At 72.6% G+C, this 453323-nt stretch carries 431 protein-coding genes, 9 tRNA genes, 5 pseudogenes and 2 riboswitches (1 of these 447 running past the window's edge); of the genes and pseudogenes, 262 read left to right on the top strand and 183 right to left on the bottom strand.

The features are described 5' to 3' along the window. Together IEY98_RS21025 and IEY98_RS21020 are read left to right on the top strand one after the other, a co-directional pair. Positions 1-295: the end of a phospholipase A2 family protein gene (locus IEY98_RS21025; RefSeq protein WP_189212274.1), read on the top strand. 1856 nt of this gene lie to the left of the window's left edge; only the last 295 of its 2151 coding nucleotides appear in the window; its start codon lies off the left edge, out of view; it ends in the stop codon at positions 293-295. After that, positions 296-2233 (top strand): LCP family protein, encoded by a 1938-nt coding sequence (locus IEY98_RS21020; RefSeq protein WP_189212273.1) that lies wholly within the window; start codon positions 296-298, stop codon positions 2231-2233. A gap of 67 nt (positions 2234-2300) precedes the next feature. Here IEY98_RS21020 and IEY98_RS21015 read toward each other — a convergent pair whose 3' ends face one another. From IEY98_RS21015 to IEY98_RS21000, 4 genes are all read right to left on the bottom strand, one after another. Continuing rightward, entirely contained in the window at positions 2301-3605 is a 1305-nt protein-coding gene (locus IEY98_RS21015; protein ID WP_189212272.1) for a M28 family peptidase, read from the bottom strand. 126 nt (positions 3606-3731) lie between these two features. Further along, positions 3732-4385: a DUF998 domain-containing protein gene (locus tag IEY98_RS21010; protein WP_189212271.1), complete on the bottom strand. Its 654-nt coding sequence runs from the start codon at positions 4383-4385 to the stop codon at positions 3732-3734. Between the two features lie 154 nt (positions 4386-4539). Next, positions 4540-4890 (bottom strand): MmcQ/YjbR family DNA-binding protein, encoded by a 351-nt coding sequence (locus IEY98_RS21005; protein ID WP_189212270.1) that lies wholly within the window; start codon positions 4888-4890, stop codon positions 4540-4542. A 9-nt stretch (positions 4891-4899) separates the two neighbouring features. After that, positions 4900-5514 carry a hypothetical protein gene (locus IEY98_RS21000; protein ID WP_189212269.1) on the bottom strand — a complete coding sequence of 205 codons (615 nt, stop codon included), beginning with the start codon at positions 5512-5514 and terminating at the stop codon, positions 4900-4902. Positions 5515-5720: 206 nt separating this feature from the next. Here IEY98_RS21000 and IEY98_RS20995 point away from each other — a divergent pair, with 206 nt between their 5' ends. From IEY98_RS20995 to IEY98_RS20900, 20 genes are all read left to right on the top strand, one after another. Then, on the top strand, positions 5721-7049 hold the full coding sequence (locus IEY98_RS20995; protein ID WP_189212268.1) for an AAA family ATPase: 1329 nt from the start codon (positions 5721-5723) through the stop codon (positions 7047-7049). A 151-nt stretch (positions 7050-7200) separates the two neighbouring features. After that, on the top strand, positions 7201-8292 hold the full coding sequence (locus IEY98_RS20990; RefSeq protein WP_189212267.1) for an NAD(P)/FAD-dependent oxidoreductase: 1092 nt from the start codon (positions 7201-7203) through the stop codon (positions 8290-8292). Then, entirely contained in the window at positions 8289-9530 is a 1242-nt protein-coding gene (locus tag IEY98_RS20985) for an ATP-grasp domain-containing protein (protein ID WP_189212266.1), read from the top strand. The genes IEY98_RS20990 and IEY98_RS20985 overlap by 4 nt, the downstream gene beginning before the upstream one ends. 24 nt (positions 9531-9554) lie before the next feature. Continuing rightward, positions 9555-10364, top strand: a complete 810-nt coding sequence (gene ddaH, locus IEY98_RS20980; protein ID WP_189212265.1) for a dimethylargininase — start codon at positions 9555-9557, stop codon at positions 10362-10364. A gap of 593 nt (positions 10365-10957) precedes the next feature. Next, entirely contained in the window at positions 10958-12214 is a 1257-nt protein-coding gene (locus IEY98_RS20975) for a cation:proton antiporter domain-containing protein (RefSeq protein WP_229787127.1), read from the top strand. A gap of 9 nt (positions 12215-12223) precedes the next feature. Next, entirely contained in the window at positions 12224-13231 is a 1008-nt protein-coding gene (locus tag IEY98_RS20970) for a TauD/TfdA family dioxygenase (RefSeq protein WP_189212264.1), read from the top strand. Then, positions 13212-14078: an SMP-30/gluconolactonase/LRE family protein gene (locus tag IEY98_RS20965; protein ID WP_189212263.1), complete on the top strand. Its 867-nt coding sequence runs from the start codon at positions 13212-13214 to the stop codon at positions 14076-14078. The genes IEY98_RS20970 and IEY98_RS20965 overlap by 20 nt, the downstream gene beginning before the upstream one ends. Positions 14079-14151: 73 nt before the next feature. Further along, complete coding sequence (locus IEY98_RS20960; protein WP_189212262.1) at positions 14152-15366, top strand: ATP-grasp domain-containing protein; 1215 nt, start codon at positions 14152-14154, stop codon at positions 15364-15366. 11 nt (positions 15367-15377) lie between these two features. Beyond that, complete coding sequence (locus IEY98_RS20955; protein ID WP_229787125.1) at positions 15378-16658, top strand: SidA/IucD/PvdA family monooxygenase; 1281 nt, start codon at positions 15378-15380, stop codon at positions 16656-16658. 24 nt (positions 16659-16682) lie between these two features. Then, the gene (locus IEY98_RS20950; RefSeq protein WP_189212260.1) at positions 16683-17048 is read left to right on the top strand and encodes a cupin domain-containing protein; all 366 of its coding nucleotides are present in this window, start codon (positions 16683-16685) and stop codon (positions 17046-17048) included. Beyond that, complete coding sequence (locus IEY98_RS20945; RefSeq protein WP_229787123.1) at positions 17045-18646, top strand: class I tRNA ligase family protein; 1602 nt, start codon at positions 17045-17047, stop codon at positions 18644-18646. Before IEY98_RS20950 ends, IEY98_RS20945 begins: the two co-directional genes overlap by 4 nt. Beyond that, positions 18646-19914 (top strand): MFS transporter, encoded by a 1269-nt coding sequence (locus IEY98_RS20940; protein WP_189212259.1) that lies wholly within the window; start codon positions 18646-18648, stop codon positions 19912-19914. Before IEY98_RS20945 ends, IEY98_RS20940 begins: the two co-directional genes overlap by 1 nt. Before the next feature lie 14 nt (positions 19915-19928). Continuing rightward, a complete protein-coding gene (locus IEY98_RS20935; protein ID WP_189212258.1) occupies positions 19929-21701 on the top strand; it encodes an ABC transporter substrate-binding protein in 1773 nt (590 codons plus the stop codon). Next, positions 21698-22957, top strand: a complete 1260-nt coding sequence (locus IEY98_RS20930) for an ATP-grasp domain-containing protein (protein WP_189212257.1) — start codon at positions 21698-21700, stop codon at positions 22955-22957. Before IEY98_RS20935 ends, IEY98_RS20930 begins: the two co-directional genes overlap by 4 nt. An 11-nt stretch (positions 22958-22968) precedes the next feature. Further along, a complete protein-coding gene (locus IEY98_RS20925) occupies positions 22969-23409 on the top strand; it encodes a cobalamin B12-binding domain-containing protein (RefSeq protein ID WP_229787111.1) in 441 nt (146 codons plus the stop codon). Next, the gene (locus tag IEY98_RS20920) at positions 23406-24656 is read left to right on the top strand and encodes a methylaspartate mutase (RefSeq protein WP_308425911.1); all 1251 of its coding nucleotides are present in this window, start codon (positions 23406-23408) and stop codon (positions 24654-24656) included. Before IEY98_RS20925 ends, IEY98_RS20920 begins: the two co-directional genes overlap by 4 nt. Beyond that, the gene (locus tag IEY98_RS20915; RefSeq protein WP_189212255.1) at positions 24653-25645 is read left to right on the top strand and encodes an asparagine synthetase A; all 993 of its coding nucleotides are present in this window, start codon (positions 24653-24655) and stop codon (positions 25643-25645) included. Before IEY98_RS20920 ends, IEY98_RS20915 begins: the two co-directional genes overlap by 4 nt. Then, complete coding sequence (locus IEY98_RS20910; RefSeq protein WP_189212254.1) at positions 25642-26862, top strand: glutamate synthase-related protein; 1221 nt, start codon at positions 25642-25644, stop codon at positions 26860-26862. The genes IEY98_RS20915 and IEY98_RS20910 overlap by 4 nt, the downstream gene beginning before the upstream one ends. Further along, entirely contained in the window at positions 26849-27178 is a 330-nt protein-coding gene (locus IEY98_RS20905; protein WP_189212253.1) for an avidin-fold protein, read from the top strand. The genes IEY98_RS20910 and IEY98_RS20905 overlap by 14 nt, the downstream gene beginning before the upstream one ends. 103 nt (positions 27179-27281) lie before the next feature. Then, a complete protein-coding gene (locus IEY98_RS20900; protein ID WP_189212252.1) occupies positions 27282-27863 on the top strand; it encodes a DUF3558 family protein in 582 nt (193 codons plus the stop codon). 469 nt (positions 27864-28332) lie between these two features. Here the strand turns inward: IEY98_RS20900 and IEY98_RS20895 are convergent, their stop codons facing one another. After that, the gene (locus IEY98_RS20895; protein ID WP_189212251.1) at positions 28333-30192 is read right to left on the bottom strand and encodes a hypothetical protein; all 1860 of its coding nucleotides are present in this window, start codon (positions 30190-30192) and stop codon (positions 28333-28335) included. Between the two features lie 329 nt (positions 30193-30521). Here IEY98_RS20895 and IEY98_RS20890 point away from each other — a divergent pair, with 329 nt between their 5' ends. Beyond that, positions 30522-31112, top strand: coding sequence for a DUF3558 family protein (locus IEY98_RS20890; RefSeq protein WP_189212250.1), 591 nt, complete (start codon positions 30522-30524; stop codon positions 31110-31112). Positions 31113-31141: 29 nt separating this feature from the next. On the opposite strand, the gene IEY98_RS20885 is transcribed toward IEY98_RS20890, so the two are convergent. The 3 genes from IEY98_RS20885 to IEY98_RS20875 are packed head-to-tail and all read right to left on the bottom strand — an operon-like array spanning position 31142 to position 38847. Next, positions 31142-31555, bottom strand: a complete 414-nt coding sequence (locus tag IEY98_RS20885) for a hypothetical protein (protein WP_189212249.1) — start codon at positions 31553-31555, stop codon at positions 31142-31144. 17 nt (positions 31556-31572) lie between these two features. After that, positions 31573-37605 (bottom strand): hypothetical protein, encoded by a 6033-nt coding sequence (locus tag IEY98_RS20880; protein ID WP_189212248.1) that lies wholly within the window; start codon positions 37603-37605, stop codon positions 31573-31575. A gap of 42 nt (positions 37606-37647) precedes the next feature. Next, the gene (locus tag IEY98_RS20875; RefSeq protein ID WP_189212247.1) at positions 37648-38847 is read right to left on the bottom strand and encodes a hypothetical protein; all 1200 of its coding nucleotides are present in this window, start codon (positions 38845-38847) and stop codon (positions 37648-37650) included. 211 nt (positions 38848-39058) lie between these two features. On the opposite strand from IEY98_RS20875, the gene IEY98_RS32780 reads away from it, so the two are divergent. Beyond that, a complete protein-coding gene (locus tag IEY98_RS32780) occupies positions 39059-41410 on the top strand; it encodes a beta-N-acetylhexosaminidase (protein ID WP_229787110.1) in 2352 nt (783 codons plus the stop codon). Here the strand turns inward: IEY98_RS32780 and IEY98_RS20865 are convergent. The 4 genes from IEY98_RS20865 to IEY98_RS20850 form a co-directional block, all read right to left on the bottom strand. After that, positions 41407-42330, bottom strand: a complete 924-nt coding sequence (locus tag IEY98_RS20865; RefSeq protein ID WP_189212246.1) for a hypothetical protein — start codon at positions 42328-42330, stop codon at positions 41407-41409. The genes IEY98_RS32780 and IEY98_RS20865 overlap by 4 nt on opposite strands. A gap of 6 nt (positions 42331-42336) precedes the next feature. After that, positions 42337-43263 (bottom strand): hypothetical protein, encoded by a 927-nt coding sequence (locus IEY98_RS20860; RefSeq protein WP_189212245.1) that lies wholly within the window; start codon positions 43261-43263, stop codon positions 42337-42339. A gap of 11 nt (positions 43264-43274) precedes the next feature. Continuing rightward, positions 43275-44144, bottom strand: a complete 870-nt coding sequence (locus tag IEY98_RS20855) for a DUF4429 domain-containing protein (protein WP_189212244.1) — start codon at positions 44142-44144, stop codon at positions 43275-43277. Between the two features lie 66 nt (positions 44145-44210). Beyond that, a tRNA-Lys gene (locus tag IEY98_RS20850) sits at positions 44211-44283 on the bottom strand. Between the two features lie 150 nt (positions 44284-44433). Between IEY98_RS20850 and IEY98_RS20845 the strand changes: the two genes are divergently transcribed. Next, positions 44434-45612, top strand: a complete 1179-nt coding sequence (locus IEY98_RS20845; protein WP_189212243.1) for a L,D-transpeptidase — start codon at positions 44434-44436, stop codon at positions 45610-45612. A gap of 52 nt (positions 45613-45664) precedes the next feature. Here IEY98_RS20845 and IEY98_RS20840 read toward each other — a convergent pair whose 3' ends face one another. From IEY98_RS20840 to orn, 3 genes are all read right to left on the bottom strand, one after another. Continuing rightward, a complete protein-coding gene (locus IEY98_RS20840; RefSeq protein WP_189212242.1) occupies positions 45665-46444 on the bottom strand; it encodes a S1 family peptidase in 780 nt (259 codons plus the stop codon). A gap of 294 nt (positions 46445-46738) precedes the next feature. Then, positions 46739-46814: transfer RNA gene (locus IEY98_RS20835), tRNA-His, on the bottom strand. A gap of 53 nt (positions 46815-46867) precedes the next feature. Next, positions 46868-47476 carry an oligoribonuclease gene (gene orn / locus IEY98_RS20830; RefSeq protein WP_189212241.1) on the bottom strand — a complete coding sequence of 203 codons (609 nt, stop codon included), beginning with the start codon at positions 47474-47476 and terminating at the stop codon, positions 46868-46870. Between the two features lie 102 nt (positions 47477-47578). On the opposite strand from orn, the gene IEY98_RS20825 reads away from it, so the two are divergent. Both IEY98_RS20825 and IEY98_RS20820 read left to right on the top strand, forming a co-directional pair. Beyond that, positions 47579-49081 carry a helicase HerA-like domain-containing protein gene (locus tag IEY98_RS20825; RefSeq protein ID WP_189212240.1) on the top strand — a complete coding sequence of 501 codons (1503 nt, stop codon included), beginning with the start codon at positions 47579-47581 and terminating at the stop codon, positions 49079-49081. 56 nt (positions 49082-49137) lie between these two features. Then, positions 49138-50616: a glutamate-cysteine ligase family protein gene (locus IEY98_RS20820; protein ID WP_189212239.1), complete on the top strand. Its 1479-nt coding sequence runs from the start codon at positions 49138-49140 to the stop codon at positions 50614-50616. On the opposite strand, the gene IEY98_RS20815 is transcribed toward IEY98_RS20820, so the two are convergent. Continuing rightward, entirely contained in the window at positions 50606-52114 is a 1509-nt protein-coding gene (locus IEY98_RS20815) for a PH domain-containing protein (protein ID WP_229787109.1), read from the bottom strand. The two genes, IEY98_RS20820 and IEY98_RS20815, sit on opposite strands and share 11 nt — an antisense overlap. Then, positions 52111-52602, bottom strand: a complete 492-nt coding sequence (locus IEY98_RS20810; protein WP_189212238.1) for a PH domain-containing protein — start codon at positions 52600-52602, stop codon at positions 52111-52113. The genes IEY98_RS20815 and IEY98_RS20810 overlap by 4 nt, the downstream gene beginning before the upstream one ends. Before the next feature lie 131 nt (positions 52603-52733). Between IEY98_RS20810 and IEY98_RS20805 the strand changes: the two genes are divergently transcribed. After that, positions 52734-56267: an NB-ARC domain-containing protein gene (locus IEY98_RS20805; protein ID WP_189212237.1), complete on the top strand. Its 3534-nt coding sequence runs from the start codon at positions 52734-52736 to the stop codon at positions 56265-56267. On the opposite strand, the gene IEY98_RS20800 is transcribed toward IEY98_RS20805, so the two are convergent. The 3 genes from IEY98_RS20800 to IEY98_RS20790 all read right to left on the bottom strand — a co-directional run bounded on the left by IEY98_RS20800 (position 56233) and on the right by IEY98_RS20790 (position 59749). Beyond that, on the bottom strand, positions 56233-58122 hold the full coding sequence (locus tag IEY98_RS20800) for an SDR family oxidoreductase (protein ID WP_189212236.1): 1890 nt from the start codon (positions 58120-58122) through the stop codon (positions 56233-56235). The genes IEY98_RS20805 and IEY98_RS20800 overlap by 35 nt on opposite strands. A 56-nt stretch (positions 58123-58178) precedes the next feature. After that, entirely contained in the window at positions 58179-58382 is a 204-nt protein-coding gene (locus tag IEY98_RS20795) for a hypothetical protein (protein ID WP_189212235.1), read from the bottom strand. A 98-nt stretch (positions 58383-58480) separates the two neighbouring features. Continuing rightward, positions 58481-59749, bottom strand: a complete 1269-nt coding sequence (locus IEY98_RS20790) for a multidrug effflux MFS transporter (RefSeq protein WP_189212234.1) — start codon at positions 59747-59749, stop codon at positions 58481-58483. 176 nt (positions 59750-59925) lie between these two features. On the opposite strand from IEY98_RS20790, the gene IEY98_RS20785 reads away from it, so the two are divergent. The 3 genes from IEY98_RS20785 to IEY98_RS20775 are packed head-to-tail and all read left to right on the top strand — an operon-like array spanning position 59926 to position 64135. Then, on the top strand, positions 59926-62055 hold the full coding sequence (locus IEY98_RS20785) for a tetratricopeptide repeat protein (RefSeq protein ID WP_189212233.1): 2130 nt from the start codon (positions 59926-59928) through the stop codon (positions 62053-62055). Between the two features lie 41 nt (positions 62056-62096). After that, positions 62097-63251 (top strand): lactate 2-monooxygenase, encoded by a 1155-nt coding sequence (locus IEY98_RS20780; protein WP_189212232.1) that lies wholly within the window; start codon positions 62097-62099, stop codon positions 63249-63251. Further along, positions 63251-64135 carry an AraC family transcriptional regulator gene (locus tag IEY98_RS20775; RefSeq protein ID WP_189212231.1) on the top strand — a complete coding sequence of 295 codons (885 nt, stop codon included), beginning with the start codon at positions 63251-63253 and terminating at the stop codon, positions 64133-64135. Before IEY98_RS20780 ends, IEY98_RS20775 begins: the two co-directional genes overlap by 1 nt. Here the strand turns inward: IEY98_RS20775 and IEY98_RS20770 are convergent. The 3 genes from IEY98_RS20770 to IEY98_RS20765 are packed head-to-tail and all read right to left on the bottom strand — an operon-like array spanning position 64025 to position 67289. Continuing rightward, a complete protein-coding gene (locus IEY98_RS20770; protein ID WP_229787108.1) occupies positions 64025-64891 on the bottom strand; it encodes an NAD(P)-dependent oxidoreductase in 867 nt (288 codons plus the stop codon). The genes IEY98_RS20775 and IEY98_RS20770 overlap by 111 nt on opposite strands. 49 nt (positions 64892-64940) lie before the next feature. Then, positions 64941-65642, bottom strand: a complete 702-nt coding sequence (locus tag IEY98_RS32775) for a hypothetical protein (protein ID WP_229787107.1) — start codon at positions 65640-65642, stop codon at positions 64941-64943. Positions 65643-65657: 15 nt separating this feature from the next. Continuing rightward, entirely contained in the window at positions 65658-67289 is a 1632-nt protein-coding gene (locus IEY98_RS20765) for a bifunctional 3'-5' exonuclease/DNA polymerase (RefSeq protein WP_189212229.1), read from the bottom strand. 263 nt (positions 67290-67552) lie between these two features. On the opposite strand from IEY98_RS20765, the gene IEY98_RS20760 reads away from it, so the two are divergent. Then, positions 67553-69097 carry an acyl-CoA synthetase gene (locus IEY98_RS20760; RefSeq protein WP_229787204.1) on the top strand — a complete coding sequence of 515 codons (1545 nt, stop codon included), beginning with the start codon at positions 67553-67555 and terminating at the stop codon, positions 69095-69097. A gap of 31 nt (positions 69098-69128) precedes the next feature. On the opposite strand, the gene IEY98_RS20755 is transcribed toward IEY98_RS20760, so the two are convergent. After that, entirely contained in the window at positions 69129-69710 is a 582-nt protein-coding gene (locus tag IEY98_RS20755) for a TetR/AcrR family transcriptional regulator (RefSeq protein WP_189212227.1), read from the bottom strand. A gap of 86 nt (positions 69711-69796) precedes the next feature. On the opposite strand from IEY98_RS20755, the gene IEY98_RS20750 reads away from it, so the two are divergent. The 10 genes from IEY98_RS20750 to IEY98_RS20705 all read left to right on the top strand — a co-directional run bounded on the left by IEY98_RS20750 (position 69797) and on the right by IEY98_RS20705 (position 77777). Beyond that, entirely contained in the window at positions 69797-70996 is a 1200-nt protein-coding gene (locus IEY98_RS20750) for an acyl-CoA dehydrogenase family protein (protein WP_189212226.1), read from the top strand. Continuing rightward, positions 70993-71781 (top strand): SDR family NAD(P)-dependent oxidoreductase, encoded by a 789-nt coding sequence (locus tag IEY98_RS20745; protein ID WP_189212225.1) that lies wholly within the window; start codon positions 70993-70995, stop codon positions 71779-71781. Before IEY98_RS20750 ends, IEY98_RS20745 begins: the two co-directional genes overlap by 4 nt. Next, positions 71778-72530 carry an SDR family oxidoreductase gene (locus tag IEY98_RS20740; protein ID WP_229787106.1) on the top strand — a complete coding sequence of 251 codons (753 nt, stop codon included), beginning with the start codon at positions 71778-71780 and terminating at the stop codon, positions 72528-72530. The genes IEY98_RS20745 and IEY98_RS20740 overlap by 4 nt, the downstream gene beginning before the upstream one ends. Beyond that, positions 72527-73567 (top strand): phosphotransferase family protein, encoded by a 1041-nt coding sequence (locus IEY98_RS20735; protein WP_189212223.1) that lies wholly within the window; start codon positions 72527-72529, stop codon positions 73565-73567. Before IEY98_RS20740 ends, IEY98_RS20735 begins: the two co-directional genes overlap by 4 nt. Further along, positions 73564-74205, top strand: a complete 642-nt coding sequence (locus IEY98_RS20730; RefSeq protein WP_189212222.1) for a histidine phosphatase family protein — start codon at positions 73564-73566, stop codon at positions 74203-74205. The genes IEY98_RS20735 and IEY98_RS20730 overlap by 4 nt, the downstream gene beginning before the upstream one ends. Before the next feature lie 101 nt (positions 74206-74306). Further along, the gene (locus tag IEY98_RS20725; RefSeq protein WP_189212221.1) at positions 74307-75137 is read left to right on the top strand and encodes a helix-turn-helix domain-containing protein; all 831 of its coding nucleotides are present in this window, start codon (positions 74307-74309) and stop codon (positions 75135-75137) included. Continuing rightward, positions 75134-75286, top strand: a complete 153-nt coding sequence (locus tag IEY98_RS20720) for a DUF397 domain-containing protein (protein ID WP_189212220.1) — start codon at positions 75134-75136, stop codon at positions 75284-75286. Before IEY98_RS20725 ends, IEY98_RS20720 begins: the two co-directional genes overlap by 4 nt. A gap of 115 nt (positions 75287-75401) precedes the next feature. Continuing rightward, the gene (locus IEY98_RS20715; protein WP_189212219.1) at positions 75402-75902 is read left to right on the top strand and encodes a glycine-rich domain-containing protein; all 501 of its coding nucleotides are present in this window, start codon (positions 75402-75404) and stop codon (positions 75900-75902) included. A 42-nt stretch (positions 75903-75944) separates the two neighbouring features. Then, positions 75945-76820, top strand: coding sequence for a phosphotransferase family protein (locus IEY98_RS20710; protein ID WP_229787105.1), 876 nt, complete (start codon positions 75945-75947; stop codon positions 76818-76820). A 60-nt stretch (positions 76821-76880) separates the two neighbouring features. After that, positions 76881-77777 (top strand): NADP-dependent oxidoreductase, encoded by an 897-nt coding sequence (locus IEY98_RS20705; RefSeq protein ID WP_189212218.1) that lies wholly within the window; start codon positions 76881-76883, stop codon positions 77775-77777. Here IEY98_RS20705 and IEY98_RS20700 read toward each other — a convergent pair whose 3' ends face one another. After that, positions 77778-78149, bottom strand: a complete 372-nt coding sequence (locus tag IEY98_RS20700; RefSeq protein ID WP_189212217.1) for a hypothetical protein — start codon at positions 78147-78149, stop codon at positions 77778-77780. It abuts the gene before it with no gap. Positions 78150-78280: 131 nt separating this feature from the next. On the opposite strand from IEY98_RS20700, the gene IEY98_RS20695 reads away from it, so the two are divergent. Beyond that, a complete protein-coding gene (locus tag IEY98_RS20695) occupies positions 78281-79264 on the top strand; it encodes an SMP-30/gluconolactonase/LRE family protein (protein WP_189212216.1) in 984 nt (327 codons plus the stop codon). 11 nt (positions 79265-79275) lie between these two features. After that, complete coding sequence (locus IEY98_RS20690; RefSeq protein ID WP_189212215.1) at positions 79276-79743, top strand: PPOX class F420-dependent oxidoreductase; 468 nt, start codon at positions 79276-79278, stop codon at positions 79741-79743. Here the strand turns inward: IEY98_RS20690 and IEY98_RS20685 are convergent. After that, positions 79706-80353: a Pr6Pr family membrane protein gene (locus IEY98_RS20685; protein ID WP_189212214.1), complete on the bottom strand. Its 648-nt coding sequence runs from the start codon at positions 80351-80353 to the stop codon at positions 79706-79708. The two genes, IEY98_RS20690 and IEY98_RS20685, sit on opposite strands and share 38 nt — an antisense overlap. 188 nt (positions 80354-80541) lie before the next feature. Here IEY98_RS20685 and IEY98_RS20680 point away from each other — a divergent pair, with 188 nt between their 5' ends. The 5 genes from IEY98_RS20680 (at position 80542) to IEY98_RS20660 (ending at position 84031) form a co-directional block, all read left to right on the top strand. After that, positions 80542-80904, top strand: a complete 363-nt coding sequence (locus IEY98_RS20680; RefSeq protein WP_189212213.1) for an STAS domain-containing protein — start codon at positions 80542-80544, stop codon at positions 80902-80904. A 251-nt stretch (positions 80905-81155) separates the two neighbouring features. Continuing rightward, positions 81156-81821, top strand: a complete 666-nt coding sequence (locus IEY98_RS20675) for a hypothetical protein (protein ID WP_189212212.1) — start codon at positions 81156-81158, stop codon at positions 81819-81821. Positions 81822-81899: 78 nt separating this feature from the next. Continuing rightward, positions 81900-82229 (top strand): YciI family protein, encoded by a 330-nt coding sequence (locus IEY98_RS20670; protein ID WP_189212211.1) that lies wholly within the window; start codon positions 81900-81902, stop codon positions 82227-82229. A gap of 1 nt (position 82230) precedes the next feature. Next, entirely contained in the window at positions 82231-83457 is a 1227-nt protein-coding gene (locus IEY98_RS20665; protein ID WP_189212210.1) for an RNA polymerase sigma factor, read from the top strand. Continuing rightward, positions 83447-84031 carry a maleylpyruvate isomerase family mycothiol-dependent enzyme gene (locus tag IEY98_RS20660; protein WP_189212209.1) on the top strand — a complete coding sequence of 195 codons (585 nt, stop codon included), beginning with the start codon at positions 83447-83449 and terminating at the stop codon, positions 84029-84031. Before IEY98_RS20665 ends, IEY98_RS20660 begins: the two co-directional genes overlap by 11 nt. 596 nt (positions 84032-84627) lie before the next feature. Here the strand turns inward: IEY98_RS20660 and IEY98_RS20655 are convergent. Together IEY98_RS20655 and IEY98_RS20650 are read right to left on the bottom strand one after the other, a co-directional pair. Next, positions 84628-85845 (bottom strand): RNA polymerase sigma factor, encoded by a 1218-nt coding sequence (locus IEY98_RS20655; protein WP_189212208.1) that lies wholly within the window; start codon positions 85843-85845, stop codon positions 84628-84630. Further along, positions 85842-86210 carry a YciI family protein gene (locus IEY98_RS20650; RefSeq protein ID WP_189212207.1) on the bottom strand — a complete coding sequence of 123 codons (369 nt, stop codon included), beginning with the start codon at positions 86208-86210 and terminating at the stop codon, positions 85842-85844. Before IEY98_RS20650 ends, IEY98_RS20655 begins: the two co-directional genes overlap by 4 nt. 226 nt (positions 86211-86436) lie before the next feature. On the opposite strand from IEY98_RS20650, the gene IEY98_RS20645 reads away from it, so the two are divergent. Together IEY98_RS20645 and aroF are read left to right on the top strand one after the other, a co-directional pair. After that, positions 86437-87978, top strand: a complete 1542-nt coding sequence (locus tag IEY98_RS20645) for an acyl-CoA carboxylase subunit beta (protein ID WP_189212494.1) — start codon at positions 86437-86439, stop codon at positions 87976-87978. Positions 87979-88267: 289 nt separating this feature from the next. Further along, the gene (gene aroF, locus IEY98_RS20640; RefSeq protein ID WP_189212206.1) at positions 88268-89302 is read left to right on the top strand and encodes a 3-deoxy-7-phosphoheptulonate synthase; all 1035 of its coding nucleotides are present in this window, start codon (positions 88268-88270) and stop codon (positions 89300-89302) included. Positions 89303-89530: 228 nt separating this feature from the next. On the opposite strand, the gene IEY98_RS20635 is transcribed toward aroF, so the two are convergent. Together IEY98_RS20635 and IEY98_RS20630 are read right to left on the bottom strand one after the other, a co-directional pair. Beyond that, positions 89531-89968, bottom strand: a complete 438-nt coding sequence (locus tag IEY98_RS20635; protein WP_189212205.1) for an SgcJ/EcaC family oxidoreductase — start codon at positions 89966-89968, stop codon at positions 89531-89533. A gap of 9 nt (positions 89969-89977) precedes the next feature. Beyond that, positions 89978-91156: an acyl-CoA dehydrogenase family protein gene (locus IEY98_RS20630; protein WP_189212204.1), complete on the bottom strand. Its 1179-nt coding sequence runs from the start codon at positions 91154-91156 to the stop codon at positions 89978-89980. A gap of 177 nt (positions 91157-91333) precedes the next feature. Here IEY98_RS20630 and IEY98_RS20625 point away from each other — a divergent pair, with 177 nt between their 5' ends. The 8 genes from IEY98_RS20625 (at position 91334) to IEY98_RS20590 (ending at position 108570) form a co-directional block, all read left to right on the top strand. Further along, complete coding sequence (locus tag IEY98_RS20625) at positions 91334-92791, top strand: multicopper oxidase family protein (protein ID WP_189212203.1); 1458 nt, start codon at positions 91334-91336, stop codon at positions 92789-92791. A gap of 109 nt (positions 92792-92900) precedes the next feature. After that, positions 92901-98090, top strand: a complete 5190-nt coding sequence (locus IEY98_RS20620; RefSeq protein ID WP_189212202.1) for a type I polyketide synthase — start codon at positions 92901-92903, stop codon at positions 98088-98090. A gap of 10 nt (positions 98091-98100) precedes the next feature. After that, entirely contained in the window at positions 98101-98259 is a 159-nt protein-coding gene (locus IEY98_RS20615) for a hypothetical protein (protein WP_189212201.1), read from the top strand. Between the two features lie 70 nt (positions 98260-98329). Next, positions 98330-99352: a hypothetical protein gene (locus IEY98_RS20610; RefSeq protein WP_189212200.1), complete on the top strand. Its 1023-nt coding sequence runs from the start codon at positions 98330-98332 to the stop codon at positions 99350-99352. 38 nt (positions 99353-99390) lie between these two features. Then, a riboswitch (S-adenosyl-L-homocysteine riboswitch) is annotated at positions 99391-99469 on the top strand. A gap of 17 nt (positions 99470-99486) precedes the next feature. After that, entirely contained in the window at positions 99487-103080 is a 3594-nt protein-coding gene (metH, locus tag IEY98_RS20605) for a methionine synthase (protein ID WP_189212199.1), read from the top strand. Between the two features lie 396 nt (positions 103081-103476). Further along, positions 103477-104709: a DUF6801 domain-containing protein gene (locus tag IEY98_RS20600; protein WP_229787104.1), complete on the top strand. Its 1233-nt coding sequence runs from the start codon at positions 103477-103479 to the stop codon at positions 104707-104709. Positions 104710-104896: 187 nt separating this feature from the next. Then, the gene (locus IEY98_RS20595) at positions 104897-106102 is read left to right on the top strand and encodes a PucR family transcriptional regulator (protein ID WP_189212198.1); all 1206 of its coding nucleotides are present in this window, start codon (positions 104897-104899) and stop codon (positions 106100-106102) included. Positions 106103-106260: 158 nt separating this feature from the next. Further along, a complete protein-coding gene (locus IEY98_RS20590; protein WP_229787103.1) occupies positions 106261-108570 on the top strand; it encodes an ATP-binding protein in 2310 nt (769 codons plus the stop codon). 93 nt (positions 108571-108663) lie between these two features. Here the strand turns inward: IEY98_RS20590 and IEY98_RS20585 are convergent, their stop codons facing one another. Continuing rightward, on the bottom strand, positions 108664-109335 hold the full coding sequence (locus IEY98_RS20585) for a DUF998 domain-containing protein (protein ID WP_189212197.1): 672 nt from the start codon (positions 109333-109335) through the stop codon (positions 108664-108666). A gap of 139 nt (positions 109336-109474) precedes the next feature. Continuing rightward, complete coding sequence (locus tag IEY98_RS20580; RefSeq protein WP_189212196.1) at positions 109475-110536, bottom strand: lytic polysaccharide monooxygenase; 1062 nt, start codon at positions 110534-110536, stop codon at positions 109475-109477. 188 nt (positions 110537-110724) lie between these two features. Between IEY98_RS20580 and IEY98_RS20575 the strand changes: the two genes are divergently transcribed. Beyond that, positions 110725-110807: transfer RNA gene (locus IEY98_RS20575), tRNA-OTHER, on the top strand. Between the two features lie 12 nt (positions 110808-110819). On the opposite strand, the gene IEY98_RS20570 is transcribed toward IEY98_RS20575, so the two are convergent. Together IEY98_RS20570 and IEY98_RS20565 are read right to left on the bottom strand one after the other, a co-directional pair. Then, positions 110820-112028: an extracellular solute-binding protein gene (locus IEY98_RS20570; RefSeq protein ID WP_189212195.1), complete on the bottom strand. Its 1209-nt coding sequence runs from the start codon at positions 112026-112028 to the stop codon at positions 110820-110822. Positions 112029-112033: 5 nt separating this feature from the next. Further along, positions 112034-114016, bottom strand: a complete 1983-nt coding sequence (locus tag IEY98_RS20565; protein WP_189212194.1) for a vWA domain-containing protein — start codon at positions 114014-114016, stop codon at positions 112034-112036. A 128-nt stretch (positions 114017-114144) separates the two neighbouring features. Here IEY98_RS20565 and IEY98_RS20560 point away from each other — a divergent pair, with 128 nt between their 5' ends. The 5 genes from IEY98_RS20560 (at position 114145) to IEY98_RS20540 (ending at position 119535) form a co-directional block, all read left to right on the top strand. Then, entirely contained in the window at positions 114145-115110 is a 966-nt protein-coding gene (locus tag IEY98_RS20560; protein WP_189212193.1) for a cation diffusion facilitator family transporter, read from the top strand. 148 nt (positions 115111-115258) lie between these two features. Beyond that, positions 115259-118027: an AfsR/SARP family transcriptional regulator gene (locus tag IEY98_RS20555; RefSeq protein ID WP_189212192.1), complete on the top strand. Its 2769-nt coding sequence runs from the start codon at positions 115259-115261 to the stop codon at positions 118025-118027. A gap of 9 nt (positions 118028-118036) precedes the next feature. Beyond that, on the top strand, positions 118037-118909 hold the full coding sequence (locus tag IEY98_RS20550; protein WP_189212191.1) for a class I SAM-dependent methyltransferase: 873 nt from the start codon (positions 118037-118039) through the stop codon (positions 118907-118909). A gap of 210 nt (positions 118910-119119) precedes the next feature. Further along, the gene (locus IEY98_RS20545; protein ID WP_229787102.1) at positions 119120-119335 is read left to right on the top strand and encodes a hypothetical protein; all 216 of its coding nucleotides are present in this window, start codon (positions 119120-119122) and stop codon (positions 119333-119335) included. Then, the gene (locus tag IEY98_RS20540; protein ID WP_189212190.1) at positions 119332-119535 is read left to right on the top strand and encodes a cold-shock protein; all 204 of its coding nucleotides are present in this window, start codon (positions 119332-119334) and stop codon (positions 119533-119535) included. The genes IEY98_RS20545 and IEY98_RS20540 overlap by 4 nt, the downstream gene beginning before the upstream one ends. A 7-nt stretch (positions 119536-119542) precedes the next feature. Here the strand turns inward: IEY98_RS20540 and IEY98_RS20535 are convergent, their stop codons facing one another. The 9 genes from IEY98_RS20535 to IEY98_RS20500 form a co-directional block, all read right to left on the bottom strand. Next, positions 119543-120076, bottom strand: a complete 534-nt coding sequence (locus tag IEY98_RS20535; RefSeq protein ID WP_229787101.1) for a GNAT family N-acetyltransferase — start codon at positions 120074-120076, stop codon at positions 119543-119545. Next, complete coding sequence (locus IEY98_RS33155) at positions 120073-120201, bottom strand: hypothetical protein (RefSeq protein ID WP_258906368.1); 129 nt, start codon at positions 120199-120201, stop codon at positions 120073-120075. Before IEY98_RS33155 ends, IEY98_RS20535 begins: the two co-directional genes overlap by 4 nt. 34 nt (positions 120202-120235) lie before the next feature. Beyond that, the gene (locus IEY98_RS20530) at positions 120236-120664 is read right to left on the bottom strand and encodes a DUF6292 family protein (RefSeq protein ID WP_189212189.1); all 429 of its coding nucleotides are present in this window, start codon (positions 120662-120664) and stop codon (positions 120236-120238) included. A 246-nt stretch (positions 120665-120910) separates the two neighbouring features. Next, positions 120911-121354: a hypothetical protein gene (locus IEY98_RS20525; protein ID WP_189212188.1), complete on the bottom strand. Its 444-nt coding sequence runs from the start codon at positions 121352-121354 to the stop codon at positions 120911-120913. Then, entirely contained in the window at positions 121348-121536 is a 189-nt protein-coding gene (locus tag IEY98_RS20520) for a hypothetical protein (protein ID WP_189212187.1), read from the bottom strand. Before IEY98_RS20520 ends, IEY98_RS20525 begins: the two co-directional genes overlap by 7 nt. A gap of 191 nt (positions 121537-121727) precedes the next feature. Next, positions 121728-122033, bottom strand: coding sequence for a peptidoglycan-binding domain-containing protein (locus IEY98_RS20515; protein ID WP_189212186.1), 306 nt, complete (start codon positions 122031-122033; stop codon positions 121728-121730). Between the two features lie 9 nt (positions 122034-122042). Beyond that, positions 122043-122621 carry a hypothetical protein gene (locus IEY98_RS20510; protein WP_189212185.1) on the bottom strand — a complete coding sequence of 193 codons (579 nt, stop codon included), beginning with the start codon at positions 122619-122621 and terminating at the stop codon, positions 122043-122045. 223 nt (positions 122622-122844) lie between these two features. Next, positions 122845-122920, bottom strand: a tRNA-Arg gene (locus tag IEY98_RS20505). Positions 122921-123023: 103 nt separating this feature from the next. Next, on the bottom strand, positions 123024-124043 hold the full coding sequence (locus tag IEY98_RS20500) for a LacI family DNA-binding transcriptional regulator (protein ID WP_189212489.1): 1020 nt from the start codon (positions 124041-124043) through the stop codon (positions 123024-123026). Positions 124044-124132: 89 nt separating this feature from the next. On the opposite strand from IEY98_RS20500, the gene IEY98_RS20495 reads away from it, so the two are divergent. From IEY98_RS20495 to IEY98_RS20455, 9 genes are all read left to right on the top strand, one after another. Continuing rightward, the gene (locus IEY98_RS20495) at positions 124133-125290 is read left to right on the top strand and encodes an MFS transporter (RefSeq protein ID WP_189212184.1); all 1158 of its coding nucleotides are present in this window, start codon (positions 124133-124135) and stop codon (positions 125288-125290) included. Between the two features lie 47 nt (positions 125291-125337). After that, complete coding sequence (locus tag IEY98_RS20490; RefSeq protein ID WP_229787100.1) at positions 125338-127323, top strand: bifunctional copper resistance protein CopD/cytochrome c oxidase assembly protein; 1986 nt, start codon at positions 125338-125340, stop codon at positions 127321-127323. Positions 127324-127424: 101 nt separating this feature from the next. After that, entirely contained in the window at positions 127425-127814 is a 390-nt protein-coding gene (locus tag IEY98_RS20485; RefSeq protein ID WP_189212183.1) for a single-stranded DNA-binding protein, read from the top strand. A gap of 105 nt (positions 127815-127919) precedes the next feature. Further along, the gene (gene ettA, locus IEY98_RS20480) at positions 127920-129596 is read left to right on the top strand and encodes an energy-dependent translational throttle protein EttA (RefSeq protein WP_189212182.1); all 1677 of its coding nucleotides are present in this window, start codon (positions 127920-127922) and stop codon (positions 129594-129596) included. A gap of 823 nt (positions 129597-130419) precedes the next feature. Further along, positions 130420-134478, top strand: a complete 4059-nt coding sequence (locus IEY98_RS20475) for a hypothetical protein (protein ID WP_189212181.1) — start codon at positions 130420-130422, stop codon at positions 134476-134478. A 153-nt stretch (positions 134479-134631) separates the two neighbouring features. Next, a complete protein-coding gene (locus IEY98_RS20470; RefSeq protein WP_189212180.1) occupies positions 134632-139557 on the top strand; it encodes an NAD-glutamate dehydrogenase in 4926 nt (1641 codons plus the stop codon). 89 nt (positions 139558-139646) lie between these two features. Next, complete coding sequence (locus IEY98_RS20465) at positions 139647-140078, top strand: acyl-CoA thioesterase (RefSeq protein ID WP_189212179.1); 432 nt, start codon at positions 139647-139649, stop codon at positions 140076-140078. After that, on the top strand, positions 140071-140700 hold the full coding sequence (locus tag IEY98_RS20460) for a DUF8010 domain-containing protein (protein WP_189212178.1): 630 nt from the start codon (positions 140071-140073) through the stop codon (positions 140698-140700). The genes IEY98_RS20465 and IEY98_RS20460 overlap by 8 nt, the downstream gene beginning before the upstream one ends. A 354-nt stretch (positions 140701-141054) precedes the next feature. Further along, positions 141055-141582: a DUF732 domain-containing protein gene (locus IEY98_RS20455; protein ID WP_189212177.1), complete on the top strand. Its 528-nt coding sequence runs from the start codon at positions 141055-141057 to the stop codon at positions 141580-141582. A 226-nt stretch (positions 141583-141808) separates the two neighbouring features. On the opposite strand, the gene IEY98_RS20450 is transcribed toward IEY98_RS20455, so the two are convergent. The 3 genes from IEY98_RS20450 to IEY98_RS20440 are packed head-to-tail and all read right to left on the bottom strand — an operon-like array spanning position 141809 to position 144828. Then, a complete protein-coding gene (locus tag IEY98_RS20450; protein ID WP_189212176.1) occupies positions 141809-143380 on the bottom strand; it encodes a glycoside hydrolase family 13 protein in 1572 nt (523 codons plus the stop codon). 49 nt (positions 143381-143429) lie between these two features. Further along, a complete protein-coding gene (locus IEY98_RS20445) occupies positions 143430-143840 on the bottom strand; it encodes a globin (RefSeq protein WP_189212175.1) in 411 nt (136 codons plus the stop codon). Positions 143841-143853: 13 nt separating this feature from the next. After that, positions 143854-144828 (bottom strand): mechanosensitive ion channel family protein, encoded by a 975-nt coding sequence (locus IEY98_RS20440; protein WP_189212174.1) that lies wholly within the window; start codon positions 144826-144828, stop codon positions 143854-143856. Positions 144829-144994: 166 nt separating this feature from the next. On the opposite strand from IEY98_RS20440, the gene IEY98_RS20435 reads away from it, so the two are divergent. Continuing rightward, positions 144995-145630, top strand: coding sequence for an HNH endonuclease (locus IEY98_RS20435; protein WP_373292418.1), 636 nt, complete (start codon positions 144995-144997; stop codon positions 145628-145630). A 51-nt stretch (positions 145631-145681) separates the two neighbouring features. Here the strand turns inward: IEY98_RS20435 and IEY98_RS20430 are convergent, their stop codons facing one another. Further along, entirely contained in the window at positions 145682-146260 is a 579-nt protein-coding gene (locus IEY98_RS20430) for a hypothetical protein (protein ID WP_229787099.1), read from the bottom strand. 500 nt (positions 146261-146760) lie between these two features. On the opposite strand from IEY98_RS20430, the gene ctaJ reads away from it, so the two are divergent. Both ctaJ and IEY98_RS20420 read left to right on the top strand, forming a co-directional pair. Further along, complete coding sequence (gene ctaJ / locus IEY98_RS20425) at positions 146761-147009, top strand: aa3-type cytochrome oxidase subunit CtaJ (RefSeq protein WP_189212172.1); 249 nt, start codon at positions 146761-146763, stop codon at positions 147007-147009. Further along, entirely contained in the window at positions 146996-147490 is a 495-nt protein-coding gene (locus IEY98_RS20420) for a DUF5130 family protein (protein WP_189212171.1), read from the top strand. The genes ctaJ and IEY98_RS20420 overlap by 14 nt, the downstream gene beginning before the upstream one ends. Positions 147491-147850: 360 nt before the next feature. Here the strand turns inward: IEY98_RS20420 and pepN are convergent, their stop codons facing one another. Continuing rightward, entirely contained in the window at positions 147851-150415 is a 2565-nt protein-coding gene (pepN, locus tag IEY98_RS20415) for an aminopeptidase N (protein WP_189212170.1), read from the bottom strand. A 173-nt stretch (positions 150416-150588) separates the two neighbouring features. On the opposite strand from pepN, the gene IEY98_RS20410 reads away from it, so the two are divergent. Together IEY98_RS20410 and IEY98_RS20405 are read left to right on the top strand one after the other, a co-directional pair. Then, positions 150589-151200: a mycothiol-dependent nitroreductase Rv2466c family protein gene (locus IEY98_RS20410; RefSeq protein ID WP_189212169.1), complete on the top strand. Its 612-nt coding sequence runs from the start codon at positions 150589-150591 to the stop codon at positions 151198-151200. Between the two features lie 91 nt (positions 151201-151291). Continuing rightward, on the top strand, positions 151292-152713 hold the full coding sequence (locus tag IEY98_RS20405; protein WP_189212168.1) for an aldehyde dehydrogenase family protein: 1422 nt from the start codon (positions 151292-151294) through the stop codon (positions 152711-152713). On the opposite strand, the gene IEY98_RS20400 is transcribed toward IEY98_RS20405, so the two are convergent. After that, positions 152694-153383 (bottom strand): MBL fold metallo-hydrolase, encoded by a 690-nt coding sequence (locus IEY98_RS20400; protein WP_189212167.1) that lies wholly within the window; start codon positions 153381-153383, stop codon positions 152694-152696. The genes IEY98_RS20405 and IEY98_RS20400 overlap by 20 nt on opposite strands. After that, a complete protein-coding gene (locus tag IEY98_RS20395; RefSeq protein ID WP_229787098.1) occupies positions 153380-154081 on the bottom strand; it encodes a 2-phosphosulfolactate phosphatase in 702 nt (233 codons plus the stop codon). The genes IEY98_RS20400 and IEY98_RS20395 overlap by 4 nt, the downstream gene beginning before the upstream one ends. A 63-nt stretch (positions 154082-154144) precedes the next feature. Here IEY98_RS20395 and IEY98_RS20390 point away from each other — a divergent pair, with 63 nt between their 5' ends. Further along, positions 154145-154612, top strand: a complete 468-nt coding sequence (locus tag IEY98_RS20390) for a ribose-5-phosphate isomerase (RefSeq protein ID WP_189212166.1) — start codon at positions 154145-154147, stop codon at positions 154610-154612. Between the two features lies 1 nt (position 154613). After that, positions 154614-155423, top strand: a complete 810-nt coding sequence (locus IEY98_RS20385; protein ID WP_189212165.1) for an Fpg/Nei family DNA glycosylase — start codon at positions 154614-154616, stop codon at positions 155421-155423. Here the strand turns inward: IEY98_RS20385 and IEY98_RS20380 are convergent. From IEY98_RS20380 to IEY98_RS20370, 3 genes are all read right to left on the bottom strand, one after another. After that, complete coding sequence (locus tag IEY98_RS20380) at positions 155420-156226, bottom strand: hypothetical protein (RefSeq protein ID WP_189212164.1); 807 nt, start codon at positions 156224-156226, stop codon at positions 155420-155422. The genes IEY98_RS20385 and IEY98_RS20380 overlap by 4 nt on opposite strands. Positions 156227-156286: 60 nt before the next feature. Further along, entirely contained in the window at positions 156287-157489 is a 1203-nt protein-coding gene (locus IEY98_RS20375; protein WP_189212163.1) for a GNAT family N-acetyltransferase, read from the bottom strand. A 91-nt stretch (positions 157490-157580) separates the two neighbouring features. Further along, positions 157581-157654: transfer RNA gene (locus tag IEY98_RS20370), tRNA-Pro, on the bottom strand. A 68-nt stretch (positions 157655-157722) separates the two neighbouring features. Between IEY98_RS20370 and IEY98_RS20365 the strand changes: the two genes are divergently transcribed. Next, positions 157723-157796 (top strand) — tRNA-Gly (locus IEY98_RS20365). 9 nt (positions 157797-157805) lie between these two features. Here the strand turns inward: IEY98_RS20365 and IEY98_RS20360 are convergent. Continuing rightward, positions 157806-158648 carry an SDR family oxidoreductase gene (locus IEY98_RS20360; RefSeq protein ID WP_189212162.1) on the bottom strand — a complete coding sequence of 281 codons (843 nt, stop codon included), beginning with the start codon at positions 158646-158648 and terminating at the stop codon, positions 157806-157808. 210 nt (positions 158649-158858) lie between these two features. Between IEY98_RS20360 and IEY98_RS20355 the strand changes: the two genes are divergently transcribed. Next, complete coding sequence (locus tag IEY98_RS20355; RefSeq protein ID WP_189212161.1) at positions 158859-159227, top strand: NUDIX hydrolase; 369 nt, start codon at positions 158859-158861, stop codon at positions 159225-159227. Between the two features lie 30 nt (positions 159228-159257). Here IEY98_RS20355 and IEY98_RS20350 read toward each other — a convergent pair whose 3' ends face one another. Next, positions 159258-159650: an SCO5389 family protein gene (locus tag IEY98_RS20350; RefSeq protein WP_189212160.1), complete on the bottom strand. Its 393-nt coding sequence runs from the start codon at positions 159648-159650 to the stop codon at positions 159258-159260. 133 nt (positions 159651-159783) lie between these two features. Here IEY98_RS20350 and IEY98_RS20345 point away from each other — a divergent pair, with 133 nt between their 5' ends. From IEY98_RS20345 to clpX, 5 genes are all read left to right on the top strand, one after another. Next, entirely contained in the window at positions 159784-160794 is a 1011-nt protein-coding gene (locus IEY98_RS20345; protein WP_189212159.1) for an LLM class flavin-dependent oxidoreductase, read from the top strand. A 72-nt stretch (positions 160795-160866) separates the two neighbouring features. Next, positions 160867-162210, top strand: coding sequence for a trigger factor (gene tig, locus IEY98_RS20340; protein ID WP_189212158.1), 1344 nt, complete (start codon positions 160867-160869; stop codon positions 162208-162210). 142 nt (positions 162211-162352) lie between these two features. Next, the gene (locus IEY98_RS20335) at positions 162353-162955 is read left to right on the top strand and encodes an ATP-dependent Clp protease proteolytic subunit (RefSeq protein WP_189212157.1); all 603 of its coding nucleotides are present in this window, start codon (positions 162353-162355) and stop codon (positions 162953-162955) included. 22 nt (positions 162956-162977) lie between these two features. Then, positions 162978-163595, top strand: a complete 618-nt coding sequence (locus IEY98_RS20330) for an ATP-dependent Clp protease proteolytic subunit (protein ID WP_189212156.1) — start codon at positions 162978-162980, stop codon at positions 163593-163595. Positions 163596-163836: 241 nt separating this feature from the next. Further along, a complete protein-coding gene (gene clpX / locus IEY98_RS20325; protein WP_189212155.1) occupies positions 163837-165132 on the top strand; it encodes an ATP-dependent Clp protease ATP-binding subunit ClpX in 1296 nt (431 codons plus the stop codon). A 345-nt stretch (positions 165133-165477) separates the two neighbouring features. Here clpX and IEY98_RS20320 read toward each other — a convergent pair whose 3' ends face one another. From IEY98_RS20320 to IEY98_RS20300, 5 genes are all read right to left on the bottom strand, one after another. Beyond that, on the bottom strand, positions 165478-166125 hold the full coding sequence (locus IEY98_RS20320; RefSeq protein ID WP_229787196.1) for an alpha/beta hydrolase: 648 nt from the start codon (positions 166123-166125) through the stop codon (positions 165478-165480). 1092 nt (positions 166126-167217) lie between these two features. Beyond that, positions 167218-168378, bottom strand: a complete 1161-nt coding sequence (locus IEY98_RS20315; RefSeq protein WP_189212154.1) for a CaiB/BaiF CoA transferase family protein — start codon at positions 168376-168378, stop codon at positions 167218-167220. Next, complete coding sequence (gene fdhD / locus IEY98_RS20310; protein ID WP_189212153.1) at positions 168375-169196, bottom strand: formate dehydrogenase accessory sulfurtransferase FdhD; 822 nt, start codon at positions 169194-169196, stop codon at positions 168375-168377. The genes IEY98_RS20315 and fdhD overlap by 4 nt, the downstream gene beginning before the upstream one ends. Positions 169197-169252: 56 nt before the next feature. Continuing rightward, positions 169253-170578, bottom strand: coding sequence for an alpha-lytic protease prodomain-containing protein (locus IEY98_RS20305; RefSeq protein WP_189212152.1), 1326 nt, complete (start codon positions 170576-170578; stop codon positions 169253-169255). A gap of 168 nt (positions 170579-170746) precedes the next feature. Further along, positions 170747-172069 (bottom strand): alpha-lytic protease prodomain-containing protein, encoded by a 1323-nt coding sequence (locus IEY98_RS20300; RefSeq protein WP_189212151.1) that lies wholly within the window; start codon positions 172067-172069, stop codon positions 170747-170749. A 118-nt stretch (positions 172070-172187) separates the two neighbouring features. On the opposite strand from IEY98_RS20300, the gene IEY98_RS20295 reads away from it, so the two are divergent. The 3 genes from IEY98_RS20295 to IEY98_RS20285 are packed head-to-tail and all read left to right on the top strand — an operon-like array spanning position 172188 to position 174761. After that, positions 172188-172964, top strand: coding sequence for an SDR family NAD(P)-dependent oxidoreductase (locus IEY98_RS20295; RefSeq protein ID WP_189212150.1), 777 nt, complete (start codon positions 172188-172190; stop codon positions 172962-172964). Positions 172965-172980: 16 nt separating this feature from the next. Continuing rightward, positions 172981-174498, top strand: a complete 1518-nt coding sequence (locus tag IEY98_RS20290) for a phytoene desaturase family protein (protein ID WP_189212149.1) — start codon at positions 172981-172983, stop codon at positions 174496-174498. After that, positions 174495-174761 carry an SCO4225 family membrane protein gene (locus tag IEY98_RS20285; RefSeq protein ID WP_189212148.1) on the top strand — a complete coding sequence of 89 codons (267 nt, stop codon included), beginning with the start codon at positions 174495-174497 and terminating at the stop codon, positions 174759-174761. Before IEY98_RS20290 ends, IEY98_RS20285 begins: the two co-directional genes overlap by 4 nt. A 35-nt stretch (positions 174762-174796) precedes the next feature. Here the strand turns inward: IEY98_RS20285 and IEY98_RS20280 are convergent, their stop codons facing one another. Together IEY98_RS20280 and IEY98_RS20275 are read right to left on the bottom strand one after the other, a co-directional pair. Beyond that, positions 174797-175045, bottom strand: coding sequence for a mycoredoxin (locus IEY98_RS20280; RefSeq protein ID WP_189212147.1), 249 nt, complete (start codon positions 175043-175045; stop codon positions 174797-174799). Between the two features lie 112 nt (positions 175046-175157). After that, complete coding sequence (locus IEY98_RS20275; protein WP_189212146.1) at positions 175158-177449, bottom strand: FdhF/YdeP family oxidoreductase; 2292 nt, start codon at positions 177447-177449, stop codon at positions 175158-175160. A 46-nt stretch (positions 177450-177495) separates the two neighbouring features. Here IEY98_RS20275 and IEY98_RS20270 point away from each other — a divergent pair, with 46 nt between their 5' ends. Both IEY98_RS20270 and IEY98_RS20265 read left to right on the top strand, forming a co-directional pair. Then, complete coding sequence (locus IEY98_RS20270) at positions 177496-177633, top strand: hypothetical protein (RefSeq protein ID WP_189212145.1); 138 nt, start codon at positions 177496-177498, stop codon at positions 177631-177633. After that, positions 177630-178886 (top strand): cysteine peptidase family C39 domain-containing protein, encoded by a 1257-nt coding sequence (locus tag IEY98_RS20265; protein ID WP_189212144.1) that lies wholly within the window; start codon positions 177630-177632, stop codon positions 178884-178886. Before IEY98_RS20270 ends, IEY98_RS20265 begins: the two co-directional genes overlap by 4 nt. Here IEY98_RS20265 and IEY98_RS20260 read toward each other — a convergent pair. Together IEY98_RS20260 and valS are read right to left on the bottom strand one after the other, a co-directional pair. After that, the gene (locus tag IEY98_RS20260) at positions 178835-179800 is read right to left on the bottom strand and encodes a hypothetical protein (RefSeq protein WP_189212143.1); all 966 of its coding nucleotides are present in this window, start codon (positions 179798-179800) and stop codon (positions 178835-178837) included. The genes IEY98_RS20265 and IEY98_RS20260 overlap by 52 nt on opposite strands. 222 nt (positions 179801-180022) lie before the next feature. Continuing rightward, positions 180023-182485, bottom strand: coding sequence for a valine--tRNA ligase (gene valS / locus IEY98_RS20255; RefSeq protein ID WP_189212142.1), 2463 nt, complete (start codon positions 182483-182485; stop codon positions 180023-180025). A 70-nt stretch (positions 182486-182555) separates the two neighbouring features. On the opposite strand from valS, the gene IEY98_RS20250 reads away from it, so the two are divergent. Then, on the top strand, positions 182556-185180 hold the full coding sequence (locus tag IEY98_RS20250; RefSeq protein WP_189212141.1) for a valine--tRNA ligase: 2625 nt from the start codon (positions 182556-182558) through the stop codon (positions 185178-185180). Positions 185181-185411: 231 nt separating this feature from the next. Beyond that, a complete protein-coding gene (locus tag IEY98_RS20245; protein WP_229787097.1) occupies positions 185412-186443 on the top strand; it encodes a questin oxidase family protein in 1032 nt (343 codons plus the stop codon). Here IEY98_RS20245 and IEY98_RS20240 read toward each other — a convergent pair. Genes IEY98_RS20240 through IEY98_RS20210 form a run of 7 tightly spaced genes read right to left on the bottom strand, consistent with a single transcriptional unit; the run spans position 186430 to position 194947 of the window. After that, positions 186430-187620, bottom strand: coding sequence for an MDR family MFS transporter (locus tag IEY98_RS20240; protein WP_229787096.1), 1191 nt, complete (start codon positions 187618-187620; stop codon positions 186430-186432). The two genes, IEY98_RS20245 and IEY98_RS20240, sit on opposite strands and share 14 nt — an antisense overlap. After that, positions 187617-188912, bottom strand: coding sequence for an ATP-grasp domain-containing protein (locus IEY98_RS20235; RefSeq protein WP_189212139.1), 1296 nt, complete (start codon positions 188910-188912; stop codon positions 187617-187619). Before IEY98_RS20235 ends, IEY98_RS20240 begins: the two co-directional genes overlap by 4 nt. Further along, positions 188909-190768, bottom strand: coding sequence for an FAD/NAD(P)-binding protein (locus IEY98_RS20230; RefSeq protein WP_189212138.1), 1860 nt, complete (start codon positions 190766-190768; stop codon positions 188909-188911). Before IEY98_RS20230 ends, IEY98_RS20235 begins: the two co-directional genes overlap by 4 nt. Positions 190769-190771: 3 nt before the next feature. Further along, positions 190772-191737, bottom strand: a complete 966-nt coding sequence (locus IEY98_RS20225; RefSeq protein ID WP_189212137.1) for a TauD/TfdA family dioxygenase — start codon at positions 191735-191737, stop codon at positions 190772-190774. After that, the gene (locus IEY98_RS20220; RefSeq protein ID WP_189212136.1) at positions 191734-193281 is read right to left on the bottom strand and encodes a class I tRNA ligase family protein; all 1548 of its coding nucleotides are present in this window, start codon (positions 193279-193281) and stop codon (positions 191734-191736) included. Before IEY98_RS20220 ends, IEY98_RS20225 begins: the two co-directional genes overlap by 4 nt. 5 nt (positions 193282-193286) lie before the next feature. Then, entirely contained in the window at positions 193287-193646 is a 360-nt protein-coding gene (locus tag IEY98_RS20215; RefSeq protein WP_189212135.1) for a cupin domain-containing protein, read from the bottom strand. Beyond that, a complete protein-coding gene (locus IEY98_RS20210; RefSeq protein ID WP_189212134.1) occupies positions 193583-194947 on the bottom strand; it encodes a SidA/IucD/PvdA family monooxygenase in 1365 nt (454 codons plus the stop codon). The genes IEY98_RS20215 and IEY98_RS20210 overlap by 64 nt, the downstream gene beginning before the upstream one ends. 171 nt (positions 194948-195118) lie before the next feature. Here IEY98_RS20210 and IEY98_RS20205 point away from each other — a divergent pair, with 171 nt between their 5' ends. The 12 genes from IEY98_RS20205 (at position 195119) to IEY98_RS20150 (ending at position 203800) form a co-directional block, all read left to right on the top strand. Next, positions 195119-195715: a mycothiol-dependent nitroreductase Rv2466c family protein gene (locus tag IEY98_RS20205; protein WP_189212133.1), complete on the top strand. Its 597-nt coding sequence runs from the start codon at positions 195119-195121 to the stop codon at positions 195713-195715. Continuing rightward, positions 195712-196110: an acyl-CoA thioesterase gene (locus tag IEY98_RS20200; protein ID WP_189212132.1), complete on the top strand. Its 399-nt coding sequence runs from the start codon at positions 195712-195714 to the stop codon at positions 196108-196110. Before IEY98_RS20205 ends, IEY98_RS20200 begins: the two co-directional genes overlap by 4 nt. A gap of 18 nt (positions 196111-196128) precedes the next feature. Continuing rightward, positions 196129-197475 (top strand): bifunctional tetrahydrofolate synthase/dihydrofolate synthase, encoded by a 1347-nt coding sequence (gene folC / locus IEY98_RS20195; RefSeq protein WP_189212131.1) that lies wholly within the window; start codon positions 196129-196131, stop codon positions 197473-197475. After that, positions 197472-197828, top strand: a complete 357-nt coding sequence (locus tag IEY98_RS20190) for a DUF4233 domain-containing protein (RefSeq protein ID WP_229787095.1) — start codon at positions 197472-197474, stop codon at positions 197826-197828. The genes folC and IEY98_RS20190 overlap by 4 nt, the downstream gene beginning before the upstream one ends. Before the next feature lie 54 nt (positions 197829-197882). Next, positions 197883-198257, top strand: a complete 375-nt coding sequence (locus tag IEY98_RS20185) for a helix-turn-helix transcriptional regulator (RefSeq protein WP_189212482.1) — start codon at positions 197883-197885, stop codon at positions 198255-198257. Between the two features lie 10 nt (positions 198258-198267). Continuing rightward, positions 198268-198684: a VOC family protein gene (locus IEY98_RS20180; protein ID WP_189212130.1), complete on the top strand. Its 417-nt coding sequence runs from the start codon at positions 198268-198270 to the stop codon at positions 198682-198684. Positions 198685-198694: 10 nt separating this feature from the next. Beyond that, positions 198695-199084, top strand: coding sequence for a PaaI family thioesterase (locus tag IEY98_RS20175; RefSeq protein WP_189212129.1), 390 nt, complete (start codon positions 198695-198697; stop codon positions 199082-199084). A gap of 37 nt (positions 199085-199121) precedes the next feature. Continuing rightward, entirely contained in the window at positions 199122-200639 is a 1518-nt protein-coding gene (locus IEY98_RS20170; protein ID WP_189212128.1) for an alkaline phosphatase D family protein, read from the top strand. Positions 200640-200719: 80 nt separating this feature from the next. Then, entirely contained in the window at positions 200720-201130 is a 411-nt protein-coding gene (ndk, locus tag IEY98_RS20165) for a nucleoside-diphosphate kinase (protein WP_189212127.1), read from the top strand. Between the two features lie 79 nt (positions 201131-201209). Then, positions 201210-202145 carry an ABC transporter ATP-binding protein gene (locus IEY98_RS20160; protein ID WP_189212126.1) on the top strand — a complete coding sequence of 312 codons (936 nt, stop codon included), beginning with the start codon at positions 201210-201212 and terminating at the stop codon, positions 202143-202145. Continuing rightward, entirely contained in the window at positions 202145-202945 is an 801-nt protein-coding gene (locus IEY98_RS20155) for an ABC transporter permease (RefSeq protein WP_189212125.1), read from the top strand. Before IEY98_RS20160 ends, IEY98_RS20155 begins: the two co-directional genes overlap by 1 nt. Beyond that, entirely contained in the window at positions 202946-203800 is an 855-nt protein-coding gene (locus IEY98_RS20150; protein ID WP_189212124.1) for an ABC transporter permease, read from the top strand. Here the strand turns inward: IEY98_RS20150 and IEY98_RS20145 are convergent. Next, entirely contained in the window at positions 203797-204201 is a 405-nt protein-coding gene (locus tag IEY98_RS20145; RefSeq protein ID WP_189212123.1) for a type II toxin-antitoxin system VapC family toxin, read from the bottom strand. The two genes, IEY98_RS20150 and IEY98_RS20145, sit on opposite strands and share 4 nt — an antisense overlap. Then, positions 204191-204475: a type II toxin-antitoxin system Phd/YefM family antitoxin gene (locus IEY98_RS20140; RefSeq protein WP_189212122.1), complete on the bottom strand. Its 285-nt coding sequence runs from the start codon at positions 204473-204475 to the stop codon at positions 204191-204193. The genes IEY98_RS20145 and IEY98_RS20140 overlap by 11 nt, the downstream gene beginning before the upstream one ends. Before the next feature lie 78 nt (positions 204476-204553). Here IEY98_RS20140 and IEY98_RS20135 point away from each other — a divergent pair, with 78 nt between their 5' ends. Further along, entirely contained in the window at positions 204554-206515 is a 1962-nt protein-coding gene (locus tag IEY98_RS20135; protein WP_189212121.1) for a TIGR03960 family B12-binding radical SAM protein, read from the top strand. On the opposite strand, the gene IEY98_RS20130 is transcribed toward IEY98_RS20135, so the two are convergent. Beyond that, the gene (locus IEY98_RS20130) at positions 206516-207880 is read right to left on the bottom strand and encodes a S8 family peptidase (RefSeq protein ID WP_308425907.1); all 1365 of its coding nucleotides are present in this window, start codon (positions 207878-207880) and stop codon (positions 206516-206518) included. It abuts the gene before it with no gap. Between the two features lie 222 nt (positions 207881-208102). On the opposite strand from IEY98_RS20130, the gene IEY98_RS20125 reads away from it, so the two are divergent. From IEY98_RS20125 to proB, 6 genes are all read left to right on the top strand, one after another. After that, positions 208103-208846 carry a TIGR03936 family radical SAM-associated protein gene (locus IEY98_RS20125; protein WP_189212119.1) on the top strand — a complete coding sequence of 248 codons (744 nt, stop codon included), beginning with the start codon at positions 208103-208105 and terminating at the stop codon, positions 208844-208846. Between the two features lie 183 nt (positions 208847-209029). Then, positions 209030-211636 carry an Rne/Rng family ribonuclease gene (locus tag IEY98_RS20120; RefSeq protein ID WP_189212118.1) on the top strand — a complete coding sequence of 869 codons (2607 nt, stop codon included), beginning with the start codon at positions 209030-209032 and terminating at the stop codon, positions 211634-211636. Between the two features lie 155 nt (positions 211637-211791). Then, positions 211792-212103 carry a 50S ribosomal protein L21 gene (gene rplU, locus IEY98_RS20115; protein WP_189212117.1) on the top strand — a complete coding sequence of 104 codons (312 nt, stop codon included), beginning with the start codon at positions 211792-211794 and terminating at the stop codon, positions 212101-212103. 14 nt (positions 212104-212117) lie between these two features. After that, positions 212118-212375 (top strand): 50S ribosomal protein L27, encoded by a 258-nt coding sequence (gene rpmA, locus IEY98_RS20110; RefSeq protein WP_189212116.1) that lies wholly within the window; start codon positions 212118-212120, stop codon positions 212373-212375. A 74-nt stretch (positions 212376-212449) separates the two neighbouring features. Next, entirely contained in the window at positions 212450-213892 is a 1443-nt protein-coding gene (obgE, locus tag IEY98_RS20105; protein ID WP_189212115.1) for a GTPase ObgE, read from the top strand. Then, the gene (gene proB, locus IEY98_RS20100; protein WP_189212114.1) at positions 213889-215010 is read left to right on the top strand and encodes a glutamate 5-kinase; all 1122 of its coding nucleotides are present in this window, start codon (positions 213889-213891) and stop codon (positions 215008-215010) included. Before obgE ends, proB begins: the two co-directional genes overlap by 4 nt. Here proB and IEY98_RS20095 read toward each other — a convergent pair. From IEY98_RS20095 to IEY98_RS20080, 4 genes are read right to left on the bottom strand one after another with little or no spacing between them, the layout of a single operon-like run. After that, a complete protein-coding gene (locus IEY98_RS20095) occupies positions 214996-215706 on the bottom strand; it encodes a methyltransferase domain-containing protein (RefSeq protein ID WP_189212113.1) in 711 nt (236 codons plus the stop codon). The genes proB and IEY98_RS20095 overlap by 15 nt on opposite strands. Further along, a complete protein-coding gene (locus IEY98_RS20090; protein ID WP_189212112.1) occupies positions 215703-216668 on the bottom strand; it encodes a DUF2891 domain-containing protein in 966 nt (321 codons plus the stop codon). Before IEY98_RS20090 ends, IEY98_RS20095 begins: the two co-directional genes overlap by 4 nt. 11 nt (positions 216669-216679) lie before the next feature. Further along, positions 216680-218719 carry a RecQ family ATP-dependent DNA helicase gene (locus IEY98_RS20085; protein WP_189212111.1) on the bottom strand — a complete coding sequence of 680 codons (2040 nt, stop codon included), beginning with the start codon at positions 218717-218719 and terminating at the stop codon, positions 216680-216682. Positions 218720-218734: 15 nt separating this feature from the next. After that, positions 218735-219418: a nitroreductase family protein gene (locus IEY98_RS20080; protein ID WP_189212110.1), complete on the bottom strand. Its 684-nt coding sequence runs from the start codon at positions 219416-219418 to the stop codon at positions 218735-218737. Between the two features lie 97 nt (positions 219419-219515). On the opposite strand from IEY98_RS20080, the gene nadD reads away from it, so the two are divergent. From nadD to IEY98_RS20045, 7 genes are all read left to right on the top strand, one after another. After that, complete coding sequence (gene nadD, locus IEY98_RS20075) at positions 219516-220109, top strand: nicotinate-nucleotide adenylyltransferase (protein ID WP_189212109.1); 594 nt, start codon at positions 219516-219518, stop codon at positions 220107-220109. Between the two features lie 51 nt (positions 220110-220160). Beyond that, complete coding sequence (gene rsfS, locus IEY98_RS20070) at positions 220161-220547, top strand: ribosome silencing factor (protein WP_189212108.1); 387 nt, start codon at positions 220161-220163, stop codon at positions 220545-220547. Then, positions 220544-221158, top strand: a complete 615-nt coding sequence (locus tag IEY98_RS20065; RefSeq protein WP_189212107.1) for a histidine phosphatase family protein — start codon at positions 220544-220546, stop codon at positions 221156-221158. The genes rsfS and IEY98_RS20065 overlap by 4 nt, the downstream gene beginning before the upstream one ends. Then, on the top strand, positions 221155-221859 hold the full coding sequence (gene octT, locus IEY98_RS20060; RefSeq protein WP_189212106.1) for a diglucosylglycerate octanoyltransferase: 705 nt from the start codon (positions 221155-221157) through the stop codon (positions 221857-221859). The genes IEY98_RS20065 and octT overlap by 4 nt, the downstream gene beginning before the upstream one ends. A 25-nt stretch (positions 221860-221884) precedes the next feature. Beyond that, positions 221885-222733, top strand: a complete 849-nt coding sequence (locus IEY98_RS20055; RefSeq protein WP_189212105.1) for a DegV family protein — start codon at positions 221885-221887, stop codon at positions 222731-222733. 63 nt (positions 222734-222796) lie between these two features. Then, complete coding sequence (locus IEY98_RS32770; RefSeq protein ID WP_229787094.1) at positions 222797-224161, top strand: ComEA family DNA-binding protein; 1365 nt, start codon at positions 222797-222799, stop codon at positions 224159-224161. 1019 nt (positions 224162-225180) lie between these two features. After that, positions 225181-227493 (top strand): ComEC/Rec2 family competence protein, encoded by a 2313-nt coding sequence (locus tag IEY98_RS20045; RefSeq protein ID WP_189212104.1) that lies wholly within the window; start codon positions 225181-225183, stop codon positions 227491-227493. Positions 227494-227831: 338 nt separating this feature from the next. On the opposite strand, the gene thrC is transcribed toward IEY98_RS20045, so the two are convergent. After that, entirely contained in the window at positions 227832-229085 is a 1254-nt protein-coding gene (gene thrC, locus IEY98_RS20040; RefSeq protein WP_189212103.1) for a threonine synthase, read from the bottom strand. Between the two features lie 11 nt (positions 229086-229096). Continuing rightward, positions 229097-229226: riboswitch (SAM riboswitch) on the bottom strand. A 139-nt stretch (positions 229227-229365) separates the two neighbouring features. Here thrC and holA point away from each other — a divergent pair. Next, complete coding sequence (gene holA / locus IEY98_RS20035; RefSeq protein ID WP_189212102.1) at positions 229366-230340, top strand: DNA polymerase III subunit delta; 975 nt, start codon at positions 229366-229368, stop codon at positions 230338-230340. Positions 230341-230515: 175 nt separating this feature from the next. After that, entirely contained in the window at positions 230516-232273 is a 1758-nt protein-coding gene (locus tag IEY98_RS20030; protein WP_229787193.1) for a fibronectin type III domain-containing protein, read from the top strand. Here IEY98_RS20030 and IEY98_RS20025 read toward each other — a convergent pair. From IEY98_RS20025 to IEY98_RS19995, 7 genes are all read right to left on the bottom strand, one after another. After that, positions 232248-232679, bottom strand: coding sequence for a hypothetical protein (locus IEY98_RS20025; protein ID WP_189212100.1), 432 nt, complete (start codon positions 232677-232679; stop codon positions 232248-232250). The two genes, IEY98_RS20030 and IEY98_RS20025, sit on opposite strands and share 26 nt — an antisense overlap. A gap of 36 nt (positions 232680-232715) precedes the next feature. Further along, positions 232716-233216 (bottom strand): acyl-CoA thioesterase, encoded by a 501-nt coding sequence (locus IEY98_RS20020; RefSeq protein WP_189212099.1) that lies wholly within the window; start codon positions 233214-233216, stop codon positions 232716-232718. A gap of 18 nt (positions 233217-233234) precedes the next feature. After that, positions 233235-233717, bottom strand: a complete 483-nt coding sequence (locus IEY98_RS20015) for a GNAT family N-acetyltransferase (RefSeq protein ID WP_189212098.1) — start codon at positions 233715-233717, stop codon at positions 233235-233237. 67 nt (positions 233718-233784) lie between these two features. Next, positions 233785-234048, bottom strand: a complete 264-nt coding sequence (gene rpsT, locus IEY98_RS20010) for a 30S ribosomal protein S20 (protein ID WP_189212097.1) — start codon at positions 234046-234048, stop codon at positions 233785-233787. A 117-nt stretch (positions 234049-234165) separates the two neighbouring features. Continuing rightward, positions 234166-234372 (bottom strand): type II toxin-antitoxin system antitoxin, encoded by a 207-nt coding sequence (locus tag IEY98_RS20005; protein ID WP_189212096.1) that lies wholly within the window; start codon positions 234370-234372, stop codon positions 234166-234168. After that, positions 234372-235313, bottom strand: coding sequence for an SPFH domain-containing protein (locus IEY98_RS20000; protein ID WP_189212095.1), 942 nt, complete (start codon positions 235311-235313; stop codon positions 234372-234374). The genes IEY98_RS20005 and IEY98_RS20000 overlap by 1 nt, the downstream gene beginning before the upstream one ends. A 55-nt stretch (positions 235314-235368) precedes the next feature. Beyond that, positions 235369-235803: a type II toxin-antitoxin system PemK/MazF family toxin gene (locus IEY98_RS19995; protein WP_189212094.1), complete on the bottom strand. Its 435-nt coding sequence runs from the start codon at positions 235801-235803 to the stop codon at positions 235369-235371. Positions 235804-235848: 45 nt separating this feature from the next. On the opposite strand from IEY98_RS19995, the gene IEY98_RS19990 reads away from it, so the two are divergent. From IEY98_RS19990 to IEY98_RS19955, 8 genes are all read left to right on the top strand, one after another. Next, on the top strand, positions 235849-236229 hold the full coding sequence (locus IEY98_RS19990) for a VOC family protein (protein WP_189212093.1): 381 nt from the start codon (positions 235849-235851) through the stop codon (positions 236227-236229). Between the two features lie 55 nt (positions 236230-236284). Beyond that, a complete protein-coding gene (locus tag IEY98_RS19985) occupies positions 236285-236845 on the top strand; it encodes a redoxin domain-containing protein (RefSeq protein WP_189212092.1) in 561 nt (186 codons plus the stop codon). Further along, entirely contained in the window at positions 236842-237672 is an 831-nt protein-coding gene (locus IEY98_RS19980) for a cytochrome c biogenesis CcdA family protein (protein ID WP_189212091.1), read from the top strand. The genes IEY98_RS19985 and IEY98_RS19980 overlap by 4 nt, the downstream gene beginning before the upstream one ends. Positions 237673-237726: 54 nt before the next feature. After that, positions 237727-239571: a translation elongation factor 4 gene (gene lepA, locus IEY98_RS19975; RefSeq protein ID WP_189212090.1), complete on the top strand. Its 1845-nt coding sequence runs from the start codon at positions 237727-237729 to the stop codon at positions 239569-239571. A 43-nt stretch (positions 239572-239614) separates the two neighbouring features. Beyond that, positions 239615-239995: an MmcQ/YjbR family DNA-binding protein gene (locus IEY98_RS19970; protein WP_189212089.1), complete on the top strand. Its 381-nt coding sequence runs from the start codon at positions 239615-239617 to the stop codon at positions 239993-239995. A gap of 157 nt (positions 239996-240152) precedes the next feature. Then, the gene (locus IEY98_RS19965) at positions 240153-240950 is read left to right on the top strand and encodes a TIGR04222 domain-containing membrane protein (RefSeq protein ID WP_189212088.1); all 798 of its coding nucleotides are present in this window, start codon (positions 240153-240155) and stop codon (positions 240948-240950) included. Positions 240951-240970: 20 nt separating this feature from the next. Continuing rightward, positions 240971-242005 (top strand): NAD(P)H-dependent flavin oxidoreductase, encoded by a 1035-nt coding sequence (locus tag IEY98_RS19960; RefSeq protein WP_189212087.1) that lies wholly within the window; start codon positions 240971-240973, stop codon positions 242003-242005. Between the two features lie 87 nt (positions 242006-242092). Continuing rightward, positions 242093-243118 (top strand): polyhydroxyalkanoate synthase family protein, encoded by a 1026-nt coding sequence (locus IEY98_RS19955; protein WP_189212086.1) that lies wholly within the window; start codon positions 242093-242095, stop codon positions 243116-243118. Here IEY98_RS19955 and IEY98_RS19950 read toward each other — a convergent pair. Continuing rightward, positions 243108-244073: a zinc-binding dehydrogenase gene (locus IEY98_RS19950; protein WP_189212085.1), complete on the bottom strand. Its 966-nt coding sequence runs from the start codon at positions 244071-244073 to the stop codon at positions 243108-243110. The genes IEY98_RS19955 and IEY98_RS19950 overlap by 11 nt on opposite strands. 68 nt (positions 244074-244141) lie before the next feature. On the opposite strand from IEY98_RS19950, the gene IEY98_RS19945 reads away from it, so the two are divergent. From IEY98_RS19945 to IEY98_RS19930, 4 genes are read left to right on the top strand one after another with little or no spacing between them, the layout of a single operon-like run. Beyond that, entirely contained in the window at positions 244142-244336 is a 195-nt protein-coding gene (locus tag IEY98_RS19945) for a hypothetical protein (RefSeq protein ID WP_189212084.1), read from the top strand. A 3-nt stretch (positions 244337-244339) separates the two neighbouring features. Then, positions 244340-244741 carry a guanyl-specific ribonuclease gene (locus tag IEY98_RS19940; protein WP_189212083.1) on the top strand — a complete coding sequence of 134 codons (402 nt, stop codon included), beginning with the start codon at positions 244340-244342 and terminating at the stop codon, positions 244739-244741. Further along, positions 244738-245037 carry a barstar family protein gene (locus tag IEY98_RS19935; RefSeq protein WP_189212082.1) on the top strand — a complete coding sequence of 100 codons (300 nt, stop codon included), beginning with the start codon at positions 244738-244740 and terminating at the stop codon, positions 245035-245037. Before IEY98_RS19940 ends, IEY98_RS19935 begins: the two co-directional genes overlap by 4 nt. Before the next feature lie 45 nt (positions 245038-245082). Next, positions 245083-245856, top strand: a complete 774-nt coding sequence (locus IEY98_RS19930; protein WP_189212081.1) for an enoyl-CoA hydratase family protein — start codon at positions 245083-245085, stop codon at positions 245854-245856. On the opposite strand, the gene IEY98_RS19925 is transcribed toward IEY98_RS19930, so the two are convergent. Next, positions 245807-246319 carry a MarR family winged helix-turn-helix transcriptional regulator gene (locus IEY98_RS19925; protein WP_229787093.1) on the bottom strand — a complete coding sequence of 171 codons (513 nt, stop codon included), beginning with the start codon at positions 246317-246319 and terminating at the stop codon, positions 245807-245809. The two genes, IEY98_RS19930 and IEY98_RS19925, sit on opposite strands and share 50 nt — an antisense overlap. A gap of 39 nt (positions 246320-246358) precedes the next feature. Between IEY98_RS19925 and pip (IEY98_RS19920) the strand changes: the two genes are divergently transcribed. Then, entirely contained in the window at positions 246359-247324 is a 966-nt protein-coding gene (pip, locus tag IEY98_RS19920; RefSeq protein WP_189212080.1) for a prolyl aminopeptidase, read from the top strand. Then, the gene (gene pip / locus IEY98_RS19915; RefSeq protein WP_189212479.1) at positions 247324-248253 is read left to right on the top strand and encodes a prolyl aminopeptidase; all 930 of its coding nucleotides are present in this window, start codon (positions 247324-247326) and stop codon (positions 248251-248253) included. The genes pip (IEY98_RS19920) and pip (IEY98_RS19915) overlap by 1 nt, the downstream gene beginning before the upstream one ends. Before the next feature lie 193 nt (positions 248254-248446). Here pip (IEY98_RS19915) and IEY98_RS19910 read toward each other — a convergent pair whose 3' ends face one another. From IEY98_RS19910 to IEY98_RS33430, 11 genes are all read right to left on the bottom strand, one after another. Continuing rightward, complete coding sequence (locus IEY98_RS19910; RefSeq protein ID WP_189212079.1) at positions 248447-249070, bottom strand: cyclase; 624 nt, start codon at positions 249068-249070, stop codon at positions 248447-248449. Between the two features lie 289 nt (positions 249071-249359). Next, positions 249360-250100, bottom strand: coding sequence for a sirohydrochlorin chelatase (locus tag IEY98_RS19905; protein ID WP_229787092.1), 741 nt, complete (start codon positions 250098-250100; stop codon positions 249360-249362). Continuing rightward, entirely contained in the window at positions 250097-250966 is an 870-nt protein-coding gene (locus tag IEY98_RS19900; RefSeq protein WP_189212078.1) for an ABC transporter permease, read from the bottom strand. Before IEY98_RS19900 ends, IEY98_RS19905 begins: the two co-directional genes overlap by 4 nt. After that, the gene (locus IEY98_RS19895) at positions 250953-251741 is read right to left on the bottom strand and encodes an ABC transporter ATP-binding protein (RefSeq protein ID WP_189212077.1); all 789 of its coding nucleotides are present in this window, start codon (positions 251739-251741) and stop codon (positions 250953-250955) included. Before IEY98_RS19895 ends, IEY98_RS19900 begins: the two co-directional genes overlap by 14 nt. Positions 251742-251770: 29 nt before the next feature. Continuing rightward, positions 251771-252811 carry an ABC transporter substrate-binding protein gene (locus IEY98_RS19890; RefSeq protein ID WP_189212076.1) on the bottom strand — a complete coding sequence of 347 codons (1041 nt, stop codon included), beginning with the start codon at positions 252809-252811 and terminating at the stop codon, positions 251771-251773. Then, a complete protein-coding gene (locus IEY98_RS19885; protein ID WP_189212075.1) occupies positions 252811-254115 on the bottom strand; it encodes a sulfate adenylyltransferase subunit 1 in 1305 nt (434 codons plus the stop codon). The genes IEY98_RS19890 and IEY98_RS19885 overlap by 1 nt, the downstream gene beginning before the upstream one ends. A 1-nt stretch (position 254116) precedes the next feature. After that, on the bottom strand, positions 254117-255025 hold the full coding sequence (gene cysD / locus IEY98_RS19880) for a sulfate adenylyltransferase subunit CysD (protein ID WP_189212074.1): 909 nt from the start codon (positions 255023-255025) through the stop codon (positions 254117-254119). Positions 255026-255031: 6 nt separating this feature from the next. Beyond that, the gene (locus tag IEY98_RS19875; protein WP_189212073.1) at positions 255032-255715 is read right to left on the bottom strand and encodes a phosphoadenylyl-sulfate reductase; all 684 of its coding nucleotides are present in this window, start codon (positions 255713-255715) and stop codon (positions 255032-255034) included. After that, positions 255712-255879 (bottom strand): Insertion element protein, encoded by a 168-nt coding sequence (locus IEY98_RS19870; RefSeq protein WP_189212072.1) that lies wholly within the window; start codon positions 255877-255879, stop codon positions 255712-255714. Before IEY98_RS19870 ends, IEY98_RS19875 begins: the two co-directional genes overlap by 4 nt. Then, positions 255876-257558, bottom strand: a complete 1683-nt coding sequence (locus IEY98_RS19865) for a nitrite/sulfite reductase (protein WP_189212071.1) — start codon at positions 257556-257558, stop codon at positions 255876-255878. Before IEY98_RS19865 ends, IEY98_RS19870 begins: the two co-directional genes overlap by 4 nt. A gap of 116 nt (positions 257559-257674) precedes the next feature. Beyond that, the gene (locus IEY98_RS33430) at positions 257675-257758 is read right to left on the bottom strand and encodes a putative leader peptide (protein ID WP_373292426.1); all 84 of its coding nucleotides are present in this window, start codon (positions 257756-257758) and stop codon (positions 257675-257677) included. Between the two features lie 187 nt (positions 257759-257945). Here IEY98_RS33430 and hemW point away from each other — a divergent pair, with 187 nt between their 5' ends. Further along, positions 257946-259160 (top strand): radical SAM family heme chaperone HemW, encoded by a 1215-nt coding sequence (hemW, locus tag IEY98_RS19860; RefSeq protein WP_189212070.1) that lies wholly within the window; start codon positions 257946-257948, stop codon positions 259158-259160. A 74-nt stretch (positions 259161-259234) separates the two neighbouring features. On the opposite strand, the gene IEY98_RS19855 is transcribed toward hemW, so the two are convergent. After that, complete coding sequence (locus IEY98_RS19855; RefSeq protein WP_189212069.1) at positions 259235-259843, bottom strand: TetR family C-terminal domain-containing protein; 609 nt, start codon at positions 259841-259843, stop codon at positions 259235-259237. A gap of 55 nt (positions 259844-259898) precedes the next feature. Between IEY98_RS19855 and IEY98_RS19850 the strand changes: the two genes are divergently transcribed. The 3 genes from IEY98_RS19850 (at position 259899) to IEY98_RS19840 (ending at position 263355) form a co-directional block, all read left to right on the top strand. Beyond that, entirely contained in the window at positions 259899-261098 is a 1200-nt protein-coding gene (locus IEY98_RS19850) for a cytochrome P450 (protein ID WP_189212068.1), read from the top strand. Positions 261099-261203: 105 nt separating this feature from the next. Then, positions 261204-262895, top strand: a complete 1692-nt coding sequence (locus tag IEY98_RS19845; RefSeq protein ID WP_189212067.1) for an FG-GAP repeat domain-containing protein — start codon at positions 261204-261206, stop codon at positions 262893-262895. Between the two features lie 10 nt (positions 262896-262905). Further along, on the top strand, positions 262906-263355 hold the full coding sequence (locus IEY98_RS19840) for a HEAT repeat domain-containing protein (RefSeq protein ID WP_189212066.1): 450 nt from the start codon (positions 262906-262908) through the stop codon (positions 263353-263355). On the opposite strand, the gene IEY98_RS19835 is transcribed toward IEY98_RS19840, so the two are convergent. Continuing rightward, positions 263310-264194, bottom strand: coding sequence for a bile acid:sodium symporter family protein (locus IEY98_RS19835; RefSeq protein ID WP_189212065.1), 885 nt, complete (start codon positions 264192-264194; stop codon positions 263310-263312). The genes IEY98_RS19840 and IEY98_RS19835 overlap by 46 nt on opposite strands. Positions 264195-264363: 169 nt before the next feature. Here IEY98_RS19835 and hrcA point away from each other — a divergent pair, with 169 nt between their 5' ends. The 19 genes and pseudogenes from hrcA to IEY98_RS19750 all read left to right on the top strand — a co-directional run bounded on the left by hrcA (position 264364) and on the right by IEY98_RS19750 (position 278469). Further along, complete coding sequence (hrcA, locus tag IEY98_RS19830) at positions 264364-265389, top strand: heat-inducible transcriptional repressor HrcA (RefSeq protein ID WP_189212064.1); 1026 nt, start codon at positions 264364-264366, stop codon at positions 265387-265389. Between the two features lie 52 nt (positions 265390-265441). After that, complete coding sequence (gene dnaJ / locus IEY98_RS19825) at positions 265442-266596, top strand: molecular chaperone DnaJ (RefSeq protein WP_189212063.1); 1155 nt, start codon at positions 265442-265444, stop codon at positions 266594-266596. Further along, positions 266593-267324: a 16S rRNA (uracil(1498)-N(3))-methyltransferase gene (locus tag IEY98_RS19820; RefSeq protein WP_189212062.1), complete on the top strand. Its 732-nt coding sequence runs from the start codon at positions 266593-266595 to the stop codon at positions 267322-267324. The genes dnaJ and IEY98_RS19820 overlap by 4 nt, the downstream gene beginning before the upstream one ends. Positions 267325-267554: 230 nt before the next feature. Next, complete coding sequence (locus IEY98_RS19815; protein WP_189212061.1) at positions 267555-267899, top strand: histidine triad nucleotide-binding protein; 345 nt, start codon at positions 267555-267557, stop codon at positions 267897-267899. Positions 267900-267997: 98 nt separating this feature from the next. Next, positions 267998-268708, top strand: a pseudogene (locus IEY98_RS32765) (PhoH family protein); the annotation flags it as partial. After that, a pseudogene (locus IEY98_RS33305) lies at positions 268697-269524 on the top strand (LAGLIDADG family homing endonuclease); the annotation flags it as partial. The pseudogenes IEY98_RS32765 and IEY98_RS33305, both read left to right, overlap by 12 nt. 261 nt (positions 269525-269785) lie before the next feature. Beyond that, positions 269786-270127, top strand: a pseudogene (locus IEY98_RS32755) (PhoH family protein); the annotation flags it as partial. Positions 270128-270145: 18 nt separating this feature from the next. Then, positions 270146-270697 (top strand): rRNA maturation RNase YbeY, encoded by a 552-nt coding sequence (ybeY, locus tag IEY98_RS19805; protein WP_189212060.1) that lies wholly within the window; start codon positions 270146-270148, stop codon positions 270695-270697. A 2-nt stretch (positions 270698-270699) separates the two neighbouring features. Further along, entirely contained in the window at positions 270700-272019 is a 1320-nt protein-coding gene (locus IEY98_RS19800) for a hemolysin family protein (RefSeq protein WP_189212476.1), read from the top strand. Next, positions 272012-272347 (top strand): cytidine deaminase-like protein, encoded by a 336-nt coding sequence (locus IEY98_RS19795; RefSeq protein ID WP_189212059.1) that lies wholly within the window; start codon positions 272012-272014, stop codon positions 272345-272347. Before IEY98_RS19800 ends, IEY98_RS19795 begins: the two co-directional genes overlap by 8 nt. After that, complete coding sequence (locus IEY98_RS19790; RefSeq protein ID WP_189212058.1) at positions 272344-272661, top strand: (2Fe-2S) ferredoxin domain-containing protein; 318 nt, start codon at positions 272344-272346, stop codon at positions 272659-272661. Before IEY98_RS19795 ends, IEY98_RS19790 begins: the two co-directional genes overlap by 4 nt. Then, on the top strand, positions 272654-273553 hold the full coding sequence (gene era / locus IEY98_RS19785) for a GTPase Era (protein ID WP_189212057.1): 900 nt from the start codon (positions 272654-272656) through the stop codon (positions 273551-273553). The genes IEY98_RS19790 and era overlap by 8 nt, the downstream gene beginning before the upstream one ends. 11 nt (positions 273554-273564) lie before the next feature. Further along, positions 273565-273984, top strand: coding sequence for a DUF2752 domain-containing protein (locus tag IEY98_RS19780; protein WP_189212056.1), 420 nt, complete (start codon positions 273565-273567; stop codon positions 273982-273984). Positions 273985-274064: 80 nt separating this feature from the next. After that, positions 274065-274487, top strand: a complete 423-nt coding sequence (locus tag IEY98_RS19775; protein ID WP_189212055.1) for a CD225/dispanin family protein — start codon at positions 274065-274067, stop codon at positions 274485-274487. Between the two features lie 9 nt (positions 274488-274496). Further along, complete coding sequence (gene recO / locus IEY98_RS19770; protein WP_189212054.1) at positions 274497-275234, top strand: DNA repair protein RecO; 738 nt, start codon at positions 274497-274499, stop codon at positions 275232-275234. A gap of 54 nt (positions 275235-275288) precedes the next feature. Further along, on the top strand, positions 275289-276134 hold the full coding sequence (locus IEY98_RS19765) for an isoprenyl transferase (protein WP_373292417.1): 846 nt from the start codon (positions 275289-275291) through the stop codon (positions 276132-276134). Beyond that, the gene (locus IEY98_RS19760; protein WP_189212053.1) at positions 276131-276568 is read left to right on the top strand and encodes a hypothetical protein; all 438 of its coding nucleotides are present in this window, start codon (positions 276131-276133) and stop codon (positions 276566-276568) included. Before IEY98_RS19765 ends, IEY98_RS19760 begins: the two co-directional genes overlap by 4 nt. Before the next feature lie 57 nt (positions 276569-276625). Next, complete coding sequence (locus IEY98_RS19755) at positions 276626-277645, top strand: permease (RefSeq protein ID WP_189212052.1); 1020 nt, start codon at positions 276626-276628, stop codon at positions 277643-277645. Further along, positions 277642-278469 (top strand): TIGR03943 family putative permease subunit, encoded by an 828-nt coding sequence (locus IEY98_RS19750; RefSeq protein ID WP_189212051.1) that lies wholly within the window; start codon positions 277642-277644, stop codon positions 278467-278469. The genes IEY98_RS19755 and IEY98_RS19750 overlap by 4 nt, the downstream gene beginning before the upstream one ends. Positions 278470-278602: 133 nt before the next feature. Here IEY98_RS19750 and IEY98_RS19745 read toward each other — a convergent pair whose 3' ends face one another. The 3 genes from IEY98_RS19745 to IEY98_RS19735 all read right to left on the bottom strand — a co-directional run bounded on the left by IEY98_RS19745 (position 278603) and on the right by IEY98_RS19735 (position 279764). Next, positions 278603-279016 carry a Fur family transcriptional regulator gene (locus IEY98_RS19745; protein ID WP_189212050.1) on the bottom strand — a complete coding sequence of 138 codons (414 nt, stop codon included), beginning with the start codon at positions 279014-279016 and terminating at the stop codon, positions 278603-278605. After that, positions 279013-279387: an ArsR/SmtB family transcription factor gene (locus IEY98_RS19740; RefSeq protein ID WP_189212049.1), complete on the bottom strand. Its 375-nt coding sequence runs from the start codon at positions 279385-279387 to the stop codon at positions 279013-279015. Before IEY98_RS19740 ends, IEY98_RS19745 begins: the two co-directional genes overlap by 4 nt. Positions 279388-279491: 104 nt before the next feature. After that, entirely contained in the window at positions 279492-279764 is a 273-nt protein-coding gene (locus tag IEY98_RS19735) for a DUF6703 family protein (protein WP_229787091.1), read from the bottom strand. A 72-nt stretch (positions 279765-279836) separates the two neighbouring features. Between IEY98_RS19735 and IEY98_RS19730 the strand changes: the two genes are divergently transcribed. Together IEY98_RS19730 and IEY98_RS19725 are read left to right on the top strand one after the other, a co-directional pair. After that, positions 279837-280202, top strand: coding sequence for an antibiotic biosynthesis monooxygenase family protein (locus IEY98_RS19730; protein ID WP_189212048.1), 366 nt, complete (start codon positions 279837-279839; stop codon positions 280200-280202). A 147-nt stretch (positions 280203-280349) separates the two neighbouring features. Further along, a complete protein-coding gene (locus tag IEY98_RS19725) occupies positions 280350-281735 on the top strand; it encodes a glycine--tRNA ligase (RefSeq protein WP_189212047.1) in 1386 nt (461 codons plus the stop codon). A gap of 482 nt (positions 281736-282217) precedes the next feature. Here the strand turns inward: IEY98_RS19725 and IEY98_RS19720 are convergent, their stop codons facing one another. After that, on the bottom strand, positions 282218-283165 hold the full coding sequence (locus IEY98_RS19720) for a hypothetical protein (RefSeq protein ID WP_189212046.1): 948 nt from the start codon (positions 283163-283165) through the stop codon (positions 282218-282220). A gap of 232 nt (positions 283166-283397) precedes the next feature. Between IEY98_RS19720 and IEY98_RS19715 the strand changes: the two genes are divergently transcribed. The 4 genes from IEY98_RS19715 to IEY98_RS19700 all read left to right on the top strand — a co-directional run bounded on the left by IEY98_RS19715 (position 283398) and on the right by IEY98_RS19700 (position 287054). Continuing rightward, positions 283398-283982, top strand: a complete 585-nt coding sequence (locus IEY98_RS19715; RefSeq protein WP_229787090.1) for a YdcF family protein — start codon at positions 283398-283400, stop codon at positions 283980-283982. A gap of 13 nt (positions 283983-283995) precedes the next feature. Continuing rightward, complete coding sequence (locus tag IEY98_RS19710; RefSeq protein WP_189212044.1) at positions 283996-285285, top strand: deoxyguanosinetriphosphate triphosphohydrolase; 1290 nt, start codon at positions 283996-283998, stop codon at positions 285283-285285. Positions 285286-285338: 53 nt separating this feature from the next. Next, on the top strand, positions 285339-286415 hold the full coding sequence (locus tag IEY98_RS19705) for a serpin family protein (RefSeq protein WP_229787089.1): 1077 nt from the start codon (positions 285339-285341) through the stop codon (positions 286413-286415). A 72-nt stretch (positions 286416-286487) separates the two neighbouring features. Beyond that, positions 286488-287054 carry a carboxymuconolactone decarboxylase family protein gene (locus IEY98_RS19700; RefSeq protein WP_189212043.1) on the top strand — a complete coding sequence of 189 codons (567 nt, stop codon included), beginning with the start codon at positions 286488-286490 and terminating at the stop codon, positions 287052-287054. 443 nt (positions 287055-287497) lie between these two features. Here the strand turns inward: IEY98_RS19700 and IEY98_RS19695 are convergent, their stop codons facing one another. Beyond that, a complete protein-coding gene (locus tag IEY98_RS19695) occupies positions 287498-288418 on the bottom strand; it encodes a sigma-70 family RNA polymerase sigma factor (protein WP_189212042.1) in 921 nt (306 codons plus the stop codon). 38 nt (positions 288419-288456) lie between these two features. On the opposite strand from IEY98_RS19695, the gene dnaG reads away from it, so the two are divergent. Genes dnaG through IEY98_RS19680 form a run of 3 tightly spaced genes read left to right on the top strand, consistent with a single transcriptional unit; the run spans position 288457 to position 291684 of the window. Continuing rightward, positions 288457-290364: a DNA primase gene (gene dnaG / locus IEY98_RS19690; protein WP_189212041.1), complete on the top strand. Its 1908-nt coding sequence runs from the start codon at positions 288457-288459 to the stop codon at positions 290362-290364. Then, positions 290361-290888 carry a hypothetical protein gene (locus IEY98_RS19685; RefSeq protein WP_189212040.1) on the top strand — a complete coding sequence of 176 codons (528 nt, stop codon included), beginning with the start codon at positions 290361-290363 and terminating at the stop codon, positions 290886-290888. Before dnaG ends, IEY98_RS19685 begins: the two co-directional genes overlap by 4 nt. 43 nt (positions 290889-290931) lie before the next feature. Beyond that, complete coding sequence (locus IEY98_RS19680) at positions 290932-291684, top strand: trans-aconitate 2-methyltransferase (protein WP_189212039.1); 753 nt, start codon at positions 290932-290934, stop codon at positions 291682-291684. Here IEY98_RS19680 and IEY98_RS19675 read toward each other — a convergent pair. Continuing rightward, positions 291681-291893, bottom strand: coding sequence for a hypothetical protein (locus IEY98_RS19675; RefSeq protein ID WP_373292416.1), 213 nt, complete (start codon positions 291891-291893; stop codon positions 291681-291683). The two genes, IEY98_RS19680 and IEY98_RS19675, sit on opposite strands and share 4 nt — an antisense overlap. A 101-nt stretch (positions 291894-291994) precedes the next feature. Between IEY98_RS19675 and IEY98_RS19670 the strand changes: the two genes are divergently transcribed. Both IEY98_RS19670 and IEY98_RS19665 read left to right on the top strand, forming a co-directional pair. Beyond that, positions 291995-292067 (top strand) — tRNA-Asn (locus IEY98_RS19670). A gap of 90 nt (positions 292068-292157) precedes the next feature. Then, positions 292158-292231, top strand: a tRNA-Ile gene (locus tag IEY98_RS19665). A gap of 10 nt (positions 292232-292241) precedes the next feature. On the opposite strand, the gene IEY98_RS19660 is transcribed toward IEY98_RS19665, so the two are convergent. Then, the gene (locus IEY98_RS19660) at positions 292242-292688 is read right to left on the bottom strand and encodes a hypothetical protein (RefSeq protein WP_189212038.1); all 447 of its coding nucleotides are present in this window, start codon (positions 292686-292688) and stop codon (positions 292242-292244) included. A 67-nt stretch (positions 292689-292755) separates the two neighbouring features. Between IEY98_RS19660 and IEY98_RS19655 the strand changes: the two genes are divergently transcribed. After that, a complete protein-coding gene (locus IEY98_RS19655) occupies positions 292756-293223 on the top strand; it encodes a hypothetical protein (RefSeq protein ID WP_189212037.1) in 468 nt (155 codons plus the stop codon). 18 nt (positions 293224-293241) lie between these two features. Further along, positions 293242-293883: a DUF2625 family protein gene (locus tag IEY98_RS19650; protein ID WP_189212036.1), complete on the top strand. Its 642-nt coding sequence runs from the start codon at positions 293242-293244 to the stop codon at positions 293881-293883. A gap of 160 nt (positions 293884-294043) precedes the next feature. On the opposite strand, the gene IEY98_RS19645 is transcribed toward IEY98_RS19650, so the two are convergent. Continuing rightward, the gene (locus IEY98_RS19645; RefSeq protein ID WP_189212035.1) at positions 294044-294904 is read right to left on the bottom strand and encodes an NAD(P)-dependent oxidoreductase; all 861 of its coding nucleotides are present in this window, start codon (positions 294902-294904) and stop codon (positions 294044-294046) included. Between the two features lie 91 nt (positions 294905-294995). Here IEY98_RS19645 and IEY98_RS19640 point away from each other — a divergent pair, with 91 nt between their 5' ends. The 3 genes and pseudogenes from IEY98_RS19640 (at position 294996) to IEY98_RS32745 (ending at position 295918) form a co-directional block, all read left to right on the top strand. Beyond that, on the top strand, positions 294996-295325 hold the full coding sequence (locus tag IEY98_RS19640; RefSeq protein ID WP_189212034.1) for a winged helix-turn-helix transcriptional regulator: 330 nt from the start codon (positions 294996-294998) through the stop codon (positions 295323-295325). A gap of 34 nt (positions 295326-295359) precedes the next feature. After that, positions 295360-295557 (top strand): annotated as a pseudogene (locus IEY98_RS32750) (SDR family NAD(P)-dependent oxidoreductase); the annotation flags it as partial. A gap of 7 nt (positions 295558-295564) precedes the next feature. Next, a complete protein-coding gene (locus IEY98_RS32745; protein WP_308425915.1) occupies positions 295565-295918 on the top strand; it encodes an SDR family NAD(P)-dependent oxidoreductase in 354 nt (117 codons plus the stop codon). Here IEY98_RS32745 and IEY98_RS19630 read toward each other — a convergent pair. Further along, the gene (locus tag IEY98_RS19630; protein WP_189212033.1) at positions 295872-296273 is read right to left on the bottom strand and encodes a hypothetical protein; all 402 of its coding nucleotides are present in this window, start codon (positions 296271-296273) and stop codon (positions 295872-295874) included. The two genes, IEY98_RS32745 and IEY98_RS19630, sit on opposite strands and share 47 nt — an antisense overlap. Positions 296274-296389: 116 nt before the next feature. On the opposite strand from IEY98_RS19630, the gene IEY98_RS19625 reads away from it, so the two are divergent. Beyond that, positions 296390-296815 carry a pyridoxamine 5'-phosphate oxidase family protein gene (locus IEY98_RS19625; RefSeq protein ID WP_189212032.1) on the top strand — a complete coding sequence of 142 codons (426 nt, stop codon included), beginning with the start codon at positions 296390-296392 and terminating at the stop codon, positions 296813-296815. Positions 296816-296825: 10 nt separating this feature from the next. Continuing rightward, positions 296826-297098 (top strand): putative quinol monooxygenase, encoded by a 273-nt coding sequence (locus IEY98_RS19620; protein ID WP_189212031.1) that lies wholly within the window; start codon positions 296826-296828, stop codon positions 297096-297098. Here the strand turns inward: IEY98_RS19620 and IEY98_RS19615 are convergent. The 7 genes from IEY98_RS19615 to IEY98_RS19585 form a co-directional block, all read right to left on the bottom strand. Next, positions 297095-297763: a VOC family protein gene (locus tag IEY98_RS19615; RefSeq protein WP_189212030.1), complete on the bottom strand. Its 669-nt coding sequence runs from the start codon at positions 297761-297763 to the stop codon at positions 297095-297097. The genes IEY98_RS19620 and IEY98_RS19615 overlap by 4 nt on opposite strands. 3 nt (positions 297764-297766) lie before the next feature. Next, positions 297767-299038: an MFS transporter gene (locus IEY98_RS19610; protein ID WP_189212029.1), complete on the bottom strand. Its 1272-nt coding sequence runs from the start codon at positions 299036-299038 to the stop codon at positions 297767-297769. A 26-nt stretch (positions 299039-299064) separates the two neighbouring features. Beyond that, positions 299065-299760, bottom strand: coding sequence for a peptidoglycan-binding domain-containing protein (locus IEY98_RS19605; protein ID WP_189212028.1), 696 nt, complete (start codon positions 299758-299760; stop codon positions 299065-299067). A gap of 10 nt (positions 299761-299770) precedes the next feature. Further along, entirely contained in the window at positions 299771-299938 is a 168-nt protein-coding gene (locus IEY98_RS19600; protein ID WP_189212027.1) for a hypothetical protein, read from the bottom strand. Positions 299939-300002: 64 nt separating this feature from the next. After that, the gene (locus IEY98_RS19595) at positions 300003-300947 is read right to left on the bottom strand and encodes a CobW family GTP-binding protein (RefSeq protein ID WP_189212026.1); all 945 of its coding nucleotides are present in this window, start codon (positions 300945-300947) and stop codon (positions 300003-300005) included. A 54-nt stretch (positions 300948-301001) separates the two neighbouring features. Next, positions 301002-301295, bottom strand: coding sequence for a hypothetical protein (locus IEY98_RS19590; RefSeq protein WP_189212025.1), 294 nt, complete (start codon positions 301293-301295; stop codon positions 301002-301004). An 84-nt stretch (positions 301296-301379) separates the two neighbouring features. Continuing rightward, positions 301380-301856 carry an NUDIX domain-containing protein gene (locus IEY98_RS19585; RefSeq protein ID WP_189212024.1) on the bottom strand — a complete coding sequence of 159 codons (477 nt, stop codon included), beginning with the start codon at positions 301854-301856 and terminating at the stop codon, positions 301380-301382. A gap of 88 nt (positions 301857-301944) precedes the next feature. Between IEY98_RS19585 and IEY98_RS19580 the strand changes: the two genes are divergently transcribed. The 4 genes from IEY98_RS19580 to IEY98_RS19565 are packed head-to-tail and all read left to right on the top strand — an operon-like array spanning position 301945 to position 308145. After that, positions 301945-304110, top strand: coding sequence for an NHL repeat-containing protein (locus tag IEY98_RS19580; RefSeq protein WP_189212023.1), 2166 nt, complete (start codon positions 301945-301947; stop codon positions 304108-304110). Next, on the top strand, positions 304107-305087 hold the full coding sequence (locus IEY98_RS19575; RefSeq protein WP_189212022.1) for an AAA family ATPase: 981 nt from the start codon (positions 304107-304109) through the stop codon (positions 305085-305087). The genes IEY98_RS19580 and IEY98_RS19575 overlap by 4 nt, the downstream gene beginning before the upstream one ends. Next, a complete protein-coding gene (locus tag IEY98_RS19570) occupies positions 305084-306160 on the top strand; it encodes a DUF58 domain-containing protein (protein WP_189212021.1) in 1077 nt (358 codons plus the stop codon). The genes IEY98_RS19575 and IEY98_RS19570 overlap by 4 nt, the downstream gene beginning before the upstream one ends. Next, positions 306157-308145 carry a transglutaminase TgpA family protein gene (locus IEY98_RS19565; RefSeq protein WP_189212020.1) on the top strand — a complete coding sequence of 663 codons (1989 nt, stop codon included), beginning with the start codon at positions 306157-306159 and terminating at the stop codon, positions 308143-308145. The genes IEY98_RS19570 and IEY98_RS19565 overlap by 4 nt, the downstream gene beginning before the upstream one ends. Here the strand turns inward: IEY98_RS19565 and IEY98_RS19560 are convergent. The 4 genes from IEY98_RS19560 to IEY98_RS19545 are packed head-to-tail and all read right to left on the bottom strand — an operon-like array spanning position 308142 to position 312412. Then, positions 308142-310136, bottom strand: coding sequence for a serine/threonine-protein kinase (locus IEY98_RS19560; RefSeq protein WP_189212019.1), 1995 nt, complete (start codon positions 310134-310136; stop codon positions 308142-308144). The genes IEY98_RS19565 and IEY98_RS19560 overlap by 4 nt on opposite strands. 37 nt (positions 310137-310173) lie before the next feature. Next, positions 310174-310854: a copper homeostasis protein CutC gene (locus IEY98_RS19555; RefSeq protein ID WP_229787088.1), complete on the bottom strand. Its 681-nt coding sequence runs from the start codon at positions 310852-310854 to the stop codon at positions 310174-310176. Positions 310855-310886: 32 nt separating this feature from the next. Beyond that, positions 310887-311306, bottom strand: coding sequence for a VOC family protein (locus IEY98_RS19550; RefSeq protein WP_189212018.1), 420 nt, complete (start codon positions 311304-311306; stop codon positions 310887-310889). Between the two features lie 44 nt (positions 311307-311350). After that, positions 311351-312412, bottom strand: a complete 1062-nt coding sequence (locus IEY98_RS19545) for a WD40/YVTN/BNR-like repeat-containing protein (RefSeq protein WP_229787087.1) — start codon at positions 312410-312412, stop codon at positions 311351-311353. Between the two features lie 101 nt (positions 312413-312513). On the opposite strand from IEY98_RS19545, the gene IEY98_RS19540 reads away from it, so the two are divergent. The 3 genes from IEY98_RS19540 to IEY98_RS19530 are packed head-to-tail and all read left to right on the top strand — an operon-like array spanning position 312514 to position 315301. Continuing rightward, positions 312514-313017 carry a PH domain-containing protein gene (locus tag IEY98_RS19540; RefSeq protein ID WP_189212017.1) on the top strand — a complete coding sequence of 168 codons (504 nt, stop codon included), beginning with the start codon at positions 312514-312516 and terminating at the stop codon, positions 313015-313017. Beyond that, complete coding sequence (locus IEY98_RS19535; protein ID WP_308425906.1) at positions 313014-314519, top strand: PH domain-containing protein; 1506 nt, start codon at positions 313014-313016, stop codon at positions 314517-314519. The genes IEY98_RS19540 and IEY98_RS19535 overlap by 4 nt, the downstream gene beginning before the upstream one ends. A 14-nt stretch (positions 314520-314533) precedes the next feature. After that, on the top strand, positions 314534-315301 hold the full coding sequence (locus tag IEY98_RS19530) for an SGNH/GDSL hydrolase family protein (RefSeq protein ID WP_189212016.1): 768 nt from the start codon (positions 314534-314536) through the stop codon (positions 315299-315301). Here the strand turns inward: IEY98_RS19530 and IEY98_RS19525 are convergent. Genes IEY98_RS19525 through IEY98_RS19515 form a run of 3 tightly spaced genes read right to left on the bottom strand, consistent with a single transcriptional unit; the run spans position 315291 to position 317546 of the window. Next, positions 315291-316346 carry an FAD-dependent oxidoreductase gene (locus IEY98_RS19525; protein WP_229787086.1) on the bottom strand — a complete coding sequence of 352 codons (1056 nt, stop codon included), beginning with the start codon at positions 316344-316346 and terminating at the stop codon, positions 315291-315293. The genes IEY98_RS19530 and IEY98_RS19525 overlap by 11 nt on opposite strands. A 14-nt stretch (positions 316347-316360) precedes the next feature. After that, positions 316361-316777 carry a GNAT family N-acetyltransferase gene (locus IEY98_RS19520; RefSeq protein ID WP_189212015.1) on the bottom strand — a complete coding sequence of 139 codons (417 nt, stop codon included), beginning with the start codon at positions 316775-316777 and terminating at the stop codon, positions 316361-316363. A 10-nt stretch (positions 316778-316787) separates the two neighbouring features. Then, complete coding sequence (locus IEY98_RS19515) at positions 316788-317546, bottom strand: helix-turn-helix domain-containing protein (RefSeq protein ID WP_229787085.1); 759 nt, start codon at positions 317544-317546, stop codon at positions 316788-316790. 70 nt (positions 317547-317616) lie between these two features. On the opposite strand from IEY98_RS19515, the gene IEY98_RS19510 reads away from it, so the two are divergent. The 4 genes from IEY98_RS19510 to IEY98_RS19495 are packed head-to-tail and all read left to right on the top strand — an operon-like array spanning position 317617 to position 322208. Then, the gene (locus IEY98_RS19510) at positions 317617-318198 is read left to right on the top strand and encodes a TIGR03086 family metal-binding protein (protein ID WP_189212014.1); all 582 of its coding nucleotides are present in this window, start codon (positions 317617-317619) and stop codon (positions 318196-318198) included. A gap of 10 nt (positions 318199-318208) precedes the next feature. Continuing rightward, positions 318209-319243 (top strand): NAD(P)/FAD-dependent oxidoreductase, encoded by a 1035-nt coding sequence (locus IEY98_RS19505; RefSeq protein WP_189212013.1) that lies wholly within the window; start codon positions 318209-318211, stop codon positions 319241-319243. A gap of 36 nt (positions 319244-319279) precedes the next feature. Beyond that, a complete protein-coding gene (locus IEY98_RS19500) occupies positions 319280-320653 on the top strand; it encodes an FAD-binding oxidoreductase (RefSeq protein ID WP_189212012.1) in 1374 nt (457 codons plus the stop codon). A gap of 13 nt (positions 320654-320666) precedes the next feature. Then, the gene (locus IEY98_RS19495) at positions 320667-322208 is read left to right on the top strand and encodes an acetolactate synthase large subunit (protein ID WP_189212011.1); all 1542 of its coding nucleotides are present in this window, start codon (positions 320667-320669) and stop codon (positions 322206-322208) included. A gap of 66 nt (positions 322209-322274) precedes the next feature. Here IEY98_RS19495 and IEY98_RS19490 read toward each other — a convergent pair whose 3' ends face one another. The 4 genes from IEY98_RS19490 to IEY98_RS19475 form a co-directional block, all read right to left on the bottom strand. Next, entirely contained in the window at positions 322275-322574 is a 300-nt protein-coding gene (locus IEY98_RS19490; protein WP_189212010.1) for a hypothetical protein, read from the bottom strand. Positions 322575-322769: 195 nt separating this feature from the next. Beyond that, a complete protein-coding gene (locus IEY98_RS19485) occupies positions 322770-323018 on the bottom strand; it encodes a hypothetical protein (protein ID WP_189212009.1) in 249 nt (82 codons plus the stop codon). A gap of 17 nt (positions 323019-323035) precedes the next feature. Then, positions 323036-324142 carry a fatty acid desaturase family protein gene (locus tag IEY98_RS19480; protein WP_189212008.1) on the bottom strand — a complete coding sequence of 369 codons (1107 nt, stop codon included), beginning with the start codon at positions 324140-324142 and terminating at the stop codon, positions 323036-323038. Positions 324143-324150: 8 nt separating this feature from the next. Beyond that, positions 324151-325224, bottom strand: coding sequence for a ferredoxin reductase (locus tag IEY98_RS19475; protein WP_194510806.1), 1074 nt, complete (start codon positions 325222-325224; stop codon positions 324151-324153). Between the two features lie 138 nt (positions 325225-325362). Here IEY98_RS19475 and IEY98_RS19470 point away from each other — a divergent pair, with 138 nt between their 5' ends. The 5 genes from IEY98_RS19470 to IEY98_RS19450 all read left to right on the top strand — a co-directional run bounded on the left by IEY98_RS19470 (position 325363) and on the right by IEY98_RS19450 (position 329783). After that, positions 325363-325989 (top strand): TetR family transcriptional regulator, encoded by a 627-nt coding sequence (locus tag IEY98_RS19470; protein WP_229787084.1) that lies wholly within the window; start codon positions 325363-325365, stop codon positions 325987-325989. A 126-nt stretch (positions 325990-326115) separates the two neighbouring features. Then, a complete protein-coding gene (locus IEY98_RS19465; protein ID WP_189212005.1) occupies positions 326116-327204 on the top strand; it encodes a Re/Si-specific NAD(P)(+) transhydrogenase subunit alpha in 1089 nt (362 codons plus the stop codon). Continuing rightward, positions 327205-327501, top strand: coding sequence for an NAD(P) transhydrogenase subunit alpha part 2 (locus IEY98_RS19460; protein WP_189212004.1), 297 nt, complete (start codon positions 327205-327207; stop codon positions 327499-327501). It abuts the gene before it with no gap. Then, entirely contained in the window at positions 327498-328877 is a 1380-nt protein-coding gene (locus IEY98_RS19455) for an NAD(P)(+) transhydrogenase (Re/Si-specific) subunit beta (RefSeq protein ID WP_189212003.1), read from the top strand. The genes IEY98_RS19460 and IEY98_RS19455 overlap by 4 nt, the downstream gene beginning before the upstream one ends. A gap of 33 nt (positions 328878-328910) precedes the next feature. Continuing rightward, the gene (locus tag IEY98_RS19450) at positions 328911-329783 is read left to right on the top strand and encodes an oxygenase MpaB family protein (RefSeq protein WP_229787083.1); all 873 of its coding nucleotides are present in this window, start codon (positions 328911-328913) and stop codon (positions 329781-329783) included. Between the two features lie 46 nt (positions 329784-329829). Here the strand turns inward: IEY98_RS19450 and IEY98_RS19445 are convergent, their stop codons facing one another. Both IEY98_RS19445 and IEY98_RS19440 read right to left on the bottom strand, forming a co-directional pair. Then, positions 329830-330162, bottom strand: coding sequence for a histone-like nucleoid-structuring protein Lsr2 (locus IEY98_RS19445; RefSeq protein ID WP_189212002.1), 333 nt, complete (start codon positions 330160-330162; stop codon positions 329830-329832). 171 nt (positions 330163-330333) lie between these two features. Beyond that, positions 330334-331599: a hypothetical protein gene (locus tag IEY98_RS19440; protein WP_189212001.1), complete on the bottom strand. Its 1266-nt coding sequence runs from the start codon at positions 331597-331599 to the stop codon at positions 330334-330336. A 235-nt stretch (positions 331600-331834) separates the two neighbouring features. On the opposite strand from IEY98_RS19440, the gene IEY98_RS19435 reads away from it, so the two are divergent. Beyond that, the gene (locus tag IEY98_RS19435; protein WP_189212000.1) at positions 331835-332338 is read left to right on the top strand and encodes a DUF3145 domain-containing protein; all 504 of its coding nucleotides are present in this window, start codon (positions 331835-331837) and stop codon (positions 332336-332338) included. Positions 332339-332347: 9 nt separating this feature from the next. Then, positions 332348-332923, top strand: a complete 576-nt coding sequence (locus tag IEY98_RS19430) for a hypothetical protein (protein ID WP_229787082.1) — start codon at positions 332348-332350, stop codon at positions 332921-332923. Between the two features lie 57 nt (positions 332924-332980). Here the strand turns inward: IEY98_RS19430 and IEY98_RS19425 are convergent, their stop codons facing one another. The 5 genes from IEY98_RS19425 to IEY98_RS19405 all read right to left on the bottom strand — a co-directional run bounded on the left by IEY98_RS19425 (position 332981) and on the right by IEY98_RS19405 (position 337830). Next, positions 332981-334225: a beta-ketoacyl-[acyl-carrier-protein] synthase family protein gene (locus IEY98_RS19425; protein WP_189211999.1), complete on the bottom strand. Its 1245-nt coding sequence runs from the start codon at positions 334223-334225 to the stop codon at positions 332981-332983. Between the two features lie 50 nt (positions 334226-334275). Further along, the gene (locus tag IEY98_RS19420; RefSeq protein WP_189211998.1) at positions 334276-334527 is read right to left on the bottom strand and encodes an acyl carrier protein; all 252 of its coding nucleotides are present in this window, start codon (positions 334525-334527) and stop codon (positions 334276-334278) included. A gap of 60 nt (positions 334528-334587) precedes the next feature. Beyond that, positions 334588-335562: a beta-ketoacyl-ACP synthase III gene (locus IEY98_RS19415; RefSeq protein ID WP_189211997.1), complete on the bottom strand. Its 975-nt coding sequence runs from the start codon at positions 335560-335562 to the stop codon at positions 334588-334590. Beyond that, entirely contained in the window at positions 335559-336485 is a 927-nt protein-coding gene (locus tag IEY98_RS19410) for an ACP S-malonyltransferase (protein ID WP_189211996.1), read from the bottom strand. Before IEY98_RS19410 ends, IEY98_RS19415 begins: the two co-directional genes overlap by 4 nt. Before the next feature lie 145 nt (positions 336486-336630). After that, positions 336631-337830, bottom strand: coding sequence for a PucR family transcriptional regulator (locus IEY98_RS19405; protein ID WP_189211995.1), 1200 nt, complete (start codon positions 337828-337830; stop codon positions 336631-336633). 898 nt (positions 337831-338728) lie between these two features. Here IEY98_RS19405 and IEY98_RS19400 point away from each other — a divergent pair. Both IEY98_RS19400 and IEY98_RS19395 read left to right on the top strand, forming a co-directional pair. After that, positions 338729-339550 carry a mechanosensitive ion channel family protein gene (locus IEY98_RS19400; RefSeq protein ID WP_189211994.1) on the top strand — a complete coding sequence of 274 codons (822 nt, stop codon included), beginning with the start codon at positions 338729-338731 and terminating at the stop codon, positions 339548-339550. Positions 339551-339644: 94 nt separating this feature from the next. Continuing rightward, positions 339645-340262: a nicotinamide mononucleotide transporter family protein gene (locus tag IEY98_RS19395; protein WP_189211993.1), complete on the top strand. Its 618-nt coding sequence runs from the start codon at positions 339645-339647 to the stop codon at positions 340260-340262. Between the two features lie 20 nt (positions 340263-340282). Here the strand turns inward: IEY98_RS19395 and aceE are convergent, their stop codons facing one another. Then, on the bottom strand, positions 340283-343045 hold the full coding sequence (gene aceE, locus IEY98_RS19390; RefSeq protein ID WP_189211992.1) for a pyruvate dehydrogenase (acetyl-transferring), homodimeric type: 2763 nt from the start codon (positions 343043-343045) through the stop codon (positions 340283-340285). Positions 343046-343335: 290 nt separating this feature from the next. Here aceE and IEY98_RS19385 point away from each other — a divergent pair, with 290 nt between their 5' ends. The 3 genes from IEY98_RS19385 (at position 343336) to IEY98_RS19375 (ending at position 344439) form a co-directional block, all read left to right on the top strand. Next, on the top strand, positions 343336-343767 hold the full coding sequence (locus IEY98_RS19385; RefSeq protein WP_189211991.1) for a DUF3052 domain-containing protein: 432 nt from the start codon (positions 343336-343338) through the stop codon (positions 343765-343767). 94 nt (positions 343768-343861) lie between these two features. Next, positions 343862-344323, top strand: coding sequence for a peroxiredoxin (locus IEY98_RS19380; protein ID WP_189211990.1), 462 nt, complete (start codon positions 343862-343864; stop codon positions 344321-344323). 41 nt (positions 344324-344364) lie between these two features. Then, a tRNA-Val gene (locus tag IEY98_RS19375) sits at positions 344365-344439 on the top strand. Positions 344440-344571: 132 nt separating this feature from the next. Here IEY98_RS19375 and IEY98_RS19370 read toward each other — a convergent pair. Continuing rightward, positions 344572-345225: a hypothetical protein gene (locus IEY98_RS19370; RefSeq protein ID WP_189211989.1), complete on the bottom strand. Its 654-nt coding sequence runs from the start codon at positions 345223-345225 to the stop codon at positions 344572-344574. 27 nt (positions 345226-345252) lie between these two features. On the opposite strand from IEY98_RS19370, the gene IEY98_RS19365 reads away from it, so the two are divergent. Then, positions 345253-345909 carry a DUF6218 family protein gene (locus IEY98_RS19365; protein WP_189211988.1) on the top strand — a complete coding sequence of 219 codons (657 nt, stop codon included), beginning with the start codon at positions 345253-345255 and terminating at the stop codon, positions 345907-345909. 13 nt (positions 345910-345922) lie between these two features. Here IEY98_RS19365 and IEY98_RS19360 read toward each other — a convergent pair whose 3' ends face one another. The 4 genes from IEY98_RS19360 to IEY98_RS19345 form a co-directional block, all read right to left on the bottom strand. Then, entirely contained in the window at positions 345923-346603 is a 681-nt protein-coding gene (locus tag IEY98_RS19360) for a DedA family protein (RefSeq protein ID WP_189211987.1), read from the bottom strand. 118 nt (positions 346604-346721) lie between these two features. Further along, positions 346722-347723, bottom strand: coding sequence for a lipoyl synthase (gene lipA, locus IEY98_RS19355; protein WP_189211986.1), 1002 nt, complete (start codon positions 347721-347723; stop codon positions 346722-346724). Between the two features lie 46 nt (positions 347724-347769). Further along, entirely contained in the window at positions 347770-348687 is a 918-nt protein-coding gene (locus IEY98_RS19350) for an oxidoreductase (protein WP_189211985.1), read from the bottom strand. Between the two features lie 61 nt (positions 348688-348748). After that, entirely contained in the window at positions 348749-349264 is a 516-nt protein-coding gene (locus tag IEY98_RS19345) for a hypothetical protein (RefSeq protein ID WP_189211984.1), read from the bottom strand. A gap of 115 nt (positions 349265-349379) precedes the next feature. Here IEY98_RS19345 and IEY98_RS19340 point away from each other — a divergent pair, with 115 nt between their 5' ends. Further along, positions 349380-349985 (top strand): TetR/AcrR family transcriptional regulator, encoded by a 606-nt coding sequence (locus IEY98_RS19340; protein ID WP_229787187.1) that lies wholly within the window; start codon positions 349380-349382, stop codon positions 349983-349985. Positions 349986-350016: 31 nt separating this feature from the next. Further along, positions 350017-351036 (top strand): hypothetical protein, encoded by a 1020-nt coding sequence (locus tag IEY98_RS19335; protein ID WP_189211982.1) that lies wholly within the window; start codon positions 350017-350019, stop codon positions 351034-351036. Positions 351037-351196: 160 nt separating this feature from the next. Here IEY98_RS19335 and lipB read toward each other — a convergent pair whose 3' ends face one another. From lipB to lpdA, 5 genes are all read right to left on the bottom strand, one after another. Continuing rightward, complete coding sequence (lipB, locus tag IEY98_RS19330; protein ID WP_229787081.1) at positions 351197-351928, bottom strand: lipoyl(octanoyl) transferase LipB; 732 nt, start codon at positions 351926-351928, stop codon at positions 351197-351199. Next, a complete protein-coding gene (locus IEY98_RS19325; RefSeq protein ID WP_189211981.1) occupies positions 351925-352542 on the bottom strand; it encodes a phosphatase PAP2 family protein in 618 nt (205 codons plus the stop codon). Before IEY98_RS19325 ends, lipB begins: the two co-directional genes overlap by 4 nt. After that, positions 352539-353414: a TIGR01777 family oxidoreductase gene (locus IEY98_RS19320; protein WP_189211980.1), complete on the bottom strand. Its 876-nt coding sequence runs from the start codon at positions 353412-353414 to the stop codon at positions 352539-352541. Before IEY98_RS19320 ends, IEY98_RS19325 begins: the two co-directional genes overlap by 4 nt. A 100-nt stretch (positions 353415-353514) precedes the next feature. Beyond that, positions 353515-355257: a 2-oxoglutarate dehydrogenase, E2 component, dihydrolipoamide succinyltransferase gene (gene sucB, locus IEY98_RS19315; protein WP_189211979.1), complete on the bottom strand. Its 1743-nt coding sequence runs from the start codon at positions 355255-355257 to the stop codon at positions 353515-353517. A gap of 60 nt (positions 355258-355317) precedes the next feature. Further along, on the bottom strand, positions 355318-356694 hold the full coding sequence (lpdA, locus tag IEY98_RS19310) for a dihydrolipoyl dehydrogenase (RefSeq protein ID WP_189211978.1): 1377 nt from the start codon (positions 356692-356694) through the stop codon (positions 355318-355320). A 193-nt stretch (positions 356695-356887) separates the two neighbouring features. Between lpdA and IEY98_RS19305 the strand changes: the two genes are divergently transcribed. Beyond that, positions 356888-357223 (top strand): oxidoreductase, encoded by a 336-nt coding sequence (locus IEY98_RS19305; protein WP_189211977.1) that lies wholly within the window; start codon positions 356888-356890, stop codon positions 357221-357223. A gap of 25 nt (positions 357224-357248) precedes the next feature. On the opposite strand, the gene IEY98_RS19300 is transcribed toward IEY98_RS19305, so the two are convergent. Beyond that, positions 357249-358742: a leucyl aminopeptidase gene (locus IEY98_RS19300; protein ID WP_189211976.1), complete on the bottom strand. Its 1494-nt coding sequence runs from the start codon at positions 358740-358742 to the stop codon at positions 357249-357251. A gap of 140 nt (positions 358743-358882) precedes the next feature. Here IEY98_RS19300 and IEY98_RS19295 point away from each other — a divergent pair, with 140 nt between their 5' ends. Beyond that, a complete protein-coding gene (locus IEY98_RS19295) occupies positions 358883-360034 on the top strand; it encodes a hypothetical protein (RefSeq protein ID WP_189211975.1) in 1152 nt (383 codons plus the stop codon). 73 nt (positions 360035-360107) lie between these two features. Then, positions 360108-361199, top strand: a complete 1092-nt coding sequence (locus IEY98_RS19290; RefSeq protein ID WP_189211974.1) for a branched-chain amino acid aminotransferase — start codon at positions 360108-360110, stop codon at positions 361197-361199. A 19-nt stretch (positions 361200-361218) separates the two neighbouring features. Here the strand turns inward: IEY98_RS19290 and IEY98_RS19285 are convergent, their stop codons facing one another. From IEY98_RS19285 to IEY98_RS19275, 3 genes are read right to left on the bottom strand one after another with little or no spacing between them, the layout of a single operon-like run. After that, on the bottom strand, positions 361219-361935 hold the full coding sequence (locus IEY98_RS19285) for an adenosylcobinamide-GDP ribazoletransferase (RefSeq protein ID WP_189211973.1): 717 nt from the start codon (positions 361933-361935) through the stop codon (positions 361219-361221). Then, positions 361935-362978, bottom strand: a complete 1044-nt coding sequence (gene cobT / locus IEY98_RS19280) for a nicotinate-nucleotide--dimethylbenzimidazole phosphoribosyltransferase (RefSeq protein WP_189211972.1) — start codon at positions 362976-362978, stop codon at positions 361935-361937. The genes IEY98_RS19285 and cobT overlap by 1 nt, the downstream gene beginning before the upstream one ends. A gap of 16 nt (positions 362979-362994) precedes the next feature. After that, positions 362995-363528, bottom strand: a complete 534-nt coding sequence (locus IEY98_RS19275) for a bifunctional adenosylcobinamide kinase/adenosylcobinamide-phosphate guanylyltransferase (protein ID WP_229787080.1) — start codon at positions 363526-363528, stop codon at positions 362995-362997. 17 nt (positions 363529-363545) lie between these two features. On the opposite strand from IEY98_RS19275, the gene IEY98_RS19270 reads away from it, so the two are divergent. Continuing rightward, positions 363546-363737 (top strand): hypothetical protein, encoded by a 192-nt coding sequence (locus tag IEY98_RS19270; protein ID WP_189211971.1) that lies wholly within the window; start codon positions 363546-363548, stop codon positions 363735-363737. 31 nt (positions 363738-363768) lie between these two features. On the opposite strand, the gene IEY98_RS19265 is transcribed toward IEY98_RS19270, so the two are convergent. The 4 genes from IEY98_RS19265 to IEY98_RS19250 form a co-directional block, all read right to left on the bottom strand. Next, a complete protein-coding gene (locus tag IEY98_RS19265) occupies positions 363769-365202 on the bottom strand; it encodes an MFS transporter (RefSeq protein ID WP_189211970.1) in 1434 nt (477 codons plus the stop codon). A 73-nt stretch (positions 365203-365275) separates the two neighbouring features. Continuing rightward, positions 365276-365764, bottom strand: coding sequence for a MarR family winged helix-turn-helix transcriptional regulator (locus IEY98_RS19260; protein WP_189211969.1), 489 nt, complete (start codon positions 365762-365764; stop codon positions 365276-365278). 96 nt (positions 365765-365860) lie between these two features. Then, positions 365861-366850: an aldo/keto reductase family protein gene (locus tag IEY98_RS19255; RefSeq protein ID WP_189211968.1), complete on the bottom strand. Its 990-nt coding sequence runs from the start codon at positions 366848-366850 to the stop codon at positions 365861-365863. Between the two features lie 51 nt (positions 366851-366901). Beyond that, positions 366902-367552, bottom strand: a complete 651-nt coding sequence (locus tag IEY98_RS19250) for a DUF3043 domain-containing protein (RefSeq protein WP_189211967.1) — start codon at positions 367550-367552, stop codon at positions 366902-366904. Positions 367553-367597: 45 nt separating this feature from the next. Here IEY98_RS19250 and IEY98_RS19245 point away from each other — a divergent pair, with 45 nt between their 5' ends. Together IEY98_RS19245 and IEY98_RS19240 are read left to right on the top strand one after the other, a co-directional pair. Then, positions 367598-368698 carry a glycerate kinase family protein gene (locus IEY98_RS19245; protein ID WP_189211966.1) on the top strand — a complete coding sequence of 367 codons (1101 nt, stop codon included), beginning with the start codon at positions 367598-367600 and terminating at the stop codon, positions 368696-368698. Between the two features lie 108 nt (positions 368699-368806). Then, on the top strand, positions 368807-369169 hold the full coding sequence (locus tag IEY98_RS19240) for a HesB/IscA family protein (protein ID WP_189211965.1): 363 nt from the start codon (positions 368807-368809) through the stop codon (positions 369167-369169). Positions 369170-369218: 49 nt separating this feature from the next. Here IEY98_RS19240 and IEY98_RS19235 read toward each other — a convergent pair whose 3' ends face one another. Further along, positions 369219-369386: a hypothetical protein gene (locus IEY98_RS19235; RefSeq protein WP_189211964.1), complete on the bottom strand. Its 168-nt coding sequence runs from the start codon at positions 369384-369386 to the stop codon at positions 369219-369221. Positions 369387-369557: 171 nt separating this feature from the next. Between IEY98_RS19235 and IEY98_RS19230 the strand changes: the two genes are divergently transcribed. Then, positions 369558-370493: a carbohydrate kinase family protein gene (locus IEY98_RS19230; protein ID WP_189212463.1), complete on the top strand. Its 936-nt coding sequence runs from the start codon at positions 369558-369560 to the stop codon at positions 370491-370493. Next, positions 370494-371360 carry an NsdA family TPR-like regulatory protein gene (locus IEY98_RS19225; RefSeq protein WP_189211963.1) on the top strand — a complete coding sequence of 289 codons (867 nt, stop codon included), beginning with the start codon at positions 370494-370496 and terminating at the stop codon, positions 371358-371360. It abuts the gene before it with no gap. Here the strand turns inward: IEY98_RS19225 and map are convergent. Then, positions 371249-372013: a type I methionyl aminopeptidase gene (gene map / locus IEY98_RS19220; protein WP_189211962.1), complete on the bottom strand. Its 765-nt coding sequence runs from the start codon at positions 372011-372013 to the stop codon at positions 371249-371251. The genes IEY98_RS19225 and map overlap by 112 nt on opposite strands. A 56-nt stretch (positions 372014-372069) precedes the next feature. Between map and IEY98_RS19215 the strand changes: the two genes are divergently transcribed. Next, positions 372070-372318: a helix-turn-helix domain-containing protein gene (locus IEY98_RS19215; RefSeq protein ID WP_189211961.1), complete on the top strand. Its 249-nt coding sequence runs from the start codon at positions 372070-372072 to the stop codon at positions 372316-372318. A gap of 94 nt (positions 372319-372412) precedes the next feature. Here the strand turns inward: IEY98_RS19215 and asnB are convergent, their stop codons facing one another. Next, positions 372413-374341: an asparagine synthase (glutamine-hydrolyzing) gene (gene asnB / locus IEY98_RS19210; RefSeq protein ID WP_189211960.1), complete on the bottom strand. Its 1929-nt coding sequence runs from the start codon at positions 374339-374341 to the stop codon at positions 372413-372415. A gap of 245 nt (positions 374342-374586) precedes the next feature. On the opposite strand from asnB, the gene ctaC reads away from it, so the two are divergent. The 4 genes from ctaC to IEY98_RS19190 all read left to right on the top strand — a co-directional run bounded on the left by ctaC (position 374587) and on the right by IEY98_RS19190 (position 378373). Beyond that, on the top strand, positions 374587-375558 hold the full coding sequence (gene ctaC / locus IEY98_RS19205) for an aa3-type cytochrome oxidase subunit II (RefSeq protein ID WP_229787079.1): 972 nt from the start codon (positions 374587-374589) through the stop codon (positions 375556-375558). A 24-nt stretch (positions 375559-375582) separates the two neighbouring features. Further along, a complete protein-coding gene (locus IEY98_RS19200) occupies positions 375583-375981 on the top strand; it encodes a cytochrome c oxidase subunit 4 (protein WP_189211958.1) in 399 nt (132 codons plus the stop codon). A gap of 246 nt (positions 375982-376227) precedes the next feature. Beyond that, positions 376228-377400, top strand: coding sequence for a pyridoxal phosphate-dependent aminotransferase (locus IEY98_RS19195; protein WP_229787078.1), 1173 nt, complete (start codon positions 376228-376230; stop codon positions 377398-377400). Continuing rightward, on the top strand, positions 377393-378373 hold the full coding sequence (locus tag IEY98_RS19190) for a 2-hydroxyacid dehydrogenase (protein WP_189211957.1): 981 nt from the start codon (positions 377393-377395) through the stop codon (positions 378371-378373). The genes IEY98_RS19195 and IEY98_RS19190 overlap by 8 nt, the downstream gene beginning before the upstream one ends. A gap of 418 nt (positions 378374-378791) precedes the next feature. Here the strand turns inward: IEY98_RS19190 and trpD are convergent, their stop codons facing one another. Beyond that, the gene (trpD, locus tag IEY98_RS19185; RefSeq protein WP_189211956.1) at positions 378792-379838 is read right to left on the bottom strand and encodes an anthranilate phosphoribosyltransferase; all 1047 of its coding nucleotides are present in this window, start codon (positions 379836-379838) and stop codon (positions 378792-378794) included. Further along, the gene (locus IEY98_RS19180) at positions 379835-380245 is read right to left on the bottom strand and encodes a hypothetical protein (protein WP_189211955.1); all 411 of its coding nucleotides are present in this window, start codon (positions 380243-380245) and stop codon (positions 379835-379837) included. Before IEY98_RS19180 ends, trpD begins: the two co-directional genes overlap by 4 nt. 208 nt (positions 380246-380453) lie before the next feature. On the opposite strand from IEY98_RS19180, the gene ctaE reads away from it, so the two are divergent. The 5 genes from ctaE (at position 380454) to IEY98_RS19155 (ending at position 385660) form a co-directional block, all read left to right on the top strand. After that, positions 380454-381083 carry an aa3-type cytochrome oxidase subunit III gene (gene ctaE / locus IEY98_RS19175; protein ID WP_189211954.1) on the top strand — a complete coding sequence of 210 codons (630 nt, stop codon included), beginning with the start codon at positions 380454-380456 and terminating at the stop codon, positions 381081-381083. A 55-nt stretch (positions 381084-381138) separates the two neighbouring features. Next, positions 381139-381936, top strand: coding sequence for a cytochrome bc1 complex diheme cytochrome c subunit (gene qcrC / locus IEY98_RS19170; RefSeq protein WP_189211953.1), 798 nt, complete (start codon positions 381139-381141; stop codon positions 381934-381936). After that, a complete protein-coding gene (qcrA, locus tag IEY98_RS19165) occupies positions 381933-383066 on the top strand; it encodes a cytochrome bc1 complex Rieske iron-sulfur subunit (protein WP_189211952.1) in 1134 nt (377 codons plus the stop codon). Before qcrC ends, qcrA begins: the two co-directional genes overlap by 4 nt. After that, positions 383063-384745, top strand: coding sequence for a cytochrome bc1 complex cytochrome b subunit (gene qcrB, locus IEY98_RS19160; RefSeq protein WP_189211951.1), 1683 nt, complete (start codon positions 383063-383065; stop codon positions 384743-384745). The genes qcrA and qcrB overlap by 4 nt, the downstream gene beginning before the upstream one ends. A gap of 63 nt (positions 384746-384808) precedes the next feature. Next, positions 384809-385660, top strand: coding sequence for a serine hydrolase (locus tag IEY98_RS19155; protein WP_189212461.1), 852 nt, complete (start codon positions 384809-384811; stop codon positions 385658-385660). Between the two features lie 18 nt (positions 385661-385678). Here the strand turns inward: IEY98_RS19155 and IEY98_RS19150 are convergent, their stop codons facing one another. Then, positions 385679-386095, bottom strand: coding sequence for a YbaB/EbfC family nucleoid-associated protein (locus tag IEY98_RS19150; RefSeq protein WP_189211950.1), 417 nt, complete (start codon positions 386093-386095; stop codon positions 385679-385681). Between the two features lie 57 nt (positions 386096-386152). Here IEY98_RS19150 and IEY98_RS19145 point away from each other — a divergent pair, with 57 nt between their 5' ends. Beyond that, positions 386153-386431 (top strand): Lrp/AsnC family transcriptional regulator, encoded by a 279-nt coding sequence (locus tag IEY98_RS19145; RefSeq protein ID WP_189211949.1) that lies wholly within the window; start codon positions 386153-386155, stop codon positions 386429-386431. Between the two features lie 7 nt (positions 386432-386438). On the opposite strand, the gene IEY98_RS19140 is transcribed toward IEY98_RS19145, so the two are convergent. Continuing rightward, entirely contained in the window at positions 386439-388142 is a 1704-nt protein-coding gene (locus IEY98_RS19140; RefSeq protein WP_189211948.1) for a DEDD exonuclease domain-containing protein, read from the bottom strand. Between the two features lie 83 nt (positions 388143-388225). Between IEY98_RS19140 and IEY98_RS19135 the strand changes: the two genes are divergently transcribed. The 6 genes from IEY98_RS19135 (at position 388226) to IEY98_RS19110 (ending at position 395521) form a co-directional block, all read left to right on the top strand. Beyond that, complete coding sequence (locus tag IEY98_RS19135) at positions 388226-389569, top strand: NYN domain-containing protein (RefSeq protein WP_189211947.1); 1344 nt, start codon at positions 388226-388228, stop codon at positions 389567-389569. 16 nt (positions 389570-389585) lie between these two features. Then, positions 389586-391337, top strand: a complete 1752-nt coding sequence (locus tag IEY98_RS19130; protein ID WP_229787077.1) for a D-alanyl-D-alanine carboxypeptidase family protein — start codon at positions 389586-389588, stop codon at positions 391335-391337. Positions 391338-391392: 55 nt separating this feature from the next. Next, the gene (locus tag IEY98_RS19125) at positions 391393-391581 is read left to right on the top strand and encodes a hypothetical protein (RefSeq protein WP_189211946.1); all 189 of its coding nucleotides are present in this window, start codon (positions 391393-391395) and stop codon (positions 391579-391581) included. 341 nt (positions 391582-391922) lie between these two features. After that, the gene (locus tag IEY98_RS33150) at positions 391923-392969 is read left to right on the top strand and encodes a C40 family peptidase (RefSeq protein ID WP_189211945.1); all 1047 of its coding nucleotides are present in this window, start codon (positions 391923-391925) and stop codon (positions 392967-392969) included. A 68-nt stretch (positions 392970-393037) separates the two neighbouring features. Next, positions 393038-394384, top strand: a complete 1347-nt coding sequence (locus tag IEY98_RS19115; RefSeq protein ID WP_189211944.1) for a gluzincin family metallopeptidase — start codon at positions 393038-393040, stop codon at positions 394382-394384. 9 nt (positions 394385-394393) lie between these two features. Continuing rightward, positions 394394-395521 (top strand): glycosyltransferase family 4 protein, encoded by a 1128-nt coding sequence (locus IEY98_RS19110; RefSeq protein WP_189211943.1) that lies wholly within the window; start codon positions 394394-394396, stop codon positions 395519-395521. Here IEY98_RS19110 and IEY98_RS19105 read toward each other — a convergent pair. Further along, positions 395506-397278, bottom strand: a complete 1773-nt coding sequence (locus tag IEY98_RS19105) for an AMP-dependent synthetase/ligase (RefSeq protein WP_189211942.1) — start codon at positions 397276-397278, stop codon at positions 395506-395508. The two genes, IEY98_RS19110 and IEY98_RS19105, sit on opposite strands and share 16 nt — an antisense overlap. A 79-nt stretch (positions 397279-397357) precedes the next feature. On the opposite strand from IEY98_RS19105, the gene IEY98_RS19100 reads away from it, so the two are divergent. The 6 genes from IEY98_RS19100 to IEY98_RS19075 all read left to right on the top strand — a co-directional run bounded on the left by IEY98_RS19100 (position 397358) and on the right by IEY98_RS19075 (position 401904). Continuing rightward, positions 397358-397738, top strand: a complete 381-nt coding sequence (locus IEY98_RS19100; protein WP_189212459.1) for a polyketide cyclase / dehydrase and lipid transport — start codon at positions 397358-397360, stop codon at positions 397736-397738. Positions 397739-397747: 9 nt separating this feature from the next. Next, a complete protein-coding gene (locus IEY98_RS19095) occupies positions 397748-398539 on the top strand; it encodes a metallophosphoesterase family protein (protein WP_189211941.1) in 792 nt (263 codons plus the stop codon). Positions 398540-398558: 19 nt separating this feature from the next. Then, complete coding sequence (locus IEY98_RS19090; RefSeq protein WP_189211940.1) at positions 398559-398996, top strand: SRPBCC family protein; 438 nt, start codon at positions 398559-398561, stop codon at positions 398994-398996. Then, positions 398996-400090 carry an ArsA family ATPase gene (locus tag IEY98_RS19085; RefSeq protein WP_189211939.1) on the top strand — a complete coding sequence of 365 codons (1095 nt, stop codon included), beginning with the start codon at positions 398996-398998 and terminating at the stop codon, positions 400088-400090. Before IEY98_RS19090 ends, IEY98_RS19085 begins: the two co-directional genes overlap by 1 nt. A 519-nt stretch (positions 400091-400609) precedes the next feature. Beyond that, the gene (locus tag IEY98_RS19080; RefSeq protein WP_229787076.1) at positions 400610-400957 is read left to right on the top strand and encodes a hypothetical protein; all 348 of its coding nucleotides are present in this window, start codon (positions 400610-400612) and stop codon (positions 400955-400957) included. Continuing rightward, on the top strand, positions 400954-401904 hold the full coding sequence (locus IEY98_RS19075; protein WP_189211937.1) for an ROK family protein: 951 nt from the start codon (positions 400954-400956) through the stop codon (positions 401902-401904). The genes IEY98_RS19080 and IEY98_RS19075 overlap by 4 nt, the downstream gene beginning before the upstream one ends. Positions 401905-402257: 353 nt before the next feature. Here the strand turns inward: IEY98_RS19075 and IEY98_RS19070 are convergent, their stop codons facing one another. Both IEY98_RS19070 and IEY98_RS19065 read right to left on the bottom strand, forming a co-directional pair. Further along, on the bottom strand, positions 402258-402725 hold the full coding sequence (locus IEY98_RS19070) for a DUF308 domain-containing protein (protein ID WP_229787075.1): 468 nt from the start codon (positions 402723-402725) through the stop codon (positions 402258-402260). A 49-nt stretch (positions 402726-402774) separates the two neighbouring features. Beyond that, complete coding sequence (locus tag IEY98_RS19065) at positions 402775-403536, bottom strand: alpha/beta hydrolase (protein ID WP_189211936.1); 762 nt, start codon at positions 403534-403536, stop codon at positions 402775-402777. Between the two features lie 149 nt (positions 403537-403685). Between IEY98_RS19065 and IEY98_RS19060 the strand changes: the two genes are divergently transcribed. Then, on the top strand, positions 403686-404375 hold the full coding sequence (locus IEY98_RS19060) for a lysophospholipid acyltransferase family protein (RefSeq protein WP_189212457.1): 690 nt from the start codon (positions 403686-403688) through the stop codon (positions 404373-404375). A 1-nt stretch (position 404376) separates the two neighbouring features. Here the strand turns inward: IEY98_RS19060 and IEY98_RS33425 are convergent, their stop codons facing one another. Beyond that, a complete protein-coding gene (locus IEY98_RS33425) occupies positions 404377-404586 on the bottom strand; it encodes an HNH endonuclease (RefSeq protein ID WP_373292415.1) in 210 nt (69 codons plus the stop codon). Positions 404587-404946: 360 nt separating this feature from the next. On the opposite strand from IEY98_RS33425, the gene IEY98_RS19050 reads away from it, so the two are divergent. From IEY98_RS19050 to IEY98_RS19035, 4 genes are all read left to right on the top strand, one after another. Continuing rightward, positions 404947-405444 (top strand): polyadenylate-specific 3'-exoribonuclease AS, encoded by a 498-nt coding sequence (locus IEY98_RS19050; protein WP_189211934.1) that lies wholly within the window; start codon positions 404947-404949, stop codon positions 405442-405444. 102 nt (positions 405445-405546) lie between these two features. Beyond that, a complete protein-coding gene (locus IEY98_RS19045) occupies positions 405547-406572 on the top strand; it encodes a 6-phosphofructokinase (RefSeq protein WP_189211933.1) in 1026 nt (341 codons plus the stop codon). A 64-nt stretch (positions 406573-406636) separates the two neighbouring features. Continuing rightward, the gene (locus IEY98_RS19040) at positions 406637-407995 is read left to right on the top strand and encodes an amidase family protein (RefSeq protein ID WP_189211932.1); all 1359 of its coding nucleotides are present in this window, start codon (positions 406637-406639) and stop codon (positions 407993-407995) included. Next, positions 407968-408813, top strand: a complete 846-nt coding sequence (locus tag IEY98_RS19035; protein WP_189211931.1) for a phosphotransferase — start codon at positions 407968-407970, stop codon at positions 408811-408813. Before IEY98_RS19040 ends, IEY98_RS19035 begins: the two co-directional genes overlap by 28 nt. On the opposite strand, the gene IEY98_RS19030 is transcribed toward IEY98_RS19035, so the two are convergent. Beyond that, positions 408783-409811 (bottom strand): DUF2891 domain-containing protein, encoded by a 1029-nt coding sequence (locus tag IEY98_RS19030; protein ID WP_189211930.1) that lies wholly within the window; start codon positions 409809-409811, stop codon positions 408783-408785. The genes IEY98_RS19035 and IEY98_RS19030 overlap by 31 nt on opposite strands. Before the next feature lie 120 nt (positions 409812-409931). Between IEY98_RS19030 and IEY98_RS19025 the strand changes: the two genes are divergently transcribed. Together IEY98_RS19025 and IEY98_RS19020 are read left to right on the top strand one after the other, a co-directional pair. Beyond that, positions 409932-411320 carry a class II 3-deoxy-7-phosphoheptulonate synthase gene (locus tag IEY98_RS19025; RefSeq protein ID WP_189211929.1) on the top strand — a complete coding sequence of 463 codons (1389 nt, stop codon included), beginning with the start codon at positions 409932-409934 and terminating at the stop codon, positions 411318-411320. A gap of 185 nt (positions 411321-411505) precedes the next feature. Beyond that, positions 411506-411862, top strand: coding sequence for a hypothetical protein (locus IEY98_RS19020; RefSeq protein WP_189211928.1), 357 nt, complete (start codon positions 411506-411508; stop codon positions 411860-411862). A gap of 19 nt (positions 411863-411881) precedes the next feature. Here the strand turns inward: IEY98_RS19020 and IEY98_RS19015 are convergent, their stop codons facing one another. Next, positions 411882-414020: a Stk1 family PASTA domain-containing Ser/Thr kinase gene (locus IEY98_RS19015; RefSeq protein WP_229787074.1), complete on the bottom strand. Its 2139-nt coding sequence runs from the start codon at positions 414018-414020 to the stop codon at positions 411882-411884. A gap of 95 nt (positions 414021-414115) precedes the next feature. Here IEY98_RS19015 and IEY98_RS19010 point away from each other — a divergent pair, with 95 nt between their 5' ends. Continuing rightward, on the top strand, positions 414116-414481 hold the full coding sequence (locus IEY98_RS19010; protein WP_189211927.1) for an Rv2175c family DNA-binding protein: 366 nt from the start codon (positions 414116-414118) through the stop codon (positions 414479-414481). Here the strand turns inward: IEY98_RS19010 and IEY98_RS19005 are convergent. The 4 genes from IEY98_RS19005 to IEY98_RS18990 form a co-directional block, all read right to left on the bottom strand. Then, on the bottom strand, positions 414450-415355 hold the full coding sequence (locus IEY98_RS19005) for a phytoene/squalene synthase family protein (protein ID WP_189211926.1): 906 nt from the start codon (positions 415353-415355) through the stop codon (positions 414450-414452). The two genes, IEY98_RS19010 and IEY98_RS19005, sit on opposite strands and share 32 nt — an antisense overlap. A gap of 48 nt (positions 415356-415403) precedes the next feature. Continuing rightward, positions 415404-416783 (bottom strand): hypothetical protein, encoded by a 1380-nt coding sequence (locus IEY98_RS19000; protein WP_189211925.1) that lies wholly within the window; start codon positions 416781-416783, stop codon positions 415404-415406. A gap of 76 nt (positions 416784-416859) precedes the next feature. Beyond that, positions 416860-418383: a phytoene desaturase family protein gene (gene crtI / locus IEY98_RS18995; RefSeq protein ID WP_189211924.1), complete on the bottom strand. Its 1524-nt coding sequence runs from the start codon at positions 418381-418383 to the stop codon at positions 416860-416862. Between the two features lie 2 nt (positions 418384-418385). Continuing rightward, positions 418386-419483, bottom strand: a complete 1098-nt coding sequence (locus tag IEY98_RS18990) for a polyprenyl synthetase family protein (protein WP_229787073.1) — start codon at positions 419481-419483, stop codon at positions 418386-418388. Positions 419484-419613: 130 nt separating this feature from the next. Here IEY98_RS18990 and IEY98_RS18985 point away from each other — a divergent pair, with 130 nt between their 5' ends. Then, the gene (locus IEY98_RS18985) at positions 419614-420498 is read left to right on the top strand and encodes a methylenetetrahydrofolate reductase (RefSeq protein ID WP_189211923.1); all 885 of its coding nucleotides are present in this window, start codon (positions 419614-419616) and stop codon (positions 420496-420498) included. On the opposite strand, the gene IEY98_RS18980 is transcribed toward IEY98_RS18985, so the two are convergent. After that, a complete protein-coding gene (locus IEY98_RS18980; RefSeq protein ID WP_189211922.1) occupies positions 420495-421184 on the bottom strand; it encodes an LppM family (lipo)protein in 690 nt (229 codons plus the stop codon). The genes IEY98_RS18985 and IEY98_RS18980 overlap by 4 nt on opposite strands. 90 nt (positions 421185-421274) lie before the next feature. On the opposite strand from IEY98_RS18980, the gene IEY98_RS18975 reads away from it, so the two are divergent. Next, positions 421275-422942, top strand: a complete 1668-nt coding sequence (locus tag IEY98_RS18975) for a DUF885 domain-containing protein (RefSeq protein ID WP_189211921.1) — start codon at positions 421275-421277, stop codon at positions 422940-422942. Here the strand turns inward: IEY98_RS18975 and IEY98_RS18970 are convergent. Together IEY98_RS18970 and IEY98_RS18965 are read right to left on the bottom strand one after the other, a co-directional pair. Further along, positions 422928-423503, bottom strand: a complete 576-nt coding sequence (locus tag IEY98_RS18970; RefSeq protein ID WP_189211920.1) for a GNAT family N-acetyltransferase — start codon at positions 423501-423503, stop codon at positions 422928-422930. The two genes, IEY98_RS18975 and IEY98_RS18970, sit on opposite strands and share 15 nt — an antisense overlap. Further along, entirely contained in the window at positions 423500-424021 is a 522-nt protein-coding gene (locus tag IEY98_RS18965; protein ID WP_189211919.1) for a YbaK/EbsC family protein, read from the bottom strand. The genes IEY98_RS18970 and IEY98_RS18965 overlap by 4 nt, the downstream gene beginning before the upstream one ends. Before the next feature lie 183 nt (positions 424022-424204). On the opposite strand from IEY98_RS18965, the gene IEY98_RS18960 reads away from it, so the two are divergent. The 4 genes from IEY98_RS18960 (at position 424205) to IEY98_RS32735 (ending at position 427803) form a co-directional block, all read left to right on the top strand. Then, positions 424205-424615, top strand: coding sequence for an SAV_6107 family HEPN domain-containing protein (locus IEY98_RS18960; protein WP_189211918.1), 411 nt, complete (start codon positions 424205-424207; stop codon positions 424613-424615). After that, on the top strand, positions 424612-425370 hold the full coding sequence (locus IEY98_RS18955; protein WP_229787072.1) for a maleylpyruvate isomerase family mycothiol-dependent enzyme: 759 nt from the start codon (positions 424612-424614) through the stop codon (positions 425368-425370). The genes IEY98_RS18960 and IEY98_RS18955 overlap by 4 nt, the downstream gene beginning before the upstream one ends. A gap of 228 nt (positions 425371-425598) precedes the next feature. Continuing rightward, positions 425599-426324, top strand: a complete 726-nt coding sequence (locus IEY98_RS18950; RefSeq protein ID WP_189211917.1) for a VOC family protein — start codon at positions 425599-425601, stop codon at positions 426322-426324. 6 nt (positions 426325-426330) lie between these two features. After that, on the top strand, positions 426331-427803 hold the full coding sequence (locus IEY98_RS32735; protein ID WP_308425905.1) for a phosphotransferase: 1473 nt from the start codon (positions 426331-426333) through the stop codon (positions 427801-427803). Here the strand turns inward: IEY98_RS32735 and IEY98_RS18935 are convergent. Beyond that, on the bottom strand, positions 427800-432359 hold the full coding sequence (locus IEY98_RS18935) for an ATP-dependent helicase (protein ID WP_229787070.1): 4560 nt from the start codon (positions 432357-432359) through the stop codon (positions 427800-427802). The two genes, IEY98_RS32735 and IEY98_RS18935, sit on opposite strands and share 4 nt — an antisense overlap. Positions 432360-432565: 206 nt before the next feature. Here IEY98_RS18935 and IEY98_RS18930 point away from each other — a divergent pair, with 206 nt between their 5' ends. From IEY98_RS18930 to IEY98_RS18895, 8 genes are all read left to right on the top strand, one after another. Further along, positions 432566-434479 (top strand): Hsp70 family protein, encoded by a 1914-nt coding sequence (locus IEY98_RS18930; RefSeq protein WP_189211913.1) that lies wholly within the window; start codon positions 432566-432568, stop codon positions 434477-434479. 153 nt (positions 434480-434632) lie between these two features. Beyond that, positions 434633-434827, top strand: coding sequence for a DUF3046 domain-containing protein (locus IEY98_RS18925; protein WP_189211912.1), 195 nt, complete (start codon positions 434633-434635; stop codon positions 434825-434827). A gap of 218 nt (positions 434828-435045) precedes the next feature. Beyond that, positions 435046-436062: a recombinase RecA gene (gene recA, locus IEY98_RS18920; protein WP_189211911.1), complete on the top strand. Its 1017-nt coding sequence runs from the start codon at positions 435046-435048 to the stop codon at positions 436060-436062. Positions 436063-437189: 1127 nt separating this feature from the next. Further along, positions 437190-437648, top strand: coding sequence for a regulatory protein RecX (locus IEY98_RS32730; protein WP_373292425.1), 459 nt, complete (start codon positions 437190-437192; stop codon positions 437646-437648). A gap of 220 nt (positions 437649-437868) precedes the next feature. Next, entirely contained in the window at positions 437869-438144 is a 276-nt protein-coding gene (locus IEY98_RS18910; RefSeq protein WP_189211909.1) for an Rv0250c family protein, read from the top strand. 37 nt (positions 438145-438181) lie between these two features. Beyond that, positions 438182-438967: a succinate dehydrogenase subunit SdhC gene (gene sdhC / locus IEY98_RS18905; RefSeq protein WP_189211908.1), complete on the top strand. Its 786-nt coding sequence runs from the start codon at positions 438182-438184 to the stop codon at positions 438965-438967. A 36-nt stretch (positions 438968-439003) separates the two neighbouring features. After that, entirely contained in the window at positions 439004-440908 is a 1905-nt protein-coding gene (locus IEY98_RS18900) for a fumarate reductase/succinate dehydrogenase flavoprotein subunit (protein ID WP_189211907.1), read from the top strand. 1 nt (position 440909) lies between these two features. Continuing rightward, a complete protein-coding gene (locus IEY98_RS18895) occupies positions 440910-441656 on the top strand; it encodes a succinate dehydrogenase/fumarate reductase iron-sulfur subunit (protein WP_189211906.1) in 747 nt (248 codons plus the stop codon). A 54-nt stretch (positions 441657-441710) separates the two neighbouring features. On the opposite strand, the gene IEY98_RS18890 is transcribed toward IEY98_RS18895, so the two are convergent. From IEY98_RS18890 to IEY98_RS18875, 4 genes are all read right to left on the bottom strand, one after another. Continuing rightward, the gene (locus tag IEY98_RS18890) at positions 441711-442559 is read right to left on the bottom strand and encodes an amino acid ABC transporter permease (protein ID WP_229787068.1); all 849 of its coding nucleotides are present in this window, start codon (positions 442557-442559) and stop codon (positions 441711-441713) included. Continuing rightward, positions 442556-443212 (bottom strand): amino acid ABC transporter permease, encoded by a 657-nt coding sequence (locus tag IEY98_RS18885; protein ID WP_189211905.1) that lies wholly within the window; start codon positions 443210-443212, stop codon positions 442556-442558. The genes IEY98_RS18890 and IEY98_RS18885 overlap by 4 nt, the downstream gene beginning before the upstream one ends. Positions 443213-443277: 65 nt before the next feature. Beyond that, entirely contained in the window at positions 443278-444165 is an 888-nt protein-coding gene (locus IEY98_RS18880) for a glutamate ABC transporter substrate-binding protein (protein ID WP_189211904.1), read from the bottom strand. 53 nt (positions 444166-444218) lie between these two features. After that, positions 444219-444947 carry an amino acid ABC transporter ATP-binding protein gene (locus IEY98_RS18875; protein ID WP_189212452.1) on the bottom strand — a complete coding sequence of 243 codons (729 nt, stop codon included), beginning with the start codon at positions 444945-444947 and terminating at the stop codon, positions 444219-444221. Positions 444948-445115: 168 nt separating this feature from the next. On the opposite strand from IEY98_RS18875, the gene IEY98_RS18870 reads away from it, so the two are divergent. Then, on the top strand, positions 445116-445793 hold the full coding sequence (locus IEY98_RS18870) for a response regulator transcription factor (protein WP_189211903.1): 678 nt from the start codon (positions 445116-445118) through the stop codon (positions 445791-445793). Between the two features lie 33 nt (positions 445794-445826). Then, complete coding sequence (locus tag IEY98_RS18865) at positions 445827-447227, top strand: sensor histidine kinase (protein WP_189211902.1); 1401 nt, start codon at positions 445827-445829, stop codon at positions 447225-447227. Here the strand turns inward: IEY98_RS18865 and IEY98_RS18860 are convergent. Beyond that, entirely contained in the window at positions 447224-448141 is a 918-nt protein-coding gene (locus IEY98_RS18860; protein ID WP_189211901.1) for a TAXI family TRAP transporter solute-binding subunit, read from the bottom strand. The two genes, IEY98_RS18865 and IEY98_RS18860, sit on opposite strands and share 4 nt — an antisense overlap. 69 nt (positions 448142-448210) lie before the next feature. On the opposite strand from IEY98_RS18860, the gene miaB reads away from it, so the two are divergent. Together miaB and IEY98_RS18850 are read left to right on the top strand one after the other, a co-directional pair. Then, positions 448211-449671: a tRNA (N6-isopentenyl adenosine(37)-C2)-methylthiotransferase MiaB gene (miaB, locus tag IEY98_RS18855; RefSeq protein WP_189211900.1), complete on the top strand. Its 1461-nt coding sequence runs from the start codon at positions 448211-448213 to the stop codon at positions 449669-449671. Next, complete coding sequence (locus IEY98_RS18850) at positions 449668-450165, top strand: Rv2732c family membrane protein (protein WP_229787067.1); 498 nt, start codon at positions 449668-449670, stop codon at positions 450163-450165. Before miaB ends, IEY98_RS18850 begins: the two co-directional genes overlap by 4 nt. Here IEY98_RS18850 and dapF read toward each other — a convergent pair. Genes dapF through IEY98_RS18835 form a run of 3 tightly spaced genes read right to left on the bottom strand, consistent with a single transcriptional unit; the run spans position 450154 to position 452559 of the window. After that, on the bottom strand, positions 450154-450981 hold the full coding sequence (gene dapF / locus IEY98_RS18845) for a diaminopimelate epimerase (protein ID WP_189211899.1): 828 nt from the start codon (positions 450979-450981) through the stop codon (positions 450154-450156). The genes IEY98_RS18850 and dapF overlap by 12 nt on opposite strands. Before the next feature lie 4 nt (positions 450982-450985). Then, complete coding sequence (gene miaA / locus IEY98_RS18840; RefSeq protein WP_229787066.1) at positions 450986-451873, bottom strand: tRNA (adenosine(37)-N6)-dimethylallyltransferase MiaA; 888 nt, start codon at positions 451871-451873, stop codon at positions 450986-450988. Further along, positions 451870-452559 carry a class III extradiol ring-cleavage dioxygenase family protein gene (locus tag IEY98_RS18835; RefSeq protein ID WP_189211897.1) on the bottom strand — a complete coding sequence of 230 codons (690 nt, stop codon included), beginning with the start codon at positions 452557-452559 and terminating at the stop codon, positions 451870-451872. Before IEY98_RS18835 ends, miaA begins: the two co-directional genes overlap by 4 nt. Positions 452560-452787: 228 nt before the next feature. Between IEY98_RS18835 and IEY98_RS32725 the strand changes: the two are divergent. Next, positions 452788-453323, top strand: a pseudogene (locus tag IEY98_RS32725) (DUF349 domain-containing protein); the annotation flags it as partial.

The following is a 453323-nucleotide window of genomic DNA, read 5'->3' as shown; positions in this document are numbered from 1 at the left end:
CCTGCTGCTCGGCTGGTACCTGCTGCACGCGGTCCGGGTGGGAACCAGCGCGCTGCCCGGGCCGTGGCTGCTGGCGGCGCTGGCCTGCGGGCCCGCGCTGCTGGCCAAACCGAGCGTCGCGGGCCTCGTCCTGCACGGCGCGACGGTCGCGCTGGCGGGCGTCGCGGCCGTCGCGTGTGGCGCTCGTCGCAGCGGGCAGGCGGCTGACCGGGGAGAACCCGTGGTGTGTCAGGCTAGCGGGCAACCCGAGGGCGTCCGAGGACGTCTCTATCTGCACGGGTCAGGGAGGGATTGAGTGGAGCACCAGCGGCCGAGGTCTGGCAGTCGCGACGGCGCGCGCCGCTCGGTCCCGCCGCCGGACCGCCACCGCGAGGCGCACCGCCGGGATTTGCCGCCGGAGCGCCGCCGCGACCTCCCTCCCGACCGCGGGGGCGACGCGGCCGACCGGCGCAGGGCCGGGCGCGCCGCCGGGGCTGAGCGGGGGACCGCGTCGGGCCGGGCCCGCAGGCCCGCGGACGAGCGCGGGACGGCCGCCGAGCGCGGCGCCGTCGACCGGCGCCGTGGGGCCGGTGTGGACCGTCGGCGTGACGCTGGCGGGGTCGATCGTCGTAGTGAGCTGGCCGCGGAGCGCGGGGCCGCTGTGGACCGCCGTGCCCCGGACGGGTCGGCGGAGCGGCGCCGGGCCGCGGCCGAGCGCCGTCGGGCCGTGCCCGCCGCCGAGGGCGGCGCGCCGCCCTCGCGTCGGCCGCGGCTGGCCGACCTGCGCACCGAGCGCATCGCGCCCAAGCGGCCGGCGCCCCGTCCGGTCGCCGCGCCCCCGCGCAGGCCCGGGCTGATGGCGGGCAAGGCGGCCGCGGGCGCGCTGTCGGCCGTCGTGCTGGCCGCCACCGGCTACTACTGGCAGGTCGCCGACGACTTCTCCGACGGGCTGGCCACCACGGACGTCATCGCCATGGGCCCCACCGAGCGGCCCGCCGACGGCGCCATCGACATCCTCATGGTCGGCATGGACAGCCGCACCGACGCGCAGGGCAACCCGCTGTCGGAGGAGCAGCTGCGCATGCTCAGCGCGGGCGTCGCCGACGGCGAGCAGAACACCGACACGATCATCATGATCCGCATCCCCAACGACGGGAAGCAGGCCTACGGCGTCTCCATCCCCCGCGATTCCTATGTGGACATCCCGGGGTACGGCAAGCACAAGGTGAACTCCGCCTATGCCAGGGCGAAGATCCAGTCCAGGAAGGACCAGCAGGCCGAGGGCGTCACCGACGAGCGCGAGCTGGAGCGGGTCGGGCGGCGCGAGGGCGCCAAGAGCCTGATCGCCACCGTCCAGGAGCTGACCGGGGCGACGATCGACCACTACGCCGAGGTCAACCTGCTCGGCTTCTACGACATCACCAACGCCGTCGGCGGCATCGAGGTCTGCCTGAAGGAGCCGGTCAGGGACCGGTACTCCGGGGCGAACTTCCCGGCGGGCGTGCAGACGCTCAAGGGCGTGCAGGCGCTGGCGTTCGTGCGGCAGCGGCACGGCCTGCCCAACGGCGACCTCGACCGCATCGTGCGCCAGCAGACGTTCATGACGGCGATGGCGCGCAAGGTGTTCTCCCAGGACATGATCCTGCCCGGCTCGGAGAAGCTGACCGCGCTGCAGGAGGCCATCAAGAAGTCGGTCGTGCTGGACGAGGGCTGGAACATCATCCAGTTCGCCCAGCAGATGGTGAACTTCACCGGCGGGAACCTGGAGTTCCTGACCATCCCGCACGGCCGCATCGACCTGCCGACCCCGTACGACGGCTCGGCGGTGGAGATCGACCCGCTGCAGGTCCAGGAGTTCGTGGACAGCCTGCTGCGCGGCGGCCCGTCCGCCCCGGGCGAGGAGACCCGCGAGACCAAGCCGACGGTCACGGTGCTGAACGCGACCGGCCGCCGGGGCCTGGCGGGCGAGGTGACCGAGAAGCTGCAGGGCGCCGGCTACCAGACCGGGGAGCCGGGCAACTCGGCCGCGCGCTCGAACACGGTCATCCGCCACGCCACCGGCGAGGAGGCGGGCGCGCGCGGGGTGGCATCGGCCCTGGGCGGGGACTACACCGTGGAGCCGGACGCGAACCTCGGGCCCGGCCAGGTCAAGGTGTTCCTGGGCGCGGACTACGAGTCCGGCGGGCAGTCGCTGGCCGCGGACCCGCTGCTGGCCCTCAACGGGGCCCGGCAGGGCCCGCCCTGCGTGAACTAGGGCGTGAGCTGAAACCGGGAACGCGGGCCGCCCCCCGTCCGGGGCGGCCCGCGTCACGGGGTGCGGATCAGAACTGGAGCGCCCAGCTGTCGATCCGGCCCGTGTCGTAGCGCGCCACGTCGCCGACGCGCAGCTTCCAGGTGCCGTTGGCCGTCTCGCTCGACGCGTCGACGGTGTAGGTGGCGATGACGTTGTCCGCGGAGTCCGAGCTGGAGGAGTTCTTCAGCCGGTACGCCGTGCCGTCCGGGGCCACCAGGTCGACCACGACGTCGCCGCGGTAGGTGTGCAGGATGCTCACCTGGACCGCCAGGTCGGACGGGGCGTTGCCGCTGACGCCGGACACCGTGATCGGGCTCTCGACCGTGGTCAGGTCGGGGATGGCCACGTCGGTGCCGTTCTCGAAGCGCGGGTCGGGGTCGGGGCCGCCGCCGCCCTCGCCCGCCAGCGTCCAGACGGCGTGCGCGATCGCGTCGGTGTTGCGGTCCAGCGCCGCGGTGTTGACGTTGCCGGTCCGGTCGCAGGAGCGGTGGTAGCAGGCGTCGTAGGCCTGGCCGGCCGTGCCGCCCCACTTCTGGGCCTGGGCGCTGGTCTTGGTGCCCTCGGCGCCGGTGAAGGTGCCGCCGACGGGGATGCCCGCGCGGGCGAAGGCGGCGTGGTCGGAGCGGCCGCCGACGCTGGTCAGCTCGGTCGGCACGTTGATCGAGCGGAAGTAGCCCTCAAGCACCTGCTGCAGCTCCAGCGAGCCCGCGGGCTGGCCCGAGGCGCTGTAGACGAAGTAGCCGGGGTTCGGCGAGCCGATCATGTCGAAGTTGAGGTAGGCGTCGATCTTCGCCTTCTCGGTGGAGGGCAGGCTGTTGACGTAGTTCGTCGAGCCGATCAGGCCGAGCTCCTCCGCGCCCCACCAGCCGAACCGGATGTGCTTCTCCGGGGCGAGGTCGGCTGCGGAGATCGCCAGCGCGACCTCCAGCAGGCCCGCGGACCCGGTGCCGTTGTCGTTGATGCCGGGCCCGGCGGTCACCGAGTCGAGGTGCGCCCCGGCCATGATGATCGCGTCCGGGTTCCCGCCCGGCCAGTCGGCGATGAGGTTGTAGCCGGTGGCGCCGTTGTAGGTGAACGACTTGACCGATGTCGTCCAGCCCGCGGCGTCGAGCTTGCCTTTGACGTAGTTGACCGAGGCCTGGTACCCGGGCCTGCCGTGCGCCCGGTTGCCGCCGTTGTTGGTCGCGATCGTCTGGAACTGGTCGAGGTGGGCCTGGACGTTGGCGACCGGGATGTTGGGCGCCGTCTGCGCGGCGGTGGCCAGCGGCGCCACGAGAAGCGCGCCGGTCAGCGCCACCCCGACCGCGATGGGCACGAGGGGATAACGGGACATGGTTGCTGCCTCCAGCAGGGTAAAGGGGGACAACCCGCTGGATGGTCGCGTACGGCTTGTTCACTCAGTAGGGGCCGACTGTGGGGTGAAATTGCCATATATGCATACCGTGAACGGACATTCCCGTCATGCGGCGAGCACGAGCGCGGGCCGAAGCACGGGCGCGGGCTGCCGGGCCCGGAGGAGTTGGGCGAGGATCGCCAGCTGGAGGACGAACATCATGCGCTGGAACAGGCCGCGCATTTCCTGGATCTCCGTGGGGACCAGACCGAAGTGGCTGACCAGGAACACCAGCAGCAGGACCGCGGTGGCCGTCGCGCTGTGGAGGAGCCAGCGGCGGGTCGTCGAGCGGCGCAGGCGGGCCGCGACCAGCACGGCGGCGATGGGGACGCAGAAGAACGCCACCCCGGCGGCATAGCGGTGGATCTCCGCGGAGACCGTCAGCGGGCCGCTCCTGTTCGTCGGGAACACCGCGACCAGAAGGCAGGACAGGGCCGCCAGGCCGAGGGCGGCCCGCAGCAGCCGGTCGGTCCTCGGGACGGTGAGCAGCAGGCCCACGGCGGCCATGGCCATCGCCAGCACGCTCACCCCGAACATCCAGCCGTACCCGTCGACGAAGACGAGCGTGGACAGCGTCGAGTCGACGGGATTGATCTGTCCACTCCCGACGACGTGCACCCCCACCATGAACACCGCCGACAGCGCCAGGCCGACGAATCCCAGTGCCAAGCCCCGTGCGCGCACGCTCTCCGGCGCCGCGATCTCCCCATGAATGCTCACACGACAACGGTCGCCGAAACCGGCGCGCGGTCACATCCGGAACACTCCCGATTCGGGGCGGGGGTTGTCCCTACCCTTCCCCTCGGGTCCGCTGGACCCCGGACGGCCGACGGGCTCCGGAAGCGGACCGCGCCCCGCTTGCCGTGATCATCCTTTAGGACTCGCGGGAGGCCAGGTATTCGGTCCAGACCTTCTTCGGGACCGTCATCCGCCACGAATCGATGACGAGCTCCTCCAGCTCCGCGTGGTCGATCGCGGCCAGGCGCACGCGCATCCAGTTGTAGCGCATGTCCGACGGGATGGGCAGGAAGAACTTGTCCGGCTCGGCCTCGATCAGCGCGGCGCGCTCCTCCTTCGGGTAGCCGAAGCCCAGGACCGTCTCGTCCGGGGACAGGGAGAGGAACACGATCCGGCCGACGCGGAACTTGACGCGGTCGCGGACCAGGGCCTCGTAGGCGCGGGGCAGGGACAGGGCGATCGCCCGGACGTCGTCGGCGGTGACCACGGGGCCTCCTCAGTTCGCGGCCGTGATGGTGACGTAGAGGTACTCGTCCAGAATCTTGGCCAGCGAGACGGGACGGGCGAGCATCGCGCACAGAGCCTGCTCCTCCTGGGCCGACTCCGCCAGCACGGCGTTGGCCCACGTGCGCCCGAGCCGCAGGTGGGCGGCGAACGCGGCGCCGTCGCGCGTGCCGTGCACGCGGGTCGCGATCGCGGCGTCCCACGGCATCACCGCGCGCGGCCGCAGCGCGTACAGGGCCTTCGACGCCGCCGTGGCGCCCAGCGTCCTGCGGGACGACACCGCGACCGCGGCCAGCTCCGCGTACGCCCGCCCCAGCGCGTCGATCTCGACGTCGGACAGCTCCGCCAGCGCGCCGGCGGGCAGCGCGGCCCCCCACGACTCCCACCAGGCCGCGAGGTCGGCGTCGAAGGGGTCGCCGTCGCCCGGGTAGCGGATGCGGCAGCCCCAGGAGTTCAGGAACCGCAGCAGCAGGGCGCGGTGCTCGGCGTCGGCGAGGTCGAGCGCGGTCCCGGCCAGCCGCAGCCAGGACTTGTCGACGCCGCTGTAGTCGTTGAAAATCGCCGAAGTCCGGCGCAGCGCGGCCAGGGTGGGCGGGTCAGGTAGCACAGGCGAAACAGTAGTGGGCGCGGTCTGTTACGGGACCGGACGTTGATAGGCACTTTTTTAGGCCGACCGAGTGACGGTGCCTACCGTTCGGACCATTCGTCTTATTGCGTTTGGTCACTTTCGGCGAACTAATCACGTTCCTAGGGTTGGGCGTGGTTGGCCGTTGGGGGATATGGAGCGAGCTGTGCCATCAGGGGAGACAACGCATGGGCAGACCCGAGAGACCGCTGGACGGGACCAGCGGTCCGATCGTCGCTTTCGCGCAAGACCTGCGCGCGCTGCGCCATCAGGCGGGCAACCCGAGCTACCGCGAGCTGGCGCGCACCGCGCTGTTCGCGCCGTCGGTGCTGTCCAGCGCGGCGAGCGGGCACAAGCTGCCCACGCTGGCCGTCACGCTGGCGTTCGCCGCGGCCTGCGGCGGTGACCGCGCCGAGTGGGAGCGGCGGTGGCGGCAGGTCGCCGAGGACGTCGGCGCGCCGATGGACATCCGCGACGACGGCGAGCCAGCCGGGCCCGCCCGCCCGGCGCAGCTGCCCATGGGCCCCGCTGTCTTCCTGGGCCGGGGGCAGGCGCTGACCGCGGCGGGCAAGCTGCTCGGCGCGGGCCGCACGCCGCTGGTGGTCACCGGGCCGGTCGGCGTCGGCAAGACCGCGTTCGCCCTGCGCATGGCCGACGACCTCGCCGCCGCCTTCCCCGACGGCCAGCTCTACGCCGACCTCGGCGTCTCCGACGGCCCGGACTCGATCGTGCGCGACTTCCTGCGGGTGCTCGGCGTCCCGGCGCAGCAGGTGCCCGACGACTCCACCCAGCGGCTCGGCCTCTACCGGTCGCTGCTCGCCCAACGCAAGCTGTTCGTGCTGCTCGACAACGCGCGCGACGAGCGCCAGGTCCGCCCGCTGCTGGGCCGGTCGGCGCGCAGCCAGGTCGTGGTGACCAGCCGGGCCCGGCTGCTCGGCCTCGACGGCGCCCGCCGCGTCGAGCTGGCCACCTTCGCCCGCGCCGAGTCCATGGCGCTCATCGGCAGGCTCGCCGGGGCCGAGCGGGTGCAGGCGGAGTACGAGGCCACCGAGGCGCTCGCCGAGCTGTGCGACGGCCTGCCGCTCGCGGTCAACATCGTCGGCCGGATGATCGCCGCGCGTCCGGAGTGGTCGATCGCGCACACCGCCGAGCTGCTGGCCGACCACGAGCGGCTGATGGACACCCTGGAGGTCGGCGACGTCAGCGTGCGCGACCGGTTGGCATCGGCCTTCCGGCAGCTCTCGCCCGCCGCCCGCCAGGCGCTCTACCTGATCGGCCGCGACGGGGCCGGGTGGACGACCGCGATCGGCCTGGCCTCGGCGATGACGGTGTCCGTGCGCGACGCGGACGACCTGCTGGAATCGCTGGTCGACGCGGGACTGCTGACCCGGTCCGGGGTCGCCAGCCGCTATCGCGTCTCCCCGCTGGTCGGCGTGTTCGCCTCCGACGCCGAACGCGACGCCGGACAGCGCACCCCGTTGCTCGTCGAGCGACGCGCGCGACGCGGCCTGGATTAGCGTTGATTGTTCGCTGACGCCGGTCCTTCCGGTCAATCCGGCGGGCGGCTTGACTGTCCTCGTGCGAGTGGGGCCCCGCCTCACCGCCGGTGACAGGGAGGCCGATCGTGTTGTGCCGCAACGGTGATGGCGCGCGTCCGGGAGGCGTGCGATGCGGATCGTGATGGTCGGCGGAGGCGTCATCGCGCTGCTGACCGCCATGGACTGCGTCTCCGCCGGACACGACGTCATCCTGCTCGACCAGGGTGACATCCCGTTCACCGGGGCGACTTCCTTCGATCGCAACCGGGTCATCCGGGCGCAGCACACCGACGACCCGGACGCCAGGGTCGCGGCGGTGCGCGCCCATTACCGGTGGATCGAGCTGGAAAGCCTGCTGTCCACGCGTATCTACGAGCGGATCGGCTCGCTCACGATGAACGCGACAGACCGGATACCGGGTGCGCGGGTCGTCGGTCCGGACGAACTGGCCGCGTATCCGACCGTCGCCTTCCCCGACGGCGCGACGGCGCTTCACGAGTCCCACGCGGGAATCCTGCTCGCCGACCGCGTGCTCGCGGCCTGCGCGGGATGGCTGCGCTGGCACCCGCGCGCCGAGCTGCGCCCGCACCGGCGGGTCGTCGCCGTCGACGCCGACCGCGCCACCGTGCGCTTCGCCGACGGCGGCGAGCTGGCGGGGGACGCCGTGCTGGTGGCGATCGGACCGTGGTCGCGCGACCTGCTCGACCCGGCCATCGCCGGGGAACTGGTGCTGCGCAGGCAAAGCATGATCTACTGCGATGTTCCCGACCCGGCGGCGTGGGCGGGAGTGCCGACCATCCGCTCCCTCGGCCCGACCGAGGGCGCGTGGCTGGTGCCGCCGATCGCGGGCGCCGCGCTCAAGCTCAGCGCGGACAGCGCCTGCCGCGTGGTCGACGAGGTCGGCGACAACACCACACCGCCGCATTGGCGCGACCACCTCATCGAGGTGTTCGCCGACATCGTGCCCGGCGTGCGCCGCGACCACGTCATCGACGCGCGCGACTGCTACTACCTGTCCCGCGAGTCCACAAAGGGCGCGATGGTCGCCGCGCTGGGCGACCGGGTCCTGTCGCACGCGGCCTGCGGCGGCACGTCGTTCAAGTTCGCCCCGCTCATCGCCCGCTCCCTCGCCCAGCGGCTGACCGGCGCCGACCCGGAGCCGACCGGGATCGCGTCGCTCGACCGCGTGGTCCGCCCCTCACTGACCCGAGGTGTCTCATGAAGCTGCTCGCCCTGGAAGCCCGCCAGAACGGCTACTACTACCAGAGCCGCTACCAGCAGATCGCCGACTTCGGCGCGGAGCTGTACGTGCTCAACGGCGTCGGCACCGACGACCTGTGGCCCGCCGACCGCTACCGCCGCGCGGACAGCACCCACATCGCCGACCTCATCGCCCACGCCAAGGCGTGGCACGCCGAGGAGGACTTCGACGGCGTGCTCACCTTCTCCGAGTCCGGCGTGGTCGCCGTCGCCGCGGTGGCCGCCGCGCTCGGCCTGCCCGGCATCGGCGTCGACGCGGCCCTGACCAGCCGCAACAAGCTCATCATGCGCCAGGCCCACGAGCGCGGCGGGGCGGCGCACCCGCGCTTCGCGTTCGTCGAGACGGTCGAGTCGGCGCTGTCGGCCGCCGAGGAGTTCGGCTACCCGGTGATCCTCAAGCCGACGCTCGGGGCGGCGAGCAACTTCGTCTTCCGCGTCGACGACGCCGACCAGCTGCGCGAGCGGTACGCCCAGGCGAGTGCGGGCATCGACGAGATGTCCTGGTACGCCATGGAGGCGGGCGGCGTCGACCTCGGTCCGCACGGCCTGCTGCTGGAGTCGTTCCTCGACGGCCACGAGCACCTGATCGAGGCCCTGGTGTGGGAGGGCGAGGTGTTCCTCGGCTCCATTGTGGACCGCGTGACCATCGAGGGCGACACCTTCGACGACGACGTCCACCACGCGCCCACGTCGCTGCGCCCCGAGCAGGTCGCCGAGGTGCACGCGCTGGTCGCGGCGGGCGTGCGGGCGCAGGGCCTGACCAACAGCGCGCTGCACGCCGAGGTCCGCTTCCACGGGGGCGAACCGCATCTGCTGGAGATCGCCGTGCGGCCCGGCGGGGGCGGGTTGGACCACATGGCGCGCATCTCGGCCGGGTACGACCCGATCCGCGCGGTGATGGACGTCGCCCGCGGCGTGCGCCCGGACGTCCGGCACTTCACCCCGACCGCCGTGCACACGTTCGCCATGTGCCTGATCTGCGACAGCGGCACGGTCGAGTCGATCGGTGTGCCCGCGGAGGTGACCGACGCCGAGGAGCTGTTCTACCTCAAGGTCTCCGCCCGCCCCGGCGACGTGATCCGCAGGCCCCCGCACGGCAACAGCATCCTGGGCGGCATCGGGGCCACCGGGACGTCGTTCGACGACGCCATGCGCGCCGCCACCGACCTGGCGGACCGGATCGAAGTCAAGCTGTCCTGATCGGACTTCTGAACGGAGGCACGCGTGGCGCGCACAGCGACCCCCCGGCACTACCTGATGGTCAGACCGACCCACTTCGACGTCGAGTACTCCATCAACCCGTGGATGGACCCCGGCAAGCCGACCTTCGCCCAGCTGGCCGTCACCCAGTGGGAGTGGCTGCGCGACCTGTTCGGCGAACTCGGGCACCGCGTCGAGCAGCTCGACCCCCGGCCCGGCCTGCCCGACATGGTGTTCGCGGCCAACGGCGCCACCGTGCTCGACGGGCGCGTGCTGGTCGCCCGGTTCCGCCACACCCAGCGCTCGGCGGAGGCGGGGGCGTACCTGTCGTGGTTCCGGTCGCGCGGCTACGAGTCGGTGCGCCAGGCGCAGTGGGTGAACGAGGGCGAGGGCGACTACCTCGTCGCCGGGTCCCGGCTGCTCGCGGGAACGGGGTTTCGCACCAGCCCGCGCGCCCACGCGGAGGCGGCGGACTACTTCGGCGTGCCGGTGGTCAGCCTGACCCTGGTCGACCCGCGCTTCTACCACCTCGACACCGCGCTGGCCGTGCTGGACGAGGAGATGATCATGTACTACCCACCCGCGTTCTCCGACGAGAGCCGCCGGGTGCTGGAGGACCTGTACCCGGACGCCATCCTGGCCTCCGCGGAGGACGCCGCCGCCTTCGGCCTCAACGCCGTCTCCGACGGCCGCCACGTGATCCTGCCCCAGGCCGCGACGACCCTGATCGCTCAACTCCGCGACCACGACTACGACCCCATCCCCGCCGACCTGTCCGAACTACTCAAGGCAGGCGGCAGCGTCAAGTGCTGCACGCTGGAACTGCGGACCTGACCCGCCATGCGTCCCTTTCCGCAGGCCGATCGGCCGGTCCCGTGGGCAACGCCCCAGGGGACCGGCCCCACAGCCCACCGCCCTGAAGCCGCCGGTTCGTCGGGGGCTGGGACCGCTGTTCGTGCGATGCGGCTTGGGTCCGGTCCCAGTGCTGCGGTGGCCGGTGTCGGTGGGTTGGGGGCGGGGGTCGCTGTAGGTGAGCTGGCGGCCGGAGTGCCTGCCGGTGGGCCGGGGGCTCGGGCCGCTGTCGGCGTGCCCGGGGTGAAGGCTGGCGACAGTGTGCGTCGGGCTGGAACCGCTGTCGGTGGGTCGGAGGCCGGGACTGGCCTCGGTGGGTCGGGGATTGCCGTCGCTGTAGCTGAGCCGGCGGCCGGAGTCGCTGCCGGCGTGTCAGGGGTTGGCGCCGCTGTCGGTGCGTCCAGGGGTGGCTTCGGTGCGTCGGGGGCTGGGGCCGTTGTCGGTGCGCCGGGGGCTCGCATCGCTTCCGGTGCATCGGGGGGTGGAGTCGCTGCCGGTGGCTGTGGGGCTGGGGTCGGCGTTGGTGTGGCCAGTGCTGGTGCCGTTGTGGCTGAGTTGGGGAAGGCGGCCCGGTCGTGAGTGCTGTGGTGGCCGTGGCGGGTCTTTCGCCCTCGTCTGCGCAGGCGGCGCTGGATCCGTATCCCCGGTTGTTGCTCGCCCTCCCGGTCATCCTGGCCGCCTGTTACCTCGTGGGTGCGTTGTTCCGCCGCATCGGGCAGCCTGCGGTGATCGGGGAGATCGTGGCTGGGGTGTTGCTCGGTCCGTCGTTGCTGGGGGCGGTGTGGCCTACCGGGTTCGGGTGGTTGTTCCCCGAGCACGTGGTCGGGACCATCAACACGATCGCCCAGCTCGGGCTGGTGTTCTTCATGTTCCTGGTCGGCGCCGAGATCAATCCGACGGCGTTGCGGGGGCGGGGGCTCACGGCGACGATGGTGGTGCAGGTCAACCTCGTCGTGCCGATCCTGACCGGGGTCCTGCTCGCGTTCTGGCTGTACCCGCGCTTCGGCGGCGACGTGAGCTTTGCCGGGTTCGCGCTGTTCCTCGGGGTCGCCATGAGCGCGACCGCGTTCCCCGTGCTGGCCAGGGTCCTCACCGACCGCGGTATCTCCGACACGCCGCTCGGGGCGCTCGCGTTGACCTGTGCGGCCGTCGGCGACGTCGTCGTGTGGTGTCTGCTCGCGCTGGCCGTCGCGGTCGGGGTCGGTGGGTCCATCGGCGGGGTGCTGGTGACCGTCGGGCTCACCGCGGCGTTCGTCGGGGCGCTGTTCGCGCTGCGGCCGGTGCTCGCCCGGGTGATCGCCGCGGTGTCCGACGCCGCCGTGCTGCCGATCCTGCTCGGCGGGCTGATGCTCTGCGCGCTGGCCACCGACCGCATCGGCGTGCACCCCATCTTCGGCGCGTTCCTGTTCGGCGTGGTCGTCCCGCGCACGCCGGTCATCGAGCGGGCGGGCGCGCGGATGGAGAGCATCACCGTGACGCTGCTGCTCCCGCTGTTCTTCGTCCACACCGGACTGCAGACGACCTTCGGCCTGCTCGACTCGGCCGCCCTCTGGGCGGTGTGCGCCGCCGTCACCGCGATCTCCGTGCTGGCCAAGTGGGGCGGGACGACCGCCACCGCCCGGCTCACCGGCCTCGGCTGGCGGGAGTCGCTCTCCCTGGGCGCGCTGATGAACTGCCGCGGCCTGACCGAGCTCGTCGTGCTCACCATCGGGCTGCGCATGGGCGTGATCAGCCCGACCGTGTTCGCGATCCTGGTGGTCATGACGCTGGTCTCCACGATCGCCACCGCGCCCGCCCTCACCGCGATCGACCGTATCCCCGCACGACTGTAGAGGAAAGACATGACGACGACCCTCGCCCCGGCGACCTTCGCCGAGATCACCCTGCCCGACTCCGCCCGCGACGCCATCGGCGCGGAACTGCTGCCGCTGGCCGATCCCGTCCTGGACATCGACCGCGCCTTGGCCCGCCTGCACGCCGTCTTCGCCCGCCTGCCGCTGGGCGCGTTGCAGGCCGTGCTCGACTTCGGCAGGCACGTCGACACGCCCGGTGTCGCGCTGGTGCGCAACCTGCCGGTCGACCCGGAGCTTCCCGCCACCCCCGTCGACGGCAACCCGAGCCCGGACAAGCGCACGTTCGTCGCCGAGGGCGTCCTGCTCGGCCTGAGCCAGCTGCTCGGCGAGCCGGTCGGCTTCACCACGGAGAAGGCGGGCAGGCTGGTCCACGACGTCGTCCCGGTCTCCGCGGGCGCGGCCACCCAGACCAACCAGAGCTCCGGGGTGTTCCTCAACTTCCACAACGACATCGTCCACGACGAGGTCGGCCGCTACGACGTGTCCAACCCGGACTTCCTGGTGCTGCACTGCCTGCGCCAGGACCCCGGCAAGGAGGCCGTCACCTACTACGCCGACGCCCGCGACATCTCCCGCGCGCTCGACCCGGACGTCCTCGACACGCTGCGCGCGCCGCTGTTCCGGCTCAACGCGCCCGGCAGCTACGTGCGCGAGTTCGCGGGCGGCGCCGAGGTGCTGTCCGACCCGGTCGCGGTGATCTCCGGGCCAGCCGAGTCGCCGGAGATCTCCGTCTCCGCCAACGGCGTGCGCGGGCTGACCGACGAGGCCGAGGCGGCGCTGCACGTGTTGCAGCGGGTCTGCCGGGAGGTCGCCCACCAGGTCTACCTGGAGCCCGGCACCGCGCTGCTGATCAACAACCGCAAGGGCCTGCACGCGCGGTCGCAGTTCCTGGCCCGCCACGACGGCCGGGACCGCTGGCTGCAGCGCACCTACCTGCGCCGCAGCCTCTGGGCGATCCGCTACCGGGGCGTGTCGGGTGAACGCAGAGTGCACTGAACCCGTCTCCACCGGCCGCTACGAACTGGGCGAGGGCGCCCGCTGGGTGGACGGCGAGCTGCACTGGGTGGACATCCTCACCGGGCGGCTGCTCGTCCGCCGCGGCGGCGCGGACGTCACCCTGGTCGAGCTGGGCGTCCCCCTGGGCGCCGTCGCCCCGCTGGCTGGCCGCCCCGGCCGCTGGGTGGCCGCCGCGGGCACCGGGATCGCCGTGCTGGACCCGGCCGCGCCGGACCCGCTGACCTGGCTGGCCCGGCCCGCAGAGGAAGGCGTGCGGCAGCGCATGAACGACGCCACCGTCGACCCGGCGGGCCGGTTCATCGCGGGCAGCATGGCCTACGCCGCCGACGAGCAGCCGGGCGCGGGACGACTGCACGCCGTCGACCCCGACGGCACGGTCCGCACGATCGTCGACGGCCTGGCCATCCCGAACGGTCCGGTGTTCTCACCGGACGGGACGGTCATGTACCTCGCCGACAGCTCGCGCAACCGCATCGACGCCTACCCCTACGACGTCGCGACCGGCACGGTCGGCGTACCGCGGCTGTTCGCCGAGATCGAGGAGCACTGGCCGGACGGGATGGCCGTGGAGGCCGACGGCACGGTCTGGAGCGCCGTCTGGGGCGGGGGAGCGGTCCACCGCTACCGCCCCGACGGCTCGCTCATCGAGGCGATCCCCGTGCCCGCCACCCGACCGACGAGCGTCTGCTTCACCGAGTCCACTGTGTACGTCACGAGCGCCAGCATGTGGCTGGACCGGCCGTCCGCCGCCGACGGCGCTGTGTTCCGACTGCCGCGCCGGGTCCGCGGCGCCGCCGTCCCGGCCGCGCGCCTGGACGCCTGTTGATTGTTCTGGCCGCGCGGGCCTTCCGGTCAACCGCGCCTGCCGTTGTCATTGGCCGCGACGAGATGGGGAGAAGATGAGCGAACCAGACGGCGTCGTCCTCGTGATCGGCTGCGGGATGCGCCCCTACCGCGAGTACCTGCTCGCGTCCGCGGCGAAAAGGCATCCACTGTGGATGTTCACCGCCGACGAGCCGACCTGGCAGTCCGGCTACCTCGCGGGCGCCACCGTCGTCGACCTGATGGACCGCGACGCCGTGCTGGCCGCCGCGCGGGAGCTGGCCGCCGCTGTCCCGGTCGTCGGGGTGCTGTCCTGGGACGAGGCGCTGATCGTGACCACCGCGCACGTCGCCGCCGACCTCGGCCTGCCCGGCGCGGGGACCGGCGCGATCGAGGGCTGCCGGGACAAGTTCCACAGCCGCGAGGTCCTCACCGCCGCGGGCGTCGACCAGCCGAGGTTCGCGTTCGTCCGGGACGAGGCGCACGCGGTCGCGGCAGCGGACGCGATCGGCTACCCGGTGATCGTCAAGCCGCGCGGCCTGGGCGCCAGCATCGGCGTCGTCCTCGCCGAGGACGCCGACGCCGTCGCCAGGGCGTTCCACGCCGCCGAGGAGTCCAGCCTGATCGGCGCCAAGGCCTACCAGGGCGGCGCGCTGGTCGAGGAGTACCTCACCGGGCCGGAGATCAGCGTGGACGGCGCGGTCGTCGCGGGCGCGTACACCCCGCTGTTCGTCGCCCGCAAGACGATCGGCATGCACCCCTACTTCGAGGAGCTGGGCCACGTCGTCAGCGCCGACGACGACCTGCTGGACGACCCCGGCCTGCGGGCCACGCTGGCCGCGGCGCACAAGGCGATCGAGTTCGACCACGGGGTCACCCACACCGAGCTGAAGCTGACCCCGCGCGGGCCGGTCATCGTCGAGATCAACGGACGGCTCGGCGGCGACCTGATCCCGCTGCTGGCCCGCCACGCCACCGGCGTCGAGCCCGGCGCGGTCGCGGTGGACGTGGCCATGGGCCGCGCCCCGGTGGTCCCCGAGACGCGCGAGCCCCGCAGCGTGGGCGTGCGCTTCGCCTACCCCGTTGCGGACTGCGTCGTCGCGGCCGTCCACGTGCCCGACGACGGGGTCGTCGCCGCGGCCGCGCTGGTCGAGCCCGGCACGGAGATGCGGCTGCCGCCCGCGGCGTTCATCTCCCGCCACGCCTACGTCGTCTGCGCGGCGGCCGACCCCGACGAGTGCGCGGCACTGCTGGACAAGGCGCTGTCCGAAGTCCACCTGAGCACGGCATGAACGGAGCGAACATGGACGTTGAGTTGCTGGCAGTCGGCGCGGGCCCGTCGAACCTCGCCCTCGCGGTGGCCCTGGAGGAGATGGCCCCCGACATCGCCCAGGACACCCTCATCATCGAGCGCGACGAGGAGGTCTCCTGGCAACGCGGGATGCTGCTGCCCGAGGCGCTGTCGCAGGTCTCGTTCCTCAAGGACCTGGTGACCCTGCGCAACCCGCGCAGCCGGTTCTCCTTCCTGAACTACCTGCACGCCACCGGCAGGCTCGACGAGTTCATCAACATGGGCAGCTTCGTGCCCTACCGCGTCGAGCTCGCGGGCTACCTGAAGTGGACGGCCGAGTCGCTGTCCATGGTGGACATCCGGACGAAGTCGGAGTGCGCGCGGATCGCCCCGGTCTGGACCCGCGAGGAGATCACCGGCTGGGAGGCCCACCTCACCGACGGCCGCACGGTCCGCAGCCGGTACCTGGTCATCGGCGCGGGCCGCGACGCGCGCATCCCCGACCAGTTCGCCGCCATCGCCCGCGAGCGCGTCATCCACAGCACCGAGTACCTGCCGAGGGTGGCCACGCTGCGCAAGGACCTGCCGTACCGCGTCCTCGTGGTCGGCGCGGGCCAGAGCGCGGCCGAGCTGTTCTCGGCGGTGCAGCAGGACCTGCCGGAGTGCCGCCCCACTATGGTGATGCGCAGCATCGGGCTCAACTGCTACGAGACCAGCAAGTTCAACAACGAGCTGTTCTTCGGCTCGTTCATCGACACCTTCTACGCCTCCCGCCCGGAGGCGCGCAGGCAGATGCTCGCCGAGATGCGCCACACCAACTACGCGGGCCTGGCGCCCGGGATGATGGAGTCGCTGTACCGGCAGCTCTACCTCGACCGGCTCTCCGGGCGCTCTCGGCTGCGGGTCGTGCCGATGCACGACATCACCGCCGCCCGCGAGGAGGGCGACGAGGTGGTCGTCGAGCTGACCGACTGGCGCACCGGGGCGGTCCAGGAGGTGCGCACCGACCTGGTGCTGCTGGGCACCGGCTTCTCCCCGGAGATGCCCAGGATGGTGCGCCACGTCGCCGACGCCATCGGGCTCGACGACATCCGCGTCACCCGCGACTACCGGCTGGTGATCGACCGGCCGAGCAGCGCGGCCTGCTACCTGCAGGGCGTCAACGAGGCCACCCACGGCATCGCCGACTCGCTGCTGAGCGTGCTCGCCCCGCGGGCCAACGACATCGTCCAGGACATCCTCACCCACCGCGGCGCGCTGCGCGCCCCGCTCCCGGTCGCGGCCGCGGGCTGACGGCACGAGAAGAAAGGCCAGATCATGGAAATCCGACCCCTGCTGCGCGAGCAGATGAACCGGGAGAACGGCGCGGACGCCCAGCGGCTGGTGCCGTGGCCCGCGCTCAACGCGCCGTTCGAGGGCGCGTGGTGCGTGGTGCACCCCGGCGACGCGACCGGCATGCACGCCCACCACGAGTACGAGATCTTCATCGCGCTCTCCGGCGAGGCCGAGCTGGACTCCGAGGGCGAGCGCCGCCCGTTCCGCGCGGGCGACATCGTGCACTTCCCGCCGAACACCGCCCACCGGGTGGTCAACGACGGCGCCGAGCCCTTCCAGATGTACTGCGTCTGGTGGGACGCGGAGATGTCCGAGCGCTTCGTCGAGCGCCACGGGACCGCGTCGTGAGCCGCCCGGTCCTGGTGATCGGCGGCCCGCCGACCACGAACGGGGACATGCACATCGGCCACGTGGCCGGGCCGTACGTCGCCGCCGACACCCACGTCCGCTATCTGCGCGCCGCGGGCCGCGAGGTGCTGTTCGCCTCCGGCGGCGACGACAGCCAGACCTACGTCTACACGACCGCCGCGCGGCTCGGGACCACCCCGCAAGCGCTTGCCGACAAGTCCTGGGCGCAGATCAAGACCACCTGGGACGCCATGGGCATCCACGTCGACGGCTTCGCGCCCACCGACGACGGGTACCGCCGCAACGTCTACGACTACGTCCAGCGCCTCTACGACCTCGGCAAGTTCCGCCTGCGCACGGTCCGCCTCCCCTACAGCGAGGCCAAGGGCATGTACCTGGTGGAAGGGCTCGTCGGCGGCGACTGCCCGACCTGCCTGGCCGACAGCCGGGGCGGCATCTGCGAGGCGTGCGGGCACCCGGTCGACTTCGACGCGCTCATCGAGCCGTACTCGATCATGGACCCCAGCGACCCGGTGACCTACCGCGAGGCGGAGATCCTGGTCTTCCCGCTGGAGGAGTACCGAGAGCAGCTGCTGGCCTACCACGAGGCGCGGGCCGACCGGTGGCGCCCGCACGCGGTGCAGTTCATCCGCGAGCTGCTGTCGCGGCCGCTGCCGGACTTCCCGATCACCTACCCGGTCTCCTGGGGCATGCCCGCGCCGTTCGCCGAGACCCCCGGCCAGACGCTCAACGCCTGGCTGGAGGGCATGCCCGCCTCGATGTACTGCCACAACTTCGCCCAGCGCGAGCAGGGGACGACCCCGCCGTCCGGCGACGACGCGTGGCGCGCGGAACACGACGCCGAGCTGGTCTTCTTCGTCGGCTTCGACAACCTCTACATCTGGGCGGCGGTGCACATCGCCGAGCTGATCGCGCACGAGGGCCGCTACATCCTGCCCGACACCATCCTGTGCAACGAGTTCTACGAGCTGGAGAACGAGAAGTTCTCCACCAGCAAGGGCCACGTGGTGTGGGCGCGCGACCTGGTGGCCGAGGTGCCCCGCGACCTCGTCCGCTTCTACCTCAACCTGACCGCCCCCGAGCACGCCCGCACGAACTTCAGCCGCGCGGCGCTGGACAAGATCGTCGGCGAGCGGCTGGTCGGCCCGTGGAACGAGCTGGCGGCCACGCTCGGCAAGCTGACCACGGCGGGCGAGACGCTCCCGGTCTCCCCGGAGGGCCCGGCCCGCGCCGCGGCCATCGCCGACCGCTTCGGCCTGTGCTTCGAGCTGTCGAGCTTCAGCCTCAACCGGGCGGCCGACCTGATCGTGCAGCACGTCGAGCGGCTGCGCGCGCACGCGGCCCGGGCGCTCGACGGCGAGCCGGTCGAACTGGGCGACCTGTTCCTCCAGCTGCGGGCGCTGATCAGCGGCGCGTCGCCGATCCTCATCGACATGACCGCCCGCGCCGCCGAGGCCGGGGGCTTCACCCCGTCGCTGTCGGCGGCGGCCTACGCCGTCGCGAGCACCACCGCGTTCCCCGTCCCCGGCCTGGACACCCGCGTCCAGCCGACCCCGACCCTGGCCGAGGTCTCCTGATGCCCACCGCACCGCTGACTACCGACCTGGCCGTCCGCCGCTCCAAGCGCGCCGAGCGGCTGCTCGTGCCCGCGGGCTTCATCACCACCGCGGGCAACGCCTTCCAGATCACCGCCGCCGCCATCCTGGTCTTCCGGGCCGAGGAGACCACCCTGTCGGTCGGGTGGCTGTTCATCGCGGTGTCCATCCCGCAGGTCGCGCTCGCGATGACCTTCGGCCGCCTCGCCGACCGGCTCGACCGCCGCACGCTGTGCGTGATCGCCGACCTGGTCGGCGCGCTCACCGCGTTCGCGCTGCCCGCCTGGCTGTGGTTCGGCGGGGAGGCCAGTCTCGGCTCCTACGCGGCGAACTTCCTGCTGGCCTGCACGGCGGCGATGTTCATGCCCGCCAGCAACGCGCTGGTGAAGGAACGCGTGCTCGATGAGCGGCTGGGCAAGTTCAACGCCCGCTTCGAGATGGCCACCAACACCGGCATGCTGCTGGCCTCGGCGCTCGCCGGCTTCCTGGTCACCTGGTTCGGCGCGACCCCGCTGTTCGTCATCAACTCGCTGACCTTCGTCGGGTCGGCCGTGCTGATCTACGCCATCGGCCACAAGCACGTCGTCGCCAAGTCCACTGAGGACATTGCGGACGACGAGCCCACCGCCGTGGCGACCACGGCCCCGGCGAACCCGCCGGTGCGGCGCCTGGCGCTGCTGTTCACCACCGGCAACATCAACCTGATGGTCAGCAACACCATCCTCACGACGCTGATCCTGCAGACCTTCCAGCAGGGCGCGTGGATGATCGGCGTGGTCGACGCGCTCGCGGGCGCCGGATTCATCCTCGGCGCGGCCTGCTACGGCTGGGTCAGCTCCCGGATCAAGGGACTGCACCTCGCGCTGCTCGGCACGCTCGGCTGCATGGCGATGGTCGCCCTCGAACCGCTGCACCACATCGTGCTGATGGTGGTCATCCCGTTCGCGGCGTTCTCCTTCGCCCAGGGCCGCATCGCCGCCCGCACGCTGCTGATGCAGTCCAGCCCGGAGGACCGGGTGGGCCGGATCTTCGGCTTCGCCCAGGCCATGGGCCTGGCGATGGGCGTCGCGGCCACGGTCGGCCTCTCCGCGCTCGCCGACGCCACGTCGGTGCCGTGGGCCTTCTGGGGCCTGGTGACCATCATCGGCGGCCTGGCGATCGGCACGTACCTGAGCCTGGTCAAGCCGATGCGCGCGCTGGAGCGGCCGGTCGCCGCCCCGGAACCCGTCCCCGCACCCGCCCCCGCGTGAGAAAGGGTCCATCCATGGGCGAGACCGCGATCCGCGGCGGCGTGGCGACCTGGGCGTGCCTGCCCGGGTTCCCGCCAGCGGTGATCTTCCCCTTCACCCCGGCCGAGCGCTTCGGCATCCGCAGCCTGTACGAGTTCCAGCTGCTCATGTACCGCCCGCTGTACTGGCTGGGGTGCGACGGCAAGCCGGGCATCGACTACGACCTCAGCATCGGCGAGCCGCCGGAGTGGACCGAGGACGGGCGCACCTGCACCGTCCGGATCAAGCCGTGGCGCTGGTCCAACGGCGAGACGGTCACCGCGGACAACGTGATGTTCTGGATGAACATGCTCGTTCGGAAGGGACCGAAGTACGGCGCCTACACCGAGGGCTACTTCCCCGACAACCTGGTCTCCTACGCCAAGGTCGCCGAGGACGCGGTCAGCTTCACCTTCGACCGCGTGTACTCGCGGAACTGGGTGCTGATGAACCAGCTCACGATGATCACGCCCATGCCGAAGGCGTGGGACCGCACCGAGGACGGGCCCGCCGACGCCACCCACGACCCCGACCAGGTCGACGCCGTCTACGACTTCCTGATGGCCGAGAACGGCGACCCGGTGACCGAGGACAACACCCACCGGACCCGCTGGGCGGACAGCCCGGTGTGGAGCGTGGTCAACGGGCCGTGGCGGCTCAAGGGCTTCACCGAGGACGGCGTGGTCACGTTCGTGCCGAACGAGCACTACAGCGGCCCGAACCCCGCCCGCCTCGACGAGTTCCGCCAGATCCAGACCGAGTCCGACGAGCACCAGTACCGGCTGCTGCGCGAGCACCCCGAGCAGGTGCAGGCCGGGTTCCTGCCGCTGAGCTACGGCGTGCAGCCCGGCGACGACCCGACCGTGGGCGGGCCGAACCCGCTGGCGGCCACCCACACCCTCGCCCCGCAGGTGATGTTCAACGTCAACTTCATCGCGCTGAACTTCGTCAACCCCACGGTCGCGGGCCACCTCATCCGCCAGCCGTACCTGCGCCAGGCGCTGCAGAGCTGCCTGGACCAGGACTACGGCGCCCGCGAGGTCTACCAGGGCTACGGCTGGACGCAGAGCGGCCCGATCCCCATGCACCCGCGCAGCGACCTGGTCTCGCCCAAGCTGGCCGACGGCCGGGGGACCTGGCCGTTCGACATCGAGCGGGCCAGGGAGCTGCTGGCCGACAACGGCTGGGACACCAGCGTCACCCCCGCGGTGTGCGTGCGGCCCGGGACCGGGCCGGGCGAGGCGGGCGCGGGCATCCCGGCGGGTACAAGGCTCAGCCTGTCGCTGCGCTACTGGGCGGGCAGGCCCGCGCTGACCCGCGTCATGGAGCAGTTCGAGGCCGACGCGGCCAAGGCCGGGATCGAGCTGCGGCTCTCGGAGGTCGTCGGCTCGGTGCTCGTCGCCGAGGACGGCCCCGGCCCGCACACCCCGGAGAACCCGAAGCTGTGGGAGCTGTCCTGCTGGGGCGGCGGCTGGGTCTACAACTACCCGACCGGCGAGAACCTGTTCCAGAGCAACGCCGCCTGCAACTTCAGCAACTACGCCGACGCCCGCGCCGACGAGCTGATCGCCAGGACGGTCACCACCGACGACCTGGAAGCGCTGTACGAGTACCAGGAGTACATCAGCGAGCAGGTGCCGGTCATCTTCACGCCGACGTTCCCGAGGCGGCTGTTCGAGATCGGCGCCGACCTGCGCGGGGTGACCCCGTTCAACCCGTACGGCCTGATCAACCCCGAGAACTGGTACTACGTCGAGGACACGCCATGACCAGACCCGTGCTGCTGGTCGGGTTCGTGGGCGTGGCGCTGACCGCGCTGCTGCCCGTGCTCGGCGAGGACTCCGTGGTCTTCGTCGAGGAGCCCGACGTCGTGCGCAAGCGCGACGTGCGCCCCAAGGTCGCCGAGTCGGCCCTGGTCCGCGAGCTGATCGAGTGGGAGTTCCACCTGCCGGGCAAGGCGGACGAGTTCTACAACGCCCACCGCGACCTCGACCCGGCCGCGATCGTCCCGCTGACCGAGTACGCCACGCCGTTCGCCGCTCGCCTGGCCGAGCGCTACGAGCTGCCCGGCGCCGGGTACGGGGCCGCGCTGATCCTGCGCGACAAGGCGCTGCTGCGCCAGGTCAGCGCGGCGGCGGGCATCGCCAACCCGCAGAGCGTGGCGGTGTCGAGCCCGGCCGACGTGGTCGCGTTCATGCGCGGCTGCCCCGGCCCGGTCGTGCTCAAGCCCGCCAACCGGCAGGCGTCCGTGGGCACCCAGGTGCTCGCCGACCCGGCCGACGCGGCCCGGGCGTGGGCGGAGTGCGTCGTGCAGGACGAGGGCGTGTTCGTCCCCGACCGGCCGATGGACCTGCGGATGCTGGTCGAGCGCTTCGTCTCCGGGCACGAGTACAGCGTCGAGATGCTGGTGCGCGACGGCGAGTCGCTGTTCGCCAACGTCACCGGCAAGCAGCTGTTCCCCGGCCCTCGGCCGGTCGAGCTCGTGCACGTCGTGCCCGCCGACATCGACGACGCGCTGACCGCGCTGCTGACCGCGCAGACGCTCAAGGTGATCGACGCCGTCGGCTTCCAGGACGGCATCGTGCACTGCGAGTGGATCGTCGCCGACGGCGTGCCGCACCTGGTCGAGTGCGCTGGCCGCTTCGCGGGGGACGGCATCATCGAGCTGATCCAGCGGGCCTACCCGGTGGAGCTGAACCGCTGCTATTTCGCCGTGATGCGCGGCGAACCGCTGCCGGAGGTCATGCCCCGGCGCGCGGCGGGCGCGGCGGCGGTGCGGTTCCTGTCGGTGGAGACCGGCGTGGTGCAGGACGTGCGCGGCGTCGAGGAGGCCACGCGCGCCGAGGGCGTGTTCCTGTGCGATGTCAGCGTCGAGAAGGGCGACACGTTCACCGGGCTGCGCAGCTCGTGGGACCGGGTCGGCGACGTGATGGTCACCGCGGACACCCCGGCCGAGGCGCTGCGCCGCGCCGAGGCGGCCGTCGCGCTGATCGAGATCGACGTGCGGCCGTTGGCCTCCCCATGAACGGACCCACCATGAGCATCGAGGTCGCCGGGCTGTCGGCCATCGTGACGAGCCTGTCGTCGGACGCGCACACGTGGAACCTGGTGTACCTGCAGCTGGTGCTGGAGGAGCTGGGCGTGCGGGTGGCCAACCTCGGCGCGTGCGTGCCCGACGAGGTGATCGTCGGGGAGTGCGCCGAGCGTCGGCCGGACCTGGTCGTGGTCAGCAGCCTCAACGGGCACGGCTGCCGCGACGGCGTGCGGCTGATCGGCGCGCTGCGCGCCGAACCCGCGCTGGTGGCCACCCCGGTGGTCATCGGCGGCAAGCTCGACGTGGCCGCGTCGGACAACTCGGCGCGGCTGCTGTCGGCGGGGTTCGACGCGGTCTTCGACGACACCGCGGGGCTGCTGCCGTTCCGCTCGTTCGTGCGGACCCTCGCCGGGCGCGCGGGCCTGCCGATCGGGACGCGGTGAGCCTGCTCGCGCCGCCGGTGGCGGCGCCGTTCGGCGCGCTCGTGGCCGCCTGCCAGGCCCGGGGCGAGCTGGTCGTGCAGCCCAGGATGGGCTTCGCCGACCCGGCCGCGATGCGCGCGGGCCTGCTGGCGACGGGCGCGGCGCGCGCGGCCACGATCGGCACCGTCACGCTGGACAGCTACACCCGCGTCGGCGACCACGGCGCCGTCCGGCAGGCCCTGGCTGCGGGCGCGGACCTCAACGGCTACCCGCTGGTCGACCACGACCACGACGTGACCGCGGCGATGCTGGCGGGCCTGGGGTTCCCGGTGCAGGTCCGGCACGGCTCGGCCGACCCGCGCCGGATCGTGCTGGCCCTGCTGGACCACGGCCTGCACGCCACCGAGGGCGGCCCGGTGTCGTACTGCCTGCCCTACAGCCGCACGCCGCTGGCCACCGCCGTCGAGCACTGGCGGCAGGCGTGCGCGCTGCTGGCCGCGCACCCCGACGCGCACCTGGAGACCTTCGGCGGCTGCATGATGGGCCAGCTGTGCCCGCCGTCGCTGCTGGTGGCGCTCAGCGTGCTGGAGGGGATGTTCTTCTGGGAGCACGGCATCCGCTGCATCTCGTTCTCCTACGCCCAGCAGACCCATCCCGGCCAGGACGAGGAGGCCCTGGCCGCGCTGCGGACGCTGATCGGCCGGTACGTGCCGCACGCCCGCGCGCACATGGTGGTCTACACGTACATGGGCGTGTACCCGCGCACGCCCGGCGGCGCGCTCGGGCTGCTCGCCGAGTCCGCCCGGCTGGCCGTGCGGGCCGGGGCCGGACGGCTGATCGTCAAGACCACCGCCGAGGCCCACCGGCTGCCCACGGTGGCCGAGAACGTGGCCGCCCTGGAGTACGCCGCCGCCGCGGCCAGGAGCGCGCACCGGCGCTCGTCCACAGCGGACACCGGCGTGCTCGCCGAGGCGACCGACCTGATCGACAACGTGCTGTCCCTCGACGACGACCTGGGCACGGCCCTGGTCAAGGCGTTCGCCACCGGACAGCTGGACGTGCCCTTCTGCCTGCACCCGGACAACGCCGGGCGCGCCCGCGGCTACCTCGACGCCGAGGGCAGGCTGCGCTGGCAGCGGGTCGGCGCCATGCCGATCGCCGCGGGCCCGCCCGGCCCCGACCGCATCACCGCAGCGGGCCTGCTCGACGCCCTGCGCTTCGTCGAGCGCCGCTTCGACTCGACCTCCCTGGAATGGAGTGGCCCATGACCGACACCCTGACCACGCTGCCCCCCGGCACCCGGGAGCACCTGCTCTCCCCGGTGACCCAGGCCGCGCTGCGCGTGCAGAACGCCATCACCACCGGCGCCCGCGACTACCTGGGCGCGCACGGCTTCCAGGAGCTGATGCCGCCGCTGATCGGCCCGGTGACCGACCCCGGCATCCGCGGCTCCAAGCAGGTCGACGTCGACTTCTACGGGCACCGGTACAAGCTGATGACCAGCGTGATCCTCTACAAGCAGGCGTCGCTGCTGGCCTTCGACAAGATCTTCTACGTCGCGCCGAACGTGCGGCTCGAACCGCTGGAGACCGCCGACACCGGCAGGCACCTGGCCGAGTTCACCCAGATCGACGTCGAGGTCCGCGACGCCTCCCGGGAGGACGTGCTGGAACTGCTGCAGGGCCTGGTGCGCCACATCGTCACGCACGTGCTCCGCGAGCGCCGCGCCGACCTCGACCTCCTCGGCCGAGACCCGGCCGCCTTCGAGGCCCTGCTGCGCGAGGACTTCGAGCGCATGACCCACCGCGCCGCCGTAGCGCAGCTGCGCGGCCTGGCGCACGGGCAGAGCGCCGACGCCGAGATCGACTGGGCGGGGGAGAAGCTGATCTCCGAGCAGACCGACCGCCCGTTCTACATCGTCGACTACCCGAAGGGCTCGCGCGGCTTCACCGACGGCGAGTCCGCCGCGGAGCCGGGGATCCTGCGCAACTTCGACCTCATCGCGCCCGCGGGCTTCGGCGAGCTGGCCAGCGGCGGCGAGCGCACGCACGAGTACCGCAGGCTGATCGAGCGCATGCGCGAGACGGGGGAGAACCCGGCCAAGTACGCCTGGTACCTCGACCTCGCCCGCGACGGGCTGCCCGCCAGCGCGGGCTTCGGCCTCGGCCTGGAGCGGCTGACCCGCTACCTGTGCGGGCTGGACTTCGTGTGGCAGGCCAACGCCTACCCCAAGCTGCCCGGGATCGCGTCGCCATGATCCGGGCCGCCGGTTTCCCCGAGGCCGCCGTCCGGGCCCGCGCCCGCGGCGGCCCCTCGGCCGTCTTCCCCGACGCGGACGGCTACGGCGGGGCGGTCTTCGGCGCGGCAGCGCCCGAGGGCGACGACCTCGACCGGGTGCGGCTCGTTCCCCCGGTGTTCGTCCCGCACCGGCTGGAGAAGATGTACGAGCTGGGCCGCGAGCCGCTCTACAGCGACGTCGAGCTGGGGCGGTCGGTGGGCGGGTTCACCGCGCCGCTGCCGGTGTTCCTGTGCGCGTTCGGGTCCACCCAGGTCGGGACCGGCCTCGGGGTCGCCGTCAGCGAGCAGGCGGGCAGGCTGGGCGTGCCGATGGTGATCGGCGAGAACGTCGTGCCCATGCACGGGTACGGCCGGGTGGACGCGGTGGAGGACGGCCTGCTGGCCCGCATCCGCGCGTACGCCCGCGCCGTGCCCGACGGCCTCGGCGGGGTGGTGGTCCAGCAGAGCACGGAGGACGCCGACGCCGAGGTCTGGAACCTCGTCTACAGCGACCCGGACGCCACCCGCCTGCTGGAGACCGGGCGGCTGGCGTTCGAGCTCAAGGTGGGCCAGGGCGCGAAACCGGGCCTGGGCGGCATGACCGTCCTGTCCCCGTCCGTCGCCGCGGCGGTGGCCGACCGCTACGCCCTGGACGACTCGCTGGGCGATGTCGTGCTGCGCTCCAGCAGCCCCGGCACGTTCACCGAGGAGATCCTGCGCCAGCAGCTCCGCCTGATGCGCAACAACTACCCGAGGGCCCGCGTCTGGGTGAAACTGCACCCCGGCCGCGACATCGCCCACGCCGTCCGGGTGGCGTGGTGCGCGGGCGCGGACGCGGTCACGGTGGACGGGGCCGAGGGCGGCACCGGCTGGGCGCCCACGGTGTTCCTGGACCACGTGGGCCTGCCCCTGGCGGAATGCCTGGCGCGCATCGGAAAGCACGACGGGGACCTGCTGGTGTCCGGGCGCATCTGGGAAGGCGCACGGGCGCTCAAGTGCCTGGCCCGCGGCGCCACCGCCGTAGGCCTGGGCCGAGCCGCCCTGATCGCGGCCGCCGAGGACCCGTCCGACGGCCTGATCCGCCTGATCGCCTGCCTTGACCTCGAACTCCGCCTACTCCTGAGCGCCCTGGGCAAATACACCCTCACCGACCTCACCGACGACGATCTGTGGAGCCCCACCGATGATCAACTATGACGGCCGCCGCTTCCGCAAGCCGGAAAGCCCCGACGCCCCCGTGTCCACCTACCGCCAGAAAGACGACCTGGTGTGGGCCGATTTCGGCGCAGGCGGATCAATCCGCCGCGGCTCCCTGACCGGCCTGTGCTCCGCCGAGGGAGTCGTGTCGTTCGCCTACACCATGGTGATGACGGACGGCCGCGTGATCTCCGGCCACAGCGTCAACACCCCGGAGTACCTCCCAGACGGCCGAATCCGCCTGAACGAGGTCTGGGAACGCTACGGCCCCAACGCCGAACGCGGAGTATCGGCGATAGTTGAGGTGGTGGACTAGCCAGCCCCGCCGATCGGGTGGGTTTAGCCGAACCCCGCATGCGGCGACGGACTGACGAATACCCTCGGCGTGACAGTAGGTCACGTCGCGGTGAAGGAGTTCCGTGCCCGGACAGCGCGTGCGGCAGACGATGGCGGCGGCTGCCGCGCTAATCATCCTCACCGGGTGTGACAGCCCGCCCGTCGAACCTCCGCCGACCGGCACGACCACCACGAATCCGACTTCGACCACGCTGAGATACGGCGCCCCGCCCGTCGCCTTGCCCCTGGATGCCGCGCGGTTCCGCGAGGACGCGTGTCTGAGCCTCGCTCCTGACCAGCGAGACGCGCTGAACCTCGAAGTGAACCCGGACAGCCAGGTGAAGTCGATGTGCCCGTTCACGGTGCGCGGCGGGAGCGCCAAGATCGAGGGATACATCGACTTCGCGGCGAGTGGGCTGGCGCGTCTCTACCGCGCCAATGCCAGCGGCAGTTACCGCGGCTGGGAGCCGTTCGAGATCGATGGTTACCCGGCCGTCCGGCTGCTGCCCAAGGAACGGGGATGCCACGTCGTGGTGGGCCTGTCAGACCAGACGACCGCGGACATCTTCCTGGAGGATGAGGGCACGCGTTCGGCCGAGGAGCAGTGCGTCTCCGCCGCCGGAATCGCCACTGAAGTCCTAGCGACTGTCCGGGCGGCGGGATAGCAGGCTTATCACTTGTAGTCGCGGATGTGCGGCACGGTCGACAGTTCCGATGGATTGACCTCCGTGGGTTCGTATCGCCGCTCCTCGCGGAGTCGCTCCACCTCGGTCCGGAGACTGTCGCGATTTGGCGGGTCGCCTCGGCGGTGTCCTGCTCGGTCCTGTTGACGCCGTCGAGGTACGGGCGATGACACGGAGGTGTTGGATCTCCCAGAGGCGGCGATTCTCCCGGGACCAGGACGGTCCTGGCCGTCCTTCGGAGGAGTTCCGACACGGCGATTCCGAAGAGGCGTCACCAAGATCTTGGCCCGCTCAGCGCTCCTGTAGGTCGCCATCGAAGGTCGCGGTCACCTCCACCGGCACATCGGTCGGCTCAGGCTTCACGAGAGCCGTTCCACCCGCCAGCACCCACACTCGCGGCAAGCACACCTGAACGGTTGAGCGAGCCGAATGTCGAGGTTGCGTCTCGTGGTTAATAGTCGGCGCTGCCGATCACGATGAGATCGTCGCACTGGCCGACAACGCTGGCCCGCACCCCGTTGAGGAGGTCGTCGAGGAGTTGCAGCCTGCGAGACGCCGCTGAAGGTGCCCCGGCTGCCATAGCCTCTCGGGCACGATCGTGCACGGATTGGAGCAGGTGCGGTTGAACGATCACGACGTACGTCTCGTCGCTGTCGACGCGAGCGCGAAGTCCCTCGATGAAGCGGCTGCGGTCGGGCACGCGGTTCCCGTCCGACCACGACGCGGGCGCACCGACACGCGGGCTCGACAGGCGGCTGATCAGTTCATCGTTGGCGAGTGCCCGGATGTTCTTCACGGCCTGGCTCGCCACCTGTTCGTACCGGGTCAGGCTGACCTGGCGGGCCGCGGAAGCACTGTCCGCGGCCTTGACGTGAATAGCGGTCAGCGTGCCGTCGTTGTCCAGATGCAGGAAGTCGGCGATCTCGCCTGCGCCGTCGTCGCAGATCAGCTCGCCGGTCGAATACCTCCGCGCGACCCAGGTGAACAGGAAGCTGTCGGTGCCGACGGCGATCGCCTCATGGATGTTTTGATCACCTGCGACGTTCGGCTTCTCCCTGGTGATGGTGAAGCCGGTGAAGTCGGCGAACTCGTACCCGCGGAACGGTGAACCCGTCGGGTTCTGCCGGTAGATCTGGTTGCCGATGAACGCGTGACCGGACTCGAAGTGCACGGTCAGCAGGTCGCCGTCGCCGATGGCGTGCCTGATCTCCCGGACCACTGCCTCCGCGGAGGGCGTGCCGTGCAGCCGGACGTCGAGCATGTAGCCGTGCCCTCGACGGATCGGCTTCATCAGCAGCTGGCCGCACACCGAGCCATCGCGCCCAACGTCTACGATGAACTCCGCCGACCGGTCCTTGCCCGTGACGTCCATGAGCGCGCCTTGGAGCAGGCCGATGCGGTCGAGGTGCTCCTCGGTGTAGTCCTCCAGCGGGTGGTCGAAGGTCGTGGCCACGCTGATATCGATGGCGCATCGCACAGTGGCCAGGTCAGCCTCCCGCACGGCGAGATCCGGCAGGATGGGATCCGGCGGCTTCTCGGCGACCAGCGCCTTGTCGACGGACTCGAAGGTCTCGACCAGTGCCCGCAGTGTCGTGATCAGATCGGTCCGATTTGCCCAGGAGACCCTCGACTTGTCCGGCGAGACGATCACCGAGCCGCGCAGGAGGGCCGTGGCGTCCTGCGGATCGAAATCGGTCTTGGCCGCCCGAAGCGCGTAGGACGCCGCCTCCAGCGGCTTGCTCTCCTCCTGTAGGCGTAGACCGCCCTTGGCGATCGTGTCGGCCTTCGTTGTGCGCGGCCGATGAGTGCCCTTCATCCATGCCATTCGCACGTCACCCGGGAACAACCCGGCCAGGACGGGGTGTGGGAGGCGGCGGAAGGGCACGCCAGGGCGGTCAACCCACTTGTCTAATGCCCGATCGCTGATGATCTCACCGCCGTGCAACGCGACGAAGCGTCCCCTCCGGGCGATGACCACCAGATCGTGGACGAGGTCGGTGAATGGTGAATCCCCCATCGCCCAACTCGGCGCCTTGGTTTGCTCCCGAACGATGCCGAACACTTCATCGATCCCGGTCGCCTCGCGGAGCCTGATCGACTCTGCGCGATCGGAATCGCCGTACAACTCACCAACGGCGCGCGCGGTTCGTCGGACCCGGGTCCGACCCGCCGACGTCCGCACGAAGTCGCGGAGTTTGGCGAAGGCGGTGCCAGGGTCATCGCTCGTGTATTCAAGCAGGGTGAAGGAAAAGAAGGGAGCGATGTCCTCCGCCCGCAGAGCGGCCGGTTCGGCGCGGACGTCGTCGATCATGGGCACCCCTTGCCGCCAGCCCCGGCCAGCTGACCGTAGCCGGATGTCCTAACTGGTTGCATCGAATGTCAGTCTGAGGAGGTACTCCGTCAAGAGGAAAGGGGTTTCCAACTGGCGTCGGGTTCCGCGGTCATTCACGAGGATTACTCACTTATTACTCGGCGATAATAATGATATCGCTGGTCAGCGCAGTCTCCAGCGGAGGCTGACGTTCCGTTGGTCCCTTCTTACGGTTAGAGATGGATCTCGTCCTTGCGCGCCTACGGGTGGCGCCGAGCCGTCCGCCCCGCCGCTCGTCACCAGATAGCGTTGACGGTAAGAGGGTTGTCGTGCTGGAGGGGACCGTGGTCGGGAAGCGCGCGGTGGTCGCTGCGGCGGTGGTCCTCGCCTCGCTTGTCGTGCTCAGTGGTTGTGGCGGTGACGTAACGCCGCTGCCGGTGACCCCGCCGACCTCGCGCCTGCTTCCTCATGGCGCCCCAGTGGTCGCGGCGCCGCTGGACTTCACTGCGTTCTACAACGAATCCTGCCTCGCCTTGACTCCGGAGCAGCGAAGCGAGCTCGGTCTGACGGAAGGGCATCCGGAGGCTCGTCGGCCCGGCGCGGAATGCACCTACGCCGTGGTGGGCGAAGACGGTGACCACCTGGTGGACATTTGGTTCGCCAAGACCGGGCTGGTCGACGAGTACGAAGCCAACGCCGCGGGCGTCTACCGGCGGTGGGGGCCGAGGGATTTCGACGGTTATCCGGGTGTCGTGCTCGACGGCGAACTGAAAGGCACTCGTGCCGTGATCGGCCTCTCCGATACGACCACCGTCCATGTCTGGTGCCGCGATCAGGCCGCGCGTCCGGATGCAGGCGCCTGCGGTCTGGTGGCTCGGATCGCCCCGGCCGTCTTGGCGACGGTCCGGGCGGCCCAGTAGGGCGGGAACAGAGCGAGGTCCCGTCAGGGTCAGGGGACGAACTCGAACGGGGCGGTGGCCTGTTCTGCGCAGATGGTGTCGGCGGCCTGTTCTGAGGACTGGATGACCGCGACGCGGGCGGCGTAGGTGGTCCAGGAAGTGGCTTTGTGGCCGCGGATGGAGTCGGGGCCCAAGGCGTTGTCGGCGGTTAGGCGGGCGGTGCCGTCGGGGCCGGTGGTGGCGGAGCCGAGGAGGATGCCGTCGGGGCCCAGGGCCAGGAACTCCACGTCGACGCCTGAGACCGGCTTGTCGTTGTTGGTGAGGGTGGCGGTGAGGGTGAGGTCGACCAGGGGTTGGCCGTGGCCCTCGACGTGGGCGGGGGGTAGGGACAGTTCGGCGGAGCAGCCGAGGCCGCAGGCGGACACGCCCGCGGGCGACGCCAGCACCAGGGCCAGCGCCGCCATCGCGGGTCGGGTCAGGTTCAGCAAGGGCCGCCGCCGCTGTCGCCTTCCGGGGGGAACGGGCTGAAGCTATTGGAGACGGCGATGTCGAGCAACTGGGCGGCCTCGCCGCTCAGGTACTGCATCTGACCGTTCACCACCTTGCCCGGGTCCATGAACGTGAAGACGAACTTGCGGTTGTCCGCGTCGCCGACGCCCGACTGGGGCGGCAGGACGGTGATGCCGGACAGGGACGGGTCCGCCGGGATCTGCTCTTCCAGGAAGCCGGGGCTGGACTCGACCGGGTAGACCGTGATCGGCACCGGGCCCAACTGGACCTGGAACTCGGCGTTGACCCGCTTCTTCATGTCGAACACGTGGAACCGCAGGCCGGTGTGGTTGTCCTGCGGGCTCAAATTCAGGTCGAACTCGTAGAGCGGGAACAGCGGCTGGTCGAACTTCTGGATCTGCAGGCTCAGGTCCAGGTCCAGCTTCGCCCGCACGTCCGGGGCGACCATGCTGAACCGGTCGTAGGTCCCCTGCACGCCGAAGGCGACGTAGCCCTTGCCGGGGGTGAGCGTCATGTCGCTGAAGCCGTCGACGACCAGGTGGATGTCGTCGATGACCACCTCCGGCGCCTGGATGTGGCCGCGGTCCACGTGCAGGGTCAGGATCGGGATGCCGACGCAGGCGACGATGTCCTGCTCGAACTCCTCGATGACCAGCGGCTCGTTCTGCCGCAGCTCGAACGACCCGCCCACCAGCAGCGACCCGGTCTTGCCCGGGCTGGACTGCAGCCGCGTGTCGAACGTGCCCAGGTCGTTCGGCGCGACGGTGACCGTCACCTTCTCGCCCAGGTCGACCAGCGCGGCGAACACGTCGTTGACCTGCAGGCCGATCGGGTCGCCGGCGAGGGCGAAGCGGCCCTGCACGTACGCCTCGGCGTCCAGGCCCGGTTCGGCCGACACGATGTCGATCACCGGGACCTTCAGCGGCGTGCCCTCCTTGTCGGTGCCGGTCACCGTGACGTCCACGCACGGCGCGTTCGGCCCGGCGTCGCAGGCCGGGATGTCGGTCAGCCGCGCCCGCGCCCCGGCCGGTGCGCCGTCGTAGGTGCCGCCGACGTGCGCGTTGACCATGCGGATCGGCGCGTTGGACGCCACCCGCACGCGGCTGTTCGCGCCGAAGTCGCCGGTGACCTTCAGCGACGATGGCACGCCCTGGACGTCCGCCGCGCCGCGCAGCGTGCCGTAGGGGGTGGTCGTGTCAGCCTCGGCGCGCAGTTGGAGTTCGTCGACGCCGCCGGAGGCGGTGTACTCCACGCTGAGGTCGTTGGCCCGCGCCGCGTCGGTCTTGTCGAAGCCGAACGGGCCGATGTGCAGGTCGAACGGCGACGGCAGCCCGCGCAGCCTGGCCATGGCCGCCGTGCGCGGCGCGACGTCGAACAGGCCGTCGAACCGCGCGTAGGCGATCAGGTCGACGCCCGCGGGCGGGCGGTACCCGACAATGCCGATCTTGGTGGCCGCCATGTCGACGTCGACCCTGGTGGGCAGGCCGGGCAGCGACACCGTGCCGACCGCGCCGAAGCACTTGCCCAGCAGGCCGCACAGCGGGCTCTCGTCCGGGGCGCAGCCCGCGCCCGAGCACGCGCGCGCCTCGACCGCGATCCCGTGCGCGTACAGCGGCACGCGGTCGATGGCGTCGATCGCGGCGGTCTTGCCGACCCGGGCCTCGGCGAGCAGGCCCACCGGCCGGTCGGTGAGGTAGCTCAGCTTGCCGTCGCCGTAGGTGACGTCCAGCGTGCTCGGCAGCGTCACCCGGCCCAGCGCGGCGTAGCGGACGTCGGCGGCGAGCACGAAGTCGCCGTCGAAGTTGACCGCGCCGTTGCCGGTGCGCAGGTCGAAGGCGACGCCGTTGTCCCTCGGCCGCGCCGAGACCTCCGACAGCCCGAACACCGCCGCGCTGGCGTCGAGGTCGCCGCTGGCCTGCCGGTAGTGCGCGGCGACGTGCTGGCCGGTGGGGGCCGTGGCGCCGGGGTGGTTGGTCACCGCGAACGCCGCGGCGTCAATCGCGCCTGAGACGCCGCGGAAGGCGAACGCCCCGCCTGCCCAGTCGGCCTCCATCCGCGCCGGGATGCCCCGGGCCTCGGCGAACACCTGGTACTGCCTGCCCTGGAACGGCACCCGCGCCGCGCGGAACGTGATCCGCCCCAGCTCGGCCGACGCCACCGACTCGAAGTGCGACGCCGGGGCGTCCACCAGGACGTCGAGGTCCGCCGGGATCCCCTGCGCGGACGCCGACAGCAGCCCGGCGTCCACAGTGGACAGCGACGCGCTCACCTCGTCGATCGGCGCGGAGTTGTGCACCCCGAGCCGGGTCACCGCGTCGAACGTCCCGGTGACCCGCGCCGTCGCGGGCAGCCGGTCGATCGACGCCCGCGCCCGCAGCGTGGTCGGCGTGTCGGCCTCCGCGGCGATCCGCAGCGTGCCCAGCGGCGCCGACGCCCGGTACCCGACGTCGACCCGCGACGGCGCGTCCTCGACGGTGATGGGCCCGACTGCCAGGTCCACGTTCGACGGCAGCCCGGCCAGCTCGACCTGCCCCTCCAGCCGGGGCAGGCCCGGCAGCAGCCCGATGACCTCCAGGTACGCCGTCAGCGGCGCGCCCGGCGGCTGGGTGTAGCCGGTGATCTCGATCTCCCGGCCGGCCAGGTCGACCGACAGCGCGGTCGGCAGGCCGGGCAGCCGGATCGTCCCGGCCACGCCGAGGCAGCGCTCGAACAGCGTGCAGATCGGCGTGTCGTCGGGCGCGCAGCCAGCGCCCGCGTCACAGCCTCGGGCCCGCACCGCGACGCCGTTGTCGAACAGCGGCGCGCCGAGCCCGGCGAGCGCGGCGACCTTGCCGATGTGCACGTCGGCGGTCAGCCCGATCGACCGGTCGCCGGTGTAGGTGATCTTGCCGTCGGCCAGGTCGACGGTGAGCGTCAGGTCGGTCGGCAGGTTGTCGATGCGCGCCGTCACGGCCAGCCGGGTGTCGTCCACGCCGTTCGCGGCCAGCAGCACGTCGGCGTCGACGAACACCGGCTGCCCGTCGGTGTCCAGTTGCAGGTTGGCGACCTGGCTTGCCGGACCGCGCGCGTACTCGGCCAGGGTCAGGTTGCGGATCGACACGCTGCCGTCGAAGTCGCCGGTGACCTGCCGGTAGTGCGCGGACACGTGCTGCCCGGCAGGCATCGTCGCGCCCGCGTGGTTGGTCACCGAGAACCGCGCCGCGCCCAGCGGGCCGGTGAGGCCGCGGAAGCGCATGAGGCCGTCGGCGAAGTCGGCGTCGAACCGCGCGGGCACGCCCGTCAGCTCGCCGATGGCCAGGTAGTCGCGGCCCGCGACCGGCGTGCGGGCCACCGCGGTGATCCCGCCCAGCGGGGCCGACATCGTGCCGTCGAGGTGGCGGGCAGGCAGGTCCACCAGCACGTCGACCTCGGTCGGCAACGCCGTCAGCGCCGCTGACAGGTAGTGGTTGCCGGTCGGGTCGAGCCGCTCGACGCCCTGCGGGCTGACGAACAGCTCCGCGCGCGGCACGGCGCTGCTGGCCCGGTAGGCCAGGCGGGGCCGCTCGCCGAGGTCGTAGGTCACCTCGACGCGCTCCGGCAGGCCCTCGATCGCGGCCAGCGCGCTCGGCCCGGCCGCGGTGTCCACATAGGCCGCCTGCACGCGGTTCACCACCGAACTGGCGGTGAACAGCACCCTGCGGGCGACGGTGTCGAGGTCGAACGCCAGCGACGCGGGCAGGTTCGACACGTCGAGGCGCGCCTTCTGCCTGCCGTCGATCACGCCCGCCGCGACGAACCGCTGGCCGCCCGGGGTGAACTCGGTCCCGCCGCGCGGGTGGTCGTCGAAGTAGACGTCGATGCCGCGCAGCCCGGTCACCCGGACGCTGACGCCGAGCCGGTCGCCGTCGATGATCGCGGTCCCGTGCTCGCCGTCCAGCGGGGCGTAGTCGCCCAGCCCCTTCGACAGCGCCACCTCGGCCGAGCCGAGCGGGTTGTCGGCGGTGAACTGGACGTGCCGGGCGGGCAGGTCGGCGTTGACCACCACCGCCGTCGGCAGCTCGCGGAGCCTGCCGCGCAGGACTATCGCGGGCTCGCGGTCGTAGAAGGCGATGTCGAGCGCGGCGAGCGCGGAGGACGCCGTGTAGTCCAGTCGCGCGCTCTCCGGCGCGGTCGCCAGCACGCCGCGCCAGGTGGCCGGGACGGCCTGCGCCGATGCCCGCGTGGCCCGGGTGAGCTGTTGTCCTGAGTAGACGTAGTCGGCGAACAGGATGGTGTCGATCGTGTCGCTCGCGGTGTAGTCCACGGTCGCGTCGCCGCCGCCTGCTGGCCGGATGAGCGCCGCCGACACCGAGGTCGGGAGCACGTCCACGACGAGCTGGTCGAAGCGGTCCGTCGGCGGGTCGGCGGTGCGGTTGTTGGACAGCACCTGGACGTCCAGCCGGGTCTCCGTCGTGCTGTTCGCGTCGACGGTCGCCTTCTGGTCGCGGTCGGGCGCGCCCGGGTCGATGAAGGCGTGCACGTCGAAGAAGGTCGGCACGGGCGAGAACTGCGCGCTCGCGACCGTCGGGTCGTACGGGTGCCCGGCGTCGTCGTCGGTGACGTTGGCCAGACCCGCGGTGATCGCGAGCGAGTCCGCCGCGCCGACGGTGATCAGCCGCGCCTTGATGTCGAAGATCCCGCGCAGGACCTGCAGCGGCGCGAACGTGTAGACGCCGACGGCGGCCGTGGGCAGGCCCGCGCCGCGGCGCAGGCCGTCGAAGCCGACGGAGATCCGCTTGTGCGTGGGGAAGTCGTAGACCGCCCACACGTGCGCGGGCAGGTCCTCGCCCGCGAACTCGCTGGTGGGCAGCCGCAGGTTGACCAGGCCGAGTCCGAGGTGGACGAGGTTGAGCAGGGCCTCGACCTTGGCGGTGAGCGCGGCGCCGAGGTCGGCGAGCAGGTTCTCCAGCTGCAGCTTTTCCACCAGGAGCTCGGGGTGGAGGATGACGTTGAGCGGGTCGCTGAGCAGTTCGAGGACCACGTTGAGCCGGTTGGTCACGGCCGCGATCTCGGCCTCGAGGTCGAGGATCTCCCGGGCGACGGCGATGATGTCGCCCGGAGCGGCCAGCGGCACCAGGTCGGAGAGCACGTCGGGGGTGCCGTCGCCGGTGACGTCGACGATCGCGGGCACGGCCAGCGGGAGGGTCAGCGTGCAGGAGACCTCTTTGGTGCGCGACTCCGAGCAGATGCGGTACGTCAGGCGCGGGATGCCGTCGGGCAGGGCCTCCAGCAGCGCCAGCGGGTCGACCGGCAGCGGCGGCGGGATGTTGCCCGAGGTCAGGGCCTCCAGCAGCTCGCGGAGGGTGGCCGGTCGGGTGGGATCGATGAACTGGGCGGAGCGCACCTGCGGCTGCAGGTCCTCGGCGTCGAGGTCGGGCTGCCCCTGCGGCGTGGTGCGGCCCGCCGCGGCCAGGGTGGCCAGCGCCTCGGCCGCGGTCGCGTCGACCAGCTCCTGCCCGGGGCGTCGGGGCAGGTCCAGCGGCGACGGCGTGACCGGCGGGTTGGGCGCGATCGGCACCCGCTCGACCGGCACGCGGCCGTCCGGGCCGGGGTCGAGCGCGGGCAGCGGCGCGATGGGCTGGGCGGCCGACGGGCCCCGGCCGATGTCCGGCGAGCCGTCGGGCCCGGGGTCGATCGGCCCGAGCTGACCGGGCGGCGCGGGCGGGTCCGCGCTGGCCGCGGCGGCGTCCTGCGCCTCAGTGACGGTCGCCTGGCGCGCGGAGGTGTCACCGGGAGCCGGTTGGTTCGCTGAGGTTTCGCCTTGCGGTCGGCCTGCGGTGGTTCCTTCTGGCGGAGATGTCGCCGTCGCACCGGACGCCGATGTGGGCGGCGTTGTCTGGTGGGACGCCGAGGTTTCGGAGCTGGGCGGCGTGGGCGCGACGGGCTGCGCGGCCGCGGGCGTGGTGACGCCTGCCGCCAGCGTGGCCGCCAGCAGCGGGACTATCGCCAGCCGGGCCCCGCGCGCGCGGAAACGGAACAGTGCCATGACATCCCCCAGGTGTTCTTGGTCACGACGCGTCCGAGGAAATCACACACCCCCGACAAAACCGGACGCCCCTTTACCACGAGTACCCAAATGGAGCAGTGCCACCGCGACCACGAACGCCACCGCCGCCGCGACCTGCCCGCCACGCCCGACGATCCCTTCGACGCTCCCCGTGCCGTGGATTGCCGTGAGCACATGCCCGAACCCCACCGCCGCCGTCACGCCTAGCGCGCCTACGGATTCAGTGCGCACCGCTGTCGCCGCGCACCCCGCCACCGCGGCCATGACCAGCGCGAGGAAGACCCACACCACGAGCGGGCTGTCCATCCACCCGAGCCCCAACAACAGAGCGGGTATCACACAGAGACCGACCACCCACGGCGCCGCCCTGCCCGCCAGACTCCCCGCGACCACCCCGGCCGCGGCGGCCGGCCACCCGTACCAGATCTCGCCCGCCACAACGGAATGCAGCAGCACCAAGCTCGTGAACGGCGCCGCGAGCACCAGCCCCAGCCCGCCGACGGCCCACCACTCCCGTCCCGCCGCGGCCAGCGCGGCGCCGACAAGCGCGACCCCGATCAGCGCGCCGACGAGACTCCCGAGGACCGGCTTCCCCAAGACCGCGACGACAAGCGTGGGAACCGCCGTCGACAGCACAACGCCTGCGGCGATCCAGTGCACCTGCCGCGACTCAGAGGACCGCTCCGCGCTCAACACGGCCGCGACGACCACCACCAGCGCCGCGGCACCCACGATCCCCACCCGCGCCGGATGGCTCTGCAACGCGCCGGTCAACGACACCCCGAAGTACCCCGCGCCCGCCGTCACCCCGACAACCCACGCCGCGCCCACCCGCCGCGCCCCGGACACGACCCCGATCAGCAGCGCCCCGGACGCCGCCGCCAGCACCACACCCCAGAACGGGTCGACCGGAAGCTCCACCGTGGACTCCCCGGCCGTCCGCACCCGCAGGGACAACCCGCCCCCGGGCGGCCCGCTCACCGCCAGCACCACCCCGACCCCCACGACTCCCGCCGCGACGACCCACCGCCACCACCGGGCCGCCACCAGCGCGCCCGCCATCCCCAGCGCGCCGCCGACCGCGACCGCCGCCTGGAACCCGATCACCTCCGGCCGGTCGACACCGGCCCACATCAGGGCGTCCACCGACATCGGCGCCCCCACGAACGCGAGCACGACCACGCCCGCCCCGACCACGATCCCCGCCCAGTTGGTCCGCATGCGCCCCAACGTAACGCCCAGACGGCACTCGTCCACGTCGTTCGGCGAAGCCCGCGCGGACCTGATCGACTCGCGGGCCATCCCCAGGCGCGTGACGATCCACCGACGCGTCCACAGGAGACAGATCTGCCAATTACTGCATTCGCGTGATCGAAGATGAGTGAAAAGTGGGATAATCTCGCACTACCCTGCAACCAGGCGAGGGAGTCCCATGCGCACCAGCTATGGTCTAGTCCAATCTAGCAGGTCGGCGAGGCCCAGTCCACGCAAGCTCGCCGCCGTCACCGCCGCGCTCGCCCTGGTGGTCGGCGTCGTCCCGGCCGCATCGGCCACCCCGCAGGCGGCCGCCACGGCGACCGCCGGGCTCGTCCCGCTTCCGGTGCTGGTCGAGGAGGACACGCGGGCGCGGCCCTACGTCATCCGGCCGGATGTCTCGATCGTCGCGCCAGGCGCCGCCGCCCCCGTCGCGGAGCTGCTGGCCGACGAGCTGCGCGCCGCGACCGGCTACCGCGTCCCCGTGCGTCCCCGCGGCCACGGCATCCGGATCACCGTCGACCCCACGGCCCGCTACACCGTCGACGGCGCCGCCCCCACCGCCGAGTCCTACACCCTCGACGTGAGCCACCGCGGCGTCGCCATCACCGCCCGCACCCCGCACGGCGCGTTCAACGGGGTGCAGACGTTCCGCCAGCTCCTTCCGGCGTGGGCGGCGTCGCCGACGCCCGTCAAGCACGACTGGACCGTCCGGGCCGTCCACATCGAGGACGCGCCGCGCTTCGCCTATCGAGGCATCATGCTCGACGTCGCCCGGTCGTTCCAGGACGTCGACGAGGTCAAGCGGCACATCGACGTCCTGTCCGCGCTGAAGATGAGCGTCCTGCACCTGCACCTGGCCGACGACCAGGGATGGCGCATCGAGATCACCAACGACGGCAAGGCCGAGGGCGATCCCATCGACTACACCGCCCTCACCCGCGTCTCCGGCGCCACCGCGATGAACGAGCGCGGACACCGCCAGGAGTTGGGCCGCACCGGCTACTATACCCAGGCCCAGTACCGCGACATCGTCGCGTACGCGCGCGAGCGGTTCGTCACCGTCGTCCCCGAGGTCGACGTGCCCGGCCACACCAACGCCGTCCTGCACGCGATCCCGCAGCTCAACACCGACCGCTCGCTGCCCGCGCGCGACGCGGGGACCGGCGTCGTCCCGTGGAACGGCACCGCGAACGTCGGCTACTCCGCCCTCGACGAGCGCCACGAGCTGACCTACACCTTCGTGGAGCACGTCTTCCGCCAGCTCGCCGAGCTGACCGGCGGCCCGTACGTCCACATCGGCGGCGACGAGTCGCACGCGATGGGCCACACCCGCTACGTCGACTTCATCACCCGCGCCGTGCCGAGGGTGCAGGCCGCGACCGGGGTCGGCACGATGGGCTGGACCGAGTACGCCGAGGCCGGGCTGGCGCAGGGCCCGGGCTACTGGGACGGCTCGGTCGTGCAGTACTGGATCGGCTCCGGCGACTGGGTGCGCGACTTCGTGGCCAAGGGTGGCAAGGCCGTCGTGTCGAAGGCGGACGGCGCCTACCTCGACCAGAAGTACGGCCCCACCACCCCGATCGGGCTCAGCTGGGCCTGCCGGACCGACTGCGACTTCCCGAAGTACTACAACTGGGACCCGACCACCACCGTCTCCGGCGGCATCCCGGAGGACGCCGTGCTCGGCGTCGAGGGTCCACTGTGGTCGGAGACGATCCGCGGCGGCGACCAGGCGCAGTTCCTCGCCCTCCCCAGGGCCGCGTCGATCCTGGAGACCGGGTGGACGCCCGCCGCCCGCAAGGACGTCACCGGCTTCACCGCCCGGCTGGCGCGGCTCGGCGCCCGCTTCGCGGTGTCCGGCGTCAACTTCTACGAGAGCCCGGCCGCGGCGTGGGCGGCCTCGCTCGCGGGCACGGACGTCACGGCCCGCCGGGGCGTCGCCGCCCGGCACGGCCTCGGGCTCGTCGCCGCGCCCGGCACCAAGACCGACGGCCGCGCGATCACCCCGGACACCGTCGACACCGACGGCGACCCGGCGTCGGGCAGCGCGCTGCGCGGCCCGCTGACCGCGACGGCGACCTGCGCGGGCGTCGTCCTCCCGGTGACGTTCACCCAGGCCCAGCCCAGGGACGCCCTGCACGGCGCGGGTGTCTACACCGCGGGCGTCGAGGCGGGCTTCACCCGCGACACCACGTGCGTGCTCACCCCGTCGGCAGGCGACCCGGTGAGCGTCCGCGTCCGCGTGGCCCGCGGTGGTGACGACCGCGCCGACCGGCAGGCCCCGACGCTGACGGTCGACGACACGGTGCGCGCGGGCACGTGGGTGCCGCTGACCCTCACCGGGTTCGAGCCCGGGTACGTCGACATCCGCATCGACGGCGTCACGGTCTACACCGTCCGCGCCGACGGCGAGGGCCGGTTCCAGCGCCACGGCGTCATCCCCGCGACGACCCCGACCGGGGCGCGGACGATCACCGCGGTGCAGGGCGAGCGCACGGCGAGCGCCGCGGTCGAGGTGACCGGCTAGGGCCGGGGCCGGTCCGCGGGCACGTTCCGGACGTGCCTGCGGACCGCCCGGTCGTAGGCCTTCGCGCCGCCGACGAACGACCACGCCCACCCCGACGGCCTGCCCGCCACCGCGGCCAGGTGCGGCTCGGCGAGGCTGTACTCGTACATCCGCGTGAACGCCGCGGCGAACAGGTTGTGCGCCTCCACGGTGCGGGGGTGCGGCCGGGCCGCGGCGAGGAACCGCTGGGACAGCGCGGCCACCTCGTCGCGGACCGCGCCGCCGAAGTAGTCCCACATCGCCCGCCGGTCCGCCGCCTTCCCGGATGCCCGGAAGGCCGCCTCCAGCCCCGCGTGCACCCGGAAGTGCGCGAGCACCACCAGGGCGATCCTCGGGTCGCCCGAGCCCGCCGAGCGCGCGGTCGCCCTGGCGAAGGCCAGCGCCTTGACCGGATCGAGGATCTCGACCCGCGCGCGGTGGGCCGAGAACAGCGTGGGGCCGCGCTTCACCGCGCGCTCCCACGCCTTGTCGCACTCCGCGCGGTTCGTCGCCGAGGTGACGGTCTGCAGCAGGTCGTGCGGGACCGGGTCGGTGTCGACGAGTTCGGCGGCCTGGTTCAGCGGGCCGAGCGCGCGGCGCAGGTAGGCGTGCGCGACCCGTGCCGCGTTGGAGTCGGTCGCGCCGTCGGCGATCACCTGCGCCTCGGCGATCGCCACCGCGCCGGCCAGCAGCGACAGCTCGGGGTCCACGCTGTCCATCGCCAGCGACAGCACCTGCCCGCCCAGCCCCACCAGCCTGCCCGCCAGCACCTCGACGCGCAGCGACCGCGTCTCAGGCTGGGTCCGCGCCTCGGCCAGGATCGTCCGCGCGGGGCTGATCCGGTGCTCCTCCAACTCGGCGATGGCCGCGTCCAGCGCGGTGTCGTCCCAGGCGTGGTCCATCTGCCCTCACAGGTACTTCGCCGCGGCGCGCTGGTAGGCGGCCTCGCCGCCGACGAAGGCCCACGCGGCGTCGTTGAGGTGGTCGTTCATGGCGCGCAGGTGCGGGACGGCGTGCGCGGCGTCGTCCAGGGCGGAGAACACGGCGGCGAACGCGTTGTGCGCCCAGCAGGTCTGCGGCAGCGACAGCGGGGTGGTGAGCAGCTTCGTCGACGCGGCCACGAGTTCGGCGCGGGCGGCCCTGGCGTAGCGGGCCACCGGGACGGACCGGTGCGCCGCGCCCTCGAACTGGGCCTCGGCGATGACGGCCGCGACCGGGTGCCCCGGCGGCGCGGCGGCCACCGACGCCCTGGCGAACTCGATCATGGCCGTCTCGTCGCCGCCCCACTTGGGCGCCAGGGACTGCAGCCTGCGCCGCACGGCGACGGTCATGGTGGGGCAGCGGCTGGCGATCTCGGCCCAGAGCGCGTCCTGCTCGCCGCGGTCGAACTCCAGCCCGCGCGCGACGGGGTCCATCTCGCTCCACGGCACCGGGTCGCCGGGCAGCAGCCCGGCCGCGGCGCGCAGCGGGGCGACCGCCTGCGCGAGGTGGTTGTGGAAGATGCGGAACCGCGGCGCGCCGACCGTCTCCGCCCGCCCCGCGCCGCGCACGGCCCACGCCTCGCGCACGAACACCGCGCCGCTGAGCAACAACAGGTCGGCGTCACCGGCCCCGGCGATGGTCGCGATCTCGTCGCCGAACCCGATCAGCGCCTCGGCGAGCTCGCCGACCCGGAACACCCGGATCTCCGGTTGGTCGCGGCACTCCCCGAGCACGGTGCGCGCGGCGCCGAGCCTGCCCTCCTCGGCCTCGGCGAGCGCGGCGTCCAGGATCGGGTCCCGCCAGCTCCGTCCTCTGGTGACCGTGCGAGCCGGACTCCTGCGCAACCACCCCATGGCGGGGCACGCTACCCGTCTTGTGGCGGTGGCCACTCCTCGGCCGACATGCTGCGTAACACGGCCCGCTTGGCAGCGGTGAACTCGTCTTCGGTCAGGACGCCGCTGTCGCGCAGGTCGCCGAGTTCGCGAAGCCTGCGCATGAGCACGTCCACATCGGGCGGGGCCGCGGCCGGGGCGTCGGGGCGCGAGCGGGGGATCCGCGCGACGACGGCGGCGGCGACCAACGCGGTCAGCAGCTCGTTCTCGGTGCCCCAGGTGAGCCGCACCGCGTGCAGGTCGCTCGTCGGGGCGACGTTCGGACTGGCGTCGCGGACGATGAACCGCAGCACGCCGTCGGTGAGCCCGCTGGACGGCCGCCACACGACGGCGGTCACCTTGTCGATCGGCAGCTCCTGCGTGCCCGACCTGCGCTTGACGTCCGGCGCCTGCCAGCTCCACTCCAGCAGCACCCGGCTGCCGTCGAACGACACGACCGCCTCGGACACCGTCGCGCTGACCGGCAGCGCGGGCCCGGGCAGCAGGAACCGCCCGACCGGCCCGTCCCCCTCCGCGCGCGGGGTGAACCGGAACGCCTCGACCAGGTAGTCGGCGTTGACGACCTGCGCGGGGTCGACCGCCAGCCGGTAGGGGTTGGCCTGCTCGGGCAGGTGGCCGCCGACCACCTGGCTCAGCGGGTCGGCCCCCTCACGCAGCCGCGCCCGCAGCGCCCCGCCCTTCTTGCCCGGCTCGTAGCTGATGCCCGCGATCGCCGCCGCGGGCACGACCAGCTCCCCGAGCGCCTTCCTGAGCTTGTGCACCTTGCGATCGGTACCCGGCGTGATCCGCAGGGCGGCCCCGTCGAACCCCCAGGTCCCCTCGGCCGTGGTCACCTCAGCCATGGCGGCGACCCTACCAAGATCGGAAATGCCAACAGGACCAGGTCGATGACCTGGTCCTGTTGGAAGTGCGCCGCCAGGGACTCGAACCCCGAACCCGCTGGTTAAGAGCCAGCTGCTCTGCCAGTTGAGCTAGCGGCGCTCGTTGCTGACGGGGAAAAAGTTAGCACAGCCCCCGCCCGGCGAAGAAATCGGGGGGTCGACGCCAGGCAACCGGACGTCCCGTTCAGGCGTCACCCATTCGTGGGGCACACTGGGTTCCCACAGGTCAGCGTGAGGAAAGTGGGGGACGATGCGGGGACGGGTTGGCGTGCTCGTCGCGGTTCTGGTGGGTCTGGGGGCGTGCACGGCCGCCCCCGAGCCGTCGGCGCCCGCGGGGGAGACGCCGGGTGTGACGACCACCACGGCGCCGCCCGCGGAGCCGTTGCGGCTGACGCTCACCCCGGCCGACAAGGCCAAGGACGTGGAGCCGGGGCAGCCGGTGACGGTGCAGGTCGCCGGGGGGATGCTCAGCGAGGTCGTGCTCAAGAACGACGCGGGCAAGGCGGTCGAGGGGAAGCTGTCCGACGACGGTCGCACGTGGACCTACGCGGGCGGGCTCGGCTACGGCAAGACCTACACCATGACCGCGACCGGCAAGGACGCCGAGGGCAAGCCGACGACCTCCACCGCGACCTTCACCACGGCCAAGCCCGCGCGGCAGACGGCGCTGTCGATGAACCCCCTCGACGGGCAGACGGTCGGGGTCGGGCAGCCGTTCTCCTTCTACTTCAGCACCAACATCCGCGACAAGGCCGCCGCCGAGAAGGCCATCAGGATCACCACGTCGCCGGAGACCGAGGGCGCGTTCTACTGGTACGACGACAGCACTGTGCACTGGCGGCCCAAGGAGTACTGGAAGCCCGGCACGAAGGTGACCGTCGACGCGCGGATCTACGGCAAGCACTTCGGCAACGGCACCTACGGCCGCGAGGACCGCAAGGCCTCGGTGACCATCGGCGACGCCGTGGTGATGAAGGCCGACGGCAAGACCCACCAGATGACGGTGACGATCAACGGCAAGGTCGCCAAGACCATGCCGATCTCGATGGGCAAGAAGGGGTACGAGACCCCGGTCGGCACCTACGTGGTCATGAGCGAGCACGTGAACTACACAATGGACTCCTCCACCTACGGCGTGCCCACGGACGCCGCCGAGGGCTACCGCACGACGGTCGAGGTGGCCACCCGGATGTCCAACAGCGGGATCTTCTACCACTCCGCGCCGTGGTCGGTGGGGGACCAGGGCAGGCGCAACGTCAGCCACGGGTGCATCAACGTCTCCACGGAGAACGCGCGCTGGCTGCAGCGGATCTCGCAGAAGGGCGACGTCATCACCGTGGTGAACTCCGGTGGGGCCAAGCTGCAGTCCTGGGACGGCCTCGGCGTCTGGCAGGTGCCGTGGGAGACCTGGAAGAAGGGCAACCGCTGAAAAACGGGCCCCCGGCGGGACTGCCGGGGGCCCGTTCCTTACCGGTACCGGCCTAGGACAGGGCGCCGGTGTACTGCTGGATCCAGTTGCGGAACGCCGGGACGTCGGTGTAGATCGACGGCGCGACGGCGCACTGCGAGCCGCCGCCGGAACGGCTGGTCGCCCCGATCAGCTCCCACTGGCCGTTGACGGCCTTGATCTGCGGGCCGCCGGAGTCGCCGTAGCAGGCGCCCGCGCGGTTGCCGGGGTTGTCGGTGCAGATCTCGATCGAGCCCGAGATGCCGGAGCACTCGTAGTCGTTGACGATCGAGGTGTCGAGCTCCTGCAGCGTGATGGGCGCGCCGCAGGCCCCGCGGACCGGGCAGGTCTGGCCCCAGCCGATGATGCGCGTCTGGGTGCCGACCGGACCGGACGACGCCGCGATGCGCACCGGCGCCTGGCTGACGCTGGTGCTCAGCTGCACGAGCGCGATGTCGTACGGGCCGCGGTAGGACGGGTGGATGATGATGCGCGAGGCCCGCGCCACCGTCCCGCCGCTGGTGCGGTTGGTGGTGCCGATGCGCGCGATGGTGCTGCTCGGGGAGCGGCCCTGGACGCAGTGCGCGGCGGTCACCACCCAGTTGGCCTTGATGAGCGAACCTCCGCAGAAGTGCCCGCCGGAGGTGGACTGCAGCGACACCATGAAGCTGTAGGTCTGGGTGGCGTTGTGCCCCCCGACGATCAACGTGCCCATCTCGCCGTCGCCGGTGGGCGGCGCGGCCGCGGCCGCGGTGGGCGCCACCACGGCGGCAGCGGCGGCGATCATGCCCACCAGCAGGGTGCGAACCTTCATTGTCGCGACTCTCCTTCCACCGCCGGGGCCCTCGACCCGGCGATGATTGGTCACGCTAGGAGAGCCGGGTCACACCCGGCACCCGTCGACCGGAGGGGGTCGTTGCCAGTCGGTGATTCACCGGGAGTGGGAACGGCCGGTGACCAGCTAGCGAGCGGATTCCCTGGGAACGGCCGGGGCCCATCAGGCGAGCGTCGCGGGGAAGAGGGGCGAACTCGGGCGGAGGTCCACAGACGCAAGAAGGGCCGTCCGAGAGGACGACCCTTCTTGAACAGGTCCCTGAACGGGCCCGGGTGGGGTGAGTGACGGGACTTGAACCCGCGACATCCTGGACCACAACCAGGTGCTCTACCAGCTGAGCTACACCCACCATCGCGCACGGGCGCGCCGTGCGGAGACATCGTAGCGCGTCCCGGGAAGCGGTTATGCCTGGGGGTTGACCAGCAGGGTCCCGGCCACTGCCTTGGCCTCGTCCGTGGTCGGTCCCGGCTGCGGGACGAAGACCGTGCCGCGGTAGTAGCGCAGCTCCCGGATCGACTCCTGGATGTCGGCCAGGGCGCGGTGGGCCAGGCCCTTGTCCGGCTGCGCGTAGTACACCCTCGGGTACCAGCGGCGGGCCAGCTCCTTGATCGACGACACGTCCACCATGCGGTAGTGCAGGTGCGCGTCCAGCGATGGCATGTCCCGGCTGATGAAGCCGCGGTCGGTGGCGATGGAGTTGCCGCACAGCGGCGCGGAGCGGACCTCGGGGACGTGCTGGCGCACGTAGTCCAGCACCGCGCGCTCGGCGTCGGCCAGGGTGAGCGTCGAGGCGCGGACCTCCTCGGTGAGCCCGGAGCGCGCGTGCATCTCGGCGACGACCTCCGGCATCCCCGCGAGCGCCTCGTCGGAGGCGTGGATGACCAGGTCGACGCCGTCGCCGAGGACGTTCAGCTCGGAGTCGGTGACCAGGGCGGCGATCTCGATCAGGGCGTCGCGGCCGAGGTCGAGGCCGGTCATCTCGCAGTCGATCCATACCAAGCGGTCCGTCACCCGACGTAGCTTAGCCGCACGGCCCGGCGCGGATCCCGGGCTGCGGCCGCGCCGCGCCGGTTCTACGCTCCCGCTGATCCGGCACCGGGCGGAGGAGGCACGATGAGCAGCGCCGAGGACATCGCCGAGGGTTACGCCACCGACGGGGCCGCGGTCGAGTTGGGCAGCGTCGTCATCGCGGGGACCGCGCACCCGGCGGCCGCTGTGCGCGTGCCGCTGTCGATGATGAACCGGCACGGGCTCGTCGCCGGGGCCACCGGGACCGGCAAGACCAAGACGCTGCAGGGGATCGCCGAGCAGCTGTCCGCGCACGGCGTCCCGGTCGTCATGGCCGACATCAAGGGCGACCTGTCCGGGCTGTCCCGGCCGGGCGAGGCCGACGACAGGATCGCCCAGCGCGCGGCGGACACCGGCGACGACTGGGCGCCCACGGCGTTCCCCGTGCAGTTCCTCTCCCTGGGCGCCTCCGGCGCGGGCGTCCCCGTCCGCGCGACGGTCACCGGCTTCGGCCCGCTGCTGCTGTCCAAGGTGCTCGGTCTCAACGACACGCAGGAGTCCACCCTCGGCCTGATCTTCCACTGGGCCGACCGGCGCGGCCTGCCGCTGCTGGACATCAAGGACCTGCGGGCGGTGATCACGCACCTCACCGGCGACGAGGGCAAGGCCGACCTCAAGGGCATCGGCGGGGTGTCGTCGGCCACCGCCGGGGTGATCCTGCGCGCGCTGGCGAACCTGGAGGCGCGCGGCGGGGACGAGTTCTTCGGCGAGCCCGAGCTCGACATCGCCGACCTGATGCGCGTCGACGGCGGGCGGGGCGTGATCAGCCTGCTGGAGCTGGCGAACCTGCAGGCCGACCCGGCCCTGTTCTCCACCTTCCTCATGTGGCTGCTGGCCGAGCTGTTCGAGGAGTTGCCCGAGGAGGGCGATCTCGACCGACCCAAGCTGGTGTTCTTCTTCGACGAGGCGCACCTCCTCTTCGCCGACGCGTCGAAGGCGTTCCTGGAGCGCATCGAGCAGACGGTGAAGCTGATCCGGTCCAAGGGCGTCGGGGTGTTCTTCTGCACACAGCTGCCCACGGACGTGCCCACCGCGGTGCTGTCCCAACTGGGCGCGCGCGTGCAGCACGCGTTGCGCGCGTTCACCCCGGACGACCAGAAGGCGCTCGCCAAGACGGTGAAGACGTACCCCACCACCGAGCACTACGAACTGGACAAAGCGCTCACCTCGCTCGGGATCGGTGAGGCGATCGTCACGGTGCTGTCGGAGAAGGGCGCGCCGACCCCGGTGGCGTGGACGCGGCTGCGCGCCCCTCGGTCGCTCATGGACACCATCGGCGACGACGGGATCCGGCAGGCCGCCGCGGCCTCGCCGCTGCACGCCAAGTACGCCGAGACGGTGGACCGCGAGTCGGCCTACGAGCGCATGGCCGCCAAGGTCGCGCCCCCGCAGGAGGCGCCCCCGCCGGAGGAGGCCGCGCGGCCGGAGCCGGGCTTCGTCGAGCAGGTGATGGGCAACAGCGCGGTGAAGTCGTTCCTGCGCTCCGCCGCGAGCGCGCTGGGCCGGGAGATCGCCCGCGGCGTGTTCGGCACGCGCCGGAGGCGGTAGGCCACGGCGGGTGACCGGTGTGGCGGGATGGTCACGGATGAATCACGCTTGGCGGCATGGGCAAGGACGTCGAGCAGACCGAGTTCACCCGGGCCGACCGCCAGCGGTTCCGGCAGAAGGTGCGCCAGTGCCTGGACGTGTTCGCGCGCATGCTGGCCGAGTCGCGGTTCGACGCCGACCGGCCGATGGCGGGCATGGAGGTCGAGCTGAACCTCGTCGACCCCGAGGGCAGGCCGTCCCTGCGCAACGCCGAGGTGCTGGACGAGATCGATGACCCCGCGTTCGTCCCCGAGCTCGGGCAGTTCAACATCGAGATCAACGTGCCGCCGCAGCGGCTCGACCCCGTCGGGCTGACCGCGTTCGAGAAGAAGGTCCGCGACGACCTCAACGCGGCCGAGGCCAGGGCCGCGCGCATCGGCGCGCACATCGCGATGGTCGGCATCCTGCCGACGCTGCGGCGCGAGCACACCGCCCCGGAGGCGCTGTCGGAGAACCCGCGCTACCGGATGCTGGACCAGCAGGTGTTCGCCGCGCGCGGGGAGGACATGGCCATCGCGATCACCGGCGCGGAGCGGCTGGCCACCCAGGCCGAGTCGATCGGGCCCGAGGCGGCGTGCACGAGCGTGCAGTTCCACCTGCAGGTGGCCCCGGACGACTTCGCCCGGTTCTGGAACGCCAGCCAGGTCATCGCCGGGCCGCAGGTGGCGCTGGGGGCGAACGCGCCGTACCTGTTCGGCAAGCAGCTGTGGGCCGAGACGCGGATCGCGCTGTTCGAGCAGGCCACCGACACCCGCCCGGACGAGCTGAAGGCGCAGGGCGTGCGGCCGAGGGTGTGGTTCGGGGACCGGTGGATCACCTCGATCTTCGACCTGTTCGAGGAGAACGTGCAGTACTTCCCCGCCCTGCTGCCGATGTGCTCCGACGAGGACCCGACGGAGGTGCTGGAGCGCGGCGACGTGCCCCGGCTGGAGGAGCTGCGCCTGCACAACGGCACCGTCTACCGCTGGAACCGCCCGATCTACGACGTGGTGCGCGGCCGCCCGCACGTGCGCGTGGAGAACCGCGTGCTGCCCGCCGGGCCGACGGTGATCGACGTGATGGCCAACGGCGCGTTCTACTTCGGCCTGGTGCGCGCGCTCGCCGACCAGGACCGCCCGGTGTGGTCGCGGATGAGCTTCTCGGCGGCGGAGGACAACTTCCACGCCGCCGCGCGCAACGGCATCGACTGCCGGGTGTACTGGCCGGGGGTCGGCGAGGTGCCGCTGACCGAGCTGGTGCTCCGGCGGCTGCTGCCGATGGCCCACGACGGGCTGGACGCCTGGGGCGTGGCCGCCGAGGACCGGGACCGCCTGCTCGGCGTGATCGAGCAGCGCTGCCTCACCGGCCGCAACGGCGCCACCTGGCAGGTGAGCACCGTCCGCGCGCTGGAGGAGGGGTCATCGCTGGACCGCGACGAGGCGCTGGCCGAGATGACCCGCCGCTACCTGGAGCTGATGCACGCCAACCGGCCCGTGCACGAGTGGCCTACTCCCTGATCAGGAACGGCGTCAGCAGGTCGGGGACGGCGGCGTCGGCGAGCCGGACGCCGTCGGACTCGCCGATGTCGGTCACCGCGTACTGGCCGTGCCCGGCCGCCGTCGTGGCGGTCAGGGTGACCAGCCGCGCGCGCCGCTGGAACGGCGACTGCTCGACGCGCCAGCCGATGATGCCGGTGCGCTGCAGGGCGACCGTGCGGCGGGTGAACGAGCCGGAACGGCTGACCAGGTAGCGCCCGGTGAGCGCGTGGCCGAGGGTGCGGTAGCGGTCGAGTCCGATGAGGACGGACAGCGGGATCAGCGCGGCCGCCCCGATCCACAGCCCGGCAGGCCAGTCGGCGAAGGCGCTGAGCAGGGCCAGCGCCGCGGTGAGCACGACCGGGACGGCGACCGCCCTGACCAGCCGCCTGCGGCGCGCGGCGACCGGGTGGCGGGTCAAGGGCGCGCTCGTGGGGTTCTCGCCGATGACCGCCGCGGCGACCCGGTGCGACTCCGCGCGCGGGGCGGGCGGGACCAGCAGGCTGCTGGCGGCCTGGCGCAGGCCGAGGCCGGTGGTCACCGCGTTGAGCCGGGCGCCGCGCGCCGCGCGCAGCAGCAGGGGCTCGTGCAGCGCGACGCCGCGCAGGCGCTGCTCCTCGATGGAGACCGAGCGCGTGGTCAGCAGCCCCCGGCGCACGCGGACGGTGGCGTCGGCGTGCCGGGTGAGGCGGAAATCGTGGTTCTGGAGCAGATACGTCAGCAGTGAGGCCACAGTGGACAGCAGGACGACCACCACGGCGGCGATCAGCACCACCAGCGCGGGCGACTGGCCGCTGAGCCAGCCGAACAGGCCGCGGATCACGTCGACCTCGGAGAACCGCAGGTTGAGCTCGCCCGCGAGGTTCATCCCGAACCCCACCGCGATCGCGATGCCGAGCAGACCCGACAGCGACAGCGGGGCGTAGCGGTACCAGCGCCGGTCCAGCCGGGTGATCTCGACGGCGGCCGGTTCCTCCGCGCCGTCCGTCGAGGCCGCGGCGGTGGTCGGGCGGTGCAGGAAGACCTGGCGCAGGCGTTCGGCCTCGGCGGTGGTGACGGCGTCGAGCACGACGCCCTCGCCCGCCTGCCGCTCCTGCTGCCCGGTGCCGACCCGGACAGCGGACAGCCCGAACAGCCGGTGGCCGAGCTTGGCGGTGAGGTCGACCGTGCGGATGCGGTCGCGCGGGATGGCCCTGCGCTGCCGGAACACGACCCCGGTGTGCAGCTCGACCTGCGCGTCGGTGATCCGGTACTTCGTCGTCAGCCAGGCGAAGAGGCCGTAGAGGATGATCAGCGCAACGGTCCCGACCCCGACCACGATCCGCCACGTCTCGACGTTGCCGAGGAACACCAGGGCGAACAGGAGGGGCAGCAGGCCGATCAGCTCGTTGAGCGGCTTGACCACGATCATCCTCGGGTCGAGCCTGCCCCATTCGGGCACGGGCTCGGCGACCGGCGGCGCGGCGGGGAACGCGGTCACGTCGCGTCCCCGGGCACGGCCTGCGTGGTGGTGGCCAACTCGTCGACGATGCGGGCGGCGACGCTCTCGTCCAGCCCCTCGATCTTGAGCGGCCCCGCCGCGGACGCGGTGGTGATGGTGACGGTCGCCAGCTTGAGCAGCTGCTGCAGCGGCCCGCGCCCGGTGTCGACGGTCTGGATGCGCGAGACGGGCGCCAGCCGCCACTCCTGGTTGATCCACCCGCTGCGGGTGAACACCGCCGCCGGGGTCGTCTCCCACCGGTGCACCCGGTACCGCCACGTCGGCATCACCGCCACGTGCACGACGGCGGCGACCGCGAGCCCGGCGAGCACGTGCCCCACCCAGTCCGGGCCGCCCAGCGCGTGCCAGACGCCGAGCCCGCCGAGCACCACGATCCAGCCGATCGCCGCCCGCACCGTCCACTGCACCACCGCGCGCTTGCTGACCAGGTTCACCGGCGCACGCAACCGCCACTCACCGTCGTCCACCCCGCCAGTCTGCCTCCCGCGTCCGTGCGCCGCCGTCAGCCCGGAGGGGGACGCGGCGACGACCGGGGCGTGGCCCTGCGCACGCACTACGCTGCCGGTGTTCCGACGATCTTGCCGAGGGGGCGCGCTCGATGACGGCACGGAGGCAGGCGGTCGCCGCGGCGGCGGCCACCACGGTGAGCGTCCTCGTCGCCGTCATGGTCAACCTGCTGACCTCGGGGTGGAGCTGGCTGATCTTCCTGGGGCTGGCCGCGCTGTCGCTGGCCTGGGTCGGCCTGGAGGTCTGGCGGTCGACGCCGGGGCGGGAGTCCCGCACGGCGCTGGGCGCGCCCGCCGAGGTGGCCGCCGTGGACGGGTTCGTGCCCCGGCCGGAGCTGACCGGCGGGATCGTCCGCGCGCTGCTCGCGGGCGGGCGGCGCAAGGTCGGGATCACCACCGCGCTCGCGGGCGCCGGAGGGTTCGGCAAGACCACGTTGGCGGCCCAGGTCTGCGAGCTGCCGGAGATCAAGGCGGCGTTCCCGTCGATCTACTGGGTGACGGTGGGCCAGGAGGTGCGGGGCGCGGCCCTGGCCGACACGGTCAACGACGTCATCGAGCGGGTCGCGCGGCGGCGGTCGGGCCTCACCAGCCCGGAGCAGGCCGGGCTCCAACTGGGCGAGCTGCTGGCCGAGCGGGGGCCGTCCCTGCTGGTCGTCGACGACGTCTGGACCGCGGAGCAGCTGCGGCCGTTCCTCAACGCCGGACGCGGCTGCACCCTCATGGTCACCACCAGGATCCCGGACCTGCTCCCGGACTCCGCCGACACCGCGACCATCCGGGTCGACCAGATGAGCCGGGTGCAGGCGACCGAACTGCTCGGCAGCGGCCTCGGCGGGCTCCCCGCGCACGTCGGCGAGCGGCTGCTGGACATCACCGGCCGATGGCCCCTTGCCCTGCGGCTGGCGAACGCCGCGCTGCGCCGCACCGCCCGCGACGGCGGCGACATCGCCGAGGCCGCCGAACGCCTGCTGCGCCGCCTGGGCGAGCTGGGCCCGGCGGCGCTGGACGTCACCGACACCGCCCGCCGCGAGCGGACGGTCGCCGCGACCCTGGAGTCCTCGCTGAGCGTGCTGGGGGCCAACCGGGACCGCGCGCTGGAGCTGGCGATCTTCCCCGAGGACGTCGAGGTCCCGCAGGACCTCGTCGCCCACCTCTGGAAGGCGACCGCCGACCTGGCGCGGGACGAGAGCGACCGGCTGTGCCGCGAGCTGGTCGAGCTGTCGCTGGTGACCCAGCACGGCCCCCGTCTGCGCCTGCACGACGTCATCCGCACGTACCTGCGGCACGAGTGCGGCGGTCTGCGGCTCGCGCGGCTGAACGAGAGCCTGTTGACCGAGGTGGCGTCCACCCTGCCCGACCCGGTGTCCGGCCAGGTGCCGTGGTGGTGCCTGCCGCGCTCGGCCGACTACCTGTGGCGCTCGCTCGCCTACCACCTGGACAGCGCGGGCCGCGCGGAGGAACTGGCGGCGCTGGCGACCGCGCCGCCGTGGGTCATCACCAAGCTGCGCCGCTTCGGCCCGGTCGCGGTGGCCGAGGACCTGGCGTTCGTGGACACCGAGAGCGCGGTGGAGCTGGGCCGGTTCCTCGACCAGCTCGGCCACCTGCTGGTGCCGACAGAGCCCGACCACGCCGTGGTGAACGCCCTCGCCCAGCGCCTTCCCGCCTCTCCCGCGCTCGACAAACTGCGGAGAGCCGCCCTGGCCGCGGTCGACGGCGTGCCGCGCCTTGTGCCGCAGCGCGCGCTGCCGGACCTGCCGGACCCCGCCCTGAACCGCGTGCTGGTCGGACACGAGGACATCGTCGAGGGCTGCGTCTACGCCCCGGACGGAAGCTGGCTGGCGACCGTCGCCGCCGACGGGGTGCGCGTCTGGGACCCGGAGACCGGCAGGCTCCTGCGCATCCTGGAGGGCAGCGCGCGGGACCTGCTGGAGGAGGGCTTCGCGCTGTCGCCCGACGGCCGCCTTCTCGCCTGCGCGGCTGATGCGCACACCGTCGACGTGTGGGACACGAGCACCTGGCGGCTGCGGTACACGCTCACCGGGCACCGGACGCCGCTGAACTGCTGCTGCTTCTCCGCCGACGGCACGACCCTGCTGACCGCGGACTACTACCGGCAGGCCCGGCTGTGGGACGTCGCCACCGGCGGGCTGATCCGGGTGATCAAGACCGACCCGGCGGTGGAGTCCTGCGCGGCACTGCCGGACGGGCGGCTGCTGGCCGTCGACGGCGACGGCGTGAAGGTGTGGGACCCGCGCGCCGCGGTCGGCGCCGCGATGCCGCTGCCGAGCGGCTTCACCTGTGAGGCCGTGGCGGTCAGCCCCGACGGCCGGTGGGCCGCGGCTCCCGGGGACGTCGGGGTGCTGATCTGGGACCTGACCGCGATGGGGGAGCCCCCACGGATGCTCCACCACCACCGCGACCTCACGGTCGCGGTGTTCTCCCCTGACGGCGGGACCCTCGCCGTCGGCGGGGAGAACGGGCTGATCGTGCTCTGGGACACCGTCGCGTGGCGTCAGGCGGGCGCCATCGCCGCGCACGGGGCGGAGGTGACGGACCTCGCCTTCGCCCCGGACGGCTCGGTGCTGGCCTCGACGGCGAAGGACCGCACGGTCCGGCTGTGGAACCCGGGCCGGGCGCGCGTGGATGTGGAGCACCGCGAGGTCCCCGACGCCCTGGGCGAGTGCGCGGCCGCGCCGGACGGGAGCTGGTTCGCCGTGGGCACGGGCGACGTCGTCGAGATCCACGACCCGGCCGGCGGCGGGGTCCGGGAGAGGATCCGCTATCCCGGTCGCCTCTTCGACCTCACCCCGGTCGGCGCCGACCTGCTGCTGATCCAGGACTTCGACCGCTTCCTGCTGTGCCGGACGGACGACTGGCGCAGCGCCCGGCCGCTGCTGCACCCCGCTGACCTGCTGCGGTACCCCCTGGGGGTCGGCGGCGCTCTGGTCTGCGGGGTCGACACCCAGGGCTGGGTCGTGGTGTGGGACACGACGACCTGGACGCCGCCGGTGTTCCTGGAGGCCACCGAGTCCGGGGTGCGCGTCCACCGGGAGTGGGCGGACAGGACCGACCAGCTGGCCAACCGGCTCCGCCGCGTCGCGGGGCGCACGCCGAAGCAGGACAACTCGGCCGAGGCCGCGATCTCGCCGCACGGCGAGTGGCTGGCGGTGCGCCGGGCCAGGACGGTTCACGTGCTCGCGCCGGGCGATTGGGCGCCCCTCGCCGCGATCCGCGTCGATCACGAGGTCGACGCCATGGACGTCACCCCCGACGGCGCCCACCTTCTGCTGACGGGACCCGACGGCGACCGTTGGTGGGACACCCGCACGTGGACCGAAAGCGAAGCGCCGCCGCGCTTTCCGTCGAAGGTGATGGACGACCGGTGGTCGCCGAACGGCAGGCTCGTCGCGAGCGTGTCCGAGCGGGTGCTGCGGATCCGCGACGCCGGGGACTGGTCCCCGCTGACCGAGATCCGGCTCGACGGCGAGGTCACCGGCTGCGCGTGGCTGACCGACGAGCGGCTGGCGGTCATCGGCGGCCACGGGATCTTCTGGTTCGCCTACGTGCCGGGCGAAAGCGACCCGGCGACCGTCAGCCCGACGGTCGACGCAGGCGTCGCCAGATAGGCCGGACGAGCGCGCTCGCCAGCACCGCCGCCGGGTGCTCGCCGCGGTCGCGGGCCTCCGGGGCGGACTCCGGGGTCATCCGGTGGGTCAGGTTGAGCGCCTGCCGGTGCACCGTCGGCGCGAGCACCCGCAGCAGTTCCAGCGCCAGGCCCTCCGGCCGCTGCACCACCTCCGCGGTCCCCTCCAGCGCGGAGACGATCATCCGCGCCGCCGTGTCCGGGGAGAACGCGGGCACGCCGCGGTAGGCGTCGGTCGCGGTGATCATCGGCGTCCGCACCAGGGGCATGCGGACCGAGCAGAACGTCACGCCGTCGGCCAGCAGCTCGCGGCCCGCCGCGCGGCCGAAGTGCTCCAGTGCGCCCTTCGACGCCAGGTAGGCGGCGAAGCGCGGGGTGTCCGACTGCAGGCCCATGGTGGTCACGTTGACGATCCGGCCGCGACCGGCGGCGCGCATGCCGGGCAGCAGGCCCAGGGTGAGGCGCAGCGGGGCGAAGTAGTTCAGCGCCATCGTGCGCTCGTAGTCGTGCAGGCGGTCCGTCGACAGCCGCACTGAGCGGCGGATGGAGCGGCCCGCGTTGTTGACCAGCATGTCGACCTGGCCGAGATCCTTGACCAGCGCGTCGACCGCGTCGGCGTCGGTGAGGTCGCAGGGGTGGGCCGACGCCGTCCCGCCCGCGTCGGCGACGAGGTCGGCCACCGCGGCCAGCTCCTCGGTGCGGCGGGCGACCAGCAGGACGTGCGCGCCGCGCCGTCCGAGCGCCAGCGCCGTCGCCTTGCCGATCCCCGAGGACGCCCCGGTCACCACGATCCGCTTGCCGCGCAGGCCGTGGTCGCCGCGGTCCGGGTCGAGGTGCTCGGCCCAGTACCGCACCAGCCGACCCGCGTACGAGGCGAACGGCGGCAGGGTGACCGCGCCGGCCAGCGCCTCCTCGGTGCGGGTCGAGTCGAACACCGTCGGCATGTCCAGGTGCGGGACGACCTCGGCGGGGATGCCCGCCTCGGCCAGCGCCGCGCAGGCGGCCGGGCCCGGGCGCAGGCGCGGCAGGCGGACCGGCAGCGTCGCGGCGATCCGCGGGGCGCCGAGCGCGTCGGCGAAGGCGTTGTAGATCTCGGTGTTGGGCTGCCTGCCGTTGTGCGTCAGGTGGTAGGTGCTGCCCGAGGGCGCGTCGATGTGCATCAGGTGGGCCATCGCGTCGACGACGTAGTCGACCGGGACGACGTTGGTCGCGCCGAGGTCGGGCAGCACCAGCGGGAGCGCCCTGGGCAGGCGGGCCAGCCGGGCGATGGTCGGCAGGAAGTAGTACGGGCCGTCGACCTTGTCCATCTCGCCCGTGCGCGAGTCGCCGACGACCGCCGCCGGGCGGTAGATCCGGTACGGGACTCGGTCCTGCTCGCGGACCAGCTTCTCGGCGGCGAACTTGGTCGCGTGGTACGGCGCGTGGTGGCGCTGGCCGAGGTCGAAGTCCGCCTCGGTGAACCGGCCCCGGTGATCGCCAGCGACGGCCACCGACGAGACGTGGTGGAACAGCCGCGCGCCCGCCGCGGCGGCGAAGTTGACCACGTTCGCGGTGCCGACGACGTTGACCGTCTCGTTGTCGGCGCCCGGGGCGGTGAAGTCGTAGACCGCGCCGAGGTGGACGACGTGGTCGACCGGCGGCAGCAGGTCGAGGCCGAGGCCGGGCTCGCACAGGTCGCCGACGACCGGCACGACGCGCTCGTCCCACGCGGGCAGCTTGCGCAGTGACCGCGCGCGCACCAGGACGTGGATCGTGCCGCAGTCGGGCCGCGCCAACAGCCGGTCCACCAGCCTGCGGCCGAGGAATCCTGTCGCGCCCGTGACGAAGTAGGTAGCCATCCCGTGCCTCCTCGGACAGGATTCTGCCACTACCTACTCACAAGTAGGAAGTGTGGTCAGCGATCGGCCTCCACCGAGGCGTCCACGACCGCGTCCCGCAGGGCGGCCCGCAGGCGGCCCACGTCCAGCGGGGAGAAGACGGCCGTCTCCCCCGGCGGGGCCACGAGCACCACCCTGCCCTGCCGGACGAAGATCGTGACGTCCCGCCGCCGACCCGCTATGTCGCGGCAGCTGACCGTCCACTCCCGGTGGCTGCTCACCGTGTCCCACCCTCTCTTGAAACCATGTGCTGGCGCTTATGCGACGCGGACGGTAACGAGCCGTGACGGGACAAGGTGACGCCAATCCGGGGATTTCTCTACACATGCCCCCGCGGCGACCCGACCGGCCGGAACGGGATGGTGTCGGCCTGGCGGAAGGCGGCGTAGCGGCCGGGGCGGCGCCGGGTGGGCCGCAGCAGCGCGAACGCGATCAGCCCGGCCGCCGACATGCCCGCGATCACCGTGGCCATCGGCGTCGCCGACCGCTCCGCGCCGAGCCCGACCAGCGGCGCTGCCAGGCCGCCGATGAGGAACTGGATCACGCCCAGCAGCGCGGACGCCGTGCCCGCCCGGTTGCCGTGGTCGGCCAGCGCGAGCGCGGTCGCGTTCGGGCTGACGATGCCCAGGCTCGCCACCACGAGGAACAGCGCCGCCAGCAGGTACACCAGCTCCAGCTCCATGGCCACCGCGGTGTAGACCCCGGCCCCGGCCAGCGCGGACAGCGCCAGGCCGACCGTCAGCAGGACGCGGGGGCTGAGCCAGCGCAGCAGGATGCCGTTGACCTGGGTGAACAGCATCAGGCCCAGCGCGTTGGCGCCGAAGACCAGGCTGTAGGTCTGGGGGCTGAGCCCGTGCAGCTCCTGCAGGACGAACGGCGACCCGGCGATGTAGGCGAACATCGCGGCGGTGACGAAGCCGATCGAGGTCGCGTAGGCGACGAACGTCCGGTCGGTGGCGACGCGCAGATAGGTGCGCATGATCTGGCGCGGGTTCGCCGGGCGGCGCTTGGGCGGCGGCAGCGTCTCCCGCAGGCAGACCGTCGCCGCGATGAGCAGCAGGACGCCGAAGTAGGCCAGCACGACGAACACGCCCTGCCAGTTCGTCCACCGCAGCACCTGCGCGCCGATCAGCGGGGCCAGGATCGGGGCGAGCCCGGACACCAGCATCAGCATGGAGAAGAACCGCGCCATCGCGGGCCCGGTGAAGATGTCGCGCACGGCGGCGCGGGCGATCACCACCCCGGCCGCGGCGGCGACGCCCTGCGCGAACCGCAGTCCGACGAGCGTGAACACCGACGGGGAGATCGCGCAGGCCAGCGACGCCATCGTGTAGGCGGTCAGGCCCGCGAGCAGCGGAAGGCGCCTGCCGAGGGTGTCCGAAAGCGGACCGACGACCGCCTGGCCCACCGCCATCCCGATCATGAACGCGGTCAGGGTGAGTTGGACCTGCGCCTGGCCGGTGTCCAGGCCGTCGGCGATCTCCGGGAACGCCGGGAGGTACATGTCGATGGACAGGGGACCGAAGGCGGAGATCCCGCCGAGGAGTAGCGCGAGCCGCGCTCTCGCCCACGGCGATGGTCTGCTCACCCGATCAGTCTATGTCCTATGACAAACGAGGCTTACCCGCCGTCGCCTGTCTGGTCCACACTGGCTTGGTACGTCTGTCCGTCATCGCTGATCACCCGGTGGACACCCGGGCGGGTCGACTGGGCACCGGATCGGTCCCTTGACAGACTGTGCGTCCAGAGCGCGGGAGGGGAGCCATGTCCCAGCCGATCGATGCGGTCCTCGCCGACGCGGCGCGCCTCACCGCCGCGGGCAGGCCGCGCGCCGCCATCGAGGTCCTGCGGCCCGTGCTCGCCGACCATCCCGACCACCCCGGCGCGTGGTGCGGTCTCGCGGCGGCGTTCCTGGACGTCGGCGAGCCGCTGCACTGCCTCGACGCCGCCAAGCGCGCGATCACCCTCGGCGAGCCCGCGTGGGCGCACCGCCTGGCCAGCCTCGCGCTGACCGAGCTGGGCAGGCACGAGGAGGCGGTGATCTCCGCCCGCGAGTCGGCCCGCCGCGACCCCGACGACTGGCGCGGCCAGGTGGCGCTCGCGGAGGCCCTGGCCCCCACCACCCCGGCCGACGCCCTCACCGCCGCCCGCCGCGCGGTGGCGATCGCCCCGGAGGAGCCCCGCACCCACGAGGTCCTGGGCAACACCGCCGAGCGCGCGGGCGACCTCGACGGGGCGCGGGCGGCGTACCAGGAGTCCCTGCGCCTGGACCCGACGAACCCCGACGCCCAGGCCGCCCTCTCCCGCCTCCGCCGCACCACGGGCCGCTTCGGCGACGTCCCCTGGGAACGCTCGACGGCGTGGCATGAGGCGGAGGATCCCGACTGGACCCTGGTCGACGCCGACCCGGCCCGCGCGCCGAAGTCCCCCCGCGGCCCCAAACGCCCCGCCGCCGCCCGAGCCGTCCGCCTGGCCCCGGACCTCGACGACGCGGCCGTCCACGCGCACGCGGCCCCGGTGGACCTGTCCGACCACCTCCACCACCCACCCGCCGATGATCTCGACGCCGACCCCACCCGCCCCGACGCCGAGTCCACCCACCCCGACGGCACTGCCTGGACCCCCCGCCCCAAACAAGCCCCGCAAGACGACGGCGACCGTCCAAACGGCGATCGCACAACCGCAGGCCCCAACCCCGACCCAACCGAGGACCGAGAGCCCGCCACCGCCCGCCCCGACCTGTTCCCGACCGAGGGCGAGCGCCGAAAGCCAGGCCTCTTCGCCCGAATCCGGTCCCGCCACCCCCGCCCCGCCCCCAAGCCCGACTTGTTCGCAGGCCTCACCGAGGAGCCCCGGCCCCGCCGCCCCAGGCCCACTCGCGGCTCAACGCCCGCCCCGTTCGCAACCAGCGCCGCGACCCATGCCGAGGACGATGGGTCCAAGCCCGCCCGCTTCCCCCACGCGGGCGCGGCAGGAACCACCCGCGATTGGACCAAGCCCACCCGCCCCGCCCGCGGCGACTCCACAGCCGATGACCGGCCCGAACCCGATCCGTTCGCGGAGGGTGGCTCTGTGGAGGTCGAGGGTGATCATGACGGCCCCGGTCAGTTCGCGCGTGGTGGTTCCGTGGGAGCCGAGCGGGATGGGGCCGAGGCAAATCGGTTCGCCCGCGAGGACTCCACAGGCGATGATCGGTTCGAGCCGGGTCGGTTCGCGCGCGGTGGCTCTGCGGGAGCCGAGCGCGAGGCGGATCGGTTTGGGGGTGGGGGTTCTGGTGGCGGTGTTGGGTCGGGCTGGGGCAAGGGGGATCGCAAGGCTGAGCTGTTCGCGCGGGGGACGGGGCGGCGTGCGGGGGAGCAGGAGCCTGATCTGTTCGTGCGGGGTGGGCGTGTGCGGGGCGGTGGGGGGCGGGCCGCGGTGGGGCAGCAAGGGCGGACCGTCGGTGCGGGTGGGGCTCGGGAGGCGCGGCCGCTGCGGGATCGGCGGTTCGGGCGGGCGCAGCGGATCGGGTTGTGGTTGGCGTTGCGGCGGGGGGCCGGGTGGTTGCTGGCCGGGGGGCTCGTGCTGATGATCGCGGGCATGCCCTCGCCGAGCCGGTTGCTGGTGTGGTTCGGGGTGGCGTTGCTCGTGCTGGTCGCGGGGGTCGTGGGGGTGGCGGTGTTCCGGCTCCCCGCCGACATCCGGGTGACGCCGGGCTACCTCTGGGGGCAGGACCGGCTCATGGCCGTCTGCGCCGCCGTCCTGGCGCTCGGGCTCGGCCTGCTCGCCGTCTGGACAGCGGCCCTCGGGCTGGGCGCCACCGGCATGGCCCTGCTGACCCCGGTGGTCATCCTCGGCCTGCTGGCCTTCGCCGTCGGCACGCTCGGACTGTGGCGGATGCGCATCCGCCGGTGACAGACTCTCGCGGACCCGACCCCCGACGGTGAGGACGCGCGATGGGCCAGCACTCCGGCTACCAGAACGAGATCTACCTGCAGGGGCTGGCCGAGAAGACCCCGCCGTTCACCACCGACGCGACCCGGCTCGAGGCCGTCGCCGCCGAGGCGTTCGCGCCCGGACCCTTCGGCTACGTCGCGGGCGGCGCGGGCTCGGGCGCGACCATGCGCGCCAACCGCGACGCCTTCGACCGGTGGCGGATCGTGCCCCGGATGCTGGCCGACGCCACCGAGCGGACCCTCGACACCACCGTCCTCGGCACCGCCATGCCCGCGCCCGTGCTGCTCGCCCCCATCGGCGTGCAGTCGATCGTGCACCCCGACGGCGAGCTCGCCACCGCCCGCGCGGCCAAGGCGCTGGGCGTGCCGATCGTGCTCTCCACCGCGTCCTCCTACGCCCTCGAGGAGGTCGCCGAGGCCGCGGGGCCGCGCTGGTTCCAGCTGTACTGGCCCAACGAGCCCGAGGTGTGCGCGAGCCTGCTGCAGCGCGCCAAGCGCGCCGGGTACGAGGTGCTGGTGGTCACCCTCGACACCTGGACCCTCGCCTGGCGCCCGCAGGACCTCGACCAGGCCTACCTGCCGTTCCTGCGCGCGACCGGCGTGGCGAACGCCTTCACTGACCCCGCGTTCCTCGCCGGGCTGGCCAAGTCCCCCGCCGACGACCAGGCGATGGCCGTGCTGCGCTGGGTGTCGCTGTTCACCGGGCAGGACAAGAGCTGGGACCGCCTGCCGTTCCTGCGCGAGCACTGGGACGGCCCGATCGTCCTCAAGGGAATCCAACACCCCGACGACGCCCGCCGCGCCGCCGACGCGGGCATGGACGGCATCGTGGTGTCCAACCACGGCGGCAGGCAGGTCGACGGCGCGGTCGGCGCGCTGGAGATGCTGCCGGAGATCGCCTCGGCCGTCGGCTCGCGCATGTCGGTGCTGTTCGACTCCGGCGTCCGCACGGGCGCGGACGTGCTCAAGGCGCTCGCCCTCGGCGCCGACGCGGTCCTGCTCGGCCGCCCCTACGTCTACGGCCTCGGCCTCGGCGGCGAGGACGGCGTCCGGCACGTGCTGCGCGGCCTGCTCGCCGACCTCGACCTGACGCTGGGCCTGTGCGGCAGGCGTAGCGTGTCCGAAGTGGACTCCAGCCTCGTGCGGAGCGCCTGATGGAGGCCGGGTTCAGGCTCCGCTTCGGCGGCGGGGCCGAGGGCATCGAGCGGTTCGAGGCGTCCCTGCTGGGCGCAGCCTTCTCCACCCACCGCCACGACACCTACGCCATCGGGATGACGCTCTCGGGCGTGCAGACCTTCCGCTTCCGCGGCGAGCGGCGGCAGTGCCTGCCGGGGGAGTGGCACATCCTGCACCCCGACGAGCCGCACGACGGCGCTGCCGGGACCGACGCGGGCTTCCGCTACCGGATCTTCTACCTCGACCCCGCCCTGGTGCAGTCCGCGCTCGGCGGCGCGCCGTTGCCGTTCGTGGCCGACCCGGTGGTCAGCCGCGCCGACCCGATCATGACCGCCCGCCTCGCCGACATCGACGACCCGCTCGACGACCTCGCCGCCGTCGAGCTGACCACGGCGATCGCCGACCTGCTCCGCGCGCACGCCGCGCCCCGCCGCGGCCGCGCCGCCATCGACATCGCCGCGATGACCCGCGTGCGGTCGCTGCTGATCGACGACCCGACCGTCCCGCACAGCGTCGCCGAGCTGGAGCGGGTCGCCGGGTGCGACCGGTGGTCGATGGCCCGCCAGTTCCGGGCCGCGTTCGGCACCAGCCCCACCCGGTTCCGGACGCTGCGCAGGCTCGACATCGCCCGCGGGCTGATCCGCGCGGGACGGCCGCTGAGCGAGGTGGCGGTGGCCGCCGGGTTCGCCGACCAGGCGCACCTGACGCGCATGTTCAAGGGCGCCTTCGGCCTCACCCCGGCGGCGTGGCGGTCATCCGGTTCGCTCGCGCAGGGCGTGGATCACCGCGATCATGTCGGACTTGCCGTGGCCGAGCGCCACGGTCTCGGTGAACAGCGCGTGGCAGGCGTCCAGCAGCGGTGACGCCGTGCCGTTGGCGCGGGCGGCGCCCGCGATGAGCTGGTTGTTCTTGAGGACGTCCGCGCACGCGGCCTGCACGGCGAGGTCCCCGGCGACCAGCTTGGCGGTCTTGGCCCGCGACAGCGCCGACGACATCGGCCCGTTGTCGAGGATCTCCGCCAGCCGCACGGTGTCCAGGCCGTGCTCCTCGGCGAAGTGGAACGCCTCGGCGAGCCCGGTGGCCAGCGTGATCAGGTGCAGGTTGACCGCGAACTTCATCAGCAGAGCGCCCGGGACGGCGCCGCAGTCGACCACCCGCGAGCACATCGCCGCCATCAGCGGCCGCACCCGCTCCGCCGCGCTGCCTGCGACCATGCCCACCAGCGTCGCGCTCTCGGCGGGCCCCTTGGACCCGGAGACCGGCGCCTCCACGTAGTCCCCGCCCGCCGCGGCGATGTCGGCTTCGAGCGCCTGCGAGTAGGTGGCCGCGAGCGTCCCCATCTGCACGACGACCCGCCCGCGCACCCTCGGCCCGAACGCCGGGCCGCCGCGGTCGAGCACGGCGTCGACGGCGGCCTCGTCGGCCAGCATCAGGAACACGATCTCGGCGCGGTCGAACACCGCGGCCACGCTCTCGCCCTGCTCGGCGCCCGCCGCCAGCGCGGGTGCGCACTTGGCGGGGGTGCGGTTCCACACGACCACCGGGGTGCCGGATCGCGCGAGGTTGACGGCCATGGGCGAGCCCATGACACCCAGTCCGATGAATCCCACAGTCTCCACACCCGGCGTTGTACTCAGCGGAGCGGGCGCGGTCTTGAAGGTTTGTGCGCTAGTTCCGGGCCCAGACGGTGAGCAGGGCGAACGCGTCCCTCTCGTGGAACTCGACGTCGCTGAGCACCACGATCCGGCCGCGCGGGCTCTCCGCGCAGTAGACGCCGCCCTCGGCCAGGGACAGCCGCGCGGTGCCGAACCGCCGGATCGCGTCCTGGCACTGCTCGCCGTCGGGCACACCCGCGCCGCGCCACTCCGCCAGCGTCCGCTGCCGCTGGTACATGTTCGAGCCCGCGTAGAGGTCCGCGCGGGTGGGGGCGCCGCCGACGCCGGGGAGGTAGTCGAGGGTGAAGACCGCCGACCCGCTGCCCGGACTCGGCGGGATGACATCGACGTTCACCTGCTGCACGGCCCAGACCTGCGAGTACACGCGCCGGAACCCGGTGGCCGGTTCGGCGGCGGTGGTCTCGGTGGTGGGCCGCGGGTCGGCTGCCGTCGTGGTGGGCTCGACGGCAGCCGCGGTGGTCGTCGGCGCGGCGGTGGCCGGGACGGGCGGCGGCTGGGACTGCCCCGCGGGCGCGGCGGGCTCGTCGCCGACCAGGGCGAGCACCAGCGCCGCGCCGAGGGCGATCACGGCGATCACCACCGCGTACGGCAGCCACGGGCTGCCGAAGGAGATGCGGACGTTGCCACCCGCCTGGGTGAAGATGCCCGAGGCGTTGCCGCCGACGCTGGTGGAGTTCCGGACCTTGCCCGTCATTGATCAATCGTGCCATCACTTGGCGTCGGCGTAGCAGTCCACGATGGTTGCCTGGAGCGGGAAGCGCACGGGTGTCTGCCCGAAGACCAGGCCGGTGGCCTCGGCGGCGGCCGCGTCGAACTCGGCGGCGACGGCGGGGGCGTCGGCGGCCGGGCAGTGCACGATGACCTCGTCGTGCTGGAAGAAGACGATCGCCGCCTCGCTCGCGGCCAGACGGCGGCGCAGCGCGGCGAGCATCGTCAGCGCCCAGTCCGCCGCGCTGGCCTGCACGACGAAGTTGCGGGTGAACCGCCCCCAGTCGCGGGCGGCCCTGCGGCCCGCGGTCTCGTCGGTGGACGTCAGCTCGCGCCACGCCTCGCTCGGCGGCGGGCTGGTGCGGCCCAGGCGCGAGCGCACGACCCGGCCCTGCTCCCCGGCGCGGGCAGCGTGCTCGACGTAGTCGACCGCGCGCGGGAAGCGTTTGCGCAGCACGGCGAGCAGCGGTCCGGCCTCGCCGCTGGTGCCGCCGTACATCGCCGAGAGCATGGCGATCTTCGCCCGGCCCCGGTCGCCGCCGAAGGCGTCCGCGGCGAGGCTGGTGTAGAGGTCGACCGACGCCGACACCTCGGCGAACCGCTGGTCCTCGGCCAGCGCGCCGAGCACGCGCGGCTCCAGCTGGGCGGCGTCGGCGACCACCAGCGACCAGCCGGGATCGGCGCGCACGGCCGTCCGCAGCAGCTTGGGCAGTTGCAATGCCGCTCCGCCGCGCGTCGCCCACCGCCCGGAGACCACGCCGCCGACGACGTACTCCGGGCGGAACCGCCCGCCGTCGACCCAGCTCTCCAGCCACGACCACCCGTGCGCGACGTACAGCCGCGCCAGCTCCTTGTACTCCAGCAGCGGCTCGACGGCCGGGTGGTCGACCTCCCGCAGCACCCACGCCCGCGCCGACGGGATCTCGATGCCCTCCCTGGCGAACGCGGCCACGATGCTCGCGGGCGCGTCCGGGTTGACCGCCCGGCCGTGGAACGCCGCGGTGATCCGGTCGGCCAGCGCCGCCAGCTTCGCGGGCCGCCCCCCGGGCGATGGCCGCGGGCCCAACGCGGTGACCAGCAGCTCGGCGTGGATGTCGGCCCGCCAGGGCAGCCCGTGGTGGGTCATCTCGGCAGCGGCCAGCGCCCCGGCGGACTCCGCTGCCGCCAGCAGCCGCAGCCGCTCGGGATGCGCGGTCGCGGCGATGCGCCGCTCCTGGTCGGTGTGGACGGCCTCGATGGCGTCCAGCACGTCGACCCCGGCGGGCGTGGTCCCTCGGTCGGGCTCGAACAGCGTCGGCTGCTCGCCCTTGGCGATCGGCCGGGGGTCGGCGGGCTCCGGCCCGCCCCGCAGCCGGGCCCACGCCGCCGCCAGGTTCCTCGGCCGCCTCGGCGTCTCGGCGAAGGCGAGCAGCAGCGCCTCGACCAGCCCGAGGTCGTGGCACCGGCCCAGCCGGACCCCGCGCTCGAGCAGCGCCGGGTACAGCTCCTCGGCCGAGGGCACGATCCACCGCGGCCCCTCGGCCTCCATGCCTGCCATCCACCCGGCGAGGTCGTCGGTCTCGACGGTCGTGGCGGAGCCCAGCACGCGGGCCCTGCCCCGACCGTCCCCCGTGGGTACCACCGCGACCAGCACGAGGTGATTCTGCCGCCGGGGACCGACAGCCTGCCTCACTTTCGGTCAGCGGGACCCGGCGCCGTCTCCCCGCACGGGCCGGATCTTGCTCTCCCCCAGTGTCCCGTGCGTCCCGTTTTGCGCCCCCCGCGACGAGTTCCCGGACGCGTGGTTGACGGGGCCGAGGGGCCTGGGGCACGGTGTTACCCATCAGTAACAGCCGGGGAGGCGTGGTGTCCGAGATCCTCACCAAGGCCAAGGTGGCGGTGCGCAGCGTCGACGTGATGCGCAGGGCCGGGCTCGTGCCGCTGTCGCGTCCTGACCACGTGCTCAAGTCCGCGCTCGCCGTGCGCAGGCTCGGGCCGATCGCCGGGGCCGCGCAGGTGGCCGCGACCAGGGACAAGACCGCCGTCGGGCTGGTCGACGAGCGCGGCCCGCTGACCTTCCACGAGCTCGACACCCGCTCCAACGCGCTCGCCCGCGCGCTCCAGCAGCGGGGTGTCACCGACAAGTCCGTGGTCGCCCTGCTCGCGCGCGATCACCGAGGGGCCGTCGAGACCATGCTGGCCGCGGGCAAGATCGGCGCCCGGCTGCTGCTCATGAACACCGGCTTCGCCCGCCCGCAGCTGATCGACGTGGCCGAGCGCGAGGGCGTGACCGTCTTCGTGCACGACGAGGAGTTCGCCGACCTCGCCGAGGCGGTGTCCGTTCCGCGGTTCCTGTCCTGGGGCGAGGGCGGCACGACGCTGGAGCAGCTGATCGCCGAGGCCGACGACAAGCCGCTGCCCGCGCCCGCCGAGCCCGGCGGCATGGTGCTGCTGACCAGCGGGACCACCGGCACCCCCAAGGGCGCGCCCCGCCAGGTCCGCTCCCCGCTGGCCGCCGCCCAGTTCCTCGACCGGGTGCCGCTGCGCGCGGGGGAGTGCACGGTCCTCGGCGCGCCGCTGTTCCACGCGACCGGGCTGTCGCAGTTCATCCTGTCGTTCGCCCTCGGGTCCTGCGTCGTGCTGCGGCGCAAGTTCGACCCGGAGACGATGCTGGCCGACATCGCCGCCAACAGGGCCACCGCCGTCGTGCTGGTCCCGACGATGCTGCAGCGCGTCCTCGACCTCGGCCCGGAGGTCCTGGCCAAGTACGACACGTCCTCGCTGCGCATCCTCTTCACCGCGGGCTCGGCGCTCTCCCCCGAGCTGGGCAACCGCGCCACGAAGGCGTTCGGCGACGTCATCCACAACCTGTACGGGTCCACCGAGGTCGCCGTCGCCACCGTGGCCACGCCGGAGGACTGGAAGGCCGCCCCGGGCACCGTGGGCAAGCCGCCCGTGGGCTGCCGGGTCGTGCTCTACGACAACGACGGCAAGCCGATCAGCGAGCCGCACGTCACCGGCCGGGTGTTCGTCGGCAGCGGCCTCAGCTTCGCCGGGTACACCGACGGCCGCACCAAGGACATGATCGACGGCCTGCTCTCCAGCGGCGACATCGGCCACTTCGACGCCGAGGGCAGGCTGTTCATCGACGGCCGCGACGACGACATGATCGTCTCCGGCGGCGAGAACGTCTTCCCGGCCGAGATCGAGAACCTGCTGGTCGAGTACCCCGGCGTGGTCGAGGCGGCCGTCCTCGGCGTCACCGACGAGCAGTTCGGCCAACGCCTCAAGGCCTACGTCGTCGTGGACAACCCCGCCACGGTCACCGCCGACGACCTGCGCGAGCACGTCAAGGCCAACCTGGCCCGCTTCAAGGTCCCCCGCGACGTCGTCTTCCTCGACGAACTCCCCCGCAACGCCACCGGAAAGCTCATGCGCAAGCAGCTCACCGAACTCGGCTGAGCCGCGAAGCCGCCGACGGACGGTTAAGCGGTCAGCGGCGGACGAGGCCATCCAGAGTGGACAACAGCAGCTCCACCAGCGCGTCGTGGTCGGTGCGGCCGCGGCCGGTCCACTCGATGGTCAGCTCCTCGGTGAACGCCCACCAGGCGCGCACCGCGAGTTCGGTGACCTCGTCCGGCTCGGCGAGGCCCAGCGCGTCCAGGGTGCGCTCGGTCAGGGCCGTCTGGGTCTCGTCGTGCACCGCGCGCACCCAGTCGCCCTGGCCGCCCGCGCGGAACAGGCCCACGTACTGCGAGCGCCGCCGGGTCAGGAAGGCGATGTAGCCCTCCACGATCGCGCGCAGCCGCTGCGGACCGGGCGCGTCCGGGTCGACCCGGGTCGCGCGCAGCATGCGGCGGCCCGCCGCGCGCACGACCTCGACGTAGAAGTCCTGCTTGGTGGGGAAGTAGTGGAACAGCAGGCTGCGCGCGATCCCGGCCTGCGCCGCCACGTCGTCGACGGTGATGTCGTGGATCGGCCGGGTGGTCAGCATGCGCAGGCCGATGCCGATCAGCTGGCGGCGGCGGTCCTCGGCGGTGCGCCGGGTCCGGGTGGGCCGCGTCACCTGGTCCATGGTCCTCCTGCTGTTGAGCGCTGCTCGATAAGGAGGGTACCTTGTCGAGCAGTGTTCAATAGCAGTCGTCCGGTCGGGAGGCCGCCGTGGACTTCGCCCACTCCGCCAAAGCCGCCGAGTACCTGGCGCGCGTCACCGAGTTCATCGCCACCGAGATCGAGCCGGTCGAGCCCGAGTACCACCGCGAGCTGGCGCGGCTGGACGACCCGTGGACGGTGCTGCCGGTCATCCCCGAGCTGAAGGCCAAGGCCCGCGAGCGCGGGCTGTGGAACCTGTTCCTCCCGTCGGTCTCCGGCCTGACGAACGTCGAGTACGCCCCGCTGGCCGAGGCCATGGGCCGCTCGGCCATCGCGCCCGAGGTCTTCAACTGCAACGCCCCCGACACCGGCAACATGGAGGTCCTGCACCTCTACGGCTCCCCGGAACAGCAGGAGCGCTGGCTCACCCCGCTGCTCGACGGCGAGATCCGCTCCGCGTTCTGCATGACCGAGCCGGACGTCGCCTCCTCCGACGCCACCAACATGGCCGCCACCGCGGTCGTCAAGGGCGATGAGGTGGTGCTCAACGGCCGCAAGTGGTTCTCCACCGGCATCGGCCACCCCAACTGCAAGGTCCTCATCTTCATGGGCCTGACCGACCCGGACGCGCACAAGTACCTCCAGCACTCGATGGTCCTGGTCCCGCTGGACACCCCGGGCGTCGCGATCGAGCGGATGCTGCCGGTCTTCGGCCGCCACGACGAGCCGTTCGGCCACGGCGAGGTGAGCTTCACCGACGTGCGGCTGCCCGCGAGCGCGATCATCGCCGGGCCCGGCCGCGGCTTCGAGATCGCCCAGGGCCGCCTCGGACCCGGCCGCATCCACCACTGCATGCGGCTCATCGGCCTGGCCGAGAAGTCGCTCGATTTGGCCTGCAAGCGCGCCAGCACGCGCACCGCGTTCGGCAAGCCGCTGGTCAACCTCGGCGGCAACCGCGAGCGCATCGCGCAGGCCCGCATCGCCATCGAGCAGGCCAGGCTGCTGGTGCTGCACGCCGCGTGGAAGATCGACACCGTGGGCGCGATGGCCGCCCGCTCGGAGATCTCCCAGATCAAGGTCGCGGTGCCGAACATGGCCCTCGGCGTGATCGACATGGCCATCCAGCTGCACGGCGGCGCGGGCATGACCGACGACTTCCCGCTGGCCGCCGCCTACTCCGGCGCGCGGTCGCTGCGCCTGGCCGACGGTCCCGACGAGGTCCACCTGGGTGTGATCGCCCGCCTTGAGCTGAAGAAGCACCTGTCGTGAGCCGGGTCCTGGTCACCGGCGCGGGCTCCGGCCTCGGCGCGGCGCTGGCCCGCGGGTTCGCCGCCCGGGGCGATCAGGTCCTGGTGACCGATGTGGACGGTGACGCGGCGAAGGCGGTCGCGGACGGGATCGTTGCCGAGCACCGCGCCCTCGACGTCACCACCGACGACTGGGCCGCCGCCCGCGAGTGGTGCGCCGAGCACTGGGGCGGGCTCGACGTGCTGGTCAACAACGCGGGCGTCGGGTCGGGCGGGCGCATGGAGCGCATCCCGCTCGCCGACTGGGACTGGATCTGGGACATCAACGTGCGCGGCGTCGTCCGCGGCTGCGCCGAGTTCATCCCGGTGTTCAAGGAGGCGGGCGCGGGCCACCTGGTCAACATCGCCTCGCTCGCGGCCATCATGAACCTGCCCGGCATGGCGTCCTACAACGTCACCAAGGCGGGCGTGCTCGCGCTCTCGGAGACCCTGCGCCACGAGCTGCGCCCGTACGGGATCACGACCACCGTCGTGTGCCCGGGTTTCTTCCAGACCAACCTCAACGACCGGCTGCGCACCCCGGACCCGGCCGCGCTCAGGCTCAGCCGGAAGCTGATGGCCTCGGCCACGGTCACCGCAGACGACGTGGCCGCGCGGGTGATCGCGGGCGTCGCCGCCCGCCGGTTCCTGGTGCACACCCACCGCGACGGCCGCCGCGCCCACCGGCTCAAGCGGCTGCTGCCCGGGGTCGTCGACCGCCAAGTCGCCAAGTACTGGGCCCGCATCCGGCCCGCCATGGAGAAGTGATGACGCGCAAGAACATCCTGATCACGGGAGCCAGCTCCGGCCTCGGCGCGGAGATGGCCCGCCAGTTCGCCGCGCGCGGCCGCAACCTCGCGCTCGCGGCGCGCCGGGTGGAGAACCTCGACGGGCTCAAGGCCGAGATCACCGCGGCGAACCCCGGCATCACGGTCAGCGTGCGCGCGCTGGACGTCAACGACCACGACGCGGTGTTCAAGGTGTTCGGCGAGTTCCGCGACGACCTCGGCTCGCTCGACCGGGTGATCGTGAACGCCGGACTGGGCAAGGGCCAGCCGATCGGCACGGGCTACTTCGCGGCCAACAAGCAGACCGCCGAGACCAACTTCGTCGCCGCGCTCGCCCAATGCGAGGCCGCCATGGAGATCCTGCGCGCGCAGAACGCGGGCCACCTGGTGATGATCTCGTCGATGAGCGCCATGCGGGGCATGCCGCGCAACCTGACGACCTACGCGGCAACCAAGGCGGGCGTCTCCGCGCTCGCCGAGGGCATCCGCGCCGACGTGGCCCGCACGCCGATCAAGGTCACCACCATCCACCCCGGCTACATCCGCTCGGAGATGAACGAGCGCGTGGCCAAGACCCCGCTCATGGTCGACACCAGGACCGGCGTGACCGCGATGGTGAAGGCGATCGAGAGCGAGACCGGCAGCGCGTGCGTGCCCCGGTGGCCGTGGAGCGTGCTGGGCTTCGCGATGCGGCACCTGCCGCTGGGCGTCGTGGCGAGGATGTCGTGAGGGACGAGCCCGGTTCGGTCCGCGGCGAGGACAGCTTCGACGTCGCCGCGGTCGACAGCTGGTTGAAGTCCATTGTGGAGCTGGACGGGACGCCGTCGGTGCGGCAGTTCCCCGGCGGGGCGTCGAACCTGACGTACCTGCTGACCTATCCCGGCCGGGAGCTGATCCTGCGCCGCCCGCCGGTGGGCCGCAAGGCCGCGTCGGCGCACGACATGCGCCGCGAGTACCGCGTGCAGCGTGGGCTCAAGCCGGTGTACCCGTACGTGCCGACGGTGATCGGGTTCTGCGACGACCACGCCGTCCTGGGCTCGGACTTCTACGTCATGGAGCGCATCCCGGGCACGATCCTGCGCGGCGAGCTGCCGCCGGGGATGGCGTTGGACGAGGCCGGGGCGCGGAAGCTGTCGACGGCCCTGTTCGACCGGCTGGTGGACCTGCACCGGGTCGACCCGGCCGCGGCGGGCCTTGCCGACCTGGGCAAAGGCGCGGGCTACGTCGGCAGGCAGGTGAGCGGCTGGTCCACGCGCTACCGCGCCGCCCGCACGGAGAACGTGCCCGACTTCGAGTCGGTCATGGCCTGGCTCGCCGAGCACCAGCCCGACGACGTGGCCACGGTCGTCATCCACAACGACTGGCGCTTCGACAACGTCGTGCTCGACGACGCCCTGGACATCGTCGGCGTCCTCGACTGGGAGATGTCCACCCTCGGCGACCCGCTGATGGACCTCGGCGGCGCGGTCGCGTACTGGATCGAGCCCGGCGACGACGCCGTCTTCCAGCAGGCCCGCCGCCAGCCCACCCACGTGCCCGGCATGCTGACCCGCGCGGAACTGGTCGACCACTACTGCGCCGCCTCCGGCCTGCGCCCGGCCAACTGGGCGTTCTACGAGGTGTTCGGCCTGTTCCGGCTCGCGGTGATCATGCAGCAGATCTACTACCGGTACCACCACGGGCAGACGCACAACGAGCGGTTCAAGGACTTCTGGATGTTCGTGGGCTACCTGGAGTGGCGCTGCCGGGAGGTGGCGGGCCGGTGAGCGTCGTCTACCTCGTCCGCCACGGCCAGGCGTCCTTCGGCCAGGCGGACTACGACGTGCTGTCCCCGACGGGCGAGCGCCAGGCGAAGATCGTCGGCGCGGAACTGGCGTCGCGGGGCGTGCGGCCGGTGTCGGTGCTGTCGGGGACGCTGTCGCGGCAGAAGGCCACCGCCGAGATCGCCTCGGCCGCCGCGGGCCTGTCGGTGCCGTGCGTGGCGGACGCGCGCTGGAACGAGTACGACCACCTGGGCCTGGTGGCGGCCTTCGTCGACCCGCTGCCGACCGATCCCCGCGATTACCAGTCGGCGCTGGATCGCGCGCTGCACACGTGGGTTACCGAAGGCAGGGTCGCGGGCGCAGCAGGTTCATTTGCGGACTTCGCCGCCGCGGGCACCGCCGCCCTCGCCGAGGTTTCACGTGCGGGAACCGCCCTGGTCTTCACCTCCGGCGGCGTGATCGCGGCCTTGTGCGCGGGCCTGCTGGGCTTGGGACCAGCGGGTCTGGTGGCGTTGAACAGGGTCGTGGTCAATGCCGCCATCACCAAGATCGTGGTCGGCCGCTCCGGTTCGTCCCTGGTGTCGTTCAATGACCACGGGCACTTCGAGGGCCCTAATCGCGAGTTGCTGACATACAGATAGATCACTCATCCGTGGTACCTGAAAGGCCAAGCCGGACGCCTCCCGATCAAGATAGTTTGCCGACCTGACACGCGATTGCGAGCTGAGAAAGGGTCGGCACAATGGGAGGCGCTCGAAAACCGTCGCAGGCAAGGGATCGCGCCATCGGCGCCCTGCTCCGCACCATCCGCACCGAGCGGACCGACCTGTCCCTCGAACAGGCCGCCGCTGCCGTGGGGATCTCCACCCCCACACTCAGCAGGACCGAGAACGGCAAACGCCACATCACCGTCGAGGACGTGGCCAGCCTGCTGACGGTGTACAAGGTCCCGTATGCGGAGCGGGAGAGCATCTGCGCGACCGTCAGGGCACCCAACCTGTCGGGCTGGTGGTCGCGGGCGCACGTCGGGCTACGAGACGGCGTGACGACCTTGGTTGGCTATGAGTCCACGGCGAACGTGCTGACGGACTGGTCGAACACCCTGGTGCCGGGCTTGTTGCAGACCTCCGCGTACGCGGTGGGTTTCATGACCACCGACGGTGCTTCGAGCGCGGAGGCGGAGGTTCGGTGGCAGGCTCGAATGCGCAGGCAGCAAATTCTTCCTACCGTCGACTACACGGCGTTCATCTTCGAGCCTGTGCTCCACATCCCGTACGGCGGAAGGGAGGCGCTGGTCGAGCAACTTCGCCACCTGCACGACGTGGGCACCAGGGGAGTCGGAGTCCGCATTGTTCGATGCGAGCCGCACGCGGCAATGCACTCCTGGTTGCTGATCGAGTCCCCGATCTGCCCACCGGTCGTCCACGTCGAGCTACAGCGCAGCACTGTGGATCTGCATGACGAAGAGGTCGAAGTCTATCTGGAGTTGCGTTCACACCTGAGCAAGATCGCCCTTTCGGCCTCGGAAAGCCGCAGTATGATCGAGCGGCTGATAGAGAGGGTGAGCCCATGACCTGGCGAAAGTCGTCGCGTTCCGGCAACGAGAGCAACTGCGTCGAGCTGCGACAAGACCTGAGCGCCGCCCGCGACAGCAAGAACCCGAACGCCACCCTCCCCCTCACCCCCACCGCGATCCGGAACCTCATCGCCCACGTGCGGTGAACTAGGCACCACACCTTCAGGTGTCTCCGCTCCCTCGGCTGGCGGCTGACTGCAGGGCGACTGATCTGCCATTACTGGTACGCCATGAATGCGGATAGCCGAGGAGGGACGCCCCATGTCTTCCGCGAATCTTCCCACCGTTCGCTACGGCAGGTCCCTGGTCTCCGAATCGCTGGTGCGCCGGTTGTCCGCGAGGATCGCCTGCGATCACGGAGTGGATCGGGAGCTGGCGGAGCGGATCGTGGACCAGGCTGTGGCGTTCGTGGCCACCTGCGGCAGCACAGGGCGGGATGTCGCTCCGTTGTCGCCCAGCAGGCAGGTTGACATCGGGTGGCACACCTTCATCTGGCTCGACACCCGTGCCTACCACGAATTCTGCGAGCGTGTCTGCGGCCGGTACATCCACCACATCGACCACGATGGTGGCGCACCGGGGCAGGCGCGGGCGGACACAGTCGATGCGATCCGGCAGGCGGGTTTCTTCGTGGACGCCGAGTTGTGGCCGAGCTCTGCGTCCTGCGGCCCCTGCCACGAGGACGGCAACTGCAACGCCTCAGGTGGCGACGGGAACGAGAACTCCGACACGCGCAGGAAGTTCGCTGCGGCGCTAGGGTGACTCCCGGCTGCACAAGGGCGACGCGGCCCGGTAGGAGGCCTGATGCCCGCGAAGCTGTCCTGGGACGACCTGCCGGGCGCTGTTCGTCTGTCGGTGGAGCGGCACGCGGACCCGATCTCCGTCGTCGAACGGGTCGTGGTCGGGCAGAGCAGCGACATCACCTGCGTGCTGCACCTCGGTGACTCGCGTCGGGTCTTCCTCAAGGGCGTCCGAGGTCGCCGTCCCGCGATGCGGTGGTTGCGCAACGAGACAGCCGCCGCTCGGCATGTTGTCGGCATCGCCCCCGAAGTCCTGTTCTCCGAGGATGTCGCGGTCGATGGTGACGACTGGCTGGTGGTGGGCTTCGAGCACGTGTCGGGTCGACCCGCGGACCTCTCGCCAGGGTCGCCCGATCTCGACCCGGTCGCCCAGGTCGTCGAGCGGATCGCCGAGGTCAGGGCGCCGGACCTGCGTCCGTTGACCATGCGCTGGCCGGAGACGCACTGGTGGCGTGACCTCGCCGTCGCGCAACCGGAAGCCGTGCACGGCCTCGACCCCGCCCGACTGGACGCGCTCTCCACCGAGCTGCCCGCATTGGTCGACGGGGATCGGCTTGTTCACACCGACCTGCACGGGGACCAGTTCCTGCTGTGCGGTCCTTCCGCCCGCGTGATCGACTGGGGGATGCCGGGCAGGGGCGCGGCCTGGGTGGACACCGCCTACCTGATCGTGCGGCTCATCGAGCGCGGACACTTCCCTGCCGAGGCCGAATCATGGGCGCGGAGCCGGGGAACCTGGTCGGCCGCCGCGGAAGCCGCGCTGACCCCGTGGGCCGTCTACCTCGCTGGGATGTGGACAAGCTGGGTGCGGCAGGGCCGCTGTACCGCCACGCGTGCTGCGCTCGCCCAGCGCTACATGCGATGGCGTCTGGGCACTTGACCTCTTCCATAGTGGAGGTTGCACGATCGCCGTCATGAACCAACTGAACGGCGTGCAGTCGTGAAGGCCGTTGTCGCCACCGCTGCCGGTGGTCCCGATGTCCTCGAACTGGTCGACCTACCCGACCCCCTGCCCGGTCCCGGCCAGATCCGCGTGCGGGTCAAAGCGGCTGGTGTGCAGCCGTTTGACATCGGTGTTCGGCAGGGGTGGGCGCCCAGGGGGATCGAGATCCGGCATCCCCAGCTGTTGGGCAACGAGTTCGCGGGCGTGGTCGACCTGCTCGGCCCGGACGTCACCGCCTTCGCCCCGGGGGACGCCGTCGTCGGGTTCGCGGTTCTCGCCTGCTACGCCGAATACGTCGTCGTCAACGTCGATCAGGTCGTGGTCAAGCCTGCGGCCATGTCCTTCGAGCAGGCGGGTGGGTTGTCCGGCAGTGGCCAGGCCGCCCACACCGCGCTCGAAGACCTGGGCGTGGGCGCGGGTGACACGCTGCTCGTGCACGCCGCAGCGGGCGGGGTCGGGACGGTGGCTGTGCAGCTTGCCAAACAACGGGGCGCGACCGTGATCGGCACGGCCAGCGAGGCGAACCACGAGTACCTGCGCGAGCTGGGTGCCATCCCCGTCACCTACGGCCCAGGGCTCGTCGAACGCGTCCGGGCGGTCGCGTCGAACGGTGTAGACGCGGCGCTCGACGGGGCGGGGGCGGAGGCGTTGCGGGCGTCGGTCGAGTTGGTGGCCGACCGGTCGCGGATCGGGACGCTCGTGGCGTTCGACCTGGTCGACGAACTCGGGGTGCGGGCGTTGTTCAGCAGGCGGTCGGGCGACCGGCTCGCCGCGCTGATCGCGGCGCACCCGCGTGTCCACGTCCGCGCGACGTACCCGCTCGCCGACGCGGCCGCCGCGCACCGCGACGTCGAGGCCGGGCATGGTAGGGGCAAAGTCGTCATCGTGCCTTGACTATTGGCGGCTCGTGCGCGTGGACCACAGCTTGCACGTCTGGATCTGGTGCAGCCAGAAAGTGGTCGCGTCGCGCTTGTCGGCGATGGTGGCGGTGACGATCAGCGGGTCGGGCTGGTTGTTGAGCCGGAAGTAGGCGGCGTCGGGGAAGTCGCGTCTGGGGCCTGCGGCGTGCACCACCAGGGCGTCCAGCGGCGGCAGGCCGCGCTCGGCGCAGCGTTGGTGGAACTGGGTCATGAACTCGTCGATCACTTGCGGGTCGGCCGAGGGCAGACCGGCCGCGCTGAACAGCTGCGAGTAGTTCGTCAGCGCGCCATTGGTCTGGATCACATGGTCGATGGCCTGGTCGACGTGCTCCCTGGTGAAGTGCACGGCCTGCTCCCTGAACCTTGAAAGGGCGTGGGTGAACTGCATCGTCGGGAGCAGCGCGGATGCTACCTGCGGTGGTGGCATCCGGTCCCGCTCGTCAGGATGGGGGAGACGCCGACCAGAAGGAGCCGATGATGCGCAGGCCCGCGATCGAGCCCGTCGTCTGGAAGGCGCCCCGCGCCGGCCGCAGGCCCCCGCCGTCGCTGCCGCCGCTGACCGTCTGGCACGTCAACGGCAGCGGGGCCGAGGACGTCCTGGTCGACGACAAGGGCAACGTCTACACCGGCGTCGACGACGGCCGCGTCCTGCGGCTCACCTCCGACGGGCGGCGGCTGGACACGATCGCCGACACCGGGGGCCGCCCGTTGGGGCTGGAACACCTGCCCGATGGTCGACTCCTGGTGTGCGACGCCAAGCGCGGCCTGCTGGCCGTCGACCGGGTGACGGGCGCGGTGGAGACGCTGGTGCCCAGGAGCCCGCAGCTGCACCTGTGCAACAACGCCGCCGTCACCGCGGACGGCACGATCTACTTCACCGACTCCACCCAGCGGTTCGAGCTGACCCACTGGAAGGCTGACCTGCTCGAGCACACCGGGACCGGCCGGTTCCTGCGCCGCACCCCGGACGGCACGGTCGACGTCCTGCGCAGCGGCCTGCAGTTCCCCAACGGCGTCGCGCTCGCCCCGGACGAGTCCTTCGTGGTCTTCGCCGAGATGTGGGAGTACCGGCTGATCCGGCTGTGGCTCTCCGGCGCGCGGGCGGGCGAGTTCGACGTCATCGCCGACAACCTGCCCGGCTTCCCCGACAACATCTCCACCGGCAGCGACGGGCACATCTGGATCGCCTTCGCCAACCCGCGCGACCCGCGCCTCGACCTGCTGCTGCGGACCCCGCCCGCGCTGCGCAAGGCGCTGTGGCGGCTTCCGGAGCGGTTGCAGCCCGCGGAGAAGAAGACCGTGTGGGTACGGGCGATCGACGGCGGCACCGGCCAGGTGCTGCACGACTTCTACGGCGCCGGTGTCGGCTACCACATGGTCACCGGGGTCCGGGAGCACGACGGCCGGGTGTACCTGGGCAGCCTGGAGGAACGCGCGGTGGCGTTCTTCGACCTGCCGTAGTGTCGAGTGGCATGTCGCCCAGAATCGCCACCGCTGAGCATCCCGAGCGCGATGAGTTGATCTCTTTCCTGCGGGGCCGCTCGCGGTGCGTGCTGGTCACGACCAGGGCGGACGGGACGCCGCAGCTGTCGCCGGTCTCGGCGGGCGTCGACGCGGCGGGCAGGCTGGTCGTGTCCACCTATCCCGAGCGGGCGAAGGCGCGCAACATCCGGCGCACCCCCTCGGTCTCGGCGTGCGTGCTCTCCGACGACTGGAACGGGCCGTACGTGCAGGTCGACGGCCGGGCCGAGGTGCTCGACCTGCCGGACGCGCTGGAGCCGCTGGTCGAGTACTACCGGTCGATCTCCGGCGAGCACCCCGACTGGGACGACTACCGCGCCGCGATGGTGCGCCAGGGCAAATGCCTGATCCGGGTGGAGATCCAGCGGTGGGGGCCGATCGCTACCGGGGGCTTCCCGCCTCGGCTGGCGCCCGCGTGAGCACGCGGTCCAGCGCGAGCGCGCCGAAGGCCAGGAGCAGGAACAGCACGGCGACGGCCAGGCTGTTCAGCAGGACGCTGCCGTAGCCGTTCAGCGCCACGTCCAGGAACGGGTACGGGTAGAACTCCGCGATCGGGCCGCGGATCAGCGTGAACACCAGGTACAGCGCGGGGAACAGCAGCGCGTGCAGCGCCGTCCGGAGCCCGATCCGGGCGCGCGGGCCGAACAGCAGCCAGCCGACGACCGTCAGGATCGGGGTCGCGGTGTGCAGCAGCAGGTCCGCGATGTGCGCGAGGCCGGTCAGGTCATAGAGCGAGCGCAGGACCGTGTGGTAGACGACGCCGGTCACGGTGATGCCGATGAGGCCCGCCAGGCGGAACGCCGCGAACACCGGTCCCGTGCGGTTCGGATCGCGTGCGAGCAGGGCGTGCGTGGCGCAGACGATCAGGTTCGACTGGATCGTGAAGTAGCAGAGCATGTTGAAGACGCGGCCTGCGGCGGTCTCGAACTGACCGCTGGTCGCCGTGATCGAGACCGTGGTCTGCACGGCGAGCCCGGCCAGCGCGACCAGGGCCGTGAGGCCGAACCAGAGCCGGGACGTGGGGCGCATGTGGGTGAACATAACCCCGGGCCGTGACCGAACGCGTGTGATGCTCGCGTAATTCAGCGATTGGAGTGTGATTTGAGTGGCATTCGGGTCGGCGAACGGGTGGTCGGGTCCGCGGCGGTGATCGCTCCGTTATAGTCCGTGGGCCTGGTGTGACCGGGCAATCCCCCTTGTGTGGCTGGAGGAGTTTCGTGACGCCCTTGGTCGTGACCACCCGGCGGACGCGCTCCGCCGTCGTGGTCGCCGCGCGGGGGCGCATCGACCTTGCGGGCGAGGAGCCGTGGCGCCAGCAGGTCGAGGAGGCCTGCGGGGAGAACTCCGCGAAGATGCTCGTCGTGGTGGACCTGACCGAGGTGGGATACCTCAGCGTCGGCACCGCGCCCCTGCTGATCAGGGCGCATTACCACTGCCTGCACCGGGGACGGCGGCTGCGCGTCGCGGCCCGGCCGGGGCCGGTGCTGCGCACGCTGCACCTGACCGGCGTCCACGAGATCGTCTCGATCTGCCCGGACCTCGACGCCGCGCTGCGGCCGCTGGTCGCCTCGCGGTGGTAAACGGGCGCGACACGCGTTATTGATCCGACGGCACGCGATGATGCCTGATCGAGTTATCCGGCGTGGAGCAATTCTGGCCGTCCGTGACGGAATGTCCCATTCCGGCCCCGATGGTGGTCGCCCGTACCGCGACCGCCGTATCCGGACCGGGTGAAGCCGGGGTGATCACAATGGGTGATCATATGGTGTCCTTTGATTGCGCCTGGTAGCGGTTGAAAGGGGGCAGTGGACCAAACCGGAGAGGAACTTCGATGAATCGACACCTCGGGCGGATCGCGGCCGCTGTCATGGCCGTGGGCGTGATGTCCACGGCGGCCACGGGCCTCGCCATCGCGACGACCCCGGTGGTCGCCGAGAGCGAGCCCCGGACCGTCGAGTCCGACCTGACGGCACTGCACGAGCGCATCGCGACCGCCGTGACGGCGGGCGACTCCTTCGCCCTGATCGAGGCCGTCACCGACCTGCCGCCCGCGATCGCCGCCGCCTACGAGGTGGCGCGGTCGGAGCGGGCGTTCGGACTGCTCGACGAGGCCGACGCGCTGGCGGCGCAGATCCGGGACTCCTGGCCGTGGGACCCGTACCGGCCGCCGACGGCGGTGGCCACGCTGGTCAACTCGCTGCTCAGCGTGATCGAGGCGTACCTGCAGGAGATGGGCGAGCCGGTCGTGGTGCATCACCCGGTGCCGGTGTGGGAGCCCGTGCCCATGTGGGGACCGGTGCCCCTGTGGGGACCGGTGCCGGTGTGGGGGCCTGACCCGGTGGTCGGCGAGCCCGCTGCCGAGGCGCCGGTGATCGAGGACCCGGTGGTCGAGGAGCCCGCGATCGAGGACCCGGTCATCGAGGAGCCGGTGATCGACCAGCCGGAGGTCAGCGGTCCGGTGATCGGGGACGCGGTGTCGACCCCGGCGGCGCCCTGAGAACTTTCTCGGCGCCTCGGTCCGTGCCGCCGTCTCTCGTTCGTCGTATAGGTGTAGGACGACGATGGGAGACGGACAGTGAAGTACATGCTCATGATCTACGCGGGCTCGGCGGACGAGGCGCAGTGCACGTTCGAGGACTGGGTGGCCTACGACAAGACCGTCAAGGACGCGGGCGTGTTCGTCTCCGGGCACACCCTCAAGGACCTCACCACCGCCACGACCGTCCAGGTGGACGCGGCGGGGGAGGCCACCGTGACCGACGGGCCGTACGCGGAGACGCGCGAGGTCCTGGGCGGCTACTACATCATCGACGTGCCGGACCTCGACGTGGCGCTGGACTGGGCGCGGCGGTGCCCGGGGGCGCGGGACGGGGCGGTCGTCGTCCGGCCGGTCGCCGAGTTCTGAGGTGGACTCCGCCGTCTTCCGCGAGGAGCGGGGCAGGCTGCTCGCCGCCCTCGTGCGCCGCTTCGGCGACCTCGACCTGGCCGAGGACGTCGCCTCCGAGGCGATCGAGGCGGCACTGGTGCGCTGGCCGGTCGACGGCGTCCCGGACCGGCCCGGCGCCTGGCTGCTGACCACGGCCCGGCGCCGGGCGGTCGACCGCCTGCGCCGCGACCGGACGTACGCGGCGCGGCTGGCGATCCTGCAGGTCGAGGCGGACCGCGCCGACCCGGCGCCACCGGCGGACGCGACCGCCGACCTGCCCGACGAGCGGCTGCAGCTGTTCTTCACCTGCGCCCACCCGGCGCTGCCCGCCGAGGACCGCGTGGCGCTGACGCTGCGCTGCCTGGCCGGGCTGACCACCGCCGAGGTGGCCCGCGCGTTCCTGGTCCCGACCGCGACGATGAGCAAGCGGATCGTGCGGGCGAAGAACAAGATCCGCGAGGCCCGCATCCCGTTCCGCGTGCCGGGCGCCGACGAGCTGCCGTCGCGGCTGCCCGGGGTGCTGCAGGTCGTGTACTCGGTGTTCACCGAGGGCTACGCGGCCAGCTCCGGTGACGCCCTCCAGCGGCTCGACCTGGCGGCGGAGGCCATTCGGCTGGCGCGCATCCTGCGCCGCCTGCTGCCGGGCGAGCGGGAGGTCGCGGGCCTGCTGGCGCTGATGCTGCTGGTCTTCGCCCGCCGCGACGCCCGCACCGGCCCCTCGGGGGAGCTGGTGCTGCTGGAGGACCAGGACCGGTCCCGCTGGGACCGTCCGATGATCGACGAGGGCCGGGCGCTGGTGGAGACCGCGCTGACCGGGGGTGCGCCCGGCCCGTACGGCGTGCAGGCGGCGATCGCGGCCCTGCACGACGAGGCCGCGTCGGTGGAGTCGACCGACTGGCCGCAGATCGTGGCGCTGTACGACGTGCTGCTGGCCATGACGCCGTCCCCGGTGGTCGCCGTCAACCGCGCCGCGGCCGTCGCGATGCGGGACGGTGCGGAGGCGGGGCTGGCGCTGCTGGACGAGCTGGCGGACGAGCCGCGGCTGCGCGCCTACCACCCCTACGCGTCGGCGCGGGGAGACCTGCTGACCCGGCTGGGCAGGGCGGCCGACGCCGCTGCGGCCTACCGGCAGGCGCTGGAGCTGGCCGGAACGGAACCCGAACGCGCCCACGCGCGCCGACGACTGGAGGAGATCGGTGATTCCTGACTGGACCCGCGCCGAGCGGCTGAGCCTGGCGGACTTCCTGGACGCCCTGACCGACGCCGAGTGGCGCGCCCCGTCGCTGTGTCCCGGCTGGACGGTCCACGACGTGGCCGCTCACATGACCTTGTCGACCCGGACAGGCTGGCGCGAGTGCATCGTGGGGGCGATCCGCGCCCGCGGCGACTTCAACCGAATGGTCGCCCGCGCGGCGACGGAACGGGCCGCCCGGTTCGACCGGGTGGAGCTGGTCGCCCAACTGCGGGAGACGGCGGGCTCACCCCGCCGCGCTCCCGGGTCGGGCCTCCTCGACCCCCTGGTGGACGCCTTGGTCCACGGCCAGGACGTGGCCCGCGCCCTGGGACGGGTGCGGGAGATGCCGGAGGAGCAGACGGTGGCCGCCCTGGAACACGTCCTGGCCAGCCGGTTCTACGGCGCCCGCAAACGCTTCCGCACCATCCGCCTGGTAGCCACCGACGCCGACTGGACCTCCGGCACCGGCGAGGACCGCCACGCTCCCTTGGGAGACCTCCTCCTGGCTGCCACCGGCAGAACCGTGACCCTCACGCCAGCAGGGTGATCACCCCAGATGATCCCACCATCCAGATGACAACATCATCTAAATGATCAGACCATGTGGATGATGAGACCATCTGAATGAGTGCAACGCTGAGCAACCTGGCCATTCAGATGATCAGATCATTTGAAGCGCGCCGAACCGGATGCTCGCCCGATCCGAAGGGTCCGAACCTCCGAATGGCCCGACCTTCCGGATGTCCTGATCATCCGAATGACCTGATCATCCAGATGGCTCCATCATCCGAAGGGTCTGATCATCCAGGCGGCTCTGCACCCAGATGACCTGATCATCCAGGTAGCTCCGCACCAGATGACCTGATCATCCGGGTGCTCCCCACTCAGATGGCCTGATCATCCAGGCGGACTTAGCATTCAGGGCGGCCCGAATCCCGGATGGCCCGACCATCCGGATGGCCCGACCATCCGGATGGTCTCGGCATCCAGGTGGTCTGTTCATTCAGATGGGCCCGATCGTTCAGATGGTCTGATCATTCGGATGGTCGCATCATCTGAGCTTGTCGATCCCCGGCGGTTCGGATGATCTCGTCATCTGGGCGCTGAAGGTGTGCGGTCGCGTGGACGATGTGACGATCTGGCTTACTCAGATGATGTGGTCATCTGGGGAGGGGCGGGGGGATCGGCACGGAGACGGTCGGCTCGGGTGGTCAGGTAGCGCTGTTCGGGGGCGCTGGCGGTGGCTCGGGCGGCGGCCAGGTAGGCGGCGCGGGCGGCGGTGGGGTCGCCGGTCATCTCCAGCAGGTGGGCGCGGACGGCCGCCAGGCGGTGGTGGTGGGCCACCCGGCTGTCGTCGTCCAGGGTGTCCAGCAGGGCCAGGCCCGCCGACGGCCCCTCCACCATCGCCACCGCCACCGCGTGGCTCAGGGTGACCATCGGGTTCGGCGCGATCCGCGACAGGATGCGGTACAGGACCGCGATCTGCCGCCAGTCCGTCTCCGCCGCCGACGGCGCCTCCGCGTGCACCGCCGCGATCGCCGCCTGCAGGCGGTACGGCCCCAGTCCACCCGTCGACATCGCCGAGGACGCCAGGCGCACGCCCTCCGTGATCTGGTCGCGGTTCCACAGCGTCCGGTCCTGCTCCTCCAGGGGCACCAGACCGCCGTCGGGGGCGGTGCGGGCCGGGCGGCGGGCGTCGGTGAGGAGCATCAGCGCCAGCAGGGCCGTCACCTCCGGCTCGTCGGGCAGCGCCGCGCGGGCCAGGCGGGTGAGGCGGATGGCCTCGGCGGTCAGGTCGGTGTTCAGCAGGTCCGCGCCCGCGCCCGCCGTGTAGCCCTCGTTGAAGATCAGGTACAGCACCTGGAGCACGGCGGGCAGCGCGCCATCGTGCTCGGTGAACCCGCCCCGCACCCGGGCCTTCGCGCGGCTGATGCGCTGGGCCATCGTCGCCTCCGGCACCAGGAACGCCCGGGCGATCTGCGCCGTCGTCAGCCCGCCCACCGCGCGCAGCGTCAACGCCACCTGCGACGACGGCGACAGGTCCGGATGGCAGCACAGGAACAGCAGCCGCAGCGTGTCGTCCACCGCCGACGGCTCCGACGGGACGGTCCGCAGCGCGTCGGCCTCCTCGCGGCGGCGGCGGGCCGACTCGCTGCGCCACATGTCGGTCAGCCTGCGCGTGGCCACCGTCAGCAGCCACGCGCGCGGGTCGTCCGGCATCCCCGAGGGCCACTGGGTGACGGCCGCCAGCAGCGCCTCCTGCACGGCGTCCTCGCACGCGTCGAACTGCCCGTGCCTGCGCACGAGGGTCCCGAGGACCTGCGGGGCCAGCGCCCGCAGGTCCGCCTCGAAGCCGCTCACATCTCCATGCCCGCGTCGAACATGATCTGCCGGACCTCCACGCCCATCCCGGGCACCGCCGCGTCCGGGATCATCGCGGCCAGCTCCAGCGCCCGCGCCTGGCTCTCGCAGTCGACCAGGTAGTACCCGGCCAGGAACTCCTTGGTCTCGATGTACGGCCCGTCGCTGACCACGGGCACGCCGTCGCGCACGCGCACGACCCGCGCCGTGGACGGGTCGGCCAGCGCCTGGGTGTTGATGAACTCGCCGGACTCCCTGATCGCGGCCATGAACCCCTCGTGGGCGTTCATCACCGCCTGGCGCTCGTCCTCGGTCAGCGCCTCCCAGGCGGAGGGGTTCATGTGCAGCATGAGCAGGAACTTCATGGTGTCTCCCTATCAGGTCGGTCACCCCCCGGTCGGAGCCGCCGCCGCCGTTTCGACATCCGTGCGCTCATCGGGTGCACGGCAATCCGAAGGATGAGCGCCACACCACGCTGTGTGAGGGTTGATCGGGACGTTGGGGAGGTAGCACATGACGGCCGCCGAGTCGGAGTACCCGCGGGTGCGGGCGCGCACCGCCAAGGAGCGCAAGGCCGCCCGGCCGCGGCCGATGTGGCTGCTGCGCTCCCAGCTCGCCGAGCTGCGCGACGAGGTCGAGGCGGGCAGGGCCGCGGCCGTGGAGCGCCAGCACGCGCTGGGCAAGCGCACCGCGCGCGAGCGGATCGACCTGCTGCTCGACGAGGACTCCTTCGTCGAGCTGGAGATCTACCGCACGCACCAGGCCCGGGGGTTCGGCATCGACGGGAACCGCCCGCACTCCGACGGCGTGGTCGCCGGGTCGGGCACGATCGACGGCCGCAGGGTGTTCGTCTACGCCCAGGACTTCACCCTGTTCGGCGGCTCGCTGGGCGCCGCGCACGCCGCGAAGATCCACAAGGTGATGGACCTCGCGCTGGCCGCGGGCGCGCCGCTGATCGGGCTCAACGACAGCGGCGGCGCGCGCATCCAGGAGGGCGCGCTGTCCCTGGACGGCTACGGCGGCATCTTCCGCCGCCACGTCGAGGCGTCCGGGGTCATCCCGCAGATCAGCGTGATCCTCGGCCCGTGCGCGGGCGGCGCCGCCTACTCGCCCGCGCTGGCCGACTTCACCTTCATGGTCCGCGACACCGCGCAGATGTACCTGACCGGGCCGGACGTGGTGAAGACCGTCACCGGCGAGGACGTCACCCACGAGGAACTCGGCGGCGCGGACGTCCACGGCACCCGCTCGGGCGTGGCCACCTTCGTCCACGACGACGAGGAGAGCTGCCTGCACGACGTGCGCTACCTGGTATCGCTGCTGCCGTCGAACAACCTGGAGTCCCCGCCAGCCGAACCGGCCTGCGGGGCGCAGAGCGACGAGCGGCCCCGCCTGGCCGAGATCGTGCCCACCGAGCCCAACCAGCCCTACGACATGCGCGCCGTGCTGGCCGAGCTGGTCGACGACGGCGAGTACATCGAGATCCACGAGCACTGGGCGGGCAACGTCGTCTGCGCGCTCGGCCGCATCGATGGCGAGGTCGTGGGCGTCGTCGGCAACCAGCCGATGGTGTTCGCGGGCGTGCTGGACAGCCCCGGCGCGCAGAAGGCCGCCCGGTTCGTCCGGTTCTGCGACGCGTTCAACATCCCGCTGGTGACGCTGGTCGACGTGCCCGGCTTCCTGCCCGGCACCGAGCAGGAGTACGGCGGCATCATCCGCCACGGCGCCAAACTGCTGTACGCCTACTGCGAGGCGTCCGTGCCCAGGGTGCAGGTGATCGTGCGCAAGGCCTACGGCGGCGCGTACATCGTGATGGACTCGCGCAGCGTCGGCACCGACCTGTCGCTGGCGTGGCCCACCAACGAGATCGCCGTCATGGGCGCGGAGGGCGCGGTCAACGTCCTGCACCGCAAGCGCCTCGCCGAGGCGCCCGACCCGGACGACCTGCGCGCCGAACTCATCCAGGAGTACCGCGAGACCCTCATGTACCCGCTCTACGCCGCAGAGCGCGGCTTGGTCGACGACGTCATCGATCCGGTGCGCACGCGCGCCGCGGTGGCGCGCGGGCTGGCGATGCTGCGCCACAAGCGCAGGCAGGCGCCCCGGCGCAAGCACGGGAACATCCCGCTGTAGCGCTTCCAGCCGCCGTCCCGACCGCGCGCAGCCGCGCGGCCGGGCGGTGCCGTACGCCCGCGACGCCGCCGCGGGCCCGACCCGGCCGGTGAGGAGACGATCAGCACCCTGCCCAGCACGGTCTCGGACGTCGGCGGGCCAGCCGCCGCCGCGCTCCGACCCGCCCACAGCCGCACCGACCCCGCCAGAGCCGGGGTCGGGCACGTGCACCAGCGGGGCGCCGCCGCGCTCCGCCCCGATCGCGCGGCCTGCCTCGCCAGGACCGCGGACGAGGAAAGGAATCGCGCTCATGGTCATCGTGATGTCGTCGGAGGCCACCCCGGCCCAGGTCGCCGAGGTCGTGCGCCGGGTGGAGGCCGAGGGCGGACAGGCGTTCGTCAGCCGCGGTGTCGCCCGGGTCATCATCGGAGTCGTCGGCGAGGTGGAACGCGTGGCCTCCCTCAACCTGGCCGCGCTCCCCGGGGTCGCCAGGGTGAAGCGGGTCAACTCGGGGTACATGCTGGTCAGCCGGGAGAACCACACCGCGAGGTCGGTCGTCGAGGTCGGCGGTGTCCCCATCGGACCCGACAGCATCACCCTCATCGCCGGCCCGTGCGCGGTGGAGACGCCCGAGCAGACGCTCGCCGCGGCGCGGATGGCCAGGGTCGCGGGCGCCACGCTGCTGCGCGGCGGGGCCTACAAGCCCCGCACGTCCCCCTACGCCTTCCAGGGCCTGGGCGTCGAGGGGCTGCGCATCCTGGCCGACGTGCGGGCCGAGACCGGCCTGCCGGTGGTGACCGAGGTCGTCGCCGCCCGTGACGTCGACGTCGTCGCCGAGCACGCCGACATGCTCCAGGTCGGCACCCGGAACATGCAGAACTTCCAACTGCTGCAGGCCGTCGGCGACGCGGGCAAGCCGGTGATGCTCAAGCGCGGCATGACCGCGACCATCGAGGAGTGGCTGCTCGCCGCCGAGTACATCGCCCAGCGGGGCAACCTCGACATCGTGCTGTGCGAGCGCGGGATCCGCACCTACGAGACCGCGACGCGCAACACGCTCGACGTCGCCGCCGTGCCGGTCGTGCAGCACCTGTCGCACCTCCCGGTGATCGTCGATCCTTCGCACTCCGGCGGCCGCCGCGACCTGGTCATCCCGCTCAGCCGCGCGGGCCTGGCCGCGGGCGCCGACGGGCTGATCGTCGACGTCCACCCGCACCCGGAGACGGCGCTGTGCGACGGCCCGCAGGCCCTCGTCGGCGCCGACCTCGTCGAGCTCTCCCGCGCGGTCGCGGTGTTCTCCTCGGTGATGGGCCGGGACCAGCGCTTCGAGCGGTTGGCCGGGTAGGCCGCATGCCCGCTCCCTGGTGAACACCGCCCGCCGCGACTGTCGTCCGCGGCGGGCGGTGTTTGCCGGGGGGCGACCATCTATCACAAGGATAGGAGTCCGGCGGGCCACCGGTAAGTGAACCGGGAAGCGGTCCGGAGTGAATTCGTCACCGCGCCGGAATCCGTTGGCGCACAACGGCGAACGCCGGAGCACCGTGGTCGGTGCTCCGGCGTTCCGCGATCGGTGTCAGGCGGCCCAGGGCTCGGTCTTGGCGATGAAGCCCTCGGCGTGCAGCGGCGTGTTCATGTACGCCGCGACCTTCCACTGGCCGTTGTCGCGCGCGACGATCCACGCGGCGCGGACCTCGGAGTGGTGGGCCACCTCGGACTCACCGGACTCCAGGATGCCGCCCAGGGAGATCAGCACGGCGGCGTCCGGGCCCAGCGGGCGCAGGTCGATCGGCTTGCCCGCGACCTGGGTGCCCTTGTAGACGCCCTTGAACGCGGCCACCAGGTACTCCTGGACCTGCGCCCGGCCCTTGAGGTGCACGCCGGGCAGCGTCATGGTGCCGTCCTCGGTGAACACGCTCGCGAAGGTCTCCGCGTCGTGGTAGGCCCAGGAGGCGAGGACTTTCTGGGTCAGCGAGGCGATGGCGACCTTGTCGCCGTCGGAGAGCGTGGTCATGGTTCTCCCTCAGATGTAGAGCGTGTTGGGCTCCAGGCCGCACAGGACCCGGCCGTACAGCTCGGCGTTGGTGTTGGGGTGCATCAGCGCGTGCAGGTTGACCGCGGCGACATCGCGGGCGATCCGCTGGATCGGGATGTCGGAGTAGATCGACGACCCGCCGCTGGCCGAGGCAAAGATGTCCACCGCCTCCTTCGACAGCCGGACCACGGCGCCGAGGTCGGCGCGGGCGCGAGCGCGCTCCTCCAGCTTCCACTCCGTCCCGTCGACGCACTTGCCGTCGACGAGGTCGGTCAGCCGGTGGGCGTGGAACTCGGCCTGGTCCAGCTTCATCGTCGCCTCGGCCACCTGCAGGTGGGTCAGCGGCGCCTCGCGCTGGCTCTCGTAGGCGGTGTAGGTGATCTTGCGGTTCGGCAGCCTGCGCAGGAACACGTCGCGGGCGGCGCGGCCCATGCCCAGCGCGGTGCCGACCGACGACGCGGCGGCCACCGGCAGCAGCGGGGCGTTGTAGATGGCCGACCCCGCGTTGCCCCGCGACGCCGACTGGCCCTGCAGCACCGCGGGCAGCGGCACGACGCGCTGCTGCGGGATGAACAGGTCCTTGGCCACGGTGCTCACGCTGCCGGTGCCCTTGAGGCCCGAGGTGTACCAGTCGTCGACGATCAGCAGGTCCGAGATCGGGACCAGCGCCATGATCGGGTACGGCTCGCCCTCCGGCGGCATGAAGATCGCGATGACCTCCTGCCAGTGCGCGTGGTGCGCGCCGCTGATGAACTGCCACTTGCCGGTGACCACCACGCCGCCGTCGGCGGGGGCGGCCATCGCCGAGGGGCTCAGCGTGCCGCAGATGCGGGTGTCGGGCGTGGCGAAGACCTCGTCCTGCACCTCGTCGGGGAACAGGCAGGCCATCCAGCCCGGGATCGTGTAGACCGACGACACCCAGGACGCCGACGCGTCGCCCCTGGCGAGCTCGGCGGCCACGTCGACCAGGGTGCGGGTGTCGGCCTCGAACCCGCCGTAGCGCTTGGGCCTGCGCAGCTTGAACAGCTCGGCGTCGGCCATCGCCTCGACGACCTCGTCGTGCAGGCGGCGGTTCTCCTCGGACCAGTTCGCGTGCTTCTGCAGCAGGGGCGCCAACTTCGCGGCGCGTTGGACAAGTTCCTCTCGCGGCGGAACCTCGGTCGTCATTCGCCTTTCCTCCTACGCGCACTAGGGAATCCCTTCCGTACGGTCGCACCGGGGCCTCTCGTGAGGCACCTTCGGGTGTGCGGGGTTGGGCGGGAAACCGCATGCCGGAAGAGGAATCCCGCGCGCGGGCGGTGGAGGATGTGCGGTGGGGAGGATCTCGACGCACTGGGGGAGTCGATGCTCAACCGCAGGAAGATGCTGGCCGTCGGAGGGGCGGCCGGCGCCGCTCTGCTGGTCTCGTACGGCTGGCGCTCATCGCTGATGGCCGCGCCGCCCGGCCCGGAGACCCACGATCACACCAGCGGACCGGTGGTGCTGTCGTCGCCGCCGTTCGCACTGTTCGCCGCCCGGATGCCGGTCGTGCCCGAGCTGGCGCCGGTCGCCCGGACGTCCACATCGGACCTCTACCACCTGCCGGTAGTGCCGAGGAACATCGAGATCCTGCCCGGCCTGCCGACGCCGGTGCTGACCTTCGGCGGCAGCTTCCCCGGGCCCACGATCCGGGCGAGGGCGGGCAGGCGGGTCGTCGTCGCCGTGGAGAACCAGGCCGCGTCACCGGCCAACGTGCACCTGCACGGCGGCCACGTCGCGCCGGAGCACGACGGGCACCCGCTGGACACCATCGCGCCCGCGGCGACCCGGGGGTACTTCTACCCGAACACCCAGCAGGGCGCGACGCTGTGGTACCACGACCACAGCCACCACACCGAGGCCGAGCACGTCTACAAAGGACTGCACGGCGTCTACATCATCGACGACCCCGCCGAGGTCGGCCTCAACCTGCCCTCCGGCGAGTACGACGTGCCGATCAGCCTGCGCGACGCGCTGTTCGACACCAGCGGCAACCTGGTCTTCAGCGGCAACCCGCGCGACCGGGACGTCATCCTGGCCAACGGCGTGCCCGTCCCGCACTTCCCGGTCGCCGCCCGCAAGTACCGGCTGCGGCTGGTCAACGCCGCGACCGAGCGCTCGTTCACCCTCAGCCTGGGCGGCGGCGACGAGATGATCCAGATCGCCTCCGACGGCGGCCTGCTGCCCGCGCCGGTCGCGCGCACCGAGGTGGCCATCAGCTCGGGCGAACGCGTGGAGGTCGTGGTCGACTTCGCCCGCTACCCGGTGGGCAGCCAGGTCGTCCTGTACGACGCGACCGGCCCGGTCCTGCGCTTCGACGTCACCCACACCGCTGCCGACCGCAGCCGCGTGCCCGCCACGCTGCGGGAACTGCCCGTGCTGCCCGCCGCGACCGTGACCCGCGACGTCGTGCTGGCCTTCGACCGCACCACCGGCTCCGCGCTCGGCGTGGTAAACGGCAAGGTCTTCGACCCGCACCGCGTCGACTTCCAGGTCAGGCGCGGGACCACCGAGGTGTGGAACGTCCACAACGCCGACGTCGAGCCCGCCGTCCCGCACAACTTCCACCTGCACCTGGTGCAGTTCAGCGTGCTCTCGCGCAACGGCGGCCCGCCCGGACCGGACGACCTCGGCCGCAAGGACACCGTCATGCTCGCGCCGGGGGAGACGGTCCAGGTCAAGGCCCACTTCGGCACCGAGCACCTGGGCCGGTACCTGTACCACTGCCACTTCCTGAAGCACTCGTCCCTCGGCATGATGGCGACGATGGAGATCGTCGCCTGAGAAATGCTCGCCGGGTGAGCGGGTTGCTTCACGCAATGTGCGTGCGGTGTCAGAGTTCTGTCAGACGCGGCTGCTTGGGTGTCTGCGAGCGAGCCGGAAGGACAGCATCATGGCGGCAGCGCACGAGCCCGTGGCCATCGTGGGGATCGGACTGCGGACGCCCGGCGGCAGCCGGACACCGGAGGAGTTCGCCGAGTTCCTCGCCGGGGGCGGCAGCGGAATCGGGACCAGGGACGGCCAGGCGGGCGGGTACCTCGACCGCATCGACGAGTTCGACGCGGCCTTCTTCGGCTTGACGCCGGTCGAGGCCCAGTACACCGACCCCACCCACCGGCTGCTGCTGGAGACGGTGTGGGAGGCGCTGGAGAACGCCGCCATCGACCCGACCGGGACCCGGGGCGGCAACGGCGGCGTCTACGTCGGCGCGGGCACCTCCGACTACGCGTTGGAGATCGACCGGCTCCGCGACGAGGACCTCGACGGCGCGCTCGCGGCGGGCATCACGCCGTTCGCGCTGTCCGGGCGGCTGTCGTACTTCCTCGACTGGCGCGGCCCCAGCATGACCGTCGACGCCGCGGGCGCGTCCTCGCTGACCGCGCTGCACCAGGCGATCGTCGGGCTGCGGCGGCGCGAGTGCGAGATCGCGCTGTGCGCCGCGGCCAACACGCTGCACAACCCGCGCCCGCACGCCATCCTCAAGGCCGCGAACGTGCTGTCGAGCGAGGGCCGGGTCAAGGCGTTCGACGACGCCGCAGACGGCTACGTCCGCGCCGAGGGCGCAGCGGCCATCGTCCTCAAGCGCCTGACCGACGCCAAGCGCGACGGCGACCGCGTCCTCGCGGTCGTGCGCGGCACCGCCGTCGGGCAGGACGGCGACGGGCCGGGGATCTCGGTGCCCAACGGCGCCGCCCAGGAGCGGGTCATCCGGGCCGCGCTCGACGACGCCCGGATCGAGCCCGACGAGGTCTCCTACGTCGAGGCGCACGGCCTCGGCACGCCGCTGGGCGACCCGATCGAGCTGGGCGCGATCGCCGACGTCTTCACCAGCGAGGTCGCGGTCGGGTCGGTGAAGACCAACGTCGGGCACCTCGAACCGGCGGCCGGCCTGGTCGGCCTGATCAAGGCCGTGCTGCAGATCCAGACCGGGCGCGTCTTCGCGCACCTGAACTTCGAGACGCCGTCGGCGCGCATCCCGTGGGACCGCTACCCGATCACCGTGCCGACGGAGTCCCGGGACTGGGCCGTCGAGCGCCGGTGCGCGGTGGTCAACAGCTTCGGCTTCGGCGGCGCCATCGCGGTTGCGGTCGTCGAGCAGCCGCCCGCGCCGCCGGAGCCCGCCGAGGACGACGGCGCCCACGTGTTCACCCTCTCGGCCAAGAACCGCAGGGCGCTGCGCGCGCAGATCGAGCGCTACCGCGACCACCAGGGCGATCTCGCCGACCTCTGCTACACCGCCGCCGTCGGCCGCGCCCACTTCAAGCTGCGCGTCGCTGGCGTGGTGCGCACGGACGCCGACCTGCGCGCCCTGCTCGACCAGGAGCCCGACGACGGGCCGGAGGAGACGCCGAAGGTCGCGTTCCTCTTCGACGACAATCACGTTCAGCACGATGACACCGCCCTGCGCGCGTTCCCCATCTACCGCGCCGCCGCCGAGGAGTGCGAGCACGCCGGTCACGGGAAGCTGTTCACCACCCAGTACGCGCTCGCGCAGCTGTGGCTGTCGTGGGGCGTCAAGCCGGGGATCATGGTCGGGCGCGGGACCGGCGAGATCGTCGCCGCCACGGTGTCCGGCCTGTTCACCGTGGCCGACGCGGCGAAGGTCGTGGCTGGCGGCCTCGACGGCGTCCGGTTCGGCGAGACCACGCTGGCCTTCGTCGCCGCGCTCTCCGGCAAGGTCGCCCGCCGGGGCGAGATCACCAAGCCGGACTACTGGGTCCGGCAGGCCGCCGAGACCCCCGACTTCGCCGCCGCCCTGGGCGCGGTCGAGCGCCGCGGCGCGCACGTCCTGCTCGAACTCGGCCCGCCGACCGGCGAGCCCGGCAGGCTGCCCAGCCTCGGCGGCGACGACGCGCACCTGCGCGCGCTGGCCGAGCTGTACCGGCAGGGCGTCGCCGTGCGGTGGGCCGGTTTCTACCGAGGCCGCGAGCGCGCCAAGGCCGTGCTGCCCACCTACGCCTTCGACCGCAAGCGCTTCTGGCTGCCCGCCCCCGCGCCCCGCCTCGACGCCCAGCACCACCCCCTGCTGGGCGTCGAGGCCGACTGGCCGCAGGGACGGGAGTTCCGCGCGGTCATCAGCCCCGACCACCCGGCCTACCTCGCCGACCACGTCGTCGGCGGCCAGGTCGTGTTCCCCGGCGCGGGCTACGTGGAGATCCTGCTGGCCCTGCAGGACGCCGTCTTCGGCGACGCGGGCCGCACGCTCACCGAGGTCCGCATCCGCGAGCCGCTGTTCGTCACCGAGCACACCGAGCTGCGCACGCGGGTCTGCCACGCGGGCGCCGCGGAGATCCTCAGCGTGGTGGACGGCGGCGTCGAGCGCGTGCACGCCACCGCGATGCTCGGCGGGGCGCGCCACCACGCCGACCCCGGCCCGCCCGGGCGCGACCTGCGGGCGCGGGCCTCGGGCGCGGGGCGGGCCGACGACGTGCGCGAGACCGAGGAGCTGTACCCGGACTTCGCCGCCGTCGGCATGGGCTACGGGCCCGCGTTCCAGCGCATCCGCGCGGCCTTCCAGTTCGGCGCCGACTTCGCGGTGGGCGACCTGCGCGGCGAGCGCACCGCCGGGATGGAGTTCCTGCCGCCGCCGGTGCTCGACGGCGCGCTGCACACCATCGCCCCGCTGATCGACGACGGCCACAACTACCTGCCGGTGCGCTTCGGCGAGGTGCGGCTGTTCAAGAAGCCCAAGTCCGACGACCTGCGGGTCCTGCTGCGGCTGACCGACGGCGAGGACGACCGCACCGCCGACCTGCTGGTGCTGGAGGACGACGAGCCGGTGGTCGAGGTGCGCGGCCTGGGCTTCAAGCGGCTGGCGGCCGGTCCCGGCTTCCTGCACCGCCGGGTCTGGGTGAAGCGCTCGCAGCTGCCGCCCGCCGGGGACGAGCCCCGCCACGTGCAGTTCATCGGCGGCGACGCCGCCGTCTACGCCGAGCGCGCCAAGGAACTGGGCGTGCAGCTCTCCACCGGCGACGAGCCGCTCGACGGGGTCACCGACGTGTGCTGGTTCTGGCGGCCGGACGCCGAGGCGCCCGCCTGCCCGGGGAAGCGGCTGTGGGTCGTCACCGAGCGGGCGCAGTGGCTGCCCGGCGACACCGGGTCGACACCCGCGGCCGTCTGGGGAGCGGACGCGCCGGGCATCCTGGTCGACCTGCCGCCGGGCGGCGATCCGGCGTTCGCCCAGGAGTGGGTCCGCGACACCGTGGAGCCCCGCCTGGCCTACCGCGACGGCCACCGGTACGTGCGCAGGCTGCTGCCCGCCGCCAAGCCGAGCGACGAGAACATCGCGCTGACCATCACCGAGCACGGCCGCTTCGCCGACATCAAGCCGCTGCCTGCGCCCGACGAGCTGCCGTCCGGGTCCGACATCCAGGTGCGCGTGCACGCGGCGGGGCTGAACTTCAAGGACGTCCTCAACGCCCTGGGCATGCTCAAGCAGCACGCGGAGAGCACGGGCGCGGAGTACGCGGCGCAGCCGCTCGGGTTCGAGTGCGCGGGCACCGTCCTGGCGGCGGGCCCGACCGCGTCGTTCGCGCCGGGGGACGAGGTCATCGTCAACTACTCCGGCCTGATGCGGCGGCGGGTGACCGTCCCGTCGGTGACGGCTGTCGCCAAGCCCGCCCGCCTGACCTGGGCGGAGGCGGCCGGGCAGGCGTCGGCGTACGTGACGGCGCACTACGCCCTGCACCACCTGGCCCGCATGAAGGCGGGCGACCGCGTGCTGATCCACGCCGCCGCGGGCGGCGTCGGGCAGGCCGCGGTCCAGCTGGCGAAGGCGGCGGGCGCGGAGGTGTACGCGACGGCGAGCCCGCACAAGTGGCCCGTCCTCGCCGCGCAGGGCGTCGAGCACCTGATGAACTCGCGCACCCTCGACTTCGCCGACCAGATCCCCGGCGGCGTCGACATCGTGCTGAACAGCCTGAACAAGGAGTTCATCCCGGCGGGCCTGCGCACCCTCGCCGACGGCGGCCGGTTCATCGAGCTGGGCAAGGTGGGCGTGTGGGCGCCGGAGCAGGTGGCCGCCGAGTACCCGCACGTCGAGTACCACAACTTCGACTTCAGCGAGCTGCCCGCCGACGAGGTGACCCGCATCAACCGCGAGATCATGACCGACGTGGCCACCCGCCTGGCCCGAGGCGACCTCGACCCGGTCACCACGACGGCCTACACCCTCGACGAGGTGGAGGAGGCCTTCGGCGTCCTCAGCCGGGGCGCCAACGTCGGCAAACTGGTCCTGGCCTTCGACCAGCCCGCGCCCCGCCCGGTCGCCGTCCGCCCGGACCGCACGTACGTCATCACCGGCGCGGACACGGAACTGGGCAGGCTCACCGAGGCCAAGCTGACCGCCATGGGCGCCACCCACCTGGCGCTGGTCACCCACGCGGACGACCTGGCCGGTCTGACCGGCCGCCCGCCGGTCGGCGGGGTCGTGCACGCCGCCGAGGACCCGGGGCTGGCGTGGGCCCTGCACGAGGCCGCTTTCCCCGACCTGGACTTCTTCGTCACCTACTCGCGGCTGGCCGCCCTGGTCGGCATCGAGCACCGGCCCGAGGACGAGGCGCTCGACCACCTCGCGCACCGCAGGGCCAACGCCGGGCTCCCCGCGCTCAACATCGCCTGGGGCCCGCTCGGCGAGGCGCGGGACGGGCTGCACGCCGTCACCCCGGCCAAGGCCATGCGCACCTTCGCCGCCCTGCTGGGCACGCCCGACGTGTCGGTCACGGCGGGGGCGGGCGACTGGACCGCCGAGCCGCTGTTCGAGGCCCTCGCCAAGGCCGACGGCGGGGCGACCGGCGCCCAGATCGACCGGGCCGCCCTGCTGTCCCTCCCGCCCGACGAGCGCCGGGCGGCCGTCGAGGACTTCATCCGCGTCAAGGTCGCCGAGGTCCTGCGCTTCCCCGACGCCGACGAGGTGGGGCCCCGCACGAAGTTCGCCCGACTCGGCCTGGACTCGCTGGTGGCCGTCGAGCTGAAGAACGCGCTGGAGGCCGCCTTCGCCGTCCCCCTGCCCGCCGCCGTGGCCTTCGACCACCCGACGGCCGCCCAGCTCGCCGAGTTCCTGGACGGCCTGCTGACCGGCTGAGGGAGACCCGATGTCCGAACTGCTCCTCCTCTCCATCCACCTCGACGACGACGCCGACGGCGAACCCACCGCCCGCACCGTCACCGTCCACCACCCCTCGGGCCGCCGCTTCGTCGTCGCCGAGATCGCCGACACCGAGGAGACCGAGTCGGACGCCTCGATCTGGTGACCGACGGGGTGGGGCCAGGCCCCGCGCCGAGATCTATCTCCCCGGGCGGCGCGCGGGTACGGTGCGGGGCGTGTCACAGCCTCCACGCGACCCGTACCAGCAGCGTCCCGGCGGTTACCCGAGGCAGCCCGGCCACGGGCAGCGGCAAGGCGACGCCCAGCAGCGTGGTTACCCGAGGGAGCCCGGCTATCCGGACTCCCCCTACCGGGACGACCGGCGCTCGGCCTACCCGGACGGCGCCTACCCGGCGGGCCAACACCCGTACCCGACCGCCGATCAGCACTCCGCCTACCAGGACGAGCGCTACGGCGACCAGCGTTCGAGTTACCAGGACGAGCGCTACGGCGACCACCGTTCCGGCTACCAGGCAGAGCGCTACGGCGACCAGCGCTCTGCCTATCCCGAGCACCGCGAGCAGCGTGCGTCCCAGCCGAGCCGTCCGCCCCAGCAGCCCCGCCAGCCCCAGCCCTCCCGCTCCCGGGGCAGGCGCGTCCTCGGCCTCGGCCTGACCCTCGCCATCCTCGGCGCGCTCGTCCTGCTGGTCAGCGTCACGCTCCTGCCCTGGGTCGACGGCGGCGTCTCGCTCGCGGGCCTCTGGGACAGGGTGACCGGGGTCCAGGACATGGGCTTCGGCGACTGGTACGTCCTCGTCGCCGGGTATCCGCTGGTCGCGCTCGGCATCCTGCTGTCATTCGCCGCCGTGCTCGAATCGGTGGCGATGAAGGTGATCTGGGTCGCGCTGACGGTGCTCGGCCTCGGGTACGTCGCCTTCCGCTACGGCATCGGGCCCCTTACCGGATTGTTCGGCGAGGAGAGCGGCTTCTCACTTGTTGAGATCGGCGTGGCCGCCGCGGCGCTCGCGGGCATCGTTGTGGTGCTGTTCGTGCTCAAGTCGGCCGTGGGGATGTTCCGGCGGATCGCCGGTCTGGTCCTCTTGGGACTGTCCGGTGTGCACATCAGCGCGGTCGTGGATCTTGTCAGTGCCAACGGTTTCGGCGAACTGAGCGCTGGCGCGTATGGTCCCGCGCTGGGTTACCTGCTGGCCGGGGCCGCCGCGTTCGTCGGTCCGGGGAGCCTGGTACCGGGGCGCTGACCGATGGCATCATTTTCGGCGGTGAGGTAATTTCGTCCGTGGCCGAGAGGCGCTGCAACGGACTACGGTCCGCCACGCTCGGCCGGGTCCACCGCGAAGCAAGGGCGCCTCCCACGACAAACGGGAGGTGACGGGTGCGCACAACGCTGACGGAGCTGCTGGACCAGCGGATCGCGGTCCTGGACGGAGCATGGGGAACCATGCTCCAGGGCGCCAAGCTCACCCCGCGGGACTACCGCGGGGACCTCATCGGCGACCACCCGTGCGACGTCACCGGTGACCCGGACCTGCTCAACCTGACCCGCCCGGACGTCATCCTCGACATCCACCGCCAGTACCTGCGCGCGGGCGCGGACATCACCACCACCAACACGTTCACCGCCACCAGCATCGGCCAGGCCGACTACCAGCTGCAGCCGCTGGTGCGCGAGATGAACCTGCGCGGCGCCCAGCTGGCCCGCCAGGCCGCCGACGAGTTCGGCGGGCGGTTCGTCGCCGGGTCCATCGGCCCCCTCAACGTCACCCTGTCGCTGTCGCCGAAGGTCGACGACCCCGCCTACCGGGCCGTCGGGTTCGACGAGGTCGCGGAGGCCTACGCCGAGCAGATCGCCGCGCTCGCCGAGGGCGGGGTCGACCTGCTGCTCATCGAGACCGTCTTCGACACGCTCAACGCCAAGGCCGCGGTGGCCGCCGCGCGCGAGGTCGCCCCGCACCTGCCGCTGTGGGTGTCGGTCACCATCGTCGACCTGTCCGGCCGCACCCTGTCCGGGCAGACTGTCGAGGCGTTCTGGAGCTCGATCGAGCACGCGAACCCGCTGGTCGTGGGCCTGAACTGCGCGCTGGGCGCCGAGGAGATGCGCCCGCACGCCGCCGAGATGGCGCGTCTGGCGGGCACCTACACCGCCTGCCACCCCAACGCGGGCCTGCCGAACGCCTTCGGCGGCTACGACCAGACCGCCGACGAGACCGCCCGGCTGCTCGGCGGGTTCGCCGCCGAGGGCATGGTCAACATCGTCGGCGGCTGCTGCGGCACCACGCCCGAGCACATCGCCAAGATCGCCGCCGCTGTCGAGGGCGTCGCGCCCCGGCACGTGCCCGCGCCGCCCGCCGCCACCCGGTTCAGCGGGCTCGAGCCCTTCGGCATCGGCGCGGACACCGGCTTCGTCATGATCGGCGAGCGCACCAACGTCACCGGCTCGGCCAAGTTCCGCAGGCTCATCGAGGCCAAGGACTACCAGGCCGCCGTCGACGTCGCGCTCGACCAGGTGCGCGGCGGGGCGAACCTGCTCGACGTCAACATGGACGCCGACCTGCTCGACAGCGAGCAGGCGATGACCACCTTCCTGAACCTGATCGCCACCGAGCCCGAGGTGGCGCGCATCCCGATCGTCATCGACAGCTCGCGCTGGAGCGTGCTGGAGGCCGGGCTCAAGTGCGTGCAGGGCAAGGGCGTGGTCAACTCGATCAGCCTCAAGGAGGGCGAGGGCCCGTTCCTGGAGCAGGCCCGCCGCATCCGCGACTTCGGCGCGGGCGTGGTCGTCATGGCCTTCGACGAGCAGGGCCAGGCCGACACCGCCGACCGCAAGGTCGAGATCTGCGGCCGCGCCTACGACCTGCTGACCCGCAAGGCGGGCTTCCCGCCGGAAGACATCATCTTCGACCCGAACGTGCTCGCCGTGGCCACCGGCATCAGCGAGCACGACAACTACGCCAAGGAGTTCCTCGACGCGCTGCCCCGGATCAAGGAGCGCTGTCCGGGCGCGCGCACCAGCGGCGGCATCTCCAACCTGTCGTTCTCCTTCCGCGGCAACGACGTCGTCCGCGAGGCCATGCACTCGGCGTTCCTGTTCCACGCCGTGCGGCTGGGCCTGGACATGGGCATCGTCAACGCGGGCCAGCTCGCGGTCTACCAGGACATCCCCGCCGACCTGCTGGAGCTGGTCGAGGACGTCCTCTTCGCCCGCAGGCCCGACGCGACCGACCGCCTTGTCGCCTTCGCCGAGACCTTCAACGGCAAGAGCAAGAAGCGCGAGGTCGACCTGTCCTGGCGCGAGGCCCCGGTCGCCGAGCGGCTGGCGCACGCGCTCGTGCACGGCATCGTCGACTTCATCGAGGAGGACACCGAGGAGGCGCGCGCGGTCGCAGCCCGGCCGCTCGACGTCATCGAGGGTCCGCTGATGGACGGCATGAAGATCGTCGGCGACCTGTTCGGCTCGGGCAAGATGTTCCTCCCGCAGGTGGTCAAGAGCGCCCGCGTGATGAAGCGGTCGGTGGCCTACCTGGAGCCGTTCATGGAGGCCGAGAAGGCCAGGCTCGCCGAGGCGGGCACGGCGTCGCGGGGCAACGGCAAGGTCGTGCTGGCCACGGTGAAGGGCGACGTCCACGACATCGGCAAGAACATCGTCGGCGTCGTGCTGGGCTGCAACAACTACGACGTCATCGACCTCGGCGTGATGGTGCCCGCGGCGAAGATCCTGGACACGGCGGTCGCCGAGGGCGCCGACGCCATCGGCCTGTCCGGGCTGATCACGCCGTCGCTGGACGAGATGGTGGCCGTGGCCACCGAGATGCAGCGCCGCGGCCTCAAGCTGCCGCTGCTGATCGGCGGCGCGACGACGTCCCGCCAGCACACCGCGGTCCGCATCGCGCCCGCGTACGACAGCACGACGGTGCATGTGCTCGACGCCTCCCGCGTGGTCGGCGTCGTCTCCGACCTGCTCGACCCCGACCGCGCCGCCGCGCTGGCCGAGGCCACCCGCACCGAGCAGGCGCGGCTGCGCGAGCAGCACGAGGCCCGCGAGCGCAGCCCGATGCTGTCGCTGGAGAAGGCCAGGGCCAACCCGGAGCGGGTCGACTTCGACGACCTGCCGGTGCCCGCGTTCACCGGCGTCCGGCAGGTGAGCCCGTCGATCGCCGAACTGCGCGAGATGATCGACTGGCAGTTCCTGTTCCTGGCGTGGGAGCTGCGCGGCAAGTACCCGGCGATCCTGGAGCAGCCGGTCGCCCGCGAGCTGTTCGACGACGCGAACACCCTGCTGGACGAGATCATCGCCAACGGCTCGTTCACCGCGCGCGGCGCGTACGGCTTCTGGCCCGCGCGCTCCGACGGCGACGACATCCTGCTCGACGGCGGCCCCGCCTTCCCCATGCTGCGCCAGCAGACGCAGAAGCCGGAAGGCCGCCCGAACCGCTGCCTCGCCGACTACATCGCCCCCGACGGCGACCACCTCGGCGGCTTCGCCGTGGCCATCCACGGGGCGGAGGACCTGGCCGCGCACTACGAGGCCCAGCACGACGACTACCGCGCCATCATGGTCAAGGCGCTGGCCGACCGGCTGGCCGAGGCGTTCGCCGAGCACCTGCACCTGCGGGCCCGCCGGGAGTGGTTCGAGCCGGACGCCGACCCGGCGATCGAGGACCTGCACGCCGAGCGCTTCCGCGGCATCCGCCCGGCGCTGGGCTACCCGGCCTCGCCGGACCACAGCCTCAAGCGCGACCTGTTCGACCTGCTGGACTCCGCGGCCATCGGCATGGGCCTGACCGACTCGTTCGCGATGACCCCGGCGGCCAGCGTCAGCGGCCTGATCTTCGCGCACCCGGCCTCGCGCTACTTCACCGTCGGCAGGCTCGGCCGCGACCAGGTGAAGGACTACGCGATCCGGCGCGGCCTCCCGGTGCCCGAGGTGGAGCGCTGGCTGCGCCCGAACCTGGCCTACGACCCGGACTAGGCCCCCGCGCGCGTCCCACGGCGGCGCCATCGCCCGACTCGGCTCGGGTGGTGGCGCCGCCGTCGTGATTGGAATCCCAAGACAACCCCTGTCTGCGGAATTGGGTTTGTGCTACAACTGTCCACGTGCGGATTAGCACGTGGTTGATGACTTGCTGACCAGCGGTTTTCGCTTCGAAGCTCACATTATTATCAGGTCCCAACAAGTCTTGGTTGACCTGGGGAACGAGCTTTTGGAGAATCCTTGCCCGGTCGCATTGGTGTCCGTTACCGTCGGTCCGGACAGTATCCGATAGGGCGGGAAAACCCGTCGTGAAATCGAGGTCGGCCCTTTTCGGGAGCGGACTCGTCGATTGTTTGCGTTCGTATCATCGCTGATACCTGAGGACTGATCATCGTGACTTCACGGAATGTGACCAGGAGGCTGGTGGCAGGCGGGGCGGCCTTCGCCGCCGCCGGTCTCGTCGCCGCCGGTATCGCGCTCGGCTCCGGCACGAGTGCGGCAGACCCGGTCTCGCTGACGCTGAACTACAACTGTCCCTTCCCGCTGATCGGCACCCAGCCGATCAAGGTCGTCATCAACACCGACATCCCCAAGACGACCAAGGTCGGGCAGCAGAACCCCGCGTTCGACATCGAGGCCATCACGACGGTCCCGGAGACCGCCACCCAGGGCCTGACCCTGGTCGGCGCCAAGACCGTCGAGGGCAGCGCGGTGTCGTCGGCCGAGGTCGCCGCCCCCGAGGCGACCCTGCCGGTCAACGTGCCGATCACGGTGGAGAAGACCCCGATCCCCGCCTCCGGCGCCTTCGACGTGCGGGCCACCGGCCAGACCCCGCCGCTGACCTTCAGCAAGGCGGGCCCGGCCAAGATCACCGTCAACGGCCTCAAGCTGACCCTGACCCCGCGCACCGCGGACGGCTCGGAGACCGGCCTGGGCACCTTCGACTCGGTCTGCACCCTGGCCCCGGGCCAGAACAACGAGCTGGCCACCATCGAGATCCTGCCCGGCGACAGCAACCCGCCGACCAGCACGACCACGACGGTCCCCCCGACGACCACCACCACGACGACCACGACGCAGCAGCCCCCCACGACGACCACGACCCCGCCCAACAACGGCGTGCGGGTGTCGTACGACCTCAAGGGCGTGTCGAACCTCAAGGGCATGCTCACCGGCCCGGTCCCGCTGTCGGGCACCTTCGACGCCAACGCCGACCTGGCCAAGGGCGTCTACACCGGTGACCTGAAGCTGAACAGGACCTCCGGCACCTTCAAGATCTTCGGGTTCCTGGAGTCCAAGGCCGACATCGAGTTCGTGCCGGTCGGTCAGGCCAGCGGCACCGTCGCCACCGGCGCCATCACGTTCAACGGCAAGCTGACCGTGAAGCTGCCCAAGGTCTCCCTCTTCGGCATCCCGATCAGCCAGGAGCCGACCTGCCAGACCGTCACCCCGTCCGACATCAGCCTGAAGTCCGTCGGCAACTTCGACGTCCTCAAGGGCGGCAAGATCGCGGGCACCTACGGCCTCTCGGCCGTGCAGGGCTGCGGCGGGCTGAACGACTTCATCAGCCCCTTCGTCCAGGGCAACGGCCACACGATCGACATGGACCTCACCATCAAGCAGTGACCTGATCAGCGAGCGGGGCCCCACCGGACACCGGTGGGGCCCCGTTTCGTGTTACCCGGGCACTGGGCCATACGTCGCAATCTCGGTAGTGCGTACGTACAAGTACGGATGTGCGCCGCGTCACCGGTGCGGCACGGTTGCCCCATGGCGGTGAAGCCGAGCCGCCCGCAATGACCGGAGGCAGAGGATGAGCGCGACACCCGTCCTGGAGCACCGCGGTCCGACTCCGGACCAGTCCTTCGCCGAGCGCCTGCGCCGCGAGGTGGTCGGCGAACTCGGCCAGGCGATGCCAGCGGAGTCCGGTGAGCTGGCCAGCGTGGTCGACCCGCTCGTCGAGACCATCCGCACCACGATCCTGTGCTGCCTGGACACCATGACGAACCCGCGCGGCCTGGCAGGCGACGACTGGTCGGCGGTGTTCCGCGCCCGCCGCCGCGAGCTGGTCAAGAGCTGCCGTCCCGACCTGCTGGTCTGGGCCTACCGCATCGGTGGCCAGGTGGCGTGGCGGCACGCGTCGCACTACGCGCGCACCCGGCGCATCCCGGCCGCCGCGGTCGCCCGCGGCGCGGAGGTCATCTTCGCCTACCTCGGCGAGCTGTCCGGCCTGACCGGCGCGACCCAGGCGCGGCCGGTCTCGGGCGCGGCGGCCCGGCGCAGGCTCGTCCGGCTGATCATGGCCGACCCGGCGCCCGCGCCGGGGCAGCTCACCGAGGCCGCCCGCGAGGCGGGCTGGGCGCTGCCCGCCGCGCTGCGCGTGGTGGCCCTGCGCCGCCCGGCCACCGGCGACCAGGGCGTTCCCGCCGACCTGCTGCGCGAGCACCTGGTCGACACCGAGAGCGCCGAGCCCTGCCTGCTGGTCGCCGACACCGTCGACGTCCGCGGCCTCGCCGTCACCCTGCGCACGGCGCTGCCCGGCTGGACCGCGGCGATCGGCCCGTCGGCCGCCCTGTCGGAGGTGCGCTCGTCGCTGCGGGTGGCCACCCGGGCGCTGGACCTGGCCGCGCGCGAGCTGATCCCCGCCGACGGCGGCGTGGTCGACTGCGCGGAGCACCGGCTCACGCTGGCGCTGTTCGCCGACGAGTACCTCATCGCCGAACTCGCCGAGCGGCGGCTGGCCCCGCTGCGCGACCTGACCGCGCGCAGGCAGGACCGCATGCTGCGCACCCTGCACGAGTGGCTGGCCAGCCAGGGCAGGGTCACCGAGATGGCGGCCAGGATGGGCGTGCACCCGCAGACCGTGCGCTACCGCATCCACCGCCTCGAAGAGCTCTTCGGCGACCAGCTCGCCGACCCGCGCGGCCGGTTCGAGCTCGAGCTCGCCGTGCGGGCGGCCGTCCTCAAGCAGCCCGGGGAGGGTACGGACACCGAGATCGGCGCCGCGAGCGCTTCCTGACCACCGGTATGGAGCGGCGGCCTAACCCTGTGGGCCGCCGCTCCTATATAGAGGTGTTATCCCTCCCCTTGGGAGAGTGATTGCGCGAACCTATGGCCCATCCGTCAGAATGCTTGTCCGACGGACGGGCGGGTGGTGCGCGAGTGTCAGGTGCTGGGGTGCGGCGGTACGGGGCGGGGCCGCTGCCTGCCGAGGCGACGACCTATGTCGGCAGACGACAGGAGATCGCCGAGGTCAAGCGCCTGCTCGGGGCCGGACCGCTGATCACCCTCACCGGGCCGGGCGGCGTCGGGAAGACCCGGTTGGCCGTGCGCGTTGCCGATTCGGCGCGCGCGTCCTTCGGCGAGCGCGTCGTGTTCGTCGGTCTGGCCGACCTGCGCGAGGAACGGCTGCTGGCCAGCACCGTCGCCGAACGCCTCGGCATGGGCGACCGCTCCACCAAGGCGCCGCTGGACCGCATCGTCGACCAGTTCCGCGACCAGCGGCTGCTGCTGGTGCTGGACAACTGCGAGCACATCGTCGAGGCGTGCGCGGTGTTCGTGGACGCGCTGCTGGCCGAGTGCCCGCACCTGGTCGTGCTGGCCACGAGCCGCCAGTCGCTCGGCGTTGCCGCCGAACGCGTGGTGCCGGTGTCGCCGCTGGCGGTGCCCGAGCCCGGCGAGAACGCCGCCGCCCTGGCGTCCTACGACGCGGTGCAGCTGTTCACCGAGCGGGCGACGGCAGTGGTGCCGTCGTTCGAGATCGACGAGGACAACGCGCGCGACGTCATCCGGCTGTGCAAGGCGCTCGACGGGCTGCCGCTGGCCATCGAGCTGGCCGCCGTCCGGCTGCGCTCGCTGTCGGTGCGCCAGCTCGCCGACCGCCTCGACAAGCGCTTCACCCTGCTCACCCGGGGCAGCAGGGGCGCGCCGAGCAGACACGAGACGCTGCGCGCGCTCATCGACTGGAGCTACGAGCTGTGCGACGAGCAGGAACGGCTGCTCTGGGCGCGCGCGGCGGTGTTCACCGGCTCCTTCGACCTCGACGCCGCCGAGCACGTCTGCTCCGGCGGCGGCCTCGACCGCGGCGCCGTGCTCGACCTGCTCGACGCGTTGCTGGACAAGTCGATCCTGCTGCGCGAGGAGCACGACGGCGTCGCCAGGTACCGGATGCTGGAGACGGTGCGCCAGTACGGCGAGGACCGGCTGCGCGCCAGCGGCCACCTCACCCGTCAGCGGCTGCGCCACCGCGACTGGTACCGCAGGCTCACCGCGCGCTTCGCCGAGGAGTCCTTCGGCCACGACCAGACGGCGTGGCTGGGCCTGTTCATCGCCGAGCACGCGAACCTGCGCGCCGCCCTGGACTGCTGCACCACCGATCCCGACGAGGCCGCCATCGGTCTGCGGATCTTCGTGGACCTGCGGGAGTACTGGCTGCTCAGCGGGCACAACACCGAGGCGCGGCTGTGGGCGAGCGCGCTGCTGGACATGGCGGCGGCCGACGCGCCCGCCCGCGCGCACGCGCTGGTGTTCTACGGCTTCCTCGCGCTGATCCAGGGCGACCGCCCCGCCTACGAGTCCGCCTTGGACGACGCCGCCAAGCTGGCCGACGTCCGCGGCGACGAGAGCGCCCAGGCCTACGCCCTGCACATCCGCGCGTACGCCGCGCTCATGGGCGACGAGAGCGAGCTGGCCGCGGAGCAGTTCGCGCAGGCCGCCGACCGCTTCCGCGTGCTCGGCGACGAGGCGGGCGAGCTGTGGGCGACGTTCAACTACGGCCTGGCGATCGGCCGCATCGGCGACCTGGCGCGCGGCCGGGAGGTGCTGGACGACGCCATCGTCCGCTACACCGACCGAGGTGAGGTGTTCTGGCGCTCGTGGGCCCTGTGGTCGCGCAGCGCGGCGGAGTACCTGCACGGCGACATGGAGGTGGCCCGCCAGGCCGGGCTGGACGTGTTGCGCCTGCAGCGCACGGTCGACGACCGCGTGGTCATGGCGTTCACGTTCACCGTGCTGGCAGGCTGCGCCACCCACCAGCGCGAGCCGGTCCGCGCGGCCCGCCTGCTGGGCGCGGCGAGCACGCTGTGGCAGGCGCTGGGCGCGTCCCCGGCCAACTACGTGGCCTTCGTCGAGCCGATGCAGCGCGACATCGGGGTCGTCACCGGGGAGATCGGCCCGCAGGCCGCTGCCGAGGAGTTCATCGCGGGCACGGCGCTGTCCATCGACGACGCCCTCGCCTACGCCCTCGGCGAATCCCCCGAGGAGGAGCCCGAGCCGGAGCCCATGCCCAACCCGCTGACCGCCCGCGAGATGCAGATCGCCGAGCTGGTGGCCCAGGGCCTGACGAACCGCGAGATCGCCACCCAGCTCGTCATCGCCCCCCGCACGGCGGACACCCACGTCGAGCACATCCGCTCCAAGCTGGGCTTCAGCAATCGCACCCAGATCGCGGCCTGGGTGGCGGAGACCCGCCGGGCGAAGGCCGGATAGCGGCGGAGCCGAACACCTCCGTTTCCAGCGCAGCCCAACGCCTTCGACATGACAACGCCCTCGGCGGGAAGCCGAGGGCGTGTCCACAGTGGATCAGACCGCCGGTTGCCCCACCGCCGTGCTGCGGTCGCCGCCGGTGTCCGGGAGGATCAGCTCGCCCTTGGTGAGCCAGGCGGTGCCGAAGGCGAAGGTCGCGGCGAACTCCAGCCACAGCGCGGGGCGCAGGGCCTCGGTCTGCTCCTGGAAGAACAGGCCGAGGATCACCATCAGGGCCAGGGACGCCAGGATCACCACGCCGGAGAGCACGTACACCCCGTTGCGCTTGACCTTGCGCTCGGTCGTCGGGTCCTCGCCCGTGGAGCGGCGGAACAGCACCAGGCAGAAGTACGCCAGCGACAGGAAGAACACGCCCGCGAACGCCAGGTGCAGCACGGCGAACACCTCGTCGGACGCGGTCGCGCCGCTCGGCGGTGCGGTCGGGAACAGCGCGACCCCGATGGCGGCCACGGCGGCGATGTTGCTCACGAGGTCGTCGACGGGTGCGTAACCGCGGTAGGACAACAGGAACACGCCGATCGCGCACATGCTGCCGACGTACACGTCACGCAGGTCGCTGTAGTAGTAGCCGCTGATCGAGTGCAACAGCCGCCCGTCGATCAGGTACTGCCCGAGGACCAGGACCACCGGCAGGGCCATGCCGATGAGGCCGATCGCCCGGCGCAGGTAGAGATAGGAGTGGACGAGGTTGTCGTGTATGGGGCTCATGGCCGCCTCCCGACCTGAAGAAGCCGATAACGGATATATCGGCACAGACGGGTCGCGATGTAACCCCCTCACCCGATCGGACGCAGGGGTCCGGCCCGGCGGGCCGCGTCGCCCGCCGGACCGGACCGGTCAGCCCTGATCAGGGGCTGGTACAGGTGAGCGTGGCCGCACCGCTCGTCCCGCCCGCGGTGAAGCCGAACGACGTGGAGCCGCCCGCGGCGATGGTCCCGTTGTAGGACGCGTTCTTCACTTGCACCGTCGACCCGCTCGTGGTCAGCGAGCCGTTCCACACCTGGCTGATCGTCTGGCCGCTGGCGAGCGTCCAGCTCACCGTCCAGCCGTTCACTGTGGACGCTCCCGCCCGCACGACGACCTCGCCCTGGTAGCCGCCGCCCCAGGAGTTGGTGACCTTGTGCTCCGCGGTGCACGCCCCGCCGGTCGGCGGCGGGGTGGTGGTGGTCGGCGGGGTCGTGCTGCTCGGCGGGGTGGTCGGGTCGCCGTCGCGGCCGACGCCGGTCACCTCGCCGTTGCCGCCGTCGAAGACGACGTCGGAGCAGTTGTAGAAGGTCTCCGTGCTGTCCGAGCGCGACCACACCGAGTAGATGATGTGGCGGCCGGACTTGCCCGTGGGCAGGTTGCCGCTCCAGTAGTAGTGCCCGTCGTTGGTGCCCACGGCGCCCCGCTGCGGCGGGTTGGTGACCCGCAGGAACGGCTGCTCCTCGATGTCGGCCCAGCTCAGCGGCCGGGTGGGGCTCCAGCTGTCCTTCGTGACGTACATGGAGAAGGTGCCGGGGTGGTGGGCCCAGTTGCTGTAGCGCCAGTTGAAGTTGGCGCCCGCGGTCAGGTGGGTCACCGGGTAGTCGGCGCGGGCGATGTCGAAGCCCGCGAAGGTCGGGTTGTTGGCGCTGCACAGCTTCCCGTCGGGGATGAACCCGCGGGTGCGGCCCGCGCCGTCCGAGCGCAGCGACCCGAACCAGTTGTAGAGCGCGTTCGTGCCGCCCGCGTCGACCGCCGCCTTGCAGGCCGGGTTGATCGGCACGATGTTGCCCTGCGGGCTCAGGCCGTCCTGCCAGCACAGGTACGACCTGGCGCCGGGCGCCATCATCGCGCCGTGCGCCGATGCCGGGCTGACCGCCACGACCAGCCCGACGGCGGTGGCCACCGCCGCCGCGGCGCTGAAGAGCGCAAGCTTCCGTCGCATCCTCACCGTTGTCCCTTTCGCGATACCTCGTTGTGTCGGTGCGGGAGTTTGGGAGCGCTCCCAGAAGCAGCTCAAGGGTAGCCCGATCAGTCGGATATGTGAATACCCGATGACGGCCGGGGGCGGTCAGCCGTCGATCAGCCCCTGGTCAGCGGCCCCCGGCAGACTGGGTTCCAGCAAGGCGAAAGGGAGAGGTGCCCGGAGCGGCTTATCGGGTTCCTGCTCGCAGGAAGGGCCTCGGCCCGCGCAGGTTCGAATCCTGCCCTCTCCGCACATCCGCCCGCTATCTGCCCTCCAGACAGCGGGCGAGCCGGTCCACCGCGTCCGGTGGCAGGGATCCCGTCACCAGCAGCTCGCGGACGACGCCGCGCAGGCACTCGCTGAACGCGGTGTAGTGCGGGGTGACCGGGCGCAGTCGCGCGTTCTGGATCGCCGTCTCCAGCGTCTTCGCGTACGGATAGCGGGAGGTCACGGCCGAGTCGAGGTAGATGATGTCGCGGGTCGCGGCCAGCCCGCCGCGCTCGAAGAGGATCTGCTGGCTGCGCGGATCGGTCAGGAACTCGATCAGCTCCTGGGCCGCGCGCGGGCGCTCGGACTTGGCCGCCACGGCCAGGTTCTGCCCGCCCAGGACGCTGCCGCCGGGCAGCGGCGTGACGCCGAACTCGACCGAGTCGCCGAGCGTGCGGTAGGCGACGGGCCAGTTGCGCATGAACAGCGCCTGCCCCGCGCCGAAGGCGTGCGTGCTGGCCAGCTCGTCGAATTCCAGGGACGCCTGGAGGTTGACGTCGGCGTCGCGGACGTCGTCGGCGAGCCTGCGCAGCGCCGCTTGGGCCTCGTCGGAGTCCAGGGCCACCCGACCGTCGGCGCCGACGACCTCCCCGCCCGCGGCCCACACGGCCTCGTGCACCGCGACCGTCAGGCCCTCATAGTCGGCTAGCTGCGTGGTCAGCCCGGCGCGCATGCCGTCGGGCTTGGCCTCCTCGATGGTCTCGCGCATCTCGGACGCGGTCTCAGGCGGCACGTCCACGATGTCGCGCCGGTAGTACAGCAGGCCCGCGTCGGTATTGAACGGCAGTCCCCAGAGCTTGCCGTCATAGCGGCAGGTGCGCAGCGGCTTCTCCAGGAAGCCGGTCGTGTCCGCGTCCTCCAGCGGCCGGATGAAGCCCGCGTCGGCGAACTCGGCCATCCAGGTGACGTCGAGGTTGTAGATGTCGACCTGCTCGGCGCCGGACTGCGCGTGGGCCACCATCTCGCTGTGCGCCTGGTCGGCGTTGGCGGGCAGCTCGACGATCCGGGCGGGGTTGGCGGGCCGGATGTCGTTCCACTGGTCCACCAGCGCCTGCCGCTGCCCGCCCTCGCTCTGGTCGAGGCCGCTGAGGATCACCAGCTCGCCGTCCTCCGCGCCGTCGCCGCCCGCGAGCGCGGGCACGACGTACTGGGTGGCGACCATGGTCACCAGCACGCCGATGACGAACCCGATGACGAGCCGCATCCCGTTCACCCCCACAGCTGCCGGAACAAATCGGTCAGCGCCCGGTCGACCGAGCCCGGACCGGCGTGCAGGCACGCGCCGTCGGTGGCGCGGGTGAGCGCGGCGAACGTCGATGCGCATGCGGCTTCCCCCATCGCGATCACGAATACCCGTACGTCCTGGCCGCGGACGGCGTCGAGCAGTTGCGCGGCGGTCATCCCGCCCGCGGTGTCGTCGCCGCCCGCGAGCACGACCAGCGCGCCGATGCGGCGCTCGTCGCCGGGCCCGACCGCCGCGACGCCCTCGGCGACGGCCCGGTGCAGCGGCGTCGTCCCGGCGGCGGACAGGTCGGGCAGGCGCTCGTCCGCCGCCTCGGCCACGGCGTCGCGCGGCCCGAACGGGACGAGCGGGCGCACCCCGTCGCCGGAGTACGTCCACAGCCCGACCACGTCGTCCGGGCCGAGCAGGTCCAACGCCGCCATGACGCCGCCGGACGCGGCCGACAGCCGGGTCCGCCCGCCCGCCTCCGGCGTGCCCATCCGCTCGGAGGTGTCCAGCGCGAGCAGGACCCGCCCGGGGCGCTGCGCGTTGTCGTGCAGGGCGCGGACGGCGGCCTCGCGCGCGGCGTCGGGCTCGTCGCGCATCGCGGCCACGTGGGGGCCGGTGAGCGCGCCGTAGTGCCTGCTGAGCAGTTCGCCCGCCTCGGCGTCGTTCGTGCGCAGCCCGGTGTCGTTCAGCGCCGCCTGGCCCTGCGGGGTGCCGAGCCAGTCGCCGAAGGCCCGCGCGGCGCGCGCCGCGGGCGAGTCGCCGTTCCACCCGATCGCGGCGAAGGTGTGCCGGACGCGGAAGGTGTCGCTCGGGTAGTAGGCGATCAGGCAGCCGGGGGGAGCCTCGGCGCTCGCGCAGTTCGGCAGCGTCACCCGGGCGTCGGTCCGGGTGAGCGCGTTCGACCGGACGAGCGCCTGTTCGGCCACGATCAGGGCGGTGGACGGCTTGTCGCGGGCGCGGTGGGTCTGCAGCAGGAGCGGGCCCGGCGCCAGCGGGAACCCGTCGCGGTCCGCCGAGCGGCCGACCCAGCGCTCGCGGACCCGTGCCTGCGCGGCGGGCAGCAGCCCTCGGTCGGCGGTGCTCAGCAGGGCGTCGGTGGCCAGCAGCCCGATGCCCGTGGTCGTCGGGTAGGGCCGCACGACGCCCAGCCCGCCCGCCTCCGCGGCCCGCAGCAGGTCGTGCCAGGTGGCGGCGTTGGGGTCGATGCCGCCCAGCCGGTCCACCGCGCCCACCGGCACCCCGAGCACCAGCGGCGACCAGCCGATCTCCCGATCGCCGTCGACGACGGGGTGGCGGCGGTCGGTGTCGGCCAGGGTCTGCCGCAGCCGGGCCAGGTCGCTCGGCGCGGTGGTGATGAGCACGTCCGGATGGGGCCCGTACTCGCGCACGTAGTCGGCGGTCCACCCGACCCCGAGGCCCTTCACTGCCCGCTCGGGCGCAACGGGGTAGACGGCGACGTGCGTGGTCGGGCAGCCCAGCGACTCCTCGGCGGTGTGCCGCTCGTAGGCGTCGGCTACCTCCCGGTACAGCTCCACGTCGTCCGGCGGGGTGGCCACCCGCAGCTCGATCGGATGTTCGCAGCCGTAGATGAGGAACCGTCCATAAGCGACGGCAGGTGGGGTGCCGATCCAGACCACCGCGGCGGCCGCCGCCACCCCGGCGGTCCAGGCGACCATGCGCGTCCAGAGCCTGCGCGAGCGGCCGCTCACCCATCTGCGCAGCTTCGACAGCACGGGCGCGCGCAGCTGGGAGCCGCCCGCGGCCACCAGCACGGCCCCGCCGATGAACTGCAGCCACGCGCGCAGCGAGGTCAGGGAGTTGGCGGACAGGGCCATCAGGATCTCGCCGAGCATCATCAGCGCGACCCAGCCCAGCTGGGACCGCTCCGGTTTGTGCTCGTCGGTGCTCAACGTCGAGGACACCTTCCCGCGCGGGAACCCGTGCACCCAGAGACCTACCATATGCCTCCACCCAGGTGGCGGAGTTCACTCGCTGTCACCCGATCGGCGGCTATCCAGTCCGTGCCATCACCCGAGGGCGGGCGGTCGGCCCGGCCGCTCTGTCCATTGTGGTCGACTACCATCGGGCCATGGCCAAGAGCGGGAGCACGCTGACGGTGGTGCTGGCGGGCGCCATGAACCTGGCGATCGCGGTGTTGAAGCTGATCGCGGGCCTGGTCACCGGATCGGCGGCCATGCTGGCCGAGGCTGGCCACTCGGTGGCGGACACGCTGACCGAACTCCTGCTGCTGACCGCGCTGCGGGTCTCCGGCCGCCCCGCCGATCGTCGTCACCCGTTCGGGTACGGCAAGGCGCGCTACTTCTGGTCCCTGCTCGCCGCGGTCTCGATCTTCGTGTCGGGCGCGGTGTTCGCGCTGTACGAGGGGTTCTCGACGGTCTTCGGCGAGCCGGAGGAGCAGACGTCGCCGCACGTGGCCTACGTCGTGCTCGCGATCGCCTTCGCCCTGGAGTCGGTGTCGTGGCTGCAGGCGCGCCGCCAGGTCAGCCGGGAGGCCGCGGCCGCCCACCGCACCTTCTTCGTCCACTTGCGACAGAGCGAGGACCCCACGTCGAAGACCGTGCTCTACGAGGACAGCGCTGCCCTGGCGGGACTGCTGCTGGCGTTCGCGGGCGTCGGCATGCACCAGCTGACCGGCTCGTCGGTGTGGGACGGCGTCGCGTCCGTGGCCATCGGCGTCCTGCTGGCGTTCGTGGCCTACCTGCTCGGACGCACCAACGCGGGCCTGCTCATCGGCAGGCAGGCAGCGCCCGACCTCGTCCACGCCCTGCGCGCCGCCCTGGCCGCCGCGCGGGAGGTCGACGCCGTCGTCGACCTGCAGACGATGCTCATCGGCACCGACCGCGTCCTCGTCTGCGCCCGCGTCGACTTCGACGACGCGCTGGGCGCGGCGGAGCTGGAGCGCGCCTGCGTGCGCATGGCCACCGAGCTGCGCGCCGCGCACCCGGCCGTCGCCGAGGTGTTCATCGAGCCCGTGCCCCGCACGGACCAGGAGCTGCGCGCCGCCGTCCTGGCCCGCTACGGCGAACTCGACTGAGCGGGGGCCCGGCCAGCGAGACCCCCAAAACCCGCTGGACGGGCGCGTGCCAGCGTGGCAGGGGCCGTCCTCGGATCGTCCCTGCCCGGTCCCCGTCCCGGCGGTACGCTGATCGTTTCCACGGCGTCGAACGCGGGGGAGGCTCCAGGTGCGGGTCCGCGTCCTCGGACCGCTGCAGGTGGTGGCGGGCGAGCGGGAGGTTCCGGTCAGCGCGGCGCGCTCGCGCAAGGTGCTGGCCGCGCTCGCGCTGGCGGCCGGGCAGCCCGTCTCGCTCGACCGGCTCATCGACGCGGTGTGGCAGGCCGACCCGCCTGCGACGGCCGCCAAGCAGATCCGCAACACCGTCTCCGACCTGCGCCGACTGCTCGCCGCGACCGCTGCGGTCCCGCCCACGCCGACCGGGTACCGGCTGGCCGTGGAGACCGACGTCGGCGCGTTCGCCGAGCACCTGGCCCGCGCCCGCGCGCACGCCGCCGAGGGCCGCGACGCCGACGCGGCGGGGGAGTACCGCGCGGCGCTGGCGCAGTGGCGGGGGCCCGCGCTGGCCGACGTCGCCGTGCCCGCGCTCGCCGCGCAGGTCGCCGGGCTGACCGAGCAGCGGCTGGTCGCCATGGAGGAGTGCGTCGAGCTGGAGCTGGCGCTGGGCGCGCCCGGCCTGGTCCGGGAGCTGACCGCGCTGGTGGCCGAGCACCCGCTGCGGGAGCGCTTCGCCGCCCAGCTCATGACCGCCCACCTGCGCGACGGCGCCCACGCCGAGGCGCTGACCGTCTACGAGACCGTCCGCAGGGCGCTGGCCGAGGAGCTGGGCATCGATCCCGGCCCCCGGCTGCGCGGCCTGCACGCCCGGATCCTGGCCGACGACCGGCCAGCGCCCGTGCCCGCCCGCTGCGACCTGCCCGCCGACGCCACGCACTTCACCGGCCGCGAGGCGGAGCTCCGGCGGCTGCTCGACGCGGCGGGCGGCGGCGGCGCGGTCGCGATCTCGGCGATCGACGGCATGGCGGGCGTCGGCAAGACGGCACTGGCCGTGCACACCGCGTACCGCCTGATGGACCGCTACCCGGACGCCCAGCTGTTCATCGACCTGCACGCGCACACCCCGGGCCGCGACCCGCTCCCGCCGCAGGTGGCGCTGGACAAGCTGCTGCGGGCCATCGGCGTGCCCGGCGAGCGCGTCCCCGACGACGTGGAGGACCGCGCCGCGCTGTGGCGGGCGGAGCTGGCCCGGCTGCGGGCCGTCATCGTGCTGGACAACGCCGCCGACGCCGAGCAGATCCGCTCGCTGCTACCGGGGCGCTCGGCCAGCCTCGCCCTGGTCACCAGCAGGCAGCGGCTCACCAGCCTCGACAACGTGTGCCTGGTGTCGCTCGACGTGCTCCCGCCCCAGGACGCCCGCGCGCTGTTCGCGGGCGTCGTCGGCCACGAGCGGGTGGGCGCGGAGCCCGACGCCGTCGACGAGGTCCTGCGCCGCTGCGGGTACCTGCCGCTGGCGATCCGCATCGCCGCGTCCCGCCTGCGGCACCGCCCCTCCTGGACCGTGGCGCACCTGGCCGCCCGGCTCGGCGAGTTACCGACCGGCGTCGCCGCCGCGTTCGCCCTGTCCTACCGGCACCTGAGCCAGCGCGCGCAGCGGCTGTTCCGGCTGCTCGGCCTCATCCCCGGCCCCGACATCGACCTCTACGCCGCCGCCGCGCTCGCCGGGCACCGGCCCGAGGAGACCACGGCGGTCCTGGACGAGCTGGTCGACGCCCACCTGCTGCAGGAGCCGCTGGTCGGCCGGTTCCGGTTCCACGACCTGCTGCGCTCCTACGCCGCGGAGTCCGCCGCGGGCGACGACCGCCGCGGCGCCCTGACCAGGCTGTTCGACTTCTACCTGCACACCGCGTCCGCGGCCATGGACACCCTGGCGCCCACCGAGAAGCCGCACCGGCCCAGCCTGCCCCCGTACGACACCCCGCGCCCGGCGCTGACCGAGTACCAGGCCGCCCTGCGCTGGCTGCGCGCGGAGAACGCGAACCTGGTGGCCGTCGCCGACGCCGCGGCCGCCGACGGCTGGCACCGGCACGCCTGCCACCTCTCGTCCACCCTGTGGCGCTACTTCCACGTCTCCGGCAAGCAGAACGACGCGCTGGCGCTGCACGCCCACGCCCTCACCGCCGCCCGCGCTGCCGGTGACCGCCTGCTGGAGGCCGAGACCCTGGCCAGCCTCGGCTACGTCGGCTGGTGGCTGGGCCGCTACCGGGAGGCCATCACGCACTGCCGCGCCGCCGTGGCGGTCGCCAGGGAGACCGGCAACCTGGCCCTGGAAGGACGCGCGCTGCACGCGCTGGGGCTCGTGCACTGCAGGCTCGAACAGCACGCCGAGGCGCACGCGGTGTTCACCAGGATGATGACCGTCGCCCTCGACAGCGGCGACCGGATCCTGGAGGCGTACGCGCTGCGCGGTCTCGGCGACGTCCACAATAGACTCGGCGAGCACGGGCAGGCGCTGTCCTGGCTGGGCAAGGCGCTGAGCCTGGCGGAGGAGACCGGGAACCGCAGCGCGGAGGGCTTCGCGCTCAACGGCCTCGGCGACGTCCACCGCCGCATCGGCGACCACGCCACGGCCGCCGACTACCAGCGCCGCGCACTCACCACGGCCAAGCAGACCGGCAACCGCAACGTCGAGATCCGCGCGCTGAACGGGCTCGGCGAACTCCCGACCACCGGGTACGACCAGGCCATCGGCTACCACCGCCGCGCGCTGGCGCTGGCCGAGACCGTCGGCGACCGCTTCGAGCAGGCCCGCGCGCACCAGGGCCTCGCGGGCGTGTACCGCGCGCTGCGCTACGCCGACGAGGAGCGCCGCCACGCCGATGCCGCCCGTGATCTCTACACTGATCTCGGCATCCGCGCACCGGGTGAAGTGCCTGCCTGAGGGGGGACCATGGCCGGTCACGTTGCCGACTCCACCGCCGAGGCGGCGACGCTGCTGCGCGCCGCTGGCGCCCTCGTCCCCGATCGGGGGCTGCGCGGCCCGGACACCATGGCCGCCCGGTTCATCCCGTGGTCGGCGCGGGCGGGCGCGCTGGTCAAGGTGCCCGTCGTCCGCTCGCTGCTGGTCCGCGCCCTCCGCAGGGCGTGGCCGGGCGCGCTGTGGTTCGAGGTCGTGCGCACCCGGCACATGGACCAGGTGCTGCGCGACGAGGTGGCCGACGGCGCGACGCAGGTGGTCATCCTCGGTGCGGGTTTCGACTCCCGCGCGTACCGCATGGCGGAAACCCTTGCGGCGACAACGGTCTACGAGGTCGACCACCCGGACACGTCCGCGCGCAAGCGCGAACGCCTGCGCGCCGTGGTCGCCGAGATCCCCGCCAACGTGCGCTTCGTGACCGTCGACCTCAACCACCAGGATCTCGCTGAGGCGTTGGCGGACAAGGGTTTCTCGCCGACGGTCCGCACGGTGGTCATCTGGTCCGGTGTCGCGCCGTACCTGACGCCGGAAGGCGTCGAACTCACGCTTCGCTGGATGGCGACGCAGAACCGGGACAGCGCCATCGTGTTCGACTACTGCTGGCAGGAAGTGCTGGACGGCACCTCGACCAACGAGAACGCGCTCACCGTCGCCCGCTGGGTCGCCACCAGGGGCGAGCCGTGGCGCTCCGGCATCCCCGAGGGCCGCACCGCCGAGTACCTGGCCCGCCTCGGGCTGCGCGTGGCCGAGGACCTGACCATCCCCGAGGCCCGCGCCCGGCACCTCGGCGAGCGGCCGGTCCCCATCTGGGACTTCGGCGGCTTCGTCGTCGCCCGGCCCGCCTGATCGCGTCGCGCCCGACCGCGGGCCCCGCCCTTGGGGTACAGTCGGCCGGGTTGGGACATCAGCTCTCGGCACCCGGCCTGCGCGGTGTCCCAATCCAGTCCGGCCAGGTGGTTCTCCGGCCGGGGACGGGAGCACCGGCTTGTCGCCGGACCATAGCCCGCTTTCCCACGATCAGCCCCCTTCCACCGCCGCTGCGCGGCGGAGAGTCCCGTGAGCCGCGTCAAGCGGTCCGCCCTGTCCCGGGGCACCGCTCCGCTCGCCTTCGCCGAGGCGCGGGCAGCCGCCTGCCAGGCCGAGGCGGGCGTTCGCGCCCAGGCCGCCAAGACCGTGGCGGGCCATTCCCTCGATGCGGGCGACTGCGACGAACTGCTGCGCATGCTGGGCCTGATCGATCCATTCCGCACCACAGGAGGACACAGCCGATGACTCAGGGAACCGTGAAGTGGTTCAGCGGCAGCAAGGGCTTCGGGTTCATCTCCCCGGCCGAGGGCGGGGAGGACCTGTTCGTGCACCACTCCCAGATCGAGGGCTACGACTTCCAGGGCCTCCCGGACGACCAGGCGGTGGAGTTCGAGGTCGGCACGGGCCGCAAGGGGCCGCAGGCCATGGGCGTGCGCGTCCTCTGAGCCCCGGCTAGGCCGGGGGCCGCTGCCCCTCGGGGGCGAGGCGGTCGAGGTCGGCGGCGCGCAGCCGGAACACGCGAAGGTCCCGGTCGAAGTACTTGCGCGTCTCGCCGACCCAGGACATGCCGTTGCCGCGGATGGCCGGGGCTTCCCGGCCGTCCTCGGGACGGACCACGGTGAACACCTCGTCGATGTCGTGGCGGAACGCCCACGTCGCGAGGGCGAAGGTCACCTCGCCAGCGAGCTCGTCGTCGCCGCGGACGTCCGGGTGCGGGTGCCAGCCGATCTCCAGGTCCTCGTTGCCCGGCGGCAGGGGCAGCACGACGGCGCCGCCGACGACGCGGCCGTCGCGCTGGATCGCCCAGCGGCCGGTGGGCGGCGGCCGCTCCTCGGACTCCCACTGCCGCAGCAGCGCGCGCATGCCCGCGATGTCGGCCACGCGCTCCAGTTCGGGGCTGTGGTCGACGCCGTAGACGGCCAGCGCGGCGGCCGCGTCCTCCGCGCGCCAGGCGCGGAACACGACCGGCGGGTACCCGGTGGTCAACGGCTGGCCGCGTGCTTGAAGCAGGGGACCGGGGTGGCCTCGGGCTTGGCCGCCTGCTGCGTGGTGCTCTCCGTCGCCAGGTGGCTGAACACGACGGGCGGCACGGGGTTCTTCTCGGCTGTCATGGATTCCTCTTCGTCGTTGATGCGCAATGGACTGTCAGCGGGTGCGGCGGTGCAGGCGCGCGGCGAGGTCGCCGCGGTCCGTCCGGGCTGCGGGGATGGCCCCTGGCCCGGCCTCAGCGTCGCCTGCCGCCTTCCCCAGGGATTCGGCGACGAACCGGGCGACGGCCTCCGGCGCGGGCACCGAGTCGCCGCCCATCCGGGACAGCACGATCGGGGCCTCGGCGGGCGCGGTCTCGACCGAGACCACCCACCCCTGGGACTCCTCCCAGGCCAGCATGACGTCCCGGCCGGGATGCCCGGCCGACCGGCAGTTCAGCGCCACATACGCGGTGACCGTGTCCGTGACCTCCCAGTTCACCCCGTCGGCGGGAACGCCGACCGTGTCGGCGACCGCTCGGACATAATCGGCGAGTGCTTGGGCCAGAGCGTGTGCGTGTGCGCTTGCCTGCGCGGTCTGTGTCATGTGCTGGTCCTTCCCCGGCCTCGCCGCGTGCCCGCGGCTCCCGGGGTTGTCACGAAAGCGGCCGAAACCATGAACAGACCGCGATGAGTGGCTATGCCGATGGGTGATCGGCGCCGTGGCTCCCGTTGAGGGGGATTCGGTTGAGAACGCGCTGTTCGTACGCGCAGCCAACCCGATCGCCAGTGTATCCCATCCGGGCCCGCGGAGCGGATCACCAAGCTGGCGTGACGGCGTGTCCGCGCGTTTCTAGACGGCGTCCGGCCCCACCGCCGGACGCGCAGGCGTCCGCGCGCACGCGAGGCAGGCCTTGAGGAAGTCGTTCAGCACCCGCAGCAGCCAGGTCAGCTTCCCGAGCCGACGCCGCATCACCTCCGTCCGCGCCTGACACGCCCTGGCGTACTGCGTCCACGCGTCATCCCCGGCGCGCTCAGCGGCCAGGGCGAGCTTGTCCCACGCCGCCTCTTCCTGCACCAACGCCTGCTCGAAGTCCAGAACCCCCGCCACGAACGCCGCCGTGCAGGGCGCCAGCGCCGCCACCCCCAACAGCCCCACCGCAACCGCCCCGACCGGCGTCTCCGGCAACCCGTCGCGGAAGGCGTAGATCACCCCACCCAGCGGGAGCGCGGCCGCCAGCGCCGACGCCAGCGCAACCGCGGCCGCCTTCTTCTGCGTCCGAACGGCCTTCAGCACGTCATACTCCAACTGAGCCCGCTCCCCGGCGTCCAGGCCACCCCCGCCGCCAGCAGCTCCCACCACCCCGCCTGCAGGCCCTCCGCCGGCTCCGCCCGCTGGGCCTCCGCCAACTCCGCCCGCTGGCCCTCCACCGGCTCCGCCTGCCGGGTCTCCGCCAGCTCCGCCTGCCGGGCCTCCATCGGCTCCGCCGACCCCCGCCGCCGGTGCTCCGCCGCCTCCCGCTCCGGCTGCCCCGTCGACTGGTGCCGGGACGGCTCCGCCGCCTCCGACCGCTGGTGCTCCGCCGACTGCCGCTTCTTCCCCGCGGCCCGGGGACTCGATCGCCGAACCTTCGGGACTCGACAACGGGCTGCCCATCATGGCCTCCTGGTCAGGCGGTTTCCGGCGGCGTCAAGGCGGCGATCACCGCGTCGTGGTCGGCGAGGTAGCCGTCCACGTCGATGCCGTAGAGCTTGAGGAACTCCTTCGCGCTGTCCTCCGTGCCGTCGAGGACGAGCAGGTCGCGCAGCACCGGGTGCTCGTCGAAGTCGATCACCACCGTCTCCTCAGCCTGCTGGGGCGCGGGCTTGGCCAGCAGCTCCCACGTCTTCGGCCCGGCCACGCCGTCCCCCGACAGCCCCTTGTCCAGCTGGAAGGCCGCGAGCCGGGCCTGCAGCTCCGGTGACATCTCCGCCATCGCGTCCTCCTAGTACCCGTGGGCCCTGAGCTGCCGGTCGAGGTATTCCACCCACTCGCCGCTGTCCCCGAGCCGCACCTCAGGGAAGGTCTCCGGGTCGGCAGCGACGTCGACCCCGTGCCGCCGGAACACCTCGGCCTTGTCCGCCGAGCCCTCGGCCTCCGCCACGAACGCCTCGGCCCGCTCCGCCACCCCACGCGCGCCCGCCTCGTGCAGGAACCAGTCCCGGAACTGCGCCCAGTCCTCCTCGCGCCCACTCCAGACCGGCCCGCACTCGGCGAGGAAGTCCGCCCACTCGCGCTCGGACGCCCGCGCCAGTTCGAGGTAGAGGTCCGTCAGCGAGTCCCCGTACTCCTGAACCCGCGCCACGACCCACCCGGGATCGCCTGCATAGGTGACGTACTCGACGAACCGCTCCACCGCGTACTCGTCAACCGACTCACCGACAGCCCGCTCCCGCAACCCGTTGCGAAACGCGTCCCAGTCGTCCCCCACCGGCTCGGCGCACAGGACCTCGAACCACCGCCGAGCCCCATCCGCGTCCGCGATCCCCACCACCCGGACCGCCCCAGCCACCACGTCGTCCATCGGTCCCCACCCATCCGCGATCGGAGAGTCGAACACCTGGCCCCAGCCAAGCTACGACGCCCCCCCCACGCGAACGGACGCCCGTTCATCCGGACTTTCGGGCACCCATCCACCACCCACCGCCCGCCCTAAAGACCGCGTCCGCATACCCAACGACGAACACGCTGAATGACCAAGGGAAGCTCGGCCCCGGCGACGAGGTGAAGGCGGGCCACGGAGAGTGTGGTGCCCCCGGCAGGACTCGAACCTGCGGCCAAGAGCTTAGAAGGCTCCTGCTCTATCCGCTGAGCTACAGGGGCGTGGGACGACTGCCCCGTCGCTGGAGGGTAGCCGTCTCGAAGGGTGTGATCGCCGGAAGCGGCCCGTCCGTTTCTCCGTCGAGCCGGTTGGGTGACGAAACCGTCATCTGGGGGCGGTCGAGGCCCGCTCCACCAGCGTGGTCGGAAGGGTCCGGCTGGGGCCGGGTCTTGCGCCGTCGAGCAGGGATATGGCCAGCTCAGCGGCTATGCGCCCCTTGTCGACAAGATCCTGTCTGACGGTCGTGAGCGGCGGATCGGCCCACTGGGCGGCGGGGGTGTCGTCGAAGCCCACGAGGGTGAGGTCCTCGGGCACGCGCAGTCCCAGGTCGTGTGCGGCGCGCAACGCCCCCAGCGCCAGTTCGTCGGACATGCACAGCAGCGCCGTGGGCCGCGGGACCTGCCGCAGCAGCCAGTGGGCGCCCTCGCGCCCGTGGTCGCGCAGGCAGCCGGGCGTCTCCCACACCGGCGGCGCGTCCAGCACCGACACGTACCCCGCCATCCGCTCCCGCGTCACCCGGTACCGCGAGGTCGCCACGCGCTCGGCGGACGGGGGGCCGCTCACGCCGTCCGCGTGCAGGGCGAACGCCAGCACGCCCACGTCGCGGTGGCCCAGCCCGACCACGTGGGACGCCGCCAGCGCGGCGCCCGCGCGGTCGGCGACGTCCACCATCGCGGACCCGGGCAGCACCGGCTGGTCGATGACCACCAGCGGCAGCCCCCGCCGCTCGACCTCGACGAGGGCCGCGCAGTCGTCCGGCAGGGAGTACGCGACGGCGACGTCGGCGTGCGCCCGCGCGACGCTCTCGCGTCGGGGGCCGCCCTCGACGCCGGGCATCAGCAGCATGGAGCGCTCGACGTCCAGGGTGTCGGCGAGGCTGTCCAGCACGATCGACAGCGCCGGGTCGGAGAACGCCGCGGACAGCCGCGAGCCGAGCATCACCGCCACCGAGCCGCCGCTGCGCGTGGCCAGGCTGCGCGCGACCGGGTCCGGCCCCGCGTACCCCAGCGCCGCCGCCGTCATGATGATGCGCTCGCGCAGCGACGCCGAGAGCTGATCAGGGCGGTTGTAGGCGTTCGACACCGTCGCCCTGGACACACCCACTTCGCGAGCCACCGTGTCCAGGGTCGGCCGTCGTTCCCGTCCCACCCCCCAAGCCTAACGGTCGGCTAAATCACGCGACCGCTCTGAAGCGCTTCAGTTAGCATGGCCGCGTGGTCGCTGTCCTCGTCTTCTTCGCCCTGAACGGTGTCGTGTTCGGCTCGTGGGCCTCACGCGTGCCCGCGCTCGCCGCCCAGATCGGCGCCCAGGAGGGCGCGCTCGGGCTCTCGCTGCTCGGCGCCAGCGTCGGCATGATCGCGGCCGCGTCGGTCACCGGCAGGCTGACGGCGTCCTTCGGCGCGCGCCGGGTGCTCGGCCTCTCGACGCTGGCCAGCGCCGCCGCGCTCCCGCTGCTCGGGCTCGCCCCGTCGCCGCTGGCCCTCGGCCTGGCGCTGGTCCTGCTCGGCGCCTGCGTCGGCACCTTCGACGTGGCGATGAACGTCGCCGCGGTGACCGTCATCCGGGCCACCGAGCGCCCGATGATGCCGATCTTCCACGCGTCGTTCAGCTTCGGCGGCCTGCTCGGCGCGAGCGGCGCGGCGGTGGCCGCGTTCGCGGGCCTCCCGCCCTTCCAGCACCTGCTGATCGTCAGCGGGCTGGTCGTGGTCGCGCTCGCGGTCTTCGTGCGCCAGGTGTCCGACGAGGTCCGCCCCGCCGAGGCGGTGACCACCTCCACCGGGCCCGCCGCGTTCCGCAGGCCGGTGCTCTGGCTGCTTGCAGGCGTCGCCCTGTTCTCCGCGGTCGCCGAGGGCGCCAGCGCCGACTGGTCTGCCCTGTTCGCCGCCGAGTACCGGGGGATGAGCGAGGCGTCCGCGGCGATCGTCTACGGCGTCTTCTCCATCGCCATGGCCGTCACCCGGCTGTTCGGCGAGCGGGCCCAGCGCCGCTTCGGGCCCGAGCGGCTGCTCGTCTTCGGCGCGCTGGTCGGTGGCGGCGGGCTGATCCTGACCGCGCTCGCGCCGTCGGCCGTGGTGACCTTCGCCGGATTCGCCCTGGCGGGCGTCGGTCTGGCGTACATGTTCCCGGTCGCGCTCGACCTCGCCGCGGCCGCCGGGCGCCGCGCCGACGGCACCGGCGGCGAGCGCGAGCTGGGCTTCGTCACCACCATCGCCTACAGCGGGTTCCTGGCCGGACCACCGTTGGTCGGCGGCATCGCGCACCTGTCGGACCTGGCCGTCGCCCTCGGCGTTGCGGGCATGATCGCCTGCGCCATCGCCCCCACGGCGATCGCCGCGCGGGCGGCGGCCAAGCGGGAAGCCGTCACTGTGTGAAACACGTGCTCTCGGCTCGCGATCACCGGCGCACTACTCTGCCAAGAGTGGACAAGCCCCAGCGTGCGACCGGCGTCGTCGGACTCATCGCCGTCGGGATCGGGCTCGCCGCCACCCTGGCCGCGCTCCTGGTCTCGCTCTCCGGCGACGGCCTCTACGACCTGCTCGGCCTGCCCACCCCCGACGCCTTCACCCGGCACGGCCTGACCGTCGTCCGGGTGCTCGCCGAGGTCGGCAGCGTGATCACCATCGGCTCGCTGCTGTTCGCCGCGTTCCTCGTGCCTCCGCAGAAGTCCGGCGTGCTCGACGTCGGCGGCTACGGGGCGCTGCGCTGGGCGGGCGGCGGCGCGCTGCTGTGGTTCGTCGGCGCGCTGCTGTCCGCGCCGTTCCTGGCCGCCGACGCCGTCGGCCGCCCCGTCCTCGACATCCTGTCCGCGGACACCCTGCTCTCCCTGGTCGGCGCGCTGTCGCAGGCCCAGGCGTGGCTGCTGACGGCCGCCATCGCGCTGCTCGTCTTCGTGGGCACCCGGTTCGTGCTGACCTGGGGCTGGACGACCGTGCTGTTCGGCGTCGCCCTGATCGGGATGACGCCCGTCGCGGTCACCGGGCACTCGTCGAGCGGCGGGTCGCACGACATGGCCACCAACAGCCTGCTGCTGCACCTGGTCTCGGCCGCGCTGTGGGTCGGCGGGCTGATCGCGCTGCTGGCCCACGGCAGGCGCGCGGGCGCGAACCTGCCGCTCGCCGCGACCCGGTTCTCCAGGATCGCCCTGGTCTGCTGGATCGTCATGGCCGGGTCCGGGGTGATCAACGCGCTGGTCCGGCTGCCCCTGGCGGACCTGTTCACCAGCACGTACGGGCTGCTGGTCGTGGCGAAGGGCGCGGCGCTGCTCGTGCTGGGCGTGTTCGGCTACTTCCAGCGCGAACGCGGCGTGAAGGCCGTCGTCGAGAAGGGCGCGGGCGGACCGCTGATGCGGCTGGCCGCTGGCGAGGTCCTGCTGATGCTGGTCACCTTCGGCCTGGCCGCCGGGCTCGCCCGCACGCCGCCGCCGGAGTCGGCCATCGTCGTGCCCGACCGCGTCGAGCTGGCCCTCGGCTTCCCGCTCAGCGAGCCGCCGACGGTGAGCACCCTGCTGTTCGACTGGCGCTTCGACCTGATCTTCGGCACGCTAACGCTCGCCCTCGCCGGGCTGTACCTGCTCGGCCTGCGCAAGCTGCGGGCGCGGGGGGTGGCGTGGCCGGTCGGGCGGACGGTCGCCTGGCTCGCGGGCTGCCTGGTGATCCTGTTCGCCACGTCGTCGGGCTTCGGCAAGTACGCGCCCGCGATGTTCAGCGTCCACATGCAGACGCACATGATGCTGTCGATGCTGGCCCCGATCCTGCTGGTCCTGGGCGCGCCGATGACGCTGGCGCTGCGCGCCCTCCCGGCAGCGGGCTCCGACGCCCCGCCCGGGCCCCGGGAGTGGCTGCTCGCGCTGGTCCACTCGCCGGTCTCGCGCGCGCTGACCAACCCCGTGGTGGCGCTGGTGCTGTTCATCGGCTCGTTCTACGGGCTGTACCTGTCGGGGCTGTTCGACTCCGCGCTGCCGCAGCACTGGGCGCACCTGGCGATGAACGCGCACTTCCTGATCGTCGGCTATCTCTTCTACTGGCCGGTGATCGGCGTCGATCCGGCGCCGCGCAGGCTGCCGCACCTGGGCAGGCTCGGTCTGGTGTTCGCGTCGCTGCCGTTCCACGCGTTCTTCGGCGTGGTCCTCATGGGCATGCAGACGGTGATCGGGGAGGCGTTCTACCGGGGGCTCGCGCTGCCGTGGAACTCCGACCTGCTGGCGGATCAGCGCCTCGGCGGCGGCATCGCGTGGGCGTCGGGGGAGATCCCCCTGCTGGTCGTGCTGATCGCGCTGCTCGTGCAGTGGGCGCGGGCCGACGACCGCGAGGCCCGGCGGTCGGACCGCCGCGTCGATTCCGGCGATTCGGACGAACTCGAGGCGTACAACGCGATGCTGAAGAAGATGGCGGACCGGAAGCCGTAGTTATCCACAGGTCGCGGATCGCGGTGGCGAGCGGGATCGCCGCCCGGCCAACCTGGTCTCAGCGGGCCCGACGCGGGCCCGGCGACGACTGGGAGAGGCAGATGTTCGAGACGTTGGTGACCATGGCGGGCAGGCTGGTGGACGACCCGGTGCAGCGCCGCACCGGCGACGGCACGGTCTGGGCACGGTTCCGGCTGGTGAGCACCGAACGCCGGTACGACGCGGAGATCGCCGACTGGGTCGACGGCAACGTGATGTTCGTGTCGGTGCACTGCTGGCGCACGGTCGGCAGGAACGCGCTGAGCACGCTCAAACGCAACGACCCGGTGATCGTGCACGGGCGGATGCGCATCTACGGGCAGACCACCGAACTCGCCGACAACCGCGACGTCCAGATCGACGCCTACCACCTGGGTCTGGACCTGAGCAGGTGCGATGACGTGGTCCGATCGGCCGCGACCGAGCACGCCGCGCTCGCCGCGGTCGCCTGAACGGGTGATCGCCATGGTTGTGCGGGTGTCCGCAGAAGTCGTTCGGCGGCGCAAAGCACCCTGCCGCGGTCAGGCCGTCCGCCCCGTCGCTCTACGATCGCGGGCATGGCCGAGTTCATCTACACCATGCGGAAGGTGCGCAAGGCGCACGGGGACAAGGTCATCCTTGATGACGTCAGCCTGTCCTTCCTGCCCGGCGCGAAGATCGGGGTCGTCGGCCCCAACGGCGCCGGTAAGTCCAGCGTGCTCAAGATCATGGCGGGGCTCGACCAACCGGGCAACGGCGATGCGTTCCTGGCTCCTGGCTACACCGTCGGCATCCTGCAGCAGGAGCCGCCGCTCAACGAGGAGAAGACGGTCCTCGGCAACGTCGAGGAGGCCGTCGGGGAGACCAAGCAGAAGCTCGACCGGTTCAACCAGATCGCCGAGCAGATGGCCACCGACTACTCCGACGAGCTGATGGAGGAGATGGGCAAGCTCCAGGAAGAGCTGGACCACGCCGACGCGTGGGACCTGGACTCCCAGCTGGAGCAGGCGATGGACGCACTGCGGTGCCCGCCGCCGGACGCCGAGGTCAGCAAGCTCTCCGGCGGTGAGCGCCGCCGGGTGGCGCTGTGCAAGCTGCTGCTGTCCAAGCCCGACCTGCTCCTGCTCGACGAGCCCACCAACCACCTCGACGCCGAGAGCGTGCTCTGGCTGGAGCAGCACCTGGCGCAGTACGCGGGCGCCGTGCTGGCCGTGACCCACGACCGGTACTTCCTCGACAACCTGGCCGAGTGGATCCTGGAGATCGACCGAGGCAGGCTCTACCCCTACGAGGGCAACTACTCCACCTACCTGGAGAAGAAGCGCGAGCGGCTGGAGGTCCAGGGCAAGAAGGACGCCAAGCTGGCCAAGCGGCTGCGCGACGAGTTGGAGTGGGTGCGGTCCAACGCCAAGGCCCGCCAGACCAAGTCCCGCGCCCGCCTCGACCGGTACGAGGAGATGGCCGCCGAGGCCGAGCGCACGCGCAAGCTCGACTTCGAGGAGATCCAGATCCCGCCGGGCCCGCGCCTGGGCAGCGTGGTGGTCGAGGTCGACCACCTGCGCAAGGGCTTCGGCGACCGGGTGCTGATCGACGACCTGTCGTTCAGCCTGCCCCGCAACGGCATCATCGGCGTGATCGGTCCCAACGGCGTCGGCAAGACGACGCTGTTCAAGACCATCGTCGGGCTGGAGAAGCCGGACGCTGGCGATGTCCGGATCGGCGAGACGGTCAAGCTCTCCTACGTCGACCAGAACCGCGCGGGCATCGACCCGAAGAAGACCGTCTTCGAGGTCGTCTCCGGCGGGCTGGACTACATCGAGGTCGGCCAGGTCGAGATGCCCTCGCGCGCCTACGTCAGCGCGTTCGGCTTTAAGGGCCCGGACCAGCAGAAGCCCGCGGGCGTGCTGTCCGGCGGCGAGCGCAACCGGCTCAACCTGGCGCTGACGCTCAAGCAGGGCGGCAACCTGATCCTGCTGGACGAGCCCACCAACGACCTGGACGTGGAGACCCTCGGCTCGCTGGAGAACGCCCTGGAGCAGTTCCCCGGCTGCGCCGTCGTCATCTCCCACGACCGCTGGTTCCTCGACCGCGTCGCCACCCACATCCTGGCGTGGGAGGGCACCGAGGAGAACCCGGCGAAGTGGTTCTGGTTCGAGGGCAACTTCGAGGGCTACGAGAAGAACAAGATCGACCGCATGGGCGCCGAGGCCGCCCGCCCCCACCGGGTCACCTACCGCAAGCTCACCCGAGGCTGACGGGCAGGCAACCGTGGCGGCCTGGACCGACGACCCTGCGGCGGACGGCGCGGCCCTCCTGGCCATCGCCGCCCGACTCCGCTGGAGCACCCCGGAACTGGCAGTCCACCTAGCCGCCCAAGCCCTCACCCGAGCAACCCCCCAAGGCACCGGGGCGGTCGCCCCCACCACGGCCGACCACCCCGGTGCCCCGGGATCCCAACCCGCCGTCCACCCCGGTGCCCTGGGTTTCCAACTCCTGGCACCCCAACCCGTCTCCACCCCCGGCGAGCCCGGCCTTTCGCTCCACTACCCAGGCGTCCTGGCCGCCCAGGCCAGCTCCGGCATCGGTGAGTCCGAACCTTCGTTCCGCCACCCGGGCGTCCTGGCACCGCAGGCTGGCTCCGGCATCGGCGAGCCCGATCCTTCGTTCCGCCACCCGGGCGTCCTGGCACCGCAGGCTGGCTCCGGCATCGGTGATTCCGGGACTTGGCTCTACCGGCCCAGTGCCCTGGCACCGCAGGCCGCTTCGGGGATCGGTGAGCCCGGGACGTCACTCCACGGTCCCGGCAACTCGACATCTCAGCCTGGGGCCGCCACCGGTGAATCCGGCGCTTCCAACCGCCCCGGCGCCCCGGCACCTCAGCCCGGGTTCGGTGCCGGGGAGCCCGGCACCTCACTCAACCGCCCAGGTGCCTTAACCGACCCCACCGGTCTCCTGCCCGAGCCCGGTCGCTTAGCCGAACCCGGTCGTCTGGCTGAGCCGGACCGTCTGGTCGAACCCAGCGTCCCCGGTGTCCATTCCGGCACCTTCGCCCACCACGTCCCCGCCGATCGCTCCGGGATGGGCGCGGCGGCTGGCCAGCAGGCGTGGGGCGAGTTGCGCACCCATGCCCAGATCCTGCTCGCCGTCGGGCTGGTTGGGCTGGGGCGGCCCGCGGAGGCGGTGGAGCCGGGTGTGGCCGCGCTGCGGTCGGTGGTCGCCGCTGGTCGGGGCGAGGACGGCGTTGTGTTGCGGACGGCGTTGGCGGCCTGTGCTCGCGCGCTCGGGGATCCGCTGGCGGGGTCGGAGATCCTGCGGCCCGTGGTGAGCGCCGAGGGGATGTCGCCTGCCGTCTCCGCGCGGGCGATGGCCGAGCTTGCCGCGTGTCTGTCCCACGTCGCCGGGCGGGATGACGTTGAGGATGCGTTCGCCGAGGCCGACCGGCTGCTCGCGGCCGACGAGGGCCTCTCTCCAGCCCGCCGCCGCGTGGAGCGCGCGTTGGTCTGTGCCAACACCGCCGCCTACCACCGCCGCTACGGCGACACCGAGGCCGCCGCCGACGCCGCGCACGAAGGGCTCGCCATCCTCCGCCACCCGGACGGCACCGACCCCGACCAGTCGGCCGTGCGGGCGTCCCTCGTCTACGAGCTGGCCCTCGCCCTGCTCGACGACGGCGCGCTCAACGACGCCGTGACCGCCTGCGCCCCCCTGCTCGCCGAGCCGGTGCGTGCGACCACCGCGCCGCCGGTCGCCCGTCTGCGCATGGCCATCGCCACCCGCGTCCACATCCCGGCGGGCCGCACCGACCTCGGCCGCACCCTGCTGCTGGACACCGTCGACACCGCCCAGCGCCACGGGCTCGACAGCATCCTCGCCGACGCCTGGACCTTCCTCGCCAACACCGAGGAGAACACCGCCCGCCCAGTCGAAGCCCTCCACGCCCTCCGCTCGGCCCGCGCCGCCGAGCACCGGCACCACCGCGCCGCCAGCCGGGCCCGCCGCATCCTCACCGCCGAGTTCGCCCCCGAACGCGACCCCACCCGCGGCGCCACCCTGCTGAACACGGTCGTCCAGCCCCACGCCCCGACCATCCCGCTCCCCGCCCAGCACCGCCGCCATACCCCGACACAGCCTTCCGACGGCCGACAACCGACCACCGCAGCGCCCCACCCCGAACCCCCGCCGCCCCGAACCGCACCATCGGACCCGGCGGGGATGCCTTTGTCCGGCGCCTGGACCTCCACCACCGACAGCCCGGGCCCGGCGGGGCAATCCGCGCGGACAACCAGTGAAGCCGACCAGGGCGCACCGACACCAAGCCCGTCCCACGACTCCGGCGAAACCCCGACCCGCCGGTCACGGCACGCCAATCCGCCGGATCCGGGTTCGCCCGTGCCCGAGATGTCACCGCTCGCGGCCGATTCCCTCTCAACGACCGGCAACCCGAGTCCGGTGGATCATAGGCAGAGGCCGCAGAATGAGATCGTTGTCCCGGAGGCGGGCAGGACGGACGCCGCGCGCCCCGGGTCCCGGTGGCGGGACGGGGAGCCGCACCCGCGGGAGCCGGAGGAGCACCCGCGACCGGGGCAGGACAGCGTCGCCTCCCGCTTCGGGTTCCACCGGGACGCGGGCGTGGTGGGGCCGCGTGTCGAGAGTCGACACGTCCCGGTCGAAGGCGCCCAGCCGGGTGTCGCCGGGCGTGAGCCGGAGAAGGAGACGTCACCCGTGGGTCGGCATGAGGCACCGGACAACGGCCGTGATCCGTCGGCGTCGGCGGACACGCCGGACCTGCGGGACGAGGATCCCGGCTTCACCCTGATCCTGGTCAGGGCCGAGCCGATCGGCCACCCGGACGCCATCGAGCCGGAGGAGCCCGCCCTGCCGGTCGGCGACGACGCCATGATCAACGCCCTGGCCTCCCGGGTCCGCGACCTGGCCCCCACCGGGACCGACCTGGTCCGTTGCGACCGCGGCGAGTTCGCCGTGCTGCTCCCGCGCACCCCGACCGTCATCGCCGAGCAGTTCGCCTCGATCATCCGCAAGCAGGCAGGCCGAGGTCCCTGGCTGGCCGACGTCGTCGGCAGGCCCGTCACGGTCCGCACCGCCGTCGCCAACCACGCGGCCGCAGGCGTGGCCCGGGGCCTGGACAGCCTTCTCACCGTCGCCCGTGCCACCCTCCGCGGCGAACCCACCCCCGCCGCAGGCCTTCACGGCGAACCCTCGTCCACCCTCCTCAGCAGCGAGTCGGCCCCCACAGGCACGCCGACGGCCCTCCGCGACGAGTCAGCGCCTGCCGCCACCCCCCACAGCGAGCCAACGCCCGCCACCCCCACCGCCTTCGGCGACGAGTCCGCCGCCACGCCGACCGACCTCCGCGGCGAGTCGACGCCGACGGTCTTCGGCGACGAGTCGGGGTCCGCCGTCACGCGGACCGGCCGCCGTGGCGAGTCGACGCCGACGTTTCTCGGCGACGAGTCGGGGTCCGCCGTCACGCGGACCGGCCGCCGTGGCGGGCCGACGCCGACGGTTCTCGGCAACGCGCCGGGGTCCGCCGCCACGCCGACCAGCGTCCGCGGCGAGTCGACCCCGCCGGTCGTCGGCGACGAGCCTGGGGCCACCGCGGCGCGGACCGGCCTTCGTGGCGAGTCCGCGACCAGCGCCCCTCCCACCACCGGCAGCACGCCATCCGCGACGCCGACCAACCGCCACAGTGAGTCCGCGGCCGGTGACAGCCCCGCCATCCCCCGCCCGTCCCGCCGCGAGCGGCGTGCTGCGGCGCCGTCGGATGCCCACGAGGTCCTCAGCCGGTTCGGCATCACCGCGGCGGGTGGTGGCCGCAGGCGTGCCCCCGACGACGACCTCGACCCGTACCTCACCGTCGGGGCCGCCATCCCCGCCCAGGCCGCCAGGCCCGCCGATCCCGAGCCCGACGAGGTTCCCCCGGTCGAGCCCGCGCCCGAGGAGATCCCCCCGATCGAACCCGGCCCCGACCAGGTCCCCGTCCGGCCCGATCCCGGCGGCATCCCCCCGGTCGAGCCCGCCCCCAACGAGGTTCCGCCGGTTCGCCCGAACCCCAGTGAGATCCCCGACGAGAAGCCCTCCGCCGCGAGCCTCCTCGACCGCCTGAGCAAGCTGGCCTCCGGCGAGTCCGCCGCCGACCGCCCGGGCAGGCGCGCCGCTGCGCCGGAAGCCGCGGATCGGTTGGGAAGACGGGCGTCCGGGGAGCCCGCGCCGGACGTCATCAATCGGCTGGGCAGGCTTGCGTCCGGAGAGTCCGCCCCCGGCTCGATCGGCCGCACGGGCAAGCGGGCTGCCAGCGACTCCGCGGCCCGTGCCGGCAGAGCCGTGTCCGGGGACCGGCGAAATCAGCTCCCGGATCTGCCCACGCCGGGCACCCCGGGCAAAACAGCCTCCGGGGAGAAGGACTCCGTCAGCGAGCAGGCCGCATCGGACCCCGCCGAGCCCCCGGCCGCCCCCGTGCGCCGTGCGGACTCCGCCGTCATCCCCCGGCCCAGCCCCGCGATGGCCGAGTGGCTGCGCCGGGCGGGCCGCCCCCTCCCCGACGACGACCTGCCCGCGGCGGACCAGGCCGACGACCCGACACCCGCCTCCCCCGACCCTGCGCCACCCGCCCCTGACCCGGCACCCGCCACCCAGGCCCCAGCGACCCCCAGCGAAACGGCGGCAGCCGAGCCCCCACCGCCGGTGAACGGCGCCCCGGCCGACCCGACCCAATCCCGCCCCCGCAGGCGCGAGCGCTCCTCCAGCGACCTCGCCAACCTCCTCACCGAGGCACTGGCCGCCTTCCAGGAGACCCACCCCGCCCAGGACTGGGCCGACGAGCCCGAGCGCCCCAGCCCCCTCGACGCCGCCCTGGCCGCCCGCAGGCCGCTGCCCGGGCCCGTGCGGCCCAACGAAGGCGGTCGCCGCCGGGCCCCGGACGACCACGAGCCCACCGACGTCGGCCAGGCGTCCGGCAGGCGGGCCGCCCGACGCGCCCGCGAGGAGCGGTGGGTTGCCGACGCCCGGGCCGCCGACCCCGACTCGCCGCCGCCCGCGCGGACCTTCTCGTGGCGGCCGGACGAGGGGGGCAGGCACCGGTCGTCGGGATGGGCGCCCGCCGACGTGGACGGCGGCTGAGTTCTGCCTGGCAGGACCCGATTTCCCGGCTCTGTTAATGCCCGGTCACCGTGCGGTGAACAGTCCAGGCGCGGCATGCCGCCCCGGGGCCCGGCACTACCCTGAGGGTGTGACACACCGACGTGGCACATCGACTGTGGAGCCGACCTGAAGATGACCTCGACTGGTACCCCGTCCCGCACCGAGAGAGCCGCCAGCGTCGACGGCTCACCCGCGCGCAGTCCCGAGCAGACCCGGGACGAGCTCATCGCGCGGGCCGCGGAGCTGGACCCCGACATAGCCGACCTGATCCGGCTGTACTACCGCTACATCCCCCCTGAGGAAGTCCTCGACGACGACCCGCGCGACCTCCTCGGCGCCGTCCACTCGCACACCCAGCTCGCCGAGCGCCGCGTGCGCGGCCGCCCCGCCGTGCGGATGCTGAACCCGGAGACCAGGACCGACGAGTGGTCCTCCCCGTGCTCGGTCATCCAGCTCGTCACCGACGACATGCCCTACCTCGTCGAGTCCGTCACCGCCGCGCTCGCCCGCACGGGCGCGCACGTCCAGCGGGTCATTCACCCCATCGTGGTCGTCCGGCGGGATGTCGCTGGCAACCTTCAGGAGATCCTGCCGACCGCCGACGCCGAGGCCCCGCCCGCGGAGGCGTTCCCCGAGAGCTGGATGTCCATCGAGGTGGACCGGGTCACCGACGGCGAGCGGGCCCGCGAGATCGAGACCGTGCTGCACTCGGTGCTGACCGACGTGCGCGAGGTCGTCGAGGACACCGACCGGATGATCGGCACGGCGATCAGCCTGGCCGACCAGCTGGAGCAGAACCCGCCGCCGCTGGACGCCGAGCACCTCGCCGACGGCGCCGAACTGCTGCGCTGGCTGGCCGACGGCCACTTCACCTTCCTCGGCTACCGCAACTACGAGCTGGTCGACGGCGACGGCGAGCCCGCCCTGCGCGCCATCCTCGCCAGCGGCCTCGGCGTGCTGCGCCAGGACAGCCTGGCCGCCCGCAGCCTCACCGCCGGGCCGGACGCCGTGCGCCACGCCCTCGCGCCCGAGCTGCTGGTCCTCACCGAGGCGAGCGCGCCGTCCACCGTGGCCCGCGCCGCCTACCCGTACTACGTGGGCGTCAAGACCTTCGACAGCGACGGCCGCGCCACCGGCGAGCACCGCTTCCTAGGCATCTTCACCACCTCCGCGCTGCACGAGGACGTGCTCGACATCCCCGTGGTGCGCCGCCGCGTCCGCGACGTGATCCACCGCGCGGGCTTCCCGATGGAGTCCTACTCCGGGCAGCGCATGCTGGAGGTCATCCAGAACTGGCCGCGCGCCGAGCTGTTCTCCGCCACCGCCGAGTCCATCTACACGACCGCGACCGGCGTGATCGCGCTGGCCGACCGGCGCAGGCTGCGGCTGTTCCTGCGCAGGGACCCCTACGGCCGGTTCTTCACCTGCCTGGTGTTCCTCCCGCGCGACCGCTACACCACCACCTCCCGCATCGCCATGCAGGAGGTGCTGCTCGAGGAGTTGGGCGGCACCAACCTGGAGTTCAGCACCCGCCTCGGCGAGTCGCCGCTGGCGCAGGTGTACTTCATCGTCCGCACCGACCCGGCGACGATCACCGACCCGGACGTGCTGCGCATCCAGGAGCGGCTCACCCAGGCCGTGCGGACCTGGGACGACCGCATGGTCGAGGCCCTGCTCACCGAGCGGGCCAACGGCGCCAACAGCGAGTCGGCCACCGAGCTGGGCCAGCGCTTCGCCAACGCGTTCCCCGAGGCGTACAAAGAGGACTTCGACGCCCCCGAGGGCCTGGCCGACCTGCGCCGGATCATGGCGCTGGGCAAGGACGACATGGCCGTCCAGTTCTACGTGCCCGAGGGCGCGGAGGCGGGGGAGCGGCGGCTCAAGCTGTTCCTCGCGGGCGGCAAGGTGACGCTCTCCCAGGTGCTGCCGGTGCTGCAGGCGATGGGCGTCGAGGTGCTGGACGAGCGCCCGTACGAGCTCGAGCGCGACGACCGCGAGCCGTGGTGGGTCTACGACTTCGGCCTGCGCATCGATCCGGCCGTGCTGGAGGCGCGCACCGACGACCTCGACCGGCTGCCCGCCGAGTTCGAGGACGCGTTCAGCGCGTCGTGGCGCGGCGAGGCCGAGGTCGACCGGTTCAACGCGCTGGTGCTGCGCGGCGGCGTCACGTGGCGGCAGGCGGCGATCCTGCGCGCGTACTCGCGGTACCTGCGCCAGGCGGGCACGCCGTACAGCCAGGAGTACATCGAGGACGCCGTGCTCGCCCACACGCACGTGGCGACCGCGCTGATCCAGCTGTTCGAGACCTGCTTCGACCCCACGCTGTCCGCGGACACCCGCTCCGCGCACGCCAAGGCGCAGATCGACGAGATCTCCGGGATGATCGACGGGGTCACCAGCCTCGACGAGGACCGCATCCTGCGCAGCCTGCTGACCGTCATCCGGGCGACGCTGCGCACGAACTACTACGTGCGCGACGCCGAGGGCAACCCGCGCCCGTACCTGGCGATCAAGCTGGAGCCGGGCGCGATCCCCGAGCTGCCCGAGCCGAGGCCGCGGTTCGAGATCTTCGTCTACTCCCCCCGGGTGGAGGGCGTGCACCTGCGGTTCGGCCCGGTCGCCCGCGGCGGCCTGCGCTGGTCCGACCGCAGGGAGGACTTCCGCACCGAGGTGCTGGGCCTGGTCAAGGCGCAGGCGGTGAAGAACGCCGTGATCGTGCCGGTCGGCGCGAAGGGCGGCTTCGTCGTCAAGCGCCCGCCAGCGCCGGTCGGTGACGCCGCGCTGGACCGCGAGGCGTTCATGGCCGAGGGCGTGGCGTGCTACCGCATGTTCATCTCCGGCCTGCTCGACCTGACCGACAACCTCGACGGCACCGAGGTCGTGCCCGCCAAGGACGTCGTGCGCTACGACGAGGACGACACCTACCTCGTCGTCGCCGCGGACAAGGGCACCGCCACGTTCTCCGACATCGCCAACGACGTGGCGCGCCAGTACGGGTTCTGGCTCGGCGACGCCTTCGCCTCCGGCGGCTCGGTCGGCTACGACCACAAGGCCATGGGCATCACCGCCCGCGGCGCGTGGGAGAGCGTCAAGCGGCACTTCCGCGAGCTGGGCGTGGACACCCAGACCGAGCCGTTCACCGTCGTCGGCATCGGCGACATGTCCGGCGACGTGTTCGGCAACGGCATGCTGCTGTCCGACCAGATCCGCCTGGTGGCCGCGTTCGACCACCGGCACATCTTCATCGACCCCGACCCGGACCCGGCGAGCTCGTTCGCCGAGCGCCAGCGCCTGTTCGCGCTGCCGCGCTCGTCCTGGGACGACTACGACCGCGCCAAAATCAGCGCGGGCGGCGGGGTCTGGCCGCGCACGCTCAAGTCGATCCCGCTCAGCCCGGAGGCGGTGCGCGCGCTCGGTCTGCCCGAGGGCACGCAGAAGCTCTCGCCCCCGGAGCTGATGAAGGCGATCCTGCTCGCCGAGGTCGACCTGCTGTGGAACGGCGGCATCGGCACCTACGTCAAGGCCAGCACCGAGACCCACGCCGACGTCGGCGACAAGGCCAACGACGCGCTCCGCGTCGACGGCGCCGACCTGCGGGTCAAGGTGGTCGGCGAGGGCGGCAACCTGGGCCTGACCCAGCGCGGCCGCATCGAGTTCGCCCGCGCGGGCGGCAAGGTCAACACCGACGCGCTGGACAACTCCGCGGGCGTGGACTGCTCCGACCACGAGGTCAACATCAAGATCCTGCTCGACCACCTGGTCCGCTCCGGCGAGCTGGACCCCGAGCAGCGCGACGACCTGCTGGCCGAGATGACCGACGAGGTCGCCGACCTGGTGCTGGCCGACAACTACCGGCAGAACGCGGTCATGGGCGTCAGCCGCGCCCACGCCAAGCCGATGCTGTCGGTGCACCAGCGGCTCGTGGACAGCCTGGAGAGCCGGGGCCTGGACCGCGAGCTGGAGGCGCTGCCGACCAGGGCGCAGTTCAAGGCGATGGACAAGGCGGGCGAGCAGCTCACCTCCCCGGAGCTGTGCGTGCTGCTCGCGCACGTCAAGCTGGCGCTCAAGGACGACGTCCTGGCCGCCGACCTGCCGGACCTCGACGTGTTCGCGCGCAGGCTGCCGGAGTACTTCCCGACCCAGCTGCGCGAGCGGTTCGCCAAGGCGATCTCGGCGCACCCGCTGCGCCGCCAGATCACCACGACGCTGCTGGTCAACGAGGTCGTCGACGGCGCGGGCATCTCCTTCGCCTTCCGGCTGGCCGAGGAGACCAGCGCGTCGGCCACCGACGCCGTGCGCGCGTTCGCCGTGGTCACCCGGGTGTACGACCTGCACGCGATCTGGCGCGACATCGACGCGCTCGACAACATCGTGCCCACCGACGTCGCCGACGCGATGGTGCTGCAGACCCGGCGGCTGCTCGACCGGGCGTGCCGCTGGCTGCTCACCAACCGCCCGCAGCCGCTGGCGGTCGGCGCGGAGATCTCCCGGTTCCACGAGGTCGCCGCCCAGCTCGCGCCCGCGGTCGGGGACTTCCTGCGCGGCCGGGCCAGGGAGCAGGCCGAGGCGGAGACCGAGCGGCTCGTCGCCGTGGGCGTGCCCGTCGAACTGGCCAGGCGGGTCGCCGCGCTGATCGATTCCTACGGCCTGCTCGACGTCACCGAGGTGGCCGAGCTGTCCGAGCGCGACGCCGGGCTGGACTCGGAGCGCTCGCCGTGGGAGACCGCCGAGGTGTACTACGCGCTGGCCGACCACCTGGGCTTCGACCAGATGCTCGACGCGGTCGGCGAGCTGGAGCGCGGCAACCGCTGGCACGCCCTGGCCCGCCTGGCCCTCCGCGACGACCTGTACGGCTCGCTGCGCGCGATCACGCTCGACGTGATGCGCCAGAGCGACCCGGGCACGCCCGCCGCGGACAAGATCGCGGGCTGGGAGCACGCCAACAGCTCCCGGCTGGCCCGCGCCCGCGCGGCGCTGGCGGACATCCAGGAGTCCGGCAGGCTCGACCTGGCGACGCTGTCCGTGGCGGCGCGCCAGATGCGGAGCATGGTCCGCTGATCCGACCGGTGGCCGCCCGCTCCCTGGCGGGCGGCCACCGGCTTATAAAGTCTCCACGGGGCCGATTTTCTGCGGAAGGAACAGGTGCGTTGGGCGTATTCGTCACCGAGGTGCGGCCGCGCTGGTCGGACATGGACTCCTACGGCCACGTCAACCACGCCAGCACCGTGACCCTCCTGGAGGAGGCCCGCGTCGACCTGCTCTTCCACGAGGCCGCGCTCCGCGGCGCCGAGGACCTCGCGCGCGGCGTGGTGGTGGCCAACCTGACGGTGGACTACCTCGCCCCGCTGTACGCGACGGGCCGCGCGGTGCGGGTCGCCGTGTCGGTGCGCGAGATCAGGGCGGCGTACTTCGTGCTGGACTACGTGATCCACAATGGACCGTCGGAGGCCGACCAGGTGGCGGTGACGGCCCGCACGACGCTGGCGCCGTTCGACCTGGACGCGGGCAAACCCCGCCGGATCACCGACGCCGAGCGCGACTTCCTCGCCGCGTGGCACAACGGGGGCGGCCGTGGCTGAGCTGCGCTTCCCCGACCCCGCCGAGCGGGACAACCTGGGCGCGTTCGTCGCCCGCGCGGTCCGGTTGGACCAGCAGGCCGTGGTCCGCCTGCGCGGCCGCGAGGACGGCCTGCTCGACGCCTGGGTCGCCACCCCGTTCGACGTCCTGGCCACCCGCTCGGCGCGGGGCACCCTGACACCGTCGGACGTGACGGTCTCCGGCAACGAGTTGCTCGCCGGCCTCGCCGTGGTCCGCGACGACCGCATCGACCCCGGCCACCCCCGCGACCTGCAGTGGCGCTCCCCGCTGCCACCGGGCAAGCACTGGAAGGTCGTCGACCGCATCCCGTCCCGCGAGGTCGCCGACCTCGCCGACCGGGGCCTTGCGGTGGCTCGCGAGAACGTCGGCCCGCAGGGCACCCCGCCCGCGTCCCTGCTCGACCAGACGGTGCTGACGGTCGAGGGGGAGGGCCTGGCGGTCAAGATCCCCCTACGCTGCCTGTTCGCCCTGTCCGGCATGGGCTTCCTGACCGACGACGACTCCCACATCCGCGTCACCGCCACCGACGCCTGGATGCGCCTCGACGCCCGCTACGGCGCCGTCGTCCGCCGCAGGCACGCCCTCCTGCCACTGCTCGTCTGACCCGCGACGCATCACCCGTGGTGGCGATCGAAGAACCGCGCCACTGCGTCATGCACTGCCGGTTGGGAGCGGGAAGGCGCAAGCGGGCCGATCGTGCGGCAGCCGGTGGCGGGCATCGCTGACCAGGACCGGGTGTAGCGCTGCTTCCAGTACCCGTCGGTGCTGAACAGGAGCGAGGGATCACGCAGGGCAGATTGCGGCACAGCGCTGTCATCTCGGACATGAGGTTGCTATGTCGGACCGCCGTTCATGGCCAGAGTCATGCCCAGCCGTCCCGCAGCGACGCTAGCGCCAGAAACGATGTCCGACTCAGCGCGATGAGAGAGGCGAACAGTCGCGGCCCGGAGGGCAACCATGATCATCGACGACGAGCTCGGCCCTGAGTCAAACCCACGACGAAGAGCTCGCAGCCCCCTCTCATTGAGCAGCCTCGCCCTTGCCATCGGACTCGTAGGGCTTGTAAGCGCAGCCGTCATGACAGGCGTGCTCATAGGCAGGCAGTCAAACCCCGCAGCAACCTCAACAAACCACTCGTCCTCACCAGGTCTTCCCACCCATACCGAAAATATGCGGACGTCAGACGATCGGTACGACCCGGACGTATACGGCAGGCCTCTGACCCCTGATGAGTTCTTCCTCGAATACATGTCGGCCAATGGCTACCCCATTCCGCCGGGTGCGGTGGACTCGGGGATTCGGTTGGCCAAGGCGACTTGCGACCTACTGGAGGGCGGCCTTGGCGTGGAGGAGGTAATCAAAATTCAGATGTCATCAGGCACTACCGACCACGCGGAAGCGCGGCTCTTTATTACCGCCTCAATCTCCTCCTATTGTACGAAACATCTCAAAGTATTACCTGTCGATTGGCTACTGGAACGCTAGTTCGTGTTACTATTGCTACCTATCCATCTGCGTAGATCGGATCGTAAAGGATTTGATTAGAAGGCTGACGTCGGTGCAGCCGCGCCAGCGCCGCGTCGATCTCCTCCAGCGGCAGGCCCAGCTGGCGCAGCACCAGGACCGGTCAGCCCGGTGGCCTTCGCCAGCGCCCCCACACTCCATCGTCGGTCATGGCCCCAAAGAGCCAGGACCTCCCGCTACGTGAGGGTCAAGCCAGCCAGACGGCCGCGTCCGGGGGGAGCAGGCCGCCCTCCAGCGGCGCGCTCGACAGCAGTACCTCGCCCGGCGGCAGCGGGACCGGAGCCGCGGACGTGTTCAGGGCGCAGATCAGCCCGCCGCCCTTGCGGCGGAACGCGAAGCAGCCCGGGGGAGCGCCGTACCACTCCAGCTCGGTGCCGCTGAACGACGCGTGCGTCTTGCGGATCTCCACCGCCTGGCGGTACAGCGACAGCATCGACGCCGGGTCCTCCAGCTGCGCCTCCACGGTCAGCGGGCCCCAGTCGTCGGGGATCGGCAGCCACGTCGACTCGCCGGTGGTGAACCCGAACGGCGCTTCCGTGCCCTCCCACGGCATCGGCACGCGACACCCGTCGCGGCCCTCCTCCGCGCCGCCGGAGCGGTGGTGGATCGGGTCCTGGCGCGCCCAGTCGGGGACGTCGACGTTGGGCAGGCCCAGCTCCTCCCCGTTGTAGAGGTAGGCGACCCCGGGCAGCGCCAGCTCCACCAGCGCCATCGCCCTGGCCCGGCGCGTGCCCGCCGCCCCGTCGCCGTACCGGGAGACGTGCCGCACGACGTCGTGGTTGGACAGCGTCCAGGTGGGCGGCGCCGAGCCCGCCGCGGCCATCGACCGGTCGATGGCCCGGCGCACGGCGTCGGCGTCGAAGTCGGCCTGGGCGAGCTTGAAGTTGAACCCCAGGTGCAGCTCGTCCGGCCGCACGTACCGGGCGAAGCGCTCGTCGCTGTCCACCCAGATCTCGCCGACGGCCATTGTCCCCGGGTGCTCGTCCAGCACGCGGCGGATGAGCCGGTGCACGTCGTGCACGGCCTCGTTGTCGAAGCGCGGGTCGGTGGCGTGCGGGGTCTGGGCGCCCGCCATGACCGCGACGACGGCCGGGTCCATGTCCGGCAGGCCGTCGGGCTTGGCCATGCCGTGCGCGACGTCGATGCGGAAGCCGTCCACCCCGCGGTCCAGCCAGAACCGCAGGGTCTGCACCAGGTCGACCCGCACGTCGGAGGAGTCCCAGTTCAGATCCGGCTGCTGGGGGGCGAACAGGTGCAGGTACCACTGCCCGTCCGGGACGCGGGTCCACGCGGGCCCGCCGAAGATGCTGGTCCAGTTGTTCGGCGGGTCGTCACCGCGCCCGTCGCGGAAGTAGTACCGGGCCCGCTCCGGGCTGCCCGGCGCCGCCGCCAGCGCGGCCTGGAACCAGGGGTGCTGGTCGCTGGTGTGGTTGGGCACCAGGTCGATGGTGACCTTGAGACCGTGCTTGTGGGCGTCCTCGACCAGCCGGTCGAAGGCGGCCAGGTCGCCGAAGAGCGGGTCGACGTCGCGCGGGTCGGCGACGTCGTAGCCGTGGTCGGCCATGGGGGAGCGGAAGAACGGCGTCAGCCACAGGGCGTCGACGCCGAGCAGTTCCAGATAGCCCAGGCGGGAGCGGATGCCCTCCAGGTCGCCGATGCCGTCGCCGTCGGAATCGGCGAAGGACCGCACGTACACCTGGTAGAACACCGCGTCCTGCCACCATGCGGTGGCGCCATCGGGCCGCGCGCTTCGTCGCACGTTCTCCTCGCTCGCGAGAGATCGGACTCCCCGAAGTCCTCGGATCGGATCAGACCCAGCTGTTCATGAGGCTGTTGGCGGCGGTCTCCAGGTACTGCCACAGCTGGGCCCGGTGGCGCTCGTCCAGGCCTGCCTCGTCGACGGCCACGCGCATGCAGCGCAGCCAGGCGTCGCGCTCGATCGGACCGATGGTGAACGGGTGGTGCCGCATCCGCAGCCGGGGGTGCCCGCGCTGGTCGGAGTACGTGTGCGGGCCACCCCAGTACTGCATCAGGAACAGCCGCAGCCGGTCCTCCGCAGGGCCGAGGTCCGGCTCGGGGTACATGGGGCGCAGCACCTCGTCCTCGGCGACCTCGACGTAGAAGCGGTGCACGATCCGGCGGAACGTCTCCTCGCCGCCGACCGCATCGTAGAAGTTCTCGGGTGTGCCCACTGCGTCATCATCCCCCACGGGTCGCATCGTCCCCCATTGGCTACGGCTGCGGGGCCGGTGGGAACAGCCTGCCGAGCGGCGGCTGGATGTCCGCCTCCTCCAGCGCGGCCATCGCGCGCGCCCGCAGGGCCCGCTGCACCGCCCACTGCCTGCCCGGACGCACCTTCACCGTGACCCGGAACGTCATGCCCTCGGGTGTGACCTTCTCCACACCCAGGACCTCGGGCGGCTCGATCACATCGGTGGCGTGGTCGCTGTCCTCGGTCAGCTCGCCGCTCACCCGGCGCAGGATCGAGGTCACCTGCTCGGCGTCGGCGCTGTAGCCGACGGGCAGGTCGACGACGGCCACGGCGAAGCCCTGGCTGAAGTTGCCGACCCGCAGGATCTCGCCGTTGCGGACGTACCAGACCGTGCCGTTGAGGTCGCGCAGCGTGGTGACGCGCAGGCCGACGCCCTCGATGGTGCCGGTGGCCTCGCCGAGGTCGACGATGTCGCCGACGCCGTACTGGTCCTCCAGCAGCATGAAGATGCCGGACAGGAAGTCGCGGACCAGGTTCTGCGCGCCGAAGCCGAGCGCGACGCCGACGATGCCCGCCGAGGCGATGATCGGCGCCAGGTTCACCCCCAGCTCGCCCAGGACCAGCATGAACGCCAGCCCGAACACGACGGCGGTGACGATGGACTTGAGCACCGAGCCGATCGTCTTGGCCCGCTGGGCCCGGCGCTCGCTGAGGATGGAGCCCAGGGCCTGCGGGGCCCGCTCCTTCAGCGGCCGCAGCAGCTTGGGGGTCTTGCCGTCGCCGTTGGTGAGCCGGTCGATGGCCTTGCGGGCGAGCAGCCGCACGATGACCGCGACGACCAGGATCAGCAGGATCGTCAGCGGCTTGGCGATCAGCCAGTCGGCGGACGCGGCGAGCCAGGCGCTGCCGGTCAGCTCGAACACCTGGGTGCACCAGGAGTCGGCCTCGCCGACGCACTTGGGCGGTTCCAGGGAGAGGGGGAGGTTGGCACTCATCGGCGCCGACGATAGCCGGCGGTGCTCACCCGCGTCTAAGACACTGCTCCGGGTGGGCGGTGTTCACCAGGCGTTCCGGTCGGGATGCGGGACACGTCACACAACACGCGTGCGTTAGGGGCCGGATTTGTGGTCGACTTAGGCACGCACCGGTGGAGGTGGTCGAGTGCCAGACCGACAACCGACTCCCATCGGCGCTGCCCACGGGCAGGCGCCGATGGCCGTCTTGTGCCCCGAACCGCCGCAGACGCCGGATCCCGGCGGTGGCCCCCCGGCACGGACACCCTGGAGCCGGCGTCGGGTACTCCTCCTCAACGCCACGTACGAGCCGTTGACCGCGCTGCCGATGCGGCGCGCGGTGGTCCTGTTGGTCTGCGGCAAGGCCGAGGTCGTCCACGGCGATCCGACCGGCATGGTCGTGCACTCGGCGACGTCGAGCCTGGAGGTGCCGTCGGTGATCCGGCTGGCCACCTACGTGCGCGTCCCCTATCGCGGCCGGGTGCCGCTGACGCGGGCCGGGCTCATGCTGCGCGACCGCTACCGCTGCGCTTACTGCGGGGGTCGGGCGGAGACGATAGACCACGTGGTGCCGCGCAGCCGCGGGGGCCAGCACACGTGGCAGAACTGCGTGGCGTGCTGCGCGAAGTGCAATCACCGCAAGGCCGACAAGCTGCTGTCGGAGCTGGGCTGGCGGCTGCGGGTCGTTCCGTCGGCGCCGCGCGGACCGCACTGGCGGTTGCTGGCCGGGGTCGTGGACGCCGATCCGCTCTGGCTGCCCTACCTGGGGGAACCGGCGGCTTGATCGACTACCGGACAATTGTCGGGGCCGATCGCTAAACTGCGGGTTATGACGTCAGGCCGCGGTGACACGGGTCCCACCGGTGACCCGCGTGCCGCGGGTGACCCGGGTTCCCCTGGTCACGCGGGTGCCGCCGGTCACCCTGGTGCCTCGGGTGACGCGCGTGCCGAAGTCGACGGCCAGCACGGCGCCGCCGGACTCGAGCGCGGTCACGCGGGTGCCGTTGGTGACGCGGGTGCCTCGGGTGACCCTGGTGCCGAACTCGACGGGGGCCGCGCCGGTCACGCGGGTGCCGTTCGTGACGCGGGTTCCCCTGGTGACGCGGGTGCCGAAGTCGACGGCGGTGACCCGGGTGCCGAACTCGGCCGCGCTGGTCACCCGGGTGCCTCGGGTCACGCGGGTGCCGTTGGTGACCCGGGTGCCCCTGGTCACGCGCGTGCCGAACTCAGCGGCGTTGGTGACCCTGGTCCCCCTGGTCACGCGGGTGCCGAAGTCGATGTGGCCCGCGCTGGTGACGCGGGTGCCCCGGGTGACCCTGGTGCCGCGCGTGACGCGGGTGCCCATCCAGGCCAGCTCGGCGGTGACCCTCGTGCCTCGGGTGACTCGGGTGCCTCGGGTGACGCGCGTGCCCATGACGATATTTCCCTCCGTGTTGGCCGAAACCCTGGTGCGGTCGGTCGTCGGGGTGCCAGGATGCACGGCAGTGACCCTCGTGCCCCGCGTGACGCGGGTACCCCGGGTGACGCGAGTTCCGCCAATCAGCTCGTCCGCGTACTCGCCCGTCTGGGTGAAGAGCCTGGCCTCGTCGAGGGAAGCGATGATGTACATGGCGTGTCCTCCCGGGAGCTGTCACGCATCGATCAAGGGGAGAGCTGGTTCGCAAGGGCCGTATAGGTGAAAGCTATGACCCTGGTGGGTAACCGACAAGACGTCAACCCACCACAAGGTCGTTCGCCTGCCCACTTAGGGCCGTTCGCCTCTTGCCGATAGGCCCTTTGAGCTACCCGCCGCAGCGGCGGACGGGTGATCGGCCTTACCAGGAGAGCACCAACCGTTTACTTTGCGTGACGCCCGGGTGAGCGCAGCCAGGGCGGCGCGGGGTGTCCGGCCTATTGTGGGCTACCGTAGCGCCCGTGACGATCGTCGAGACCTTTCTCGTGTTCGCCGTCATCCCGTTGGCGATCTACGCAGTGGTCGCGCTGGTGACCTTGCGCGACCGGTTCGCGAAGAACCCGCGCTATCGCCCGGGCCAGGACTGGGACCACCCCCCGGTCTGGTGGACGGCCAACCCCGCCGGGCTGGACGCGGGCCACACCGCCGTCGCCGCCACCGAGAGCGCGCCTGTGCGCACGGCCAAGGGAGGTGCCCGTGGCAGCTGGTGAGCTCGTCCGCCATGAGGACCAGGTAGTCGAGGACCCCGAGCACGGCTACGGCTCGGCGATCACCGCGAGCGGCAGGCTCTCGGTCGCCCGCGCCAAGACCGCCCCGGAGCCCGGCCTGCCGTTCTCCACCGTCCAGCTGACCCGCCTGGACGAGGCGCTGACCCTGTCGTCGCGCTCGACCGGCCTGCTGTTCAGCATCTACCTCGGCGACCTCGGTCCGGACACCCGCGACCGCGCCGAGGAACTGCACGCCGAGATCGGCGCGGCCTCCGCCGAGGCCGTCCTCATAGCGGTTTCCCCCGGTCAGCGCAAGGTCGAGATCGTCACCGGCGCCGAGGCGGCCCGCCGCCTCCCCGACCGCGGCTGCAACCTGGCCGTCATGGCGATGGTGGCGTCCTTCAAGGAAGGCGACCTCACCGGCGGCCTGGTGAGCGCCCTCCGCATGCTCGCCGACCAGGCAGGCAACGCCCCCCGCCGGTAGCCCCACACACAACCCCGCCCACCTCGGGGGACAGCCCACCGATACGTGGAAGCTATCGACCACGTGTTCGAGTGGTCAAGCGAATTTCCTGGCAGCGGCCCGGACCCGGAAGGGGCCGGGCCGCTGCCACGTTGGGGGCACGGTCTCCGGAGAGCACGCTGCTGCGTGGTCCACGAGCGCGGCAGTGCCGACCTGATCTCCGGGCGCGGTGGGCAGGCTGCGGCACGCGAGATCCGGGCCGCTCGAAAGCATCTGCAGGAGGCAACGAGTGCGGGCCCCGCACGCGGCGGTCCGATCGCTCGGCAGCGGGGAGAACGGCGAGCGGCCCGGCCACACAGAAGGGCCGGGCCGCTGTCGTTGTCAGGAGCCGTCGAACTCGCGGGCGGCCAGGGCGCGGAGGATGCCTGCTCGGCCCTCCGAGACGAGCCTGCGGAGGGCGGGTGGGTGGTCGGCGGCGAGCCACTGGTCGGACGCCTCGACCGTGGCGTGGGTGACCGCCCAGGCCGGGTAGAGGCCCAGCACCATCGACTGGGCCCGCTCGCTGGAGCGGCGCTGCCAGACGCCCGCGACGTCCTCGAAGTACTTCGCGGCGTAGGGGGCCAGCAGTTCGCGCTGGGCCGGGTGGGAGAAGCCGTTGATGATGGCCTCGTTCACCGCGTTGGGCAGTTCGTCGTCGTGGACGGCTCGGCGCCAGGCCTCGGCCTTGGCGGCGATGGTGGGGACCAGGGCGCGGGCGCGCTCGGCGTGGCGGTTGCCGGTGGCCGTGGAGTCGGCGCGCAGCTCGGCGTCGATCTCGGCCTCGTCGGCGGCGCCGTGGGCGACCAGGGCGTGCAGCAGGCGCCAGCGCAGGTCGGTGTCCACGGACAGGCCGGGCAGCGGGGCCGAGCCGTCCAGCCAGCCGCGCAGCACGGCGACCTTGGCCTCGTCCAGCACCGAGCCGGTCAGCGAGTTGACGTACGCCAGTTGGTGGTCCGAGCCCGGCTCCGCGGTCCGGGCCAGCTCCAGCACCCGGTCGGTGAACAGCGCCCAGCCCTTGGGCGAGTACGCCGGGTCGGCGTAGGAGGCCAGGGCGGTCTGGGCCTGCAGCAGCAGCCGCTGCACGACGCCCACCTCGCTCTCGGCGGACAGGCCGTGGCAGACCAGCGAGACGAAGTCGCGGGCCTTCAGCTCGGCCTCGCGGGTCATCTCCCACGCCGCCGACCAGCACAGCGTGCGCGGCAGCGGCTCGGTGATGTCGCCGATGCGGTCGACCAGCGTGGTCAGCGAGCCCGGGTCGAGGCGCATGGTGCAGTAGGTCAGGTCGTCGTCGTTGACCAGCACGAGCTGCCCGCGCGGCACGCCGATCAGCTCCGGCACGCTGGTCACGTCGCCGTCGACGTCGACCTCCACCCGGTGCGTGCGCACCAGCTTGCCGTCGACGTCGTCGTACACGCCGATGGCGACGCGGTGCGTGCGCAGCTCGCCCGCGCCCGGCTTGGCCCCGCCCTGCAGCACGGCGAACGAGGTGAACTTGCCGTCCTCCACCTCGAACCGCGGCCGCAGCGAGTTCAGCCCCGTGGTCTCCAGCCACTGCGCGCTCCACCACGACAGGTCGCGGCCGGACGCCTCCTCCAGCGCGGCGAGCAGGTCGGCCAGCGTGGCGTTGTCCCAGGCGTGCTTGGCGAAGTACACCCGCAGGCCGGACAGGAAGTTCTCCAGCCCGACGTAGGCCACCAGCTGCTTGAGGACGCTGGCGCCCTTGGCGTAGGTGATGCCGTCGAAGTTGACCTCGACCGCCTCGACGTCCGGGATGTCGGCGGCGACCGGGTGCGTCGACGGCAGCTGGTCCTGCCGGTACGCCCACGACTTCTCGATGTTGGCGAAGCTGGTCCACGCGTGCTCGTACTCGGTGGCCTCGGCCTGCGCCAGCACCGACGCCCAGGTGGCGAAGGACTCGTTGAGCCACAGGTCGTCCCACCAGCGCATGGTCACCAGGTCGCCGAACCACATGTGCGCCATCTCGTGCAGCACGGTCTCGCAGCGGCGCTCGTAGGCGTAGCGGGTGACCCTGCTGCGGAAGACGTAGTCCTCCAGGAAGGTCACGCAGCCCGCGTTCTCCATCGCGCCCGCGTTGAACTCCGGCACGAAGCACTGGTCGTACTTGCCGAACGGGTAGGGCACGCCGAAGTTGCGGTGGAAGAACCCGAAGCCCTGCTTGGTCTCGGTGAACAGCCGCTCGGCGTCCATGTGCTCGGCCAGCGATGCCCGGCAGTAGATGCCCAGCGGGATGGTGCCGTGCTCGTCGGTGTACTCGTCGCGCCACTCGGCGTACGGGCCGGCGACGAGCGCGACGAGGTAGGTCGACATGCGCTCGGTGGTGGTGAACTCGTGCCGCACGACGCGGTTGTCGCCTGCGGCCAGCTCGGTCTGGACCGGCGCGGCGGCGTTGGAGATGACCTTCCAGTCCGCGGGCGCGAGCACGGTCAGCGTGTACGCGGCCTTGAGGTCGGGCTGGTCGAAGCAGGCGAACATCCGCTTGGCGTCGGCGGTCTCGAACTGCGAGTACAGGTACACGCCCTTGTCGACCGGGTCGACGAAGCGGTGCAGGCCCTCGCCGGTGTTCATGTACTCGCAGGTGGCGGTGATCGTCAGCTCGTTGGTCGCGGCCAGGTCCGGCAGCGCGACGCCCGCTTCCTGGGTGTAGCCGGAGACGTCGAGCTCGACGCCGTTGAGCACGGCCGACTCGACCGAGCGGGCGACGATGTCGATGAAGGTGGACGCGCCGGGTTCGCGGCTGGTGAAGCGCACCGTGGTGCGGGAGCCGAATGTCGCCTCGCCGGGCTGGCCGAGACCGTCGGTGAGATCCAGCTCGACGGTGTAGGACTCCACCTCCAGCAGAGCGGCCCGCTGGCGGGCTTGGTCACGGGTCAGGTTGGGCGCGGCCACGGGACACCTCGGGGAACGGCGAGGCGGGGACTCCTCGCGGGACGGTACTGACAATCGCATCCAATCACGTTCGGGGTGGGCGGCGGGCGGGAAGGTTTCCGCGCGGGTTGGATGTTGCACAGGACGGGCGGCGCGACGCCGCCGAACGGACCTCGAGCATGGAGACATCGCGCATGACCGCCGACAAGCCCCGCGTCGACTTCTACTTCGACCCCGTCTGCCCGTTCGCCTGGATCACCTCGCGCTGGATCCTGGAGGTCGAGAAGCACCGCGACATCGAGCTGCGGTTCCGGGTGATGAGCCTGTCGGTCCTCAACGACGGCCGTGACCTGCCGCAGGACTACCGCGACCTGCTCGACCGCGCGTGGGGCCCCGTCCGGGTGGCCATCGCCGCGGCCCAGGAGCACGGCGAGGAGGTGCTGCGCGACCTCTACACGGCGCTGGGCACCCGCATCCACAACGGCAAGAACGACGACTACCCGGCGGTGATCAAGGAGGCGCTCGCCGAGGTCGGCCTGCCCGAGTCCCTGGCGGCCGCCGCCGACTCCAGCGACTACGACGACGCGCTGCGCAAGTCCCACCACGAGGGCATGGACCCGGTCGGCATGGACGTCGGCACGCCGACCATCCACATCGACGGCGTCGCCTTCTTCGGCCCGGTGCTGACCTCGATCCCGCGCGGCGATGACGCGGTGCGGATCTTCGACGGCGCCCGCGCGCTGGCCGCCTACCCGGACTTCTTCGAGCTGAAGCGCACCCGCACCGGCGAGCTGAAGTTCGACTGATGTGACGTGGCGCGCCGTGCGGCCCGCGCACCGGATGTGACACGCTGACGGGCGTACCCGTCCGTAGGTGTCACATCCGGTTGGAGGGCCCATGGCCGCACCCGTCACCACCCGCACCGGTCACGTCGTCGGCGGCGAGCTGATCGACACCGGGAGCGAGCGGATCGAGGTGGTGAACCCGGCGACCGAGCAGGTCATCGCGACCGTGCCCGCCGGGACGGCCGAGGACGTCGACGCCGCCGTCGCCGCCGCGACGGCAGCCTTCCGCGGCTGGTCGTCGCTGGTGCCCCAGGAGCGCGCGGCGGCGGTGAAGCGCGTGTCCGAGGGCATCGCCGCCCGCCGGGACGAGCTCGCCGCGACGATCACCGCCGAGATGGGCTCGCCGATCACGTTCTCCACCAAGGTGCAGGCCGCGCTGCCCGCGGCGACCTCCGCCGGGGTCGCCGGTCTGGTGGCCGACGGCTACTCCTTCACCGAGGAGATCGGCAACTCGCTGGTCGTGCGCGAGCCGGTCGGCGTGGTCGGCGCGATCACCCCGTGGAACTACCCGCTGCACCAGATCGTCGCCAAGGTCGCCCCCGCGCTGGTCGCGGGCAACACCGTGGTGCTCAAGCCCAGCGAGGTCGCGCCGCTCAACGCGAACCTGTTCCTGGAGATCCTGGCCGCGGCGGGCATCCCCGACGGCGTGGTGAACCTGGTGCACGGCACCGGCCCGGTCGTCGGCGAGGCGCTGGCGGCCCACCCCGGCGTCGACATGGTCTCGTTCACCGGCTCCACCGCGGCCGGGCGCCGGGTCTCGGCGGTGGCCGCCGAGACGATCAAGCGCGTTGCCCTCGAACTGGGCGGCAAGTCGGCCAACGTCATCCTCGACGACGCCGACCTCGGTCTCGCGGTGAAGATCGGCCTGGCCAACACCTTCATCAACGGCGGGCAGACCTGCACGGCGTGGACCAGGATGCTGGTGCCCGCCGCCCGCCACGACGAGGCCGTCGAGCTGGCGTGCGCCGCCGCCGCGAAGTACACCGTGGGCGACCCGACCGACGCGGCCACCCGGATCGGCCCCATGTCCTCCGCCGCCCAGCGCGACCGCGTGCTGGAGTACATCCGCGTCGGCCAGGACGAGGGCGCCCAGCTCGTCTACGGCGGGTCGGAGGTGCCGTCCACGGGCGCGTACGTGCCGCCCACGATCTTCGCCGGGGTCCGCCCGGACATGCGGATCGCCCAAGAGGAGATCTTCGGCCCGGTGCTGTCGATCCTGCCCTACGCCGACGACGACGAGGCCGTGGCGATCGCCAACGACTCCCAGTACGGCCTCGCCGGGTCGGTGTTCTCCGCCGACACCGAGCGGGCGCTGGCGGTGGCCCGCCGGATGCGGACCGGGCAGGTCGACATCAACGGCGGCGCGTTCAACCCGCTGGCGCCCTTCGGCGGCTACAAGCAGTCCGGCAACGGCCGCGAACTGGGCCGCTACGGCCTGGAGGAGTTCACCGAGATCAAGTCGATCCAGCGCTGATCGCGTCGCGCTGGGCCGCGACGAACCCCGGGTCGACCGGCTCGCCGTGACCGGGGACGACGGTCGTCGGGCGCAGCGCGAGCAGGACGTCGAGCGCGCCCGGCCACCGGGCCGGGTGCGCGTCGTCGCCGATCGACGGCGGCGCGCCCTCCTCGACCATGTCGCCCGCGAACACCACGTGCGCGTCGGGCACGTGCACGGCGACGTCGTGGTCGGTGTGCGCCAGGCCGGGGTGCAGCAGGGTGACCCGACGGCCGCCGAGGTCGAGGTCGACCCGGTCGTCCACCTCGTGCGTGGGCAGCACGATCCGGGCCCGCTCGACGCGCTCGGCCAGCTCGGGCTTGCCCTCCTCCCGGTACCGCCTCGCCCACGTGCCGCGGTGGTCGACCGCGGTCATCGCCGGGCCGCAGCGCGGGTGGGCGTAGACCGGGACGTCGCCGAAGGCGGCCGTGCCGAGGAAGTGGTCGAAGTGGGCGTGCGTGATCACGACCGTCCACGGCAGGTCTGTCAGCTCGCGGATCGCGGCGGCGAACTCGGCGCCGTGGGCCTCGTCGGTGCCGGTGTCGATCACCAGCGCGCGGCTGTGGCCGACGACCAGGCCGAGGGTCTGGTCCAGTTCGGCGTGGCGGCGGGCGTGGACACCGTCGGCGATCTCGATCCAGCGGCTCACCGGTACACCCCGTCGGTCAGGCGCGGAACGGTGGTGCTCGCACCGTAGGCCGCGGCGAGGGCGACATCGGCGGCGTGGCCCCACTCGGCGAGCTCCCGGCCGGAGGAGCACGCGGCGAGCACGGCGGGCAGGTCGTCGCGGTGGGCCAGGAACGCGGCCTCGGCCGCGCGGGCCTCGGGGGAGAGGGCGCCGCCGAGGTGGTGGGCGATCGCGCCCGCGCCGAGCAGGTCCTCGACCGAGGGGCGCAGCGCGTCGTTGTGCGTCCAGCGCTCGCCCGCCGCGATCACGCCGACCGGCCCGCCCGCCGCTCCGGCCGCCTTCGCGACGGCGGGGGCGTTGCGCAGGCAGCCCGCGAAGACGGTGCCCGACGCCAGGGTGGTCAGCGTCGCGCCATTGGGGGAGGGCAGGGCGAGGAAGGTGCCGGACGGGATGTCGGTGAGCGACGCGGGCCGCAGCGTCCACCGGTCCTCGCCCGCGAGCACCGCGCCCGCCTCGCGCGCGGCGACGGCGGCGCGCTCGTCGCGCCAGGGCAGCGGGAGGACCCGGGCGCCGTGGGACACCGCGATGTCCACCGACGTGCTGAACGAGAGGACGTCCACGATCACGACGACCGGGCAGTCGGCGAGGGCGGCCACCCCGTCGGGGCCCCACTCCAGCCGGACGGTGAAGCCGGACTGGTCGTATGGGTTGTTGGTCACGTCGACCATCGTCGCGCCCCCGCTGATGGGGCGTTCGGCGGGTTCGGATGGCACACTGCGCGCGTGCGTGTCTATCTGGGTTCCGACCACGCGGGGTACGAGCTGAAGGCCCACCTCGCCAAGCACCTCGCCGCCGCGGGGCACGACGTCACCGACGTCGGTCCCGCCGAGTACGACGCGCAGGACGACTACCCGCCGTTCTGCATCGAGACCGCCCGCCGCGTCGTCGCCGACGACGGCAGCCTGGGCGTCGTCATCGGCGGCTCCGGCAACGGCGAGCAGATCGCGGCCAACAAGGTGCCCGGCTGCCGCGCCGCGCTCGCCTGGAGCGCCGAGACCGCGACCCTGGCCCGCGAGCACAACAACGCCCAGGTCATCGGCATCGGCGCGCGGATGCACAGCGCCGACGAGGCGCTGGCCATCGTCGAGGCGTTCCTCGCGACCCCGTTCTCCGCCGACGAGCGCCACGCCCGCCGGATCGCGCTGATCTCCGAGTACGAGCGCACCGGCGAGCCCCCCGCGCTGCCCTGACATGCCCGAAGGCCACACCCTGCACCGGCTCGCCCGCATCCACACCAAGTGGTTCGCGGGCGGGCCGGTCGCCGTGTCCAGCCCGCAGGGCCGCTTCTCCGCCTCGCTTGTGGACGGTCGGGTGCTGCGCAAGGCCGAGGCCCACGGCAAGCACCTGTTCCACTCCTACGGGCCGGACGCGGTCGTGCACGTCCACTTGGGACTGTACGGGACGTTCACCGAGTCCCCGCTGCCCGCGCCCGCCCCGGTCGGCCAGGTCCGCATGCGCCTGATCGGGCCGTCGCACTACACCGACCTGCGCGGCCCGAACGCCTGCGAGATCCTGACCGCCGCCGAGGCGCGGGCGCTGCGCGCCCGGCTGGGCCCCGACCCGCTGCGCCGCGACGCCGACCCCGAGCGCGCCTGGGCCCGCATCAGCCGCTCGCGCACCGCCATCGGGGCGCTGCTGATGGACCAAGCGGTGATCGCGGGCGTCGGCAACGTCTACCGCGCCGAGGTCCTCTTCCGCCACAACGTGCACCCGCTGCTGCCCGGCCGCGACCTCGACCGGGCCGAGTGGGAGGCGATGTGGGCCGACCTGGTCGGCCTCATGCGGCTGGGCGTGCGCCGCGGCCGCATCGACACCGTCCGCGACGAGCACCTGCCCAAGGCGATGGGCCGCGCGCCCCGCGTCGACCGGCACGGCGGCGAGGTCTACGTCTACCGCCGCACCGGCGAGCCGTGCCTGGTCTGCGGGACGCCCGTGGCGCAGGCGGAACTCGTCGCGCGCAACCTCTTCTGGTGCCCGGCCTGTCAGCCGGGGCGCGGCTAGAAGAAGTCGCCGCCGCCGAAGTCCCCGCCGAAGCCGCCCCCGAAGTCTCCGCCGAAGTCTCCGCCCGGGTCGGCGCCGGGGTCGCCGCCCATGTCGCCGCCGGGGTCGCCGATGTCGCCGCCGTCGCCTGCGTCGCCGCCCATGTCGCCGCCCGCGTCGGCAGCGCCCGCGTCGTAGCCCGCCGCCCAGGCGTCGGCTGAGGCGATGCCCGCCATGCCCGCGAACATCGTGCTGAACAGCAGCATCGAGCCCACGCCCCAGGCGCCCGCGACGAGGGCGGGCCGCCACCAGGGCTCGCTGTACCAGCCGCGCGGGACCGAGCGGCCCGCCACGCGCCCGCCGGGGTAGTAGTACGGCGTGCCCTGCGAGGCGTCCGGCGACGCGGCGTAGTGGTGGCCCTCGACCGCGACCCTGCGGTGCTCGGTGACCGCGCCCGCGCGGGCCGCCTCCGGGTCGACCGGCAGCTCCGGGCCGGGGTCCATGTCCATGGCGACCCGCGCGGCGCGGACGTAGTACAGGCCCTCCAGCGCGGTCTTGGTCACCAGGCGGCACTGCTCGACCGTCGTGGCCTGGTCCATCTGCGACCCGGCCGCCGTGTAGCGCTCGGAGGCGTCGGCCATGGCCTGCTGGGCGGCCTTGGTCGTGCCGGTCAGGTTCATCACCTGGCCGCCGAGCCGCTCGACCCAGCGGCGGGCCTCCGCCTGGGCGTTCTCCAGCTCCGCCCGGCGCCTGCCCGCGCCGCTGCGCGCCGCGATCACGCCGACCACGACCAGCGCGACGACCAGGACCAGCAGGATCTCCATGAGGTGACCTCCTCAACCGGGGGTTACCCGGACAACGAGGGACCTCACCCGGTTGGTTCCCTAGAAGACCTCGAGGCAGCGCGGCTCACGGTCGGCGGACAGCGCCGTCGACAGCGCCGACACCGCGCCGGGGGAGCGCTCGACGACGCGCCCGGCGTCGGCGAGGCGGGTCAGCCGGGTGCCGCCGAGGTAGGCCGCGCCCAGCTCGGTGCTGCTGGCGGCCAGGTCGGCCGGGTCGCCCGTGCGGGTGACCGTCGGCACGCCCTGGTCGTCCACGGCGAGCCGCACGCGGCCCGCGTTCCACGGGCAGAGGTCGTCGGTGACCTCGATCACCACGTCCACGGGCGCGCTGTAGCGGCGCTGCGCGAGCGCCCGGTCGACGTCCACGAGCCGGATGTAGAGGCCGTCCTGCACCTTCCCCACCGCGGCGCGGGCGTCGGCGAGCATCAGGGGCAGCGGGTCGTCCATGCCCGCCGAGAGGCTGATCTCCCCGGCGAGGTCCATGTCCAGCGCGTACCGCAGCAGCGCCGCGTGCGCCTGGGGGGTGAGCGCGGTCAGCTCCTCCACCGTGATCTCCCCCGCGGCCCCGCGGTCGTTGTAGCGCGGCTTGGCCCGGAACAGCGCGTACCCGCGCGGGTGCACGGCCCACCGCAGCCTCGACTGCCCGCGCCGCATCGCCTCCGGGTCGTGCAGCCAGTCCTGCCAGATGGCGTCGTCGCGGCTGAGCGCGCCCGCGCGCTGGGCGGCGTACTCGTCGTAGAGCGCCCGCACGTGCGGGAGCGCCTGCTCGGCGGGCAGCTCGCGCACGCGGTCGGCCCCGAGATCGATGCCCGGGCGGAACGCCGTCTTGGCGGTGATCGCGTACTCGATCTGCGAGGTCGCCGGGCCGAACCCGAATCGCTGGTAGATCCCCGCCTCGGACGCCCACAGCGCCGCGACGGCGGGCCCGCCCGCGTCGTGGATCTCGGCCAGCTGGGCGCGCATCATGCCGGTCAGCACGCCCCGCCGCCGCTGATCGGCCGCGACGACCACATAGGTCACCGCGGCGAACGGCACGGCCGTCCCCTCGGGCAGCGTCAGCCGCCGCTCGCCGACCGACATCGCGCCGACGAGCCGGTCGTCGTCGAACACCCCGACCTGGCGCGAGTCGGCCAACACGATCCGCATCCGCGCGCCGATGTCCTCGGCGCTGTCGGTCGACAGGAACGCCGAGATGACCAGGTCGACGTAAGCGGACATGTCCTCGTCGGTCAACACGCGCATGGGATGCATGGAAGGTGTCTACGCCCGCTGGTGCCGGGCACGCCACCGAATAAGTGAGCGGGCGGCGTGCTCGCTCGAGCACGCCGCCCGGTCGGGCTGACAGGATTTGAACCTGCGACCCTTCGCTCCCAAAGCGAATGCGCTACCAAGCTGCGCCACAGCCCGGGGTCTGCCCGATCAGCCTACCGGCACACGCTAAGCTGTTTCCCGTGCCGGTCCGCGGACCGGCGCACGCGGGCGTAGCTCAATGGTAGAGCCCTAGTCTTCCAAACTAGCTACGCGGGTTCGATTCCCGTCGCCCGCTCCACCTGGTGGTTCACCGGAAGTCCCCGGCGTGGTCGACCGCCCACCGCTGGAACGTCCTGGCCGGGGCTCCGGTGATCCGCTCGACGGTCGTGGTGATCGGCTCGGGGTGCTCGACCATCGCCGCGTGGGCGTCGACGATGCCCCGAGCGATCTCCTCGTCGAAGCCGGGGAACAGCTCCCGCACCGCCACCTCCGGCGGCAGCTCCTCGAACCGCAGCTCCCGGCCCAGCGCCGCGCCGATCGCCTCGACCTGCTCCACCTGGGTGAGCCGGGCGGGCCCGGTCAGGTGGTACTTGCCGCCCGCGTGCCCGTCGTCGATCAGCGCCCGCACGGCGACGGCGGCGATGTCGTCCTCGTGGATCAGCGCCCGCGACGCCGCGCCGTGGAAGCCGCGGACGACGTCGCCCGCGCGGATCTGGTCGGCCCACATCAGCGTGTTCGCGGCGAACCCGCCCGCGCGCAGGAACGTCCACTCGGCCCCCGACCGCTCCAGGAGCGCCTCCACGCGCGCGTGCGAGGCGAGGATGCCGTCGGTGGCCTCCTCCACCCCCGCCGCGGAGAGGTAGACGATCCGGCGGCCCTGCTCGGCGAGCTTGGCGATCAGGGCGTCGGCGGCGTGGTCGGCCGCCAGGGTGGGGAAGACCAGCAGCACCGCGCCCACGCCGTCGAGCGCGGCGTCGAGGGAGTCCGGGTCGGCCAGGTCGCCGCCCACGACCTCGGCGGGCAGCCGGGCGGCGCCCGGGTTCCTGGTGAGGGCGCGGACGGCGGCGCCCGTGCCCGCCAGCCGGGCCACCGCGGACCCGCCGACGCGGCCGGTCGCGCCGGTCACCAGGATCGTGTTCCGGTCAGCCATGGGGAATTCCTCGCTCTCGCCTTCGGATGACCCGACGGTAGGAGCTCGACATTGGTCGAGGTCAATGGCGCGAGGGGGGTGAGCTGAACCGGCCGTTAGGGTGCTCGTGAGTGTCGCTCACCACAGCCAGGCGGGTGAAACACTTTAAGAGTCGCCGTCTTGACAGTGAACGCCGTGGTGCGCGGCGGTCGGTTTCGGTAGACCGGTGCCATGTCGCGCAACGCAGTGCTGGATGTCATGCAGGCCGTGGTGCTGAGCGCCGTCGTGGTCGACGACGCCGGGCTGGTCCTGATGGTGCGCAGCGGGGACCGGCTGGAGCTGCCCTCCGGCCCGCTGCTCGTCGGGGAGGACGCCGCCGCCGGGGTGGCCAGGGTGGTGGCCGCGGCGACCGGGGTGGCCATCGAGGTCCGCGACCTGATCGGCCTGACCGGCGGACCCGGGTTCGGGGTGTGCTTCACGGCGCGGCCCGCCGCGGGCGACCTCAACGGGCACGCCGAGTGGGTGGAGCCGGAGGAGCTGCCCGTGCTGCCGGTCCGGCCGCAGACCCGGGAGCGGATCGAGCACGCGCTGGCCGGGTAGGCGCCCTCCCGGGGAGGGCGCCACGGCCCGTCAGCAGTCGCGCAGCTCCGGCGACTGGTTCAGCAGCTGGCCCCGGGGGCTGATGAACGCCCGGTAGCGGTCGCTGTCCACGGCCGAGGGCGCGAACGCCGCCACCCGGTGGCAGTTCTGGAAGGCCAGCTTCACGCCGAAGTGGCGCTCGAGGCCGCCGCGGATCGCGTCGGAGGCCAGAGCGCGGAGCAGTTGGCCGCGCTCGGCCTCGCTCGGCGGGGGCACCTCGTGGTCGGCGAAGCCGTCCGGGCGGTCAGGGGCCGCGGTGGCAACCCGGGAGACGACCTCCCAGGCGTACGGCAGCGACGCGCGCACGCAGTCGACGAAGTCGGCGTCCTCCACCGGGCCGCGCTCGGCGCGGGCGAGCAGGTCGGCGGGCACATCGAGAGACATCGCAACCTCCAGTAGCTCGGTCGCCTCCCTGCCTACCGGGCGCGTTGAACGGTGATCAACCCTGACCACCGGAATGGTCGAAAACCATCCCGAACAGTTGCGCCGCGACCCCGTCCGCCGGTAGGTCGCCCTTGTGCCCCTCGGAGCCTTCCTGCTCGCCCCCCGCTTCCCCGGACAGACCGACCGCGACGCCCTGGACCGGGCCTGCGCTGCCCTCGACGCCGCCGAGCGGGCGGGGTTGGACGAGGCGTGGATCGCCGAGCACCACTTCATGCCCTACGGCGTGTGCCCGGACGCTGCCGCCTTCGCCGCCTACGCGCTGGGCCGCACCCGCCGCATCGCCGTCGGCACCGCGGTCAGCGTGCTCAGCACCACCCACCCCGTCGCCCTCGCCGAGCGCGCGCTGCTGCTGGACAACGTCTCCGGCGGCCGCTTCCACCTCGGCGTCGGCCGCGGCGGCCCGTGGGTCGACCTGGAGGTCTTCGGCACCGGCCTGGAGCGCTACCGCAGCGGCTTCCCCGACGCCCTCGACCTGCTGCTGCGGGCGCTGACCGGCCCGACCGTCACGGGCAGCGCCCGGTTCCCGTTCCGCGAGGTGCCGGTCGTGCCCGCCCCGGCGAGCCTGCCGCGCCCGCCGGTCGCGGTGGCCGCCACGTCCAAGGACACCGTCGCCCTGGCCGCCGCCCGCGGCCTGCCGCTGCTGCTCGGCATGCACGTCGACGACGACGACAAGCTCGCCATGGTCGCCCACTACCGGGCCGCGGGCGGGCCCGCCGACGCCCCGCACGTCTCCGCCGTCGTCGCGCACGTCGCCGACAGCCGGGCCGAGGCTGTGGCGCAGGTCATGGACACCGCCCCGGGCTGGCTGTGCGCGGGCCTGGCGGCCCACGTCCCGGTCGACGGGGGCCGCGGGCCCTCCCGCGACCCGTACGCCTACGCCCGGCTGCTCTGCGACCTGCATCCCGTGGGCGACCTGGACTACTGCGCCGCCCGACTGTCCCGGTCCGGCATCGGCCGGGTCATCGCCATGGTCGAGGCGACCGGCGACCCCGGGCACACCCAGCGCACCGTCGCCGCCCTCGGCGTGTTGCGCCGCTCCGGCGTCCTGCCACCCGCCGCGTCCGACCTGGGCAAGCTCGCCTAGACTCGGACGTCGATCCCCGGCGGCCCGCTGCGTCGCGGGGCAGTACCCCCAGTCAGTACCAAGGAGACCACGTTGAAGAGCACCGTCGAGCAGCTGAGCCCGACGCGGGTACGCATCAACGTCGAGGTGCCGTTCGACGAGCTCAAGCCGAACTTCGACCGCGCGTACCGCAAGCTCGCGGGCCAGATCCGCATCCCCGGCTTCCGCCCGGGCAAGGCCCCGGCGCGGGTCATCGAGTCGCGGGTCGGCCGCGCGCCGATCCTGGACGAGGTCGTCAACGAGGCCATCCCGGCCAAGTACATGGAGGCGCTGACCGCGGGCCAGATCAAGGCCCTCGGCCAGCCCGACATCGAGCTGACCAAGCTCGAGGACGGCGCCAGCCTGGAGTTCACCGCCGAGGTGGACGTGCGCCCCGAGATCACCGTCCCGGCCTACGACGGCTTCGCGGTGACCGTCGACGACGTCGAGGTCACCGACGCCGAGGTCGACGAGCAGCTCGACGAGCTGCGCGCTCGCTTCGGCACGCTGACCGGCGCTGACCGCCCGGTCGAGACCGGCGACTTCGTCTCCATCGACCTCGCGGCCACCGTCGACGGCGTCGAGGTCGATGACGCCAAGACCTCCGGCCTGAGCTACGAGGTCGGCTCCGGCCAGCTCATCGAGGGCATCGACGACGCGCTCGTCGGCCTGTCGGCAGGCGAGTCGGCGACCTTCACCACGAAGCTGGTCGCGGGCGAGCACGCGGGCAAGGACGCCGAGGTCACCGTGACCGTGCAGACGGTCAAGGTGCGCGAGCTGCCCGAGCCCGACGACGAGTTCGCCCAGCTCGCCAGCGAGTTCGACACCATCGACGAGCTGCGCGCCGACCTGCGCGAGCGGCTCGGCCGGGTCAAGAAGATGCAGCAGGGCGTGCAGGCACGCGACAAGGTCCTGGAGGCCCTGCTCGAGTCGGTCGACGTGCCGCTGCCGGAGAAGGTCGTGCAGGCCGAGGTGGAGAACCGCCACCACGACGCCGTGCACTCCTTCGACCACGACGACGCCAAGCTGACCGAGTTCCTGGAGTCCCAGGGCCGCAGCCGCGAGGAGTTCGACACCGAGCTGCGCGGCGACGCGGAGAAGTCGGTCAAGACCCAGCTGGTGCTCGACGCGATCGCCGAGTCCGAGCAGGTCCAGGTCAACGACGCGGAGCTGACCGAGCGGATCATCTACCAGGCCCAGCGCTTCGGCGTGAGCCCGGACGAGTACGTCCAGCGCGCGCAGCAGTCCGGCCAGCTCGGCGCCATCTTCGCCGACGTGCGCCGGGGCAAGGCGCTGGCCGCCGTCGTCCGCGAGGCCAAGGTGACCACCGAGGACGGCACGGACGTCGACCTGTCGGAGCTTTTCGGCAAGCAGGCGGATGAGGCAGCGGCCGAGTGACTGGGAGCGTCTTCGACGCACTCGGGTTCTAACGCTGTGAGCGAAAGTGGGCGGTGTCGGGCAGTCGACGCCGCCCGCCTTCGTTAATGTCGAGCGAGAGATCTCTGGATCGACTTCAAGACTTGGGAGAAGGCAGGCAGACGTGACGCAGCACCCCACGCCCCACCTGCGGTCGGCGACCGCGGGGCTCAACCTCAACGACTCGGTCTACGAGCGGCTGCTCCGCGAGCGCATCGTCTTCCTCGGCTCCGAGGTCGATGACGACATCGCCAACCGGATCACCGCGCAGCTGCTGCTGCTGGCCGCCGAGGACCCCGAGAAGGACATCACCTTCTACATCAACTCCCCCGGCGGCTCGGTCACCGCGGGCATGGCCATCTACGACACGATGCAGCTCATCGAGCCGGACGTGGCCACGTGGGGCCTCGGCCTCGCCGCGTCCATGGGGCAGTTCCTGCTGGCCTCCGGCACGCCCGGCAAGCGCTACGCGCTGCCGCACACCCGCGTGATGATGCACCAGCCGTCGGCGGGCATCGGCGGCACGGCCTCGGACATCGCCATCCGCGCCGAGGTCTACGCCAAGTGGAAGCACGAGATGGCCGTCATCACCGCCGAGCAGACCGGGCAGACCGTGGAGAAGGTGACCGCCGACGCCGACCGCGACCGCTGGTTCACCGCCGAGGAGGCCAAGGAGTACGGCTTCATCGACCACGTGGTGTCCCGTGTCGGGCGCCAGGCCAGCTGACCGAGGAACAGGAGCCTCAGCCGTGAGCAACCTTCAGTCCCGCTACGTGCTCCCCTCGTTCGTGGAGCGGACCAGCTACGGGGTCAAGGAGTCGAACCCGTACAACAAGCTGTTCGAGGAGCGCATCATCTTCGTCGGCGTCCAGATCGACGACGCCTCCGCCAACGACGTGATGGCGCAGCTGATCTACCTGGAGTCGGCCGACCCCGACCGCGACATCACGATGTACATCAACTCCCCGGGTGGCTCGTTCACCTCGTTGATGGCCATCTACGACACGATGCAGTACGTCCGGCCCGACATCCAGACGTTCTGCCTCGGCCAGGCGGCCTCCGCCGCCGCGGTGCTGCTCTCCGCGGGCACCCCGGGCAAGCGCATGGCCCTGCCCAACGCGCGCGTGCTGATCCACCAGCCCGCCACCGAGGGCACCTACGGCCAGGTCTCCGACCTGGAGATCCAGGCTGCCGAGATCCAGCGGGTGCGCCGCCAGATGGAGACCATCCTGGCCAGGCACACCGGCCGCGGCGAGGAGCAGATCCGCAACGACATCGAGCGCGACAAGATCCTCACCGCCGCCGAGGCGGTGGAGTACGGCATCATCGACGAGGTGCTGCCGTACCGCAAGCTCTCGGCCCGGTAGACCACCGGCACCCGGCGCGGCCATACCGCACGAAAGCGACCGACACGCCCGGCGTGGAGGGCCTATCGTGTGGGGTCAGGACAATTCGGCCGCGTCGGGGTGCGGGTTCTCCCGCAACTCGGGGGTAGACAGGTACCGTCGAAGGCAACGGACGCGACCGGCCGGGTGCCACCGGGGCGGTGCGGACGGTCGGACAGCCAGGTGCGCTCCGGCGCACCGGAGGGGACAGAGGTCAGCGACCATGGCACGTATCGGTGATGGCGGAGACCTGCTCAAATGCTCTTTCTGCGGGAAGAGTCAGAAGCAGGTGAAGAAGCTCATCGCCGGGCCAGGCGTCTACATCTGCGATGAATGCATCGATCTCTGCAACGAGATCATCGAGGAGGAGCTGGCCGAGGCGGGCGACGTCAAGCTCGACGAGCTGCCCAAGCCGCTGGAGATCCACGAGTTCCTCGACCAGTACGTCATCGGGCAGAACGACGCCAAGCGCTCCCTGGCCGTCGCGGTCTACAACCACTACAAGCGCATCCAGGCCGGTGAGCGGGCCCGGCCCGAGGGCCGCGAGGGCCGTGGCGAGGAGACCGTCGAACTCGCCAAGTCCAACATCCTCATGCTCGGCCCCACGGGCTGCGGCAAGACCTACCTGGCCCAGACGCTGGCCAAGCTGCTCAACGTGCCCTTCGCCATCGCCGACGCCACGGCGCTGACCGAGGCCGGGTACGTCGGCGAGGACGTGGAGAACATCCTCCTCAAGCTGATCCAGGCCGCCGATTACGACGTCAAGCGCGCCGAGACCGGCATCATCTACATCGACGAGGTCGACAAGATCGCCCGCAAGAGCGAGAACCCGTCGATCACCCGCGACGTGTCCGGCGAGGGCGTGCAGCAGGCCCTGCTGAAGATCCTCGAGGGCACGACGGCGTCGGTGCCGCCGCAGGGCGGGCGCAAGCACCCGCACCAGGAGTTCATCCAGATCGACACGACGAACGTGCTGTTCATCGTGGCGGGCGCGTTCGCCGGGCTCGAGAAGATCATCCAGGACCGGGTGGGCAAGCGCGGCCTGGGCTTCGGCGCCGAGATCCGCTCGAAGGTCGAGACCGACGCCGCGGAGATCTTCGCCGAGACCATGCCGGAGGACCTGATCAAGTTCGGGCTCATCCCGGAGTTCATCGGGCGGCTGCCGGTCGTGGCCAGCGTGACGAACCTGGACAAGACCTCCCTGGTCCGCATCCTGACCGAGCCGCGCAACGCGCTGGTCAAGCAGTACAAGAAGCTGTTCGAGATGGACGGCGTCGAACTGGAGTTCACCGACACCGCCATGGAGGCCGTCGCCGACCAGGCCATCCTCCGCGGCACCGGCGCGCGCGGCCTGCGCGCCATCATGGAGGAGGTCCTCCAGTCGGTGATGTACGACATCCCCTCCCGCACCGACGTGGCGAAGGTCGTCATCACCGAGCAGACGGTCCGGGAGAACGTGAACCCCACCATCGTCTCCCGCGCTCCCACCCGCCGCGAGCGCCGAGAGAAGTCGGCCTAGCCGACGCCAGGCCCTATCGGCGCACTTTGCGGCGGCAACCCGCCCTGGTGCGCCGTGGGCCGGTCTCGGGGGTGCCGTTAGCCGCCTTCACGGCGAGTTGGCTCCTCATCCGCGTGTCCCCTGCTGGCGTGTGCTCAACGTCACGGCTGCGCGCCACATGGTGGTGCGTTAGCCCTAACGGCGAACCGCGGGTGTGTCACTGATCGACCTTCACGGAGTGCGCAGCGTGGCCTGGGCGGTCACCGCTGGCCCAACACGGCGCGCTGGCCGAGGTGGGCGGTGGTCCGCTGGCCGGCCTTCGCGGAGTGTGGCTGGCGTGGATCGTGGGTGCGCTGTCCGGCGGTGTTAGCGGTGAGCGGCCAGGAAGGTGACCAGGTCGGGGACGACTCGGTCGTAGAAGCGGCCGTCGTGGCCGCCGGGGCCGAGGTAGCCCACCTCGGGGTCCGCCCGCTCGATGAACTCCCGCGTCCCCCGCGCGAACGGGTCCTGGGCGCCGCACCACACCGCGATCGGGGTGTCTCGGGGCACGTTGTGCCTCGGGTCCAGCGCGAGCCACTCCTCCTCGCTGCGGAAGGCGCCGCGCTTGCGCATCTCGTCCCAGGTGGTGATGAGGGCGGGCGAGATGGCCGCGGCCGCTCGCACCGGGGCTCCCGCCTCAGCCCGCCGCCGCGCGTAGAGCAGCGCCCCGAACCCGCCCATCGAGATGCCCGCGACCGCGAACACCCGCCCCAGCCTGCGCTCCGCCAGCCACCCGGGCACCTCCCTGAGCAGCATCCCCATCGGATCGTCCCCGCCCATCTCGTGCCAGTACCCATCACCCCCATCCACCGCGACGAAGGCAAAGGGCGGCGCCTTGTCATACGCCACCTGCCGAACAAGCCACCGAGCCAACCGCCCCGGAAACGCCGTCGCGGCGGTCCCGCCCCGCCCGTGGAGAAACAGACAAACCGGCAGATCCTGGACCAACAACTCCGTCGGCAACACAGTCACCATCCCCACCACCCGCCCCCGCGCCGCCGAGTAGACCCACTCCCGCCGCACGATCGGCTCCGGCACCCGCTGCCCCGCCGCCCCCACGGTCCGCGCCAAGGGCATCACTCCTGTGGCCACCCCGGCAATACCTCCCACGGCCACCGCAACCCCACCGAGCAGAGCAGCCCGACGACTGAGCCCGTGGGATGGCCACCGTGGGGAAGGGCTCACGCCTGATCCCGGCTCGCTGTTCCGCTGCGCAGCCCGGCTGCTCGGCGGGGCGGGCCAGTCAGCCTGTTGCAGGGACGGACCTCCCGAGACGACGGGCAGCCCGCGCGGCTGGCCAATGGACGCAATCGACGGATGCGTGCGGTGGCATTCGGCTGTGGTGGGCGTGGTCGGTGGGTGTGTGTGGTGGGGTTGGGCTGTGGTGGGCGTGGCCGGTGGATGCGCGTAGTGGGGTTCGGTCGTGATGGACGTGGTGGCCGGCTGCGCGGGGTGGCGTTCGGTCGTGGTGGGCGTGGTCGGAGGGTGCGTGGGGTGGGGTTGGGCTGTGGTGGGCGTGGCCGGTGGATGCGCGTAGTGGGGTTCGGTCGTGATGGACGTGGTGGCCGGCTGCGCGGGGTGGGGTTGGGTCGTGGTGGGCGTGGTCGGTGGGTGTGTGTGGTGGGGTTGGGCTGTGGTGGGCGTGGTCGGAGGGTGTGCGTGGTGAGGCTCGGCCGTGGTGGGCGGGGGTGGGGGTAGGGCTCGCTGGGGGAGCCCCTGGTCATCCACGTCCGCCGCCCTGGGTCGGGGACGGGGCGGTGGGGGCTTGGTGGGGTCGTGGGGTGTGGGGCTGTCCATCAAGCTGCTGGCTCATGGGGCCTCCCCGACATGTGTGTCTGTTTCCGGTGTACCTCAGGCTTGTGTGCTTTGCCTGGGTGTCCATGTCAGACGCATCGGGGTTGCGTGGTGGTTGTTTCAGATGGTCACGGCATTTGGGCAGATCTGGCCAGGCCGCAGTGGGATGATGTGGGCATCTGAGCGCGGGTTCAGATGGTCGCATCATTCAGATGCCGCGATCATATGATCTCGCCATCTGCGGCGGGGCCCAGGGAGGGGCAGGGGTGGGGGCTAGGCGGGGGTTTGGGTGGGGGAGTGGGGGGAGTGGCCTAGCCAGGCGAGGATCGCGTCGGTGTGGGCGCCGGGGGCGGGGACGGGCTGGGGGGTCCAGTCCCAGGCGTCGGCGTCGACCGGAGGGCGGAGCATGGGGACCTCGCCGCCGGGGACCGGGATGGTCGTCCAGCGGGCGCGGGCCTGGAGTTGGGGGTGCTCAGGCAGGTCGGCGACGTCGCGGGTGCGGGCAGCCGGGACATCGGCGGCGTCCAGCGCCTCCAGCAGGGCGTCCGCGGACACCGTGTCGAAGTACGGTTGGAGTTCGGCGTGCAGGGACTCCCGGTGCGCCACCCGGTCGGCGACCGTGCGGTACGTCGGGTGGTCGGCAAGGTCCGGACGGCCTACCACCGCGCACAACCGGCGCCACTGGCCGTCGTTCTGGACCGCCAGATGGACCGACCCGTCGCGGCACGGGAAAGGGCCGTACGGGGCGATGGTGGGATGGTGCGCGCCCGCCCGCACGGGGGACCGCCCCATGCCCAGCGCGTACAGGACCGGCTGGTGCATCCACTCCGCCAAGGCCTCCATCAGGGTCAGCCGCAGCGTGGCGCCCTCGCCGGTGCGGCCGCGTCTGAGCAGGGCAGCCAGGATCGCCGCGTGCAGTTGCACCCCGGCGGCGATGTCGGCCACCGAGATCCCCGCCCGCGCCGTCTCCGGGCCCGTGCCGGTCGCCGCGATGAGGCCCGTCTCCGACTGGATCAGGGCGTCGAACGCCTTGCGGTCGCGGTAGGGACCACCCTCCCCATACGACGACAGCTCCGCCACCACGAGCCCCGGGTGCCGCGCGCGCAACGTCTCCGCGTCCAGCCCCAGCCTGCGGGCCGCGCCCGGGGACAGGTTGCACGTCACCACGTCCGCGCGCGCCACCAGGTCGGCGATCACCGCCTTGCCCGCCGGGTCCTTGAGGTCCAGCGCCAGCGACTCCTTGCCCACGTTCGTCCACGCGAAGTAGCTCGACACCTCGCCGCACGCGGGGTCGTAGTGGCGGGCGAAGTCGCCGCCGTCGGGACGCTCCACTTTGATCACCCGCGCGCCGAGGTCGGCCAGCAGCCGGGTCGCGTACGGCACGGCGACGGCCTGTTCGAGGCTCACCACCAGCACCCCGTCCAGCGGCCTCACGCTACCCGCTCCGGTCGCGTGTAGACGTTCATCGACGAGCCGCGCAGGAAGCCGATGAGCGTGATCCCCTGCTCCTCGGCCAACTCCACCGCCAGCGACGACGGCGCCGACACCGCCGCCAGCACCGGGACGCCCGCCATCGCCGCCTTCTGGACCAGCTCGAACGACGCGCGCCCGGACACCATCAGCACCGTCCCCGCCAGCGGCACCAGGTCGCGCAGCAGCGCCCAGCCGAGCACCTTGTCGACGGCGTTGTGCCTGCCCACGTCCTCCCGCACGGCCAACGCCTCGCCGGTCGCGGTGAACAGGCCCGCGGCGTGCAGGCCGCCGGTCGCGGCGAACACCTTCTGGCCCGCCCGCAGCGCGTCCGGCAGGCCCGTCAGGACGGACACGGGCACGGCGGCCGGGTCGTCGGCGGGGGAGTGGCGGGTGCGCAGCCGCACCGCGTCGAGCGCGGCCTTCCCGCACACCCCGCAGGACGACGTCGTGTAGAAGTTGCGCTCGACCCCCGGGTCCGGCGGCGCGACGCCCGGAGCCAGGGCGATGTCCAGGACGTTGTAGGTGTTGCGACCCTCGTCGTCGACGCCGTCGCAGTAGCGGGCCAGCGCGACGTCGCCCCGGTCGGCCACGACGCCCTCGGTGAGCAGGAACCCGTGCGCGAGCTCGACGTCCTGCCCCGGCGTGCGCATCGTGACCGCCAGCGGCCTGCCGCCCACGCGCAGCTCCAGCGGCTCCTCGGCGGCCAGCGCGTCCGGCACGCGGGTGCGCCCGGACGCGTCCACGCGCAGCACCGGCCTGCGCACCGTCACCCGTCCCATGCCGTCCAGCCTACGGACCGCCGCCCCCGGCGGACCGGGGGCGGCGGCGGGGAGCGCTAGATCTGCTCCCAGAGGGCGGGCGTGTTGGGCGGCTCCCAGCCGGGCATCGACGTGTGCGGCTGGATGACCCGGTAGGACGCGCCGCCGTAGGTGACCTGCGCGCCGCTGCCGTAGTAGGTGTACGGCGCCCACGTGCCGCCCGGCGGGACGGTCGTGGTGGTGCTGGTCGGCGGGCTGGTCGGGCGGGTGGTGGTCGTGGTGGGCGGGTTGTTGCCCGTCGTCACCAGGCGCAGGTTGTAGACCTGCAGGATCTCGGTGAGGGGCTGGAAGTAGATCGTGCCGCCGGTCTGGCAGTTGCCGGAGCCGCCGGAGGTGACGCCCTGGGCCTGGTCGCCGGTCAGCCACGAGCCGCCGGAGTCGCCGGGCTCGGCGCAGGCGTTCGTGCGGGTCAGACCGTAGATGGTGCCCTCGGGGTAGGTGACGGAGGCGTTCTTCTGCTGGATGGTGCCGCAGCGCCAGCCGGTGGTGGAGCCGGAGCGGCAGACGGACGCGCCGACCGGGGCCTCCTGGGAACCGGCGACCGGGACGGTGCCGGGGTAGCGGTTGACCAGCGCGCGCGGGGTGTTGCCCGCGTCGACGCGCACCCAGGCGTAGTCGTTGCCCGGGAAGCTGGAGCCCTGCACCGACCCGTTCGGGCTGGTGGTGCGGGTGCCCGTCCGGCCGCAGTGGCCCGCGGTGACGAATCCGCCCTCGACGGAGAAGCCGACCGAGCAGCGGCCCTGGCCGAAGTAGTACGCGTTGCCGCCGATGACGTCGATCATCGGCTTCGGGTCCTCGGTGCTGGTCTCGAAGGCCAGGATCGAGCTGCCCAGGCCCGCCTTGGCCGCCCACGCCTTAGCCGCGGCCTCGCCGCCGGGGTTGGCGAGCACGACGACCCGGTTGGCCTTCACGTCGACGTACCAGCCGGGCACCTTGGCGGGCGCCTTCGCGGCGGCGACGTCGAGCTTGGTCTTCGCCGACTCCAAAGTGGACGCGCTGTGCCGGACGGTGGCGGGGACCGCGCCGTGCGCCCGGACCGCGTCGGCGAGCGCGGCGTCGGTGACCGCGACGGTGAGCGTGTGCCCGGTGCTGTCCAACCAGGATCCGGCGTAGGCCGAGCCCAGGCGCGACTTGAGGGTGATGTCGGTCTGTCCGGCGACCTTCTCCGCGGCCATCCGGTCCACGGCTTGCTCCTCGGTGATGCCCAGGTCGCGCGCCATGGCGGTCACCATCGCCGGGTCGGTCGTGTCCGCCGCGTTCGCGCTGGAGCCGAGGGCGATCGCGGTGACGAGCCCCGATGCCGTTACCGCCGTTGTCACGGCGGCGATCAATCTGCGGTTCATGTCCGCTCTCCTCGTTGCAGGGTGAGGTGGCAACGACGGTAAGCGGGCATTCGGCCGGATTGGTACATACCAATAGGGCATAGCAAGGCCGCAGCCCCCGACGCCTGCGTCTCGTCGGGGGCTGCGGGGCCCGGGCACCCCTGCGCGGTGTCCGGACCGGATGGGCGGCTAGACGCGCTGCCAGAGCGCCGGGACGTTCGGCGGCTCCCAGCCGGGCAGCGAGGTGTGGGCCTGCAGGGCCCGGTACGAAGCGCCGCCGTAGGTCACCTGCGACCCGATCGAGTAGCTGGTGTACGGCGCCCAGGTCCCGCCGGGCGGGTTGTTGTCGCCGCTGGTCGTCGTCGTGGTGGTCGTCGGCGGGTTGTTGTCACCCGAGGTCAGCAACCGCAGGTTGTAGACGGAAAGGATCTCCAGCAGCGGCTGGAAGTAGAACGTGCCGCCGGAGGTGCAGTTGCCCGAACCGCCGGAGGTGACGCCCTGGGCCTGGTCGCCCGCCAGCCACGAACCGCCGGAGTCGCCGGGCTGCGCGCACGCGCTGGTGCGGGTCAGGCCGGACACCGAGCCCTGCGGGTAGTTCACCGTGGCGTTCTTCTGCTGGATGGTGCCGCAGCGCCAGCCCGTGGTCGCACCGGAACGGCAGACCGCCGCGCCGACCGGGGCCTCCTGCGAACCGGCCACCGGGACGGTGCCGGGGTAGCGGTTGACCAGCGGACGCGGGGTGTTGCCCGCGTCGACGCGGACCCAGCCGTAGTCGTTGCCCGGGAAGCTGGAGCCCGCGACCACGCCGCTGGGGTTGGACGTGCGGGTGCCGGTGCCGCCGCAGTGGCCCGCGGTGACGAAGCCGCCCTGGACGGAGAAGCCGACCGAGCAGCGGCTGCCGCCGAAGCTGTAGCTGTTGCCGCCGATGACGTCGATGAACGGACGCGGGTTCTCGGCGCTGGTCCTGATCCGGGCCGCGCTGAGGCCCGCCTTGGCCGCCCACGCCTTGGCGGCGGCCTCGCCGCCCTTGTGGCTGAGCACGACGACCTCGTTGGTGGTGACGTCGACGTACCAGCCGGGAACGGTCTTCGGCGCGCTGGTCGCCTTGGCGTCCAGCTTGGCCTTGGCCGCGTCGAGCTGGGCGGCGCTGCGGGCGACGGTCTTGGGGACAGCGCCGAGGGCGCGCACCTTCTCGGCGTGCTTGCCGTCGGTGACCGCGACGGTCAGGGTCGAGCCGGTCGCGTCCATCCACGAGCCCGCGTAGCCCGAGCCCAGCAGGGTCTTGAGGGTGGCGTCGGTGGTGGCCGCCGCCTCCTCGGTGGCGAGCCTGCGCTTGGCCTGCTCCGGGCTGATCCTCAGGTCGCGGGACATGGCGGCCAGGATCGCGGACTGGGTGTCCTCGACCGTGGGGGCGGTCTGCCCCGCGGTCGCTGTCGGCGTCAGGGCGATGGCTGTGGCCAGCCCCGCCGCCGTGATGGCCGCCGTAGCGGCGGCGATGATCTTACGATTCATTATCCGCTCTCTCCTCGAGGGCGTGCAGGGTGGAATCGGCTCTGACGGTAGGAGGCGGATCCCCCATATTGGTACATACCAATCAGGTCATACCGCCGATCATGGCAAGGTGCTATGCATGGACAACACCCCCGCTCCCGGCGGCGTCGTTCCCCGCCGCCGCGTCCTGGTCACCGGCGCGTCCGGCGGCATCGGCGCGGCCATCGCGCACGCCTTCGCCGGGCTCGGCGACCGGGTCGCCGTGCACTACAACACCGCCCTCGACAAAGCACGAATGGTCTACGACGAACTGCCCGGTGACGGCCACGCGCTCGTCGGCGCGGACCTGGCCGACCCCGACGTCATCGTCGAGGAGACGGTCGCCGCCCTCGGCGGTGTCGACGTGCTGGTCAACAACGCCGCCTTCCAGGGCGGGCCGCACCCGCCGTCGGTGTCCTTTGCGGACTGGCAGAGCGCGTGGCGGGAGACCTTCGAGGTCAACGTCTTCGGCGCGGCGAACCTGACGCACCGGGTCGCGGCCAGGATGATCGAGCAGGGCGCGGGCGGGCGGATCGTCAACGTCGGCTCGCGCGGCGCGTTCCGCGGCGAGCCCGACCACCCGGCCTACGGCGCGAGCAAGGCGGCGCTGCACGCGATGGGCCAGTCGCTGGCGGTCGCGCTGGCCCCGCACCGGATCGCGGTGACGACGGTCGCGCCCGGTTTCGTGCGCACCGACCGGGTGGAGCACCGGCTGCGCGGCGAGGCCGGGCTGGCGATCGCCGCGCAGAGCCCGTTCGAGCGGGTCGCCCAGCCCAGCGAGGTCGCCGCCGCGGTGGTCTACCTGGCATCGCGCGAGGCTATGTGGGCATCGGGCGCGATCCTGGACCTCAACGGGGCGTCGTACCTGCGGACATAGCACTAGGGTCTGATTTGTGCGCTATGACGTGATCGTGGTCGGCGGCGGCCACAACGGCCTGGTGGCCGCCGCGTACCTCGCCAGGGCCGGGCGGTCGGTGCTGGTGCTCGAACGGCTCCCGCATCCCGGCGGGGCCGCGGTCAGCGCGAGCCCCTTCCCCGGGGTCCGGCTGTCGCGGTACTCCTACCTGGTCAGCCTGCTGCCCGACCGGATCGTCGCCGACCTCGGCCTGCGCCTGGACCTGCGGTCCCGCCCAGTGGCGTCCTACACCCCCTACGAGCGCGACGGCCGTTTCGGCGGGCTGTTGGTCGAGCGCGAGCCCGGTCCCGCCACCGAGGCGTCGTTCCACGAGCTGACCGGCTCCCACGCGGAGTACACCCGGTGGTGTGACTTCTACGCCGAGGTCGACGGGCTGGCGAAAGCGCTTGCCCCCACGCTGCTGGGCCCGCTGCCCTCCCGGGCGCGGCTGCGCGACCGGGTCGGCGACCGGACCTGGTCGCGGTTCTTCGAGCAGCCCCTCGGCGACATCGTCACCGAGGCCTTCACCGACGACCTCGTGCGCGGCGTGGTCGCCACCGACGGGCTCATCGGCACATTCACGTCATTGTTCGATGGCGGTCTGGCCGCCAACCGGTGTTTCCTGTACCACGTGATCGGAAACGGCACCGGCGAGTGGCGGGTCCCGGTCGGCGGCATGGGCGCGGTGACCGCCGAGCTGCTGCGCGCCGCGCGCGAGGCGGGCGCGGAGGTGCTGACCGACGCCGAAGTGGTGCGGGTGGACGCGGACGGCGTGCGCGCCGAGGTCGAGTACCGGCACGGGGACGCCGAGCACGTCGTCGGGGCCGGGCACGTGCTGGCCAACGTCGCGCCCGCGGTGCTCGACCGGCTGCGCGGCCGCGAGTCCGCCGCGCCGGTCGGCGCGCAGCTCAAGGTCAACGTCCTGCTCGACCGGCTGCCCCGGCTGCGCTCCGGCGCTGACCCCCGGGTGGCGTTCGCGGGCACGTTCCACCTGGACGAGTCGTTGGAGGAGCTGGAAAGCGCGTTCTGGACGGCGGCCGCGGGCGCGCTGCCCCGGCGGCCGCCGGGGGAGACGTACTGCCACACGCTGACCGATCCATCCATTGTGGACGGCGATCGGCACACGCTGACCCTGTTCGGCCTGCACCTGCCGACGGCGCTGTTCACCGAGGACAACCGCGGGGTGTGCGGGGAACTGGTCGACCGCTTCGCCGAGGGCTTCGACCGGCACCTGGCCGAGCCGCTGCTGGACTGCGTGGCCCGCGACGCCGACGGCGCGCCCTGCGTCGAGGCCCGCACGCCGCTGGACATCGAGGCCGACCTGGCCATGCCCGGCGGCAACATCTTCCACGGCGACCTCTCCTGGCCCTACGGCGAGGACTGGGGCGACGGCGCGGAATGGGGCGTGGAGACCGACACGGCGAACCTGCTCGTCTGCGGCAGCGGGGCGCGGCGCGGCGGCGGGGTGAGCGGCATCGGCGGCCACAACGCCGCGATGGCGGTGTTGGCCGGATGAGCGTCGCGGCCCGGATCGCCCTCGGCTACTTCGTGGTGGTGTGCGTGGTCGTGGCGGTCGTGGCCATCATCCACGCCACGCACAGCGGGCCCGACGCGTCGCTGGCGGCGGTGTGGGCGATCGCCGCGGCCCTGCCCGGGTCGCTGGTCGTGGGCGCGCTGCCGGACATCGGCGTGGTCGGGGAGTTCCTGCTGCTCGTCGTGGTCGCGCTGGTGCAGGCCGGGCTGCTGTACGCGGTGATCCGCGCGTTCGGCAGGAGATAGCGGCAGGCGCCGGGGCGCGGCGCCTGCCGTCCGGGTCACGCGGCGAGCGCGGCCTTGACGTCGGCCAGGCTCGGGTTGGTGAGCGCCTTGCCGTTGGGGAAGTGCAGCGTGGGAACGGTCTGGTTGCCGCCGTTCACGCTCATCACGAAGTCGGCCGCCGACGGGTCGCGCTCGATGTCGACCTCGACGTACTCGATGCCCTCGCGCTCCAGCAGCGTCTTGAGCCTGCGGCAGTAGCCGCACCAGGTGGTCGAGTACATGGTCAGCGTGGTGGGCGCGGTCATCGAGGGCTCCTCCAGTGGGGTCTTGGTATCGCTATCAACGCATACCAGGGCGCGAAGATGCCCGGGCGGCGTGCGCTGCCGGTCACAGCGCACGGGACGAGAGACCCGGCCGCTACGGGCGCGGCTCCAGGCGGACGACCAGGGACTTCGACGTCGGCGTGTTCGAGACCTCGGCGGTCGAGTCCAGCGGGACCAGGTTGTTGGCCTCGGGGAAGTACGTGGCGGCGCAGCCGCGGGCGGTCGGGTACGCCACCACCCGGAACCGCTCGGCCCGGCGCTCGCGGTCGGCGTACTCGCTGACCAGGTCGACCAGTGCGCCGTCGTCGATCGACAGGGCGGCGAGGTCGTCGGGGTTGACGAACACGACGCGCCTGCCGTCCTTGACGCCGCGGTAGCGGTCGTCCATGCCGTAGATCGTGGTGTTGTACTGGTCGTGGCTGCGGAGGGTCTGCAGCAGCAGCCTGCCGGGCGGCACCTCCAGCACGGTCAGCTCGTTCGCCGTGAACAGCGCCTTGCCGCTCTCGGTCCCGCGGAACTCGCGGGCGTCGCGGGGCGCGTGCGGCAGGACGAAGCCGTCGGGGGTCCGGACTCGGGTGTTGTAGTCCGCGCAGCCGGGCACGACGTTGGCGATGTGGTCGCGGACGCGGTCGTAGTCCTCGACGAACCGCGCCCACGGCACCGGGTGGTCGGGACCGAACAGGGCCTGCGCGAGCCCGCAGATGATGGCCACCTCCGAGCGCAGGTGGGGGCTCGCGGGGTCGAGCCTGCCGCGGGAGCGGTGGACCACCGACATCGAGTCCTCGACGGTGACGAACTGCTCGCCGCTGGCCTGCTTGTCGCGCTCCGTGCGGCCCAGGGTCGGCAGGATCAGCGCGGTGCGGCCGGGAACGACGTGCGAGCGGTTCAGCTTCGTCGACACCTGCACGGTCAGTTCGCACTGGCGCAGGGCCGCCTCGGTGACCTCGGTGTCGGGGGTGGCGGCGGCGAAGTTGCCGCCGACGGCCATGAACACCTTGGCCTTGCCGTCCCGCATCGCCCGGATGGCCTCGACGGTGTCGTAGCCGTGCTTGCGGGGCACGGGCACGCCGAACTCCGACTCCAGCGCGGACAGGAACGCCTCGGGCATCTTCTCCCAGATGCCCATGGTCCGGTCGCCCTGCACGTTGGAGTGCCCGCGCACCGGGCACAGGCCCGCGCCCGGCTTGCCGATCATGCCGCGGACCAGCACGACGTTGGCGATCTCACGGATGGTCGCCACGGCGTGCCGGTGCTGGGTCAGGCCCATCGCCCAGCACACGATCATGCGCTTGGAGTCGGCGACCGTGCGGGCGAACTTCTCGATCTCGCCGTGGGTGAGCCCGGTGGCGGCGAAGACCGCCTCCCAGTCGAGCGCGCGCACGTGCTCGGCGTAGCGGTCGAAGTCGACGGTGCTGCGCTCGACGAACGCCCGGTCGACGACCGTGCCGGGGCGCGCGTCCTCCCAGCGCAGCAGCAGGTTGCCGACGGCCTGGAACAGCGCCTGGTCGCCCGCGAGGCGGATCTGCAGGAACTGGTCGGCCAGCGGCGTGCCCCGGCCGACGACGCCGCGGACGTTCTGCGGGTTCTTGAACCGCAGCAGCCCGGCCTCCGGCAGCGGGTTCACCGCCACGATCTTCGCGCCGTTGCCCTTGGCCGCCTCCAGCGCGGAGAGCATGCGCGGGTGGTTGGTGCCCGGGTTCTGCCCGACGACCACGATCAGGTCGGCCTGTTCGAGGTCGGCCAGCGTCACCGAGCCCTTGCCGATGCCGGTGGTCTGGGCGAGCGCGGCCCCGGAGGACTCGTGGCACATGTTGCTGCAGTCGGGCAGGTTGTTCGTGCCGTAGGAGCGCACGAGCAGCTGGTAGAGGAACGCGGCCTCGTTGCTGGTGCGGCCGGAGGTGTAGAAGACGGCCTCGTCCGGAGTGGACAGAGCGCGCAGGTGCTCGGCGATGAGCGCGAACGCCGCGTCCCACCCGATCGGCTCGTAGTGCGTGCCCCTGAGCACCATCGGCTCGGTGAGCCTGCCCTGCTGCCCGAGCCAGTAGTCGGTGCGCTCGGCCAGCTCGGCGACGGAATGGCTGGCGAAGAACTCGCGCCCGACCCGGCGCAGCGTCGCCTCCTCGGCGACGGCCTTGGCGCCGTTCTCGCAGAACTCGACGGCCTTGCGGTGCTCGCCCCGCCCTTCCGGCCACGCGCACCCCGGGCAGTCGAACCCGTCCCGCTGGTTGATCACCCGCAGCGTCCGCGCCGTGCGCGCGACCCCCATCTGCGCCATGCTGTGCCTGAGCGTGGCCGCCACGCCGGGGATGCCCGCGGCGAAGGTCTTGGGCTCGCCGGTGGCCAGCTCGTCCTCGGTGACATCGGTGTGGGGAGCCTCGCGTGCCATTGCCCCATCCTGCGCCACCGCAGGCCCGGATGCGAGGAGGGACCCCATGTCGGACGCGCTGGAGGAGTGGGCGGCCGCGACCGCCGACGGCAGCGCGCTGGGACCGGCCGCCGAGGCGTATGAGCGAATGCAGCGCCTCTGGGCTGTCGAACTGGCGGCGCGCGCTGAGCTGGAGGAGCGTTGACGCAGGTCACGGCGCTGCGGTGGTTCCGGCGGTTGCGTGGGGTCGTGGGCGAGGTGCGGTCCGCGCCCGCGGGTGATCCCGCGCGCATCGTGGCCATGGCGCAGGCGTACCGGCGGGCCGACGAGCTCGGCGGGGCGGTGTTCCGGCGGGCGGCCGCGGGGCTGGAGGAGTACGCGGCCGTGCTCGCCGCCGCCCAGGCCGAGCACGCGGGGCTGCGGGCGGCGTTCCGCGCCGTTCCCCCGCTCCTCCGGGTCGGCGCGGTCGGTCGGCTGGTCAGGGGGTGCGTCCAGGCCCACACCGCCGCCTCCGGGGCGGCCGATCTGTTCGCGCGGCGGTGCGGGGACCTGGCGGGGCGGGCGCGGATCGCGGTGGGGGTCGAGGCCGGGCTGCCGGTGGCGGAGGCCGCCGAGCTGGCATCGGCGGCCGCCCGCGGGTACGACTCCGGCGTGCTCGGCCTGCGGCACTTGCGCTTGGCAGGGGAGCGCCTGGCCGGGTCCGCCGAGGCCAGGGCGCTGCTCGACCGCGCCGCGTCCGATCTCGAACGCGCGTGGCTGGTCAAGGCCATGGCCGCGGGCGATGCGGGCCTGGCGGAGTTCGCCGAGGCCATCCGGGGCCGTCCGGCGGACTGGCTGGCCGAGCGGCTGACCCTGGTCGACCGGCACGCGCCCGGGACGCAGTCGCGGCTGGGCGCCGCGGTCCGCCAGCACGAGCCGACGACGTGCGGGACGACCTGCCTGATCGTCGCCCGCGCCGAGTGGGACCCGCGCTACGCCCTGGCCCTCACCTCGGCCGAGTTCGCCACCGCGTTCCGGGCGGCCCGCGCCGCCGTCCACGCCGAGACGAACCGCTGGTACCCGCGGTTCGCGGGCACCTCACCGCACGGCATGGCCCGCTGGCTGACCCGCCACCTCGGCGTGCGCCACCGCTGGCGCGCCGTGGACGACACCGACGCCCGCGACGTGTCCCGCGCCCTGCGGGACGTGCTCGCCGCCGTCGACGCTGGCGACCCGGTGCCGGTGCTGGTGGGCGCGGTCGTGCCCCGGCACTACGTGCTGGTCGTCGGCCACCACGACGGCTCCGTCCTGGTGTTCGAGCCGTCGGCCGGGCGCACGGTCGTCGTCCCCGACCGGGCCTTCCTCGACGGCGACCTGCGCGGCGCGCTCGGCTTCCCGCACCTGCAGGCCGTGGTGCTGCCCGACGATCAGGCCGGGCAGCCGCTCTCGGCCGGGATGTCGGCCGACGGGTCGAAGTAGGAGCCGCGGTCCTGGCGCGCGCCGGGCAGCCGGGTGACCGACGTGTCGCGGAAGGCGGGGGCGAGGAAGCCCTTCTTGTACCAGTCGCAGGCGATCGAGTAGCCGAACCCGCCGACGTGGCCGTACCAGAGGCCCTTGCTGCCCTCGCTCCACCGCGGGCCCTTGCGCATGATGTAGTCCACCTCGGCCCGCACCAGGACGATCGCGTCCATCGGGTCGGCCGTCGGCTCGTCGGACTCGAAGGCGTAGGCGAACAGGTAGTTCGTGTGGATCACCAGCTCGCCGGTGCCGCCCGCGGAGACGGTCATGGCGCCGGTGACCTTGGGGGCGACGGCGAGCAGCGGGGTGTCCGGGGCGATCAGGCTGACCAGCGCCTGCGCCTGCGGCTCCTGCCCGGTGCCGAACAGCGGGGCGAGCTGCTTGCGGGCGTCCTCGGCCAGCAGGGTGAGGTAGCCGCTGGGGTCGTGGCCGACGAGCATGGCGCGGTCGATGCGGCTGGCGATGATGGCGCGGCGGACCAGGGCGGTCGCCTCGGCCACCTCCTCGGCGGAGAACTCGCCCACCTGCATCGCATCGGGCACGGTGACCCCGTCGGCCCCGTCGGTCCACGCCGCCGCCGGGGTCCCGGCGAACGGGGCCGTCGGGTCGAGGGTCTGCGCGACGGCGCCGCTGGGCCCGGTGGACGGGCGCTCGGCCCCGGGCCGCTCGCTGTCGAACATGCCGACGCCGACCAGCAGCATGAGCACCGCCACGATGGCCACGAGCACGGTCGCGGTGACCAGCCACCGCTCGGCCCTGCGGCGGCGGGTGGCGCGCACCATCGCGCGGACGTCGGCCCGTGCGGCCTCCCGCACGCGGCTGCGCCACTCGGCGTCCTGCAGCGCGGCGTGGTCGCCGTAGTCCCGATGGTCCACGAGCCCCCCAAGGGCGCCGGGCGGTCTTCACCGCCCGCTCGATGTCGTTCCTGCTCTGGTGTCCACGACATCGATGCTGCCGACCTCGGTGTTAACAGATCATCCGGGGGACACCGCCGATCGTGCGACGAGCGGCAGGCTTGCCCGGACCAACGGTCACCCGGGCCCGCTTGTCGAGATCGGCGACGACCGCGCGGCCCTATCCCGCTGGGCCGTTCGGCCTCAGTCGACGGTGGGGCCGCCGCGTCCCCCGTCCGGCGGTAGCGCCACGTCCACCAGGGTGGCAGGCCCTTCCCGCAGCGTGACCTCGGCGGATCCGGCCGCGGCGCGCAGGTCGGCGACCGCGGGCGAGAGCGCGGCGATGAAGTCGGCCGGACCGGTCACGGCGAGCCGGGCCACGGGCGCGCGCATCGACACCTTCGCCCGCGTCTTCGCCCCGCGCACCTCCGCGAGCACCGCGCCCGCGGCCGCCAGCGCCCCGGAGTCGCGCCGCCCGCCGGGGGTCGGCCAGGCCGCGGTGTGCACGGAGCCGGACCGCCACCACGACCACGTCTCCTCCGCGGCGAACGGCAGGAACGGCGCGAACAGCCGTTGCAGCACGTCCAGCGCGGACCGCAGCGCCGCCCGCGCCGACTCCGCCCCCGGCAGGTCCCCGTACGCGCGGTCCTTCACCAGCTCCAGGTAGTCGTCGCACCAGGTCCAGAAGAACCGCTCGACGCGCTCCAGCGCGTCGGTGTGGCGGTAGTCGGCCAGGGCGGCGGTCGCCTCGGCCACCACCTCATCGAGCGCGCCGAGCATCGCCGTGTCCAGCGGCTCGGTGACCGGCCCGTCCGCGGCGGGGAAGCCGAGCACGAACCGGCTGGCGTTGAGCAGCTTCGTGGCGAGCCTGCGGCCCACGCGCATCCGCCCCTCGTCCACGGCGGTGTCCGTGCCCGGGCGCCCGCCCGCCGCCCAGTAGCGCACGGCGTCGGCCCCGTAGCGGTCCAGCAGCTCGTCGGGGCCGAGCCCGTTGCCGGAGCTCTTGCCCATCTTCTGCCGCTGCGGGTCGAGCACCCAGCCGGAGATGGCCGCCGTGCGCCAGGGCAGCGCGCCGGTCTCCAGCTCGGCCCGCAGGATCGTGCTGAACAGCCAGGTGCGGATGATCTCGTGCGCCTGGGGGCGCAGGTCCATGGGATAGGTCTTGGCGAACAGGTCCGTGCCGTACCCGCACACCAGCAGCGGCGAGAGCGACGAGGTCGCCCAGGTGTCCATCACGTCCGGGTCCGCGGTGAACCCGCCGGGCACGTCGCGCTGGTCGTCGCGGTAGCCGGGCGGCGTCTCGCTCGCCGGGTCGCACGGGAGCGCCTCGGGGGTCAGCGGGTGCTCGTAGTCGGGCTCGCCCGCGTCGTCGAGCGGGTACCACAGCGGGAACGGCACGCCGAAGAAGCGCTGCCTGCTGATCAGCCAGTCGCCCGCCAGGCCCGACACCCAGTTCTCGTAGCGGACCCGCATGGACTCCGGCTGCCAGCGCAGCTCCCGGCCGCGGGCCAGCAGCGTCTCCCGGTGCTCGGTCGACCGGATGAACCACTGCCTGCTGGACACGATCTCCAGCGGGCGGTCGCCCTTCTCGTAGTGCTTCACCGGGCGCGTCACCGGCCGGGGCTCCAGGCCCAGCAGCTCCACGACCCGCTCACGCGCCTTGCCCACGGTCAGCCCGGCCAGCTCGGCGTACGGCCCCGGCGCCACGCCGGGCGGGGGATCGGGGCGCAGCCGCCCGTCGCGGCCGACCACGGTGTGCGCGGGCAGGCCGAGTTCACGCCACCAGGTGACGTCGGTCAGGTCGCCGAAGGTGCAGCACATCACCAGGCCGCTGCCGCGCCCGGGATCGGCGGCCGGGTGGGCGAGCACGGGCACCTCCGCGCCGAACAGCGGGGTGCGGGCGGTGGTCCCGATCAGCGCCCGGTGCCGGTCGTCGTCGGGATGGGCGATCAGGGCCACGCAGGCGGGCAGCAGCTCGGGGCGGGTCGTCTCCACCGCGGCCGGGCCGTCGGCGGTGTCGAAGTGGAGGGTGTGCCACGCGCCGGGCGTGTCCCGGTCGACCAGCTCGGCCTGCGCCACGGCGGTGCCGAAGGTGGTGTCCCACAGCGTCGGGGCCTCGGCCTGGTAGGCATGACCGGCCTTGAGCAGCCGCAGGAACGACGCCTGCGACAGCTCGCGGGCCTTCGCGCCGATCGTGGTGTACGTGCGGGACCAGTCCACCGACAGGCCGAGCCGCCGCCACAGCGCCTCGTAGGCCTTCTCGTCCTCCCCGGTCAGGCGCTCGCACAGCTCCACGAAGTTGCGCCGGGACACCGGGCGGGTCCGCTTCCCCTTCACCGGCTCCAGGCCCGGCTCGTACGGCAGCGACGGGTCGCACCGCACGCCGTAGTGCAGCTGCACGCGCCGCTCGGTCGGCAGGCCGTTGTCGTCCCATCCCATCGGGTAGAACACGTCCATGCCGCGCATCCGCTGGAAGCGGGCGACCACATCGGTGTGCGTGTAGGAGAACACGTGCCCCACGTGCAGCCTGCCGCTCACCGTCGGCGGCGGGGTGTCGATGGAGAAGACCGACTCGCGGGGTCCGTCGCCGCGGAAGCGGTAGACGCCGGACTCGGCCCAGCGTCGCGCCCAGATCCGGTCGAGTCCGTCGAGGGAAGGTCGCTCCATGCACAGACGGTAGTCGTCCGGCCGTGCCCGCCTCCACCGGTTTTCCTGGGCCTTCGTAGACTCATCGACCGTGACCGAGACCCCCGCTCAGCAGACCACCGACCTTCCGCAGGCCTGGGAGCCCGCCGCGGTAGAGGCGGAGCTGTACCAGGGCTGGGTAGACGCCGGGTACTTCACCGCCGACCCGGACAGCGACAAGCCGCCCTTCTGCATCGTGCTGCCGCCGCCGAACGTCACCGGCAGCCTGCACATGGGACACGCCCTCAACCACACGGTGATGGACGCGCTCACCCGGCGTCGCCGGATGCAGGGGCACGAGGCGCTGTGGCTGCCCGGGATGGACCACGCGGGCATCGCCACGCAGAACGTCGTGGAGCGCCAGCTCGCCTCCGAGGGGCTGTCCCGGCACGACCTCGGCCGGGAGAAGTTCATCGCCCGGGTCTGGGAGTGGAAGGCCGAGTACGGCGGCAGGATCCTCGACCAGATGCGGCGCCTCGGCGACGGCATCGACTGGACGCGCGAGCGGTTCACGATGGACGACGGCCTCTCCCGGGCCGTCCAGACGATCTTCAAGAAGCTCTACGACGACGGCCTGATCTACCGGGCCGAGCGGATCATCAACTGGTGCCCGCGCTGCCGCACCGCGCTGTCGGACATCGAGGTCGAGCACTCCGACGACGACGGCGAGCTGGTGTCCATCCGGTACGGATCGGGCGCGGACTCCATCGTCGTGGCCACCACCCGCGCGGAGACGATGCTGGGCGACACCGCGGTCGCCGTGCACCCCGACGACGAGCGCTACCGGCACCTGATCGGCACCGAGGTCGAGCTGCCGCTGACCGGCCGCCGCATCCCGATCGTCGCCGACGCCCACGTCGACCCCGAGTTCGGCACCGGCGCGGTCAAGGTCACCCCGGCGCACGACCCCAACGACTTCGAGATCGGCCGCAGGCACGACCTGCCCGCGATCACGGTCATGGACGAGACCGGCGTGATCACCGCGCACGGCCCGTTCGAGGGCCTGGACCGCTTCGAGGCCCGGCCCGCCGTCGTCGCCGCGCTGCGCGCCGAGGGCCGGATCGTGGCGGAGAAGCGGCCGTACGTGCACGCCGTGGGCCACTGCTCGCGCTGCGACACCGTCGTCGAGCCCCGGCTGTCGCTGCAGTGGTGGGTCAAGGTCGAGCCGCTGGCCCGCGCCGCTGGCGACGCCGTGCGCGACGGCCGCACCAAGGTCCACCCGCCGGAGCTGGCCAAGCGCTACTTCGACTGGGTCGACAACATGCACGACTGGACCATCAGCCGCCAGCTGTGGTGGGGCCACCGCATCCCGGTCTGGTACGGCCCGGACGGCGAGACGGTCTGCGTCGGCCCGGACGAGCAGCCGCCCGCGGGCTGGACGCAGGACCCGGACGTCCTCGACACCTGGTTCTCCTCGGCGCTGTGGCCGTTCTCCACCCTGGGCTGGCCGGAGAAGACCGCCGACCTCGGCCGGTTCTACCCGACCTCGGTGCTGTCCACCGGCTACGACATCCTGTTCTTCTGGGTCGCCCGGATGATGATGTTCGGGCTGTACGCGATGGACGGCGTCCAACCGTTCGACCACGTGTACCTGCACGGCCTCATCCGGGACGCGCAGGGCAAGAAGATGTCGAAGTCGCGCGGCAACGTCATCGACCCGCTGGACTGGCTGGACCGCTACGGCGCCGACGCCTGCCGCTTCACCCTGGCCCGCGGCGCCAACCCCGGCAGCGACATGGCCCTGGCCGAGGAGTGGGCGGCGGGTTCCCGCAACTTCAACACCAAGCTGTGGAACGCCACCCGCTTCGCGTTGATGAACGGCGCCACCACGGCGACGCCCGTGCCCGACCGCGCCGAGCTGACCGACGCCGACCGCTGGATCCTCGACGGCCTCGACGCCCTCGTGTCCGAAGTGGATGAGCTGTTCGACGGCTTCCAGTTCGCCAAGCTCTGCGACGCGCTGTACCACTACACGTGGGACGAGTTCTGCGACTGGTACCTGGAGCTGGCCAAGGTCCAGATCGCCGCGGGCGGCGCGCGCGCCGACGCCACCCGGGCCGTGCTGGGCCACGTGCTGGATGTGCTGCTGCGCCTGCTGCACCCGGTGATCCCGTTCATCACCGAGGTCCTGTGGAAGGCGGTGACGGGCGGGGAGTCGGTCGTGATCGCCACCTGGCCGTCGGCGTCGGGGTCGTCGGCGGACTCGTCGGCGCGGACGCGGATCGAGGGCGTGCAGAAGCTGGTGACCGAGATCCGCCGGTTCCGCGCGGACCAGGGCGTCAAGCCCGGCCAGCGGGTGACCGCCCGACTGTCCGGAGTGGACGACGCGGACCTGTCCGACCACGCCGCGGCGATCGCGGCCCTGGCCCGCCTGCAGTCGCCCGCCGCGGAGTTCGCCGCGAGCGCGTCCCTGGAGGTCGCCCTGCCCGGCGGGACGGTCGTGGTCGAACTGGACCTCTCCGGCACCGTGGACGTCGGCGCGGAGCGCAAGCGCCTCACGAAGGACCTGACGGCCGCCGAGAAGGAACTCGCCCAGTGCGAGGCCAAGCTCGGCAACCCCAAGTTCACCGACAAGGCCCCGGACGACGTCGTCGCCAAGGTCCGCACCCGCCGCGACACGGCAGCAGCCGACATCGAGCGCATCAAGGCCCGGTTGGCGGCGCTGCCCGCGGGTTAGCCCCTCGATCCGGACCGGCGTTGGGTCAGCCGGTCCGGATCGAAGCCAGGCCGGACTGATCCGGACAAGCCACCGCGCCACCGCTCGGTGCCCGGCGGGACGGTGCCCGATTCCTCGAGTCGGATGGGGACCGCCCGCCTTCGGTGGAGTGGCACAGGTTCAGGTGAGAACCCCGCCGCGGTCACGAATGTCGCGGTCACGAATGTCGGCGCGTCCGGCTACCGTATGTGTGTGAGCGAGATCCTGGACGAGGCCTACGCCCGGCTGCACCCCACTGGGCCGGAGTGGGGTGACGAGTTGTCCAACCACGGGCCGATGGCCGTCGAGGTGCTGGTGCGCCGGGGGCATGCCGACCTCGTCCCCCGCTGGGTCGACCGCTACCTCAACCGGCTCGACGAGCTTCCCGCGCCCACCGGGGTCATCACTGACTGGCAGGACGCGCTGGGGGACTTCTCCCGGCTCGGCGACTGGGTCGGGTACTTCCACAACGAGACCCAGGAGCGGCCCTGGCGGGACGTGCTCGCCATCTGGTGGCCGCGGCTGATCCCCGGCATCGCCGCGGGCGCGACGCACAGCGTCATCCGGGTCAGCCACGCCCTGCGCGTGTTGCTGGCCGGGGATGAGAGTCCGCAGGCCGTCGCCGAGTTGGTGCACGGGCTTGCCTGGTGGGCGGCCCGGTCGACGGTCATCCCCAACACCGCAGAGCCCCGGGGCGGGCTGGCCACCAAGGCGGCCTTCGACGCCGTGCCGCGCATCCCCAGCCAGGACGGGCAACTCGCCAACCGGTTCGGGCAGCTCGCCGAACTGCACAGCTTCCCCAGCGCCCTCGCCGCGCTCAAGCCCGCCGACACGCCCGAGGAGGCCCGGCGGCGGCTCACCGAACTGGTCGACGCCGCCACCCTCACCTACCTCACCCACGGCCACGGCAGCCCCATCCTGCTCGTGCACACCGCGACAGCGCCCAACGCCGTCCTGCACGCGTTGCCCGCGCTCCCCGAGGAGCAGTGGGCGCCGAGCCTGACCGCCGCGTGGGCGGCCAGCGCGGCGCTCATCGCCACCTACGCCCCGCGCGAGGCCGCACCCCGGGAAGTGCTCCCCGACGCGCCCGAGAGCGCCGCCGCCGTCCTCGACCGGGCGGCCGAGAACGGCGACGAGCACGTCATCAAGTTCACCGACACGGCCGCGGAGGTGCACGCCCGCACCGGCGACCCGGACGCGCTCGCCGCCGCGGCGCGCATCCAGGAGTTCATCAGGCCACGCTGACCAGCGTCCGCTCCCGGATGGCTGGCGCGATCCACAGCTGCGCCACGGTCGCCACCACCGACAGCACGGCCAGCGTCGACCACAGCACCGCCTGCCCGATGCCGAGCAGCCACGTGCCGAACACGGGCGAGATCAGGTTGCTCAGCGAGAACGCGAACCCGTACACGCCCATGTAGCGCCCGCGCAGGTGCGGCGGGGCGAGGTTCGTCGCGATCGCCGCGCTGACCCCGGTCACCACGATCTCGCCGATCGACCACACCACGACGGTCGCGGTGTAGCCCGCGGTGGACGAGACGAACATGGTCAGCCCGAAGCCGAGGCCCACCACCGCCATGCCGACCGCGGCGACGGTGCTGTGGTCGAACTTGCCCAGCCAGTTGACCACCAGCGGCTGGACCAGCACGATCACCACGCCGTTGGCTGCCAGCGCGATGCCGTACGCCGTGGGGTCGAGGCCGTCGGCCCGCATCGCCAGCGGCAGGGTGATCATCGACTGGTGGTAGACCACCGCGTAGGCCAGGGTGATCGCCACGAAGACCATCATCACCCGATCGCGCGCCACGTCCCGGAACGAGCCGGGGACGTCCGCGCGCGGCGCCTCCTGGGAGGCGGGCACCAGGAACCACACCAGCAGACCGAAGACCACGCAGGACACCGCGTCGATCCAGAACAGCCACAGGATCGCCGACTCGGCGAGCAGGCCGCCGGTCAGCACGCCGCCGGTGAAGCCGAGGTTCACCGCCCAGAACAGCAGCGCGAACGCGCGCGTGCGGTCCTTGGTCGGGATGATGTCGCCGACCAGCGCGCTGGACGCGGGCCGGTAGATCTCCATCGCCACGCCCAGCAGGAACATGCACGCCACGATCACCGCGATGTTCTGGCTGTAGGCCAGCACCAGCATGATGACCGCGGTGGCCAGCATGCCGCCGGTCAGCGTGATCCGGCGGCCGTAGCGGTCGGCCAGGTGCCCGGACAGCAGCTGGGAGAAGAACGCGCCCGCGCCGAACACCGTCAGCACCGCGCCCACCTGCGCCAGCGACAGCCCGCGCGACCCGGTGAGGTAGAACGCGAAGAACGGCTGCACCATCGTGCCCAGCCGGTTGATCAGCGTGCCGCCCCACAGCACCCAGTACGAGCGCGGCAGCCCCCCGAACCGCTCGCGCAGCGCGCCCCTCACGACCCGCCGCCCTCAACCGTGATCGTCACCGTGTCGGCGTACTGCTTGGCCAGCGGCTCGACGGCCTCGTCCAGCGGCAGGTCGAAGACTACCGACGCCGAGCGCGCCTCGGAGTCCGTCTGCGGGCCCAGCACGTCGCCCGGCACGACCGTCACCAGGACCGCGTGGTCGGCGGGCGCGGCGTCGGCGGCCTGCGGGGTGAACACGGGCCAGATCTCGTCCCGGCTCACCCACGACACCGGGCTGCCGGTGCTGGTCACGTCGCGCAGCGTGCCGTACGGGTGCTCCAGGTAGACCTGCGCGGCCCGGCGGCGCGGCTCGGGGTAGGAGGTGGGCTCGCCCAGCGCCAGGTCGATCATCACCGGCTCCAGCGGCTCGCCGGTGGCCAGGTGCCAGAGGAACGTGATGGCGTCGCCGGGCAGCCGGGTGGCGATCTCCATCAGCACCGGGCCGTTCTCCGAGAGCCGGAACTCGGCGTGGCTGATGCCGTCGCGGAACCCGATGCGCTTGAGCGCGGTGGTGTTGGCCGCGATGAGCGCGGCGCGGTCGGCGTCCGGGATCGGGGCGGGCGAGGTGTGGCCCATCTCGGTGAAGAAGATCCCGCCGGACTCGTTGGTCTGCTTGGCCGTCACCCCCGACCACAGCACCTCGCCGTTCTGGGTCAGCGCCTCCACGGAGAACTCCGGGCCGACGACCCGGCTCTCCACCAGCACGGTCTCGTCGTCGGGGTAGGTCGCCAGCACCGAGGGCAGGTCCTCGCGGGCCTTCACCTGGCGCACGCCCAGGCTGGAGAAGCGCGCGACCGGCTTGACCACGACGGGGAACGACAGCCCCTCGCCGACGGGCCCGGTGCGGTCGGCGGGCGTGACCACCTCGAAGGCGGGCGACAGGTCGGCCATCGCGGTGCGCTGCAGCAGCTTGTTGCGGCTGATCCGGCTGGCGGCCATGCCCGCGCCGGGCACGCCGAGCAGGTCGCCGACGACGCCGACCGGCTCGACGAAGAAGTCCCCGACGCACAGCACGGCGCGCACGTCGTAGCGGCGCAGCAAGGGCTGGATGCCCGGGACGACGTAGTCCACCTTGGCGTCGGCGACCTCGACGACGTCGGCGAGCAGCGACAGCGGGTGCTCGGGGTCGGCGCGCAGCTCGGCGAGCCGGGCGGGGTCGGTGTGCGGGGTGACGACGAGCAGCGGCGCGTACCCGCGGCGGTGGGCCTCGGTGATGAGGCGGAGCTGCCGCGCGACGATGACCAGGTCACCCATGAACAGGATGGCGGGCGGGCGGGTGTTCATGAGACGAGATCCTTTGTGTGGGGTGTGCGGGCGAGGATTCCCAGTGCGGTGCGGGCGATGGTGTCGTTCTGCCGGAACGACACGGCGTTGGTGCGCGGGGTGGCGAACGTGGCGAAGTGCCGCACGGTGGTGAACGGGCCGATGGCGAAGCGGCGCGGGTGCGCGCGGCCGTCCCCGTCGATGACCCGGAAGTCCTCTTCGGACACCCGGAGCAGTCCGGAGCTGTGCCGGAAGTCGCCGTCGGCGAGCTCGTCGTCCACGGCTTCCCCGCGCTCGTAGAGGCCGTGCAGCAGCGGGTCGGTGGAGCGGCCCTGGGGCAGCCGGGCCTCCACCAGCGCGGTCGCCTCGACCGAGCCCGGCGCGCTGGTCCCGCCCGCGCGGAACACCCCGCGCTCGGGGTCCGGCTCGACCCAGACGCCCGCGCCGAGGAACCGCACGACGCCGGCCTCGGCGAGCGCCAGCAGCTGGCGGTTGCGCTGGGCGGGCGGGCCGCTGGTGTAGTACTCCAGGAACCCCTGCCACCAGCCGTGCACGTCGCGCACGAGCGAGCGGGCCGAGAGCTTCCCGGTGACCGAGGACGCGCGCAGCTCGCGGTTGACCGACAGGATCGCGCGCGTCGCGCCGAGGTCCGGGCTGTGGATGAACTCGCCGCGCCGCCGCAGGTCCGCGGCGATGTGCGCGCGCAGGTGCGGCTGCAGCTCGGCGAGGCTGGGGAAGGTCAGGCCGCGCAGCGGCTGGTCGATGGCGGCGAGGTCGAGCCGGTCGGCCGCCTCGGGCACCGTCTCCGCCACCAGGTCGGGTATCCGCTCCCACGGCAGCCGCGCGTATTCGGCGGCGAACCGGTCCCACCCGCACATCACGCGCGTGGGGTGGGCGGTGAACAGCTCGTGGTAGTAGCCCCAGCCGATCTCCTTGGCCATCAGCGGCCACAGGTCGGCGTGGAAGTCGATCCGGTCCGCCCCGGCGAAGCGGCGGTCCAGGTCGGCGGCCGCGAAGAACCTCGGCAGCGGCGCGGGCCGCCCGACCAGCCGGTAGGCGATCTTGGCCCGGTACGGCACGCCGCGGCGCGAGCCGACGTGCAGCACCGGCTCCCGCCCGCACGGCAGGTACCGCAGCCTGCCCGCCTCCGTGGTGTACGCGCCGCCGCGGCCCTCGGTGAGCAGCGCCATGACGTCGATGAAGGCCGCGCCGAACCCGCGCAGCACCACCTTCTCGCCCGGGCGGAACCCGGACAGGTCGGCGTCGGCGGTGTAGGCGCTGGGCAGGTGGCGCAGGCCGTGCTGGGCGGCGAACGCGCTCATCCGCACGTCCTCCGCCGTCGGCTCGGCCTCCTGGTGGCCCATCGCCAGCACCACCAGGTCGGCGGCCAGCGGCTCGGCCCGGTCGGCCAGCCACACCACCTGGCGGCCGCCGGGCTCCTCGGTCAGCCCCGTCGCCGACGTGGCGTGCACGACCACGTCCACGCCCTCGGGCCGCTGCGCGACCAGGTGGTCGAACACCCAGCTCAGGTACCGGCTCTGCACCTGCCTGCTGGCGAAGCTCATGCCGAGCACGTCCCAGTGGGTGCCGTCGGCGGCGGCCCACTCGCTCAGCGACGGGCCGGGGCGGATCGGCCCGTCGCAGGTGACGCTCTCGTCGGTGAACATCGTGATGTTGCCCGCGAGGGCGTTCATCCACATCAGCGACGACTGCTCCAGCCGCCACACCCGGCCGCCCCCGGGCGGGAACGGGTCGACGAGCTCGACCCGCAGCGGCGTGCCGGGCAGCAGGTCGCCGACGTTGGCCAGCAGCCGCTCCAGGATGCCGGTGCCGCGCGGCCCGGCGCCCACGATGACCACCACCAGCGGCTCAGCCACGGCTCACCCTTCGAGGACGTGGCCGTCGTGCGGCCGGTGGTCGCGGGAGCGGCGGAAGTCCGCGGTGACGAACGTCCGCTGCAGCCAGCGGTCCTCGCCGTCGTAGCGCGGGGTGAAGTCGGTGCGCCCGTGCACCGTCACCCGGTTGTCCACGATGGCCAGATCGCCCGGGGTGAGCCGGACCGTGCGGGTGGCCTGCTCGAAGGCCCGCCCCAGCTCGCCGAGCGCCACCTCGGCGCGCGGGGTCAGCGGGGTGGTCGCGGCCAGGTCCACCCGCAGGTCCGGGTCGTCGGCCGCGCCGTGCAGCACCGCGTGCGGCACCGACGCGCCGTCGCCGCCGAACGACGGGGGCGGCGCGGTCAGGAACTCCGGGCTGGCCAGCGCGGCGCGGGTGTCGGGCGTCAGCAGCGGCAGCACCTCGCGCACGCACACCGTGCGCAGGCCCGCGATCCGGTCGTGGTCGGGGCGCAGGCACAGCAGGAGCACGTAGTCCGGGCGGTGCCGGTGGAAGGCGTTCTCGTTGTGGAAGGTCAGCAGCACCGACCCGGCGTTGCCCTGGAACGTCTCCTTGCCGGGCACCGGCACCACGTCCTGCACCAGCGCCCCGGTCTTCTCCGCGCGGAAGGCCGTCGGCTCGCCGAGCTCGCAGGCGATCATCATCAGCACGGCGGCGGGCACGGTGACCATCCGCTGCACCGAGCCGTCCACGGTCGGCGTCGGCGGCAGGGACTCCGCGTCGATCGGCAGCCCGCGCAGCAGCAGGGTGCCTGCGTCGCCCGGGTCGCGGCGGAACGCCCGCAGCGGCCTGCGCAGCGCGGCGGGCAGCTCCGCGCCCGCCTCCCGCGCCGCGGTCACCCAGCCCGGGTCGTCCACCTGCTCGTCGCCCCAGAAGCACAGGTCCAGCGCGAGGCGCAGCACCTCGCTCGCGTCCAGCGCGGCGGTCTGCACCGCGCCCGTCGTGGTCGTCATCGCTGACCCGCCTTCGCCAGCAGGGGCAGCGCGAACGGCAGGACGGCCGTCTCCTCGCCCGCCTCGAACGGGCCTGCGGACTCCCCGAGGTCGACCAGGATCGGGGCCGCGCCGCGCAGCAGCGCGCGCACCTCGAAGAACAGCCCGCCCAGGTCCGCGCCGGACTCCGCGGCGCGCACCAGCCGGGGGAGCTGGTCGGCGATGTAGGCCGCCGCCCGGTTGAGGCTGTAGCCGTCGAGTTCGTAGCAGGCGCGGAAGCGGTCCAGCATGGCCGAGGCGCGCTGCCGCGCGGCGTCGGGGACCGGCTGCTCGATGCCGTCCGCGCCCGCCTCGGCGACCGCCTTGCCCAGCAGGCCCGCCAGCCGGTTCCACGGCTCGACCAGCCGCGAGCCGGTGACCTTCTCCAGCGCTTCCCGGCCGAAGTTGGTCTGCTGGTGCTCGGGCGCGCTCAGCGCCAGGTAGAACCGGATCAGGTCGCGCGGCACCTCCTCCAGCAGGTCGCGCGGGTAGACGACGTTGCCGAGGCTGGTGGAGAACTTCGAGTTCTCCAGCTCGTAGAACTCGTTGGAGATGATCGCGTCCGGGAGCACGTACTCGCCCTCGTGCGCCATGAGCAGCGCGACGTGGGTGAAGCCCCAGAAGTAGATGTTGTCGAAGCCGATGAAGTAGACGACCTCGGCGTCGCGCTCGGCCCGCCAGTGCTCGTCGTCGGCGGCCACCGGCTGGCCGATCTGCTCGGCGGCGTAGGCGGTGCAGTACATGACGGCGGGGATGCCCTCGGCCCACGCGTTGATCGTCTGGCCGGGCGTCTCCGGGAACGGCGCCGGGATGCCCCAGCCGACCGGGTAGGTCACCGGGAAGTCCGGCAGCGGCCGGGCGAGCAGCTCGCGGACGAGCTGCACGGTGTGCGGGCGCATCCTGTGCTCACGCGCGCGGTAGAACTCGGTCAGCTGCTCGCGGTACTCCTCCATGGGCAGCACCAGGATCTCCGCGTCGCGGACGGTCACCGGGTCGTCGGTGTCCATCGTGGAGCGCGGGTCGAGCAGCTCGTCGAAGTTGTTCGGGTGGCCGCACGCCTCGCACAGGCCACCCCGGCTGAACACCAGGCACAGCGGGCAGTCCCCGCTCACCAGGCCCTCGACCAGGAACTCGCCGGTGCGCTCGTTGTAGGGCAGCGGGACCGTGCGGGTGCGGAACTTGCCCGCCGCGTGCAGCGGGGTGAGGAAGTCCAGCACAGCGGCGCGATAGCGGTCGTCGAACGGCGCGAATCCGTCCAGCGAGACGCCCATCGCCGCGAGCGTCGCGCGGATCTCGTGCCAGGACCGCTGGCCTAACTCCTGCGGTGTCAGCCCTTTGCGCCGAGCGCTGGCCAGCACATAGGTCTGGCTCTCGTCGGTTCCGGTGGAGAACACCACGGGGCGGCCGGTGGCGCGCAGGTAGCGGGCGTGCACGTCGGCGGCCATGAACGGGCCCGCGATGTGGCCGACGTGCAGGTCGCCGTTGGGGGTCGGCGGGGTGTCGATGATCAGGGCGGGGCGGTTCATGGGGTTCAGCCCTCCCGGTGGCGGGCGGCGAACGACTCGGTCATCGCCTCGTCCCACCACACCGTGTACATCTCGAAGTCGGTGTCGGTCTCGTTGATCACTTGGTGCTCGGTGAACGGCGGGAAGTGGACGATGTCGCCCGCGCTGAAGCTGCGCCGCTCGCCGTTGGACTCCAGGACCGCGGTGCCGTTGACCGCGATGAAGATCTCGTACTCGTGGTGGGCGTGCCGCTCCGACGAGGCGCCGGGCTTGATCACGCACCACGCGCCCTCGAACGGCGCGTTGACCGCGTTCCAGGGCATCAACCGCTGCGAGTGGTTGTTGTCGGGGCCCAGTCGATCCCGGTCCAGTCTGCGGATCTCCACGACGTCTCCTTCTCGGTGGTCCGCCGGTTTCCGTGGCCGGCGCGGTCTGCGGTGATGTCGGCGAGGATGTCCGCGGCGCGCACGGACATGACGCTCAGCAGGGAATCGCTGATGCCGTGCGTGGCCTCGTTGACGCCCTGCAGGTAGCAGGCGGCGGGGCCGACGCGCAGCCGGTAGTCGCGGGTGACCTCCACCCTGGGCAGGCCGAGCGCGCCCGCCAGCCCGCGGACGAGCGCGGGCATCCCGCGCACGAACCCGGTCCCGAGCAGCACCAGGTCGCAGCGCAGCTCCTCGGTCCGGCCGGTGCGCCGGTCGGTCAGCTCCAGCACCACGTCGCCGCCGTCCTCGTAGGCCGCGGTGACGTCGGTCATGGTGGCCACGCGCATGCGGTCCGCGCCGCCGAGCCGGTCGACGTAGCGCTGCCGGTAGAGCCGGTCCATCAGGTCGGGGGCGAGGCCGGAGTAGTTGGTGGTGTGCATCTCCCGCAGGATCTGCTCGCGGGCCTCGGGGCGGGCGGTGAAGAACTCGTCGACCGCCGAGGGGTAGAAGTACTCGTTGCTGAACTTGCCGTTCTCGTAGGTCTTCGGCGCGATCGAGCGCATGACCAGCGTCCGCGTGGTCACCGGGAGGTCGGTGGCGACGGCGTCGAACATCTCCGCCGCGCTCTGCGCCCCGCCGATGACCGCGACCCGGTACGCCCGGTCCCTGGGCAGCTCGGCGATCCGCTGCACGTACTCGGTGCTGTGGACGACCCGCTCGCGGGGGAGCGTGGCGTACTCGGCGGGCACGTACGGGTCGCGTCCCGCGCCGACGACGAGGTAGCGGCTGCGGATCGCCGAGCCGTCGGCCAGCCGGGTCACCCAGGCGACCGGCTCGCCGCTGGGGCCGCGCTCGGCGTCGATGCCGACACAGCGCCTGCGGTATTCGACGGACACATTCGCCATCGAGTCGGCGGCCCACTGGAAGTAGTCGGAAACCTCCGTGCGATAGGGCTGGAAAGTCCCGAGGTTCACGAACTCGTTCAGCCGCCCGACGGAGTGCAGGTAGTTGAGAAAGGAAAACCGGCTGCGCGGGTCGCGCAGCGTGGCGAGGTCCTTGAGGAACGAGACCTGGCTCTGCGCGCCGGGCAGCAGCATGCCGCGCTGCCACACGACCCGGTCGGCCTGCTCGATGACGAGGGAGTTGGCGGCGAGGTCGGCAGGCCCGGCCTCGTCGACGGCGGCGGCGAGGGCGAGGTTCGCAGGCCCCGCGCCGATGGCCAGCAGTTCGACGTCCCGGTCGGGGGCGCGTGATTCGGCCATCCTTCTTCTCCTCAGCAGGGGGTGGTCTGCGGAATTGCTCTTTTCCGCATCTTGTTCCCCGCTTTCGCCGGGTCGCATCTTCGGGAATGCCACACCGGATGAGCACGTTCGGAGACAGGCCCGGGCGGGTACGGCGGTATGGTCCGGCACATTCGCGGAAGGGAGCGTTTCGTGAGCGTCACCATCTGGTTCGACCCGAGTTGCCCGTACACCTGGCGGACTTCGCGGTGGCTGCGCGCGGCTGCGGGCCGCCGCGACGAGAAGGTGGTCTGGCGGTTCCTGAGCCTGGCCGTGCTCAACGAGGGCAACGACGACGTCCCCGAGCGCTACCGGCTGTCCCACCAGCGCGCGCTGGCCGCGCTGCGCGTGCTCGCCGCGGTCGACGGGCGGCACGGGCAGGACGCGGTCGACCGGCTCTACTCCGCGATCGGCGAGCGCGTGCACGGCCCGGCCGACCGCTACCTCGACCGGGACGTCCTCGTCGAGTCGCTGGCCGAGGCCGGGCTGCCCGCCGAGCTGATCGACGCCGCCGACGACGCCTCGCTCGACGCCGTCGTGCGGGAGAGCCACGACGCGGGCCAGCAGCGCGTCGGCACGCCCAGCGGCAGCCCCGTGGTCGCCTTCGACGACCACCCGGCGTTCTTCGGCCCGGTGCTGTCCTCGGTGCCCGCCGACGCCGACGCCGACCAGGCCTTCGAGGGATTGCGCCTGCTCAGCGGCGTGCGCGAGTTCAGCGAGGTGAAGCGGGCCCGGGACCCGCTGTCGTGACCGGCTACTTCGAGTACCTGCACACGATCGAGTTCGACGAGGTGCAGGTCACCAACGTCCACTTCAGCACCTATCTGCGCTGGCAGAGCACCTGTCGCGACCGGCTTTTGCGCAAGGTGTCGCCGCCGGAGATGCGGCTGCGCATCGATAAGGCCGAGTGCGAGTTCTTCACCCTGGCGACGGTGGACGACGAGCTGTCGGTGCGGATGCGCCTGGAGGAGCTGACGCCGACGCAGCTGCAGTTCACCTTCGATTACGTGCGCACCTCAGACGCCTGCCTGGTCGCGCGCGGGCGTCAGCGGGTCGCGTGCGTGGTCGGGACCGAGGAGGTCCTGGTGCCGCCCGGGGTGCGCGCGGCGGCCCTGCCCTACGCCGAGACGCCCGTGGCGGGCTGACCCTCGTAGACTCGTCGAGTGCTCGACGAACTGCGGCAGGTCGAATCCGAACTGGACACCCGCTGGCCGGAAACCAAGATCGAACCGTCGCTGGCCCGGATCAGCGCGCTGGCCCACCTGCTGGGCGACCCCCAGCGCACCTACCCGGTGGTGCAGATCGCGGGCACCAACGGCAAGTCGTCCACCACCCGGATGATCGACGCGCTGTTCACCCGCCTCGGCCTGCGCACCGGCCGCTACACCAGCCCGCACCTGCAGCTGGTCACCGAGCGCATCGGCCTGGACGGCGCGCCCATCGACCCGGTCCGCTACGTCGAGGTCTACCGCGACGTCGAGCCGCTGCTGGCGATGGTCGACGGCAAGTCCGAGGTGCCGCTGACCAAGTTCGAGGTGCTGACCGCGATGGCGTACTCCGCCTTCGCCGACGCCCCGGTGGACGTCGCCGTGGTGGAGACCGGGCTGGGCGGCTCGTGGGACGCCACGTCCATCGTCGAGCCCCGGGTGGCCGTCGTCGGGCCGGTCGGCATCGACCACGTCGAGTACCTCGGCCCCGACCTGCTCAGCATCGCCAGGGAGAAGGCCGGGATCATCAAGCCCGGGTCCATCGCCGTGCTCGCCGAGCAGGACCCCGGCGTCGCCCGGGTGCTGCTGGAGCGCTGCGCCGAGATGGACGCCACCGTGGCCCGGCAGGGCATGGAGTTCGGCGTGCACCACCGCGACGTCGCCGTCGGCGGGCAGATGATCGCCATCCAGGGCCTCGGCGGGGTCTACGACGAGATCTTCCTGCCCCTGCACGGCGCCCACCAGGCCGACAACGCCGCCCGCGCGCTCGCCGCGGTGGAGGCGTTCTTCGGCGCGGGCGCCGACCGCAGGCTCGACATCGATGCCGTGCGCGAGGCGTTCGCGACCGTGGTGGTCCCCGGCCGGATGGAGCGGATGCGGACCGCGCCGAGCGTGTTCATCGACGCCGCGCACAACCCGCACGGCGCCGCCGCGCTCGCCGCTGCCCTCGACGCCGAGTTCGAGTTCCGCACGCTGGTCGGCGTGGTCGGGGTTATGGCGGACAAGGACGTCGCGGGCATCCTGACCGCGCTGGAGCCGGTGTTCTCCGACCTGGTCGTCACCACGAACAGCTCGCCGAGGGCGATGGACCCCGACCTGCTCGCGGGCCTGGCCGTCGACGTCTTCGGCGACGAGCGGGTCACCGTGGCCCCCCGGCTGGACGACGCGGTGGAGACCGCCGTCGGCATCGCCGAGGAGACCGACGACCCGAACGAGCCGGTCTCCGGCGGCGGTGTCGTCATCACCGGATCGGTGGTGACCGCGGGCGAGGCCCGCACCCTGTTCGGCAAGGAGCCCGCGTGAAGGATCCGATGAAGGGCTTCCGCGGCGTCATGTCCGCGATGCTCCTGCTGGAGGCCATCGTCCTGCTGCTGGCCGTGCTGCTGCTGGCCAAGCGCGACGACATCGGCCAGGGCGAGGTCTGGGCGGTCGGCGTCCTCGGCCTGGCGATGGTGGCGCTGTGCGCGTTCGTGCGGCAGCCGTGGGCGCTGGGCGCCGCGCTCGGCATGCAGGGCCTGCTGGTGCTCGGCTTCCTCATCACCCCGGCCATCGGCATCATCGGCGTGCTGTTCTCCCTGGCGTGGGGCTGGGTGACGTGGATGCGCCAGGACGTCCTCAAGCGCATGGCGGAAGGCAGGCTGCCTGGTCAGCAGTAGTCTGGCCGGGTGGAACTCGACGACCTGGTCCGGCTGCGCAGAGCACGGGACACCATGGACCGCGACTACGCGCAGCCCCTCGACGTGCCCGCGCTCGCCAAGGCCGCGCTCATGTCGCCGGGCCACTTCTCGCGCAGCTTCCGCGCCGCGTACGGGGAGACGCCGTACTCCTACCTGATGACCCGCCGCATCGAGCGGGCCAAGGCGCTGTTGCGGCGCGGGGACCTGTCGGTCACCGACGTGTGCATGGCGGTCGGCTGTTCCTCGTTGGGCTCGTTCAGCACCCGGTTCACCGAACTGGTGGGGGAGACGCCCAGCGCCTACCGCGCCCGCGCCCACGACGAGGGCGCGGACATCCCGCCGTGCGTCGCCAAGATCCTCACGCGACCGGTCAGGAATGGAGAAGCGAAGTCCATCCGGCGCACCTAGCGTGTGCGCCATGGACATCAAGCTCGCACACACCTTCATCATCGTCGACGACCACGAGAAGGCGCTGGGGTTCTACCGGGACGCCCTGGGCTGGGAAGTGCGCACCGACGTCAGTTTCGAGGGCATGCGCTGGCTGACGCTGAGCCCACCGTCCCAGCCGGACCTGGAGATCGTGCTGGAGTCTCCCGCCGCCGACCCGAGCACATCGGAGGCCGACCGGCAGACCATCAGGGAACTGCTGGCCAAGGGCCTGCTGCGCGGCGTCACCCTCACCACAGACGACGTCGACGCCGCGTTCGAGCAGATCCAGGCGACCGGGGCCGAGGTGCTCCAGGAGCCCATGGACCAGCCCTACGGCGTCCGCGACTGCGCCTTCCGCGACCCGGCGGGCAACATGATCCGGCTCAACCAGCCGAAGGCGCAGTAGCCTTCCGATCATGTTCACCCCGGAGCAGCTGACGGAGTCCATGCCCTTCGCGCGCACCGCAGGTGTCGCGATCACCGCAGCGTCCCCCGAGGAGGTGCGCGCGAGCATGGCCTGGCAGGAGGACCGCTGCACCGTGGGCGGCACGCTGCACGGGGGCGCGCTCGTCACCCTCGCCGACTCCACGGGGGCGGTGTGCGCGTTCCTCAACCTCCCCGAGGGCGCCAAGGGCACCTCCACGATCGAGACCAAGACCAACCTGTTCCGCGCGGCCCGCTCCGACGTGGAGGCTGTCGCCCGACCCCTGCACATCGGCTCCACCACGATCGTCGTCCAGACCGACCTCTACGCCGACGGCAAGCGCGTGGCGCAGACCACGCAGACCCAGATGGTCTTGCGCTAGACACTCCTCGGCCAACTCGGCGGGTTAGAACCACGCCATGACTGACGTGACCCGCCGCACCCTGCTCACCGCCGGTATGGCCACCGCCGGCTTAGCCCTGCCCGGAGTGGCCTTCGCATCGAGCAGGCCCACCCTCACCCACGGCGTCCAGACCGGGGACGTCACCCAGCACGGCGCCGTGCTGTGGACCCGCAGCGACCGGCCCGCGCGCATGCTGGTCGAGATCGCCCGCGACCCGTCCTTCCGGCACGCCCGCCGCCTGCGCGGCCCCGTGCTGACCCCGGACACCGACGGCACCGGCAAGCTGCGCCTCGATCACCTGCCGCCCGGCTGCGAGGTGCACTACCGGGTCGTCGCCGAGGACCTCGACGGCCGCGTCCGCAGCGCGGCGCTGACCGGCTCGTTCCGCACCGCGCCGGTCGGCCGCGCGGACGTGCGGTTCACCTGGTCCGGCGACGTGGCGGGCCAGGGCTGGGGCATCAACCCGGACACCGGCGGCATGACCGCCTACCGGGCGATGCTCGACCGCGACCCGCACTTCTTCATCAACAGCGGCGACACGGTCTACGCCGACAACCCGCTGCAGGAGACCGTGACCCTCCCCGACGGGCGCGTGTGGCGGAACCTGGTCACGCCCGCGAAGGCCAAGGTCGCCGAGACCCTCGACGAGTACCGCGGCCAGTTCGCCTACAACCTGCTGGACGACAACGTCCGCGCCTTCGCCGCCCGGGTCCCGACCATCGCCCAGTGGGACGACCACGAGGTGGTCAACAACTGGTACCCGGGCGAGATCCTGACCCTGCCGCAGTACACCGAGAAGCGCGTGGACGTCCTGGCCGCCCGCGCCTTCCAGGCCTTCCACGAGTGGCAGCCGATCGACGCCCGGCGCGCTGTCGACGGCCGGGTCTACCGCAGCTTCACCTACGGCCGCCACGTCGAGGTGTTCGTCGTGGACATGCGCTCCTACAAGGACGCCAACACCGCCCCGCGCGACGGCCGCGGCGTGGTGCTCGGGGAGCGGCAGGCCCGCTGGCTGGTCGACGGGCTCACCCGCAGCCGCGCCACCTGGAAGATCGTCGCCGCCGACCTCCCCATCGGCCTGACCGTCCCGGACGGCGCCGACATCGAGGGCATCGCCAACGGCAGGCCCGGCGCGCCCGGCGGCCGCGAGCACGAACTCGCGGGCGTCCTGCGCACCCTCTCCCGCCGCGGCGTCCGCGACGTCGTCTGGCTGACCGCCGACGTCCACTACACCGCCGCCCACCACTACTCCCCGGACCGCGCCGCCTTCACCGACTTCGACCCGTTCTGGGAGTTCGTCTCCGGCCCCCTGCACGCGGGCGCGTTCGGCCCGAACGCCCTGGACCCCACGTTCGGCCCGGAGGCGGTGTTCGTCCACGCCCCGCCGCGGGCCAACCTGTCCCCGCTGGAGGGCTTCCAGCACTTCGGCGAGGTCGACATCGACGGTGCCACCGGCGAGCTCACCGTCCACCTGCGCGACGGTCAGGGCACGGCGCTGTGGTCGAAGACCCTGCGCCCGTCCGCGCGTGGTTGAGCCAGCACCTCGGCGAAGCGGGGAACCGCGTCCGGTTACCCTGCTCACACAACAGCTGTCCAGAAGGAGTACCGAAAGCCGTGAGTGAGCGCACCCTGGTCCTGGTCAAGCCCGACGGCGTCAGCCGGGGGCTGGTCGGGGAGGTCATCTCCCGCATCGAGCGCAAGGGCCTGAAGCTCGTCGCGCTGGAGCTGCGGAACGTCGAGCGGTCGGTGGCCGAGCAGCACTACGCCGAGCACGCCGAGCGGAGCTTCTTCGGCGACCTGCTCGACTTCATCACCTCGGGGCCGGTGCTGGCCGCCGTGGTCGAGGGCCCGCGCGCGGTGACCGCGTTCCGGCAGCTCGCAGGCGGGACCGACCCGGTGGAGAAGGCGACGCCGGGCACCATCCGCGGGGACTTCGGCCTCGAGGTCCAGTACAACCTGGTGCACGGCTCGGACTCCACCGAGTCCGCCGAGCGCGAGATCAAGATCTGGTTCCCCGAGCTCTGATCCGGTGCGGCGGGCCGCGACCGGGCGGCCCGCCGAAATCCGGTGGGGATTGTCGGTGGCCCCGTCTAGGGTGCCCGACGTGGCGCACAACGGGGACGCGCTGGTCCACGCCGACGGGCTGACCAAGCGCTTTGGGGATTTCGCGGCGGTCAACGGCATCGACCTGAGAGTCGAGCGCGGGGAGGCGTTCGGCTTCCTCGGGCCCAACGGCGCGGGTAAGTCCTCCACGATGCGGATGATCGCGTGCGTCTCGCCGCGCACCGGGGGCGAGCTCTCCGTGCTGGGCATGGACCCCAACCGCGACGGCCCGCAGATCCGGGCGCGCATCGGCGTCTGCCCGCAGCTGGACAACCTCGACAACGAGCTGACCGTCCGGCAGAACCTGCACATCTACGGCCGCTACTTCGGCCTCTCCCGCGCGCAGGTCCGCGCGAAGGCCGTCGAGCTGCTCGACTTCGCCCAGCTCGCCGAGCGCGCCGACGACGAGGTGGAGCCGCTCTCCGGCGGCATGAAGCGGCGGCTGACCATCGCCCGGTCGCTGATCAACGACCCCGAGCTCCTGCTGCTCGACGAGCCCACCACCGGCCTGGACCCGCAGGCCCGCCACCTGCTCTGGGACCGCCTCTTCCGGCTCAAGCAGGAGGGCGTCACCCTCATCATCACCACGCACTACATGGACGAGGCCGAGCAGCTCTGCGACCGCCTGGTGGTGATGGACGGCGGCAAGATCGTCGCCGAGGGCAGCCCGGCGGGCCTGATCGCCCAGTACTCCACCCGCGAGGTCCTCGAACTGCGCTTCGCCCCCGGCACCCAGGCCGACGCCGTGCCCGACGTCGCCGACCTCGCCGACCGGGTCGAGGTGCTGCCCGACCGGCTGCTGCTCTACGCCGACGACGGCGAGGCCGCGCTCAAGGCGGCCCACAACCGCGGCGTGCACCCGCTGTCCAGCCTGGTGCGCCGCAGCTCGCTGGAGGACGTCTTCCTCCGCCTGACCGGCCGGACGCTGGTGGACTGATGCGCACATCGACCGGCACCGCCATCGGCCCAGCGCGCTCGGCGCTGATGGTCATCGAGGCGTTCTGGACCTGGTACAAGCGCAACTGGCGCTCGTCGGCGGTCTCCAGCATCCTGTCGCCGCTGCTGTTCCTGATCGCCCTCGGCCTCGGCTTCGGCTCCCAGGTCAGGGCGGGCGACGCCACGCTCGGCCTGCCGTACGTGCAGTACCTCGCGCCTGCGCTGGTGTGCGCGGCAGCGATGCAGACCGCGGCGTTCGAGTCGACGTTCCCGGTGCTGTCGTCGTTCAAGTGGCAGCGCAACTACATCGCCGTCACCGCCACGCCGATCGGCCCGAAGGCGCTGGTCGGCGGCGTGCTGGCGTGGATCGCGGTGCGGCTTGCGGTGTCCGGGGCGGTCTTCATGGCCGTCGCCGCCCTGCTCGGCGCGCTGACCGGCCCCGCGGCCCTGCTGGCGCTGCCCGTGTCGATCCTGACCGGGATGGCGATGGCGGCCCCGATCGTGGCGTACTCGTCGACCATCGAGACCGAGGGCCAGCAGTTCAACGCCATCTTCCGGTTCATCGTGATGCCGATGATGATGTTCTCCGGCACGTTCTTCCCGGTCGAGCAGCTCCCCGGATGGGCGCAGCCGGTCGTCTGGGCGACCCCGCTCTGGCACGGCACGGAGCTGGCCCGCGGGCTGTCCTTCGGTGGCGTCGACCCGCTCGCCGCCCTCGGCCACACGGCGTACCTGCTCGCCCTGTTCGCCGCGGGCGCCTACCTCTGCACGCGCACGTTCACCCGGAGGCTGGCGGTCTAGATGTCCACCGACACCACGGTCCGCTCCGCCGAGCCGCCGCCGATCCCGCCGCGCACCGGCTTCCTGCTGCGCCTGCTGCCCGCGGGCACGTACGCGGGCCGCGCCCGCGTGCTCATCGAGCGCTCGGTGATGACCCAGCGCAAGGCCTGGCTGGCCATCGCGTCGGGCTTCTTCGAGCCGCTGTTCTACCTGTTCGGCCTCGGCTACGGCTTCGGCCGGCTGGTCGGCGAGGTCACCGGCCCCACCGGCGAGCCGATGTCCTACGTCGCCTTCGTCGCCCCCGCCCTGCTGGCCGCCTCGGCCATGAACGGCGCGGTCTACGACGCCACGTTCAACATCTTCTTCAAGTTCAAGTACGCCAAGCTCTACGACGCGATGCTGGCCACGCCGCTGGGCCCGCTCGACGTCGCCATCGGCGAGATCACCTGGGCGCTGATCCGGGGCGCGCTGTACGCGGGCGGCTTCCTGGCGGTCATGCTCGGCATGGGCCTGCTGACCTCGCCATGGGCGCTGCTCGCGCTGCCCGCCGCCATCTTCATCGCGTTCGCCTTCGCCGCGGTCGGCATGGCCTGCACGACCTACATGCGCTCCTGGCAGGACTTCGACCTCGTGCAGCTGGCGCTGCTGCCGATGTTCCTGTTCTCCACCACGTTCTTCCCGATCACCGTCTACCCGGGCTTCCTGCAGTTCATCGTGAAGTGCTTCCCGCTGTACCACGCGATCGAGGTCATGCGGGCCCTGTGCGGCGGCTTTGTCGACATGTCGATCCTGGGCCACCTGTCGTACTTCGCGGTGATGATCGGCATCGGCACGGTCGTGGCCTCGCGGCGGCTGGGCAAGCTGTTGCTGTCCTAGACGGCGATCACGGTGACCGCGGGTTCGAGGCCGACGAAGTCCTTCGGGTTGCGGGTCAGCAGGGGGAGCTGTCGCGCGGCCGCGGTCGATGCGATCAGGAGGTCGGCTATCCGCCCCCTCGGCTGTCGACCCTGCGCGTAGACCAAGGAGCACAGGTAGCCGTAGTACCGGGCGGCTGATGCGTCCACCGGCAGCACGTCGAGGGTGTTTTCCACCCACTGGACGTACTGCTGGCGCTTGGCGCGCACGACGGGGTCCTTCGTGGCGGACGGCCCGGCGGTGAGTTCGGCGAGCGTGACCGCGCTGATCGCGGCGCTCCCGATGATGTCCTGCAGGCGCAGGGACGGCAGGTCGACCAGTACCGAGGTGTCGAGCAGGCCCCGCTCGTGCTCAGGCGTCATCGCGGGCCGCCTGCCGCTCCCACGGGTCGTCGCCGAGGTAGGGGTCGACGTACTCGTCGAGATCGGCGCGGAACTGGTCGAAGTCGATCCTGGGCAGCTGGGCGGCCAGCCGCTGCAGCTCTTCCACCGGGACGAAGGCGCGCCGCTGGATGGGGGTCACCTCGGCGATGGGAGTACCGTTGCGGGTGAGGATGAAGTGCTCCCCGTTCTCCACCGCGCGGAAGATGGCGGCGCTGTCGTTGCGCATCTCCCGCTGGGTGATGTACCTGGTCATAGCCCCAGGATACGACCAATGCGCTACGAGTTGCTACGGTAATCACCCGGTCGAAGCACGGGCTACCCTGGACGCACTATGAGCGTCGAGTCGGTCTTCCCCCAGTTGGAGCCCCTGCTGCCGAGGGTGTCCAAGCCGGTCCAGTACGTCGGCGGCGAGCTGAACGCCACCGTGAAGCCCTGGGAGCAGGCGAACGTCCGCTGGGCGCTGATGTACCCCGACGCCTACGAGGTGGGGCTGCCCAACCAGGGCGTCATGATCCTCTACGAGATCCTCAACGAGCTGCCCGACGTGCTCGCCGAGCGGACCTACGCGGTCTGGTCGGACCTGGAGAAGCTGATGCGCGAGCACGGCGTCCCCCAGTTCACCGTCGACGGGCACCGGCCGGTCAAGGCGTTCGACGTGCTGGGCGTCAGCTTCGCCACCGAGCTGGGCTACACCAACCTGCTCAACGCGCTCGACCTGGCGGGCATCCCCCTGCACGCCGCCGACCGCACCACCGACGACCCGGTCGTCCTGGCGGGCGGGCACGCCGCGTTCAACCCCGAGCCCATCGCCGACTTCATCGACGCCGCCGTGCTCGGCGACGGCGAGGAGGCGGTCGGCCAGATCACCGACATCATCCGCGCCTGGAAGGCCGACGGCCGCCCGGGCGGCCGCGACGAGCTGCTGACCCGCCTCGCCGAGACCGGCACCGTCTACATCCCGCGCTTCTACGACGTCGCCTACGCCGAGGACGGGCGCATCGCCAGCGTCACGCCCAACCGCGAGCGCGTCCCCGAGGTCGTCGCCAAGCGCACGACCATGGACCTCGACGCGTGGCCCTACCCGAAGCAGCCGCTGGTCCCGCTCGCCGAGTCCGTGCACGAGCGGATGAGCGTGGAGATCTTCCGCGGCTGCACCCGGGGCTGCCGCTTCTGCCAGGCAGGCATGATCACCCGCCCGGTGCGCGAGCGCAGCATCGACGGCATCGGCGCGATGGTGCAGCAGGGCCTGGCGGCCAGCGGCTTCGAGGAGGTCGGCCTGCTGTCGCTGTCCAGCGCCGACCACTCCGAGATCGGCGAGATCACCAAGCAGCTCGCCGACCGCTACACCGGCACCAACACCGGCCTGTCGCTGCCGAGCACCCGGGTCGACGCGTTCAACATCGACCTGGCCAACGAGCTGTCCCGCAACGGCCGCCGCTCCGGGCTCACCTTCGCCCCCGAGGGCGGCAGCGAGCGCATCCGCCGCGTCATCAACAAGATGGTGTCCGAAGAGGACCTCATCAAGACCGTCAGCACTGCCTACGCCAACGGCTGGCGGCAGGTGAAGCTGTACTTCATGTGCGGGCTGCCGACCGAGACCGACGACGACGTCCTGCAGATCGCCGAGATGGCGCGCAACGTCATCCGCGCGGGCCGGGAGGCCAGCGGCCAGAAGGACATCCGCTGCACGATCTCCATCGGCGGGTTCGTGCCCAAGCCGCACACCCCGTTCCAGTGGGCCGCGCAGACCGACCCGGACACTGTGGACGCCCGGCTGCGCAAGCTGCGCGAGGCGGTCAACTCCGACCGCCGCATCGGCCGCAGCATCGGCATGCGCTACCACGACGGCAAGCCCAGCCACATCGAGGGCCTGCTGTCCCGGGGCGACCGCAGGGTCGGCCGGGTCATCGAGCGGGTCTGGCGCGACGGCGGCCGCTTCGACGGCTGGAGCGAGCACTTCTCCTACGAGCGCTGGGTGGCCGCCTGCGACGCCGAGCTGACCCCGCTGGGCGTCTCGCTGGCCTGGTACACCACCCGCGAGCGCACCGAGGACGAGGTGCTGCCCTGGGACCACCTCGACTCCGGCCTGGACAAGCAGTGGCTGTGGGACGACTGGCAGGACGCCATCGACGAGCGCGAGCAGGACGACTGCCGCTGGACGCCGTGCTTCGACTGCGGCGTCTGCCCGGCGATGGGCACCGACATCGAGATCGGCCCCACCGGCCGCAAGCTGCTGCCGATCAGCCCGGTCGGCCAGGGCACTCCGGTGCGCAACCCGGCGTTGACCCAGTAGCTAGGGGACCCGCACCAGCCCGTGCCCGTAGAAGCTGTTGTAGCGGGCGTAGCCGGTGCAGTAGGCGTCCTGTCCCGCCACGCCGTCGAGGTCGTAGTCGGCGGGGCAGGGCAGTGACCGCGCCTGCCCGGTGAGCGCCCGCGCCAGCCGCTGCGGCGTCGCGTAGGGCTGCTGTCCGGCCAGCAGGGCCGCGACACCGGTCACGTGCGGCGCGGCCATCGAGGTCCCGCAGGCCGTCCCGTAGCCGCCCGGCACCGTGGAGAGCACGCAGTCGCCCTCCTCGCCGCCGGGCGCTGTGACGTCCACCACGCCGAGGCCGTAGGCGCTGTAGCCGGACTTCACCTGATCGGGGCCGACCGCCGACACCGCGACCACGCCGCGCAGGCCGCCCGGCAGGAGCTTGCAGCTGCCGTCCAGCGTCCGCCTGCCCCGGCTGTCGGCCGTCTCGCCGCTGGGCGCGGCCAGGTCGGTGTTCTCGTTGGACGCCGCCGCGACCGTCAGCACACCGCGGATCGAGGCGTAGTCGACCGCGCGCCGGACCGCCTCGAAGACGACGTGCTCGGCCTCGCGGTCGCAGGTCAGCAGCCACGGGTCGACGAAGTAGGAGTTGTTCGTCACGGTCATCCGCTTGGCCGCGGCCCACATCAGCCCGCAGATCACGGCCTCCGGGTAGACGTACCCGGCGTCGTCGACGACCTTCACCGAGGCCAGCCGCACGCCGGGGGCCACCCCGGTGATGCCTCTGCCGTCGTCGGCCGCCGCGATCAGGCCCGCGACGTGCGTGCCGTGCGGCGAGGTCGTCGGCGCCCACGCGGCGGGCCTCGGGTCGGCCACGCCGGTCAGGCAGCCCGCCGACACCGTCGGGTCGACGGCGGCGACGAGGTCGGGGTGGGTGGCGTCGATGCCGGAGTCCAGCACGCCGACCAGCACGTCCGCGCTGACCGCGCGCTCGCGGTCAGCGCCGATCATGGTCATGTTCCACTGCTCGCCCGTGCGGTCGGCGGGGGCGACCGGGCCGCCCGAGCTCAGCGGCGGGTTGCCCCGCTCACCCGCGGTGACCGACCGGGCGCTGAAGGCCCGGTCGCGGCCCATCCGGTCGGCGAAGGCGGGGTCGGCCGAGACGGCGATGCCCACGGCGATCTGCGCGTAGTAGCCCGTCAGCGACCCGCAGGCGACGGTGGTGTCCAGCTTGGCGTCCTCAGCGGCCGTGCCCGCGTCGAAGAGGACCACGTAACGCAGGGTCGGCCCGCTGGTCGAACAGCCCGAGCGCGGCTCGGCCGCGGCGTCGACGGCGAGGGTGACCTGGGTCGTCGCGACGAGCGCGACGCTGACCGCTGCCGCCAAGGTCCGGCGCAGCAGAGGCACGGGCGACCTCCAGTGCTGGGTCCGCCGGTTGCTACGGCGTCTGCTGTCCACTGCATCGCGGACGGTAGCCACGACGCCTTCGGGAAACAAGCGCGTCGGCGTATTTGGCGCTGAGGGTACGGTGCCAGGCACGCGCATTGCTCACCAGGGGAGCAGTGCCAGTGCCACCAGAAGGAGCAACCCCTGAGCCGGAAGGACCAGCCCAACCCCTCGGCGCCGCCGGTGCAGAAGCTGCGCGTGCGGTACGCCAAGCGGGGCAGGCTCCGCTTCACCTCCCACCGCGACGTCGCGCGCGCCTTCGAGCGGGCGCTGCGCCGCGCGGGCGTGCCGATGGCCTACTCGCAGGGCTTCAGCCCGCACCCGAAGATCTCCTGGATCGGCGCTGCGCCCACCGGCGTGGCGAGCGAGGCCGAGTACGTCGAGGTCCAGCTCGTGGCCGCGGTCGACCCCTCGGCCCTCGCGCGCGCCCTCGACGAGGCCCTGCCGCCCGGGCTCGACGTGCTCGACGTGGTGGCGGCCGGGCCGGGCTCGCTGGCCGACCGGGTCGACGCCGCCGAGTGGCTGGTCGAGATGCCGGGCGTGTCGTCGGACACACTGCGCGCCGCCGTCGACCGGCTGCTCGCCGAGGAGCACGTCATGGTCTCCCGCCGCACCAAGGACGGCACGCGCGAGATCGACGTGCGACCAGCGGTGATCCGCGCGGAGGTGGCCGATCCCGCCGACGGGCGACCCGCTGTGGGCATCGACATGCCCGCCGGGGACGGTCCGTGTGGGATACTGCGTATGGTCGTCCGGCAGACAACACCGGCCGTTCGGCCCGACGACGTACTGAGCGCGCTCCGTGTCGTCGCCGCCCTCGACCAGCCGGTGCCCGCGAAGGCGACCCGATTGGCGCAGGGGCGGCTGGACGATGTCGGTGCGCTGTCCGACCCGCTGGCCCCGGACAGGGCCGCGTCGGCCGGATAGCGCGGTCGCCGAGCCCGGATCGCGCCACGCTGTCGTCGCGTGACCTGACGTCGCGCCCGCCCGCCGTGCCATGCGGAGCGGTCCGGCGGAGGCGAGGATTCCCGCCGCTCCCACGCGGCGGATTGGACAACTAGGGCCCCTGAGCGGCCGCGCACCCAGCGCGCCCGGGGGCGGAGGAGCTACATGTCGGATATGTCGAACCCTGCCGGAGAGACCGGCGGGGCCGCCACCACACCCGCGCTGGCCGACCTGCCCGCCAAGGTGCGCGTGCACGCGTTGGCCAAGCTGCTCGGCGTGAGCAGCCGCGAGGTGCTCGGCGCGCTGGAGGAGCTGGGCGAACCCGCCCGCGGCGCGCAGTCGAGCGTGGCCAAGGACCTGGCGCTGCGGGTCGCCGCCGCGCTGGCGGGGGAGCAGGCCGAGAGCCCCGACAGCCCCGACAGCCCGGACAGCGCCGACAGCGTTGACGAGGTCGTCGATGAGGCGGTCGAGGAAGTCGAGGAGCCCAGGGCGGTCGCCGCCCGGGTGCCCGCGCTGCCGGTGTTCGCCTCGGCGTCGCCGCTGTTCCAGGCGCCGGACCCGGCCGCGGCCCCGTCGCGCCGCAAGGCCAAGCCCGAGCCCGAACCGGAGCCCGAGCCCGACGAGCAGGTCGACGAGGCCGCCGACGCGGCCGACGCCGACGCCGATGGCGACGAGGGCGCGGGCAGGCGCCGCCGCCGGGGCCGCCGAGGCCGCGGCCGGGGTCGCGGGGCCGACGACGCCGCCGACGCCGACGAGACCGAGTCCGCCGAGGCCGAGCAGCCCGAGGCGGCCGAGCAGCCCGAGGCCGACGAGGACGGGGGCAGCAAGCGCCGCCGCCGCCGTCGCCGCCGCAAGGGCGGCGAGGACGCCGACGCCGCCGAGGCCGACGACCCGCCGAACACCGTCACCCACGTCCGCGAGTCGCGGGACGTCCGCGACGACCGCGCCGAGCGCGACGCCGCCCGCGACGAGGTGCGCAGCGTGCGCGGCTCGACCCGGCTGGAGGCCAAGCGCCAGCGCCGCCGCGACGGCCGCGAGGCCGGGCGCAGGCGCGCGCCGATCCTCTCCGAGGCCGAGTTCCTGGCCCGCCGCGAGGCCGTCGACCGCACGATGGTCGTCCGCGAGTACAGCGACCGCACCCAGATCGGCGTGCTGGAGGACGGGGTGCTCGTCGAGCACTTCGTGACCTCGTCCGGCAGCGGCTCGCTGGTCGGCAACGTGTACCTGGGCCGCGTGCAGAACGTGCTGCCCAGCATGGAGGCCGCCTTCGTCGACATCGGCCGCGGCCGCAACGCCGTGCTCTACGCGGGCGAGGTCGACTGGGACGCCGCCGGGCTGGAGGGCAAGGCCCGCAAGATCGAGCAGGCGCTGTCCACCGGCGACAGCGTGCTGGTGCAGGTCACCAAGGACCCGGTCGGCCACAAGGGCGCCCGGCTGACCACCCAGATCTCGCTGCCCGGCCGGTTCCTGGTCTACGTGCCCGGCGGCGGGGCCACCGGCATCTCCCGCAAGCTGCCGGAGAACGAGCGCCGCAGGCTCAAGGACGTGCTCAAGCGCGTGGTCCCCGAGGACGCGGGCGTGATCATCCGCACCGCGTCGGAGGGCATCAGCGAGGAGGAGCTGGGCCGCGACGTGCGCCGTCTGCAGGCGCAGTGGCAGGTCATCAAGGAGAAGGCGGACGCGGGCACCGGCCGCAAGGGCTCGGGCAAGGGCGGCTCGGCCAAGAGCTCGGCCCCCACGCTGCTCTACGAGGAGCCCGACCTGCTGGTGAAGGTCGTCCGCGACCTGTTCACCGAGGACTTCAGCGCGCTGATCGTCCAGGGCGACACCGCCTGGGAGACCATCGACGCCTACGTCCGCCACGTCGCGCCCGAGCTGGCCGACCGCGTGCGCAGGCACAGCGGGCCCAAGGACGCCTTCACCACCCACCGCATCGAGGAGCAGCTGCTCAAGGCGCTCGACCGCAAGGTGTGGCTGCCCTCCGGCGGCTACCTGGTGATCGACCGCACCGAGGCGATGACCGTCATCGACGTCAACACCGGCAAGTTCACCGGGTCGGGTGGAAACCTGGAGGAGACGGTCACCCGCAACAACCTGGAGGCCGCCGAGGAGATCGTCCGCCAGCTGCGGCTGCGCGACGTGGGCGGCATCATCGTCATCGACTTCATCGACATGGTGCTGGAGTCCAACCGCGACCTCGTGCTGCGGCGGCTCACCGAGTGCCTCGGCCGCGACCGCACCCGCCACCAGGTGGCGGAGGTCACCTCGCTCGGCCTGGTCCAGATGACCCGCAAGCGGGTCGGCACCGGCCTGCTCGAGGCGTTCAGCACCACGTGCGAGCACTGCAAGGGCCGCGGCGTGAACGTCTCGACCGAGCCGATCGTGAAGTCGGCCAACGGCCAGCAGAACGGTCAGAGCGGCCAGGGCGGCCAGAGCGGCGGCGGGCAGAAGGAGTCCAAGCGCTCCCGCAACCGCGGCGAGGACCGGGCGGCGGCCAAGGAGAAGGAGGCCGTCGAGGCGCCCAAGGAGGAGCCGGTCGCCCCGGAGCCGGAGCGGGAGGCGGCCAAGGCCGCCGTCGCCCAGATCGCGCGGTCCACGGTCCGCGCGGGCGACGACGACCCGGACGCCGCGGGCCCCGAGGTGCCCGAGCAGGCCCGCAACGGCAACGGCAGGGTGCCGGAGGCCGCGCTGGCCCCCGCGGCCCCGCGCAGGCGCCGCAGGGCCGCGTCCCGCCCGGCCGGACCGCCGGTCGGGGTGGACGCCGAGGGCTGACCCGGGACCCGGTTTGACCCTGGTTTCCGGCGGCACGTACGCTGTAGCACGGCCCGCCTCACTGGTGGGCCGTGTCGTGCACCAAGCCTGGTCCGCCTCAGCGTGACCCTGGAGAGCATGACCCCCACTGTCTAGCAGCAGGAGACTTCCGTCCGATGTACGCGATCGTCAAGACCGGCGGCAAGCAGTACAAGGTGGCTGTCGGCGACGTCGTCGAGGTCGAGAAGCTCGAGGGCGTGCCGGGCACCGAACTCAGCCTTGCCGCGGTGCTGGTCGTCGACGGCACCGACGTCACCACGGACGCGGACGCCCTGGCGAAGGTTGCGGTGACCGGCAAGGTCGTCGAGCACACCAAGGGCCCGAAGATCCGGATCCACAAGTTCAAGAACAAGACCGGCTACCACAAGCGCCAGGGTCACCGGCAGAAGCTGACCCGCGTCGAGGTCACCGGCATCACGGTGAAGTGAGGACCTGAGCAGCCATGGCACACAAAAAGGGTGCTTCCAGCTCCCGCAACGGGCGCGACTCGAACCCCCAGTACCTGGGCGTGAAGCGGTTCGGCGGCCAGGTCGTCAAGTCCGGTGAGATCCTGATCCGCCAGCGCGGCACCAAGTTCCACCCGGGCGTCAACGTCGGCCGAGGCAAGGACGACACGCTGTTCGCGCTGGCCGCGGGCGCCGTCCAGTTCGGCACGCGGCGCGGTCGCAAGACCGTCAACATCGTCCCGGTCGAGGCCTGAGGCCCGACCGCGAGACCCCTATGACGAGGGCGGGCCTGCCTTGGCCCGCCCTTTGTCGTGTCTGAGAGGAAGTCATGTCCCGATTCGTCGACCGGGTGGTCATCCACGTCTCCGGCGGCAACGGCGGCAACGGGTGCGCGTCGGTCCACCGGGAGAAGTTCAAGCCTCTGGGCGGCCCCGACGGCGGCAACGGCGGCAACGGCGGCGACGTCGTGCTCGTCGTCGACGCCAACGTGCACACGCTGCTCGACTTCCACTTCCGCCCGCACGCGGTCGCCACGCACGGCAAGCAGGGGCAGGGCTCCAACCGCGACGGCGCGAACGGGCAGGACCTGGAGCTCAAGGTGCCCGAGGGCACCGTCGTGATGTCCCAGGACGGGGAGATCCTGGCCGACCTCGTCGGCCACGGCACCCGCTTCGTCGCTGCCCAGGGCGGGCGCGGCGGGCTGGGCAACGCGGCGCTGGCGTCCAAGGCCCGCAGGGCGCCCGGGTTCGCGCTGCTCGGCGAGCCCGGCGACACCCGGGACCTGGTGCTCGAGCTGCGCTCGATGGCCGACGCCGGGCTGGTCGGGTTCCCGTCGGCGGGCAAGTCGTCGCTGATCGCGGTGCTGTCGGCGGCCAAGCCGAAGATCGCGGACTACCCGTTCACCACGCTGGTGCCGAACCTGGGCGTGATCACCGCGGGGGAGACGGTGTTCACCATGGCCGACGTGCCCGGGCTGATCCCGGGGGCGTCCGAGGGCAAGGGCCTGGGCCTGGACTTCCTGCGCCACATCGAGCGCTGCTCAGTACTGGTGCACGTCGTCGACTGCGCGACCGACGAGCCCGGCCGCGACCCGCTCTCGGACATTGACGCGCTGGAGGCCGAACTGGCCCGCTACACCCCGGCGCTGGGCGGCACGCTGGCCGACCGGCCGAGGATGGTCGTGCTGAACAAGATGGACGTGCCCGAGGCGCGGGAGCTGGCCGAGCTGGTGCGCCCGGACATCGAGGCCCGCGGCCTGCCCGTGTTCGAGGTCTCGACCGCCACCCGCGAGGGGCTGCGCGAGCTGACGTTCGCCCTGGCCAGGATCGTGGAGGAGGACCGGGCGGCGCGGCCGATCGTCGAGCCGACCCGGATCGTCCTGCGGCCGAGGGCCGTCGACGACAGCGGCTTCACCATCGAGGCCAACCCGGCCGAGGAGGGCGCGTTCATCGTCCGCGGCGAGCGCCCGGAGCGCTGGGTGCGGCAGACGAACTTCGACAACGCCGAGGCCATCGGCTACCTGGCCGACCGGCTGGCGCGGCTGGGCGTCGAGGAGGCGCTGGCCAAGGCGGGCGCGCGGCCCGGCTGCCCGGTCACCATCGGCGACATGACCTTCGACTGGGAGCCGTCGACGCCCGCGGGCATCGCGATGACCATGTTCTCCCGGGGCAGCGACCCCCGCCTGGAGCAGGACGACCGCATCAGCGCCGCCGAGCGCAAGCACGCCCGCAGGGTCCGCCGCGGCTTGGAGAAGCCGGACGAGGCGGAATGACCGGTCTGCGCTCGGCGACCCGCGCCGCGGTCGCCGCCGCCCGCCTCGTGGTGGTCAAGGTCGGCTCGTCGTCGCTGACCACCGCCGCGGGCGGCCTCGACCCGGACCGCCTGCACGCCCTGGTCGACGCCCTGGCGGCGCGGCGGGCGACGTCGTCGGTCGTGCTGGTGTCCTCCGGCGCCATCGCCGCGGGCCTCGCGCCGCTCGGCCTGGCCCGCCGACCGCGCGACCTGGCCACCCAGCAGGCGGCGGCGAGCGTGGGCCAGCTGGCGCTCGGCCACGCCTATGTCGAGTCCTTCGCCCGCCACGGCCTGCGCGTCGGCCAGGTGCTGCTGACCGCGGACGACGTGGTGCGCCGCGCGCACTACCGCAACGCCCAGCGGACCCTGTCCCGCCTGCTGGCGCTGGGCGTGGTCCCAGTGGTCAACGAGAACGACACCGTCGCCACCGACGAGATCCGCTTCGGCGACAACGACCGCCTGGCCGCCCTGGTCGCCCACCTCATCGGCGCCGAGGCCCTGGTCCTGCTGTCCGATGTGGACGCACTCTACGACGGCGACCCCCGGCTCGGCGCGGCGCGGCCCATCGAGGAGGTCACCGACGCCGCCGACGTCGCCGACGTCGACGCGGGCGCGTCCGGCTCCGGCCTGGGCACCGGCGGCATGGCCTCGAAACTCGCCGCCGCCCGCCTGGCCTCCGTCGCGGGCGTCCCGGTCCTGCTGGCCTCCGCCGCAGCGGCGGACCGCGCCCTGACCTCCGCCGACGTCGGCACCGCCTTCACCGCCTCCGGCCGCAGGCTCACCGCCCGCCGCTTCTGGCTCGCCTACGCCGCCGACTCCACCGGCATCCTGACCCTCGACGAGGGCGCCGTCGCCGCCGTGGTCGCCCGCCGCCGCTCCCTGCTGGCCGCGGGAATCACCGCCGTCTCCGGCGACTTCCAGGCAGGCGACGTCGTGGACCTGACCGACCCCAGCGGCCGCGTCGTGGCCCGCGGCCTGGTGGCCTACGACTCCACCGAGCTGCCCGACCTCATCGGCCAATCCACCCGCGACCTCCCGGCCGAGCACCGCCGCGAGGTCGTCCACGCCGACGACCTGGTCGCGCTAGCGCACGGCTGAGACGTAGAACATCGGCCAGGCGCTCAGGAAGCGGTCGCGTTCCCCGCGGGCGGCCTGGTCCGCCAGCCACGCGTCGGCCTCCGCGCGTGTCACTCGACCTGAGTCCACCGCGCCGTTCGCCAGGACCATCAGGGACGGGGTCATCATCGCGTGGTCGGTGTTGACCGTCGTGTGCACCTCGACCGTGACGTCATGGAAGCCCGCGTCCAGCAGCAGGGCGCGGAAGCGGCGGCCCGCGTGCTTCCTGTTCAACACCGTCCGCGCCGCCTGGATGATGTCCTCAGGCCCGTCCACCACGACCATCCCGTAGTCCTGCCCCACCAGCACCGCGCGCCCGCCCGGCGTCAGCACGCGGTGCGCTTCCGCCAGGGCCAGTGCCGCGTCCGGGACCTTGTGCAGGACCCGCGAGGCGCGGTAGCCCTGGACAGACCCGTCCGCCAGCGGCAGCGCGGCCGCGTCGCCGACGTGGAACTCGATGGCCGGATGCCGCGAGCGGGCCAGGGCGATCGCGTCCTCGGCGAGGTCGACGCCGATCACCCGGTGCCCCGCCGCGGCCAGTTCCGCGGCGGCGTGGCCCGCGCCGCAGCCGACGTCGACCACCGTGGAGCGCGGCGGCAGCGCCAGCATGGCCATGACCCGCGCGCGGGCCTCGGCCATCCCGGGCATCGACTCGATCCGGTCGAGATAGGCGGTCATCGGACGTCCAACAGCAGCAGCGCGTACACGGCCAGCCAGTGCTCGACGGCGAAGTCCGAGCCGCTGACCTCGGACAGCGCGGCTTCCGCGTGCCGCTTCGCCGACTCCAGCAGCGGTTCGACGCGCGCGTCGTCCGGCGGCAGCGCGCTCGCGATCCGCCGCAGCCCCCACGCGCGGCTCAGGTTCAGCCCGTGGAGATGCGCGATCAGGCCGTCGGTGGAGTCGGACACGTGCGCCGGGGTGAACGCCGCCTCCGGCAGGAACTCCGCCAGCCACGCCGGGAAGTCCGGCAGGACCGACGCCATCAGCTCGGCCTCGCAGAGCGCGGGGGAGAGGAAGTCGAACCCGCTGGGCTCGTAGTCGGCCGGGTAGGCCTTGTCCGAGGCGAACATCCGCAGCGCCGTGTCGACGACCAGTTGGCGCAGCGCCGGGTCGTTGGCCTCCGCGTACGGCAGGATGCGCGACAGCGCGAACGCCGTGTTGCCGTGCATGCCCTGTCGCACCGGGTAGGTCAGCTTGGGCAGCCACGCGGTGAAGTTCGCGGCGGCCGTCCGCGCCAGCGGGGCGAGCGCGTCCGCCCACCGCGAGCCCGCCGCGTCGTGCGCGAGCCACAGCGCCCACGCCTGCCCGTACGGCCTGCTGTGGTGGGGATTCTCCGCGCAGTACGCCGCCTCGACAGCGACCGCCTCGGGCGCCAGCCGCTCGTCCAGCAGCGCCTCGATGCCACCCCTGGGAACGTCCAGATCGGACTGGTGCAGCCGGACCAGGACCCAGTGCATCTCCAGGCAGGAGTGCCAGTCGAAGCTGCCGTGGAAGCTCGGGTGCACGTCCCTCGGATGCGCGGGATGGTCGCCGGGCCCCTGCATCATGTGCCGCAGGTGGTACGGGAACTCGCGGCGGATGGAGTCGATCGCGGTGCGCGCCAGTTCCTCGGCGCGCTCGGTCAGCAGGTCTGCCCACATGTGGTCCCCAGTCAGGTCGTCGTCGCCAGGGCGAACGGCAGCACCGCCTCCGCGCCCGCGTCCAGCAGCGCCGTGCCCGCCACGGTCATCGTCCACCCCGTGTCCACCCGGTCGTCCACCAGCAGGACCGGACCGGCGACGGTCCCGTCGAACCGCAGCCCGGCCCACAGCCCCGCCAGCCGCTGCGCGCTGTTGGCCCGCGCCCCGTGGCCCACGGACACCTCGCCCAGCAGCGGCAGCCGCCCGATGCCCGCGATCCGCTCGCCCAGGTCCCGCGCCAGCCGCGACCCGGACGCCACCGTCACCACGCCCACCGGCCGGGCCGCCCAGTCCCACGCGGCGAGCACCTTCACGCACCCGTCCACGACGTCGTCCGGCACCGGGCCGTCGGGTCCGGCGAACAGTTCACGCAGGCGGTTGCCCCACCCGATGTCCGTCAGCCGCCCCAGCGCCCGTCCCGGCTCCAGCGGCCGCTTGATCTTCCCCGACAGCGGCACGCCCAGCGCGGACATGCCCGTCGGCCACAGCTTCTTCGGCGGGATCTCCACGCCCGGCCTGCGCAGCCGCTCGCGCGCGGCGTCCACGCCCGAGGCGGACACCTCCGCGCTCCAGCGGCGGCCGGTGCAGTTGTCGCAGCGGCCGCACGGCGCGGCGTGCGGGTCGTCCAGGGTGCGCAGCAGGAACTCCATGCGGCAGCCGTCGGTCGACTGGTAGTCCAGGATCGCCCGCTGCTCGGCGTCGCGGGCCTCGGCGATGCGGCCGTACCGCGCGGCGTCGTACTCCCACGGCTCGCCCGTCGCCGTCCAGCCGCCCCGGACCCGCCGCACGGCCCCGTCCACGTCGAGGACCTTGAGCACCATCTCCAGCCGGTTGCGCGACAGCTCGACCAGCGGCTCCAGCGCGGGCGTCGAGATCGGCTTGTCGGTCAACGCGTCCAGCACCTGCCGCACCACCTGCTCGGGCGGGAACGCCAGCGAGGCGAAGTACGACCAGATGTCCTTGTCCTCGACGCCGGGCAGCAGCACCACGTCCGCCCGCTCGACGCCACGGCCCGCGCGCCCGATCTGCTGGTAGTACGCGATCGGCGACTGCGGGGCGCCCACGTGCACCACGAAGCCCAGGTCGGGCTTGTCGAAGCCCATGCCCAGCGCCGAGGTCGCCACCAGCGCCTTGACCCGGTTGGCCAGCAGGTCCTCCTCGGCCCGCAGCCGCTCCTCGGGGTCGGTGCGCCCGGTGTAGGCGGCGACGGGGAACCCGCGGTCGCGCAGGAAGCCCGCCAACTCCTCGGCGGCGGCCACCGTCAGCGTGTAGATGATCCCCGATCCGGTGAACCGCGGCAGGTTCTCCGCCAGCCAGGCCAGGCGCGCCTGCGCCGTCGGCAGCCGCAGCACCGCCAGGTGCAGGCTCTCCCGGTCCAACGGCCCCCGCAGCACCGACGACGACCCCAGCTGCGCGGAGACGTCGCGCACCACCCGGTCGTTGGCGGTCGCCGTCGTGGCCAGCACGGGCACGCCCGCGGGAAGGTCGGTCAGCAGGGTGCGCAGCCGCCGGTAGTCCGGCCGGAAGTCGTGCCCCCAGTCGGAGATGCAGTGCGCCTCGTCGACCACCAGCATCCCGGCCGACGCGGTCAGCGACGGCAGCACAGTGTCCCGGAAATCGGGATTGTTCAGCCGTTCCGGTGAGACGAGCAGCACATCGACCTCGCCCGCGGTCACCTGCTCCTGCACCGCGGTCCACTCGCCCGGGTTCGCCGAGTTGATCGTCGCCGCGTGCACGCCCGCCTTCGCTGCGGCGGCCACCTGGTTGCGCATCAGCGCCAGCAGCGGCGAGACGATCACCGTCGGGCCCTCGCCCAGCTCCCGCAGCAGGGCCGTGGCCACGAAGTACACCGCCGACTTGCCCCACCCGGTGCGCTGCACGACCAGCGCCCGGCCGCGCTCGGCGACCAGCGTCCGGATCGCGGTCCACTGGTCCTCGCGCAGCCGGGCGCCCTCACCGGCCAGGGCGCGCAGCCGGCGTTCCGCCGATGCGCGCAGTGCCTGCTCGTCCACGCCTCCCTTGATACCTCAGACGCGGACGAGCACCTGCTCCAGGTCCTTGCGCACGAGGTCGGGCACGGTGGCGTCCGGCGCGGGGTAGCCCACCGGGATCACCGCGAACGCCTTCTCGTTGCGCGGGCGGTTGAGCACCTCGGACAGGAACTTCATCGGGCTGGGCGTGTGCGTCAGCGCCGCGAGGCCCGCCAGGTGCAGCGCGGTGATCAGCATGCCGACGGCGATCCCGACCGACTCGTCGACGTAGTAGTGCTTGTGCTGCTCGTCGCCGTCCAGGTAGTACCGCTGCTCGAAGACGACGATCAGGTAGGGCGCGTCGGTCAGGTGCGGCTTGTTCTGGTCCGTGCCCAGCGGGCGCAGCGCGGAGAGCCACTCCTCGCCGAGGCGGCCTGCGTAGGAGATCTGCTCCTCCCGCTCGGCGGCCTCGCGGATCTTCGCGCGCACCTCGGGGTCCTGCACGAGCACGAACGTCCACGGCTGCTGATGGGCCCCCGACGGCGCGGTGGAAGCGACGGCGATCGCGTCGAGCACCGCCTGTTCCGGCACCGGATCGGTGGAGAAGGCGCGCACTGTGCGGCGCTGGTCCATCTTGGCGCGCAGTTCCGCGGACGCGCGCAGCGAGTCCTCCACGCTCATCCGCACCGGGTTGTACGGAACGGGCGTGTAGGGCTGATCGTGGATCGGTTCCCAAGCCATGGCAGGAGTGTTACAAGCAAACCGCGGCCGTACCTCATACCAGGTAGTCATAGGTCTACGCGACATGATCCGAACGGGCGCGGGTACCGTTACCGCCATGGCGGAACGCCGTATCGGGATCATGGGCGGCACCTTCGACCCGATCCACCACGGGCACCTCGTCGCGGCCAGCGAGGTGCAGGCGCGCTTCGACCTCGACGAGGTCGTGTTCGTGCCCACCGGCCACCCGTGGCAGAAGGGCGACCGCCGGGTCAGCGCCGCCGAGGACCGCTACCTGATGACGGTCGTGGCCACCGCGTCCAACCCGCGCTTCTCCGTCAGCCGGGTCGACATCGACCGCGAGGGCGCCACCTACACCGTCGACACCCTGCGCGACCTGCGCGGGCTCAACCCGGACGCGCAGCTGTTCTTCATCACCGGCGCCGACGCGCTGGCCCAGATCCTGTCCTGGCGCGACGCCGCCGAGCTGTTCACCCTCGCCCACTTCGTCGGCGTCACCCGTCCGGGCTACGACCTTGCGGACACGCACCTGCCCACCGGGTCGGTGAGCCTGGTCGAGGTGCCGGCCATGGCGATCTCGTCCACAGCCTGCCGGGAGCGGGTCGCCAAGGGGGAGCCGGTCTGGTACCTCGTGCCCGACGGCGTCGTGCAGTACATCTCCAAACGGCGGCTCTACGTCGGCGAACGCTGAGGCGGCGGGTACCCTCGACGGGTTGTGTCAGCGAATACCCCAAGGAGTGCCGTGGCAGCCACGGAGCAAGCCCGCGAGTTGGCCCTCGTCGCCGCGGCGGCGGCCGCCGACAAGAAGGCGACCGAGGTGGTCGTGCTCGACGTCTCCGACCAGCTCGTCATCACGGACTGCTTCGTCATCGCGTCGGCGGCCAACGAGCGGCAGGTCGGGGCCATCGTCGACAACGTCGAGGAGAAGATGCGCGCCGCGGGGACCAAGCCGGTCCGCCGCGAGGGCGCCCGCGAGGGCCGCTGGGTCCTGCTGGACTTCGTCGACGTCGTCGTGCACATCCAGCACGCCGAGGAGCGCTCCTTCTACAGCCTGGAGCGGCTGTGGAAGGACTGCCCGCGCGTCCCGTTCGAGGCCGGTCCGCCCGCGGAGGAGGACGACGCCACGTGACGCTGCGCAGGGTCGTGATGTGGCGGCACGGGGAGACGGACTACAACGCCACGGGTCGCATGCAGGGCCACATCGATTCCAACCTGACCGAGATCGGGTGGAACCAGGCCCGCTTCGCCGTGCCCGCGCTGGTGCGGTTCGCCCCGGACGTCGTCGTCACCTCCGACCTGCGCCGCGCCACCGACACCGCGACCGTGTTCAGCTCCGCGAGCGGCGTCCCCCTGCGCATTGACAAGCGTTTGCGCGAGACCCACCTGGGGCTGTGGCAGGGCAAGACCCTGACCGAGGTGGACGCGGAGTACCCGGGCGCCCGCAAGATCTGGCAGACCGACCCGACCTGGGCCCCGCCCGGCGGCGAGCCGCGCGTCGAGGTGGCCGCCCGGGCCGCCGAGGTGGTCGCCGACCTCGACGACGGCGACGCCGAGACCGCCCTGCTGTGCGCGCACGGCGGCCTGATCACCGCGCTGACCGCGCACCTGCTGAACCTGCCGCTGGAGAGCTGGCCCCTGCTCGCGGGCATCGGCAACTGCCACTGGACCGTGCTCGCCCGCCGCGAGACCAGCGGCATGGCCTGGCGGCTGATCGCCTACAACGCGGGCATCACCGGGTGACCACCCTGCTCGTGTTCGGCGACTCGCTGGCCTTCCACGGGCCGGACGGGCCGCATCCCGCCGACGATCCCCGGCTCTGGCCGAACCTGGCAGCGGCCGCGCTCGGTGGCTCGGCGGAGCTGTTCGCGGGCTTCGGCTGGACCGCCCGCGACGCGTACTGGTCGCTGGTCGGCGACCCGCGCGTGTGGCCCGTGCTGCCGAAGGCGTCGGTGCTGGTCCTGGGCGTGGGCGGGATGGACACGCTGCCGTCGCCCGTGCCGACGTACCTGCGGGAGGGCATCCGCTACCTGCACTCCGACCGCGTCCGGCGGTGTGTGCGCTCGGCGTACCTGAGGTCGATGCCGTACTTGTCCCGCGTGTCCCGGCGCGTGGCGCTGCCGCCCGCGCTGTCGGTGCGGTACCTGGACCGGACGCTGGGCGCGATCCGGGCTTTGCGCCCGTCGCTGCCCGCTGTCGCCGTGTTGCCGTCCGTGCACCGGTCGGAGGGGTACGCGGGGGTACACCATGGTCGGGCGGCTGCTGTGCGCGCGATCACATCGTGGGCGGCGTCGAACGGGGTGCCGCTACTGGATCTGGCCGACATCGTGGGCGACCACGTGCTGAGCGGGCAGGGCAATCCCGACGGCATCCACTGGGGTTGGCAGGCGCACGAGCAGGTCGGCAAGGCGTTCGCCGAGCTGATCGGCCCGCTGCTCGACTGACGGCCGCCGGTTAGGCTCACGCACCGTGCCGTTCGCCGTAGTCACCGACTCGACCGCGTACCTCCCCGAGGGGTTCGCCGACCGGCACGCCGTCCACGTGGTTCCCCTGACCGTCCACATCGACGACGAGTCCGGCCGGGACGGCGTCGACATCGGCCCGGACGAACTGGCCCGAGCCCTCCGCGACCACCGCACGGTCACGACGTCCCGCCCGAACCCGGAGGCCTTCGCCGTCCGCTACCGCGCCCTCCTGGCGTCGGGGTACGAGGGTGTGGTCTCGGTGCACCTCTCGCGGGACCTGTCCGGCACGTGGGAATCAGCCCGCCTTGCGGCCGACGAGGTCGACCCGACGCGCATCCACGTGGTCGACTCCCGGACGATCGCGATGGGCTTGGGTTTCGCGGCCCTCCGCGCGGCCTCGGTGGCCGCGGCGGGAGGCGCCGGCGCGGAGGTCGAGGCCGCCGCGGTGGCCGCGGCGGCCCGCACCCGCTGCCTGTTCGTCGTGGAGACCTTGGAGTACCTCCGCCGAGGCGGCCGGATAGGCGCGGCGGCCGCCCTCTTCGGCACGGCCCTGTCGGTGAAGCCGGTCCTTCACGTGGCAGACGGCCGCATCCAGCCCCTTGAGAAGGTCCGCACGACAACCCGAGCCCTGTCCCGCCTGGTCGACCTGGCCTCGGCGGCCGTCGCAGAACTCCCCTCGGGCGAGGTCCGCATGGCCGTGCACCACCTGGGGGCACCAGAACGAGCCGCCGACCTGGCGGCCCGAGTGGACGAACGCCTCCCGGCATCAGCGGGCTGTTTCGTCAGCGAGGTAGGCGCGGTCATCGGCGCCCACACCGGCCCCGGCGTCTTGGGGATCGCGATCTGCACCTGAGTTATCCACAGGCGGCGGGGCGGGGGTGGCCGCGGGGTGAGCGCGGCTCCTACCGTCGATGGCATGAAGACGAAAGCCTCTGTGGACGAAGCCCTCGCCCGCCTCAGCCGCGCCATCGACCGCCCCTGGGACAACGGCTCCCTACCGTCCTATGCGGACCAACACCACCCCATGACCCGCTTCTTCAACCGCTGGACCAAACCCTCAGGCGCCTTCACCGGCACCCTCCCCGCGTACCCAACCGAAGACCCCGACCACCCACCCCACACCCACCAACCCCTCCGCACCACCCTGAACTCACTCCGACGCACCCCCGACAACCTGTCGACTGACGAATCTTCGACACTTCGCGCGGCTTCGGGCTCCTTCAGCCGTGCCTCCGACAACCTGTCGGCTGACGAGCGTTCGGCGCTTGGCGCGGCTTCGGGTTCCTCCCGCCGTGCCTCCGACAACCTGTCGGCTGACGAGCGTTCGGCGCTTGGCGCGGCTTCGGGTTCCTCCCGCCGTGCCTCCGACAACCTGTCGGCTGACGCGCCTTCGGCACTTCGCGCGGCTCAGGGTCCCTTCCGCCGTGCCTCCGACTACCTGTCATCTGACCGGCCCTCGGCACCGAATGAAGTCTTGGCCGCGTCGGCCAGCCTGTCTTCCCACGCAGGTCAGCCAGACCTCCCCGAGTCCACCCCATCCCCAAGCCGCCGGACTCCCGCGGGTCCCGGCTCGGCCATGCCCCCGTACGCCGAGCCGGACCTTCCCGCACCCCACACACCCACCAGGACCGACCACTACCAGCCGATCGACCCCGCCCTCACCGAACCGGACCTCGATCCCGACGACCTCGACCCTGATTCCGTCCTCGACCCCGAACCACCCCAGCGTCGTCGCCGTCGCCTGTCCCGTGCCGCCGCCGTCATCGCCGTGGCGGTAGGCGCCCTCCTCGCGGGACTGATCGCACTGCCCAGCACCCCGGAAGCACCAGCGGCGGCACCCCCGACCGCCGCCCTGCCCGTAGACCAACCCAAAACGGCCGTCACCGTCGACATCCAAGGCAAGGTCAAGTCCCCCGGCGTCCGTGAACTCCCCACCGGCTCCCGGGTCATCGACGCCATCACGGCCAGCGGCGGCCCCCTCCCCGGAACCGACACCAGCACCCTCAACCTCGCCCGCCGCCTCATCGACGGCGAGCAGATCCACGTCGGCGTCACCCCACCCGCCGTCGCCGACCCGGCCAAACCACCGCTCACCAACCTCAACACAGCCCAGGTCTACCAACTGGACGCCCTGCCCGGCGTGGGAATCGTCACCGCCCAACGCATAGTCGAGTACCGCAACGCCCACGGCGGCTTCACCGAGATCAGCCAACTCCGCCAGATCGAAGGAATCGGCCCAGCCCGCTACGACAAACTCAAAGACCTGGTCACCGTCAGCTGACCACTACCCGCGCCACGCCACCTCGCCGACGGGTCACCGCTTCGAGCGGCCCGGTATCTGCTGCGCAACCAGCCCGTGAGCGGTGCGCGGCCATCCATCGGCCCGTCGCAACTCCTGAGCCACCCCGGTCCCCAGCACCGCATCATTCGCCCTCTTCGTCCACGTCCAGATTGGTCACTCATGTCCCGAGCAGCCCTCCGTCCGGACCCATGCGTTCACCAGGCAACCACGCGAGACCGTCCCGCCTCGCCTGGTCACCGCTCGCCCGGGCGCGCCTCCGCACTCTCGACCCACCGGCACTCTGGCCCCTGCAGTGCAGCGCAAGCGTGCATCCCTTGCACGCTCACCACTCCAACCTGCACCCATCCCTGCTGCGCGCTCCACGCCGCCCCGTGGTTCCTGCCCGCTGCGCCGCAACCGCCTGCCGATGCCAGCCCCAACCCGGCTGGGGACCCCAACCCACCAGGAGTCCCTGACCTCGCAGCCAACCCAACGGCCGCCACCCCGCCGGGCACCCTCCATCCCGTAGCCGACCCGGCGGCCGCCAACGTGCTAGGCACCCCCGATCCGGCAGTCGACCCAGCGGCCGCCAACCTGCTAGGAGCCCATGATTCCGCATCCGACCCGGCGGGCGTCAACCTGTCAGGAGTCTTTGATTCCTCATCCGAACCAGCGGTCGCCAACCCGCTAGGCACCCCCGATCCCGCAGCCGACCAAGCGGCCGCCGACCCCGCAACCGACTCGGCGGCCGCCAACCCGGTAGCTGGTCATGGCACGACACCCCGCACCGCCCGGCCGAAGCTTCGGTTGGTTCCGCCGCTTCCAGCGGACCGGCGCCCGGCCGCGTCCATCTCCTCCCCGCCGAGCTCCTCCCCATCGATCTCCTGGTGTCCGCTTCTCTCCCCGCCCTGCACCGGCGTCCCCTGTCGGTTCGTCAGTCCGTTTGCCCCGCCTGGGGTTTGTTGTCGCTCGGCTCTCGGGCAGCGCCAGGGCGCTGCTCGGGTCAAGGAGGAATCAGCATGGTCCCGGCCAGCCACGACTGGCGGCTCGTCCCTGCCGCCGGGGTCGTTTGGGGGGCGGCGTTTCTCGGGCTCCTCGTCCACTGGGCGGCCGCGGCGGCGGTCGGGGTGGTGGCTGTGGGGGTGGCGGCGACGGTCATCGCGCGGGCGCGGGGCGGGGTCTATGCGGCGTGGCCGTTGTTGGCGGCCGGGGTGCTTGCCGTCGTTCCCGTCGCCGAGCGCGTCCGGGGCGCGGGTGGGGACCCGCTTCGAGCCATGGCGGCCGCCGAGGTCGACGTCGTCATCCGGATCGAGGTGGCCGAGCGGCCTCGGCCCATCCGGTCCGCTGGATACGCCGGTACGCCAGCGGGGGTCCGCAGCGTGGTCATCGCCGCGCGTGCCGTCCCCACTCCCGCCGTACCCAGTGGCGGGGTGGTCGTCGTCTTCGCCCCGGCTGAGCGGTGGGGGCGGCTCCTCCCGGGGCAGCAGGCGACCGCGCAGGCGCGGTTGGCTCCGGCTCCGTCCGGCGATCTGACGGTGGCCACGGTGAACGTGCGCGGTCCTCCCTCCGATGTGGACGAACCCGACGCCGCGCAGCGGATCGCGGGTGAGCTTCGGGCCGGGTTGCGGGAGACGGCGGCGGCGGTGCTCGGGCCGGAGGCGGCGGGGTTGCTGCCCGCCCTGGTCGTCGGCGACACCGACGGGCTCCCGCCGGGCGTCCGCGCGGACTTCGACACCGCGGGCATGACGCATCTGCTTGCCGTCAGCGGGGCGAATCTCGCGATCGTCGGCTTCTTCGCCCTGTTCCTGCTCCGCCTCCTGCGGGCGGGACCGTGGACGGCGTCGGGTGGCGCCGCGGCGGCGATGGTCGGGTTCGTCGTGTTGGCCGGGCCGGAGCCGAGCGTGCTGCGGGCCGCCGTCATGGGGGTCATCGGGCTGCTGGCGCTGGCGCTCGGCAGGGAGAAGTCGACGCTGCCCGCGCTCGCGGTGGCGGTGGTGGGCCTCGTCGCGGTCGACCCCGCGATGGCGGTGTCCTTCGGGTTCGTCCTGTCCGTGCTCGCCACCACCGGCTTGGTGCTGATCGCGCCACGGTGGGCGGTGGCGTTGCAGCGGAGGCGGGTGCCGCCGGGCATCGCCGAGGCGCTGGCCGTCCCGGCGGCCGCGCACCTGGTCACCGCGCCGGTGGTGGCGGGGATGAGCGGTCAGGTGAGCCTGGTCGCGGTGGTGGCCAATCTGGTGGCCGCGCCGGTTGTCGCGCCCGCGACGGTATTGGGCGTGGTCGCCGCGCTCGTGGTGCCGGTGTGGTCGGGTGCGGCCGAGGTCCTGGTCGCGGCCGCGGGGCCGGAGACGGAGTGGCTGATCGCCGTCGCCGACCACGCCGCGGCGGTGCCGGGTGCGGCCGTGCCGTGGCCGGACGGCTGGTGGGGCGGGTTGGCGGCGGCCGTGGCCGCCTGCGTGCTCGTCTTGGCGGTCCGCCTGCCCAGGACGCGGGCGCTGGTGGCGTTGGGGCTCGTCGGCGCGCTGCTGGTGGTCATCCCGGTGCGGGTGGTGCTGCCGGGATGGCCGCCGGATGGGTGGGCCGCCGTGTTCTGCGACGTCGGGCAGGGCGACGGCGCGGTGCTCGCCACGGCCGAGCCGGGGACGGTCGTGGTGGTCGACACCGGGCCCGAGCCCGGACCGCTCGTCGAGTGCCTCGACCGGCTCGACGTCACGCGGGTGGCCGCGGTCGTGCTCAGCCACCTGCACGCCGACCACATCGGCGGCCTGCCCGCCGTGCTGGCCCGGTGGCCGCCGGGCGCGGTCGTGGTCGGGCCCGGCAGACAGCCCGGCTGGGCGTGGGACCGCGTGCGCGACACCGCCGAGGGCACGCCCGTGGTGGAGCTGACCGCCGGGCGCAGGCTCGCCTGGCCCGGACTGACCATCGACGTACTACACCCGAAAGGAGGGGATGCCGAAACGGAGGACGCCGACGGCAGCGCGATCAACAACGCCTCGCTCGTTCTGCTCGCCCGCACGGGCGCTGGCCGGGTCCTGCTGACCGGCGACATCGAGCTCACCGCCCAGGCCGACCTGGTGGCCTCCGGGGCCGACCTGGCCGCCGAGGTGGTGAAGGTGCCGCACCACGGCAGCCGGTTCAGCGACCCGGCGTTCATGGCCGCCGTCCGGCCGAGGCTGGCGGTGGTCAGCGTCGGGGCGCGCAACCGCTACGGCCACCCGAACCCGGGCACGCTCGCCGCGCTCGCCCGGATCGGCGCGCGCACCGCGCGCACCGACGCCGGGGGAGACGTCGCCGTGCTGCCCGGACCCGTCGTGGTGTCCCGGGGACCGCCCTGAGGCTGGTGCCCAGGGTGTCGCCGTGGGCTGGTGCCCGGGGGCGGCCCTGAGGCTGGTGCCCAGGGTGCTGGCCGGTGGGCTGGTGCCAGGAGCCGCCCTGAGAGGCGGTGCCCGGGGTGCTGGCCGGTGGGCTGGTGCCAGGAGCCGCCCTGGGAGGCGGTGTTCAGGGGGCCGCCCCGAGGGCGGTGTCCAGAGGGCTGGTGCTCAGAGGCCGCTCTGAGAGGTGGTGTCCAGGGCCGCCCTCAGAGCGGTGCCCAGAGGGCAGCCCTGAGAGGCGGTGTCCGGAGAGCCGCCCTGAGCCGGGGCCCAGGGGGCCGTCTTGGGAGTCCGATGTGGACTCAGCTGTCCAGGGCGGCGCGGACGGCTGCGGTGTTCGGGGGGACGACGGCCTTGGGGCCGATGTGGTTCTCGACCGCGTCGAGGGTCTTGAGGCCGTCCCCGGTGATGAGCAGCACCGTGTCCGCGTCCGGGTCGAGCTGGCCGGTCTCGATGAGCTTCTTCGCCGTGGCGACGGTGACGCCGCCCGCGGTCTCGGCGAAGATGCCCTCGGTCCGGGCCAGCAGGCGGATGCCCTCGACGACCTCCTCGTCCGTGACGTCCTCCACCGCGCCACCCGTGCGGCGGACGGTGTCGAGGACGTAGGGGCCGTCGGCGGGGGCGCCGATGGCCAGCGAGCGGGCGATGGTGTTGGGCTTCACCGGGACGACCACGTCCTGGTCGGCCTTGTACGCCGCCGACACCGGCGAGCAGCCCGTGGCCTGCGCGCCGAAGACGCGGTACGGGGTGTCCTCGACCAGGCCGAGGATGGCCAGCTCGCGGAAGGCCTTGTCCACCTTGGTGAGCTGGGAGCCGGAGGCGACCGGGATGACCACCTGGCCGGGCAGGCGCCAGCCGAGCTGCTCGGCGACCTCGTAGCCGAGGGTCTTCGAGCCCTCCGCGTAGTACGGGCGCACATTGACGTTGACGAACGCCCAGTCCTCGTTCTCCGCGGCGAGCTCGGTGGCCAGGCGGTTGACGTCGTCGTAGTTGCCGTCGACGGCGATCAGCGAGCCGTCGTACACCGCGGAGGTGAGGATCTTGGCGCGTTCGAGAGAGGAGGGGATCAGCACAACCGAATCCCAGCCAGCGCGGGCGGCCGCGGCGGCCACGGCGTTGGCCAGGTTGCCCGTGGACGGGCAGGCGAGCACCTTGAAGCCGAGCTTGCGGGCCGCGGCGAGGGCGACGGCGACGACCCGGTCCTTGAACGAGTGGGTCGGGTTGCCGGTGTCGTCCTTGACCCACAGCGACTTGACGCCCAGGGCGGCGGCGAGGCGGTCGGCCTTCACCAGCCGGGTGAAGCCGGGGTCGGTGTTGGGGTGGGACTCCACGTCCGGCGGGACGGGCAGCAGGCGGCGGTAGCGCCAGATCGACTTGGGGCCCGACTCGATGTCGGCCCGGGTGACCGAGCCGAAGTCGTAGGCCACCTCGAGGGGGCCGAAACACTCAGCACAGGCGAATTCCGGGGCGAGGGGGATCTGGTGACCGCACTCGCGGCACGAGAGGGCGCGCGCGGGACCGAGGTCGAGGGCGGGCGTGGTGTCCACAGCAGTCATCGCGAGGTATCTCCTCATCTCTCCCGCGTCCGCGGGTCGGAATTGGCACCGTGGTCGTGGCCGCCCTCGCACATGGAGGTGACACTCACGCCGGTTGCCGGGGCTTCTTCGGGCCGTTCCCTCTGCCCCTCTGGATGAGCGGTATTCAGTTGTGCGGGCCCGGTTCGGGCCTCGCCCGACACGCTACGACAACCCGGGGCCGGGTGACCAACAGGATGTCCATCATGCGAGAGCCCTTGCGCTACCCGCCGGTGTCGGCGTGGCATGGCAGGATGCCGGTGTGAAGTCCCCCGCGGCCGCCCCCGCCCCCTTGCAGCTCGTGCTGGGCGAGGAGGAACTGCTGGTCGAGCGCGCCGTCCGCGCCGCGCTCGACGCCGCCCGGCTGGCCGACCCGGCCGCCGACCTGACCCGGGTGCGGGTGGCCGACCTCACACCCCCCGAGCTGGCCGAACTCGTCTCGCCGTCGCTGTTCGCCGAGGGGCGCGTCGTGGTGCTCGACGCCGCGCAGGAGATCACCCAGGACATCGCCGCCGCCGTCGCGAGCTACGCCAAGGCACCCGCGGAGGGCATCGTCCTCGTCGTCGCCCACAACGGCGGCGGCCGCAAGGCGGGCAAGGACCTCGTCGCCGCACTGCGCAAGCTCGGAGCGGTCGTCACCGAGTGCGCGAAGATCACCAAGCCAGCCGAGCGCGAGGCCTTCGTCCGCGAGGAGGTCCGCGGAGCGGGCGGGCGCGTCGACGGCGCGGCCGTCGCCGCCCTGATCGACTCGGTCGGGTCAGACCTGCGCGAGCTGGCCGCCGCGGCGGCCCAGCTGGTCGCCGACACCGGCGGGACGGTCACCGAGGAGGCCGTGCGCCGCTACCACCGCGGCCGCGCCGACGTCACCGGCTTCGCCGTCGCGGAGAAGGCCGTCACCGGCGACGTCGGGGGCGCGCTGGAGGCGCTGCGCTGGGCCCTGCAGCTGGGCGTCGCCCACGTCCTGGTCGCCGACGCGCTGGCCGACGCCGTCCGCACGATCGCCCGGGTCGCAGGCGCCGGGCGCGCCGACCCGTTCCGGCTGGCCCAGCAGCTCGGCATGCCGCCGTGGAAGGTCAAGAAGGCCGTCGCCCAGTCGCGCGGCTGGCGCGCCGAGGGCCTGGTGACGGCCATGCAGATCGCCGCGGAGGTCAACGCCGACGTCAAGGGCGCGGCCGTGGACGCCGACTACGCGCTGGAGCGCGCCGTCCTCCGGCTGGCCCGCGCCCGCGGCCTGTGAGGCTTGTGCGGTCGTTCGCATCGGCGGCGGCCGCGGGATGAAGACGGTGACAAGTTCGCCCGGATGCCTTGTGCCGCAGTCAGGACGTGGGCTCGGATAGGCGTGATCACGTCGTCTCCGATGGGGGATCGCGCCGATGAATCGCCGTGGAACAGCCACGCTTCTCGCCTTGCTCATGGTGTTCGCCGCCATCGGTCCAGCGGCCGCGGAACCCGTCTCGCTCACCCAGAACCACCGCTGCGCCTTCCCGCTGATCGGCGAGCGGACCGTGCCGGTGATCGTCAGCGGCGACATCCCGGCGTACGCGGCGATCGGCGACACCGTGGAGACGTATGTGGGCGTCGGCGTCCGGTTCACAGAGGAGGACCTGGGATTCCACCGCCCCGACACGATCGGCGGCACCGCCCGGCTCGAGGTGACGATCGACAAGCCGGACGGGGACCACGTGGTCACCCTCCCGGTCGACCTCGCCGACCGGGACGTGCCCCAGAGCGGCGGGTTCACGATCCACGACTCCGTGCGCCTGCCCGCCGTCACCGTCACCGCGCCCGGCGAGATCCGGTTCCACGTGCGCTCGGCCGACCTCGTCCTGCGGGTCCGCAAGGGCGGCGAGGGGTACGACTCCGCCTGCACGGCCGAGCCCGCCGACACGCTGCTCGGCACGGTTCGCGCGCCGACGCCCGCTGCCCCGGTCACGCGGACGCTCGACCACGACTGCGCGCTGCCGCTGATCGGCAACCAGCGGCTCGCGATCACGGTCGCGGTGGAGATCCCCGACACCGCCCCGCGCGGCGAGCCGATCGGCCCGCTGCCGTTCACCGTGCGGGTCGAGTTCACCGAGCAGGCGACCCAGGCGTTCCGGCTGATCGGCGCGGGCTGGTTCCGCGGCACGGCGGACATGGCCGTGGACATCCAGACCCCGGCAGGAGTGCGGCGGACGACCGCCGCCATCCGGTTCGTGGAGACGGCCATCCCGGAGAGCGGCCGGTTCACCGTCGAGGGCACGGGCTGGCACCCGCCGGTGACCTTCACCGACGCGGGCGTCAACCGGTTCGTCCTCGCCGACTCGACCATCCACATGCGACTGCGCAGCGTGAACCCGAGCCCGGACCCGCCGGAGACCGTGCCCGTCACGTGCCGGATCGTCCCCGGTCAGGACCCGCTCCTGGCCGAGGTGGTCACCCCGGGCGAGGTCGGGCCGCCCGTCGACCTGACCGTCGTGGCCACGACCCACGACAGCGTGCACCTCGCGTGGAAGCCGCCAGCCGGGCCGGAAGTCGCGGGCTACCGCGTGTCCACGGGCGATCAGGTGTCCGATGTGGAGGATACCGAGGCTATCGTCCGCGGCCTGGCGCCGGACACCGACCACACCATCCGGGTCGTCTCCCTCGACGCCGCGGGCAACGCGTCCGAGCCCGCCCAGATCACCGCCCGGACAAGGAAAGCCGAGATCGCCTACACCCTCAGCGGCGAGACGACCATCAAGGCGTCGCGCGCCACCGTCCCCCTGACCGGACGCGTCGACGCCACCCTGGGCGCCGCCGACACCTACACCGCGGACGTCACCCTCGACCCGACCACCGCGAGGCTCACCGTCCTGGGCGTCCTCCCGGTCGAGGCGAACGTCGTCTTCATGCCCGCCACCAGCGCAGGCGGTCTCGCCGACGGAACGCTCACAACCCGGACGTCGGTCGGGGTGACCGTGCCCGGGCTGACCGTCCTCGGCTTCCCGATCGCCCTGCACCCGGCCTGCGGCACGATCGTCGACCTGGCGGTGAGCGCCCCGTTCGACCCGGCCGCGGGCGGTGTCCTGACCGGCGGCTACACCCTGCCGCCGCTCACCGGCTGCGGCAGGCTCACCGACCTCGTCAACCACTTCGCGGCCGGCCCCGGCAACACCGTCAGCGTCACCCTCTCGCCCGCGGCGTCGTGATCAGCGCGGCCAGGGCGTACCCCAGGCTCACCGGCACCACCGCGGAGGCCAGGGAACCCCAGTCGTCCAGCACCTCGCCGCCCAGCCAGAGCAGCAGGAACGCGAAGACCGGCCCGAGCGCGGCCACCGGCGCCGCGGGCAGCACGCCGACCAGCCGCAGCCCCCACGCCGCCAGCCCGATCCCGCTGACCAGCACGATCGTGACGCCCAGCAGGAAGCCGACGAACGCCGCCCCGATCGCGCAGCCCCACCCCGGCGCGTCCGCGCAGCTGACGTCGTCCGCGCCGACAAGCGTGAACACCGCTGACGGCCAGGCCGACAGCACGGCCCACCAGGCCAGGACCACCGCGCCGCCCACCCCGGCCGCCGCGAGCGCCCGACCGGCCGGTCCCCCGAGCATCCCCATGGGACCGGATCCTCGCAGGCGCGGCGGCGGGCCGGGTCAGCGCGGTTCCTCCCGGCTGGCCATGATCTCGTCGCGGCGGGTCAGCCGGTGCTTGCGCCGGATCTCGGCCTCCCGCAGCCGCCGGTGGTCCTCCTCGGTCTCCGGCAGCAGCGGTGGCACCGCTCGGGGCTGGCCGTCGGCGTCGACGGCGACGAACACCAGGTAGGCCGTCGCCACCCGGACCGGCGGCACGCCCGCCCGGTCCCACGGCTCGGCCAGCACCCGCACGCCCACCTCCATCGACGAGCGGCCCGCCCAGTTGACCTGCGCGTGGGCGTGCACGAGATCGCCGACCCGGACGGGGTGCAGGAACGTCATGCCGTCCATCGCCGCGGTCACGGCGGGACCGCCGGAGTGGCGCTGCGCCACCGCGCCCGCGACGTCATCGACCAGCTTCATGACCACGCCACCGTGGACGGTGCCGAGCAGGTTGGTGTCCACCGCGGTCATGATGTGCGACAGCGATGTTCGCGCCGCCGACGGGGGTTTGGGCTCCATGCCCGCGAGTCTGCCCCATCAGCGCCGGGCCAACCCGATCCAGTAGCGCCGCATCTCGTCGGGCGAGCCCTCCAGGACGCCGCCGTGGTGCTCGATGGTCCGCGCGGAGGCGAGGTTGTCGACCTCGCAGACGAGCAGCACCCGATCGAGTCCCAGAGCCCGCGCCCGGTCGAGCATCCGGCCCAGCGCCCAGGTGGCCAGCCCCCGGCCCCGCGCGGACGGTCGGACGCCGTAGCCGATGTGGCCCGCGCGCCGGACGAACTCGTCGAACTCGTGCCGCAGCGCGATGCCGCCGAGCACCCGGTCGCCGTCGACGATCCAGCGATAAGTGCACCTGGGCTGGGCGAGCCGCGCCACCCAGGCGGCGAAGCCCGAGGGGGAGTGGGGATCGTCGGAGGGCAGCAGCCCGAAGCCGTCCTCGTGGACGCCCGGACCCCACTCGGCGTGCGCGTCGAGCCAGGCGGCGCGCAGCCGCGCGGTGGGCGCGATGAGGTCGGGCACGGGATCCCCCAGGGGATACACGACGGCGCCGCACCCGGGATGCGGGTGCGGCGCCGAGGAGGGAGTGTCAGCCCAGCTTGTTGAAGCGCAGCGCCATCGCCGACTTCTTGTTCGCGGCCTGGTTGGCGTGGATGACGCCCTTGCTGGCGGCCTTGTCCAGGGCCCGGCCAGCCTCGCGCAGCAGGGTCTCGGCCTGGGCCTTCTCGCCCGCCTCCGCGGCCTCGCGGAACTTGCGCACCGCGGTCTTGACCGAGGACTTCACGGCCTTGTTGCGCTGACGGCGCTTCTCGTTGGTCTTGATGCGCTTCATCTGGGACTTGATGTTGGCCATGGCTCAGCCCTTCCTACGCGGTGTGGTGTGTCGCGACGCACTTCGGTCGGCTCCGGGCGGACCCGGTTCTCCTCCACAGCGGAGTGCCGTACGGCGCGACGAGCCAGGTTAACAGGCTCACCCCTCGTCGGAGGACTTGGGTGGCCTGCCCCGCCGGGCGGGCCCGCCCGCGTCCGAGGGCAGCCGCCCGGCCTCGGCCAGCGCCCGGCGCAGCAGGAACTCGATCTGGGCGTTGACGCTGCGCAGCTCGTCCCCGGCCCACCTGGCCACCGCGTCGTGGATGGCGGGGTCCAGGCGGAGGAGGATCTTCTTGCGCTCGGCCATCAGGTGTAGAGCGACCCCGTGTTCACCACAGGCTGGGCGTCGTGGTCGCTGCACAGCACCACCAGCAGGTTGGACACCATCGCCGCCTTGCGCTCCTCGTCCAGCTCGACGACGTCGTGCGCGGCCAGCTCGTCCAGGGCCAGCTGCACCATCCCGACCGCGCCCTCCACGATCCGCGCCCTGGCCGCGACCACCGCGCCCGCCTGCTGGCGGCGCAGCATCGCCATGGCGATCTCCGGGGCGTAGGCCAGGTGCGTGATCCGCGACTCGATGATGCGCACGCCCGCTGCCTCGACCCGGGCGGCGACCTCGGCCGACAGCTTCTGGGTGATCTCGTCGGCGTTCTCCCGCAGGGAGAGCCGGTTGATGTCGCTGTGCTCGTCGTACGGGTACGAGGTGGCGATGTGCCGCACCGCGGTCTCGGTCTGGATGCCGACGAACTCGATGAAGTCGTCCACCTCGAACACCGCCCGCGCGGTGTCCTCGACCTGCCACACCACGACCGCGGCGATCTCGATCGGGTTGCCCTCGGCGTCGTTGACCTTCATGACCGCGGTCTCGTGGTTGCGGATGCGCGTGGAGACCCGCTTGCGCGTGGTGAACGGGTTCACCCAGCGCAGGCCGTCGAGCCGCAGCGTGCCGGTGTAGCGGCCGAGGAACTGCAGCACGCGGGCCTCGTTCGGGTTGACCATGGTGAGCCCGCCGAACGCCACCGCGGCCGCGATGACCGCCAGCGCGCCGAGCGCGACCGTCGCGGTCGCCATCCCGGTGCCCATCCCGATGCCGCCCGCGAACCCGGCGATGCCCGTGCCGACGAGCGCGAGCCCGCCCAGGCAGAGCACGACGCCGACGCCCGCCATGGGCAGACCGGCCGTGGTCATCGCGACCTTCTCGCGCACGTGCGGCGGCGGCAGGACCGGAACCGACTCGGTGATGGCCATGAGAGACCCCCTCTGCTAGCTGATGTCTAGCAAAGTGATATCACATTTTCTGGAGTCAGCGCCAGCCGTACCGCTCCCGCAGCGCGGCGGCGACCAGGTCGAAGCGGTCCCTGGCCAGCACGGCGCCCTCCCGCCTGATGTCGTCCTCGCCCAGCTCGAAGAGGCGGTCCAGCCGGACCCACGACACCCGCCCGTCCCGGTCCCACGCGCCCGAGCCCAGTTCCAGCCAGTCGTCGAGGTCGAAGCGGCGCGGCGCCTTGCTCGTGAGCTGCAGGGCGCGCAGGGTCCGCCCGGCCCGGCCGACGACCAGCAGCGGCCGGTCCTTGCCGCGCGCGGGGTCGTCCTCGTAGGGCACCCACGCCCAGACGACCTCGCCCGGGTCGGCGTCGCCGTCCAGCGCCGGGGCGTACTCCAGGGACTCGGGACGGTCGGCGGTCGGCACCTGCCAGACCGCGCCGCGCGCCGGGCGCGGGTCGTCGGAAGTCAGCATGGCGTCGGACAGTACTGCCGCGCGGACTCCGGTAGGACGATAGACATGGAGTTCCTGAGCAGCAGACTGATCATCCGCCCGGTCGACCGGCAGCGGTCGCTCGCCTTCTACCGGGACACCCTCGGCCTGGCCGTGTTCCGGGAGTTCCCCGGCGGCACGGTGTTCTTCACCGGCAACGGCCACCTGGAGGTCTCCGGCCGGGGCCACGGCCCGCCGAGCCCCGACCTGGCGATCTGGCTGCAGGTGCGCGACCTCGCCGCCGCGGTGGCCGAATTGCGCGAGAAGGGCGTGCCCATCGTCAGGGAGCCGAGGCTGGAGCCGTGGGGCCTGCGCGAGTCGTGGCTGGCCGACCCGGACGGCATCCGGATCGTGCTGGTCGAGGTGCCGCCCGAGCACCCGATGCGCCTGGACAGCCGCAAGCCCTGAACCGTCAGCGGTCCGTAATGACCGGACGGGCCGGAGCGGGACCATGATTGTCCGCATGTGGATGAAGCGCGCCCTGGGGGCCGCCGCGATCGTGCTCGTGACCACCGCATGCGGGCAGTCGCCGGACAACGCGGCCCAGCCCGGCCCGACCACCGGCACCACCACGACCACCGCCACGGCCGCGCCGAGCGGGACCACCGCCGCGAGCGATCCGGTCGTGCCCGAGAAGCTGCGGTTCAGCGCCAAGACCGTCGGCGGCGGCACGTTCGAGGGGGCGAGCCTGGCAGGCAAGCCCGCCGTCCTGTGGTTCTGGGCGCCCTGGTGCCCCAAGTGCCAGCGGGAGGCGCCCGGCATCGCGGCCGCGGCGGAGCGGTCCGAGGTGGCCTTCGTCGGCGTCGCGGCCAACGACACCGAGGACGAGATGCGCCGGTTCATCGACGAGCGCGGCGTCGGCGGCTTCCCGCACCTGGCCGACGAGCAGGCCGAGGTCTGGGCGCACTTCGGCGTCGCGGCCCAGCCCGCCTACGCCTTCATCAGCTCCGCAGGCGAGGTCGAGGTCGTCACCGCCCAGCTCACCGAGCAGGAGCTGATGGCGAAGGTCGCCGGGCTCACATGACCGAACTCGGCGTGGCCCTGCTCGCGGGCATGCTCGCCACGGTCAACCCGTGCGGGTTCGCCATGCTGCCGGGCTACCTCGCGCTGGTCGTCTCCGGACAGGACCGCGGTGTCCGGCTGGGCAGGGCGCTGGCCGCCGCTGGCACGATGACCGCCGGGTTCGTGCTGGTCTTCGGCGTGTTCGGGCTGCTCAGCGTGCCGCTGCTGTCGCTGCTGCAGCAGTGGCTGCCCGTGCTGACCGTGGTCATCGGCGCCGCCCTGGTCGTGCTCGGGGCGGTGCTGCTGACCGGCCGCGAGCCCACGCTGCTGCTGCCGAAGCTCAAGCGCGGCGCGCCCACGGCCCGGGTCGGCTCCATGCTCGGCTACGGCGTGGCCTACGCGGTCGCGTCGCTGTCCTGCACGATCGGGCCGTTCCTGGCGGTCGCGGGCGTGTCCCTGCGCCAGGGCGACGTGCTCGACGGGCTGGTCTCGTTCGTCACCTACGCGCTCGGGATGGGCCTGGTCGTGGCCGTGCTGGCCGTCGCGGCGGCGTTCTCGGTCAACACCGGGGTGCGGCGCGTGCTCCCGTACGTCAACCGGGTCGTGGGCGGCCTGCTGGTGCTCGCCGGCCTGTACGTGGCCTACTACGGCGTGCACGAACTGCGCGTGGCCCACGCCGACGCCGACCCGGACGACCCGATCATCGCCGCGGCCGGGAACGTGCAGGCCACGCTGGCCGAGTGGGTCGACGCGGCGGGGCCGTGGCCGTTCGCCGTCGCGCTCACCCTGGGTGTCGGTCTGATCGCCCTGCGGCGCGCCAAACGGCGGTCGGTGCCGGATAAGGGCTGACCGCACCGCGCATGGGACGATAGGGACGACCCATTGACCATGCGAGGGACCTGAGTGGCTACGTTCGCGGACACGACCTTCACGGCGCCGGAGCAGATCCGCAACTTCTGCATCATCGCCCACATCGACCACGGGAAGTCGACCCTGGCCGACCGCATGTTGCAGATCACCGGCGTGGTCGAGGAACGCGCCATGCGGGCCCAGTACCTCGACCGCATGGACATCGAGCGCGAGCGCGGCATCACCATCAAGGCGCAGAACGTGCGGCTGCCCTGGGTCGTCGACGGCGGCGAGCACGTGCTGCACATGATCGACACCCCCGGGCACGTCGACTTCACCTACGAGGTCTCCCGCGCGCTGGACGCCTGCGAGGGCGCGATCCTGCTGGTCGACGCCGCCCAGGGCATCGAGGCGCAGACGCTGGCCAACCTGTACCTGGCGATGGACCGCGACCTGCACATCATCCCGGTCCTGAACAAGATCGACCTGCCCGCCGCCGACCCGGAGAAGTACGCCGCCGAGCTGGCGAACATCATCGGCTGCGAGCCGACGGACGTGCTGCGCGTGTCGGCCAAGACCGGGGTGGGCGTCAAGGAGCTCCTGGACGAGGTCGTCCGCCAGGTCCCGGCCCCGGTCGGCCAGGCGGACGCGCCCGCCCGCGCGATGATCTTCGACTCGGTCTACGACACCTACCGCGGCGTGGTCACCTACATCCGCGTGGTCGACGGCAAGATCACCCCGCGCGAGCGGATCAGGATGATGTCGACCGGCGCGACGCACGAGCTGCTGGAGGTCGGGATCATCTCTCCCGAGCCCAAGCCGTGCAAGGGCCTGGGCGTCGGCGAGGTGGGCTACCTGATCACCGGCGTGAAGGACGTCCGCCAGTCCCGGGTCGGCGACACCGTGACCTCCGAGCGCAAGGGTGCGACCGAGGCGCTGGCGGGCTACCGCGAGCCGCGCCCGATGGTCTACTCGGGCCTGTACCCGGTCGACGGGTCGGACTACCCGGACCTGCGCGAGGCGCTGGACAAGCTGCAGCTCAACGACGCCGCGCTGACCTTCGAGCCGGAGACCTCCGCCGCGCTGGGTTTCGGCTTCCGCTGCGGCTTCCTCGGCCTGCTGCACCTGGAGATCACCCGCGACCGGCTCGAGCGCGAGTTCGGTCTCGACCTGATCTCCACCGCGCCGAACGTCGTCTACCGGGTGATCACCGACGACGGCAAGGAGCTGACGGTCACCAACCCCTCGGACTGGCCGGTGGGCAAGATCGCCAGCGTGTTCGAGCCGGTCACCCGGTGCACGATCATCTCCCCCGGGGAGTACATCGGCGCGATCATGGAGCTGTGCCAGGGCAAGCGCGGCCAGCTGCTGGGCATGGACTACCTGTCCGAGGACCGCGTCGAGCTGCGCTACACCATGCCCCTCGGCGAGATCATCTTCGACTTCTTCGACGCGCTGAAGTCGCGCACCCGCGGCTACGCCTCGCTGGACTACGAGGAGTCGGGCGAGCAGGAGTCGGAGCTGGTCAAGGTCGACATCCTGCTGCAGGGCGAGCCGGTGGACGCCTTCAGCGCGATCGTGCACCGCGAGGCCGCCTACGGCTACGGCACCCGCATGGCCACCAAGCTGCGCGAGCTGATCCCGCGCCAGCAGTTCGAGGTGCCCATCCAGGCCGCCATCGGCTCCCGGGTGATCGCCCGCGAGACGATCCGCGCCATCCGCAAGGACGTCCTCGCCAAGTGCTACGGCGGTGACATCACCCGGAAGCGCAAGCTGCTGGAGAAGCAGAAGGAAGGCAAGAAGCGGATGAAGATGGTGGGCCGCGTCGAGGTCCCCCAGGAGGCCTTCGTCGCCGCGCTCTCCACCGACGAGCCGACCGCGGACAAGAAGAAGAAGTAATCCTGTCGGTCCCCTGCGGTAGGAAGTGCGCGGGGAGGTCGTCATGGAGGATCCGTTGCCGCGGTTGCGCGCGCTGTGCCTGGCGATGCCGGAGGCGACCGAGAAGGTCAGCCACGGCTCGCCGACGTGGTTCGTGCGGAAGGTTTTCGTCACCTACGTCGGCGAGCGCCAGGACTCGCGGCCGGGGTTCTGGTGCGCCGCGCCGCCGGGGGTGCAGGAGGAGATGGTGGCCGAGGACCCCGCGCGGTTCTACCGGCCGCCGTACGTCGGGCACCGCGGGTGGCTCGGGGTGCACCTCGACGTGGCCGTCGACTGGGACGAGGTCGCCGAGATCGTCGAGGAGGCCTACCGCACGGTCGCGCCGAAACGGCTTCTCGCCGAGTTGGACGCGCGGGGGAACCGCGGGCGATCACCGCGCGTCTGAGCAGGTGCCCGTCCGGACGGGCGCCCGACCTCGCGCTCCGCACTGGCCACCCACAGGGCCACGGCCGAACTGGAGCCGGAGCGGATCACCGCAGGGGTCGGAACGGACAGCCGGTGTGCATCGGTGGCGCAGTATCGGAATCCGCGAGGAGGCCGCCATGTGGGAGATGACCGGTCCGGAGTACTTGGCAGCGCACTGGACCGCCGTCGGCGTGGCGATGCTCGTGGGCGTCGCGGCCCACCGCTGGGTGCGGGCACACCGCACCGCGGGGGACCCGGGTCTCGACGCCTACGGCATCGCCATGCTCTCCGGCGGCCCCACCCGCGTCGCGCACACCGCGGTGGCGGGTCTGGTCTCGCGCGGCGAGGTGCGTGTGAGCCGTTCCGGCGGCGTCACCCCGGTCGACGGCGCCGAGCCCGCTGACGAGCACGAGGCCGCCGCCCTGCGCGACCTGCGGAGGATCCCGAACGTCCGCGGCCTGTCCGAGAGCGCGGTCGCGCGCGACCTGCGCCGCCGGATGGTCGAGGCCGGATACCTGCTGCCGCCGGAGCGCGTCAGGCGCGCCCGCAAGGTCGAGTGGCTGTTCGCCCTGATCATCGTCCTCGGCCTGGTCCGACTCGCCGACGGCATCAGCGAGGACAAGCCGGTCATCCTGCTGGTCCTCTCGCTCATCGCCACCGGCTTCATCACCGCGGCCGTGCGCCGGAGTTGGCGCGACGGGCCGACCGCGCGCGGTCGCGCGGCGCTCGCGCGCGCCCGGTCGGACGCGCTCGCCGGGGGCGGGGCCGTCCTGCTGACGGTCGCCCTCCTCGGCCTGACCGCCTATCCGGACCACGAGGTGAGCGGCGCGTTCCAGGAGTCCGCGTCGTCATCCGGCGGCGGTGACGGCGGTTCCGGCGGGGACGGCGGATCGTGTGGCGGCGGCGGATGCGGCGGCTGCGGGGGCTGCGGCTGATCAGCCGTAGGCTGAGGTCCGTGTTCAGCGAGCTGGCGGTTCCCATCGTCGTCGCGCCCATGGCGGGCGGGGTCAGCACTCCCGAACTGGTCGTCGCCGCTGTCGAGGCGGGCGCGACCGCGTTCCTGCCGGGCGGGTACCTCGCCCCGGCCGCGCTGGCCGGGCGGATCGAGAGCGTGCGGGCGGGCACCGACGGGCCGTTCGGGGTGAACCTGTTCGTGCCCGGTCCTCGGACCGAGGCGCTGGTGGGCGCGCACGCCGCCGCGGTGGCGACCGAGTCGGCGCGGCTGGGGGTCGAGCCGGGCAAGGCGAGCTGGGACGACGACCGGTTCGCCGACAAGGTGGACCTGCTGGTCCGGACCCCGGTGCCCGCGATCTCCTTCACCTTCGGGCTGCCCGACGCCGACGTCCTGGCCCGCCTCCGCGATGTCGGCAGCTACCTCATCGCCACCGTGACCACGCCGGAAGAGGGCGAACGGGCCGCCGAGGCGGGTGTCGACGCGCTGTGCGTGCAGGGCGCGGCGGCGGGCGGGCACCGGGGGACCTTCACCGACGACCCGACCGAGCCCGGCGGCACCTCGCTCTACGACCTGCTGCCCGCGCTGCGCCTGCTGTCCGGTCTCGACCTGCCGCTCGTCGCCGCTGGCGGGCTCATGCACGGCGCCGATGTGGCCGCCGTCCTGGCGGCGGGCGCTGTCGCGGCCCAGCTGGGCACGGCGTTCCTGCGCTGCCCGGAGGCCGGGACCGCGCGGGCCTACCGCGACGCGCTGGCCGCAGGCGGCCGGGAGACGGCCCTGACCAGGGCGTTCAGCGGCCGTCCCGCACGCGGGCTGGTCAACCGGTTCCTGCGCGAGAACCCGAGCGCGCCCTCGGCGTACCCGCAGGTCAACAACCTCACCCGGCCGATGCGCGCGGCGGGCGACGCCGAGGTCATGTCGCTCTGGGCCGGGCAGGCGTACCCGCTGGGCCGCGACGAGCCGGTGGCCGAGGTCATCGCCCGGCTGCTGGGCGAGGCCCGCACCGCGGCGGACTCCCTCACCCAGCGTCTAAAGTAGACATCGCGGGCAGTTGTGCGGTTCGGCACAGAACCGCACCCGGGAGTCGTGGGCGGCGGTTAACCTACTAACAAGTAGGGAGGCTCGATGGCAGTGCTGGACGGCGTGCTCGCCGCCGCGGGGAACATGGCGCACCGGGTGCTCGGCGGCGGGTTCGCCGACTTCACCCCGATGCCGCGCACCCTGGTCGACCAGGGCAGGGCGCGGTTCGTCTACCACTACGACTCCGCGGACTCCGGCGACCCGGTCCTGCTGGTGCCGCCGCTGGCCGTCCCGGACACCCCGTTCGACCTGCGCCGGGGCTGCAGCCTGGTCGAGCACCTGGCGCGGAGGCGGCCGACCTACCTGCTGGACTACGGCCCCATCGGCTTCCGGGACCGCGACCTCGGCCTCGAACACTGGGTCGACGAGGTCCTGCCCGCCGCCATCGGGACCGTCCGCGAGCGCACCGGACGCGCGCCGCACCTCATCGGCTGGTGCTTCGGCGGCATCCTGTCCGTGCTGGCCGCCGCCCGCCTCGGCATCGACGCGATCGCCACGCTGACCGTGGTGGCCAGCCCGTTCGACTTCACCAAGATGCCGCTGCTGATGCCGTTCCGGCCGATCGTCGCGGCCACCGGCGGGCACGCGTTCACCCCCGTCTACCGGGCGATGGGCACGATCCCGGCGCCGCTGGTCCGCGCCGCGTTCCAGGTGTCCGCGCTGGACCGCCACCTGACCAAGCCGATCGCCGTCGCCACGCACCTGCACGACCGCGACTACCTCGCCCAGATCGAGGCCGTCGAGCGGTTCACGGCGAACATGGTCGCCTACCCCGGTCGCACCGTCGGGCAGATCTACCACCAGTTCTACCGCGCCAACGCCCTGGCGCGCGGGGCCATCGAGGTCGGCGGCACCCGCATCGACCTGGCCGCGGCCAAGCAGCGGACCCTGCTCATCGCGGGCCGCGCCGACACCATCGCGCCCCGGCGCGCGGTCGGGCACCTGGTGAAGGTCCTGCCCGACGCCGAGGTCGAGTTCGTGACGGCCAAGGGCGGCCACCTCGGCGTGCTGACCGGTCGGGCGGCCAGGCACGAGACCTGGCCGCTGATCGACCGGCACCTCAACGGGTGAAGACGATCTTCCCGGCGGTCTCGCCCGCCTGCATCGCCTCGAACCCGGCGCGCGCATCGGCCATCGGCAGCTCGGAGCCGATGCGCGGCCGGATGCCCGCGGTGGCGCAGAAGGACATCAGGTCGGCCAGTTCGTCGCGGGTGCCCATCGTCGAGCCGATGACGCTGAGCTGAAGAAAGAACAGGCGCTGCAGGTCGGCGCTCGGGTCGGGGCCGCTCGTCGAGCCGGACACCACGATGACGCCGCCGGGCCGCAACGCGCGCATGGAGTGCGACCAGGTGGCCTTGCCGACGGTCTCGAACACGCCGTCGACCTTCTCCGGCAGGCGGGCGCCGGACTCGAACACCGCGTGCGCGCCGAGCTCGGTGGCCAGGGCGCGCTTCTCCTCGGTGCGGCCGGTGACCCACACCCGCAGGCCCGCGGCCCGGCCCAGCTCGATCAGCGCCGTGGAGACGCCGCCGGACGCGCCCTGCACCAGCATCGTCTGGCCGGGGCGCAGGCCGGACTTCACGAACAGCATCCGGTAGGCGGTCAGCCACGCCGTCCCCATGCACGCCGCCTCGCTGAACGACAGGTCGGCGGGCTTGGGCAGCACGTTGCGCGCGGGCACCACGACCTTGTCGGCGAACGTGCCCTGGTGCAGCTCGGTCAGCAGGGTCCGCTTCGGGTCCAGCGTCTCCTCGCCGGTCCACGCCGGGTCGCCGATGACGGAGTGGATGACGACCTCGGTGCCGTCGGCGAGGGTGCCCGCGCCGTCGCAGCCCAGGATCATCGGGAACCGCTCGGCCTTGATGCCGACGCCCTTGAGCGTCCACAGGTCGTGCATGTTGAGGCTGGCGGCCCGCACGTCCACCTCGACCCACCCGTCGGGGGCGACCGGGTCGGGGCGCTCGCCCACGGTCAGCGCGGCCAGCGGGTCGTCCGGGTTGGGCTCTGCGGCATACACGGCGAACATGACGAGCAACATAGCCAGGCCGGAGTCCGGCCGCCCCATGGAAGTGGCCGAGGTCTACTCTCGGGTATGTGCAGGGGTTGACCGACTGGTGGGACGACGTCGAGCTGTGGCTGGCGACGATCCCGTTCGCCCTGCAGTTCACCCTGGTCATGGCCGTGCTGCTGCCGCTGTGCCTGGGCCTGGCGTGGCTGATCGACCGCGCGGTCGACTACACCTCGGCCCGGTTCGGCTCCCGGCACGAGCCGCCGATCGACGCGGAGTAGGTAGTGGGTTCCCGCAGGCGTATCACCCTTGCCCTGGTCGCGCTCGTCGCGCTGGTCGTCGGCGGCTGGCTGGTGCGCGATCTCAGCACCGGCGCAGACACCCCGGCGCCGGAGTCCGGGCTGCCCGTCGTGGCGCTGTCCGCGCTGCCCGCCGAGGCGGCCGAGACCTGGGAGCTGATCCGGCGCGGCGGCCCGTTCCCGCACCCGGACCGCGACGGCTCGACGTTCGGCAACCGCGAGGGCCTGCTGCCCGAGCGGGAACGCGGCTACTACAAGGAGTACACCGTGCCCACCCCCGGAAGCCCCGACCGCGGCGCCCGCCGACTGGTGACCGGATCGGCCGAGGAGCTGTACTACACCGACGACCACTACGAGTCCTTCGTCTCCGTGGACACCGCGCGATGACCGACCACGTCCTGGACGGCGCGGACGTCCGCACCAAACTGGACTTCTACGATGCGGTGGCCGAGGTCCTGCGGTTCCCCGACTGGTTCGGCCACAACCTCGACGCCCTCTACGACTGCCTGACCGACCTGTCCTGGCTGCCCGAGGGCGACCACGTGCTGGTCTGGACGCACCCCGAGGTCCTCGCCGAGGCCGACCCCGCGGGCTACCGCGCCATCCAGGCGGTCCTGGCCGACGCGGTCGCCGACTTCACCGACGTCGCGCGCGCCTTCTCCGTGGTGCTCGTCGAGCCCTAGCCGCGCGGTCGCCTCGTCGAACGCGCGGTGGTTAGGGTGCGGACCATGGCTGATGAGTTGGTGCACTACGAGATCGCCCGCGGCGTGGCCCGGATCACGCTGGACTCCCCGCACAACCGCAACGCGCTCTCCGCGCAGCTGCGCCGGGAGCTGCGGGCGCACCTGGGCGCCGCGGTCGAGGACGAGTCGGTGCGGGTGATCGTGCTCGACCACACCGGCCCGGTGTTCTGCGCGGGCATGGACCTCAAGGAGGCGGGCGGCGCGTCGGCCGCCGACCAGGGCGTCAACGAGTTCCCGGCGATCCTGGAGCAGATCTGGACCAGCCCGAAGCCGGTCGTGGCCAAGCTGGCCGGACCGGCCCGCGCGGGCGGGGTGGGCATCGTCGCCGCCGCCGACATCGCCGTGGCCGCCGCCGACGCCACCTTCGCCTTCACCGAGGTCCGCATCGGCGTGGTGCCCGCGATCATCTCGGTGACCGTGCTGCCGCGCCTGCTGCCGCGCGCGGCGCACGAGCTGTTCCTGACCGGGGAGAAGTTCGACGCCGAGCGGGCCGTGCAGATCGGCCTGATCAACTCGGCCGTGCCCGCCGAGCGGCTGGACGCCGAGGTGGACCGCTACACCGGGATGCTCGCCCTCGGCGGGCCGAACGCGCTGTCGGCCACCAAGGCGATCCTGCGACGCGAGCGCCCGTCGGACATGTCCTCCGACTTCGCCGAGATGCTCGCGCTGTCGGCGCGGTACTTCGCCAGCGAGGAGGGGCAGGAGGGCATCAGCGCGTTCGCCCAGAAGCGTCCCGCGCGCTGGGTCCCCACCGACTGATCAGCTCCGGGTCGGCCGCGCCGATCCGCTCCCGCATCGATCTGCGGTCCAGTGCCGCGATCATCTCCTCGACCACCGCGCTCAGCGGCGCGGACAACTCGCCCTCCACCTCGCGCGCCGCCCGGGCGGTCGCCGCCCACTCCGCGTGCAGGACGGGCAGCAGCCGCTCGGCGGCCGGGGTGAGCCGCACGATCCGCTGCCGGGCGTCGCGCCCCGGTTCCAGCGTGGCCAACTCGTCCTTCACCAGCTGCGCCACCGTCTGGCTGGCCGCCGAGTGCGTCACGCCGACGGCCTCGGCCAGCTCCTTGATCGAGCGCGGGTTCGCGCTCAGCTCCCTGATGTAGGCCGTGAAGCGCGGTCGGAACCAGCTGAGGCCGAGGTCGTCGTAGACCTCGGCGACCGCGCCCTCCAGGCGCTCCAGTAGATGGCGCAGCCGGGTGCCCAGGAACTCCGGAGATGTCACAGTGCTAATATAACAGCCCTTACAGATCTGGGAGGACCCATGCTGCTGGAGTTGCACCCGCCCATCGAGCCCCACGACAGCGGGATGCTCGACGTCGGGGACGGGAACCACATCTACTGGGAGGCCGTCGGAAACCCCGACGGCAAGCCGCTGGTGTACCTGCACGGCGGGCCCGGCTCGGGCTGCTCGATCAACCAGCGCCGCTGGTTCGACCCGCAGAAGTACCGGGCGATCCTGTTCGACCAGCGCAACTGCGGCCGCAGCACGCCCAACGCGGTGGACCCGGCCGTCGACCTGTCGACCAACACGACGCAGAACCTGATCGCCGACATCGAGAAGCTGCGCGAGCACCTGGGCGTCGACCGCTGGCTGGTCAGCGGCGCGTCCTGGGGGTCCACCCTGGCGCTGGCCTACGCCCAGGCGCACCCCCAGCGGGTCACCGAGATGGTGATCATCGCGGTGACGGTCACCCGGCGCTCGGACACCGACTGGCTCTACCGGGGCGTGCGGCGGTTCTTCCCGGGTGAGTGGCGGCGGTTCCACTCGGTGGTGTCGCACGTGCCCGAGGACGCGCCCATCGAGGACATCCTGAACGCCTACGGCGCCCTGACCGCCGACCCGGACCAGGCCGTCCGCGAGCACGCGGCCGCGGAGTGGCTGCGCTGGGAGGACACGGTCATCTCCCTGGAGCCCCACGGGACCCCGGGCGCCTACAGCAACCGGTTCGACCAGCGCCAGGTCTGCTTCGTGCGGATCTGCGCGCACTACTTCGGCAACGGCGCGTTCCTCGACGAGGGCGTCCTGCTGCGGGAGGCGGGCAGGCTCGCGGGCATCCCGGCCGTGCTCATCCACGGCAGGCACGACCTGGGCGGCCCGCTGGAGGTGGCGTGGGACCTCGCCCAGGCGTGGCCGGACGCGCGGCTGGAGGTCATCGAGGACGCGGGCCACACCGGCAGCCCGGCAGCCCGCGACGCGTTCCTGCGCGCGTACCGGGACTTCGCGTGATGTTCCCGCCCATCGAGCCGCACGACAGCGGCATGCTCGACGTCGGCGACGGCGACCGGGTCTACTGGGAGGTGGTGGGCGACCCGGAGGGTAAGCCCGCGGTCTTCGCCCACGGCGGCCCCGGCGGCGGCTGCACGGAGAAGCACCGCCGGTGGTTCGACCCGGCCAAGTACCGGGCCGTGTTGTTCGACCAGCGCAACTGCGGCCGCAGCACCCCGCACGCGGCCGACCCGGGCGTGGACCTGTCCGCGAACACCACCCAGAACCTCGTCGCCGACATGGAACGGCTGCGCGAGCACCTGGGCATCGACCGCTGGCTGGTCAGCGGCGGCTCGTGGGGCTCGACCCTGGCCCTGGCCTACGCCCAGGCGCACCCGTCCCGCGTCACCGAGCTGGTGATCATCGACGTGACGACGACGCGCCGCCGGGAGATCGAGTGGCTCTACCACGGGGTCGGCCGTTACTTCCCCGAGGCGCGCCAACGGTTCTGCGCGGTGGCGCCGGGCGCGCCGATCGGGGAGGTGCTGTCCACATACGACCGCTTGCTCGCCGACCCGGCGACCCAGCGCTCGGCCGCGGCGGAGTGGTTGCGGTGGGAGGACACGGTCATCTCCCTGGAGCCGCACGCGGATCTGGTCGAGCACCCGCTGGACGCCGCGGAGCTGTGCTTCGCCCGCCTGTGCGCCCACTACTTCTCCCGGGGCGCGTTCCTGGAGGAGGGGATCCTGCTGCGGGAGGCGGGGAAGCTGGCAGGCATCCCCGGCGTGCTGATCCACGGCAGGCACGACCTGAGCAGCCCGCTCGACACGGCGTGGGATCTGGCCCAGGCCTGGCCGGACGCGACCCTGGAGGTCATCGCGGACTCGGGCCACTCGGCCAGCCCGACCATGCGCAACCGGTTGCTGCGGGCGTTCGCCGAGTTCGCCTAGGTTCGAGCGTGACCGGGGCCGTGCGGAGGTCGTCGAACCGGTGTCCCCTCGGGAGAATCCCGCCGCCGTGAACGCGGCGGGCGACCTGGTCACCAGCAGCTGTCGGGCGGTGGGGTGTCAGGCACTGCGGGGATCTGACGCGGGTGGTCCCGCGCGGGCACCGGGCTGCCCGCGCGGGACCAGTCTCCTTCGGTCAGGCGATGGTGGTCGTGGTGATCACCGGGTTGGGGTTGGGGTAGCACCTGGTCGGGACGTTGACGTTGCCGAGGAACGTCGCGACGACCGCGGTGAAGGTCAGGCCCGGGTTGCTGTAGCTGGTGCCGTACAGCTTCGTCTCGATCGTCCCGGAGCTCCCGGCCGTGAGCCGGGCGGTCACCGTCGGCAGCTCGAACGTCGCCCCGCCGTTGATCGGGCCGCTCGCGGTGATGGTGGCGATCCCGTTGCTGACGCTGATGTTGGTAGTGCCCACATTGGACCCGCCGGACAGCGTGGCGGAGACGTAGGTCGAGTTGGCCGGGATCGGCACCTTCAGCGCGAGGTTCTGCACCCGGCGCACGGTGTAGCCGTTGACCGACGACGGGATGGTGTTGGGGGCGGGGTCGATGACGATGGTGAACCCGGCGCCGGGGGAGACGGTGGCGGGCGCGGTGACCTCGGCGTCCTGCGCGAAGTCGAAGTGCTGGGCGCCCATCGGGCTGTCGCCCTCGCAGGCGAAGTTGGCCGTGTGCGGCACGGCGACGGCGGTCGGGGCGAAGGCGACCAGCGCCGCCGCCGCCATGGCGAGGGCGGACAGGGTGCGACGGGGGACAGGTTTCATCAGGGTTACCTCGGATCGCTTGGGGGACAAGGGTTGGAGCGCCGCGGCAGACCGATAGTTACTTGCGAGTAGACGTCAGGTCAAGAATTGGCCATCCGTGACAAGATCGCGGCGCCCGCCCGCCGCGGACCGTCCGCTTCTTTGATCATGCCCCGTTTGGGCCACGTCGGTGATCGGCCACCGAATGGACCGACATGCCCGTCCCCCGACAGGCCCAGTCCGATCGACCCAGGGCGTCGGCCGCGGCTCCGGGTGGGTGGTTATGTGTTACCCCCGTTTACCCCAACGCTCACGCGGTCCTGGCGAACTCCCACGCCGCCGTGTAGCGCTCCACGACCAGGTCGGCCACCTCGACGGCGTTGCCCATCGGCGGCGCGATCCGCGCGCTCGGGTCGACAGCGCGCGCCTGCGCGGCCACCTTGTCCGGCAGCAGCCCCGGCGCCAGGAACCACGACGCCACCGCGATCCGGCGCGCCCCCCTGGCCCGCAGCCGGGCGATCGCCGTCGGCACGTCCGGCGTGGTCGCCGACGCGAACGCGGGCGCCACCCCGGCCCAGCCGTGCGTCCGCGCCCAGCGCCGGGCGACCTCCGCCACCCGCGCGTTGGCGGGCGCGTGCGACGACCCGATGGCGGCCAGCACGACGCCCAGCCCCGGGTCGCCGGGCTCGACGCCCGCGTCGGCCAGCCGCCGCAGCGCCGCGGCCTCCAGCAGGGCGGACGGCCCGAGCACGTCGGCGACCGACACCGCAAGGCCCGGGTGCGCCTCGGCGGCCTCGGCCAGCAGCGCGGGCAGGTCGACCCGGGCGTGGAACGCCCGGCCGAGCAGCAGCGGCGCCACCACGACCCGGTGGTGGCCCTCGTCGGCCAGCGCGCCCAGGACGTCGATCAGCCGGGGGGCCGACAGGTCGAGGAACGCGCCCCGCACGTCCAGCCCCGGCGCGCGCTCGCGCACGACGTCCAGCAGGTCGGCCACGGTCGCTGCCGAGCGGGGATCACGGCTGCCGTGCGCGACGGCCACGAGCGGGATCACAGCGCCCCCAGCCCGCGCGAGCGCAGCACGGCCCGCTCCAGCGGCCGGAACACCAGCAGCTCGATCCCCACCCCGACGAAGAAGATCAGCAGGATGCCCGCGATGACCATCGACATGTCCGACAGCGCCATCGCGTTGTGCAGGTACTGGCCCAGCCCGAAGCCCAGCGCAGGCGAGGTCGCGATCAGCTCGGCGGCCATCAGCGAGCGCCACGAGAACGCCCACCCCTGCTTGAGCCCGGCCAGGTACCCCGGCAGCGCCGCGGGCAGCAGGATGTGCCGGGCGGTGTCGAACCGGCCTGCCCCCAGCACCTTCCCGACCCTCGGCAGGATCGGCGGGATCTGGTCGATGCCCGCCACCAGCCCGTTGGCGATGGACGGCACCGCGCCCAGCAGCACGACGGTGTAGATCGCGGCGTCGTTCAGCCCGAACCACAGCACCGCCGCGGGCACCCAGGCCACCGACGGCAGCGACTGCAGGCCCGAGATCAGCGGCCCGATGGCGGCCCTGACCAGCGGGACCTTCGCCAGCAGCAGGCCGAGCGGGGTGGCGACGGCCAGCGAGATCAGGAACCCGATCACCGCCCGGTGCACCGACACCCAGAGGAACTCCCACACCTCGCCGGTGCCGACGATCCGGGTGATCTGCCGCCAGACGTCCAGCGGAGCGGGCAGCTGGTACTCCGGCCAGTACGCCCGCGACCACAGGAACTGCCAGACCGCCACGACCAGCGTCAGGGCGATCACCGGGGCGACCACGGCGCGCAGCAGCCTGCGCTGGCGGCCTGCGGCGACGGGGGTGTCCAGGGCGTCGAGGCCCGCGCCGACGGAATCGGCAGGGGCGGCGACGGTGTCAGGCCGCGGCATGGCTGCTGATCACCTCGCGCAGGCGGCCGTTGATCTCCTCGGTGAGCTCGGCCTCCGGCGCGTCGGCGACGGACCACTGCTGCACGACCCGCCCGGGCTTCGACGACAGCAGCACCACGCGCTGCCCCAGGCGGACGGCTTCGCGCACGTCGTGGGTCACGAACACGACCGCGGTCCCGGTCGCCTCCCACACGCGCAGCAGCTCGCCCTGCAGGACGTCGCGGGTGATGGCGTCCAGCGCGGAGAACGGCTCGTCCATGAGCAGCAGCGACGACGCCTCGCCGTTGTTGCCCTGCAACGCCGACGCCAGCGCGCGCGCCAGCGCCACGCGCTGCCGCATGCCGCCGGAGAGCTCGTGCGGGCGCTTGTCGCCAGCGCCGCCCAGCCGCACCAGGTCCAGCAGCTCCAGCGTCCGCGCCCGCCGCTCGGTCCGCTTCACGCCTGCCAGCCGCAGCGGCAGCTCCACGTTGCGCGCGGCCGTCAGCCACGGCATGAGCGCGGCCTCCTGGAACATGACGGCGGGACGGGTCGTGGTCAGCTCGATGTCGCCGCTGCTGGGCCGGTCGAGGCCCGCGATCATGTTCAGCACGGTCGTCTTGCCGCAGCCGGAGGCGCCGAGCAGGCAGACGAACTCCCCGGGCGCCACCGCCAGGTCGATCCCGTCCAGCGCGGTGACCGCGCGCGGACCGTGCCCGAAGACCTTGCGGACCCCGCTCATGCGGACAACGGCGTCGGTCTCGGTGGCCGCGGAGGTGGCCGCGAGCGTGGCGGTCATCGGTGCTCCAGGTTCCTAGTTCCGGCTGGCTAGTTCAGTGCGTCGCGCACGGCCGGGCGGCCGAGCGCGGCGAGTTCGGTGTTCAGTGCGGTCAGGTCGGCGAACCCGGCCAGGTCCACCGGCCGCAGGGCGATGCCCGCGGTCACGGCGTCCCTGGCCAGTTCGGGGAAGGCGGTGACGATCGGGTCGTGGCTGAGCTGGATCCCGGCGAAGGCCCGCTCGATCACCGGCCTACTCAGCGGCTTGCCGGTCAGCTCGGCGAGCTGGTCGTTCACCGCGGTCCGCGCCTCGGCCGGGTGCTCGGCGGCCCAGGACTCGGCGGCGAGCAGGCCGCGCAGCAGCGCGCGCACGGTCTGCGGGTGCTCGGCGAGGAACTGCGCGCGGACCAGCAGCACGGTCGTGGGGAACCGCCCGCCCGGCCACAGCGCGGCCTCGTCGAGCAGCACCCGCGCGCCCGCGTCCAGCACCAGCCGCGACGCCCAGGGCTCGGGCAGCCACGCGGCCTGCACCTCGCCCTTGGTGAAGGCGGCGAACGTCTGCGCCGGGTCGCGGTTGGTCACCTCGACCCGGCCGTCGAGCCCGGTCTCGGCCAGCCACGTCTTCAGCGCGATGTCCTGCGTGTTGCCCAGCGCCGGGGTGACGACGACGCGCCCGGCGAGGTCGTCGGGGGAGTCGATGTCGGGGGTGGTCACCAGCTGCGCGCCGCCCGATGTCGCCCCCGCCACCAGCCGCACGGCCCGGCCGTCGGACTTGGCGAAGGCGTTCAGCGCCGGGCCGGAGCCGATGAAGCCCGCGTCCAGCGACCCGCCGAGGAACGCCGAGACCTCGGTCGCGCCGTCGGTGAACTTCGTCGGCACCAGCGTCGTCGCGCCCAGCTCGTCGGCGAAGAAACCCTTCTCCAGCCCGATGAGCGCCGAGGCGTGGGTGACGTTGGGGAAGAAGCCCAGCCGCAGCTCGGCGGCCGGACCCCGGTCGGGCACCGGCCCGCGCTCCCACGCCTCGGTGCGCTGGACCCGGGTGCATCCGGAGACCAGCAGCACCAGGGCGAGGAAGGCGGCCAGCGTCCGCATCACGGCCCCGACGAGACCAGGCTCGCGCCGACCAGGCCCGCGGCCAGCGTCGTGCCGTCGGCGGCGTCGATCACCAGGAACGCGCCCGTGCGGCGGACGGCGGTGTAGTCGTCGAGCGGCAGCGGCTCCGCCGTGCGCACCCGCACCCGGCCGATCTCGTTCAGCTCCAGCGACTCCGGACCGTCCACCGTGGCCAGCGTCTGCTCGTCGAAGCGGGCGGCCAGCTCGCCGATGAGCGCCTGCACGGTCCGCGTGCCGTGCTTGACCAGCACCCGCGCGCCGGGGCGCAGCGGCTTGTCGCCGAGCCAGGCCAGCGTCGCGTCGAACTCGTCGGACACCGCGGGGGCCGCCGCGACGGGCGCGATGAGGTCGCCGCGGGTGATGTCGATGTCGTCGGCCAGCAGCAGCGTGACCGACTGGCCCGCCACCGCCTCGGACAGCTCGCCGTCGGGGGTGTCGATCCGGCTGACCGTGCTCGTGCGGCCCGACGGCAGCACGACGACCTCGTCGCCGGGGCGGATGGTGCCCGCCGCGACCTGGCCAGCGTAGCCGCGGTAGTCGGGGTGCTCGGCGGTGTTCGTGCGGACGACGTACTGCACGGGGAACCGGAACGCCGCGTCGTGCGGGTCGGGCTCGACCGGCACGGTCTCCAGGTGCTCCAGCAGCGTCGGGCCGGAGTACCAGGGCGTGTTCGCCGAGCGGTCCACGACGTTGTCGCCCACGAGCGCGGAGACGGGGATCGTGCGGACCGCGTCCGGGGAGTAGCCCAGGGCCTGGGCGTGCGCCTCGAACTCCTTGGCGATGACGGCGAAGGCCGCCTCGTCGTAGTCCACCAGGTCGATCTTGTTGACCGCCAGCACCAGCCGGGGCACGCCCAGCAGGGCCAGCACGGCGGCGTGGCGGCGGGTCTGCTCGACGACGCCCTTGCGCGCGTCGACCAGCAGGATCGCCAGCTGCGCCGTGGACGCGCCGGTCACCGTGTTGCGGGTGTACTGCACGTGGCCGGGGGTGTCGGCGAGCACGAACGTCCGCGCGGGCGTGGCGAAGTAGCGGTAGGCGACGTCGATGGTGATGCCCTGCTCGCGCTCGGAGCGCAGCCCGTCGACCAGCAGCGACAGGTCCGGGGTGGACAGTCCCTTGTCGACGCTGGCCCGGTGCACGGCGTCGAGCTGGTCGGCCAGGACCGACTTGGTGTCGTAGAGCAGCCGTCCGACCAGCGTCGACTTGCCGTCGTCGACGCTGCCCGCCGTGGCGAGCCTCAGCAGGTCGCGCTGGGTGGTTGAGTCACTCGCAAGCCCGCTCATCTTAGAAGTAGCCCTCCCGCTTGCGGTCTTCCATGGCGGCCTCGGACAGCCGGTCGTCGGCGCGGGTCGCGCCGCGCTCGGTGAGCCTGCTGGCCGACACCTCGGCGATCACGGCGGCGATGTCGGCCGCGTCGGACTCCACCGCGCCGGTGCACGAGCCGTCGCCGACCGTGCGGTACCGGACGGTCTTGGTCACCAGCTCCTCGCCGTCGGCCGGGCCGAACCAGGGGCCGGGGGTGAGCCACATGCCGTCGCGCTTGAACACCTGCCGCTGGTGGGCGTAGTAGATCTGCGGCAGGTCGATGCGCTCGCGCTCGATGTAGCGCCAGACGTCCAGCTCGGTCCAGTTCGACAGCGGGAACACCCGCACGTGCTCGCCGGGCTTGTGGCGGCCGTTGTAGAGGTTCCACAGCTCCGGGCGCTGGCGGCGCGGCTCCCACTGGCCGAAGGCGTTGCGCAGGCTGAAGATCCGCTCCTTGGCCCGCGCGCGCTCCTCGTCGCGCCGACCGCCGCCGAAGACGGCGTCGAACTTGTTGTTCGTGATCGCGTCCAGCAGCGGCACGGTCTGCAGCGGGTTGCGGGTGCCGTCGGCGCGCTCGGCGAGGCGGCCGTCGTCGATGTAGTCCTGCACGCTGGCCACATGCAGCCGCAGCCCGTAGCGCTCGACGGTGCGGTCGCGGAACTCGATGACCTCGTCCAGGTTGTGGCCGGTGTCGACGTGCAGCAGCGGGAACGGCACGGGCGCGGGCCAGAACGCCTTGACCGCCAGGTGCAGCAGGACGGTGGAGTCCTTGCCGCCGGAGAACAGGATCACCGGGCGGTCGAACTCGCCCGCGACCTCGCGGAAGATGTGCACCGCCTCGGATTCCAGCCGGTCAAGGGCGTCCAAGCGGATGTCGGTGAGTGTCATGTCTCCCTACCCGTGCAGTCCGCACTCGGTCTTGGCCTGGCCCGCCCAGCGGCCGCTGCGCGCGTCCTGCCCCGGCAGCGGCTTGCTGGTGCACGGCGCGCAGCCGATGGACAGGTAACCCTCGCCGACCAGCGGGTTCTCCAGGATCCCGTGCTCGGCGATGTAGGCGCTGAACTCCTCGTCGGTCCACGGCGCGATCGGGTTGACCTTCACCAGCCCGTTGCGCTCGTCCCACTGCACGATCGGGGTGTTCGCCCGCGTCGGCGCGTCGACCCGGCGCACGCCGGTGACCCAGGCGTCGTAGTTCTTCAGCGTCCGCTGCAGCGGCACGACCTTGCGCAGGAAGCAGCACTTGGTCGGGTCGGTCTTGTTGAGCAGCCCGAACTCGGCCTCCTGCTCGGCGACCGACTGCTCGGCCTCCGCGGTGACGATCCGCGCCTCCGGGTAGACCAGGTCCACCGCGTCGCGCACGCCGATCGTCTCGGCGAAGTGGTAGCCGGTCTCCAGGAACAGGATGTCGATGTCCTTCTTGACCCGGTAGGCCAGGTCGATCAGCACCGCGTCCTGCATGTTGGAGGCGACGATGAAGCTGTCGCCGAAGGTCTCCGCCGTCCAGGCCAGCGCCTCGGCCGCCGTGGCGTCCGCCAGTTCCCGCTCGGCCTTCTCGGCCAGCACCCGCGCATCGGTCATGCGTTCACCCCCGCAGTCGTGTCGCCGATCAGCAGACCGGCGAACTTCACCGTGAACACCCGCCTGCACCCCATGCAGGCCCAGGAGGCGTGCGGCTCGTCGTGCGGCCGCAGGTCCTCCTCCCCGCAGAACGGGCAGTGGTAGGGAACAGCCCGCTCGCTCATCGCAGATTCGCCTCGTCGGTGCGCGCCACCCACTGGGCGAAGCGCTCGTCCGCGGTGCGCTCGGCGACGAAGTTGCGCACCACCCGCTCGACGTAGGCCGACAGCTCGCTGGCGACCACCTTGTGCCCGCGCAGCTTCTTGCCGAAGCCCGCGTCCAGGCCGAGGCCGCCGCCCAGGTGCACCTGGAAGCCCTCGACCTGGTTGCCCGCGTCGTCGGTGACGATCTGGCCCTTGAGCCCGATGTCGGCGGTCTGGATGCGGGCGCAGGAGTTCGGGCAGCCGTTGATGTGCACCGAGATCGGCGCGGTGATGCCGTCGGTGATGTCCTTGAGCCGGTGCTCCAGGTCGGCCACCAGGTCGTGCGCGCGGGCCTTGGTCTCGACGATGGCCAGCTTGCAGAACTCGATGCCGGTGCAGGCCATCACGCCCCGCCGCCACGGCGAGGGGTCCACCTGCAGGCCCAGGGCGGCCAGATCGGCGCGCAGGCCGTCGACCTCGGCCTCGGGCACGTCCAGCACGACCAGCTTCTGCTGCGGGGTGAACCGCACCCGCCGCGACCCGGCGCGCTCGGCGGCCTCGGCGACCTCGACCAGGATGGAGCCGGACACCCGGCCCGCGATGGGGGCGGCGCCGACGTAGTAGCGGCCGTCCTTCTGCCGGTGCACGCCGACGTGGTCGACCGGGATCGCGGGGATCTCCGGCGCCGGGCCGTCGACCAGCTTGCGGCCCAGGTACTTCTCCTCCATGACCTCGCGGAACCGCGCCGCGCCCCAGTCCTTGACCAGGAACTTGATGCGGGCGCGGTTGCGCAGGCGGCGGTAGCCGTAGTCGCGGAAGACGCTGATCACCGCGCCGAAGACGTCCGGCACCTCGTCCAGCGGCACCCACGCGCCGAGGCGCTGGCCGAGCATCGGGTTGGTCGACAGGCCGCCCCCGACCCACACGTCGAAGCCCGGGCCGTGCTCGGGGTGCACCACGCCGACGAAGGCCACGTCGTGGATCTCGTGGGCGACGTCGGGCAGGCCGGAGATCGCGGTCTTGAACTTGCGCGGCAGGTTGGCGAAGTCCGGGTTGCCGATGAACCGCTCGCGGATCGCGTCGATGGCCGGGGTGCCGTCGACGATCTCGTCCTGGGCGATCCCGGCGACCGGCGAGCCGAGGATGACGCGCGGGGAGTCCCCGCAGGCCTCCATCGTGGTCATGCCCGCGCCCTCCAGGCGCTGCCAGATCGCGGGCATGTCCTCGATGCGGATCCAGTGGTACTGGATGTTCTGCCGGTCGGTGATGTCGGCGGTGTCGCGGGCGTAGGTCTTGGACAGCTCGCCGATGACCCGCAGCTGCTCGGTGCTCACCGCGCCGCCGTCGAGGCGCACGCGCAGCATGAAGAACTCGTCGTCGAGCTCCTCGGGCTCCAGGGTCGCGGTGCGGCCGCCGTCGATGCCGGGCCTGCGCTGGGTGTAGAGGCCGTACCAGCGGAACCGGCCGCGCAGGTCGCCGGGGTCGATGCTGTCGAAGCCGCCGTGGGCGTAGATGTTCTCGATGCGCGCGCGGACGTTGAGCGGGTTGTCGTCCTTCTTGGACCGCTCGTTCGGATTCAGCGGCTCGCGGTAGCCGAGCGCCCATTGGCCCTCGCCACGGCGCGCGCGCTTTGCGGGCGAGGGGGTGGTGGTGGGAGACACCGGTTAGTCCTCCGGGTCGGGGCGCTCACGCGGCAGGGACCTGCGGACATCCGGTGGGGATTGTCACAGTTAACCAGCGCGCCCACGCCTGCTGAATGCGAGACAGGGGAAATAGGTCAGTGACGGCACATCGCGCTGGCGACACGACGGAAATCCACGTGGCGGCGGGCCACGAGGCGGACTTCGGTCGCTGCTGACATGGTCATCAGACTGCCACGCGTCCAGGGTGTGGTCCACCGTCATCCGCATGCTGGGACGCCCCTGGTCCGGCTTGCGTTTCCGCAGGCCGACTGGCAGATCATGGTTTCCGGCGTATTGACCGTACATTTCTCTCCGGTCAGGGTGGGTGGGAATGTACGGTCCTTTGCCGGATGAGACCATAAATGGGTGCCCTCAGTCCTTCCCGACGGTGATCCGGCGCCCGCAGACGGGGCGCTGCCTGTTAGCGCGCTCACATCGGCGGTGACGCGGTCATTCGGGATTTATGTCCATGTCCCGTTCTGCGCCACCCGCTGCGGGTACTGCGATTTCAACACCTACACGCCGGGGGAGTTGGGCGGCTCGGCGTCGCCGTCGTCCTGGCTGACGGCCGTGGGGCGGGAGCTGGAGCTGGCCGCCCGGGTCCTCCCGGACGCCCCGCGCGCGTCCACGGTGTTCGTCGGCGGGGGCACGCCGTCGCTGCTCGGCGCGGCCGGTCTGGCGTCCGTTCTGGACCTCGTGCGCTCGACGGTCGGCCTGGCCGACGGCGCGGAGGTGACGACAGAGGCCAACCCGGAGTCGACGTCGCCGGGGTTCTTCGCCGACCTGCGCGCCGCGGGCTACACCCGCGTCTCGCTGGGCATGCAGTCGGCGGCCCCGCACGTGTTGAAGGTGCTCGACCGCAACCACACCCCCGGCCGCGCGGTCACCGCGGCCCGTGAGGCGCGGGCGGCGGGCTTCGAGCACGTCAACCTGGACCTGATCTACGGCACGCCGGGGGAGTCGGCCGCCGACCTCGCGCTCTCCCTCGACGCCGTGCTGGCCGCGGGCGTGGACCACGTGTCGGCCTACGCGCTGATCGTCGAGGACGGCACCGCCCTGGCCCGCCGCGTCCGCCGAGGCGAACTGCCCATGCCCGACGACGACGTGCTGGCCGACCGCTACGAGCAGGTCGACGCGGCGCTGACCGCGGCGGGGCTGACGTGGTACGAGGTCTCCAACTGGGCGTCGTCGCCGGAGGCCCGGTGCCACCACAACCTCCTGTACTGGCGCGGCGACAACTGGTGGGGCGTCGGCCCGGGCGCGCACAGCCACGTGGGCGGCGTCCGCTGGTGGAACGTCAAGCACCCCGCCCGCTACGCCGCCGCCCTGGCCGACGGCGTCTCCCCGGCCGCGGCGCGCGAGACCCTCTCGCCCGACGACCAGCGGATCGAGCGGATCCTGCTGGAACTCCGCCTCGCCGACGGCCTCCCCGCCGGCGTCCTGGACCGCTCGGGCCGAGCCGAGGCCGATCAGGCCGCGCTCGACGGCCTCCTCGACGCCGCCGCCCTGGCCGAGGGCCGCTGCGTCCTGACCGACGCAGGCCGTCTCCTCGCCGACGCCGTCGTCCGGCGGCTGACCTAGGACCGGCCACGCTCGGCGCGCCCTTCGCGGCGAAGTCCCCGTCACGGATGCGCCGGTCCGGCCTTGGCGGCCTGCTAGCCGGTGGCGCGCAGGCCCGCGAGCATCCGGCGGAACACGTCGCCGTACTCCGCGCGGAGGCGGGGCTGGTCCGCCGGGTCGGCCTGGGCCAGGGCCATGCCTGCCGAGCCCAGCATCGTGAAGCAGACGTGCGTGGCGGTCTCCTCGGGCAGCGGGCTCAGCAGGCCCGCCCCGACCAGCTCGGCGAGGATCTCGGCGATGTGGGCGTAGGCGTACTTCTTCTCCGACTCCTGCCACGCCTGCCAGCCCAGCGCGATCGGGCCCTCCTGCCAGACGATGCGGCTGTAGACCGGGTCGAGGCACTGGTCGAGGAAGGCCTCCATCGCCGCCATCGCGCCCTGCCACGGGTCCGACGCGGCCGCCCGCGCGCGCTCGATCCAGCGGAAGCCGATGACCTCCTGCTCCTCCAGCACGGCCTCGAACAGCGCCTTCTTGCTGGCGAAGTGGTGGTAGACCGCCCCCCGCGTGGCCTGGATGTCGGCGGCGACGTCCTCGAGGCCGGTGGCGGCGAACCCCGAGGTGGCGAACCGCCGGGTGGCCGCGTCCAGGATCGCGGCCCGGGTCGCCTCGGAGTACTGCTCGCGGCGGCTCCTGATGGCGGGCATGCGGTGTACGGTAGCCACATACACAGCGTATGTAACCGACGTGGGGTAGGTGGATATGACTGAGATGCTGCTCTTCAACCCGTTCATGCCCGGGTTCACCGACGATCCCTACCCGCACTACCGGGAGTTGCGCGACGCCGACCCGGTCCAGGAGCACCCCATGGGCTTCTGGTTCGTCTCCCGCCACGACGAGGTCGCCGACCTGCTGCGGGCCAACCTCTCCGTCGAGCAGCGCCACCTCGCCCCGCACCCGGTCCGCGACTCGATCCGCGGCGAGGGCGAGGCGAGCCTGCGCGGCGGCGGGCTGTCCATGCTCGACCGCGACCCGCCCGACCACACCCGGCTGCGCAGGCTGGTGTCCAAAGTGTTCACCCCGAGGGCGATCGAGGGCCTGCGCCCGCGCATCACCGAGCTCGTCGACGAGGCCGTCGACCGGCTCTCCGGCGGCGGAGACGTCGTCGCCGAGCTCGCCTTCCCGCTGCCGTTCGCGGTGATCAACGAGATGCTGGGCATGCCGCTGGCCGACGCCGAGCGGGTCCGCGACCTCACCGGCACCCTCGTGCGCTCCCTGGAGCCCATCGCCGACCCCGACCTCGTCAGCCGCATCCGCGACGCCGACGCCGAGCTGTCCGCGCTGTGCCGCGAGGCCATCGCCGCCAAGCGCGCGGAGCCCGCCGACGACCTGCTCACCGCCCTCGTCCGCGCCGAGGAGGACGGCGACGTCCTCGACGACGACGAACTCGTCGCCCAGGTCGTCCTGCTCTACGTCGCAGGCCACGAGACCACGGTCAACCTGATCTCCAACGGCGTCGTCGCGCTGCTGCGCCACCCGGACCAGCTGCGCGCGCTGCGCGAGACGCCGGAGCTGATCGGCAACGCCGTCGAGGAGTTCCTGCGCTACGACAGCCCGGTGCAGTCCGGCAGGCGCGTCACCACCCGGCCGGTGACCGTCGCGGACCGGGAGATCCCCGCTGGCAGCTTCGTCCTGCTCGGCCAGGCGTCGGCCAACCGCGACGAGCGCTTCTGGGGACCCGACGCCGACACGCTGCGCCTCGACCGCCGCGACGCCCGCCTGCACGTCTCCTTCGGCGCGGGCCCGCACCACTGCCTCGGCGCGGCGCTGGCCCGCATGGAGGCCCAGGTCGCCATCGGGCGGCTGGTCGCCCGCTGCCCGAACCTGGCCCAGGCGGGCGAGATCGAGTGGAACGGCCGCATCAACCTGCGCGGCGCCGCGCGCGTCCCCGTCTCCGTCTAGGCACGAAGGGCGGGTAGGGACCAATGGCCCCTATCCGCCCCTCGCCGTATCCGCCGCCGCCGCGGCCGCCTCTTGGTTGTCATCCCAGCGAGAGGCGGTACCCGCATGAACGGCGACTTCACCGGGGACGGCAGAGCCGAGATCCCCATCACCAGCCCCTGGGGTCTCGGCGTGCTCGAACTGACCGGCGGCACGCTCACCTCCCCCGTCATGGCCGCGAACGGCACCAGGTTCGGCGGCTGGCTGCTCAACACCGCCGACAACCGCTTCGAGGTCCAGGCCGACCTCGACGGCGACGGCAGGCAGGAGATCCTGGTTTCCAGCCCGTGGGGCATCGGCGTGCTCAAGCGCGACGGCGCCACCTTTACCTCGATCCTCATGGCCCCCAACGGAACCCGCTTCGGCGGGTGGCTGCTGAACACGGCCGACAACCGGTTCGGCCCGGTCGGCGACTTCGACGGCGACGGCCGGGCGGAGGTGCTGATCACCAGCCCGTGGGGGATCGGCATCCTCAAACTCACCGGCGGCACGTTCTCCGTCCTCATGATGGCTCCCAACGGGACCCGCTTCGGCGGGTGGCTGCTGAACACCGCCGACAACCGCTTCGGCCCGGTCGGCGACTTCGGCGGCGGGGGCAGGGACGAACTCCTCGTCACCAGCCCCTGGGGCCTGGGCGTCGTCGAACTGAGCGGCGGCACGCTGACCGCGCCCGTCATGGCGCCGAACGGGACCCGCTTCGGCGGCTGGCTGCTCAACACCGCGGACAACCACTTCGCCAACGTCGGCGACTTCGACGGCGACGGGCGGCCCGAGGTCATGGTCACCAGCCCGTGGGGCATCGGCATCCTGGCCCGCGCGGGCAGCACCCTCGCCCCGAAGATGATGGCCCCCAACGGGACCCGCTTCGGCGGGTGGCTGCTGAACACCGCCGACAACCGGTTCGGCCCGGTCGCCGACTTCGACGGCGACGGCAGGCCCGAGATCCTCGTGGCCAGCCCGTGGGGCGTCGGCATGCTCGAACTGAGCGGCGGCACGCTGACCGCGCCCGTCATGGCGCCGAACGGGACCCGCTTCGGCGGCTGGCTGCTCAACACCGAGGACAACCGCTTCGACATGGTCGGCGACCTCGACCGCGACGGGAAGGCCGAGATCGTCGTCACCAGCCCGTGGGGCATCGGCGTGCTCAAGCAGACGGGCGCCACCTGCACCGCGCTGACCCTCGCCGCCAACGGCACCCGGCTCGGCGGCTGGCTGCTCCACACCGGGGCGAACCACGTCGGCATCGGCACCGAGGTGATCCGCGTGCACGTCAAGGTGCTCACCGACCCCACCGTGCCCATCGACCGGATGCTGACCGCGATGCAGCAGGTCTACGAGGCCGTCGGCATCCGCGTGCACCGGGTCAGCACCGAACGGCTCACCGCGCCCGCGCTCGACGACCTCGACATCGGCCGCTGCGTGCGCGGGGAGACCACCGCCGAGCAGAACGCGCTGTTCGGCAACCGCGTCGGCGTCGCGCCCGGCGACGTGGTCGTCTACTTCGTGCGCTCCACCGTCCCGCCGACCAACGGCTGCGCGGCCCACCCGCCGGGCAGGCCCAGCGCCGTCGTCGCCCAGGGCGCCACCCAGTGGACGCTGGCCCACGAGGTCGGCCACGTGCTCGGCCTCGGCCACGTCGCCGACAGCAACCGCCTCATGACCGGCGGCGGCACGGCCAACATCACCAACCCGCCGCCCGACCTCATCCCGATGGAAGTCATCGAGATGAAGGACAGCACCCTCACCCACGCCGAATAAGGAGCACGACATGGTCACCATGCGGGATGTTCGGCGCCGCCTCGACGCCGAGGAGGTCGACTACGCCGAGGCTGCCGAACTCGGCCCGGACGCACTGCCCCACCTGGCCGAACTCGCCGCGGGCGCGGACACCATGCTCGCGTCCAAGGCCGTCTACCTGGCCAGCGTCATCGGCGGGGACGGCTCGGCCGCGATCGTCTCCGCCGCTGCCGGGCGCGGCGACCCGGTCCTGCGCGTCGCCGCGGCGGCCGCGCTGCGCAACCTCGCCGTCGACGACTTCGAGCGCGTCGGCGAGACCCTCCTCGACGACGAGGACCCCGGCGTGCGCAAGGTCGCCATCGGCTCGGTCGCCGCCGCCGACTCGCCCGCGCTCACCGCCAGGGTGCGGCGGGCGGCCGAGGAGGACCCGGAGGACTACGTGCGCGACACCGCCGCGCGCCTCCTGCCGCCCACCCAGTAGGCCACGATCGCGGCCGGGATGAACATGACCACCCCGTAGACCGCGGCGGGCACGGCCATCGTGGCGTTGTCCAGCAGCGCCGGGGACAGCGCGATGGTGATGGCCAACGTCGAGTTGTGGATGCCCACCTCGAACGACGACGCGATCGCCTGCCTCGGCTCGACCCGCGCGAGCCGGGGCACCGCGTACCCCAGGCCCAGGCTGCACACCACCAGCAGCAGCGACACCAGGCCGACCGACCGCAGGTAGTCGAGGAGGTTCTCCCGCTCGGCGACCATCGCGCCGACGATGACCGCGGCCAGCACCACGACCGAGGCGATCTTCACCGGCCTGGTCATCCGCTCGGCGAACTCCGGCCACCGCCTGCGGACGACCATGCCGATCGCCACCGGCACCAGCACGATCGCGAACACCTGCAGCATCTTGGCAGGCTGCAGCCCGATGGCGGTGTCGGCGTCGAGGAACCCGGCGATGGAGAGGTTCACCACGACCGGCAGCGTCACCACCGCGAGCACGGAGTTGATCGCCGTCAGCGTGATGTTCAGCGCGACGTCCCCGCCCGCGAGGTGGCTGAAGATGTTCGCCGTCGTCCCGCCCGGCGACGCGGCCAGCAGCATCATGCCCACCGCCAGCACCGGGTCGAGGTCGAAGGCCAGCACCAGGCCGAGGCACACCGCGGGCAGCACCAGGATCTGGGTGCCCAGGGCGAGCAGCGCCGCCTTGGGCACCTTCGCCACCCGCGTGAAGTCCGCCACGGTCAGGTGCAGTCCGAGGCCGAACATGACGATCGCCAGCGCGATCGGCAGGAAGACCGTGGTCAGCGTGGACGAGGCTTCCATGGCGGCTCCTTCACCGAGGGGGTCTGAAGATTCGGACAAGGGCGACGAGCCGCGCAAGAGGCCGTCAGGGGCCATTTCCCAACCGTGATCCGGCACCGAGCAACCACCAACCGCCCGACGCTCCGTAAACTTGAGTCGAGACCAGCAGGTTTGAGCCGAGGAGGTGGCCGTGAGCAGCGCGGACGAGCGCCGGTTCGAGGTGTTGCGCGCCATCGTCGCCGACTATGTGCGGGACAACGAGCCGGTCGCCTCCAAGGCCATCGTCGAGCGGCACAACCTGGGCGTCTCCAGCGCCACGGTCCGCAACGACATGGCCGCGCTGGAGGAGGAGGGCTACATCACCCAGCCCCACACCAGCGCGGGCCGCATCCCCACCGACAAGGGCTACCGGCTCTTCGTCGACCGGCTCAGCGAGGTCAAGCCGCTCTCCGTCGCCGAGCGCCGGGCGATCCGCAGCTTCCTCGCGGGCGCCATCGACCTCGACGACGTGATGCGCCGCAGCGTGCGGCTGCTCGCCCAGCTCACCCGCCAGGTCGCCGTCATCCAGTACCCGACGCTGACGACGTCCACCGTCCGCCACGTCGAGGTCGTCGGCATCACCCCGGCCCGGCTGATGCTCGTGCTGATCACCGACACCGGCCGCGTCGACCAGCGCATGGTCGACCTCGGCGACGTCGTCACCGAGGAGTCCGTCGCCCGGCTGCGGACCATGCTCAACACCGCGCTGACCGGCAGGCGCCTCGCCGACGCCGCCGCCAAGGTCGCCGAGCTGCCCGAGTCCGCGCCCACCGAGCTGCGCGACCACGTGATCAAGATCAGCACCGTGCTGGTCGAGTCGCTGGTCGAGCACCCGGAGGAGCGGCTGGTCCTCGGCGGCACCGCCAACCTCACCCGCAACGCCACCGACTTCCCCAACTCGCTGCGCCAGGTGCTCGAGGCGCTGGAGGAGCAGGTCGTGGTGCTCAAGCTGCTGGCGGCGGCGGGCGACTCGCGCACCATCACGGTGCGCATCGGCGAGGAGAACGAGGCCGAGGAGATGCGCAGCACGTCCGTGGTGTCCATCGGCTACGGCAGGCTCGGCGGCGGCCACCTGGGCGGTCTGGGCGTGGTGGGACCCACGCGCATGGACTACCCGACGAACATCGCCGCCGTGCGCGCGGTGGCCAATTACGTGGGAGAGATCCTCAGCCAGTAGGCGGGGGGAAGTCATCGAGGGAGCTCTGGGCCGACCAGAGCAGGAGGAACACGTGGCTAGGGACTACTACGGCACCCTGGGTGTTCGGCCGGACGCGAGCGCCGACGAGATCAAGCGCGCCTACCGCAAGCTCGCGCGCGAGCTGCACCCGGACGTCAACCCCGACGAGGCCGCCCAGCAGCGGTTCCGCGAGGTGACCGCGTGCTACGAGGTCCTGTCCGACCCGCAGAAGCGCAAGATCGTCGACATGGGCGGCGACCCGCTGTCCAACGGCGGCGGTGGCGGCGGGCGCGACCCGTTCGGCGGGTTCGGCCTCGGCGACATCATGGACGCCTTCTTCGGCGCGGCCGCGGGCGGCGGGGGCGGGCGTGGCCCGCGCAGCCGCGTGCAGCCCGGCTCGGACGCCCTGCTGCGCATCGAGCTGACGCTGGAGGAGTGCAACACCGGCGTCAGCCGCGACATCACCGTCGACACGGCCATCCTCTGCGAGACCTGCCGGGGCACCGGCTGCGCCGCGGGCACCAGCCCGACCACCTGCGACACCTGCCACGGGCGCGGCGAAGTCCAGTCGGTGCAGCGCTCGTTCCTCGGCCAGGTCGTCACCGCCCGCGCCTGCCCGGTCTGCCGCGGCTTCGGCGAGGTCATCCCCGAGCCGTGCGCGCAGTGCGTCGGCGAGGGCCGGGTCCGCTCCCGGCGCACCATCACCGCCAAGATCCCGCCGGGCGTGGCCGACGGCATGCGGGTGCGGCTGTCCGGCCAGGGCGAGGTCGGGCCGGGCGGCGGCCCGGCAGGCGACCTCTACGTCGAGGTCCAGGAGCTGCCCCACCACACCTTCGAGCGCGCGGGCGCCGACCTGCACTGCACCCTGCGCGTCCCGATGACCACCGCCGCCCTCGGCGCCACGCTGAAGCTGGAGACCCTCGACGGCCAGGTCGAGCTGGAGGTCTCCCCGGGCACCCAGGCCGGGACCGAGCGGGTCATCGCAGGCCGCGGCCTGCCCCGGCTGCGCTCCACCGGCCGGGTCGACGGCCGCGGCGACCTGCACGTGCACATCGAGGTCGAGGTGCCGACCAAGCTCGACGCCCGCCAGGTCGAGCTGCTGCGCGAGCTCGCGGGCCTGCGCGGCGAGGAGGAGGGCACGCTGGCGGGCACCAACGGCCGAGGCGGCGGGCTGTTCTCCCGGCTGCGCTCCCGGCACCCGCGGTGACCCTGGCGCTGTTCCTGGTCGAGACGGTCCCCGCCGGGGACTTCACCCTCGACGGCCCGGAGGGCCGCCACGCCGCGGCCGTCCGGCGGCTGCGCGCGGGCGAGGAACTGCTCGTCTCCGACGGCCGGGGCACACTCGCCCGGTGCGCGGTCACGGCCGCGGGCAAGGACACGCTCGACCTCGCCGTGCTGGACCGGTGGACCGAGCCCGCGCCCGCGCCCCGCGTCGTCGTCGCCCAGGCCCTGGCGAAGGGCGACCGCGGCGAACTCGCCGTCGAACTGGCCACCGAGGCGGGCGCCGACGTGATCATCCCGTGGCGCGCCCGGCGCAGCGTCGCCAAGTGGGACGACGGTCCCCGGGGCGACAAGGCCCTCGCGAAATGGCGCGCCACCGCGCGCGAGGCGGCCAAGCAGTCCCGCCGCGCGTGGCTGCCCGAGGTGACCGCCCCGATGGACCTGCGGGCGTTGTCCCATCGGGTGGGAGAGAGCGCCCGCGCGCTCGTCCTGGAGGCGGGGGAGGCCACCCGGCTCAGCGCCGTCCCGCTGCCTGCCGAGGGCGACATCCTCCTGGTCGTCGGGCCGGAGGGCGGCATCGATCCGGCCGAACTCGACGCCCTGACCAGCGCGGGCGCCACCCCCGTCCGCCTCGGCCCGACCGTCCTGCGGACCTCCACCGCGGCCGCCGTCGCGCTCGGCGCGCTGGGCGTGCTGACGCCGCGCTGGCACTGACGACAAACCCCTCATCTCGCGGTGGCGGAACCCCCGTCGGTCGGGCTACGCTTCTCCCACGGCTTCGGCCAAAGGAACCAGTCGAGCCGTTCCACGACGGCCGCCGGACACCTCCCCCCTCGGTCCGGCGGTACCGCGCAGGGCGGAGGGGCGACCCCCAGGTCTCTCCGCCCGCGCGGGTCTTCCTCTCCCCGTCACGCGGACGCGGCCGTCGTCGCTATCGTTCGCCCATGAGCGCCGACTGCCTGTTCTGCCGCATCATCGCAGGCGAGATCCCGTCGACCAAGGTCCACGAGACGGAGACGGTGTACGCCTTCCGCGACATCAGCCCGCAGGCCAAGGTGCACGTCCTGGTCGTGCCCAAGGCCCACCACGAGGACGCCGCCGCGCTCGCCGGGCACCCCGAGCTGCTCGCCGACGTCGTCGCCGCGGGCGCCGAGGTCGCGGGCATCGAGGGCGTCGCCGAGTCCGGCTACCGGTTCGTCTTCAACACCGGCGACGACGCCTGCCGCACCGTCTTCCACGCCCACATGCACGTCCTCGGCGGCGAGCAGCTGGCCGGGTTCGGCAGGTAGGCCGGTTTCTCCGGTGCGCGCGGTCGGTTCCCCCGGCTAGCATCGAGGAGGCCAGACCGAAAGCAGCGCGCGGGCGCAGAAGGCAGGACCGAGAGCACGTGACGACCGGTAGCGCACAGGGCGCCTCCCCCCAGGACGACGCCCGCGACGCCCAGTCCCGGTTCGCGATCCCCGAAGGGGCCGTCCTGGCCCTGCTCGGTTCCCGCGACGAGAACCTGCGGCTCGCCGAAGACCTGCTCGACGCCGATGTGCACGTTCGGGGCAACGAGGTGACCCTCTCCGGCGCCCCGGCGGACGTCGCCTTCGCCGAGCGGGTGTTCACCGAACTCGCCACGCTGGCCGCCCGCGGCCAGCAGGTCGACCTGAACACCGTCCGCCGCACGATCGCCATGCTGTCCTCGGACGCTGCCGAGTCCCCGGCCGAGGTGCTGAGCCTGGACATCCTGTCCCGCCGCGGCCGCACCATCCGCCCGAAGACGCTGAACCAGAAGCGCTACGTCGACGCCATCGACGCCAACACCGTCGTGTTCGGCATCGGCCCGGCCGGTACCGGCAAGACGTACCTGGCGATGGCCAAGGCCGTGCAGGCGCTGCAGGCCAAGCAGGTCAACCGCATCATCCTGACCCGCCCGGCCGTCGAGGCTGGCGAGCGCCTCGGCTTCCTGCCCGGCACCCTCTACGAGAAGATCGACCCCTACCTGCGCCCCCTCTACGACGCCCTCCACGACATGGTCGACCCCGACTCCATCCCGCGCCTGATGACCGCGGGCACCATCGAGGTCGCCCCCCTGGCATACATGCGCGGTCGCGCTCAGCCGGTCTTCACCAAGGTGCTGACCCCGGACGGCTTCCGCCCGATCGGCGAGCTGCGGGTCGGCGACCTCGTGATCGGCTCGAACGGCGAGCCGACGCCCGTGCTCGGGGTCTACCCGCAGGGTGAGAAGGACATCTACCGCGTCACCGCGCAGGACGGGGCCTCCACGCTCTGCTGCGGCGAGCACCTCTGGACCGTCCGCACCCGCGCCGACGTGCGCCGGAACAAGCCGTGGCGGGTGCTGCAGACCACGGAGATGATCGGGAAGCTGCGCGCGGCCCACGCCCGCCGGTTCGAGTTGCCGCTGCTGACCGCGCCGGTCTGCCACCCCGAGCAGCCCGTCCCGATGGACCCGTACGCGCTGGGTCTGCTCCTCGGCGACGGGTGCATGACCGGCTCGACGACCCCGTCGTTCGCCACGGACGACAGCGAGCTCGCTGTCGCCCTCGGCGCTGCGCTGCCCGGTGTCGCGGTCCGCCGGACGAGCGGGGTCGACTACACGCTCAACCGCGTTCGCCAGCCGGGAGAGGTCATCACGCTGGAGAACCCGGTCACCGGCGCTCTGCGAGCGCTGGACCTGCTGGGAACCCGCTCCCACACGAAGTTCATCCCGGAGGTCTACCTCCGCAACAGCGCCGAGGTCCGGCTCGCACTCCTGCAGGGCCTGCTCGACGCCGACGGTCGCCCGGTCAGTCAGCGGGGACGGACGTGCCGGGTCCAGTACGGCACGACCTCGCCGATGCTCAGGGACGGCGTGATGGAGCTTGTCCGCTCCCTCGGCGGCGTCGCGTACACGCGCACCCGAAAGGTCGAAGGCCGCAAGCCTGGGCTCGCCAAGGGACGCGTGGTCCGCTACTGCCACGACAGCCACGTCGTCGACATCCGGCTGCCTGCGGGCGTCGAGCCCTTCCGCCTCCAGCGCAAACTGGACAGGTATCGCGCCGCAGGCGGCGGCAGGCCGATGCGGTTCATCGACAGCATCGAGCCCGCGGGTCGCGCCGAAGCGGTGTGCATCCAGGTCGCGGCACAGGACTCGCTGTACGTCACCGAGGACTACCTGCTGACGCACAACACGCTGAATGACGCCTTCATCATCCTCGACGAGGCGCAGAACACCACGCCTGAGCAGATGAAGATGTTCCTGACCCGGTTGGGCTTCGGCTCGAAGATCGTGGTCACCGGCGACGTCACCCAGGTGGACCTGCCGGGCGGGCAGCGCAGCGGTCTTCGGGTGGTCAAGGAGATCCTCGAGGGCATCGACGACGTCCACTTCGCGACCCTCACCAGCGGCGACGTCGTCCGCCACCGACTGGTCGGCGACATCGTCGACGCCTACGAGCGGTGGCAGAACGACCAGGACGACGACGAGCCCGCGCCGAGGGTGCGCGCGGGTGGGCGCAGGCCGGGTCGCTAGACCGGGGACAATGGCCGGGTGAGCATCGAGATTGCCAACGAGTCGGGAGTGGCGGTCGACGAGGCGTCGATCGTGGCCGCCGCCCGGTTCGCCCTGGACCGCATGAACGTCAGCGCGCTGGCCGAGCTGTCGGTCCTGCTCGTCGAGCTGGACGTCATGTCCGACCTGCACGAGCGCTGGATGGACCTGCCGGGCCCGACCGACGTCATGGCGTTCCCGATGGACGAGCTGGACAACGCCCGCAGGCCCGACGCCTCCGACCTGGGGCCCGCCCTGCTCGGCGACATCGTGCTGTGCCCGGAGTTCGCCAAGGACCAGGCGCGCAAGGCCGGGCACACCCTCGGCGACGAGCTGCACCTGCTCACCGTGCACGGCGTGCTGCACCTGCTCGGCTACGACCACGCCGAGCCCGCCGAGGAGCGCGAGATGTTCACGCTCCAGAAGCGCATCCTTGCCGACTTCAAGGCCGCCACGGCCGACGCCAAGCGGCGGGCGGCGCAGCGGGTCGAGGACGACAAGCTCCTCGGCGCGGTCGGGCTCGCCGAGCCCGATCCCACCGAGCGGGGGTGAGCGTGTCCGCGGACTCGGCAGGCCTGCTCGTCATCGCCGTTCTGCTCGTGCTCGCCGCGGGCGTGTTCGCCGCCGCGGACGCCGCGCTGTCCACGGTCTCCCAGGCCAGGGTGGACGGCCTGGTCCGGCAGGGCAGGGCGGGCGCCAAGCAGCTGCTCGCCGTGCTGGCCGAGCGGCCCCGGCACATCAACCTGCTGCTCCTGCTGCGGCTGAGCTGCGAGCTGGCCGCCACGGTGCTGGTCGCCGCCGTCTGCCTGCGCCACATCGACCCGGGCGTGCTGGCCGGCCTCATCGCCGCGATCGGCATGATCGTGGTGTCGTACGTGCTCGTCGGCGTCGGGCCGCGCACGATCGGCCGCCAGCACCCCTACGGCGTCGGCCTGCTGGTCGCCGGTCCGGTGCGCGTGCTGGGGACGCTCCTCGGGCCGCTGTCGCGGTTCCTGATCCTGGTCGGCAACGCGATCACCCCGGGCAAGGGCTTCCGCGAGGGCCCGTTCTCCTCCGAGGTCGAGCTGCGCGAGCTGGTCGACATGGCCCAGGAGCGCGGCGTCGTGGACGCGGGCGAGCGGGAGATGATCCACTCGGTGTTCGAGCTGCGCGACACCATCGCCCGCGAGGTGATGGTCCCGCGCACCGAGATGGTGTGGATCGAGCAGACGAAGTCGGTGCGGCAGGCGCTGGCCCTGTCGCTGCGCACCGGCTACAGCAGGCTCCCGGTCATCGGCGAGAGCGTCGACGACATCGTCGGCCTGGTGAACCTCAAGGGCCTGGTCCGCGCATGGATGGAGCCCGGGGCGGAGAACCGCACGGTCGCCGAGCTGATGAGCGCCGCGGTGTTCGTGCCCGACACCAAGCGCGTGGACGACCTGCTGCGCGAGATGCAGCTGTCGAAGAACCACCTCGCCATCGCCGTTGACGAGTACGGCGGCACGGCCGGGCTGCTGACCATCGAGGACATCCTGGAGGAGATCGTCGGCGAGATCACCGACGAGTCCGACACCGACGACCGGCCCCCGGTCGAGCACCTGGAGGACGGCGCGGTGCGGGTCAGCTCCCGGCTGCCCGTCGAGGACCTCGGCGCGCTGTTCGGCCTGGTGCTGGAGGACCCGGACGTGGAGACCGTCGGCGGGCTGCTGGCCCAGCGGCTGGGACGTGTGCCACTTCCCGGGGCGGAGGCGGAGATCACCGGGCTACGGTTCCGTGCCGAGGGCGGCAAGGACAGCCGCGGCCGAGTGCGCATCACCTCGGTCGTCGTCCGCCGTGCCGAGACCGACGAGGCGATCGAGCAGATCGCGGGGGAGAGGAGCGCCGACCGTGGCTGAGCTTGACCCGGAGGACGCCAAGATCGTGACGCTGGCGCGGTCGAGCCGGGCGCGCACCGGCGCGGCCGAGGGCGCCGCGGTCCGCGACACCGACGGCCGCACCTACGCCGCCGCGAGCGTTGACCTCCCCTCGCTCAAGCTCACCGCCCTGCAGGCCGCCGTGGCCGCGGCGGTGTCCAGCGGCGCGCCCGGCCTGGAGGCCGCCGCCGTCGTCACCGCGGCCGACGCCGTGGACGCCGCGTCCGTGGCCGCCGTGCGCGACCTCGCGCCGCAGGCCCCCGTGCTGCGGGCGGACGCGTCGGGCGCCGTCGTCGACGTCGTCCGGTGAGGCTCACCGTCTGCGGCGACTGCTACGCCGAGGACGCCGACCGCGCCGCCGGGCTGGAGCGCCTGCGGGCGGTCGCGGCCCGGGTCGGGGCGAGCGTGCGGCTGGTCGACTGCCTGGACGCCTGCGACACCGCCAACGTCCTGGTCGTGCAGCGCCCGGGCGAGCCGCCGGTCTGGCTCGGGTGGGTTTTCGGCGCCGACGTCCTCACCGACGTGGAAGCCTGGCTGACCTCGGGTGGGCCGCTGCCGGACATCCTCGACCTGCACCGAGTCACCGCGCCCGGACTGCGGAAGGCACAATGGGCCGGTGAGTGACACGCACCGTTCCGGGTTCGCCTGTTTCGTGGGGCGGCCCAACGCGGGCAAGTCGACCCTGACCAACGCGCTCGTGGGCGGCAAGGTCGCCATCACCTCCAGCAAGCCGCAGACCACGCGCCACGCCATCCGCGGGATCGTGCACCGGCCGGACGCGCAGCTGGTCATCGTCGACACCCCCGGCCTGCACCGTCCGCGCACGCTCCTCGGCGAGCGGCTCAACGACGTCGTCCGGCAGACCTGGTCCGAAGTGGACGTCGTCGGGTTCTGCGCGCCCGCCGACCAGAAGGTCGGCCCCGGCGACAAGTTCATCCTCGGCGAGCTGGTCAAGGTGGCCCGCAAGACGCCGGTGATCGGCGTGGTGACCAAGACCGACCTGGTGCCGCCGGAGCAGGTGGCCGCGCAGCTGCTCGCCCTGCAGGAGGCCTTCGACTTCGCCGAGCTCGTTCCGGTGTCCGCGAAGGACGGTTACCAGGTGGGCACGCTGGCCGACCTGCTGGTCGCCCGGCTGCCCGAGGGCCCGGCGCTCTACCCCGGTGGCGAGCTGACCGACGAGCCGGAGGCCGTGCTGGTCGGCGAGCTGATCCGGGAGGCGGCGCTGGAGGGCGTGCGCGACGAGCTGCCGCACTCGATCGCGGTCACCGTCGAGGAGATGGTTCCCCGCGAGGGCCGCGACGACCTGCTGGACGTGCACGCGTTCGTGTTCGTCGAGCGGCCGAGCCAGAAGGGGATCATCCTCGGCCACCGCGGCGAGCGGCTCAAGCAGGTGGGCACGGTCGCGCGGCAGCAGATCGAGGCGCTGCTGGGCACCCGGGTGTACCTGGACCTGCACGTCAAGGTCGCCAAGGACTGGCAGCGCGACCCGCGCCAGCTGCGCAGGCTGGGCTTCTGACCGTGGTGATCATGCCGCGGCGGTCGCTGCCCGCGGCGCTGGCGCCGCCGCTGGCCATCGGCGCGCTCGCCGCAGGCGGGTGCGCGGCCGTGCTGCTGGCCGATCCGACGACCCCCGGCGGCTGGCTGCCGACCTGCCCGACCAAGGCGCTCGCCGGGGTGTGCTGCCCCGGCTGCGGCGGCCTGCGGATGCTTTACAGCCTGCTGCACGGCGATATCGGCGCGGCTTTGCGCTACAACGCGGTGTCGTTCGTCTTCCTCGGACTGTTCGCCTGGGCCGTCGCGGCGTGGACGGTCAGCCGGGTTCGGGGGCGGCACGTGCGCTCCTGGCTGCACTGGAAGTACACCCCGCACGTGGTGATCCCGCTGCTCATCGTGTGGTTCGCGGTCCGCAACCTGCCCTTCGCGCCGTTCTCCGCGCTTTACGTGTGAATCCGCCACACGGCGGTCGGTGGCACCGGTTATCCTTCCGCGAAGTCGACACCGTTTCCGGGTTTCCCAGGGGGACTTTCGTGACCAATCCCTATGGTCAGCCGCAGCAGCCGTACGGGCAGCAGCCGCCCTACGGCCAGCCGCCGTATGGCCAGCAGCCCTATGGGCAGCCGCCCCAGCCGTACGGCCAGCCGGGCTACGGCCAGCCGTACGGGCAGCCCTACGGCCAGCCCGGTTACGGTCAGCCCTACGGCGACATCAACGCCATCCCGGACTACAAGGGCTGGGCGATCGCCAGCTTCTTCATCGGCGGCATCCTGTTCGGCATCCTCGCGCTGATGAAGTCGAACGAGGTCGGCCAGCACAAGATGCGCGGCGACTACCAGATGGCGCTCTCGGCGTCGAACACGACCAAGACGATCTGCCTGATCGGCACCATCATCGGCGGTCTCGGCTGCGTGTTCGGCATCATCTGGCTCATCGTGGTGCTCGCCTCGATCTAAGCTCGTCGGGTGAGCCTCTACCGCGACACCGGGGTGGTGCTCCGCGTGCAGAAGCTCGGCGAGGCGGACCGGATCATCACCCTGCTCACCCAGAAGCACGGCAAGGTGCGCGCCGTGGCGAAGGGCGTGCGCAGGATGACCTCGCGCATCGGCGCGCGGGTCGAGCCGTTCGCCCACGTCGACGTGCAGTTCTACACCGGACGCACGCTCGACGTGATCACCCAGGTGCAGACGCTGGACGCCTTCGGCGCGCCCATCGCCGCCGACTACCGCCGCTACACCGCGGGCTGCGCGGTCCTGGAGACCGCCGACCGGCTCTCCGCCGAGGAGGGCGAGCCGGTCCTGCGGCTGTACCTGCTGGTCGCGGGCGCGCTGCGGGCCCTTGCCGACGGCACCAGGGACGCGTCCCTGGTGCTCGACGCGTTCCTGCTGCGCGCGCTGGCGTTCGCGGGCTGGGCGCCCGCCATCGGCGAGTGCGCGCGGTGCGGTGAGCCCGGCCCGCACCCGGCGTTCAGCGTGCCCGCGGGCGGCTCGGTCTGCCCGCGCTGCCGTCCGGCGGGCTCGGCCAGCCCGTCCCGGGATGTGCTCACCCTGATGGACGCGCTCGCGCACGGCTCGTGGGACGTCGCCGAGGCCAGCGTCGAGCCGGTGCGCAGGGAGACCTCCGGGCTGGTGGCCGCGCTGCTGCAGTGGCACCTGGAGCGGCAGCTGCGGTCGCTGCCGCTGGTGGAACGCAAGCGCACCTAGCTCGGTACGATCGGCGCCCGGACGTCTTCTCCCCCTGAACTCGGAGGTACCGCGGTGCTGCGACGGCGCCCGCCCAGCCGGAGCGAGGCGGGCAGGCCGGTACGGCCGCCCGCGCCCCACCCATCCGGCGCCCGTCCGCCCGCCATCCCCGCCGAGCTGGTACCCCGGCACGTCGCCATCGTGATGGACGGCAACGGGCGGTGGGCCAACCAGCGCGGGCTGACCCGCGTCGAGGGGCACAAGCGCGGCGAGGCGCGGGTCGTCGAGGCCGCGATCGGCTGCCTCGAACTCGGCGTGAAGTGGCTGTCGCTGTACGCCTTCTCCACCGAGAACTGGCGGCGCAGCGCCGAGGAGGTGCGGTTCATCATGGGGTTCTCCCGCGACGTGATCCGCCACCGCACCGACGAGCTCGACGAAATGGGCGTGCGCATGCACTGGGCAGGGCGGCGGCCGCGGCTGTGGCGCAGCGTCATCAGGGAGCTGGAGGTCGCCGAGGAGCGCACGCTGCCCAACGACAAGCTCCACCTGGCGATGTGCATCAACTACGGCGGCCGGGCCGAGATCGGCGACGCCGCGCGCCGCATCGCCCAGCTCGCCGCCGAGGGGAAGATCAACCCCGACAAGGTGGACGAGCGCACCGTCGCGAAGTACCTGTACCAGCCGGACATGCCCGACGTGGACCTGTTCATCCGGCCGTCGGGGGAGCGGCGCACGTCGAACTTCATGCTCTGGCAGTCCGCCTACGCCGAGCTGGTGTTCCAGGACGTCCTCTGGCCCGATTTCGACCGCACCCACCTGTGGGCCGCCGTCACCGAGTACGCCCGCCGCGACCGCCGCTTCGGCGCGGCCCGGGACTCCGACGAGGTCGCCGCCCAACTGCAGACCGGAGACACCGCATGAAGCCCGAGGCCGAGCTGCTCGAGCGCACCCGCGAGGCCCTTGAGCTCTACCACGACGTCACCGTCGACGACGACGGCTCGCTGACCTTCCTGCACGGCGAGGTGCCGTGCGCGGTGCAGGCCATGGAGCTGTCCGAGGGCCTGGTGGTCGTCAGCCTGACCTGTGTCGTCGCCTGGGACCTGCCCGACGACCCGGCGCTGGCCGTGTCCGCCGCCGAGCGCGCGGGCCAGGGCCTGTTCGGCACGCTCGGCGTCGTGCACACCGAGCGGGGCATGGACGTGACCCTGCGGTACGCCTTCCCCGCCCACGGCCTCGACACCGCGCCCCTCGGCACGCTGCTGCTGCTGGTGGTGTCGACGGCTTCCCAGTTGCGCGGGGATCTTCTGGGAACCACCGGATCGGGCAAACCCGTCGTCCAGCGCTCCCGCGACTGACACGTCTTACGGCATCATGCGCCGAGTGACATATCCGCATACCGCGATGGAGTGCCGATGACGGACGTCAGCACCGCAGAGCCGCGGGCCACCGAGGACAAGCCGACGCGCCGGATCACGTCGCTGGAAGTCCTGTGCGTGCTGCTGGTCGTGGCGCTGCTCGGACAGAGCTGGCTGACGTCCTGGCTGGACGTCGGCTCCATCCAGACCGGGGCGACGATCTTCGTCGCGGTGTGCGTCCAGGCCCTGCCGTTCCTGGTGCTCGGCGTGCTGATCAGCGGCGCGATCGCGGCGTTCGTGCCCGCCACGGCGCTCAACCGGCTGCTGCCGAAGAAGCAGGCGGCCGCGGTGCCGGTCGCGGGCGTGGCCGGGGTGGCGCTGCCGACCTGCGAGTGCGCCGCGGTCCCGGTGGCCAGGCGGCTGATGCAGCAGGGCGTGCCGACGTCGGTGGCGCTGGCGTTCCTGCTGGCCGCGCCCGCGGTGAACCCGGTCGTGCTGGTCGCGACCAACGTGGCGTTCCCGAACAACCCGGAGATGGTGGCCGCCCGCCTGGTCGGCTCGCTGGCGACGGCGATCATCATGGGCTGGCTGTGGGCGCGCTTCGGCAAGGCCGAGTGGATCATCGAGCGGGCGCTGCGGCGGCTGCCCGAGCCGCAGGGCCGCACCCGCTGGAAGCTGTTCTTCGAGACCTCCCGCGCCGACCTGGTCGACGCGGGCGGGTTCCTGGTCATCGGCGGCCTGACCGCGGCGGTGCTCAACGTGGCGATCCCGAGGTCCTGGGTGGACACCCTGGGCGAGCAGATCGTGCTCGGCGTCATCGTCATGGCGGTCCTGGCCGTGCTGCTGGCGCTGTGCAGCGAGGCCGACGCCTTCGTGGCCGCGTCGATCTCGGGCATGCCGCTGCTGCCCAAGCTGGTGTTCCTCGTCGTCGGCCCGGCCATCGACGTCAAGCTGTTCGCCCTGCAGACCGGCACGTTCGGCCGCTCCTTCGCGATGCGCTTCGCCCCGGCGACCTTCGTCGTCGCGGTGGCCTGCGCGGTCGTGGCGGGCCTGGTGTTCCTCGGAGGCATCGGATGAGGCGCGAGACCCAGAACATCCTGCTGATCCTGGCGGGCGGCGCCCTGCTCAAGATCAGCTTCACGGGCGCCTACCTGCAGTACGTCAAGCCCGCCCACCTCCCGTGGCTGGTCGGCGGCGGCCTGGTGATGGTGGCCCTCGCGGTCATCTCCATCGGCCGCGACCTGATCGGCCCCCGCCCCGAGCGCGCCGAGACCCCCGACGGCACGCACGAGCGCATCGACACCCCCGTCGACCAGGCCGACGCCGCAGTGACGGCCGACCCCTCCCATGCCGGCCACGACCACGGCGCCGACCACGAGGGCGAGCACAACCACTCCGCCCGCAGCGCCTGGCTCCTGCTCCTGCCGGTCCTGGCGATCTTCCTCATCGCCCCGCCCGCCCTCGGCGCCGACTCGGTCATGCGCACCGACAACTCCGCCGCCGCCAGCCGCGCCTCCGGCACCGACGGCCGCTCCCTGTTCCCACCCCTGCCCCAGGGCGAGGTCATCTCCGTCGCCATGAGCGACTTCGCCGCCCGCGCCGCATGGGACTCCGGCGACTCCCTCAAGGACCGCACCGTCCGCCTCACCGGCTTCATCGTCGCCCAGGAGGACGCCGTCTACCTGGCCCGCCTGTCCATCGCCTGCTGCGCGGCCGACGCCTTCCCCGTCAAGGTCAAACTGGACGGCGAGGGCACCTCCGCCCTGGAGAACGACATGTGGGTCGAGGCCGTCGGCCAGGTCCAGATGGGCACCGCCACCAAGGAAACCGACTACGTCCCCACCCTCACGGTCACGGGCCTGTCCCAGATCCCCCAACCCGAGAACCCCTACGAGGCCTGACCCGGCCTTCGGCCCACTGACCGCCTCGGCCACCCCCTGCCGGGCAGTCCCGTCGCTGTCCATCCACAGCGCCCACCAACCCGTGGCCGGGCACTCACCGGGCTCGATAACCTGGCGGCGGGGGGCCGGATACTCAGGCCGCGCAGCGCTCGCAGGTGCCGAAGATCTCGACGGTGTGGCTGACGTCGGAGAAGCCGTTCTCGGCGGCGACCCGCTCGGCCCACCGCTCGACCGCGGGCCCCTCGACCTCGACGGTGTGCCCGCACGAGCGGCACACCAGGTGATGGTGGTGGTGGCTGGAGCAGCGGCGGTAGATGGCCTCGCCGGAGTCGGTGCGCAGCACGTCGATCTCGCCTGCGTCGGCCAGCGACTGCAGCGTGCGGTAGACCGTGGTCAGGCCGATGCCCTCGCCGCGCTTGCGCAGCTCCTCGTGCAGCTCCTGCGCCGAGCGGAAGTCGTCGAGCTGGTCGAGCAGGCGGGCGACGGCGGTGCGCTGGCGGGTGGAGCGCTTGCCCGGCACGGTCGCCGCGGAGCGGTCGTCGGTCACTCCTCCTCCACGTGCGCGACGGCGTCCACCACGATGTGCGACAGGTGCTCGTCGACCAGGCGGTAGACGACCTCGCGGCCGTGTCGCTCGCCGTGCACGACCCCAGCGGACTTCAGCACCCGCAGGTGCTGGCTGATGAGCGGCTGCGCGACCCCGAGGGCCTCGACCAGCTCGTGCACGCAGCGGTCGGCCTCGCGCAGTTCGAGCACGATGGCGATGCGCACCGGCGCGGCCAGCGCGCGCAGCAGGTCACCCGCGGCGGCCAGGGTGGTCGCTGGTCGCCGGGTCACCCGGTGCACCGCAGGTCGGTCCGGCGAGTGCTCGGTGGAGCGCAACTCGTCCGGGGCGGCGTCCGGGGTCACGGTCGACATCGTCCTCCCTCGCCTCCGACGACAGCCCGAGCCGCCGGGTGTGATGGTTTCCGTATTCACCATTCTAGGCGTCTCGGACAATTGCCGGTCGCCCCGCCGCGCCGTCACAGCACGGAGATCGCGATCGCCACCACCACGCCGACGACCAGGACACGCCCGGCCCGCTGCGCAGGACCGAGCACTCCCCACGTCGCGGCGAGCAGCGCCGCGACGGCGACCGCGAGGGTGAGCAGCAGGGCCGCTCCCAGCGGCCCCTTGATCAACACCCCGGCCGCGAACAGCCCGATGACCAGCAGGAACGCCGCGATCGGCGGCACCTTGGCCAGCGGGCCGCGCCCTGGCAGCAGCGGTGTCCGCATCGACCGGTTCCTGGCCACGGCGTCCTCCTCGTGCTGGACCGCTGGTGAAGCCGCTAGGTTAGCGACACCCCGTTCCCAGGAAGGCCCCGCGTGCTGCTCATCGCCCGGTTCACCGAGGCGGAGGCCCTGGTCGCCGACGCCAAGCGCGCCCTGTCGCTGCTGCTGGCCCAGCCGGGCTGCCGCCGCGGCCTGTTCGTGCGCTCCACCGAGACGGACACGTGGGTGCTGACCGTCGAGTTCGAGTCCATCGCCGCCTACCGCCGCGCGATGTCGCCGTTCGACGTCCGCACGCACGTCATCCCGTTCCTGGCTCGCGCGGACAGCGCCGAGCCCGCGGCCTACGAGGTCGTGCTGGAGGCCGACGGCGACGGTGTGCGCGAGCACACCAGCCTGCTGGCCGCCGACGCGGGCACCGTCCGGCTCGGCGAGGCGGGTGGTCCGGCGTCCGCGCGGTAATCCGCTTCCGGTCACCCGCTGTCCAGGCGTTACCGTTTACCGGGGCTGGCCGAGGCGAGCGGACGCCGGGACGAATCCCCCGGTCGGGTCCGCTGGCCGCATGGCTACCCTTGCGTCCTTGCTCGTAGTTCTCCCGCTGGAGGGTCAGTGGCAGCCGACCGGATCGACACCGTGGTCAGTCTCTGCAAGCGCCGAGGCTTCGTTTACCCGTGCGGGGAGATCTACGGCGGGACGCGGTCCGCGTGGGACTACGGCCCGCTGGGCGTGGAGCTCAAGGACAACATCAAGCGCCAGTGGTGGAAGACCATGGTGCAGGGCCGCGAGGACGTCGTCGGCCTCGACTCGTCGGTGATCCTGCCGCGCCAGGTCTGGGTCGCGTCCGGCCACGTCGGCGCCTTCCACGACCCGCTGGTGGAGTGCACCAACTGCCACAAGCGCTTCCGCGCGGACACCCTCGCCGAGGAGCACTCGTCGCGCACCGGCAAGGAGGTCTCGGAGGACAACCTCTCCGACGTCCCCTGCCCCAACTGCGGCGTCCGCGGCCAGTACACCGAGCCGCGCGAGTTCAACATGATGCTCAAGACACACCTCGGCCCGGTCGAGTCCGAGGAGGGCCTGCACTACCTGCGCCCGGAGACCGCGCAGGGCATCTTCGTGAACTTCCTCAACGTGCAGACCACGTCGCGGCGCAAGCCGCCGTTCGGCATCGGCCAGATCGGCAAGTCGTTCCGCAACGAGATCACGCCGGGCAACTTCATCTTCCGCACCCGCGAGTTCGAGCAGATGGAGATGGAGTTCTTCGTCGAGCCGGGCACGGACGAGGAATGGCACCAGTACTGGATCGACGAGCGCACGCGCTGGTACACCGACCTGGGCATCGACAAGGACAACCTGCGGGTCTACGAGCACCCGAAGGAGAAGCTGTCCCACTACTCGAAGCGCACGGTCGACATCGAGTACCGCTTCGGCTTCTCCGGTTCGGAGTGGGGTGAGCTGGAGGGCATCGCCAACCGCACCGACTTCGACCTGACGACCCACTCCAACCACTCCGGCGTGGACCTGTCGTACTTCGACCAGGCCACCAACTCCCGCTACCGCCCGTTCGTCATCGAACCGGCAGCGGGCGTCGGCCGCCCGATGATGGCCTTCCTGGTCGAGGCCTACACCGAGGACGAGGCCCCCAACGCCAAGGGCGGTGTGGACAAGCGCATCGTCCTGCGCCTGGACCGCAGGCTGGCCCCGGTCAAGGTCGCGGTCCTCCCGCTGTCCCGCAACGCCGACCTCTCCCCGAAGGCCCGCGACGTCGCCGCCGCCCTCCGCAAGCACTGGAACATCGACTTCGACGACGCAGGCGCCATCGGCAGGCGCTACCGCAGGCAGGACGAGATCGGCACCCCGTTCTGCGTCACCATCGACTTCGACACCCTCACCGACCACGCGGTGACGGTCCGCGAGCGCGACACGATGTCGCAGGAACGCATCTCCCTGGACAACCTGGAGTCGTACCTGGCCGCGCAGCTGATCGGCTGCTGACCCCTCCGCTCCCGCTGCCCCGCCCCGAGTGGCGGGGCAGCGGCGTATTCAGTTGTGGTTTGGCTCCACCTCCTCGTTGGTTGCTACGGCCTCAGTGCTCAATCGCCAGCTCAGCTTCCGCCGCTGGCCGCTAACTCAGCTGATCCACGGTCGCCGACGGGCTGACCTCGACTGTCTGATCAACCAGCCCACCGACCCGGGGCACGATCGCGAGCGCTGGTTGCACGCTCAGATCCGCGGCGGCGACGCGGGGCACCAGCGAGGTCGCGTGCTGCGGCCCAATGCCCACGCGAGAGCTGCCCTGGCCACCAGCTGGCACCCCCCGTGACGCCCCTGCCCGGACCCCAGCCCAGCCGCCGCCCCCTGATCCCTCCCCGCCTTGTCTCCCTGCCTGTCTCCCTTCCTCCGCCCGCGCCGGGCCGCGCTGTCCGCGCTGTCCGCTACTCGACCGCGTGCACAAGCCGCCTTCCTGTCCCCGGCACCTACCAATACGCCCGCACGTTCGGCATCGGGGTGGCCGACGCCAGCTGGTACAACGCCCGCAGCTCGCCCGCGACGGCCTCGGTGTGTTCGCGCAAGCGGGTGGGCACCGTGTGCGCCGCGATCACCCCCGCCGCCAAGTACCGCGACAGCCGGGTGGCGGCCGTGCCGTCGTCGCAGGGGTCGCCCGGGCGGTCGATGTCGGCGTCCCAGGCCAGGCCCACGTCCGGCCACCAGGCGTCGACGGTGCCGAGATGGACGTTGTCTCCTGTGGACAGCCGTGTTCGCCAGGTCGGCGCGGGCAGTCCGGCGAGCTTCACGACCTCCTTCGCCAGCCTCTCGTGCAGCCGGTGCTCCATCTTGCGCATGTCGGCGAGGACCGCGCGCAGGATGGACGTCCCCTTGCGTCGTTCCCGCTGGAGTTCCCCATAGACGTCACCGATCGCCAGTCCGCCGCGTTGCGTGGCCTCCAACAACAAGACCTTGATCTCGCCGATGGACCGCGTGCGCAGGCAAGCGTCCACAGTGGCCCGGACGAGCGGCGCCACCGGGAACCGGTGCCGGAGCTGAGTATCCGGCAACCGCGCCACCCGCTCCACCACCACCGACCCGTCGTTGCGCTCCGCGGCTCTGCCCGCCACCAGCAGATGGATCGCGCCCAGCGGAAACACCGGGAGCCCGTGCAGCCACATCGCCTCCCGTCCGGTGATGACGGCGCCGGGCGCGGCGACGCCCAGCGCCGCCTGTAGTCGGTGTTCGCGGGCGGGTTTGCTCTGGTGCATCAGCACGACGCCGTCGTCGAGCTGCTGCCAGGGCCCGGCCGGGCCGCAACACCGTTCGATCTCCGCGCCGGAGAAGCCGAGGGCGGCCAGTTCGGCCGCGCGGGCGACGCCGTGCGGGAACACGGACGGCAGTCGGTCGAGGTCCACGAGAGCTTGGTTCGTCGTCATGCTTCCAGCCAATCGCGGGTGGCCCGGAGGCCGCCAGGACAACTTCACGGTCTGTGGACAGTTAGTTGCCCTGTGGATGGATCCGGTTCCACACTCCTGGGTTGTCGTTCCCCTCTGCTAAGTTCCCCGGCCCGGCGCGCGGGCCGTCACCTCTGGAAGAATGTGTCGGGTGTCGTCCCCACCACACCCGTTCCGCCGTTTCCTGCGCAGACTCCTGATCGGCTTAGTCCTGATGGGGCTCCTGTTGGTCGGCGGGACCGCGTTCCGGGTGTGGCAGGTCGCCCGCATCGACGACCGCGACCGCGCCGACGTGGTGATCGTCCTCGGGGCCGCGCAGTACGCGGGCAAGCCGTCCAAGGTGTTGGAGGCTCGCCTGCGCCAAGCCAAGGCGCTCTACGAGCAGAACGTCGCCGACTACGTCGTCACCGCAGGTGGAAGGCGTGAGGGCGACCAGTACACCGAGGCCGAGGCGGGCCGGAACTGGCTGATGAAGCGGGGCGTGCCCGCCGACCGGATCATCGGCGTCGGCGAGGGCAACGACACGCTCGGCAGCCTGCGGGCCGTCGCCGCCGAGGTCAAGAAGCGCGGCTGGTCCACCGCGGTCATCGTCAGCGACCCCTGGCACTCCCTGCGCGCCCGCACAATGGCAGGCGACGCCGGTCTGGACGCCTGGACGTCGCCCACGCACACCGGACCCATCGTGCAGACCCGCGAGACGCAGCTGAAATACATCATGCGCGAGACCGCGGCACTGCTCTACTACCGCGCCACGAACGCGAGCGCTGACCAGATCGCCATCGATCAGGAAGTCGGCTGAGTACGCTGCTGCGGTGATCTCCGGCTACACCGAGGCCGACTGGGAACGCGCGCACGTCGAGCCGCCCAAGAGCGCGGACCTGCCGGACGCGTGGCCCGCCGTCCGCACGCCGTTCAGCCGCGACCGCGCGCGCGTGCTGCACTCCGCCGCCCTGCGCAGGCTCGCCGGGAAGACGCAGGTCGTGGGCCCGCACGAGGGCTCGGAGGCGCACGGCGTCCCGCGCACCCGGCTCACCCACTCGCTGGAGGTCGCTCAGATCGGCCGGGGCATCGCCGAGGAGCTGGGCTGCGATCCCGACATCGTCGACACCGCGGGCCTCGCCCACGACATCGGCCACCCGCCGTTCGGCCACAACGGCGAACGCGCCCTCGACCAGGCGGCCCGGGCGTGCGGCGGCTTCGAGGGCAACGCCCAGACCCTGCGCATCCTCACCCGACTGGAGCCCAAGGTCCTCGGCTACGGCATGAACCTCACCCGTGCCGCCTTGGACGCGTCGACCAAGTACCCGTGGCCGCGTCGCCCCGACACCGTCAAGTTCGGCGCGTACGCCGACGACCTGCCGATCTTCGAGTGGGTCCGCAGGGGTGCTCCCGACGGCCGCCGCTGCGTCGAGGCCCAGGTCATGGACTGGTCGGACGATGTCGCGTATTCCGTGCACGACGTGGAGGACGGGGTCCGCGCGGGACGCATCCGCGTGCGGTCGCTGGCCGACGGTCAGGAACGGGCGGTGCTGGCCGCGCTGGCCGCGAAGCACTTCTCCGACCACGCCGTGACCGACATCGAGGAAGCCGCGACGGTCCTGCTCCGGCTGCCGGTCGTGGCCGAACTCGCCGACCACGACTACGACGGCACCCTCGGCGCTCAGGTCGCGCTCAAGCGTCTGACCAGCGAACTCGTCGGTCGATTCGCCTCGGCGGTGGTCACCGCGACCCGGCGAGCGCACGGCGACGGCCCGCTCACCCGCTATGCGGTCGACCTGGTGGTCCCCGAACAGGTGCAGTGCGAGGTGGCGCTGCTCAAGGCGATGGCGCTGCACTACGTCATGAGCGATCCCGACCGGCTGGCAGTGCAGGCCAGGCAGCGGGCCATGCTGACCGAGCTGGTCGCGACGCTGTGCGACCGTGCTCCCGATGCTCTAGAACCAGCGTTCCAGCCCGCCTGGGCGGCTGCTTCGGACGATGCCGAGCGGCTGCGCGTCGTGATCGACCAGACAGCATCCCTGACCGACGCCCAGGCCGCCACCTGGCACCTCGCCCTTGTGGACAACTCCAGCCCTGTGGATAACTTCCCCGGCACCCGCTGACCCAGCCGGCAGACTCGGCATCCGAGACCCCACCACAAGTCGGGAGAACTGCCGTGCTGGACTTCACCCTCAGCCTGCACCGGGCCGTCGCGCCGGATCCGGGAGAGCAGGTCTGCTGGTCGCCGTTCTCGGTGGCAAGCGCGCTCGGCCTGCTCGCCCTCGGCGCGCGCGGCCCCAGCCAGGACGAGCTCACCGCCGTGCTCGGCGACCTCGACGCGCTGACCTCGGCCATAGCGGGCGCGTCCCGGCTGGCTCCGTCGGACGACGAGGACGCCCCGGTGCTGGCGGTGTCCAACACGCTCTGGGCGGACGACACCATCACCATCCACCGCTCCTTCGCCGAGCTGCTCGCGGGCTGGTCGGACGGCTCCGTGCGCAGCGCGCCGTTCCGCACGGAGCCGGAGAAGGCCCGCGACATGATCAACGAGGACGTCGCCGAGACGACCCGGCAGCTGATCCCCGAGCTGCTGGCGCCGGGCACGATCCGCAGGGACACCGTGTCCTCGCTGGTCAACGCGCTGTACCTGAAGAGCGCGTGGCGGTATCCGTTCGAGGAGGGCGGCACGTCGGAACGGCCCTTCACCACCGCCGGGGGGCCGGTGGACGTGCCGATGATGATGCTGAACGAGCGGGTGGGCTACGCCGCCCGCGACGGCTGGCAGGTGGTGTCCCTGCCGGGCAAGGGCGGCGTCGAGGCCGTCGTCCTGCTGCCCGACGGTGAGCTCGCCGACGCCGAAGCCGCCCTGACCGGGCAGTCCCTCGGCACGCTGCTGGACGCGCCGGACCCGACCCAGGTCCAGCTGTCCCTGCCGCGGATGAAGGTCAAGACCCAGGCCGAGCTGAGCGACGCCCTGCAGGCGCTGGGCGTGCGCACGGTGTTCACCCGCGAGGCCGACCTCGGCGGCATCAGCCCGGACTGGCTGGCCGTGCAGTCGGTCATCCACGAGTCGGTGCTCAAGGTCGACGAGCAGGGCTTCGAGGGCGCGGCCGCGACCGCGGTGATGCTGCGGCTGATGTCGCTGCCGCCGGAGCCGGTCGTGGTCACCGCCGACCGCCCGTTCCTGTTCGTCGTGCGGCACAAGGAGACGGGGGTGGTGTACTTCGTGGCGCGTGTCACCGACCCGTCCTGATCCGGGGCTGTCACGGGTCCGCGCGGCGTCTCGTCCTCCTTGTGTCAGCCACCGACACCTGGGAGGTCAGCGATGCCCCGCATCCCCGCGGTCTCGAAGAAGGACGCAGGCCCGATCGTGCGTGCCCTGTACTGGTTCGCCCGCCGTCGTTTCGGCGCGGTGCCCGAGCCGTTCGCGGTGACGGCCCACCACCCGAAGCTGATGGTGGCGGGCGGCAAGCACGAGATGGCCGTGGAGAAGGCGTCCAAGACGCTGCCCGCGAACGTCCGGGAACTGGCGGTCTACCGGGTCGCCCAGGTCCTGGGGTGCTCGTGGTGCGTCGACTTCGGCGCCATGCTCCAGCGGCTGGAGGGCCTCGACCTCGAGCGCCTGAAGCACATCGACGCCTACGCAGAACACCCCGCCTACACGGCCGAGGAGCGCCTGGCCATCGCCTATGCGGACGCGATGACCGGCGACCAGGTCACCGTCACCGACGCCCAGGTCGCGGAACTCACCGCCACCTTCGGCGAGAAGGGAGTAATCGAGCTGACGTACCACATCGGATTGGAGAACATGCGCGCTCGCGTGAACAGCGCCCTCGGCATCGTCGACCAGGGCTTCAGCACCGGCGACGCGTGCCGGATCCCCACGCCCTGACGGCCTTGCGGACTGGCGCCGCAAGGGGTGATGCCCGCACGGTCCCGCGTCGGCAGGCGCCTGCCACGGGCGTCGGGACCTGGCATCGCCGCTCAGGGGAGCCAGCGCCGGGAAGGCCACCGGGAGACCGGTGCCGGACCCTCACAGGTGTCCTGCGCGACGGTCACCGGGAGACCGCTGCCGGATCTGACAGCTGTCCTGCGCGACGGTCACCGGGTCCCGGGTTGAACGGGCACCGGGAACGGTGTTGAGCGGTCGTCGGGTGCTGGCGGTGAGCGGTCGTCGGGAGGCGGTGGCTGCGGTCACCGGAGGCCTGTGCCGGACCGGTTGGTTGTCGGGCCGGTTGGTCGTCGGGCCGTGGCGGTGCGGGGTCGCTCGAGTGCTCCGGAAGGAGCGGCGACTCGGACCAGCAACCCTTCGATCAACGGTCGAATGGGGCGCGGCTACTCCGGCAGCCGGGTGAGCTTGTCCGGGTTGACCACGTCGTAGATGCCGACGACGAGGCCGTCGCGGATGGCGAAGGCGGTGACGCGGCGGGCGATGGGGCGGGGGCCGGGGACGTCCGGCAGGGCCATGCCCATGTCGCCGTTGACCAGGACGGGGCGTAGTTCGCCGAGGCGGTCCACGCCGTACTGGCGCAGCAGGCCGATGAGGAAGCGGGAGATCTTGTCCGTGCCCTCGATGCGGTGGCGGGCCGTGCGGGCCTTGCCGTCGCTGTCGCCGACGAAGACGGCGTCCGGGTGCAGCAGCTCGACGACGGACCGGACGTCGCCGGTGGCGAGGGCGGCCAGGAAGCGGCCGAGGACCTCCTGCTGCTCGGACAGGGCCTGGCGGGGCGGCGGGTCGGCGTCGGCGGCGATGCGCCTGCCCCGGGAGGCGTGCTGGCGGGCGGTGACCTCCGTGCAGCCCAGCGTCGAGGCGATCTCGGCGTACGGGATGCCGAAGGCGTCGTGCAGGACGAAGGCGACGCGCTGCTCGGGGGTGAGGCGGTCGAGGACGACGAGTGCGGCCATGCGCACGCCGTCGTCGCGGACGACCACGTCCAGGGGGTTCTCGCCGGGGGCGCCGTCGAGCGGGGTGACCACGGGTTCGGGCAGCCACGGGCCGATGTAGCGCTCGCGGCGGACGGCGGCCGAGCGCAGGCGGTCGAGGCAGAGCCTGCCGACGACGGTGGTCAGCCAGCCGCGCAGGTCGCGGATGTCCGACGGGTTGTCCACAGTGGACAGACGCAGCCAGGCGTCCTGGACGGCGTCCTCGGCGTCGGCGATCGTGCCGGTCAGCCGGTAGGCCACCCCCAGCAGGTGCCCGCGGTGCTCGGTGAAGCGCTCGGCGAGCACGGCGTTCCCAACGGTCACGAGGCCCATCGTAGTCCGGCTGATCGGCGCGCATAGACTCGACGGCTGTGGCGGGGCGCATCCGGGAGAGCGACATCGCGCTCGTACGCGAGCGCAGTCGCATCGACGACGTCATCGGCGAGTACGTGGCGCTGCGCAGGGCGGGCGGCGGCGCGCTGAAGGGGCTGTGCCCGTTCCACGACGAGAAGACGCCGTCGTTCAACGTGCGGGCCACGCACGGCACCTTCCACTGCTTCGGCTGCGGCGAGGGCGGCGACGTCATCGCCTTCATCATGAAGATCGACCACCTCTCGTTCGTCGAGTCGGTCGAGCGGCTGGCCGAGCGCTGCGGGGTGCAGCTCACCTACGAGGGCGGCGGCACCAGCGTTCAGCGTGACCGGGGCACGCGCGCCCGGCTCGTCGACGCGCACAAGGCCGCCGCCGAGTTCTACGCCGAGCAACTGCGCTCGCCCGAGGCCGTCAAGGGCCGCGACTTCCTCGCCGAGCGCGGCTTCGACGAGGCGATCTGGACCAGGTTCGGCTGCGGCTACGCCCCCGCGGGCTGGGACCGGCTCACCAAGCACCTGCTCGGGCGCGGGTTCGAGGTCGCCGAGCTGATCAAGGCCGGGCTCTCCCGCGAGGGCAGGCAGGGGCCGATCGACCGCTTCCACCGCAGGCTGCTCTGGCCGATCAAGGACATCAGCGGCGACGTCGTCGGCTTCGGCGCGCGCAGGCTCTACGACGACGACCAGATCCAGGCGAAGTACCTCAACACCAACGAGACGGCGATCTACAAGAAGTCGCACGTGCTGTTCGGCCTCGACCTGGCCAAGCGCGAGATCGCCAAGCGGCACCAGGTCGTCGTCGTCGAGGGGTACACCGACGTCATGGCCATGCACGCCGCCGAGGTGCCCACCGCGGTCGCGTCCTGCGGGACGGCGTTCGGCAAGGAGCACATCGGCGTGCTGCGCAGGCTGCTGATGGACGACGACGCCTTCCGCGGCGAGGTCATCTTCACCTTCGACGGCGACGAGGCGGGACAGAAGGCGGCGCGCAAGGCCTTCGACGAGGGTGACCAGCAGTTCGCCGCCAAGACGTTCATCGCCATCGCCCCCGACGGCATGGACCCCTGCGAGCTGCGCCAGCACAAGGGCGAGGTCGCCGTGCGCGACCTGGTCGCGCGCAGGCAGCCGCTGTTCGCCTTCGCCATCCGCGCCGTGCTCGCCGAGCACGACCTGGACACCGCCGAGGGCCGCGTCGAGGCGTTGCGGCGCACCGTCCCCATGGTCGCCGGGATCAAGGACCACTCCCTGCGCGACGACTACGCCCGCCAGCTCGCGGGCTGGGTCGGCTGGGACGACATGGCCACCGTCGTGCGCCGGGTCCGCGAGACCGCGGGCGGGACGGCGACCCAGCCGAAGAAGGCCAAGCCGGTCGACCCCAACCAGGGCGCGCTCGCCGTCGACGTCAGCGGCCCCTCGCGCCCGGACCCCCGCGACCACAAGCTGCGCGCGCAGCGGGAAGTGATCAAGCTGGCGCTCCAGGAGCCCGCCCTCGCGGGCCCGATGTACGACGCGCTGCCCGCCGAGGTGTTCACCCACCCCGCCTACGACGCCCTGCACCGCGCGATCCTCGACGCCGGGGGCGCGTCCTGCGGGCTGGCGGGCGCCGACCTGCTGGAGGCGGTCAGCAAGAACTGCGCCACGCAGGTCCTGCGCACCCTGGCCAGCGAGCTGGCCGTGGAGCCGATGCCGCTGCCGAACAAGAACGCCGCCGCCGAGCGCTACGCCGCCGCGATCCTCGCCGCGGTGCAGCGCGAGCTGGTCGCCCGGCAGATCGCGGACCTGAAGTCGCGGCTGCAGCGCGTGTCCCCGGTCGAGGAACCGGACGAGGCACGCGCGCTCTGGGGGGACATCGTGGCGATGGAGGAGTGGTACAAGGCATTGGGCAAGCAGGCGGCGGGTGAGTTCGAATGAGCCTCTTCTCCCGGATCTTCGGCGGCGGGCTCCCCTCGGGCTTCCCCGGTCAGCTCGACCGCGACGAGGCCGTGGCCGCGTCCGCGCCGGTCCGCGGTGGCGGTCACCTGGTGGCGACGTCGCTGGGCCTGTGGGTGCCCGAGGGCGAGGGCACGCGGCGCATCGGCTGGCACCTGGTGTCGAAGGCGGCGTGGGCGGCCGGTGTGTTCACCATCACAGAGGCCGAGGAGGCGGGTGCGGCGGGCAGCGCCGTCCTGCTGCGCGACCTCGCCCCGCGCCGGATCGCCGTCGAGCAGCCGGGCAAGCTGCCGCAGGCCGTCCACCAGCGGGTCACCGGGTCCATCCGGTCCCGCCACCGGCAGGAACTGCCCGGGGGCGGCGCGTGGTTCGTCCAGCGCAAGGTGCCCGGGCGCGACGGCGTGGTCCTGCAGGTCCGGCCGGACGAGGGCGTCGACGTCGAGGCGGTCCGGGCGGTCGCCGCGGAAGTCGCGGCCAAGATCGAGGCTGCCCGCGACCCCGACTGATCTGGTAAACCGTACGTACGGTTTACATGCTCAGGGAGGCGTCATGTGGAACCCCGCCGACTACCTCGCGTTCGGTGACCAGCGCGGCCGTCCGTTCTACGACCTGGTCGCCCGGGTCGCCGCCGCGCACCCGCGGTCCGTCGTCGACCTGGGTTGCGGCCCCGGCACGCTCACCGCGACCCTCTCGCACCGCTGGCCAGGTGCCCGGATTGCGGGCATCGACTCGTCGCCGGAGATGGTCGCGGCCGCCAAGGCCCGCGGTGTCGACGTCCGCGAGGGGGACCTGCGGACCTGGGAACCCGCCGCCGACACCGACGTGGTGATCAGCAACGCCGCCTTGCAGTGGGTCCCCGACCACGCCGACCTCCTGCGCGCCTGGGCGTCGGCGCTGCCGTCGCACGCGTGGATCGCCGTGCAGGTCCCGGGCAACTTCGCCGCCCCGTCCCACGTCCTGACCCGCGAACTCGCCGCCGACCCGATCTGGCGCGACCGCATCGGCCCGCTGCGCGACGAGGACGCCGTCCTGACCCCCGCGGAGTACGCGGACCTGTTCACCGGCTGCGAGGTCGACGCCTGGGAGACCACGTACCTGCACTGCCTGGACGGCGAGGACCCCGTCCTCGAGTGGATCACCGGCACGGCCCTGCGCCCCGTCCGCGCCGCCCTGGACGACGCCGAGTGGGAGCAGTTCCGCGCCACCCTCGCGCCCCTGCTGCGCGCCGAATACCCACCCCGCCCGGACGGCACCACGTGGTTCCCGTTCCGCCGGGTGTTCGTCGTCGCCAGGACGCCCTAGCCGCGGCGCTTGTCGAACCCCAGCTTGGCCCGCGCGATCCCGGCGGCGCCCTGCACCGCGGGGTTGTCGCTCAGCCGCCGGTACGTCCGCACCAGCTGGTCGTACCGCCCCCGCCCCGCCTTGGCGCCAAGGACGTACCCGACCGCAGCTCCGAGCAAGAACCCCACCACAGCGCTCGCCTCCCGGCCCTCGACAGCAACTTGCTCCATCCTCCGTGCCCCCCGCGCACGGTCGGGGAGGTACCCCCGCGAAGCGGCCCCGAAGCATGCGCTAGAGTTACCTCCCGTCGGGCGCGCCCGACGGAGGCCCTTCCTCCATAGCTCAATTGGCAGAGCATTCGACTGTTAATCGAAGGGTTGCTGGTTCGAGTCCAGCTGGAGGAGCTTCTAGCCCAGGTCCGCTGACCTGGGCTATTTCTTTGCCTGGGTAGTGGATCATGTTCGGCCCGGTCGCCGGGTAGGATCCCCAGGGACGGGGCGGTAGCTCAGTTGGTCAGAGCAGGGGACTCATAATCCCTTGGCCGTGGGTTCGAGCCCCACCCGCCCCACAACCAGCGCTCACCCGCCCATCCTCCGGACGGCAGGGTCGGGACTCGCGAGGGCGCGCTCACGGACGGCGGTCAGTAGGTCTGTCGCGTTGAGGGCTCGGAGAAGGCTGATCACGCAGCCGTACTCGAATTCGGTGGCGCCTTCGGCGTCCAGTTCAGCCCACATCAGCTTGGCCAGCCTCTCTCCGTCGACAAGTCCGCGTTCGTCGGCGCGGCGGAGCACCTCCCAGGCGGCCGGGCCGGTCTTGTGGGACACGGACGCCGCGAACACGCGGTCCAGGAGGGTGGGCACATCGTCGGAGAAGGCGGCGAGGAACTCCAAGGCGGCTGCGCGCTCCCATGCGCGACCTGTCAGGGCAGCACTCAGCCACTCCACTCGCTGGGATGCTTGCCGCACGGACGTCCTGGCCCGCGCAAGCGCTTGGAACGCTGCCACATACTCCGACCAGCTGTCCACGATCGCGACGATATCCGCGATTGAATGAGGTTGGCAGCAGCCTGGTGGGAAGTGTCTACTCCCCGCCATGGGTGGAACGACGTTGGCTGTCTTGAATCCGTTCACCGCTGAGCGGGCTGAGGCGGTCGTGGTGGAGGAGATGATCGCCGAAGGCTTGACCCGGTGTGCGCCTGATTCCGAGTACTGGTACTCGGCCGACGGATTGCCCTACGGCTACTCCCTTGACTTCCCGCATGAGGAGTTTGATCTGCGGGCCGTCGAGCGGACGGCAGGAACCGGCATGCGCTCCGAAATCCTGCTGCACATCTTCACCAGTGACATCGCGGGTCGGCCTGCTCTGGGGCGGATGGCCCAGCGAGTTGCGGAGCGGGCCGGGGGTTGGGTTTTCGTTGAGTTCCGCACTCCTCCTTCTGCTGATCTCCTTCACTGCCTGGAGACCGCTGGCCGCTTGATCCGAGTCGACGGGGCCGTCTACCTCGACGGGCCCGCGATGGCCGCATGGAACGCGCACCCGGACTTTCATGTGGTGAAGTAGACGAGACGGGAAGGCCGGATGACGAGCGCGTGGGACGAAGTGGTGGCGGCGATCGAGGGGTCGCCGTACGGCATTTCCGTGCTGCCTGCCGATCCTGCCCGTGCGCGGAGGTGTTTGAGCAAGTTGTCCATCACGGCCAAGTCCTGGCTCGGCGCGGTGGTGGCCGAGACTGGCGGTCTGCTTGTCGACCACGGGTGGCTGCGGGTCCTGGGGAGCGGGACCGAGGCGTTGCCGGACGTGTTCTCTGACGGTTCGACTATCGCCTATGACGTGCTGGGCGGACAGTTCGCCTGGATGCCTAACAGCGAGGGCCGACCGACGGTGCACTACTTCGGGCCGGATGACCTCAGTTGGGTCGACCTAGAACTCGGTTACGCGGACTGGCTGGAAGCGATGCTCAACGGCGCGCTGGACGAGTTCTACCGATCCCTCCGGTGGCCGGGATGGCAACCAGAGGTCGCCGCGATCGCCCCGGATCACGGCCTCCACACCTGGCCACCGCCGTGGAGCGTGGAGAGACACGATTTGTCGCGGGTGTCGCGAAAAGCGGTACCGCTAGGCGAGTTGATTTCCCTCCATTACCACGCTGCGCGGCAAACCGGGGCCGATTGCGGGTCATCGAGACCAGCGCGGCCGGACGTCGGGAACTTCGCTCATTAGCCGAGCGGCAGTGCGTCGTGGTTGTTGTAAGAGCGTTCTAGGCTTCCTGCTACCAGGTTGCCCGCAGAACTGCGGGCCCAGGCGCCCAGGCCCTGCGCCGCGCGCTGAAACCGACCCGTAGGACGATCCTCGTCGCGGCGCTGGGGCTTGGCGTTCTCGCCTACGCGGGCACCTTGGGCTGAGTGAGCAGGTCGACGATGCCGACCGTGTCCTCGTCGCCGTGGCCTTCCGACAGGCGGCGGCGCATGAGGGACAGGTATGGGGTCAGCAGTTCCGGGCTGACGCCCTGGTCCTTCGTCGTGTCCAGCAGTGTGGGGATGCCCGCGACCTGCATCGCCAGGTTGGAGACGACGCCCTTGCGGTAGTCGCCGCTCTCCAACTGGTCGGCGTGCAGGTGCGCCACGTCCGCCATCGCCTTGAGCCAGTCGGCGAGCAGGGGTGCGAAGGCGGTGGGGGCGATGTCCTCGTTGCGGATCAGCGCGAAGGCGTGCGCCACTCCGCCGAACATGCCGTTCATCGCGCACAGCAGGGCCACGTCGTGGAGGGCGGCGTAGCCGGGGTCCTCGCCGACGTACTTCGTCCCGGCGGGCACCGCGAGGACGTCGGCGTGCAGGTCGAACAGCTCGCGGGAGCCGCTGTAGAAGATGTACGCCTCCGGGCCGCCGATCATCGGCGGGACTGCCATGATGCCGCCGTCGAGGAAGCGGGCGCCGCGCTCGCGGGCCCATTCCGCCCGCGCGCGGGCCTGGGCAGGCGTGGAGGTGGTCAGGTTAACCACGTCCTTGCCGGTGAGGTCGACGTCGGCCAGGGCCGCGCCGACGCTGGCGTCGTCGAGAAGGCACACGACGATGAGGCGGCTCGCGGCGACGGCCTCCGCCGCGGTCGCGACGGCGGCGTCGCCGAAGGGCTCGGCGCGGGCCGGGGTGCGGTTCCACACGGTCAGGGAGCGGCCTGCGGCGAGCCAGGTGCGGGCCAGGGCGGCGCCCATGTCGCCGAGGCCGAGAAGGGTCAGGTCGGTCATGCCCCTACCTTCGGTCCGCGCCGAGGCTTGATCAAGTACGCACTTCGAAGTGGGTGGTTACCCTGAAGTGCGTACCGAGACAGGGGGAGACATGGCGAAGCGGCCCGGCGCGTACCACTGTGGAACCGAGGCGGCGATGGACATCATCGACGGCAAGTGGAAGGTGGGCATCCTGTGGGCGCTCGGCGAGGGCGTCCGGCGCTTCGGCGAGCTGCGGCGGATGCTGCCCGGCGTGACCGAGAAGGTGCTCGCCTCGCACCTGCGTGAGCTGGAGCAGGACGGCATCGTTCGCCGCGAGGCCCTGCCGACGGTGCCGCCGCACGTGGAGTACTCCCTGACCCCGCTCGGCGTCTCGCTCAACGACGCCCTCGCCCCGCTGGCCAGGTGGGGCGAGCAGCACATCCTGTCCGCCGTTCGGTGACAGAGGCCCGGCGTCCCGGCAGAGTGGATCACAGGTGGTCGCGAAGCGGCTCGACGTCACCGTCGCCGCTGCCGTCGCCGAGGTCGTCGCCGAGCACGGGCGGATCGACGTGCTGGTCAACAACGCGGGCCGCACGCACGTCGGGGCGGTCGAGGAGACCACCGACGCCGAACTGCGGTCGCTGTTCGACGTGCACGTGTTCGGCCCCGCCGCGCTGGTCCGGGCCGTGCTTCCCGCACATGCGCGCCCGGCGGTCCGGCGCGATCGTGCAGCTCAGCAGCATGGGCGGGCAGCTGTCGTTCGCAGGGTTCGGCGCCTACAGCGCCACGAAGTTCGCCCTGGAGGGCGGATGGTGTCCACAGCGGACGGCGCCCAGCCGGGCGACCCGGCCAAGGCGGCCGCGGCCATCATCGCCGCCCTGGACGCGGACGACACGCCGTTGCGGCTGCCGCTGGGCGCGGACGCCGTTGACGCGATCGTGGGGCACCTGGACGGCGTGCGCGCCGAGATCGGCGCCTGGGAGAAGGTCGCCCGGGACACCGCCTTCTAGACGGGCTGGCCCGCGAACCAGTCCCTGGCCTCCTGCCGGGTGAGCGCCTGGATGACCAGCACGCCGAACACCAGCGGGAGCAGCATCATCGGCGAGAACGCGCCAGCGGACAGGCCCGCGATGAGGTTGATGACGCCGTTGGCCACCACGATCGCCTCGACCGTGAGCACGGTCGGGCGCACCCACGGTGGTCTGCGGTGCATCATCGCCGCGGCGACGAGGATGACCGCGGCCAGCACGACGCCCACCACCGTGAGGGCGATGAGCAGGCCCGCGCCCTCGTCGTCGACCGCGGCCAGCAGCACGAGGATCAGCAGGTTGCCCAGGATGCCCAGCCCGCCCTGCACGTACATCAGCACGCGGGTGGGGCGCAGGGCCTTCGGCAGCTTCTCTTCCATCCGCCCAGTCAACCGGGTCCGGCTCCTTGATCCAATGGGGTGACCGGAACCTGCCTGCGCCGGGAATGCGGGTCCGCTCCGCGCGGTTGTCCTGACCGAGCGAGGGGAGACGAACGATGACGCAGGTGATGACGGTCGAGGAGCGCGAGGCGTTCCTGAACGAGCGCCGGGTCGGGGTGATCGCCGTCGGGCGGGCCGACCGGGGTCCGCTGGCGGTGCCCGTCTGGTACCGCTACGCCGACGGCGAGGTCCAGGTGTGGATCGAGCGCGATTCCGTCAAGGACAAGGTGCTCCGCAAGGCGGGCCGGTTCACGCTGGTGGCGCAGAGCGAGGAGCTGCCGTACCGGTACGTCTCGGTCGAGGGGCCGGTCGTGGCCGCCGACGCCCCGCCGACCCGGGAGCAGGCCGTGGCCATCGCGGGCCGCTACCTCTCGCCGGAGGAGGCCGACGGCTACGTCGACTCGGCGCTGGGGGAGTCGTCGGTGCTGGTCCGGATGCGCCCGGAGAAGTGGCTGAGCAGCGACCAGGGCAAGACCGGCTAGCCTTGCGGTCATGGTGATCGTCGCTGGTTCCCTCCGGATCGCGCAGGGGCGGCGGGACGAGTTCGTCGCCGCGTCCCGGCCCGCCGTCGTCCAGGCCAGGGCGACCGTCGGCTGCCTGGAGTTCGTGGTCACGGCCGACCCGGTGGACGACGACCGGGTGGTCGTCTACGAGCGGTGGGAGTCGGTGGAGGCGCTGGCGGGCTTCCGCGGCGACGGCCCCGGCGACGACCTGAGCGCGATGATCGTCTCCGTGGACGTCGGGCAGTACGCGGTCATGTCCTAGCGACAGGCCTCGGCCAGTTCCTCGGGGATCTCGACGCCCATGCCGGTCAGCTCGGCGACGATCTCCCGCGCCCGGTCGTGGTCCTGCACGCGCAGCGCCAGTTCCGCGCGGTACAGCAGCGCTTCGGCGCGGTCGTCGTCCGGGCCCGCCTTGGCCAGGTTCGTGTCGAGGATGCGGATCGCCTGGGCCGTCTCGCCTCGGCTCTCGCCCTGGACGACGGCGTTGGCGAGGGCCTTGGCCAGCGGGCTGCTCGCCTCCGCGCCAGCGGGCTCGGGCTTGGCCGGGAAGATCCGCAGCCAGTTGCCGCCCGGGTCCACCACGGTGAAGCCGCTGAGGTTGTCCTGGTTCTTGCGCTTGCGGGGCCGGGTGATCCGCGGGATGCCCGCGAGCGGCAGCTTGCCGTAGCGCTCCCTCAGCCCCGCGGCGAACTCGGCGAACAGCGCCCCGGTGTCGGGGACGATCACCAGGCAGGAGCCGTAGGAGTCGGCGGGGTCGAACGGGTCCATGCCGAAGAAGTGCAGCTCCAGGTCTTCCCGGCGCACGCACAGGTAGGGGTTGGGCTTCGTCTGCCGGTAGGTCCGGGTGAAACCGAGCGCGCGGTAGAAGTCCTCGGTCTCGTCGATCGACGGGCAGGGCAGCAGCGGAATGGTCTTCTCGTCGGCCACGCCTCACCGTAGCGGCGTGCCCCTGGTCTCCGGCAGCGTCAGGATCACGACGAACGCGATGGCCGAGCCCGCCGCCACGTACCAGAAGAACGCCGTCGCCATGCCCGCCCCGGACAGGGCGCTGATCAGCAGCGGGGCCGTGCCGCCGAAGACGGCGACGGTCAGGTTGTACCAGGCGCCGATGCCGAGTCCGCGCAGCTCGGTGGGGAACAGCTCGCTCATCAGCGCGGGCGCGATCGACGTCATCGCCGTGTAGAGGGCCAGGCCGACGGTGAACACCACCAGCAGGTTGCCCAGCCCTGGTTTGACCAAAGTGGACAACGGGACGATGAGCACCGCCGTCGCCCCCGACCAGGCCAGCAGCTGGGGTTTGCGGCCGAAGCGGTCGGCCAGCGCGCCCATGGGGTACTGCAGCACGACGAACACCGCCGTGGCGATGGACAACGCCAGGAACACGTCGACGGCGTCGGCGCCGCGCGTCTTCACCGCGAACGGGGTCAGCGCGCTGAAGAAGGTGTAATAGCACAGCGTCGACAGCATGGTGAAGCCGACGAGCTGGCCGACCGCCTTCGGGTGCTCCCGCAGGGTCGTGCGCAGCGGGTGGGGCACGCGGTTGGCCTTGTGCGCCTCGAACAGCTCGGTCTCGGCCAGGCTGCGGCGCAGCCACAGCCCGATCAGGCCCAGCGCCCCGCCGAGGAGGAACGGCAGGCGCCAGCCCCAGGACTGCATCGCGTCCTCGCTCAGTACGCGCGCCAGGGTGAAACCGAGGACGGACGCGCACAGCACCGCGCTGCCGGTGGAGATGTAGAAGAACGCCGAGTAGCGGCCGCGCCGCTCCTTCGGCGCGATCTCGCCCAGGTACGCCGAGGCGTTCGACACCTCGCCGCCCAGCGACAGGCCCTGCACGATGCGGGCCAGCAGCAGCCCGATCGGGGCGAGCCAGCCAGCCTGCTCGAACGTCGGCAGCACCCCGATCAGCACCGACCCGCCCGCCATCATGACGATGGTCAGCACCATCGCCGGTTTGCGCCCGCGCACGTCGGCGAAGCGGCCCAGGATGATCCCGCCCAGCGGCCGGAAGAAGAACGCCAGCGCGTAGGTGGCGAAGGTGTTGATCTGGGCGAGCGTGTCGTTGCCCGAGGGGAAGAACGCGGTGGCGAAGTAGATGCTGAACGTGGCGTAGATGGTCCAGTCGAACCACTCCAGCGCGTTGCCCACGCTCGCGGCGACCAGCTTGCGCACCGGCAGCCGGTGCCGAACGGCGGTGTCGACCATGTTTGACACACTAGGCCGACGGTTGGTTAGCGCACCAGCTCGAATTCCCACTTCAGCCGGGGGCCGACGTACCAGTCGAAGTCGCCGCGGTTCTCCCTCGGCGTCCACTGCAGGTTGAACTCCCCGTGCAGGGTGATCTCGAAGTTGCGCATCGGGCGGACGCCGAAGTCGGCCTCGTTGTCCAGGCCGAGCTCGAAGCCGTGGGCGCGCGACCAGTCCAGGGTGAACTGGTGGGTGTGCCGCAGGAACCAGTTCGGCCACAGCCGGATCTCCCGGTTGAGCAGCTCGACGCTGCCGTTGCCCGCCAGCGGGCCGACCCCGCTCCCGTTCAGCCGCAGCTGCGCGCCCGGGTGGGTGGTCAGGTCGAAGTCGCGGAAGTCGTCGAGCATCCGCTCGATCGTCGTCTCCTCCCACCGCAGCCACAGGTGGAACGGGATGCGCAGGTTCAGCGGCTGCAGGCGGGTGCTCGCGGGCGGCTGGACGGGCTCGCGCTCCAGCGCCTCCCAGGTCGCGTCGTCGACAACGCCGGTCGCGGGCAGGCCCTCGCGGCGCTGGAAGAACTCCACCGAGGCCCTGGTGACGGGGCCGAACTTCCCGTCGACCCGGCTGAGCCGGACCTCGCCTGCCTCGGCCTCGGCGGCGAGCCGGTCGGCGAGCAGGCCCTGCAGGTACTTCACCCAGTCTTCCTGGTCGCTGTCCTGGCGCAGTTCGGGGTTGCCCATGTCGCCCTCCTCAGGCCAGCGCCGTGTCGCCGGAGCCGTGGCGCAGCGACCCGTCCACCCCGTCGACGCAGGACGGAACGGGCTGGTCCTCCAGCCAGGCGACCCACTCGGCGGTGAGCTCGACGCGTTCCTCGGCGTCGATCTCGCTCTCGAACTCGACCCGGATCTGCTCGTCCATGCCCCCGATCGTGGCCAGCGGCCCGACGTGCGCCAATGTCCGAACGGGCAAGCCAACGGGCAGCTCAGCCGCGCTCGTACCGGGTGATGGACAGCATCGCCACCGGGTCGGCCGGACCGGCGGCCACAGTGGCGCGCAGCCGTTCGCGCAGGGCGTCGGGGTCCATGTCCTTGCCGATGAACACCAGCGCGGTCCCGGCCCCGGGTTCCCTGGCGACCCGCACCGAACCGCCGACGACCTGCACGGCGAACCGCTCGTCGAGTCCGAAGTCGACATAGCCCTTGGCCCGGTACACACCCGTGTGCCGATCGGTGAGCACGGCGGCCAGGCGGACCGGGTCCAGCGGATCGGCGCAGGTGAAGTCGACGGTGTCGTAGCCCGCGTGGATGTGCGCGCTGTGGTCCTCCAGGTCGAAGAACGACAGCTGTTCGGCAGCGGGCCGCTCGACCGGGTCGAACAGCAGGTCGGGATCGATGCGGCCGTGCTCGGTCGGCACCACGGGCGCGCCGCCCGCCAGTTCGCGCACCAGCCCGGCGAGCCCGGGGTCGGTCGCGCGGTCGATCTTGTTGAGCACCACCAGGTCGGCGTAGCGCAGGTGCTTGTCGATCTGCGGGTGCCGCTCGCGGGTGGCGGCGAACTCCGCGGCGTCGACCACCTCGACCAGTCCGGCGAACTCCACGCCCGGGCAGGCCAGCACCATCCGGGCCATCGCGGGCGGCTCGGCCAGGCCGCTGGCCTCGATGACGATGGCGTCGACGTCGGCGTCGGCCAGCCGGGCGAGCATGTCCGCCAGGTCCGAGGCGTCCACCGCGCAGCAGAGGCAGCCGTTGCCGAGCGTGACCATCGAGTCGACCTGGGCGGCGACGGCCATCGCGTCGACGTTGATCCGCCCGAAGTCGTTGACGATCACCCCGATGCGCCGCCCGCCCGCGGTGCGCAGCAGATGGTTGAGCAGGGATGTCTTGCCCGAGCCGAGGAAGCCCGCCACCACGACGACCGGAATCAGCACGGCCGAAGGGTAAGCCCCCGCCGGAACCCCCCGTTCCGGCGGGGGCGGTGACCGTCAGTAGCAGACGTAGAGGCTCCAGCCCGCCCAGTCCTCCTCGCATTGATACGCCCACCAACTGGTGCCGAGGCCCGAGTAGCCGACGGTCTCGCAGTCCTGCCGCGTCCAGTAGCTCCCGTAGAACGTGTCGCACATGAGCCGCCGCGGTTGCGCGCTCGGCTCGGCATCGGCGATGGCGGACACCGAGGTCGGCAGGGCGAGCGCGGCGGTCATGGCGGCGGTGATCCAGGTCTTGCCGAACATGGCGATATCCCCTTTTGTCCCCAGTCGGTCGCGGTGTTCCGCGTCCATGGGGACGACGCTACGGCGCGGGCGGGCGCGGGGCGTCCTGCGCGCGCACGATTCCCGCGTCCTCCCGAAGCCGGACCCCGACCCCTAACGGGCGTCCACTTTGGTCGAGTCGAAGTACCGGCGGACGGCGGCGGTGTGCAGGGGGAACGCCAGCGGGGCGGGGGCGCGGAGCACTTCCCAGCCGGTGGATTCCTGGGTCGGCCGCGACGGCGGCGGGTCGTCGACGCGCGGGGCGATGCCGAAGACGAGCAGCGTGCCGTCGGGAGCGCTCACGGTGTCGAACAGGGCGATCCCGGCCGGATCGACCGGCACGCCCGCCTCCTCGGCGCACTCCCGCGCGGCGGCCTGCTGCCACGTCTCGCCGTATTCGATGAAACCGCCTGGCAGCGCGGGCAGTCCGCGCCCGGGATTGATGGCGCGGCGGACGACCAGCAGCCCGTCGTGGACCGGAAGGAGCAGCACGGCGACGGGCGTCGGATTGCGGTAGGCCGTGTGGCCGCAGCCGCACCGGCGCGGCCACTCGGGGGCGACCGGACGTCCACAGGCAGTGCAGAACGGCATCCGCGCGACTCCTACCGGAACATAGTCGGTTCCGACGAAAATGGTCGGGCCGGGCGGGCTACCATCCCGGCGGCCAGGGGAGTGTGTCATGACCATGAGTGCGCGAACGACGTCCAGGCGCCAGTCCGCCAGCATCGGCGCTGCGGTGCTGGGAGTGCTGCTGCTCGCGGGCGCGGCGCTGGGCACCGGCATCGCCCGCACGGCGGTGGCCGTGTCCGACGGGCTGACGTGGCTCGGCGACGACCAGCGCGGCGAGGTCGTGCAGGTCAACCCGGCGTCCGGGCGGCCGGAGACGCGGCTGGCGGTCGCGGGCGGCGACGCGCGGCTCGACATCATCCAGCGCGACGGGATGCTCGTGGTGCTGGACCGGCGCACCGGGCAGATCACCGTCATCGACCTGGCCACGCTGCTGGCCAGCGGGCGCAGGCAGGCCCCGGCGGGCGCGGCGAGCAAGGTGCTTCTGGCCGAGGGCAGGCTGTTCATCGTCGACCGAGCGGGCGGCACCATCGCCCACGTCGACCCGGTCACCCTCGCCGACGTCGGCGAGCCGTGGGCGGCGGGCGGACCGCTGGCCGACGCGGCCGCCGACGAGGACGGCCTGCTCTGGGCCGTGGACGCGGGCGGCGTGCTGCACAGCCTGGAGTGGTCGGACGCGCAGACCCGGTTCGTCGAGCGGGGTAGCCGGGCCGTGCCGGGCGCGGGGCCGAGGACCGTGCTCGTGCCGCACCGGAAGGGCGTCACGCTGCTGGGCCTGGAGGGCGGCGTCGTCCTGCAGGACGGGACCGGGAGCGACCACCGCGCCACGACCGCGCCCCAGGCGGGCGACGTGCTCGCCGCGCAGACCAGCCCGCACGACCTCGTCCCCGCGGCCGTGCCCGCGTCCGGGATCGTGGTGATCCTGGTCGGCGACCGGGTGCTGACCGTCGACGTCGGCGCGCTCGGCTGTCCCCGCCCCGGTCAGCCCGCGGTGTTCCACGACCGCGTGTACGTGCCGTGCCTGGGCTCGGGCAAGGTCATCGTGCTCAACCGCGACGGCCAGCGCGGCGGCGACGACGTGCACACCGGCGCGGGCGACCCGAGGCTGGTGTTCGACGACGACCGGCTGTTCATCCAGACCCCGGGCGCGGAGACCGGCGTGGTCGTCGACCCCGACGGCGACACCCGCGCGGTCCGCGTCCGCGACCCCGAGCTCCCGGTGACCGACCCGGAGCGCGACCCGCCGCCGACCGTGCCGTCGCCGCCGAAGCCGGACCCGGACGAGCCCACCCGCACCCGGCCCAACCAGCCGCCGCCGCGTCAGCCGAGCGGGCCGCCGTCGGTGGACGCGCCGCGCCCCGGCTCGCCGACCACCACGCCGTCGGTGTCCGGCGTCGCCGCGGCGCCCGGCCAGCCCGCTGGCATCACGGTGTCGCTGGCGAACCGGACCGACACCCAGGTCACGCTGCGGATCGGCTGGAGCGCCCCCGCCGAGGACGGCATCGCCGGGTACACGATCACCGCCACCGCCGCGGGGGACAGCGCCACCAAGCAGTCCGCGGGGACCAGCGACGAGCTGACGCTGGACTGCAAGGCGCTGTGCGCCGCGGGCGGGCCGATCGAGATCCAGGTCGCCGCGTACACCGGGTCGGCCGTCGGCACGCCCGGCGTCACGACGTGGAACCTGCCCGCCCGGTCGGCGCCCCCGACGACCACGGCCGCGCCGCCGCCGCGCCCGACGACCACCACCCCGCCGCCCCCGCCGCCGACCACCACGCAACCGCCGCCTCCGCCGACGACGACCACGACGACCACGACCCAGGCGCCGCCGCCCGCGAGCGTGCCCACGGCGGGCGCGACCGTCATCACCGGCGTGTCGGGCGTCAACTACCAGCGGACCCTCGCCATGGCCCCGCCCGCCGACTGGGCGAACCACGACGGCACGTGCGAGGTCGTGAACCGCACCTACGGGTACACCACGCCGATCGCGTGCTCGGCCACGTCCGCGGTCATCTCCATCGAGGAGGGCTCGAACTCCATCGTCGTCCGGGCGCACGCCCGCGACGGCAGCCGGTCGGTGGACTCGGCCGCCCGCGCGGTCTTCAAGCGCATCGACGAGCCGACCTGCAGGCCCGGCACCCGGATCTGCGAGCGGCCGAGGGTCGCGTCCGCGCCCGCGGAGGAGACCGCGGGCACCGGGGTGATGGTCGCGGCGGGGATCGGGCTGCTGATCACGTCCGCGCTGCTGCGCGTGCGCCGCAGGGGAGAGCACGGGTGACCGCGACCGTCCAGGTCGGCGAGGCCGAGATCGCCGCGTTCCGCACGCTGCACGCCCGCGTCGGCGACGCCGTGGAGACCGCGCTGCGCGGCAAGCGCCCGGTGATCGACCTGGTGCTGGTGTCGTTGTTCGCCGGTGGGCACGTGCTGTTGGAGGACGTGCCCGGCACGGGGAAGACGACGCTCGCCCGCGCGGTCGCAGGCGCGCTGGGCGGGATGTCGCGCCGGGTGCAGTTCACCCCCGACCTGCTGCCCTCGGACGTGACGGGCACGTCGGTGTACGACCCGCAGACCGGGCAGATCCGGTTCCGGCCCGGCCCGGTGTTCGCCAACGTCGTGCTGGCCGACGAGATCAACCGCGCCGCCGCGAAGACGCAGTCGGCGCTGCTGGAGGTCATGGAGGAGCGCACGGTCACCGTCGACGGCGTCGCCCACGCCGTGCCCGACCCGTTCCTCGTGGTGGCCACGCAGAACCCGATCGACCTCGACGGCACCTACCGGCTGCCCGAGGCCCAGCTCGACCGGTTCATGCTGCGCACCGCGATCGGCTACCCGGAGAGCGACCACGAGCTGGCCGTCCTGCGGCCCGGCAGCGGCGCGGGCGCGGTCGGCTCGGTGCCGACCGTGACCAGCCCCGCCGAGGTGGCCGACTGCTCCCGGCGGCTGGCCCTGCTGCACGTGGCCGACCCGATCCTGCGCTACATCACCGACCTCGGCGCGGCCACCCGCGCCGACGACCGGCTGCGGCTCGGCGCGTCCACCCGGGGCCTGCGCGCGCTGGTGCGCTGCGTCCAGGTGCACGCCGCCGCGCACGGCCGCCACTTCGCGGTGCCCACCGACGTCCAGCGGCTGCTCGTCCCGGTGCTGGCCCACCGGCTCGTGCTCACCCGCGAGGCGCAGCTGGCGGGCGCGTCCACCGAGGACGTGCTGGCCGATGTGCTCGACCGGGTCGAGGTGCCCCGGCCGACGGCGCGATGACCGTCCGGGGCGCGGCTGTCCTGGCAGCGGGCGCGCTGTGCGCGGGATGCGGGCTGTGGTGGCGGTATCCGGGGCTGACGGCGCTCGGCCTCGCGTTGGTCGCGGTGGTCGTGCTGTCCTTTGTGGTCGTGCTGGTGGCCTCGCCGGTCGACGCGGTCCGGGAGGTGCGGCCGAGGACCGTTCCCCGGTTGGCGGCGTGCACCGCGTCGGTCGTGGTGAGCGGGACGGGCAGGCTCCCGGTCGAGGTGGTCGACACGGTGGCGGGGTCGCCGGTCGCGCTGGACATCCCGGAATCCGGGCGGGTGTCGTATCCGGTGCCGACACAGCGCCGGGGCGTGGTCGCCGTGGGGCCGTTGACCGTGCGCCGGTACGGGCCCGCGGTGCTGGCGGTGTCGTCGCGCGTCGCCGCGGGTGAGGTGACGGTGCGGGTCGTGCCGAGGGTGCTGCCGGTGCGCGGGTTGCCCGCGGGCGCGCGGCGCGGGCAGGTGGGCGCGGACGAGCGGGTCGAGCGCGGCGGCACGGACCTGGTGGGGTTGCGGGAGTACGTCCCCGGCGACGATCTGCGGCGGCTGCACTGGGCGACCAGCGCGCGCACGGGCACGCTGATGATCCGCGAGGACGCCGATCCCGCGCGTCCGCACCTGGCTGTCCTGCTGGACGACCGGGAGTCCGCGCACACGGCGGAGTCCTTTGAGGAGGCTGTGGAGGTCGCGGCGTCGCTGGTGGCCTCGGCGGCGGCGGACGGCCACCCGGTCCGGCTGTTGTCGGCGTCGGGCTCGGTGGACGTGGAGGTGCTGGAGCCGGACGCGGCGGAGGCGCTGTCGGCGCTGGCGGACGTAGTTCCCGTTGCGGCGCAGGATGTCCGGCCGGTGCCGGTCCGCGATCTCGATGTCGTGGCGGCCATCGGTTCGTTCGCTGTGGACGAACTGATTCTGGCTGCAGGCCGGGGCGCGTACGGCGTAGTGTTGTCGGTGGGGTCGGAGGATTCGGTGAGCGCGGGCGGCGCGGTCATCGTGTTGCGCGGCTCGTCCGCCGAGGCGCTGCTGCGCGCGTGGGACGCGGTGGTCCTGTGAAGCGGTTCGGGTGGTCCGCGGTGCTGCTGGCGGTGGCGGCGGTGCCGTTGGCGCAGGGCTGGTCCGGGGCCGTGGCGTACCCGGTGTTCGCCGCGGCGATCGTGGTCGCGCACGCGCTGGTGGCGGCCGCGGGGTCGCGGTTCGGCGGCGGGACGGTGCTGTCCGTGTTGCTGCCGGTCGGGCTGTTCGGCGGGTACTTCGCCGCGCGGGGCGCCATCCCGGGCGGGCCGCTGGAGGTGCTGCGGGACAGCGTTCCCCGGCTGCTGACGGCGGCCAGACCGGCGCCGCCGTCGGTCGACCTGCTGATGCCCGGCGCGGTCCTGGTGTTCTGCGTCGCCGTGCTGGCCGCGGTGTCGCTGCGGGGCGCGCGCCTGCTGGGGCCGCCGCTGGCCGCGGTGGCGCTGTACGCCGCGGGCGCGCTGCTCACCGGCGGGCAGGCGGACCCGTACGGCCTGGTGGCGGTCGGGGTCGTGGCGGTGGCGCTGGCCGGGTGGGTGCGCGTCGCCGAGGCGCCGCTGATCCTCGGCGCGGTGGTCGCGCTGGTGGCCGTCGTGCTGCCGGGGGCGAACGCCTTCGAGCCGCGCGAGCTGGTGCGCCCGCCGGTGGCCGACGTCCAGGTGGCCAACCCGCTGCCGAGGCTGGCGGCGTGGGCGGCCGCGCCGGAGACCGAGCTGTTCCGGCTGCGCGGGCCGCAGCTGCCCGTGCGGCTGGCCGTGCTCGCCGACTACACCGGCGCGAGCTGGCGCGCGTCGGCGCTGTACGGGCCGCTGGGCGCGGTCGACGCGCCGGACCTGCCTCCGGGGCAACGGGTCGAGGAGGCGTCGGTCGAGTTCGTCGTCGGCGCGCTCGACGGGACCTGGCTGCCCGGGGTCGGCCGGACGGTCTCGACCAGCATCGGTGACGCGCTGGTCGACGCCGACTCCGGCGCGCTCGTGCTGCCGCGCGGGCTGGCGCCGGGGCTGCGGTACACGGTGCGCGGCGTCGTCGACCAGCCGACGGACGAGGCGCTGGCCGCGGCAGGCGTGCCCGGCGGGCCCGCTGTCCGCCGGTACCTCGCGCTGCCCAATCTGCCCACCGAACTCGCCGAGTACGCCCGGCGCGGCGTGGAGTCCGCGCGCACGCCCTATGAGCAGGCGGTCGCCCTGGAACAGGTGGTCCGCCTCGACCGCGTGCCCGACGCGGAGGCGCCGACCGGATCGTCGTACGCGCGGATCTCGCAGTTCCTCTTCGGCGCGCCCGGCAGCACGGGGGCGGGCAAGGGCACCGCCGAGCAGTTCGCCACCGCGTACGCCGTGCTGGCGCGGGCCGTCGGCCTGCCCACCCGTGTGGTGGTCGGCTTCCCGCCCGTGCCCGAGGGGCCGGACGGGTACCGGGTGGTGCGCGGCATCGACGCGACGGCCTGGCCGGAGGTGTACTTCGACGGCTGGGGCTGGATCCCGTTCGACCCGGTGTCCGGCACCGACAGCGGCCCGAGCGCGGCGGCGAAGCGGGAGGTGCTGGACCGGCTCGCGTCGATCACCGCGTCCCCGACCACGCCGCCCACCGACGCCCCGCCGCTGGTCCAGCCGCCCGCGCCGGTCGTGGAGCCGCCCGTGGCGGCCGAGCCGTCGCGGTGGCCGGTAGTCCTGGCGGTGGTGCCGGTGCTGCCGGTGGTCCTGTTGTTGGCGCTGCGCGGGATCCGCCGCTCGCGGCTGCGCCGCGCGGGCGCGGCGGGGGCGTGGCGGCACGTCCTCGACCTGCTCGTGGTGTCCGGCCGCGCACCCGCCCCTCGGCTGGCCGCGCCCGAGGTCGCGTCGTCGCTCCCCGCGCCCGCGCCACGCCTGGCGGACCTCGCCGACCGCGCCGCGTTCAGCCCGGAAGGCGACGTGGCAGGCGCCGAGCCGTGGCTCCTGGCCCGTCAGGTCCGGCGCGCGGTGTCCCGGGGAGTGCCGTGGTACCGCAGGGTGTGGTGGCCGATCGACCCGCGGCCGTTGCGCCGCCGCTAACGCCTGACGCACACCCGCCCGGAGGCGCCCCGCTGCGTGGCGGGGTCGTCGAGGCCGATCGCCACGACCTGGAAGCAGTATTCGGGCGCGGCGGGGTCGAGGTCGACGACGAAGCTGGTCAGCCCCGCGGCCACGCTGGTGATCGGGACCGGCGGCCCGTCCGGCGCGGTGACGTCGTAGAGCACGAACTGCGCCCGGCCGCCCGTCGGGTCCTCCCACACCAACTCGGCAGCGTTCCCCTGATCGTCCACTTCGGTCAGCACCGGCGCGATGGCGGGATCGCCGCCCGGTGGGATCGGCGCGGTGGAGGAGGTCGCGGGTGGCGGCGGAGTCGTGGTCGGCGCGCTGGCGGGCACACCCTCTCGATTGGCGAGGAACCCGATTCCCACGCCGATGACGGCCGCCACGGCCCCCGCGATCACGAACCCCCGCAACCGCCGCCGAGGCGCTTCCTCGTCGTCCCGGGGTTCGGGCATCGCGGGGAACCCCGGAACCTGCGCGGGCGACAGCTTCGGCACGGTGGGCAACTCGTCCCGCCCCGCGGAAACGCCGGGAGAGCCCGGGAGTGCTCCTGTCTGGGCAGCGGTGTCGCCACCCCAAGGACCGCGGTACTCGTGATCGAACCCGACCGCGCTCTCCGCATCCAGGGGTCCGCCCACCCCAGGACCGAACTCCGGCCCTACCGGCTCCCCATGCCGGACGGTGAGATCCGCCAGCCGCCCCGTCATGGTCCCGCGCGACTCCACCGGCGGTGCGGGCACAGGAGCGGGCTCGACGGGCGCGGGCGGACTCGGAGCGGGCCCGAAGTCAGGCAACTGCGTCACGTCGTCGCCAAGGCCCCCAGGCGCGATGGCCGTGGCTTCAGCGCTCCGACTGTCGTCCACCTGCATAGCCGTATGCGCGGTGTCGGCGGGAATGCCTGGGCTCGCGGAGGAGGCCGGTTCCGGCTCATGCACGGAATCGGGTGAGGCGGAGTGCGGGGTGTCGGTGGCAGGCGCGCCCGGTCCGCTGACGGCGGTCGCCGAATCGCCTGCGCCCTCTCCCGAGCCACCTGGCATAGCGAGCGGGGGAGGGGTGCCGCGGCTGGGCGCGCCAGGAGGCTGCCAGCGGCGGAGGTCGGTGGCCACGGCGGCGAGGGCGTCGCGGAGGGTGGTGGAGTCGGGGTAGCGGTCCTCGCGGTTCTTGCGCAGGCAGCGGTCGATGACCCCGGCCAGGGCCTCGGGGACGTCGGGGCGGGTGAGGGGGCGGGGGTCGGCCGAACGGACTCGGTCGAGGTAGGAGAGGACCGTGTCCTCGTTGGGGTTGTCGCCCGCGAACGGGGGGACGCCCATGAGCAGGGTGTGCAGGGTCGAGCCCAGGGACCACACGTCATCCGCCGCCGCGGGGGCGGTCCCGTCGAGCATCTGGGGCGCGGCGTGGCGGTAGCTGACCAGCTGCAGCGACGCCGAGTGGCCCGCGTCCGCTCCCCGGGCGATCCCGAAGTCGGCCAGCACGTACGACGTGGGCAGGACCAGCACGTTCTGCGGCTTGACGTCGCGGTGCAGGATGCCCTGGGCGTGGGCGAAGGCCAGGGCGTCCGCGACCGCGACGCCCGCGGCGACGACCTCCGACACCGGCAGGGGGCCGTGCGTGGTCAGGCGGTCGTGGAGGGAGCCCAGGTCGTAGTACTCCATCACGATGCACGGCCGCCCGTCCGGCAGGGTGCCGGTGTCGAGGACGGTCACGATGTGCGGGTGCTGACGCCCCAGCCGGACGGTGATCTCCAGTTCCCGCCGGAAACGGGCCTGGGTCGCCGGGTCGACGGCCTGCAGGGCCTTGATGGCGACATCGCGCCCCAGCCCGTCCTGACGGGCCCGGTACACCGCCCCCTCGCCGCCCTGGGCGATGAGCCGGAAGCCGCTGTAGCCGGGGAGCCGCAGGTCCGGTGCGGCGGCAGGCCCCGGTCGCGGGGCCCACGCCCGCATCTCCTCCGCCGACAGGTCGTCCTGCACGCCACGCCCCCGCTTCTCCCCGGCGCATCGTAATCGGTCAGGCGTCGAGCAGGGACCGCAGGACGCGGACGCGGTCGGCCTCCACCGGGTGGTCCCAGCTCCTGCGCACCAGCCCGCCTGCGTGGATCGCGGTGACGCCGATGGCCCGCAGCGCGGGGACGTGGTCGTGGCGCAGCCCGCCGCCCGCGAGCAGCCGGGGCCCGGCCACCGGCCAGTCGGTGCGGGCGGCCAGGACGGGCAGGCCGTCGCAGAGGCCGCTGGCCGACCCCGCGGTGAGCACGGTGTCGAGCCCGGGCAGCCCGGCCACGTCCGCCCACGCCTTGCGCGCGTCGCCCGCGTGGTCGACCGCCCGGTGGAACGTCCACGGGCAGCCGTCGACCGCGTCCACCACCGCCGACGTCGCGGCGAGGTCGACCTCGCCGTCCGGGGTGAGGAACCCGAACACGAACTCCTCCGCGCCCGCCGCCCGCAGGGCGCGCGCGGCCTCGACCATGCGCTCCACCTCGGCCTCGTCCGCGGTGAACCCCGCCCCGCCGCGGAGCATGACCCGCAGCGGGATGCTCACAGCCGCCCGCATCTCGGCGACCAGGGCCGCGTCTGGCGTGGTCCCGTCCCGGGACATGTCGGCGACGACCTCGAGGCGGTCGGCGCCGCCCCGCTCCGCGGCGCGGGCGTCCTCGGTCGTCAGGGCGATGATCTCCAGCAGTGGTGTGCGCACCCCACCATAATGGGTCTAGACCAATTGACTCGTCACGCCGGGTCCGGAACCGCTTCCGGCGCGGGGTTCCACCCGTGGTTGGGCGGGGTGTTGCCCGGTCCGCGCAGCACGCAGAACTCGTTGCCCTCCGGGTCGGCCAGGACGGCCCAGCCCAGGCCGTCGGGCTTGCGGCGGTCGACGAGCATGGTGGCGCCGATGCCCAGCAGGCGCTCCACCTCGTCCTCGCGGTTGGTCTCCGGCTTCAGGCACAGGTGCAGGCGGTTCTTCCCCGACTTGGGCTCGGGGACCTGGGCGAAGAACAGGGCGGTGCCGCCGGGGAGCACGACGACCGCCTCCGGGTCGCCGGGCTGGTCGTCGTCGGCGAGCGGGTAGCCCACGACCTTCGACCAGAAGACGGCGAGCCCGTAGGCGTCGGCGCAGTCGATCACGATGTTCTGGATTGTGCTCGTCATGGGCCGAACCGTTCCCGGATCGGCCCCGCCCCGTCAAACCGGTTTCAGCTCCAGCCGAGCTTGCCCACCCGGCCGCGAGCGCCAGACGCCCAGCACGCGCCGTCGCGGGCGCAGTCGACGGTGTCGAAGCTGCCCGCGTCGAACGAGTGCCACCGCAGGCCGCCGTCGACGGTCACGTCGCTGCCGGTCGGACCCACGGCGATCGCCACCGTCGGCAGGAACGGGTGCCACGCGACGCCGGAGCGGTAGCCCTGCGGCGCGACCGCGGGCCTGCTCCACGTGCGCCCGCCGTCGCGGGTGACGCCGAGCGCGTCGACCCCGCCGGTCGGGTCCGTGTAGTCCCCGCCGACGGCGATGCCGCGCGAGCGGTCCCGGAACGCGGTGGCGTACACGCCCGCGCTCGGCCCGCTGGCCAGCACGGTGTCGTGGGCGGTCCAGGTGCGGCCCCGGTCGGCGGAGTGCAGCACCCGCGCCGTCGCGCCGCCGCCGGTGGCGATCCAGGCGTGCCTGCCGCCTGCGACGGTCAGGCACTGCCCGCTCGCGGCGAACCCGAACTCGCCCGCCAGCGCGGGCGGCATCCCGGCGTCCGGCACGACCTGCCAGCTCGCGCCGCCGTCGTCGGTGCTCAGCACGCGGAACTTCCCGTCGACCGGGTCGCTCATGGCGAGTCCGTGCCTGCGGTCGAAGAACGCCATGCAGTCGTAGAACGCGGCGGGCTCGGCGCTGCGGAAGGTCTCGGTCCACGTGGCGCCGCCGTCGGTGGTGCGGTAGATGCGCGACTGGTCGCCGGGTCCGATCGACATCGTCACCGCCGTGCGCGCGTCGAACGCCTCGATGTCGCGCAGGTCGAGCGCCTCGCTGCCGGGCGGCGTGCTCCGCTGCCACGTCCGTCCACTGTCGACGGTTCGCAGGACGGTGCCCCTGGCCCCGCTCGCCCACGCCACGCGGGAACTCACCGCCGCGAGCCCGCGCAGCTGCGCGTCCGTGCCGGTGACCGAAAGCCGCCAGGTCAGGTCCGGGTGGCGGGCCGGGGTCGCCGCCCCCGCCGCCGGTGCCCCGCCGAGCGCGACCGCGACCAGCGCGGCCATGATCAAGGATCGCCTCATGCCCGCGCACCGTAGTCGACCGGACGCGCAGCGGACAGGGTTCGGCGATATCAGACCTGCGGATGACGCACGGTGACCGGACCGGATGATCGACTGTGGACATGCAGGATTCGCACGCGTCCCCTCGGCTGCGCCCGCCGAGGAACCCGGTCGAGCGCCGCGCCGTCACCTGGTGGGCGACGCAGGCGGCGCTCTGGTGGGGCGGGATCGTCGTCGTGCTCGCCGTCGCCGCGGCCGTCATCGGGCCCGCCCGGTTCTGGCTGCTGCTCGCCGCGGCCGTCACTGCGGTCGTGTGCCTGGTCGACGCGCTCGTGGTCTCGCGGGTGCGGTTCCGGGTCCACCGCTGGGAAGTGACCGACGACGCCGTCTACGCCAGGACCGGTTGGTTCATGCAGGAGTGGCGGGTCGCGCCGATGTCGCGCATCCAGACCGTCGACACCAAGCGCGGGCCGCTGGAGCAGCGCTTCGGCCTGTCGACGGTGACCGTCACCACCGCGTCGGCGCACGGCGCGATCAAGATCCCCGGCCTCGACCACCGGATGGCCGACGACCTGGTCCAGACCCTCACCGCGATCACCCAGGCGACGCCCGGTGATGCCACGTGACGGCCGACTGGCGGCGCCTGGACCCGCGCACGCTGCGGGTCACCCTGGTGACCATGCTCGGCGTCGCGGTCGTCGCGGGCGTCCCGACCACCGTCGGCCTGCTCGGCACCGGACTCCCGTTGCTGGTGATCGTGCCCGTGGGCGCGGTGCTGCTCGTGCTCGGCGGCGTCGGCATCGACTGGCTGCGATGGCGGCACACGCGGTACCGGGTCACGGACTCGCGGGTGGAGGTGCGGCACGACTTCGTGGTGCACACGGTGAAGTCGATCCCGCGCGAGCGCGTGCGCAGCGTGGACATCGACGCCGGGCCCGTGCACCGGCTGTTCGGCGTGGTGAAGGTGCGCATCGGCACCGGGCAGCAGGACAAGGCGGGCGAGGTGATCACCTTCGACCCGCTGGACCGCGCGCTCGCCGAACGGCTGCGCGGCGACCTGCTGCGCCGCACGACGACCGAGCCCGCGACGGCCGTCCCCGGCGAATTGGCCCGGCTGGACTGGGCGTGGCTGCGGTACGCGCCGCTCTCGGTGTCCACGCCGATCCTGGGCGCGGCGGCGTTCGGCGCGGTCATGCAGGTCGCCGAGTGGTTCGGCGTGCAGGCCGACGTGGTGCGCGCGGTGGGCGGGTTCTTCGCGAGCCTGTCGGTTGTGGAGCTGGTGGCGGTACTCGTGGTGATCGGGCTCGTGGTGGGTGTCGTGGGCTCGCTCGGCCTGTTCGTCGAGATGTGGTGGAACTACCGGCTGACCAGGGAGTCCGGCGCCCTCGTCATGCGCCGCGGCCTGGTGACGACGCGGTCGCTGACGTTGGAGGAGCGGCGGGTGCGCGGGCTGGAGTTCGTCGAGCCGCTCGGCGCGCGGCTGGCGGGCGCGGCCCGGCTCGACGCGGTGGCCACCGGCCTGCGGGTCAAGGACGAGAAGGGACACAGCGTCCCGCGCTCGTTGGCCCCGGCGATGCCCAAGGCGAAGGCGCAGGCCCTGGCCGCGTCGATCCTGGGGGAGTCGCCGCCGCCGACCGAGGCCGCCGGGCTGACCGCGCACCCGGTCGCCGCGCGCAGGCGGCGGCTGGTCTGGGCCGTCTCGGGGGCGTTGGCCCCGGTGGCCGTGCTCGCGCTGCTCGGCGTGCTGCTGACCGACGTGCTGCTCGTGATCGCCGGGGTCGTCGCGGTGATCGCGGTGCCGCTCGCCGTCGCGCTCGGCATGGACGCGTACCGCAATCTCGGGCACGGGCTGCGCGGGGAGTACCTGGTCGCCCGGTCCGGGGCGGTGCGCAGGCGCACGGTCGCGCTGCGCCGGAGCGGGGTGATCGGGTGGCGCGTGGTCAGCTCGCCGTTCCAGCGGCGGGTGGGCCTGCTGAACCTGGTCGCGGTGACGTCAGCGAACTCCGGCGCCTACGAGATCCCGGACGTGGACGCCGCCGGGCTTGCCTTCGCCGACGACGCCGTTCCCGGTGTGCTGGGCCAGTTCCTGGACTACGGCCCCGGCGAAGCCGCTGCTACCGACAAGTAGGCTTCCGGTTCGTCATGAGCAGACACACCACCTTCGTCGCCGTGGGCGACTCGTTCACCGAGGGCATGTCCGACGACCTGCCCGACGGCACCTGCCGGGGCTGGGCCGACCTGGTCGCCGCGCGGCTGGCCGAGGACACCGCTGGCTTCCGGTACGCCAACCTCGCCGTGCGCGGGAAGCTGGTCGGGCAGATCGTCGACGAGCAGGTCGGCCTCGCCGCGGCGATGCGCCCGGACCTGGTCAGCTTCGCCGGGGGCATGAACGACGTCATGCGCCCCGGCTGCGACATCGACCTGGTGCTGCGGCGGGTCACCGAGGCCGCCGACCGCCTCGCCGAGGCGTCGGGCAGGCTCCTGCTGTTCCGGGTGATCGACCCGACCCGCAGGATGCGCGGCGCGGCCCGGCTGCTGCCGCGCATCACCCGCCTCCTGGACGCCGTCGACGCCGCGGCCGAGCGGCACGACGCGGTGGTCGTCGACCTGTTCTCCGCGCGGGTGTTCGACTCGCCCGCGCTGTGGGCGGAGGACCGCATCCACCTCAACGCCGAGGGCCACCGCAGGACCGCAGAGGCCGTCCTGTGCGCGCTGGGCCTCGAGCCCGAGTTCGAGTGGGACGCCCCGGTGCCGCCCCCGCCGCCCCTGCCCTGGCGCGAGCGCGCCAAGGCCGAACTCCGCTGGGCGAGGACGCACGCGCTCCCGTGGATCGGCCGCAGGCTGACCGGTCGCTCGTCCGGCGACGGCCGCGCGCCGAAGCGGCCGGAGCTGACGCCGGTCAGGCCGTAGCGGTGGCGGGCGCGGCCAGATAGGCCCGCAGCTCGGCGACGGCGGCGCGGCCCGCGCGGTTGGCGCCGATGGTGCTCGCCGACGGGCCGTAGCCGACCAGGTGGACGCGGGGGTCCGCGGTGACCCGGGTGCCGGTCATCGGGATGCCGCCGCCCGGGGCGCGCAGGCGCAGCGGGGCCAGGTGGTCCAGCGCGGCGCGGAAGCCGGTGGCCCACAGGATCGTGTCGGCCTCCGTCTCCGCGCCGTCGGGCCAGCGCACGCCGGTCGGGGTGATCTCGGTGAACATTGGCCTGCGGCGCAGCGGTCCGTCGGCGATGGCGGCCCTGATCCGCGGCGTGAGCGCGAGGTCGGTGACGCTGACGACGCTGGCGGGCGGCAGTCCCGCGGCCACCCGCTCGGCGACCTTCGCGACGGCCGCGCGGCCCCACTCGGGGGTGAACGGCTCGTCCCGGAAGACCGGCGGGCGCCGGGTCGCCCAGGTCGTCTCGGCGGCCACCGGCCCGATCTCCAGCAGCGCCTCGACGGCCGCCGTGCCGCCGCCGACCACGACCACCCGCTCGCCCCGGAAGTCCTCGGGCGAGCGGTAGTCGGCGCTGTGCAGCTGGCGGCCGAGGAAGGCGTCCTGGCCGGGGTAGCGGGGCCAGAACGGCTTGTCCCAGGTGCCGGTGGCGTTGACCACGGCCCGGGTCGTCCACTCCCCGGAGTCGGTGGCGACCACCAGGCGCCCGTCGCCTGCCTCGGTCACCGCCGTCACCCGGACGGGCCGCAGGACGGGCAGGTCGAACTCGGCCTCGTAGCGGGCGAAGTAGGCGGTGATGGCCGCCGACGCGGGCTCGTCCGGGTCCGCGTCGGGCAGGGCGAGGCCAGGCAGGGCGTGGAACCCGTGAACGTGCTCCATGACCAACCCCGGCCTGCGGTGCCGCCACGCGCCGCCAGGGGTGGCGTTCGCGTCGAGGACGACGAAGTCCACGCCGTGCCTGCGCAGGAAGTAGGCGCTGGACAGCCCCGCCTGCCCCGCGCCGATCACCACCACATCGGTTTCCACACCCTGGTCAACGCTCAGGACGTCGTCGGCATGCCCGGGCGCTCGAGGTAGGTGTCGTCCGGGCCGGTGAAGCCGAAGCCCTTGTAGAGGCCGTGGGCGTCGTTGGTGTGCAGCAGCCAGCGGAACCGCGCGCCCGGCCCGTCGTCGATCATGCGCCGCACCAGCGCCTTGCCCAGGCCCCGCCCGCGCGCGTGCTCCAGCACGAACACGTCGGCGAGGTAGGCCAGGGCCACCCCGTCGGACACCGCGCGGGCGAATCCGACCTGGGCGCCGGTCGCCGACTCGTACACGCCCACGACCCGCCACGCGCCGCGCAGCTGGGCGTCGAACTGCGCGCGGGTGCGCCAGCGGCCCCAGTAGGCGTCGGTGGACAGGTACGCCCACACGGCGTCGGCGTCGATGCGGCCGGGATCATCGTCCAACTCGTACACGTGCGCGAACCTACCTGCCCGCGGCGTAGCGGGCGGGGGAGATTCCCACGGCGGACCGGAACTCGCGGCTGAAGTGCGCCTGGTCGCTGAAGCCGAGGTCGGCGGCCAGCCGCGCCCAGTCGACGGCGCCGCCCTCGTCGGCGCGGGCCGCGGCCTCGTGCATCCGGTACCTGCGGATGACCCACTTCGGGCCGACGCCGACGTATTCGTTGAACAGCCGCTGCACCGACCGCACTGTCCGGCCGAACCGGTCGGCGAGGTCGTCGACCCTGGTCAGGCCCCGGTCGTCGCCGATGGCCGCGACCATGGCCCTGACCTCGGCCACCACCGGGTCGACCGGCGGGCACAGCGGCAGCAGCGCGGCCTCCAGCGCGTCGACCTCCGGCGCGACGTCCGGGGCGAGCCCGGGCACCAGGTCGGCCGCGGCGAAGCGCTCGTCGGTCAGGACCGACACCCGCCTGCCCAGCCACGGCCGGAAGCCGCCCGCGTGGAACCGCACGCCCAGCACGTGGCCGCGCCCGACCAGCGTCCGCCGGAACAGCCCGTGCAGGACCCCGTACACCCACGTCCCGTCCGGCTCGACCACCAGGTGCACGTTGGGATGCGGCACGACCCGCTGGGTGAACTCCTCGGCCAGGTCCCAGGAGACCTGCCAGTAGTACTCCACGAACGGCGCCAGCGCCGGGGCGGGCGGGATCTTGCGCAGGTCGAACTTCGTGCGCGCCGTCGTCGGGTCCAGCACGCCCGGGCTCACCTGGTCCACCTGCACGGACCCCACGGTAATCGGACCGGCCGACACTGTCGCGTTTGTTCAAGACGGGCCGGCTACCGTCGATGGCATGGAACAGGACCTGATGGCGAAGGTGGCCTCCGCCGCCGTGGACATCGCCCGCAACATCAAGCCCAGCCAGTACGACCTGCCCACCCCGTGCGCCGAGTACGACGTGCGCGCGCTGATCAACCACTTCACCCACTGGTCGGCCATCGTCCTGGAGCGCACGGCCCGCAAGCTGCCCCCGCCGACCGACGGCTCGGAGGACGAGAGCACCGACTACGCCGCCAAGCCGGACTGGCCCGACTTCTTCGCCACCCACGTGGACCGCTCCATCGCCGCGTGGGCCGAGCCGGGCGCGTGGGAGGGCGAGACGGTGATGGCGTCGAGCCCGATGCCCGCGCGGACGATCGGCACCATGATGACCGCCGAGCTCGCCCTGCACGGCTGGGACCTCGCCGCCGCCACCGGCCAGGCGTACACCCTCCCCGACGACGTCGCCGCGGATTTGCTGCGCACCGTCGAGAGCATGGCGGACATGGCGCGCCAGTGGGGCGCGTTCGGCCCGGAGGTGGGCGTTCCCGCCGACGCGCCCGCGCTGGACAGGGCGCTCGCGCTCAGCGGCCGCGACCCCGGCTGGAGGCCGTAGTCTCGCGCGCATGGCATGGGATGTGCTGGTGGTCGGCGGCGGGATCGCCGGGGTGTCCGTCGCCGCCGAGCTGGCCGCCCGGGGGTCGGTGCTGCTCGCCGAGGCCGAGCCGGAGCTGGCCAGGCACACCACCGGCCGGTCCGCGGCGATCTGCGTCCCCTCCTACGGCGGCCCGCTCGTCCGCGCGCTGACCGCCGCCTCCCGCTTCCCGGATGGGCTGCTCACCCCGCGCGCCATGCTCTGGGTGACCACCGACGGCCCGTCCCCCGGCCGCCCCGGCGCCCGGCCGATCAGCCTCGAGCAGGCCCGCGAGGTCTGCCCGGCGCTGCGGCCCGGGGCGATCGCCGCCGCCGACCTCGACGAGCGCACCGCCGACATCGACGCGATGGGCCTGCACCAGCACTACGTCCGCGCGCTGCGCGCCCACGGCGGCGAGATCCGCCGCGGCGCGCCGGTCACCGCGCTGCGCAGGGACGGCGCGGGCTGGCGGGCCGCTGTCGGCGCGGACGAGGTGCGCGCGGGCCTGGTCGTGGCGGCCGCGGGCGCGTGGACCGACCGCGTGGCCGCGCTGGCCGGGGTGCCGCCCCTGGGCCTGCGGCCGCTGCACAGGACCATCGCCATCGCCGCCGGTCGGCCCGTCGAGCCCGACTGGCCGCTGGTCGTCGACACCGCAGACCGCTTCTACTTCCGCCCCGAGTCCGGCGCGCTGCTGGTCTCCCCGGCCGACGAGACGCCCAGCGAGCCGGTTGACGCCAAGCCCGACGACCTCGACGTCGCGCTGGCCGTCGAGCGGGTCAACGCGGTCACCACGCTCGGCCTGCGCACCGTCCGCACCGCGTGGGCCGGGCTGCGCACCTTCGCCCCCGACCGCGATCCCGTCGTCGGGGTCCGCGACGGCCATCCCGGGTTCGCGTTCTTCGCCGGTCAGGGCGGCCACGGCATCCAGCTGGCCCCCGCGCTGGCCGCCACCGGCGCGGCGATCATCGCCGGGGACGACCCGGGGGACGGCCTCGCCGCCGCGCTTTCCCCCGATCGGTTCCCCTGACTACTGTTACGCGCCAGTAAGGGCGGAGGGAGTCCAATGACGGACATGCGGTCGCGGCTCGCCGACATCGTCGGCGCGGCCAACGTGCGGGACGGGGCGGACGCCGCCGAGGACTACGCCCGCGACGAGGGCCTGACCAGCGTCGCCACCCGGCCCGCGTTCGTGGTCGCCCCCGGCGACGCTGGCGAGACCGCCGAGATCCTCAAGGCCGCAGCCGAGACCGGCACCCCGGTCACCGCGCGCGGCTCCGGCACCGGCCTCTCCGGCGCCGCCGTGCCGAGGGCGGACGCGATCCTGGTGTCCTTCGAGCGGATGAACCGCGTGCTGGAGATCGACACCGAGAACCACGTCGCCGTCGTCCAGCCCGGCGTCACGCTGCGGGAGCTGGAGGAGAAGACCGCCGAGCACGGCCTGGTCTACCCCGTGTACCCCGGCGAGCTGAGCGGCAGCCTGGGCGGCAACGTCGCCACCAACGCGGGCGGCATGCGCGCGGTCCGCTACGGCGTCACCCGCCACCACGTGCTCGGCGTCGAGGCCGTGCTCGCCACGGGCGAGGTCATCCGCTGCGGCGGCAAGTACGTCAAGGCCAGCACCGGCTACGACCTCACCCAGCTCATCGTCGGCTCGGAGGGCACGCTGGCCCTGGTCACCGAGGCCACGCTCAAGCTCCAGCCGCGCTTGGCCCACCAGGCCACCGTGCTCGCGCCGTTCGGCGACCTCACCGCCGTGGTCAGGGCCGTGCCCAAGGTGGTCGCCAGCGGCATCGGGCCGCTGATCCTCGAGTACATCGACGCCATGACCATGGGCGCGATCACCTACACCCACGACCTGCAGCTCGGCATCCCCGACCAGGTCCGCGACACCTCCCAGGCCTACCTCGTGGTCATGCTGGAGAACCGCGACGCCGAGCGCCTCGACGACGACGTGGCCGCCACCGGCGAACTGCTGACGGCCCTCGGCGCCGTCGACGCCTACGTGCTGCCCGGCCCGTCCGCGCGCCGCCTGATCGAGGCCCGCGAGCAGGCCTTCTACACCGCCAAGGGCGCGGGCGCCGACGACGTGATCGACACCGTGCTGCCGCGCGCCGCGCTGCCGGAGTTCATGGCCCGCGTGCAGGGGATCGCGCAGGCCAGCGAGACCTTCGTCGTCGGCTGCGGGCACGCGGGCGACGGCAACGTCCACCTCGCGGTGTTCCAGAAGGACGCCGACAAGCGCGCCAAGGCGCTGCGCGAGCTGTTCGCCGCGAGCATGGAGCTGGGCGGGGCGATCTCCGGCGAGCACGGGATCGGCCACGCGAAGAAGGCCTACTTCCTCGACCTGGAAGACCCGGCGAAGATCGCGCTGATGAAGCGGATCAAGCAGGCGTTCGACCCCACGGGGGTGCTCAACCCCGGCGTCCTCTTCGACTGACGGAATGGATCACATGAACGGGGCACAATCGCTCATCCGCACCCTCGTCGACTCCGGCGTGGAGGTGTGCTTCGCCAACCCCGGCACCTCGGAGATGCACTTCGTCGCCGCGCTGGACACCGTGCCGAGGATGCGCGGGGTGCTGGCGCTGGCCGAGGGCGTGGTCACCGGCGCGGCCGACGGCTACGGCCGGATGGCCGACAAGCCCGCGGCGACGCTGCTGCACCTGGGCCCGGGCATGGTCAACGGCATGGCGAACCTGCACAACGCCCGCCGCGCGCACACCCCGATCGTCAACGTCATCGGCGACCACGCGCTGACCCACAAGGGCTTCGACGCGCCCCTGGAGTCCGACATCGACGCGCTCACCGGCTGGACGCACGGCTGGAGCCGCACCTCGACGGACACCGCGTCGGTCGGCAAGGACGCCGCGGAGGCGGTGGCCGCCGCGCGCGAGGGCCGCGTCGCCAACCTGGTCCTGCCCGCCGACGTCTCCTGGGGCGAGGGCGGCGAGCCCGCCGCCGAGGTGGTCCCGCCCGCGCGCGCGACCGTCGCCGCCGACCGGATCGCCGAGATCGCCGGGGTGCTGGGCGAGTCCACTGTGGTCCTGCTGGGCGCGGGCGCCACCCGCGAGCGCGGCCTGCGCGCCGCGAGCCGGATCGCCGCGGCGACCGGGGCCAGGCTGTTCGCCGAGACCTTCCCCGCGCGCATCGAGCGCGGCGCGGGCCTGCCCGCCGTCGACCGGCTCGGCTACCTGGCCGAGCAGGTCCAGTGGCAGCTCACCGGCGTCACCCACCTGGTGCTGGTCGGCGCGAAGGCGCCCGTCTCGTTCTTCGCCTACCCGGGCAAGGCCAGCGAGCTGACGCCCGAGGGCTGCGCCGTGCACACGCTGGCCGAGGTGGGCGAGGACACCGCCGACGCGCTCGACCGGCTCGCCGACGCGGTGGCCGAGGGCGTCGAGCCCGTCCTGCAGGCCGAGTCCCGGCCCGCGCTGCCCAGCGGCGACCTCACCCCGCAGAACTGGGCCGAGGTCGTCGGCGCGCTGCTGCCCGAGGGCGCGATCATCTCCGACGAGGCCAACACCTCCGGGCTCATGATCCCGATGGCCACCGCGGGCGCGCCCCGCCACGACGTGCTCACCCTGACCGGCGGCGCGATCGGCCAGGGCCTGCCGGTGGCCGTCGGCGCGGCCGTGGCCTGCCCGGACCGCCCGGTCGTCTGCCTGCAGTCCGACGGCTCGGCGATGTACACGATCTCGGCGCTGTGGACGATGGCGCGGGAGAACCTCAACGTCACCACGATCCTGCTCAACAACCGCGCCTACGCCATCCTGCGCGTCGAGCTGACCAGGGTGGGCGCGGAAGGCGCTGGCCCGAAGGCGAACTCGCTGCTGGACCTGTCCACCCCGGACATGGACTTCGTCGCGATCGCCACCGGCATGGGCGTCCCGGCGACCCGGGCGCGCACGGCGGAGGAACTGGCCGAGCAGTTCGAGCGGGCGCTGGCCGAGCCGGGCCCGCACCTGATCGAGGCCATGGTGCCCTCGCTGATCTGACAGTTGCGGGCGCCCCCATCCCGCCCGGTCGGGAATGGGGGCGCCACGCCGCCGCGAGGTCTGGGGTTACCGCAGGTCCATCGACACTTCCTCGTCCTCATCGTCCTCGTCGTACTCGACCCACTCCTCGAACTGGGTCCAGGAGACACCGTCGGTCTCGGCGTGGGTGAACCAGAAGCCCCAGGACTCCCAGTCGTCCCCGCATTCGCCGGGGCCGTCGTACTGGTGGTGGGGATCGATGGTCACGAAATCGGTCTCCACCGGGTCGTCGTAGGGGACGGTGGCGGACGCGGCGGTCGCGGTCATGCCGCACGCGAAGACCGCCGCGCCGATGATGGAGCCGATTCGCCTTGCCGTGGTGCGCATCAAGTCACTCCTAGCTGGACGGACGATACGGTCATCTCGACTCTCGCACGTGGAGACCACACTGGACATTCATCGGTCGAGTGGACCTGTCCGTCCCCGATCCGCGCCATCCGCCCGGCGCACGCACCGACCGCGACTACCACACCGGTCCGCGGCGGTCTAAACCCAACAACCGGGTGTACCCGATCGGGGACATCAAGGTGACTCGTCAACCACCACCGGGCCCGGCGCCTCCCGGTCGGCCGACGGCGCGCGCCGCTCGTCGGCCCGGGCGCGGCGGCTGGCCTCGTTCATCTCGATCACGTCGGTGGCCCAGTCGCCGATCTCCCTGGCCACGTCGCGCACCGCCGCGGTGATGATCTGCGCGATGCGCCCGACGTGGTCGGCCGCGGACTCCGTCAGCTCCTGGATGGTGTCCTTGCGCGTCTCGAACTCGCTGACCATCGGCTGCTCCCCAACCCTCACGCCGCGCGCCGTGCGCGGTCGGTCTCGACGGTACCGCTCCACGCCCGCGTCAGCCGGTCCGGCAGCGCCAGCCGGACGATCTTGCCGAACACCGATCCGAGCTGCTTCGCCAGCCCGCCGGTGTTGTACGGCAGGCCGTACTTCGCGCAGATCGCGCGCACCTCCGGGGCGATCATCGGATAGCGCCGCGCCGGGATGTCGGGGAACAGGTGGTGCTCGATCTGGTGCGAGAGGTTCCCCGACAGGATGTGGAACAGCGGGCTCCCGGTGATGTTGGCCGAGCCGAGCATCTGCCGGTAGTACCACTGCCCCCGGGTCTCGTCGGCCGTCTCCTCCTCGGTGAACGACTCGACCCCGGTGGGGAAGTGTCCACAGAAGATGATGGCGAACGCCCACAGGTTGCGCGCCAGGTTCGCGGTCATGTTGCCCAGCAGGGTCGGCAGGAACAGCGGGCCGCTCAACGCCGGGAACAGCGCGTAGTCCTTGAGGACCTGCTTGACCCCCTTGTGCCACATGCGCCTGCGCTCCGCGGCCGTCTCCGACCACTTCTTCTCCCCGGACGCCAGCTTCTCCGCCTCCAGGTCGTGCAGCATCACGCCCCACTGGAAGAACACCGCCAGCAGCGCCGCGTACACCGGGTTGCCCAGGTAGTACGGGTTCCACTTCTGCGCGGGGTCGATCCGCAGGACGCCGTAGCCGATGTCGCGGTCCTTGCCGATGATGTTGGTGTAGGTGTGGTGGACGTAGTTGTGCGAGTGCTTCCAGTTCTCCGCGGGCGCGACGGTGTCCCACTCGAACATCCGGGAGTTCAGGGCCGGGTCGCGCATCCAGTCGTACTGGCCGTGCATGACGTTGTGGCCGATCTCCATGTTGTCGAGGATCTTCGACAGCGACAGCGCGCCGACCCCGGCCAGCCAGGCGGGCGGCAGGAAGCCGAGGAACAGCAGCCCGCGGCCCGCCACCTCCAGGGCACGCTGGATCTTGACGATGTCGAGGATGTACGCGCGGTCGGCCTCGCCGAGGTCGGCGAGCACCCGCTGGCGGAGCGCGTCGAGGTCGCGGCCGAGCGCCGCGTACTGGTCGGGGGTGAGCTGGGGAGCCATGGTGTCCTCTACAGGTCGAGGGTGACGTCGCCGACGGGGACGCGGACGCAGAGCTGGATCTCCTCGTCCGGGTCGGTGGAGGTCTCGCCGCTGCGCACGTCCCGCACGCGGCCCGCGGTCTTGACGCTGGTGCAGGAGAAGCAGATGCCCATGCGGCAGCCGTGCTCCGGCGTGAGCCCGGCGGCCTCGGCCTGCTCCAGCAGCGTCCGGCCGCTGTTGGGGGCGCGGCGTCCGCTGCGGGCGAAGGTGACCGTGCCCGTGGCCTCCGCCGTGTCCACGGCGACGGGGGCGGGCGCGAACTCCTCGGTGCGCAGCAGCCCGCCGATGCCGAGCCCGTCGTAGACGGCGCGGACGGCGGCCATGAGTCCGGGCGGACCGCACAGGTACGCGGGCGCCTCGGTGAACCACGGGGCGGCGGCGCGCAGGTGCTCCTCCGTGCAGAACCCCTGGAGGTCGCCGTCGGCCGCGTCGGTGTAGCCGAGCACGAGCCGGACGTTCGGGCGCCGGTCGGCCAGCGCCCGCAGGTCCGCCAGGTGCGGCACATCGGACCGGCGGTAGGCGTAGTGCAGGAACACGATCTCGCCGTCGTGGCCCTCGTCGGTCAGGGTGCGCAGCATCGACAGCACGGGCGTGATGCCGCTGCCGCCGCTGACGAGCAGCACCCGGCGCGGTCGGGCGGTGTCCAGGGTGAACTCGCCCTCGGCCTGCGACAGGTGCACCACGAGCCCGGTCCGGGCGTTGGCGTGCAGCCAGCGGGAGACCAGCCCGCCGTCGTGCGCCTTGATCGTCAGGTCGAACGAGCCGGGGCGGTGCTCGGAGGTCGAAGGGGAGTAGCAGCGGGTCCGCCGAATGCCGTCGATGACGACCGACAACCGGACGAATTGCCCAGATCGGAACCCGCGCCACCGTCGGGTGGGCCGGATGGTCAGCGTGACCGTGTCCGAGGTGGTTCGGTGCACGCTTGTCACCTGACCGCGCAGCTCGCGAACGGTCAGCATCGGGTGGACCAGTTCGAGATATCTGTCCAGGCCATGCGGGGTGGCGAGGGCTTCGAGCAGGCGGAGCCCAGCGGTGACCGCCATCATGGCCTCCGGCCATAGTGAACGTGCGTACACTGAAAAGTGGAGCGCGGGACGAGGTCGGGTGTCAACGTGGAAAGCTGTGAAAACCGCAACAAGGTGGGCGGATACCGGGTGGATCACGCGCGTACGCTCACGCAGGTGAGCGAAGTGGCCCTGGGGATTCGGCAGGAACGCAAACGGCGCACGCGGCAGGCGCTGCTGGACGCCGCCCTGCGCCTGCTGGACCGCAGCAGCCTCGCGGGCCTGAGCCTGCGCGAGGTCACCCGCGAGGTGGGCATCGTCCCGACGGCCTTCTACCGCCACTTCGCCTCGATGGACGAGCTCGGCGTCGCCCTGGTCGAGGAGAGCATGCGCACCCTGCGCGACATGCTCCGCGACGCCCGCCGCACCAGAGTGGACGACGCGATCCGCGGCTCGGTCCGCATCATCGCCGAGCAGGTGCTCGCGCACGAGAACCACTTCCGCTTCCTCATCCGCGAGCGCCACGGCGGCGTCCCGGACGTGCGCAGGGCCATCGCCACCGAGTTGCGGTTCATCGGCAGCGAGCTGGCCACCGACCTGGCCCGGTTCCCGGGGCTGTCCGCTTGGGACACCGAAGACCTGCGGATGGTCGCCGACCTGATGGTCTCGGCGATGCTCGGCATCGTGACCGCCCTGCTCGACCGCCCCCGCGACCCCGACCACGTCGCCGAGGCGACCCGGGTGGGCGAGCGCCAGCTCCGGATCATCGCCCTGGGCACGGCGCACTGGCGGAGCCCGCGCTAGCGCTGGCAAGCCGAACGTACGGACTGTTATTTTTCGGGTGTTTTCCCAGGTCAGCCCATGATTGTCGGTGAACGGCAACTGGCACGCCCTGCCGGAGAGCACCCATGAGGTGGTAAACCATCCGGTGTGACGGCCAACACTCGCGTAGGCGTCCCGAAGGAGTCCGCTCCGGGTGAGCGGCGGGTGGCGCTCGTGCCCAAAGTCGTCGAACGGCTCCGATCCCGCGGCATCGACGTCGTCGTCGAGCCGGGAGCCGCCACCGCCGCGCTCATCCCCGACGAGGCCTACACGGCGGCGGGCGCCGTGCTCGGCGACCCGTGGCAGGCCGATCTGGTGGTCAAGGTCGCCGCTCCCACCGCCGAGGAGGCGGCACGGCTGAAACCCGGGGCCACGGTGATCGGCTTCCTCGCCCCGCTCACCGACCCGGCCGGGATCGAGACGCTGCGCAACGCCGGGGTCACCGGGTTCGCGATGGAGTCGATCCCGCGCATCTCCCGCGCCCAGTCCATGGACGCGCTGTCCTCCCAGGCGAACGTGGCCGGTTACCGCGCCGCGCTGCTGGCCGCCGAGCACCTGACCCGGTTCTTCCCGATGCTCACCACCGCGGCGGGCACGGTGCCGCCCGCCAAGGTGCTCGTCCTCGGCGCGGGCGTCGCCGGGCTGCAGGCCCTGGCCACCGCCCGCAGGCTCGGCGCGCACACCACCGGCTACGACGTGCGCCCCGAGGTCGCCGAGCAGGTCCGCTCGGTCGGCGCGCAGTGGCTCGACCTGGGCATCGAGGCCACCGGCAGCGGCGGGTACGCCCGCGCCCTCACCGACGCCGAGCGCGAGGAGCAGCAGCGCCAGCTCGGCAAGGCGATCGGCGGGTTCGACGTGGTGATCACGACCGCGCAGGTCCCCGGAAGGCCAGCTCCCCGGCTGGTCACCGCCGAGGCCGTGCGCGGGATGCGGCCCGGCGCCGTGGTGGTCGACCTCGCGGGGGAGTCCGGCGGCAACTGCGAGCTGAGCGAGCCCGGCGGCACTGTCGTCGCCCACGACGTCACCGTCACCGCCCCGCTGAACCTGCCCGCCACCATGCCCGAGCACGCCAGCGAGCTGTACGCCCGCAACGTGCTCGCGCTGATCGAGCTGCTCATCACCGACGACGGCGCGCTCGCGCCCGACTTCGCCGACGAGATCGTGCGCGGCGCGTGCGTGACGCGGGAGGGGGAGTAGATGCTGCTGCAGAACCTGGCGGTGCTCGTGCTCGCGGGCTTCGTCGGCTTCCTGGTGATCTCCAAGGTGCCCAACACCCTGCACACCCCGCTGATGTCGGGCACCAACGCCATCCACGGCATCGTGCTGCTCGGCGGGCTCATCGTCCTCGGCCTCGGCGCCGAGGGCACGCTCGACAAGATCCTGCTGGTCATCGCCATCGCCTTCGGCACCATCAACGTCGTCGGCGGCTTCCTGGTCACCGACCGGATGCTCGGCATGTTCAAGGGCCGCTCCGACAAGGACGCCAAGCGATGACCGCCGTCCAGATCCTCTACATCGTCGCCTTCGCCCTCTTCGTCTACGGCCTCATGGGCTTGACCGGTCCCCGGACTGCCGTGCGCGGCAACTGGATCGCCGCGGCGGGCATGGGCGTGGCCGTGATCGCCACGCTGATGATCCCCGGCATGGGCAACTGGTGGCTGATCCTGCTCGGCCTGGCCATCGGCGCCGCCGTCGGCGTGCCGTCCGCGCGCCGGGTGAAGATGACGGCGATGCCGCAGATGGTCGCGCTGTTCAACGGCGTCGGCGGCGGCGCGGTCGCGCTGATCGCGTGGGTCGAGTTCCGCCAGAGCGACGGCTTCGCCCACGAGGCCGCCTACGTCGCCGTCGCGAGCCTGTTCGCCGCGCTGGTCGGCTCGGTGTCGTTCTGGGGCTCGCTGATCGCCTTCGGCAAGCTGCAGGAGATCCTGCCCGGCCGCCCGATCGGCGCGGGGCGGCTCCAGCAGCCGATCAACCTGCTCCTGCTGGCGGGCGGCCTCGCGTGCGGGATCGCGATCGTCGCGGGCGCGTCGGCGGAACTGCTGGTCATCGGGCTGCTGGTGCTGTCGGCCGCGCTGGGCGTGCTGGTGGTCCTGCCGATCGGCGGCGCGGACATGCCGGTGGTCATCTCGCTGCTCAACGCCCTCACCGGCCTCAGCGCCGCGGCGATGGGCCTCGCGCTGGACAACACCGCGCTGATCGTCGCGGGCATGATCGTCGGCGCGTCCGGCACGATCCTGACCAACCTCATGGCCAAGGCCATGAACCGCTCGATCCCGGCCATCGTGGCGGGCGGCTTCGGCGGCGGCGGCGGACCGGCGGCCGAGGTCGACGGCGACCGCACCGTCCGGCGCACCAGCGCCGCCGACGCCGCGGTCCAGATGGCCTACGCCAACCAGGTCATCGTCGTCCCCGGCTACGGCATGGCCGTCGCGCAGGCCCAGCACGCCGTGCGCGAGATGGCCGACCTGCTCGAGGCCCGCGGCGTCGCGGTCTACTACGCCATCCACCCGGTCGCGGGCCGCATGCCCGGGCACATGAACGTCCTGCTCGCCGAGGCCGACGTGCCCTACGACCGGCTCAAGGAGATGGACGAGATCAACGGCGAGTTCGCCCGCACGGACGTGGCCATCGTGATCGGGGCCAACGACGTCACCAACCCCGCGGCCCGCACCGACCCGTCCTCGCCGATCTACGGCATGCCGATCCTCAACGTCGACGAGAGCCGCTCGGTGATAGTCCTCAAGCGCGGCATGGCTACCGGGTTCGCGGGCGTGGACAACGCCCTGTACTTCGACCCCAGGACGGCGATGCTGTTCGGCGACGCGAAGGCGTCGGTGTCGGACGTCACCGAGGAGCTGAAGAACCTGTAGCCGGGGCCGCCCGCGCGGGTGGAGACTGGGCCCATGAGCCAGCCCGCGGTCATGGACAGCGCGGAACTCGGCCTGTTCGGCCCCGACTCGGTGACCTGGCAGCTGCACAGCGACCCCGCGATGTGGCTGGCGGGCGTGCGCGGGCTGTTCCTGCAGGCCCTGCACCCGCGCACGGTCGCGGGCGTCGTGCAGAACTCCGACTTCCGCGGCGATCCCCTCGGGCGGCTGATGCGCACCGCCACCTACATCGGCACGACCACCTACGGCACCGTCGACGAGGCCCAGGCCGCCGCGGCCCGGGTGCGCGCACTGCACCGCACGCTGCGCGCGACCGACCCCGACACCGGCGAGCGCTTCCGCGTCGACGAGCCGGACCTGCTGCTGTGGGTGCACTGCGCCGAGGTGGGGTCGTTCCTGTCGGTCACCCGCCGCGCGGGCTTCCCGCTCACGAAGGCGCTCGCCGATCGTTACCTGTACGAGCAGCGCACCAGCGCGGGCCTGGTGGGACTGGACCCGGAGGAGGTGCCCGGCTCGGTCGAGCACCTGCGCGCGTACTTCCGCCGCGTGCGTCCCACTCTGCGGAACACCCCGGACGCCGAGGTGATCAACGACTTTCTGCACTCCCCGCCGGTGAAAGGCAGGCTGGCCGCCGGGCTGCCGCTATACCGGCTCGCGATCGGGCGGCTGTCGTATTCGCTGTTGCCGGGATGGGCCCGCCGGATGTACGGCGGCGGGGGCTATCCGGAAAGGGTGTCGACGCTGGCACTGCGCGCCTTCCGCGCCGCGGCGCTGGCCGTCCCCGGCGGTTTCCGCATCGCCGGGGACGTCGAACCGGCACAGGTGGGCGCGGTCCGCAGGCTCGGCGAGTGGGCCGCGCCGTCCCCCAGGCGACTTCCCCGGCTATGACCGATTGAGCAGACACCCGCGCGCGGGTGCCTGCCACCGGCGTCGACTAGCTGTGCGCTTCCTGGAATCGCATGACCAGCGCCTGCGGGATGCGGCCGCGCTCGGCGATGGCCTCGCCCTGGCTGCGGGCCCATTCCCGGATGGCCTGGTTGTCCGGCTTGTCCGCGCTCGCCGCCTTGCGGACCGCGCCCTTCCCGCGCTTGCCCCCGGTCTTGCGGGCGTGCCCGACGAACTCCGCCAGCGACTCGCGCAGGCGGGCGGCGTTCTCCGCGGACAGATCGATCAGGAAGTCCGTGCCGTCGAGGGCGAAGGCGACGGTCTCGTCGGCCTTGCCACCGTCGAGATCATCCACCAACTCGACAACGGTCTTCTGTGCCACGGTTTCCTCCGCGTTGTGTGTGCCAGTCTGGAATCGGCTTGCCGGAATATCCCCCTGCCGATGGTCATGAGCTTATCTGCCCGCCCCGCCGGTTGACATCGGGCCGCGCCGAAACCGCTGCGGAACAATCTTCATCTTCAATTGTCGGTGGCTCTCGCACAAGGCATTTCGCTAGCCGGTGACCGCCAGCCGCAGCGCGCGTTCGGCGATGCCGAGCAGGTCCGGGTCGGCCGGGTCGGACGGCTTGTCCAGCCAGACGGCCTGCGCCACTTTCACGCTGTTGCCCTCGTGGCCGGTGACGAAGGCCGCGGAGTCGAACGTCGGGGCGAGCCCGCCCGGCCACGCGCCGTCGAGGTCGCGGACGCCGCCGGTGCCCGGCTCCTCGGCGACCGCCCGCAGCTCGGTCGCGGTGGCGCTCGCGGCGAACCGCAGCACCGAGACCAGGACCGCCGCCTGCCTGCCGTCGGCCGTGGCGGCGTAGCGGGCGCGGACAACCTCGTCGCACCCGTTGCGCTCCAGCCACGCCTTGACGTCGCCGTACGTCACCGCCGCGCAGTCGGGGCCGGACGCGGCGCCGTGGGCGGTGAACGCCACACCGTCGACGCCGACCGGGGCAGCGGGCCGCTCGGGCTGCGGCTCCTGCGAGGCGGAGTCGCCCGAGCCGAGCGCCAGCACCACCCCGATGATCAGCAGCAGCACGACCAGCGCCGCGGCGGCGACCGGCAGCCAGCGCGGCCCGCGCCGCGACCGCTGCGCGGACGGCGGCTGGGCGGGGGCGGCGGCCTTGGGGGCGACCGCCGACTTGGGGATGAACGTGGTGGCCACGGCGGGCGCGGACTCCGGGAAGCCCTCGGCGACCAGGTCCGCCTGGCTCAAACCCGAGTTCGGGTGCAGCGCCTCCAGGATCCGCACGGCCTGCGGCGCCGCGCACGCGTGGTCGTGGGTCGCCAGCTCGCGCGCCGCGGACAGCAGCGTCAGCGGCTCCGGGTGCAGGATGCGCACCCCGCGCACGAGATCGGCGGTCGGCTGCGACACCTGCTTGACGTACGGCCCGACGGCGATCACCACGCCCACCGGCAGCGGCTCGACCCGCGCGCCCTGCAGCAGGGCCGTCACCGCGCTGCCCGCGGCCAGCGCCTCGGCGCCCGGGTTCGTCGCGCCGTCGTGGCGCACCAGCGGCCAGCCGTCGGTCTTCCACCCGCTGTTCAGCGGGGCGTCGAGCCGGATGGCGGGATCGGGAAGGTCGACGCCGGAGACGACGATCACGCCGCGCGGCAGCAGGATCACCGCGTCGATCGGCCGCTGGCCGCGCGCCGGGCGGACCCCCACCAGCGCGACCCCGCCGAGCACGGAACCGCCCGGCCCCCACGAGGCGAGCGCGGCCCGGACGTCGGCCCCCACCTGCGAGGCGGGTTCCCCGATGCGCACCAGCCGCACGTCACACCTCCCGATCGGCGTGATTCCCGGTCAGTATCGGATCAACACGCTAGCGGGCGTGCGGTTCACCTGTCCGGGTGGGCGTGGGGCGGGCGTGGTCTTCGTGGTTCGTGTGGCCAAAGTGTTCGGTTGCGGGCACAATGGCATCCGGGTAACACCGCGCACGTGCCAGCGGGCAGCCGGAGCGTCGGGGACGTAGGGGAAGACGATCCTCGTCGAGCACCGGAGGTCAGCAGTGAGCACCCGTGGCAACACCCGTGGCGTGGTGTACGTCCACTCGTCGCCGACTGCGGTTTGCCCGCACGTCGAGTGGGCGATCTCCGGCACGCTGGAGGCACGCGCCGAGCTGCGCTGGACACCGCAGCCCGCCGCACCCGGCCAGCTGCGCGCCGAGTACGCCTGGACCGGCGCGCCCGGCAGCGGCGGCAAGCTGGCCGCGGCGCTGCGCGCCTGGCCGATGATCCGCTTCGAGGTCACCGAGGACCCCAGCCCCGGCGTGGACGGCGAGCGCTGGTGCTACGCGCCCGCGCTCGGCCTCTGGCACGCCCGCACGAGCGCCAACGGCGACATCGTCGTCGGCGAGGACCAGCTGCGCGCGCTGGCCGCGGGCGCCCGCGCGGGGGAGTCCTTCGCCTTCGGCGTCGACGAACTGCTCGGCGCGTCCTGGGACGAGGCGCTGGAGCCCTACCGCAGGGCGGGTGACGGCGCGCCCATCACCTGGCTCCACCAGGTGGGTTAGCGTTGGAGCGTGCGCTCTGAACGGCAGTCCTGGCTGCTCCCTGCCGTCCTGCTCGCGGTGATGGTCACCGCGGCGGGCGGTCTGCTCGCCCGCGACCTCTACGCCGAGTCGACGCCGATCGTCCAGCAGCCGGTCGTGCCGAGCGAGACCCCGGTGCCGCGCTCGGAGCAGCCCGGCTCGCGCGCCGTCGAGGGCACCGAGGACGCCGTCCGCCACCCCATGTACGAGACGGTCCGCCAGCTCCTGCAGACGCACTTCGACGCCATCAACGGCCGCAACTACGAGCGCTGGATGACCACGGTCACCTCCGCGCACATCAAGAGCCGCCCCGAGCCCGACTGGCGCGCCGCCTACCGGTCCACCCAGGACGGCAGCGTCGTGGTGTACCGGATCGAGAGCGGGCCGCCGGACCAGGCCCGGGTCATGCTGGGCTTCGTCAGCACCCAGGACGTCGCCGACGCGCCGCCGGAGCTGCCCGAGGAGTGCATCCAGTGGCACGTCATCTACGCGCTGGCCGTGGAGAACGGCGCATGGCGCATCGACGCGGGCGCCACCGGGGCCAGCCCCCAGCACGAGGCCTGCTGAGACGACCGGACGCCCCGCTCCTGACCAGGAGCGGGGCGTCCGGGAGATCTTGCGGGCCTACGCGGTGAACGCGAGCGCCACGTTGTGGCCGCCGAAGCCGAACGAGTCGTTGATCGCGGCCTGCAGCTCCACCTTGCGCGGCTGGCCGGACACCACGTCCAGCGCGACCCGGGGGTCGAGCTGCTCGAGGTTGCGGGTCGCGGGGATGATCCCGTAGTAGATCGACAGCACGGTGAAGATGCTCTCCACCGCGCCCGCCCCGCCGACCAGGTGGCCCAGCGACGACTTCGGCGCGGTGAGCACCACGTGCTCGCCCAGCGCCTTGCGGATCGCCGCGGCCTCGCCCACGTCGCCGACCACCGTCGAGGTGGCGTGCGCGTTGACGTGGCCGATGTCGGCCGGGGTCAGCCCGGCCATCGCCACGGCGTGCTCGATGGCCTTGATCTGGCCGATCCCGTCCGGGTGGTTGCCGGTGATGTGGTGGGCGTCGGAGGTCATGCCGTAGCCCGCCAGCCGCCCGTACACCCGGGCGCCGCGCGCGGCGGCGTGGTCGGCGCGCTCCAGCACCAGCACGCCTGCGCCCTCGCCGAGCACGAACCCGTCGCGGTCGGTGTCGAACGGGCGCGAGGCGCGGTCCGGCTCGTCGTTGCGGGTGGAGAGCGTGCGCGACTGCGCGAACCCGGCCACGGTGATCGGGTGGATGCACGCCTCCGCGCCCCCGGCGACGACCACGTCGGCCCTGCCGTTCTGGATCATCTGGTAGGCGCTGGCCAGCCCCTCCGCGCCCGACGCGCACGCCGACGCGGGGGAGTGCACGCCAGCGCGGGCGCGCAGCTCGATGCCCACGTGAGCGGCCGGGCCGTTGGGCATCAGCATCGGCACCGTCAGCGGCGAGACCTTCCGCAGGCCCTGCGTCTCCAGGATGTCGTCCTGGTCGAGCAGGGTCACGGGGCCGCCGATCCCGGTGCCGATGCTGACCCCGAGCCGCTCGGGGTCGACCGAGGTGTGCTCGTCGGACGGGAGCTCGAAGCCCGCGTCCGCCCAGGCCTCCCGGGCCGCGATCAGCGCGATCTGCTCGCACCGGTCGAGCCTGCGGGCCTGCACGCGCGGCAGCACGTCGCTGGGGTCGACCGCCAGCGGTGCCGACAGCCGCGCGGGCAGGTCGTAGCGCTCGACCCAGTCCGCGTCATTGGCGCGGATGCCGTTCGCGCCCGCCAGCAGTGCTTCCCAAGTGGCGGACACGGTCCCACCGAGCGGCGTGGTCGCGCCGATGCCGGTGATGACGACGTCAACGTTGCTCATGGGTATTCCTTCGCAAGCGGGTGTGGCCCGGGGAGTGCCTGAGGGATGGATCAGACGTGGGCGGAGACGTACTTGACCGCGTCGCCGACCGTCTTGAGGTTCGCCAGCTCGTCGTCGGGGATCTTCACGCCGAACTTGTCCTCGGCCTGCACGGCGATCTCGACCATCGACAGCGAGTCGATGTCCAGGTCGTCCACGAAGGACTTCTCCGGGGTCACGTCGTCGGGAGAGACGCCCGCGACCTCCTCGACGATCTCGGCGAGGCCTTCGAGGATCTTCTCATCGCTGGGCTTGTCCGCCATCGCTGACGTCCTTCCTGTTGTGCCGACCGGGCCGGTACCGCACCGCCCGGAGAATGGGGGTTAGGGGCAGATCACCGCTTGCCCGGCGTAGGACAGGCCCGCGCCGAAGCCGATCAGCAGCGCCACGTCGCCGGGCTTGACCCGGCCCGCGGCGCGCATGTGGTCCATCGCCATCGGGATCGACGCCGAGGAGGTGTTGCCCGAGTGCACGATGTCGTCGGCGACGACCATGTCCTCGCGCGCGCCCTTGGCCCGCAGGCGCTTGGCGATCGCCTCGACGATGCGCAGGTTCGCCTGGTGCGGGATGAGCACGTCCACATCGGACGGCTGCAGGCCCGCGACCTCCAGCGCGCGCAGCGCGATCGGCGCGATCTGGGTGGTCGCCCAGCGGAAGACCGACTGGCCCTCCTGGTAGATCCAGCGGTCGTCCCGCATGTAGATCATGTCGACGAGGTCGCCTGCGCTGCCCCAGACCACCGGGCCGATGCCCGGGGTCTCGGCCGGGCCGACCACCGCCGCGCCTGCGCCGTCGGCGAAGATGATCGCGTTGGCCCGGTCGGTCGGCTCGACCCAGTCGGTCAGCTTCTCCGCGCCGATGACCAGCACCCGCCGCGCCGAGCCCGCCCTGACCAGGTCGGAGGCGGTGTTGAGGGCGTAGCAGAAGCCCGCGCAGGCGGCGTTGAGGTCGAACGCGCCAGCCGCCTTGACCCCGATCCGGTCGGCGACCTGGGCCGCGCCGTTGGGGATGGGCGTGGGCATGGTGCAGTTCGCCAGGATCACGGTGTCCACATCGGACGGCGCGAGCCCGGCGTCGGCCAGTGCCTTGGACCCGGCGATGACGGCCATGTCGACCAGCAGCTCGTCCTTGGCGGCGAACCGGCGCTCCCGGATGCCGACGCGCTCGCGGATCCACTCGTCGGTGGTGTCCATGATCTTGGACAGGTCGTCGTTGGTGACGACCCGCTCCGGCTGGTGGCTGCCGACGCCCAGCAGGCGGGTGGCGGCCGCGCCCTGGGTGATGCGCAGTGCGGTCATGCGGTGGTGCTCCCGATCAGCTCGGCCACCGTGTCGAGGTCGGCGGAGGTCTTGAGGGCCACGGTGGGGACGCCCTTCAGCTCGCGCTTGGCGAGGCCGACGAGCGCGCCCGCAGGCGGGAACTCGACGATCGCGGAGACGTCCCTGGCCCGCATGGTCGCCATGCACAGGTCCCACCGCACGGGGTTGGTGACCTGCTCGACGAGGCGGGACAGCACGTCGGCCCCGGTGGTGACGACGGCGCCGTCGCGGTTCGACAGCAGGGTGGCGGCCGGGTCGGCCGGGGTGGTCAGCGTCGCGGCGTGGGCGGCCAGCGCCTCTTGGGCGGGGGCCATGTAGCGGGTGTGGAAGGCGCCCGCGACCTTGAGGGTGATCGCCTTGGCGTCCTTCGGCGGCTCGGCGGCCAGCTCCTTGAGCGCCTGCAGCGACCCGGCGGCGACGATCTGGCCCGCGCCGTTGCGGTTCGCCGGGACGAGGTCCAGCTCGGCGAGGCGGGCGAGGATGTCCTCCTCGGTGCCGCGGACCAGCGCTGCCATGCCGGTGGGCTCCAGCTCGCAGGCCGCGGCCATCTCCCGGCCGCGCACGGCGGCAAGGGCGAGGGCGTCGGTCTTGGTGAGCACGCCCGCCATGGCCGCGGCGGCGAACTCGCCGATCGAGTGGCCCGCGATGAGGACGTCCGCCGGGATCGCCACGCGCTCGGCCAGGGCCTCGTGGGCCAGCAGGGTGGCCGCGACGATCAGCGGCTGGGTGATCGCGGTGTCCTTGATCTCCTCGGCGTCGGCCGTGGTGCCCAATCGCGCCAGGTCCAGGCCCGTGACCTCGGAGAACTCCGCCAGGCGCGCGGCGGCGCCGGGGAGTTCGAGCCAGGATGACAGCATGCCTGGGGTCTGGGAGCCCTGTCCGGGGGCGAGGAGAGCGATCACGCGTCCACTGAACACTGTCGGGGGGCCGGGCGCGCATGCCGTGGCTGACGAAGTCGGCGCGCCTGGATTGTAGGAACCCTCCAAAGGTTACCGGTGGATGAACCCCGTGGGCGTCGCTGCGTTGTGCAGAATGGTGGGGTGAGCCTCACCACAGCCCGCGCGCCCGGGAGAGCCTGCCGACGGCGAGCGCCACCCGCAGCACCAGCCCGTCCCGGGGATCGGCAGCGTTGCGTCCGGTGAGCTCGGCGGCCTTGCGCAGCCGGTAGCGGACGGTGTTCGGGTGGACGAACAGCTGGCGGGCGCAGGTCTCCAGGACCCCGCCCGCGCCCAGGTAGGCCTCGACGGTCTCCAGGAGCGCCCCGCCCGCCTCCTCCAGCGGCCGCGCGACCCGGTCGATGAGCTGCCACTCGGCCTCGGGGTCCCCGGCGAGGGCCCGCTCGGGCAGCAGGTCGGCCGAGCGCACGGGCCGGGGCGCCTCCGGCCAGGCCACGACCGCCCGCAGCCCGGACAGCGCGTCCGCGGCGCTGCGGTGCCCCTCGGCCAGGCTGGCGACCGTCGGACCGGCGACCACGGCGCCGTCGCCGAAGGCGTTGGCCATGCGCTTGAGCATCTCCATGTCGGCCGCGCTGTCGGTCGGCCCGGCCAGCACGACGACGAGCCGCGACCCCTGCACGCCCAGCAGCACCGCCCTGCCCGCCCGGGCTGCCCGGCTGCGCACCTCGTAGACCACGGTGGGCGGGTCGTCGGACGGCGGGTTGCCGACCAGCACCGTCGCCTCGGCGGCCGGGTCCCAGCCCAGGGCGGCGGCCCGGGACAGCAGCGACTCCTCGGCGTCGCCCCGGACGATGCCGTCGACGACCAGCGCCTCCAGCCGGGCGTCCCACGCGCCCCTGGCCTCGGCTGCGGAGGCGTAGGACATGGCGGAGGCGAAGGCCACCTCCCGCCCGTACCGCAGGACGGCCTCGGATAAGACGGCCCGCTCGTCGTCGTCGGCGGCGAGGTCGGGGACCATCTCCTCGAAGACCTGGAGGGAGACCCGCACCATCTCGACGGTCTGGCGGAGGCTCACCCACCGCGACAGCTCGCGCGGCGCGCCCCGGAAGGTGTCGGTGGTGAGGCGCAGGGCCTCCCGGGGGTCCTTCAACCAGGCGGTGAACCCGGCGACGCCGCTCTGGGCGACGAGCGAGACGCTGGCCCGCTGGTCGGCGGGCATGCGGCCGAACCAGGGAAACTCCCGGTCCATGGCCGCGACGGCGGCGGAGGCCAACTTGCCGGACGCACGCTCCACCGCGCCCAGGGTCTCCGCCGACAACCGCCGCCCGTTCACCCGATCAGACTCCCACATCGGCGCTGTCCCTTGTTGCGGGTCTTTCGGTGGGGGCTTTGCGGGGTGCTTGGTGACGTTGTTCTGTTCTTGGATCGGCTCGCCGGTTCCCGGCGTTGCTCGTGGTCACAAGCGTCCTCGCCGGACGGGCAGGTCTCCAGGATGGTCGGGCTTGCCTGCCATCCCGTCGACCTCCCGGAGGGTTACCACAGCCAGGGTGGGGGCGCGGAGCTTGCGTTTTCGCGGGTTAGGGCCCTGGGGGCCCTAACCTGGCAAGTCCTGTTTCGTCGAGGGCCGCGCCCCCACCCTGGCTGTGGTAAGGCTGCGCCAGGTCGACGGGATGGCAGGCAAGCCCTGCTTTGGGGGGTGGGGCGGCTGAGTGTCCTCACCCTTCACCCACAAGATGATTGAGGCTCCAACGACTGGGTATCTACCCAAAAAAGAACAGCGAACTCGCCATGGTGTGGCTGGTTTGCATTCCCGCAACTGCCAGCCCGCCACTCCAGATCATTTGATCGCCAGTTGCCAGTCGCAGTCGCCAGTTGCCTGCCGTCAGTCGACCGCCGTCAGCCCACTTCCCCGAACTGGCACCCGCTGGGTCAGGAACCCACCGCACCGTGGGGGTCTGGGGGCTCGGCCCCCAGGCATCACAGCGGCCCGGCCCTAAGCGAAGCGCGAAAGCGCGAGTAGGCCGGCCCGGTCCGGGCCGGCCGCCCGGCATGTCGGTGCGCTCGATGCCGGGCGGCCATCTCCCCGGTCCCCACCGGTGATTCCACTATGGAGGGCTGGTGATCGGGGTGCCAGGCGGGACAAGGGATTTCCCCCATTCGTGGCACCGGTTGCGGTTGCCGGTCCATGACCGGGGGGAAAGGATCACACAGGACAGTTGTGACCGTCGGGGGTCGTTGGGAGGTTCGTGATGGGTGAAGAGCTCCGCCAAGGGCTCGGGGCGGCGTGGTCGATGGTGGCCACGTTCGTGCCGAAGTTGCTCGCTTTCCTGGTCATCCTGTTCATCGGGTGGCTGATCGCGAAAGCGGTGGCCAAGGGGTTGTCGATGCTGATGGGGAAGATCGGCTTCGGTCGCCTCATGGAGAGGACCGGGATGCACAACCTGACCCGGAACTCCGGTATCGATCCCGGCAACATCATCGTCAAACTCGTCTACTACTTCATTCTGCTGATCGCGCTGCAGTTGGCGTTCGGGGTGTTCGGGCAGTCGAACCCGGTGAGCCAGCTGTTGAACCAGGTGATCGCCTTCCTGCCGCGCATCCTGGTGGCGATCGTGCTGCTGATCGTGGCCGCCGCCGTCGCGCGGGTCGTGCGGGATCTGGTGACCAGTGCGCTCGGGAACCGGCCCTACGCGCGCATGATCGGGACCGGCGCGTTCGTCTTCATCCTCGCGCTGGGCGTCATCGCGGCGCTCAACCAGGTCAACATCGCCACGACCGTCACCATGCCGGTGCTGATCACCGTCCTGGCGACCATCGGCGCCATCCTCGCCATCGGCCTGGGCGGCGGCCTGATCAAGCCCATGCAGGACCGCTGGGGCGGCTGGCTGGAGCGGGCGCAGTCGGAGATGAGCAGCGGCCGCGGCGCGCCGACGCCGCGCACCGAGCACGCTCCCGGCATGCAGACCGCCTCGGCCACGTCCACCGCGTCGACCGCGACGGGCGCCCGGCATGGGGCCACCCCGACCGACACGCCTACGCCGCCGACGGGGTTCGAGCAGCGGCCGCGGTAGCGGGCACGTCGAGGGGCGTCGGGCACATTCCCGACGCCCCTCAACGCGTTCGGGGGGAGGATCGACATCAGCACCCGCGAACGGGGGAGGACGCATGCACGTGCTGATGGAATCCGGCTTCACCGTGCTCGGGCAGCCGATCACCTGGGCCGAGCTCATCGGGCAGGTGTTCGCGCTGGCCGTGGTGTTCCTGGCGCAGCGGCGCACGCTGTGGACGTGGCCGGTGCAGCTGGTCTCGGTGGGCCTGTTGTTCGCCGTCTACGTCAGCGCGCACCTCGGCGGGCTGGCGATCCGGCAGGTCGTCGTCGGCCTCATCGCCGTCTACGGCTGGTGGGCGTGGACGCGCCGCCGCGACCCGGTCTTCGGGGTCGCCGTGCGGCGGGCGACGCCGGTGGAACTCGGCGTGGTCGGCGCCGTCTACGTCGCGGGGACGGTCGCGTTCGCGCTGGTCCTGACCGCGCTGGAGGCGTCATGGGCGCCGTGGCCGGACGCGGCGATCTTCGTCGGGACGGTCATCGCCTTCGCCATGCAGGCCCGGGGCGTCGTGGAGTTCTGGCTGGTCTGGCTGGTGGTGGACGCCGTCGGCGTGCCGCTGCAGATCGCGTCGGGGCTGTGGTTCAGCGCCGTGGTCTACCTGGTCTTCGCCGGATTGGTCGTCCACGGCTGGATGAGCTGGTTCCGGTCCGCGCGGGCCCAGCTCGCCCCCGTGTGAGGGCGAGCCGGGCCGCCGGACTACGCCACGCCCGGGTCGGACGTCTGCGGGCCCGCCGCGGTGACGTCGTCGATCCGGTAGCGCCGGGCCGCCTCCTCCGCCTTCGCGGTGTCGATCTCGCCCCGGCGGGCCAGCGCGGTCAGCACGCCGACGGTGATCGACTCGGCGTCGACCATGAAGTGCCTGCGGGCGGCCGGGCGGGTGTCGGAGAAGCCGAACCCGTCGGTGCCCAGGGTGACCATGTCGGTGGGCACCCACGGCCGGATCAGGTCCGGCACCGCGCTCATCCAGTCCGACACCGCCACGACCGGGCCGGGCTGGCCGGACAGCGCCGTGGTGACGTACGGCACGCGCGGCTCGGCGCCAGGGTGCAGCAGGTTGCGCCGCTCGGTGTCCACGCCGTCGCGGCGCAGCTCGGTCCACGACGTCGCCGACCAGATGTCGGCGCGCACGCCCCACTCCTCGGCCAGCAGCTCCTGGGCCCGCAGCGCCCAGGGCAGCGCCACACCGGAGGCCAGCACCTGCGCGCGGGGGCCGTCGCCCTCGGCGCGCTTGTACCGGTAGAGCCCGCGCAGCAGGCCCTCGACGTCCAGGTCCTCCGGCTCGGCGGGCTGCACGTACGGGTCGTTGTAGACGGTGAGGTAGTAGTAGATGTCCTCCGCCTGCTCCCCGTACATGCGGCGCAGGCCGTCCTTGACGATGTGGGCCAGCTCGTAGCCCCACGCCGCGTCGTAGGCCACCACGGCCGGGTTGGTCGCCGCCAGCAGCAGCGAGTGCCCGTCGTTGTGCTGCAGGCCCTCGCCGGTCAGCGTCGTGCGGCCCGCGGTGGCGCCGAGCACGAAGCCGCGCGCCATCTGGTCGGCCGCGGCCCACAGGCCGTCGCCGGTGCGCTGGAAGCCGAACATCGAGTAGAAGATGTAGACCGGGATCATCGGCTCGCCGTGCGTGGCGTAGGACGTGCCCGCCGCGGTGAACGACGCCGTCGAGCCCGCCTCGTTGATGCCCTCGTGCAGGATCTGGCCCTGCTCGCTCTCCTTGTAGCTGAGCATGAGCGAGGCGTCGACCGAGGTGTAGAGCTGGCCGAGCGGGTTGTAGATCTTCTGCGTCGGGAACATCGAGTCCATGCCGAACGTGCGCGCCTCGTCCGGGATGATCGGCACCAGGCGCGGGCCGATCTCCGGGTCCTTGGCCAGGTCGCGGACCAGCCGGACGAACGCCATCGTGGTGGCGACCTCCTGCTTGCCGGAGCCGCGGCGCACCACGTCGTAGACCTTGTCGCCGGGCAGCACCAGGGCCTTGGCCTTGCCGCGGCGCTCCGGCAGGTACCCGCCGAGCTGGCGGCGGCGCTCCTGCATGTACTGGATCTCCGGGGCGTCGGTGCCCGGGTGGTAGTACGGCGGCAGGTACGGGTCGTGCTCCAGCTCCGCGTCCTCGATCGGGATGCGCAGCGTGTCGCGGAACAGCTTGAGGTCCTTCAGCGCCATCTTCTTCATCTGGTGCGTGGCGTTGCGGGCCTCGAAGTGCGGGCCGAGGTTGTAGCCCTTGATCGTCTTGGCCAGGATCACCGTGGGCTGGCCGACGTGGTCCATCGCCGCCTGGTAGGCCGCGTACACCTTGCGGTAGTCGTGGCCGCCGCGCTTGAGGTTCCAGATCTCCTGGTCGGACATCGGCTCGACCAGGGCCTTGGTGCGCGGGTCGCGGCCGAAGAAGTGCTCGCGGACGAAGGCGCCGTCGTTGGCCTTGTAGGTCTGGTAGTCGCCGTCGGGCGTCTGGTTCATCAGGTTGACCAGCGCGCCGTCGCGGTCGGCGTGCAGCAGGGCGTCCCACTCCCGGCCCCAGATGACCTTGATGACGTTCCAGCCCGCGCCGCGGAAGTAGGACTCCAGCTCCTGGATGATCTTGCCGTTGCCGCGGACCGGGCCGTCGAGGCGCTGCAGGTTGCAGTTGATGACGAAGGTCAGGTTGTCGAGCTGCTCGTTGGCCGCGACGTGGATCAGCCCGCGCGACTCCGGCTCGTCCATCTCGCCGTCGCCGAGGAAGGCCCACACGTGCTGCTGGGAGGTGTCCTTGATGCCGCGGGCGTGCAGGTAGCGGTTGAACCGCGCCTGGTAGATCGCGTTCATCGGGCCGAGGCCCATGGAGACGGTCGGGAACTCCCAGAAGTCCGGCATCAGCCGGGGGTGCGGGTAGGACGGCAGGCCGCCGCCGGGCCCGGCGTGGGAGAGTTCCTGGCGGAACCCGTCGAGCTGGTCGGCCGAGATGCGGCCCTCGAGGAACGCGCGGGCGTAGATGCCGGGGGAGGCGTGGCCCTGCACGAAGATCTGGTCGCCGCCGCCCGGGTGGTCCTTGCCCCGGAAGAACCAGTTGAAGCCGACCTCGTAGAGGGCTGCCGAGGAGGCGTAGGTCGAGATGTGCCCGCCGACGCCGACGCCCGGCCGCTGCGCGCGGTGCACGGTCATGGCCGCGTTCCAGCGGATCCAGGCCCGGTAGCGGCGCTCGACCTCCTCGTCGCCGGGGAACCACGGCTCCTTCTCGGTCGGGATGGTGTTGACGTAGTCCGTGCTGGTCAGCGCGGGCACCCCGACGTGGCTCTCACGGGCGCGCTCCAGCAGGCGCAGCATCAGGTAGCGGGCGCGCTGCTGGCCCCCCGAGGCGAGCGCGGCATCGAACGACTCCAGCCATTCCGACGTCTCCTCCGGGTCGATGTCGGGGAGGTACGCCGCGAGGCCGTCGCGGATCACGCGTACGCGCTCGGGGGTTCCCGGGCTGTTCTGGGAGGCCAAGAGGAACTCCAGACTGGGTCGTTGGGACAAGTCACGCGCGCGCGTGTGCGCGCGCGTGTAGGAACCACTCTGCCATGTTCCGCTGAATCGAGATTGACGTCATCGTTACTGGTCAGTAGGGGTGCCCGGGCGCGGCCCCGCGTACACCATCGCGGCGTGTCGGGAAGCAGACGGTTGCGCAGGTGGGCACTGTCAGTGTTCGCTATCGCCTAACCGAACAGGCATTACGCTCCTCGGACGGGACGAGAACGCCCGGCGGGACGTGTGAGCGGGACTGGAGGAAAGACACCGTGGTGGCCGCGGGAGACGCCGGGTACGCAGGCGTCGCCGACAAACTGGGGATCACAGAAGACGACGTCGTCCAGGAGATCGGCTGGGACGAGGACGTCGACGATGAGATCCGCGCAGCTGTCGAGGAGCGCATCGGCAGCGAGTTGCTCGACGAGGACGCCGACGAAGTCGTCGACGTCGTCCTGCTCTGGTGGCGGGAGGGAGACGGCGACCTCGTCGACGCGCTCATGGACGCCATCGGGCCGCTGGCCGACAGCGGGGTGATCTGGGTCCTGACTCCCAAGACCGGCCGTCCGGCCCACGTCGAGCCGAGCGAGATCGCCGAGGCGGCGCCGACCGCTGGCCTCGCGCAGACCTCCAGCATCAGCGTGGGCGACGACTGGATCGGCACCCGGCTGGTCTCGCCGAAGTCGGTGAAGACCAAACGCTGAGTCCCACCGGACGAACACCCGGGCGGCGGTCCGTCCGGGTGCCCTAGGCTTGGGCGCTGTACCAGGCCCTTGAGTAATCGGAGGACTCCGCACGATGGCGATCGAGGTCGGCTCCAAGGCCCCGGACTTCACGCTCAACGACTACAACAAGCAGCCCGTCACGCTGTCCTCGTTCCAGGGCGAGAAGAACGTGCTGCTGGTGTTCTACCCGTTCGCGTTCAGCGGCATCTGCCAGGGCGAGCTCTGCCAGGTCCGCGACGAGCTGTCGGAGTACTCCGACAAGAACGTCCAGGTCATCGGCGTGTCCGTGGACACCCCCTTCAGCCTCAAGGCGTGGGCCGACCAGCAGGGCTACACCTTCCCCCTGCTCTCGGACTTCTGGCCGCATGGCGAGGTCGCCAAGACCTACGGCGTCTTCCACGAGGACGCGGGCCTGGCCCTGCGCGGCACCTTCCTGATCGACAAGACCGGCACCGTCCGCTACACCGAGGTCAACGCCCCCGGCGAGGCCCGCGACCAGGCCGCCTGGAAGAAGGCAGTGGCCGAACTGGCCTAGTGTTTGTGGGGTTCCGCGGGTTCGCCCCCGTGGGGCCTTGCGGGCGTATAGCTCAGCGGAAGAGCACTCGGTTTACACCCGAGCGGTCGCAGGTTCAAATCCTGCTGCGCCCACCAGAACGTAGATCATTCAAACCACGCTCCGAACAGAAGTCGCGGAGCGCGTTGCCAGGCGAACAGCCGCGGGGCTGGTGCGGTCGGATGCTCGCCGATAAATCTGTCGCTTGACGTTGGGCGGTGTGTTTCCGGTTAATCGGCCGTCGGTAGGCGGGCGATGAGGGGTGGGGTTTCGAGGAGGCGTTTGGGTTGTTCGTGGGCGGTGCGCTCCCACCAGCGGCCGTTGGCGTCGTGGAAGACGATTGTGGGGTAGTAGAGGGCGGCGACCGGGTCGGCTTCCTCGGGCCAGGTGACGGTGATGGGTGGGGTGGTCACCGTCTTGCCTGGGGCTACCGCGCCGAGGACGTAGGGGGCTGCTGTGCCGTCGATGTGCCACGTGGTGGTCTTGATGTCGCCGCAGCGGCCGTACAGGGCGGTTAGGCGGACGCTGGTGATCGGGAAGGCGCCGAAGTTGGTGTAGGAGATGCGCAGGGCGGGCGGGTTCTCGGCGCGGGCCGCGGAGAGCAGGCGGGCGTGGGCGGACTCGCTGTCGCGGCGTTCGGCGTCGCGGTGCCTGCTGTCGCGCAGGGCGATCCAGAAGGCGACCACGACCGCGGCGACCGTGGCCATCGCCCCCGCGACCTGGCCCCACGCGGCGAGCACGTCCGCCTCCACGACGGTGAAGCCGAGGTCGACGAGGGTGGCCGAGGAGATCATCAGCCTACGATCGGCGATGCCCGCATAGCCGGGCAATCGGGCGTCCGGGTTGTCCTGGCTCTCGGGCGACTGCTCGGGGCATATCGTCACCGGGAACAGTGATCACGAGGAGGTCAGGTGGTCGAGGAGATCGCGCCGGTTGCCCGGACTATCACGACCAGAGCCGCTGACGGGCGGACCATGATCGGGCACGTCGTGCTGTGTCGGGATGACGACTTCGTGGCGTTGTGGCAGGTCAGCGCGGATGGGTTGGCTACCGGTGCTTGGGTTGTGCCGGTGGAGGAGGCGTTGGGGGATGCCGCCTCGTGGATGGTCGGGTGTTGTGCTCAGCGGGCGTTGATTGACGTCGACCCGGCCGGTGGGGTGGAGATCCTGGGCGAGTTGCGGAAGGCGGCGGGGGTCGAGGGGGCCGCGCCGCGGGTTGTGTCGCTTGTGGATGGTTACCGCGAGATCGTGGGAATCCGGGCGGCCTGTGCTGAGGCGGTCGCGGAGCGCAAGCAGGCCAAGGCGGTGGAGTGGCCGGTGGATTTGCCGGAAGAGGCTCCGACGGATCTGCGGGGCTTCCAGGAGTTGGCACGGCTTCCGAGGCCGCGGGCGGACCGCGAAGTGGCCGCGGAAGCACTGCTGCGGTGCGCTGTCACCGCCTGGGTGCTGCAGCGGTGGAAGGAGACGGTCACCGCCGTGCGCAGGCGGAGCTACCTGCAGGAGTTGGCCGTCCCAGCGCTGGTGCCGCCGCGCTGGGAGGCCGAACTCTGTGCCGCGTTCGCCGACTAGTCGGCAAGGCGTTCTAGCGGGCGGGCTCGAGGTCCTCGTCCGGGTCGGCCGACTCGGCGGCCAGGGCGGTCGCGGGGGCGGTGGCGTTCTTCTTCCGCTTGCGGAGGATGTGGACGATCACGAAGATCAGCACCGCGCCGCCGACGATGAAGGCGCCGCCTCGGCCCATGTGCTTCTCGATCTCCTTGGCCGCCTCGCCCAACGCCGCGCCGATGGCGATGTGGACGGCCGACCAGCACGCCGCCCCCGCGACCACGGCGGGCAGAAACTTGCGGTACGGCAGGCCGGACGTGCCCGCGGCCGCCGGGGTCAGCGTGCGCACGACCGGCAGGAACCGGGCGAAGAACACCGCCCACGCCCCGCGCCTGCGCAGGATCCCGGTGGCCTTGTCCCAACCGTCCACGCCGTACTTCTGGATGAGCTTGGTCTCCCGCAGCCTGGGGCCGAACCGCCTGCCGATGCCGTAGCCGATGGAGTCGCCGATGCCCGCGCAGACGGTGACCACCGCCCACAGCACCAGGAAGCGCGCGGGGGTGTCCACCGTCGTCGCGGCGATGAGCAGACCGCCCTCACCGGGCGCGATGAACCCCAGCCCCACGGTGCACTCGGCCAGCACCAGCCCGCCGGTGGCGGCGACCAGCGCGGGCTGCGGCAGCGCCTGGAGCCATTCCAGGACGTCGGTCAGCAGAGCCACGTAACCCCCTCAAGAACCGCGGCCCCCCTCTGGCGCCGCCCGTGCAGTCTCTCGTTCAGAGGGAGCGTGGCATAACCGGGTTCCACCCTGAATCAGACCAGGAGATGACCCTGAGGTCTCACTTCCGGAGTAGGGCCGTGATCTCCTGACGGGCGTCGCCCGCCTCGGCGAGGTGCCGCAGGTTCTCCGGGACGGTGTCGCCGCGGTGCGCGACCGCCTGCGTGTAGAGCCTGCCCGCGCGGTAGGACGAGCGCACCAGCGGACCGGCCATGACGCCTGCGAACCCGATCGCCTCCGCGGCCTCCTTGTGCTCCAGGAACTCCTCGGGCTTGACCCAGCGCTCCACGGGGTGGTGGCGCACGCTCGGGCGCAGGTACTGGGTGATCGTGATGATCTCGCAGCCCGCGGCGTGCAGGTCGCGCAGCGCGGCGGTGACCTCGTCGGGGGTCTCGCCCATGCCCAGGATCAGGTTGGACTTGGTGACCAGGCCCTCGGCGCGGGCCCGGGTGATGACCTCCAGCGAGCGCTCGTACCGGAACGCCGGGCGGATGCGCTTGAAGATGCGCGGCACCGTCTCGACGTTGTGCGCGAGCACCTCGGGGCGCGACGAGAACACCTCGGCGAGCTGGTCGGGCTCGGCGTTGAAGTCCGGGATCAGCAGCTCGACGCCCGTGCCGGGGTTGAGCGCGTGGATCTGGCGCACCGTCTCGGCGTACAGCCACGCGCCGCCGTCGGGCAGGTCGTCGCGGGCGACGCCGGTCACCGTCGAGTAGCGTAGGCCCATCGCCTGGACGGACTCGGCGACCCGGCGCGGCTCCTCGCGGTCGAACTCGGCGGGCTTGCCGGTGTCGATCTGGCAGAAGTCGCAGCGGCGCGTGCACTGGTCGCCGCCGATGAGGAAGGTCGCCTCGCGGTCCTCCCAGCACTCGTAGATGTTGGGACAGCCCGCTTCCTCGCACACGGTGTGCAGGCCCTCGCGTCGGACGAGGCCCTTGAGTTCGCGGTACTCCGGGCCCATCTTGGCCCGGGTCTTGATCCACGAGGGCTTCTTCTCGATGGGCGTCTCGCTGTTGCGCACTTCCAGTCGCAGCAGCTTCCGACCCTCAGGCGTCACCGTCACGCCAGCCAGGCTACGCCGCGCCCCGAGGTGACCGGTATCACGCGCGTCACTCGGGCGCGGGCGCGATCCCGGTCAGCTCGGCGGTGCGCTCCCAGAGGCGTCGTCCCAGGTCGGCGTTGCGGGCCGCGGAGCGCGCGCGGGCGCGTTTGGGGCTGCCCGCGACCTCGCCGATGCCCTGCGGCCCGAAGTACTCGCCGCCGGCGACGTCCGGGGCGGTCGCCGCGTAGAGCTGGGGCAGCGCGCCGCGCTGGAGGGACTGGGTGATGAGTCGGTTGCCGAAAGAGACGATCGAGGTCGCTGCCTGGCCGAAGCGGCCGGAGCCTCGGGTGCGGGCGGAGTTGGCGGCCAGCTCGGTGTCGGTCAGGCCGGGGTGCGCGGCGACGCTGACGACCTCGGACCCGGCAGCGCGCAGCCGCCGGTCCAGCTCGATGGCGAAGATCAGGTTGGCCAGCTTCGAGGCGCTGTACGCCCCGACCGCGCGGTAGCGGCGGCGCTCCCAGTTCAGGTCGTCGACGTCGAGGCCGGGGCCGCGGTGGGCGAGGCTGGAGAGGGTGACGACGCGGCCGATGACCGCGGGCAGCAGCAGCCAGGTGAGCGCGGCGTGGCCGAGGTGGTTGGTGCCGATCTGCAGCTCGAACCCGTCGACGGTGGCGCCCTTGGGCGGGCCCATGATCCCGGCGTTGTTCATGAGCACGTCCAGCCGGTCGCCGGTGCGCTCGCGGACCTCCTCGGCCGCCTTGCGCACGGAGGCGAGGTCGGCCAGGTCGAGCTGGAGCAGTTCGGCCGCGCCGTCGATGGTCGCCAGCGCGGCCTTGCCCTTCTCCGGCGAGCGGCAGGCCATGATCACGTGCGCGCCCTTCGCGGCGAGCACCTGCGCGCTGCGCAGGCCCAGCCCGGAGTTCGCGCCGGTGACCAGCACCGTCCGGCCGGTCTGGTCGGGGATGTCGGCTTCGGACCACGCCATCGGCTCGCCTTCCTACTGGTGAGTACGCCCCCATGCTAGAGGGATCACCATGAGAAGGGCCTCAGGCGCTGGCGACCAGCCTGCGCAGGAACTGCTCGACCCGGTTGCCCCGGTGCCGCTCACGGCTCGGCGTGCTGCGGATCAGCGCGAGGTAGGCCGCGCCGACCCGGGCGATCTCCTCGGCGGGCTCGGTGTGCTCGGCCAGGCCGGAGGCGATGGCCAGCATCCGCTGCTCGCCCTCGATCGCGGGCCTGAGCACGCCGCCGTGGGTGTCGGTGTTGGCGTCGAGCACGCGGCGCAGCACCGGGTGCTCGGCGGCCGTGGCCCGCCACGCCTGCGCGACGGCCTCGACCGGATCGATGGTGGCGTCCTTCTCCGCCTCGGCCTGGGCCAGCCCCACCCGGCCGGTGAGGCGGACCGACCACCGGTAATGCAACGCCAGCAGCAACTCGCCCCGATCGGCGAATTCCGCGGCGGCCTGCTCCGGAAAGGGCAGCGGCCCCTCCAGGTCGTGCCGAGCCAGTTCGAGCACCGCGTCCAGGGCGTCTCGCCTGCGGTAATAGTCCGTCCAGCTCATGGTCTCGTCCCCTCTGCGTGACCTGCGCCATACCGTGGGTTTGCGGCATACCGTCGGTACGGTGCCAACCTACCACGAGTACGTACCCGTGGTATGTCGTAATCTTGTGAACGTGGTGACAGCGCAGTCGCGAAAAGCGGACTACAGCGAATCGACCCGGCAGGCGCTGGTCGACTCCGCTGTCTCGCTGTTCACCGAGGGCGGTTACGCCGCGACGTCCCTCGACGCCGTCGCCCGCCGCGCGCGGGTGACCAAGGGCGCGCTCTACCACCACTTCAGCGGCAAACAGGCGCTGTTCGAGGCCGCGTTCGACGCCGTCGAGGTCGCCGTGATGACCCGGCTCGGCCAAGTCGTGGCGGGCGGCCCCGAGGGCGTGTGGGACCGGGCGATCAGGGGCGTGAAGGCGTACGTCCGGGTGTGCCTGGAGCCCGCCTACCAGCGGATCGTCATCCACGAGGGCCCGGTCGTGATGGGCTGGGAACGCTGGCGCGCCGCCGAGGAGCACTTCAGCTTCGGCCTGGTGCGCGCGGTCCTGGAATCGCTCATCGCCGCGGGCGAGATCGACGAGCTGCCGATCGAGACCACGTCGCGCATCCTGTTCGGCGCCCTGTCGATGGGCGCGGCGATCATCGCCGACGCCCACGACCCGGAACGCGCGGTGTCGGAGGTGTCGACGACGGTCGTGCGGGTCCTGGAAGGCATGCGCCGCACGGCGTCGTAACACGGGACGTCGTGCTCGCGGTGTCACCGGTGTGATCCCTGCTCCGGTCCTGCCCGGTCCCGCGTTGTCCGATCCCACGACCGCGCTCATGGTCGCCCGCGCGGTGTATATGCGGCGGTGGTCGCTCCTCTTGCCCGCGGTCGTACCGTTTGTGGTCATCTCGGCCTGGCTGAGGGTCGCCGCGGGCGAACTCCCGTTCGCGAACGCGCTGATCCTGACGGTCCTGGCCTGCTACCTGGTGGCCTGGTGCGTCGGGAAAGTGGTCACGCTGCGCTGGACCCGGGGCAGGGGGCGGCTCGCCGTCGAGCCGTGGCAGCCGGTCGCCGCGGTGGTCCTCCGGCGGGCGACCGGGTTGCGGCGCACCGTGCTCGACGTGGGCCTCGGGCGACCGGTGGCGGTGCGCTTGCCCGCCGGGCACGAGGAGGCCGTGGTCCGCACCGGCCGCGCGTGGCTGGTCGCCGGACCGCGGGTGCTCATGGTCAGGGCGGACGGGTCGCACCGGGTGTTCGCCGCTAACGCGACGGAGTTGGTCGCGGCGGCGGCGGTGGAGCCGGTCGACGCTGACCCGTTCACCCCCGCCGTCCTGGCGGCACGGGCGATGCGCCGGAGCACGGCGCTACTCGTCTCGGTGGCGGCGTCGTGGTCGGCGGCTTACGTCCTCATCTGGTGGGAGATCGGCAGGCCCTGGTACGCGCTCGTGCTCACGGCCACGCCGCTCGTGCTGATCTGGATGGCGCCCCTGCTGATGGTGGCCCTGCCCGCGTGGCGCGCCGTGGCCCGGCCGGCGTCGGGGCCGTGGACGTGGGTGTCCGCGGTGATGGACCCGTGGAAGGCGCACACGGACGCGCCGACCAGGGCCTCCGGGAAGGCGACGCTGGCCGACGGCACCCGGCTGGTGGTCAAGCTCCCCGCCGCGCCCGCCGACTTCCTCGGCGCGGTGTGGGAGACCGGTGGCTTCTGGGTGGCGGGGACCCCGGAGCCGGGGCGCGTGCTGGCCGCGGGCTTTCCCCACGCTCCGCTGGCCGCCGCCGTCCGGTTCCGCCCGTTGTGACAGGGGGACCGGCTGGTGTCGTCCTGCCGCTCGGAGGTGCGGTCTACCTCGTGCTCGACCGGCGCGCGCGAGGTGGTGGCCAGGACCGGTCGGGTGCGTGGCCGGGCCCGTCCTGCCCGCCATCCGGCGCGCGCCGGATGGCGGGTATGCGGCCCAGGGGTCAGCTCAGGGCGAAGGTGACGCCCGGGCTGGTCGGCTGCGCGCGCTCGATCACGTGCTCGCGCACCGGCAGCACGCCCTCCAGCGCGTCCAGCACCGCCGCCCGCGCCAGGGGCAGGACCTCCGCGACGGTCACCCGGCGCCCCAGTTCGGCGGTCAGCGAGGTGACGCCCGCGTCCCGGATGCCGCACGGCACGATGCGGTCGAAGGCGGTCAGGTCGGCGTCGCAGTTGATCTCGAAGCCGTGCAGCGTGACGCCGCGCTGGACGCGGATGCCGATGGCGGCGATCTTGCGCTCCGGACGGGTGGCGTCCCCGGCCAGCCACACGCCGCTGCGGCCGTCGACCCGGCCGGTCTCCAGGCCGAACGACGCGCACACGCTGATCATGGCCTCCTCGATGCGGCGCACGTACTGCACCACGTCGATCGGGTCGGACAGCTTGACGATCGGGTAGCCGACCAGCTGGCCCGGCCCGTGCCAGGTGATCTTGCCGCCGCGGTCGACGTCGATGACGGGGGTGCCGTCCGTCGGGCGGTCGGCGGGCTCGGTGCGCTTGCCCGCGGTGTAGACCGACGGGTGCTCCAGCAGCAGGAGGGTGTCCGGGCCGAGATCGTCGGCGCGGGCGGTGGCCAGCTCGCGCTGGAGGTCCCAGGCGGGCAGGTACTCGATGACGCCCAGTTCGCGCACGGCCACCGGCTCGGTGGCGGCGCGGGCGGAGATGTGCGCGCTCACGACCGCGACCCTACGCTCCTCGACCGCACCGGCAGCAGGCCGAGCCCGGTCGCGGTGAGCAGGCCGAGCCCGACCACGCCCAGCGTCGCGCCGAGGACGTCGGTCAGCCAGTGCACGTCCAGCACCATCCGGCACAGCGCGGCGGCCGCGACCGCCGCGACCGACCACCACACCACCGCGCGCAGCCGCCGCACGGCCAGCCACGCGCACAGCACGACCACGGTGAACGCGACCGACGCCACCGACACGACGTGCCCGCTCGGGAAGCTGAAGTCGGGGTACTCGCGCGGTCGCGCCCGCTCGAACAGCGGCTTGGCCAGCGACACCGTCCGGCACACCGCCAGCAGCACGGCGGCGCGCAGCAGCAGGCCGCGCAGCCGGGCGTCGTGGCGGCGCGTCCAGGCCCCGATCAGCAGCCCGAGCCCGAGGAGCACCGGCAGGACCGGGCCCAGCACCGCACTCCCCACGAACGCGATGTCGCCCGCGGTGTGCTGCCAGCCGCCGCCCAGCGACTCCGCGGCGATCCGGTCCACGGTGGGCGTCGTGTCCGCGACGGTCACGCCGAGCACCAGGAACGCGATCAGCAGCAGCCCGCCCGCGCCGACGACGGTCATCGGCCCTCGGTGGCCGCCAGGGCGTCCCGCACGGTCGGGTAGGTGAACCGGAAGCCGTTGTCCAGCAGGACCTTCGGCAGGACGCGCTGGTCGCGCAGGGCGTCGTCGGCCAGCTCGCCCATCGCCAGGCGCATCGCCGCCTTCGGCACGAAGAACGGGGCCGGGCGGCGGCGCGTCTCGGCGAAGGCCCGGGTGAACTCGGTGTTGGTCGCCGGGGTCGGCCCGACCAGGTTGACCGGACCGGCGATGTCCGCGCGCAGCAGGAAGAGCATCGCGGCGATGGCGTCGTCGAGGTGGATCCACGGCATGTGCTGGCGGCCGCTGCCCAGCCGCCCGCCCAGCCCCAGGGCGAAGAATGGGCGGATCGGCCCCAGCATCCCGCCGTGGTCGGCCAAGACGGGCCCGGTGCGCATGCGGACCACGCGCGCGTCGCCCGCGCCCGCTGTCGCGTGCTCCCACCGCGCGCACAGCTCGGCGGTGAAACCCGCGCCCTGAGGCCCGGACTCGTCCACCGTGCCGGAGGTGTCGCCGTAGTAGCCGGTGGCCGACTGGTTCAGCAGGACGGGGACGCCGTGCTCGGCGACGGCGGCCGCCAGCACCTCGGTCGGCTCGACCCGGCTGTCGACCAGCGCCTGCTTGCGCGCGCCGGTCCAGCGCCGCGTCCACATCGGCGCCCCGCACAGGTTGACCACGGCGTCCGCGCCGTCGAGCGCGCCGGGGTCGATCTTCCCGGCTGGCGGGTCCCAGCCCCGCTCGTCGCCAGCCATCGGGGCGCGGCGCACCAGCCGCGCCACGTCGTGGCCGTCGCGGCGCAGCCGCGCGACCAGGGCGGTGCCGATGAAGCCGGACGCTCCGGCGACCACTACGCGCATACGGTGATCGTCCCTGACCCGAGGCACGCGCGCAGGACCGGGCGGATGTGAGACGGGCCGCCCCTCGCCAGGAGGGACGGCCCGTTCGACGGACGGTGCTCTACAGCCCCAGGTCGGCCTCGAACGCGCCCTCTTCCAGGCGGTTCTTCACCGTGGTGAGGAACCGGCCCGCGTCGGCGCCGTCGACGAGGCGGTGGTCGTAGGTCAGCGCCAGGTAGACCATCGAGCGGATGGCGATGGTGTCGTCGCCGTTCTCGTCGGTCACCACGACCGGGCGCTTGACGACCAGTCCGACGCCCAGGATGCCGACCTGCGGCACCGGGATGATCGGCGTGTCGAACAGCGCGCCCTGGCTGCCCAGGTTGGTCAGCGTGAACGTGGCGCCGAACAGCTCGTCCGGGGTCACCTTGTTGGCCCGGGTGCGCTCGGCGAGGTCGGCGATCTTGTGCGCCAGCCCGGCCAGGTTCAGCTCACCGGCGTTGTGCAGCGCCGGGGTGAGCAGGCCGCGCTCGGTGTCCACGGCGATGCCCAGGTGCTCGGCGGCGTGGTAGGTGACCTCTTTGGTCTCGTCGTCGATCGAGGCGTTCAGCTTCGGGTGCTGCTTGAGCGCCTCGACGGCGGCCTTGGCGAAGAACGGCAGGAACGTCAGCTTGACGCCCTCGCGCTGCTCGAACGCCGCCTTGGACCGCGCCCGCAGCTTGGCCACCTTGGTGATGTCCACCTCGACGACCTGGGTGAGCTGCGCGGCCGTCTGCAGCGACTCGACCATGCGGCGCGACACCGTCTGGCGCAGCCGCGACATCTTCTGCGTGGTGCCGCGCAGCGTGGTGTCGACCTGCACCGGGCGGCTCGGGGCCGCCGGGGTGCGCGCCGCGGCGGGGGCGGTCGGCTCGGGCTTGGGGGCCTTCGCCGCCTCGGCTGCGGCCAGCACGTCCTGCTTGCGGATGCGCCCGCCGATGCCGGAGCCGCGGACCGTGGCCAGGTCCACGCCGTGCTCGGCGGCCAGCTTGCGCACCAGCGGCGTCACGTAGGGCGAGCTGTCGCGCGGGGCCTCGTCCTGCTGGGGAGCCTCCGGCTTGGGCGCCTCCGCCTTCGGGGCCTCCTGCTTGGGGGCTTCCTGCTTGGGGGCCTCCGGCTGCGGGGCGGGCTTCGGCTCCGGCTTGGGCGCCTCCTGCTTCGGGGCCTCCGGCTGGGGAGCGGGAGCGGCGGCCTGCGGGGCGGCGGCGCTGTCGCCGATCACGCCGAGCTTGCCGCCGACCTCGACGGTGGCGTCCTCGCCCGCGGTGATCTCCAGCAGCGTGCCTGCCACCGGCGACGGGATCTCGGTGTCCACCTTGTCGGTGGACACCTCCAGCAGCGGCTCGTCGACCTCGACGGAGTCGCCGACCTGCTTGAGCCAGCGGGTCACGGTGCCCTCGGTGACGCTCTCGCCCAGCGCGGGCATGGTCACGTCGGCGCCCCGGCCGCCGCCCTTGGGCGCGTCGGCGGAGGGCTGCGGCGCGGGCGCGGGCTCGTCGGCCAGCTCCGACGGCTGCTGCCCGGTCGCCTCCTGCGGGCCGGACGAGGATTCGACGTCACCGCCGGACTGCGGCGCGGAATCCCCGGAACCATCACCGATGACCGCGAGCTGCCCGCCCACGGCCACGGTCTCGTCCTCCTGCGCCACGATCTTCTGCAGCACCCCGGCCGCGGGAGAGGGGATCTCGGTGTCGACCTTGTCGGTGGACACCTCCAGCAGCGGCTCGTCGACGGCGACGGTGTCGCCCTCCTGCTTGAGCCACCGCGTGACGGTGCCTTCGGTCACGCTCTCGCCAAGCGCGGGCATCTCTACGGAGAACGCCATGGTTTCCAGGACTCCTCGGACTTGCTGGGGCTGACGGGTCGGTTGGGGACTGACCTGCGGTCAGCCGTGCACGTGCAGTGGCTTGCCAGCGAGGGCGAGGAACGCCTCGCCCAGGGCCTCGTTCTGCGTCGGGTGGGCATGCACCAGCGGGGCCACGTCCTCCGGGAAGGCCTCCCAGTTGTAGATCAGCTGGGCCTCGCCGATCAGCTCGCCGACCCGCTCGCCGACCATGGTGATCCCGACGACCGGCCCGTTCGGCTCGCGGACCAGCTTCACCCCGCCGGAGGTCTTGAGGATCTGGCTCTTGCCGTTGCCGGACAGGGCGTACACCAGGGTCTCCGCGCCGCCGAACTTCTCCTTGGCCTGCGCCTCGGTCAGGCCGACGGAGGCGACCTCCGGGTTGCAGTAGGTCACCCTGGGGATGCCCGCCTCGTCGATCACCTTCGGGTTCTGGCCCGCGATCTCCTCGGCGACGAAGATGCCCTGCTGGAAGCCGCGGTGGGCCAGCTGCAGCCCGGGGACCAAGTCGCCGACCGCGTAGACGTTGGGCAGGTTGGTGCGCAGGCGCTCGTCGGTCACGACGAAGCCGCGCTCCATCGCCACCCCGGCCTCCTCGTACCCGTGGCCCGCGCTGTTGGGGCCGCGGCCGACGGCGACCAGCAGCAGGTCGGCCTCCAGCGTCTCACCGGACTCCAACGAGACGCTGACACCGGTCTCGCTCTGGGTGGCCCCGGTGAACCGCACGCCGGTCTTGAAGCCGATCTTGCGCTTGCGGAAGGCGCGCTCGAGCTGCTTGGAGGCCCACTCGTCCTCGGCGGGCACCAGCCTGGGCAGCGCCTCGACCACGGTCACCTCGGCGCCGAAGGAGCGCCACACGCTGGCGAACTCCACACCGATGACGCCGCCGCCGAGCACGACGACCTTCTCCGGGATGTAGTCGAGGTTGAGCGCCTGGTCGCTGGTGATGATCCGGCCGCCGATCTCCAGGCCGGGCAGCGTGCGCGCGTACGAGCCGGTGGCCAGCACGACGTTCTTGCCGGTGTAGCGCTTGCCGTCGACCTCGACGGCGTTCGGCGCGACGAAGGTGCCCGCGCCCTCGACGAAGGTCACCTTGTTGGCCTTGACCAGGCCCTGCAGTCCCTTGTAGAGACCGGCGACGATCTTGTCCTTGTAGGAGTTCACGCCGTTGATGTCGATGCCCTCCAGCGAGGACTTCACGCCGAACTGGTCGCCCTCGCGGGCGAGGTCGGCGACCTCGGCGGCGTGCAGCAGCGCCTTGGTCGGGATGCACCCCCGGTGCAGGCAGGTGCCGCCGACCTTGTCCTTCTCCACCAGGATCACCGAAAGGCCGAGCTCGGCGGCGCGGAAGGCGCACGCGTAGCCGCCCGAGCCGCCACCGAGGATCACCAGGTCGGCTGTGGCGGGGGTGTCAGTCACGGGTTCTCCTCGACGAGCGACTACGTGGTCCAGGCCGCCCAGCGTGGTCAACGGGCGAGCCACCAGCGCTATCTTTCCACTTCGCGGGGGTGGGCTGCGAGGTGGCCATGGTGTCTCGGGCCACGATCGAGTTACCCGTCGGTACCGCTGGAACAATGGGACGAAAGCACCACGAACCCGGAGGGGGAGCGACGTGGGCCTTTTCGACAAGCTGCGCCCCAAGCGCGGCAAGGGCAAGCCCGGCACCCTGCGCCAGGCCAGCAAGCAGGACACCTCGCACCTGGAGGAGTGGGCGGCGAGCCGCACGGGCGTCGAGGCCTACGTCGAGCCGCGCACGAACGTCACCGACACCACGGTCGTGCTGGTCGCGCACGACGGGGAGTGGACGCGGCGGCGGATCGCCGACTTCGACGCGGCGCTGGAGTTCGGCCGCAAGCGCCAGATCCCGGTCTACGAGGTCGCCAGGGTGGGCTATCCCAAGCGCATGCGCGAGTACATGGCGCGGCAGAAGAAGGAGGGCCGGGGCTGAGTCAGCCCCGGCCCTGCGCGTCGGATCAGCCGTTCTCGGCGATGTCCGCCAGCACGGCGGCCAGGGTGCGCACCGGGACGCCGGTGCCGCCTCGGCTGGTGTAGCCCCACGGGCCGCCGTCGTTGAACGACGGGCCTGCGATGTCGATGTGCGCCCACGGCACGCCCTCGGCGACGAACTCGCGGAGGAACACGCCAGCGGCCAGCATGCCGCCCCAGCGGTGGCCCGCGACGTTGGCCAGGTCGGCCAGGCGCGAGTCCAGGTCGGCGCGCAGCTCCTCGGGCAGCGGCATGGCCCAGGCGTTCTCGCCGACCGCGCGGCCCAGCTCGGCGACGCGGTCGCGGAACGCGGGCTCGCCCATGACGCCCGCCGTGCGCTTGCCGAGGGCGACGACCTGCGCGCCGGTCAGGGTGGAGGTCTCGATCAGGTAGTCCGGGGCGTCCTCGCAGGCGCGCACGATCGCGTCGGCCAGGATCAGGCGGCCCTCGGCGTCGGTGTTGAGCACCTCGACGGTCTTGCCGCCGTACATGGTGAGCACGTCGCCGGGGCGGTAGGCGTCGCCGGAGGGCATGTTCTCCGCCATCGGGACGGTCGCGGTGACCTCCAGCGGGTACTTCAGCTTCGCGGCCAGCACGACGGTGGCCACGACCGCTGCGGCGCCGCTCATGTCCGAGGTCATCTGGTCCATGGACGCCGCGGGCTTGATCGAGATGCCGCCGGTGTCGAAGGTGATGCCCTTGCCGATCAGCGCGACCTTGGCCTTGGCCCGCGCGCCCTTCCAGGTCAGCCGGACCAGCCGGGGCGGGCGGGCGGAGCCGCCGCCGACGCCGATGATGCCGCCGTAGCCGTTCTTGCGCAGCGCCTTCTCGTCGAGCACCTCGACGGTCAGGCCCGCGGCGCGGCCCAGCGCGGCGGCCTTGTCGGCGAAGGAGCCGGGGTAGAGGTCGTTCGGCGGGGTGTTGATGAAGTCGCGGGTGGTCGTCACGGCCTCGGCGATGGCGGTCGCTGCCTTCAGCGTGGCCTTGTGCTCCTTGGCGGAGCCGTCCTCCGGCGCGATGAAGTCGACCTTGACGGTCGGGTTCTTCTTCTCCGGCTCGGACTTGTACGCGGTGAAGGTGTACGCGCCCAGCACGGCGCCCTCGACGGCGGCCTGGAGGTCCAGAGTGGACAGCAGGCTGGCGATGCGCGCGGTGCCGACGAGCGAGCGCGCCGCCGCGCCCGCGGCCCGGCGGACCTGCTCGCCGCTGATGCCCTCGTCGGCGGAGCCGAGGCCCGATGCGACGAGGACGGTGGCCTTGATCTTGCCCAGGGCGGGGAGCTTGACGACCTCGTCGGCCTTGCCGGTCGCGCCCAGCGCGGTCAGCGTCTCGACGAGGGCGCCCCCGAAGGCGGCGTCGACGGCCTCGGCGCCGGGCTGCAGGGCCACGCCGTCTTCCGTGCGGACGGTGCCGATGACGAGCGCGTCGACGGCGGCCTCCGCGGCGGACGCGGTGGCCAGGGCCAGCTTGGGGGCGGTCACTGAATGAGCTCCTCGGGTTTCGCTGTCCGCCTCGGCCTCGTGGGTCCGGGCGAGATGTGGACGCATGCTAACGACTTGCGTTGACCTTTCAACCGGAAGTCGGCTGGAGAAACACCCGGGTGTCTGGCACGGTTGTGCCCGTGACAGATCTGGGACAGGCGACGGGCACCACCTCGGTTATGGTGCCAGGTTTCCTGCTCGGCGCTCTGGCGGCGGCGACGCTCGCCGCCTCCGGCGCGGTGGCCGAGGCGGGCGGATGGGCGCTCGCCGGGCTCGCCATCACCGCCCTCGCCGCGGGCCTCACCGCGGCCTCCCTGGTCGACCTCACCGCCATCAACGGGCCGATGAGCGGATACGCCCACGTCAACGCCACCCGGGGAGCCTGGGCGGCGCGGTTCACCGGCGTGCTCGGCGTCGCGGGGCGGATCGTCGCGGCGGGCGCGCTGGCCGCCTTCGCGGGCCCGGCGGTGCTGCCGTCGGCGCCGCGGGTGGTCTCGGTGGTGATCGTGGTGCTCGCGGGCGCGCTCGTCATCGCGCGCGTGCGGCCGCCCGCGTGGGCACTGTATGTGGTGATCGTCACAGTCGGACTTGTGGTCGCGACCTGCCTTCTGATCGTGCCGGTTGTGCCCGGCGGAGCAACCGTCGACGTGGCCGGGGCCGACGACTGGCGCGGCACCGCCGCCGCGGCGGGCGTGCTGTTCCTCGGGCTGGCCGGGGTCGAGCGGGTGTCCGGTGGCGGCATGGGCCGCGCGCTCGGCGCGGTCGCCTGCGGCGTCGCCGTGGTGGGCGTCGTGGTGTTCGCGCTGTTCCGCCAGCTCGGCGGGCCGAGGATGGCGGTCTCGCCCGCGCCGCTGCGCGACGCGCTGGCCGCGGCCGACGGCGCGGCGCTGACGCCGCTGCTGGTGGTCGGGGTCGCCGCGCTGGCCGTGCTCGCCGTCCGCCCGCTGCTGGCCGACGCGGCGCGGGTCGTCGACGAGATGCCGGAGCTGCCGTCCCGGGCGGCCGTCGCGGTCGTGGCCGCCGCCGCGCTGGCGGCGCTGCTGCTGCCGCCCGCGTTCGCGGTGACGCTCGCGGTGACGCTGCTGCTGGCCTACTACGCGATGGTCAACTCCGCGGCGCGGCTGCTCGTGCGGTCCGAGCGGTCGTCATGGGTGCGGTCGGGGTGCTGCGGGCTGGCGCTGTGCGTGGTGCTCTCGGTGAACGTCTCCGTGCCCGCGCTGCTGGTCGGCGCGGGGGTGCTGGCGATCGGCGGGATCGCGTGCTGGGCGTCATCTCATCGTCACATCGAGTGATTGTTCGATAGTTGGACGTCCGATCCTCGGGACACCGATTTCCCCAGGCGGGGCGGGGGGATACCGTGCTCGCATGACGCCATTCACCATCACTCCCAACCCCAAGCCGGCGACCCCGGAGCGGGTCGCGGAGGTATTGGCGAAGCCGGGGTTCGGCGCGTACTTCACCGACCACATGGTGACGATCCGCCACGACACCGCCCAGGGTTGGCACGACGCCCGCGTCGAGCCCTTCGCCCCGATCTCGCTGGACCCGTCCGCGATGGTGCTGCACTACGGGCAGGCCATCTTCGAGGGCCTCAAGGCCTACCGCCAGCCCGACGGCTCCATCGCCTCGTTCCGCCCCGAGGCCAACGCCAGCCGCTTCCGCGACTCCGCGCGCCGCATCGCGATGCCGGAGCTGCCGGACGAGCTGTTCATGCAGTCGCTGCGCGAGCTGGTGTCCATCGACCAGCGCTGGGTCCCGTCGGAGGGCGAGGCATCGCTCTACCTGCGGCCGTTCATGATCTCCACGGAGGCCGGGCTCGGTGTGCGGCCCTCCTCCGAGTACCTGTACGTGTGCATCGCCTCGCCCGCGGGCTCCTACTTCGCCGGCGGCCTCAAGCCGGTGACGGTGTGGCTGTCCGCCGAGTACGTGCGCGCCGCCCCCGGCGGCACGGGCGCGGCCAAGTTCGCTGGCAACTACGCCGCGTCGCTGGCCGCCCAGGCCGAGGCCGCGTCGCAGGGCTGCGACCAGGTCGTCTGGCTGGACGCCGTGGAGCGCCGCTGGGTGGAGGAGATGGGCGGGATGAACCTGTTCTTCGTCCTCGGCTCCGGCGCCAACGCCCGGGTGGTCACCCCCGAGCTGTCCGGCTCGCTGCTGCCGGGCGTCACCCGCAACTCGCTGCTGACCCTGGCCAAGGACCTCGGCTACGGCGTCGAGGAGCGGCGGATCTCCACCGACGAGTGGGAGAAGAAGGCCGAGTCCGGCGAGCTGACCGAGGTCTTCGCCTGCGGCACGGCAGCGGTCATCACCCCGGTCGGCCACGTGAAGCACGCGGGCGGGGAGTTCGACATCGCCGACGGCGGCACCGGCCCGGTGAGCAGCCAGCTGCGGGAAAGCCTCGTCAGCATCCAGCGCGGCGGCGTGGCCGACACGCACGGCTGGATGACCAGGCTCGTGTGACGCCTCCCGGGCGTCCGCGTCACAGGGCGCCCGGGACGAGCACGGCCAGCGTGGCCAGCTCGCACGCCGCGCCGAGGACGTCCCCCGTGACGCCCTCGATGCGGCGGCGCACATGCCGGACCAGGACGGCGACCACCACCGCGGCCAGCGCGACGCCGGTCCACGCCCACGGGCTGGCGAGGATCGCCGCGCCGATGGCTGCCAGCAGCCAGGCGGCGGGGACGGGCCACGGCTGCGTCCCGGCCACGAGCGCGCCCAGGCCCTCGGGCCGGGCGGCCGGGACGCCGCGCAGGCAGCAGGCGGTGAAGGCGATCCGGCCCGCCGCGACGGCCAGCACGGCGACGCCGAGCCGATCGGGCTCCAGCGCGGCGAACGCGGCGGCCTGCCCGCCCATGACGACGATCAGCGCGGCCACGGCGAACGGCCCCGCGCCGCCGTCGCGCATGACGGCGAGGGCGCGCTCGGGCGGGCCGTAGCAGCCCAGGCCGTCCGCGGTGTCGGCCAGCCCGTCGATGTGCATTCCGCGAGTGGTCGCCGCGAGGAAGGCCACGGCGAGGAAACCGGCCAGCAGCGGCGGCATGCCGACGAACTGAGCCGTCCACAGTAGACCCGCGACGACGCCGCCGAGCGCGATGCCGACGACCGGCGCCACGGCGATCGCCCGCGCCGCCCGCTTCCTGTCCACCGAGGACACGTGGAGCGGGAGGACGGTCAGCCAGGAGAAGGCGAGGCGCACTAGTCCCCGGCCGCCGTGCTGACCCCCGCCTCGTCGAAGGTCGCCATCTCCGCCAGGACCCGCACGGCCGCGGTCAGCACCGGCAGCGCCACCGCGGCGCCGGAGCCCTCGCCGAGCCGCATCCCCAGGTCCACGATCGGCTCCAGCTCCAACTGCTCCAGCACCAGCGCGTGCGCGGGCTCGACGGAGCGGTGCCCGGCAACCCACCACTTGCTCGCGCCCGGGGCCAGGTCCTCGGCCACGAGCGCCGCCGCGCTCACCACGACGCCGTCGAGGATCACCGGGGTCTTGCGCACGGCGGCTTGGGCCAGGAACCCGGCCATCGCTGCCAGGTCCGCGCCCGCCGAGGTGCGCAGCAGCGCCACGGGGTCCCCGCCCGCGGCCCGCGCGCGGCGCAGCGCGTCGCGGATGGCGACGGCCTTGCGCATCCAGGTCTGGTCGTCGATGCCGGTGCCGCGGCCCACGACGGCCACCGGCTCGGCCCCGGTCAGCGCCGCGATCAGCACCGCGGCCGGGGTCGTGTTGCCGATGCCCATGTCGCCCGCGATCAGCAGGTCCGCGCCGCCGTCGACCTCCTCGTCGGCGATCGCCCGTCCGGTGGCGATGGCCGCGCGGGTCTCCTCGTCGGTGAGGGCGTCCTCGCGGTCGATCGAGCCGCAGGAGCGGCGGATCTTGTGGTCGCCCACGGGGGTGTCGGCGTTCACGGCCATGTCGACCACGCGGACGGTCGCGCCCGCCGCGGCGGCCAGGACGTTGATCGCCGCGCCGCCCGCGACGAAGTTCGCCACCATCTGGCCGGTGACCTCGCTGGGGTAGGCCGACACGCCGGACGCGGCGATCCCGTGGTCTCCGGCGAACACCACGACCCGTGCCCGTGCGAACGGCGTCGGCGGGCACCGGTCCTGGCAGGCCGCTACCCACGCGCCCAGCGCCTCCAGCCTGCCCAGCGACCCGAGCGGCTTGGTGAGCCGCGCGTGCCGCCGCAGAGCGGCGTCCTCGGCCGCGCGGCTGGGGGTGTCGACGCGGGGGAATTCGGTGCTCACCTTGAGGTCGCCTCCATCACTTCAGGCGCAGCGGCAGGCCCGCGACCAGCAGCAGCACGTCGGTGCACACCTCGGCCAGGGACGCGTTGACCGCGCCGAGCTCGTCCCGGAAAAGCCTGCCAGAGCGGGTGGCCGGGACGACACCCAACCCGACCTCGGCGGAGACGAGAGTGACCGGCATCGCACAGCGCTCGACGGCGTGCACGAGGGTGGTCCGCGCGGAGGTCATGTCGACCCCGCCGTCCCAGGCGTTCGCGTCGTCCATGGCGTTGGCGAGCCAGGTGGCGATGTCGTCGACGAGGACGGGGGTGGTGGCGGCGTCGAGGTGGCCGATCAGCGAGTCGGTGTCCGGCGTCTCCTCGGTCCGCCAGGTCGCGGGCCTGCGCGCGACGTGTGCGGCGATCCGCGCGTCCCAGTCGCCGTCCCCGTCGATGCGCCGCGCGGTGGCGAGGTAGAGCGCCACGTCCCCCACCAGCCCCTCGGCGTGCGCCGACTTCCCCGACCGCGCTCCGCCCAGTACCAACGTCTTCGGCGCCACCGTCCTGGTCACGGCCGCGGAGGCTACCGTTGACCACCGTGACCTACTTCTGGCGGTACCACCCCTCGGGCGACGCCTCCGACAACTTCGATGGCCAGGGCGCGGCCGAGGAGTGGCTGTCCGCGCACTGGCGCGACCTCGCCGACCAGGGCGTCGACGAGGTGACCCTCATGGACGACACGGAGACCGTCTACGGCCCGATGAGCCTGCACGCCCCCTGACGGGGGAGCACAGTGGACACACGCGACGGCGTCAGGCGGTTGGGCGCGGGGACTTGCGCAGGACGGTCAGCGTGACCACGAACGCGGCGGCGAGGAGGGCAGCGGCGAGCGTGAACGCCACCTGGTAGCCGGCGGTGAGCGCGACGGGCTCGGGGAGGCCTGCGGCCAGGTCCCGCTCGGTGCGGGCGGCGGCCACAGTGGACAGCACCGCGACTCCCACGGCCATGCCGACCTGCTGGGTGGTGTTGAACAGCCCGGACACCAGGCCCGCGTCGTCCGGCTTCGCGTCGGACATGCCCAGGGCGGCCAGCGCGGGCAGGACCAGGCCGCCGCCCGCGATCAGCAGCATGACCGGAAGCAGGTCGGCGACGTAGTCGGCGTCCACCGGGACCGAGACGAGCTTGACCATCGCGCCCGCCAGCAGCGCCAACCCGGCCAGCAGCACGGCGCGTTCGCCGAACCGGGCGGTCAGGCGGGCGGAGGCGAACAGCGACACGCCGCCGATCGCGACCGCCGCGGGCAGCATCGCCAGCCCGGTGGCCAGCGCGCCGTAGCCCAGCACCTTCTGCAGGTAGAGCGCGACGATGATCTGGAACGCGAACATCGCCGCCAGGGTGAGGACCTGCACCAGGTTCGCCCCCGCCACCGTGCGCGACCGCAGGATCCGCAGCGGCATCAACGGCGTCCTGGCCCGCGCCTGACGGACGGCGAACGCGGCCAGCAACGCCACCGACAGCGCGCCGAGGCCGAGCGTGTGCGCCGCCGCCGGGCCGTGCTGCTCGATCTTGACCACGGTGTAGATGCCGAGCATCAGGCCGCTGGTGACGAGCGCGGCGCCGAGCACGTCAGCGCCCGCCGACCAGCCCGCGCCCCGGTCGGTCGGCAGCACCCGGACCGCCAGCAGGACCGTGGCCACGCCGATCGGCAGGTTGATGAGGAAGATCCAGTGCCAGCTCAGCGCGTCGGTGAGGACGCCGCCCAGCACCTGGCCGATGGACGCGCCCGCCGCCCCGGTGAAGCTGAAGACGCCGATCGCCTTCGCGCGCTCCCTCGGATCGGTGAACAGCGTGACCAGGATGCCGAGCACCACCGCGGACGCCATCGCGCTGCCCGCGCCCTGGAGGAACCGCGCGGCGATCAGCATGCCGGGCGTGGCGGCCGCGCCAGCCACCAGCGACGCCGCGGTGAACACGGCGTTCCCGGCCAGGAACATCGTCTTGCGGCCGACCAGGTCGCCGATCCGCCCGGCCAGCAGCAGCAGCCCGCCGAACGCGATCAGGTAGGCGTTGACCGTCCAGCTCAGGCCCGCGGGGGAGAAGCCGAGGTCACGCTGGATGGCGGGCATGGCGACGGTGACGATGCTGCCGTCGAGGATGGTCATCAGCACCGCCGAGGACAGCACGACCAGCGCGGACCAGCGGTTGGCGCGGGGCGTGCCCAGCGGGGTGTCGAGCGAGGACGTCATGGGTCTCTCCTGTTCCGGGAACGACAGGAGCGACCGTAGCGGATAGTTCCGTTACAGACAATCTCTCGCGGACTTACTTCGTGCTCTCCCGCGCCCTCCGGGCCGTGCCCGGAGCCGGGACCGGCTCGGCCAGATGGCCGCTGACCAGCAGGTTCAGTGCGTGCAGCAGGGCTTGGCGGTCCTTGGTGGGCAGCGACTCCAGGGCGGCCCGGTGCACGCCGTCGACGATGGCCTGGCTCCGCTTGGCCAGCTCGGCGCCCTTCTCGGTGACCGCGATGATCCGCGCGCGCCGGTCCGTGCTCGACGGCCTGCGCTCGGCCAGCCCCGCCTTCTCCAGCGCGTCGACGGTGACGACCATCGTCGTCTTGTCCATGTCGCCGATCTCGGCCAGCTGGATCTGGGTGCGCTCCTGCTCCAGGGCGTGGACCAGCACGCAGTGCATGCGGGCGGTCAGGCCGATCTCGGCGAGCGCCGCCGCCATCCGGGTGCGCAGCACGTGCCCGGTGTGGTCCAGGAGGAAGGACAGGTCGGATTCGGCGCGCGCGGGGGCCAGTGCGGACATGGCCCCAGTCTAGTTACCGGTCCAGCGCGGGATTATCCGCAAGAGAACGAAATGCCCCGCCGTCCAGGGGGCGGCGGGGCATCGCGGCGTCCGGCGTCAGGGCGTGACGGTCAGCATCGGGTCGGTCTCGACGACGCCCGCGAGGACCTCGTCGATCTTGGCCATCAGGTCGGCGTCGAGCTTGACGCCCGCGGCCTTGACGTTCTCGGTGACCTGCTCCGGCCGCGACGCGCCGATGATGGCGGAGGCGACGTTCGGGTTCTGCAGGACCCAGGCGATGGCCAGCTGGGCCAGCGACAGCCCGGCCTCGTCGGCCAGCGGGCGCAGGTTCTGCACCGCGGTCAGCACGTCGTCGCGCAGCCAGCGGGAGATCATGTTCTTGCCGCCTGCCTCGTCGGTGGCGCGGGAGCCCGCCGGCGGCTCGGCGCCCGGCTGGTACTTGCCGGTCAGCACGCCCTGGGCGATCGGCGACCAGACGATCTGCGAGATGCCCTCGCGCTCGCAGGTGGGCACGACCTGGGACTCGATGACCCGCCACAGCATCGAGTACTGCGGCTGGCTGGAGATCAGCGGCACGTTCAGCTCGCGGGCCAGCGCGGCGCCGCGGGTGATCTGCTCGGCGTTCCACTCCGAGACGCCGACGTAGAGGACCTTGCCCTGCCGCACGAGGTCGGCGAAGGCGAGCATCGTCTCCTCCAGCGGCACGGTCCGGTCGAACCGGTGCGCCTGGTAGAGGTCGACGTAGTCGGTGTCGAGCCTGCGCAGCGAGGCGTGCGCGGACTCCATGATGTGCTTGCGGCCCAGCCCCCGGTCGTTCGGGCCGCCGGGGCCGGTGGGCCAGAAGACCTTGGTGAAGATCTCCAGGCTCTCCCGGCGCTGCCCCTTCAGCGCCCGGCCGAGGACGGCCTCGGCCTTGGTGTTGGCGTAGACGTCGGCGGTGTCGAAGGTCGTGATGCCCGCGTCCAGCGCCGCCTTCACGCAGGCGTGCGCGGCATCCTCCTCGACCTGGGAGCCGTGGGTGAGCCAGTTGCCGTACGAGATCTCACTGACGTTCAGGCCGCTGCGGCCAAGGCGACGAAACTCCATGCGCCCAGCATAGTTCGTCCTGCTAACGAACAGTGTGACCAGGGGGTTCGGTCAGCGCACCGCGTCGCCCGGGCGCACCCGGGGCTTGGGGACGCGCAGCCTGCGCAGCTGCGTGGCGCGCACGAAGGCGTACCAGCCGACGCCGAAGCCGCGCACGTGCTCCTTGGGGAACTTCGCCCGGACCTGCTTGGTGACCCGCCGCCCGTTCAGGATCGCCTCGCCGATCATCGCCACGAGCATCAGCAGGCAGACCAGGGTCGCGTAGTACTGCACGAGCGGCGACGGGAACAGCAGCGCCACGAACACCACGACCGCCAGCGGCATGAACAGGCCCAGCAGGTTGCGGCGGGAGTCCACGAGGTCGCGGATGTAGGCCTTGACCGGGCCGCGGTCGCGCGGCATCAGGTACTTGTCGTCGCCAGCCATCATGCGCTCGCGCTGCTGCAGGCGCTGCTCGCGGCGCTTGGCCGCCAGCTCCTTGCGCTGGTCCTTCGACCCGCGCGAGCGCTTGATGGCCTCGCGGGTCGTCTTCGGCGGGGGCGCGACCGGGCCGCGCTTGCGCACGGTCTCGTTGCGCTTGGGCGTGGCGCGGCCCTTGCCGGGGGTGTAGCCCTTGGGCAACGGGTCCTCGCCGACGGTGACGGCCGACTCCTCGGCCTGGTCGGCGGAGTCGGTCGTCGAGTTGCGGCGAAGGAACCTCACGACGACAAGGGTAAGACAACCGCGTTGATCGCTATGCTCCGGCTTGTGCGAGTCGTCATAGCCCCCGACTGCTTCGGCGGCACGCTGACCGCGGCCGAGGCCGCGTCGGCGATCGCGGACGGATGGCGCCGCGGCGCTCCCGACCACGACCTGGTCCTGCGCCCGCTGGCCGACGGCGGCCCCGGGTTCGTCGAGGTGCTGCACACCGCGCTCGGCGGGACCCTGCGCACCGAGACCGTCACCGGGCCGCTGGGCGAACCGGTCACCGCCACCTGGCTGAGCCACGACGACATCGCCTACATCGAGTCCGCCGAGGCGTGCGGGCTGCACCTGGTGCCCAAGGACCGGCGTCCGCTTGTCTGCGAGACCGTGACCACCCGCGGCGTCGGCGAGCTGCTGGCCGCCGCGCGCGGCCACCGCAGGGCGGTCATCGGCCTGGGCGGCTCGGCCACCACCGACGGCGGCGCGGGGATGCTGGCCGCCCTGGGCGCGGTCGCCGTCGCCGAGGACGGCACGCCGCTGCCCCCCGGCGGGACCGCGCTGGCCCGCTGCGCGCGCATCGACGGCGGCGTGGACGGCCTTCCCGAGATCATCGCCGCAACGGACGTCACCAACCCCCTGCTCGGGCAGCACGGCGCCGCCGCGACCTTCGGGCCGCAGAAGGGCGCCGATCCAGCCGCGGTCGAACGGCTGGAGGCGGGCCTCGCCCGATGGGCTGACGTCCTGGCCGCCTGGCGCGAACCGGTCGCCGACGAGGACGGCGCGGGCGCCGCGGGCGGCCTCGGCGCGGCCATCCTGGCTCTCGGCGGGGCCCGCGCGTCCGGCGCCGGGCTGGTCCGCAGCGCGACCGGCCTGGACGCCGCCGTGGCCGGGGCCGGGCTGGTGATCACCGGGGAGGGCAGCCTCGACTGGCAGTCCCTGCGCGGCAAGCTGGTGACCGGCGTGGCCGAGGCCGCCGCCGAGCGCGGGGTGCCGTGCCTGGCCCTGGCCGGCCAGGCCAGCGTCGGCCGCACCAGGGCAGCGGCCGTGGGCATCTCCGAGGTGCACGCCGTGGCCGAGCACGCCGGATCCGTGGCCGCCGCCATGGCCGACCCCGCCGGAACCCTCGCCGACCTGGCCGAACACGTCGCCCGTCAGTGGCGGTGAGTGGCGATGCGCACTTGCCCGGCAGCCGCATGGCTGTGTCACCATGGGGAACAAAGCCTGCGCGTACGCTGTTAAGACGGGTGTACCGGACCTGTCCGAGGGAGAACGATGACGACCGCTCAGCAGAACAGCACCGAGGACGCCACCCACGGTGTCGAGCTGACCGACGCCGCCGCCACCAAGGCCAAGGCCCTGCTCGACCAGGAGGGCCGCGACGACATGCACCTGCGCATCGCGGTGCAGCCCGGCGGGTGCGCGGGTCTGCGCTACCAGCTCTTCTTCGACGAGCGCACGCTGGACGGCGACCTGATGAAGGACTTCGGCGGCCTGAAGGTGGCCGTCGACCGCATGAGCGCGCCGTACGTCCAGGGCGCGGTCATCGACTTCGTCGACACGATCGAGAAGCAGGGCTTCACGATCGACAACCCGCAGGCCACCGGCTCCTGCGCCTGCGGGGACTCCTTCAACTGACCCCGACCGAGAAGGGCCGTGACGCCACGTCACGGCCCTTCTCGCGTGCTCAGATGTAGGACTCCATGCCCTCGACCTGGGCCGCGCACCGCTCGTCGACCGCCCACGGCGCGTGCGGCCCGGCCGCCTCGGCGACGCCTGCCTCGGTGAGGGCTGCGGGGATGGCCGCGCAGTCGGCGATCAACTCGCCGATGTTCTCCGGTTCCAGAGTGCTCATTCCGGCACACTAAGCACGTTCGCACGGCTGGTGATAGGCGTACGCCCCGGTAGTGTCGAACAGTGATCGAAGGCCACCCCGGCGGGTGGTCGCCCCAGCAGACGACCAGCCCGAGACAGGGAGCGCCTCGTGCCCGTTGCCGTCAGCGGAAGCATCGCAACCGACCACCTCATGCACTTCCCCGGCAGGTTCGCCGACCAGTTGGTCGCCGAGCAGCTGCACCGGGTGTCGCTGAGCTTCCTGGTCGACGACCTCGTGGTCCGCCGTGGCGGGATCGGCGCCAACATCGCCTTCGGCATGGGCGTGCTGGGGTGCGCGCCGGTGCTGGTCGGGGCGGTGGGCGCCGACTTCGCCGACTACCGCGCCTGGCTGGAGCGCCACGGCGTCGACTGCGCGGGCGTGCACGTCTCCGAGGTCGCCCACACCGCGCGCTTCGTCTGCACCACCGACGACGACATGTGCCAGATCGCCTCGTTCTACGCCGGCGCGATGGCCGAGTCGCGCAATATCGAGCTGGCCCCGGTCGCCGACCACGCAGGCGGGCTCGACCTGGTGCTGATCAGCCCGGACGACCCGGAGGGCATGGTCCGCCACGCCGAGGAGTGCCGCCAGCGCGGCTACCGCTTCGCGGTGGACCCCTCGCAGCAGATGGCCCGCATGGACGGAGCCGCGATCCGCTCGTTCGTCGACGGTGCCGACTACCTGTTCAGCAACGACTACGAGTGGGAGCTGCTGCGCCAGAAGACCGGCTGGACCGAGTCCGACGTCATGTCCCGGGTCGGCCTGCGGATCACGACGCTGGGCGAGAAGGGCGTGGAGATCGTCTCCGCCGACGGCACCAGCATCCACGTCGGCGCGGTCCCGGAGACGGCCAAGGCCGACCCGACGGGCGTCGGCGACGGCTTCCGCGCGGGCTTCATCGCAGGCGTCACCCAGGGTCTCGGCCTGGAGCGGTCCGCGCAGCTGGGCTCGCTGATCGCCGTGCTGGTGCTGGAGACTGTCGGCACCCAGGAGTGGACCTTCGACAAGGCCACCGCGCTGACCCGCATCGCGGGCGCGTACGGCCAGGACGCGGCCGACGAGATCGCGCCGATCCTGCCGGGCTAGGTGGAGGTCCGCGAGACCATCCGCGCGCTGGTCGCCCTCGACGCCCGAGTCGGGGGCGACCGCACCGCCGCCCGGGCGCTGCGCGCGTTCCGGTCCGCCCCCGTCCACGGCCGCGACGCCATGGCTGCGGCGGGCGAGCTGGGCGAGGTGACCGGGTGGCTGCTGTTCGACGCGGGCAGGCACCGGCTGGCCGAGCGGGTCAACCGGGCGGCGCTGCGGCTGTCGCGGCGGGCCGGTGACCGCGCTGTCGAACTGCTCACCCTGCAGAACATGGCCCTGCACGCCGGGTATGTCGGCAGGCCGCGCGCGGCGCTGGACATCATCGGACAGGTGCTCTCCGGCCCGCTCTCACCGCGGCTGGAGGCGTTGTTCCGGCTCCGCGAGGCCCGCGCGCGGGCGCTGGCGGGCGACCGGGACGCGCCCCGGCTGTTCGCCCGGGTGCGGTCCCGCTACCTCGACGGCGTCCGGGACGACGACCCGGCGTGGACGTGGTGGATCGACGACCCCGAGCTGGCCTGGCACGAGGCGATGGTCCACGGGCACGCGGGCGACTGGGCGCGCGCGGCCGACCTGTTCCACGCCGCCGCCGAGCTGGTGCCCGCCGACCAGGTGCGCCGCCGCTACCTGCACCTCGCCGCGCTCCTCGGCGCCCAGGCCAGGGCCGGGGCGCGGCGGGACGCGGAGGACACCCTGACGGCGGTGCTGCCGTACTACCGCGCCGTCGGCTCCACCCGCACGGACGCGATCGTCCGGGCTCACGCGGTGAGGATCACCGGGCCGTCTGCGGTGATGGCGACGGTGTGCTCGGAGTGGGCGGCGCGGCTGCCGTCGCGGGTGCGCAGGGTCCAGCCGTCGTCGTCGACGTAGTACGGGTCCCTCCCGCCTTTGTGGACCATCGGCTCGATCGCGAGCACGAGCCCTTCCCGCAGCCGCATGCCGCGTCCCGGGTCGCCCTCGTTGGGCACGGACGGGGACTCGTGCATGGCGCGGCCGATGCCGTGGCCGCCGAAGTCCGGCGGGATGCCGTAGCCGGCCTCGCGGGCGACGACGCCGATGGCGTGGGCGATGTCGCCCATGCGGTTGCCGGGCACGGCCGCGGCGATCCCGGCGGCCAGCGCCCGCTCCGACGCCTCGACCAGGGCGGTGTCGGTCGGGTCGGGCGTGCCGACGACGAAGGACATCGCCGCGTCGCCGTGCCAGCCGTCGACGTGCGCGCCGAAGTCGATGCTGAGCAGGTCGCCGTCGCTCAGCCGGGTCCTGTCCGGGATGCCGTGCACGATGGCGTCGTTGAGCGAGGTGCACAGCACCGCGGGGAACGGCGTCGGCGCGAACTGCGGCCGGTAGCCCAGGAACGACGAGCCCGCCCCGTGCGCCGCCAGCACGCCCCTGGCCACGTCGTCGAGTTCCAGCAGGGTCGTGCCCACGGTGGCGGCGGCGCGCACAGCGGCCAGCGCTGCCGCCACGACCGCGCCCGCCGCGCGCATGGCGGAGATCTCCGCCGGGGTCTTCAGCTCGATCATAGGGATAACAATACCGGTATTCCTATCCCGGTCAACCGGCCGTACAATCGACGGTCATGGTGCGACCACCGCTGACGGCCCAAGAGCGCGAGCGCGGCGAACGCCTCGGCCGCATGCTCCGCGAGGCCCGGGGCCCGCGCAGCATGACCGAGGTCGCCGCCGAGGCGAGGGTGCCGGTGGAGACGCTCCGCAAGATCGAGAGCGGCCGCGTCCCCACCCCGGCGTTCTTCACCGTGGCCGCCCTGGCAGGCGCTCTCGGCATCTCCCTCGACGCCCTCGTCGCCGATCAGATCCTGACCGGGTAGCTCCCTCGGGACACGAGGTCGGCGGCATGCGTGCTCAGGCACGCAGACCGCCGAAGTCGCGTACGGCGGACCTGTTCTCGGGCTAGCGCCGGGATCAGATCTTGACCGGGTAGTGCGGCTCCGGCACCACCGGGCGGATGCGGCGCTCGATGAAGATGCCGTGCCAGAGCATGAAGACCAGCAGCGCCCAGATGCGGCGGCTGTGGTCGAGGTTGCCCGTGCGGTGCTCCTCCAGCAGCCGCATGACGGCGTTCTTGTCGAGCAGGGCGTCGGTCTCGGAGTCCAGGATGATGGTGCGCGCCCAGTCGTACATCTCGTCGCGCAGCCACAGCCGGATCGGGACGGGGAAGCCGAGCTTGCGGCGGTTGAGCACGTGCGCGGGCACCACGCGGCGCAGGGCCTGGCGCAGGGCGAACTTCGTCGTCTCGCGGGTGATCTTCTGGTCGAGCGGGACCTGCGCGGCGACGGCGAAGACCTCCGGGTCCAGGAACGGGACGCGCAGCTCCAGGGAGTTGGCCATGGTCATCTTGTCGGCCTTGACCAGGATGTCGCCCCGCAGCCACGTGTAGAGGTCCACGTGCTGCATGCGGGTCACCGGGTCCCAGCCCGCCGACTCGCGGTACGGGCCCGCGGTGAGGTCGCGGTGGCCGATCGCCGGGTCGAACGTGCGCAGCACCGGGGCGAGCTGGTCGTCGCGGAAGATGCGGGCGTTGCCGTAGTAGCGGTCCTCCAGCGACAGCGAGCCGCGGCGCAGCAGGTCCTTGCCCCGGGTGCCCTCGGGGATCTTCGCCGAGACCTTCCCCATCAGCTTGCGCAGCGAGCCGGGGACCCGCTCGAACGGGGCGAGCGACAGCGGCTCGCGGTAGATCGTGTAGCCGCCGAACAGCTCGTCGGCGCCCTCGCCGGACAGCACGACCTTGACGTGCTTGCGGGCCTCCCGGGCGATGAACCACAGCGGCACCAGCGCCGGGTCGGCCACCGGGTCGTCGAGGTACCAGACGATCAGCGGGAGGGCCTCCATCATCTCCGGCGCGGAGACCGTCCGGACCACGTGCTTGACGCCGAGCGCCGCGGCGGACTCGGCGGCCACGTCGACCTCGGAGTAGCCCTGGCGCTCGAAGCCGGTGGTGAAGGTGATCAGGTCCGGGTTGTGCTGCTTGGCCAGCGCGGCGATCGCGGTGGAGTCGATGCCGCCGGAGAGGAACGAGCCGACCGTCACGTCCGCGCGCATGTGCATGCGGACCGAGTCGCTCATCACGTCGGCGATGCGCTGGTACAGCTTCTCCGCGTCGGCCGGGCCGCCGACCGGGCGCGGGGCGAAGCGCGGGGTGAAGTAGCGGCGCTTCTTCGGCTCCTCACCCGGCGTGAGCGTGAACGACGTCCCCGACTCGATGCGGTGCACCGCGCTGTGCAGGGTCGCGGGCTCGGGCACGTACTGCAGCGTCAGGTAGTGCTGCAGGGCCCGCTTGTCCATCTCCAGCTTGACGCCCAGCACGGGGGCCAGCTCCAGCAGCGACTTCTTCTCGCTGGCGAAGGCCGCGCCGCCCGGGCCCACGGCGTAGAACAGCGGCTTGATGCCGAACGGGTCGCGCGCGCCGAAGAGGACCTGGCGGTGGTTGTCCCAGATCAGGAACGCGAACATGCCGCGCAGCCGGGACACCGCGGCCTCGCCGAGGTAGTGGTAGGCCGCGACGATCGTCTCGGAGTCGCCGTCGGTGTGGAAGACCGCGCCGAACTTGGCGGTCAGCTCGGCGCGCAGCTCGAGGTAGTTGTAGATCTCGCCGTTGAACAGCAGCGTGTAGCGCTGCGGCGTCTCCGGCGGGCCCCACAGCAGCGGCTGGTGGGAGTGCTCGATGTCGATCATCGACAGCCGGTTGAAGCCGAACACGGCCTCACCGCCGGTCCAGGTGCCGCTCTCGTCCGGGCCCCGGTGCCGCTGGCACCGCATGGCCGCGCCGACGGCCGACCGGGCCGCTGCGGCGTCCATGTCGGAGGGACAGATCAGGCCAAGGAGACCGCACACGGCTACTCGCGCACCTCTCGTGTGTCAGCGGGGGAGAGGCCAGTATGCCGGTCGCGCCCGGGCCGCCCGCCGACCGCCCGCGCCCACCGCGCGTGGCCCAGGTCACCAGGCCAGACTGGGAAGTAGCTCCGATCACCCTCCCCGGGTGTGGCCCCTGTCGCTGGGCTAGGCTCCGGGTGCTCCCAGGCCCGTGTTCCGCCGCGCGCCGGGAAGCGAGGATTCATCGTGTCGAGGAGGATCGCGCAGTGGGCACACCCCAGGCCACCGGGGCCGATCGGCCCGGGAACCGCACGGCACGGGCGGCGAGGCTGGCCTGCCTGGTCGCCGTGGTCGCTGTCCTGGCCACCGGCTGCTCGGCCAACGAGGTCCTGCGCTTCGGCTGGCCCGAGGGCATCACGCCGCAGGCCGACTCGATGCGCGTGTTCTGGACATGGTCGGTCGTCGCCGCGCTCATCATCGGCGTCATCACCTGGGCGCTGATCCTGTGGCCGGTGGTCGCCCACCGCAAGCGCGGGGACAGGCTGCCGAAGCAGTTCCAGTACAACCACTTCCTGGAGATCATCTACACCGGTCTCCCGGTGATCATCGTGGTGGTGCTGTTCTACTTCACCGCGACCACCCAGAACTACGTTCAGGCCGAGACCGACGACCCCGACGTGGTGGTCGACGTCGTCGCCTTCCAGTGGAACTGGGAGTTCGACTACGTCTCCTACAAGGACACCGCGGGCGTCGAGCAGGAGCCCGCCGCTCCCGGCGACGACACCGTGCGCACGATCGGCTCGTCGGCCGAGATCCCGCTGCTGGTGCTGCCCAACGACCGGGTGATCGAGTACCGGCTGCGCTCCACCGACGTCATCCACTCGTTCTTCGTGCCGGACTTCCTGTTCAAGCGGGACGTCTTCCCGCACCCGGACAAGAACAACCAGGACTGGGACTTCCAGAACCGGATCGACCAGACCGGCTCGTTCGTCGGCCGCTGCGCCGAGCTGTGCGGCACCTACCACGCGGTGATGAACTTCGAGGTCCGCGTCGTCACCCCCGAGATCTTCGACCAGTACATGGACCTGCGCACCACGGTCAACCCGGCCACCGGCAAGGGCTACACCGCGGCCGAGGCGCTCGCCGAGATCGACTGCGGCGACCTGTGCACCCCGCACGCGGTGACCACCAAGCCGTTCGACACCGACCGCACCGCGCGTGAAGCGTCGGGTTCCTAAGCTCTCACCCAAAGGACTGCAGCTATGAAGGTCGAAGCCAGGCTGTTCGACGTCACCACGGGCTTCTTCTTCCTCTCGGCCATCGTCTACGGGCTGTGGGCGCAGGAGCCGGTCGGCACGGTCGCGCTGATCCTGACCGGTGGTCTGTCGCTGATCATCGGCTCGTACTTCCACTTCATCGCCCGGCGGCTCAAGCAGCGCCCCGAGGACAACCCGGACGCCGAGATCAGCGACGGCGCGGGCGAGCTGGGCTTCTTCAGCCCGGGCAGCTACTGGCCGGTCGGCCTGGCCGCCTCCGCGGCGCTGATGGGCTTCGCCATGGCGTTCTGGCAGGTGTGGCTGATGGTGATCGCGGGCGTCCTGGTGCTGATGGCCGTCGGCGGGCTGGTGTTCGAGTACCACACCCGGCCCGACCACGACTGACCCGATTCTTCCGACGAAGACCGCCGCCTCGACTGCGAGGCGGCGGTCTTTTCACTTTATTCGCGGCTTTGACCAGCGATCTTTTCGTGCAAGGCTCGATGGGCGGAAGGACTTCCGTGCCCGCGCGGTCCGCGGCGGCGGTGTTCCCGGCCGACCCCGGGACGACCGCGGGAGCGGCACGATCGCGGGTACCCGGACCACGGCCGCCCGGCGATCCCGCGCGGCCAGACGAAGAGGGAGCCGCTCGTGAAGCTCGCCAGTCGCATGGACCGCCTCGGCACCGAGTCCGCGTTCGAGGTGCTGGCCAAGGCCAGGGCGCTGGAGGCGACCGGCGCGCCGGTGATCCACCTGGAGATCGGCGAACCGGACTTCGACACCCCCGCGCACATCGCGCGGGCCGCGCGCGAGGCGCTGGACCGGGGGATGACCCACTACGTGCCCGCGCCGGGCATCCCGGAGCTGCGCGCGGCCGTCAGCGCCGCGCTGGAGCGCGACGGGCGGATGACCGCGTCGCCGGACCGGGTGATCGTGACGCCGGGCGCCAAGCCGATCATGTTCTTCGCGATCCTCGCGCTGTGCGAGGAGGGCGACGAGGTGCTGTACCCGGACCCGGGCTTCCCGATGTACGCCTCCATCGCCGCGTTCGCGGGCGCGCGGCCGGTGCCGGTGCCGCTGCGCGAGTCGAACGGGTTCACCGTCGACCCGGACGAGCTGGCCGCGCTGGTCACGCCGCGCACCAAGCTGCTGATCCTGAACTCGCCGCACAACCCGTGCGGCAGCGCGCTGGACCGGGCCCAGGTGGAGGCCATCGCCGAGATCGCGATCCGGCACGACCTGACGGTGCTGTCCGACGAGGTGTACTGGGCGCTGCGCTACGGCGGCGACCACCACAGCGTGCTGGACGTGCCGGGCATGGCGGAGCGGACGATCCTGCTCGACGGCTGGTCGAAGACCTACGCCATGACCGGGTGGCGGCTCGGCTACGGCGTCTTCCCGACCGAGCTGGTGGAGCCGGTGAGCAGGCTGGTCATCAACTCGGTGTCGTGCACCTCGGCGTTCAGCCAGTATGCGGCGATCGCGGCGTTGACGGGCCCGACCGACGACGTCGACCGGATGCGGGCGGCGTTCGCTGAGCGGGCCGAGGTCGTGGTGGACGGGCTGAACGCGATCCCCGGCGTGTCGTGCGTGCGGCCGGGCGGGGCGTTCTACGCGTTCCCCAACGTCACCGGGCTGGGGCTGCCGGAGGGGGAGCTGGCGGACCGGCTGCTGAACGAGGCCGGGGTCGCGGTGCTGCCCGGGACGGCGTTCGGCGAGTACGGCAAGGGCTATCTTCGGTTCTCCTACGCCAACTCGACCGACAACATCAAGGCCGCGCTCGGCGCGTTCGCCGACCTGGCCGCGGAGGTGACCCGTGCCTGACGTGCTGGTGACGCGCCGGATGGTGGACGCGGCGATGGCCGCGCTCGACGGCCTGGGGACCGTCGAGGTCTACACCGGCCCGCCGACGGCGATGCCGCGCGCGGAGCTGCTGACCCGGGTCGCCGGTGTGCGGGGCCTGCTGACCGTGCTCACCGAGCGGATCGACGCCGAACTGCTGGACGCCGCAGGGCCTGACCTGCGGATCGTCGCGAACCACGCGGTCGGCGTCGACAACATCGACATCCCCGAGTGCACCCGGCGGGGCGTGCTGGTGACGAACACGCCGGACGTGCTGACCGAGGCCACCGCCGACCTGGCCTGGGCGCTGATCCTGGCCTGCGTGCGGCGGGTGGCCGAGGGCGACCGGTTCCTGCGCGCCAAGACGCCGTGGATCTGGGACCCGCGCATGATGCTCGGGCACGACCTGCACGGGCGCGTCCTGGGCATCGTCGGCTGCGGCCGGATCGGCCAGGCGACCGCGCGGCGGGCGCTGGGGTTCGGGATGCGGGTCGTCTACCACAACTCGCGCCCGCTGCCGCCGGAGGTCGCCGAGCCCCTGGGCGCCACTTGGCGGTCGTTCGACGACCTGCTCGCCGAGTCCGACGTCGTCTCGGTGCACTGCCCGCTCACGCCCGACACCCGCCACCTCTTCGGGGCCGAGGCGTTCGCCCGCATGAAGTCCTCCGCGGTGCTGGTGAACACCTCGCGGGGTCCGGTCGTGGACGAGCTCGCGCTGGCCCAGGCGCTGCGGGCGGGGGAGATCTTCGCCGCCGGGCTCGACGTGTTCGAGCGGGAGCCCGAGGTCGAGGCCGAACTGCTCGACCTGGACTCGGTCACGCTCCTGCCGCACCTGGGCAGCGCGACCGTGGGCACCCGCGAGGCGATGGGCCTGCTGGCCGTGCAGAACCTGGCCGCAGGACTGGCAGGCTCCCGGCCGCGCAACCTGCTCAACCCGGAGGCCTTCACCGGCTGACCGGCGACCGGCCCGGGGCCGGACCCGCACAGCCTGCCCCGGCCGCGCGCCCGCCGGATTGCTCAGCGGGCGCGCGGCGGTGCTTGGCAGACATGCGCGCCCGGATGCTGGCGATGCGCGCTGGGCGGCCACGGCTGCGACACCGGGTCAATTGCCTGGTGGCAGAACCCCAGGCCGACTGACCTGTCCGGTCGTCGCCGCGCGGCGGCGGGTGGCGCTGCCGGTGAGGTCGTCGGGAAGGACCGCGGACCGCCGATCGTGCTGGCTGCCGCTGCCGGCCACCAGCGGGCTGATCCCGACAGTCAGCCCCTACCAGACACCGGCCATCGACAGATCAGCCGGCAGCGGGTCGCGTGAGTCACCTGACCGGCGGGCGGCGTCCGATGGGGTCGACACCCCATCGGACGCCCCCGGTCGGCTATGCGGCCAACCGCCGGGACACGCTGATCCAGCGGTCCAGGAGGGCAGCCGCCGCGCCGGTGTCGATGGCCTCGGCCGCGCGCCCGTGCGCCGCCGTGAGGTCGGCGTGCAGGTCGTCCGACAGGCCGGTGAACGCCGCGATGGCGCCCGCGGCGTTGAGCACCACGGCCTCGCGCACCGGGCCCGGCTTGCCCGCCACCAGGTCGCGGACGACCGCGGCGTTGAACTCCGCGTCGCCGCCGCGCAGGTCCTCCGGCGCGGCCGGGGTGATGGCCAGGCGGGCCGGGTCGATGACGTCCTCGCGGACCGTCCCGCCCGAGACGGCCCACACCTTCGTGGTGGTCGTGGTGGTGATCTCGTCGAGGTTGTCGTCGCCGCGGACCACGAGCACGCTCGCGCCGCGCCCGGCGAAGACGCCCGCGATGACGGGGGCCAGGCGGGCGTTGGCGCAGCCGATGAGGCCCGCGCGGGGCTGGGCTGGGTTGGTCAGCGGGCCCAGGATGTTGAACGCCGTGGGGATGCCGAGCTGGGCCCGGGTCGGACCGGCGAAGCGCAGGGCGGGGTGGAAGGCGGCGGCGAAGCAGAAGCCGATGCCGACCTCGCGCACGCATTCCGACACCGCGGCCGGGCTCAGCTCGATCGCCACGCCCAGCGTCTCCAGGACGTCCGCTGTGCCGCACTTGGACGAGGCCGCCCGGTTGCCGTGCTTGACCACCGGGACCCCGGCGGCGGCCGTGACCAGGGCGCTCATCGTGGAGATGTTCACAGTGTGGGCTTGATCGCCACCCGTGCCGACCACGTCGACGGCGTCGGGCACGTCCTCCACCCGGCGCGCGTGGGCGAGCATGCCCTCGGCCATGCCCGCGATCTCGGCGGGCGTCTCGCCCTTGGCGCGCAGCGCCACGGCGAAGCCCGCGATCTGCGAGGGGGTGGCCTCCCCGGACATGATCTGGTCCATCGCCCAGGTCGTGTCCTCCGCGGCGAGGTCCTCCCGGTCGATCAGGCGGCCGAGCAGGCCGGGCCAGGTCCTGGTCACCGGGCTCACCCCCGCAGGGCGGGCAGGCGCTTGGTGCGCAGGACGTCGGCGACGGTCTCGGCGGCGGTCAGCGGGTCGAGCGGGTGCACCACGACCGCGTCGGCCTGCGACCAGGTGGCCAGCCAGCGGTCGTCCTTGCGGCGCACCGCGATGACGATCGGCGGGCAGTCGGTGATCTCGTTCTTGAGCTGGCGGGACAGGCCGATGCCGCCGGTGGGCTGGGCCTCCCCGTCGAGGATGGCCAGGTCGATCTCGCCGGAGTCCATCGCCATCAGGACCTCGGCGACCGTGCCGACCTCGACGTACACCACCCGGCCGATGTCGGCGGCCGGACGGCGCCCGACGGCTGTGACGATCGTCTCGCGCACCTCGGGACGGTGGCTGAACACCAGGATCTTCAGGGGCTGCGCGGTCATGGCGTCCTCCACTTGGCAGGTCGGGCGTGCCGATGTTATCGGGCTCACCATGACCCGAACCAAGCCCTCCCGCCCCTCATTCCGTGCTTATTAACCACTCGGCCAAGCGGTCGGGAATCCCCAGTTCGGCACCCATTAGGTGATCAACAGCAGTGTGACCGGATGCACGCACGACCCGACCGGGCGCAGTACCTACCCGCAGGACATAATGCGTCGCGTGACAGCAGCAGCCCCCTCCATCGGACAGCGCATCCACTCGCTGAACCGGCCAAACATGGTCAGCGTCGGCACCATCGTGTGGCTGTCGAGCGAGCTGATGTTCTTCGCCGGACTGTTCGCGATGTTCTTCACGGTCAAGGCGCAGAACACCAGCGGTGTGTGGCCGCCGATCCTGGAGTCGACCGGCGAGCCGATCCACCTGAACCTGCCGTACGCGCTGCCGTTCACGATCATCCTGGTCGCGTCGTCGTTCACCTGCCAGCTCGGCGTGTTCGCCGCCGAGCGGGGCGACGTGTTCGGCCTGCGCCGGTGGTACATCCTGACGCTGGTCATGGGGGCGATCTTCGTCGGCGGGCAGGCGTACGAGTACGTGCAGCTGGTGCAGGAGGGCGTGACGATCCCGTCCGGGGCCTACGGCACGGTCTTCTACCTGACCACCGGCTTCCACGGTCTGCACGTGATCGGCGGGCTCGTCGCGTTCGTGTACCTGCTCATCCGCACGCGGCTGAGCAAGTTCACCCCCGCGCAGGCCACCTCGGCGATCGTCGTGTCGTACTACTGGCACTTCGTCGACATCGTCTGGATCGGTCTGTTCGCGGTCATCTACCTGGTGCCGTGATGACCCCGCGCTCCCACCACAGCTTCGCCGAACTGACAGCAAGGGTTGCCGCTAAATGATCAACAAACTCCGCAGCCGGACGAAGCTGCACAGGCGGGTGGCGGGCTTCCTCGCCCTGTCCTTCGCCCTGTTGTCGGTCGGGCTGCTCTACACCGCGCTGGCGCCCGAGCCCCCGGTCGCGCAGGCGCAGGCGGACCCCGCGCTGCTGCGCAAGGGCGAGCTGATCTACAACCGCACCTGCATCTCCTGCCACGGCGCGAACCTCGAGGGCGTCGAGGACCGCGGTCCCGCGCTGATCGGCATCGGCGAGGCGGCGGTGTACTTCCAGACCTCCACCGGCCGCATGCCGATGGTGCGCCAGGAGGCCCAGGCCGAGCGCAAGCCCCCGAAGCTGTCGCCGGACGAGATCGACGCGCTGATGGCGTTCGTGCAGTCCAAGGGCGGCGGGGTCGTCATGCCCGAGGGCGTCGGCGCCCAGCTGGTCGGCGACAACCCCGCGCGCGGCGGCGACCTGTTCCGGCTGAACTGCGCCTCCTGTCACAACTTCACCGGCCGCGGCGGCGCGCTGTCCTCGGGCAAGTACGCCCCGACGCTGGACGGCGTCACCGAGGAGCAGATCTACGCGGCCATGCTGACCGGCCCGCAGAACATGCCCAAGTTCTCCGACCGGCAGCTCTCGCCCGAGGAGAAGAAGGACATCATCGCCTTCGTCAAGTCGGTCACCGACGGCAACAACAACCCCGGCGGCAACGCGCTCGGCGGTCTTGGCCCCCAGTCCGAGGGTCTGATCGCGTTCATCGTGGGCATCGCCGCGCTGGTGGGCATCACCCTGTGGATTGGGGCGAAAGCATGAGCGCCAAGAACCCCGACGAGCTGCCTTCCGAGGCCGACCTCGCCGAGATGTCCCGCGACGACCTGGTCCGCCTCGGCGCCAAGCTCGACGGCGTCGAGCTCGTCGAGTACCCGGACCCGTGGCCGGTCAAGGGCACCCGCGCGGAGAAGCGGGCCGAGCGGCTGGTCGCGCTCTGGTTCGGCATCGCCGCGCTCGCGGGCCTGGCCTTCGTCGCCGTGTACCTCTTCTGGCCCGCCGAGTACGCCGCGTACAACGAGCCCGGCCACACGATGTACCTGCTCTACACGCCGATGCTGGGCGCCACCCTGGGCCTGTGCATCCTGGGCATCGGCGTGGGCGTGCTGATGTACACCAAGAAGTTCATCCCGCACGAGCTCGCGGTGCAGCAGCGCCACGACGGCGGCTCGTCCGAGCTGGACAAGGCCACGATCGTGGCCGAGCTGGCCGACGCCGGGAACCGCAGCACCATCACCCGCCGCCCGATGATCAAGGCGACGCTCGGCGCAGGCGCCGGGGTCATGGGCCTCGGCCTCGGCGTGTTCGCCATCGGCGGCCTGGTCCGCGACCCGTGGGCCGACAGCGACGGCAAGGAGTCGCTGTGGCACACCGGCTGGCAGGAGACCAACGGCGAGCGGGTCTACCTGCGCCGCGCCACCGGCAACCCGCACGAGGTCGTCCTGGTGCAGCCCGGTGACCTCGACGCTGGCGCGATGGAGACGGTCTTCCCGTTCCGCGAGTCCGAGCGCGACGACCACCACGCGCTGTCCATGGCGCTCAAGCGCTCGGACAACCCGGTCATGCTGATCCGCCTGCGGCCCGAGGACGCGGCCAAGGTGGTCAAGCACAAGGGCCAGGAGGACTTCAACTACGGCGACTTCTACGCCTACTCGAAGATCTGCAGCCACCTGGGATGCCCGACGTCGCTCTACGAGCAGCGCACCAACCGCATCCTGTGCCCGTGCCACCAGTCGCAGTTCGACGCGCTGCAGTACGCCAAGCCGATCTTCGGCCCGGCCACCCGCAAGCTGGCGCAGCTGCCCATCGCCCTCGATGAGGAGACGGGCTACCTTTACGCCAAGAGCGATTTCATCGAGCCCATCGGGCCCGCGTTCTGGGAGCGGAAGTCATGAGTGCGATCACAACTCCCACGAAGCCCCGGTCGATGGCCGCCCGCGCCGCGGGCGGGGCAGCCAAGTGGGCCGACGACCGGTACCACATGGCGGGCGGCCTGCGCCGCCAGATGAACAAGGTCTTCCCGACGCACTGGTCCTTCCTGCTCGGCGAGATCGCGCTCTACAGCTTCATCGTGCTGCTGCTGACGGGCACCTACCTGGCGCTGTTCTTCGACCCGTCCATGGTCGAGGTCGTCTACCAGGGCGAGTTCGTCCCGCTGCGCGGCCTGGAGATGTCGCGGGCGTACGAGTCAGCGCTGCAGATCACCTTCGAGGTGCGCGGCGGCCTGTTCGCCCGCCAAATGCACCACTGGGCGGCCCTGCTGTTCATGGCCGCGCTGGTCACGCACATGTTCCGGGTGTTCTTCACCGGCGCGTTCCGGCGCCCGCGCGAGGTCAACTGGGTCATCGGCGTCCTGCTGTTCATGCTCGGCGCGCTGGAGGGCTTCTCCGGCTACTCGCTGCCCGACGACCTGCTCTCCGGCGCCGGTCTGCGGATCATGTCCGGCCTGATCCTGACCATCCCGGTCATCGGCACCTGGACGCACTGGCTGCTGTTCGGCTCGGAGTTCCCGGGCACCGAGATCGTCCCGCGCCTCTACACGCTGCACATCCTGCTGCTGCCGGGCATCATCCTGGCGCTGATCGGTGTGCACCTGGCGCTGGTCTGGTACCAGAAGCACACGCAGTTCCCGGGCGTGGGCCGCAAGGAGACCAACGTCGTCGGCGTGCGGATCATGCCGGTGTTCGCGGTCAAGGCCGGTGGCTTCTTCGCCGTCGTCGTCGCGGTCTGCGCGCTGCTGGGCGGGCTGTTCCAGATCAACCCCATCTGGAACTTCGGCCCGTTCAACGCCGCGCACATCTCCGCGGGCACCGTGCCCGACTGGTACATGGGCTGGACGGACGGCCTCATCCGGCTCTGGCCAGCGTGGGAGGTCTACCTCGGGAACTACACGATCCCGGCGTCGTTCTTCCCGTTCATGCTGGGCCTGCCCCTGCTGACCGGTGTCGCGGCGGTCTACCCGTGGATCGAGCGCAGGTTCACCAAGGACTACGCGCACCACAACCTGCTGCAGCGCCCGCGTGACGTCCCCGTCCGCACGAGCCTCGGCGTCATGGCGATCACCTACTTCATGGTGTCGCTGCTGTCGGCGGCCAACGACGTGCTGGCGGAGAAGTTCTTCATCTCGCTGAACGCGACCACCTGGATGGGCCGCATCGGCCTGCTGGTGCTGCCGCCGCTGGCGTACTACATCACCTACCGCATCTGCCTGGGCCTGCAGCGCTCGGACCGCGAGGTGCTGGAGCACGGCGTGGAGACCGGCATCATCAAGCGCCTCCCGCACGGCGAGTTCATCGAGGTGCACCAGCCGCTCGGCCCGGTGGACGACCACGGCCACCCGATCCCGCTGGAGTACCAGGGCGCCCCGGTGCCCAAGAAGATGAACAAGCTGGGCTCGGCTGGCGAGCCGGTGCAGGGCTCGTGGCTCACCCCGGACCCGCCGGAGGAGACCGCGGCCCTGGCCAGGGCCCGCGCGGCCCAGCTGGGCCACGGCGCCTCCGGCGAGCTGGAGGCGGGCTCGACGGAGACCGGCAGGCACACCGCGCCGACCAGGGACCCGAGCAAGGAACTCTGATCGCCACGAGGGGCGGCACCCGACCCGGGTGCCGCCCCTCGCCGCGATAGCGTGTCCGGCGTGATGAGACGGGCCTGGGCGGCGGCGCTGGTGCTGCTGACCGCCTGTGGAACCACCCCGTCGACCCCCGTGGAGGCTCCCGCAGTGCAGAGCGCAGAGGCCTGTCCGTACCCCGAGTCGGGGTTCGACTGCGACTTCCAGCGGCGCTTCGACCAGGCCAGGCGCTACGCCGCCGACCGGCCGGGCGCGACGGCGCTGGTGGTGCGCGACCGCGAGCGGGACGTCGTGTGGCGCAACGAGCACGCGGGCGACATGGTCTGGACGGCGTCGACGATCAAGCTGGCGATGGCGGCCGACCTGCTGGTCCGGCACCGGTCCGGGGAGATCGAGCTCACCGCCGGCGACCGGGCCGACATGGACGCCATGCTGTTCGACTCCGACGACAAGGCCGCCACGGACCTGTGGATGCGGTACTCCGGGGACGACCACAGGCTGTTCAACGCCCACTTCCCCGGCCTGGGGCTGGTGACGCTGCGGCCGCAGCCGGGGTACGGGCGGGTGTTCCCGTACTGGGGCTTCCAGAAGTGCACCGCCGATGACCTCGACCGGCTGCTGGCGCACGTCCTGGGCGGGCTGGCGGCGGAGGACCGGGCGTACCTGGTCGACCGGATGCGCACGGTGGCGCCCAACCAGCAGTGGGGCGTGTGGGCCGCGGGCCCGGGCGCGCGGCCGGGGGCCAAGAACGGCTGGGCCGAGGAGGACACCGGCTGGGTGATGAACAGCATCGGCTTCGTCGGGCCCGCCGAGCGCTACACCGTCGTGATCCTCAACGACCTGCGCGGCGAGGGCGGCTACGACGAGGGCCGGGAGACGACGTCCGAGGTGGCGCGGCTGCTGTTCGCCGGTCGGTTCTAGCTCACCGCCGGTCGCCGATCACCACTTGTCCTCGTCGAAGACGCGGGTGGTCTCGCTGTAGTCCTCGGACTCCGGCCCCTTCGGGGCGGCGGGCGGTTTCTCCTCGGGCTCGTCGTCCACGCGCTGCACGATGGCGCGGTCCCCGCCCAGCGGGACGAAGGCCTCGGCGACGGTCGTCGCGGCGGCCTGGCGGGCCTTGCGCGCGGTGCGCAGGATCTCCGCGGCCAGCTCGGCGGCGGGCCTGGCGGTCGCGGCGTCGTCGAGCCGCAGGTCCAGCAGCGCGCCGTTGGGGGCGACGGTGACGGTGACGGTGCGGTCCTCGGAGGTCTGCGTGCTGCCCGCGGACTCCAGGTCCCGCTTGAACTCGGTGGCCTTCTGCTGGAGGTCGGCGACCTTGCGCTCGAAGTCGGCGAGCCACTCGTCCGGGGTCTGCACGCGCACAGGGTAGCGGGGTTTAGGGTTGTCGGACCGAGACTTTGGAGGACCGAGCCCATGATCACGGCGATCGTGCTCATCTACGCCGCCACGGACCGCATCCCCGAGACGGCCCAGGCGATCGCCGACATCGACGGGGTGACCGAGGTCTACTCCTGCGCAGGCGACGTCGACCTGATCGCCATGGTCCGCGTCAGGGACCACGAGACCCTGGCCGAGCTGGTGCCGGGCCGGATCGGGCGGGTGCAGGGCGTGCTCGACACCGACACCCACATCGCCTTCCGCTCGTACTCCAGCCGCGACACCGAGGCCGCCTTCGCCATCGGCGACGACTAGCCGCCGCTCACTTCCCCCAGTGGCCGAGCCGGGAGCGGGCGTGGTCGGCGCGTTCCAGCCAGTGCCGCCAGCTCGCGGCGGCGTAAGCGGGTTCCGACCACGGGGTGGAGGTGCGGACCAGGCGGGTGCCCGGGCGGTCCAGCCAGCGCAGGATCACCGCGACCTCCTCGGGGGGCGCGCCGTGCAGGGGGCCGTCTCCGGTGAAGACCGTCTCGGCGCTGGCCACCAGCTGCTCGACCACGGGCATCGGCGGAACCCCGCGCTGGGCGACGCCCGCTGAGGCCAGTCGGCCGTGGCGGACGACCGCGAACTCCCAGCCGCCCGCGCCGTCCGGGCGGGCGGCGACCAGCTCGGCGATCCGCGCCAGGGCCGCCAGGCGCTGGCCGCGGTCCAGGGCGCGGATGAGTGTGCTCATGCGGTCGCGGTCGGTGCGCGCCTCCTCGTAGCGCTGGGCGGCCGAGAGGTCGAGCAGGCGGGTCTCCAGCAGCCGCAGCGGGTCGGTGAGCGCGCCCGCGACCAGGCCGGTGACGCCCGCGACGGCCGGGGCGTACTGGGCGGCGGTCTGCGCGCCTGAGCAGGGCGCGCCGCAGCGGCCGAGCTCGGCCAGCGCGCACGGGGTCGCCGAGGGGGAGCGGGCCGGGATGCGGACCGTGCAGGGGCGGATGCCGGTGGCCTGCTGCAGGGCGTGCATGGCGTCCTCGGCCAGCGCGCGGCTGCGCAGGGGCCCCAGCGCGCCGTCCCGGGGCCCGCGGACCAGGGACAGCCGGGGGAACGGCTCGTCGGTCAGCGCGACCCACCAGCCGTTGTGGGGGTTCTTGGAGCGGCGGTTGTACGCGGGCTTGTGCGCGGAGATCAGCCGCAGCTCGCGCACCTCGGCCTCCAGCGAGTGCGCGCACGTCACGTGGTCCACCCGGACCGCGAGGGCCACCATCTCGCGCAGGCGGCGGCGCGTCTCGCCCGCGGTGAAGTACTGCCGGACGCGACGCCGCAGGTCGACGGCCGTGCCGACGTACAGCACCTCCTCCGAGGGACCGCGGAACAGGTACACGCCGGGCTCGTGCGGCAGGTCCTCGGCCAGCGTGCGCTTGCGGCGCTGGGCGTCGGTGACCTCCGGCAGGTAGCCCAGCAGCTCCTCCAGCGACTGCACGCCCAGCGACCCGACCCGCTCCAGCAGGCCGTGCAGGACGTCGACGGTCGCGCGCGCGTCGGCGAGGGCGCGGTGGATCGGGACGGTCTCGGCCCGGAACAGCGTGGCCAGGGCGGACAGCCTGCAGCTCGGCGCCTCCTCCCGGCTCAGCACCCGCCTGCCGAGCTTCACCGTGCACACCACGGTCGGCTTGGGCCACGGGTAGCCGAGGCGGGCGCACGCGGCCTTGACGAAGCCCACGTCGAACCCCGCGTTGTGCGCGACCAGGACCGACCCGGCGGCGAACTCCAGGAACGCGGGCAGCACCGTGTCGAGCCGGGGCGCCGAGGAGACCATGACCTCGGTGATGCCGGTCAGCGCGACGACCTCCGGCGGGATGCCGCGCTCGGGATCGACCAGGGTGGCGAACTCGCCGAGCACCTCGCCGCCGCGGACCTTGACCGCGCCGAACTCGGTGATGGCGTCGGTCTCGTGGCTGCCGCCGGTGGTCTCCAGGTCGAACACCACGAACGTGGTCTCGCGCAGCGGCGTGCCCAGCTCGTCGAAGGTCAGCTGCCCAGTCATCGGCTCGAAGCTAGATCACGGCACTGACAGAAACGGCATGGTGCGCACACTGCGTCGTTACCGGCCCAGACTAATCTGGAGAAATGGCTCCGCCCGCCGACCCGCAGGCCAGCGCGGACCCCGACGCCGGGGTCCGCGGCTCCACTGTGGACTGGACCGGGCTGCCGGAGCCGGTCAGGGGCAGGCTGGCCGAGATCGCCGCGGAGGCGGTCGGCGCGCTGCCCGCCGTGGACGTCCCGCAGTCGCTGCGCGCGGTGGCCCGGTTCGCGCCCGCCAAGCGGGCCCGGCTGGGCGCGGGCGCGCTCATCGCCGCCCTGCGCGACCTGCCCGCCTTCCGCACGGCGGTGGTCAACTGGGCCAGGGAGCACCGGCCCGCCGCGCTCGACGTCGGCGGCGCCGACCCGGTGGCCGCGGCGGCGGCCGCCGTGCTGCTCGGCGAGGACTCCGCGGTGCACTACGTCGAGCTGATCGGCCGCCGCGTCACCGACTCCGCCCTGCGCACCGAGCGCGACGCGGCCGTGGCGAAGCTGCGCAAGGCCGAGGCCGAGCTGGCCCGCGTGCAGGCGCTGCTCGACGACTCGGCCGGGGCGGCCGACCGGGTCAGGGCCGAGAGCGAGGCCGAGCTGGAGCGGCTGCGCAAGCGCCTGCGCGAGCAGGGCGTCAAGCTGCGCGAGGCCAAGGACGCCGCCGCGGCCGCCGATGCCGAGATGGCGCGGCTGCGCGCCCGGGTCGACGCCGAGCTGGCCGCCGTGGTCGAGCAGCGCGACCGCGAGCGCGAGCGGGTCGAGCACGAGCGCGCCCGCGCCGAGCGCGCCGAGGCCGACGCCGAGATCGCCCGGCAGTCCGCGCGCGAGGCCCGCCAGGCCGACGAGGTGCGGCTGGCGCTGCTGGTCGACACCCTCGACGGGGCCGTCACCGGCCTGCGCCGCGAGCTGGCCCTGGGCGGCGGCGGCCCGCGCCCGGCCGACCTCGTGCGCGGCGCGACGGCGGCGCAGGGCGTCGCCGGGCGGGTGGAGGACCCGGCCGCGCTGGACCGGCTGCTGGCGCTGCCGTCGGTGCACCTGGTCGTCGACGGCTACAACGTCACCAAGACCGGCTATCCCGAGCTGTCCCTCGCCGACCAGCGCGACCGGCTCGTGCGCCAGCTCGCCGCGCTGGCCGCGCGCACGTCCGCCGAGGTGACGCTGGTCTTCGACGGCGCGGGCGTGGTCGCCGTCCCGGTCGCGGCGCCCCGGGGCGTGCGGGTGCTGTTCAGCGATCCCGGCGTGCTCGCCGACGACGTGATCCGCGCGCTGGTCACCGCGGAGCCGGAGGGCCGCCCGGTCGTGGTCGCCACGTCCGACCGCGCGGTGGCGGACTCGGTGCGCAGGCGCGGCGCCCATCCGGTGCCGTCCGCGGTGCTGCTGGCCCGGCTCGGCCGCATCTGAGCGGCGGACCCCGTCGTTGTCCAGGTCGATGCTGTTCCGGGTGCTGGCCGCGCTGGTCGCGGTGTCGTCGTTGCTGACTCAGCCGGTGGCGGCCGCTCAGCAGAGCGAGCCGCCGCGCCCGGAAGCCGGGACCGGGCCGGGCGCGCCGGTGCCCGACCCGCGCCCGGGCGAGGCGTTCGCCGACCCGGCAGTGGCCGCCCTCCAGCGCACCGCGACGGACGTGCAGCGCGAGCTCGCCGACCTGTCCGGGCTGGTCGAGGCGGCCGCGGTCGAGCTGGGCACGGCGACGCGGGCCGCCGACGCCGCCCGCGCCGAGCGCGCCGCGGCCGACGAGGTCGTGGCCGCCCGGCAGGCCGAGGTCGACGAGTTCGCCGCCGCCCTGCTGGCCACGCAGGCGCGCCCCGGCGGGCTGCACGTGCTGCTGACCGTCGACGGGCCCGCCGACTTCCTGCAGGGCAGCGCCATGGTCGAGCGGATGCGCGCGGACACCGACGCCACGCTCACCGCGGCGCTCGACCGCCAGGAGGCGGCGGCCGCCGCCGAGCGCGCCGCTGCCGACGCCCAGGACACCGCCGCCCAGCGCAAGGCCGACCTGGACCGACGCACGGCCGACGCCACCAACCGGGCGGCCGCGGTGTCGAGCGAGATGCGCGGGCGCATCGCCGAGACCGACGCCGCCGTGGTCGCCGCGCAGCGCGCACAGCGGGAGCGCAACGAGCGCACCGCGGCGAACTGGCGCGCCTACACCGCCCGGCTCGCCGAGGCGGGCATCACGCCGCCGCCCGCCGCCGCGCTGCGCGACCCCGCCCGGCTGCCGCCCGGCCTGCGCGCGCTGCCGGGTCGGGACGGACCGCAGGCGGGAGTCGCCGAGGCGGTGCTGACCGGCGGTGAGCGGCTGCTCGTGCTGCCCGCGGAGACGATCGCCGCCGTGGACACCGCGATCGGCGCGCTCGGCAAGCCGTACGTGCCCGCCAAGGGGGAGGGGCCGGTCGCCTACTCCTGCGACGGGCTCGTCAAGGCGGCGTTCGGGTCGGTGCCCTCGGCGATCGGCGAGCAGTTCGCCACCCTCGCCCCGGTGCCCGCCGCCGACGCCCAGCCCGGCGACGTCGTGTTCATCGGGCCGACCCGGCTCGGCGTCCAGTCCGTCGGCGTCGTGCTGGACGGGCGCACGATGCTCGCCGCGGACGCGCGCCTCGCCGGGGTCGTGGTCACCGACCTGCCCGGCCCGGACACCGTCGTGGGCGTGGCCCGGCCCGCGCTCGGGCCGCGTCCGGCCCGGCCGGTGCCCTCGGCCGAGCCCGGCGGGCTCGCCTGGCGCTGCGGCAGCGTCCAGCTCCCGCCGCGCGGTCCGGGGGAGGCCGCGGGCGCGTGGGGCGGCTACCCGAACGGGCTGATCCCGCCCGCCGCGCTGTGTCGGATCGGGGTGGGCGCGCACGCGCTGCGGTGCGACGCGGCGATGTCCTACCGGGCCATGGCCGAGGCGTTCTCCGCCGCCTTCGGCAGGCCGCTGTGCATCACCGACTCCTATCGCACTTTTGCCGCGCAAGTGCGTCTCTACGGCGAGAAACCCGCGCTCGCCGCCGTGCCGGGGACCAGTAATCACGGCTGGGGACTCGCGGTCGATCTCTGCGGCGGAATCCAGTCCTTCACCTCGCCGGAATACCGCTGGCTCGCCGCCAACGGCCCCCGCTTCGGCTGGTCGAATCCGGCGTGGGCGCGGCCGGGCGGCGGCCGCGAGGAGCCCTGGCACTGGGAATACACCGGCTGAATTGTCGGTGGTCCGCTCTAGCGTGATCTTCGACGAGCGGGAAAGGGGTGTAATCGTGATCATCGACTGTGATCGGTGCGTCGCCCGCGTCGAGGACGCGTGCGGCGACTGCGTGGTCAGCGTGTTGCTGGGCGTTCCGCCCAGCGTCGAATTCGATCAGGCCGAGCGCGCGGCGATCGCGGCGTTGGCGGCCGCGGGCATGATCCCCCGGCTGCGGCTGGCGCTGGTGGAGAAGTCCGCCTGAATCCCGACACGCCCGGGTGAATTCCACGCCGCGCCGAGCGGTCGTGGTCGATCGGTGAGCGGTTCACCGATCGGGTGAACAGGGCTGTTGCGCTCATCACAGTGTGGAGTCGGCACTGCTCTGATGGGGGTTCGGCGCGAATCTCCCGGCGTTCACGGCACGGTCGGTGGACGCCATGGCTCACGTTTCGTAACCTGTCCGAGATTTCGCGGCTTCCCGTCACCAACCCCGAGGCGACGACGCGGAATCGCCGCCCCGCTCGACCCCACGAGGGTCGGACCGGTCCCCCGCGGTCGGCGCCAGCCGGCGTGGCGGTCAGAGGACGAAGGAGTACGCGCGACGTGGCGTCGCATCGACTCAAGAGAGCCCTGAAGGGCGCCATGGGCGTCACGGCTGTCGTCGCGGTGGTGAGCTTCTCCCCCTCACCGGCCATGGCACAGCCCCCCACAACCGCATCCGAGGCCGTCGAGCAGTACAAGAAGCTCAGCGAGCAGGCCGCGACCGTCAACGAGGACCTGCTCAAGGCCCAGGACGACCTCAAGGCCAGGAAGGCCGACTACGACAAGGCCACCAAGGACGTCGCCGCCGCCAAGGAGCTGGAGAAGAAGGCGCGCGCCCAGGAGGAGGCCTTCCGCGGCCAGGTCGACGACCTCGCCAGCGCCTCGTTCCAGGGCGCCCGGTTCAACAAGATCTCCGCCCTGCTGACCGGCGACTCGCCCGACGACTTCCTGGAGCGCGCCTCCGCGCTCTCGGTGCTCGCCGCCGACAGCGAGCAGGCCCTCTCGGCCTACACCTCCGCGGTCACCACCGCAGAGGAGGCCCGCAGGCAGGCCGAGGACGGCCAGAAGCGCGCCGCCAAGGCCAAGGCCGACGCCGAGAAGCTCACCGCGGACATCACCAAGAAGCGCGACGAGCTGCAGAAGCAGATCGAGGAGGTCGACGCCGCCCGCCAGCGGCTGACCGCCGAGGAGAACGCCGAGCTGCGCGGCCCCGCGGACACCGGCGTCTACATCGCCCCGCCCGGCGCGGCGGGCATCGCGATGAACACCGCCCTCGCCCAGCGCGGCGACATGTACGAGTGGGGCGCCGAGGGCCCGAACACCTTCGACTGCTCCGGCCTGATGGTGTACGCCTACCGCGAGGCGGGCGTGTCCCTGCCGCGGTCCAGCCGCGCCCAGTTCGGCGTCGGCGTGCCCGTCTCCCGCAGCGAGCTCAAGGCGGGCGACCTGGTCTTCTACGGCAGCAGCGCGGGCAGCATCCACCACGTCGCCATGTACATCGGCGGCGGCCGGATCGTCCACGCGTCGACCTTCGGCGTGCCGGTGAAGACCGACACGATCGACGGCGGCGGCAGCGACTACTTCGGCGCGCGCCGGGTCGCGGGCTGACAAGCGCGATCACGGGCCCGTAGCCGGTTGGCTACGGGCCCGTCGTCGTGTTCCCCTACGATTCCCGAATGGCCTCCAGGGCACGGGTACGCGCGTGGCTAGGCGCGATCGTGGCGGTGATCGCCGCCGCCGGTGTCGCCCTGGTGTCGCTGCCCGGGGACGAGCCGGGCCCGCTCGGCCAGTCCGGCCAGGGTCGGCCGATGGGCGCGGTGCCGCCCGCCGAGCCCTCCGCCGTCGACGTCCTGCGCGGCGACGCCGTGTCCGCCCTGCTGGAGCGCCGCGCGTCGGCAGTGCGCGACCGCGACCGGCAGGCCTTCCTCGCCACCGTCGACCCGCAGGCCGAGCCGTGGTTCCGCGAGGCGCAGCAGGACCTGTTCGACAACCTCGACGGCGTCCCGCTCGCCCACTGGTCCTACGCCGTCGACCCGGCCGACGTGCTCGACCTGGCGGGCCTGCCCGACGCCGACCGGACCGCCACCGAGCTGTGGGCGCCCGGCGTCGAGCTGCACTACGCCCTGCGCGGGGTCGACACCGTGCCCACCGCCCGCGACATGGGCTACCTCTTCGCCCGCCGCGGCGACGCCTGGTACCTGCACTCCGACACCGCGCTGTCCGAGCTGGGCAGGCGCACGTGGCGCGGGCCGTGGGACTTCGCGCCCTGCCAGGTCGTGGCCACCGACGCGGGCCTGGTGCTGGCGCACCCGGGCAGCCAGCCGATGGTCGACCGGCTGGTCCGCGAGCTGGACCCGGCCGTGCGCGCGGTCGCCGACGTGTGGGGCGCTGACTGGTCGGGCAAGGTCGCGCTGATCCTGCCGGACAGCCCGGCGGAGATGCGCGCGCTGGTCGGCCCCGACTTCCCGGTGGAGTCGGTGGTCGCCGTGGCCACCGCGGACCGGGTGGACACCGCGGCGAACCTGGCCGTCGGCCAGCGCGTCGTGCTCAGCCCGGTGGGCGCGCGGGCGCTGTCCGTCGCCTCGCTCAAGGTCGTCCTGCGGCACGAGATCACCCACGTCGCCGCGCGCGGGCGCACGGTGGACGGCTCGCCGATGTGGCTGCTGGAGGGCTTCGCCGACTACGTCGGCTACCGCGACAGCGGCCTCACCCTGGCCCAGGGCGCGCCCGACCTGGCCGCGCTGGTCCGCGACACGGGCGCGCCGCCCGGCCTGCCCGACGACCGGTCCTTCCGCGCCCGGGACAAGGAGCTGGACCTGGCCTACCAGCAGGCCTGGTCGATCGCCCGGTTCCTCGCCGAGCGCTTCGGCGAGCGCGAGCTGGTCGAGCTGTACCGGTCGGTGGCGGGCGCGGGCCCGGTCTCCGCGGCCGAGACCGACTCGCTGCTGCTGGCGGCCGTCGGCCTGGACCGGGCCGCCCTGCTGGACGAGTGGCGCGGCCACCTCAAAGAGGTGCTGGGCTAGTTTGGGCTGATGCGTCGGACCCTGCTGGTGACCAACGACTTCCCGCCCCGACCGGGCGGCATCCAGGCCTATCTGCACTCGTTCGCGACCCGCCTGTCCGATCTGGTGGTGTACGCCCCGGCGTGGGAGGGCGCTGCCGAGTTCGACGCCCGCCAGCCGTTCCCGGTCGTGCGCCACCCCGGCTCGCTGATGCTGCCCACCCCGTCGGTCGCGCGGCGGGCCCGCGAGATCGTCCGGGCCGAGGGCTGCGGGACCGTCTGGTACGGCGCGGCGGCCCCGCTGGCCCTGCTGGGGCCGCTGGGCGCGGAGCGGACGGTGGCCAGCACGCACGGGCACGAGGTCGGCTGGTCGATGCTGCCCGTCGCCCGGCAGGCGCTGCGCCGGATCGGCTCGACGACCGACGTGATCACCTACGTCAGCCAGTACACCCGAAGCCGCTTCGCCGCCGCGTTCGGCCCGCGCGCGGCGCTGGAGCTGCTGCCGTCGGGTGTCGACACGGACCTCTACAAGCCCGACGACGCGGCGCGCGCGGAGATCAGGGCCCGGCACGGCCTCGGCGACCGGCCGGTGGTGGTGTGCGTGTCCCGGCTGATGCCGCGCAAGGGCCAGGACGTGCTGATCCGCGCGCTCCCGCGCATCCGGGAGCGGGTCCGCGACGCGGCCCTGCTGCTGGTCGGCGGCGGCCCGTACCGCTCGTCGCTGGTGTCGCTGGCGGCCCAGGAGGGCGTGTCCGACCACGTCGTGTTCACCGGCTCGGTCCCGTGGTCGGAGCTGCCCGCGCACTACGCGGCGGGCGACGTGTTCGCCATGCCCTGCCGCACGCACGGCCGGGGCCTGGACGTCGAGGGACTGGGCATCGTCTTCCTCGAGGCCGCCGCGACGGGCCTCCCGGTCGTCGCAGGCGACTCCGGCGGCGCCCCGGAGACCGTCGACGACGGCCACACCGGGCACGTGGTCGACGGCCGGTCCGTCGCCGACGTGGCCGACCGGGTGGGCGCGCTGCTCGCCGACCCCGTCCGCGCGCGGTCCATGGGCGCGGCGGGCCGCGAGTGGATGCGCAGGGCGTGGTCGTGGCGCGACCGCACCGTCCGCCTGGAGCGGTTGCTGTCGGGGGAGACGGTCTACCGGCGCTCGTAGATGGCGGAAATGGTGTCGCCGTAGGTCTTCAGGATGGTGTCGCGGCGGAGCTTGAGGCTGGGGGTGACCTCGCCCGCCTCCTCGGTGAAGTCGCGGGGCAGGACCACGAAAGCCCGGATGGACTCCGCCTGCGAGACCGCCTTGTTGGCCTCGTCGACCGCGGTCTGGATCTCCGCGCGCAGCTCGGCGTCCTCGGCCAGCGCGTCGGGGGACTTGCCGCGCTCGGCCGCCCACGCGGTGGTGAAGTCGGGGTCCAGGGTGACCAGGGCGGCGATGAACGGCCTGCGGTCGCCCACCACCAGGCACTGGCTGACCAGCGGGTGCCTGCGGACCCGGTCCTCCAGCACCGCGGGGGCGACGTTCTTGCCGCCCGCGGTCACGATGAGCTCCTTCTTGCGGCCGGTGATGCGCAGGTAGCCGTCGGCGTCGAGGTCGCCGAGGTCGCCGGTGGCGAACCACTCTCCGGTGCGGTCGCCGCGCCAGTAGCCCGCGGAGACCATCGGGCCGCGCAGCAGGATCTCGCCGTCCTCCGCGATCGCCACCCGCGCGCCCGCGACCGGGCGGCCGACCGTGCCCACGCGGAACGCGGCCTGGGTGTTGACGCACACCGCCGCTGCCGTCTCGGTGAGGCCGTAGCCCTCGTACACCGGCACGCCGACGCCGCGGAAGAAGTGGGCGAGGTGCTCGCCCAGCGGCGCGCTGCCGGAGATCGCCGCGACGCAGCGGCCGCCGAGGACCGCGCGCAGCCGGGAGTACACCAGCCTGCCCGCGAGCGCGTGCCTGATCCGCAGGCCCAGCGGGACCGGGCCCTTGTCGACGGCCTGGCTGTACTCCACGGCCAGCGCCTCGGCGATGTCGAAGACCTGCTCGCGGCCCGCGGCGCGCGCGCTCTGCCGGGCGCTGTTGTAGACCTTCTCGAAAACCCTCGGCACCGCGACCACGAACGTCGGCCGGAACGTCGACAGGTCCGCGACCAGCGTCTTCACGTCCGGCAGGTGGCCGAGCGTGGTGCGCGCGTACACGCAGCAGAGCGCGATCGCGCGGGCGAAGACGTGCGCCAGCGGCAGGAACACCAGCATCGAGTTGCCCGGCCGCAGCAGGTGCGGGAACGCGGCGATGTCGGCGCGGATCTCGGCCAGCAGGTTGGCGTGGGTCAGCTCGACGCCCTTGGGCCGCCCGGTGGTGCCGGAGGTGTAGACCAGGGTGGCCAGGTCGGCCGAGCCGACGGCCCGGCGGCGGCGGTGCGCGTCCTCGTCGGGGAGGTCCGCGCCGAGCGCGGTCAGCTCCTCGATCGCGCAGTCGTGCCCCGGCTCGATCTGCCAGATCCGCACGACCTCGCCCAGCCGGTCGACGACGCTCTCGACGGTCCGCCGGTGCGTGTCGTCCTCCACGACGACCGCGCGCGCCCCGGAGTCGGCGAGGATCCAGGCCACCTGCTCGGCCGACGACGTCTCGTACACCGGCACTGTCACCCCGCCCGCGGCCCACACCGCGAAGTCGACCAGCGTCCACTCGTAGCGGGTGCGCGACATCAGGGCGACCCGGTCGCCGGGCCGCACGCCCGCCGCGATCAGGCCCTTGGCGACGGCCAGCACCTCGGCGGCGAACTCGCGGGTGGTGACGTCGATCCAGGTGCCGTCGACCCGCCTGCGGAAGGCGACGGCGTCGGCGAAGCGCTCGGCGTTGGCCCACACCATGTCGGTCAGGCTCTCGTCGGGCGCGACGGTGCTGATCGCGGGCACGCCGTATTCGCGCACGGGACCCCTCCGTGGATTCGGTGAGTTACCCAAGCAAGGTAGTCCGGGGTGTGCGGCCGGTGCGCGGCGGTCTGGCATCCTGCACCCCGTGCCGCAAGTGGATGTGGTTGACGAGACGTTCGTGGTGGCCCCGCCGGGCGCGGTGGCCGCCGTCTTCGCCGACCCCGCCGCCTGGCGGGGGTTCTGGCCCGACCTGCGGCCGAAGGTCTACGCCGACCGCGGCGACGAGGGCATGCGCTGGACCGTGACCGGGGCGCTGACCGGCACGATGGAGGTCTGGCTGGAGCCCGTGCTCGACGGCACCCTCCTGCACTACTTCCTCCGCGCCGACCTGCCCGGCTCGCCGTCGCCGCGCAGGCTGCACCGGGAGAAGACCCGCCGCCAGCTCGCCGCCAAGGCCCTGGCGTTCCGGCTCAAGACGATCTTGGAGGACGGCCGGGCGCCCGGCTGCGCACCGTAAACTCGATCTGTGCGGGTTCATGTCGTCTCCGACGTGCACGGCAACGTCGAGGCACTCAAACGGGCGGGCGACGGCGCGGACGCGCTGGTCGTGCTGGGTGACCTGATCGATTTCGTCGACTACCACGACCACGGGGCGGGGATCTTCGGGCGCGTGTTCGGCCCGGACGCGGTGGGCGTGTTCGCCCGGCTGCGCCGCGACGGCAAGCCCGGTGAGGCGGGCGCCTACGCGCGGACGCTGTGGTCCGGGCTGTCCGACGCGCGCGTGACGGTCGAGGAGGCCGTGCGCGAGCAGTACGCGGCCCTGTTCGCCGCGCTGCCCGCGCCCACCTACGCCACGCCGGGCAACGTCGACCTGCCCGCGCTGTGGCCGGAGTTCGCAGGCGACGGCGTCCAGGTGCTCGACGGCGGGGTCGCCGAGATCGGCGGGCTGCGGTTCGGCTTCGTCGGCGGCGCGGTGCTGCCTCCCGGGATGCGGCCGCCCCCGCGCACCGCCGTGTTCCGCGCCTACCTGCGCGAGCCCGAGGAGTACGACGCCGCGGTGGCCGCGCTGCCGCCGGTGGACGTGCTGTGCAGCCACGCGCCGCCGGACCTGCCGGAGCTGACCTACGACGTCGTCGCCCGGCGGGTCGAGCACGGCTCGGCGGGCCTGGTCGCGCGGATCCTGGCCGACCGGCCGAGGTGGGCGCTGTTCGGGCACGTCCACCAGCCGCTGTGCCGCAGGCTGCGGTTCGCGGCGACCGAGTGCGCCAACGTCGGGCACTTCAAGCGCGCCGAGACCCCGTACGTGCTGCGCTGGTGACCGGGTAGCCTCTGGCCTCATGGCCGACGAGTCCACCCAGTCCATCGTCGTCGACGCGCCCGCGGCGCGGATCATGGCGGTGATCGCGGACTTCCCGGCGTATCCGGAGTGGGCGAACGCGGTGAAGTCGACCGAGGTGCTGTCGACCGACGCCGACGGCCGGGCCGAGCAGGTCACGTTCACCCTGGACGCGGGCGTGTTCAAGGACGTCTACACGCTGGCATACACCTGGGCCGAAGACGGGCTCTCGGTGGACTGGGAGCTGGTCAAGGGCCAGATGCAGCGGTCCCAGCACGGCCGCTACCGGCTCGTCGAGCGGGACGGGCGCACCGAGGTCACCTACACCCTGTCGGTGCAGCTGGCCGTGCCGATGATCGGGCTGTTCCGGCGCAAGGCCGAGAAGATGATCATGGACATCGCGCTCAAGGAGCTCAAGCGCCGGGCCGAACAGGACTGATGCGCCTCCTGCTGTTCACCGGGAAGGGCGGGGTGGGCAAGACCACCCTGGCCGCGGCGACGGCCGTCCGGGTCGCCGACTCCGGCGACAAGGTACTCGTGGTCTCCACCGACCCCGCGCATTCCCTCGCCGACGCCTTCGGGGTCAGGCTCGGCGGCGAGCCGTCCGAAGTGGACAAGCAGCTGTGGGCGGCGCACGTCGACGCGCGGGCGCTGGCCGACCGGCAGTGGTCCGGCCTGCGGTCCCAGGCGCGGTCGCTGTTCGCCCGGCTCGGGCTGGACGCGGTCGACGCGGAGGAGCTGGCGGTCCTGCCGGGCGTGGACGACCTGCTGGCGTTGTCCGAGGTCGTCCGGCTGGCGTCGGCGGGCCCGTGGAAGGCGGTCGTGGTCGACTGCGGGCCGACGGCGGAGACCCTGCGCCTGCTCGCCCTGCCGGAGGCCGCGTCCGGCTTCCTCGCCCGGTTCGGGGAGCTGCGCAAGCTGGCGGCCGAACTGGCCCGCCTGCGCTCCATCCTCGCCGACCCGACCGCGACCGGCGTCCGCCTGGTCCTGACCCCGGAACGCCTGGTGGTCGCCGAGACCCGCCGCACCATGACGGCCCTGGCGCTGCGCGGCATCCGCGTGGACGCGTTGATCGTCAACCGCCTGGTGCCCCGGGCGCGCCACTGGCCCGGCCCGGCGGCGGCCTGGCTGCGCACCCGCCGGTCCGAACAGGACGCGGTGCTGTCCGCTTTGGACTCGGCACTGCCGGTCAGCGTGGTCGAACACCGCGCGGCGGAGCCCGTCGGCGTCCCCGCCCTGCGCTCCCTGGCCGACGAGCTCTACGGCCCGGCGGACCCCCTGGACACCGGCCCCGCCGCCGACCGCCTCCTGTCCATCACAACCGATGGCGAAGACCACCTCCTGACCATCGCGTTCCCCATAACCGACGACGCCACCCTCACCCTCGCCCGAATCGACGACGACCTCTCCATCACGGTCGACGGCGTGCGCAAACTCATCGCCCTGCCCCTGATCCTCCGCCACCACACCGTCACCGACGCCACAGCAAGCGCGACAGGCCTGGTCCTACGCTTCACCCCACCGACCGCCTAACCGCCGCCGACGGTGTCCAGAAGCCGAGGGCTGGGGGAGCCTGCGCTGCTACTCACCTCCGACGGATCACGCCTGTCCCTGACCCAGTCGACCGTGGTCGATGGTCCCTGGCACGCCCTTGACCGCCGCCGACAGCCAGCGGTCCATCCTGCGCTGATCAAAGGCGCACCGCCCTAACCGGCAGTGCCCATGGCCCCGCCCAAGCGGCACCCACGGCACCACCCGCCGCCGCCATTACCCGCCGCGCCACCCTGCGCCCCAGGGCGCTACGCGCCCGCGCCATCCACCCCCGCCGCGCCACCATGCGCCGCCAGGCGCTACCTGCCCCGCGCCATCCGCCGCCGCGCCACCATCCACTTCGGTTATGGACCGCCCCGGCGGTGGCGCAATGGTCGGGTCGGTTCAGGTGTTGGCCTCTGGCTGCGGTGGGTGGCCTCCCTGTGAACGGACGCGGGTGCGCGGGGATGGGGTGCGTGGGGCAGGATGGGCGGGTTCCGGTGAGGTCGGGGAGGAGTGCGCGTGTCGTCTGACCCCGGCAGTAGGTTGGCCGAGGAGTTGTCGCTGTTGTTCGCCGCCGTCGCCGAGCAGGCGGGGCCGTGGCTGGATCGGGTGGCCGCGAGCGAGCATGAACCGGCGGCGTGTGACTGGTGTCCGCTGTGCGGGGTGATCGCGCTAATGCGGGGTGAGCCGTCGGTGTTGGCGGCGCAGAGTCTGGAGCGGATGGCCGATCTCGTCGCCCTGTTCCGCGCCGTGCTGGCCGACCGGTGGGCGCCGGAGGAGGGGCCGCACATGCCGGGATTCACGCCGCCGCCCAAGCCGCCGCCGGAGTCGGGGCGGGTTCAGCGCATTCCCGTGCGGCGCACGTGAGGACGGTCGGGGTCGACGTCGGCGGCACCAGCGTGCGCGCGGGCGTGGTCGACTCCACCGGGCAGATCATCGACACCGCGCGTGGGCAGACGCCGCCGGGGGAGCGCGCGCTCGAGGACGTCATCTGCACAGTGGTCGGCACGCTTGTGGAACGCCACGACGTCAGCGCGGTCGGCCTCGCCGTCGCCGGGTTCGTCGGCGCGGACCGGGCGACGGTGCTGTTCGCCCCGCACCTGCCCTGGCGCGCCGCGCCCGTCGCCGACCGGGTGGCCGCCCGCCTGGGCCTGCCGGTGGTGCTGGAGCACGACGCCAACGCCGCCGCCGTCGGCGAACACCGCTACGGCGCCCTGCGCGGCGCCCGGGTCGGCCTGCTGGTCGCGCTGGGCACCGGCATCGGCGGCGCCCTCCTCCTCGACGGCGCCGTCTTCCGCGGCGCGCACGGCGTCGCCCCCGAGCTGGGCCACCTGCGCCTGGTCCCGGACGGCAGAGCGTGCGGGTGCGGCAAGTCCGGGTGCTGGGAGCGCTACTGCAGCGGCACGGCACTGGCAGCCACCGCCCTCGACCTCCTCGCCGCCGACCCCTCCGCCGCCCCGCTCCTGGCCCGCGAGGTCGCCGCCGACCCCGGCGCCCTCACCGGCCGCAAGGTGGCGGCCGCCGCCCGCGAAGGCGACCCGGTCGCCCAGCGCGCCGTCGCCGATCTCGCGCACTGGCTGGGCGAGGGCCTGGCCCTGGCCGCCGACGTGTACGACCCGGAAGTGATCGTCATCGGCGGCGGCGTCTCCGAATCCGCCGAACTCTTCCTCGACGACGCCCGCGCCCACTACACCCGCGCCCTCACCGGCGCGGGCCACCGCCCCCTGGCCCGCATCCGCCCCGCCCAACTGGGCGACGACGCGGGCCTGGTCGGCGCAGCCGCCCTCGCAACGGAATCCCACCGCTCCGCCTGACCCAGATGATCTCATCATCTCAAACTCGGATGATGAGATCATCCGAGCCGCCGAGATGATCCGACCATCTCGATCAGATGGCGCGACCATCTGAATGCTGAGGGCGCGCGCAGGGATGATGCGCCCAGGTGAAACCGAGATGACGACATCATCGGAAATGCAGATGACGTGACCATTCCAAAATTCGGGATGGTCAGATCATCTGCGCTCAAAATGGTCTGATCATCTGAGTGGTCAAGCTATTTGAGATGCTCAGAACATCTGGACGGCACGGTCTTTCGGATGGTCAGAACATCTGAGGGGGTGGCCGCCGGGGATTGCAGATGATCGCATCATCTGGGCGGACGCGTGGGTCAGACCTCTGCGCCGTTGTCGCCGGGGTCTAGGCGGGAGGTGGGGCGGGCGCGGAGGAGGAGCAGGCCGATTCCAGCGCCCAAGCAGACCAGGCCGACGGGGGTGGCGAAGCGGCCGTCCATGGCGGTGATCACGGGCAGGAGCAGCAGGACCACGCCCACCACCAGCATCCCGATCGCCACCAGGGTCGGCCAGCGCAGGCGGGGCAGCGGCGGGGGCTCGGGCGGCTCGTAGTGCTCGTCGACGTTGTCGTCGAAGGCGTCGTACTCGTCCTGGTATCCGCGCCACGACTCGCCGGGGCTCACCGGCACGGCGGGTGCGGGCTCGGGCTCCGGCTCGGGCGCGGGCGGGTCGTCGGGGAGGGCGCGGCCGACGCCCTCGCGTTCGAGGTCGGCGACGATCTGGGCGAACGCCGCGTCGATGTCCTCGGGGCTGTCGCCCCGGCCGTCCCCCAGTCGTCCGCTCACGGCCCCTCCTCGCAGGCTCCGGGCCGCCGCTCGTGGCGCGTCGGCAGGCTCACACCCGGTCACCCGCCCCCAGGCGCCGCGCGAAGGCGATGCTGCGGTCGAAGATCAGGTCGGCGTCGTGGTCGAGTGTGGCGACGTGGCGGCTGTTCTCCAGCACGACCTCGGTGACGTCGGTACTGCTCACCTCGGCCAACACCACCTTCGAGTTCTCCGGCTCCACCACGTTGTCCACCGCCGAGTGCAGCAGCAGCAAGGGCTGCGTCACCGCGGGCAGGTCGGCGCGGACCGTAGCCCACAGCTTGGTCAGGCTGGCCAGCGCGCGCAATGGGGTGCGGGGGTATGCGTGCTCGGTCACGCCCGGCTTGGCGATGTCGTCGCTGATCGGGCGCACCGACGGCACCAGCCGCGCGAGCGCGGACACCAGCCGGATATCGCGGCGCAGCGACAGCACCGACGGGTTCACCAGCACCAGGCCCGCCACGTCGGACCCGTGCGTCTGCGCCAGCCGCAGGCACAGCGTCCCGCCCATCGACAGGCCGAAGGCGAACACCGCCGCGCACCGCTCGCGCAGCTCGAGGAACGACGACTCGACCTCGCCGTACCACTGCGGCCAGGTGGTGCGGTTCATGTCCTGCCAGCGGGTGCCGTGCCCGGGCAGCAGCGGCAGCCGCACGCTGAAGCCCTCGGCCACCAGCCGGTCGGCCCACGGCCGCAGGCTGAACGGCGAGCCGGTGAACCCGTGGCTGAGCAGCACGCCGATCTCGGTGGACCCGTCGTGCGCGAACCGCTCCGCGCCTGCGATGCCTGGCACCCGTCCTCACCTTCGACACGTCGTCGGACATGTCATGGTCGCACGAACAATGCTGGGGTTGACCGGACCATCTCCGCGATGCGGACCCGCGTTACCCGACGCAGTACCCTTGATCGCTGCTGAGGACGGAGGCCCGCGTGTACTGGCTGATGAAGCACATCCTGCTCGGCCCGCTGCTGCGGCTGTTCTTCCGCCCGAAGATCGAGGGCGCGGAGAACATCCCCGCCGCGGGGGGTGCGCTGCTGGCCAGCAATCACCTCGCCGTCTCCGACTCGTTCTTCCTCCCGCTCATGGTCGACCGCAGGGTGACCTTCCCCGCCAAGATCGAGTACTTCACCGAGCCGGGGATCAAGGGCCGGTTCAAGAAGTGGTTCTTCACCGGCGTCGGCCAGATCCCCATCGACCGCTCCGGGGCGAGCGCCGCCCAGGCCGCCCTCGACACCGCGGTCCGGTTGCTGCGCGAGGGCAAGCTGATGGGCATCTACCCGGAGGGCACCCGCTCCCCGGACGGCCGCCTCTACCGCGGCAAGACCGGCGTGGCCCGCATCGCCCTGCAGGCGGGCGTCCCGGTGATCCCGGTCGCGATGTTCGGCACCGACAAGGCGAACCCCATCGGCTCGAAGATGTGGCGGCCGTACCCGATCCGGATCAAGGTGGGCAAGCCGCTGGACTTCTCCCGCTACGAGGGCTTGGACGGCGACCGCTTCATCGAGCGCTCCATCACCGACGAGATCATGTACGCGCTGATGGAGCTGTCCGGCCAGGAGTACGTCGACATGTACGCCGCGAAGGCGAAGGAGGCCGTCCCGGACCGCCTCCCCGACGCGAAAGCGAGCTGACCTAGAGTCTCGACGTGCGGTCCTTCCACGACCCCGATCCGTATCGGGCGATGATCTCATGAGCCCAGGCGAGGGCATCCTCCACGCGTTGTCCGCGGGGTTGTCGGGTGACCCAGAGTTCGAGGTTCTCGGGCCGGTTGTCCATTCGATCACCGTTCCTGTGGTGAACATTCTCGTCGGAGACCAGGGGCCGTCCGAGGGTCTTCTCCATGACGTGGCGGTGCTCGAGTACCCACCGGCCGTCGTCCAGGCGAATCATCCAATACCCGCGGGAATGCGCACGTCGTCCTGCGTGGCCGTTCTTCCGGGGCCGCCCGGGTGCGCCACGGCCGGGAGCGGCTTCGATCGATCCCCATCTGCGCATCTGGACCAAGTGCGGTTTGCAGATGCCGACCTGCGCTGGCCGGGTCGGGCGCAGCCCGTGACGGAACAGGCGGGACGCTGTTGATCGAGATGGGCTAGGTAGTGCTTCCGGCACAGTTTGTTTTTGACGTTAGTGACCGGCTGATCACACCGGTCGGTCGCGCAGATAGACACGGCGTCCATGCCGCCATCCTAGGAGAACCATAGAGTGCGCTTCTTTTACGATTGCGAGTTCATCGAGGACGGAACGACCATCGACCTGGTGTCGATCGGTGTCGTCGACGAGCAGGGCAGGGAGTTCTACGCGGTCTCCACGGAGTTCGACCCGGACAAGGCCGGGCCGTGGGTGCGCGACAACGTGCTCGACAAGCTCCCGCCCCCCAGCGACAAGGCGTGGCGGGACCGGGCGGCGATCCGCCGTGACCTGATGGCGTTCCTGACCGCGGGCAAGGGGCGGGTCGAGCTGTGGGCGTGGTTCGGCGCCTACGACCACGTCGCCCTCGGCCAGCTGTGGGGCGCGATGCCCGCCATGCCGAGGGAACTGCCGCGCTTCACCAGGGAACTGCGCCAGCGCTGGGAGGACGCGGGCAAGCCCACGCTGCCCGCCCCGCCAGCCGACGCCCACGACGCGCTGGCCGACGCCCGGCACAACCTCGTGCGGTGGCGGGTCATCGACGAGCACTGGCGGCGGCGCACCGCCCGCTGAGGTCCACCCCGTGGACCCCCTGGTTGCTATACCGATTCAGTCGATGGCAGGCTAGCCGGTGACGGCTGTCACTGAATCGAATTGCAATCGGAGGGATTCCCCATGCGGGTCGGCGTGCTCACCGGTGGCGGTGACTGTCCCGGTCTCAACGCGGTCATCCGGGCTGTGGTGCGCAAGGGCATCGAGGCCCACGGCTGGGAGGTCGTCGGGTTCCGCAACGGCTGGCGGGGACCGGTGGAGGGGATCAGCAAGCCCATCGGCCTCGACGACGTCGAGGACATCCTCACCAGGGGCGGCACGATCCTCGGCTCGTCGCGCACCAACCCCTACAAGGTCGACGGCGGCGTCGACAAGATCAAGGCCGTGCTCGCCGACCAGGGCGTGGACGCGCTGATCGCCATCGGCGGCGAGGACACCCTCGGCGTGGCCAAGAAGCTGACCGACGACGGTGTGGGCGTCGTCGGCGTGCCGAAGACCATCGACAACGACCTCGGCGCCACCGACTACACCTTCGGCTTCGACACCGCGGTGCACATCGCCACCGAGTCGATCGACCGGCTGCGCACGACCGCCGAGTCGCACCACCGCGCGCTCGTGGTCGAGGTCATGGGCCGCCACGCGGGCTGGATCGCGCTGCACTCGGGCCTGGCGGGCGGCGCGAACGTGATCCTGGTGCCCGAGCGGCCCTTCAGCGTCGACAAGGTCGTCGAGTGGGTCGAGCGGCGCTTCGAGCGCGAGTACGCCCCGATCATCGTCGTGGCCGAGGGCGCGCTGCCCGAGGGCGGCGACGAGGTGCTGCTGACCGGCGAGAAGGACGCCTTCGGCCACGTCCGGCTCGGCGGCATCGGCACCTGGCTGGCCGAGGAGATCGCCGAGCGCACCGGCAAGGAGTCGCGCGCGGTCGTGCTGGGCCACACCCAGCGCGGCGGCACGCCGACCGCGTACGACCGGGTGCTGGCCACCCGCTTCGGCCTGCACGCGGTGGACGCGGTCGCCGACGGCGACTTCGGCGTCATGGTCGCCCTGCGCGGCACCGACATCGTCCGGGTCAAGCTCGCCGAGGCGACCGCGGAGCTGAAGACCGTGCCGCTGGAGCGCTACGCCGAGGCCGAGGTCTTCTTCGGCTGATCGAACGTGCTCGCGCGCCCGCCTCCGTGATCACCTGGGGGCGGGCGCACTAGTGTCTGCGCCCATGGAACTGCTCTGGGCGGGGGCGGACGCGCAGGCGCGGGCGCTGCGGGCGGGATCGGTGCGCGCGCCGGAGCTGCTCGACGCGGTGCTGGCGCGGCTGCGCGAGGTCGATCCGGTGATCAACGCCTTCCGCGCGGTCGACGAGTCGGCGCGGGCGGCGGCGGAGGCGGCCCAGGCGCGGCTGGACGCGGGGGAGTCCACGCCGCTGCTGGGCGTGCCGATCGCGGTCAAGGACGACATCGACGTCGCGGGCGACGTGACCGCCGCAGGCGGGCGGCCGCAGTTCCCCCCGGCGACGGCCGACAGCGCCGCGGTGGCCCGGTTGCGCGCAGCGGGCGCGGTGATTGTCGGCCGGACCCTGACGCCGGACCGCTGCCTGTGGCCGTTCACCGAGAGCCTGACCTACGGCTCGACGCGCAACCCGTGGCACCTCGACCACACGCCGGGCGGCTCGTCCGGCGGGAGCGCGGCGGCCGTCGCCGCCGGGATCGTCGGCGTGGCGACCGGGTCCGACGGCGGCGGCTCGGTCCGGATGCCGTCCTGCGCCTCCGGGGTGTTCGGCCTCAAGACGAGCCGCGGGCTGATCCCGCTGGCCCCGCTCGGCGAGATCTGGCACGGGCTGGCAGGCCTCGGCGCGCTCGGCCGGGGCGTGGCGGACGCGGCCGCGATGATCGAGGTGCTGGCCGGGGAGCCCGGCTACCGGGCCGCGGTGGACAAGCCGCCAGCGCCGCTGCGGATCGCGCTGGCCTGGAACACGCCGGTCGGCCGTCCGCCGATGTCGGCGGAGTACCGCAGGGCGGTGGCCGACACCGCCGACCGGCTGCGCGACCTCGGCCACCGGGTGACCGAGGCGGACGTGCCGCTGGGCGCCCGGCCCGGCCCGCAGTTCATGGTCCGCTACCTGCGCGGCGTCGCCGACGACGTGGCCGGGCTGCCGCACCCGGAGTGGCTGGAGCCGCGCACGCGCATGCTGGCCCGCGCGGGCGCCCGCCTGCCCGACCGCGCCCTGGCCTGGGCGCGCACCGCGGAGGCGGGCCTGCAGGCGCGGATGGTGGGCTTCTTCACCGAGCACGACCTGATCCTGCAGCCGGGCTGGGTGCGCAGGCCGCCGCGCGTCGGGCGCTACCACGGCAGCGGGGCATCGATGACCCTCGCCGCCGTCGGCGCGCTCATCCCGTACTTCCCGACCTGGAACGTCCTGGGCTACCCGGTGGCCGCGCTGCCGGTGGGGCTGGACGACGGGGGCGTGCCGATCGGCGTGCAGGTGATCGGGCCGATGGGCAGCGAGCACCTGCTGCTGTCGCTGTCGGGCCAGTACGAGCGCGCCCACCCGTGGACCGACCGGCGGCCCGCGCTGTGAACCTGGCCGAGGTCGAGTGGCGGATGACCCGCCGGTACGGCGCCGGGATCGCCGACTGGCTCGCCCGTCTGCCCGCGCTGCTCGACCGCGTGGCCGCCGACTGGGGGCTCGTGCTGGGCGAGCCGTTCGGCGGCGGCAACTCCGGGGCGACGGTGCGCGCGTGGCGCGACGGCGTGCCGGTGGTGCTCAAGGTGTTCCCGGAGCAGGCGACCGCCGCGCGGGGGCAGGCCGAGGTATTGCGCGCGTTCGGGCCGAGCGGACGCGTGCCGAGGCTGCTGGCCGCCGAGGACGGCGCGCTGCTCATGGCGCACGTCGACGGCGTCCCCGGCTGGCCGGAGCCCGCCGAGTTCGCCGCCCTGCTGGCCGACCTGCACGCGGTCGCGCCGATCGACCGCCCGGACCTGGTGGCCGGGACGACCGGGTTCCTGGGCCGGGCCCGCCCGGAAGGCCCGGTCACCGCCGACGACCTGGCCGCTGCCCGGACCGCGTGCGCGGCGATGGCCGCGACCGTCGACCGCGCCGTGCTCCTGCACGGCGACCTGCACCGGGACAACCTGCTGATCGGCGCGCGCCCGGTCGTCATCGACCCCTTCGGCACCCTCGGCGAGCCGGAGTTCGACGCCGTCGACTACGTCCTCGACGGCCCCGCGATCGAAAACCGCCGGGACGCGCTGTTGGCGGTGTCGGACCTGCGCCCGGACCGGCTGGACGGCTGGTGCCGGGCGGTGGCCGCCGTGGTGGCGATCGGCGCCTTCCGCAAGGGCGGGCCGACCGACGAGCTGATGGACTACGCCCGCAGCGCGCCCAGGTCCAGGTAGGCGGCGAAGGTGCCGAGCCAGTGCTCGGCGGCGTAGCCGTAGCCGAAGACGTAGCGCAGGCCCGCCTCCCGGTGCGCCGCGGCGGCGTCGCGGGCGAGGTCGGCGTGCCGGTGGCCGTCGGGCAGCGCCTCGGCGATGCCGCGCCAGCACCACGCCCGGGACAGCGCCAGGCCGGACAGGTGGGAGCCGTACGGGTCGGCCGGGTCGTCCACCTCGACCGGGACGCGCAGGGCCGCCCAGCGGGGGCCGTCCAGGTCGGGGATGAACGCGGCCAGCCACTCGGCGAACGCCTCCGGCGCGCGGACGCGGCGCAGCAGGTCGGCCTCGACGAGGGCGGGGGAGAGGAAGTCGGCGGCGCTGGGCTCGAAGCCGCCGTAGCCCTGGTCGGCGCCGTAGAACCGCTCGGCGGCGTCGACGCACGCCTCGGCCAGCTCGGTGTCCCCGGTGGACCGGGCGGCGTCCAGGGCGAGGCCGATGGCGAACGCGCTGTTGGTGTGCGTGCCGACGCGGATGGGCAGGCGGGCGCCCTTGAGCCAGTCGAGCCAGCGGGACCGGAGCACGTCGGTCAGCGGGGCCAGCGCGGTGGACCACCGCTCGCCTTCCGGCCAGGCCCGCAGCTCGGCGTCCAGCGTCAGCAGCCACGCCCAGCCGTACGGCCGCTCCCAGAACGCGCCCTCCGGGCTGGCGAAGAAGTCGGCCTCGGTCCGCGCGCCGTCGGGGGTGACCAGCTCGTCGAGCGCGGCGCGGGCGGCGTCCGCGCCGGTCAGCCCGGGTAAGACGCGCAGCAGCCGGACGATCAGCCAGGTCTGGTGGACGCACGAGTGCCAGTCGTAGGAGCCTGCGAACACCGGGTGCAACTCCCGTTGCGTCTTCAGGTCGTCCGGTGAGTCGATCAGGTGCATCCAGTGGACGGGGTAGTCCCTGCGGATGTTGGCGACGGCGGTGGCGAGAAGGCGTTCGGCGGTGGCCGAATCCAGGTCCGGGGTCACCACGGCCATGTTTCCGGGCGACCGTGGACGCGGACCAGTGGTGTACCAACCTGCAAGCGGTTGCGTCCACTTAATGGGACAGGTGTCCCGGTGTGCGGGCGATTCCGGCGACCTCCTACTCTGGACACCGTGAACTGGACCGTGGACGTGCCGGTGGACACGCTTCCCGAGCTCCCACCGCTCCCGCCTGACCTGCGCGCCCGTCTCGACGAGGCCCTCGCCCGCCCGGCCGCCCAGCAGCCGGAGTGGCCCGACGCCGAGCAGGTGCGCCAGGTGCGCACCGTGCTGGAGAGCGTGCCGCCCATCACCGTGCCCGCCGAGATCGACCGGCTGCACCGCCGGCTGGCCGAGGTCGCGCAGGGCCGCGCGTTCCTGCTCCAGGGCGGGGACTGCGCCGAGACCTTCGCCGACAACACCGAGCCGCACCTGCGCGGCAACATCCGCACCCTGCTGCAGATGGCCGTCGTGCTCACCTACGGCGCCAGCCTGCCGGTCGTCAAGGTCGGCCGCATCGCGGGCCAGTACGCCAAGCCCCGCTCGGCGGCCACCGACGCGCTCGGCCTGCCGGTCTACCGCGGCGACATCGTCAACTCGCTGGTCGCCACGCCCGAGGCCCGGGTGCCGGACCCGTCGCGGATGATCCGCGCCTACGCCAACTCCAGCGCCGCGATGAACCTCGTCCGCGCGCTGACCGGCGCGGGCATGGCCGACCTGGCCCAGGTCCACGACTGGAACCGCGACTTCGTCCGCACCTCGCCCGCTGGCGAGCGGTACGAGGCGCTGGCCACCGAGATCGACCGCGGCCTGCGCTTCATGCGCGCCTGCGGCGTCGAGGACACCTCCCTGCACACCGCCGAGGTGTACTCCAGCCACGAGGCGCTGCTGCTGGACTACGAGCGCGCGATGCTGCGCCTGGACAGCGGCGGCGAGGAGCCCAAGCTCTACGACCTCTCCTCGCACTTCCTGTGGATCGGCGAGCGCACCCGCCAGCTCGACGGCGCGCACATCGCCTTCGCCGAGCTGCTGTCGAACCCGATCGGCCTCAAGATCGGCCCCACCACCTCCCCGGAGATGGCGGTGGAGTACGTCGAGCGCCTCGACCCGCGCAACCAGCCCGGCAGGCTGACCCTGATCAGCCGCATGGGCAACGCCAAGGTCCGCGACGTGCTGCCCGCGATCGTGGAGAAGGTCGAGGCGTCCGGCCACAAGGTCATCTGGCAGTGCGACCCGATGCACGGCAACACGCACGAGTCGTCGACCGGCTACAAGACCCGCCACTTCGACCGCATCGTCGACGAGGTGCAGGGCTTCTTCGAGGTCCACAGGCGACTGGGCACGCACCCGGGCGGCATCCACGTGGAACTGACCGGCGAGGACGTCACCGAGTGCCTCGGCGGCGCGCAGGAGATCTCCGACGCCGACCTGTCCGGCCGTTACGAGACCGCGTGCGACCCCCGGCTGAACACGCAGCAGTCGCTGGAACTTGCCTTCCTGGTCGCGGAGATGCTGCGCTCCTGATTGGTTTCTCGCGCAATAGTTAATAACGCAAGAAACCCCGCGCCCTCTCGGCGCGGGGTTTCTCGTTGTGATTCCCCGATAGTGTTTTCTGCCTTGCCTACTCAGGTGATGTCACACATCTCGCCCGGCTGGTCACCTTCCGTTGCCTCTAGCGTTCGCGCTAACCGACGAAGGGTGCGGCTTCGATGGCATTTGCGCCGATCACTGAGGCGAGCGCGGTAGCGCGGTTTCCCGAGTTGGCCCAGCTCGCGGCCCTGCGGACGGCGGGGTGGCGGTTCCGGCCGCTGGCCGACGACCGGGGCGGGCTGCTGTGCATCGCGGGCTGCCGCTGCCACAGACTGCACACCGACGCCCTCTACGTGTTCGACCGCTTCCATGTCGTCGGTGTCCGGCTGCTGGAGGGCGACGGCGGCGGCGTCGTGTGGCTCAGGGACGGCTCCGACCTGACCGAGATCGTCCGGGACCTCATCGCCCTGCCCGCCCCCGGCGAGCCGGGCGCGCCGAACCTGGTGATGAGGCCCAACGCGCTGTGGCTGCCGTAGAGGGCGTCCACAGCGGACGTCAGAACGCGAACACCTGGACCTTGCCGCCGCGCTGCACCCGGGTGCCCGGACCGGGCGACTGGGTGATCACCCGGCCGTTGCCGTTGGAGAACGGCTGCAACTCGATCGACAGCCCCTGCTCGGCCAGCTTCGCCTGCGCCTCGGGCACGGTCAGCCCGCTCAGGTCGGGCACCATCACCGCGTCGGAGACGACGACGGTGACCTGCTTGTTGCCCTTGGCGTCGATGGTCGTGCCCGCGGGCGGGTCGGTGCGGATGACGCGGCCGCCCTCGACGTCCGGGGAGAACTCGGCCGGTCCGTCGACGGGCTGGAAGCCGTTGGCGGTCAGCTCGGCGAACGCCTCGTCGCGGGTCTTGCCGCGCAGGTCGGGGACCTGCTTGGGCGCGGGGCCCCGGCTGAGGATGATGACGACCCGGGTGCCGATGTCCAGCGACGACCCGGCAGGCGGGTTCAGCCGCACGACCCGGCCCTCGGGGACCTGCTCGTCGTAGATGTTGACGGCGTCGTCGCGCTGCGGCTGCAGGCCGTGTTCGCGGATCGCAGCCTCGGCGGCCGCCGGGTCGGCTCCGGGGGCGACGTCGGGCACCACCGGCCTGCCCGCGGACACCACCAGCGTGACCGGGTCGCCGCGCAGCAGCTCGGCGCCCCCGCCGGGATCGGTGCTGATGACCACGCCCTGCGGGACCTGGTTGTGCCGCTGGCGGTCCACCGACGGGGTCAGCCCGGCCTCGCGCACGGCCGCCTCGGCCGCGCTGACCTCCTCGCCCGCCAACGACGGGACGACGGTGTAGCGGCCGGAGGAGAACCACCAGGTCAGCGTGCCGAGCAGGGCCAGGACGAGCACACCGGCGATGCCCATCAGCACATACCGGCGGGTCGCCGACCGCGGCGGCGGCGGGGGCGGCGGGGGACCGGGCAGCGGCTGCGGGCCGGTCGGCGGGGGCGGCTGCTGGGCCGCCTCGATGACCTTCTCCAGGTCCGAGCGCAGCATGGCCCTGGTGCCCTGCGGGCCTGCCGCGCTGAACCCCTGCGGCGGCCGCATCACCGTCGCCTGGCCGATGCCCGCCGCGGCGAGCGCGCCGGTGCTGACCCGGACCGTGGCCTCGGGGTCGTGCACCGGGGCCACCGCGCGCTCGGTCGGCGCGTCGGCGGGATCGGTGGTGACGGTCCTGTCCTCGTCGGGCTCCTCGGGGGCCGGGGCCTCCGGCCCCGGGTCCGGTTCCTGGACGACGGGGACCTCGACCGGCGGCGCGGGCGGCAGCGGGCTCGGCGTCGGCACCGGGATGCGCATCCTCGGCAGCGCCGAGGTCGCGCGCACCTGCTGCAGCTCGGCGAGGAACGCCGCGCCGTCGGCGGGCCGGGCTGCCGGGTCGCGGCGGGTGGCCCGGGTGACCAGCTCGTCGAGGGCGGGCGGCAGGCCGCGGACGAGGGCGCCTGCCTGCGGCACGTCGTCGTTGGCGTGGCGGTAGGCCACCGAGAGCGGGTTGTCGCCCACGTACGGCGGGGCGCCCGTCAGCATCTCGTACAGCACGATGGCCGCGGAGTAGACGTCCCCGCGCGGCGTGGCCGTTCCGGTCGTCACCTGCTCGGGTGACAGGTAGGAGACGGTGCCCAGGATCACGCTGCTCTTGGTCGTCCCCGGGCTCGACAGCGCCCGCACCAGCCCGAAGTCGGCGACCTTGACCACGCCGTTCGCGCCGATGAGCACGTTCTCCGGCTTCACGTCCCGGTGCACGAGGTCGGCGGCGTGCGCGGCGGCCAGCGCGGCCAGCACCGGCTCCAGGATCGACACGGCCAGCGGCGGCGGCAGCGCGCCCCGCTCGATGAGCAGGTCGCGCAGCGTGCCGCCGTCGACCAGCTCCATCACCAGGTACACGTGGTCGCCGTCGAGGCCCTGGTCGTGCACGGCGACGACGTTCGGGTGGTGGATGCGCGCCGCGGAGCGGGCCTCGCGCTCGAAGCGCTCGACGAAGCTGGGGTCGGCGGCGAAGCGCTGGTCCATGACCTTGATGGCGACCGGGCGGTCGAGCCGGGTGTCGACACCCCGGTAGACCGCTGACATGCCGCCGCGCGCCAGCGGAGCGTCGACTCGGTAGCGCTGCTCCAGCAGCGCCCCGATCAGACCCGTCTCCCGCACAGTGGTCGATCGTACGGACGCGCGCGCCGCGCCGTGGCGAAGGCCGGGATTTTCACGGCTGCCTCACATGTCCGGTTGTGGCACAGTGGACAACCGTGAGTTCGATTCCCGCCGCCGCCGACGTGCTCGACCCCGAGGTGGAGGTCCTGCCGCTGCCGGACGTCGCCGCCCGCCTCGACCAGCCGGTCACCCGGGTCCACCAGGCGCTGCGCGACCACCACCTGCTGGCCCTGCGCCGCGGTGGCGTGCTGGCCGTGCCCGCCGACTTCCTCGTCGACGCCGAGGTGGTCAAGGGCCTGCCCGGCACGATCACCGTGCTGCACGACGCCGGGTTCACCCCCGACGAGATGCTGCGCTGGCTGTTCACCGCCGACGAGTCGCTGCCCGGCCGCCCGATCGACGCGCTGCGCGGCAACCGCGGCCGCGAGGTCAAGCGCCGGGCCCAGGCCCTGGCGTTCTGACCCGGGCGAGCAGGCACCGCGCCAGTCCCGGCGCGGCGACCGCCAGCCGCCTGCGCCGGGACACCACCGCGCGGCGGGTCAGCACGTCGTAGTCGGCGCTGGCGATCTCGTCGAGGATGCCCGCGTACAGCCGCGCCGCGGTGTCCACGCACGGGCGCGCCACCGGGTCCAGCAGCGCGATCCCGGGGACGGCCCGGCGGTACACCGCGCGCGTGTGCGCCACCAGGTGCGCGATGGCCCTGCGCACCCTCCGGTCGCCGCCGACCGCGCGGGTGGCCGCCAGCCGCTCCCGGTCGACGCCGAAGGCGGCCAGGTGGTCGGCGGGCAGGTACACCCGGCCGCGGTCGAGGTCCTCGCCGACGTCGCGCAGGAAGTTGGTGAGCTGGAACGCCTCGCCCAGCGCGGCCGCTGCCGGTTCGGCGTCCGCGCGCGGGCCGACGGTGCCCAGCACGGGCAGCATCATCAGCCCGATCACCCCGGCCGAGCCGTGCGTGTACTCGGCGAGCGCGTCCAGGTCCGGGTAGTCGGTCACGGTCAGGTCCATACGCATCGACTTGAGGAACACGTCGAACAGGCCGGGGTCTATGGCGAACCGGTCGACGGTGTCGGCCAGCGCGGCGAGCACGGGGTGGGCGTAGGCGCCGAGGAACGCCGCGTGGAGGTCGTTCTCCAGCGCGTCCAGGGCGGCGGCCGGGTCGGGGCCGGGGGAGTCGACGATCTCGTCCGCGAGCCGGGCGAACCCGTACAGCGCGTGCACGGCGGGCCGCCGGTGCGGCGGGAGGAGCCGGGTCGCGAGGAAGTAGGTGCGGCCGTGCTCGGCGTTGATGAGGCGGCAGGCCGCGTAGGCCGTCGCCAGGTCGGGGTCGGCGCGCATGGCCTGCGCATCCTCGCATAGGGCCTGTCGCGGCCCGTCGCCGTTGTGTCAGCGCTTACAGGCAGCCCACTGGCCTGCCGGGCATTCCTCGGCGACCAGGTCGCCCATGAGCCGGTACCCGGCCACCGCGCTGTCGGTCGCCGTGACGAGGTCCACATCGCACAGTGCCTTGGTCGCGGCGAGGCAGGCGGAGAGCTGGCGGCCAGCGTGCTCCTGCCACGAGTCGCCCGCGGCGACCCCGTACTTCCACACCTGGCCGTCGCCGTAGGCCAGGGCGTAGACGAAGTGGCTGCCCTCGGTCCGGTCCGACGCCGTCGCGGGCTCCACCGCGGCCCGCTCCTGCAGCTGCGTCAGGTCCGGCGCGTCGGCCAGCACGAGCGTCGACCACTCAACGCTGTACGGGTGGTTGCCCGCCACGGAGTTCGCGCGCTGGTAGAACTGCTTCCACTGCGGGGTGTTGAGCGTGCAGCGCGCCTCGCCCTGCTGGCCCGGGGCGACCGGCCCCGCCTTGGTGTCGCAGGTGCCCAGCGGGGCGCCGTCGCCCTGCCAGGTCCCGCGCACGGACACCGTCACCGCGAGCTTGCTGGAGTTGGTGAACCGCACCACGATCGAGCAGCTGTCGGCGCCGCAGCCGTCGAAGTTGTGCTCGCCCTCGGTCACGGTGGTGAGCGCGTCGACCGGGGCGGCCAGGGCGTCGGCGTTCTTGGCGAACTCGGCGTAGAAGGCGGTCAGCTCGGCGGAGGCGTCCTTGATCTCGGCGGTCAGGTCCTCGACGCTGGTCGGGTCCGCGCGGCCGAGCCGGGGCGCCTCGACCTTGAGCAGCCCGTGCGGGGCCTCCTCGGCCAGGTAGAGCGTGCCGCCCTCGGTGGTGACCTTCACCGCGTCCACGCCCGCCACCGATTCCGTCCCGGCCTCGGTGAACGGCTCGTCGCCAGCGGCCTCGGCGCCGCGCGCGAGCTGGTTGCTCAGCGCCTCCGGCGCGAACACCCCGCTGAACTCCAGGCCGAGCAGCCCGCTCGGGGTCTGCACCCAGCGGCCCGCGATCGCCGCGCTGCGGCCGGTGCCGCCGATGCCGGAGATCTCGTTCCAGAAGGCCGCCGCGCCCTTGAGGTAGATCGTGTCGTTGACGACCAGCACCGAGGCGGGCTGGCCGCCGATGACGACCTTGCCCTGGATCTCGCCCGTGCGGGCGGCGACGAGGTCGAAGTCGACCTTCTCGTTCGACGCGGTCATCGTGCCGACGTAGTGGACGGCGCCGGACTCGGCGAGGTCCAGCAGGGACTGCGCTGCCGTCTGGCCCGCCGTGGCGGGCATGACCCCGGCGGCCTGCGGGACGCCCCCGACCGCCGACGTGCACGCGGCCCCCAGGGTGAGCACGGCCCCGAGGGCGACCACCGCCCCGCCGCGCCGCCGTCCCCGCATCCGCATCCGCCGCTCCTACTCGCCGTCCGCCCGCGCCCCCGGCATTATCTCCGCCGGATTCCCCTGGGGCGCGCCCGAAAACTCACATTCCGCTTACAGATTCCCCGCGCCCGCGCGAGCGGCCCGCCGACTGGCCGGTTCCGGTCACGCGCTGCGCGGCCAGCCGTCCGGAGATCACCACCGGCGGGATGCCGACGCCGGGCGTGGTCCCGCTGCCCGCGAGCACCACGTTGTCGGCCCCCGGCACCAGGTTGCGCGGGCGGAACGGGCCGGTCTGGGCGAAGGTGTGCGCCACGGAGAACGGCGTGCCCTCGGCCAATCCGGCCGCCGCCCAGTCCGCCGGGGTCACCAGGCGCAGGTCCGTGGTGTCCGCACCGAACCCGGTGAGCCCGCGCCGGTCGAGCTCGGCGGCCAGCTCGTCGCGGTAGACCGGGCCGATCCGCCGCCAGTCCACCGGGCCGACCGCCAGGTTCGGGCAGGGCGCGAGCACCGACACCAGCTCCCGGCCGTCCGGGGCCAGGCCGGGGTCGGTCTTCGTCGGGCGGGTCACCAGCAGGGACGGGTCGCGCATCAGGCGCCCGCGCCGGGTGATCTCGCTGAAGGTCCGCTCCCACTCGCGGCCGAAGAAGATCGTGTGGTGGTCCAGCTCCGGCCAGGACCTCGGCGAGCTGGTGTGCAGCACGACCGCGGACGGCGAGTAGCGCAGCCGCAGCGGCCTGCGCGGGGTGATGCCCAGCAGCCGGTAGCTCGCGGCGAGGTCGGCGGTCAGCACGACGGCGTCGCAGGGCACCCGCTCGCCCGAGGTCGTGCGCACGGCGTGCACGCGGCTGCCGATGCGCTCCAGCCAGGCGGCCGCCGTGCCGTAGCGGAAGCGCACCCCCGCGCGCCCCGCGGCGGCGGCCATCGTCTCGGCCACCGCGCCCATGCCGCCGCGCGGGTAGTACACGCCCGCGACGGTGTCCATGTACGCGATCACCGCGTAGGCCGCGAGCGCCCGGCTCGGGGCGACGCCTGCGTACAGCGACTGGAAGGAGAACAGCCTGCGCAGGCGCTCGTCGGACAGGTGCCGGGCCACGGCGGGGCCGAGCCTGCCGAACCCGCCGAGCGCGGCGAGCCGGGCCAGCTCGGGCCGGGCGAGGTCGGCGGGGGAGTCGAAGTTCGCGCCGATGAACCGGTCCCGCTCCACCTGGTACAGCCGCGTCAGCCAGGCGCGCAGGCTGCGGTAGCCCGCCGCCTCGCGGGGCCCCGCGACCCGCCGGACCTCGGCCTCCATCGCCGCCGCGTCGGTGTGCACGGCGACGGTGCTGCCGTCGGCGAAGTGCGCGCGGTACGCGGGGTCGAGGCGGACCAGGTCCAGCTCGGCCACGGACGCCCCGACCGCGCTCAGCGCCTCGTCGATCAGCTCCGGCATGGTGAGCACGGTCGCGCCCGTGTCGACCCGGTGCCCGGCGATGACCTCCTGCCCGGCCCGGCCGCCGGGCGCGGCCGCGGCCTCCAGGACGGTCACCTCGCGGCCCGCGCCCGCCAGGTGCAGCGCGGCCGAGAGCCCGGAGAGCCCCGCGCCGACCACGACCACGTGATCGGTCCGGCCGGTGATGGTCCGCATGGTCAGCTCGTCCTCCGCCCCGCGGCCACCGCCAGCTCGGCCAGCACCCGGTCGGCGGGTCCGGCCAGGTCGGCGCGGTCGAGCGCGGCCAGCGCGGTCGCGGTGAGGGCGTCGATGCGCCGTTCCACCTCGGCGACCGCGCCCACCTCCACCAGGATGCCGCGCACGTCGGCGAGGGTCGTGGGGGACAGGTCGTCGGCGCCGAGGGCGGCGCGCAGGACGGCGGCGCGGTCCCCGGCCATCGCCATGCCCAGGGCCATGAGCAGCGTGCGCTTGCCCTCGCGCAGGTCGTCGCCCGCGGGCTTGCCGGTGACCTCGGTGTCGCCGTACATGCCGAGCAGGTCGTCGCGCAGCTGGAAGGCCAGGCCGATGTCGGCGCCGAAGGCGCGCAGCGCGGCCACCGTCGGCGCGGGCGCGCCCGCCAGCGCCGCGCCCAGGTGCAGCGGGCGCTCGACGGTGTAGGCGGCGGTCTTCATCCTGGCCACGCTCAGCGCCGTCGCCTCGGACTCGTCGCCTCGGGCCTGGGTGAGCACGTCGAGGTACTGCCCGGCCAGCATCTCCGCGCGCATGGCCTGCCACGGCGGCAGCGCGGCGGCCAGGCGGCCCGCGTCGAGGCCCGAGGTGGCGAACATGTCGTCGGCCCAGGCCAGGGCCAGGTCGCCGAGCAGGATCGCGGTCGCGGCGCCGAAGCGGTCCGGCTCGCCGAGCCAGCCCGCCTCGCGGTGCCGGGCGGCGAAGTCCATGTGCACGGTGGGCTTGCCCCGGCGCATCGCGGAGGCGTCCATCAGGTCGTCGTGCACCAGCGCGCACGCCTGGATCAGCTCCAGCGCGCTGACCCCGCGCAGCACCGCGCGCGCGTCCACGCCCGCGCCCGCGCCGCCCGCGCCGCGCCAGCCCCACCAGGCGAACGTGGGCCGCAGCCGCTTGCCGCCGCCGAGCACGAACCCGGCCAGCGACGCCACCGCCGTGCCGAACGACGGCGCGGCCTCGGCCATGTCCGCGTGCCGCGTCACCAGGTAGTCGGTCAGCGCCCGCTCGACGTGCGCGGCCACCGCGTCGTCGATGGGTGCCTCGGGATGGGGTCGGAGCGCCTGCTGCACCCCGCTATCGTCCGCTGTGACCGTGCTCCCGGTCGCGCCGGGGTGTCCCGGCTCGCACCGTTGTTCCGATTGGTGGAACCAGCAGTCCACGAGATGGGCGCTGTCCCGGTGGCTGGATACCCTTTAAACCATGACCACGGTGGTGGAGCGCATCAGATCAGGCCGTCCGGTCTTCTCCGTCGAGTTCATGCCGCCCCGCGACGAGGCCGACGAGCAGCGGCTGTGGCGGGCGATCCGCGAGCTGGAGGGCCTGGACCCGGCCTTCGTGTCCGTCACCTACGGCGCGGGCGGCTCCAGCCGCGACCGCACCCTGCGCACCACCGGCAGGCTCGCGCGGGAGACCGACCTGTGCTCGATGGCACACCTCACCGCCGTCAACCACTCCGTGGCCGAGCTGCGCAACGTCATCGGCTGGTTCGCCGAGCAGGGCATCCGCAACGTGCTGGCCCTGCGCGGCGACCCGCCCGGCGACGTGATGGGCGAGTGGGTCCAGCACCCGCAGGGCCTTGCCTACGCCGAGGACCTCGTGCGCATGGTCCGCGACCTCGGCGACTTCTGCGTCGGCGTAGCCGCCTTCCCCTACGGCCACCCGCGCTCGGCCGACCTCGACACCGACACCGACCACCTGGTGCGCAAGCTCAACGCGGGCGCCGACTTCGCCATCGCCCAGCTGTTCTTCGAGCCCGAGGACTTCCTGCGCCTGCGCGACCGGGTCGCCGCCCGCGGCTGCGACGCGGCGATCCTGCCGGGCGTGATGCCGATGACCACGCCGAAGGTGCTCGCCAAGACCATCGAGCTGTCCGGCTCCGACGTGCCCGCGCGCATCGCCGCCCGCCTCGACCCGCTCGTCGACGACGCCAAGGCCTTCCGCGCCGAGGGCGTCGACATCGTCACCGAGACCTGCCAGCGGCTGCTGGCCGAGGGCGTGGACGTGCTGCACTTCTACACGTTCAACCGCTCGAAGGCGACGCGCGAGGTGGTGGCCCGGCTGGGGCTGGTGCCCGCCAGGGCCTAGTGCCGCTGGACCTCGGGCCTGCGGTCGCGCCGGTGCGTGGCCAGGGCGAGCACCACGACCAGCAGCGCGACGCCCACGGCGCCAGCGCCGACGATCGCCACCCACTTCGTCCAGGACACGCCGGAGCGGTCGCTGTACTCGATCGTGGCCAGGAACTCGGTGACCGCGCCCGGCTTCGGCGTCCAGCTCACCGTGCCGTCCTCGTTCACCCCGTTGGTCTGGATCACCGTGCCCGGGAAGGCGACCCGCAGCCGCACGTCCGCCCGGTCGGCGGGCAGCTCGCTCAGGTCGGCGGAGCCCGCCATGGTGACCAGGTTGCCGGAGCGGCGGAAGCTCAGCCGGTACTGCCTGCCCGGGGTGAGCGTCTGGGTGAGCAGGCCGACCTCGGCGAAGGTCAGCTCCTGGAAGCTGACCGTGGTCCCGACGTAGCCGTCGGCGGTGTACGGCTCGGTCTTGACCTTCGCCATGAGCTCCGGCGGCACGGTCAGCTCCGGGCCCGTGTCCTCCTTGCGCAGCAGGACCGAGGCGATCACCAGCTGGCCGGACACGGTGTCGCGGTCGGACACCGCGAGGGCCGCCTGCACGCGCACGCAGCCCGACAGCGCGAGCGTGGCCACGACTGCGAGCACGGCCAGTAGGGCCTGCCTGCGGAAACGGGGACGGCTGTCGGTTTCGCGGGAGTGCACCCGTGTCATCCTGCCGTACCTGCCCGGACCGTTCAGCGGGGGAGGTGATGCGGTGCCGTGGGCGGTCACCCGACAGGTAGCGTGCCGGGCATGGCGTCCCCACATGACGGTGTGCACAAGATCAGCGATTCCTACGTCGACGACCTCGCGGCGCTGGACCCCATCCTGGCCACGTACGAGGGCATCGTCGGCTACGACGACCGCATGCCCGACCTCTCCCCGGACGGGGTGGCGGCCAGGGCGGAGCTGGCGCGCAGGGCGCTGGCGGCGATGGCCGCCGCCGAGCCCGCCGACAAGTCCGAGGCCGACGCCAAGGCGGTCTTCACCGAGCGGGTCGGGGTCGTCGCCGACCTCTACGACGCGGGCGAGCTGACCGCGCCGCTGAACGTCATCGCCTCGGCGCCGCAGGACATCCGCCAGGTGTTCGACCTGATGGCCACCGAGACGGCAGACGACTGGGCGGTCATCGCCAAGCGCCTCGCGGGCGTGCCGGACGCGCTCGCGGGCTACCGGGCAGCGCTGCTGGCCGCCGCCGACGCCGGGCAGGCCCCCGCGCTGCGCCAGGTCGTCAAGACCGCGGAGCAGTGCCGCGTCGCCGCCGACGGCCACTTCACCGGACTCGTCGCTGGCGCGTCCGTGACCAGCGACGCCCTGCGCGCCGACCTCGACGCCGCCGCTGGCAAGGCGGCCGCGGCGTACGGCGAGCTGGCCGAGTTCCTGACCGGCGAGCTGGCAGCGCGCGCCCCCCGGGAGGACGCGGTGGGCGAGCGGCGCTACCAGCTGTGGTCCCGCAACTTCCTCGGCGCGAGGATCGACCTGCACGAGGCCTACGAGTGGGGCTGGGCGGAGTTCAGCCGGGTCGAGGCGGAGATCAAGCAGGTCGCCGAGCGGATCGCGCCCGGCGCTGGCATCGCGGGCGCCGCGGCGGCCCTCGACGCCGACCCGCGCTACCGCATCGCGGGCAAGCAGGCGTTCCAGGACTGGATGCAGGGCCTGTCCGACCAGGCGCTCGCCGACCTGCGCGGCGTCCACTTCGACATCCCGGACCGGCTCATGGCCCTGGAGTGCCTGATCGCCCCGCCCGGCGGCGTCGTCGGCGCGTACTACACCGGCCCGACCGAGGACTTCAGCAGGCCCGGCCGCATGTGGTGGTCGGTGCCCGACGGCAAGACCGACTACTCCACCTGGCGCGAGGTCACGACCGTCTACCACGAGGGCGCGCCGGGCCACCACCTGCAGATCGCCACTGCGGTGTTCCAGGGCGACAGCCTCAACCGGTTCCAGCGCTCGATGGCGTGGGTGTCCGGGCACGGCGAGGGCTGGGCGCTCTACGCCGAGCGGCTCATGCGCGAGTTCGGCTACCTCGACGACGACGGCAACCTGCTGGGCATGCTCGACGCCCACCTCTTCCGCGCCGCCCGCGTGGTGATCGACCTCGGCGTGCACCTCGACCTGGAGATCCCGCGCGGCACCGGCTTCCACGAGGGCGAGCGGTGGAACGCCGAGCTGGCCCTGGAGTTCCTGCGCACCCGCACGATCACCGACCCGGACTGCATCGCCGACGAGGTCGACCGCTACCTGGGCTGGGCGGGGCAGGCGCCTGCGTACAAGCTCGGCGAGCGGCTGTGGCTGGCCGCGCGCGACGAGGTCAAGGCGCGCAAGGGGTCGGCGTTCGACCTCAAGGAGTTCCACCAGCGCGCGCTGGAGATGGGCGGCATGGGCCTGGACACCCTGCGCGAGCGGCTAGCGCTCCTCTAGGGGCAGCACCCGGCCGAGGACGCCGAAGGGGCGCGGGTCGCCCGCGAAGCGGTAGTGCCGCAGGACGTCGGTGAAGCCGAGCCTGCGGTACAGCCGCCACGCGCGCGACGGGCCCTCCGGCGTCGACAGCAGCACGTGCGCGCTGGGGACGCCGTCCACCAGCCGGGCCACCAGCTCCGCGCCGGTGCCCCGGCCCTGGATCTCCGGGCGCACGTGCAGCTCGGTCAGCTCGAAGTAGTCCGACATCCACAGGTCGGCGACCGCGGCGCCGCTCTGCTCGGTGACCCCGCGGCGCACCTGCTCGTGCCACCACTGGCCGGGTGCGCCGCGGTAGCCGTAGGCGATCCCGGCCAGGCGGCCGCGGTCGTCGAGGGCGGCCACGCAGCGCCAGCCCTCGCGCATCATGTGCGCCAGCCACATCGGGGCCCGCTGCTCGGCCGTGCCCTGGGGGTAGCGCATCGCGGTGACGTAGAGGTCGAGGGCCTCGCGCAGCCGCGCGCGCAGCTCGTCGACCCGCAGTTCGACGAACCGTTGCACGTGGGGGGACGGGGCGGCGGTCACGGAATGGGATCATCCTCTCCCACGGCCACGACCGCAGCGGTGCCCCCGGTCAGGATCACCAGATCGGCGTAGGTGGTGGGGAACACCGACTTCGGGTGCCCGGCCGCGGCCCACACCACCGGGTAGTCGGCCAGAGCGGTGTCCACCAGGGTCGGCACGGGCGCGGGGTGGCCGACGGGGCCGACGCCGCCGATGGCGTGCCCGGTGTGCAGGCGCACGAACGCAGGCTCGGCGCGGCTGATGGCGTCCGCCCCGGTGAGCGCGGCCAGCCTGGCCGGATCGGCGCGGTGCCTGCCCGAGGTGAGCACGAGCAGCGGCCGCTTCTCCGCGCCGTGGTGGGCGGCGAACACCAGGCTGTTGGCGATCGCGCCGACCTCGATCCCCAGCGCGGCGGCGGCCGCGGCCGCGGTGCGCACGTCGTCGTCGAGCATCCGGATCCCGGCTGCGGCCCCGGCCATGCCCTTGGCCCGCAACTCCGCGGCGATCGTCAGCACCGCGGGGTGGTCGAGTGTGGTCACCGCTCCATCACATCACCTTCCGGATGCGGCGGTTGATAGGCCCCCTTCCTGCGGTTACGGTGGTACTATCGAACACAAGTTCGATACGGCTCGGCGGTGCGGCGGGGGAAGCGCCTCGCCGCCGAGCCCCGCCGGCTCCCCTCGGCGGCCCACCAGCGGTCCAGTCGAGGAGAGGAGTCCCCCGTGACCAGCACCCTGGACTTCCCCGTCACCCCGGCCGTGCCGCCCACCGCGGTGGCCTTGCTGCGCCAGGCCGAGGACGGCCTGACCGAAGCCGCCCGCCAGTCCCACCCCGCCTACCGCTTCGCCGACGCGTACCTGTGCGCCCTGCGCGCCGCCGCGGCGCTGCTCGCCGTGCGCGGGCGGCCGCACCGGGGGCGGGCCAAGCCCACCAGCGTCTGGACGCTGCTGTCGTCGGTGGCCCCGGAGATGCGCGAGTGGGCGGCGTTCTTCGCCTCCTGCTCGGGCACGCGGGCCGCCGTGCAGGCCGGTCTGGTCGACCGGGTGGGCCCGCGCGCCGCGGACGACCTGGCCCGCCAGGCCGGGCTGTTCGTCGCCCTGGTGCACCGCGCCGTCCACGGCTCCCGGCGGTGACCCGCGCCCTCACCCAGGACGACCTGCTCGACGTGGTGGAACGGGAGGGCACCCGCGCGGCCATGGCCGCCGAGGGCGCCGACCACGACCGCCCCGTGCCCGGCTGCCCCGGCCTGACGGTCGGGGAGACCGCCCGCCACCTCGGCAGCGTCTACCGCATGGTCGTGACCTGGATCCGCACCGGCACGCGCCCGGCCATCTGGCACCGAGAACCCGCCGACGGCGAGACGGTGGAGAACTACCTCCGCGACGGCCTCCGCGCCCTGCTGGGCGAACTGGCCGCGCATCCGCCGAACACCCCGTGCGCCACCTGGCACCCCGACGACCGCACCTACGCCTTCTGGCGCAGGCGCATGGCGCACGAGTCGACGATCCACCGCACGGACATCGAAGCCGCCCAATCCCGCGACCTGAGCCCGATACCGGACGAGGTCGCTCTGGACGGCATCGACGAGGTCATGACCCTCTGGTTCACCCACCGCCTGGCGGAGAAGGGGGTGGCGGGCACCCGCCCGGCCACGGTGGCGGTCCGCTCGGCCCACCGGACCTGGCTGGCCACAATGGACGCGACAGGCACGTCAACGGCCGAGGTGTCGCCCACAACCCCCGCCGACGCGGTGATCACCGGAGATCCGACCGAGCTGTACCTGTGGCTCTGGGGCCGCCGCGCCGTCTACGACCGAGCGATAACGCAATCCGGCGACTTCGACGCGATAGCGCAGTTCTGGGCACTGCTCCGCCTGGCCACCAAGTAGACACCGACCGGCATCCCGTCTGGGGAGGACACGAGCCACCGTGTCCTCCCCACCTGCCTGGTCTCACCCCTTCTCCAGCGCAGCACCCCCTTCGTTTCTTGCGAGCCTTCTCTCGACTCCGTAGCCCCCGATCACGCCGCCTCATCCCATCCGGGCCGCAGCACCCGACCGCCCCGTCACGCCGGAAATTGGCGCGACGGCGTCCTCGGGGTCGACTACGGTGCCGCCATGGCGACTCGTTTGGTGAGCGTGGTTGTCGACGCGGCCGACATGCGCGGGCAGGCCGAGTTCTGGGCGGCCCTGCTCGACTGGCCGCTGACCTTCGCCGACCACGAGGAGGTCGATGTCGAGCCCGCGGCCGGGGACGGGTGCCCGCTGGAGTTGGTGTTCGTCCCGGTCGCCGAGCCGAAGGTCGCCAAGAACCGGCTCCACCTCGACCTCGCCTCCGCTACCCCCGAGGCGCAGCTGGCCGCAGTCGCCCGCGCCGAGGAGCTCGGCGCCCGCCGGATCGACATCGGCCAGGGCGCAGTGCCGTGGGTGGTCATGGCCGATCCGGAGGACAACGAGTTCTGCGTCCTCGACCCCCGCCCCGAGTACGCCGACACCGGCGCCCTAGCCGCGATCGTCGTGGACACCACCGACGTCGCCGCCTCCGCCACCTTCTGGCAGGCCGCGAGCGGCTGGAACCTCCTTCGCCAGACCGACGGAACGGCAGCACTGCGCCACCCCGAGACCCGCGGCCCCTGGCTCGAGTTCCTGCCCGCCGCCCCGAAGACGGTGAAGAACCGCCTACACCTCGACGTGGCCCCCTACCCCGACGACACCCTGGACGCCGAAGCCCACCGCCTCCTCGCCCTGGGCGCCACCGAGACCGACATCGGCCAAGGCAACGTCCCCTGGAAAGTCCTGGCCGACCCCCAGGGTAGCGAGTTCTGCATCCTCAGCCCCCGCTGATCCCCCGTGCCCCCCACCACCCCCGACGAGCCCGCCCTCCGCGCCCTGCTCGCTCGCCACCGCCTCCCCGTCACCACTGTGACCTACCTGGGCGAAGGCCAGGACAACATCGCCTACAAGGCCGACAACTACATCGTCCGCGTAGCCAAGCAGCCTGCCCCACCTGCCGACCCAGCCCCGCCGCCGCACGCCCACGCCACCACCCAAGCCGCCTCCTCCAGCCGCGACTCCACACACGCCGACGCGCCTAGCCGCGCTGCCGGGCATGCTTACCCGCCCGACGGCGATGGTGGGCAGCCTGACTTACGCAGCCCCGCAGTCGGACTCCACGAACGCCGACCCGAAGCTGTCGGCGACGAAGCCGGTGTCGCTCCTGGCCAAGCCCTCCTGTCCAACTCACCCAGCCTGCCCGACTCACCCAGCCGCGTCGCTGCCCAGGGCGCTTCGCCCGGCCGCGTCGCTGCGCAGGGCGCCTTGCGCGACGGCGTTGCCCGGCAGAGCGGCCTGCCCGGTCACGTTGTCGAGCAGGGTGGCTTGCCTGATCACGTTGTCGGGCAGGTTGGCTTGCCTGGTCACGTTGCCGGGCAGAGCGGTTTGCCTCGTCACGTTGTCGGGCAGGGTGGCTTGCCCGGTCACGTTGCCGGGCAAACTGGCTTGCCTGACCGCGGTGTCGGGCAGGGTGGTTTGTCCGGCCTCGGTGTCGAGCAGGCTGGTCTGGCTGCTCGTGCTGCCGCCACCAAGCGGGATGCGGACTTGCTTACGGCTGTTGGCGCGTTGCTTGCCGCGGGCGGGGTCGCGGTTGCCGTGCCTGTGCCGCTGGTGGTGGACGCCGAGGCTGGTGTCCTCGTCTACCGCGAGCTGCCGGGTAAGCAGCTTCTCGATGTCCGCTTCGGGGACATCGACATCGAACCCGAGCTGAGGCGGGTGGACGATGCCGCGTTGGCGGGTCCGCTCGCCGATCTGCTCACCGTGCTCCACAACGCGCCCGTGGCGGAGTTCGGTGTGCTCGCGGGGGTGGACGACGAGTCGACCGGGGTCTGGCTGGCCGAGGCCGTCGAGTCGTATCGGTCCATCTCCTCCTTTCTGACAGCGGCGCAACGCCGGGCTGTCGAGTCCTTCCTGGATAGTGAGCCGCCCGCCATGGCCGGGCCGCTTGTCTTCTCGCACAACGATCTCGGTGCTGAGCATCTGCTCGTCGACACCGAGACCGGCGTGCTCACCGGCGTCATCGACTGGACTGACGCCGCCGTCACCGATCGCGCCCAGGACTTCGCGCGGCTGTTCCTCGACCTCGGACCGGCGGTGCACGACGCCGTCCTCAGCCACTACCGCGGTCCCTACGGCGCGGCCGACTTCGACCGCACGGTGTTCTACGCCCGCTGCACCCTCATCGAGGACGCCGCGTACGGGATCGAGACCGACAACCCGGCGTACTACCGGGCGGCCATCGCCCACTTCCCGCACACGTTCGACGCCTAGCCGCGCAGGCGTAAGCCCTTCGGCGTCGCGCGGAAGCCCGCCTCGCGTAAGACATCCGCCAGCGACGACGTGAGCGCCACCTCGCCATCGGCGCGCTGGACCGACAGCTCGCCTAACCAGCCGTCGCGCACCGCCCGGGACAGGCCCTCCGCGGCGGAGCGGAGGGTGGCCTCGGCCTCGGTGAACGACAGCAGCGTCCGACCACCCCGCTCCACGTACAGCGCGGGCGTGCCGTCCACGAGCACGGCTAAAGCTCCCGCCTTGCGGGCCGGACGGTGGCCACCAGCGCCGACCGGGTCCGGCCACGGCAGGGCGGCCCCGTACGGCTGGGCCGGGTCGGCCGCGGCCAGGACCACCGCTTCCGCGTCAGCCACCGCGTCATCCGAGCGGGACAACGCGCGCAGCCGGTCCACCGCGCCACGACTGGCGAACTGCGCCGCGCCCAGCCCTTCCACGACATAGCCGCGGATGATCTGCCCGGACTCCTCCATCGCCCGCAGCACCTTGTAGACCCCGCTGAACCCGCCCGTCACGCGCTCGGTGTCCAGCGCGCCCCTGGTCAGGACGCCGTGGCGTTCCAGGAACGCCTCGGCCCGGGCGTGCGCCCGCCGGGTGGTCTCCGTCTCGCGGTCGGGGACCAGCGACCACCTGCCCGCCACCGTCGGCGGGCCCGTCCGGCTCGGCATGCTCGGGCGCGCCGCGCGCATCCGGGCGTAGCGGCCGCGGGGCGCCGACCGACGCGGCCGATGGGCACCGCCGCCGGACAGCACCGCCCGCAGGGGCGCCAAGGTGTCGTTGGTGACCAGACCGCCCCACACGAGGTCCCACAGGGCGGCGATCACGTCCGCGTCACCGGGCGCCTCGGCGCCTCCGTCGAGCAGTACGGCACTGGCACGCTCGGCCAACTGGCGGAAGAACAGCGCGCCACCGTCCAAAGCGGACAGCACCGCGCCGTGCAGCGGGGTGTCGGGCACCGCCTCCTCGACATCGGGCAGCAGCAGGTCGGCGACGTCGGACGGGGCCAGCGCGAGCCAGCCGTCGCCGCCCGCAAGCGACCCCGTGCCGCACCACGTCACCTCCCCCGTCGCGGTCAACTCGTCGAGGAGGGCGGGGCTGTAGCCCGGCAACCGGGCGGGCAGCACCAGCGATTCCACCGCGCTCGCGGGCAGCGGGGCCCCCGCCAACTGCTCGATCACCGACAGCACATCGTCAGCGGTCGGCAGCCCGCGCTGCTTGCGGCCCACGCCGTGCCACCCCGGCAGGAACCGCCCCAGCGCGGCCGGTTCGACCGGCTCGACCTCGGCGCGCAGCCGGGCCAGCGACGCGCGCCGCAGCCGTCGCAGCACGTCGGCGTCGCAGAACTCGGTGTGCGTGCCGCCGGGCCGCAGTTCGCCGCGCACCAGCCTGCCGGACCCCGCCAGCCGTTCCAGCACGCCCGTCACCACCGACACCCCCAGCCCGAACCGCTCGGCGGCCTCCGCCGCCGGGAACGGCCCGTGCGTGCGGGCATAACGCGACAGCAGGTCGCCGAGCGGGTCGGGAACCGGCTCGGTGAACACCTCCGGCACACCGACCGGCAACGCGGTGCCCAGCGCGTCCCGGACCCGGCCCGCGTCCTCGATGGCGATGAACCGCTCCTCGCCGCCGATGCGCACCCGCAGCGCGCGCCGGGCCTGCTGCAGCTCGGCCAGCCACTCCGGCCGCACGCCCCGCTCGGCCGCCTCGGCCTCGCTGAGGTCGCCCAGGAAGCGCAGCAGGTCGGCGGCGTCCTCGGCGTGCCGGGCGTGCCGCTCCGGCGTGAGCCGCTGCAGCGAGCGCTCGACCTCAGCCACGATCTCCGGGTCGAGCAGCTCCCGGATGGCCTCCGACCCCAACAACTCGGCCAGCAGCGCGCTGTCCAGGGACAACGCGGCCGCGCGGCGTTCGGCCAGGGGGACGTCCTCGCCGTAGAGGAACATCCCGATGTAGCCGAACAGCAGGCTACGGGCGAACGGCGACGCCGACTGCGTCTGGACCTCTACCACCCGCACGCGCCGCGCCCGCACGTCCGTCATCAGCTCACGCAGGCCCGCGACGTCGTACACGTCCTGCAGGCACTCGCGCATCGCCTCTAGCACGACCGGGAACTGCTCGTACTTCGACGCCACCGACAACAGCTGCGCCGATCGCTGCCGCTGCTGCCACAGCGGGGTCCGACGGCGCGGGTCCCGCCGGGGCAGGAGCAGCGAGCGGGCCGCGCACTCCCGGAACCGGGAGGCGAACAGCGCGGAGCCGCCCACCTCGGCGACGATGATCTGCTCGACCTCCTCGGGCGCGAGGATCACGTCCTCGGCGCCCGCGACCAGCTCCCGCCCGGAGTCGTCGACCGTGTCGGGCAGCCGGACGACGATGCCGTCGTCGGAGTGCGCGATCTGCGCCTCGACCCCGCGCGACTCGCGCAGCCGGGCGCCGATGGCCAGCGCCCACGGCGCGTTGACCTGCGCGCCGAACGGCGAATGCACCACCAGCCGCCAGTCGCCCAGCTCGTCGCGGAACCGCTCGACCAGCAGCGTGCGGTCGTCGGGGATGTGCCGGGTGGCCTCCCGCTGCTCGGCCAGGTACGCCAGCAGGTTGTCGGTCGCCCACGCGTCGAGCCCGGCCGCGGCCGCCCGCTCCCGGGCCGCCGCGGGCTCGGCGGCGGCCAGCTCCCGCAGGAACGCGCCCTGCGCGCGGCCCAGTTCCAGCGGCCGACCCGGGGAGTCGCCCTTCCAGAACGGCATCCGCGCGGGCTCGCCCGGGGCGGGCGTGACGATCACCCGGTCGTGGGTGATGTCCTCGACCCGCCACGCGGACGTGCCCAGGAGGAACGTGTCGCCCACCCGCGACTCGTACACCATCTCCTCGTCCAGCTCGCCGACCCGCGACCCGGGCCGCCCCTCGTCGCCCGGGGTCATGACGGCGAACAGCCCGCGGTCGGGGATCGTGCCGCCGGAGGTCACCGCCAGCCGCTGGGCGCCCGGTCGACCGCGCAGCTCCCCGGAGATCCGGTCCCAGGTGACGCGCGGACGCAGCTCGCCGAACTCCTCCGACGGGTACCGCCCCGCGAGCATGTCCAGCACCGCGTACAGCGCCGAGTCGGGCAGCGCCGCGTACGGGGCCGCCCGCCGCACGACCGACGCCAGCTCGTCCACCGTCCACGGCTCCACCGCCGTCATCGCCACGATGTGCTGGGCCAGCACGTCGAGCGGGTTGCGGGGGTAGCGCACGGCCTCGATCGCGCCCGCCGACATCCGCTCGGCGACCACCGCGCAGGAGACGAGGTCGCCGCGGAACTTCGGGTACATCACCCCGCGCGACACCGCGCCCACCTGGTGCCCGGCCCGGCCCACCCGCTGCAGCCCGGCCGCCACCGTCGGCGGCGACTCGACCTGCACCACCAGGTCGACCGCGCCCATGTCGATGCCCAGCTCCAGCGACGAGGTCGCCACCACGCACGGCAGCCGCCCCGCCTTCAGGTCCTCCTCCACCATCGTCCGCTGCTCGCGCGACATGGACCCGTGGTGGGCCCGCGCCACCACGGGCGTGGTCGTCCGCGCCAGCCCCGACTGCCCGATGGCCTCCGCGGGGAAGCGGTCCAGGTCGGGCACCTCCTCCTCGGCCAGCTCGTTGAGCCGCGCGGTCATCCGCTCCGCCAGCCGCCGCGAGTTGGCGAACACGATCGTCGACCGGTGCCCGCGGACCAGCTCCAGCACGCGCCGCTCCACCGACGGCCAGATCGAGTTCCTCGGCGGCGGCCGGATGCCGTCCTCCTCGCTCATGGGCGGCTGCTCGTCAAGCCGGGACATGTCCTCGACCGGCACCTCCACCCGCACCTCGATCGTCTTGGCCGACGCGGGCCGCACCACCGTCACCGGCCGCCCGCCGCACAGGAACGCGCTCACCTCCTCAACCGGCCGCACCGTCGCCGACAGCCCGATCCGCTGGGCCGGGGACTCCAGCAGGGCGTCGAGCCGCTCCAGCGACAGGGCCAGGTGCGCGCCGCGCTTGGCGCCCGCGACGGCGTGGACCTCGTCGACGATCACCGTCCGGACCCCGCGCAGCGACTCCCTGGCCGCGGACGTGAGGATCAGGAACAGCGATTCCGGCGTCGTGACCAGCACGTCGGGCGGGGTCCGGGCGAACGCGCGCCGCTCGTCGGCAGGGGTGTCGCCCGTGCGCATGCCCACCGTGATGTCCGGCTCGGGCAGGCCGAGCCGGTGCGCGGCCTGGCGGATGCCCGCCAGCGGCGCCCGCAGGTTGCGCTGCACGTCCACCGCCAGCGCCTTCAGCGGGGACACGTAGAGCACCCGGCACCGGTGCTTGACCTCGGCGGGCGGGCCCTCGGTTGCCAGCCGGTCCAGCGCCCACAGGAACGCCGCCAGCGTCTTGCCGGAGCCCGTGGGGGCGACGACTAACGCGTGCTCGCCCGCCGCGGCCGCCTGCCACGCCCCCGCCTGCGCGGCGGTGGGCGCGGCGAAGGCCCCGGTGAACCACTGCCTGGTGGCCGGGCTGAACACGTCGAGAACGTCGCTGCTCACCCGGCCATCTTCACCCAGCCCACCGACGGCCGTCGGAAGTTGTCCACAGGCCCCGGCTGTCCACAGCCTGCCGGGTCGCCCTTGACACGACCGCCACTTGCCAGGACCGCGACCATGGACGCGACCGGGCATGGCAGCATCACACCCGACATCCCGGGGGTGGCCGCGGCGAGCGCGGCTGGGGGTTGCTTGACGAGGGGAGAGCAGTGAACGTCCTGTCCGTGGATCTCGGCACGTCGAACACCGTCGCCGTGCTGGCCGCGCACGGTCGTCCGCCGCGGGTGGTGGACGTCGACGGGTCGTCGATGATGCCGTCGGCGGTGTTCGCCGCCGAGGACGGCGGGCTGGTCGTCGGCCGCGACGCCGAGCGGCGGGCCCGGCTCGACCCCTCCCGGTTCGAACCCAACCCCAAGCGCCGCGTCGACGAGGGCACCCTGCTGCTCGGCGACGTCGTCGTCCCGGTCACCGACGCGCTGGCGGGCGTGCTGCGGCGGGTCGCCGACGAGACCTCCCGGCAGCTCGCGGGCAAGAAGCCGGACGAGGTCCGGCTGACCCACCCCGCCCAGTGGGGCCCGGTGCGCCGCAACGTCCTGCTCTCCGCGGCCCGGCAGGCGGGCATGGGGTCCAACATCGTGCTGGTCCCCGAGCCGGTCGCCGCCGCCGCGCACTTCGCGTCCTTCCCCGGCCAGAAGCTGGCCCCCGGCCAGGCCCTCGCCGTCTACGACCTGGGCGCGGGCACCTTCGACGTCGCCGTCGTCGGCGCGACGCAGAAGGGCTTCGTCGTGCTCGCCGAGGCGGGCCTGCCCGACCTGGGCGGACTCGACGTCGACCAGGCGCTCCTGGAGCACGTCGGCAGGCAGGTCTCCCACCGCGACCCCGCGGGCTGGCAGCGGCTGCTGCGGCCGGAGTCCACCGGTGACCGCCGCGCGCAGCGCGCGCTGCGCGAGGACGTCAAGGCGGCCAAGGAGGCGCTGTCGAGGCACCCGCAGACGGAGGTGCCGCTGCCGGAGCCGTTCGAGGACGTGCTGGTCACGCGGGTCGAACTGGAGGCGCTGATCCGCCCGGGCCTGCTGCGCAGCGTCGAGCTGCTGGCGGCGACCATCCGCTCCACCGGCATGAGCCCGGACCGGCTCGCGGGCATCTACCTCGTCGGCGGCTCCAGCCGCATCCCGCTGATCGCGACCCTGATCGCCGAGCAGCTGCGGGTTGTGCCGACCAGCCTCGACCAGCCGGAGACCGCCGTCGCCCTGGGCGCGCACCACGTGCCCCAGGAGGGCGTCACGATGCGCACCGGCGACATGAGCGGGGCCATCGAGAACGCCCAGCGCACGCAGGCGATGGTGCCGCGCACCGGCGGATTCACGGCGCAGCCGCAGACCCCGGCCCAGCCGTTCCCGCCCCGTGTCCCGGCGCAGCGGCCCGGGCCGCCGTCCACGCCGGTGCCCGCGCAGGGGCCGCCGTCGGCGCCGATCCCCGTGGGCACGCCCGGCCCGCCGTCGCAGCCCAACCCGCTGCCGCACTACCCGGCGCCGCGTCCGCCGCAGAAGGCCAACAGCAACAAGATGTGGTACCTGGCCACGGCGATCGTCGCGGTCGTGGTGGTCGGCGTGGTCAGCGTCATCATCGCCACGTCGGGCGGCGGCTCGGGCGACCTGGCCGCGGACTGCAGCGACCAGAACACCGACGCCTCGGGCTTCACCCCGTGCATGCGGGAGGTCGCGGGCGATGTCCTCACCACCGGGGACTGCGAGTCCGGCATCAACCTCGGCACCCGCTCGATCCCGACCCCGGGCGCGAAGTCGGCCACCTGCACGCTCGACGACGGCTACATCGCGCTCTACTACCACTTCGACTCGGCCGACCTGGTCGACCAGAACATCGACGCGGTGATCGCGGGGATGGGCAAGAACAAGTCCGACGCCCAGACCGGCGCCTGGAACGGCGGCAAGCTCAGCGGGACCTACTACGAGGTGGAGATCCTCGAGGGCGCGGCCATCCTGCTGTTCAGCGTGGACGACACCCCGATCATGGGGTCGGTCGCGAAGCTGACCCCGGGCGACGGGCCCGTCGACCTGACCGACTACTTCGAGAAGAACATCAAGCCGAGCGTGTCGGGCTGAGTCAGCGCCGGTTGCGGTAGTACAGCAGGCCGGTGATGATCGCGGCGACCAGGACGGCGATGATCCCGATGTCCAGGAGCATGGACTCGGTCTCCGACGGCGGCGAGAACTGCGTGAGCACGGCGCCAGTCTACGGACCCTAGACTGGCGCTGATGCGTATTACCGCTTTCCGCGCGCGGTTGGCCGAGGAGTTCGGCCCGCTCCGCGCCGACACGATCGCCCGCGACCACGTCTTCGCCGCTCTGGGCGGCCGCACGGTCGACCAGGCGCTGGACGCCGGGCTGTCGACGAAGGACATCTGGCGGGCCGTCTGCGAAGTGTTCGAGGTGCCGACCGAGCGCCGGTAGCGGCGCGAGCATGTTTCAGTGCGCCGGTGACGGTGTGAGCATGTTTCAGTGCGCCGGTGACGGCGTGTCGTTATACACCCTCGAACACCTGTTCGCTACGATCCATCCACAGCGGGACCGGTTGTCCACAGGACGGCGATGTCTGCGGAAAATCGTCGGCCCCAGCCCGTAGCGTCAACGGCGTGAGCACGAAGCAGTCTCGAAAAGGTGGAACGACGATGCCAGCAGCCCCGGATCGGGACAAGGCCCTCGAACTGGCCTTGGCCCAGATCGACAAGAACTTCGGGAAGGGCTCGGTGATGCGCCTGGGCGAGGAGACCCGGGCGCCGATCCAAGTCATCCCGACCGGCTCCATCGCCCTCGATGTCGCACTCGGCATCGGTGGCCTGCCGCGCGGACGGGTCGTGGAGATCTACGGCCCGGAGTCCTCCGGTAAGACCACCGTCGCCCTGCACGCGGTGGCCAACGCCCAGCGCGCAGGCGGGATCGCCGCGTTCATCGACGCGGAGCACGCCCTGGACCCCGACTACGCCAAGAACCTCGGCGTGGACACCGACGCCCTGCTGGTGCTGGAGATCGCAGACATGCTGATCCGCTCCGGCGCGCTCGACATCCTGGTCATCGACTCCGTGGCCGCCCTGGTGCCGCGCGCGGAGATCGAGGGCGAGATGGGCGACAGCCACGTCGGTCTGCAGGCCCGGCTGATGAGCCAGGCGCTGCGCAAGATCACCGGCGCGCTCAGCAACTCGGGCACGACCGCGATCTTCATCAACCAGCTGCGCGAGAAGGTCGGCGTCATGTTCGGCTCGCCGGAGACGACGACCGGTGGCAAGGCGCTGAAGTTCTACGCCTCGGTCCGGCTGGACGTCCGGCGGATCGAGACCCTCAAGGACGGCGGCGAGCCGGTCGGCAACCGCACCCGGGTCAAGGTCGTGAAGAACAAGGTCGCCCCGCCGTTCAAGCAGGCCGAGTTCGACATCCTGTACGGCAAGGGCGTCAGCCGCGAGGGCTCGCTGATCGACATGGGTGTCGAGCAGGGCATCCTGCGCAAGTCGGGTGCTTGGTACACCTACGAGGGCGACCAGCTGGGGCAGGGCAAGGAGAACGCCCGCAAGTTCCTGCTGGAGAACCCGGACGTGGCCAACGAGATCGAGAAGCGCATCAAGGAGAAGCTGGGCATCGGGCCCAAGCTCGACGCCGAGGAGACGACCGCCCCGGCGCCGGTCGACTTCTGATGTCGGGGCGGTCGGAGTGGCCCGACGACTGGGTGGTCACTCCGGCCCGGCCCCCGGACGTCCTGGCGGGCTGGGACGACACCGAACCACCCCGTGCGGGGGGAGGGGAAGGACAGACAGGGGACAAGCGGACAGGAAACGAGCAGGCAGGACGACAGGACCAGGCCCCGCGGGGAAGCCCGCAGCCCGGGCGACCGGACCACGCCTCCGGGGAAGGGGCGGGGCCCGCCGCTGGACCGGTCGAGTTCGCGCGGTGGGACGAGGCTCCTGAGCCCGAGGCCGAGCGGCACGCCACGGTCGCAGAGCGGGACGAGCCTGCGGGGCGCAGCGAGCCTGCTGGGCCGATCGAGGCTGCCGGGCGCGATGGGGCTGCGGAGCGCGGTGAGGCTCTGGGGGGAGCATCGGGGGCTGCGCAGGGAGTGGCGCCGTCGGCCCAGGCGCGGTCGACCTCGCGGGCGGAGTCGGACCAGCAGGAGGACTCGCGGTGGGGGCGGGGGCCTGCGGGTGGTCGTCGGTCGGGTTCGGTGCGGGCTGGTGCGGCGGAAGCGGATGCTGTCGCGGATGCTCAGGCGTGGCTTGAGTCGGTTCGCGGGCGTGGGGGCGTGGGGGCCGGATCTGCCGGTGCGCGTGAGGTGGGGGAGGCGCGCGAGGAGGAGAGGTCGCGCGCGTCTCGGGCGGTCGACCGGGAAGAGGCTGGGGTGGCTCCGACGTCCGGCGAGGACCCTTCCCGCGCGGCTCGGGCAGAAGGTGCGGGTGGGGCGCTCGGACGTCAGAGCGGGGCCGTGAGGACTCCGGCTGGGCGGGCCCAGGTTGAGTCCGGGCCGGACGCTGCGGGTGAGCACAGTGCTGGAGCTGGGCTGGATGCGGGGGCTGGACGCGCTGCCGGGGTTCGCCGGGGCGAAGGGGAAAGCACGGCTCGGCACGGTGCGAGGAAAGCGGGGGCTCGGCGGGGCGAGGGGGAAGCCAGGCCTTGGCGGGGTGCAGGGGAAACCGGGGGCTGTCAGGGTGACGGGGAAACCGCGGGCCGTCGGGGTGAGGGGGAAACGGGCTGGCGGGGTGAGGGGGAAGGGCGTCAGGGGCGTCGGCGGCGGGGGGAGGACGTCGACCCTGCTGCCAAGGCGAAGGACATCTGCTACCGGCTGCTGACCATGCGTCCCCACACCCGGACGGAGTTGGCGCAGGCGTTGCGGAAGCGGGAGATTCCCGATGACGTCGCCGAGAGTGTGTTGGGCAAGTTCGATGCCGCCGGGTTGATCGACGACGCCGCGTTCGCCGAGATGTGGGTGCGGTCGCGGCATGAGCATCAGGGGTTGGGGCGGCGGGCGCTCGCCGTGGAGCTCAAGCGGCGGGGGGTCGACAGTTCGGTGGTGGCCGACGCCGTGGGGGCGGTGGATGACGAGGCCGAAGAGGAGCGGGCCGCGGCGCTGGTGCGTAAGCGGTTGCGGGCCATGTCCGGTGTGGACGAGCAGGCCAAGATCCGGCGGCTCGTCGGCATGCTCACGCGCAAGGGGTACGGGCAGGGACTGGCCTATCGGGTGGTTCGCGCCGAACTCGGGGCCGAGGGGCTCGACGAGCTTGGCGAGTGATCACGACCACACCTCATTTCCCCAGGATAACGGGGGTTTGTGAGTGATATCACAGGCGTCTGCGGCACCTTCGTAGCGGTTCGGTGACGCTGCGGCGCGCACCCTGTGGTACTTGTCACACCTGGCATCGGCACGGCAGAGTCGGCGGCGAGGGGATGTCGGGCCCGGGAGCTACCCGGGCGCGGCGGCCACGAACCGACCGGCCTACGGAGGTGCGGACATGTCGAGCACGGAGTACACCGAGCTGCAGCGGACGATAGGTCAGCTGCGGCAATGCGTCGGCGCGCTACGCGCGCGGTACGGCGATGTCCCGGCCGTGCGCCGGATCGCCAACGACATCGATCGACTCGACATCGATGCGGGCGAGCTGGTGCAGCCCGCCCACACCCCGGCTCCGCGTCAGGCGGAGGACGTCGTGGTGGTGCCGGACACGCCCTACGACCCGGCGCTCTGGCAGGGCGCCGACGACGAGGGCGTCGGGGGCTACCAGCGATAGCTCCCCTCCCCCCACCACTGACACGACGAGGACGCGCATGAAGTCAGGCGTCGGCGCCCCCACCAGGGCCCGCATCCCGGATAAGACCCTGCGGACGGACCGGTGGTGGTTGCCACCGCTGCTGACCAACCTGGGCTTGGCGGCCTTCGTCGTCTACGCGACCATCCGGTCGTTCTGGGGTTCGGCGTACTGGGTGCCCGAGCACGGCTACCTGACGCCCTTCTACTCGCCGTGCCTCAGCGAGTCCTGCCTGCCGGGATCCAGCCACTTCGGCACTCCGCTCCCGGAGCTGCCCGGCTGGATCCCGCTGGGCTTCCTGGCCCTGCCGTTCCTGCTCGGCTTCCGCCTGACCTGCTACTACTACCGCAAGGCCTACTACCGGTCGGTCTGGCAGTCGCCCACCGCGTGCGCCGTGGCCGAGCCGCACGACCGGTACACCGGCGAGACGCGGTTCCCGCTGATCATCCAGAACGCCCACCGCTACTTCTTCTACGTCGCGTTCCTCATCTCGATCATCAACACCTACGACGCGATCCTGGCGCTGACCCACGGCCTCGGGCTCGGCGGGATCATCCTGCTGGTGAACGTGACGCTCCTGTGGGCGTACACGCTGTCCTGCCACTCGTGCAGGCACATCGCGGGCGGGCGGCTCAAGCACTTCTCCAAGCACCCGGTGCGTTACCGCCTGTGGACGCTGATCTCCAAGCTCAACGTCCGCCACATGCAGCTGGCCTGGACGACGCTCGCCACCCTCGTCATCACCGACCTCTACGTGATGCTCGTGGCCAGCGGCGTGATCAGCGACCTGCGCATCATCTCCTGACGCCCACCCCCCACCAGATAGAGGGAAAACAACAGCATGACCGAGGTCGAGCGGCACCCGTACGACGTTGTAGTGATCGGTGCCGGTGGAGCGGGACTGCGAGCGGTGATCGAGGCCCGCGAGCGCGGCCTGCGCGTCGCGGTGGTGTGCAAGTCGCTGTTCGGCAAGGCGCACACGGTGATGGCCGAGGGCGGGTGCGCCGCGTCGATGGGCAACGCGAACGCCAACGACAACTGGCAGGTGCACTTCCGCGACACCATGCGCGGCGGCAAGTTCCTCAACAACTGGCGCATGGCCGAACTGCACGCCAAGGAGGCCCCGGACCGCGTCTGGGAGCTGGAGACCTACGGCGCCCTGTTCGACCGCACCCCCGACGGCCGGATCAGCCAGCGCAACTTCGGCGGGCACACCTACCCCCGCCTCGCCCACGTCGGCGACCGCACGGGCCTTGAGCTGATCCGCACGATGCAGCAGAAGATCGTGTCGCTGCAGCAGGAGGACCACGCCGAGTTCGGCGACTACGAGCACCGGATCAAGGTCTTCGCCGAGTGCACCGTCACCGAGCTGATCAAGGACGGCGACCGGATCGCGGGCGCGTTCGGCTACTGGCGCGAGTCCGGCCGGTTCGTGCTGTTCGAGGCGCCCGCGGTGGTGCTGGCGACCGGCGGCATCGGCAAGAGCTTCAAGGTCACGTCGAACTCCTGGGAGTACACCGGCGACGGCCACGCGCTGGCCCTGCGCGCGGGCGCGACGCTGATCAACATGGAGTTCGTCCAGTTCCACCCCACCGGCATGGTCTGGCCGCCCAGCGTGAAGGGCATCCTGGTCACCGAGGGCGTGCGCGGCGACGGCGGGGTGCTCAAGAACTCCGACGGCAAGCGTTTCATGTTCGAGTACATCCCGGACGTCTTCAAGGGACAGTACGCGGACGCGCCCGAGGAGGCCGACCGCTGGTACACCGACCAGGAGAACAACCGCCGCACCCCCGACCTGCTGCCCCGCGACGAGGTCGCGCGCGCGATCAACTCCGAGGTGAAGGCGGGCCGCGGCTCACCGCACGGCGGGGTGTTCCTCGACATCGCCAGCAGGCTGCCCGCCGAGGAGATCAAGCGCAGGCTGCCGTCGATGTACCACCAGTTCAAGGAGCTGGCCGACGTCGACATCACCGCGGAGCCGATGGAGGTCGGCCCGACCTGCCACTACGTGATGGGCGGCATCGAGGTCGACCCGGACACCGCGGCGGCGAGCGTGCCCGGCCTGTTCGCCGCGGGCGAGTGCTCCGGCGGCATGCACGGCTCCAACCGCCTCGGCGGCAACTCGCTGTCGGACCTGCTGGTCTTCGGCAGGCGCGCGGGCCTGGGCGCGGCGGACTACGTCCAGTCGCTGTCCGACCGGCCCAGCGTCGCCCAGTCCGATGTGGACGCCGCGGCGCAGTCGGCGCTGGCGCCGTTCAACCCGACCGACACCGCGGAGAACCCCTACACGCTGCACAACGAGCTGCAGCAGGCGATGAACGACCTGGTCGGCATCATCCGCAAGGCCGAGGAGATCGAGCAGGCCATCGACAAGCTCCAGGCGCTGCGCGTCCGGATCAACGAGGTCACCGTCGAGGGGCACCGCCAGTTCAACCCCGGCTGGCACCTGGCCCTCGACCTGCGCAACATGCTGCTGGTCAGCGAGTGCGTCGCCCGCGCCGCGCTGCTGCGCACCGAGAGTCGGGGCGGGCACACCCGCGACGACTTCCCGCAGATGGACTCCCAGTGGCGCAACACGCTGCTGGTCTGCTCGGCCAGCGGCGACGGCCTGGTGCCCGAGGTCAGGGTGGAGCCCAAGGAGCAGGAGCCGATGCGGCAGGACCTCCTGGAGCTGTTCGAGCTGCCGGAGCTGGAGAAGTACTACACCGACGCCGAGCTGGCGGCGCACCCGGGAAGGACGTCCTGACGTGGCCTACACCGCGAAGTTCAAGGTCTGGCGCGGGGACGCGGAGTCCGGGGGGCTGCACGACTTCGACGTCGAGGTGAACGAGGGCGAGGTCGTCCTCGACATCATCCACCGGCTGCAGGCCACCCAGGCCCCCGACCTGGCCGTCCGCTGGAACTGCAAGGCGGGCAAGTGCGGCTCGTGCTCGGCGGAGATCAACGGCAGGCCGAGGCTGCTCTGCATGACGCGCATGTCGACGTTCACCGAGGACGAGGTCGTCACCGTCACCCCGATGCGCACGTTCCCGGTCATCCGGGACCTGGTGACGGACGTGTCGTTCAACTACACCAAGGCGCGGGAGATCCCGTCGTTCACGCCGCCGAAGGACCTGCAGCCGGGCGAGTACCGGATGCAGCAGGTGGACGTCGAGCGCTCGCAGGAGTTCCGCAAGTGCATCGAGTGCTTCCTGTGCCAGAACACCTGCCACGTGGTGCGCGACCACGAGGAGAACAAGGAGGCCTTCGCGGGCCCCCGCTACCTCATGCGCATCGCCGAGCTGGAGATGCACCCCCTGGACACCGCCGACCGCGTGCGGCCCGCCCAGGACGAGCACGGGCTGGGCTTCTGCAACATCACCAAGTGCTGCACCGAGGTCTGCCCCGAGCACATCAAGATCACCGACAACGCGCTCATCCCCATGAAGGAGCGCGTCGCCGACCGCAAGTACGACCCGATCGTGTGGTTGGGCAACAAGCTGTTCCGGCGCTAGCCGCGACGAAAAGGGGCCCCGGTCACCACGACCGGGGCCCCTTCGCGTTGCGGCTCAGACCGCCTCGACCTGCTTCTCCAGCCGGTCGTCGTGCTCGACGTGCTTCTCGCTGCGGCGCTCGCGCCTGCCGAGGTAGTTGGCGAGCCAGGTGAGCAGCAGGCACATCGCGATGTAGAGCGCGGCCACCACGATGGTGAGCGGGATCAGCGGCCTGCCGAACTCGGCGATGCCGCCGAGGTAGCGGGCGTAGTCCAGCAGCTCCTTGTAGGTGATGAGGAAGCCGAGCGCGGTGTCCTTGAGCAGGACGACCATCTGGCTGACGATCACCGGCAGCATCGCCCGCAGCGCCTGCGGCAGCAGGATCAGGTTCATCACCTGGGTCTTGCGCATGCCGATCGCGTAGGCCGCCTCGCTCTGGCCGCGGGGCAGCGACAGCACGCCCGCGCGGAAGATCTCGGCGAAGACCGCGCCGTTGTAGAGCATCAGGCCGAGCACCACCGAGTAGAACGGGCTGCCCAGGCTGAAGCCGTAGTGGAACACGAAGATCAGGATGACCAGCGGGACGGCGCGGAAGAACTCCACGATCGCCGCCGCAGGGACCCGCAGGATCGCGTGGTCGGAGAGCCTGCCGGCGGCGAGGATCGCGCCGAAGGCCAGGGCGAGGACCGCGCCCGCCGCGAACGCCCGCAGCGTGTTGACGAGCGCGTCGACCAGGGCGACCTGGACGTACTCGTACTGGATCCACTCCCACCGGCGGGCGTCGAACTGGCCGGAGTCGGCGAAGCGCCAGATGACGAAGCCCAGCAGCGCCGCGATGGCGATGACGCCGACGGCGGCGTAGATCCGGTGGCGGATCCGCGCCTTGGGGCCGGGGAAGTCGAACAGGGCCGTGTTGACGCTCACCGGGCCACGCTCCACCGCTTCTCGAGTGCCCGCTGCAGCAGCGTCAGCGGGATGACCAGGATGACGAAGATGAACGCGACCCAGAGCAGCCCGACCAGCACGCTCTCACCGCGCTCGGACAGGTAGTCGCGGATGGCGCCCGCCTCGACCACGGAGAAGCCCGCGGCGACCGTGGTGTTCTTCAGCAGCGCGATCATGGTGCTGATCATGGGCGGGACGACGGAGCGGGCGGCCTGGGGGAGCACGACGCTGCCCAGGGTCTGCCCGAAGGTGAGGCCGACCGCGCGGGCGGCCTCCATCTGGCCGGGGGACACCGTGTTGATGCCGGACCGGATGACCTCGCACACGAACGCCGCGGTGTAGAGCGACAGGGCGATCACCGCGCCGATGAACGGGGTGTAGTCGTCCTGGCTGATGATCTTGAGCAGCGGGAACGCGAAGACGAAGAAGAAGAACACCAGCGTCAACGGCGTGTTGCGGACGATGGTGACATACGCCGTGCCCGCGGCGCGGAACACCGGGACCGGGCTGACCCGCAGCATCGCCAGAACGGTGCCGAGGACCAGCGACGCGGCGGCGGAGAAGACGAACAGGAGCAGCGTGTTGCGGAAGCCGCGCACGAAGATGTCGGTGTTGTCCAGCAATACGTCCATCGGACTCCCCGGTCCAGATAACGGACCGGCGCCCGCGTGGGAGGCGGGCGCCGGTCAGCGGGTGATCAGTAGCGGTCGAGCGTGGGCTTCTCGGCCGTCGCGCCGGACTTGCCGAGGGTGGCGTCGTAGATCGACTGCCAGGTGCCGTCGTCAAGGGCGGTCTGCAGGATGTCGTTGACCTTGTCGCGCAGGGCCTTGTCGTCCTTGGGCAGGCCGATGCCGTAGGGCTCCTCGGAGAAGGTCTTGCCGATCACCTTGAACTTGTCGGGCTCCTGGGCGGCGTAGCCCTTCAGGATGGCGTCGTCGGTGGTGACGGCGTCCACCTGGCCCTGGTCGAGCTGGGTGACGCACTGCGAGTAGGTCTGCAGCTCGACGATGTTGCCCGCCTCGGTCAGGCCCTGGTCGCGCACCCGCTGGATCGGGGTGGAGCCGGTCACCGAGCACACCTTCTTGCCCTTGAGGGTCTCCGGGCCGGTGATCGAGGTGTCGTCCTTGCGGACCAGCAGGTCCTGGCCTGCGACGAAGTACGGACCGGCGAAGGAGATCTGCTCCTTGCGCTTGTCGTTGATCGTGTAGGTGCCGACGTAGTAGTCCACGTCGCCGTTGATGATCGCCTGCTCGCGACCGGCCGACGGGATGGCCTTGTACTCGATCTTGGTGGCGTCGAAGCCGAGCTTGGCCGCCACCAGGCGGGCGATCTCGATGTCGAAGCCGGAGAACTCGCCGGTCGTCGGGTCCTTGTAGCCCAGACCCGGCTGGTCTTCCTTGACCCCGACCACGACCTTGCCGCGCGCCTTGATCTTGTCGAAGGTGGGCGAGCCCTCGACGGTGACGTCGGAGGCGGCCTCCTGGGTGGGGGCCTGACCGCCGCCGGTCGGGCTGCCCTCCTTGCCGCACCCGGTGAGGGCGAGGGCGCTGACGAGCAGACCCGCCGCCAGGCTACGAAGCTTCATCGATCTCCACTCCTGATTCGTTCGGGCGTGGAGCTCCACGCCGCAATGACACCTCAGTGGGTCAGGATCTTGCCAAGGAAGTCCTTCGCCCGCCCGGACTTGGGCGCGCTGAAGAACGAGTCGGGGGTGCTGTCCTCGACGACCTCGCCGTCGGCCATGAAGATCACCCGATCGGCTGCCTGCCGGGCGAAGCCCATCTCGTGGGTGACCACGAGCATGGTCATGCCCTCCTTGGCCAGGGTGGTCATGACGTCGAGCACCTCCTGGACCATCTCCGGGTCCAGGGCCGAGGTCGGCTCGTCGAACAGCATCACCTTCGGGCGCATCGCCAGCGCCCTGGCGATCGCCGCCCGCTGCTGCTGGCCGCCGGAGAGCTGGGCCGGGTACTTCTGCGCCTGGTTGGCGATGCCGACCCGCTCCAGCAGCTCGAGCGCCGTCTTGCGCGCCTCGGCCGCGGGCTGCTTGCGCACCTTGATCGGGCCGAGGGTGACGTTGTCCAGGATGGTCTTGTGGGCGAAGAGGTTGAAGCTCTGGAAGACCATGCCGACCTCGGCGCGCAGCCGGGCCAGCTCCTTGCCCTCGGCGGGCAGCGGCCTGCCGTCGACCTCGATCGTCCCGGAGTTGATCGGTTCCAGCCGGTTGATGGCGCGGCAGAGGGTGGACTTGCCGGAGCCGGAGGGGCCCAGCACGACGACCACCTGGCCCTTCGGCACCTCCAGGGTGATGTCCTTGAGGACGTGCAGTGGGCCGAAGAACTTGTCCACCGACTCCATCCGGATCATGGGCGGAGCGGCGTTCGAGCCGGTCATGCGGGATCCTCCACGAACGCGTGTCGACGGTGAGCTGGCCGGGTTTCGCCGAAACCTACTCCGGCACCGGCCCAAGTCCACCAGGCTTGAGCAACACTTAGGGTCTCAACTCTGTCACACCCGAGTACGGAGGGACACGCGTTGCGAGTGCTGCTCGTGGAGGACGACGACCGGGTGGCCGACGCGCTGATGCCCGCCCTGGTCCGCCGGGGTCTGGCGGTGCGCAGGCTGGCCTCCGGCGCCGGGGTGCTCGACACCGTCGGCGAGGTCGACGTCGTGCTGCTCGACCTGGGCCTGCCCGATGTGGACGGGGTCGTCCTGTGTCGACAGATCCGGGCGGCCAGCGACGTGGCGGTGATCGTGGTGTCGGCGCGCGGCGAGGTCGACGACCGCATCCTGGGGCTGCGCGCGGGCGCGGACGACTACCTGGTCAAGCCCTACGACGTGGACGAGCTGGTGGCGCGCGTGCACGCGGTGCGCAGGCGCAAGGCCCCGGCCGCGGTGGGCGCCACCGGCACTGCCGAACTCGACGGCGTGCACATCGACTTCGACCGCCATGAGGTCACTGTGGACGGTGCGGCCGTGGCCCTGTCGCGCAAGGAGTTCCAGGTCTTCGGCCTCATCGTCGCCGCGGACGGCGCGGTGTGCTCGCGCGAGCACATCCTGGAGGAGGTGTGGGGCCGCGCGGGCGCGGCGGAGAACCGCACGCTCGACGTCCACGTGGCGAACCTGCGCACCAAGCTGGGCCGTCCCGCGCTGATCGAGACGGTGCGGGGGGTGGGCTACCGGCTGGCGCGCAAACCCGACCGCGCGGAGTGAGGCATCCTTGACTTCTGGACGGACGGGGGTGGGATGCGTACCCGGTTGCTCGGCATGGTCTGGTTCCTCGTCGCGCTGGTCGTGTTCGGGCTGGGCGTGCCGCTCGCGCTGTCCGTGGCGGGCACCGAGCAGCGCAACATGTTCCTGGACCGGTTGACCGACATCAACCACTACGCCTCCATGGCCCAGCGCCCGCTGATCGAGAGCCAGCCCGCCGTGATGCGCGACGAGCTGCGGCGCTACCACGAGCTGTACGGCATCGACATCGTCGTGGTCGACCGCGACTCGCGGGCGCAGGTCGGCTCCGGCCGGTTCGGCCAGAACGAGATCGACCTCGACGACCCGCTGGTGCAGACCCAGCTCAACGAGGCGCTGGCCGGGCGCAGGCCGCAGTCGGGGTCGCTGCTGATGCCCTGGGACGACAGCCCGATGGTCATGGTCGCCCCGGTCCTGGTCGACGCCGACGTGCGCGGGGCCGTGGTCAGCGTGTCGCCGACCGACCGCGTCCGGACCAGGGTCCTGTGGTGGTGGCTGCTCATCGGCGCGGGCGGGGTGGCCGCGTTCGCGCTGGCCCTGCTGGTCGCGGTGCCGGTCATCCAGTGGATCCTGCGGCCGGTGCGCAGGCTGGACGAGGCCACCGGCGCACTGGTCGGGTCTGTCGTCGGCGGGCGCGACGTCGAGCCGGTCGGCAGCGCGCACGGGCCGCCCGAGCTGCGCCAGCTCGGCCGCTCCTTCGACCAGATGGCCGCCAGCGTCGCCGACACCCTCGCCGCCCAGCGCGCGTTCGTCGCCGACGCCTCCCACCAGCTGCGCAACCCGCTGACCGCGCTCAAGCTGCGGCTGGCGAACCTCGAAGGCCACGTCGACGAGGCCGCCGAGGTGCACAGGGTGGCCGCGGCCGCCGAGGCAGACCGGCTCAAGCGCATCCTCGACGAGCTGCTGGCCATGGCCCGCGCCGAGGGGGCGGGCGGCGACCTGGTGCCCGTCGACGTCGACCAGGTCGTGGCCGAGCGGGTCGCCGACTGGGACGTGGTGGCCACCGCGCGCGGCATCGACCTCGACATCGAGGGCCTCGCGGGCGACGTCGTCGTGCTGGCCCCCGCCCGCGGCGTCGACGGGATCCTCGACGCGCTGCTGGACAACGCGCTGAAGTTCACCCCGTCCGGTGAGCGCGTGCGGGTGACGGTCGCGAGCACCGACAACCGGGTCGAGCTGGCCGTGCGCGACCACGGCCCGGGGCTGCGCCCCGACGAACTGGACCGGGCGACCGACCGGTTCTGGCGCAGCCACGCCCACCAGAACGTGCCCGGGTCCGGCCTCGGCCTGGCGATCGTGAGCCGGATCGTGGCCAAGGCGGGCGGGGAGCTGCGGCTGGACCTGCCCGACGGCGGCGGGCTGCGGGTGACGGTGGTGCTGCCCGCGCGGCCGGTCTAGATCTTCTGCTCGCGGTAGTAGCGGACCGCGCCCGGGTGCAGCGGGACCGGGTCGGTCTCGATCGCGGAGTGGATGTCGATCGCCGTCGCCGCCTTGTTGGCCCGCACCAGCGCGGGCTGGGCCTCGAACAGGGTCTCCACCAGCGCCATGGCCAGGTCGGCAGGCATCGCGTCGGTGGTCAGCAGGTAGTTCGGCACCGAGAGGGTGTTCACCGCGGGACCGGCGAGGTGGTAGGTCGACGCCGGGATGAGCTCGGCGTTGTAGACCGGGTAGCGGTTGATCAGGTTGGGCAGGATGTCGGTCATGTCGATCAGGCGGATGCGCCTGATCGCCGACAGGTCCTCGATGAGGTCGGTCGGCAGGCCGCCGGACCAGAAGAACGCGTCGATGTCGCCCGCGTTGAACGCGTCGATGGAGGCGGCGAGACCCAGGTCGCGGGTCTTCAGCCCGCCGGTCAGCCCGGCCACCTCCAGCACGCGGCGGGCCATGACCGCGACCCCGGACTCCGGCGCCCCGATCGAGACCCGCCTGCCCGCGAGGTCGGCCACCGCCTCGATGGGGTCCTCGTCGCGGACGACCAGGTGCAGGTAGTCGTTGTAGAGGCGGGCCAGGGCCATCGGCCTGCGCGGGCCGGGACGGCGCTCGGCGGCCACGTCGGCGGCGCTGAAGGCGATGTCGACCTCGCCGCCCACCAGCTTGTTCAGGTTGTCCGGCGAGCCGCGGGTCTGCAGGACCTCCGGCCGGGCCATGCCCAGCCGGGCGCGGCAGGCGTCGGCCAGCGGGGCCGACAGCGCGTGGTAGACGCCGCCGTCGAAGCCCGCGGCGATGCGCAGCCGGACGCCCTCGAACCCGGTGTCGCACGCGGTCAGCAGCGCGAGCGCCACCAACACCACGCACAGCCGAACCCGGGTCATCGGCCGATCGTGCCAGACGCGGGTGGCTCTGGGGGCCCGGTCCGCCTGCGCGTACCCTCAATCACCGAGATGCGCACCTATGAAGTCCGCACCTTCGGGTGTCAGATGAACGTCCACGACTCCGAGCGGCTCTCCGGGCTGCTGGAGGACGCCGGATACGTGGCGGCCGGTCCCGGCCAGGCCGCGGACGTCGTCGTGTTCAACACCTGCGCCGTGCGCGAGAACGCCGACAACAAGCTGTACGGCAACCTCGGGCACCTGGCGCCGGTGAAGAACGCCAACCCGGGGATGCAGATCGCCGTCGGCGGCTGCCTGGCGCAGAAGGACCGCGGCGAGATCGTCCGCAGGGCCCCCTGGGTCGACGTCGTGTTCGGCACGCACAACATCGGCTCGCTGCCGGTGCTGCTGGAGCGCGCCCGGCACAACCGCCGCGCCGAGGTGGAGATCCTGGAGTCGCTGGAGACCTTCCCCTCCACGCTGCCCGCCCGCCGCGACTCGGCGTACGCGGGGTGGGTGTCCATCTCCGTGGGCTGCAACAACACCTGCACGTTCTGCATCGTCCCGTCGCTGCGCGGGCGGGAGAAGGACCGCCGCCCCGGCGACGTGCTGGCCGAGGTCAAGGCGCTGGCGGCCGAGGGCGTGCTGGAGGTGACGCTGCTCGGGCAGAACGTCAACTCCTACGGCGTGGAGTTCGGCGACCGCTACGCCTTCGGCAAGCTGCTGCGCGCGTGCGGGGACATCGACGGCCTGGAGCGGGTCCGGTTCACCTCCCCGCACCCGAAGGACTTCACCGACGACGTCATCGCCGCGATGGCCGAGACCCCGGCCGTGTGCCACCAGCTGCACATGCCGCTGCAGTCGGGCTCCGACGACGTCCTGCGCCGCATGCGCCGCTCGTACCGGTCCACGCGCTACCTGTCGATCCTCGACAAGGTCCGCGAGGCCATGCCGGACGCGGCGATCACCACCGACATCATCGTGGGCTTCCCCGGCGAGACCGACGCGGACTTCGAGGCGACGCTGGACGTCGTGCGGCAGGCGCGCTTCTCCGGGGCGTTCACCTTCCAGTACTCCAAGCGGCCGGGCACGCCCGCGGCCGAACTGCCCGACCAGCTGCCCAAGCAGGTCGTCCAGGAGCGCTACGAGCGGCTGGTCGAGCTGCAGGACTCCATCTCCTGGGAGCTGAACAAGCAGGTCGTGGGGAAGACCGTGGAGCTGCTGGTCGCCACCGGCGAGGGCCGCAAGGACGCCGACACCCGGCGGATGAGCGGCCGCGCCCGCGACAACCGGCTCGTGCACTTCACCCCGGCGGAGGGCGTGCGGCCCGGCGACATCGTCGAGGCGGTCGTCACCTACGCCGCCCCGCACCACCTGGTGGCCGACGGGCCGCTGGTGTCGCACCGACGCACGCGCGCGGGCGACAACCACGAGGCCGGTCTGCGGCCGAAGACCAACGGCGTCGGGCTGGGCCTGCCCGGCTTCGGCGCGCCGCCGCCCGCACCGGCCGAGACGGGGTGCGCTGTCCGATGAGCACCGACGAACCGATGGACTCCACCGACCAGGCGCTGCGCGCGGAGGTCGACGAGGTCGAGCGGCGGGCGTCGCGCCGGGTCGAGCTGGGTGGTCGGGCCGTCGTACTGGCGGTCGGGGTGTTCGCCCTGATGATCGGCTACATCCTGCCGTGGATGGGCACGGCGGCGGGCTGGGAGGTGCTGCTCGGCGCAGGCGACGCCGCGGGCAAGGCGGGCATGGTGCCTCGCCTGTTCGCCGCGACGTCGCTGGTCTTCGGCGTGGTCGCCTCCGCGCTCGCGCTGATCACCCGGCTGTGGGCGCTGACCTGGGTGTGCGCGCTCGGCGGCTGGTTCGCCTCCGTCGACGGGATGCTGGCGATCTGGACGCGGCAGTCGTCGGCCGGGCTGGACTCGCCCGGGCCGGGCATCGGCCTGGTGATCAGCGAGATCGCCGTCGTCGTGGTCGCCACGCTGTGGTTCAAGACGGCGTGGTCGCGGCCGCTACAGGCCTGACCACCACTCCTGGCCGAGGGTGCCCTCGGCGACGAACTCGGCCGGGCCGGTGAGCGTGGCCGTGCCGTCGGCGATCGCCACCCGCACCGTTCCGCCGGGGATGTGGACGGTCACCTCGCCGTCGGCGCGTCCGGCCGCGCGCAGGGCGGCGGCCGCGGCGGCGACGGTCCCGGTGCCGCAGGAGCGGGTCTCGCCGACGCCGCGCTCGTGCACCCGCATGCGGATCTCGGCGTCGCCCGCCGGGACGATGAACTCGATGTTCACCCCGTTCGGGAAGACGGCGCTGTCGAACCCGGGCTGGGTGGTGAGGTCGAGGCCGTCGAGGTCGTCGGTGACGCACGCCAGGTGCGGGTTGCCGACGTCGACGCCGATGCCGGTCATGGTCCTGCCGTCGACCGTGGCGGTGGACGTGCCCAGGAGGCGCACCGGGCCCATGTCGACGGTGACGTCGCCGTCGGGGTGGACCGTCGCCGTGCGCAGGCCCGCCCGCGTGCCGACGGGGAACTCGGGGCCGTCGACCAGGTCGTGCTGGGCCAGGTGGCGGGCGAAGACGCGCACGCCGTTGCCGCACATCTCGGCGATGGACCCGTCGGCGTTGCGGTAGTCCATGAACCACACGTCGCCGTCGATGCCCTCGGGGGCGTCCGGGACGGCCTTGGTCCGCACGACGCGCAGCACCCCGTCCGCGCCGAGGCCCCGCCTGCGGTCGCAGAGCGCGCGCACCCGGCTCTCGGTCAGGTCGAGGTCGCCGTCGGGGTCGGGCAGCAGCACGAAGTCGTTCTGGGTGCCGTGGCCCTTGCGGAACGGGATGGCCATGCCATCAGCCTACGACCGCCAGCGCGGCATCGAGCAGGTCGGGGCGGGCGGCGTCGAGCCAGACGACGCGCTTGTCCCTGCGGAACCAGGAGCGCTGGCGGCGGACGAACCGGCGGGTGGCGCGCGCGGTCTCCTCGGCGGCCGCCGCGAAGTCCCCGGTGTCGAGCGCGGCGAGGACCTGCTGGTAGCCGAGCGCGCGGGAGGCGGTGCGGCCCTCGCGCAGGCCGTGGGCCTCCAGCGCGCGCACCTCGTCGACCAGGCCCGCGGCGAACATCCGCTCCACCCGGGTGTCGACCCGGGCGTCCAGTTCCTCGGGGTCGCGGTCGATGCCGATGAGCACGGCGCCGTAGCGGGGCGGGCCGGGGCGCGGCATGGTCGCGGAGAACGGGCGGCCGGTGAGCTCGATGACCTCCAGCGCGCGCACGATCCGCCTGCCGTTGCTGGGCAGGATCGCCCCGGCGGCGACGGGGTCGAGCCGGGTGAGGCGCTCGTGCAGGACGGCGGCGCCCACCTGGGTCAGCTCGGCCTCCAGCCGGGTCCGCAGCTCCGGGTCGGTGCCGGGGAAGTCGAGGTCGTCGAGCACGGCCTGGACGTACAGCCCGGAGCCGCCGACCAGGATCGGGGTGCGGCCGCGCTCGCGGATGTCCTCGATCGCGGCGCGGGCGTGGCGCTGGTAGGCGGCCACGGACGCGGTCTCGCGGACGTCGAGGACGTCGAGCTGGTGGTGCGGGACGCCGCGGCGCTCGGCAGGGGTGATCTTCGCGGTGCCGATGTCCATCCCGCGGTAGAGCTGCATGGCGTCGGCGTTGACCACCTCGCCGTCGAGGCGTTCGGCGAGCGCGACGCCGAGGTCGGACTTGCCGGTGGCGGTCGGGCCGACCACGGCGATCACGCGGGCTCCCAGATCGCCAGGTGGTAGGCGACGCCGAAGGGCGTGAGCGTGGTCGATCGGGTGGCCTGCCACGCGCGGCCGTCGGCGTCCACCGCGCCCGCGAGGACCTGCCAGGGCGCCCGCCCCACCGCGCCCAGCTCGGCGGCCAGGGCGGGGTCGAGCGCGCGCAGGGCGGCGGTGTCGACGGTGGCGAGGGCGTGCGCCACCCGCTCGTCGAACTCGCCCGCCCGGTCGTCGGGCTTGCCGACGGCGCGCTCGCCGTGGCGGTGGGACCCGTCGCCCAGCACCAGCAGCGCGCCCGATCCGCCCGCGAGGGCGCGGCCCAGCTCGGCGCAGGAACCCGGGTCGAGGTCGGGGTCGACGAGGCGCAGGTCGACGGACTCGGCCCCGGCCCGCTCGCGCAGCCAGCCCGCGATCAGGGCGGGCAGCGGCCAGAAGGCGTCGGGGGCGCCGTCGCCGTCGCCGAGGGTCACGCGGACGTCGACGCCGTAGCCGCGGAACGTGCCCACGCCGGTGGCCGGCGCCTGGCCCACGCCGACGACGGTCCAGCGGGGCGACGCGGCGGCCAGCTCGCGCGCCACGTCGAGGCAGGCGGCGCGGACCGCGTCGGCGTCGCGGTCGCCGCCGCCGACCAGTTCGGGCACCAGCAGCGGCGGATGCGGCAGGACCGCGACGCGCGAGATCACGGCCAGAGGGTACGTCCGCCGCACATTCTCGGCGTTCCCACCCCACGCGGCGCGGAGTTTGCGGCACCATGGCTACGAGTGCGGCCCTCGGGATACCCAGGTGGCAGTTGACCTGTTTGAATGCGCGCAGGTACATCGGCCCGAAAAGGTCGTACGCACAGTGCTGGGCCCCGCGCGAGCGGGGCGCCCGCGACAGCCGCGGGCACGCAGGCGGGAGGAGCCGGCCACATGACCGACGAGCAGGACAACGCCCAGGCCGTGACGGAGCGCGGTCAGACCACCGTCGCCGACCCGGTGGCGCCCACGGAGGCCCAGGCGCCCGCCAGCCCGGCCGCCGTCGTCGCGGCGACCGCGGACCCCGCCCCCGCACCGGCTGACGACCCCACCCCCGCGTCGCAGCCCGCCGCCGAGCAGCCCGCGGCCGAGCAGCCCGCCGAGCCCGTGCCCGCGCCGGACGTCGTGGCCGCCGTCGCGCACCCGCCCGCGGCGCCGACCCCCGGTGACGAGGTCCCGCCCGTGGCCGTCGCGTCCGACGACCCGGGCAAGTGGGGTCGGGTCGACGACGAGGGCACCGTCTACGTGCGCACCGCCGAGGGCGAGCGCGTGGTCGGCTCGTGGCAGGCGGGCGAGCCCGCCGAGGGCCTGGCCCACTTCGCCCGCCGCTTCGACGACATCCGCACCGAGGTCGAACTGCTCGGCGCGCGGCTGGCGTCCGGGTCCGGCGACCCGAAGCAGGCGGCCACCTCCGCCCGCCACCTCAAGGA

The sequence above is a fragment of the Actinokineospora fastidiosa genome, from assembly GCF_014648415.1.
GTDB classification, from domain to species: Bacteria; Actinomycetota; Actinomycetes; order Mycobacteriales; family Pseudonocardiaceae; genus Actinokineospora; species Actinokineospora fastidiosa.
The sequence above is the reverse complement of the archived record's forward strand: the minus strand, read 5'-3'. Positions and strand labels throughout refer to the sequence as shown.

Coding starts and splice junctions, on each gene's coding strand:
- IEY98_RS21015 (WP_189212272.1), bottom strand. CDS start 3,605: ATGTCCCGTTATCCCCTCGTGCCCATCGCGGTCGGGGTGGCGCTGACC.
- IEY98_RS20995 (WP_189212268.1), top strand. CDS start 5,721: ATGGGCAGACCCGAGAGACCGCTGGACGGGACCAGCGGTCCGATCGTC.
- IEY98_RS20990 (WP_189212267.1), top strand. CDS start 7,201: ATGCGGATCGTGATGGTCGGCGGAGGCGTCATCGCGCTGCTGACCGCC.
- IEY98_RS20985 (WP_189212266.1), top strand. CDS start 8,289: ATGAAGCTGCTCGCCCTGGAAGCCCGCCAGAACGGCTACTACTACCAG.
- IEY98_RS20970 (WP_189212264.1), top strand. CDS start 12,224: ATGACGACGACCCTCGCCCCGGCGACCTTCGCCGAGATCACCCTGCCC.
- IEY98_RS20960 (WP_189212262.1), top strand. CDS start 14,152: ATGAGCGAACCAGACGGCGTCGTCCTCGTGATCGGCTGCGGGATGCGC.
- IEY98_RS20955 (WP_229787125.1), top strand. CDS start 15,378: ATGGACGTTGAGTTGCTGGCAGTCGGCGCGGGCCCGTCGAACCTCGCC.
- IEY98_RS20950 (WP_189212260.1), top strand. CDS start 16,683: ATGGAAATCCGACCCCTGCTGCGCGAGCAGATGAACCGGGAGAACGGC.
- IEY98_RS20940 (WP_189212259.1), top strand. CDS start 18,646: ATGCCCACCGCACCGCTGACTACCGACCTGGCCGTCCGCCGCTCCAAG.
- IEY98_RS20935 (WP_189212258.1), top strand. CDS start 19,929: ATGGGCGAGACCGCGATCCGCGGCGGCGTGGCGACCTGGGCGTGCCTG.
- IEY98_RS20930 (WP_189212257.1), top strand. CDS start 21,698: ATGACCAGACCCGTGCTGCTGGTCGGGTTCGTGGGCGTGGCGCTGACC.
- IEY98_RS20925 (WP_229787111.1), top strand. CDS start 22,969: ATGAGCATCGAGGTCGCCGGGCTGTCGGCCATCGTGACGAGCCTGTCG.
- IEY98_RS20915 (WP_189212255.1), top strand. CDS start 24,653: ATGACCGACACCCTGACCACGCTGCCCCCCGGCACCCGGGAGCACCTG.
- IEY98_RS20910 (WP_189212254.1), top strand. CDS start 25,642: ATGATCCGGGCCGCCGGTTTCCCCGAGGCCGCCGTCCGGGCCCGCGCC.
- IEY98_RS20905 (WP_189212253.1), top strand. CDS start 26,849: ATGATCAACTATGACGGCCGCCGCTTCCGCAAGCCGGAAAGCCCCGAC.
- IEY98_RS20895 (WP_189212251.1), bottom strand. CDS start 30,192: ATGATCGACGACGTCCGCGCCGAACCGGCCGCTCTGCGGGCGGAGGAC.
- IEY98_RS20885 (WP_189212249.1), bottom strand. CDS start 31,555: ATGGCGGCGCTGGCCCTGGTGCTGGCGTCGCCCGCGGGCGTGTCCGCC.
- IEY98_RS20880 (WP_189212248.1), bottom strand. CDS start 37,605: ATGGCACTGTTCCGTTTCCGCGCGCGCGGGGCCCGGCTGGCGATAGTC.
- IEY98_RS20875 (WP_189212247.1), bottom strand. CDS start 38,847: ATGCGGACCAACTGGGCGGGGATCGTGGTCGGGGCGGGCGTGGTCGTG.
- IEY98_RS32780 (WP_229787110.1), top strand. CDS start 39,059: ATGCGCACCAGCTATGGTCTAGTCCAATCTAGCAGGTCGGCGAGGCCC.
- IEY98_RS20865 (WP_189212246.1), bottom strand. CDS start 42,330: ATGGACCACGCCTGGGACGACACCGCGCTGGACGCGGCCATCGCCGAG.
- IEY98_RS20860 (WP_189212245.1), bottom strand. CDS start 43,263: ATGGGGTGGTTGCGCAGGAGTCCGGCTCGCACGGTCACCAGAGGACGG.
- IEY98_RS20855 (WP_189212244.1), bottom strand. CDS start 44,144: ATGGCTGAGGTGACCACGGCCGAGGGGACCTGGGGGTTCGACGGGGCC.
- IEY98_RS20845 (WP_189212243.1), top strand. CDS start 44,434: ATGCGGGGACGGGTTGGCGTGCTCGTCGCGGTTCTGGTGGGTCTGGGG.
- IEY98_RS20840 (WP_189212242.1), bottom strand. CDS start 46,444: ATGAAGGTTCGCACCCTGCTGGTGGGCATGATCGCCGCCGCTGCCGCC.
- IEY98_RS20825 (WP_189212240.1), top strand. CDS start 47,579: ATGAGCAGCGCCGAGGACATCGCCGAGGGTTACGCCACCGACGGGGCC.
- IEY98_RS20820 (WP_189212239.1), top strand. CDS start 49,138: ATGGGCAAGGACGTCGAGCAGACCGAGTTCACCCGGGCCGACCGCCAG.
- IEY98_RS20805 (WP_189212237.1), top strand. CDS start 52,734: ATGACGGCACGGAGGCAGGCGGTCGCCGCGGCGGCGGCCACCACGGTG.
- IEY98_RS20800 (WP_189212236.1), bottom strand. CDS start 58,122: ATGGCTACCTACTTCGTCACGGGCGCGACAGGATTCCTCGGCCGCAGG.
- IEY98_RS20785 (WP_189212233.1), top strand. CDS start 59,926: ATGTCCCAGCCGATCGATGCGGTCCTCGCCGACGCGGCGCGCCTCACC.
- IEY98_RS20780 (WP_189212232.1), top strand. CDS start 62,097: ATGGGCCAGCACTCCGGCTACCAGAACGAGATCTACCTGCAGGGGCTG.
- IEY98_RS20775 (WP_189212231.1), top strand. CDS start 63,251: ATGGAGGCCGGGTTCAGGCTCCGCTTCGGCGGCGGGGCCGAGGGCATC.
- IEY98_RS32775 (WP_229787107.1), bottom strand. CDS start 65,642: ATGACGGGCAAGGTCCGGAACTCCACCAGCGTCGGCGGCAACGCCTCG.
- IEY98_RS20760 (WP_229787204.1), top strand. CDS start 67,553: ATGCGCAGGGCCGGGCTCGTGCCGCTGTCGCGTCCTGACCACGTGCTC.
- IEY98_RS20755 (WP_189212227.1), bottom strand. CDS start 69,710: ATGGACCAGGTGACGCGGCCCACCCGGACCCGGCGCACCGCCGAGGAC.
- IEY98_RS20725 (WP_189212221.1), top strand. CDS start 74,307: ATGGGAGGCGCTCGAAAACCGTCGCAGGCAAGGGATCGCGCCATCGGC.
- IEY98_RS20720 (WP_189212220.1), top strand. CDS start 75,134: ATGACCTGGCGAAAGTCGTCGCGTTCCGGCAACGAGAGCAACTGCGTC.
- IEY98_RS20715 (WP_189212219.1), top strand. CDS start 75,402: ATGTCTTCCGCGAATCTTCCCACCGTTCGCTACGGCAGGTCCCTGGTC.
- IEY98_RS20710 (WP_229787105.1), top strand. CDS start 75,945: ATGCCCGCGAAGCTGTCCTGGGACGACCTGCCGGGCGCTGTTCGTCTG.
- IEY98_RS20695 (WP_189212216.1), top strand. CDS start 78,281: ATGCGCAGGCCCGCGATCGAGCCCGTCGTCTGGAAGGCGCCCCGCGCC.
- IEY98_RS20690 (WP_189212215.1), top strand. CDS start 79,276: ATGTCGCCCAGAATCGCCACCGCTGAGCATCCCGAGCGCGATGAGTTG.
- IEY98_RS20685 (WP_189212214.1), bottom strand. CDS start 80,353: ATGCGCCCCACGTCCCGGCTCTGGTTCGGCCTCACGGCCCTGGTCGCG.
- IEY98_RS20675 (WP_189212212.1), top strand. CDS start 81,156: ATGAATCGACACCTCGGGCGGATCGCGGCCGCTGTCATGGCCGTGGGC.
- IEY98_RS20650 (WP_189212207.1), bottom strand. CDS start 86,210: ATGAAGTTCCTGCTCATGCTGCACATGAACCCCTCCGCCTGGGAGGCG.
- IEY98_RS20645 (WP_189212494.1), top strand. CDS start 86,437: ATGTGGCTGCTGCGCTCCCAGCTCGCCGAGCTGCGCGACGAGGTCGAG.
- aroF (WP_189212206.1), top strand. CDS start 88,268: ATGGTCATCGTGATGTCGTCGGAGGCCACCCCGGCCCAGGTCGCCGAG.
- IEY98_RS20635 (WP_189212205.1), bottom strand. CDS start 89,968: ATGACCACGCTCTCCGACGGCGACAAGGTCGCCATCGCCTCGCTGACC.
- IEY98_RS20630 (WP_189212204.1), bottom strand. CDS start 91,156: ATGACGACCGAGGTTCCGCCGCGAGAGGAACTTGTCCAACGCGCCGCG.
- IEY98_RS20625 (WP_189212203.1), top strand. CDS start 91,334: ATGCTCAACCGCAGGAAGATGCTGGCCGTCGGAGGGGCGGCCGGCGCC.
- IEY98_RS20620 (WP_189212202.1), top strand. CDS start 92,901: ATGGCGGCAGCGCACGAGCCCGTGGCCATCGTGGGGATCGGACTGCGG.
- IEY98_RS20615 (WP_189212201.1), top strand. CDS start 98,101: ATGTCCGAACTGCTCCTCCTCTCCATCCACCTCGACGACGACGCCGAC.
- IEY98_RS20595 (WP_189212198.1), top strand. CDS start 104,897: ATGAGCGCGACACCCGTCCTGGAGCACCGCGGTCCGACTCCGGACCAG.
- IEY98_RS20585 (WP_189212197.1), bottom strand. CDS start 109,335: ATGAGCCCCATACACGACAACCTCGTCCACTCCTATCTCTACCTGCGC.
- IEY98_RS20580 (WP_189212196.1), bottom strand. CDS start 110,536: ATGCGACGGAAGCTTGCGCTCTTCAGCGCCGCGGCGGCGGTGGCCACC.
- IEY98_RS20570 (WP_189212195.1), bottom strand. CDS start 112,028: ATGCGGCTCGTCATCGGGTTCGTCATCGGCGTGCTGGTGACCATGGTC.
- IEY98_RS20565 (WP_189212194.1), bottom strand. CDS start 114,016: ATGGTAGGTCTCTGGGTGCACGGGTTCCCGCGCGGGAAGGTGTCCTCG.
- IEY98_RS20560 (WP_189212193.1), top strand. CDS start 114,145: ATGGCCAAGAGCGGGAGCACGCTGACGGTGGTGCTGGCGGGCGCCATG.
- IEY98_RS20550 (WP_189212191.1), top strand. CDS start 118,037: ATGGCCGGTCACGTTGCCGACTCCACCGCCGAGGCGGCGACGCTGCTG.
- IEY98_RS20540 (WP_189212190.1), top strand. CDS start 119,332: ATGACTCAGGGAACCGTGAAGTGGTTCAGCGGCAGCAAGGGCTTCGGG.
- IEY98_RS33155 (WP_258906368.1), bottom strand. CDS start 120,201: ATGACAGCCGAGAAGAACCCCGTGCCGCCCGTCGTGTTCAGCCACCTG.
- IEY98_RS20530 (WP_189212189.1), bottom strand. CDS start 120,664: ATGACACAGACCGCGCAGGCAAGCGCACACGCACACGCTCTGGCCCAA.
- IEY98_RS20520 (WP_189212187.1), bottom strand. CDS start 121,536: ATGGAGGCCCGGCAGGCGGAGCTGGCGGAGACCCGGCAGGCGGAGCCG.
- IEY98_RS20515 (WP_189212186.1), bottom strand. CDS start 122,033: ATGGCGGAGATGTCACCGGAGCTGCAGGCCCGGCTCGCGGCCTTCCAG.
- IEY98_RS20510 (WP_189212185.1), bottom strand. CDS start 122,621: ATGGACGACGTGGTGGCTGGGGCGGTCCGGGTGGTGGGGATCGCGGAC.
- IEY98_RS20485 (WP_189212183.1), top strand. CDS start 127,425: ATGTTCGAGACGTTGGTGACCATGGCGGGCAGGCTGGTGGACGACCCG.
- ettA (WP_189212182.1), top strand. CDS start 127,920: ATGGCCGAGTTCATCTACACCATGCGGAAGGTGCGCAAGGCGCACGGG.
- IEY98_RS20475 (WP_189212181.1), top strand. CDS start 130,420: ATGGGCGCGGCGGCTGGCCAGCAGGCGTGGGGCGAGTTGCGCACCCAT.
- IEY98_RS20470 (WP_189212180.1), top strand. CDS start 134,632: ATGACCTCGACTGGTACCCCGTCCCGCACCGAGAGAGCCGCCAGCGTC.
- IEY98_RS20455 (WP_189212177.1), top strand. CDS start 141,055: ATGATCATCGACGACGAGCTCGGCCCTGAGTCAAACCCACGACGAAGA.
- IEY98_RS20445 (WP_189212175.1), bottom strand. CDS start 143,840: ATGCGACCCGTGGGGGATGATGACGCAGTGGGCACACCCGAGAACTTC.
- IEY98_RS20440 (WP_189212174.1), bottom strand. CDS start 144,828: ATGAGTGCCAACCTCCCCCTCTCCCTGGAACCGCCCAAGTGCGTCGGC.
- IEY98_RS20430 (WP_229787099.1), bottom strand. CDS start 146,260: ATGGGCACGCGCGTCACCCGAGGCACCCGAGTCACCCGAGGCACGAGG.
- IEY98_RS20410 (WP_189212169.1), top strand. CDS start 150,589: ATGACCGCCGACAAGCCCCGCGTCGACTTCTACTTCGACCCCGTCTGC.
- IEY98_RS20405 (WP_189212168.1), top strand. CDS start 151,292: ATGGCCGCACCCGTCACCACCCGCACCGGTCACGTCGTCGGCGGCGAG.
- IEY98_RS20385 (WP_189212165.1), top strand. CDS start 154,614: ATGCCCGAAGGCCACACCCTGCACCGGCTCGCCCGCATCCACACCAAG.
- IEY98_RS20380 (WP_189212164.1), bottom strand. CDS start 156,226: ATGGAGATCCTGCTGGTCCTGGTCGTCGCGCTGGTCGTGGTCGGCGTG.
- IEY98_RS20375 (WP_189212163.1), bottom strand. CDS start 157,489: ATGCGCGTGTTGACCGACGAGGACATGTCCGCTTACGTCGACCTGGTC.
- IEY98_RS20360 (WP_189212162.1), bottom strand. CDS start 158,648: ATGGCTGACCGGAACACGATCCTGGTGACCGGCGCGACCGGCCGCGTC.
- IEY98_RS20355 (WP_189212161.1), top strand. CDS start 158,859: ATGTCGCGCAACGCAGTGCTGGATGTCATGCAGGCCGTGGTGCTGAGC.
- IEY98_RS20350 (WP_189212160.1), bottom strand. CDS start 159,650: ATGTCTCTCGATGTGCCCGCCGACCTGCTCGCCCGCGCCGAGCGCGGC.
- clpX (WP_189212155.1), top strand. CDS start 163,837: ATGGCACGTATCGGTGATGGCGGAGACCTGCTCAAATGCTCTTTCTGC.
- IEY98_RS20320 (WP_229787196.1), bottom strand. CDS start 166,125: ATGGTGACTGTGTTGCCGACGGAGTTGTTGGTCCAGGATCTGCCGGTT.
- fdhD (WP_189212153.1), bottom strand. CDS start 169,196: ATGGGACGGGTGACGGTGCGCAGGCCGGTGCTGCGCGTGGACGCGTCC.
- IEY98_RS20305 (WP_189212152.1), bottom strand. CDS start 170,578: ATGAACCGCAGATTGATCGCCGCCGTGACAACGGCGGTAACGGCATCG.
- IEY98_RS20300 (WP_189212151.1), bottom strand. CDS start 172,069: ATGAATCGTAAGATCATCGCCGCCGCTACGGCGGCCATCACGGCGGCG.
- IEY98_RS20295 (WP_189212150.1), top strand. CDS start 172,188: ATGGACAACACCCCCGCTCCCGGCGGCGTCGTTCCCCGCCGCCGCGTC.
- IEY98_RS20285 (WP_189212148.1), top strand. CDS start 174,495: ATGAGCGTCGCGGCCCGGATCGCCCTCGGCTACTTCGTGGTGGTGTGC.
- IEY98_RS20280 (WP_189212147.1), bottom strand. CDS start 175,045: ATGACCGCGCCCACCACGCTGACCATGTACTCGACCACCTGGTGCGGC.
- IEY98_RS20275 (WP_189212146.1), bottom strand. CDS start 177,449: ATGGCACGCGAGGCTCCCCACACCGATGTCACCGAGGACGAGCTGGCC.
- IEY98_RS20270 (WP_189212145.1), top strand. CDS start 177,496: ATGTCGGACGCGCTGGAGGAGTGGGCGGCCGCGACCGCCGACGGCAGC.
- valS (WP_189212142.1), bottom strand. CDS start 182,485: ATGGAGCGACCTTCCCTCGACGGACTCGACCGGATCTGGGCGCGACGC.
- IEY98_RS20235 (WP_189212139.1), bottom strand. CDS start 188,912: ATGAACACCCGCCCGCCCGCCATCCTGTTCATGGGTGACCTGGTCATC.
- IEY98_RS20225 (WP_189212137.1), bottom strand. CDS start 191,737: ATGACGACCACGACGGGCGCGGTGCAGACCGCCGCGCTGGACGCGAGC.
- IEY98_RS20220 (WP_189212136.1), bottom strand. CDS start 193,281: ATGAACCGCCCCGCCCTGATCATCGACACCCCGCCGACCCCCAACGGC.
- IEY98_RS20210 (WP_189212134.1), bottom strand. CDS start 194,947: ATGGCCGAATCACGCGCCCCCGACCGGGACGTCGAACTGCTGGCCATC.
- IEY98_RS20185 (WP_189212482.1), top strand. CDS start 197,883: ATGGACCGCGACTACGCGCAGCCCCTCGACGTGCCCGCGCTCGCCAAG.
- IEY98_RS20180 (WP_189212130.1), top strand. CDS start 198,268: ATGGACATCAAGCTCGCACACACCTTCATCATCGTCGACGACCACGAG.
- IEY98_RS20175 (WP_189212129.1), top strand. CDS start 198,695: ATGTTCACCCCGGAGCAGCTGACGGAGTCCATGCCCTTCGCGCGCACC.
- IEY98_RS20170 (WP_189212128.1), top strand. CDS start 199,122: ATGACTGACGTGACCCGCCGCACCCTGCTCACCGCCGGTATGGCCACC.
- IEY98_RS20155 (WP_189212125.1), top strand. CDS start 202,145: ATGCGCACATCGACCGGCACCGCCATCGGCCCAGCGCGCTCGGCGCTG.
- IEY98_RS20150 (WP_189212124.1), top strand. CDS start 202,946: ATGTCCACCGACACCACGGTCCGCTCCGCCGAGCCGCCGCCGATCCCG.
- IEY98_RS20145 (WP_189212123.1), bottom strand. CDS start 204,201: ATGACGCCTGAGCACGAGCGGGGCCTGCTCGACACCTCGGTACTGGTC.
- IEY98_RS20140 (WP_189212122.1), bottom strand. CDS start 204,475: ATGACCAGGTACATCACCCAGCGGGAGATGCGCAACGACAGCGCCGCC.
- IEY98_RS20135 (WP_189212121.1), top strand. CDS start 204,554: ATGAGCGTCGAGTCGGTCTTCCCCCAGTTGGAGCCCCTGCTGCCGAGG.
- IEY98_RS20120 (WP_189212118.1), top strand. CDS start 209,030: ATGTCGGATATGTCGAACCCTGCCGGAGAGACCGGCGGGGCCGCCACC.
- rplU (WP_189212117.1), top strand. CDS start 211,792: ATGTACGCGATCGTCAAGACCGGCGGCAAGCAGTACAAGGTGGCTGTC.
- rpmA (WP_189212116.1), top strand. CDS start 212,118: ATGGCACACAAAAAGGGTGCTTCCAGCTCCCGCAACGGGCGCGACTCG.
- obgE (WP_189212115.1), top strand. CDS start 212,450: ATGTCCCGATTCGTCGACCGGGTGGTCATCCACGTCTCCGGCGGCAAC.
- proB (WP_189212114.1), top strand. CDS start 213,889: ATGACCGGTCTGCGCTCGGCGACCCGCGCCGCGGTCGCCGCCGCCCGC.
- IEY98_RS20095 (WP_189212113.1), bottom strand. CDS start 215,706: ATGACCGCCTATCTCGACCGGATCGAGTCGATGCCCGGGATGGCCGAG.
- IEY98_RS20090 (WP_189212112.1), bottom strand. CDS start 216,668: ATGTGGGCAGACCTGCTGACCGAGCGCGCCGAGGAACTGGCGCGCACC.
- IEY98_RS20080 (WP_189212110.1), bottom strand. CDS start 219,418: ATGGCTTGGGAACCGATCCACGATCAGCCCTACACGCCCGTTCCGTAC.
- nadD (WP_189212109.1), top strand. CDS start 219,516: ATGGCGGAACGCCGTATCGGGATCATGGGCGGCACCTTCGACCCGATC.
- IEY98_RS32770 (WP_229787094.1), top strand. CDS start 222,797: ATGAAGACGAAAGCCTCTGTGGACGAAGCCCTCGCCCGCCTCAGCCGC.
- IEY98_RS20045 (WP_189212104.1), top strand. CDS start 225,181: ATGGTCCCGGCCAGCCACGACTGGCGGCTCGTCCCTGCCGCCGGGGTC.
- thrC (WP_189212103.1), bottom strand. CDS start 229,085: ATGACTGCTGTGGACACCACGCCCGCCCTCGACCTCGGTCCCGCGCGC.
- IEY98_RS20030 (WP_229787193.1), top strand. CDS start 230,516: ATGGTGTTCGCCGCCATCGGTCCAGCGGCCGCGGAACCCGTCTCGCTC.
- IEY98_RS20025 (WP_189212100.1), bottom strand. CDS start 232,679: ATGGGGATGCTCGGGGGACCGGCCGGTCGGGCGCTCGCGGCGGCCGGG.
- IEY98_RS20020 (WP_189212099.1), bottom strand. CDS start 233,216: ATGGAGCCCAAACCCCCGTCGGCGGCGCGAACATCGCTGTCGCACATC.
- rpsT (WP_189212097.1), bottom strand. CDS start 234,048: ATGGCCAACATCAAGTCCCAGATGAAGCGCATCAAGACCAACGAGAAG.
- IEY98_RS20005 (WP_189212096.1), bottom strand. CDS start 234,372: ATGGCCGAGCGCAAGAAGATCCTCCTCCGCCTGGACCCCGCCATCCAC.
- IEY98_RS20000 (WP_189212095.1), bottom strand. CDS start 235,313: ATGGCCATCACCGAGTCGGTTCCGGTCCTGCCGCCGCCGCACGTGCGC.
- IEY98_RS19995 (WP_189212094.1), bottom strand. CDS start 235,803: ATGCTGACTTCCGACGACCCGCGCCCGGCGCGCGGCGCGGTCTGGCAG.
- IEY98_RS19990 (WP_189212093.1), top strand. CDS start 235,849: ATGGAGTTCCTGAGCAGCAGACTGATCATCCGCCCGGTCGACCGGCAG.
- IEY98_RS19985 (WP_189212092.1), top strand. CDS start 236,285: ATGTGGATGAAGCGCGCCCTGGGGGCCGCCGCGATCGTGCTCGTGACC.
- IEY98_RS19980 (WP_189212091.1), top strand. CDS start 236,842: ATGACCGAACTCGGCGTGGCCCTGCTCGCGGGCATGCTCGCCACGGTC.
- IEY98_RS19970 (WP_189212089.1), top strand. CDS start 239,615: ATGGAGGATCCGTTGCCGCGGTTGCGCGCGCTGTGCCTGGCGATGCCG.
- IEY98_RS19965 (WP_189212088.1), top strand. CDS start 240,153: ATGTGGGAGATGACCGGTCCGGAGTACTTGGCAGCGCACTGGACCGCC.
- IEY98_RS19955 (WP_189212086.1), top strand. CDS start 242,093: ATGGCAGTGCTGGACGGCGTGCTCGCCGCCGCGGGGAACATGGCGCAC.
- IEY98_RS19950 (WP_189212085.1), bottom strand. CDS start 244,073: ATGTTCGCCGTGTATGCCGCAGAGCCCAACCCGGACGACCCGCTGGCC.
- IEY98_RS19935 (WP_189212082.1), top strand. CDS start 244,738: ATGACCGACCACGTCCTGGACGGCGCGGACGTCCGCACCAAACTGGAC.
- IEY98_RS19930 (WP_189212081.1), top strand. CDS start 245,083: ATGGCTGATGAGTTGGTGCACTACGAGATCGCCCGCGGCGTGGCCCGG.
- pip (WP_189212080.1), top strand. CDS start 246,359: ATGCTGCTGGAGTTGCACCCGCCCATCGAGCCCCACGACAGCGGGATG.
- pip (WP_189212479.1), top strand. CDS start 247,324: ATGTTCCCGCCCATCGAGCCGCACGACAGCGGCATGCTCGACGTCGGC.
- IEY98_RS19910 (WP_189212079.1), bottom strand. CDS start 249,070: ATGAAACCTGTCCCCCGTCGCACCCTGTCCGCCCTCGCCATGGCGGCG.
- IEY98_RS19900 (WP_189212078.1), bottom strand. CDS start 250,966: ATGCCGCGGCCTGACACCGTCGCCGCCCCTGCCGATTCCGTCGGCGCG.
- IEY98_RS19895 (WP_189212077.1), bottom strand. CDS start 251,741: ATGACCGCCACGCTCGCGGCCACCTCCGCGGCCACCGAGACCGACGCC.
- IEY98_RS19890 (WP_189212076.1), bottom strand. CDS start 252,811: ATGCGGACGCTGGCCGCCTTCCTCGCCCTGGTGCTGCTGGTCTCCGGA.
- IEY98_RS19885 (WP_189212075.1), bottom strand. CDS start 254,115: ATGAGCGGGCTTGCGAGTGACTCAACCACCCAGCGCGACCTGCTGAGG.
- cysD (WP_189212074.1), bottom strand. CDS start 255,025: ATGACACTCACCGACATCCGCTTGGACGCCCTTGACCGGCTGGAATCC.
- IEY98_RS19875 (WP_189212073.1), bottom strand. CDS start 255,715: ATGACCGATGCGCGGGTGCTGGCCGAGAAGGCCGAGCGGGAACTGGCG.
- IEY98_RS19870 (WP_189212072.1), bottom strand. CDS start 255,879: ATGAGCGAGCGGGCTGTTCCCTACCACTGCCCGTTCTGCGGGGAGGAG.
- IEY98_RS33430 (WP_373292426.1), bottom strand. CDS start 257,758: ATGTCAGCAGCGACCGAAGTCCGCCTCGTGGCCCGCCGCCACGTGGAT.
- IEY98_RS19855 (WP_189212069.1), bottom strand. CDS start 259,843: ATGCCCGCCATCAGGAGCCGCCGCGAGCAGTACTCCGAGGCGACCCGG.
- IEY98_RS19850 (WP_189212068.1), top strand. CDS start 259,899: ATGACTGAGATGCTGCTCTTCAACCCGTTCATGCCCGGGTTCACCGAC.
- IEY98_RS19845 (WP_189212067.1), top strand. CDS start 261,204: ATGAACGGCGACTTCACCGGGGACGGCAGAGCCGAGATCCCCATCACC.
- IEY98_RS19840 (WP_189212066.1), top strand. CDS start 262,906: ATGGTCACCATGCGGGATGTTCGGCGCCGCCTCGACGCCGAGGAGGTC.
- IEY98_RS19835 (WP_189212065.1), bottom strand. CDS start 264,194: ATGGAAGCCTCGTCCACGCTGACCACGGTCTTCCTGCCGATCGCGCTG.
- IEY98_RS19815 (WP_189212061.1), top strand. CDS start 267,555: ATGAGCGCCGACTGCCTGTTCTGCCGCATCATCGCAGGCGAGATCCCG.
- IEY98_RS19780 (WP_189212056.1), top strand. CDS start 273,565: ATGCCGCGGCGGTCGCTGCCCGCGGCGCTGGCGCCGCCGCTGGCCATC.
- IEY98_RS19760 (WP_189212053.1), top strand. CDS start 276,131: ATGAAGCCCGAGGCCGAGCTGCTCGAGCGCACCCGCGAGGCCCTTGAG.
- IEY98_RS19755 (WP_189212052.1), top strand. CDS start 276,626: ATGACGGACGTCAGCACCGCAGAGCCGCGGGCCACCGAGGACAAGCCG.
- IEY98_RS19750 (WP_189212051.1), top strand. CDS start 277,642: ATGAGGCGCGAGACCCAGAACATCCTGCTGATCCTGGCGGGCGGCGCC.
- IEY98_RS19740 (WP_189212049.1), bottom strand. CDS start 279,387: ATGTCGACCGTGACCCCGGACGCCGCCCCGGACGAGTTGCGCTCCACC.
- IEY98_RS19720 (WP_189212046.1), bottom strand. CDS start 283,165: ATGACGACGAACCAAGCTCTCGTGGACCTCGACCGACTGCCGTCCGTG.
- IEY98_RS19715 (WP_229787090.1), top strand. CDS start 283,398: ATGGGGCTCCTGTTGGTCGGCGGGACCGCGTTCCGGGTGTGGCAGGTC.
- IEY98_RS19700 (WP_189212043.1), top strand. CDS start 286,488: ATGCCCCGCATCCCCGCGGTCTCGAAGAAGGACGCAGGCCCGATCGTG.
- IEY98_RS19695 (WP_189212042.1), bottom strand. CDS start 288,418: ATGGGCCTCGTGACCGTTGGGAACGCCGTGCTCGCCGAGCGCTTCACC.
- IEY98_RS19685 (WP_189212040.1), top strand. CDS start 290,361: ATGAGCCTCTTCTCCCGGATCTTCGGCGGCGGGCTCCCCTCGGGCTTC.
- IEY98_RS19680 (WP_189212039.1), top strand. CDS start 290,932: ATGTGGAACCCCGCCGACTACCTCGCGTTCGGTGACCAGCGCGGCCGT.
- IEY98_RS19675 (WP_373292416.1), bottom strand. CDS start 291,893: ATGGAGCAAGTTGCTGTCGAGGGCCGGGAGGCGAGCGCTGTGGTGGGG.
- IEY98_RS19655 (WP_189212037.1), top strand. CDS start 292,756: ATGGGTGGAACGACGTTGGCTGTCTTGAATCCGTTCACCGCTGAGCGG.
- IEY98_RS19650 (WP_189212036.1), top strand. CDS start 293,242: ATGACGAGCGCGTGGGACGAAGTGGTGGCGGCGATCGAGGGGTCGCCG.
- IEY98_RS19645 (WP_189212035.1), bottom strand. CDS start 294,904: ATGACCGACCTGACCCTTCTCGGCCTCGGCGACATGGGCGCCGCCCTG.
- IEY98_RS19640 (WP_189212034.1), top strand. CDS start 294,996: ATGGCGAAGCGGCCCGGCGCGTACCACTGTGGAACCGAGGCGGCGATG.
- IEY98_RS32745 (WP_308425915.1), top strand. CDS start 295,565: ATGCGCGCCCGGCGGTCCGGCGCGATCGTGCAGCTCAGCAGCATGGGC.
- IEY98_RS19630 (WP_189212033.1), bottom strand. CDS start 296,273: ATGGAAGAGAAGCTGCCGAAGGCCCTGCGCCCCACCCGCGTGCTGATG.
- IEY98_RS19625 (WP_189212032.1), top strand. CDS start 296,390: ATGACGCAGGTGATGACGGTCGAGGAGCGCGAGGCGTTCCTGAACGAG.
- IEY98_RS19620 (WP_189212031.1), top strand. CDS start 296,826: ATGGTGATCGTCGCTGGTTCCCTCCGGATCGCGCAGGGGCGGCGGGAC.
- IEY98_RS19610 (WP_189212029.1), bottom strand. CDS start 299,038: ATGGTCGACACCGCCGTTCGGCACCGGCTGCCGGTGCGCAAGCTGGTC.
- IEY98_RS19605 (WP_189212028.1), bottom strand. CDS start 299,760: ATGGGCAACCCCGAACTGCGCCAGGACAGCGACCAGGAAGACTGGGTG.
- IEY98_RS19600 (WP_189212027.1), bottom strand. CDS start 299,938: ATGGACGAGCAGATCCGGGTCGAGTTCGAGAGCGAGATCGACGCCGAG.
- IEY98_RS19590 (WP_189212025.1), bottom strand. CDS start 301,295: ATGGACGCGGAACACCGCGACCGACTGGGGACAAAAGGGGATATCGCC.
- IEY98_RS19585 (WP_189212024.1), bottom strand. CDS start 301,856: ATGCCGTTCTGCACTGCCTGTGGACGTCCGGTCGCCCCCGAGTGGCCG.
- IEY98_RS19580 (WP_189212023.1), top strand. CDS start 301,945: ATGACCATGAGTGCGCGAACGACGTCCAGGCGCCAGTCCGCCAGCATC.
- IEY98_RS19570 (WP_189212021.1), top strand. CDS start 305,084: ATGACCGTCCGGGGCGCGGCTGTCCTGGCAGCGGGCGCGCTGTGCGCG.
- IEY98_RS19550 (WP_189212018.1), bottom strand. CDS start 311,306: ATGACGAGCACAATCCAGAACATCGTGATCGACTGCGCCGACGCCTAC.
- IEY98_RS19545 (WP_229787087.1), bottom strand. CDS start 312,412: ATGAGGCGATCCTTGATCATGGCCGCGCTGGTCGCGGTCGCGCTCGGC.
- IEY98_RS19540 (WP_189212017.1), top strand. CDS start 312,514: ATGCAGGATTCGCACGCGTCCCCTCGGCTGCGCCCGCCGAGGAACCCG.
- IEY98_RS19530 (WP_189212016.1), top strand. CDS start 314,534: ATGAGCAGACACACCACCTTCGTCGCCGTGGGCGACTCGTTCACCGAG.
- IEY98_RS19510 (WP_189212014.1), top strand. CDS start 317,617: ATGGAACAGGACCTGATGGCGAAGGTGGCCTCCGCCGCCGTGGACATC.
- IEY98_RS19505 (WP_189212013.1), top strand. CDS start 318,209: ATGGCATGGGATGTGCTGGTGGTCGGCGGCGGGATCGCCGGGGTGTCC.
- IEY98_RS19500 (WP_189212012.1), top strand. CDS start 319,280: ATGACGGACATGCGGTCGCGGCTCGCCGACATCGTCGGCGCGGCCAAC.
- IEY98_RS19495 (WP_189212011.1), top strand. CDS start 320,667: ATGAACGGGGCACAATCGCTCATCCGCACCCTCGTCGACTCCGGCGTG.
- IEY98_RS19490 (WP_189212010.1), bottom strand. CDS start 322,574: ATGCGCACCACGGCAAGGCGAATCGGCTCCATCATCGGCGCGGCGGTC.
- IEY98_RS19485 (WP_189212009.1), bottom strand. CDS start 323,018: ATGGTCAGCGAGTTCGAGACGCGCAAGGACACCATCCAGGAGCTGACG.
- IEY98_RS19480 (WP_189212008.1), bottom strand. CDS start 324,142: ATGGCTCCCCAGCTCACCCCCGACCAGTACGCGGCGCTCGGCCGCGAC.
- IEY98_RS19475 (WP_194510806.1), bottom strand. CDS start 325,224: ATGGCGGTCACCGCTGGGCTCCGCCTGCTCGAAGCCCTCGCCACCCCG.
- IEY98_RS19460 (WP_189212004.1), top strand. CDS start 327,205: ATGCTGCTGCAGAACCTGGCGGTGCTCGTGCTCGCGGGCTTCGTCGGC.
- IEY98_RS19455 (WP_189212003.1), top strand. CDS start 327,498: ATGACCGCCGTCCAGATCCTCTACATCGTCGCCTTCGCCCTCTTCGTC.
- IEY98_RS19450 (WP_229787083.1), top strand. CDS start 328,911: ATGAGCCAGCCCGCGGTCATGGACAGCGCGGAACTCGGCCTGTTCGGC.
- IEY98_RS19425 (WP_189211999.1), bottom strand. CDS start 334,225: ATGAGCAACGTTGACGTCGTCATCACCGGCATCGGCGCGACCACGCCG.
- IEY98_RS19420 (WP_189211998.1), bottom strand. CDS start 334,527: ATGGCGGACAAGCCCAGCGATGAGAAGATCCTCGAAGGCCTCGCCGAG.
- IEY98_RS19415 (WP_189211997.1), bottom strand. CDS start 335,562: ATGACCGCACTGCGCATCACCCAGGGCGCGGCCGCCACCCGCCTGCTG.
- IEY98_RS19405 (WP_189211995.1), bottom strand. CDS start 337,830: ATGTGGGAGTCTGATCGGGTGAACGGGCGGCGGTTGTCGGCGGAGACC.
- IEY98_RS19400 (WP_189211994.1), top strand. CDS start 338,729: ATGGGTGAAGAGCTCCGCCAAGGGCTCGGGGCGGCGTGGTCGATGGTG.
- IEY98_RS19395 (WP_189211993.1), top strand. CDS start 339,645: ATGCACGTGCTGATGGAATCCGGCTTCACCGTGCTCGGGCAGCCGATC.
- IEY98_RS19380 (WP_189211990.1), top strand. CDS start 343,862: ATGGCGATCGAGGTCGGCTCCAAGGCCCCGGACTTCACGCTCAACGAC.
- IEY98_RS19350 (WP_189211985.1), bottom strand. CDS start 348,687: ATGGCGTGGTCCGAAGCCGACATCCCCGACCAGACCGGCCGGACGGTG.
- IEY98_RS19345 (WP_189211984.1), bottom strand. CDS start 349,264: ATGAGCTGGACGGACTATTACCGCAGGCGAGACGCCCTGGACGCGGTG.
- IEY98_RS19325 (WP_189211981.1), bottom strand. CDS start 352,542: ATGACCGTCGTCGGCGCGGGCGGGCTGCTGCTGATCGCGTTCCTGGTG.
- IEY98_RS19320 (WP_189211980.1), bottom strand. CDS start 353,414: ATGCGCGTAGTGGTCGCCGGAGCGTCCGGCTTCATCGGCACCGCCCTG.
- sucB (WP_189211979.1), bottom strand. CDS start 355,257: ATGGCGTTCTCCGTAGAGATGCCCGCGCTTGGCGAGAGCGTGACCGAA.
- IEY98_RS19290 (WP_189211974.1), top strand. CDS start 360,108: ATGACGCCATTCACCATCACTCCCAACCCCAAGCCGGCGACCCCGGAG.
- IEY98_RS19265 (WP_189211970.1), bottom strand. CDS start 365,202: ATGACGTCCTCGCTCGACACCCCGCTGGGCACGCCCCGCGCCAACCGC.
- IEY98_RS19260 (WP_189211969.1), bottom strand. CDS start 365,764: ATGTCCGCACTGGCCCCCGCGCGCGCCGAATCCGACCTGTCCTTCCTC.
- IEY98_RS19255 (WP_189211968.1), bottom strand. CDS start 366,850: ATGGAGTTTCGTCGCCTTGGCCGCAGCGGCCTGAACGTCAGTGAGATC.
- IEY98_RS19240 (WP_189211965.1), top strand. CDS start 368,807: ATGACGACCGCTCAGCAGAACAGCACCGAGGACGCCACCCACGGTGTC.
- IEY98_RS19235 (WP_189211964.1), bottom strand. CDS start 369,386: ATGAGCACTCTGGAACCGGAGAACATCGGCGAGTTGATCGCCGACTGC.
- IEY98_RS19230 (WP_189212463.1), top strand. CDS start 369,558: ATGCACTTCCCCGGCAGGTTCGCCGACCAGTTGGTCGCCGAGCAGCTG.
- map (WP_189211962.1), bottom strand. CDS start 372,013: ATGATCGAGCTGAAGACCCCGGCGGAGATCTCCGCCATGCGCGCGGCG.
- IEY98_RS19215 (WP_189211961.1), top strand. CDS start 372,070: ATGGTGCGACCACCGCTGACGGCCCAAGAGCGCGAGCGCGGCGAACGC.
- IEY98_RS19200 (WP_189211958.1), top strand. CDS start 375,583: ATGAAGGTCGAAGCCAGGCTGTTCGACGTCACCACGGGCTTCTTCTTC.
- IEY98_RS19180 (WP_189211955.1), bottom strand. CDS start 380,245: ATGACCGCGCAGCCCCTGAAGATCCTGGTGTTCAGCCACCGTCCCGAG.
- ctaE (WP_189211954.1), top strand. CDS start 380,454: ATGCGTCGCGTGACAGCAGCAGCCCCCTCCATCGGACAGCGCATCCAC.
- qcrC (WP_189211953.1), top strand. CDS start 381,139: ATGATCAACAAACTCCGCAGCCGGACGAAGCTGCACAGGCGGGTGGCG.
- qcrA (WP_189211952.1), top strand. CDS start 381,933: ATGAGCGCCAAGAACCCCGACGAGCTGCCTTCCGAGGCCGACCTCGCC.
- qcrB (WP_189211951.1), top strand. CDS start 383,063: ATGAGTGCGATCACAACTCCCACGAAGCCCCGGTCGATGGCCGCCCGC.
- IEY98_RS19155 (WP_189212461.1), top strand. CDS start 384,809: ATGAGACGGGCCTGGGCGGCGGCGCTGGTGCTGCTGACCGCCTGTGGA.
- IEY98_RS19145 (WP_189211949.1), top strand. CDS start 386,153: ATGATCACGGCGATCGTGCTCATCTACGCCGCCACGGACCGCATCCCC.
- IEY98_RS19140 (WP_189211948.1), bottom strand. CDS start 388,142: ATGACTGGGCAGCTGACCTTCGACGAGCTGGGCACGCCGCTGCGCGAG.
- IEY98_RS19135 (WP_189211947.1), top strand. CDS start 388,226: ATGGCTCCGCCCGCCGACCCGCAGGCCAGCGCGGACCCCGACGCCGGG.
- IEY98_RS19115 (WP_189211944.1), top strand. CDS start 393,038: ATGGCCTCCAGGGCACGGGTACGCGCGTGGCTAGGCGCGATCGTGGCG.
- IEY98_RS19110 (WP_189211943.1), top strand. CDS start 394,394: ATGCGTCGGACCCTGCTGGTGACCAACGACTTCCCGCCCCGACCGGGC.
- IEY98_RS19090 (WP_189211940.1), top strand. CDS start 398,559: ATGGCCGACGAGTCCACCCAGTCCATCGTCGTCGACGCGCCCGCGGCG.
- IEY98_RS19085 (WP_189211939.1), top strand. CDS start 398,996: ATGCGCCTCCTGCTGTTCACCGGGAAGGGCGGGGTGGGCAAGACCACC.
- IEY98_RS19060 (WP_189212457.1), top strand. CDS start 403,686: ATGAAGCACATCCTGCTCGGCCCGCTGCTGCGGCTGTTCTTCCGCCCG.
- IEY98_RS33425 (WP_373292415.1), bottom strand. CDS start 404,586: ATGGAGAAGACCCTCGGACGGCCCCTGGTCTCCGACGAGAATGTTCAC.
- IEY98_RS19045 (WP_189211933.1), top strand. CDS start 405,547: ATGCGGGTCGGCGTGCTCACCGGTGGCGGTGACTGTCCCGGTCTCAAC.
- IEY98_RS19040 (WP_189211932.1), top strand. CDS start 406,637: ATGGAACTGCTCTGGGCGGGGGCGGACGCGCAGGCGCGGGCGCTGCGG.
- IEY98_RS19030 (WP_189211930.1), bottom strand. CDS start 409,811: ATGGCCGTGGTGACCCCGGACCTGGATTCGGCCACCGCCGAACGCCTT.
- IEY98_RS19020 (WP_189211928.1), top strand. CDS start 411,506: ATGGCATTTGCGCCGATCACTGAGGCGAGCGCGGTAGCGCGGTTTCCC.
- IEY98_RS19005 (WP_189211926.1), bottom strand. CDS start 415,355: ATGCGCGCCGACCCCGACCTGGCGACGGCCTACGCGGCCTGCCGCCTC.
- IEY98_RS19000 (WP_189211925.1), bottom strand. CDS start 416,783: ATGCGGATGCGGGGACGGCGGCGCGGCGGGGCGGTGGTCGCCCTCGGG.
- crtI (WP_189211924.1), bottom strand. CDS start 418,383: ATGCGGACCATCACCGGCCGGACCGATCACGTGGTCGTGGTCGGCGCG.
- IEY98_RS18985 (WP_189211923.1), top strand. CDS start 419,614: ATGACCACGGTGGTGGAGCGCATCAGATCAGGCCGTCCGGTCTTCTCC.
- IEY98_RS18975 (WP_189211921.1), top strand. CDS start 421,275: ATGGCGTCCCCACATGACGGTGTGCACAAGATCAGCGATTCCTACGTC.
- IEY98_RS18950 (WP_189211917.1), top strand. CDS start 425,599: ATGGCGACTCGTTTGGTGAGCGTGGTTGTCGACGCGGCCGACATGCGC.
- IEY98_RS18925 (WP_189211912.1), top strand. CDS start 434,633: ATGCGTATTACCGCTTTCCGCGCGCGGTTGGCCGAGGAGTTCGGCCCG.
- recA (WP_189211911.1), top strand. CDS start 435,046: ATGCCAGCAGCCCCGGATCGGGACAAGGCCCTCGAACTGGCCTTGGCC.
- IEY98_RS18910 (WP_189211909.1), top strand. CDS start 437,869: ATGTCGAGCACGGAGTACACCGAGCTGCAGCGGACGATAGGTCAGCTG.
- sdhC (WP_189211908.1), top strand. CDS start 438,182: ATGAAGTCAGGCGTCGGCGCCCCCACCAGGGCCCGCATCCCGGATAAG.
- IEY98_RS18900 (WP_189211907.1), top strand. CDS start 439,004: ATGACCGAGGTCGAGCGGCACCCGTACGACGTTGTAGTGATCGGTGCC.
- IEY98_RS18885 (WP_189211905.1), bottom strand. CDS start 443,212: ATGGACGTATTGCTGGACAACACCGACATCTTCGTGCGCGGCTTCCGC.
- IEY98_RS18880 (WP_189211904.1), bottom strand. CDS start 444,165: ATGAAGCTTCGTAGCCTGGCGGCGGGTCTGCTCGTCAGCGCCCTCGCC.
- IEY98_RS18875 (WP_189212452.1), bottom strand. CDS start 444,947: ATGATCCGGATGGAGTCGGTGGACAAGTTCTTCGGCCCACTGCACGTC.
- IEY98_RS18865 (WP_189211902.1), top strand. CDS start 445,827: ATGCGTACCCGGTTGCTCGGCATGGTCTGGTTCCTCGTCGCGCTGGTC.
- IEY98_RS18860 (WP_189211901.1), bottom strand. CDS start 448,141: ATGACCCGGGTTCGGCTGTGCGTGGTGTTGGTGGCGCTCGCGCTGCTG.
- miaB (WP_189211900.1), top strand. CDS start 448,211: ATGCGCACCTATGAAGTCCGCACCTTCGGGTGTCAGATGAACGTCCAC.
- IEY98_RS18850 (WP_229787067.1), top strand. CDS start 449,668: ATGAGCACCGACGAACCGATGGACTCCACCGACCAGGCGCTGCGCGCG.
- dapF (WP_189211899.1), bottom strand. CDS start 450,981: ATGGCCATCCCGTTCCGCAAGGGCCACGGCACCCAGAACGACTTCGTG.